The 344,303-nt window shown below is 66.0% G+C and carries 266 protein-coding genes, 2 other RNA genes and 2 pseudogenes (1 of these 270 running past the window's edge); 163 read left to right on the top strand and 107 right to left on the bottom strand.

Annotated features, from left to right (window positions below; all coding sequences use genetic code 11):
* Positions 1 to 1,466, bottom strand: a 1,466-nt coding sequence (locus DFR29_RS28945; protein WP_166653831.1) for an RHS repeat protein, incomplete at its 3' end; no start/stop codon positions are given.
* A gap of 92 nt (positions 1,467 to 1,558) precedes the next feature.
* Between DFR29_RS28945 and DFR29_RS02900 the strand changes: the two are divergent.
* A pseudogene (locus DFR29_RS02900) lies at positions 1,559 to 1,837 on the top strand (transposase domain-containing protein); the annotation flags it as partial.
* Between the two features lie 72 nt (positions 1,838 to 1,909).
* On the opposite strand, the gene DFR29_RS02895 reads toward DFR29_RS02900, so the two are convergent.
* From DFR29_RS02895 to gatC, 5 genes are all read right to left on the bottom strand, one after another.
* Entirely contained in the window at positions 1,910 to 2,566 is a 657-nt protein-coding gene (locus tag DFR29_RS02895) for a hypothetical protein (protein ID WP_133817042.1), read from the bottom strand.
* Between the two features lie 3 nt (positions 2,567 to 2,569).
* A complete protein-coding gene (locus tag DFR29_RS02890; RefSeq protein WP_166653830.1) occupies positions 2,570 to 14,689 on the bottom strand; it encodes a putative Ig domain-containing protein in 12,120 nt (4,039 codons plus the stop codon).
* Positions 14,690 to 15,456: 767 nt separating this feature from the next.
* A complete protein-coding gene (gatB, locus tag DFR29_RS02885; RefSeq protein WP_133817040.1) occupies positions 15,457 to 16,923 on the bottom strand; it encodes an Asp-tRNA(Asn)/Glu-tRNA(Gln) amidotransferase subunit GatB in 1,467 nt (488 codons plus the stop codon).
* On the bottom strand, positions 16,920 to 18,371 hold the full coding sequence (gene gatA, locus DFR29_RS02880) for an Asp-tRNA(Asn)/Glu-tRNA(Gln) amidotransferase subunit GatA (RefSeq protein ID WP_133817039.1): 1,452 nt from the start codon (positions 18,369 to 18,371) through the stop codon (positions 16,920 to 16,922). The genes gatB and gatA overlap by 4 nt, the downstream gene beginning before the upstream one ends.
* Positions 18,368 to 18,655, bottom strand: coding sequence for an Asp-tRNA(Asn)/Glu-tRNA(Gln) amidotransferase subunit GatC (gene gatC / locus DFR29_RS02875; protein ID WP_133817038.1), 288 nt, complete (start codon positions 18,653 to 18,655; stop codon positions 18,368 to 18,370). Before gatC ends, gatA begins: the two co-directional genes overlap by 4 nt.
* Positions 18,656 to 18,852: 197 nt before the next feature.
* Here gatC and DFR29_RS02870 point away from each other — a divergent pair, with 197 nt between their 5' ends.
* The 6 genes from DFR29_RS02870 to DFR29_RS02845 all read left to right on the top strand — a co-directional run bounded on the left by DFR29_RS02870 (position 18,853) and on the right by DFR29_RS02845 (position 25,136).
* Positions 18,853 to 19,899: a rod shape-determining protein gene (locus DFR29_RS02870; protein ID WP_133817037.1), complete on the top strand. Its 1,047-nt coding sequence runs from the start codon at positions 18,853 to 18,855 to the stop codon at positions 19,897 to 19,899.
* Positions 19,900 to 19,954: 55 nt separating this feature from the next.
* On the top strand, positions 19,955 to 21,118 hold the full coding sequence (mreC, locus tag DFR29_RS02865) for a rod shape-determining protein MreC (protein ID WP_133817036.1): 1,164 nt from the start codon (positions 19,955 to 19,957) through the stop codon (positions 21,116 to 21,118).
* Complete coding sequence (gene mreD, locus DFR29_RS02860; RefSeq protein WP_133817035.1) at positions 21,115 to 21,606, top strand: rod shape-determining protein MreD; 492 nt, start codon at positions 21,115 to 21,117, stop codon at positions 21,604 to 21,606. The genes mreC and mreD overlap by 4 nt, the downstream gene beginning before the upstream one ends.
* A complete protein-coding gene (gene mrdA, locus DFR29_RS02855) occupies positions 21,603 to 23,504 on the top strand; it encodes a penicillin-binding protein 2 (RefSeq protein ID WP_133817034.1) in 1,902 nt (633 codons plus the stop codon). Before mreD ends, mrdA begins: the two co-directional genes overlap by 4 nt.
* Entirely contained in the window at positions 23,501 to 24,616 is a 1,116-nt protein-coding gene (rodA, locus tag DFR29_RS02850; protein WP_133817033.1) for a rod shape-determining protein RodA, read from the top strand. The genes mrdA and rodA overlap by 4 nt, the downstream gene beginning before the upstream one ends.
* 79 nt (positions 24,617 to 24,695) lie before the next feature.
* The gene (locus DFR29_RS02845) at positions 24,696 to 25,136 is read left to right on the top strand and encodes a hypothetical protein (protein WP_133817032.1); all 441 of its coding nucleotides are present in this window, start codon (positions 24,696 to 24,698) and stop codon (positions 25,134 to 25,136) included.
* On the opposite strand, the gene DFR29_RS28940 is transcribed toward DFR29_RS02845, so the two are convergent.
* Positions 25,126 to 25,272 carry a hypothetical protein gene (locus DFR29_RS28940; RefSeq protein ID WP_166653829.1) on the bottom strand — a complete coding sequence of 49 codons (147 nt, stop codon included), beginning with the start codon at positions 25,270 to 25,272 and terminating at the stop codon, positions 25,126 to 25,128. The genes DFR29_RS02845 and DFR29_RS28940 overlap by 11 nt on opposite strands.
* Before the next feature lie 228 nt (positions 25,273 to 25,500).
* Here DFR29_RS28940 and mltB point away from each other — a divergent pair, with 228 nt between their 5' ends.
* From mltB to DFR29_RS02810, 7 genes are all read left to right on the top strand, one after another.
* A complete protein-coding gene (mltB, locus tag DFR29_RS02840; protein WP_133817031.1) occupies positions 25,501 to 26,505 on the top strand; it encodes a lytic murein transglycosylase B in 1,005 nt (334 codons plus the stop codon).
* Positions 26,506 to 26,510: 5 nt separating this feature from the next.
* Entirely contained in the window at positions 26,511 to 27,488 is a 978-nt protein-coding gene (locus DFR29_RS02835) for a septal ring lytic transglycosylase RlpA family protein (RefSeq protein WP_341829845.1), read from the top strand.
* Positions 27,489 to 27,531: 43 nt separating this feature from the next.
* Entirely contained in the window at positions 27,532 to 28,791 is a 1,260-nt protein-coding gene (locus DFR29_RS02830; protein WP_133817029.1) for a D-alanyl-D-alanine carboxypeptidase family protein, read from the top strand.
* Positions 28,791 to 29,081 carry a DUF493 family protein gene (locus tag DFR29_RS02825; protein WP_133817028.1) on the top strand — a complete coding sequence of 97 codons (291 nt, stop codon included), beginning with the start codon at positions 28,791 to 28,793 and terminating at the stop codon, positions 29,079 to 29,081. The genes DFR29_RS02830 and DFR29_RS02825 overlap by 1 nt, the downstream gene beginning before the upstream one ends.
* Positions 29,069 to 29,773, top strand: a complete 705-nt coding sequence (gene lipB, locus DFR29_RS02820; protein ID WP_425598816.1) for a lipoyl(octanoyl) transferase LipB — start codon at positions 29,069 to 29,071, stop codon at positions 29,771 to 29,773. The genes DFR29_RS02825 and lipB overlap by 13 nt, the downstream gene beginning before the upstream one ends.
* A 5-nt stretch (positions 29,774 to 29,778) precedes the next feature.
* On the top strand, positions 29,779 to 30,750 hold the full coding sequence (lipA, locus tag DFR29_RS02815; protein WP_133817026.1) for a lipoyl synthase: 972 nt from the start codon (positions 29,779 to 29,781) through the stop codon (positions 30,748 to 30,750).
* A 478-nt stretch (positions 30,751 to 31,228) separates the two neighbouring features.
* A complete protein-coding gene (locus DFR29_RS02810) occupies positions 31,229 to 33,424 on the top strand; it encodes a carboxy terminal-processing peptidase (RefSeq protein WP_133817025.1) in 2,196 nt (731 codons plus the stop codon).
* 150 nt (positions 33,425 to 33,574) lie between these two features.
* Here DFR29_RS02810 and DFR29_RS02805 read toward each other — a convergent pair whose 3' ends face one another.
* From DFR29_RS02805 to DFR29_RS02790, 4 genes are all read right to left on the bottom strand, one after another.
* Positions 33,575 to 34,939 carry a leucyl aminopeptidase family protein gene (locus DFR29_RS02805; RefSeq protein WP_133817024.1) on the bottom strand — a complete coding sequence of 455 codons (1,365 nt, stop codon included), beginning with the start codon at positions 34,937 to 34,939 and terminating at the stop codon, positions 33,575 to 33,577.
* A gap of 52 nt (positions 34,940 to 34,991) precedes the next feature.
* Positions 34,992 to 35,684, bottom strand: a complete 693-nt coding sequence (locus DFR29_RS02800; protein WP_133817023.1) for an HAD family hydrolase — start codon at positions 35,682 to 35,684, stop codon at positions 34,992 to 34,994.
* Positions 35,685 to 35,691: 7 nt separating this feature from the next.
* Positions 35,692 to 36,999, bottom strand: a complete 1,308-nt coding sequence (locus DFR29_RS02795; protein ID WP_133817022.1) for a substrate-binding domain-containing protein — start codon at positions 36,997 to 36,999, stop codon at positions 35,692 to 35,694.
* A 516-nt stretch (positions 37,000 to 37,515) separates the two neighbouring features.
* Positions 37,516 to 38,907 carry a DegQ family serine endoprotease gene (locus tag DFR29_RS02790; protein WP_133817021.1) on the bottom strand — a complete coding sequence of 464 codons (1,392 nt, stop codon included), beginning with the start codon at positions 38,905 to 38,907 and terminating at the stop codon, positions 37,516 to 37,518.
* A 439-nt stretch (positions 38,908 to 39,346) separates the two neighbouring features.
* On the opposite strand from DFR29_RS02790, the gene DFR29_RS02785 reads away from it, so the two are divergent.
* The 3 genes from DFR29_RS02785 (at position 39,347) to DFR29_RS02775 (ending at position 44,555) form a co-directional block, all read left to right on the top strand.
* Positions 39,347 to 42,625: an LAGLIDADG family homing endonuclease gene (locus DFR29_RS02785; RefSeq protein WP_133817020.1), complete on the top strand. Its 3,279-nt coding sequence runs from the start codon at positions 39,347 to 39,349 to the stop codon at positions 42,623 to 42,625.
* Positions 42,626 to 42,702: 77 nt separating this feature from the next.
* Positions 42,703 to 43,311, top strand: a complete 609-nt coding sequence (locus DFR29_RS02780) for a histone (RefSeq protein WP_133817019.1) — start codon at positions 42,703 to 42,705, stop codon at positions 43,309 to 43,311.
* Between the two features lie 434 nt (positions 43,312 to 43,745).
* Positions 43,746 to 44,555 carry a TSCPD domain-containing protein gene (locus tag DFR29_RS02775; RefSeq protein WP_133817018.1) on the top strand — a complete coding sequence of 270 codons (810 nt, stop codon included), beginning with the start codon at positions 43,746 to 43,748 and terminating at the stop codon, positions 44,553 to 44,555.
* 510 nt (positions 44,556 to 45,065) lie between these two features.
* Here the strand turns inward: DFR29_RS02775 and DFR29_RS02770 are convergent.
* Positions 45,066 to 45,863 carry a class I SAM-dependent methyltransferase gene (locus DFR29_RS02770; protein WP_133817017.1) on the bottom strand — a complete coding sequence of 266 codons (798 nt, stop codon included), beginning with the start codon at positions 45,861 to 45,863 and terminating at the stop codon, positions 45,066 to 45,068.
* Positions 45,864 to 46,212: 349 nt separating this feature from the next.
* On the opposite strand from DFR29_RS02770, the gene DFR29_RS02765 reads away from it, so the two are divergent.
* The 3 genes from DFR29_RS02765 to DFR29_RS02755 all read left to right on the top strand — a co-directional run bounded on the left by DFR29_RS02765 (position 46,213) and on the right by DFR29_RS02755 (position 49,214).
* Entirely contained in the window at positions 46,213 to 47,409 is a 1,197-nt protein-coding gene (locus DFR29_RS02765; RefSeq protein ID WP_133817016.1) for an MFS transporter, read from the top strand.
* 244 nt (positions 47,410 to 47,653) lie between these two features.
* Positions 47,654 to 48,010 carry a hypothetical protein gene (locus DFR29_RS02760; RefSeq protein WP_133817015.1) on the top strand — a complete coding sequence of 119 codons (357 nt, stop codon included), beginning with the start codon at positions 47,654 to 47,656 and terminating at the stop codon, positions 48,008 to 48,010.
* Positions 48,011 to 48,113: 103 nt separating this feature from the next.
* On the top strand, positions 48,114 to 49,214 hold the full coding sequence (locus DFR29_RS02755) for a hypothetical protein (RefSeq protein WP_133817014.1): 1,101 nt from the start codon (positions 48,114 to 48,116) through the stop codon (positions 49,212 to 49,214).
* 45 nt (positions 49,215 to 49,259) lie between these two features.
* Here DFR29_RS02755 and DFR29_RS02750 read toward each other — a convergent pair whose 3' ends face one another.
* On the bottom strand, positions 49,260 to 50,567 hold the full coding sequence (locus DFR29_RS02750; protein WP_133817013.1) for a sensor histidine kinase: 1,308 nt from the start codon (positions 50,565 to 50,567) through the stop codon (positions 49,260 to 49,262).
* Positions 50,564 to 51,250, bottom strand: a complete 687-nt coding sequence (locus DFR29_RS02745) for a response regulator transcription factor (protein ID WP_243745933.1) — start codon at positions 51,248 to 51,250, stop codon at positions 50,564 to 50,566. Before DFR29_RS02745 ends, DFR29_RS02750 begins: the two co-directional genes overlap by 4 nt.
* 260 nt (positions 51,251 to 51,510) lie before the next feature.
* On the opposite strand from DFR29_RS02745, the gene DFR29_RS02740 reads away from it, so the two are divergent.
* Complete coding sequence (locus DFR29_RS02740) at positions 51,511 to 54,315, top strand: outer membrane protein assembly factor BamB family protein (protein ID WP_133817011.1); 2,805 nt, start codon at positions 51,511 to 51,513, stop codon at positions 54,313 to 54,315.
* Positions 54,316 to 54,422: 107 nt separating this feature from the next.
* Here DFR29_RS02740 and DFR29_RS02735 read toward each other — a convergent pair whose 3' ends face one another.
* Positions 54,423 to 55,547 (bottom strand): glycoside hydrolase family 18 protein, encoded by a 1,125-nt coding sequence (locus tag DFR29_RS02735; RefSeq protein ID WP_133817010.1) that lies wholly within the window; start codon positions 55,545 to 55,547, stop codon positions 54,423 to 54,425.
* A gap of 179 nt (positions 55,548 to 55,726) precedes the next feature.
* Here DFR29_RS02735 and DFR29_RS02730 point away from each other — a divergent pair, with 179 nt between their 5' ends.
* Positions 55,727 to 56,407 (top strand): lysoplasmalogenase, encoded by a 681-nt coding sequence (locus DFR29_RS02730; protein ID WP_133817009.1) that lies wholly within the window; start codon positions 55,727 to 55,729, stop codon positions 56,405 to 56,407.
* Positions 56,408 to 56,678: 271 nt separating this feature from the next.
* Here DFR29_RS02730 and ypfJ read toward each other — a convergent pair whose 3' ends face one another.
* Both ypfJ and DFR29_RS02720 read right to left on the bottom strand, forming a co-directional pair.
* Positions 56,679 to 57,542 (bottom strand): KPN_02809 family neutral zinc metallopeptidase, encoded by an 864-nt coding sequence (gene ypfJ / locus DFR29_RS02725; protein ID WP_133817008.1) that lies wholly within the window; start codon positions 57,540 to 57,542, stop codon positions 56,679 to 56,681.
* An 84-nt stretch (positions 57,543 to 57,626) separates the two neighbouring features.
* A complete protein-coding gene (locus DFR29_RS02720; RefSeq protein ID WP_133817007.1) occupies positions 57,627 to 57,824 on the bottom strand; it encodes a hypothetical protein in 198 nt (65 codons plus the stop codon).
* A 77-nt stretch (positions 57,825 to 57,901) separates the two neighbouring features.
* Here DFR29_RS02720 and DFR29_RS02715 point away from each other — a divergent pair, with 77 nt between their 5' ends.
* The 3 genes from DFR29_RS02715 to DFR29_RS02705 are packed head-to-tail and all read left to right on the top strand — an operon-like array spanning position 57,902 to position 60,159.
* Positions 57,902 to 58,681 carry an SDR family oxidoreductase gene (locus tag DFR29_RS02715; RefSeq protein ID WP_133817006.1) on the top strand — a complete coding sequence of 260 codons (780 nt, stop codon included), beginning with the start codon at positions 57,902 to 57,904 and terminating at the stop codon, positions 58,679 to 58,681.
* Between the two features lie 42 nt (positions 58,682 to 58,723).
* Positions 58,724 to 59,617 carry a DNA-3-methyladenine glycosylase family protein gene (locus DFR29_RS02710; protein ID WP_166653828.1) on the top strand — a complete coding sequence of 298 codons (894 nt, stop codon included), beginning with the start codon at positions 58,724 to 58,726 and terminating at the stop codon, positions 59,615 to 59,617.
* 32 nt (positions 59,618 to 59,649) lie between these two features.
* The gene (locus tag DFR29_RS02705) at positions 59,650 to 60,159 is read left to right on the top strand and encodes a methylated-DNA--[protein]-cysteine S-methyltransferase (RefSeq protein WP_133817004.1); all 510 of its coding nucleotides are present in this window, start codon (positions 59,650 to 59,652) and stop codon (positions 60,157 to 60,159) included.
* A 709-nt stretch (positions 60,160 to 60,868) separates the two neighbouring features.
* Here the strand turns inward: DFR29_RS02705 and DFR29_RS02700 are convergent.
* Positions 60,869 to 61,525 (bottom strand): DUF4124 domain-containing protein, encoded by a 657-nt coding sequence (locus DFR29_RS02700; RefSeq protein WP_133817003.1) that lies wholly within the window; start codon positions 61,523 to 61,525, stop codon positions 60,869 to 60,871.
* An 87-nt stretch (positions 61,526 to 61,612) separates the two neighbouring features.
* On the opposite strand from DFR29_RS02700, the gene DFR29_RS02695 reads away from it, so the two are divergent.
* Positions 61,613 to 62,647, top strand: coding sequence for a threonine aldolase family protein (locus tag DFR29_RS02695; RefSeq protein WP_133817002.1), 1,035 nt, complete (start codon positions 61,613 to 61,615; stop codon positions 62,645 to 62,647).
* Positions 62,648 to 62,904: 257 nt separating this feature from the next.
* Here the strand turns inward: DFR29_RS02695 and DFR29_RS02690 are convergent, their stop codons facing one another.
* From DFR29_RS02690 to DFR29_RS02680, 3 genes are all read right to left on the bottom strand, one after another.
* Complete coding sequence (locus DFR29_RS02690; protein ID WP_133817001.1) at positions 62,905 to 63,534, bottom strand: 2-hydroxychromene-2-carboxylate isomerase; 630 nt, start codon at positions 63,532 to 63,534, stop codon at positions 62,905 to 62,907.
* A gap of 169 nt (positions 63,535 to 63,703) precedes the next feature.
* The gene (locus DFR29_RS02685; RefSeq protein WP_133817000.1) at positions 63,704 to 64,102 is read right to left on the bottom strand and encodes a DUF1761 domain-containing protein; all 399 of its coding nucleotides are present in this window, start codon (positions 64,100 to 64,102) and stop codon (positions 63,704 to 63,706) included.
* A 71-nt stretch (positions 64,103 to 64,173) separates the two neighbouring features.
* A complete protein-coding gene (locus tag DFR29_RS02680; protein ID WP_133816999.1) occupies positions 64,174 to 65,034 on the bottom strand; it encodes a helix-turn-helix domain-containing protein in 861 nt (286 codons plus the stop codon).
* Between the two features lie 223 nt (positions 65,035 to 65,257).
* Between DFR29_RS02680 and DFR29_RS02675 the strand changes: the two genes are divergently transcribed.
* Positions 65,258 to 66,028: an AMP nucleosidase gene (locus DFR29_RS02675; protein WP_133816998.1), complete on the top strand. Its 771-nt coding sequence runs from the start codon at positions 65,258 to 65,260 to the stop codon at positions 66,026 to 66,028.
* A 76-nt stretch (positions 66,029 to 66,104) separates the two neighbouring features.
* Here the strand turns inward: DFR29_RS02675 and DFR29_RS02670 are convergent, their stop codons facing one another.
* Both DFR29_RS02670 and grxD read right to left on the bottom strand, forming a co-directional pair.
* Positions 66,105 to 66,437, bottom strand: coding sequence for a hypothetical protein (locus DFR29_RS02670; RefSeq protein ID WP_133816997.1), 333 nt, complete (start codon positions 66,435 to 66,437; stop codon positions 66,105 to 66,107).
* A 240-nt stretch (positions 66,438 to 66,677) separates the two neighbouring features.
* The gene (gene grxD, locus DFR29_RS02665) at positions 66,678 to 67,601 is read right to left on the bottom strand and encodes a Grx4 family monothiol glutaredoxin (protein ID WP_133816996.1); all 924 of its coding nucleotides are present in this window, start codon (positions 67,599 to 67,601) and stop codon (positions 66,678 to 66,680) included.
* A 324-nt stretch (positions 67,602 to 67,925) separates the two neighbouring features.
* Here grxD and DFR29_RS02660 point away from each other — a divergent pair, with 324 nt between their 5' ends.
* Complete coding sequence (locus tag DFR29_RS02660; protein WP_133816995.1) at positions 67,926 to 70,259, top strand: Ig-like domain-containing protein; 2,334 nt, start codon at positions 67,926 to 67,928, stop codon at positions 70,257 to 70,259.
* 42 nt (positions 70,260 to 70,301) lie between these two features.
* On the opposite strand, the gene DFR29_RS02655 is transcribed toward DFR29_RS02660, so the two are convergent.
* From DFR29_RS02655 to DFR29_RS02645, 3 genes are all read right to left on the bottom strand, one after another.
* Entirely contained in the window at positions 70,302 to 71,132 is an 831-nt protein-coding gene (locus DFR29_RS02655) for a UDP-2,3-diacylglucosamine diphosphatase (protein ID WP_133816994.1), read from the bottom strand.
* 69 nt (positions 71,133 to 71,201) lie between these two features.
* Positions 71,202 to 71,876 (bottom strand): SGNH/GDSL hydrolase family protein, encoded by a 675-nt coding sequence (locus DFR29_RS02650; protein WP_133816993.1) that lies wholly within the window; start codon positions 71,874 to 71,876, stop codon positions 71,202 to 71,204.
* The gene (locus DFR29_RS02645) at positions 71,866 to 73,113 is read right to left on the bottom strand and encodes an aminotransferase class I/II-fold pyridoxal phosphate-dependent enzyme (RefSeq protein WP_133816992.1); all 1,248 of its coding nucleotides are present in this window, start codon (positions 73,111 to 73,113) and stop codon (positions 71,866 to 71,868) included. Before DFR29_RS02645 ends, DFR29_RS02650 begins: the two co-directional genes overlap by 11 nt.
* 306 nt (positions 73,114 to 73,419) lie before the next feature.
* On the opposite strand from DFR29_RS02645, the gene DFR29_RS02640 reads away from it, so the two are divergent.
* The gene (locus DFR29_RS02640; RefSeq protein ID WP_133816991.1) at positions 73,420 to 74,520 is read left to right on the top strand and encodes an efflux RND transporter periplasmic adaptor subunit; all 1,101 of its coding nucleotides are present in this window, start codon (positions 73,420 to 73,422) and stop codon (positions 74,518 to 74,520) included.
* A gap of 81 nt (positions 74,521 to 74,601) precedes the next feature.
* Positions 74,602 to 75,678: a ribosome small subunit-dependent GTPase A gene (gene rsgA / locus DFR29_RS02635; RefSeq protein ID WP_133816990.1), complete on the top strand. Its 1,077-nt coding sequence runs from the start codon at positions 74,602 to 74,604 to the stop codon at positions 75,676 to 75,678.
* A gap of 21 nt (positions 75,679 to 75,699) precedes the next feature.
* Here the strand turns inward: rsgA and DFR29_RS02630 are convergent, their stop codons facing one another.
* On the bottom strand, positions 75,700 to 76,122 hold the full coding sequence (locus tag DFR29_RS02630; protein ID WP_133816989.1) for a DUF3052 family protein: 423 nt from the start codon (positions 76,120 to 76,122) through the stop codon (positions 75,700 to 75,702).
* A gap of 132 nt (positions 76,123 to 76,254) precedes the next feature.
* On the opposite strand from DFR29_RS02630, the gene DFR29_RS02625 reads away from it, so the two are divergent.
* The 5 genes from DFR29_RS02625 to DFR29_RS02605 all read left to right on the top strand — a co-directional run bounded on the left by DFR29_RS02625 (position 76,255) and on the right by DFR29_RS02605 (position 81,317).
* Positions 76,255 to 77,496, top strand: a complete 1,242-nt coding sequence (locus DFR29_RS02625; RefSeq protein WP_133817078.1) for an efflux RND transporter periplasmic adaptor subunit — start codon at positions 76,255 to 76,257, stop codon at positions 77,494 to 77,496.
* A gap of 70 nt (positions 77,497 to 77,566) precedes the next feature.
* On the top strand, positions 77,567 to 78,253 hold the full coding sequence (locus DFR29_RS02620; RefSeq protein WP_133816988.1) for an ABC transporter ATP-binding protein: 687 nt from the start codon (positions 77,567 to 77,569) through the stop codon (positions 78,251 to 78,253).
* Between the two features lie 17 nt (positions 78,254 to 78,270).
* Positions 78,271 to 79,428: an ABC transporter permease gene (locus tag DFR29_RS02615; RefSeq protein ID WP_133816987.1), complete on the top strand. Its 1,158-nt coding sequence runs from the start codon at positions 78,271 to 78,273 to the stop codon at positions 79,426 to 79,428.
* A gap of 12 nt (positions 79,429 to 79,440) precedes the next feature.
* Entirely contained in the window at positions 79,441 to 80,643 is a 1,203-nt protein-coding gene (locus DFR29_RS02610; RefSeq protein ID WP_133816986.1) for an ABC transporter permease, read from the top strand.
* A 164-nt stretch (positions 80,644 to 80,807) separates the two neighbouring features.
* Positions 80,808 to 81,317 (top strand): class I SAM-dependent methyltransferase, encoded by a 510-nt coding sequence (locus DFR29_RS02605; RefSeq protein WP_133816985.1) that lies wholly within the window; start codon positions 80,808 to 80,810, stop codon positions 81,315 to 81,317.
* Between the two features lie 29 nt (positions 81,318 to 81,346).
* On the opposite strand, the gene yedA is transcribed toward DFR29_RS02605, so the two are convergent.
* The 3 genes from yedA to DFR29_RS02590 form a co-directional block, all read right to left on the bottom strand.
* Positions 81,347 to 82,249 carry a drug/metabolite exporter YedA gene (gene yedA / locus DFR29_RS02600; protein WP_133816984.1) on the bottom strand — a complete coding sequence of 301 codons (903 nt, stop codon included), beginning with the start codon at positions 82,247 to 82,249 and terminating at the stop codon, positions 81,347 to 81,349.
* Between the two features lie 79 nt (positions 82,250 to 82,328).
* A complete protein-coding gene (locus tag DFR29_RS30275) occupies positions 82,329 to 83,186 on the bottom strand; it encodes a methylated-DNA--[protein]-cysteine S-methyltransferase (RefSeq protein WP_133816983.1) in 858 nt (285 codons plus the stop codon).
* Positions 83,187 to 83,275: 89 nt separating this feature from the next.
* Entirely contained in the window at positions 83,276 to 83,902 is a 627-nt protein-coding gene (locus tag DFR29_RS02590; protein WP_133816982.1) for a glutathione S-transferase family protein, read from the bottom strand.
* A gap of 362 nt (positions 83,903 to 84,264) precedes the next feature.
* Here DFR29_RS02590 and DFR29_RS02585 point away from each other — a divergent pair, with 362 nt between their 5' ends.
* The gene (locus DFR29_RS02585; protein ID WP_133816981.1) at positions 84,265 to 86,319 is read left to right on the top strand and encodes an endonuclease; all 2,055 of its coding nucleotides are present in this window, start codon (positions 84,265 to 84,267) and stop codon (positions 86,317 to 86,319) included.
* Between the two features lie 149 nt (positions 86,320 to 86,468).
* Here the strand turns inward: DFR29_RS02585 and DFR29_RS02580 are convergent, their stop codons facing one another.
* Together DFR29_RS02580 and DFR29_RS02575 are read right to left on the bottom strand one after the other, a co-directional pair.
* The gene (locus tag DFR29_RS02580) at positions 86,469 to 87,590 is read right to left on the bottom strand and encodes a type II secretion system F family protein (protein WP_133816980.1); all 1,122 of its coding nucleotides are present in this window, start codon (positions 87,588 to 87,590) and stop codon (positions 86,469 to 86,471) included.
* 126 nt (positions 87,591 to 87,716) lie between these two features.
* Positions 87,717 to 90,497 (bottom strand): valine--tRNA ligase, encoded by a 2,781-nt coding sequence (locus DFR29_RS02575; protein ID WP_133816979.1) that lies wholly within the window; start codon positions 90,495 to 90,497, stop codon positions 87,717 to 87,719.
* 162 nt (positions 90,498 to 90,659) lie between these two features.
* Here DFR29_RS02575 and DFR29_RS02570 point away from each other — a divergent pair, with 162 nt between their 5' ends.
* Entirely contained in the window at positions 90,660 to 91,709 is a 1,050-nt protein-coding gene (locus DFR29_RS02570) for a cyclic nucleotide-binding domain-containing protein (RefSeq protein ID WP_133816978.1), read from the top strand.
* 147 nt (positions 91,710 to 91,856) lie between these two features.
* Here DFR29_RS02570 and rpiA read toward each other — a convergent pair whose 3' ends face one another.
* The 7 genes from rpiA to DFR29_RS02535 all read right to left on the bottom strand — a co-directional run bounded on the left by rpiA (position 91,857) and on the right by DFR29_RS02535 (position 99,367).
* Positions 91,857 to 92,501, bottom strand: a complete 645-nt coding sequence (rpiA, locus tag DFR29_RS02565) for a ribose-5-phosphate isomerase RpiA (RefSeq protein WP_133816977.1) — start codon at positions 92,499 to 92,501, stop codon at positions 91,857 to 91,859.
* An 82-nt stretch (positions 92,502 to 92,583) separates the two neighbouring features.
* Positions 92,584 to 93,036 (bottom strand): EVE domain-containing protein, encoded by a 453-nt coding sequence (locus tag DFR29_RS02560; protein WP_133816976.1) that lies wholly within the window; start codon positions 93,034 to 93,036, stop codon positions 92,584 to 92,586.
* An 18-nt stretch (positions 93,037 to 93,054) separates the two neighbouring features.
* Positions 93,055 to 93,654: a 5-formyltetrahydrofolate cyclo-ligase gene (locus DFR29_RS02555; protein ID WP_133816975.1), complete on the bottom strand. Its 600-nt coding sequence runs from the start codon at positions 93,652 to 93,654 to the stop codon at positions 93,055 to 93,057.
* A 197-nt stretch (positions 93,655 to 93,851) separates the two neighbouring features.
* Positions 93,852 to 94,036: non-coding RNA, 6S RNA (ssrS, locus tag DFR29_RS02550), on the bottom strand.
* A 6-nt stretch (positions 94,037 to 94,042) separates the two neighbouring features.
* Positions 94,043 to 94,345 (bottom strand): cell division protein ZapA, encoded by a 303-nt coding sequence (locus DFR29_RS02545; RefSeq protein WP_133816974.1) that lies wholly within the window; start codon positions 94,343 to 94,345, stop codon positions 94,043 to 94,045.
* Between the two features lie 148 nt (positions 94,346 to 94,493).
* Positions 94,494 to 94,718 (bottom strand): TIGR02449 family protein, encoded by a 225-nt coding sequence (locus tag DFR29_RS02540; protein ID WP_133816973.1) that lies wholly within the window; start codon positions 94,716 to 94,718, stop codon positions 94,494 to 94,496.
* 77 nt (positions 94,719 to 94,795) lie between these two features.
* Positions 94,796 to 99,367, bottom strand: a complete 4,572-nt coding sequence (locus DFR29_RS02535; protein ID WP_133816972.1) for an EAL domain-containing protein — start codon at positions 99,365 to 99,367, stop codon at positions 94,796 to 94,798.
* A gap of 234 nt (positions 99,368 to 99,601) precedes the next feature.
* Between DFR29_RS02535 and DFR29_RS29590 the strand changes: the two genes are divergently transcribed.
* The 3 genes from DFR29_RS29590 to DFR29_RS02525 all read left to right on the top strand — a co-directional run bounded on the left by DFR29_RS29590 (position 99,602) and on the right by DFR29_RS02525 (position 102,977).
* Positions 99,602 to 100,192 (top strand): UPF0149 family protein, encoded by a 591-nt coding sequence (locus tag DFR29_RS29590; protein ID WP_208113488.1) that lies wholly within the window; start codon positions 99,602 to 99,604, stop codon positions 100,190 to 100,192.
* 6 nt (positions 100,193 to 100,198) lie between these two features.
* Positions 100,199 to 101,524 carry an aminopeptidase P N-terminal domain-containing protein gene (locus DFR29_RS02530; RefSeq protein WP_208113487.1) on the top strand — a complete coding sequence of 442 codons (1,326 nt, stop codon included), beginning with the start codon at positions 100,199 to 100,201 and terminating at the stop codon, positions 101,522 to 101,524.
* Positions 101,525 to 101,636: 112 nt separating this feature from the next.
* The gene (locus DFR29_RS02525) at positions 101,637 to 102,977 is read left to right on the top strand and encodes an AcvB/VirJ family lysyl-phosphatidylglycerol hydrolase (RefSeq protein ID WP_166653827.1); all 1,341 of its coding nucleotides are present in this window, start codon (positions 101,637 to 101,639) and stop codon (positions 102,975 to 102,977) included.
* A 15-nt stretch (positions 102,978 to 102,992) separates the two neighbouring features.
* On the opposite strand, the gene mprF is transcribed toward DFR29_RS02525, so the two are convergent.
* Complete coding sequence (gene mprF / locus DFR29_RS02520; protein WP_166653826.1) at positions 102,993 to 105,611, bottom strand: bifunctional lysylphosphatidylglycerol flippase/synthetase MprF; 2,619 nt, start codon at positions 105,609 to 105,611, stop codon at positions 102,993 to 102,995.
* Between the two features lie 233 nt (positions 105,612 to 105,844).
* Between mprF and DFR29_RS02515 the strand changes: the two genes are divergently transcribed.
* Positions 105,845 to 107,227, top strand: coding sequence for a cytochrome ubiquinol oxidase subunit I (locus tag DFR29_RS02515; RefSeq protein WP_133816969.1), 1,383 nt, complete (start codon positions 105,845 to 105,847; stop codon positions 107,225 to 107,227).
* Positions 107,224 to 108,234 (top strand): cytochrome d ubiquinol oxidase subunit II, encoded by a 1,011-nt coding sequence (gene cydB, locus DFR29_RS02510; protein ID WP_133816968.1) that lies wholly within the window; start codon positions 107,224 to 107,226, stop codon positions 108,232 to 108,234. Before DFR29_RS02515 ends, cydB begins: the two co-directional genes overlap by 4 nt.
* Before the next feature lie 150 nt (positions 108,235 to 108,384).
* On the opposite strand, the gene DFR29_RS02505 is transcribed toward cydB, so the two are convergent.
* The 4 genes from DFR29_RS02505 to pepQ are packed head-to-tail and all read right to left on the bottom strand — an operon-like array spanning position 108,385 to position 113,311.
* Positions 108,385 to 110,658 carry a serine/threonine-protein kinase gene (locus DFR29_RS02505; protein ID WP_166653825.1) on the bottom strand — a complete coding sequence of 758 codons (2,274 nt, stop codon included), beginning with the start codon at positions 110,656 to 110,658 and terminating at the stop codon, positions 108,385 to 108,387.
* Positions 110,659 to 110,668: 10 nt separating this feature from the next.
* Positions 110,669 to 111,238 carry an ECF-type sigma factor gene (locus DFR29_RS28935; RefSeq protein WP_166653824.1) on the bottom strand — a complete coding sequence of 190 codons (570 nt, stop codon included), beginning with the start codon at positions 111,236 to 111,238 and terminating at the stop codon, positions 110,669 to 110,671.
* 29 nt (positions 111,239 to 111,267) lie between these two features.
* Positions 111,268 to 111,930 carry a hypothetical protein gene (locus DFR29_RS28930; protein WP_166653823.1) on the bottom strand — a complete coding sequence of 221 codons (663 nt, stop codon included), beginning with the start codon at positions 111,928 to 111,930 and terminating at the stop codon, positions 111,268 to 111,270.
* 55 nt (positions 111,931 to 111,985) lie between these two features.
* Entirely contained in the window at positions 111,986 to 113,311 is a 1,326-nt protein-coding gene (gene pepQ / locus DFR29_RS02495) for a Xaa-Pro dipeptidase (RefSeq protein WP_133816965.1), read from the bottom strand.
* A 478-nt stretch (positions 113,312 to 113,789) separates the two neighbouring features.
* Here pepQ and DFR29_RS02490 point away from each other — a divergent pair, with 478 nt between their 5' ends.
* From DFR29_RS02490 to DFR29_RS02480, 3 genes are all read left to right on the top strand, one after another.
* Positions 113,790 to 114,932, top strand: coding sequence for an NAD-dependent epimerase/dehydratase family protein (locus DFR29_RS02490; RefSeq protein WP_133816964.1), 1,143 nt, complete (start codon positions 113,790 to 113,792; stop codon positions 114,930 to 114,932).
* A 131-nt stretch (positions 114,933 to 115,063) separates the two neighbouring features.
* Positions 115,064 to 116,470: a M20/M25/M40 family metallo-hydrolase gene (locus tag DFR29_RS02485; protein ID WP_243745932.1), complete on the top strand. Its 1,407-nt coding sequence runs from the start codon at positions 115,064 to 115,066 to the stop codon at positions 116,468 to 116,470.
* Positions 116,471 to 116,702: 232 nt separating this feature from the next.
* Positions 116,703 to 117,509 (top strand): M48 family metallopeptidase, encoded by an 807-nt coding sequence (locus DFR29_RS02480; protein WP_133816962.1) that lies wholly within the window; start codon positions 116,703 to 116,705, stop codon positions 117,507 to 117,509.
* A gap of 174 nt (positions 117,510 to 117,683) precedes the next feature.
* Here DFR29_RS02480 and DFR29_RS02475 read toward each other — a convergent pair whose 3' ends face one another.
* The 3 genes from DFR29_RS02475 to DFR29_RS02465 all read right to left on the bottom strand — a co-directional run bounded on the left by DFR29_RS02475 (position 117,684) and on the right by DFR29_RS02465 (position 120,049).
* Positions 117,684 to 118,646 (bottom strand): serine/threonine dehydratase, encoded by a 963-nt coding sequence (locus DFR29_RS02475; RefSeq protein WP_133816961.1) that lies wholly within the window; start codon positions 118,644 to 118,646, stop codon positions 117,684 to 117,686.
* Positions 118,647 to 118,860: 214 nt separating this feature from the next.
* Complete coding sequence (gene lysM, locus DFR29_RS02470; RefSeq protein ID WP_133816960.1) at positions 118,861 to 119,289, bottom strand: peptidoglycan-binding protein LysM; 429 nt, start codon at positions 119,287 to 119,289, stop codon at positions 118,861 to 118,863.
* 19 nt (positions 119,290 to 119,308) lie between these two features.
* Positions 119,309 to 120,049 (bottom strand): DUF937 domain-containing protein, encoded by a 741-nt coding sequence (locus DFR29_RS02465; protein WP_133816959.1) that lies wholly within the window; start codon positions 120,047 to 120,049, stop codon positions 119,309 to 119,311.
* A 151-nt stretch (positions 120,050 to 120,200) separates the two neighbouring features.
* Here DFR29_RS02465 and DFR29_RS02460 point away from each other — a divergent pair, with 151 nt between their 5' ends.
* Together DFR29_RS02460 and rocF are read left to right on the top strand one after the other, a co-directional pair.
* Positions 120,201 to 120,530, top strand: coding sequence for an Hpt domain-containing protein (locus DFR29_RS02460; RefSeq protein ID WP_133816958.1), 330 nt, complete (start codon positions 120,201 to 120,203; stop codon positions 120,528 to 120,530).
* Between the two features lie 134 nt (positions 120,531 to 120,664).
* Positions 120,665 to 121,585, top strand: coding sequence for an arginase (rocF, locus tag DFR29_RS02455; RefSeq protein WP_133816957.1), 921 nt, complete (start codon positions 120,665 to 120,667; stop codon positions 121,583 to 121,585).
* A gap of 12 nt (positions 121,586 to 121,597) precedes the next feature.
* Here the strand turns inward: rocF and DFR29_RS02450 are convergent, their stop codons facing one another.
* From DFR29_RS02450 to DFR29_RS02440, 3 genes are all read right to left on the bottom strand, one after another.
* Positions 121,598 to 122,461, bottom strand: coding sequence for a hypothetical protein (locus DFR29_RS02450; protein ID WP_133816956.1), 864 nt, complete (start codon positions 122,459 to 122,461; stop codon positions 121,598 to 121,600).
* A gap of 135 nt (positions 122,462 to 122,596) precedes the next feature.
* A complete protein-coding gene (locus tag DFR29_RS02445) occupies positions 122,597 to 122,926 on the bottom strand; it encodes a YegP family protein (protein WP_133816955.1) in 330 nt (109 codons plus the stop codon).
* A 112-nt stretch (positions 122,927 to 123,038) separates the two neighbouring features.
* A complete protein-coding gene (locus DFR29_RS02440) occupies positions 123,039 to 123,371 on the bottom strand; it encodes a YegP family protein (protein ID WP_133816954.1) in 333 nt (110 codons plus the stop codon).
* Positions 123,372 to 123,536: 165 nt separating this feature from the next.
* Here DFR29_RS02440 and DFR29_RS02435 point away from each other — a divergent pair, with 165 nt between their 5' ends.
* Together DFR29_RS02435 and DFR29_RS02430 are read left to right on the top strand one after the other, a co-directional pair.
* Positions 123,537 to 124,832 carry a tryptophan--tRNA ligase gene (locus tag DFR29_RS02435; protein ID WP_133816953.1) on the top strand — a complete coding sequence of 432 codons (1,296 nt, stop codon included), beginning with the start codon at positions 123,537 to 123,539 and terminating at the stop codon, positions 124,830 to 124,832.
* Between the two features lie 103 nt (positions 124,833 to 124,935).
* The gene (locus DFR29_RS02430) at positions 124,936 to 125,232 is read left to right on the top strand and encodes a hypothetical protein (protein ID WP_133816952.1); all 297 of its coding nucleotides are present in this window, start codon (positions 124,936 to 124,938) and stop codon (positions 125,230 to 125,232) included.
* Between the two features lie 16 nt (positions 125,233 to 125,248).
* On the opposite strand, the gene DFR29_RS02425 is transcribed toward DFR29_RS02430, so the two are convergent.
* The 5 genes from DFR29_RS02425 to pdhA all read right to left on the bottom strand — a co-directional run bounded on the left by DFR29_RS02425 (position 125,249) and on the right by pdhA (position 129,761).
* Complete coding sequence (locus DFR29_RS02425; RefSeq protein ID WP_133816951.1) at positions 125,249 to 125,632, bottom strand: VOC family protein; 384 nt, start codon at positions 125,630 to 125,632, stop codon at positions 125,249 to 125,251.
* Between the two features lie 192 nt (positions 125,633 to 125,824).
* Positions 125,825 to 127,258, bottom strand: coding sequence for a dihydrolipoamide acetyltransferase family protein (locus DFR29_RS02420; protein ID WP_133816950.1), 1,434 nt, complete (start codon positions 127,256 to 127,258; stop codon positions 125,825 to 125,827).
* On the bottom strand, positions 127,255 to 127,611 hold the full coding sequence (locus tag DFR29_RS02415) for an SH3 domain-containing protein (RefSeq protein ID WP_133816949.1): 357 nt from the start codon (positions 127,609 to 127,611) through the stop codon (positions 127,255 to 127,257). The genes DFR29_RS02420 and DFR29_RS02415 overlap by 4 nt, the downstream gene beginning before the upstream one ends.
* 1 nt (position 127,612) lies before the next feature.
* The gene (locus tag DFR29_RS02410) at positions 127,613 to 128,593 is read right to left on the bottom strand and encodes an alpha-ketoacid dehydrogenase subunit beta (RefSeq protein WP_341829844.1); all 981 of its coding nucleotides are present in this window, start codon (positions 128,591 to 128,593) and stop codon (positions 127,613 to 127,615) included.
* 94 nt (positions 128,594 to 128,687) lie between these two features.
* Positions 128,688 to 129,761, bottom strand: coding sequence for a pyruvate dehydrogenase (acetyl-transferring) E1 component subunit alpha (gene pdhA / locus DFR29_RS02405; protein ID WP_133816948.1), 1,074 nt, complete (start codon positions 129,759 to 129,761; stop codon positions 128,688 to 128,690).
* A 295-nt stretch (positions 129,762 to 130,056) separates the two neighbouring features.
* Between pdhA and kynA the strand changes: the two genes are divergently transcribed.
* The 3 genes from kynA to DFR29_RS02390 all read left to right on the top strand — a co-directional run bounded on the left by kynA (position 130,057) and on the right by DFR29_RS02390 (position 134,226).
* A complete protein-coding gene (kynA, locus tag DFR29_RS02400; protein ID WP_133816947.1) occupies positions 130,057 to 130,908 on the top strand; it encodes a tryptophan 2,3-dioxygenase in 852 nt (283 codons plus the stop codon).
* 218 nt (positions 130,909 to 131,126) lie between these two features.
* The gene (locus DFR29_RS02395; RefSeq protein WP_133816946.1) at positions 131,127 to 132,626 is read left to right on the top strand and encodes a peptide MFS transporter; all 1,500 of its coding nucleotides are present in this window, start codon (positions 131,127 to 131,129) and stop codon (positions 132,624 to 132,626) included.
* Positions 132,627 to 132,753: 127 nt separating this feature from the next.
* Positions 132,754 to 134,226, top strand: a complete 1,473-nt coding sequence (locus DFR29_RS02390; RefSeq protein WP_133816945.1) for a peptide MFS transporter — start codon at positions 132,754 to 132,756, stop codon at positions 134,224 to 134,226.
* A gap of 97 nt (positions 134,227 to 134,323) precedes the next feature.
* Here the strand turns inward: DFR29_RS02390 and DFR29_RS02385 are convergent, their stop codons facing one another.
* The 4 genes from DFR29_RS02385 to DFR29_RS02370 form a co-directional block, all read right to left on the bottom strand.
* Positions 134,324 to 139,360, bottom strand: coding sequence for a S8 family serine peptidase (locus tag DFR29_RS02385; protein ID WP_166653821.1), 5,037 nt, complete (start codon positions 139,358 to 139,360; stop codon positions 134,324 to 134,326).
* A 457-nt stretch (positions 139,361 to 139,817) separates the two neighbouring features.
* Positions 139,818 to 144,854, bottom strand: a complete 5,037-nt coding sequence (locus tag DFR29_RS02380; protein ID WP_133816943.1) for a S8 family serine peptidase — start codon at positions 144,852 to 144,854, stop codon at positions 139,818 to 139,820.
* Between the two features lie 136 nt (positions 144,855 to 144,990).
* Positions 144,991 to 147,417, bottom strand: a complete 2,427-nt coding sequence (locus DFR29_RS02375) for a winged helix-turn-helix domain-containing protein (protein ID WP_133816942.1) — start codon at positions 147,415 to 147,417, stop codon at positions 144,991 to 144,993.
* Between the two features lie 147 nt (positions 147,418 to 147,564).
* Positions 147,565 to 148,026: a MarR family winged helix-turn-helix transcriptional regulator gene (locus DFR29_RS02370; protein ID WP_133816941.1), complete on the bottom strand. Its 462-nt coding sequence runs from the start codon at positions 148,024 to 148,026 to the stop codon at positions 147,565 to 147,567.
* A gap of 82 nt (positions 148,027 to 148,108) precedes the next feature.
* On the opposite strand from DFR29_RS02370, the gene hppD reads away from it, so the two are divergent.
* The 4 genes from hppD to maiA all read left to right on the top strand — a co-directional run bounded on the left by hppD (position 148,109) and on the right by maiA (position 152,607).
* The gene (gene hppD / locus DFR29_RS02365) at positions 148,109 to 149,194 is read left to right on the top strand and encodes a 4-hydroxyphenylpyruvate dioxygenase (RefSeq protein ID WP_133816940.1); all 1,086 of its coding nucleotides are present in this window, start codon (positions 148,109 to 148,111) and stop codon (positions 149,192 to 149,194) included.
* Positions 149,195 to 149,292: 98 nt separating this feature from the next.
* Positions 149,293 to 150,582 (top strand): homogentisate 1,2-dioxygenase, encoded by a 1,290-nt coding sequence (hmgA, locus tag DFR29_RS02360; RefSeq protein WP_133816939.1) that lies wholly within the window; start codon positions 149,293 to 149,295, stop codon positions 150,580 to 150,582.
* A 38-nt stretch (positions 150,583 to 150,620) separates the two neighbouring features.
* Positions 150,621 to 151,625: a fumarylacetoacetate hydrolase family protein gene (locus DFR29_RS02355; RefSeq protein WP_133816938.1), complete on the top strand. Its 1,005-nt coding sequence runs from the start codon at positions 150,621 to 150,623 to the stop codon at positions 151,623 to 151,625.
* A 319-nt stretch (positions 151,626 to 151,944) separates the two neighbouring features.
* On the top strand, positions 151,945 to 152,607 hold the full coding sequence (gene maiA / locus DFR29_RS02350) for a maleylacetoacetate isomerase (RefSeq protein ID WP_133816937.1): 663 nt from the start codon (positions 151,945 to 151,947) through the stop codon (positions 152,605 to 152,607).
* A gap of 62 nt (positions 152,608 to 152,669) precedes the next feature.
* Here maiA and DFR29_RS02345 read toward each other — a convergent pair whose 3' ends face one another.
* Together DFR29_RS02345 and DFR29_RS02340 are read right to left on the bottom strand one after the other, a co-directional pair.
* Complete coding sequence (locus tag DFR29_RS02345; RefSeq protein WP_133816936.1) at positions 152,670 to 156,137, bottom strand: S8 family serine peptidase; 3,468 nt, start codon at positions 156,135 to 156,137, stop codon at positions 152,670 to 152,672.
* Positions 156,138 to 156,658: 521 nt separating this feature from the next.
* Positions 156,659 to 157,771, bottom strand: coding sequence for a PilT/PilU family type 4a pilus ATPase (locus DFR29_RS02340; RefSeq protein WP_133816935.1), 1,113 nt, complete (start codon positions 157,769 to 157,771; stop codon positions 156,659 to 156,661).
* 189 nt (positions 157,772 to 157,960) lie between these two features.
* Between DFR29_RS02340 and DFR29_RS02335 the strand changes: the two genes are divergently transcribed.
* From DFR29_RS02335 to DFR29_RS02290, 10 genes are all read left to right on the top strand, one after another.
* On the top strand, positions 157,961 to 158,311 hold the full coding sequence (locus tag DFR29_RS02335; RefSeq protein ID WP_166653820.1) for a DUF4398 domain-containing protein: 351 nt from the start codon (positions 157,961 to 157,963) through the stop codon (positions 158,309 to 158,311).
* Entirely contained in the window at positions 158,308 to 159,492 is a 1,185-nt protein-coding gene (locus DFR29_RS02330; protein WP_133816933.1) for an OmpA family protein, read from the top strand. The genes DFR29_RS02335 and DFR29_RS02330 overlap by 4 nt, the downstream gene beginning before the upstream one ends.
* A 342-nt stretch (positions 159,493 to 159,834) precedes the next feature.
* Positions 159,835 to 160,059 (top strand): HP1242/YdcH family protein, encoded by a 225-nt coding sequence (locus DFR29_RS02325; protein ID WP_133816932.1) that lies wholly within the window; start codon positions 159,835 to 159,837, stop codon positions 160,057 to 160,059.
* A 464-nt stretch (positions 160,060 to 160,523) separates the two neighbouring features.
* Entirely contained in the window at positions 160,524 to 161,894 is a 1,371-nt protein-coding gene (locus tag DFR29_RS02320; protein ID WP_133816931.1) for a pyridoxal-phosphate dependent enzyme, read from the top strand.
* A 39-nt stretch (positions 161,895 to 161,933) separates the two neighbouring features.
* On the top strand, positions 161,934 to 163,103 hold the full coding sequence (locus DFR29_RS02315) for a cystathionine gamma-synthase (RefSeq protein ID WP_133816930.1): 1,170 nt from the start codon (positions 161,934 to 161,936) through the stop codon (positions 163,101 to 163,103).
* 43 nt (positions 163,104 to 163,146) lie between these two features.
* Positions 163,147 to 163,974 carry an ABC transporter permease gene (locus DFR29_RS02310; RefSeq protein WP_133816929.1) on the top strand — a complete coding sequence of 276 codons (828 nt, stop codon included), beginning with the start codon at positions 163,147 to 163,149 and terminating at the stop codon, positions 163,972 to 163,974.
* Positions 163,964 to 165,322 carry an ABC transporter ATP-binding protein gene (locus DFR29_RS02305; RefSeq protein WP_133816928.1) on the top strand — a complete coding sequence of 453 codons (1,359 nt, stop codon included), beginning with the start codon at positions 163,964 to 163,966 and terminating at the stop codon, positions 165,320 to 165,322. The genes DFR29_RS02310 and DFR29_RS02305 overlap by 11 nt, the downstream gene beginning before the upstream one ends.
* Positions 165,315 to 166,760, top strand: coding sequence for a sulfotransferase family protein (locus tag DFR29_RS02300; RefSeq protein WP_166653819.1), 1,446 nt, complete (start codon positions 165,315 to 165,317; stop codon positions 166,758 to 166,760). The genes DFR29_RS02305 and DFR29_RS02300 overlap by 8 nt, the downstream gene beginning before the upstream one ends.
* A 101-nt stretch (positions 166,761 to 166,861) precedes the next feature.
* Positions 166,862 to 169,075 carry a glycoside hydrolase family 99-like domain-containing protein gene (locus DFR29_RS02295; RefSeq protein ID WP_133816926.1) on the top strand — a complete coding sequence of 738 codons (2,214 nt, stop codon included), beginning with the start codon at positions 166,862 to 166,864 and terminating at the stop codon, positions 169,073 to 169,075.
* 34 nt (positions 169,076 to 169,109) lie between these two features.
* The gene (locus tag DFR29_RS02290; protein ID WP_166653818.1) at positions 169,110 to 169,967 is read left to right on the top strand and encodes a methyltransferase domain-containing protein; all 858 of its coding nucleotides are present in this window, start codon (positions 169,110 to 169,112) and stop codon (positions 169,965 to 169,967) included.
* Positions 169,968 to 170,161: 194 nt separating this feature from the next.
* Here the strand turns inward: DFR29_RS02290 and DFR29_RS02285 are convergent, their stop codons facing one another.
* The 15 genes from DFR29_RS02285 to DFR29_RS02215 form a co-directional block, all read right to left on the bottom strand.
* Complete coding sequence (locus DFR29_RS02285) at positions 170,162 to 172,564, bottom strand: hypothetical protein (protein ID WP_133816924.1); 2,403 nt, start codon at positions 172,562 to 172,564, stop codon at positions 170,162 to 170,164.
* 513 nt (positions 172,565 to 173,077) lie between these two features.
* The gene (locus DFR29_RS02280) at positions 173,078 to 175,018 is read right to left on the bottom strand and encodes a hypothetical protein (RefSeq protein WP_133816923.1); all 1,941 of its coding nucleotides are present in this window, start codon (positions 175,016 to 175,018) and stop codon (positions 173,078 to 173,080) included.
* Between the two features lie 26 nt (positions 175,019 to 175,044).
* Positions 175,045 to 175,545: a GtrA family protein gene (locus tag DFR29_RS02275; RefSeq protein WP_133816922.1), complete on the bottom strand. Its 501-nt coding sequence runs from the start codon at positions 175,543 to 175,545 to the stop codon at positions 175,045 to 175,047.
* Complete coding sequence (locus DFR29_RS02270) at positions 175,493 to 176,170, bottom strand: class I SAM-dependent methyltransferase (protein ID WP_133816921.1); 678 nt, start codon at positions 176,168 to 176,170, stop codon at positions 175,493 to 175,495. The genes DFR29_RS02275 and DFR29_RS02270 overlap by 53 nt, the downstream gene beginning before the upstream one ends.
* 10 nt (positions 176,171 to 176,180) lie before the next feature.
* Positions 176,181 to 177,482 (bottom strand): NAD(P)/FAD-dependent oxidoreductase, encoded by a 1,302-nt coding sequence (locus DFR29_RS02265; protein ID WP_133816920.1) that lies wholly within the window; start codon positions 177,480 to 177,482, stop codon positions 176,181 to 176,183.
* An 11-nt stretch (positions 177,483 to 177,493) separates the two neighbouring features.
* A complete protein-coding gene (locus DFR29_RS02260) occupies positions 177,494 to 178,435 on the bottom strand; it encodes an NAD-dependent epimerase/dehydratase family protein (RefSeq protein ID WP_133817076.1) in 942 nt (313 codons plus the stop codon).
* A gap of 2 nt (positions 178,436 to 178,437) precedes the next feature.
* On the bottom strand, positions 178,438 to 179,175 hold the full coding sequence (locus DFR29_RS02255) for an SDR family oxidoreductase (protein WP_133816919.1): 738 nt from the start codon (positions 179,173 to 179,175) through the stop codon (positions 178,438 to 178,440).
* Positions 179,176 to 179,373: 198 nt separating this feature from the next.
* Positions 179,374 to 181,752 (bottom strand): right-handed parallel beta-helix repeat-containing protein, encoded by a 2,379-nt coding sequence (locus tag DFR29_RS02250; protein WP_133816918.1) that lies wholly within the window; start codon positions 181,750 to 181,752, stop codon positions 179,374 to 179,376.
* A gap of 103 nt (positions 181,753 to 181,855) precedes the next feature.
* The gene (locus DFR29_RS02245; protein WP_133816917.1) at positions 181,856 to 183,847 is read right to left on the bottom strand and encodes a hypothetical protein; all 1,992 of its coding nucleotides are present in this window, start codon (positions 183,845 to 183,847) and stop codon (positions 181,856 to 181,858) included.
* 49 nt (positions 183,848 to 183,896) lie between these two features.
* Positions 183,897 to 184,292 carry a GtrA family protein gene (locus DFR29_RS02240; RefSeq protein WP_133816916.1) on the bottom strand — a complete coding sequence of 132 codons (396 nt, stop codon included), beginning with the start codon at positions 184,290 to 184,292 and terminating at the stop codon, positions 183,897 to 183,899.
* Positions 184,289 to 185,254 carry a WxcM-like domain-containing protein gene (locus DFR29_RS02235; protein ID WP_166653817.1) on the bottom strand — a complete coding sequence of 322 codons (966 nt, stop codon included), beginning with the start codon at positions 185,252 to 185,254 and terminating at the stop codon, positions 184,289 to 184,291. Before DFR29_RS02235 ends, DFR29_RS02240 begins: the two co-directional genes overlap by 4 nt.
* Complete coding sequence (locus DFR29_RS02230; protein WP_133816915.1) at positions 185,247 to 186,179, bottom strand: glycosyltransferase family 2 protein; 933 nt, start codon at positions 186,177 to 186,179, stop codon at positions 185,247 to 185,249. The genes DFR29_RS02235 and DFR29_RS02230 overlap by 8 nt, the downstream gene beginning before the upstream one ends.
* A gap of 1 nt (position 186,180) precedes the next feature.
* A complete protein-coding gene (locus tag DFR29_RS02225) occupies positions 186,181 to 187,299 on the bottom strand; it encodes a DegT/DnrJ/EryC1/StrS family aminotransferase (protein WP_133816914.1) in 1,119 nt (372 codons plus the stop codon).
* A gap of 261 nt (positions 187,300 to 187,560) precedes the next feature.
* Positions 187,561 to 188,856 (bottom strand): FAD-binding oxidoreductase, encoded by a 1,296-nt coding sequence (locus tag DFR29_RS02220; RefSeq protein ID WP_243745931.1) that lies wholly within the window; start codon positions 188,854 to 188,856, stop codon positions 187,561 to 187,563.
* Positions 188,857 to 190,278 (bottom strand): UbiA family prenyltransferase, encoded by a 1,422-nt coding sequence (locus tag DFR29_RS02215; RefSeq protein ID WP_133816913.1) that lies wholly within the window; start codon positions 190,276 to 190,278, stop codon positions 188,857 to 188,859.
* Between the two features lie 562 nt (positions 190,279 to 190,840).
* Here DFR29_RS02215 and DFR29_RS02210 point away from each other — a divergent pair.
* Complete coding sequence (locus DFR29_RS02210; RefSeq protein ID WP_133816912.1) at positions 190,841 to 192,178, top strand: dicarboxylate/amino acid:cation symporter; 1,338 nt, start codon at positions 190,841 to 190,843, stop codon at positions 192,176 to 192,178.
* A gap of 356 nt (positions 192,179 to 192,534) precedes the next feature.
* A complete protein-coding gene (locus tag DFR29_RS02205) occupies positions 192,535 to 193,092 on the top strand; it encodes an ECF-type sigma factor (RefSeq protein ID WP_133816911.1) in 558 nt (185 codons plus the stop codon).
* Here the strand turns inward: DFR29_RS02205 and DFR29_RS02200 are convergent.
* The gene (locus DFR29_RS02200; protein WP_133816910.1) at positions 193,073 to 193,432 is read right to left on the bottom strand and encodes a hypothetical protein; all 360 of its coding nucleotides are present in this window, start codon (positions 193,430 to 193,432) and stop codon (positions 193,073 to 193,075) included. The genes DFR29_RS02205 and DFR29_RS02200 overlap by 20 nt on opposite strands.
* Here DFR29_RS02200 and DFR29_RS02195 point away from each other — a divergent pair.
* The 8 genes from DFR29_RS02195 to DFR29_RS02160 all read left to right on the top strand — a co-directional run bounded on the left by DFR29_RS02195 (position 193,431) and on the right by DFR29_RS02160 (position 205,863).
* Positions 193,431 to 196,262 carry a serine/threonine-protein kinase gene (locus tag DFR29_RS02195; RefSeq protein ID WP_133816909.1) on the top strand — a complete coding sequence of 944 codons (2,832 nt, stop codon included), beginning with the start codon at positions 193,431 to 193,433 and terminating at the stop codon, positions 196,260 to 196,262. The two genes, DFR29_RS02200 and DFR29_RS02195, sit on opposite strands and share 2 nt — an antisense overlap.
* 135 nt (positions 196,263 to 196,397) lie before the next feature.
* On the top strand, positions 196,398 to 199,181 hold the full coding sequence (locus DFR29_RS02190) for a serine/threonine-protein kinase (RefSeq protein ID WP_133816908.1): 2,784 nt from the start codon (positions 196,398 to 196,400) through the stop codon (positions 199,179 to 199,181).
* 115 nt (positions 199,182 to 199,296) lie between these two features.
* A complete protein-coding gene (locus tag DFR29_RS02185; protein ID WP_133816907.1) occupies positions 199,297 to 200,160 on the top strand; it encodes a hypothetical protein in 864 nt (287 codons plus the stop codon).
* A 155-nt stretch (positions 200,161 to 200,315) separates the two neighbouring features.
* Positions 200,316 to 202,313: a transketolase gene (gene tkt / locus DFR29_RS02180; RefSeq protein WP_133816906.1), complete on the top strand. Its 1,998-nt coding sequence runs from the start codon at positions 200,316 to 200,318 to the stop codon at positions 202,311 to 202,313.
* Between the two features lies 1 nt (position 202,314).
* Entirely contained in the window at positions 202,315 to 203,091 is a 777-nt protein-coding gene (locus DFR29_RS02175) for a ferredoxin--NADP reductase (RefSeq protein WP_133816905.1), read from the top strand.
* Between the two features lie 169 nt (positions 203,092 to 203,260).
* The gene (locus DFR29_RS02170) at positions 203,261 to 203,629 is read left to right on the top strand and encodes a BlaI/MecI/CopY family transcriptional regulator (protein ID WP_133816904.1); all 369 of its coding nucleotides are present in this window, start codon (positions 203,261 to 203,263) and stop codon (positions 203,627 to 203,629) included.
* On the top strand, positions 203,619 to 204,893 hold the full coding sequence (locus DFR29_RS02165) for a M56 family metallopeptidase (RefSeq protein WP_133816903.1): 1,275 nt from the start codon (positions 203,619 to 203,621) through the stop codon (positions 204,891 to 204,893). The genes DFR29_RS02170 and DFR29_RS02165 overlap by 11 nt, the downstream gene beginning before the upstream one ends.
* Positions 204,894 to 205,011: 118 nt before the next feature.
* Positions 205,012 to 205,863 carry a hypothetical protein gene (locus tag DFR29_RS02160; protein WP_133816902.1) on the top strand — a complete coding sequence of 284 codons (852 nt, stop codon included), beginning with the start codon at positions 205,012 to 205,014 and terminating at the stop codon, positions 205,861 to 205,863.
* 3 nt (positions 205,864 to 205,866) lie between these two features.
* Here the strand turns inward: DFR29_RS02160 and DFR29_RS02155 are convergent, their stop codons facing one another.
* The 3 genes from DFR29_RS02155 to DFR29_RS02145 form a co-directional block, all read right to left on the bottom strand.
* Positions 205,867 to 206,523 carry an HAD hydrolase-like protein gene (locus DFR29_RS02155; RefSeq protein ID WP_133816901.1) on the bottom strand — a complete coding sequence of 219 codons (657 nt, stop codon included), beginning with the start codon at positions 206,521 to 206,523 and terminating at the stop codon, positions 205,867 to 205,869.
* Positions 206,524 to 206,665: 142 nt separating this feature from the next.
* A complete protein-coding gene (locus DFR29_RS02150) occupies positions 206,666 to 208,069 on the bottom strand; it encodes a metallopeptidase domain-containing protein (RefSeq protein WP_133816900.1) in 1,404 nt (467 codons plus the stop codon).
* A 201-nt stretch (positions 208,070 to 208,270) separates the two neighbouring features.
* On the bottom strand, positions 208,271 to 209,635 hold the full coding sequence (locus DFR29_RS02145) for a metallopeptidase domain-containing protein (protein WP_133816899.1): 1,365 nt from the start codon (positions 209,633 to 209,635) through the stop codon (positions 208,271 to 208,273).
* Positions 209,636 to 210,018: 383 nt separating this feature from the next.
* Here DFR29_RS02145 and DFR29_RS02140 point away from each other — a divergent pair, with 383 nt between their 5' ends.
* The 29 genes from DFR29_RS02140 (at position 210,019) to DFR29_RS02000 (ending at position 242,873) form a co-directional block, all read left to right on the top strand.
* A complete protein-coding gene (locus DFR29_RS02140) occupies positions 210,019 to 211,191 on the top strand; it encodes a phosphoglycerate kinase (protein WP_133816898.1) in 1,173 nt (390 codons plus the stop codon).
* A gap of 148 nt (positions 211,192 to 211,339) precedes the next feature.
* A complete protein-coding gene (plsY, locus tag DFR29_RS02135; protein WP_133816897.1) occupies positions 211,340 to 211,981 on the top strand; it encodes a glycerol-3-phosphate 1-O-acyltransferase PlsY in 642 nt (213 codons plus the stop codon).
* Positions 211,981 to 212,949: a biotin--[acetyl-CoA-carboxylase] ligase gene (locus DFR29_RS02130; protein ID WP_133816896.1), complete on the top strand. Its 969-nt coding sequence runs from the start codon at positions 211,981 to 211,983 to the stop codon at positions 212,947 to 212,949. The genes plsY and DFR29_RS02130 overlap by 1 nt, the downstream gene beginning before the upstream one ends.
* Positions 212,946 to 213,725, top strand: a complete 780-nt coding sequence (locus DFR29_RS02125) for a type III pantothenate kinase (RefSeq protein WP_133816895.1) — start codon at positions 212,946 to 212,948, stop codon at positions 213,723 to 213,725. Before DFR29_RS02130 ends, DFR29_RS02125 begins: the two co-directional genes overlap by 4 nt.
* Before the next feature lie 18 nt (positions 213,726 to 213,743).
* Positions 213,744 to 214,406 (top strand): SPOR domain-containing protein, encoded by a 663-nt coding sequence (locus tag DFR29_RS02120; protein WP_133816894.1) that lies wholly within the window; start codon positions 213,744 to 213,746, stop codon positions 214,404 to 214,406.
* 84 nt (positions 214,407 to 214,490) lie between these two features.
* Positions 214,491 to 215,504 (top strand): NADPH-dependent aldehyde reductase Ahr, encoded by a 1,014-nt coding sequence (gene ahr, locus DFR29_RS02115; protein ID WP_133816893.1) that lies wholly within the window; start codon positions 214,491 to 214,493, stop codon positions 215,502 to 215,504.
* Between the two features lie 285 nt (positions 215,505 to 215,789).
* Positions 215,790 to 216,512, top strand: coding sequence for a DsbC family protein (locus DFR29_RS02110; protein WP_243745930.1), 723 nt, complete (start codon positions 215,790 to 215,792; stop codon positions 216,510 to 216,512).
* Positions 216,513 to 216,663: 151 nt separating this feature from the next.
* Entirely contained in the window at positions 216,664 to 220,542 is a 3,879-nt protein-coding gene (gene purL, locus DFR29_RS02105) for a phosphoribosylformylglycinamidine synthase (RefSeq protein ID WP_133816892.1), read from the top strand.
* Positions 220,539 to 221,192, top strand: a complete 654-nt coding sequence (locus tag DFR29_RS02100) for an exosortase H-associated membrane protein (protein WP_133816891.1) — start codon at positions 220,539 to 220,541, stop codon at positions 221,190 to 221,192. The genes purL and DFR29_RS02100 overlap by 4 nt, the downstream gene beginning before the upstream one ends.
* A gap of 10 nt (positions 221,193 to 221,202) precedes the next feature.
* Positions 221,203 to 222,942, top strand: coding sequence for a type II secretion system ATPase GspE (gene gspE / locus DFR29_RS02095; protein WP_133816890.1), 1,740 nt, complete (start codon positions 221,203 to 221,205; stop codon positions 222,940 to 222,942).
* 61 nt (positions 222,943 to 223,003) lie between these two features.
* On the top strand, positions 223,004 to 224,221 hold the full coding sequence (locus tag DFR29_RS02090; RefSeq protein WP_133816889.1) for a type II secretion system F family protein: 1,218 nt from the start codon (positions 223,004 to 223,006) through the stop codon (positions 224,219 to 224,221).
* Between the two features lie 14 nt (positions 224,222 to 224,235).
* On the top strand, positions 224,236 to 224,667 hold the full coding sequence (gene gspG, locus DFR29_RS02085) for a type II secretion system major pseudopilin GspG (RefSeq protein WP_133816888.1): 432 nt from the start codon (positions 224,236 to 224,238) through the stop codon (positions 224,665 to 224,667).
* Between the two features lie 6 nt (positions 224,668 to 224,673).
* Positions 224,674 to 225,222, top strand: a complete 549-nt coding sequence (locus DFR29_RS02080; RefSeq protein ID WP_133816887.1) for a GspH/FimT family pseudopilin — start codon at positions 224,674 to 224,676, stop codon at positions 225,220 to 225,222.
* Positions 225,219 to 225,752, top strand: coding sequence for a type IV pilus modification PilV family protein (locus DFR29_RS02075; RefSeq protein WP_166653816.1), 534 nt, complete (start codon positions 225,219 to 225,221; stop codon positions 225,750 to 225,752). Before DFR29_RS02080 ends, DFR29_RS02075 begins: the two co-directional genes overlap by 4 nt.
* Positions 225,749 to 226,462: a prepilin-type N-terminal cleavage/methylation domain-containing protein gene (locus DFR29_RS02070; protein WP_133816885.1), complete on the top strand. Its 714-nt coding sequence runs from the start codon at positions 225,749 to 225,751 to the stop codon at positions 226,460 to 226,462. Before DFR29_RS02075 ends, DFR29_RS02070 begins: the two co-directional genes overlap by 4 nt.
* The gene (locus DFR29_RS02065; RefSeq protein WP_166653815.1) at positions 226,459 to 227,370 is read left to right on the top strand and encodes a type II secretion system minor pseudopilin; all 912 of its coding nucleotides are present in this window, start codon (positions 226,459 to 226,461) and stop codon (positions 227,368 to 227,370) included. The genes DFR29_RS02070 and DFR29_RS02065 overlap by 4 nt, the downstream gene beginning before the upstream one ends.
* Positions 227,370 to 228,677, top strand: a complete 1,308-nt coding sequence (locus tag DFR29_RS02060) for a PilN domain-containing protein (protein ID WP_133816883.1) — start codon at positions 227,370 to 227,372, stop codon at positions 228,675 to 228,677. Before DFR29_RS02065 ends, DFR29_RS02060 begins: the two co-directional genes overlap by 1 nt.
* Positions 228,655 to 229,269, top strand: a complete 615-nt coding sequence (gspM, locus tag DFR29_RS02055) for a type II secretion system protein GspM (protein ID WP_133816882.1) — start codon at positions 228,655 to 228,657, stop codon at positions 229,267 to 229,269. Before DFR29_RS02060 ends, gspM begins: the two co-directional genes overlap by 23 nt.
* Complete coding sequence (locus tag DFR29_RS02050) at positions 229,266 to 229,991, top strand: hypothetical protein (RefSeq protein WP_133816881.1); 726 nt, start codon at positions 229,266 to 229,268, stop codon at positions 229,989 to 229,991. The genes gspM and DFR29_RS02050 overlap by 4 nt, the downstream gene beginning before the upstream one ends.
* Positions 229,992 to 230,005: 14 nt before the next feature.
* Entirely contained in the window at positions 230,006 to 232,303 is a 2,298-nt protein-coding gene (gene gspD / locus DFR29_RS02045) for a type II secretion system secretin GspD (protein ID WP_166653814.1), read from the top strand.
* 22 nt (positions 232,304 to 232,325) lie between these two features.
* Entirely contained in the window at positions 232,326 to 232,736 is a 411-nt protein-coding gene (locus DFR29_RS02040; RefSeq protein ID WP_133816879.1) for a hypothetical protein, read from the top strand.
* Positions 232,737 to 232,900: 164 nt separating this feature from the next.
* On the top strand, positions 232,901 to 234,412 hold the full coding sequence (locus DFR29_RS02035; RefSeq protein WP_133816878.1) for a hypothetical protein: 1,512 nt from the start codon (positions 232,901 to 232,903) through the stop codon (positions 234,410 to 234,412).
* A 329-nt stretch (positions 234,413 to 234,741) separates the two neighbouring features.
* Positions 234,742 to 235,908 carry a hypothetical protein gene (locus DFR29_RS02030; RefSeq protein WP_133816877.1) on the top strand — a complete coding sequence of 389 codons (1,167 nt, stop codon included), beginning with the start codon at positions 234,742 to 234,744 and terminating at the stop codon, positions 235,906 to 235,908.
* Positions 235,909 to 236,065: 157 nt separating this feature from the next.
* On the top strand, positions 236,066 to 236,998 hold the full coding sequence (locus tag DFR29_RS02025) for a peptidylprolyl isomerase (RefSeq protein WP_133816876.1): 933 nt from the start codon (positions 236,066 to 236,068) through the stop codon (positions 236,996 to 236,998).
* A gap of 87 nt (positions 236,999 to 237,085) precedes the next feature.
* Positions 237,086 to 237,877: an ABC transporter permease gene (locus DFR29_RS02020; protein ID WP_166653813.1), complete on the top strand. Its 792-nt coding sequence runs from the start codon at positions 237,086 to 237,088 to the stop codon at positions 237,875 to 237,877.
* Positions 237,874 to 239,091: an ABC transporter ATP-binding protein gene (locus DFR29_RS02015; RefSeq protein ID WP_133816874.1), complete on the top strand. Its 1,218-nt coding sequence runs from the start codon at positions 237,874 to 237,876 to the stop codon at positions 239,089 to 239,091. The genes DFR29_RS02020 and DFR29_RS02015 overlap by 4 nt, the downstream gene beginning before the upstream one ends.
* The gene (locus DFR29_RS02010) at positions 239,088 to 240,017 is read left to right on the top strand and encodes a class I SAM-dependent methyltransferase (RefSeq protein ID WP_133816873.1); all 930 of its coding nucleotides are present in this window, start codon (positions 239,088 to 239,090) and stop codon (positions 240,015 to 240,017) included. The genes DFR29_RS02015 and DFR29_RS02010 overlap by 4 nt, the downstream gene beginning before the upstream one ends.
* An 88-nt stretch (positions 240,018 to 240,105) precedes the next feature.
* Positions 240,106 to 241,971, top strand: coding sequence for a hypothetical protein (locus DFR29_RS02005; RefSeq protein WP_133816872.1), 1,866 nt, complete (start codon positions 240,106 to 240,108; stop codon positions 241,969 to 241,971).
* A gap of 14 nt (positions 241,972 to 241,985) precedes the next feature.
* On the top strand, positions 241,986 to 242,873 hold the full coding sequence (locus DFR29_RS02000) for a glycosyltransferase family 2 protein (RefSeq protein WP_133816871.1): 888 nt from the start codon (positions 241,986 to 241,988) through the stop codon (positions 242,871 to 242,873).
* 134 nt (positions 242,874 to 243,007) lie between these two features.
* On the opposite strand, the gene ettA is transcribed toward DFR29_RS02000, so the two are convergent.
* On the bottom strand, positions 243,008 to 244,669 hold the full coding sequence (gene ettA, locus DFR29_RS01995; protein ID WP_133816870.1) for an energy-dependent translational throttle protein EttA: 1,662 nt from the start codon (positions 244,667 to 244,669) through the stop codon (positions 243,008 to 243,010).
* A 265-nt stretch (positions 244,670 to 244,934) separates the two neighbouring features.
* Between ettA and DFR29_RS01990 the strand changes: the two genes are divergently transcribed.
* Both DFR29_RS01990 and DFR29_RS01985 read left to right on the top strand, forming a co-directional pair.
* The gene (locus DFR29_RS01990) at positions 244,935 to 245,411 is read left to right on the top strand and encodes a hypothetical protein (protein ID WP_133816869.1); all 477 of its coding nucleotides are present in this window, start codon (positions 244,935 to 244,937) and stop codon (positions 245,409 to 245,411) included.
* 393 nt (positions 245,412 to 245,804) lie between these two features.
* Complete coding sequence (locus tag DFR29_RS01985; protein WP_133816868.1) at positions 245,805 to 246,281, top strand: hypothetical protein; 477 nt, start codon at positions 245,805 to 245,807, stop codon at positions 246,279 to 246,281.
* A gap of 80 nt (positions 246,282 to 246,361) precedes the next feature.
* Here DFR29_RS01985 and DFR29_RS01980 read toward each other — a convergent pair whose 3' ends face one another.
* Together DFR29_RS01980 and DFR29_RS01975 are read right to left on the bottom strand one after the other, a co-directional pair.
* Positions 246,362 to 247,354 carry a glycosyltransferase gene (locus DFR29_RS01980; RefSeq protein ID WP_133816867.1) on the bottom strand — a complete coding sequence of 331 codons (993 nt, stop codon included), beginning with the start codon at positions 247,352 to 247,354 and terminating at the stop codon, positions 246,362 to 246,364.
* Entirely contained in the window at positions 247,347 to 249,554 is a 2,208-nt protein-coding gene (locus DFR29_RS01975; protein WP_133816866.1) for an O-linked N-acetylglucosamine transferase, SPINDLY family protein, read from the bottom strand. Before DFR29_RS01975 ends, DFR29_RS01980 begins: the two co-directional genes overlap by 8 nt.
* Before the next feature lie 120 nt (positions 249,555 to 249,674).
* On the opposite strand from DFR29_RS01975, the gene glyA reads away from it, so the two are divergent.
* From glyA to DFR29_RS01930, 9 genes are all read left to right on the top strand, one after another.
* Entirely contained in the window at positions 249,675 to 250,928 is a 1,254-nt protein-coding gene (glyA, locus tag DFR29_RS01970; RefSeq protein WP_133816865.1) for a serine hydroxymethyltransferase, read from the top strand.
* Positions 250,929 to 251,062: 134 nt separating this feature from the next.
* The gene (gene nrdR / locus DFR29_RS01965; protein WP_133816864.1) at positions 251,063 to 251,584 is read left to right on the top strand and encodes a transcriptional regulator NrdR; all 522 of its coding nucleotides are present in this window, start codon (positions 251,063 to 251,065) and stop codon (positions 251,582 to 251,584) included.
* A gap of 70 nt (positions 251,585 to 251,654) precedes the next feature.
* Complete coding sequence (gene ribD, locus DFR29_RS01960) at positions 251,655 to 252,725, top strand: bifunctional diaminohydroxyphosphoribosylaminopyrimidine deaminase/5-amino-6-(5-phosphoribosylamino)uracil reductase RibD (RefSeq protein WP_133817072.1); 1,071 nt, start codon at positions 251,655 to 251,657, stop codon at positions 252,723 to 252,725.
* A 55-nt stretch (positions 252,726 to 252,780) separates the two neighbouring features.
* Positions 252,781 to 253,389 carry a riboflavin synthase gene (locus tag DFR29_RS01955; RefSeq protein WP_133816863.1) on the top strand — a complete coding sequence of 203 codons (609 nt, stop codon included), beginning with the start codon at positions 252,781 to 252,783 and terminating at the stop codon, positions 253,387 to 253,389.
* Positions 253,390 to 253,490: 101 nt separating this feature from the next.
* Positions 253,491 to 254,585, top strand: a complete 1,095-nt coding sequence (ribB, locus tag DFR29_RS01950; RefSeq protein ID WP_133816862.1) for a 3,4-dihydroxy-2-butanone-4-phosphate synthase — start codon at positions 253,491 to 253,493, stop codon at positions 254,583 to 254,585.
* Between the two features lie 101 nt (positions 254,586 to 254,686).
* Positions 254,687 to 255,151 carry a 6,7-dimethyl-8-ribityllumazine synthase gene (ribH, locus tag DFR29_RS01945; RefSeq protein ID WP_133816861.1) on the top strand — a complete coding sequence of 155 codons (465 nt, stop codon included), beginning with the start codon at positions 254,687 to 254,689 and terminating at the stop codon, positions 255,149 to 255,151.
* Positions 255,148 to 255,603, top strand: a complete 456-nt coding sequence (gene nusB, locus DFR29_RS01940; protein ID WP_133816860.1) for a transcription antitermination factor NusB — start codon at positions 255,148 to 255,150, stop codon at positions 255,601 to 255,603. Before ribH ends, nusB begins: the two co-directional genes overlap by 4 nt.
* A 5-nt stretch (positions 255,604 to 255,608) precedes the next feature.
* Positions 255,609 to 256,583: a thiamine-phosphate kinase gene (thiL, locus tag DFR29_RS01935; RefSeq protein WP_133816859.1), complete on the top strand. Its 975-nt coding sequence runs from the start codon at positions 255,609 to 255,611 to the stop codon at positions 256,581 to 256,583.
* Positions 256,580 to 257,071: a phosphatidylglycerophosphatase A family protein gene (locus DFR29_RS01930; protein WP_243745929.1), complete on the top strand. Its 492-nt coding sequence runs from the start codon at positions 256,580 to 256,582 to the stop codon at positions 257,069 to 257,071. Before thiL ends, DFR29_RS01930 begins: the two co-directional genes overlap by 4 nt.
* Before the next feature lie 19 nt (positions 257,072 to 257,090).
* Here the strand turns inward: DFR29_RS01930 and DFR29_RS01925 are convergent, their stop codons facing one another.
* From DFR29_RS01925 to DFR29_RS01905, 5 genes are all read right to left on the bottom strand, one after another.
* Positions 257,091 to 257,534 carry a DUF4019 domain-containing protein gene (locus tag DFR29_RS01925; RefSeq protein WP_166653812.1) on the bottom strand — a complete coding sequence of 148 codons (444 nt, stop codon included), beginning with the start codon at positions 257,532 to 257,534 and terminating at the stop codon, positions 257,091 to 257,093.
* Positions 257,527 to 258,921, bottom strand: a complete 1,395-nt coding sequence (locus tag DFR29_RS01920; protein ID WP_243745928.1) for an FAD-binding oxidoreductase — start codon at positions 258,919 to 258,921, stop codon at positions 257,527 to 257,529. Before DFR29_RS01920 ends, DFR29_RS01925 begins: the two co-directional genes overlap by 8 nt.
* A 4-nt stretch (positions 258,922 to 258,925) precedes the next feature.
* Positions 258,926 to 259,495: a BON domain-containing protein gene (locus tag DFR29_RS01915; protein WP_166653811.1), complete on the bottom strand. Its 570-nt coding sequence runs from the start codon at positions 259,493 to 259,495 to the stop codon at positions 258,926 to 258,928.
* Positions 259,496 to 259,683: 188 nt separating this feature from the next.
* Positions 259,684 to 260,040 carry a YraN family protein gene (locus DFR29_RS01910; protein WP_133816855.1) on the bottom strand — a complete coding sequence of 119 codons (357 nt, stop codon included), beginning with the start codon at positions 260,038 to 260,040 and terminating at the stop codon, positions 259,684 to 259,686.
* Positions 260,040 to 261,812 (bottom strand): penicillin-binding protein activator, encoded by a 1,773-nt coding sequence (locus tag DFR29_RS01905; RefSeq protein WP_166653810.1) that lies wholly within the window; start codon positions 261,810 to 261,812, stop codon positions 260,040 to 260,042. Before DFR29_RS01905 ends, DFR29_RS01910 begins: the two co-directional genes overlap by 1 nt.
* Positions 261,813 to 261,904: 92 nt before the next feature.
* Here DFR29_RS01905 and rsmI point away from each other — a divergent pair, with 92 nt between their 5' ends.
* Together rsmI and rnpB are read left to right on the top strand one after the other, a co-directional pair.
* Positions 261,905 to 262,729, top strand: coding sequence for a 16S rRNA (cytidine(1402)-2'-O)-methyltransferase (rsmI, locus tag DFR29_RS01900; protein WP_133816853.1), 825 nt, complete (start codon positions 261,905 to 261,907; stop codon positions 262,727 to 262,729).
* A gap of 114 nt (positions 262,730 to 262,843) precedes the next feature.
* Positions 262,844 to 263,210, top strand: an RNA gene (gene rnpB, locus DFR29_RS01895) — RNase P RNA component class A.
* A gap of 153 nt (positions 263,211 to 263,363) precedes the next feature.
* On the opposite strand, the gene DFR29_RS01890 is transcribed toward rnpB, so the two are convergent.
* The gene (locus DFR29_RS01890; RefSeq protein ID WP_133816852.1) at positions 263,364 to 264,044 is read right to left on the bottom strand and encodes a glutathione S-transferase N-terminal domain-containing protein; all 681 of its coding nucleotides are present in this window, start codon (positions 264,042 to 264,044) and stop codon (positions 263,364 to 263,366) included.
* A gap of 113 nt (positions 264,045 to 264,157) precedes the next feature.
* On the opposite strand from DFR29_RS01890, the gene pdxR reads away from it, so the two are divergent.
* The 6 genes from pdxR to DFR29_RS01860 all read left to right on the top strand — a co-directional run bounded on the left by pdxR (position 264,158) and on the right by DFR29_RS01860 (position 269,286).
* Complete coding sequence (gene pdxR / locus DFR29_RS01885) at positions 264,158 to 265,591, top strand: MocR-like pyridoxine biosynthesis transcription factor PdxR (protein ID WP_133816851.1); 1,434 nt, start codon at positions 264,158 to 264,160, stop codon at positions 265,589 to 265,591.
* A gap of 82 nt (positions 265,592 to 265,673) precedes the next feature.
* Positions 265,674 to 265,949 carry a formaldehyde-responsive transcriptional repressor FrmR gene (frmR, locus tag DFR29_RS01880; protein WP_133816850.1) on the top strand — a complete coding sequence of 92 codons (276 nt, stop codon included), beginning with the start codon at positions 265,674 to 265,676 and terminating at the stop codon, positions 265,947 to 265,949.
* Positions 265,950 to 266,018: 69 nt separating this feature from the next.
* A complete protein-coding gene (locus tag DFR29_RS01875; RefSeq protein ID WP_133816849.1) occupies positions 266,019 to 267,128 on the top strand; it encodes an S-(hydroxymethyl)glutathione dehydrogenase/class III alcohol dehydrogenase in 1,110 nt (369 codons plus the stop codon).
* An 11-nt stretch (positions 267,129 to 267,139) separates the two neighbouring features.
* Positions 267,140 to 267,973 (top strand): S-formylglutathione hydrolase, encoded by an 834-nt coding sequence (gene fghA / locus DFR29_RS01870; protein WP_133816848.1) that lies wholly within the window; start codon positions 267,140 to 267,142, stop codon positions 267,971 to 267,973.
* 13 nt (positions 267,974 to 267,986) lie between these two features.
* On the top strand, positions 267,987 to 268,997 hold the full coding sequence (locus DFR29_RS01865) for a 2-dehydropantoate 2-reductase (protein WP_133816847.1): 1,011 nt from the start codon (positions 267,987 to 267,989) through the stop codon (positions 268,995 to 268,997).
* Positions 268,998 to 269,028: 31 nt separating this feature from the next.
* On the top strand, positions 269,029 to 269,286 hold the full coding sequence (locus tag DFR29_RS01860; protein WP_133816846.1) for a DUF3297 family protein: 258 nt from the start codon (positions 269,029 to 269,031) through the stop codon (positions 269,284 to 269,286).
* A gap of 51 nt (positions 269,287 to 269,337) precedes the next feature.
* On the opposite strand, the gene DFR29_RS01855 is transcribed toward DFR29_RS01860, so the two are convergent.
* Positions 269,338 to 270,720 carry a hypothetical protein gene (locus DFR29_RS01855; protein ID WP_133816845.1) on the bottom strand — a complete coding sequence of 461 codons (1,383 nt, stop codon included), beginning with the start codon at positions 270,718 to 270,720 and terminating at the stop codon, positions 269,338 to 269,340.
* A gap of 533 nt (positions 270,721 to 271,253) precedes the next feature.
* Here DFR29_RS01855 and mraZ point away from each other — a divergent pair.
* From mraZ to lpxC, 15 genes are all read left to right on the top strand, one after another.
* Positions 271,254 to 271,700 (top strand): division/cell wall cluster transcriptional repressor MraZ, encoded by a 447-nt coding sequence (gene mraZ, locus DFR29_RS01850; RefSeq protein ID WP_133816844.1) that lies wholly within the window; start codon positions 271,254 to 271,256, stop codon positions 271,698 to 271,700.
* Positions 271,701 to 271,728: 28 nt separating this feature from the next.
* The gene (gene rsmH, locus DFR29_RS01845) at positions 271,729 to 272,670 is read left to right on the top strand and encodes a 16S rRNA (cytosine(1402)-N(4))-methyltransferase RsmH (RefSeq protein ID WP_133816843.1); all 942 of its coding nucleotides are present in this window, start codon (positions 271,729 to 271,731) and stop codon (positions 272,668 to 272,670) included.
* The gene (gene ftsL, locus DFR29_RS01840) at positions 272,667 to 272,939 is read left to right on the top strand and encodes a cell division protein FtsL (protein WP_133816842.1); all 273 of its coding nucleotides are present in this window, start codon (positions 272,667 to 272,669) and stop codon (positions 272,937 to 272,939) included. Before rsmH ends, ftsL begins: the two co-directional genes overlap by 4 nt.
* Positions 272,939 to 274,786 (top strand): peptidoglycan D,D-transpeptidase FtsI family protein, encoded by a 1,848-nt coding sequence (locus DFR29_RS01835; RefSeq protein WP_133816841.1) that lies wholly within the window; start codon positions 272,939 to 272,941, stop codon positions 274,784 to 274,786. The genes ftsL and DFR29_RS01835 overlap by 1 nt, the downstream gene beginning before the upstream one ends.
* Positions 274,783 to 276,252 carry a UDP-N-acetylmuramoyl-L-alanyl-D-glutamate--2,6-diaminopimelate ligase gene (locus DFR29_RS01830; RefSeq protein ID WP_133816840.1) on the top strand — a complete coding sequence of 490 codons (1,470 nt, stop codon included), beginning with the start codon at positions 274,783 to 274,785 and terminating at the stop codon, positions 276,250 to 276,252. Before DFR29_RS01835 ends, DFR29_RS01830 begins: the two co-directional genes overlap by 4 nt.
* Positions 276,246 to 277,607 carry a UDP-N-acetylmuramoyl-tripeptide--D-alanyl-D-alanine ligase gene (locus tag DFR29_RS01825; RefSeq protein ID WP_133816839.1) on the top strand — a complete coding sequence of 454 codons (1,362 nt, stop codon included), beginning with the start codon at positions 276,246 to 276,248 and terminating at the stop codon, positions 277,605 to 277,607. The genes DFR29_RS01830 and DFR29_RS01825 overlap by 7 nt, the downstream gene beginning before the upstream one ends.
* Positions 277,597 to 278,682 carry a phospho-N-acetylmuramoyl-pentapeptide-transferase gene (mraY, locus tag DFR29_RS01820; protein WP_133816838.1) on the top strand — a complete coding sequence of 362 codons (1,086 nt, stop codon included), beginning with the start codon at positions 277,597 to 277,599 and terminating at the stop codon, positions 278,680 to 278,682. The genes DFR29_RS01825 and mraY overlap by 11 nt, the downstream gene beginning before the upstream one ends.
* Positions 278,682 to 279,872, top strand: coding sequence for a putative lipid II flippase FtsW (gene ftsW, locus DFR29_RS01815; protein ID WP_133816837.1), 1,191 nt, complete (start codon positions 278,682 to 278,684; stop codon positions 279,870 to 279,872). The genes mraY and ftsW overlap by 1 nt, the downstream gene beginning before the upstream one ends.
* A complete protein-coding gene (gene murG, locus DFR29_RS01810; protein WP_133816836.1) occupies positions 279,869 to 280,951 on the top strand; it encodes an undecaprenyldiphospho-muramoylpentapeptide beta-N-acetylglucosaminyltransferase in 1,083 nt (360 codons plus the stop codon). The genes ftsW and murG overlap by 4 nt, the downstream gene beginning before the upstream one ends.
* Positions 280,948 to 282,390: a UDP-N-acetylmuramate--L-alanine ligase gene (murC, locus tag DFR29_RS01805; RefSeq protein WP_133816835.1), complete on the top strand. Its 1,443-nt coding sequence runs from the start codon at positions 280,948 to 280,950 to the stop codon at positions 282,388 to 282,390. The genes murG and murC overlap by 4 nt, the downstream gene beginning before the upstream one ends.
* The gene (locus DFR29_RS01800; RefSeq protein ID WP_133816834.1) at positions 282,390 to 283,322 is read left to right on the top strand and encodes a D-alanine--D-alanine ligase; all 933 of its coding nucleotides are present in this window, start codon (positions 282,390 to 282,392) and stop codon (positions 283,320 to 283,322) included. The genes murC and DFR29_RS01800 overlap by 1 nt, the downstream gene beginning before the upstream one ends.
* Complete coding sequence (locus DFR29_RS01795) at positions 283,319 to 284,089, top strand: cell division protein FtsQ/DivIB (protein ID WP_133816833.1); 771 nt, start codon at positions 283,319 to 283,321, stop codon at positions 284,087 to 284,089. Before DFR29_RS01800 ends, DFR29_RS01795 begins: the two co-directional genes overlap by 4 nt.
* On the top strand, positions 284,086 to 285,321 hold the full coding sequence (gene ftsA / locus DFR29_RS01790; RefSeq protein ID WP_133816832.1) for a cell division protein FtsA: 1,236 nt from the start codon (positions 284,086 to 284,088) through the stop codon (positions 285,319 to 285,321). The genes DFR29_RS01795 and ftsA overlap by 4 nt, the downstream gene beginning before the upstream one ends.
* A gap of 196 nt (positions 285,322 to 285,517) precedes the next feature.
* A complete protein-coding gene (ftsZ, locus tag DFR29_RS01785) occupies positions 285,518 to 286,693 on the top strand; it encodes a cell division protein FtsZ (protein ID WP_133816831.1) in 1,176 nt (391 codons plus the stop codon).
* Between the two features lie 442 nt (positions 286,694 to 287,135).
* Positions 287,136 to 288,047 (top strand): UDP-3-O-acyl-N-acetylglucosamine deacetylase, encoded by a 912-nt coding sequence (lpxC, locus tag DFR29_RS01780; protein ID WP_133816830.1) that lies wholly within the window; start codon positions 287,136 to 287,138, stop codon positions 288,045 to 288,047.
* Positions 288,048 to 288,092: 45 nt separating this feature from the next.
* Here the strand turns inward: lpxC and DFR29_RS01775 are convergent, their stop codons facing one another.
* The gene (locus tag DFR29_RS01775) at positions 288,093 to 288,584 is read right to left on the bottom strand and encodes a DciA family protein (RefSeq protein WP_133816829.1); all 492 of its coding nucleotides are present in this window, start codon (positions 288,582 to 288,584) and stop codon (positions 288,093 to 288,095) included.
* 36 nt (positions 288,585 to 288,620) lie between these two features.
* On the opposite strand from DFR29_RS01775, the gene DFR29_RS01770 reads away from it, so the two are divergent.
* The 3 genes from DFR29_RS01770 (at position 288,621) to DFR29_RS01760 (ending at position 293,446) form a co-directional block, all read left to right on the top strand.
* Positions 288,621 to 289,562: a M23 family metallopeptidase gene (locus DFR29_RS01770; protein ID WP_133816828.1), complete on the top strand. Its 942-nt coding sequence runs from the start codon at positions 288,621 to 288,623 to the stop codon at positions 289,560 to 289,562.
* 156 nt (positions 289,563 to 289,718) lie between these two features.
* On the top strand, positions 289,719 to 292,448 hold the full coding sequence (secA, locus tag DFR29_RS01765; protein ID WP_133816827.1) for a preprotein translocase subunit SecA: 2,730 nt from the start codon (positions 289,719 to 289,721) through the stop codon (positions 292,446 to 292,448).
* A gap of 32 nt (positions 292,449 to 292,480) precedes the next feature.
* Positions 292,481 to 293,446 carry a Nudix family hydrolase gene (locus tag DFR29_RS01760; RefSeq protein ID WP_133816826.1) on the top strand — a complete coding sequence of 322 codons (966 nt, stop codon included), beginning with the start codon at positions 292,481 to 292,483 and terminating at the stop codon, positions 293,444 to 293,446.
* A gap of 302 nt (positions 293,447 to 293,748) precedes the next feature.
* Here DFR29_RS01760 and coaE read toward each other — a convergent pair whose 3' ends face one another.
* Genes coaE through pilB form a run of 4 tightly spaced genes read right to left on the bottom strand, consistent with a single transcriptional unit; the run spans position 293,749 to position 298,545 of the window.
* Entirely contained in the window at positions 293,749 to 294,384 is a 636-nt protein-coding gene (coaE, locus tag DFR29_RS01755) for a dephospho-CoA kinase (RefSeq protein ID WP_133816825.1), read from the bottom strand.
* Positions 294,381 to 295,520 (bottom strand): prepilin peptidase, encoded by a 1,140-nt coding sequence (locus tag DFR29_RS01750; RefSeq protein ID WP_166653837.1) that lies wholly within the window; start codon positions 295,518 to 295,520, stop codon positions 294,381 to 294,383. The genes coaE and DFR29_RS01750 overlap by 4 nt, the downstream gene beginning before the upstream one ends.
* A gap of 11 nt (positions 295,521 to 295,531) precedes the next feature.
* A complete protein-coding gene (locus DFR29_RS01745; protein ID WP_133816824.1) occupies positions 295,532 to 296,818 on the bottom strand; it encodes a type II secretion system F family protein in 1,287 nt (428 codons plus the stop codon).
* Positions 296,819 to 296,820: 2 nt separating this feature from the next.
* A complete protein-coding gene (pilB, locus tag DFR29_RS01740; protein ID WP_133816823.1) occupies positions 296,821 to 298,545 on the bottom strand; it encodes a type IV-A pilus assembly ATPase PilB in 1,725 nt (574 codons plus the stop codon).
* A gap of 402 nt (positions 298,546 to 298,947) precedes the next feature.
* Between pilB and DFR29_RS01735 the strand changes: the two genes are divergently transcribed.
* Genes DFR29_RS01735 through DFR29_RS01700 form a run of 8 tightly spaced genes read left to right on the top strand, consistent with a single transcriptional unit; the run spans position 298,948 to position 305,942 of the window.
* Positions 298,948 to 299,796 (top strand): glycosyltransferase family 2 protein, encoded by an 849-nt coding sequence (locus DFR29_RS01735; RefSeq protein ID WP_243745927.1) that lies wholly within the window; start codon positions 298,948 to 298,950, stop codon positions 299,794 to 299,796.
* Positions 299,797 to 299,805: 9 nt separating this feature from the next.
* Positions 299,806 to 300,576 (top strand): glucose-1-phosphate cytidylyltransferase, encoded by a 771-nt coding sequence (gene rfbF / locus DFR29_RS01730; RefSeq protein ID WP_133816821.1) that lies wholly within the window; start codon positions 299,806 to 299,808, stop codon positions 300,574 to 300,576.
* Entirely contained in the window at positions 300,573 to 301,661 is a 1,089-nt protein-coding gene (gene rfbG / locus DFR29_RS01725) for a CDP-glucose 4,6-dehydratase (RefSeq protein ID WP_243745926.1), read from the top strand. Before rfbF ends, rfbG begins: the two co-directional genes overlap by 4 nt.
* Positions 301,658 to 302,218 (top strand): dTDP-4-dehydrorhamnose 3,5-epimerase family protein, encoded by a 561-nt coding sequence (locus DFR29_RS01720; protein ID WP_133816820.1) that lies wholly within the window; start codon positions 301,658 to 301,660, stop codon positions 302,216 to 302,218. Before rfbG ends, DFR29_RS01720 begins: the two co-directional genes overlap by 4 nt.
* Positions 302,215 to 303,438, top strand: coding sequence for a class I SAM-dependent methyltransferase (locus tag DFR29_RS01715; protein ID WP_133816819.1), 1,224 nt, complete (start codon positions 302,215 to 302,217; stop codon positions 303,436 to 303,438). The genes DFR29_RS01720 and DFR29_RS01715 overlap by 4 nt, the downstream gene beginning before the upstream one ends.
* Positions 303,435 to 304,550 carry a DegT/DnrJ/EryC1/StrS family aminotransferase gene (locus DFR29_RS01710; protein ID WP_208113486.1) on the top strand — a complete coding sequence of 372 codons (1,116 nt, stop codon included), beginning with the start codon at positions 303,435 to 303,437 and terminating at the stop codon, positions 304,548 to 304,550. The genes DFR29_RS01715 and DFR29_RS01710 overlap by 4 nt, the downstream gene beginning before the upstream one ends.
* A 35-nt stretch (positions 304,551 to 304,585) precedes the next feature.
* Entirely contained in the window at positions 304,586 to 305,185 is a 600-nt protein-coding gene (locus DFR29_RS01705) for a NeuD/PglB/VioB family sugar acetyltransferase (protein WP_243745925.1), read from the top strand.
* A complete protein-coding gene (locus tag DFR29_RS01700; protein ID WP_243745924.1) occupies positions 305,127 to 305,942 on the top strand; it encodes a cephalosporin hydroxylase family protein in 816 nt (271 codons plus the stop codon). Before DFR29_RS01705 ends, DFR29_RS01700 begins: the two co-directional genes overlap by 59 nt.
* Here DFR29_RS01700 and DFR29_RS01695 read toward each other — a convergent pair.
* From DFR29_RS01695 to DFR29_RS01655, 9 genes are all read right to left on the bottom strand, one after another.
* Positions 305,893 to 306,759, bottom strand: coding sequence for a hypothetical protein (locus DFR29_RS01695; RefSeq protein ID WP_133816817.1), 867 nt, complete (start codon positions 306,757 to 306,759; stop codon positions 305,893 to 305,895). The two genes, DFR29_RS01700 and DFR29_RS01695, sit on opposite strands and share 50 nt — an antisense overlap.
* A gap of 65 nt (positions 306,760 to 306,824) precedes the next feature.
* On the bottom strand, positions 306,825 to 307,694 hold the full coding sequence (locus DFR29_RS01690; protein ID WP_166653809.1) for a glycosyltransferase family 2 protein: 870 nt from the start codon (positions 307,692 to 307,694) through the stop codon (positions 306,825 to 306,827).
* 270 nt (positions 307,695 to 307,964) lie between these two features.
* Positions 307,965 to 309,881 carry a hypothetical protein gene (locus tag DFR29_RS01685; protein ID WP_243745923.1) on the bottom strand — a complete coding sequence of 639 codons (1,917 nt, stop codon included), beginning with the start codon at positions 309,879 to 309,881 and terminating at the stop codon, positions 307,965 to 307,967.
* A gap of 89 nt (positions 309,882 to 309,970) precedes the next feature.
* The gene (locus DFR29_RS01680; RefSeq protein ID WP_208113485.1) at positions 309,971 to 310,495 is read right to left on the bottom strand and encodes a pilin; all 525 of its coding nucleotides are present in this window, start codon (positions 310,493 to 310,495) and stop codon (positions 309,971 to 309,973) included.
* Positions 310,496 to 310,654: 159 nt separating this feature from the next.
* On the bottom strand, positions 310,655 to 311,194 hold the full coding sequence (locus DFR29_RS01675) for a pilin (RefSeq protein WP_133816815.1): 540 nt from the start codon (positions 311,192 to 311,194) through the stop codon (positions 310,655 to 310,657).
* Positions 311,195 to 311,527: 333 nt separating this feature from the next.
* Positions 311,528 to 314,542, bottom strand: a complete 3,015-nt coding sequence (locus DFR29_RS01670; protein WP_133816814.1) for a spermine/spermidine synthase domain-containing protein — start codon at positions 314,540 to 314,542, stop codon at positions 311,528 to 311,530.
* A gap of 80 nt (positions 314,543 to 314,622) precedes the next feature.
* The gene (gene tfpZ / locus DFR29_RS01665; RefSeq protein ID WP_133816813.1) at positions 314,623 to 315,363 is read right to left on the bottom strand and encodes a TfpX/TfpZ family type IV pilin accessory protein; all 741 of its coding nucleotides are present in this window, start codon (positions 315,361 to 315,363) and stop codon (positions 314,623 to 314,625) included.
* A 95-nt stretch (positions 315,364 to 315,458) separates the two neighbouring features.
* Entirely contained in the window at positions 315,459 to 316,904 is a 1,446-nt protein-coding gene (locus tag DFR29_RS01660) for a sigma-54-dependent transcriptional regulator (protein ID WP_133816812.1), read from the bottom strand.
* A 276-nt stretch (positions 316,905 to 317,180) separates the two neighbouring features.
* Complete coding sequence (locus tag DFR29_RS01655) at positions 317,181 to 318,821, bottom strand: sensor histidine kinase (RefSeq protein WP_133816811.1); 1,641 nt, start codon at positions 318,819 to 318,821, stop codon at positions 317,181 to 317,183.
* A 320-nt stretch (positions 318,822 to 319,141) separates the two neighbouring features.
* Here DFR29_RS01655 and sucC point away from each other — a divergent pair, with 320 nt between their 5' ends.
* Complete coding sequence (gene sucC, locus DFR29_RS01650) at positions 319,142 to 320,302, top strand: ADP-forming succinate--CoA ligase subunit beta (RefSeq protein ID WP_133816810.1); 1,161 nt, start codon at positions 319,142 to 319,144, stop codon at positions 320,300 to 320,302.
* A gap of 11 nt (positions 320,303 to 320,313) precedes the next feature.
* Positions 320,314 to 321,189 carry a succinate--CoA ligase subunit alpha gene (gene sucD, locus DFR29_RS01645; protein ID WP_133816809.1) on the top strand — a complete coding sequence of 292 codons (876 nt, stop codon included), beginning with the start codon at positions 320,314 to 320,316 and terminating at the stop codon, positions 321,187 to 321,189.
* Positions 321,190 to 321,256: 67 nt separating this feature from the next.
* Here the strand turns inward: sucD and DFR29_RS01640 are convergent, their stop codons facing one another.
* Positions 321,257 to 322,984: a hypothetical protein gene (locus DFR29_RS01640; protein ID WP_133816808.1), complete on the bottom strand. Its 1,728-nt coding sequence runs from the start codon at positions 322,982 to 322,984 to the stop codon at positions 321,257 to 321,259.
* A 569-nt stretch (positions 322,985 to 323,553) separates the two neighbouring features.
* Between DFR29_RS01640 and DFR29_RS01635 the strand changes: the two genes are divergently transcribed.
* The 9 genes and pseudogenes from DFR29_RS01635 (at position 323,554) to DFR29_RS01595 (ending at position 339,869) form a co-directional block, all read left to right on the top strand.
* Positions 323,554 to 325,560 (top strand): DUF7933 domain-containing protein, encoded by a 2,007-nt coding sequence (locus DFR29_RS01635; RefSeq protein WP_486679321.1) that lies wholly within the window; start codon positions 323,554 to 323,556, stop codon positions 325,558 to 325,560.
* 136 nt (positions 325,561 to 325,696) lie between these two features.
* Positions 325,697 to 327,328 (top strand): NAD+ synthase, encoded by a 1,632-nt coding sequence (locus tag DFR29_RS01630; RefSeq protein ID WP_133816806.1) that lies wholly within the window; start codon positions 325,697 to 325,699, stop codon positions 327,326 to 327,328.
* A gap of 906 nt (positions 327,329 to 328,234) precedes the next feature.
* Positions 328,235 to 329,257 carry a LacI family DNA-binding transcriptional regulator gene (locus tag DFR29_RS01625; protein ID WP_133816805.1) on the top strand — a complete coding sequence of 341 codons (1,023 nt, stop codon included), beginning with the start codon at positions 328,235 to 328,237 and terminating at the stop codon, positions 329,255 to 329,257.
* Positions 329,258 to 329,347: 90 nt separating this feature from the next.
* The gene (locus DFR29_RS01620; RefSeq protein WP_166653808.1) at positions 329,348 to 332,155 is read left to right on the top strand and encodes a TonB-dependent receptor; all 2,808 of its coding nucleotides are present in this window, start codon (positions 329,348 to 329,350) and stop codon (positions 332,153 to 332,155) included.
* A gap of 83 nt (positions 332,156 to 332,238) precedes the next feature.
* A pseudogene (locus DFR29_RS01615) lies at positions 332,239 to 333,723 on the top strand (glucoamylase family protein); the annotation flags it as partial.
* Positions 333,724 to 333,740: 17 nt separating this feature from the next.
* Positions 333,741 to 335,015 (top strand): sugar ABC transporter substrate-binding protein, encoded by a 1,275-nt coding sequence (locus DFR29_RS01610; protein ID WP_243745922.1) that lies wholly within the window; start codon positions 333,741 to 333,743, stop codon positions 335,013 to 335,015.
* Positions 335,012 to 335,890 (top strand): carbohydrate ABC transporter permease, encoded by an 879-nt coding sequence (locus tag DFR29_RS01605; protein ID WP_133816802.1) that lies wholly within the window; start codon positions 335,012 to 335,014, stop codon positions 335,888 to 335,890. The genes DFR29_RS01610 and DFR29_RS01605 overlap by 4 nt, the downstream gene beginning before the upstream one ends.
* Positions 335,887 to 336,708 (top strand): carbohydrate ABC transporter permease, encoded by an 822-nt coding sequence (locus DFR29_RS01600; protein ID WP_133816801.1) that lies wholly within the window; start codon positions 335,887 to 335,889, stop codon positions 336,706 to 336,708. The genes DFR29_RS01605 and DFR29_RS01600 overlap by 4 nt, the downstream gene beginning before the upstream one ends.
* The gene (locus DFR29_RS01595; RefSeq protein WP_133816800.1) at positions 336,705 to 339,869 is read left to right on the top strand and encodes a discoidin domain-containing protein; all 3,165 of its coding nucleotides are present in this window, start codon (positions 336,705 to 336,707) and stop codon (positions 339,867 to 339,869) included. Before DFR29_RS01600 ends, DFR29_RS01595 begins: the two co-directional genes overlap by 4 nt.
* Before the next feature lie 32 nt (positions 339,870 to 339,901).
* Here the strand turns inward: DFR29_RS01595 and glk are convergent, their stop codons facing one another.
* Together glk and DFR29_RS01585 are read right to left on the bottom strand one after the other, a co-directional pair.
* Entirely contained in the window at positions 339,902 to 340,894 is a 993-nt protein-coding gene (gene glk / locus DFR29_RS01590) for a glucokinase (RefSeq protein WP_133816799.1), read from the bottom strand.
* A gap of 118 nt (positions 340,895 to 341,012) precedes the next feature.
* Complete coding sequence (locus tag DFR29_RS01585) at positions 341,013 to 342,365, bottom strand: GH1 family beta-glucosidase (RefSeq protein WP_133816798.1); 1,353 nt, start codon at positions 342,363 to 342,365, stop codon at positions 341,013 to 341,015.
* Positions 342,366 to 342,503: 138 nt separating this feature from the next.
* Between DFR29_RS01585 and DFR29_RS01580 the strand changes: the two genes are divergently transcribed.
* Both DFR29_RS01580 and DFR29_RS01575 read left to right on the top strand, forming a co-directional pair.
* On the top strand, positions 342,504 to 343,595 hold the full coding sequence (locus DFR29_RS01580; protein WP_133816797.1) for an ABC transporter ATP-binding protein: 1,092 nt from the start codon (positions 342,504 to 342,506) through the stop codon (positions 343,593 to 343,595).
* Positions 343,596 to 343,808: 213 nt separating this feature from the next.
* Positions 343,809 to 344,303, top strand: partial view of a hypothetical protein gene (locus DFR29_RS01575; RefSeq protein WP_133816796.1) — the 5' portion only. Its footprint extends 192 nt past the window's final position; the window shows 495 of its 687 coding nt (coding positions 1-495); its start codon is at positions 343,809 to 343,811; its stop codon lies beyond the right edge, outside the window.

Genomic DNA, 344,303 nt, shown 5'->3' with positions numbered 1-344,303 from the left:
GTGGTGGTTTCGATCAGGCTGCCGTTGAGGTCGTAGCCGTGGCTGGTCAGGCGGGTGATGCCGTTGCTGGCAGCCGATTCCTGCAGCAGGCGGTCGTTGGCGTCGTAGCTGTAGCTCGTTGTCGTGGTGCTGGCCGTCACGGTGGGGCCGCCCGGCACGGTGTGCACCTGGCTCAGGCGGTTGCCGACCTTGTCGTAGGCCCAGCTTGTCGTGCGCTGGTGATCGGCATTGGCCGCGGTGACGGCTTCTTCGATCAGGCGCTTGGTCTTGTCGTATTGGTAGCTGGTGGTGCGGGTGGCATCGAGCACCGGCTGGCCATTGCCGTCGACGACGTACTGGCCTTGCGTGTCCTTCTGTTGCACCTGCTCGGCGATGGCGGCTCGGGTGCCGTCGGGATTGAGTGCGTAGCCGAGTGCCAGCAGCACGGCGGCGCCCTTGCGATGCGTCAGCGTGGTGAGCCTGTTCATGCGGTCGTAGCGGTAATCCACCCGCGTGCCATTGGCGTGGACGATATGGTCGCGGTTGCCGACGCCGTCGTAGCCGTAGGTGGTGACGCGCGGGCCGCCGCTCTGGCCCAGGGCGGTGCTGGCGACTTCGCTGACGGTCTTCAGCCGGTTAAGGGCGTCGAAGCTGAAGTCGATGGTGCGCGTCGCGGTTTTGACCTGGGTGCGGTTGCTGGCTTTGTCGTAGGTGTAGTCGATCTGCTGGCCGTCGGACCACGTGACCTGGTCGAGCCGGTCGCGCCGGTCGTAGCGGCGGGTTTCGGTCAGGCCGCCGTAGGTGAGTGTGCGCGGACGGTCTTTTTCATCCAGGGTCAGCGTCAGTTCGGTGCCGTCGGCAAAGCGCGTGCTGGTCAGGCGGTTTGCGGTGTCGTAGACGAAGCCGGTGAGCTGGCTGTTGAAGTCGAGTTTCCAGTCGAGCCGTCCCAGGGCGTCGTAGCCGAAGCGTTCGAACTGGCCCAGAGGCAAGGTGCGCCGGGTCACGCGGCCCATGCGGTCGTAGTTCCAGGCAGTGGTGCGGTTGAGGGCGTCGATCTGGCGTGTCTTGTTGCCTTGCTCGTCGTAGGCGTAGCGCGTGACGAGGACGCCGCTGCTGGCGATGGTGGAACCGGGGTATTCGCCGCGGCCCAGGGCATCGGCGATACCTACGGGGTTGTCGCCGGTCGTGGGGTTGGGCAGTACCACGGCAATCAGGCGGCTTTCGGCGTCGTAGACGAAGCGTGTGGTGCGGTTGGCCGGATCGGTTTCCGCGATCTTGCGGCCGACCTTGTCGTAGCCGTAGTCGACCGTGAGGTTGTTGGCATCGTTGCCGTCGTCGGCGCCGGCGTCGGGCAGGATAGTGCGCGTGAGTCTTCCGGCAATGTCGTATTCGTACTTCGTCGTGCGGTCGAGGTTGTCGATGCTGGCGATGCGCCGGCCGTTGTCGTCGTAGATCGAGCTGGTGGCTTCGTTCAGTGCATTGATCACCGAGACCTGGCGGCCCGCGTCGTCGTCGCAAAAAGCCCCGCAATGCGGGGCTTTTTGCTGGCGCTAAGTTAACCTGACCCCGTTAGTCTGTCGCGCTGGTGCGCTATATCGACGACGGTCGTCTGCCCATCGACAACAATCCCGTTGAACGCGCCATCCGACCTGTCGCCATCGGCCGCAAGAATTGGCTGTTTGCCGGATCGCGCGCCGCCGGCGAACGCGCCGCTGCCATCATGAGCCTCATCGCTACCGCCAAGCAGAACGCTCGCGATCCCTACGCCTATCTCGTCGATGTGCTGACTCGCCTCCCGACTCATCCCAATCGACGCATTGCCGAACTATTGCCACATCGCTGGCAGCCCGTGGCGTAAGCATCGCTGGCGATGACTGCGGCCGGAAGGTGGCGGGGCCGGACGGTTACACCTTAACTTGTTTGTAAATTTCTAGAATAATGAAAAAATTTCTCTAGATGAAACCTGGACAGGATTCCCGAGGACAAAATCAATCTCCGAGGTGGTTTCAAACACAGAGCGCACAACTATGCATCGTGAAGCATTCTGTTCGTAAGTGAACCCTATGCACGAGCCACGACTTCCGTCATCCACAAGAATCTTCGCCTGTTTCCGCGACAGGCTATATTTGCAAACTGAATCAACCCCTGACAATTGAAGCTCTTCAAGGTTTCCTGACAACCGGAAGAGAGGCGATTCTGTCAAGATTTCGACCAATGGAATTTCATTGGAAGGAGCTATGGGCAGGTCAAGCCCATCAAGCGGATGGTCGCTATGCGCGACCATATGCCATTCCGTGCTTATCTCCATTTCTATCAACGATGATGTTTCAAATTTAAATGAGAAGAAACCACTGATGGGGATCGTCCCATCGTCGCTCGTCGTCACTTTAGAATCGAATTCGGCGTGATCTGCATCGTCGTCGTAATTGCATACAAGCCAGAAGAATCTCTCGTCTTCGGCCAGATAGATGAGTGATGCATCCGGGAGGTCGGAAGCGTTGCGCGGGAAAGCCTCTACCGCAACACGGTTTCCAGAGAACCCGGAATGCCTCCAGCCTCGCGATGAAATGATCTTTCGAATTTTCATGTTCTACTTAGTATGGAAATGAAAGTTTCCGTCGGTCCAGCTGTCAGGAGTTGTTATTCCGTGGTGGCCGTGGCTTGTGTCGTAGTCCATGCGGAAATACTGCTGGTAGTGCTGGGTTCCCGTAAAGCTTCCGAGACCAATCACCCTTCCTCGATGCTTGGCTGGTCCACCAACCCTTCCGAGTATTCGAATTGTCTTGCCCTTGGCGTTGATTCGACCCATGGGAAAGTCGATCTTTACTGCATTTGAGATAACAGTTGGTGTCGGAAGAAAAATGAGGAAGCCGCGTTCCTGCCCCGCCTGATTGGTGCCGACAATGGTATTTGCGATGTCGTTGCTGTAGTTCTGGATTGTGCTTGCAAACAGCTTTCCCGAGTTCCGACGAAACTTATGAACAGCGTCACTAAAATTCTGCTGGATCAATGACATGAAGCCAGGGTCACTGGAATTCAGGAAGTTGGACGCGCTCTGAAACGCCATTGGATTCTGAAGCAGGTTGGAGATCTCCCAGAAGGCTTGAATCACGCCGACCATGCTGTTCACACGGTCGATGTAGTTCATCACGGTAAACGTTGTCCGCATCAGCGAGGCGAGAACCTGGTTCGAAGCCCCGAGCTCAACCAGAGTGGAAATGTTCCCGGTTGGGTCGACCCGGTTTGCAGGATCATTGTGGTTCGCAGTGTACTTGTGCAGTGACAGCGGATCGCTGCTGAAGCCATCAAACGAATCTGATTGTGTAAACCTCCCACTCCCCGGGTCCATATACCTCGCCCGCAGGTAATAGAACCCAAGGTTCGGATCGTGCTGTTCGCCGGTGTACTGATAGTCCGTGGCTGGGGTATCCGGTGCTGCTAGGGCGCTCGTATTTCGATCTATCTCGCCAAAGGCACCGTAAGCGTAGCTGTCGATAGTATTGCCGGTGTCGCCTGTCAGCAACCGCGTGCTGCCGAGGCCGTCGTAATGGAACGTACTCGCTATGGCCGCCGTCGCCGCTCCTGGCAGGACAGTACCGCTCGCATCGCGCAGCGCATATTGCCCCAACAGGTCATCGCCATAGGTATAAGCCGTCTTTAGGTTCAGCCCACTGACGTTTGCCCCGGCCGCCAACGGTGTACCGACGCGTTCTTCCATCACCTGCGCATAGGCCTGATTCGGATCAATCAAGTACCGAATCTCCCTCGCATCCCCAGTCCCCGCCTTCAACACCTGGCTGCGCCGTATCCCATCCGCCGTATAGCTGTACTGCGTGATGTCGAGAAGCGATCCCATCTTCCGCTCCGCCTGCACCATGCGGTTCTGGCCGTCGTAGCGGTAATACATGGTCTGTTCGGGCGTAGTGGTTTCGATCAGGCTGCCGTTGAGGTCGTAGCCGTGGCTGGTCAGGCGGGTGATGCCGTTGCTGGCAGCCGATTCCTGCAGCAGGCGGTCGTTGGCGTCGTAGCTGTAGCTCGTTGTCGTGGTGCTGGCCGTCACGGTGGGGCCGCCCGGCACGGTGTGCACCTGGCTCAGGCGGTTGCCGACCTTGTCGTAGGCCCAGCTTGTCGTGCGCTGGTGATCGGCGTTGGCCGCTGTGACGGCTTCTTCGATCAGGCGCTTGGTCTTGTCGTACTGGTAGCTCGTGGTGCGGGTGGCATTGAGTACCGGCTGGCCATTGCCGTCGACGACGTACTGGCCTTGCGTGTCCTTCTGTTGCACCTGCTCGGCGATGGCGGCTCGGGTGCCGTCGGGATTGAGTGCGTAGCCGAGTGCCAGCAGCACGGCGGCGCCCTTGCGATGCGTCAGCGTGGTGAGCCTGTTCATGCGGTCGTAGCGGTAATCCACCCGCGTGCCATTGGCGTGGACGATATGGTCGCGGTTGCCGACGCCGTCGTAGCCGTAGGTGGTGACGCGCGGGCCGCCGCTCTGGCCCAGGGCGGTGCTGGCGACTTCGCTGACGGTCTTCAGCCGGTTAAGGGCGTCGAAGCTGAAGTCGATGGTGCGCGTCGCGGTTTTGACCTGGGTGCGGTTGCTGGCTTTGTCGTAGGTGTAGTCGATCTGCTGGCCGTCGGACCACGTGACCTGGTCGAGCCGGTCGCGCCGGTCGTAGCGGCGGGTTTCGGTCAGGCCGCCGTAGGTGAGTGTGCGCGGACGGTCTTTTTCATCCAGGGTCAGCGTCAGTTCGGTGCCGTCGGCAAAGCGCGTGCTGGTCAGGCGGTTTGCGGTGTCGTAGACGAAGCCGGTGAGCTGGCTGTTGAAGTCGAGTTTCCAGTCGAGCCGTCCCAGGGCGTCGTAGCCGAAGCGTTCGAACTGGCCCAGAGGCAAGGTGCGCCGGGTCACGCGGCCCATGCGGTCGTAGTTCCAGGCAGTGGTGCGGTTGAGGGCGTCGATCTGGCGTGTCTTGTTGCCTTGCTCGTCGTAGGCGTAGCGCGTGACGAGGACGCCGCTGCTGGCGATGGTGGAACCGGGGTATTCGCCGCGGCCCAGGGCATCGGCGATACCTACGGGGTTGTCGCCGGTCGTGGGGTTGGGCAGTACCACGGCAATCAGGCGGCTTTCGGCGTCGTAGACGAAGCGTGTGGTGCGGTTGGCCGGATCGGTTTCCGCGATCTTGCGGCCGACCTTGTCGTAGCCGTAGTCGACCGTGAGGTTGTTGGCATCGTTGCCGTCGTCGGCGCCGGCGTCGGGCAGGATAGTGCGCGTGAGTCTTCCGGCAATGTCGTATTCGTACTTCGTCGTGCGGTCGAGGTTGTCGATGCTGGCGATGCGCCGGCCGTTGTCGTCGTAGATCGAGCTGGTGGCTTCGTTCAGTGCATTGATCACCGAGACCTGGCGGCCGGCGTCGTCGTACAGGTACTGGGTGCGGTTGTTGCGTTCGTCCCAGCTGTATTTGAGTTGACCGTCCTTGTAGTACTCCTGCTTCGTGCGCGAGGTGTCGGTGCCGCTCACTGACGTGGCATCGGGAAGGATGACCTCGATGGGCCGGTTGGCGGCGTCGTAGAGGGTCTCGGTCAGGTTCTGGTTCCTGTCGCGCGAGGCGATGACGTTGCCTTCGGCATCGTAGACCAGCGAGCTCACGGGGCCTTTGCTTTGCGTGTAGAGGCGGCCGTCGGCTGTATAGGTGTAGTCAGTGCGCCGGCCGGCCACGACCTCGACCTGCAGCTGGCCCAGGGCATTGTAGGAGCGTTCGGTGACGGTGCCGTCGGGCTGCACGCTCTGCTTGAGCTGGCCGGCCGTATCGTATTCGTACGTGGTGACCAGCTCGTCGACGGCACCGTCGACGCGGCGCTGGCGCGTCTCCCGCAGCACGCGGCCCATGGCGTCGTACTGGCGCACGGTGGCATTGCCCTGGGTGTCGGTTTCCTTGGCCAGGTTGCCGTAGCGGTCGTACTCGAAGCGGCGGGTGTTGCCGTTGGCGTCGGTCAGCGATTCGAGGTTGCCGCTGTTGCCGCAGCCGCTGCTGCAGACGTCCATGCCGTAGTGCGTGGTGTTGCCCAGGCCATCGGTGCTGCGCAGCAGGATGCCGCTTTCCTGGCCTATGGCCGGGTTGATCCAGTAGGCATTGCTCAGCACCAGTCGGCCCAGTGCATCGGTCTCGGTCTTGAGCTGGTTGTAGTAGCCGTAAGTGCGTGTGACGGTTTCGCCGGCGTGGTTGGTTTCGGTGAGCAGGTTGCCGCGCACGTCGTAGCTGCGCGTGGTGACCCGGCCCAGCGGATCGGTCGTCGTCAGCTCGCTGCCGTTGGCATCGTAGGTATGCAGGGTCTGTTCGTTCAGCGCGTTGGTTTCGCTCAGCACCCAGCCGTTGTCGTCGTAGACATAGGTGGTCGAATGGCCGCGGCGGTTCTTGATCACTTCGACCTGGCCGCTGAGGTTGTGCGTGTACTCGATGCGTTGGTTGTTTGCATCGATGGTCGCGACCAGGCGGCCCTGTTCGTCGTATTCGTGCCGGGCGAGCAGGTTGGGCGTCGTGGCCGCGTCGGCAATGCGGTTGAGGTAGTGCTTCCAGCGTGGGTGGATGAGGTAGTCGTAGTTGTAGAACACGCCGGCGGCATCGGTAGTCCGCACGAGGTCGCCCGCCGGCGAATAGGCATACCGGCGCGATTCGCCGTCGGGCAGGGTGATGCGCTCGATGCGGTCGTTGGCATCGCGCACGAAACCGACGGCGCGGCCGTTGGAGTGGCGGATGCCGGTGCGGTCGTAGGTGATGGTGTTGCCGGTCTGGTCGGTGATGGTCCTGATGCCGAAGCCCTGGTCGATTTCGTAGACCAGCCCTTCGGCCGTGGTCAGGCGGTAGAGCTGCGGATCGGCTGGCTGGGCCGGGTCGCCCGGGTCGACCACATTGCTGCTGCCGTCGCCCTGCTCGACCACGCGCAAGGTGCCGAAGCTGAGCTGCTCCAGCTTGCCGTGGGTGTTGCCGACCGGGTCGAACACCATCTCGCCGTAGACCTGCGCCGTATACGGCTGGCACTCGGGCTGGAACCTGGCTTTGAATTTCTCCACTTTGCCGTCGGGCAGGGTGACCGTGACCAGGGGGTCGGACAGCGGCCGCACGCACCACGGCGTGAAGCCGCCGCCGTCCTGGGCCAGGCGCCAGCTGAAGCCGAGGCGGCGGTTTTCGCGCACGCGCACGTTCTGGTAGTCGATGCTCCAGCCATAGCCGAAATCGAGGTCTTCCTGCGCGCGGCGCGTGTCGTAAGTGCGGGTGACGCGGATGGGAATGCCGCTGAGCGGGATTTCCACGTCGAGCAAGGTGATGGAGAAATGGCCGACCTTCATGTCGCCTTCCACGCTGACGGCAACGGAGTCGAAGCTCACGCGGCCGCTGGTGTCGGTGGCCTCCAGTACCAGGATATGGAAGCCGTTGAGCAGCAGGGTGGGGTCGAGCTTGGCAATTTCCACATTGCTGAAAGTGCTGGTGCCGCTGGCCAGCACGCGGGCCGCCGTGCCGCCCTGTTCGTCCTTGAGGGCAAGGCGCCAGCTGGCCAGGCGTGCATCGCTGACGGTGGCCATGACCGCCGTGGGCTTGGTCACGACGCCGTTGTCGGCGGGCGAGTGCAGTTGAACCTGCGGGGGCTCGCTGTCGCTCGGGTCGGATACGTAGGCCTGCTTGCTCGCCTGTGCGCTATGGCAGCCGTCGGTAACGCTGGCAGCGATGGCATGGGTGCCGACACTGCTCGGCGTGAAGGTGTAGCGGCCTTGCGAATCCAGCGTCACGGGCGAGCCGTCGACGGTGAGGTTCAGCGTGGGCGTGGCTGCGGGATTGATCGCCTGTGCCGTCACCGTCACGGGCTGGCCCAGCGTGATGAAGGGCGGCTCTATCGCGATGTCGATACCCAGTTGCTCGGATGCGGCGAGCACGTTGATGCGATACGACTGGTTGCTGGAGCTGCTGGTGCCGTTGGTCGTGGCGTGAAGCTTGACGGGGTGGCTGCCGACCTGCCCGGTACCCGGGGTCCACTGAACCAGCCCCGTGTAGACACCGACCTGCATGCCGCTGGGTTTGTCAGTGCTGTCCAGGCCGAAATAGACCGAGGTGCCGGCAACCTGCGTCACTTGGGCGGCGTAGCTGTACAGGCAGCCGACCTTGGCGCGTGTGCCTGGTACCGTGGTGAACACGGGCGCCGCGTAGGTGGGTTTGCGCACGACTACCGAGAAGTTCTGCGTTACCGAGTTACTGCCCGTATCGGTCACGCGCAGCACGACGGAATAGCTGGTGCCGCTCTGCGAGTTGCCGGCCTGGGCCTGGGTTGGCGTCCATTCGATCAGCCCCGATTGCGGGTTGATGGTCATTCCGGCGGGCGAGGTGGTCAGTGCATAGGTCAGCACGTCGCTGTCCGGATCGGTAGCGGCGACCGGGTAGCTCCACGGCGTATCGGCGGTAGCCTGCGTCGGCGGACTCGACTGAATCGACGGCGGCCGGTTTGGGTTGGCGATGACCTGGGTGCTCAGGGACAGCGACGCGCTGCTGCCCTCGAAAAAATCCACTTGTACCCAGGCGGTATTCCAGCCTGCCTGGTCCGGCGTCGGTGTCCAGCTGATCACGCCGGTCCAGGGGTCGATGCGCATGCCCTTGGGTGGCGAGGAGACCAGGCGGAAATAAGGCGTGCCGTCGTAGTCGGCCGCTGCGCCCAGGATCTGCGCGCTCATTTCACGCCCGGAATAGACCTGTGCCGGCAGAGCACCGCTGAGGCCGAACGATTTCGGCGCCGCCAGCACCTGCACGCTGCTGGTCTGTGTATCGACGCGGTCGGCGCCGTCGCTGAGTTGCAGGCGGATCATGTGTGCCGCCACGACGTTGTTGTGCGTGGAATAGTCGGCAGTGGTCTCGGCTGCGTCGACATAGGCGTAGATCCAGCCCTGGGCGCGATCGGCTGTTACTGGCGGCAGGCTTATCGTGCGGCGCTGGCTCGAACCCAGCGGCGGTGTCGTGGTGGTGGCGAGCAGGATGCCGCCTTGGCCGCGCGGGCCCGCATATAGGCTGACGCTCAGCGGATTGACGATGGGCTTGAGGCCGCGGTTGCGCAGGCTTACCTCGAAGCCGAGCTGGCCGGCGACGTTGGTTTTCAGGTACAGGTCGCCGATCCAGGCATCGAAACGCAGGTCGTTCGGTGTCGCCGGTGGAATCTCCAGGCCGAAACTGCCGGCATGCCGGCCCGCCCCGTCGCGGAAGCTGCGCCGGCCGGCGCGATCGATCGGCCACACGCCGCTTACGGGTTTTTCCAACGCATTGGTATACCCGCTGACGAACAGCTCGGCATTGCCGTCGCCGTTGCTGTCGACGAAGGCGCCCAGGCCCCGCGTACCGCCGGCGTAGTAGTAGCTCGACCCCACCGACCAGAGCCAGTCGGTCTGAAGGTCGCGCACGTTCAGCGCGGAATTGGGGAAATATTCCATCGCACCGTCGCGGTTGAGATCGGCCAGGAGGGGATAGGCAGACGCAGTCGAGGTGTTGTCGGGAATGCCCTGGTAGACAACGTTGCCAGCGGTGGTGACGGCCAGATGTTCTTCGGGCAGGTACACATCGATGGCGCCGTCGCGATCGAAATCGAACAGATGCGGCGCGCCGCCGGCGCTGACCAGCGCGATCGGCGGGCCCAAGCGGGCACCGTTGCTGTCCAGGCGTTCCAGCCGCTGTACGCCGACCGGCGTGCTCAATACCGTGGCAAACACTTCCTTGTCGCCATCGTTGTCAATGTCGTAGGCGGCGAAAAGGCCGTAGGTAATACCGATGCTGTCGGTGGGCAGGCGCCACAACAGGCTGCCGTCGCCGCGGCGCACTTCGTTGAACAGGGCGACTTCGGGCTGGCCGTCGTTGTCCAGATCGCTGATCAGTGGATAGGCGACCAACGCACCAGCAGACTGGGCGAGCGCGCCGAAACTCCAGCGCAGCACGCCGTCGGCGCCGTAGACATTGCCGCCGGCGACGATCTCGGGCAGGCCGTCGCCGTCCAGGTCGGCGGTCTCGATGCTGGTCTGCAGGGTGCTCAGCGTGGCGCTGCCATAGACCGGATCGATATTCCAGCGGCGCTGGCCGGCGCCGTTGAGCGCGACCAGCTGCGATGTGGTGGTCGTGCGGTAGAGAATCTCGTCTTTGCCATCGTTGTCCAGGTCGGCGAAAGCCGGTATGGCGACCTGGCTGGCGGGCAAGGTGCCGGACCAGGGCAGGGTCTGGCCGGTGTCGACATAACGTGCAACTAGCAGACTGCCCTGGTTCACGCCGAGGGCAACGAGGCGGTCGCTGGCGTTGACGATACCGTCGTTGTTGGTATCCAGCGGACGGCCGAATACAGGCACGAGCATGCCTATGCTGGTGTTGTTGCTCCAGACCGGCTGCGAGGCAATGCCGGGGCTGCCGAAGCGTCCGTCGCGCGTACCCAATTGCAATTTGTTGTTATGGCGCAGTGCAGGCGATACGCCGCCGCCGCCCCATTTGAGCGAGCCCGCGCGCGTGCCGGGCGCGTAGTCCGCCGTCACCAGTGGCGGGGCTTCGATGACCTCGACGCGCATGCGTTCGAGCAGGCCGCCGAGGATCTGGTAGATGTTCTTGCCGAACTCGGTGTATTGCATCACCTGTTGCTGCGAAATGGGCGACAGGCGTGCCGCGAAACTGATGCGCAGGTCGAACACCTGCTCGGCATAAAGCCCCTGCGGATCGACGGCACGCACGGTAAAGCCCTGCAGCAGCGGCTCGCGGTCGGATGGGGCGGCGGCGGTCCAGCTCAGTGCGCCGCTCAGCGCATCGATCTGCGCACCGGCGGGGCCGTCGACGAGTACGTAGGTCAGAGCGTCGTTGTTCGGGTCGAGTGCGCGGACGGTGTAGTGGAAGGGCGCGTCGTGCAGTTCCAGCTCTGGCAGAGAGGTAATGATCGGGGCGCGGTTGATGCCGTCACCCGGTGCCTGCCATTGCACTTCGGCGTCCACCTGGGCAAAACCCGAACTGAACTGCACTGGCGAGATGCCCGCGGCCGGTTGTTCGAAGCAGTACTCGCCGCGGCCGGTGCCGTCGAGGTAGCGCGCTTCCAGCCGCGGCCAGGCGCCTTCGACGCGCGCGGCAAAGCGCGCATAAGGCACACGGCGATGCTGTTCATCGCGGGCGACGACCGCGAAGCAGGCGCTGTCGCCGATGGTGCGGGTCTGTTGCAGCGGCGTGACCTCCAGCCGGCGCACGCGGTCCTGGTCGCCGATCAGCAGGCCGCCGGCGTAACCGTAGGATTCCTTCCTGCCATAGCCGTATACGGTCAGGCCGAACGGCGAGACCGCGGTGAGACGGTGTCGGCCGGCAGTCAAGCGCAGGTTGCCATGTACCTTGTTGCTGCCGGCGATCGACAGCCAGGCCACGCCAGTGACCGGCTGTCCATCGAGTGTGAGCGTAGCGGCCGCCGACTGGGCGATGACGACGTCGGCGTAGTGCAGCTTGAAGTTGCTGAGTTTTGGCGTTGTGAACAAATAATCAGACAGCTCGGTACCGACCGGCGGCACGGCGACCGCAAACGGATCGAGCAGGTCGCCATCGCTGTCTTCTGCGCCGCTGACATCGACATCTGCCGGAACCTGGCGCTGCTGGCTGTCGACACTCTCGCTCTGCGCGATCATCCACATCTGCACGGGTTTGCTGGCGCGGATGTCGACCGGCCCATCGAGAATGCGGTCGACGGCGTCGCCGGCCTTGAGCACGGCGATCAGGCGGCTGCCGGCGTAGACGGCGGTTTCCGGTTCGGTCGCCGTGAATCGATAGAGATTACCGACGGTTCGCGTGGCCAGGCGCCCGGCCTGGAAATGCTGGCCGAGGTTGCGGTCCGGCAGCAGCTGTTCGTAGAGGTGATCGCAATGCGATGCGCTGCTGGGGACATCGGCGCAGAAACTGCCGCCGAACACGGCAATCGGGGCTGTCGAGATGAGCCGCAGACCCGAGTAGGGCCGATACAGGCCGACCTCGTTCCAGTCCATGACCATCGAATAGGCCTGGCCACGCTGCAGCGTGACCGTCCAGGACGACCCCGCCGGTACGCCGGCAGGGCGCGCGATCGTGCGGCCGGCCGGGGGAATGAAGGTGACCTGGGTATTGTCCTGTGCTGCCACCAGGCCGAACTCGCCGCCCAGGCCGGCCCAGTGCGGATAGTCGATTACCGTGTACTGCGTGCCGAGTACGTCGGTCGGATAGATGACCGACGAGTCTGTGGTCTTTGCTGCCTGGTTGGTCGAGACCACGGTAACCGGCCTGTCTGCAACCACGTGTACGCCAATATCGACGGCGTGATAGTTCCACGTATTCATGACCTGCCAGGGCAGGCGGATTTCCGCGACTTCGCCCGCGGCCAGCGTGAAATCCTGGCGGAACGACAGGCCGGGGATTTCCACATGGCCCTGTGCTCCTTCGAGTGCGGCGACGGTCACCCAATGACTGCGTCGATCGTTGTCGTTGGCGCCGATGCAACGCTCTTGTCCAGGGGGGCAGCCGATGTAGTAGTTCTCCATGTGGGTAAACCAGAAATCCTTGCCCACGTGGCTGCGGCCAATCAGGCTGGCATTGACGATGATGCGGAATACCTGGTCGTCGCTGGCGCCGTGGCTGTCGCTGGCCTGTACGACAACGTCGGCTGCGGCGAGCTGGGTATCGTTCGGCGTCCAGGCGATCAGGCCGCTGGCGGGATTGATGGTCATGCCGGCCGGTGCATCGACCAGGCGGTAGGTGACCGTGTCGCCATCGGCATCGACGGCATTGACGTCATAGCTGTACGCCTGGCCAGTGACGCCGACCACGGCCGGAGTACTCGTGATGCGCGGTGGACGGTTGACCGCAATGACGGTAATTGTGAACTCCTGCACGGCCTGGCCGCCACGGCCGTCGCTGACACGCACGGCGACGGCATGCGTGCCGACCTGGTCGTCGGCCGGTGTCCATTCGATGCGGCCGCTGGCGGCGTCGATGCTCATGCCGGCGGGCATGCTGTCCAGGTTGAAGGCGAGTACGTCGGCCGTATCGGGATCGCTGGCCTGGGCGTCGTAGCGATACAGCTCGCCGCGCGTGGCCTGGCTGGGCGGCGTGGAGGTGAACACGGGCGGCTGGTTGGCGCAGGGCACGGCAATGGTTGCGCCGGCGCTGTTGTTGCCCGTGCCGGCGGGGGCTGGCGAGGTGAAGCCGCTTTGCACGTTGCTGCCTTCGGCCAGTGGAGCAGGCGTGGCGATGCTGGCAGCCAGGGTGACGGAACTGCAGTGCGCCGCGCTGACGCTGGCCTGGATGCTGTAGCTGATCGCACCGCCGGCCGTGGCATTGCCTGCCGGCAGTACGGCATTGCCGCTGATCGCGCCGCTGCCGCTGGTGCTGGCATCGACGCCGCCGCCGGGGCAGCGTGCGCCGTTGCTGGCGGTGCAGGTCCAGCTGGTGAAGCTCAGCCCTGCCGGCTGGGCCACTGCAATGGCAGCCGTCGCATCGTGCGCGGTCGCGTCGCCGGTGGTCGGCGCCGCAGTGCGGTTGGCAAAAGCGGCGTCGAGGCTGACCGTGCTGCCGTTGGCGGCGGAGGCCGGTGCGGCTAGGCTGGTGGAAAGATCCACTTCGTTGTCCAGCAGGGTGACGGTGCTGGAAAGGACTGGCGTGCCGCCGCAGGTCTGGGTGGAGCTGAGCACGTAGTTGGTCGGCGAGGAAACGATGGCGATGACCAGGGTTTCGTTGTTCTCGACCGCCGCATCGTCGACCAGGGCGATGGGCAGCGGGAAGTCGTTGCCGTCGTAGACGCCGGCGGGAATGCCGACAGTGACGCTGTCGGTGCTGCCTGCCGTGGTGTAGTCGCTGCCGCGCGTGGCGGTACCGGAGGCTTGTACGTCGAGGTTCACGCTGATGCCGCCGGCGGGCACTGTGCCGACGACGCGCAGCGCCGGCAGGCTGGCGCCGCTGCCTTCGCGCACGTTCAGCGTGGCGGCATTGAGTTCGACGAAGGGTCGCAGGGTGACCTGGATATCGTCGATGAAATTGCCGATGGTGGCGCCGCCGGCGGCGGAAATCGCCTCGAAGCCGATGGCCTGTACACCGGTGGCGCCGTTCCAGGTGAATTCGCCGGAATAATCGCGCCACGTGCCGGACAAGACCGGCGCGGCGCAGCTGTTGCTGCTGATGCCGCTGCCGCTGCTGGCGGTATTGAAGCAGGTCGGCGTGGTGAAGCCGCCGTCGTTCTGCGTGGCGGCGCGAATGACCTGGTTGGTGCCGGCGCTGCTGCCGACGCGGAACTCGGCCACGTCGTCGACGGTGGCGCTTTGACGGCCGCGGTGGCTGAAGCGCCAACCTATGGGCTCGCCGGTGGCCAGGCAGACATTCTGGTAAATGCGTGACGCTGCCTCGGCATTCAGTTCGGCCAGCTGTGTACCGGAACGCGCGCTGACGCCGCTGAAACCATTCGCCCAGATTTCAATGAGCTTGCCCGAGCCGGCGGCGATCTGCGGCGCGCAGCCCTGGCCGCTCTGCGCGGGGTGGTTGGTGGTCCAGCCAGGGACGGTGGATTCGTCGACCTGGAAGAAGCAGTTCGAACTGCCGGCACTGGGCAGCTCGAAACCGAGATTGACGAAGGTGCGCTGCACCTGGGCTGTGGCGGTCGCAGCAAACGCGGACAGCAACAGCGCACTGGCGGCGCGGGCCGCTCTGGATCGGTCTTGCATGGAACCCCCTGGCTGGACAGCGCGTTTCGGCGCGCCGATGGCGAATGCGCGGGACGGTAATACAAAAATAACGGGAATTTCTGTTTGGAAAAAACCGGTTGAGTACGGACGAAAAGATGTATCCGTATGGCAGGGAAATTTGATACTGCGGTAATGGCGATACCGTCGATACGGCCGGGAATGCAGCAATTCGCGCCGCATCGGTTGGAGCTGACTTTAGCGGTAGCCTGTCTCGTCGGCCGCGACACGCGGGAAAGGCACGCGGGTGCGGGTCCGCGCGGAGCAAAAATTCAACGGCAATGCAGTGCGGTTCCGCACGGGTATTGCACGCCGAATCCAGCGATGCAGGCAACGAATTCGCGTCGAATTGCATAGGGTTCAATAAGAGTGCGTATCGAATCCGGCATCCGCACGCCTGCTGATGGATGGGCCGGAAAGCGTCGAGTACTGCTTTTGGGAGCAGTCCCTGATAGCAATCGCAGAATCGCGGCGCCGGTGATCATTCGCGGCCGATGCGGGCCGCAAATAATTTTTTTCCGGCGCGTAGGTTGGGGTAAGCCGTCAGGCGCCCCCGGCATCACGCCGTATCCGCAACAGAAAGCCCACGGCGAAGGAATGCTTTTCCTGGCGAAAGGTGTGGAATGCGTTCGCTCACGCCTCGCCATGGCGAACATTTTTCGCCATGGCTTGTTCGGCGGCGAAGTACGGCGATGCCGGGGTTGGCCTGGCGGCTTACCCCAGCCTGGGTTCGCCCCGGTTTGCGCTTCTCAGCCGAGTTTCTGCCGCAGCAGTTCGTTCAGCTGTTGCGGATTGGCCTGGCCCTTGGTGCGTTTCATGACCTGGCCGACGAAGAACTGCAGCAGCTTGTCGTTGCCTTTGCGGTAGTCGTCGAGCTGGCTGGGATAGTCGGCCAGCACCGCGTCGATGGCAGCACCCAGCGCGCCGCTGTCGGAGATCTGCTTGAGTCCTCGGGCGTCGATGATGGCGTCGGCGCTGCCTTCGCCTTGCCACATGGCGGCGAAGACGTCCTTGGCGATCTTGCCGGAGATGCTGCCGTCGCGCAGGCGCTGCAGCAGCTGCGACAGGGCAGCGGGGCTGACCGGCGCGGCGGCGATGTCGATGGCGGCTTCGTTCAGGCCGGCGGCGACTTCGCCAAGTACCCAGTTGGCGCAGAGCTTGGCCTGGCCGGGTACCGCGGCGAGCACGGCTTCGAAATAGTCGGCGTTGGCGCGGTCGGCGCAGAGCTGGTCGGCATCGGCTTCGGGCAGGCCCAGTCCGTCGATATAGCGCTGGCGGCGTGCCTGCGGCAGTTCCGGCAGGGCGGCGCGTTCGCGTTCGATGTCGGCGGTGGCGATGGCCAGCGGCGGCAGGTCGGGGTCGGGGAAGTAGCGGTAGTCGTCGGCGGATTCCTTGCTGCGCATGGGCCGGGTCTGGTGGCGCGTGGGGTCGTACAGGCGGGTTTCCTGCACGATCGCTTCGCCGTTTTCCAGCGCGCGGATCTGCCGCTCGATTTCGTATTCGATGGATTTTTCCACAAAACGGAACGAGTTGACGTTCTTGATCTCGGTGCGCGTGCCCAGCCGGGTTTCGCCGTCGCGGCGCACCGAGACGTTGCAGTCGCAGCGGAACGAGCCTTCCTGCATGTTGCCGTCGCAGATGCCCAGCCAGCGCACCAGCGTGTGTACGGTGCGCATGTAGGCCACGGCTTCGGCGGCCGAATGCATGACCGGCGCCGAGACGATTTCCAGCAGCGGTGTGCCGGCGCGGTTGAGGTCGATGCCGGTTTCGGCGTGGAAGGCGTCGTGCACGGATTTGCCGGCATCTTCTTCCAGGTGCGCGCGCTGGATTTCCACGTCGATGCGGCGGCCGTCGTCGACCCGCACCGCGATCTTGCCGTCGGCGACGACGGGAAGTTCGTACTGGCTGATCTGGTAGCCTTTGGGCAGGTCGGGATAGAAATAGTTTTTGCGCGCAAATACCGAATGCTGCGCAATCGTGCCTTGTACGGCCAGGCCGAACTGGATGGCCTTGCGGATGGCTTCGCGGTTGGGCACCGGCAGGGTGCCGGGCAGGGCGACATCGAGCAGCGCGGCCTGCGTATTCGGCTCGGCGCCGTAGGCGGTGGCCGCGCGGGAGAACAGTTTGCTGACGGTGGAGAGCTGGGCGTGGATTTCCAGGCCGATCACGGCCTGCCAGCCGCGCTGGTCGGCGTTGCTGCGGGTTTCGGTGCTCATGCGGCGGGTTCCTGCAGATGCCAGTCGGTGACGCGCTGCAATTGATGGGTGGCGTTGAGCAGGCGTGCTTCGGCGAAGGCCGGAGCGATCAGCTGCAGGCCTACTGGCAGGCCGTCGACGAAGCCGGCCGGCGCGGAGATCGCCGGCAGGCCGGCCAGGTTGACCGCGACGGTATTTACGTCGGCGGCATACATGGCCAGCGCATCGCCGGATTTCTCGCCGAGCCTGAATGCCGGCGTCGGCGTGGTCGGGCCGGCGATGAGATCGACCGAGGCAAATGCGGCGGCAAAATCGTTGGCGATCAACCGGCGCACTTTCTGCGCACGTACGTAGTACGCATCGTAGTAGCCGGCCGACAGCGCGTAGGTGCCGACCAGGATGCGCCGCTTGACCTCGCTGCCGAAGCCTTCGGCGCGGCTGCGGCTGTACATCTCGTCGAGCGAACGCGCCTCGGCGCAGCGATGGCCGTAGCGCACGCCGTCGTAGCGGGCGAGGTTGCTGGAGGCTTCCGCCGGCGCGATCACGTAGTAGGCGGCAATGGCGTGGTGCGCGTTGGCCAGCGCCATGTCGACCAGCACCGCACCGAGTTTTTCCAGCTCGGCCAGCGCCTCGTGGCAGCGCTGCGCCACCGCCGGCAGCACGCCGCCGCCGAAGTATTCGCGCGCTACGCCGATGCGCAGGCCGTGCAGCGGCTTGTCCAGGCTGGCCTGCACGTCGTCCGCCGGCCGCTCGACGCTGGTCGCGTCGCGGTCGTCATGGCCGGCGATGGCCTGGAACACCGTGGCGCAGTCCTGCGCCGAGCGCGCCAGCACGCCGGCGCAGTCCAGGCTGGAGGCGTAGGCAATCATGCCGTAGCGCGAAACGCGGCCGTAGGTGGGCTTCAGCCCGGTGATGCCGCAGAACGCAGCGGGCTGGCGGATGGAGCCGCCGGTGTCGGTGCCAATCGCATACGGCACGATGCCCGCGGCGACGACGGCGGCCGAACCGCCGGAAGATCCGCCCGGCACGCGATCGCTGCCCCAGGGATTGACGCAGGCGCCGTAGGCGCTGTTTTCGTTGGACGAGCCCATCGCGAACTCGTCCATGTTGGTCTTGCCGATGCGGATCGCGCCGGCAGCATGCAGCTGCTCGACCACGTGGGCGTCATAGGGCGGCACGAAGTTCTGCAGCATGCGCGAGCCGCAGGTGGTGGTTATTCCCTTTGTGCAGAAAATATCTTTCAGCGCAAAAGGGATCCCTGCCAGCGGCGCGGCCGTGGCGGTGCGCGCGCTGTCGGCGGCTGCGGCGGCGGCCAGCGCTTCGTCGCCCTGCAGGCTGACGAAGCCGTTGAGCGCTGCGCACTGGCCGGCGCGCTGCAGCGCCTGCTGTACGAGGTCCACCGCGCTGCGGCGGCCGCTGCGCAGTTCGTCCGCCAGCACGGCGAGGGTGGGAAATGCGGTGCTGCTCATTCGATCACCTTGGGCACGAGGTAGTAGCCGCCCTGGGAGAACGGGGCGAGCGCCAGCAGTTCTTCGCTGCGGTCGGTTTCGCCGACGCGGTCGTCGCGCAGGCCGAGGCTCTGGTCGTGGGGATGTGCCAGTGGCGTCAAATTGTCCACATTTGCGGCGGCCAGGTCGTCGAACAGGTGCAGCACGCGTTCCAGGTCGCTGCGCAGGCTTTCGAGTTCGTCTTCGCGCACGGCAAGCCGGGCGAGGCGGGCGATATGGCGTACCGCAGTGTGGTCGAGGGACATGTGGAAGAATGCGAATGGGTGGAGCGACCGAACTTAGCATGTCGCCGTTGCCTGCCAAAGCGCATAACTCCGGCCGCGTTCCGCCATATTTCGGCCAGACAAAAATGCTTTCTTAACGCGGCTTTACCTTGCTTCTGCAGGGCCTCGACACTAGACTGTGCGGCCTTTTCCGCCCCCCTTTCCAGCACTGGGCGATCATGTTCAAACGCTTCCGCGGTATGTTTTCCAACGATCTTTCGATCGACCTTGGCACGGCCAATACCCTGATCTACGTCCGTGGACAGGGCATTGTGCTGAACGAACCCTCGGTGGTGGCGATCCGGCAGGATCGCGGCCCCGGCGGTCCCCGCAGCGTGGCGGCGGTCGGTACCGACGCCAAACGCATGCTGGGCCGTACACCTGGCTCCATCGTCGCCATCCGGCCCATGAAAGACGGCGTCATCGCCGATTTCATGATGACCGAGGCGATGCTGCAGCATTTCATCAAGCAGGTGCACAAGAGCCGCATGTTGCGGCCCAGTCCGCGCGTGCTGATCTGCGTACCCTGCGGTTCCACCCAGGTGGAGCGCCGCGCGATCAAGGAATCGGCCGAGGGCGCTGGCGCCCGTGACGTATTTCTGATCGAAGAGCCCATGGCCGCAGCCATCGGCGCCGGCATTCCGGTGCACGAGGCGCGTGGCTCGATGGTGCTGGATATTGGCGGCGGCACCTCGGAGGTGGCGGTCATCTCCTTGAATGGCATCGTTTATTCCCAATCCGTGCGAATCGGTGGCGACCGCTTCGACGAGTCCATCGTCAATTACGTGCGACGCAACCACGGCACCCTGATCGGCGAGGCCACGGCCGAGCGCATCAAGCTGGAAGTCGGCTGTGCCTACCCGCAGAGCGAAGTGCGCGAGATCGAAGTCTCCGGTCGCAACCTGGCCGAAGGCGTGCCGCGCATGTTCACGATCAACTCCAACGAAGTGCTGGAAGCGCTGCACGAGCCCTTGTCGGGCATCGTCTCGGCGGTACGCAGCGCGCTGGAGCAGACCCCGCCGGAACTGTGTTCCGACGTGGCCGAGCGCGGCATCGTGCTGACCGGCGGCGGCGCCCTGCTGCGTGATCTGGACCGGCTGATTTCCGAGGAAACCGGCTTGCACGTGCAGGTGGCCGACGAGCCGCTGACCTGCGTCGCCCGCGGTGGCGGCCGTGCGCTGGAACTGATCGACCTGCACGGCAGCGATTTCTTCGCTCCTGAATAATCCGCGGCACACGCCGCGGCCTGGCCGCGGCGTTTTCCTCCTGGCCTGATTCCCGATGCCGCTTGCCCGCACCGACACCAGTCCCCTGTTCGGCGCCGGCGCGACCAGTACCTTGCGTCTGGTCGTGTACCTCGCTCTGGGCGTGACCCTGATGGTGGCGGACTTCCGTGGCCATTATCTGAAGCGCGTGCGCGAATTCACCGCCGTGGCGATCGAGCCGGTCTACCGTATTGCCGCGATGCCGGCGGATGCGGCCCGCGCGGTGCGCCTGGCCGTGGCCGACCGCCAGGCCCTGACCCAGGAAAACCAGCGCCTGCGCGAAGCCCTGCTGCTGACCCAGGCCCGGCTCAACCGCCTGGGCGCGGTGGCCGAGCAGAACACGCGCCTGAAGGAACTGCTGGAAGTGCAGCATTCGCTGGGCCTGGGCGTGCAGCTGGCCAAGCTGATCGACATCGTGCTCGACCCGTACCGCCAGCGCATCACGCTGGATGCCGGTGCCAAGCAGGGTATTGTCGTCGGCCAGGCCGTGCTGGATGCCTACGGCGTGATGGGCCAGATCAGCGAAGTGCTGCCGACCACCTCGACGGCGGTGCTGATCACCGATGCCTCGCACGCCATCCCGGTGGTGATCGAGCGCACCGGCTTGCGCACGATCGCCTATGGCAGCGGCAGCAGCGATCGGCTCGATGTGCCGAACATTCCGGTCAGCGCTGACGTGAAGAGCGGCGACAAGCTGATCACCTCGGGCCTGGGCGGCAGTTTTCCGGCGGGCTTTCCGGTCGGCGAGATCCAGTCGGTAGCGGCCGAGCCCAGCGGCATGTTCGCTGTGGCGGTGGCGCGTCCGGCCGCGGCGCTGGAGCGCAGCGGCGATGTGCTGCTGTTGAGGCCGTTGGCCGATCCGGTAGGTCCACCGGCGCTCAAGGGCGAGACCGGGCCGCCGTCACCGCCGCCGGGCGAAGGGGCGGCGTTTGGCGTACCTGCGGCAACCTCGCCGCAGCCCCCGGCCGGCACCGCGGCGGCCGTGGCCAGGCCGGCGGCCGGTGCGCCGGCCAACAATCCGGCAAGCAGCAATGCGGCAGGCAGTCCGGCGACCACGCCGGCGGCGCCTGTCTTGCGCCCCGCCCATCCAGCGGCGGCGCGCCCCGCCGCCCCGCCTGCGCAAACCACGCCAGCCACAGCAGCGCCGGTCACGGCAGCGCCGCCGGAAACCACGCCATGAACCGCCATCGCGCCCATTCGATGCTGTTCGTCTTCAGCCTGGCCGTGGCCTGCCTGCTGCAGCTGATGCCGATGCCGGCCTTCATGCTGCCATTCCGGCCGTATTGGCTGGGCCTGATCCTGATCTACTGGGCGTTGGAAGAGCCGGATCGCATCGGCCTGGGCCGCGCTTTCCTGCTTGGCCTGGTCGGCGACGTGCTGCAGGGCGATCTGCTGGGCGATCAGGCCCTGCGCCTGGCGGCGCTGGCGTTTATCGTGCTGCGCTTCCGCGCCCGGCTGCGCTTCTTTCCGATGTGGCAGCAGTCGCTGGCGGTATTTGCCCTGCTGCTGAACGACCGCGTGCTCAGCCTGATGGAGCGTGCCTTCACCGGCGACCCGATTCCGCCGCTGAATTTCTGGTATGCGCCGGTAGCCGGCATGCTGGCCTGGCCCTGGGTATTCCTGCTGTTCGACGACCTGCGCGCGCGGCTGCGCGTGCACGAGGCATGAGTCCGCGCCGCACCAAGCTCAAGGACAGCGGCAGCGAGGTGGCGCTTTTCCAGCGCCGCGCCGTTGCCGGCTTTCTGATCATCGTGGTCTGCCTGGGCGTGCTGGCGGCGCGCTTCGTCAACCTGCAGGTGCTGCGCCATGCGGAATTCGCCACGCGCGCCGACGCCAACCGCATCAAGCTGCGGCCGATTCCGCCCGCGCGCGGGCTGATCTTCGACCGCAACGGTATTCTGCTCGCCGACAACACCGCGGCGTTCCGCCTGGAAGTGGTGCCGGAGCGGGTCAGGAACATGGATGCGTTGCTGGACGAACTGCGCAACGTGGTGCCGCTCACCGACGACGACATCAAGCGCTTCCAGGAATCGCGCAAGGGCCGCCGCGGCTTCAACAGCCTGCCGCTGCGGTTTCGCCTGTCCGACGACGAAGTGGCCAAGTTCGCGGTCAATCGCTGGCGTTTCCCCGGCGTCGAAGTGGTGCCTTACCTCACCCGCACCTATCCGCGCGGGGCCGAGTTCGGCCATGTCGTCGGCTATGTCGCGCGCATCGACGAGGCCGATCTGCAGAAGCTCGACGCCAGCCGCTATGCCGGTACCACGCATGTGGGCAAGACCGGCATCGAGCGCTTTTACGAAAACCTGCTGCACGGCGAGCCCGGCTACGAACGCGTGGAAACCAATGCCGACGGCCGCGCCCTGCGCGTGCTCGACAGCACGCCACCACGTCCGGGCAAGAACCTTTACCTGAGCATCGACGTGCGTCTGCAGGAAGCCACCGAGGCGATCTTCGAGGGCAAGGCCGGCGCCGCCGTGGCGATCGATCCGCGCAACGGCGAAGTGCTGGCCATGGTCAGCGTGCCCAGCTTCGATCCCAATCTGTTCGTCAACGGCATCAGCCATACCGACTATCGCGGTCTGCTGTCTTCGCCCTTGCGGCCGCTGTTGCACCGCGCCCTGGTCGGCACCTACAAGCCGGGTTCCACGGTCAAGCCGTTCATGGGCATTGCCGGCCTGGAGATGGGCGTGCGCCAGCCCGGCGATACCGTCGTGTCGACCGGCGAATTCCATATTCCGGGGCAAAGCCGCGGCTATCGCGACTGGCGCCGCGGCGGTCACGGCCGGGTGGGCCTGGTCGAATCGCTGGCCCAGTCGGTCAATACTTATTTCTACTCGCTGGCGCTGGACATGGGCATAGACCGCATGACCAGCTATCTCGGGCGCTTTGGCTTTGGCAAGCCGACCGGCATCGATCTGAACGGCGAAGGCAACGGCATCCTGCCGTCCAAGGACTGGAAACGGGCCATGTTCGACAAGCCCTGGTTTCCCGGCGAAACCGTCATCGCCGGCATCGGCCAGGGCTACTGGGTGGTGACGCCGGTGCAACTGGCCAATGCCACGGCGATCCTGGCGGCGAAGGGCGAGCACCACCCCATCCACCTGCTGCGCGCGACCCAGCTGGGCTTCAATGCGCCGGTCGAACCAATGCCGCTGGCCCGCGTCGATTCCAGCTTCATCGTCAAGATGACCAACTGGGATCTGGTGCGCGACGGCATGGTTGCCGTGGTCGCCGGCCCTACCGGCACTGCCGCGCGCGTGTTTGCCGACGCGCCGTATACCGCCGCCGGCAAGACCGGCACGGCGCAGCGTTTTTCCCGCACCGGCGACGAAGTCGACAAGCGCGGCCTGACCGACGCTCAGCGCCACCAGGCCCTGTTCGTCGCGTTTGCACCGGCCGAGCAGCCGCAGATTGCCCTGGCCCTGGTGATGGAGTTCGGCGCCAGCGGTTCGGCCGATGCGGCGCCGCTGGGGCGCAAGATCCTCGACGCCTGGCTGGCGCCGCCACCAGGCACGCTGGCGCCGACGCCGACCGCCGCGCCCCCTGCCATGGGACCGTCGCGATGATCGATACCCACCTGGACCGGCTTGCCCAGGCGGCCAGGCGCCAGTTGCGCCGGCCGCGCGTGGATCTGCCGCTGCTGCTGGCGCTGGTGCTGGTCGGCACGATCGGCCTGGTCACGCTGTACAGCGCCGGCGACAAGGACGCGAGCATCGTCATCAACCAGGGCATGCGCTTTCTCATGGGCGGCGTGGCCCTGATCGCGATGTCGCGCATTCCGCCGTCGACCCTGCGCAACTGGACGCCGTGGTTCTACGCCATCGGCGTGGTGTTGCTGGTGCTGGTGGAGCTGTTCGGCGAAGGCCGTGGCTCGAATCGCTGGCTGGACCTGAAATTCGTGCGCTTCCAGCCGTCGGAACTGCTCAAGCTGGCCACGCCGATGATGGTGGCCTGGTATCTGCACGCGCGCACCCTGCCGCCGGACTGGCGCGACCTGTTCACCGTTGCCGTGATCATCGGCATCCCGGCCGGCCTGATCGCGGAACAGCCCGACCTGGGCACCTCGCTGCTGGTCGCCGCCAGCGGCGCGTTCGCGCTGTTCCTGTCCGGCCTGTCCTGGTGGCGCATCGGCGGCCTGCTTGGCCTGGCCGCGGGCGCGGCTCCGGTGGCCTGGCATTTCCTGCACGAATACCAGCGCAATCGCGTGCGCATGTTCATGGATCCGGAATCCGACCCGCTCGGCAACGGCTGGCACATCATCCAGTCGGAAATCGCGGTCGGCGCCGGCGGCGTCTTCGGCAAGGGCTGGCACCAGGGCAGCCAGTCGCGCCTGGAATTCCTGCCCGAGCACACTACCGACTTCGTGTTCTCGGTGTTCAGCGAGGAGTTCGGCCTGATCGGCGTAGTGCTGCTGATCTCGCTGTACGTCTTCATCATCGGCCGCAGCCTGTGGATTGCGGCGAATGCCAAGGACACCTATTCGCGCCTGCTCGCCGGCGCCATCGGCATGTCGTTCTTCGTCTACGTCATGGTCAACGGCGGCATGATCACCGGCCTGCTGCCCGTGGTCGGCGTGCCGCTGCCGCTGGTGAGCTACGGCGGCACTTCGGCGGTCAGCCTGCTGACCGGCTTCGGCGTACTGATGTCGATTCATGCGCATCGCAAGGCGCTGCGCTGAACGCATCACATGTAGTGAACGCGCGTGTGGCGGGATCGGCGTAGCATGCGGCAAAGCCACAGGGAGGCTACGTCCGGTCATGGCCAATGCCCGCACGCGTTACGACACGATTGCCGAGTTCATGACCCGGCAGCACGATGCCACCGCAAGCAGCCTCTACGGCAAGCCGGCGGTACAGGTAAACGGCACGGCGTTTTTGTTCTACATGCTGCCGGGCATGGCGTTCCGGCTGCAGGGCCGCGCGCGCGAACAGGCGCTGGCCCTGCCGGGTGCGACGAGCTGGGCGCCGCTCGGCGTGGCGGGCGAACGCAGTCCCTGGGTGCTGGTCCCCGTGGCGAGTTTCCTGCGCTGGGACAGGCTGGCGATCGAGGCGCTGCGCTATGCGCAGGAAGGCCAGGTCAACACGCCGAAGGCGGTGCCGCTGCAAGGGCCGCCCGAGGCGCCTCCGGCAGCGCAGCGCTGGCGCGACAACATCAAGTCCCTGTGGGAGAAGGCGTCGACTTTCCGCCTCACGCGCTGACGCGGCAAGCGCAAGCGCCATGATGCCGGCCGGCGAGGCCGGCGCGCTGCTGCAGGCGTTTGCGGCGCGGCGTTCGCAGCGCGCCGATGCGCTCCCGCGGCGCGATGACGCGCTGGCATTGCAGCGGCAGCGTCATCCACCGCGGCGCCTGCTTGCCTGGGGCGCGAACTCGACGGCGCGGCGGCCCCCCGCGGGGCCCTGAACCCCTGCAGCCGTGCACGGTTTGCCGGCGCGGAGCCGTGCGAACAGGCCTACAGAACCGAGCCCGAGGCCCAGCTGAACCGTGACTGCAGCGCGGGTTTGGCCCCTCGATACGCATGCTAACCTAGCGCCTGTTTGCCCAGACGCTGGCCAGGCGCTATCGATGCCCGTGTTTTTCCGTGTTCTTTCCGTCCTTGCGTGTCCGCTGCTCGCCGTTTCCGTCGCCTTCGCCGGGGATCCGCCGGCCGTGCCCGCCCAGGCCCAGCAGATCTTCGCCGCCGAGCAGGCGCGCGATTTCGGCCTCGATGCGGTTGACGTGCTGGCCATCCTGGCCAAGGCCGAATACCAGCAAAGCATCATCGACGCGATTTCCCGGCCAGCCGAGGCGACCAAGCCCTGGAAGGACTACCGGCCGATCTTCATCACCGATGCGCGCCGCGACGGGGGCATCGCCTTCTACCGCGACAACCGCGAACTGATCGACAAGGTAGCGGCGCAGTTCCAGGTGGCGCCGTCGATCATCGTTGCCATCATCGGCGTGGAAACCAGCTACGGCCGCATCACCGGCAAGTACAAGGTGCTGGATGCGCTGACCACGCTGGCCTTCTACTATCCGCCGCGAGAAAAGTTCTTCCGCGAGCAGCTGTCGCAGCTGTTGCGGCTCAATGACGGCCACCTGGCCTATCCGATCGAGGAATTGCGCGGCTCCTACGCCGGCGCCATGGGCTGGGGCCAGTTCATGCCCACCTCGATCGCGCGCTTCGCCCAGGACTACGACGGCGACCAGCGCATCGACCTGTGGAATTCCACGCCCGACATCGTCGCCAGCGTGGCCAGCTATTTCCAGGGCCACGGCTGGGAGCCGGACGGCCCGGTGGCGCTGCGCGCCGAACTGGCCGAAGGGGCGCGGGAGATCAGCCCGGCCAACAGCGAGCCGGTCTATCCGCTGGAACAGCTGCACGCCTGGGGCTACCAGGTGGCGGAACACCTCGACCCGCAGCGCCCGGCCACCTTGCTCAAGCTGGAAGGCGAGCAGGGCACCGAATACTGGGTCACCTTCCAGAACTTCTACGTCATCACCCGCTATAACCGCAGCCCCATGTACGCCATGGCAGTGAAGCAGCTGGCCGAGGCGATTGCCGCGGGCAGCGAGGGCAGCGGTCCGTGAGGCGCGTGTGGCTGCTGCTTGCGCTGGCCCTGCTGACGGCCTGCGCCGGCAACAAGGCCAAGCCCGGCCGCGCCGTGGCACCGCGTCCGCCGGCCGCCAGCGCCGCGCCCGAATCGGCCCCGTCCGCGCCAGAAACCAGCCTCAGCCAGGCGGAACGCTATCGCCAGGCGCACGATGCCGGGCCGAGCGAGACCATCGATGTCAGCAAGATTGCCGAACCCGAACCCAAGACCGAACCGCTGTCGCGCTACGGCAACCGCTCGCCGTACAGCGTGCTGGGCCGCACCTACCAGGTGCTGCCGACTTCGCAGGGTTATGTCGAGCGTGGCATTTCTTCCTGGTACGGCAACAAGTTCCACGGCTATATGACGTCGAGCTTCGAGCCCTACGACATGTACAAATTCAGCGCCGCGCACAAGTCGCTGCCGCTGCCGAGCTGGGCGCGCGTGACCAATCTGGAAACTGGTAAAAGTGTAATAGTGCGCGTGAACGACCGCGGCCCGTTCCACGACAACCGCCTGATCGACCTGTCCTACGCCGCCGCGGTGAAGATCGGCGTCTGGCCCAAGGGCACCGGCCTGGTCGAGGTGCGCGCGCTGACGCCGGGCGAAGTCGAGCCGGATGTACGTGCCGCCGCCACGGTGGCGAAGACGCCGCCGCGGCCATTGCCCAGGACCACCCCGGTCGATGCCAGGGCGTCCGCGCCGGCGCCAGCCACCGCGCTGGCCGACGCCAACGCAACACAGCAGCCACGCATCTATCTGCAGGTCGGCGCCTTCGGCGAGCAAAACAATGCCGACCGCGCCGCGCAGCGTGTCGCTGCGGCCGGGCTGGGCGACGTGCGCGTGGTCGAGGCCTCGGTCAATGGCCGCAGCGTGCGGCGCGTGCGCCTGGGCCCGCTGCGCGACGTGGACGAAGCCGACCGCCTGACCCAGGAAATCCGCCGTCTCGGCCTGGGCGAAGCCCGGGTCGCCATCGATTGATCCAACGCCGGCCCACGGCCGGCCTTACATGTACGGAAGAACCATGTCGTATCGCTTGAATTTGCTCGCCAGCGTCTTGCTGACCACCTGCGCCGGACTTGCCGTTGCGCAGACACCGACCCCGGCTGCGGCCACACCCAAGCCCGCCGCCGTACCCGTGCCCGGCGCTATCGCCGCGCCGATGCCGCCGCCGCCCAGCCTGGATGCGAAAAGCTGGGTGCTGATGGACTACGCCACTGGCCAGATTCTCGCTTCCAGCAATCCGGACGAGCGCGTCGAGCCGGCCTCCATCACCAAGATCATGACCTCGTACGTGGTCTCGGCCGAACTCGCCGCCGGCAAGGTCAAGCCCGACGACCAAGTGTTCATCAGCGAAAACGCCTGGCGCGGCGGCGGCGCCGGCACCGACGGCTCCACCAGTTTTCTCGCGCTGAATTCCAAGGTAAAGCTGCACGATCTGCTGATGGGCATGATCGTGCAGTCGGGCAACGACTCGGCCATTGCCCTGGCCGAGCACCTGGCCGGCTCCGAGGCGGTGTTTGCCGACCTCATGAACGAATATGCCAAGCGCCTGGGCCTCAAGGACACGCATTTCGTCAACGCCAGCGGCCTGTCGGCGCCCGACCACTACACCACGGCACACGACATCGCCAGCCTGTCGCGCGCGCTGATCCGCGATTTTCCCGAGGACTACAAGATCTACGCGATCAAGGAGTTCGAGTGGAACGGCATCAAGCAGCACAACCGCAATGCGCTGCTCTGGCGCGACGCCTCGGTCGACGGCATCAAGACTGGCCACCATTCCGCCGCCGGCTATTGCCTGACCGCCTCGGCCAAGCGCGACGACGAACGCCTGATCACCGTGGTGATGGGCACCAAGGGCGAGAAAGTCCGCGCCGACATGACCCAGGAACTGCTCAACTACGGCTTCCGTTTCTACGAGACGCACAAGCTCTACAGCGCCGACAAGCCGGTGGCCGAGCCGACCTTGTGGAAAGGCCAGGCCGACACCATCCAGCTCGGCGTGAGCGAAGACGTGCTGGTGACCCTGCCGCGCGGCCGCTATGGCGACCTCAAGGCCGCCATGGATGTGCCGGGCCGTTTCGTCGCTCCGTTCAGCAAGGGCCAGAGCGTCGGTACGCTGCGCATCTCGCTGGACGGCAAGCCTTTGCTCGAACGGCCCATCGTTGCGCTGCAGGAGTACCCTGAAGGCGGTTTCATGCACCGCCTCGGCGACGGCATCCTGCTGTGGTTCAAGAGCGACGAGGCGATCCAACCCTCCAAGCAACCGGATACCAAGTGATGCGCAATCTGGATGACATCCAGCCCGAATCGCCGCAACAAGGCTTTCAATTCCCGGGCCTGTTCGAAATCACCGCCGTCGGCAATGCCGGCACCGGCCTGGATGAGCGCATGCCGCTGCTCATCGCCGGCCTGGGCCTGAACGTACTGGAAGGCTCGGTCCGCTCGCGCCCGTCGCGGGAAGGCAACTACGTCTCCGTCACCTTGAGCTTCACCTGCCCCGACCGGGAAAAATACGACGCCGCCCATGCCGTGCTGCGCGCCGATCCGGACGTGCGCTGGACGCTGTAACAGGCCTGCCGATGAGCGAGAAACTGCCGGTACTGGTGCGCGAGCTGCCCGGCCTGTGGCCGTATGAGCCCGTCTGGCGCGCCATGCAGGCGTTCACCGACGCGCGCAGCGCCGCCACCACCGACGAGTTCTGGCTGCTACAGCACGAGCCGGTATTCACCCAGGGCCAGGCCGGCAAGGCCGAGCACGTGCTGGCTGCCGGCGACATTCCGGTCATTCCGGTCGACCGCGGCGGCCAGGTCACCTATCACGGCCCGGGCCAGATCATGGCCTATACCCTGGTTGACCTGCGCCGCCTTGGCATCGGCGTGCGCGAGCTGGTGCTGCGCATAGAACAATCCATCATCGACACCCTGGCGCACTGGAATATCGAAGCACAGCGACGCGAAGGCGCGCCGGGTGTCTACGTCAACGAGGCCAAGGTCGCGGCGCTGGGGCTGCGCGTGCGCCGCGGCTGTTCCTTCCACGGCCTGGCCTTCAACGCGGCCATGGACCTGGAACCGTTCCATCGCATCAACCCCTGTGGTTATAAGGGTTTGGCCGTGACCCAGGTGCTAGACTTGGGCGGCCCGGCCAGCCTGGCGGTACTGCAATCCACACTGGTCGAGGAACTCGCCCGGCACCTGGGATTGCAGCCGCATCCAGCCGATCCCGTCATCCCTGCGGCGCCTGTTGCCGCCGCCCTTGCCTGAATTGCATGGACACTTCGATCTCCAAGGCCATCCCCATCGTCGTCGTCGGCGAAAAACAGCTGGGCGAAGACAAGATCGCGCGCAATCGCGCGGTTTTCGACCAGGCGCCCAAGCTGCGCAAGCCGGACTGGATCCGCGTGCGCATTCCGCCGGGCAATGCGGTGGCAAAGCTGAAGGCCAAGCTGCGCGAAAACCGCCTGGTCACCGTGTGCGAGGAAGCGTCCTGCCCGAACATCCACGAATGCTTCGGCAAGGGCACGGCCACGTTCATGATCCTGGGCGAGGTCTGCACGCGCCGCTGTTCCTTCTGCGATGTCGCCCACGGCCGGCCCAAGCCGCCGGATCCGTCCGAACCCAGGCACCTGGCCGACACCATCCGCGACATGGGCCTGCGCTACGTGGTGATCACCTCGGTCGACCGCGACGATCTGCGCGACGGCGGTGCCCAGCATTTCGCCGACTGCATACGCCTGGTGCGCGAGCAGAGCCCGACCATCCAGATCGAAATCCTCACGCCCGATTTCCGCGGCAAGGGCCGCATGGAACGCGCGCTGGAAATTCTCCAGGTGTCGCCGCCGGACGTGTTCAACCACAATCTGGAAACCGTGCGCGAGCTGTATCGCGAAGTGCGCCCGGGCGCCGACTACGACTGGTCGCTGGACCTGCTCAAGCGCTTCAAGGCGCAGCATCCGGAAGTGCCGACCAAGTCCGGCATCATGCTCGGCCTGGGCGAGAATTTCGAACAGGTCGAAGGTGCCATGCGCGACCTGCGCGCGCACGACGTCGACATGATCACCATCGGCCAGTACCTGCAGCCGACACCGCACCACCATCCGGTCATCCGCTACTGGACGCCGGAGGAATTCAAGGCGCTGGAAGTCTCCGGTTATGCGATGGGCTTCCAGCACGTGGCCTCCGGCCCGATGGTGCGCTCGTCCTACCACGCCGACGAAATGGCCCACGCGGCGGGTATCTGATAGCGGCTGCATAGGGCATGGACAAATCCGGCGGCAGCGGCGACGGCGCGAACATGCCGTCGCGGCGTTGCGCCGATTGTCAATTTGTTCACCAGTACACGCGGCTGCCGGCCGCATAGGCCATAGGTCATGCGGAACTTTCCGCCTGCCGCCATACCCTGTGCCTGCAGGCGGGAACGCGTGGTGGCGGTGGGCAGAACTGCCCGCTGGTCGACACAGGCGGACTCGGCCATGAAGCGTCTGCCGGTCGGGTTCTGTGGCATTTCCCGCTGACTGGTGCCGGCTTTTTCGAAACTTTACCGGGCGGCGTGACAGACTGGCCGCCGGAATGCTGGAAAAACGCGCTGAAAAGCCCCAATTTGCGCCGGAAGGGCCGGGATCGCGATATAGAATCGTCCCAGGCCCGAAGGGCAAGACAACGGCACCGCGGCCAGACCGTTCGCCTCATGCAAAGCAGCTGTTTCTGCTGGAGACCTACATGCGCAAGACCCTTATCGTCCTCGCTCTTCTGGCCTCCGGCCTGGCCCTGGCCAAGCCGAGCGGACAGTCCGGTCCGCTGCTGAAGCCCGTCGAGGACCAGGCCGAAGCGGCCATCTGGGCCTCGCGCTTCCTGACCCGGTTCCACTACAAGGCCGTGCCGCTGGACGACGCCATGTCGGCCAAGATGTTCGACGCGTATTTCGATTCGCTCGACGGCGAGAAATTGTTTTTCCTCAAGTCCGACGTCGACAAATTCAGCGTCGCACGCGACCAGCTCGACGACGCGATCTTCAACAAAGACCTGTCGATGCCGTTCGCGGTATTCAATCTCTACCTGCAGCGAGTGGCCGAACGCACCAGCTATTCGCGCGAACTGCTGAAAAAGCCGTTCGATCTGAATGCCCAGGAAAGCTACGCCTACGATCGCGAAAAAGCCCAGTGGGCCGGTTCCACGGCCGAGCTGGACGATCTGTGGCGCAAGCGCGTGAAGAACGATGTGCTGCGCCTGAAGCTGGCCGGCAAGAAGGACGACGAAATCCGCAAGACGCTGGACAAGCGCTATATCGGCTTCGGCGACCGCGTTGCCCAGATCAACAGCGAAGACGTGTTCCAGACTTTCATGAACGCGTACGCGACCTCGATCGAGCCGCATACCAACTACCTCGGCCCGCGCGCCAGCGAGAACTTCGATATTTCGATGAAGCTGTCGCTGGAAGGCATCGGCGCGGTACTGCAGCGCGAAGAGGAATACACGGCGATCCGCGAAATCGTGCCGGGCGGCCCGGCGGCACTGTCGGGCAAGCTCAAGGTCGGCGACCGCATCCTCGGCGTTGGCCAGGGCGACAACGGTGCCATCGCCGACGTGATCGGCTGGCGCCTGGACGACGTGGTCGAGCAGATTCGCGGCCAGAAAGACACGGTGGTGCGCCTGGAAGTGCTGCCGGCCGACGGCGGCCCTGACGCCAAGCACCAGATGCTGTCGCTGGTGCGCAAGAAGGTCAGCATCGAGGAACAGGCGGCGAAGAAGCAGATCATCGAGGTCAAGGAAGGCAGCGCCACGCGCCGCGTCGGCGTGATCCAGCTGCCCACTTTCTATCTCGATTTCGATGCCCGCCGCCGCGGCGACAAGGACTACAAGAGCGCCACGCGCGACACTGCCAAGCTGCTGGCCGAACTGAAGGCCGAGAAAGTCGACGGCGTAGTCATCGACCTGCGCAACAACGGCGGCGGCTCGCTGAGCGAAGCGACCGAACTGACCGGCCTGTTCATCGACAAGGGCCCGGTAGTGCAGGTGCGCAGCGCCCAGGGCCGTGTCGAGACCGAAGACGATCGCCAGTCCGGCATGACCTGGGATGGCCCGCTCGCGGTGATGGTCAACCGCGGCTCGGCCTCGGCGTCGGAAATCTTCGCCGCGGCGATCCAGGACTACGGCCGCGGCCTGATCATCGGCGAGCCCACCTTCGGCAAGGGCACGGTGCAGATGCTGGTCGATCTGGACAACGCCGCACAGAACGAGAAGCCGAAGTTCGGCGAGCTGAAAATGACCAGCGCGCAGTTCTTCCGCATCAATGGCGGCACCACCCAGCTGCGCGGCGTCGTGCCGGACATTGCTTTCCCGGACGGCGGCGAGGCCAAGGAGTTCGGCGAATCCAGCTACCCGAACGCGCTGCCCTGGAGTTCGATCACACCGGCCTCGTACGAAGCCGTGGCCGATCTCAAGCCCATCCTGCCGACGCTGGCCACGCGCCACGAAGCGCGCGTGACCAAGTCGAAGGAATGGCAGTACTACGCCGAAGACCAGGCCGAGATCAAACGCCTGCGCGCCGAAAAGACCGTTTCCCTGAACGAGGCGGAACGGCGCAAGGAACGCGACGAGCAGGAAGTGCGCAAGAAAACCCGCGATGCCGAGCGCGCTGCACTGGACGAGGCGAGCAAGAGTGGCGTCACCGTCGCCAGTGCCAACGACGACAGCGAAACCGATGTGCAGGCGCCAAGCAGCGACGACGGCCTGCAGGCGGACGAGCGCAGCATCAAGAGCCAGGTCGAGCGCGAGAAGGCCGCCAAGGAACGCAAGGACGTGGCCCTGGACGAGGCCGCGCGCATCCTCGCCGACGAAGTCGGCCTGATCCGCGCCGACACCAAGCTGGCGCAGCAGGTGCTGCCGCAGCCGGGTACGCATATCAGCGTGGATTGACCAGGCGGCCTTGTGCAGTAGTGGAATTCTGCACGCAGGCCGGCAGCAATAAAAAACGGCGCCATCGGCGCCGTTTTTTATTGCTAGCGAAGCGCGCGCCGGCAAGGCGGTGCGCCAGCCGGCAGCAACGTCTGTCCTGCAGTTCGCCCGTCAGCCGTAGCGCCGCTTGAGAAACTCGAAATAGCCACGCAGGCCCTGCGCTTCGCCGCCGCGCGGTTTGCCCGGGCGGTCGCCGTCGTTCCAGGAATACACGTCCAGATGCGCCCAGGGCACGTTGTCCGGGACGAAGCGTTCCAGGTACAGCGCCGCGGTGACCGCGCCGGCGTGGCGCGAGGCGCCGGAGTTGGCCATGTCGGCGACATAGGAGTCGAGCATGGTCAGGTAGGGGCGCCATAGCGGCATGCGCCATAGCGGATCCTGCCAATGCTGGCAGGCCTCCAGCAGTTCCCTCGCCAGGTTCTCGCCGTTGCTGAACAGCGCGGGCAGATCCGGCCCCAGGGCGATGCGCGCTGCGCCGGTCAGTGTGGCGAAATCGAGGATCAGGTCGGGCTTGAGTTCGCCGGCATAGGTCAGCGCATCGCACAGCACCAGGCGCCCTTCGGCGTCGGTATTGTCGATTTCCACACTGATACCCGAGCGTGTGACGATGACTTCGCCCGGCCGGAAGGCGTTGCCGGACACGGCGTTTTCCACCGCCGGAATCAGCAGGGTCAGGCGCAGGTTGAGCTTGGCCTGCATCACCAGTCCGGCCAGGGCGATTGCGTGGGCCGCGCCGCCCATGTCCTTTTTCATCCAGCGCATGCCATCGGCGGGTTTCAGGTCCAGGCCGCCGGTATCGAAACAGACGCCCTTGCCGACGATGACGACGTGCGGGCCTTTCTTGCCCCAGCTCAGTTCGGCCAGGCGCGGCGGCCGGTGACTGGCGCGGCCGACGGCGTGGATGGTCGGGAAATTGTTCTTCAGCAGCGCATCGCCGACCCATTCGCGGTACTTGGCGCCATGGCCCTTGCCCAGTTCGCGCATCGCGGCGCAGAGCTCGGCCGGACCCATGTCTTCGGTCGGTGTGTTGATCAGGTCGCGCACCCGCGTCGCGGCTTCCACCAGCGGGCGCAGCGCGGCCAGCGTGCCGGCGTCGAGCGCCAGCTGTGCCGGTGCGCGTCGCGGCTTCTTGTAGCGGCTGAACTGGTAGCTGCCCAGCGCCCAGCCCAGGGCGATGCGTTCGAGATCGACCCCATCGCCAGCGAGGCGATAGTCGCCGGCAGGCAGTCGTTGCGGCAGGCTGGCCAGGGCGTAGATATCGTCGCCGCGGCCGATGCCGGCCAGTACGCAGCGCACGCTGCCATCGTCGCCGGGCAGGCTCAGCACGCTGCCGCTGTCGGCCTTGAAGCCTTGCGCGTCGGCCCAGCGCCGGGCTTTCGCGCCGAGGCTCTTGAGCTGCGCATCGAGCTTGTCCGCGGTGAGCGCAATCAGCTCGATGGTGCGGCTGTTGCGGCGCAGTTCGATCAGTCCTTGCATGGGGCTCCTTCGTGCGCGGCCAGGCTGCCGCGCCGGCAATTCGGCATGCCGCTCAGGCGGCGAGTTTGAGATCCAGCCAATCGGCCAGCTCGGTCAGATCGCGCACTTCGATGTCGGCGCGCAGCGGCTGCGACCATGCCGCGCCGTGGCGGTTCACCCACGCACTGGGCATGCCGGCGGCGCGGGCGCCGCAGACGTCCAGCAGCGGATCGTCGCCCACATGCAGCACGGATTCGGGGGCCAGGCCGAGGCGGCGGCAGGCTTCGTGGAAGATTTCCGGCGCCGGCTTGGCCTGGCCGAACTCCCGCGCGGTGATGCAGTCGGCGAACAGATGGCGCAAGCCGATGCGGCCCAGGTCGGCATTGCCGTTGGACAGGCTGATCAGCGGCAGGCGCGCGGCCAGGCGCTGCAGCGCGGGCAGGGCGTCTGTATACAGTTCCACTTCATTGCGTGCCGTGTAGAAGGCGGCAAAGGCGGCGTCGATAGTGTCTTCGCCATAGCCATGGGGCTGCAGTGCGGCGGTCAGGCTGAGCTTGCGCTGGGCCGTGTAGTCATGCGCAAGGTGCGGGTTTTCCAGGGCGATGCGGTCGCGCAGCTCGCGCATCTGCGGCACCGGAAACGCCGCCGCCACGGGCGGGCAATGACTGCACAGCCATTCGTGCAGGCGCAGTTCGGCGCGCTGCACGATGGGCGCGATGGGCCACAGCGTGTCGTCCAGGTCCAGGCTTATCGCTTTGATCTGCATTCGACGCTCAGCCGCCGCTGGTTTCCTTGGGCGTGGCGGCCGCGCTGGCGTCGGCCTTGGCCTTGTCGGCCGCGGCTTTCTCGGCCTTTTCTTCCTTCTTCGACTTCGCCTTCTTGCTGCGCGAATCGGCCGCTTCGGCCTTTGCTTCCTGGGTCAGGGTCGAGGTCGGTGCCACGCGGCTCAGTGCGGCGGCCGTGGCGGCCGGTGCGGAGATCGGCGTTTCGTTGACCTTGGTTTCGATCATGGCCAGGCGCTTCTCGTCGCCGTCCTTGAGGGTCAGGCCGTCGCTGTAGGGCAGCAGCTGGCGCTTGAGCAGGGCGGTCTTGGCGGCCGGCGTGTCCAGCCAGGCGACGAAGTCTTTCACGGCGGCGGCGTTCTTGCTGTCTTCGCGCAGCACCACATAAACCGGCGTGTAGAGCGGATAGCTGCCGTCGCGTACGCTGGCCGTGGAAGGCACCACGCCTTCCACATTGAGCAATTTCAACTTGGGGTTGCCCGCGGTATTGGACAGGGTACTGACGGCCAGGGCGGCCGGGTCCAGCGTCACGCCCTCTTCCAGCTTCGACGTGTTCAGGTACAGGCGCGGCACGGCGACGCGCTGGTCGCCGTTCTTGAAGATGAGCCAGCGCAGTGCGTATTCGACGCCGTCCAGTGGGCCGGCCACGGCATACATGTTGATGCCCTTGTCGTTGCCGCCCAGCAGTTTCCAGTTGTCGGCCCGGCCGTAGTAGACGCGCCAGATGTCCTTGATGCTGATGCTCGAAACCGGATTGGCCGGCGAAGTGATCATCACCAGACCGTCCCAGGCCACCGGGATGAAGGTCAGGCCGGATTCCTCCGGCCGCTTGCCGTGGGCCGGGCGCAGGCTGCCGGCGAAATCTGCCGTGCCCTGCATGGCCGCATCGATGCCCGAGATGGTGCTGAAGGGCGTGATCTGGATCTTGACCTTCTTCTCGCGCTCGTACTGCTTGGCCAGCTCGTTCATGAAGCCGCGCGAGCTGGCGATATCGCCGCGCCAGACCAGGTTGGCATTCGCTGTACTGGGCTTGGCTGCCGCAGCAGGCTTTGCAGCGGTCGGTTTGGCAGCGGCGGGTTTCGCCGCGGCCGGCGCTGCGGCAGCGGGCTTGGCAGCCGGCGTTGCAGCGGCGGCGGCCGGTTTGGCAGTGCTTGCCGGGGCTGCCGCGGGCTTGCTTGTCGCAGGCGCGGGCGTTGCGGGCTTGGCCGGTTCGGCCGCCGACGAAGGCGCCAGCCAGAGCGCGGAAGACAACAGGAAAAGCGCGCGCGGCAAGGCGCGGCGGAACGGGGTATGGGTCACGGGAGAAACCTGACAGGGTGCTGAACTGCGCCACGATACCACGCGTGTTTGCGGCTTGGTGGGGCGAGGCGGTTCGCCTGTTGATAGGCGTCACGAAAAGAGATTTTTGTGAGGGCCGGTGCAGGAATTTCGGCGTGTTCGTCGCGACGGCGGACGGTGCCCAGTATTCCTGAGCCCGGTAATGTAGGCGGCTGCGCTTGGTCTTGGCGCCGACAATCCGATCATGAAGAAGATTTGGGCGGCTGCCCCTCACCCTAGCCCTCTCCCGCCAGCGAAGCTGGCGGGAGAGGGCGCCAAAGCAAGCCAGGCAGGGCTACAGCTGTGGCTGTGGCTCTCTCCTCCACGCTTGCATGGGGTGGAGAAGGCGACGTACAGAGCCATGGGCTCTGTCGCCTTCGAACGCCCAACGGGCCGGAGAGGATTGGGTGAGAGGGCAGTCCCCTGCAAGGCTCAGCCCAGGTTTTTCGCCCCGCCAGCGAAACCGCTCGCTGCTGGTAGCCTGCCGCTTGCCGAAGCTCACTCGCACAGCACCGAAAACGCACTCTGTCCGCGGATCACCGTCAACAGCAATTGCCGCGATTGCCGCTTGGTCAGAATTTTCAAATCGTCCACATTGCGAATATCGATCTGGTTCACCGCCACCACGATGTCGCCGTTGCGCAGGTTGTTGGATTCGGCTCGGCTGCCTTCGTTTACACGCCCCACCAGGGCGCCGCGCAGGCCGCGCTGGCGCTGGCGTTCGCCCAGGTCGACGAATTGCGCGCCACCCAGGCGCGGGTCGAGGTTCTGGCCGTCGACGCTGGCGGTTTCGCGCCCGGTCAGCTTGGCCGTGGCGGTGATTTCGCGCCCGTCGCGCTGCAGCTTCAGCGCGATGTCGCTGCCGATCGGCAGCAGTCCTTCGGCGTTGTGCAGGCCCTGTTCGTTGCCGACCGGCTTGCCGTTGATCGCAAGAATCACGTCGCCGGGGCGCAGGCCGGCGGCTTCGGCGGCGGAATCGCCCTGCACGCGCGTGACCACGGCGCCCTTGCCCGCCGGCACGCCGAGCATCTGCGCAATATCCGGCGTAATGTTCTGCGTCTGTATGCCGAGCGAGCCGCGTTTGACCGTGCCGGTCTTGACCAGTTGCTGCATCACGTCGCCGGCCAGGGTCGAGGGAATCGCGAAGCCGATGCCGACGTTGCCGCCGGACGGCGAAAAGATCGCCGTATTGATGCCGACCAGCTCGCCGCTGAGGTTGACCAGCGCACCGCCGGAATTGCCCGGATTGATCGACGCGTCGGTCTGGATGAAGTTCTGGTAGCCCAGGCCGCGCAGGCCGGTGCGGCCGAGCGCGGAGACGATGCCGGAGGTAACGGTCTGGCCCAGGCCGAAGGGGTTGCCTACCGCCACGACGAAATCGCCGACGCGCAGGCGCGTGCTGTCGGCCAGGGCGACGGCCTTGAGGTTGTCGGCGGGAATCTGGATGACGGCGACGTCGGTATCGGGATCGGTGCCGACCAGCTTGGCCTTGAGCGCTCGGCCGTCGCTGAGGGTGACGCTGATGTCGTCGGCGCCCTGTACGACATGGTTGTTGGTGAGCACATAGCCCTTGGCCGCATCGACGATGACGCCCGAGCCCAGCGACTGCTCTACACGTTCCTGCGGCATGTTGGGTACGCCGAAGAAGCGGCGGAAAAACGGGTCGTCCAGCAGCGGATCGCGCACCCGCGTATGTGTCTTGGACGAGATGTTCACGACCGCTGGGGTAACTCGTTCGATCATCGGCGCCAGCGAAGGCAGCGCCTGGCCGTCGATGACGGCGGGCAGGGCCGCCTGGGCGGGACGATTGAGGCTCAAACCCAGGCCGACGCTGGCGCTTGCGCCCAGGACGACGGCAGTGGCCAGCACGATGCGGCTCAACGCGGACATGGATGCTCCTGGAGAAAAATTCGCGACATGGACAACCGGGTAGGGCCTGAGGTTTCCGCTTTCAATCGACGTATTCAGATTCGGGCGGCAGATGTGAGCAACTGCAAACAGAATGAACCGGATGCGCAATGCGTGATTCCCCAGATTGACAGCGCGCAACCCCAGGCGTACGTTTGCCGCCGCTCGCAATCACAACATGTTGTGGCTGGTCACCGGGGGGTAGCCCCAGAGTTTGGGGTCAACCAGCCACAGGCATAAGCAGCGGACTGCTGCTGATGCATCAACAAACGTGATGAACCGGCAGTGGCGCGTGGACGGAAATACCGTCGCACGGCCCACGGCCATCCTGTCGGCGGCAGGCTGGTCACCGGTGCGCAGCGAGCGTCCGAACCGACAGTGATCGGTGCCGGTAAAAAGGACTCGGGAGGACGAGAGCAAGATGAGCATTGTGCGCCTGGAAGACATCGCGCGTGGCGCGGCCAGTATTCCCCTGCAGCCGGCCTCCCAGGACATCTGGGACAAGAAATACCGCCTGAAGACCAAACAGGGCGAACCGGTCGACCTGTCGATCGATCACAGCTACCAGCGCATCGCCAAGGCCCTGGCCGAGGTCGAGTCCAGCACCGAGAAACAGCAGTACTGGAACGAGCGCTTTGTCTGGGCGCTGCGCCGCGGCGCGATTCCCGCCGGCCGCATCACCTCCAATGCCGGCGCGCTGCAGCACAAGCCGGCGACCTCGACCATCAACTGCACCGTGTCGGGCACCATCGAAGATTCGATGGACGGCATTTTGCAAAAAGTACACGAAGCCGGCCTGACCCTGAAGGCGGGCTGCGGCATCGGCTACGAATTCTCCACCCTGCGTCCGCGCGGCGCCTACGTATCCGGTGCGGGTGCGTACACGTCAGGGCCGATGTCCTTCATGGACATCTACGACAAGATGTGTTTCACCGTATCGTCCGCCGGTGGCCGCCGCGGCGCGCAGATGGGCACCTTCGACGTCGGTCATCCTGACGTGAAGGATTTCGTCCGCGCCAAGCGCGAAGACGGTCGCCTGCGCCAGTTCAATCTCAGCCTGCTGATCACCGACGGCTTCATGCAGGCCGTGCACGACGATGCGGACTGGCCGCTGCTATTCCCGGTCAACATCAAGGAGCGCGACGAGGTCGACCTGGACAACCCTGCCCAGGTGCTCTGGCGCGACTGGCCGGTCAGCAAAAACTACGTGACGCGCGACGACGGTCTGGTCGCCTGCAAGGTGTACGGCCATATCCGCGCGCGTCACCTGTGGGACATGATCATGGTCTCGACGTACGACTACGCCGAGCCGGGCTTCATCCTGATCGACCGCGTCAACGAGATGAACAACAACTGGTGGTGCGAGAACATCCGCGCTACGAATCCCTGCGTGACGGCCGATACCTGGGTGCAGACCGACCAGGGGCCGCGCCAGGTGGTGCAGCTGATCGGCCAGCCGTTCCGCGCCCGCGTAGACGGCGTCGACCATGCCAGCGGCGCGCAGGGTTTCTTCCTCACCGCGCACAAGCCGGTGGTGGCATTGCGCACGCGGGAAGGGCACAGCCTGCGCCTGACCGCCGACCATCGCGTGCGCCGCGTTAGCAAGGCAACGCGCTGGGTCACCGAGACCCAATGGTGCGAAGCGGGCCAGCTGCAGGCCGGCGACCGTGTGCTGCTGAACGACCACCGCGCCAACGCCCACTGGGACGGCGCGCTCGATTTCGATCGCGGCTACCTGCTCGGCCTGCTCGTCGGCGACGGCACGCTCAAGCAGGAGACGGCGGTGCTCAGCGCCTGGTCGGTACAGGCAGTGGCCAACGGCGACGGCGTCGGTGTGCGTGCTGGCATCCGTGCGCTGATGGACGAAGCCGCACGCGCTGCGCAGTCCTTGCCGCATCGCAGCGATTTTGCCGGCTGGTCGGTTGTGGCCGAGCGCGGCGAATGGCAGCTGAAGTCGGCCAGTCTGCGTGACCTTGCGTTCAGCCTTGGCATGCGTGTCGGCGACAAGGCGATCACGCCGGCGCTGGAACAGGGCAGCAGCGACGCCTATCGCGGCTTCCTGCGCGGCGTGTTCGATGCCGACGGCAGCGTGCAGGGCAGCCAGCTCAAGGGTGTGTCCGTGCGCCTGACCCAGTCCGATCGCGCGCGCCTGGATGCAGTGCAGCGCATGCTGCTGCGCCTGGGCATCAACAGCACCGTCTATGCTGAACGCCGTGCCGCCGCCAGCGCGCTGCTGCCCGACGGCAAGGGCGGTAGCGCGTACTACGCGACCCAGGCACAGCACGAGCTGGTCATCGCTGGGGAAAATGTGCAGCGCTACGCACAGCTGGTCGGCTTTGCCGACAGCGACAAGTCGGCAAAGCTGCGCCAGCTGATTGCCGCCTACCGGCGCCAGCCGAATCGCGAGCGCTATTTCGCTACCGTGGCGGCCATAGAGCAGGCGGGCGAAGAAGCGGTCTACGATGTGCAGGTGCCCGGCATCAACACTTTCGATGCCAACGGCCTGCACGCACACAATTGCGGCGAGCAGCCGCTACCCCCCTACGGCAGCTGCCTGCTCGGCTCGGTCAACCTGACCATGTTCGTGCGCGATCCGTTCGGGCCCAAGGCGCGCTTCGACTGGGACGAATACCGCGAAGTCGTGCGCGTGTTCACGCGCATGCTCGACAACGTGGTCGAGATCAACGGCCTGCCGCTGGAGCAGCAGCGCCACGAGATTCTGTCCAAGCGCCGTCACGGCATGGGCTATCTCGGCCTGGGCTCGACCCTGACCATGCTCAAGCTGCGCTATGGCACCAAGGAAGCCTGCGCCTTCACCGAAGACGTCAGCCGCGAGATGGCGCTTGCCGGCTGGGAAGTCGGCCTGGCCCTGGCGCAGGAGAAAGGGCCGGCGCCGCTGCTGCTGCAGGAGTTCCCGGTCACCGCGGCAATGCTGCGGCAGCGTCCGGAAATGGTGCAGGACGGCTGGAAGCCCGGCGATACCATTGCTGGCCGCGTACTGCATGCGCGCTACAGCCGCTATATGCAGCGCGTGGCCGAGGTTGCACCGGAACTGGTCAAGGCCCTGGCTGAGCACGGCTCGCGCTTCACCCACCACACCTCGATCGCGCCGACCGGCACGATCTCGCTGTCGCTGGCCAACAACGCGTCCAACGGCATCGAGCCGTCCTTCGCCCACCACTATTCGCGCAACGTGATCCGCGAAGGCAAGAAGAGTAAGGAAAAAGTCGAGGTGTTCAGCTACGAGCTGCTCGCCTACCGCGAGCTGATCAACGCGCGCGCCATGCCGCTGTCGGACAAGCCCGAGGAAAAACTGCCCGATTACTTCGTCGCGGCCGACGACATCAGCCCGACCGAACATGTGGACATCCAGGCAGCCGCGCAGAAGTGGGTCGACTCGTCCATCTCCAAGACGGCCAACGTGCCCACCGACTACCCGTACGAAGACTTCAAGAACATCTACACCTATGCTCATGCCCAGGGGCTCAAGGGCTGCACCACGTTCCGCTTCAATCCTGCGGCATTCCAGGGTGTGCTGGTGAAGGAAGCCGACCTGGAAAACACCATCTACCGCTTCGAACTCGAAGACGGCAGCACGGTCGAGGTGAAGGGCAACGAAGAGATCGAGTACGACGGCGAGACGCACACGGCGGCGAATTTGTTCGACGCGCTCAAAGAGGGTTACTACGGCAAGTTTTGAGTGGGCGCGGAATGGAGTAATGTCCACTCCGCAACACCCATCGTCTGACTAACCCGTACGAGGAGCTGGAGGGTTCTATGCATACCGTAGGTGAAACACTGAGCAATGTAGTTGAGTCGGTCAAAGAGACGGCGCAGAGCGTAGGCGAAGCCGTAGCGGAGAAGACCGAAGCCGCCGTCGCCTCGGTCAGCGCAGCGGCCAGCGACGCCAAGGACGCCGTGACCACACGTGCCAAGGCCGCCGTGAAGCGCGTCAAGGCCGTCAAGGACGCCGCGCAGAAGAAGGTGGCCGATGTGGTTGCCAGCGCCAAGAAAGCGGTGAGCAAGGCCAAGCCGGCAGCGAAGAAGGCGGCGAAGAAAGTCGAGAAGAAAGTTGCCGTAGCGAAGAAGGCGGCGAAGAAAGTCGTCGCCAAGGCGAGCAAGAAAGTGGCAGCCACCAAGTCGGCGGCCAAGAAGGCACCGGCGAAGAAGGCAGCCGGCAAGAAGGTCGTAGCGAAGAAAGCGCCGGCCAAGAAAGCGGCAGGCAAGAAGGCTGCCAAGCCCGCCGCCAGGAAAGTCGCCAAGGCAGCCGGCAAGAAGGTTGCGGTGAAGAAGGCGCCAGCGAAGAAGGCGCCGGCGAAGAAAGTCGCAGCAAAGAAAGCCCCGGCCAAGAAAGCCGCGGCGAAGAAGACGGCCAAGCGCCGGTAAGAACCAGGCTTCCGTCCGGCGCAACCCTGGCTAAGGGGGCCGGACGGAAGTGGTGTCGCGATGGCGAGGCTGCGTCGAGGCATTCACTGGCGGTGCGAAGCGGGTTGGGTGGCGAAGACGGTTGCATGCGCCTGTGCGCAGGACTGTCCCGCTCCCACGCCGCATTGCACTATCAAGTCCCACTGCCAAGTACGCGCGGCAACGCGCTACAGCCTTGTTTCCACTCCGCGTCGGTACGCCGGCGCGGAGATCCTTTGCGGTGGCCTCGCGCCGTCGCGAAACCCATCGGCGAGCCGGGCGGCACCGGTTCGACCTGCGGCCTGCATCGGCTGCAGGACGCTTGCCGCAACTGCGCCCCCCGCCTCGCGCGCGTAGTTCGACTTCGAGGCTTCGATGGCCACGGCGCGGCCGCGTGCGCCGGCGGGAAGCGTGTCATGACGATCAAGATCGGCAAGAAGATCAAGGGCTACAGCGTCGAGAAACCCAGCGACAAGGCGGCCCTGGTCAGCACCAGCCTGGCACCGGCCGCGATCCTCGCGGCGGAACCGGCGCTGGCCGAAGTCATCCAGATGCACGAGAAGGTGGAGCGTCCCGACACGCTGATCGGTGCCACCTACAAGATCAAGTCGCCGCTGTTCGAGCACGCCCTGTACGTGACCATCAACGACATCGTGCTCAACCAGGGAACGCCGCACGAATCGCGCCGGCCGTTCGAGATCTTCATCAACTCCAAGAACATGGACCACTTCCAGTGGATCGTGGCGTTGACCCGCATCATGTCTGCGGTATTCCGCAAGGGCGGCGACGTCACCTTCCTGGTGGAAGAACTCAAGGCCGTGTTCGACCCGCGTGGCGGCTATTTCAAGGCCGGCGGTGTCTACATGCCGTCCATCGTGGCCGAGATGGGCGCCGTGATCGAGCAGCACCTGAAGATGATCGGCCTGCTGCACGACCCCGACCTCAGCCCCGAACAGCGTGCGCTGATTGCCGAGAAGCGCGCAGCGTACGAGCAGGGCGCAAAAAAAAACGCTGAGGCCCGCCTGAGCGCCGTTGCTGCCGACGCGGCTGCGCGCAAGACCAGCATCGGCAACGACCTCGGCGGAGCGCTGGCCCCTGCCGATGCCGCCGACAGCGCCGCCTTCCCGGCCGGCGCCACCTTGTGCCACAAGTGCAATACAGTCGCGACCATCCTTATGGACGGCTGTGCAACTTGCCTCAATTGCGGCTATTCCAAATGTGGATAGGCGGTTTCCCGCCGGTCCGTGTGCGTTAGCCCATAAGGCGCGGACTTATCCGCGCAAGCGGGCTGTTCCCCCGCAAAACGCGTGCGCGGCCGTACGGTCCGCTGCGTACGGGGCTTCCACTCCGTGCGGAGAACGCCCACCCGCAGGGCAGTGAATATGCGATGCACCCGATGAGCGTCGCTGGCTTGGCGCAGGCGGGCGAGTGCAAGCGCCGACAACATTCATGCGAACGCTACCCCGTGGCCGCCCCCCTCGGAGGCGTAGAGCGCTCCGATTTCCCTGGCGAGTAAACGGCGCCGTCTGGTCTGGGGCGCAGCACCACCGTGCTTCGCCCGAATCGAGCCGTCGGCGTGCAGCAGCGCAACGCGCCAGACAGAATCGCGAAATCCATCAGGAAAGAGGGAAATCCATCAGCGCACGGCAGGCCTGGCCTTGGGGGCGCCGAGTGCTGTGTCGGCGGACTATTCTATTTATCCAGAATTTTTCGGTTTTCCTTGCTTTTCTGGCGGGTCAGGCGAAATCGTCGCGGGCAGCCAGCTTTTCGCAGCAGCAGGCCAGGGTCGTATACGGCACGCTGACTGTCTCTCTGCCGGCCAGGGCCGGTTCGTCGGCGATAAGCTGGCGCACCTCGGCCGCCACTTCGGCCTGCGTTGCAGCCGGCAGTGCTGCGATGAAGCTGGTCGACAGCACGCGGCCGACGATGACGTCTTCGGCCGGTCCGCTGTGTACATGGTCGAACTGCTGCTCCTGCAGGGGGCCGAAGCCGTCGCAGGGAAACAGGCGGCGCCACTGGCCGCTGCGGAAACGTGGCGTGTCGTCTTCGTGGCGATCGACGATGGCGGCAAGCCGTGCGACCCAGGGCACGCGGCTGTCGCGCATGTTCCAGATCAGGCCAAGGCGGCCACCGGGCCTGAGCACGCGGTGGATCTCGCGCAAGGCCTGTGCCGTGGCGAACCAGTGAAAGGACTGCGCACAGACCACGGCATCGAGCCTGGCATCGGCCAGCGGAATGGCCTGCGCGCTGCCGATCAGGGCCTGTACCGCCGGAAACGCCGCGTGCAGTTTTTGCAGCATCTGCGATACCGGTTCTACCGCGACGACGCGGCTGCCGCTGGCGAGCAGGCTGGGCAGGAACTTGCCGGTACCGGCGCCCAGGTCCAGCGCCAGCGATTGCGCGCCCAGGCCCAGTTGCTGCTGCAGCCAGGGCAGTGCCGCCGCCGGATAGTCAGGGCGGCCGCGGCGGTAGGTATCGGCGGCCTCGGCATAGCCGCGGGCTGCGGCAGGGTGGACAGGGTGTGGTGCGTTCATGGCGAAGAAGGCTCCGCGGTGACTGTGCGTGCAGTATGCCTTGCCCCTGCTACGCCTCGGCGCGCGGTATTTCCGTCCGGACTGGGCCTGCGGCGGCGGCGATGCGAGCCGATTGTCGCGCCTGCCTCATTTGCGGCAGTAGGTAAAATGGAACTAGTGTCCAGCAGCGGGTAAATCGAGCCCGTTCTGGATTTGTCCGCTACAGGCCGCCGGCCAGCGACGGCTAGCGCCTCCGGTTGCTGCGGTCCGGTCCAAACAGCGGGCGTGCTCGCGGCAGCCTGTCGATTTCACCCGCGCTGCTTCGACGCAGAGCTGCCGGCAGCCGCCGTTCTTTGAGGCCAGGACGTCCATGAATTCCTCTTATCGCTGGGTCATCGTCGCCGCCGGCGCGCTGATGGGATGTGTAGCCATTGGCGCGATGTTCTCGCTGGCCGTGTTCCTGGACCCGATGGCGAAGGCAACCGGCTGGTCGCGCACGGGCATTTCCAGCGCCATGACGCTGAATTTCCTGTGCATGGGCGCCGGTGCTTTCGGCTGGGGGGCGGCCAGCGACCGCTTCGGCACACGCGCGGTGGTGCTGGCCGGGTCGCTGTTGCTGGGCCTTGCCCTGGTGCTGGCCAGCCGGGCGGCCTCGCTGGCGCAGTTCCAGCTGATCTACGGTGTTCTCGTCGGGCTTGCCACCAGCGCCTTCCTTGCGCCGATGATGGCGACGACGACGGCCTGGTTCGAGCGTCACCGCAGCCTGGCAGTGTCGCTGGTTTCCGCCGGCATGGGCATGGCGCCGCTGACGGTCTCGCCGTTCGCGAGCTGGCTGATTGCGGCCTATGACTGGCGCACGGCAATGCTGGGCATTGGCCTTGTCGCCTGGGCGCTGCTGCTGCCGGCGGCGCTGCTGGTGCGCCCGCCGCCGCCGGCCTTGGCCGTGGGTGCGGCCGCTGCGGCTGACGGCCCGGCCATGAGCCTGGCGCAGGCGTTCCGTTCGCCGCAGTTCCTGATCCTCGGTCTGACCTTTTTCGCCTGCTGCGCGGCGCATTCCGGACCGATCTTTCACATGGTCAGCTATGCCATGGTCTGCGGCATCTCGCCGATGGCCGCGGTCAGCATCTACAGCGTCGAGGGACTGGCTGGCCTGGGCGGCCGCCTGCTACTGGGCGTGCTGGCCGACCGGGTCGGGGTCAAGCGCGTGCTGGTCGCCGGCTTGCTGCTGCAGGCTGTGGCCATAGGCGCATATCTGCTGGTCGACGAATTGGGCGAGTTCTACCTGCTGGCGCTGGTATTCGGCACGGCATACGGCGGCGTGATGCCGCTGTATGCCGTACTGGCGCGCGAATACTTCGGCCAGCGCCATCTCGGCACGGTGCTGGGTGCAGCGATGCTGCTGTCGAGTTTGGGCATGTCGCTGGGGCCACTGGCCGGCGGCTGGCTGTTCGATACCTTCGATGGCTATGCCTGGCTGTTTGTCGGTTCCTGTGCGGTAGGCCTGGGCGCGGTCGCGGTGGCGCTCGCATTTCCGGCACTGCCCGCTTTGCAACGCCGCGCCGCCTGAGTACCGGGGCAGATCGCCGATGCCTGTGCCGGCGGCCGTGGATACCGCGTCGCACGGCAGCGACACAGCGGCGCAGGCGTCGCTGCAGGCGATAATCGCGGGATGGTATGAATGGCCGTGATCAGCAGCGCCGCCGAATTGCGTTAGATCGCAAGGGCGACGGAAACGCGCCATCTTTCAGGGGCTAGCATGAAGAGAACGCAATTCGCGGCGTGGCATAGCTGCCTGCTCGCACTCGGACGACATGCTGCCGTTCACCGTCGGCGTGAGCTACAGCGGCGACGGCGATATCGTCGATGCGACCTTGCTGCTGGATCTGCCCTGGCAGGGCAGCGACAGCGAACTGATCTGCGACGGCCCGGGCATCAGCCGCTGCGAACTGGATACCCGCCATGGCCAGATCGTCGCGCGCTTCGACGCCGCGCCCGGTGCGCAGCTGAGCCTGAGCGGCCGCGTACGCGCGCTGGCCGCTCCGGCCGCCGACACGCTGATCGTACGTGGACTGGTGCAAGCATCCGTACATTTGCTGGAAAGTAATTTCATGAACAATTTCCAGAGTATTGCGGCCAACGGCGTGATTTTCGCCGACGCCTTCGACTGAGGCGCAGTGCAAAGCCAGCGGCCGCGGTGACCCGGAAGGTGGTCGGTCGCGGCGGGCAGCAAGGCAGCCGTTCGCGTGTTGGACACTTGTGGAGGTTTTCGCCGTGATCGGACTGATCAGGTCACTGTTGGGCCGTAAAGCGGCTGCTGCGTCGGTACCGGCCAGTCCGCCCGTTGCACTGGACTTGCCCGAGGACTGCTGGGCGGCCGGGACCCGGCTGCCGATTCCCGACTGGGAAGCCGTGGCGCAACTGGCGCCGCCGCCAGGCGACGCCGCTGCCTTGCACGCGTTCTGGCGCAGCGCGGTCGACGCCTGGCTGCGCCGGCTGGCGCAGGCGCTGGGCGAGGACGACTACCGCGTCAGCCATTCGGAACATTTCGCGCTGCTCGCGCCGCTGTCGTTGCGCGAATGCACGGTCACGCTGGATTTCGCCGAACGCGTGCACCGGCGCATCCTGCAGGCGCTGCCGGGTGTCGCCGGCAGCAGCGGCTACGGTCCCGAGGCTGTGCTGCTGTTCGACAACCCGGACGAGTACTACGCCTATATCGACCATTACTACCCGAGCGAAGGCGTGTTCGCCATGTCCTCGGGCATGTTCGTCGATGCGGGCTACGGCCATTTCGTGTTCGAGGCCGAAAACGTCGCCGAGATGGAACCGGTCCTCGTGCACGAGCATACCCATGCGCTGCTGGCGCATCTGGACCTTCCGCGCTGGCTGGACGAGGGCGCCGCCGTCAATATGGAAAAGTATCTTGTACCGCATCTGGCCGACCCGCGGCGCAACCTGTATTCGCCGCGCGAGATGGCCGAAAAGCATGCGGCGTTCTGGAACGGGCAGACCCTGCAGGAATTCTGGACCGGCCATTCCTTCGGCCGCCCCGACGACGGCAACCTGCTGTCCTACGACCTGGCCGAACGCCTGACGCGGCTGCTCAGCGTCGACAACTATCCGCGTTATGCCGAACTGCTGCGCCAGGCGGAAAGAGCGGACGGCGGCTACGCGGCATTGCGCGACGCCTACGGTCTGGAAGCGGGCGACCTTGTTGCGGAAGTGCTGGGCCCCGGGCCGTGGCAGCCGTTGCCGGCGAGCTGGCCCGAGGTCGCGGCCAGGGCTGCGGCACAGTCGCAGCAGCGTGCCCAGGCGCTGCTGGCGGACGACGCCGATGCGGCCCTGTCGCGGCCCGACGATGCGGATTGGCGCTGATGCGCGCTCGCCCGCAGCCGACAGGGCAGGGCAGCGCCGAACGGTTCAGGCCTGCGACCGCGCCGGCTGCAGCAGAAAGCTCGCCACCGCGTGCGCCCCGGTCCAGTCGATGCGCAGGTCCAGTCCGCAGCGATCGCTGAGGCGGCGCACGATGACCAGGCCCAGGCCGAAACCGGCGCTGCCTTCGCGTTTGGCATAGGCCTGCTGCAAATGCGGCAAAGTTGCCTGGTCCGTGTCATCGATACGATTGGCGATGCGCAGGCGGCCGTCGCTTGCGCCGATGTCGATCGTGCCGGCGGTGGCATGGGCGAAGGCGTTGCCGACGAGGTTCGACAGCAGGATATGCAGCAGTGCCGCCGGCACACTGCTGCAGGTGTCGCGCGCCAGCTGTACATCCACCTCGACCGGCTTGCCGTCCAGCAAGGGCGCCTGTTCGATCACCACCTGTTCCAGCAGCGGCAGCACGGCAACCTGTGCAGCCGTCGGCGCGAACGCCGCGACATCTTCTTCGCGCGCCAGCGTGAGCAGGGCGATCACGGTCTGTTGCAGCTGCAGGGCCGACTGGTGCAGATGGCTCAGTTGCTGCCGGCCCGCCGGCGACAGCCGGGCTTCGCTCTGCAGCCGTTCTGCCGCGGCGCGGATCACCGTGAGCGGCGTGCGCAGTTCGTGACTGGCGTCGCGGGTGAATTCGCGTTCGCGCAGCACGAAGGCATGCATGCGTTCGGCCAGTGCATCCAGCGCACGCGCCAGCACGCCGACATCGTCGTCGGCAAACCCCCGCGCCAGATCGCGCGGCAGGCGATCCACGGCGGTGTTCTCCACCAGCGCGACCAGCCGCGTCAACGGCGCGGTCGTGCGCCGTGCCAGCCACCAGCCCAGCACCAGTCCGATCAGCAGCAGCGTTGCAGTGGAGGCGGCGAGCAGCACCAGCAGGCGCACACGCATCGGTCGCACCACCAATTGCGCGCTGACCTCGGCCAGCAGCCAGGCCGGTGCGCCGTCGGCTGCGGCCAGTGGCAACAGGTGATAGTGGCGACCTTGCGGTGCGGCGAATTCGCGCCGCTGCGGTTGCTGTGCGAGTACCGCGCCGATGCCGTCGGGCAGCGCGGCCGCATCGGTATACACCTGCATGAAGGGCGCTTGCGGCGCAGGCCAGCGGCCGTCGCGCGCCTGCATCCGGTGCAGCCGGTCGGCTTCCTGTTGCAGCGTGGTGGCGAAGAAGGCGTCTTCGGCCACGTACATGAAGGTCATCGCGTAGAGGCCGAAGACACCGGTGGTGAGCGCAGTGAATGCGGCAAAGGCCAGCATCAGGCGGCGGCGCAGCCGCGGCCGCGCGGTGTCGGTGCGATTCATTCGTCGCTGACCAGCTTGAAGCCGACGCCGTGTACGGTCTTGAGCATGGCTACGGGGAACGGCTTGTCCAGTTCCTGGCGCAATAAATACAGATGTGAGCGAAGGGGATCGGACTGCGGCGGGTCGTCGCCCCAGAGGCGCTGCATCAGTTCGCTGCGGCTGAGCGTGCGTGGCCAGGCTTCGGCCAGCTCCTGCAGGATGCGCCGCGGCATCTGCAGCAATTCGAGGCGACGGCCGTGACGCTGCGCTTCGCCGCTGCGCCGGTCCAGGCAGAGCGAACCGATGCGCAGCAGGTGCCCGGTGCCGGCACGATGGCGCTGCGACAGGGCCAGGCAGCGCGCCAGCAATTCCTCGCCGGCGAAGGGTTTGACCAGATAGTCGTCGGCACCGGCGTCGAAGCCTTGTAGCTTGTCGTGCAGGCTGTCGCGTGCGGTCAGCATCAGCACCGGTACGTGCCGGTCCGACTGCTCACGCAGGCGGCGGCACACGCTGAGGCCGTCCAGGCCCGGCAGGTTCAGATCCAGTACCAGCACATCCGGTGGCTCGGCCAGCGCCAGGGCCAAGCCGCTGCGGCCGTCGGCGGCGAAGTCTGCCCGGTGCCCATGGGCCTGCAGCAGGCCGGCGAGGCTGCTGCGCAGGGCGAGGTTGTCCTCGATCACCAGGATGTGCAGGCGCTGGAGCATGGGGCGATTCATTGGCCTAGCTTCGGCCAAGCGGGCGTGGCTTGCCAGCCATCGTCCTGGCATCGGCCAAATCCGGGCGACTCGTTCGGCAGGGAGTTTCAGCCTGACGTGCGGCTGTGAAACGAAGATCAAACCCGGGCCCGCGTGCCTATCGGATCACCCGTCGACAGTGTTGATCATCGGGGGCGCCGGATTGCGGATGACCGACTGGATCGAACGATTTCTCGGGATCTGACATTGGCCCCAGTGGAGAGAAAGACATGCGACAACTCATGCGGATTACTGGCATAGGCGGGTGTATCGCCATCGGCCTGGCAGCCTGGCTGCCGCTGCAGGCGACGGCGGCTACGCCCTGGCAGCGCGATTGGGATTACCACGGTGGCATTTTCGACCGGAGCGGCTATATCGCCTGGGATTCGATGCGCGCGACCGACACGGGCGAGACGGTGATGTTCCTGCCACAACCCGACAATTTGTCGGCCACGCGCCTGCGTGAGGACGGCAGCCTGCGTTGGCGCACCTCGCTGTCGACGCCGGACTGGGCCGTAGTACGTGACGTGATGGCTTCTGCGCAAGGAGGGGCAACCCTGCTCTACCGCACCAGCGCGCGCAGTCAGGTTGCGCAGTTGGCTTCGGACGGCAGGCCGGTCTGGAATGTGAGCGTACCGGCCGATCGGGCAGTTTCCGCTGGCGCCACCGTGGTGGTGATCGGCTGCGCGGATCGCAGACCTTATGTCAGTGCATTGGACGAGGGCAGCGGTACGGTTTACTGGCAGCGCGCATTGAGCACGCAGGCGGTGATTTGCAACAGCGACCTGTCGTATCCGGAGGTCGCCATTGCGGCAGGTAGCGACAGCGAAACGTATGTGTCGCATCGCGGTGCCGGCCTGCTCAGTCCCGGTGTGCTCAAACGCCTGGATTCGGCGGGCAACGTGGTCTGGAGCGTCAGTCATGCGTTTCTCGAAGAGACGGCGCTGCACTATCGCGGCGGCAAGGTCTATGTGAGCGACTGGCAAGCGCTATGGGTTTTCCGTGCTGCCGACGGCGAACTGTTGTGGCGCCAGTCCTGCCTGAATGGCGAGGTGTTCTTTGTGCACGGCGATCCGGTCTGTCGCAGCGATTCCTCGTCATTTGCGCGATTGCGCGCGGACACGGGCGAGACGATGTGGAGGCGCTATGCCAGCGACGGCCGCATGCTCGGCAGCGACGAAAGCGATCTTTACTACATGGTCGGCGCCGAGTGGCAGCGCTGGTCCGGCGCCAGCGGCGAGAAGCGCTGGCAGGCGCCGTATCCAGCCGAGATGGCCTACCGGCCGCTGTTGCTGGGCAGCGCCGTCGGCAGCGCTGTGGCGATTGCCGACGATGCGATTGCCGATGGCTTCCGTCTGAACAGGTACCTGCTCAGTAACGGCAGCCTGCTGTCTTCCAGCGCGCTGCCCAAGGTCACGCGCGCCGTAAGCGGCGGACAGCAGCTGAGCGACGGCGGCGATGTATTCGTCGCAAGCGCGACATACCTGCGCGATACGCGGGTTCGCCGTCTGTCGGCTGATGGGGGAAATATACTGTGGGAGAACAACGCAACGGGTTTTTTGCTGGGCGATCTCGTCGCCACGCCGGCAAGTCTTGCCCTGGCGGAGAGCAACCAGAATGCATCCCGGGTGCGCAGCCTCGACAGGAGCAGCGGCACCGAGCAGTGGACACACGCTGTGCCCGTCGGAGACAGCTACGGCACTGCCTCGCGCATCTTCGGTACGGCTGGCGGCGATTTGCTCGGCCTGTCGGAGAGGAACGGCATGAATACCGTGCAGCACGAAGTCTGGCGTCTGGATGCCACAGACGGCAGCGAGGCGTGGCGGCGTACCTTGGCCCAGTCCGATGAAGCCTGGACGCCGGAGTATCTTACGGTCGCCGCGTTGCAGGACGATCTGGTCGTAGCCGAATACGGTCCTTACGATGCGCTGCAAATTCCGCCGCAGCGCATCGATGCAGCGACTGGCGTAGCGCGCTGGTCCGGCGCGACGAGCGAGCGCACAACCGAACTGGCAGTGTCGCCGGCGCGAGATGCGGTGTTTTCCATCGGCAACGAACTTTCGGGCCCAGGCCTGACGCTGACCAAGCGCGATGCGGCGAACGGCGAGGTGGTCTGGCAGTTCGTTTATCAGCAGATGCCAGGCTATCTGCATGCCGCCGACCTGGTACCGCTGGCCGACGGCGATGTATTGGTGGCGCTCACAGCCGTGATTTTCAACGGCAATGGTGGGAATGAATCGACGTCGGCGCGCCTGTTGCGCGTCAAGGCCGACGGCAGTGGTCTGCGTTATGAGTGGAATGGCCCGGCATTTCAGCCGGGATGGCTGGACTCCGCAAGTCGCTTGCGCCTGGACGATTCGGCCACGGCGGTCTGGATGTTGCGCAATCGGCACAACGGACCGTTGTCTGTCGTTTTCCTCGAACGTTTCGATCTGGCCAGCGGCCACTCGCTGGGTGCGCAGTTTTACAGCGTCAAAGGCGCGCATGCGCTGTTTCCCACCACCGCCTGGGACAGCGATTTCACGCTGTATCAGGGCAAGATCCTGGCCGGCGGCGTAGCCCTGCGTGCGCCGCAGGTAGCGACACGACGCGATGCGTTGCGCGATTTCAGTGTCCTGCAGCGTGGCGACTTGCGCTTGAGCATCGCGCCGCTGCCGCCGAATTTCGCCGCCGGTGCGCTGCTGGATGTGGACGTGCGTGTGGACTACAGCGGCGATACCGCGATTGCCGGCGCAAGCCTGATCGTGGATTCGCCCTGGCACGGCACGCACTCGTACCTGGCCTGCAGCGGCAGCGGCATCAGCAACTGCAGCCTTGATACGCGCTACGGCCAATGGGTGCTGCGCTTCGACGCCGCGCCCGGGGCGCAGTTGCAGCTCAGCGGGCGCGTGCGCGCATCGGCCTGGCCCGAGGCGGCTGCGGCGCAGTTGCGTGGCGTCGTGTTCGGGCCGGAAAGCCTGCTGGAAAGCGACAGCAACAACAACACGGCGTTGTCGCTGTGGGTGGACACGTTGTTCGCCGACGGGTTCCAGTAGCGCAGCGCGGCGAGTGCCAAGGCGGCGGCAAGGCCGCCTTGGCATTGTGGATAATTACGTAATGTTGCGAGGGTGCCGGGCAAATCGCGGGCTATGCGCCACGCCGCCTAGAACGCCGCCTTGATCGCCTGCAGCAGAGGATCGCGCTGGCCGGCAGGCAGGGTAGGAATATGCCCCTGGCCTATGGTCCAGATGATGGTGCCGCCCAGCCCGTTGCGGCGCAGCCAGGCGCCCTTGGCGGCGATGGACTGCTCGTCGTCGTAGGAAAGGAAATTGCACTGCTGCGGGCCTATCGGCGCGCTGGAGCCCAGGTAGCCCATCGACGCGGCGGCGTCCCATTGGCGCACGCCGGCGCTGTAGTAGCTGGTCATGATGTTGCGGTAGCTGAGCAGGTTGTCGCTGGCCACGACGGTGCCGCCGAACAGGCGCGGGCCGTTCACGTTGCGCCAGCAGGTGCCGTAGAACGGAATGCCTATGCCCAGGCGCGCGCGCGGCACGCCGGAGCGCCGGTAGAACTCGGCACTGGATTCGACCGAGCTGGGCGTGTTGCCGCCGTTGCCGGCCAGGGCCGAGCTGTGCCAGCTTTGCCAGCCTTCCCAGGCGCCGGCCATGTCGTAGGTCATCACGTTGATCTGGTCGAACAGCGGCGCGATGCTGGCGAAGAACGGATCGGGCGTCGCGCTGAAATTGGCGTTGACCCAGCCCACCGGCACGGTCAGCAGCATGCCCGGCCGCTGCGTGCGCAAAGCCTGGGCCAGGGCGATGAAGTTGGGCTGGTCGCTGGTCTGGATCGGCTCCCAGTCGAGATCCAGGCCGTCGTAGCCGAGGTCGTCCATCGCGGCGAGCAGGTTGCTGACGAAGGTCTGCCGGTTGGCGGGTGCCGCCGCGCCGACCCAGCCCTGGTATTCGCCCGCACCGCCGACCATGAGTATCGCCTTGGCGCCGCCCGCATGCGCTGCCGTCGCCGCAGCGCGGGCCCAGATCGGGCCGTTGCTTGCATCGATGTCGAAATGCGTATTCACCGTGCCGTTCGCGTTCGGTGTGAGGCGGCCGACCATCAGGTGGGTAATGGTAGAAAAATCGATTTCTGCATTCGGATACAGGTCGCGCTGATAGCCGACGTGGTAGCCGGCTACCCAGGCCCGCTGGAAGCCGCCGGCGAACACGGTGTCGTCGGCGGCGGCAGGGCCGGCAAGGGCGAGCAGCAGAGGCAGGGCGATGCGCAGGTGCATACAGGCTCCGTGACGAGGGCGGTGGGCGGGGTGTATCGGGACTACAGACGATGTAACGCGGCCAAAGCCGTCAGCGCTTGCGCGGTTTCACAGATCCGCGCAACGGCCGCGGCCGCGGCGCATTTACCCCGGCGCAAGGCTTGGCTACGCTGCGGGCCGCTCGCAGAGGAGAACGCAGCATGTCCAGGGACAGTGACACCGGCCTGCCGTGGAAGTGGCTGCTGCCGACAGGCGCCAGCGCCGTGCTGGCGATCGCGGGCAGTATGGACGCGGATCTGCACTGGCTGCATTACCTGTGCAAGCCGCTGACGACCTTGCTGATCGCGGCCATGGCCTGGCAGGCAAGCCAGCCCCTGCCGGCCTATCGCCAGGCCATTCTGGCCGGCCTGCTGCTGTCGACCCTGGGCGATATCTGGCTGATGCTGCCGCAGGACTTTTTCGTCTTCGGCCTGGGCAGTTTTCTGCTTGCCCATCTGGCCTATCTGTATGCGCTGACCCGGCACCGGCCGCTGCAGCCCTGGCGCTGGCCTTATCTGGCCTATGCACTGATTGCCGGGCTGGTGCTGGCCGTGTTGTGGCCGAAACTGCCCGATCCCTTGCGCCTGCCGGTAGTGGTCTACGTCGTCGTACTGGCGGTAATGGCGGCCCAGGCGGCAGCGATGGCGACGCGGCAGGCGCATGCCGGCGCGCTGCTGGCCGCGGTCGGCGGCCTGAGTTTTGTGGTTTCCGATGCCTTGCTCGCGATCGACCGCTTTCACACGCCGTTGCCGTATGCGCCGGTGCGGGTGCTGGCGAGCTACTGGCACGCGCAGTTTCTGATCGCGCGTTCGGTGTGCGGAAGCGGCACGGCACCACGCTGACAGTTTCGTCCGGCAAACTGCGTAATCCCTCTACGAGCCTGCACCGCTGCATCGCTGGCCGGCAACCAACGCCCCCCGGTTGCCGGCGGCCGCGCCTGCATCTACCCATGCCTGCGCGGACGATGGTGTAGCTGTCGACCACACTGCACACGCCATGGCTGGCGGTGCGGGCTCTTGCCGCGAACAACCCGATTGAGGCGGTAGCCGTAGACCGTTGGAGAAAGCCGCGATGCGGCTTTCTCCGTTTTTTGCGTGTTGGAACTTTTTCGAATTACAGCTGCTGCGTGCCGAAGGTGTCGCAGACGTTGATGTCGCCGCGCTCCAGCCCCAGACGAAACCAGCGCACGCGCTGGGCCGAGCTGCCGTGGGTGAAGGAATCGGGTACGACGTAGCCGCGCGACTGTTTCTGCAGCTTGTCGTCGCCGATCGCGGTGGCCGCAGCCAGGGCCGACTCCACGTCGCCTTTTTCCAGCCATTGCAGCTGGGCCTGGGCCTGGTTGGCCCAGACGCCGGCAAAGCAGTCAGCCTGCAGTTCCTGCCGTACCGACAGGCCCGTGGCGCCTTCCATCGGCACGCCCTGGCGCTGCAGCTGTTCGCTCTTGCGCATCACGCCCATGAGGTTCTGCACGTGATGGCCGACTTCGTGTGCGATGACATAGGCGCGGGCGAAATCGCCGGCGGCCTGGAAGCGGTTCGACAGCTCGTCGAAGAAGCTGGTGTCGAGATAGACCTGCTGGTCGCCGGGGCAGTAGAACGGGCCTACGGCAGAGTTCGCCATGCCGCAGGCGGAGTTCACGCCGCCCTGGAACAGCACCAGGCGGGGTTGCTTGTACTGGCCGCCAGCCTGGGCATAGACACGGTTCCATACGTCTTCGGTGCTGCCCAGAATGGCGCGGACGAATTCGGTGGTCTGGGTCGACGGCGGTGCACTTTCGATCTGGGTCTGCGCCGGTCCGCCACCGTCCTGCATCAGCAGGGACAGCACTTCCAGCGGATTCTTGCCCAGCGCCCAGCTGATCAGGCAGACGATGACGATGCCGCCCAGGCCCATGCCGCCGGCACCGCCGAGACGGCGGGCGCCGCCGCCACTGGAGGAAACGACATTGTCGCTGCGTCGACCTTTCTGCCAAAGCATTGTGCATCTCCAGGCTGGGCGGGGCGTCGGGATGGTAACCGAATCGCCGGTGACGATTCGGTCAGTGGCGAATGTTGACGAGGGCTATTCGCCTTCGGCTTTCTTCAGCGCGTCGTCGGTGTTTTGCTTGCCCTGTTCCAAGGTACCGGCGGTGCCGCGTGCCTTGTCCATGGCCTTGAGCTGGGAATCGATCACGGTCGGCTGTGGCTTGGCCGGCGGCGGTGGCGGCGCGCTGGAACAGGCGGCCAGGAACAGCAGGGAAAACGGCAGGGCGAAGCGCATCGGGCGGTACTCGGTTGGCGGGGCTGCGCTAAAGTCTGCGCCCCGGCGCAGTGCGCAACAAGGCGGATACCGCGGCAATGACGAACGCATCACGCTGGCGCCTGGACGGGCGCACGGCCCTGGTCACCGGCGCCAGCAAGGGCATAGGCCTGGCCTGCGCGCGCGAGCTGGCGCTGCTCGGCGCCGACCTGCTGCTGGTTGCCCGCGACGGCGTGCACCTGGAGCGGGTACGCGGCGAACTGAACGAGGAATTTCCCGACTGCGAGATCGACGCCTTCGCCGGCGACATGGCGCAGCGCGAACAGCGCCTGGAATTGTTCGACTGGATTGCCGACCAGCAGCTCAGCCTGTCGCTGCTGGTCAACAACGTCGGCACCAATATCCGCAAGCCGACGCTGGAATATGCCGAAGACGAATACCGCTTTCTGATCGAGACCAATGTGATCAGCGCCTTCGAGCTGTGCCGGCTGGCGCATGCGCAGCTGGCCGGGCACGGTGCCGCGGCCATCGTCAATATCGGTTCGGTGTCCGGCCTGACCCATGTGCGCACCGGCTCGCCGTATGGCATGACCAAGGCGGCATTGCTGCAGCTCACGCGCAACCTGGCCTGCGAATGGGCCGGCGACGGCATCCGCGTCAATGCGGTGGCGCCCTGGTATATCCGCACGCAGCGCTCCGAGCCGGCCCTGGCGGATGCCGACTATCTGGAAGAAGTGCTGGAGCGCACGCCCTTGCAGCGCATCGGCGAACCCGAGGAAGTCGCTGCGGCGGTGGCTTTCCTCTGCCTGCCGGCGGCGAGCTATATCAGCGGCGAGTGCATCGCGGTCGATGGCGGCTTCCTGCGCTACGGTTTCTAGGCCGATGCATCGCCGCTGCCGTACAACAAACGGATGGCGCGCATGACAGCGTCCGGCCATGCTGCGGCCATGCCCCCGCCGACTGCACGCATCGACCTTGCCCTGCCGCGCCGCTATCCCGTCGACGCAGTGCTGGCGTTCTATGCGCGCCGCGCGATTCCCGGCGTGGAAGCGGTCGGCGAGGATGGCTACCGGCGTAGCTTTGTATACAACGGCGAGCCGGGCTGGCTGCAGGTCGACCTGCGCCAGGGCTGGCTGGAGTGCTGCCATGCCGATCGCAGCGCTGTGGCGTTCGCCGCGCCGCGCGTGCGCGAGCTGTTCGACCTGGATGCGCCGCAAGCGCGCCTGCGCCGTGTACTGGGGCGCGATCCGCGCCTGGCGGCGCTGCTGGCGCAGCATGGCGATATTCGCGTACCGGGCTGCTGGGACGGGTTCGAACTCGGCGTGCGCGCCGTGCTGGGCCAGCAGATCACTGTTGCCGCGGCGCGCACCCTGGCCGCCCGCCTGGTGGCGCGGCATGCGCAGCGCATTCCCGGCGCCGGCGCGGACGAGCCCTGCCACAGCCTGTTTCCGCCCGCCGATGTGCTGGCCACGGCCAATCTCGACGGCCTGGGCCTGACCGGCGCACGCATTGCGACCTTGCAAGGCCTGGCCGCGGCAGTCAGCGCCGGCGAACTGGATTTCGAGCGCAGCCAGCCTCTCGCGCGTTTCGTCGCACGCTGCACCGCATTGCGCGGCATCGGCGACTGGACCGCGCACTACATGGCCATGCGCGCGCTGCGCGAAATGGATGCGTTTCCCGCCGCGGACATCGTGCTGCGCAAGGTGCTGCAGCCGGGCACCACCTTGACTGCGCGCGAGCTGGAACAGCAGAGCCAGGCCTGGCGGCCTTACCGCGCCTATGCGGTACTGCTGCTGTGGCGCTCGGCAGGATAGTGGACGCGCGCAAGGCAGGTGGCAGCGAAGGCATGGACAGCATGCTGGTCTATGACATCGTCGAAACGCCGATAGGGCCGCTGCTGTTGCTGGGCAGTGTGCAGGGCGTACGGCGCATCGAGTTTCCGCGCAACGGCCGGGCGAACATGCCCGAGACCGGCCTGGACCGCGACAGCCAGCTGTTCGCCCGGGCGGCGCAGCAGTTGCGCGATTATTTCGACGGCCTGCGCACGGCGTTCGACTTCCCGCGCGATGCCCAGGGCACGCCGTTCCAGCACCAGGTCTGGAATGCGCTGTGCGAAATTCCCAGCGCCGAGACGATCAGCTACGGCGAACTCGCGCTGCGCATCGGCCGGCCCGCTGCCAGTCGCGCCGTCGGCGCGGCCAATGGCGCGAATCCGCTGCCGATCGTCGTGCCCTGCCACCGCGTCATCGGCAGCAACGGCAGCCTGACCGGCTTCGGCGGCGGGCTGCCGATCAAGCGCTGGCTGATCGATCACGAGCGTCGCCACGCGCCGCGGCCGCCGCTGCAGCTGTGTTGAGATAGCCCTTCGCCGCTTTCATCCACAGGGCCTGTGGAAACCCCCCGTAACAAGCCTGTGGATGAAATGCTGCAGGCCTTGCCGCGGCTCGCTGCGGCACGCTTTGCGTAGTTTTTCGCCAGCGCGCTGCGGCGGTGCTGCGCGCTGGATCTTTTCATCCACAGCGCTTGTGGACATCTGCCGGAACAAGCCTGTGGATGAAACGCTGCAGCCCTTGCGCTGGCTTGCTCTTGCCCGCTTTGCTGAATTTTTCGCCAGGGCGCTGGCCGGCGCCGGCTTTCGCCGACGCTGTGGATAAGCATTTTTCACGGCGGCGGCAAGCGCACTGCTTCGTCCACAGCAGCTGTGGAAATCCCCTGGGACAAGCCTGTGGATGAATCGCTGCAGCCCTTGCGACAGCTGGTTCTCGCCCGCTTTGCGTAGTATTTCGCCAGCAGCCAGGGCGCTATCCACAGCGCCTGTGGACAACTGTGTGGTCAAGTCTGTGCACAGTAGGCGCAGCGCCAGCGCTGGTGCGGGGCCGGCACGGATTGCGCAAAAAATGCTCAGTTGCTTCTCGTGCCGGTGTACGAAGCTGCAAAATATTTATTTATATTATCCCGCAAGCTGTTATCCACAGCTGCTGGGGACAAGTGCGCGTACAAGCCTGTGGACAAATCGCTGCGGGCCGCGCCAGTGCTGGCGTCGGCCCGCTTTGCGCGAATTCGCGTCAGCAGCCGGCCTGTTTGTCGACCAGCGCGATGGCTTCGGCCTCCAGGCCCGGCCGCTCGCTCTTGTCGGCACGACGCTGCTTGTCGAGGTTTTCTTCCAATTGCGCGCGCAGCGCGCGGCAGGCTTCGGCCGGGGTGAGCTGCTCGCAGCGGTCCTGCACGGTAACGAAGGCGGTGGCGATGCTGGCCGCGCCGCCCGGCGCTGCGACCGCAGGACGGTTGGACTCCGGCGCAGACATGCGTACCTGGTCGCCCAGCCGGCTGCCGGGCAAGCCGACGACGCCGGCCGGCACTTGGTAGGACTGGGTCTGGCCGGTTTCGCTGTAGTAGACCTTTTCGTTGTCGGCGCGTACGCAGCGGAACAGGATCGGCGGCGGTGGCCGCGGCGGCGGTACGGCGGAGATGGCCGGTTTCTGCAGCGGCGGGCTTTCTTCAATCGGTGCCGGCTCGGCCGGCGCGGCGCCTTCGCCGGGCGGTGCTGCAGTACGGTCGTATTCGAACGGTTTGCTCTGCTGGCCGCCGGCGCAGGGCTTGTCCTGGAACGACACGCTGCCGTTGGCGCCAGTGCAGCGGTAGCCGGTATTGGTAGCAGCGGCGCCGGACTGGGCGAGGGCGCAGCCGGCCAGGACGATCAGGCAATAGGGCAGGGGTTTCATGATGGGGACCGATTCTACGCCGCCGTACCGCTTGCGATACTGCGGCCGCTGTCGCAATGCTTGGCTTCTTTGCCGCCGGAGCCATGCATGTCTGCCTTTGTCGATTTCTTCAGCGATACCAAGACCCGGCCTACGGCCGCCATGCGCCAGGTGATGGCCAATGCCGAGGTCGGCGACGAACGCGCGGGCGAAGACCCCAGCGTCAATCGCCTGGTCGAGCGCTGTGCCAACCTGCTCGGCAAGGAAGCAGCGATCTATCTGCCTTCGGGCACCATGTGCAATGAAATCGCACTCGCCGTGCACTGCCGTCCTGGCGACGAGGTGATCTGCGATGCCAGCTGCCATCTGTTCGGTTTCGAAGGCGGCGGCCCTGCTGCCCTGGCCGGCGTGATGCTGCACAGTCTGCCCGGCGACCGCGGCCGTTTCAGCGCCGCCCAGCTGCAGGCGGCACTGCGTCCGGACCGGCCTTACGCCCCGCGCCAGCGCCTGGTCGAAGTGGAGCAGACCGCCAATCTCGGCGGCGGCACGATCTGGCCGCTGGCGCAGCTGGACGAAATTGCCGCAATCGCCCACGGCCACGGCCTGCTTACGCACATGGACGGGGCGCGGTTGCTCAATGCCGTTGTCGCCAGCGGCGTATCCGCGGCCGACTATGCGCGCGGCTACGACTCGGTCTGGATCGATTTCTCCAAGGGACTGGGCACGCCCGGTGGTGCCGTACTGGCGGGTAGCGCAGGCTTTATCCACGAAGCGTTGCGCCTGAAGCTGCGCTGGGGCGGTGCGATGCGCCAGAGCGGCATCATTGCCGCCGCCTGCGACTACGCGCTGGACCAGCATGTGCAGCGCCTGGCCGACGATCACGCCAATGCCCAGGCCCTGGCGCAAGGCATTGCCGCCATCGAGGGCCTGCGCATCGACCTGGCCGGCGTTCAGACCAACCTGGTGTATTTCGACATCGCGCGCGAGGGGCTGGATGCGCCGGCGCTGTGCAGCCGCCTGCTCGCGCGCGGCGTGCGCATGGGCGAGATGGGCCCGCGTACCGTCCGCGCGGTGACGCATCTGGACGTGGATGCGGCGGCGGTCGAACGGGCGCTGGCGGCGCTGCGGGTGGAGCTGGCGTGATTCGGCGCATGTCGCGTTGGTCGTCGCGCCCTGCGCAAGCGGCGCGATATGCGACATGACGCAGCGGCGCAGGTTGGAGTAAGCCGCCAGGCGCACCCGAACATCGTGCTAATGCCGCAACAAAAAGCCTGGGCCGAAGGAACGCTTTTGCTTGTGTCCGGGCGGCAGGAACATTCGTTCGGCATGGGCTTCGCTGGTTCATATGCCGCGATGGTGGGGTGCGCCTGGCGGCTTACCCCAACCTGCGTCGCTTTGTATTAGCGCCGGCGTTGTACGGCTTGTGGCAATGTGGAAATTCTGGCGTATTCGCCGGCATTGAAGCAGTTCGGGTCGGCCAGGTAGTCCAGCGCCATGCCGGTGGCGTCGTCGCCCCAGAATAACTGCTCGTCCAGGCGCAGCGTGGGCACGCCGAATACGCCGGCAGCGAGCGCGGCGTCGGTGTTGGCGCGCACGGCCTGCTTGACCGCGTCGCTGCCCAGGGCCGTGTCCAGATCGTCCAGGCCCAGCTGCCGGCCGAGGTCGCGCAGCGCGTCGACGGAGTCGGCGGCCTTGCCCTCCTGCCAAATGTGCACAAAGATTTTTTCAACCGCTTCCCAGCTGTTGCCTGCGGCGACGCACAGACGCAGTACCGGCAGCGGATTGAACGGATGCGCCGGCGGAAAGCGCAGCGGCAGCCCCTGGCGCTGCGCCTGCCAGTGGACGTAGCGGTAAGTGAAATCGCGCTTGCCCGGAATTTCCGCCGGGCCGAGCTGGCCGAGCTTGTCCAATACGGCGGCGAACAGAATCGGCACCGGCTGCACCGCCATGCGTTCGCGCAGGGCCAGCACCTTGCGCAGCTGCAGCCAGGCGAACGGCGAGATGAAATCGAAGTACCAGGTGACGTGCATGCAATCCTCGGCGGTCAGTGGAGACGAAACGGCCGCGCCGATACTGCGGTGCGAGGCCGTGTCGCGCCAGGTGGATTGACGCCAGCAAGAGCGTTGCAGACGCCAGCGGCGTTGCCGCACTGGCTGCCGTGCTGCGCCACCCAGCCTGTGGCGCAAGCACGCATCCCGTTTAGTGCCAGAGTGCGAGGATCAGCCCGATCAGGGTGAACTGCAGCGAATGGTAGCCGCCGTCGATCAGGAACAGCTTGAGGCTGCGCCGCGCAAACAGATAGTTGGTGCCGAAGCTGGAAGCGACCCAGAACAGGCCGGCGGTAAATCCTGCGCCCAGGCCGAACGCCATCGGCGGGCGTGGCCCCAGGAATATCGCGAACATCCAGGCGGCGAGCAGGCTGAGCACGAAGCTCAGGCCGAAAATGCGCGCCATGTTGCCGCGGGCGAGCTGTTCGTCGCTCAGGCCCACTTCGCGCTGCCAGGCCTTGCCGAACAGCAGCGGCGAATACCATAGGCCGCCCAGCACGAAGCCGGCGACAGCGGCGGCGATCACGGCCCAGTAGTTGACTTGCGGCATCGCACGACTCCTCTGCAGTGGTGGGGTGGGTCTACGCTATCGGGCTGTTGCCGTTGCGTATTGGAAAAATGTCACCTCACCACGACGCTGCCCGGATCGGGCTGGGCGCTACGCAGGAAGGCGGCAGGAGTGAGGCCGGAAAACTGCTGGAAATCGCGGATCAGGTGCGACTGGTCGTAATAGCCGCCGTCGGCGGCCAGCTGCGCCCAGTCGGGCGCCTGCCTGCCCAGCCGGCCCAGTACGTGCTGGAAACGCAGTACCCGGGCGAGCGATTTCGGCGGCAGGCCGACGGAGCGGCTGAGCAAGGTCGTCAGGTGCTTGCGGCTGCAGCCGGCGTCGCGTGCCAAGGCTTCGGCGCGTACGCGGCCGGCGCTGTCGGCGAGGCGGGCCAGGGCCCAATGCACCAGCGGATGTACGTTGCGGCCGCTGATGCAGGCCGCCAATAGCCAGTCTTCGACCAGATCGAGGCGCTGCGCAACAGACGGCGTTTCCAGCAGGCGCTGGCGCAGCTGCCGGGCCCTGGGGCCGAGCAGATCCTGCAGCGGGCCGGTGCGATTGGCCAGTTCCGCCTGCGGCCAGGGCAGCAGGCTGGCCGCGCCGCCAGCGCTGAACGCGACGCCGAGCAGTACGCTGCCCTGCGGCGCGGCGCATTCGATCGGACCCTCGTACAGGCCCGAGAACCAGATGTCATCGAAGACGACGCGAATCTCCGGAGGACCGGGCAGGAACATGTACTGCGGTGGTCCGAGGTTGATCAGCAGGTAGCTGCGCGCCTGCGGCAGGATGCGGTCGCGCTGGTAGCTGACCTGGCCGGCGCCATGCCAAAGCTGGGCGACGTGGGCGCGCAGGGCGGCATGCGGCTGGCGCAGCGCGACCTGCCACTGCCCCAGGGCGGAATCGTGCCGATGGACTTCGATTGCGCCCGACGCCATTGCAGCTCCGCCCTGTGGTTCGCGCCTGCCGATTATGGCGCGGCTGGCGGCGCTTGTGCCTCAGCCCTGGGCGATGCGCGGGCGGGTAGCGGGGCGTCATGCGTTTTCTTTCGTTTCCGCAGCGCCTGCTCCCTGCTAGAATCCACGGGCTTATAACTAGAACATCGCCGGCGTGGCGTCGCCGGTAACCCTGTCCTGCCACGCGGGAAAAACCGGGGAAAGCATGAAAGACAAGAACGAAATCGTCAGCAACTGGCTGCCGCGTTATACCGGAGTAGCGCTGGAGGAGTTCGGCAAGTACATCCTGCTGACCAACTTCAGCAATTATGTGGAATTGTTTGCACAGTGGCATGGTGTAGAAGTTCGCGGTCGCGACAAGGCCATGCCCAGCGCCCATGCCGACGGGCTGAGCATCATCAATTTCGGCATGGGCAGCCCTACCGCCGCCACCATCATGGATCTGCTCTCGGCGATCATGCCCAAGGCCGTTCTGTTCCTGGGCAAATGTGGTGGCCTGAAGAAGAAGAACCAGCTGGGCGACCTGATCCTGCCCATCGCCGCGCTGCGCGGCGAAGGTACTTCCAACGACTATTTCCCGCCCGAAGTGCCGGCCCTGCCGGCGTTCACGCTGCAGCGTGCGGTTTCCTCCACCGTGCGCGACCACGGCCGTGACTACTGGACCGGCACCGTCTACACCACCAACCGCCGCGTCTGGGAACACGACGACGCGTTCAAGTCGTACCTGCGGCGCACGCGCTGCATGGCCATCGACATGGAAACGGCGACGGTGTTCAGCGTCGGCTTCGCCAACAAGATCCCCACCGGCGCGCTGCTGCTGGTGTCGGACCAGCCGATGATTCCCGAAGGCGTGAAGACCGAGGAAAGCGACCGCAAGGTCACCGGCGAATTCGTCGAGGCGCAGATCCGCATCGGCATCGACGCGCTGAAGGAAATCCGCGACGAAGGGCAGTCGGTCAAGCATCTGCGGTTCTAGCGGCAATGCGGTGCGATCACCGGGTGCGCGGCATGCATTGAAGACAGGCAAAGGCCCCGTCGGGGGCTTTTGTTTTTCAGTTCTTCTTGATGGCGTCCATGCTCCAGTTGAACTGGAGCAGGATGACCGAGGGTTCCTTGTCGGCCTCGAAGCGGACCTTGCAGTCCATGGTCTGCTTGTATTCGCTGGTCAGACCCTTGTCGAACACCACGGTCGAGGCGAGATAGAGAATGTCGCCGCCTTCGGCCTTGGCCGTGGCGGCCATATCGTTCAGGTTCAGATCGAAGGTGCGGCCGGCCAGCTTCTGCTTGACCGCCGATTCGCAGGCCCTGGCCGCGGCCATCTCGCGGCCGCCGCCACACCCCGTAAGCAAGACCGCCATTGCGATCGCGACTACCGCTGCGCGCATCGAGTGTCTCCCTGTTGCCGCAGGTAACCACGGGGCGACTGTGATGCCGTCGCCATTTCCGTGAAGTGCGGCCGAGTATAGCAGCGGCTTATGCATCTGCCGTGCCGACGCTGGCGTATCTCCGCTGGCGATTGCCGTTCATTGCAACAGATGAAAGTTTTGCTACAAAGCCTTCCGGAACCGTTCGAAAAAAGCCGCCTCGACGGCCGCGGCATCAAGCCGCGGCGGTGGCGGCATTGCTCAGTAGCGTGGAACCGAGCTGTCGATCTGGCGCGACCAGGCGTCGATGCCGCCTTCCACATTGAATACCTGGCGGAAGCCCAGGCCGCGGAAATGCTCGGCGGCGCTGCGGCTGGAATTGCCATGATGGCAAAGGAAGGCCAGCGGTTCGTCCTTGGGCAGTGCCGCCAGCTGCGGCAGGCTGTCTTCGTCCAGAATTTGCGCGGCGGGAAACGGCGCCAGCGCACGGTCGGCGGCCGGGCGTACGTCGATCACGCGGATGCTGCCGGCGTCCAGGCGTGCTTTCAGGCCTTGCACATCCAGCGACTGCACCGCGGCAGGCGCGTTCGGATTGGTGATGGACAGGCCGCTGCCCTGTACCGAGTCGACCCAGTCGATGACGATGCCGCGGGCGCGCTGGGCCGTGGCCACGTCCATCAGGATGTCGATGCCGTTCGCGCTGGCGCGGATTTCGCTGCCCTGGGCTTCGCCGAGGAAAAACTGTGCCTGGAAGCGGCCGTCGATGGTCAGGTGCAGGGCGGCGCCGGCGTTGTCGGCCAGGCCGGCGCGCATGGCTTCGGCGGCGGAGTCGGTAATGGTGATGGTCGGCGGTGTGCGGTCGGGCTTGGCCAGGCCTAGCAGCTCGTGCAGCTCGCCGGAGTTTGCCATGCCGGCGACGATATCGGCGCCGCCGATCAGTTCGCCGTCGACGTAGAGCTGCGGAATGGTCGGCCAGTTGCCATAGGCCTTGATGCCTTCGCGGATTTCCGCATCGGCCAGTACGTCGACGCTGAGGTAGTCGTCGATCAGGCCGTTGAGAATGCCGACCGTGCCGGCGGAAAAGCCGCAGCGCGGCGCGTTGCGGGTGCCTTTCATGAACAGCACGATGCGGTTGCTGCCGAGCACGGCATCGATGCGGGAGCGGGTGGCGGGATCGAGATTCATGGCAGTCCGGGAGTCAGAGTCAGGAGCGAATGATAGCGCCGGGGATATGCGGGCGCCGCGGCGCGGCGGCAAGAGTGTCGCAAGCACCGTTGTGGCGTCGCCTGGCAGCGCCCGGCCGCGTCTGAAAGCCCGATCTGCCGGGGGTTTTTCCCTAGTGCTGCGTCAAAAAAACACATACGGTGGTGGCTGGACAGCACGAAGCCGATCGCAATCCGGGTTTTTTCACGTTTCCTTGTGACTTCTCCGGATATTTGCGCTGCAACGCTTGGGTAATAATCGCGCCGCTCTGCTTTGCCCTGAATCCATGGAACCTGGAGAAATCGTATGCGCCGCTCGCTGCTCGCCCTGAGCATTGCCCTTGCCTTGTCCGCTACCGCCCATGCGCAGGAGAACGGCGCCACGCCCAAACCGGCGGTCAACGATCCGAGCATTCCGCTGACCTATGTCGGCGCCAATGCCCGCGTCAGTCTCGGCGTGAACGAAGACGGCGATATCAACGGCGAGGCGCTGGGCATCTTCGGCTTCGACGGCGACTCGGCCTGGATAGGCCAGCTCTGGCTGGCCGAGCACGGCGCCGGCGGCGTGCAGTTCGACTACCACTGGCTGCTCGGCGGCAAGACCCGCCAGGACACCATCGACAACCCCGATTCGGTGCGTGTGGCCAAGGCCTTCGTCGCCGTCGACCAGAACATCTGGAACGATCGCAAGGCAACTCTGGGCGTGGGCTACCAGAAGAACGATTTCTTCGTCGATGGCTATCTGTCGGGCGCGATCAGCGGCAGCCGCTTCGTCGGTAGCGACACCGACGTGAGCACGGCCACATTGAGTGGTGTGGAAAATGGTCATTCGTATACTCAGCTGCAGACCACGACGGTGGTCACCGACGCGTTCGAGCATCCGTACGAACATGGCATCGGCGTGCGTCTGGGCCAGTATTTCGACAACTCGCTCTGGCGCCTGCGCGGCGGTCTCGACTACGAGCGCGGCAAATACAACTCCGACCAGCTCACCCTGTCGCTGGGCGTGGACAAGTATTTCCGCAATACCGGCTGGAGCCTGTCGCTGGACGGCGAGCAACTGAAGAAATCCGGTGACTTCGAGCTCGACAAGAACGACACGCGCGGCTGGCTCAGCCTGCGCTATGAGTTCGGCCAGAGCTACCGTCCGCGCGAACCGTATCGCCTGGTCGAAGTGGTGGCGCCGGCGCCCGCACCGGCGGCGGCAGCCGCCAGTGCAGCGCCGACGCTGGTGCGCAACGAGGTGAAGCTGGACGGCGACGCCTTCTTCAATTTCGACCAGGACGACCTGCGTGCCGATGCCCGCGCCGCGCTGGACGAGCTGCTGGCGCGTCTCAACGGCAACAGCCGCGTCAGCCGCATCCTGATCACCGGGCATACCGACAGCGTCGGCAGCGTGGCCTACAACCAGGGCCTGTCCGAACGCCGCGCCGCCAGTGCCAAGGCCTATCTGCTGTCGCGCGGCGTGCCGGCCGAGCAGATCGACACGCGCGGCGAGGGCGAACTCAATCCGAGCTTCCCCAACGACACGCCGGCGAACCGGCAGAAGAACCGCCGTGTCGACATCGAATTCCTCACCGTCGAGGAATCCACCACACCGGCACCGGCACCGGCGCCAGCCGCGGAATCGAAAGTGGAATGGAAGCGTGAGCCGGTGGCGGCACCCGCCGCCTGGATCGAACGCGCGCTGCGCAATCCGGCCCAGCACAAGCGCACGGTCGACGTTTACCGCTTCGAGCGCAGTTCCACCGCCACGGCGCTGGGCCCGCGCCAGTTCGCCAATACCGCTCCGAACGCGAACGACGACAGCATCACCGTCGCCCGCGACGCGGCGGCCACGCCGATTGCCGTACTGGCCAACGATACCGATCCGGAAAACGACGCGCTCAGTGTCACTGGCATCACGCCACCGGCGCATGGCACCGCCAGCTTCAGCAGCGCCGGCGTCACCTATACGCCGGCAGCAGGCTATGTCGGCACGGATACCTTCACCTACAGCATCAGCGACGGCTATGGCGGCAGCGATACGGCCACGGTGACGGTGACCATCGGCGACGCGGGCAACCGTCCTCCGGTCGCGGTCAACGACAGCGCGCGCACGGCCGCGGCGACGCCGGTGACGGTCAACGTACTGGGCAACGACAGCGATCCGGACGGCGACAGCCTGAGCATCGGCGCCGTCGGCACGCCGGCGCACGGCACGGTGGTGCGCAACAGCAACGGCAGCGTCACCTACACGCCGGTGGCGGGCTTCGAAGGCGTCGACAGCTTCAGCTATACGGTCAGCGACGGCCGCGGCGGCAGTGCGACGGCGACGGTCAGCGTGACGGTCGGCGACGGCGGCGGTGGCAACCGGCCGCCGCTGGCGCGCGACGACGCTTTCGGCGTCATCAAGGGCGGCGGCGCGGATTTCCCCGTGCTGGCCAACGACAGCGATCCGGACGGCGACACCTTGCGCGTGATCGCAGTGGAAAACCTCGGCCCGCACCAGGCCACGCTGACCATCAACCCCGACGGCAGCATCCGCTTCCAGCACGTGCACGGCACCAACGGCCTGGGCTACATCCGCTACACCATCACCGACGACCACGGCCATGAAGTGACGGCTACCGTGGCGGTGACGGTGACGGAAATCCTGTAGACCGCAGACGGGCGGATCGGCTTGGGTCGATCCGCCCGCGGCTCAGGCGCGGGCGTTGAGCACCTGCGCCCAGGCCGGAATCGGCTGTACCTGCGGCTTGCGCTCACCCGCACCAGCGCGCATCAGCGCGGCACGGCGCTCGCTCCAGTGCAGCAGCTCCAGCGTACCGTCCATATGCTCGACCAGGGCGGTGCAGTGCTCGACCCAGTCGCCGTCGTTGAGGTACAGCACGCCGTCGTGTTCGCGCATGGCGCCAAAGTGGATATGACCACAAATCTGCCCGTCCAGGCCTAGCTCGCGGGCGCGGCTGGTGGCAAGGATTTCGTAGTTGCGGATATACGCCAGCGCCTTGGCAATGCGCGACTTGGCCAGGATGGTCAGGGCGAAATAGGGCAGGCGCAGGCGCCGGCGCAGGGCATTCAGGCCGCGGTTGGCCAGGCGTATGAAGCGATGCGCGTAGTCGCCGAACCAGACCAGCCAGGTTTTGCCCTGGTGTTCCGGATCGAACTCGTCGCCGTGACTGACACGCAGGCGCTTGCCGTCGGCGGTGGTGTGGATCGCATCCAGCGCCACCTCGATGGCGCCGATGCGCTGGCCGGCCATGCCGCGGAAACGACAGTCGTGATTGCCCGGGATATACGTGACGGCCGTGCCCTGGGCGGCAATATCGAGAAACTCGGCCAGCACCTCGCTGTGCCGGGACGGCCAGTAAGGCGTCTGTTCCATCGCTTCCAGGTCGATGATATCGCCGACCAGATACAGGTGTTCGCAGCGTGTCGAGCGCAGGAAATCGAGCAGGAAATCGGCACGGCAGTCGCGCGTGCCCAGATGCACATCGGAAATGAAGATGCTGCGGAAACGCAGGCGGTCCACGGCACACACCGGTAGCCAAGCCGTGCAAAGGCTATGGGTGGAATGTCTCCGCGGCGTTGCCGCCGTGGGTCAGGGCGATGACAGCGCGGTCTGCGCCAGCGGCTGGATCTGGCTCAGCCAGGCCGTGTATTGCGCGCCCGACGGGTGCAGGCCGTCCTCGGCCAGTTGTCTGGCCTGGCTGCCGGCGCGGCGCGAAATGGCGCTGACGTCGGCCCAGGCCACGTTGTGCCGGCGCGCTTCGTCGCGGTTGATCGCGTTGAACGCATCCAGTTCGGCGGCGATCATGGCGGTGTCGCGGCCAGAGCCCTGGCCGAATGCGGTTGCGCCCCAGTCCGGAATCGACACCACGACCACGCGCTGCGGGCGCAGGCCGGCCAGCGCAATGGCTCGCTGCAGCAATGCAGCGAATTCACGCCGGTAGTTGTCAGTGTCGCGGCCGCGGTATTGGTTATTTACACCAATGGACAAAGTGACAAGATCGTACGGTGGCACCAGCGTCGCCGCATCCATGCCGGCGGACAGCTCGTCGGTGGTCCAGCCGGTAGTGGCGACGATCTGCGGATCGCCGAGGTCGACACCGTCGGCGCGCAGGCGCTGGGCCAGCTGGCGCGGCCAGCACTGCGCCGCGGCCACGCCTTCGCCGACTGAATACGAGTCGCCCAGGGCGAGAAAACGCAGGCTGCCGGCATGAATCTGCACGGTCTGGCCGGCGAGTACGCCGGCCAGCAACAGCTCAGGCCACATGGCGGGCGCGCCCGGAGCGCGCGGCCTGGCGCTGCAGGCAGCGCTCGATGCGCAGGAAGACCTCGGCCATTTCGTCGGCCTGCGGCAGCAGGGTCAGGCGGAAATGGTTGCGTTCGCGGATGTTGAAGCCGGTACCCGGCACCACCAGCACGCTTTCGCTTTGCAGCAGGTCGAGGGCGAAATCTTCGTCGTCGAACGCATCCATCTGTTCGGTACGTACGGCCGGGAACGCATACAGCGCGCCCTGCGGTGCCACCACATCGAGGAATTCGCTCTGTGCGACCCCGTCGAGCATGGCCTGGCGCGTCGCGTGCAGGCGTCCGCCGGGGCCAACCAGTTCAGCCATGGTGTCCGGCCCGTCCAGCGCGGGAGCGATGCCCCACTGGGTCGGCACATTCGCACACAGGCGCAGCGCTGACAGCAGGTCGAGCGCGGTGCGGAATTCGGTCAGCCGCGACGGTGTGCCGGACAGGCTGATCCAGCCTACCCGGTAGCCGCAGGCGCGATACATCTTGGACAGGCCGCTATAGGTGATGCATGGCGTCTCGCCGGCCAGCGCGGCCAGCGGATGAAACTCGGCGCCGTCGTAAAGAATGTTGTCGTAGATCTCGTCCGACAGCAGCAGTAGCCGGTGCCGTTCGGCCACCTGCACCAGTGCCTGCAGCAGTTCGCGCGGATAGGTCGCGCCGGTCGGATTGTTCGGGTTGACCAGGACCAGGGCGCGCGTGCGCGGCGTGATCAGGGCTTCGATCTCGTCCGGGTCGGGCAGATGGCCACGGCTGGCTGGACAGGGGTAATAGCGCGGACGGCCGCCGTTGAGCACGGTGGCGGCGCTCCACAGCGGGTAGTCGGGACTGGGCAGCAGCACTTCCTCGCCGCTGTTGAGCAGGGCGCGCAGGGTGAGGTCGATCAGTTCCGACACGCCGTTGCCGATGAAGACGTTATCCGCATGGGCGCCGAATGCGCCGCGCGCCTGCTCGCGTTCAGCAATTGCTTCGCGGGCCGGCTGCAGGCCTTGCTGGTGACAATAGGCTTCGCTGCGGTCCAGGTGCGATTCCACCGCGGCACGCACATGTGCCGGTACGCTGAAGCCGAACAGGCCGGGGTTGCCGATATTCAGGCGGATGATCTGGCGGCCTTCGGCCTCGAGCTCGCGGGCGCGGCGTGACAGGGCCCCGCGGATCTCGTAACGAACGTCGCCGAGACGGGAACTGACGGGCACTGTGCGCTGCGGCATTGCGGTAGGTCCTGGTCGGGTCGCCGCATCCTAGCGGCAGATTGGCGAATGTCCAAACAACCATGGGTAACTTTCGTGGCAAATGGCGGGCTATTTGCTGCGTTGCGTCGGACGCTGGTGGAAAACCGGCACAGGGGCGCAACTTTTTGGCGCCAGACTGCATCTAGATCGCCGAACCCTGCGTTTCAGCTGAAAGTCACTGGTCCGACCGGCAGATGTGACGACCCGGGTGACTCCGTAGGATGCGCTTGACCCACCAGTGTTGGTGTTGTAGTCTGCTACAACACTATCTCGATAGAGATCCTCATGAAAACCTCCGTGTTTGCCTCCTTGCTCCTGCTCTCGGCCGCTGCAGCGACGCCGTTGCTGACCGGCTGTGCCGGCAAGGCCGAAGCCCAGTCCAAGCCCGTGGCCGAGGCGGAGAAGCCCAAGGCCGAGGTGATTCCGGTCGAGGTGGCCACGGTTGCCCAGGGCGATATCAGCGCCAGCTATGCCGGTACGGCGACGTTGGAGGCCGAACGCGAAGCCAAGGTCGTCAGCGAAATCGGCGGCGTGGTGTTGTCGCTGGGGGCCGAGGAAGGCCAGTTCGTGCGCAAAGGCCAGGTGCTGGCCAAGCTCGATGCGGAACGCCACAGCGTGCTGTTGCGCCAGGCTGAGGCCGAGCTGGAGCGCCTCAAGCACCAGGACGCACGCAACGAGAACCTGTTCCAGCGCCAGCTGATTGCACGCAACGCCTACGAACAGAACAAATCCGACCTGGCCACGCGCAAGGCCGAAGTCGACATGGCGCGGCTGAGCCTGTCCAAATGCGCGGTTGTCGCGCCGTTCGACGGTGTGATTACGCGGCGCTGGGTCAAGCAGGGCCAGTTGCTCAAGATGAATGAGGTCGCGTTCGAGATGGCCGATTTCCGCGAGCTGAAAGCCCGCCTGCGCGTGCCCGAACGCGCCAGCGCCGCGCTCAAGCCGGGCCAACTGGTCAGCTACCGGGCGGATGCCTTGCCCGAGCAGACCTTCGCCGCCGAAGTCGAGCGCGTCAGTCCGGTGGTCGACGCGGCCAGCGGCACGGTCGACATCGTCGTCGCCGTCGACAACAGCAGCGGCAAGCTGCGCCCGGGCCTGTTCTCGCGACTGGACGTCACCTATGACAATGTCGCCGCCGCGATCCTGATACCCAAGACCGCCCTGCTCAGCGGCGATCGCGATACCAGCGTCTACGTGATCCGCGACAACAAGGCTCAGCGCGTCACGGTCAACCTCGGCTACGAAGCCGGCAACAAGGTGCAGGTGTTGCAGGGCCTGAGTCCGGGCGCCGACGTGGTGGTCGCCGGCCAGAGCGCACTGAGCGAAGGTGCCGAAGTGCAGACGCTGCGTGCAGCGGAAGTTCCCGAGACGGTGGCCAAGCGCTGATAGCTGTATCGCCAGGCGTATCCGTGTTCGCTGCCGCAAGCCGCTGTCCGGCGCGGCAGCGAACACCGCTACAATCCGCGCATGCTCACCCCTGAAACCCTGGCACGCCTGGCCATCGTCGGCTGGAGCGATGCGATCAACCTGCCCGATGACGCCGCCGACTACCTGCCGGCCCGCGTCATCATCCAGCACCGTAACGGCTACGTTGTCCACGACGGCGAAAATGAGTTTACCGTGCAGCCGGCGCCGCGCTTTCTCAAGCGTAGCCTCGATCCGACCGAGCGCCCCGCCGTCGGCGATTTCGTCCTGCTGAAACCCGGCAAGCCACCGCTGATCGAAGTACTGCTGCCACGCCATGCAACCCTGTCGCGCGCCGCCGCCGGCGAGCGCTACCAGCGCCAGCTCATCGCTACCAATGTCGACAGCGTGCTGGTGCTGATGGGGCTGGACGGCGATTTCAATCCGCGCCGGCTGGAACGCTACCTCGCCCTGATCCAGGCGTCCGGCGCGCAATGCGTCGTCGTGCTGACCAAGGCGGACAGCCATGAAGACATCGACGCCGTGATGACCGATGTGGCCGAGGTATTGCCGCCCGACATCATCGTGCATCCGGTCAATGCCAAGGACGCGCAGAGCGTTGCCGTGCTGCACCGTTATCTCGGCCCTGGCCGCACCGCGGTCGTGGTCGGCTCGTCCGGCGTGGGCAAGTCGACCCTGACCAATACCCTGCTCGGGGTACAGCGCATGGCGACCAACAGCGTGCGCCAGAACGACAGTCGTGGCCGTCATACCACGACCTTCCGCGCGCTGATTGCGCTGCCCCAGGGCGGCTGCCTGATCGACACGCCGGGCATGCGCGAACTCAAGCTTACCGGCGAGGAAGACCTGCAGGCCGGCCAGTTTGCCGACATCGACAGCCTGGCCATGCAATGCCGCTTCGGCGATTGCGCGCACCAGTCCGAGCCCGGCTGTGCCGTGCGCGCCGCGTTGCAAAGCGGTGAACTGGATGAAGAGCGTTTTGCCAGTTATCAAAAATTGCGCGATGAACTGCAGACCCAGGCCAGCAACCTGGAAGCGCAGCTCAAGCGAAAAAGCGAAGCCAAGACACCGAACAAGGCGCTGGGCAAGCGTCCCAGCGAAAAATACAGCGGCCGCTGAGCCCGGGGCCGCGGCGCGACGTCAGCCGCGTTCGCTGAGCCGGCGTACCAGCTTCAGTCCACTCCAGATCGCATCGACGGCGCAGACCTTGGTATCGACCAGGCCGCGCGGCAGGGCCAGTTCACGCACGCTGTCCTCGCTCATGTCACAGGGAATTTTCGAGGCCTTCTTCGGCCAGGAAATCCACAGCATGCCTTTGTCGTGCAGGTGGCCGTCCAGCGTTTGCAGCGCCTGGGCCAGCTCTGCGCGCGAGCGCACGAAGGCATGGCCGAAATCAAACTCGCCAGCGCGCGCGAGCACGCGGCAGCTGGCCAGATCGAACGCAGTCAATTCGGCGTAATTGTCCGGCACCTGATACAGGCGCAGGCGCAAGCCCGCCTTCAGTCCTAATTTCTGCGACAAGGGTTTGCCGGAATAGCCGGCCGCTGCGGAGTGGTCTGACACCTGTCACCTCCAAATCCTGATCGACCGCTCTTTTGGCGGCGCAGTCGTTCGCGCAGTCTATGGCACACTTCGTCGTTGCGGCGAGCGGACAGCCCCGCTCGCGTGCAGCGCCTTCCCGCAGCACATGGTGGAATCGTGGACAACACGGAAATGCTCAATCGGCTGCGCATCGATCGCAGCGCGGCGGAACCGGCGCCGTCCGGCAAGGGCCGCTGGATTCTTATCGGTTTGATTGCGCTGGGCGTGATCGGCGCGGCGGTCTGGTTGGTACTGGGCCGCGGCACCACCTGGGTGCTCAAGACGGCCGTGGCGCAGCCGGTTACTGCGGTCGCCAGCGCCAATGCCTCGGTACTGGACGCCAGCGGTTATGTCACCGCACGGCGCCAGGCCACGGTTTCTTCCAAGGTTACCGGCCGTGTCGCCGAAGTGCTTATCGAAGAAGGCCAGCGCGTCGAAGAGGGCCAGGTGCTGGCGCGGCTGGACCCGGTCGATGCGCAGGCCCAGCTCGACCAGTCGCGCACCCAGCTCGATGCGGCCAAGGCCCAGCTGGCCGAGCACAAGGTGCAACTGGTTCGCGCCGAGCGCGACCTGAAGCGCCAGCAGGATCTGGTCGCCCGCAAGCTCACCAGCCAGCAGGCCAGCGAAAATGCCGCGACCGACGTAGCCGCGCTGCGCGCCCGCATCGTTGCGCAGGAACGCCAGATCGCCGTGGCCGACAGCGGCGTCGCCATGGCCCAGGTCAATCTCGACAACACGGTGGTCAAGGCACCGTTTTCCGGCATGGTCACGGTGAAGGCGGCGCAGCCCGGCGAAATCGTCTCGCCCATGTCGGCCGGCGGCGGCTTCACCCGCACCGGCATCGGCACCATCGTCGACATGAATTCGCTGGAAATCGAAGTCGACGTGAACGAGTCCTACATCGGCCGGGTGCAGCCGGGCCAGCCGGTGGAAAGCACCTTGAACGCCTATCCGGACTGGAAAATCCCGGGCAAGGTCATCGCCATCATTCCTACCGCTGACCGCAGCAAGGCCACGGTCAAGGTGCGCATCGGCATGGACGCCAAGGATGCACGCATCGTCCCCGACATGGGCGCGCGCGTCGCGTTCAAGACCGATGCCAAGCCCGATGCCCAGGCCGAGGCCAAGCCGCTGCCCGGCGTACTCGTGCCGGCCGAAGCGATCCGGCAGGGCGACCAGGGGTCGCTCGCCTACGTGGTCAAGGACGGTCGCCTGGAGGAACGCAAGGTCACCCTGGGCCAGACCATGTCCACCTCGCGCCAGGTGCTCAGCGGCATCAGCGCCGGCGAGCGCGTTGCGCTGGCGCCGCCCGAAGGTGCGAAATCCGGCGACAAGGTCGAAACGCCGTCCCCTTGATCGACGCGGCAGTGCAGTCCCTTTCGTTTCCCCCTCGTCTTCTCACCGTTTTCCGTATCCGGAGCACCCCATGAGCAATCTGATCAGCATTCGCGATCTGACCAAGAGCTATGAGCGCGGCAAGCAGAAGGTCGAAGTGCTGCACGGCCTGACGCTGGATATTCCCAAAGGCGATTTTGTTGCCCTGATGGGGCCGTCGGGTTCGGGCAAGACCACCTTGCTCAACCTGATTGGTGGGTTGGACCAGCCCAGCTCCGGTGAAATCTCCATCGACGGCAAGCGCATCGACCGCTTCAGCAGCGCCGAGCTGACCCGCTGGCGCGCTTCCAATGTCGGCTTCGTGTTCCAGTTCTACAACCTCATGCCGGTACTGACGGCAGAAGGCAATGTGGAACTTCCGCTGCTGTTGACCAAGCTGTCGGCGGCGCGCCGGCGCGAGAACGTGGCCATTGCCCTGAGCGTGGTCGGCCTGGCCGAGCGGGCCAAGCACAAGCCGCGCGAACTCTCCGGCGGCCAGGAGCAACGCGTGGCGATTGCCCGCGCGATCGTGTCTGACCCGACCCTGCTGGTCTGCGACGAGCCCACCGGCGATCTGGACCGCAAGACCGCCGACGAAATCCTCACCTTGCTGCAGACACTCAACCGCGAGCACGGCAAGACCATCGTCATGGTCACCCACGATCCGCGCGCGGCCGAATACGCCAAGCGCACCCTGCATCTGGACAAGGGCCAGCTGGCCGAGCAGGCGGCGCACTAAGCGCCAGGAGCCAACCCATGACCAAGACCGGATTCGTCCTTGCGAATTTGTTTCGCAAGAAGACCCGCACCATCCTCACCCTGCTCTCGGTGATCATGGCCTTCCTGTTGTTCGGCCTGTTGCAGGCCGTCAACGTCGTGTTCAATGCCGGCGCCGATTTCGTCGGTGCCACGCGCCTGGTGACGCAGGCTCGCGTGTCGTTCACCCAGTCGTTGCCGCTGCGCATCCTGCCGGAACTGGAAGCTGTTCCCGGTGTGGACAAAGTGATGTACCAGCAGTGGTTCGGCGGCGTTATCGGCGAGAACACGCAGATATTCGCTTTCGCCGTCGAGCCGGCGCGCATCCATGCCGTCTACCCGGAATACATCATGCCGGACGCGCAATGGAAGGCGTTCGCCGATACGCGCACCGGGGCCATCGTCGGCCGCCTGCTGGCCAACCAGTACGGCTGGAAAGTCGGCGACAAGCTGCCACTGAATTCCAACATCTTTCCGAAGAAAGACGGCAGCAAGACCTGGGGCTTCGACATTGTCGGCATCTTCGACGGCAAGGACGAGCAGTGGCAGAACCAGACCAACCAGGTGCTGATCAACTTCGACTACTTCAACGAAGCCAACCAGTTCGGCAGCGGCGCCGCCGGCATCTACGTGCTGAAGCTGGCCAATTCCGATGCGGCCCAGCAAGTGGCCGACACGATCGACGCCAAGTACGAGAACTCGCCCGACGAAACCAAGACCCAGACCGAGAAGGACTGGTCGCTGGGCTTCGTCAAGCAGATCGGCGACATCGGCCTGATGGTGCGCTGGATCCTGTTCGCGGTGTTCTTCACCCTGCTGCTTGTGGTGGGCAACACCATGGCGCAGAGCATGCGTGAGCGCGTACCCGAACTGGCCGTGCTCAAGACGCTGGGCTTCTCCGACGGCAGCGTGCTCGGCTTCGTGCTGGCCGAATCGATTGCCCTGTGCGCGCTCGGTGGCCTGATCGGCCTGAGCATTGCCACCGGTCTCGGCATCGTGATCAAGAAATTCGCCGGCGCCGTGATGCCGTTGACGGTCAGCGGCCCGGTCTGGGTTGCGGGCCTGATTGCCATCATCGTGCTCAGTCTTGCGGTCGGCCTGCTGCCCGCCTTGCGCGCGCAGCGCCTGAAGATCGTCGACGCCCTTGCCGGTCGCTAAAGGAACGCACTCATGTTCAGCCAAATAACTGCCATCACCGGCATCAATATCAAAAGTATTCCGGAACGCTGGGGCGCTTCGCTGGTCATCGTCGTCGGCCTTGCCGGCGTGGTGGCCGTATTCACCGCGCTGCTGGCCATGGCCGAGGGTTTCAGCAGCACCCTGGTCGCGGCTGGCCGCAGCGATCTCGCCCTGGTGCTGCGCGGCGGTTCCAGCAATTCGGAACTGAATTCGGCCATGTCGCGCGAAGTGGCCACGCTGATCACGCAGGCGCCGGGCATTCGCAAAGGCGCCGACGGCAAGCCGGAAACCGCGACGGAACTCGTGATCATTTCCGAACTGCCGAAGAAAGACGAGCCGCAGGCTGCAGCGGGCAAACGCCAGACGGGCGTCAACGTCACCCTGCGTGGCGTGGAGGAGTCTTCCTTCGCCATGCGGCCCAAGCTCAAGATCATCGAAGGGCGCAAGTTCCAGCCGGGCCTGCGCGAAATCGTTGTCGGCCGTGGCGTGATCCAGCAGTTCCAGGGCGCCGAAGTGGGCAAGGTCGTGCGCATGCGCGGTTCGGACTGGACCGTCGTCGGCGTGTTCGAATCCGGCGACGCCTGCGAAAGCGAGCTGTGGGTCGATGCGGGTACGGCGCAGACCTCGTTCGGCCGCAGCGGCTTCAGCTCGATACTGGCGGTGCTGGACGGCCCGGATGCGCTGGACAAGCTCAAGGCCGCACTGGCCGCCGACCCGCGCCTGGCCAGCGACGTGACCACGCAGCAGGAGTACTTCAGCGCGCAGACCAAGCAGTTCCGCGCCACCATCGGCGTGCTGGCCGGCTTTGTCGTCGTCATCATGGGGCTGGGCGCGATCTTCGCCGCGCTGAATACGATGTATGCCGCGGTGGCGACTCGGGCGCGGGAAATCGCCACGTTGCGCGCCATTGGCTTCGGCTCGCTGCCGGTGCTGGTGTCGATAATGATCGAAGCGGTGTTCCTGGCCCTGGTCGGCGGTTTTATCGGCGCGATGATCGCTTATGTACTTTTCAATAATGTCAGCTTGTCCACGCTGGGGGCGAACTTTACCCAGGTCGTGTTCAGCTTCAAGGTGACGCCGCAACTGGTCGGCACCGGGCTGATCATTGCGTTGGTGATCGGCTTCTGCGGCGGCCTGCTGCCTGCTGCCCGCGCCGCCCGCATTCCGATCACGACGGCCTTGCGCGAAAGCTGACGCCGGTTGGCCGGCAACAGTGCCGGACTCTGCCCAATGACGCCCGCCCGAATGCAACTTCGCGGCGGGCGTCGCATTTCCGGCATGGCGAAACGGGATTTTTACGCAAGCACCCTGCGCATCGCTTAGCGTTGCCGCCGCGAATTTTTTGCTTCGGAGCAGGGATGAAACTGGATCTGGGTTGCGGTAGCCGCAAGCGTGAAGGATTTACCGGCGTGGATTCTTCGCCGGATTGTGGTGCCGACGTGGTGCACGACCTGAACGTAATGCCCTGGCCGTTCGCCGACGGCAGCGTGGATGAAGTGCACTGTGCGCATTTTCTCGAACACCTGGATGGGCCGGAGCGCATCCGTTTCATGGTCGAGCTGTACCGCGTCATGCAGCCCGGCGCCAAGGCGCTGATCATCACGCCGTACTGGAGCTGGGTTGGCGCGATCCAGGACCCTACGCACAAATGGCCGCCGATCGCCGAACAGTCGTACCTGTATTTCAACGCCGCCGCGCGCACGAGCATGGGCGTGGAGCACTACAACATCGCCTGCGATTTCGATGTCGAGTTCGGTGGCCTGCCGGCGCCGGAAGTGTCGCGCCTGCCCCAGGGCGAACAGAATTTTGCGCGCAAGCACAACCTCAATACTGTCCTTGAACTGCACGCTGTGCTGACGCGGCGTTGAACCGGTGCGGCACGGGCAAGGGCTGAAGCTCAGCTCTTGTCGCGCGCCAGCGTGATGATGGCGACACCGCCGAGAATCACCGCCATGCCGACGATGTCCAGCGCATGTACGCGTTCGCCTGCGAGCAGCGCGCCGAACAGCACGGCGACGGGCGGATTGACGTAGGCATAGCTGGTCGCCAGCGCCGGCCGCACCGTGCGCAGCAGGTACAGGTAGGCGCTGAAGCCGATGATGGAACCGAAGACGGCCAGATAGGCCAGCGCCAGGCCGGCGCGCAGGCTCGGTTCGGCCGGTATGCCCTGGCCGTTGAGCAGGGCCAGCACGGTCAGCGCGGCGCCGCCGGTCAGCATCTGCGCGGCGGTATTCATCATCGGCTCGGGCATGTCCTGGCGTTTGGACCAGAGCGAACCGAAGGCCCAGCTGGCGGCTGCCGCAAGCAGGGCCAGTGCGCCCAGGCGCGAGCCGGCCAAATCGCCGCCGAGATTCAGCAGGATCACGCCGGCAAAGCCGACCAGCAGGCCGATCAGTTCCAGCCGCCGCGGCCACTGGCCGAAGAAGGTGCCGAACACGGCGGCGAACAGCGGCATGCTGGCCACTGCGACGGCAGCCAGCCCGGACGACACGCTCTGCTGTGCCCAGCACACCAGGCCGTTGCCGAAGCCCAGCAGCAAGGTGCCGGTGACGGCGCAATTTCGCCATTGCAGCAAAGTGGGATTGTTTACTCCGCGCCAACGCAGAAAGGCATATAGCACCGCGCCGGTGATGAGGAAGCGCAGCGCGGCCATGGTGAACGGCGGGAAGCTTTCCAGGCCAATGCGGATGGCGAGGTAGGTCGAGCCCCAGACGATATACAGGGAGAACAGGGCCAGCGGCACCAGCACGCGCGGCGAGAAACGCGGCGCGGCGGCGGGAACGGATGATTGCTCGCTCATTGGCCTCTACGGTGTTCGGCCCCCCGGTCACCAGGACGGCATGCTACGCGCCGGCTGCTATACCACACAGGACCACTGTCTATTTGCCCTGCGGGGCCACTTCGGTTTCCCGGGCGAGCAGTCGGCGCTTGCGCGCCATGCCCCAGCGATAGCCGCCGAGGCTGCCGTCTTCGCGCACCACACGATGGCAGGGCACCATGATGGCGAGGCGGTTGCTGGCACAGGCCCGCGCCACCGCGCGCGCGGCGCGCGGCGCGCCTATGGCCTGGGCCACGGCGCCGTAGCTGCGCGTTTCGCCGGCAGGAATGCGCGTGAGTGCTTGCCATACGCGCCACTGGAATGCGGTCGCGCGCAGATCGAACGGCGGCAGCGGTGCCGTGCTCGCCTTGCTCCAGCCCAGATTCGCATGCACTTCGGCAATCACCCGGCCCAGCCACTCGTCGCGGCCCGCATCGACGCGTTCGCTCTGCGCTGCAGGAAATTCGCGCGTGAGCTCGGCCAGCAACTCGGTTTCGCTCTGGCCCAGCAGGATCGCGCAGACGCCGCGTTCAGTAGCGGCGACTAGCAGCTCGCCCAGCGGCGTGGCCAGGGTGGTATAGCGCAAGGTAGTGCCGGCCCCGCCGCGGCGATAGTCGGCCGGCGTCATACCGAGCAGGGTGTCGCTTTTTTCGTAGACGCGGCTGCCCGAGCCAAAGCCCGCCGCATAGACCGCATCGGTGACCGAGGCGCTGTCGCGCAGTGCATGCTTGAGCCGGCCCAGGCGCCGGCTGGCGGCGAATTCGGCCGGGCTCATGCCGTAGCGCGCGCGGAAGCGCCGCTGCAGATGGCTGGGCGAAAGACCGACTTCCTGCGCCAGGCTGTGCAGGTTTGGCGCGTCCTCGGCGCTGCTGATCAGCTCATGCGCAAGGGCAATCGGATCGGAGTGGCTGAAGCTCATGGCGGCAGATTCCAGCAGTGACGATGGGCCCAGTCTGCGCGCCGCCGCCGCCGCTCACTATCCGCATCTTGCTCTGCTGCGCTCACCAACTAGGCGCGCTGCAGTATGGCGAACAGACCGCTGGCCTGGGCTGCCGGCCGCTGCGCCAGCACGTCGCGATAGCGTCGCAATTGCGCATACGGTTCCAGCGCCTTGGACAGGCTCAGCAGTACCAGTGCATGGCCGAGCAGGATGTCGGGCAGCGAGAAGCTGTCGCCAACGAGGTATTCGTGTTGGGCCAGGTGCGCTTCCAGCACGTCCAGCGCCGGTGTCATCAGGCGCAGCGCGGCCTCGCGCTTGGCTGCATCGGGACGCAGCATGGCGTAGTTGAATACATGGAAGCCCTGCGCATCCAGATCCGATGCGCAGAAGAACAGCCAGCTCAGCCAGCTCGCGCGCAGCGGCGAATCCAGCGCAGGCACCAGGCCGGACTGCGGGTGTTTCTCCGCCAGGTACTGGCAGATCGCGACCGACTCGTACATGCAGTGTTCGGGCATCTGCACCACCGGCACGTGGCAGAACGGGTTCATCGCCCGGTAGGCCGGTTCCTTGTGATCGCCGCCGCCATAGCTCAGGGCAACTTCTTCAAGGCTCAGGCCCAGTTCCAGCGCCGTCCAGCGCACGCGTGCAGCGCGGTCGAACGGGGCAAAGGAATACAGTTTCAGCGCTGCGCTCATCGATGGTTTCCGCTCTGGGTTGCGTGTGGTTTTGCATCCTCGCCGCTGGCGCCGGCACGACCAGTGCGGCAGGCGCCACGGGCGGGCCGATTCCGCCGCTGCTGCGCGCAGCGGCGGCGTTTGCGCAGGCGACCGTGCAGTTGTAACAGAAGCTCGATATAGTCCGCCGATGCCCAGGCCATGGCCGCCTGGGAGTGCCGGCACCGCTGTGGATACGCGGCCGGGCCGGGCGCACGACCACGGCGGTCGCGCACTGGGGCTCGCCCGAGCCCACCGTAACCAGACCGGAAGCCATTCCGGTTGTAGCCCGTCGGACCTGCGCCGGATGCGCGGTTCCGTCTTCAGACCAGGGGATTTTCTCGATGTCGTTCCGCTCCCGCGCGCTATCCAGCGCCGTGTTCGCGTTGCTGTCCGTCGCCGCTTCCGCAGCCATGGCCGATACCGCCGTTTTCATCAATGAATTGCATTACGACGACAGCACCAGCGCCGGCGACGTCGGCGAAGCCATCGAAGTCGTCGCGCCCGTCGGCACCGATCTGAGCAACTGGCGTGTCGTGCTGTACAACGGCAGCACTGCCAGCGCGGGCACGATGTATTCCAATCGCCTGCTGTCCGAAGCCACTTCCTCGACCTGCGGCAGCAAGCAGATCAAGGTGCTGACCTATCCCTCCAACGGTGTGCAGAATGGCGCCAACGACGGCATGGCCCTGGTCGACAGCGCCGGTACCGTGGTGCAGTTCCTCAGCTACGAAGGCGCGGTCACCGCCGCCGACGGCCCGGCCCAGGGCCTGAGCAGCGTCGACATCGGCGTGAGCGAAACCAACAGCACTGCGCCGGGCACTTCGCTGCAGCTCAGCGGCAGCGGCAGCGACTACGGCCAGTTCGCCTGGCAGGGCAGCGCCACGCAGACCTTCGGCGCCTGCAACAACAACCAGAGTTTCGGCCCGGCCGTGGACGTGGCGCCGACGGTGGTGTCGACCACGCCGGCCAATGCAGCCACTGGCCAGGCCAACAACGTCGACATCACGGTGACCTTCAGCGAAGCGGTCGATACCACGGCCTCGTGGTTCACCCTGAGCTGCGGCACCAGCGGCGTCCACTCAGCCGTCACCACCGGTAGCGGTACTACGCGCACGCTGAATCCGGATACGGATTTCGCCAGCGGCGAAGTGTGCACGCTGACCGTGGTTGCCGAGGAAGTCACCGACCAGGACGGCACTGTCGATGCGATGGCCGCCGACTACAGCATGAGCTTCAGCACCGCCGGCGACCTGCCGCCGGGCGTTGCGTCGAGCAACCCAGCTAACGGCGCAAGCAGCTTCCCGGGCGCATCCAACCTCAGCGTCACCTTCACCGAGCCGGTTAGCGTCGACAGCGGCTGGTTCACCCTGAGCTGCGCCAACACCGGCGCGCACACGGCCCAGTACAGCGGCGGCCCCAGCGCTTTCCAGGTCAATCCCGATGTGGACTTGGGTATTCTGGAACAATGTACGCTGACCGTGCTCGCCAGCAAGGTGCACGACCAGGACGGCAGCGTCAACGACATGACCCAGAACGTGGTCATCGTGTTCCAGACCGCGGCCTCCACCGCCGACTACTACGCCGGCGTGGATACCTCCAGCGGCCCGGCGCTGAAAGCCTGGCTGCACAACCGCATCAAGGACCACGTGTCGCTCTTCTACGGCGACACCTATACCGTGATGAACAAGGCCGACGAAGATCCGGACGATACGACCAAGGTGTGGGACGTCTACAAGAACGAAACCTATCCGAAGCAGACCAGCGGCGCGGCCAACTACAACCGCGAGCACACCTGGCCCAAGTCGCTCGGCTTCCCCAATCCGACCGATTCCAGCGGCCGGCCCAACCCGCCGCATACCGACGGCCACATGCTGCATGCCTCGCACGTTGGCTACAACTCGGACCGCGGCAACAGCCCCTACGGTCTGTGCAACGGCTGCACGGCGCGTCCGACCACGCTCAACCACGGCGTCGGCGGCAGCGGCACGGGCAACAGCAACTTCTTCAACGCCAGCACCTTCCAGGTATGGGATTTCCGCAAGGGCGACATGGCCCGAGCCGTGCTCTACATGGTGGTGCGCTACCAGGGCGGTACCGGTGCCAGCGGCGTGCGCGAGCCGCGCCTGGAAGTGACCGACGACCGCGCCCTGATCGTCGGCAAGGACGCGACCACCTGCACCAACTGCATCGGCTACATGGGCCTGAAGTCGGTACTGCTGGACTGGAACGACCAGGATCCGCCGACCGCGCGCGAAGTGCTGCGCAACGACGCCGTGTTCTCGTTCCAGGGCAACCGCAACCCGTTCATCGACCACCCGGAATGGGCGCGCTGCGTGATCGACAACGTGCAATGCCCGACCGTCGTGGACGTGATCTTCGCCAACGGTTTCCAGTAAGCCAGAATTGCCGTGATGTATACAGCGGGCCGCGCAAGCGGCCCGCTGCTTTTGTGCGAAATGAATCGAATGCCCGCGCGATCCCGGCACCCACAATCGCCTCGCGGTGCCATTCGCTGGCGCTCATCGCACCCTGCGCAAGACCGGTATCAGTGTCCTACCGTGGCTGCGGCGCAGCGCCGGGTCAGTTCCAGCTCGCCGAAGGCCTTCAGCCGCGGCAGCACGCGGCGCAGCAGACGGGCGGCCTCGGGCTTCCTGCCCATGGCGCCCAGGCAGAGCACGCGGTGTGCCTGGATGAAATCGTGCATGGACTCGACCATCGCATTGCCAGGCTGGCTGTCCAGCGCTGTCGCGGCCTGTGTCAGCAAGGTATCGGCAGCGGCATGGCGGCCGCGGGCCAGCGCCACCAGTCCGCTGGCGTAGTCGAAATAGGCGCGCGCCAGTGGTGTCATTTCGTTGTCGCGCACTTCGTCCAGCAGCACGGCAGCCTCGTCGTGCTGGTGCAGACGCCAGACCAGGGTGGTGGCGTACTCGATGATCTCGCTGGTGCCGCGGTGCGACAGCGAGACAGCCAGGGCCTGGTTCTTGCCCATGTCGCTCCAGGCTCGTGCTGCCGCGTAGATCATGTTGAGCCGGCTCAGATAGACATAGCGTGGCTGCAGCTGGGTGGAGTATTCGCTCGCGATCACCATGGCCTCGGTGATGTCGCCCTTGGCCGCCAGGGCGGCGGCACGGGAAAACGTCGTATCGATCAGCACCGACTGCAGCGGCAGCCAGCGGCCGAGACGTTCGATGCGCTGGCTGATCGCGAGTACCTCGTCCCAGCGCGCCCAGCTGCGTGCCTGCAGCAGTTGTGCGTACAGCGCAACCGGCAGCGCCGCCCAGAGGGGAAACAGCAGGGCCAGGCCGGCAAGCACGAAACTCAGCAGGGCGCCGACGCCGAACGGCGGGCCGACGTAGAGCGACCACAAGGCCCATCCGCAGAATGGCAACCAGAGGAACGCATTGCTGACATAGGCGCCGAGCAGCGCCGCCGGGAAACCGCTGCGATGGTGCCGCGCGCGCAGCTCCTGCGCCGGGCTTACAGCGGGTGGGATGCGATGGCCTTCGGCCGCGGCGCGGGCGCCGGATTGCGGCTCGGTATGAAAGCGCACATCGCTATAGCCTTGCAGTTTCAGGCGGTAGCTTGCTGCCGCCTGCGTTTCCGCTTGTACGCGGCCTGATTGGGCTCGGCCGTTGCGATCCTTGGCTTCGTACAGGAATGAGGGCATGCGAAAGCGTTCCCGGCGGTATCGCTGTCTAGTCGTCTTGCTTGAAACCTAGCGCGTGTGGGTACGTACGCGCCAGCATCCCGCATTCGCACCGGCCGGCGGTAAAGCCGGCCGGGCAGGTTTGGCTCAAATGCCGTCCAGGCTGGTAGCCTGGTCGCGCAGACCCTTCAGCTGGTTGCTGAAGTCGGCCAGGCGCTGGCGCTCCTGTTCGACCACGGCCGCTGGTGCATTGGCGACGAAGGTCGCCGTGCCGAGCTTGCCGTTGCACTTGGCGATCTCGGCTTCGATGCGGGCGATTTCCTTGGCCAGGCGCACTTTCTCCGCGCCGAGATCGATCAGTCCGGCCAGCGGAATCAGCAGCTTCAGTTCGCCGATGATGGCTGCCGAGGCCGCGGGCTCGGCCTCGTCCGGCAGCAGCCAGCGCTGCGATTCGACGCGAGCCAGGAAACCGATCTGCGCAGCGAACTTGTCCGCGCGAGAACGATCGGCCGCATTGCCGCCGACATACAGCAGCGGAATCGCCTTGCCCGGCGCCAGGTTCATTTCGCTGCGGATACGGCGCAGCTGCGACACCACTGCCTTGAGCCACTCCACCTCGGCTTCGGCCGTCGCATCGGCAGCAATATCGGCTGCGCGCGGATAGGCCTGCAGCGACACGCTGGGCGTGGCGATGCCGAGCTGGGGTGCCACGTTCTGCCAGATTTCCTCGGTGATGAAGGGAATCAGCGGATGCAGGGCGCGCAGCAGGGTTTCCAGCGTGTACAGCAAAGTATGGCGGGTGGAATCCGCGGCGGCCGTATCGGCGCCGTTGAGCGCTGGTTTGGCCAGCTCCAGGAACCAGTCGCAGAACTCGTTCCAGGTGAATTCGTACAGCGCCTGGGAAACCAGGTCGAAGCGATAGGCGGCGAACTGGGTTTCCACTTCGCCCAGGCAATGCTGCAGGCGCGCCAGGATCCAGCGCTCCGCCTCGGTCCTGAGCGCCAGCGGCGCAGCGGTGTCGACGCGGAAGCCTTCGCAGTTCATCAGGGCGAAGCGCGCGGCATTCCACAGCTTGTTGCAGAAATTCTTGTAGCCGCCGCAGCGGTCGAGATCGAACTTGATGTCGCGGCCATGGCTGGCCAGCGAGGCGAAGGTGAAGCGCAGCGCGTCGGCGCCGTAGGCGGCGATGCCGTCGGGATAGTCCTTGCGCGTGGCCTTTTCGATCTTGGGCGCGTCCTGCGGTTTCATCAGGCCGCTGGTGCGTTTTTCCAGCAGATCCTGCAGCGAGATGCCGTCGATCAGGTCGATGGGATCGAGCACGTTGCCCTTGGACTTGGACATCTTCTGGCCGTCCTTGTCGCGCACCAGGCCGGTGATATAGACGTCCTTGAACGGCACCTCGCCGGTGAAATGGTCGGTCAGCATGATCATGCGTGCGACCCAGAAGAAGATGATGTCGAAGCCGGTCACCAGTACCGAGGTCGGCAGGTAGCGTGCGAAGCCGCGCTCGGCCATCGCCGCTTCGTTCGGCCAGCCCAGCGTGGAATGCGCCCACAGCGCCGAGGAGAACCAGGTTTCCAGCACGTCGTCCTCGCGCCGCAGCACGACGCTCGCACCGCCGTGGCGGGCCGCGGCCTGGGCCAGCGCCGCTTCCTCACTGCGTGCGACATAGCTGTTGCCAGCCTCGTCGTACCAGGCCGGAATGCGGTGGCCCCACCACAGCTGGCGGCTGATGCACCAGTCCTGGATATTGCCCAGCCAGTGGCGGTAGGTGTTGATCCAGTTTTCCGGTACAAAGCGAACTTTCCCGCTTTCCACCAGTTCCAGACCGCGTGCGGCCAGGCCGTCCATCTTCACGAACCACTGCCAGGTCAGGTACGGCTCGATCACCTGGCCGGTGCGGTCGCCGCGCGGCACCTGCAGCTTGTGCTTCTTTTCCTCGACCAGCAGCCCGGCGGCATCCAGGTCGGCCAGCACCACCTTGCGCGCGTCGTAGCGGTCCAGGCCCTGGTACTTGGCCGGTGCATTGGCGTTGATCTTCGCCTCGTCGGTGAAGATGTTGATCGGCTCCAGGCTGTGGCGCTGGCCGATGGCGTAGTCGTTGAAGTCGTGCGCCGGCGTGATCTTGACGCAGCCGGTGCCGAATTCACGCTCGACGTAGTCGTCGGCGATGATCGGAATCTGCCGTTCGCTCAGCGGCAGGGCGAGGTGTCGGCCGATCAGGTGCGCATAGCGTTCGTCCTGCGGATGCACTGCCACGGCGACGTCGCCGAGCATGGTTTCCGGCCGCGTCGTCGCTACCACCAGCGAGCCGGAACCGTCGGCCAGCGGATAGCGGATCGACCAGAGCTTGCCGTCTTCTTCTTCGCTGACCACTTCCAGGTCGGAGATCGCGGTCTTCAGCACCGGGTCCCAGTTGACCAGCTTCTGGCCGCGGTAGATCAGGCCCTGCTCGAACAGGCGCACGAAGGTCTCGCGCACCGCTTCGGACGGAATCTCGTCCATGGTGAACATGGTCCGGCTCCAGTCGCCGGACACGCCCATGCGGCGCATCTGCCGTTCGATGGTGTCGCCGGACTGCTGCTTCCATTGCCAGACGCGCTCGATGAAGGCGTCGCGGCCGAGCTCGCTGCGGCTCTTGCCTTCCGGTGCGAGCAGGCGCGTGACCACCATTTCGGTAGCGATGCCGGCATGGTCGGTGCCCAGCTGCCACAAGGTGTCGCAGCCGCGCATGCGGTGGTAGCGCACCAGGGTATCCATCACCGTGTGCTGGAAGGCGTGGCCCATGTGCAGGGTGCCGGTCACATTCGGCGGCGGCAGCAGGATGGCGTAGGGCTGGCCCTGGCCGGATGGCTTGAACCAGCCGCTGCTTTCCCACTGGCTATACCACTTCGATTCGATCTGGCCGGGTTCGAAACTCTTGTCCATGACGTGAAAGACCTCGGCCCGGACGGCAGGCGTCAGGGCAGTTGCGCGATAGGGATGGGCCGATTGTAGCGTCGGCGCGACGGCGCGCCTAACTGGCTGTATTCCCTGGCTGCGCAGGGCGCGGCTACACTGCGGCCAGCAGGCACAGTCGAGGGGTGGGGCATGAGCGTCAACAGCGCCGATCTGGCCAAGCTATATCCGCTGGATTCGCTGCGGCCGGAGAACCTGGAGCAACTGGCACGCGAGGCCACTACCGAGGAACTGGGGCGCGGTGCGCCGCTGTTTTCCGCCGGCGAAACCGACGAACACACCATTTTCGTGCTGTCGGGCCGGGTGCGCGGCGAATACCCCGACGGCAAGGTCAAGGAAACCGATGCGTCCACCTTGCAGGGCCGCTATGCCCTGGGCGACATCCAGCCGCGGCGATTTTCCGCCACGGTGTCCTCGATCAGCGCCACGGTCGCGCGCATCGACCGGCGCTACATGGAAAAGATCATCTGCTGGGACCAGCTCTCGCGCACCGAGAATTTCCGTCACTGGGACCCTTCGCCCGAGGCCAACCGCTGGGTGTTCCGCCTGCTGCAGTCGCGCGTGATGCACAAGCTGCCGACCGCGGGCATAGAGCGCATGTTCCAGCGCTTCGAACAGGTCGACGTGCGCAATGGCGAAGTGATCGTGCGCGAGGGCGAGCCGGCCGATTTCTTCTACGTGATCAAGGACGGGACGGCGACTGTGTCCAAGAGCCTGGAGACCGGCGATTCCATCGTCGCCTATCTGGTGCGCGGCGACAGTTTCGGCGAGGACGCGCTGCTCGCCAACACGGTGCGCAATGCCACCGTCAGCATGATCAAGGACGGCCAGCTCATGCGCCTGGCCAAGCGTGCCTTCGACGAAGTGATGAAGCCGCCGGCGGTGGACTGGCTCACGCCGGGCAAGGCGTCGATCTTTGCGCGCCAGGGCGCGGTGGTGCTGGATGTGCGCCTGCCCGAAGAGTTCGAACAGCGCGCGATCAAGGGGGCGATCAATACGCCTTTGTATACCTTTCGTGAAACCGTCAGCACCTACGACCGCGGCAAGAAGTACGTGGTCTATTGCAATACCGGCGAACGCAGTGCCGCGGCCGCGTTTATCATGGCCAAGATGGGCTTTGAGGTGTACGCCCTGCAGGGCGGCATCTCCGGCATGATCAAGCAGATCGACAGGAAAGCCTGATCGTTCTGCGCCGTCGCCGTCCGTGGGGCGCAATGAGCGCTGCGAATTGCGCCGTTTTTCCGGTTGACACTGCAAGGTCGACACTTGCGGTGCAATTCGCTTGCGCTCATCGCACCCTATGGTGCGCTCGCAAGACCAGGCAGGCGACTACGCCATCAACTGATCGCCGATCAGCACGATATCGGCCGGGCGCGCAGCGAACAGGCCGACGCAGACCACGCCGACGATCTGGTTGTATTCGCGTTCCAGCGCGACCGGATCGACGATGGACAGGTTGTGCACATCGAGAATCCAGTTGCCGTTGTCGGTCACCGTGCCGTCGCGCCAGACCGGCTGGCCGCCGCGCTTGACGATCTCGCGCGCGACATGGCTGCGCGCCATCGGAATCACTTCCACCGGCAGCGGAAACTTGCCCAGCACGTCGACACGCTTGGCCGGATCGATCATGCAGACGAAGCGCTCGGATGCCGCGGCGATGATTTTCTCCCGCGTCAGCGCCGCGCCGCCGCCCTTGATCAGGCGCTTGTGGCCATCGCATTCGTCGGCACCGTCCACGTACAGCGGCAGGGTGCCTACGCTGTTGAGGTCGACGACACGGATACCGCGTTCGCGCAGCAGCTCGCTGGAGCGCTCCGAGCTGGATACGGCGCAGTCGATTTCGTCGCGCATCTTGCCCAGTTCGTCGATGAAATAGGCCACGGTCGAACCGGTGCCGACGCCGACGACGCTGCCTTTTTCCACATAGCCGGCGGCGCGCTGTGCGGCCAGGCGTTTCTGTTGTTCGCGATCCATGAAAGCTCCGGGGCCGGTAGGCGGCGAAGAGATATACGAGTATGAAAATCAACTAATGTGGCCGAGGCGGGCGGCCCGCGGCTTATTCCAGCGAAATGATCAGATCCCATTCGTTCTTGCTCACCGGCATCACCGAAAGACGGTTGCCTTTCCTGACCAGGGCGAAGTCTTCCAGCTCGGGCTTTTCCTTCAGCTCGGCCAGGGTGATGGTGCGCTTGAGCGTGCGCTTGTAGCCGACTTCCACCAGCAGCCAGCGCGGCTCTTCGCGTTTGCTGCCGGCGTCGTAGTAGTCGCTCTTGGGGTCGAACTGGGTCGGGTCCGGATAGGCGTCGCTGACGATCTCGGCCAGGCCGACCACGCCGGGCACTTCGCAATTGGAGTGGTAGAACAGCACGCCGTCGCCGACCTTCATGTCGTCGCGCATGAAATTGCGCGCCTGGTAATTGCGCACGCCGTTCCAGGGTTCTTTCTTCTTCTTGGCGAGCGCGTCGATGGAAAATTCCTCGGGCTCGGATTTCATCAGCCAATAGCGCATGGGCAGTCCTGCTCGGATTCAGGCCGGGGTGCAGTCGATCAGTTCGCGTTCGGTCGCGATGAAGTCCAGCCGCACGTCCCAGGATTCGGGCGCGAGTGTAGCCACTTCCTGGAAGCTGTAGCCGATGCCGACCAACAGTGGCGTAGCCGGCCGCTCGGTCTGTTGCAGGAAGGCGAAGCTGGAATCGTAGAAACCGCCGCCGTAGCCGAGGCGATGGCCGCGGCGGTCGAAACCGAGCAAGGGCACCAGTACCAGCTCCAGGCTGGCTGGCGATACCAGTTCCTTGCTCTCGACCTGGGGCTCGGGAATGCCGAAGCGGTTGGGTTGTACCGTGCTGGCCGCGCTGTAGCGCGCAAAGCGCAGCTGGCGCGCGCGCGCGGCGACTGGCAGATGAAACTGCTTGCCCTGGCGCCACAGGTGCGCCACGACCAGGTGCAGCGACAGCTCGCCATTGACTGCGAAGTAGCCGCCGATGCGCTCGTCCACGCTCAGTTCCGGCAACTGCTGCAGCTGCTGCAGCAGTCCCTGGGCGGCGGCGATGCGTGCGGCCGCGGGCAGGTTGGCGCGCTGCTCGCGCAGGTTCTGGCGCAATTCCTGGCGCGCGATGGCGGTGGACATGGATAGGCCGGCTGAGGAAACGAGGCGCGATGGTAGCGCCGCAGCGCGGCCGAGTGGGGCGCCCCGCAGTGGCAAGTGAAAGAAAGCGATGAAGCGACCGCGGCGATGCCGCTGCGTCTGTGTTGCTTGTGTCAGGGGGGCGGGCGACCGCGTTTCAGAACCAGCAACCGGGCGTCTGTTCCGATCCCGTCGGAAAGACGCCCTCCGCCGTGCCGATGCGCACAGAACGACCTTGAACCCCGTTGAAAGGTGGGCAAACTCGCGAGATCTCAGGCTTCCCGCACATGGCGGACATGCACACCGACCTCAGCACTGCAAACCCGGGGTAGTCGATTAGGAACAAGGCAAATGTTAAATGCGCTGTCGCACACGGCAGAGAACGACGCGCCTATTTTACGGACGCACTGAGCACGCCATCAAGCTTGTGTTTTAGTGCCTGCACGTGCTGTGCCACGGAATCGGCCTGGCTGGTGCCTTGCTGGCGTGCCGCAATCAGCTCGTGGGTGATGTTCAGCGCAGCCAGAACAGCGATGCGATCCAGGCCGCTGGCCTTGGCCGCGCTTTTCACTTCGCGCATCTTGCCGTCGAGATAAGCCGCCGCAGCGATCAGGCCAGGGCGTTCTTCGTCGGTGCAGGCGATCAGGAATTCCCGATCCAGAATGCTTACGGAAACCGGTGCAGGTGTGCTCATCGGAACCTTGGGGCGCTAGGAGAATTCAGGTCGTGCGGTTGCAGGTGCGCGATTCCGGCGGTACGCCGCTCGCTTGCGCGGCAGGCGTCTGCCGTGGCGATGCCAGTGCAGCGTGGATGTGCATGGGTCGGTTCGGCCCCGGCGCAATTCAGGCGTTCTGTTCCAGCGACTTCAGCCGCGCAATCATGGCCTCGACCCGGGTGCGCGCCTGCTCGTTCTTCTGCAGTAGCAGCGCACGCTCGTTGGCCAGTTGTTCCTGGCTCTGGCGCAGACTGCGATTTTCCTCCGCCAGACGCCGGCACTCCTCGACCAGACGATCGATGCGGGCGCTGACCTCGTGCAGGTCGGCAAGCGTGGTATTGGCCGCGGGCATGGGATCGAATATAGCAGAGGCTTACTCGCCCGCAATGGCGGTAAAGCCAGCTCGTGCACCCAATTACGTCGTTGCCGTCACAAGGCGATGGCACCGCCGCGGCGCGACTTGAGGAATTCCAGGCAGCGCTCGGCCGACAGCGGCAGCGACAGCCAGTTGCCCTGGATCTCGTCGCAGCCCTGTTCGCGCAGGTATTCCAGCTGTTCGTGGGTCTCCACGCCTTCGGCGATCACGTTCAGGCCCAGCGAATGGGCCATGGTGATGATGGTCGCGGTGATCGCCTCGTCGTCGGGGTCGGTGGTGAGGTCGCCGACGAATTCCTTGTCGATCTTCAGCGTGTCGATGGGCAGGCGCTTGAGATACGACAGCGAGGAATAGCCGGTGCCGAAGTCGTCGATCGCCAGCGACACGCCGATGGATTTCAGCTCGTTCAGTGTGCGCACCGATTGCTCGGCGTTGTTCATGATGGTGCTTTCGGTCAGTTCCAGCTCGATCTGCTGCGGCGCTATGTCGTGCTCGGCGAGGATTTCGCACAGCCGCCGCGTCAGCTCGCCGCGCAGCAGCTGCAATACCGACAGGTTCACCGCCATCACCACGTCGGATATGCCCTGCTCGCGCCAGCGCGCCAGCGTGGCGCAGGCGCGGTCGAGCACGAACTCGCCGATGTCGATGATCAGGCCGGCCTCTTCCGCCAGCGGAATGAAAACACCGGGTGAAATTTCACCCAGATCTTCACTGTGCCAGCGCAGCAGTGCCTCTACCCCGACGATGCGCGCCTCGCTCAGCGACAGCTTGGGCTGGAATACCAGGCGGAATTCGCCGCGTTCCATCGCCTTGCGCAGCGCGCCGACCATGGTGGCGCGGCGGCGCGCGTCCGAATCCATCTCCGAGGTATACACCTTGTAGGTGTTGCGGCCGCTTTCCTTGGCCTGGTACATCGCCGTGTCGGCGTACTTGAGCAGATCGGTCGGCACCTGGGCGTGGTCGGGATACAGGCTGATGCCGATGGACGGCGAGATCACCACTTCCTGGCCCGCATCCAGCGCGAGCGGCTCGCCGAAGGCCAGCAGCAGCTTCTGTGCGATGTGCTCGGCTTCGCTGCCGTCGTGCACGTCTTCCAGTACCACTGTGAATTCGTCGCCGCCCAGGCGCGCCACGGTATCGCTGTCGCGCACATGCGCGCGCAGGCGCGAGCCGGCGGCCTTGAGCATGCGGTCGCCGGCCGCATGGCCCATGGAATCGTTGACGTGCTTGAAGCGGTCCAGGTCGAGGAACAGCACCGCGACGCGGCGGCCGTTGCGCCGCGCGCGCATGATGGCGTGGCCCAGGCGCTCGCCCAGCAGGGTGCGGTTGGGCAGGCCGGTCAAGGTGTCGTAATTGGCCAGGTAGCGCAGTTCCTGTTCGGCGCGCTTGCGGTCGGTGATATCGGCCAGCACGCCGACGAAATGCGTACGCATGCCATGACCGTCGCGTACTTCGGCCAGTTCCAGCCAGCTGAGGAATTCCTCGCCGTCCTTGCGCCGCTGCCACAATTCGCCGCGCCAGTGTCCGGTCTGGCCCAGGGTCTCGCGCATCTGCTCGTAGACTTCCGGCGCGTGCTGCGGTGAATTGAGCACGGCCGCATTCAGGCCCAGCACTTCGTCTTCGCGATAGCCGGTCATGCGGGTGAAGGCGAGATTGACCGAGGTGAAGTGGTAGTCGAGGTCGGTCACGGTGACCGCTTCGGTCATGTTGCGGATGACTTCGGCGGCGATGCGGCGCTCGCGCTCGGCCAGGCGCGAAGCGGTGACGTTGCGTGCGGTGCCGCTGATGCGCGCGGGCTCGCCGTCGCTATCGCGTTCGACGATCTTGCCCCGGGACAAGACCCAGATCCAGCCGCCCTGGGCGTGGGCGACGCGGTGTTCCGACTCGAAATGACTGGTCACCCCGGCGACGTGGTCGGCCATGGTCCGGTCTACCCGCGGCAGGTCGTCCGGATGCACGGCGAAATTGCGCCAGTCGTCCGCGCTGAGGCTTTCCTCTGGCGAGGAGCCCAGCAACTGGTCGGCACCGAAGCGGTAGATGCGCCCGCCGCGCATATCGTAGTCCCAGAATTCGTCGCCCGAGCCCCACAGCGCCAGGCGCAGGCGGTCTTCGCGGGCGCGCAGTTCGTTCTGGTGGCGCTGTTCCTCGGCGCGCTTGCTGCGCCGTTCGCGCCAGATCGCCAGCACAACCAGGCTGGCGATGCCCGCGTAGATCAGCTTCATCCATAGCGACGCCCACCACGGCGGCACGATCTCGAACGGCAGCGAACTTTCCTGCGCCTTGCCGTCTCTGGACGCGGCGCTGCGCACGCGGAAGCGGTAGTCGCCCGGGTCGAGATTGGTATAGCTGACATCGTGGCGGGTACCGCCTTCGATCCAGTCTTCGTCGAAGCCGTCGAGCTTCCAGGCAAAGCGATTGGTCTCCGGTGCGCTGTAGTCCAGCGCGGCGAATTCGAAGCGCAGCAGGCGTTCGGCCTGGGGAATGCTCCATTCCCAGGTGCTGTCGCCGGCCAGCTGTTCGCGCCGGCTGCCGACGGTCAGCGCGGTGATCACCACCGGTGCGTTGTAGGGATGTTGCGCCAGGGTGTCCGGGCGAATCAGGTTGGTGCCGTTGACGCCGCCAAACAACAGTTCGTCCGGGCTGCGGGAAAACGCCGCGCCGCCGTTGAATTCGTAAGCCTGCAGGCCGTCCTTGAGGGCAAAGTTGCGCACCTGGCGCGTGCCGGGCTCGTAGCGCGTGATGCCCCGGTTGGTCGACAGCCACAGGGCGCCGGCCACGTCTTCGAGGATGCCGTAGATGGTGTTGCTGGTCAGGCCGTCCTGGCTGGAGATACGGCTGAAGCGCGCGTTGTCGTCGGTCAGCTCGTCCAGGCGCAGCAGGCCGCTATGCGTGCCGACCCAGATGGTGTCGTCCTTGGCCTGGTAGATGGTGCGTATCAGGTTGCCCGATTGCGAGGCGTGCGCGCCGGCCTGGGTATTCAACCGGTGCAGCCGGCCGCTGCTGTCGAGCAGGGCCAGGCCGTCCAGCGTACCTACCCAGAGCCGGCCCTGGCGGTCTTCCAGCAAGGCCAGCACCATGTTGTGCGGCAGGCTGGCGGGGTCGGCGTCGTCATGCCGCCAGTTGCGCAGTTCGCCTTTCTTGCCGTAGCGGAACAGGCCTTTGGTGCGCGAGCCCAGCCACAGTGTGCCGTCGGCACCGCGCGCCAGCGCGCGCGTTTCCTGGTCGCCGCTGGCGACGACGGCGGCGCCGGACAGCGGTGGAATCGGCAGCAGGCTGGCCTGCCGCGTGCGCGGGTCGAATTCGAAGGGGCCGTGGGAGCTGGCCAGCCACAGTTTGCCGTCGCCGGCGCCAGCGATGCTGTAGACGCACAGTTCCTGCGGCGGCACGCGCAGCCCCAGCGCCTTGGCGAACGAGTCGTTCCAGTTTTCGTAGCGGTCGCGCTCGCGGTCGTAGCGCTTGAGCCCGTCGCCTTCGGTACCGATCCAGATATAACCGGGTTCGTCGCTGTACAGGCCGCTGACCATGTTGCGCGTGACGCGGTCGTGCGGCGCCTCCAGGTCGACCAGCCAGGTGAAGGTTTCGCTGGTCGGCCGCGTCGTCGCCGCGCCGCGGGTTTCGCCACCCAGCCAGAGCAGGCCGGAGCGGTCGATCATCAGGGTGGTGATGGATTCTTCCGGCAGCGAGCCGGGCAGGTCGCGCTGGTGGTGCAGCCATTCGTTTTCGCCGCTGTGCGGGTCCAGCCGCACCACGCCGGCACCGCGCACGGCCAGCCAGATGCGGCCGCTGGCATCTTCGACGGCATCGAAGACGTTGGCCGGCTCGGCACCTGCAGGTGGCCATAGCTGCTCGGTGCGGCTGCCGTCGGCGGATACGCGCAGGAAGCCCGCCGCCGTGCCCGCGTACAAGGTGCCGTCGCGGCCGATCAGCGCCGACAAGGTGTTGCGCAGGGCCGGGGCGGCCAGGCGGCTGGCCTTGGCCGTGCTGCGGTCGATCTTCAGCAGGCCCTGGCTGGTGGCGGCATAGAGGCTGCCGTCGGGCGCATTGACGAAGCGCCGCAGCGGCCGCAGCGGCAGGTTGTCGGCCTCGAAGCGAAACAGCGACTGGCGCGTGCCGGCCTGGGGATCGACCAGGTCTATGCCTTCGCGCGAGCCGACCCAGATGCGGTTGCGCGCATCGGCCTGAACCGCGCAGATGCTATTGCCCCGCGGCGTGGTGGCGCGGCTGCCGGCGGGCACTTCCTGCACGGTGCCGCTGCGCGGGTCGAGGTTGGACAGGCCCTTGGTATTGGTGCCGACCCAGATATGTCCGTCCGGGTCTTCGCCGATGGCGGTGACGAAGCTGTCGGGCAGGCTGTCGCCGCGTTCCGGGTCTTGCTCGAATATGCGGAAGCTGTAGCCGTCGTAGCGGTGCAGGCCGCCCTGGGTGGCGATCCAGATGAAACCGGTGCGGTCCTGCATCAGCGCGCTGACGGTGTTCTGCTGCAGGCCCTGTTCGCTGCCCAGGTTGTCGAAATAATAGCTGCGCCGGGCGGCGTGCAGCGGCAGACAGGCGCACAGCAGCACGATCAGCAGCCAGTGCCGTAGCGCTGCGTTTCGCCCTCCCCCGAGGTATCGCCAGAGTTCCACGCAGCCCGCTCTCCTCGACCTGACGCGCCGGCAGTGTAGGGGCTAGCCTACGCCGCCACTAGGGACATTGTTTCGCCGGACACGCGTTGACACAGAATGCGTTGCAGTCGCGGTTACAATCCGCCGCGATCGAGCAGCAGATACGTCGGGAATGGGGAGCGAGGCGGGGCGCTGCGGCGCCGGGGCCGAGCTGCTGTCCTGCGTGTCTGCGCAGTTGTTGCGCAGGAGTTGTCCATGAATACCAGCTACGCCCACCACCCCTCCCATGCCATTTCCCATGCCGAGCTTGGCCTGGTGCTGCGCGAGCTGGAATTCGGCGTTGCCGCCAGCGACCTGCACGGCTCGCTGACCGGCTTTCTTTGCGGTGGCGGTGTTGCCTCGCCGCGCAACTGGCTGCAGCGCCTGGAGCTGGAGCCCGATCCGGCGGTCGACGCCGGCGCCCGCATGGAGCTGCTGGCGCGGCTGTTCCGCGATTGCCGCAACCAGCTGGAAGACCCGGGCTTTGCCTTCGAGCCGCTGCTGCCGGCCGAGGAAGAACCCCTGACCGAGCGCGCCGATGCGCTGGTGCAATGGTGCCGCGGTTTTCTTGGCGGCCTGGGCCTGTCCGGCGTCAATGTGCAGAAGGCCTTGTCCGAAGACGGCGCGGAGATCCTGCGCGATTTCGGCGCGATCGCCGCATCCAGCTTCGAATACGACGATGCCGAGGAAGACGAGTCTGCCCTGGTCGAAGTGCTGGAATTCATCCGCGTCGGCGTGATGCTGCTGCATTCGGAAATGGCACCGCCGCCGCCGGCCGCCGTGTCCGCCGGCCGCAGTCTGCACTGACCGGGCATGATTGCCGTCCGCGAATTCGCCCGCCGGCGCCGCCAGCTGATGCGCCTGGCCGGCAATGACGCGATCGTCATCGTGCCCGCGGCGCCCGAGCGTATTCGCAACAACGATGCACCGTACCCTTATCGCCAAGACAGCGATTTCCACTATTTGAGCGGTTTCCCCGAGCCCGACGCCGTGCTCGCCCTGTTGCCCGGGCGCGTGCCGGCGGAAACCATCCTGTTCTGCCGCGAACGCGATCCCCAGCGCGAAGCCTGGGACGGCCCGCGGCTGGGGCCCGACGGCGCGGTGGAGAGCTGCGGCCTGGACGACGCGTTTCCGATCGAGGACATCGACGACATCCTGCCCGGCCTGATCGAAGGCCGCAGCCGCGTCTACTACCATTTCGGCCGCGACAGCGAGTTCGATCTCAAGCTGATCGGCTGGATCAAGCGCGTGCAGACCCTGCGCGGCCCACTGGCGCGCGCGCCGCACGAATTCGTCGCGCTGTCGCATCTGCTGCACGACCTGCGTCTGTACAAGTCCAAGGATGAAATCGCGCTGATGCGCCAGGCCGCGACCATCGCCGCCGAAGGCCACCGGCGCGCCATGCGGGCGACCCGGCCCGGCCTGTTCGAGCATCAGGTCGAGGCGGAACTGATCCATGCCTTCCGCAGCGCCGGCGCGGTGCCGTCGTACGAGCCCATCGTCGGCGGCGGCGTCAACGCCTGCGTGCTGCACTACCGCGCCAACAATGCGCGCCTGCGCGACGGCGACCTGCTGCTGATCGATGCTGGCGCGGAATACGACTGCTATGCCTCGGACATCACCCGCACCTTCCCGGTCAACGGCCGCTTCAGTGCCGACCAGCGCGCGCTGTACGAAGTCGTGCTGGCCGCCCAGGACGCCGCCATCGCCCAGGCGCGGCCGGGTAAGCCCTGGACGGCGCCGCACGATGCCGCGGTAGCGGTGATTGCGCGCGGCCTGTGCGAACTGGGCCTGCTGCGCCAGTCGCCGGAGGCGGCCATCGCCAGCGGCAGCTACAAGCGCTTTTTCCCGCACAAGACCGGCCATTGGCTGGGCCTGGACGTGCACGATGTCGGCGACTACCGCGTTGACGGTGAGCCGCGCGAACTGGAGCCGGGCATGGTCATGACGGTGGAGCCGGGCATTTATGTGCCGGCCGATACGCCCGACGTGGAAGCGCGCTGGCGCGGTATCGGCATCCGCATCGAGGACGACATTGCCGTCACCCGCGGCGCACCGGAAATTCTTACTTTCGGCGTACCGCGCACGGTGGCCGAGATCGAGGCGCATATGGGCGCGCCAGCACGGGCCGGACTATAGTCGCCCGCAGCGTTCCCCGCGCAGGCGGCGCCCGCGGGCGACTGTGCTGTGCCAGCATCAATCCGGACGAGGGATTTGCGTGAATCGACTGGCGCTTGTGGTTTTTGCATCCTTGTTTCTTTTTGTGCAGTCGCCGGCCGCTGCCACCAGCCCGGTGCACTACGGCCTGTTCGGCGACCTGCACCTGGCGCGGCCGGGCAGTGCCGCGCGTACCCTGCTGTTCGTCTCCGACGCCAATGGCTGGGATGCGCGCGAAGACGCCTATGCCGACGCGCTGGCCGCCGACGGCAGCCTGGTCGTCGGCATCGACCTGCCCAGCTACCTGAAGGAACTGGCCGGCATCAAGGCCGATTGCGCCTACCCCGCGGCGCATGTGGAAGAGGTCAGCCACTGGATACAGCGGCACGAAGACCTGCCCAGCTATTCGGCACCCTGGCTGGTCGGGCTGGAAAGCGGTGCGGCCCTGGCTTATGCGATTGCGGCGCAGGCACCGGCGGGTACTTTCGAGGGACTGCTCACCCTGGGCTATGACTTCGACCTGCGCCTGCGCCAGCACCTGTGTCCCGGCGATGCCGGCGAGGCCACGGTAGCCGACGGCAAGGCCGGTTTCCGCATCGTTCCGGTGGCCAGGCTCGCACCGCCCTGGCTGGCGCGGCCGTATGCCCCGGGCACGCAGATCAATGGCCTGGGCGCGCGCTTCGCGTCGCTGGACCACTGGGCCGGCAGCCTGCATGCCTCGCATGCGGCGACACCGGCCGCCAACCTGGTCGATACGCTGCAGCGCTGGAACCGGCGCGAAGCCCGCCGCCGCACGCCGCTGCCGCAGGACGTGGCCGATCTGCCGCTGACCGAAATTGCCGCTGCCGGCACGCCGAAAAACCGCATCGCCATCGTGCTGACCGGCGACGGCGGCTGGGCCGGCCTTGACCAGGGCGTGGCCGAGGCGCTGGCCGCCGACGGTGTACAGGTTGTGGGTTTTTCCACCTTGAAATTTTTCTGGCAGAAACGCACGCCGGAAGATGCCGCCGATGCCGTCGCCCGCGTGATCGGCCACTACGCCGCGCAGCAGCCCGAGGCACGCTTTGCCCTGGTCGGCTACTCCTTCGGCGCGAGCCTGGTGCCGGTAGTTTTCAACCGCCTGCCCGAAGAGGCGCGCGGCAGGATCGACCTGCAGTTCATGATCTCGCCCGACGACGAAGCCGTTTTCGAGATCAAGGTCGGCGACTGGTTCGGCGGTGCCCACCACGACGGCGCCCTGCCGATCGCGCCGGAACTGGCCAAGGCCACGGTGCCGGCGGTATGCCTGCACGGCAAGGACGAGGACGACAGCGTCTGCCCCGGCCTGGCCGGCGGCAAGGTCAAATCCATCGATCTGCCCGGCGGACATCACTACGACGGCGAATACGCCACCATCGGTACGACCGTATTGGCGCAGTGGCCGCTGCGGCAATAGTGCCGCTGCCGCGCCTCAGCCCTTGAGCAGCCGGCGATAGCCGCCGGCGACCAGCGCCGCCACGTCGATCAGCAGCCCCGGCACCCAGACGCCGCGCGGATAGGCCAGGTAGGAGCCGGTCCAGTCGGGGCGGAATTTCTCTTTGTAGCGTCGTATACCCTGGTAGTTGTAGCGGCTGTTGCCGTAGCGGAAGGCCAGCGCGGCCAGGCGTTCGTTGATGCGTGCGTAGGGATTGGCACCGACATTGGACAGCGGCGCCATGCCCAGGCTGAACTGCTGGAACTGCTGCTCCTGCGCCCATTGCATGACCCGGGCGAACAGCAGGTCCATGCTCGACCGCGGCGCGTCGGGCACGACCCGCATCAGGTCGACGCTGGCACTGCCGTTGCGGCCGTAGGGCGGCAGCACATTGGCAAAGGCGACCAGGCGTTCGCCGTGATAGACCAGGGCCAGCGGGCCCCATTCCAGGTAGGCGGGGTCGAAGCGGCCCAGCGAATAGCCTTTTTCGCTGCCGCCCTTGTCCGCCAGCCAGGCGTTGGAGACGCTTTCCACGTCGGCCAGCAGTATTGTGTCGAACGGCGGCTGGCGCAGTTCGAAGCGCAGGCTTTCCTTGATCGAGCGGTTGACCGCCTGGCGCAGGTCTTCCCAGCGCTTGCCGCTGAGGGAGAACTCGGCCAGCTTGATGGTGGCCAGCTCGCCCAGCTTGAACAGGTCGAAGCCGTGGTCGTGGAAGCGCGACAGTTCCGGCTCCAGCACTTCGTAGAACACCGGTACGCGGCTCTGGCTGTCGGCGAAATGACGGAAGTCGAGAATGGCGCGGGAAATCGCCGCATCGCTGCCGCAGGGCGAGCCCAGCGCAACCAGGCGGTCGCGGATGGTGCCGTAGGCGACCACGGCCTGGCGGTCGCCGGCCCAGAACAGCGATTTGTCGCCCATGAAACTCATATGGCCGAATTCGCCGCCGCCATGGCGCTGGTAGACCTCGCGTGCTTCTTCCAGCTCGTGCCGCTGTGGCAGCGGCGGTTGCGGCCGGCGCACGGCGAAGCTCTGCCAGATCAGGTAGATCGCCACGCCCAGCGCAGCAGCCACCAGGCCGCGGGCCAGGCGCGAGGAATGTTCGCTGAAGCCGATGTAGAACAGGTCGAAGGAATCGTCGCCGAGCACGGCGGCCACGCCGACGGCAAAGAACACCACGACCACGCCGACCAGGCCGGCGATCCAGCCGGCGCTGGCGATGGAGCCCAGCGGCATCGCGCGCTGACTGAATACACTTTTGCGCGAACGCAGCAATAGTGCCACGCCGAGCAGGAACAGCGCCTCGCCGTAGTGCAGGCCCTTGGCCAGCGCCAGCAGCGCGCTCAGCGCCAGTACGAACTGGGTCAGCCGGTAGGCCACGTGCAGGCGGCCGTCGATGCCGCGGGCCAGGCCCAGCAGCAGTACGCCGGTCAGCACGCTGAGCCAATACGAGCTTTCGAGCGTCAGCAGCGAAATGTACTGGCCGGCTTCGCGCAGGCGGCCATGCAGGCTGGGTATCGCAGCCGAGGCCAGCAGCAGCGCGCCCGCGGCAAAGGTGAATACGGCGAGCAGGCGCACGCCCAGGTCGGCCAGCAGGCTGGCCGGCAGCTGCAGCACGCCGAACAGCGGATGCCCGGCGAGGCGCTCGCGCAGGCGGGTCAGCAGTGTCAGGCGGTCGGCCAGCAGGCCCGAGCCGAGGTACAGGCCGATGAACAGCGGCAGCAGGTAATAGCTCAGGCGAAACAGGAACAGGCCCGACAGCACGGCAGCCTGGTCGTAGCCGGCCTTGCCCAGCGCAATCAGCAGCAGCCCGTCGAATACGCCCAGCCCGCCCGGCACCATGCTGACCAGGCCCAGCACCGAGGCACCGGCGAAGATCAGCAGCAACTGCGCCGGCGTCACCGCGGCGCCGCTGATATGTAGACAGATATACAAAGTTGCCGCCGACAGCAGCCAGTCGAGCAGCGAGATAGCCGACAGTTCCAGGCGCAGGGTAAAGCTGGGCAGCGGCTGTTCCGGCGGCAGCCAGCGCATCAGGCGTCGGTTCTGCGTCAGCACGAAATACAGCGGCAGGTACAGCGCCGCGGCAATCAGCACGGCGACGGCGAGCCAGCGCGTGGCGGTGCCCTCGAACGGCGGCCAGTTGCCGGATACCAGGCTGATGCCGACCAGCAGCGACAGTCCCAGCGGCAAGGCCAGGGCCTGCATGCCGATCAGGGTGGCGGCGCGGGTCAGGTCAACGCCGCGGCTGCTCAGTCCCATCAGGCGCACGCCGGCGCCCATGGCGCCGGACAGGCTGATGGTATTGGCCAGGGCATTGGCGATCAGCGCCAGGCGCAGCAGTTCAACCTTGCGCAGGTCCAGGCGCAGCCAGCGGGCGATGCGCACGTCGACCAGGCCAGTGATGCACACCGCCAGCAGGGCGAACAGGGCGACGCCGACCGCGGGCAGGGTCGGCACGCCGACCAGGGTGCGCTGCACCTGGGTCAGGTCGAACTCGGCCAGTTCGCGCCAGACCAGCCAGCCGGTGATGCCCAGGAACAGCAGCGGCACCACCCAGCGCAGGCTGGCCAGGCGCGAGGGCGGGGCGGGGGAATCGGGTGCAGCCGTGCTGGTCATGCGGTAGTCCATTGCAGGAGATGGCGGCGCTGCGGCGCAGCCGGCGCAACGCGGGTGACACGTTGCCGCAGCAGGGCTGCGCCACCGTAACGAGGCGGATAATGCCGCGCAACACGAAGACTAGATACCGGCACAGGGCCGGGACAAAAGCGCATCCGCACCCGCCGCCAGGCTGTTGCGGCGCTTGCCGGCATCGGGCCGGCAACGACGGTGCGCATCGCAGTGGAGCAGTCATGGCCGATGCCGAGTTCCTTTCACGCGTCCAATTTGGATTCGTGATTTCGTTTCATATCCTCTTCCCCGCTTTTTCCATAGGCCTGGCCAGCTGGCTCGCCTTTGTAGAGGCGATGTGGCTGTGGAAGCGTACCGATCTCTGGCGCGACCTGTACTTTTTCTGGCTGAAGATTTTTGCCGTCGCCTTCGGAATGGGCGTGGTGTCGGGCATCGTCATGAGTTTCCAGTTCGGCACCAACTGGTCGAACCTGTCGATCAAGGCCGGCAATATCCTCGGCCCGCTGCTCAACTACGAAGTGCTGACCGCGTTTTTCCTCGAAGCCACCTTTCTTGGCGTGATGCTGTTCGGCTGGCGCAAGGTCAGCGACCGTACGCATTTCTTCGCCACCTGCATGGTCGCCTTGGGCACGCTGCTGTCGTCGTTCTGGATCATTTCCGCGTCGAGCTGGATGCATACGCCGGCTGGTTATGTCGTGGTCGACGGCATCTACCAGGCGGCCGACTGGTGGGCAGTGATCTTCAATCCCTCGTTCCCGTATCGCCTGGCGCACATGGTGCTGGCGGCCTTCCTGACTACGGCCTTCGTGATCGGCGGCGTTGCCGCGATCTACCTGCTGCGCGGCCAGTGGGTCGACAAGGCCAGGACCATGCTGCGCTGCGCGGTCGCCTTCATCGCACTTGTGGTGCCGCTGCAGATCCTGGCCGGCGACCTGCACGGGCTCAACGTGCGCGAACACCAGCCGGCCAAGCTGGCGGCCATAGAAGCTCGCTGGGAAACTGAGCGGCGCGTGCCGCTGACTTTGTTCGCCTGGCCCGACGAAAAGGCCGAAACCAACCACTACGCGGTGGACGTGCCGTATCTGGGTAGTCTGATCCTGACCCACTCGCTCGACGGCGAGGTCAAGGGACTGAAGGATTTTCCGCCCGACGAACGGCCGCCGGTAAAGCCCGTGTTCTTCGCTTTCCGCCTCATGGTCGGCCTGGGCTTCAGCATGCTGGGCCTGGCCGCCCTCGGCCTGCTGCTGTGGCGGCGCGGGCGCCTGTTCGACAGCCGCTGGTATCTGCGTGCGTTCGCCCTGATGCTGCCGTCGGGTTTCGTCTGCGTGCTGGCCGGCTGGTACGTCACCGAGATCGGCCGCCAGCCCTGGACCATCTACGGCCTGCTGCGCACGCGCGATTCCTTCAGCGGTGTCGACCTGACCAGCGTGATCATCTCCTTGAGCAGCTTCGTCGTGGTGTACGCCGTCGTGTTCGGTTTTGGCATCTGGTACTTGTACCGGTTGTTCCTGGCCGGGCCGAAATCTGCGCCGCCGCGGGTCGAACCGGAAGCCACGCCGGCACGGCCGCTGTCGGCCGCACCGCCGGCCGGAGAAATGCCATGAACCTGCATGATGTGCTGCCCGTGGTCTGGTTCTTCATCATCGGCTTCGGCGTGCTGATGTACGTGCTGCTCGACGGCTTCGTCCTCGGCCTGGGCATACTCGCGCCGTTCGCCGACGACGAGCACCAGCGCGACCATATGATGAATACCGCCGCACCGATCTGGGACGGCAACGAAACCTGGCTGGTGATGGGCGGTGCCGGCCTGATGGCGGCGTTTCCCCGCGCCTATGCGGTCATTCTGTCGGCCTTGTACCTGCCGATACTGCTGATGCTGATCGCGCTGGTATTCCGTGGCGTCGCGTTCGAATTCCGCTTCAAGGCCGAACGTTCGCGCTGGGTCTGGGGCGTGGCTTTTCACCTGGGCTCGGTCGCTGCGGCGTTTGCCCAGGGGGTGATTCTTGGCGCGCTGGTGGAAGGCATGCCGCTGAAGGAAGGCAAGTACATCGGCGGTGCGCTGGGGTGGTTTTCGCCGTTCGCAATGCTGACCGGCGTGGCGCTGATCTTCGGCTATGCCCTGCTTGGCGCAACCTGGCTGATTCTCAAGACCGAAGGCCGGCTGCAGCGCATCGCCTTCGACCTGACCCGGCCGCTGATGCTGGTGGTGATCTGCTGCATGTTCCTGGTCAGCGTATCGCTGCCGTTCCTGGACTCGCAGCTGATGCAGCGCTGGTTCACCCTGCCGAACTTTCTCTATCTGTCGCCGGTACCGCTGCTGACGGCATTGAATGCGGCCGCGCTCTGGTTTGCGGTGATCCGCAATCGCGAGCTGGCCCCGTTCCTGCTGTCGCTGAGTTTCTTCGGCCTGGGTTTCCTTGGGCTGGTGCTGGGCATATGGCCGAATATCGTGCCGCCGGACCTGAGCCTGTGGCAGGCCGCCGCGCCCCCGTCGAGCCAGGGTTTCACCCTGGTCGGTGCGGCCATCATGCTGCCGGCCGTGCTGTTCTATACCGCGTATTCGTATCGCGTATTCCGCGGCAAGGTGGCGGCGGACGCAGGCTATCACTGAGTGCGCGGCGGCTGGCGAGACTGTGCGGCGCAATTCGCTGCGCTCATCGCGCCCTACGAGGGCGGCGCGTTTTTGCAGGGTGCGTTTTTGTAGGGGGCGATGAGCGCAGCGAATTGCACCGTCGCGGTGTCGCTTCGCACGACAACGGGCTCACGGCGTGATGCCGAGCTTCCCTGCCAGGGCTGCCTGTTCGCGCCAGCGTGTGCGGCCGGCATCGCTGGACAGCCAGGCCTCGCGGCCGAGTTCGTGACGCAGGCGCGCGGCGGTATCGGCATCGCGCGCAGTGGCATGGTCGGCGACGGCCCGGGCCAGTACGCCGACGCGATAGCTGTCGCTATGGCGCAAAGCCGGTTCGTTGCGGTGCAGTTCCAGCGCGGTGGCCAGTATGCCCTGAGCCTCGCCGTAGCGGCCTTGCGCATTGAGCGAACAGGCCTGTTGCACCAGCGTCTCCAGCTGTGCTGCGGCGCTGTCGGACGGATCTGCCGTCACCGGCGCCGCTGCCGTGGTCAGGCGCTCCTGCCACCGCGACAGGCTGGCTGCCGACGACGGCGCGTCCCCGTCGCCGTTTTCGTCGCTGGCCTGGCGCAATTGGGCGGCGATGGCTTCCAGGCTGGACTGCAATGCCTGCGCGTCGAAGCCAGCCGATGCCGTACTCACGCTGCCCGCCGGTGTCGCTACCGCCGCGGCGGCGGGCACGTCCATTTCTTGCAATTGCTGTCTAATCTTCCTGCTGTGCGGGTCTTCCGCATCAAGCTGCGGCAATGTCTGCTGGGCAAGCTCGCGCAGCAGTGCGGCGGCTTCGTCGGGGCGGCCGCGCGCCTGCAGCAGGCGGCTGCGTTGCAAGGCCAGTCCGATGCGCTGGCCTGGGTCCGGTGCCAGGGCTTCGGCCTGGTCCAGGCTCTGTTCGGCCAGGGCGATGTAACCCCGGCGCGTGGCCGCGGTGGCGCGGGCCAGCAGCAGCCGGAAGCGCGCCGATTGCGCGGCTTCGCCCGCTGGCAGCGTTGCCTCGGCCTGCTCCAGCCGGCGCAGGGCGTCATCGTCGGCACCTTGGGCGAGATCGGCTTCGGCCAGGGCCAGCAGTGTCGCTGAGTCGACGCTGGCAACCGCAGTGGTCTGTGCCGGTGCGAGTGTGGCCGCATCGCCGGTGGCTTCCAGCGGCAGCCTGGCCGGCGCAATCGCCTGCGGCCGCAGCGAATGCCACAGCAGCAGCCCGGCCAGCACAGCGAGGACCGCTGCTGCGCTGAGCCAGAGCGGACGCGCCTGCAGCCGCAGCAGCAGGCCTTGCCACGGCCTGGCGGCACCGCCGCCGGCGCGCAGTGCGCGCAATTCGCGTGCGAACTGTTCTACCGAAGCGTGCCGCTGGGCGCTCTGCTTGCGCAGCGCCTTGGCGCAGATGCGGTCGGCTTCGCCGCGCAGACGGTCGGCCAGCGCGTTGCGGTCGGCCAGGCCGCGCTGGCGCGCCCGCGCATTGGCGACACCCGCGGCCAGGCCGGCAAGGCGCAGCGACGGGGGCTGCGGCACCTGCTTGAGTACGGCCTGTTCGACCTGGCCGGCGCTCAGTCCCTGCAAGGGCAGCGGCGCTTCGCCACAAAGCAATTCGTATAACAAGGCACCCAGTGCGTAGATGTCGCAGCCTGGTCCGCTGGCATCGCCGCTGAGCTGTTCCGGTGCGGCGCTGCCGACCGAGAAAAAGCGCTGTGCCGTGGCCGTGCGTTCCAGGTGCTGCAGGCCGAAGCCCGCGTGCAGCGGCTTGGCGATGCCGAAATCCAGCAGCTTGGGCTGGCCTTTCGCATCGACCAGGATATTGCTGGACTTGATGTCCCGATGCACGATGCGGCGCGCATGCGCATGCGTCACCGCTGCGCAGACCTTCAGCAGCAGGCCCAGGCGCTGCTCCAGGTCGAGCTTCTGCGCATCGGCATAGGCCAGCAGGCTGGTGCCGTCGATCAGTTCCATGGCGACGTAGGGCGTGCCATTGCTGGTTTCGCCGCTTTCTACCAGCCGGGCGATGCCTGGATGCTGCAGGCTTTGCAGCACGCGGCCCTCCAGCTGGAAGCGTCGGCGCAGCGCCGCGTCGTCGCGTTCGGCGCGCAGGAACTTGATGGCTACCTGCTCGGCCGGATCGGCCAGGCTTTGCGCACGGTAGACCGTGCCCATGCCGCCGGCACCCAGGCGGTCGAGCAGGCGATAGCCCCGCACGATGCCAGGGTCGAGTTCCGCGGCCAGCTCCAGGCCGCGCAGTTCGCGCAGCGGCTGGGTCGGTGCGTCGGCGATCTGCGCATCGGCGGCAAGCAGTTCGCGCAGGCGTGCGGCTAATGCGGTGTTTTCCCTTTCAATACTTTGCAGCCGCTCGGCGCAGGCGGCTTCAGGCAGGTCGGCCAGTTCGGCGAACAATTGCTGCACGTGTTGCGCAGGCGCGGTCATGCCCCGGCGCTCAGCGCGACTTGAGCCAGTCGGCCAGCCAGGCGCGTGCATAGCGCCAGCGGCGCACCACGCTGGAACGGGAAATGCCGCAGGTTTCGGCAATTTCGTCGGTGTCCAGGCCGGAGAAGAATTTCAGCTCGACGATCTGCGCCAGCAGCGGGTCTTCCTTTTCCAGTTCGGTCAGCGCTTCGTCGACGCCGAGCACGTCGAACGCGGCGGCCTCGTCGCCAGGCTGCTCGTGCGCCAGTTCCAGCGGCAGCAGTACCTGGTCGCCGCCGCGCTTCTCGCTGCCACGTGCGCGCAGGTGGTCTACCGCCAGGCCGCGGATGATCTTGGCCGAGATGGCGAAGAAGTGTGCCCGGCTCTGCCAGTCGGTATGGCGCGCCAGGTGCAGGCGGGCGTAGGCCTCGTTGGCCAGCTCGGTAGCCTGCAGGGTCGGGGTCGCTGCGCCCTTGCGCAGCCGCGCCTGGGCCAGTTCGCGCAGTACCGGATATACCGCGCGCATCAGTGCGTCATCGGCATCGCGATGGCCGGCACGCCAGCGCGCCAGCAGTTCGGTAATCGGTGGATCATTGCTCATACGGGGGGCCTTGACGGCGCGGCGAATGGTCAGCGATGGAACAGGTCGCCGATGGAATCGGCGCCGGGTACCAGCCACTGCATCAGTGCGCCGGCCAGGCCAGCCAATACCGCGACGGCGGCGAAGCGCCAGAGTGTGTGGGCAAGGGCCGTGCTGAGCCAATAGCGGTTGCGGTCCATTCCGCGTACATGACGGTATAGACCGGCGGCCAGGGCCACATCGACCAGCAGCTCGGCCAGCAGCAGTGGCGCGATGGAAACAATGGAGAACGCGGCGAAGACAAGCGCTGCCAGCGCTGCCAGCGCAACCAGCACGACGCCTAGCAGCTCGCCACCATCGAGATCGAAATCCCAGCCGCTGCCGTTGGAAGATCCGCCGCCGTAGCTGCTGCTGTCGACGAGTTCGATGGCCAGATCTTCGGCCTCGCCGCTGCTGTCGTCGCGGTTGTGGTGCAGCCATATCCACAACAGCTGCAGAAACACCAGATAGGCAATCGCGGTCGCCAGCGGATAGCGCAGCCACAGCGTATGGATACCGGCCAGCAGCAACAGCCACGAGGCGAGGAAGCCGCTGCCGGCAGTGAGCAGGGAAATCAGCGTCATCGACAGGCGCGGCGAGGCCAGTTTCTCCAGCAGGCGGCGCTGGCGGTTTACTTCGCGGTTGCGGTCGAACAGTTTGTCGGGGTCGCGCATGGTTAGCCGGTGTGACGATGTCAGTATGACTTACGCATTTCGGTGTGCGGCATGCTCAGCCCAGTGCGGCGAAGGCGTCGCGGGTCAGATTTTCCGGCGTTTCGCCGCAGACCACGTCGTCTTCGATGCGGATGCCGCCGTAGCGGCGGAAGGCGTCCACTTTTTCCCAGTTCACATCGGCCGCTTCGGGGCGTTTTTTCAGTTCGGCCAGCAGCATGTCGATGAAATACAGGCCGGGCTCTATGGTCATGACCTGGCCGGTGTCGATGGTGCGGGTCAGGCGCAGATAGGGATGCCCGGCCGGCCTGGCGATGCTGCCGCCCGCATCCGTTTGCTGGAAGCCGCCGACGTCGTGCACCTGCAGGCCAATGTAATGGCCCAGGCCGTGGGGGAAGAACACGCCGGATACACCGCTCTCGACCGCGCTTTCCGCGCTCATGCGGATAAAGCCCTGCTCGTGCAGGATACCGGCGAGTACATGGTGGGCATGGACATGCAGTTGCGCATAGTCCTTGCCGGGCGTCACCTGGGCGCAGAACTGCTGTTGCGCGGCGTCGACCGCGTCGACCAGCTGCTGGAACTCCGCTGCGTCCGCGCCGGCATAGGTGCGCGTGATGTCGCTGGCATAGCCGTGATAGCTCGCGCCGGCATCGATCAGGAAGGAGCGCGAATGCAGCGGCGGATTGCGTTCGAGGTTGGTGTAGTGCAGCACGGCGGCGTGCTCGTTGAGACAGACGATATTGCCGTAGGGCAGTTCGTTCTCGGTCTCGCGCGCGGCGGCGAGGTAGGCCATCTGTATGCCGTATTCGGACGCGCCACTGCGGAAGGCCTGCTCAGCGGCGCGATGCGCCCGCGTAGCCAGGTGCGAGGCGACGCGCATCATGGCCAGTTCGTAGTCGGTCTTCCAGGCGCGCTGGTAATGCAGATAGTCGATGACGGCCTGCGTGTTGTCGGGCACGTGCTCGTCGATGCCAGCCGCGGTTTCGCCGAGGATGGCGCAGCGCTGCGGTTGCGGCGGCAGGTAGGCGGCGGCTTCGCGCGCCTCGCGCACGATGACGATGTCGAAATGCTCTACCCAGTAGCCGGCCGGGGCTTCCGGCACCACGTGCCAATAGTCGTGCGGCTGCAGGTAGATCAGCCGGGGCCGCTGGCCGGGCGTGATCACCAGCCAGGAACCCGGTGCCTTGGTCACCGGCAGCCACTGCTTGAAATGCGGATTGACCTGGAACGGATAGGGCAGGTCGTCGAGGAACTGGTAGTGCGGCTGGCCGGCGGCGATGACCAGGTGATCGCGGCCGGCGCGTTCCAGTGCGGCGCTGGTGCGTTGCTGCAGCGTGGCGAGGTGCGCGGGATAGAGCTGGCTGAGCAGGGCAGTGGGCATGGGGCGACTCCAGAGCAATGCGCCGATTGTGCCCGACCCCGGCCGGGCAGGGCCAACCGCGACCATGCTGCGGCGCGGGGCTTGCCCAGGCGTGTCACGCAAGCCGCGTCCGACAACGTAGGGCGCGATGAGCGCAGCGAATTGCGCCGCAAAGTCTGGGTGCGGCGAGGACTACAACGCGATCGTTGCAACATCCACCTGACTTCCTGCGCAGGCCTTGGCGAGGCGGCTGGTCTTAAATCGACGCAAGGCCTCCGCCATGTCTGCCCGCTGCCGCGGCAGGCCAGGCCAGGCCAGGCAGGCGCTGCGCGGCGGGTGCGAACGCGGCGACGGGCGTCATCCGCGTTTGCTGCAGTGCCGCTGTCGGCCGCCCGGCGGGCCATGGCATTGTTGCCAGGCTGGCGGCAGATGGGCCTGGCCACGCCGCCTTTCGTCCTGCCGCTACCGCTTTGATCCTGCTCATCCAAGGAATGCGCCCATGATCGATCGCCGCCAATGGCTGCAACTTGTCGCCACCGCCAGCGCCTGTGGCGCTTTGCGTGGACTGTTTCCGCTGGCACAGGCCGCAGCGCCGGAACCGGCCAGGCCCTTGCGCATCCTGATCCTCGGCGGCACTGGCTTCACTGGTCCGCACCAGGTGCGCTATGCGCTGGGCCGTGGCCACAAGGTCACTTTGTTCAACCGCGGCAGAAAGCCCAAGGAATGGCCGGGCGAGGTCGAGGAACTGCTCGGCGACCGCAATACCGGCGACCTGGCGGCGCTGAAGGACCGCGAATGGGATGTCTGCATCGATAATCCGACCACGCTGCCGTTCTGGGTACGCGACGCGGGCAGGGTGCTCAAGGGCAGGGTGGGTCATTACATTTTCATTTCTACCATTTCGGTGTACGCATCCAGCGCGGCGGCCGGCGCCGACGAAACGGCGGCGCTGGCGGCGTATGCCGGCAAAGACGCCATGGCCGAAACCCAGGACAGCGTGAAGGCCGACATGGGCCTGTACGGCCCGCTCAAGGCCTTGTCCGAGCGCGAGGCGCAACAGTGGTTCAAAGACGCCACGACAGTGATCCGGCCGGGCCTGATCGTCGGCCCGGGCGATGAGACCGACCGCTTCAGCTACTGGCCGGCGCGGTTGCAGCGCGGCGGCGAGGTGCTGGCGCCGGGCAGCGGCAAGGATCCGGTGCAGTTCATCGATGCGCGCGACCTGGCCGAATGGACCATCCGCATGGCCGAGCAGCGCGCCTACGGCATCTACAACGCAACCGGTCCGGACTATGCCTTGAGCATGGAAGCCTTGCTGCACGGCATCCGCGCCACCACCACAGCCGGCGCGCAGCTCACCTGGGTACCGGCAGATTTCCTCGCGGCGAACAAGGTTTCGCCCTGGAGCGACATGCCGGCATGGGTTCCGGCCGACGGCGATTCGGCCGGCTTTGCCCAGCGCAGCAACAAAAAGGCGCTCGACAAGGGGCTCAACTTCCGTCCGCTGGCGACAACCGCCGCCGATACCCTGGCCTGGCTGCAGGCACAGCCGGCCGAACGCCAGGCCAAGCTGCGCGCCGGGCTCACCGCCGAGCGGGAAAAGGAAATTCTTGCCTTGTGGAAGGCCAGGGCAAAGACCTGAGCCGGCACGCCGGCCGGGACGGGCCAGGCGGACTGCGAGGCCGGCGCGACTTTGGTCGGACAGGTCTTCCGGGCCAGGCCGCGGCGGAGCCGCCTGGGCTAGGCTTGGCCATCCACCTGCCGGGAATGGCCATGTATCGATCTGCGTTTGCGTCACTGCTGTTGCTGTCGCTCGCCGCTGCCGCCCAGGCCAAGCCGCCCACGGCGGACGAAACTGCATTCCGTGCGCTGTACAAGCAACTGGTCGAGATCAACACCACCCTGTCGGTAGGCAGCTGCACCAATGCTGCCGAGGCCATGGCCGCGCGGCTCAAGGCGGCGGGCCTGGCCGAGGCCGACATGCAGATCCTGGCGCCGCCGGAGCGGCCCAAGGACGGCGCCCTGATCGCGCTTTACCCCGGAACGGATGCCAAGGCCGAGCCCATCCTGCTGCTGGCCCATCTGGACGTGGTCGAGGCGCGGCGCGAGGACTGGGAGCGCGATCCCTTCACCCTGGTCGAGGAAAACGGCTTCTTCTATGCGCGCGGCTCCAGCGACGACAAGGCCATGGCGGCGGTGTTCACCGACAGCCTGATCCGCTACAAGGCCGAAGGTTTCAAGCCGCGTCGCGGCATCAAGCTCGCGCTGACCTGCGGCGAGGAAACCTCAGATACTTTCAACAGCGTGGAATGGCTGATGCAGACCCGGCCCGAGGTGCTCAAGGCCGCGTTTGTCATCAACGAAGGCGCCGGCGGCGAGTTGAATGCCCGCGGCGAGCCGGTCGCGCTGCAAGTGCAGGCCGGCGAGAAGGTCTACCAGGACTTCCATCTGGAGATCACCAACCCGGGCGGCCACAGTTCGCGACCGGTCAAGGACAACGCCGTCGTGCAGCTGGCCGGTGCGGTCGAGCGCATCGGTGCCTACCAGTTCCCCATCCGCCTCAATCCGATCACACGGGCGTATTTCCAGCGCCAGGCCGAACTGTCCGATGCCGCCGTGGCGCAGGACATGCTGGCCGTGCTGCGCGATCCGCCGGACGAGCAGGCAGCGCAACGGCTGTGGGCGCGCAATCCCGGCTGGAACGGCTCGCTGCGCACAACCTGTACGCCGACCATGATCGACGGCGGCCACGCGCCGAACGCACTGCCGCAGCGGGCCAAGGCGAATGTGAACTGCCGCATCCTGCCGGGCGAACCGATCGAATCGGTCAAGGCCAAGCTGGCGGAACTGATTGCCGACGACAAGATCGCGCTGTCGCTGTCGGGCAAGGCCGAACTGGCGTCGCCGCCGCCGCTGCTGTCGAAGGAAATTCTCGATCCGGTGCGCAAGGTGGCCGAACGCGTCTGGCCTGGCGTGGCCATTGTGCCGACCCAATCCACTGGTGCGACCGACGGCCGTTTCCTCAACGCGGCCGGCATTCCGACCTACGGCATCTCGGGCATGTTCCACGACGCCGAAGGCAGCCGCGCCCACGGTCTGAACGAACGCATCCGGGTGAAATCGCTGCTGGACGGGCGCCGGTTTCTGCATGAACTCGTGAAACTCTACGCTACGCAATAAGTGCAGCGCCGGTGTAGCCGTACGGCGAAGTGTCTGTCGCCGCCGTACGGCTTGCCCGCGTCAATGGCCGTCGCAACCTAATGGAGGAAGTTTTTTCAGTACTTTTGCGCATGGTTGTGCTGTGAAAAATTTCCGGTTCCTGCGCTTGTTTTTCGTCGTAGTGTGATGGCGCCGTGCGCGTGCTGTGTCGTCGCGCGTGGCGAACAAGTCTTCACTGCACGAGGTACAACCCATGCATTTCGGAATACGCAAATCGTTGGCCGCCGCTGTTGCGCTGCTCCTGCTCGCCACGCTGGCGCAGGCGGACGACAAGAAAGGCCTGGGCCTGGGCGGCCTGCTCGGCGGCAAGAAAGGTGGCAGCGACAACGAACAGTTGCTCGATGCCGGCGCCGATGCGATGAAGGGCCTGAGTCTTTCCGACGCGGACGTGGCCAAGCTCGGTGCTGAATCGGCCAAGGCGTTCGATGCGAAGAACACGATCGCCGGCGGCGGCGACAAGTACACCCAGCGCCTGGCCAGGCTGACCTCCGGCTACGGCAAGGTCGACGGCCTGTCGTTGAACTACAAAGTATATTTATCGCCAACAGTGAATGCGTTCGCCCTGCCCGACGGCTCCATCCGCGTCTACAGCGGCTTGATGGACCTGATGAGCGACGACGAGATCCGCTTCGTCATCGGCCATGAAATCGGCCACGTCAAGAACGGCCACGCCAAGGCGCGCTTCAAGACCGCTTACCTGACCCAGGCCGCGCGCAAGGGCGTGGCCAGCCGCGGCAATGCGGCCGGAGCCGTGGCGCAGTCGGAACTCGGCGGCATCGTCGAGAACGTGATCAAGGCGCAGCATTCGCAGAAGAACGAACTGGAATCCGACCAGTACGGCCTGAACCTGCTCAAGCGCAACAAGGTCGACCTGAAGGCATCCGTCAGCTCGATGCAGAAGCTGGGCAAGCTCGGCGGCGGCAAGGCCGATCTGCTGTCCAGCCATCCGGCCTCGGCAGAGCGGGTGAAGAAGCTCGAAGCGGCGATCGGCAAAGGCTAGTGGCCTGTGACGGATGAATCAAAAACAGCTCGCTTGCCCTGGCTGCGCAGGGCTTGCCGCTTACCCGGCCAATAGCCTGGGCTGTTGGCCTTGCTCCGCGGCGGCGTTCTGCATTGCCCGTCCGACCTGAGCCCTGTTCCGATTCATCCATTGCAGGCCATCAGGTGGCAGGCTTCAGGCAACCAGCCCCGGATCGGTATTCGCACCGCAGACGATTACGCCGACGCGTTCGCCCGGCTGCGGCAGATAGGCGCCGCTGAGCAGGGCGGCCAGTGCCGCGGCGCCGCCGGGTTCGGCCACGACGCGCAACTGCGTCCAGAGCTGGCGCTGGGCGGCGGCGATGGCGTCGTCCTCGACCAGCACGCTGGCAATGCCGGCGTGCTGCGCCAGCGCCAGCGCGATGTGGCCTATGCGCCGCGCACCCAGCGAGTCCGCGGCGATGCCGGCAACCTCGACATCGACCGGCATACCTGCGGCCAGGGCTGCGTTCATGGCGCAACTGCGCCGAGGTTCCACCGCGACGATGCGCGTGCTGCTGCCGTGCCAGGCCAGCAGCCCGCCGATCAGGCCGCCGCCGCCGACACCGACCAGAATGCTGTCGAAGCGACCGGCCTGTTGCTCGAATTCGCGTGCCAGGGTGCCCTGGCCGGCAACCACGCTGAACTGGTCGTAGGCATGTACGGCCAGCGCGCCGGTCTGTTGCTGGCGTTGCTCGCTCGCGGCCAGTGCTTCGGCGAAATTGCGTCCGCCCACGTGCAAGGTGGCGCCGTAGTCGCGCAGGCGTGCGATCTTGGCCGGCGCGGCGATTTCGGGTACGAAGATTTCTGCGCGCAGCCCAAGCTCGCGCGCGACATAGGCGACTGCAGCGCCATGGTTGCCGCCGGACGCAGCAATCAGTCCGTTGGCTGCCGCCTCGGTCTGTTCGAGCACCGTGTTGAAGGCGCCGCGCGGCTTGAACGAGCCGGTGTGCTGCAGCGATTCGAGCTTGAGCACCACCTCGGCGCCAGCCGCGAATCCCGCGCCGGGCGTTATCACCGGTGTCACGCGGATATGCGCGCCCAGGCGCGCGGCGGCGGCTTCGATGTCGCTGCGGCCTGGCCGCTGCACGGGGCTGGTTTGGCTAAGGCTTGTGCTCATGTCGATCCGCAAAAAAGTAGCCCGGACGAGCATAGCGCCTTGCGCCAGCCGATCCGGGCCAGGGAGTTTCTCAACGACGCGAAACCTGCCGTTGCTTCTGGAGCCCCCTTGAGTCAAGGGGCCCGCCAAACCCTTGCAACGCAAGGGTTTGGCGGGGTTGTGGAGACAAGCGGCAGAGCAAAGAAACCAAAGGCCGGACGCTTGCTCGACCCTCTCAGGGAATGCGCAGCATCTGCCCTGGATAGATCTTGTCCGGGCTCTTCAGCTGCGGCTTGTTCGCCTCGAAGATCTTCTCGTAGTCGTTGGCATTGCCGTAGAACTGCTTGGCGATCTTGCTGAGGGTGTCGCCGGCCTTGACCGTATACATGCGCGACTCTGAGCCGGTTTCCTTTACCGTCACGTTGTCTTCGATCTTTTCCACACCCTTGATATTGCCGGCGGCAAGGATCAGCCGTTCCTTGTCGGCCTGGGTAGCGGCGTCGCCGGTAATCTTCACGGTGCCGTCGACCCATTGCACGTCGACGTCCTTGACGCCGATTTCCTTTTCGATGTGCTCCTTGATCTGCTCGGGTGCCTTGGCCGGGTTGGCCACTGCATCCAGCACCTTGGCGCCTGCGTCTTTGATGAAATCGAACAGTCCCATGCTCATCTCCTGGTGTTGATCAACGCCGCGAGGCAGCAAGAACGCTGCTGCCAACATTTAGCAAATCCGACAAATCCACATCGCCGTCGCCGTCGCGGTCGAGCACGGCGCCGAGCAGGCCGCCGCCGACACCGCCGGACTGGCGCGTGCGCTGGGTTTCCTGGCCGAGCATATCGCTAAGTCCGCCCGGGCCGAGATCCTGTTTCTTGTTCATGCGTGCCAGCACCGCCATCACGATCGGCGCCAGCATGGCCATCAGCTGGCCGGCGTTCACGCTGCCAAGGCCGGTGGTCTGGCCCAGGCCCTGTTCGGCCTTGCCCTGGCGATTGCCGAAGATATGGCCGAGGATGGCGCCGCCGATGCCGCCGGCAAGTCCGCCGCCTGTGCCCTGGTCCAGCTGGCCGCCCGGCGCGTTGCTGCTGCCGCCCATGCCACCCAGTACCGCACCGGCCAGTGCGCCCAGATCTCCCAGGCCGCCCAGACCGCCGCCGCCCGACGCACTGCCGCCAGCGCCGCTGCCACCGAACAGGCCGCCCAGCAGGCCGCCCAGATCGACGCCTTCGTGTGCGCCCAGCGCACTGTGCAAGGCATTCGCGCCGTCTTCGGTGGCGGTGTTCTTGGCCATGGCACCGACCATCAGCGGCAGGGTCTGCTCGATGGCTGACTGGGCCTGGCCCTGGCTGAGGCCGAATTGCTGCGCAATGGCATCGATCTCGTTGTCGCCGATCTGTGCCATTACTGCATCGACTAGTCCGCTCATTACTGCCTCCTGGGTTCGGGGAGCGACACAGTACCACCAGCGCCGAATTTCGCATCAGAAGAGAAAAAATGTAACGTTCCAGCGCGAAAGGGCTGGTTCCTGTTACGTTGCCGACGAAACGTAACCGTACGGAAAATGGCGTACTCATTCCATGGACAAGCTCGACGAACTGCGCCTGCGTTATCTGAACTCCTTGCCGCAGAAAGGCCAGGATCTGCAAGCGCACTGGCAGCGGCTACTGGAGCATTCGCTCGACCGTGCACTGCTGGTGGAATTGCAGCAGCAAGTGCACCGCTTGAGCGGATCGGCGCCGGCCTATGGCTTCGACGAGATCGGCGCGCTGGCACGGCCGCTGGATGCGCGCATCGCCGAATGGCTGCGGGGCGAGAATGCGCAGCGGGAAACGGTGGAGGAACTGGTCGCCCTGCTCGCCGCGCCGGTGGCGCAGCTGGTGCAGGCGTTGCTTCACGCGCGGGGGTAGTGGCCGTACGCGCTAGACAATGTCATGCCACGCAGTCGGCGCCAGGGCTGCATGGCTGAAGCGCCGGGCGGGCGGCAGTACGCCGCCGCAGGCATGCGTGGGCTATCCTTGGGTTCTTTGCCGGTGCTGTTAGCATGAAGAATTACCCTCCGGTGGCCCTGATCGGCGCCCCTACCGACATCGGCGCCGGCCATCGTGGCGCTTCTATGGGGCCCGAGGCGCTGCGTGTCGCCGGTATTGCTCATGCGCTGGAAGAGCGCGGCCTGCAAGTGGTGGATCGCGGCAATCTGGTCGGTCCGATGAATCCCTGGCAGCCGCCGAAAGCCGGTTATCGTCACCTCGACGAGGTCGTGGCCTGGAACCGCAGCGTGGCCGACGCGATCTATCGGGAACTCGGCCAGGGCTATCTGCCGATCATGCTCGGTGGTGACCATTGCCTGGCCATGGGCTCGATCGGCGCGGTGGCGCGCTGGTGTACCGAGCAGGGACGCAAACTGCGCGTGCTGTGGCTGGACGCGCATGCGGACTTCAATACCAGCGTGATCACACCGTCCGGCAATATCCACGGCATGCCGGTCGCCTGCCTGTGCGGCTACGGGCCGCGCGAACTGACCGAGCTGAACGGTCCGGCGCCGGCCCTGCGGCCCGACCAGATCCGCCAGATCGGCATCCGCTCGGTCGATCCGGGCGAAAAGAAACTGGTCCGCGATGTCGGCCTCGACATCTACGACATGCGCTATATCGACGAGATCGGCGTCAAGCGTGCGATGGAAGAGGCGCTGGAAGGCGTCGATGCCGACACCCACCTGCACGTGAGCTTCGACGTGGATTTCCTCGATCCGTCCATCGCGCCGGGCGTGGGTACGCGCGTGCGTGGCGGCCCGAACTACCGCGAGGCGCAGCTGGTGATGGAAATGATCGCCGATACCGGCCGGGTCGGTTCTGTCGACATCGTCGAGCTGAACCCCGCCTTTGACAAGCGCAACATGACTGCCAAGCTTGCAGTCGACCTGGTCGAAAGTCTGTTCGGCAAGTCGACGCTGATGCGTGAGTAAGCAGCCTGCGCTTCACCAGTGGCGCGGCGGATCCGGCACGAAGTTTTCCGGGAACGGGTTGGGCTGCTGCGGCCGCGGCGGCTGCCGGCGCGGCACGATGCCGCGGGACTGCAGATTGGCGTAGGAGTCGTAGCGGATCGCGACGATCTCATACGGTTTGCTGCTGTCGCGCTCGAAATTGGTATAGCTGGCCGAGCTGGTTTCGCGCTGGCCGTGGCCGGTGCCCAGGGATTCCTGTTTCTGCGGCGCGGCGCGGGCAGCGCTATCGGCGGCGGCACCCGTGGCCGAGGCCGGCGGCGCCATGCCGGGTTTGGGCATGGGAATCGGTTCGCGGCGGGCGCGCTTGTCTTCGCTCTGGCTGCCGGCTTCGGCTTCGGCGGCGATACGGTCGTTGCGGTAGACCGGCGGCGGAGGCGGCGGTGGCGGTATGTATTTTTCGCGGAATACCGCCACGCCGATCACGCCGACATTGCCAGGGCGGCCGGTCTGGGCGGCATAGGACTGGCTCAGGGTGGTGAACTCGAACGCGGCGATCTCGTTCATGTTCTTGCGCCAGCCGGCGACTTCGGTGCTCTGGTAGGGCTCCAGTACGTAGCCGGTCTGCTGCGTGGCGGCGGTCTCGCCGCTGATGGCGTTGACGCCATCGACCGACAGCACGGCCAGGACCCGCTGGCCGCTGCTGTTGACGATACGTACGGCGTAGCGGTGTCCGGGAGCGCCGGGCACGTACTGGTCGGAACGATGGGAATACTGGGGAAGTACGGAACCGGTATCGCGGTCGACGATCTGCACGTCGACCAGGCGCCCGGCCTGGGCCGCGGTAGCGGCGAACAGCAGCGGACTCAAGGCTAGCAAGCCGTAGTGACGCAGGGACATGACGGAACTCCAGGTGGGGAAGCGCCCGGTCAAACGCGACCCTTCCCGGGCCGGGGTTAGCGATCTGTCCGCATCCGCAACAGCACCTGCCGCGCCAGAGGCATTCTGGCGCGGCTCAGCTGCAGCGCCGCCGGCCTATTCTTCGACCAGGCCTGCGTTGGCCGCGTGTGCGCCGACCGAGGCAATGCCGGCGTCGCGTGCCTTCTCGCTGTCGTACATCTCGCTGTTGCCGATGATCTGGCCGTTGCCGGCCTTCAGGCTGAAATGGAACTTGCCGTTGCTGGCGACCTTCTTTTCGAAGCGGGCCGGGTTGCCGGCATTGTTCTTCACCGAAACGACGCCGTTGCGCGCGCCGCTTTTGTCCACATAGCCCTGGCTGGCGAGAATGATCTCGCCGTTGCCGGCCTTGAGGTTGAAGTAAGTCTTGCCGCTCTTGCCGCTGAAGATCGTGAACTTGCCTGCCATGGGAAAGCTCCTCGGTTTTCGGTTTGCGAATCGGTTCCCCTGTAATGGCAAGTATCCTGCGCCCAGGCAGCGCTCGCCAGAGCCTGGCATAAGGATTTACACGGGATTGGGCCTATTGCCCGGGTATGCAATCCTCCAGCAGCGCCTGCGGCGCGAGTTCGCGCAGCTGGTGCAGTCCTTGTACGAGGTCTGCATCGCTGGCGAAGGCGGCGCTGCGGGCGATGGTCAGGCCCGCATGGACGAACAGGAAATGCGGCGTACCGTGTGCGGCGACGCGAAAATACCGGTCGTCGCCGACGCGCTGGCGCAGGGAAAACGCGTGGCCGTAGGCGATGCGGCGGCTGGGCCAGGCGACGCTGGTCAGTAGTACGCGGCCGTATTCGTCGCACAGGCGGAAGTAGTGATTGTCTGCCGCGTCCTGGAAGAGTTCGAATCGTGCCGGCATGGGAGCCTCGCTACTGGCGCAGCCCCGAGTATTCCGCCGGCAGGGCGCGTAGGCCAGTCAATTTCCACTACGCGGGGGCACAGGCTTGCGGTGCGCATTGGACGCCGGTTCGCGCCGGCGGCGGCCTTTGGCTACACTGGCCGGCCTTCTGTAGCGCGCTGTGCCATGAGCAAGATCCGCGTCCTTACCGGCATCACTACCACCGGCACCCCACACCTGGGCAACTATGTCGGCGCTATCCGCCCGGCCATCGAGGCCAGCCGCGGCAATGTCGATTCGTTCTATTTCATGGCCGATTATCATGCCCTGATCAAATGCGACGATCCGGCCCGCATCGCTCGTTCTCGCCTGGAGATCGCTGCGACCTGGCTGGCCTGCGGCCTCGATCCGGACAAGGTGTACTTCTATCGTCAGTCGGATATTCCAGAAATACCGGAACTGACCTGGCTGCTGACCTGCGTCACGGCCAAGGGCCTGATGAACCGGGCGCATGCGTACAAGTCCTCGGTCGACGCCAATACGGCGCAGGGCGAGGATGCCGATGCCGGCATCAGCATGGGCCTGTACAGCTATCCGATCCTGATGGCCGCCGACATCCTGATGTTCAACGCGCAGCGCGTGCCGGTAGGCCGCGACCAGATCCAGCATATCGAGATGGCGCGCGACATCGCCGCGCGCTTCAACCACCTGTTCGGCAACGGCCGCGAGTATTTCGCCCTGCCGGAAGCGGCGATCGAGGAGAGCGTCGCCACCTTGCCCGGCCTGGACGGACGCAAGATGTCCAAGAGCTACGACAACACCGTGCCGCTGTTCGAGGGCGGCGCGAAAAAGCTCAAGGAAACCATCGCCCGCATCGTCACCGATTCGAAACTGCCGGGCGAAGCCAAGGATCCGGACAGCTCGGCGCTGATGCCGATCTACACCGCCTTTGCCGGCGCCGAGGACAGTGCCGGCTTCCGCGCCGCCCTGGCCGACGGCCTGGGCTGGGGCGAAGCCAAGCAGCGCCTGTTCGAGCGGCTGGAGCGCGATATTGCGCCGATGCGCGCGCGCTACGAAACGCTGATTGCGCAGCCGGGCCAGATCGAGGACATCCTGCAGGCCGGCGCAGCCAGGGCGCGCGGCATTGCCCGGCCATTGCTGCAGGAACTGCGGGCGGCTGTAGGCCTGCGCGATTTCCGCGATCAGGTCGTAAAGCCCAAGGGCGACGACCTGGGCAAGGCCGGCAAGCCCCAGTTCAAGCAATACCGCGAAGCCGACGGCCTGTTCTATTTCAAGCTGATCGATGCCGACCAGCGCCTGCTGCTGCAAAGCCCCGGCCTGGAATCGCCCAAGCTGGCCGGCCAGTACATAGCCGCGCTGCGCGCGGCAGCGTCGCTGGCAGCGGCGCCGGTGGCCTTGCAACTGGGCGAAGGTGTCAGTGCAGCCGACGTCGAGGCGGCCCTGGCGGCACTGGCCGAATAGGCGCGACTGCGCCGGTAGCAACTGATCTGCGGCATTACGCCGTATGGCCTGGGCACTGCGCAGGCTACATTGTGGGTCTGTCGCTTTTCTGCCAGCTGCCACCATGAGCCTGCTTGCCCTGATCCTGTTTTCGCCCTGGTTCGCCATCCTCGCCTGGGTCTACTGGCGCTTTCCCGCACGTCCGGCCGGTGCGGCGCGGCGCGGCCTGGACCTGGCGGCCTTGCTGCTGGCGCTGCTGGCCAGCGCCGCGGCCATGTACTGGGCTTACGCGGCCAATATCGGCTTTGGCGGTGCGATCTGGAAACAGGTGATCGCCACCTTGTGGGGCTATGCGGCGTTCCTGTTCGTGCTGGGCGCCGCGGCGCTGCTGCGGCGCAGGCTGGACCGTTGCGGCGCCTGATCGCCGCGCCGGCGCGTCATTCCCAGCGGTTGAGGTGCGGGCCGAACTGCACGCGCTGCCGGCGCACGACGCAGAAGCGATGCCCGCTCGGCGCTTCCATCACCCACCAGCGTTCATGCCGGAAGGCAATCTTCTTCGCGCCCAGTGCCTCCAGGCGGGCGGCTTCGGCGGCCACATCGTCGGATTCGATATCCAGGTGGACACGGCTGTCGTGATCCACGCGCTGCAGCAGGATCATCGGTTCGTTGTCGGCCGTTTCCAGCTCGGCATAGCGGCCGTCGCCGTCCTGGTCGAGGCTGGCGATGGGCTTGCCCAGGGCTTGGCTCCAGAACTGCGCGGACTCGGCCAGATCGTCGACTTTGCAGTCGATTACCAAAGTACACAAACGGCTGTGGTGCATGGCGGCGGCTCGCGCTGTGGAGGCGTTACTGTATTCGCGGCGCCGGGGGAGGGGGCAAGCGCTCGCGGCGCTGGAAAGTTTCAGGTTCCCGCCAGTGGCCCTTGCGGCCGTCCTTTTGCACGGCTGCGCCTGTACCGGACGGGGCCGCCGCAGCGATGTGCTGGCACGTCGCTGCGGCGGCTCGGGGACGAATCAGGCAGACAGGGCCAGGTCGTCCAGCATGGCCTTGAGGAAGCGCGCAGCCTCGCCGCCGGTGGCGGCGCGGTGGTCGAATGTCAGCGACAGCGGCATCAGGCGGTGGGTTTCCACGCCGCCCATCACCGGCACCAGTTCGTAGCGCAGCTTGCCCGCGGCGACGATGGCCACACAGGGCGGCACCACCACCGGCGTGGCATAGCGGCCGGCGAATACGCCGAAGTTGGAAAGGGAAATTGTATATCCCTTCAACTCGTCGGCCGGGATGGAGCGGTTTCTCACCGCATCGCGCAGGCGGTTGACGGCCTGGCGCAGGCCGGCGGCATCGAGCACGTCGGCATTGCGCAGCGCAGGCACGAACAGGCCGTCTTCCGTATCCACGGCTATGCCCACGTCGACATGGGGATGCAGGGTGCGGGTGAGGTTGTCGCCGTCGAACCAGGCGTTCAGTGCCGGCACCGCCTTGCAGGCGCGCACCAGTGCGCGCAGCAGGCGCACGGTGATGTCGTTGCCGGGCTGCCACGCGTGCAGGTCGGCGTCGTCGCACAGCGTGGTCGGCACGACCTTGGCGTGGGCATCGGCCATCACGCGCGCCATGTTGCGGCGCACGCCCTTGAGCTGTTCCGGCTGGCCCAGCGCTGCGGGTGCGCTGGGCGGCGCGGTGCGCATGGGCTGGCCGCCGGCCGAAACAGCAGTGCGCTGCGGTGCCGCCGCTGCGGGGGGCGCTGCAGCCGGTGCCGGCGCGGCAGCCGGCGCAGCGGCAGGGGCTGGTGCCGCCTTGATGCCGTTTTTGGCCGCATCCTTGACGTCGTTCATGGTGACCACGCCGTCGGCACCGCTGGGGCTGACGCGGGACAAATCCACTCCAAGCTTTTTTGCCAATGCGCGCACCGCCGGCATGGCCTTGACGCCGCCGACCGAAACCGCCTGTTCGGCCACGACGCGGTTGCTGGCTTCCATTGCGCCGACCACGGTGCCGGAGTCTTCCCGCGGCTTGGCCTCGCCGGTCTTGATCTCGCCGCCTTCGTCCGAGGCGATGACTTTCTCCGGCGAACCGGCCGGTGTGGGTTCGCCGGCGCCCTTGGGCAATTCCGGCTGCGGCGTGGCCGCGGCATGTGCCGCGGCGGCGTGGCCGCCGCCGTGATGATGGCCGGTGTCTTGCGCTTCGGCGCGCTGCGGCAGGCTGGCGTCGAGTTCGACGTCGATCAGCGCAGCACCGGTCACGATCACGTCGCCGTTGGCGCCGTACAGCTTGATCACCTTGCCGGAATACGGCGAAGGCACTTCGACCACGGCCTTGGCGGTTTCCATCGATACCAGCGGCGCGTCCAGGCGTACGATGTCGCCCAGCTTGACGGACCATTCGACGATAGTGGCGTCGGGCAGGCCCTCGCCGAGATCGGGCAGGAAAAATGTCTTGATCGTGCTCATGCGTCGCCTCGTTCCTGTTCCATAGACAGATCGCGCGCGGGCAGCCAGCCCTGCGCGCCGCATTCGTTTTCAACCCAGTACCAGCCGCCGGCCTCTTCGATCAGGCGTACGCGTTCGCCGGCATTGGCATCGAGTTCCAGCGCCGAGTAGTCGCGCACGGCGCTGGCCGTCGTGCCGGTGGTCGTATCCAGATAGCGCTCGTGCACCCAGCCGCTGCGTCCGCCGGCGTCGGTGGCCCAGATGAATTGCGGCCATTCGCCGTCGCGCGCGCCCAGCGTCACGCGTTCGCCGCTGGCGAAGCGCACGGGGTCGGCGTATGTCCGCCGATAGTCGCGCAGCAGCCTGGCCATCATCTCAGCTCGCCGCCAGCGTGCGCCTGACCGCCGCGACGATGCGCTCGACGCTGGGCAGGTATTTCATTTCCAGGCGGAACAGCGGGATATGCGTGTCGTAGCCGGTCACCCGTTCCACCGGCGCGACCAGGTCGTACATGGCGTGCTCGGCCAGACGCGCGGCGACTTCGGCACCGAAGCCCGCCGTGCGCGGCGCCTCGTGCACGATGACGCAGCGGCCGGTCTTCTTCACCGATTCGTGGATGGTGTCGAAATCCAGCGGCTTGAGCGTCGCCACGTCGATGACTTCGGCGCTGATGCCTTCCTTCGCCAGCGCATCGGCCGCTTCCAGCGTTTCCTTCACCTGCGCGCCCCAGGTCACCAGGGTCACGTCGCTGCCGTCGCGCAGCACGAAGCAGACATCCAGCGGCAAGGCTTCGCCGTCGTCAGCGACCTCTTCCTTGTACTGGCGGTAGATGCGCTTGGGTTCGAAGAAGATGACCGGATCGGGATCGCGGATCGCCGCAAGCAGCAGGCCGTAGGCGCGCGAGGGCGAGGACGGCATCACCACGCGCAAGCCTGGTACATTGGTAAAGATGGATTCATTCGCTTCCGAGTGATGCTCCGGCGCGCGGATGCCGCCACCCCAGGGCACGCGCAGCACCAGCGGACAGGTCAGGCGGCCGCGGGTGCGCGTACGAAAGCGCGCCGCATGGCAGACGATATGGTCGACCATGGGATAGACGAAGCCGTCGAACTGCGCTTCGGCCACCGGCTTCATGCCTTGCGTGGCCATGCCCACGGCCACGCCGGCGATGGTGGTTTCGTCCAGCGGCGTGTCGAGTACGCGCACCGGGCCGAATTTTTCGCTCAGGCCGGCGGTGGCGCGGAACACGCCGCCGTTCACGCCGACATCTTCGCCCAGCACGATCACCGACGCATCGGCGGCCATCTCGTGGGCGAGGGCCATGGTGATCGCTTCGATCAGGGTAATTTGCGCCATCAGGGAACGCTCCAGAATCTGTTTGCTCGCCTGCTGTCGCGGCCAATGCGCGGCGGCAGGTTCCAGCGCCGGCATCGCCCGGCGCCGCGGACGGTCAGCGCTTTTCCAGCGCCAGCACCTGCGCGCGTTGCTGCTGCAGGTCTGGCGGCAGGTCGGCGTAGACGAAGTCGAACATGGCCTCTACCGGCTGTACCTTGGTTTCGAGGTAGGCGTTCACTTCCACGTCGACGATCTTTTCGCACTCGGCCTTCCAGGCTTCCTCGTGCTTGTCGCTCCAGGCTTTCTGCGCCACCAGGTACGCACGCAGGCGCTTGAGCGGCTCGCGCTCCCAGGCAGCCTTCACTTCGCCGTCGGCGCGGTAGCGGCGCGCATCGTCGGCGGTGGTGTGGTCGGACAGGCGATAGGTGACGGCCTCGATCACCATGCCGCCGTGGCCGTGGCGGGCGCGCTTGATCGCGTAGTCCATGGCGGTGCGCATGGCGATCAGGTCGTTGCCGTCGACCTGCAGGCATTCCAGTCCGGCGGCAATGCCTTTCTGTGCCAGCGTCTTGGCGCCGGTCTGGGCGCTGCGCGGCACCGAGATCGCCCACTGGTTGTTCACGATCACGCTGACGTAGGGCAGGGTCTGCGCGCCGGCCATGTTGATCGCGGCGTAGAAGTCGGTCTTGGACGAGCCGCCGTCGCCGACCACGCTGACCGCGACGCGCGGTTCCTTGCGGATCTTGAACGCCAGCGCGGCGCCGGCCGCGTGCAGGCACTGGGTGGCAATCGGCACGCACCAGGGAAAGTCGTGCGCCGGGCCGGAAAAGTCGTTGCCGCGCTCGTCGCCGCCCCAGTACATCAGTACTTCGCGCGGCTTCACGCCGCGCACGAACTGGGCGCCGTACTCGCGATACATCGGCGCGAACACGTCGTCGATGTGCATGGCCGAGCCGATCGCGACATGGGCCGCCTCGTGGCCCAGGCAGGACGCATACGTGCCCAGCTTGCCGGTGCGCTGCAGCGCCACCGCCTTGCTGTCGAACACGCGCACGAAACTCATGGTTTTATACAGCTCCACGAGTTGCTTGGCGTCTTTGGCGAACTCGGGCAGGTCGTTGCGGACGAGCTTGCCTTCCGCGTCGAGGTATTGCAGGTATTCGATTTCGAAACTGGCGGCGATGGACACGAAAGCCTCCGCAGATTTGATCCAACGAGTGGCGCAACAGGGCGAGCAGCGGCAATAAGCCGGCGAAAACGCGGTGGCGCAGGGCTGGCCGCGTCGGTGACCGGTGCGCGCGCAGATCCAGTGCTGCAGCGGAACGCGCCAGTCGAAGGGTTGCCTTGATAGCAAGGCGACCCCGGCGAAGCAAGATCGGGCGCAACAAAACGCCGCCGTCAAGAGCCAGCCGAAACGGCATAGTAGCCGGTACTGCGGCCCTGATCGCGTATGCTTGTCCGGATAACTTTGCGGAGTTGCGGGCGTGACCGACACGATCAAGCGCGAACTGGAAGCCGGCATTACCACCGACCTGAAGGACCGGGTCAGCTACGGCGGCTATCTGCAGCTGGACACCTTGCTCTCGGCGCAGCTGCCGCTGTCGCAGCCGCAGCACCACGACGAGCTGCTGTTCATCATCCAGCACCAGACCTCGGAATTGTGGATGAAGCTGATCATCCACGAGCTGCGCGCCGCGATTGCGCACCTGGCCGAGGACGACATCGATCCGTGCCTGAAGATTCTCGCCCGGGTCAAGCAGATCCAGCGCCAGCTGTTCGAACAATGGGCCGTGCTGGAAACGCTGACGCCGTCGGAATACCTGCAGTTCCGCCATGTGCTGGGGCCGGCATCGGGTTTCCAGTCGCATCAGTACCGCAGCATCGAATTCCTGCTGGGCAACAAGAATGCCGACATGATCGCGGTGTTCGCCCATGCGCCCGAACAGCAGCAGCAACTGATGCAGATTCTGCAGGCGCCCAGCCTGTACGACGAATTCCTGCGCCATCTGGCGCGCAAGGGCCATGGCGTACCCCAGGTCTGCGTGCAGCGCGACTGGTCGCAGCCCTACCAGCGCCATCCGGAACTGATCGATGTGTTCCGCCGCATCTACGAAAACACGGAGCAATACTGGTCTGCCTACCATCTGTGCGAGCAGTTCGTCGACCTGGAAGAGAGTTTCCAGCTTTGGCGTTTCCGCCACATGAAGACGGTGGAGCGCATCATCGGCTTCCGCCGCGGCACCGGCGGTTCGTCTGGCGTGGCGTTTCTCAAACGCGCGTTGGAGCTGACTTTTTTCCCGGAACTGTTCGAAGTGCGCACGGTGATCGGCAGTTGAGGCCGGGCCGCCACGGCGCAGCGGCGGCCTTGCCGGCGCCGCCGTGGCAGCGCTTGGGCAAGCCCGCGGACGCCTTTGTGCAAACGGTTTATGTCGCAGCGCAGCAAAGCGCGGGTTTGACTTGGCACAGGCGCAGCGGTTAAAGATTTGGCTCTTTCGTCGCGCCGCCAAGCGGCTCCACGACTCTTTTTCCACCCAATCAGCAGGGGATCCACCGCATGAGCGGTTCTGCCACCACGGGCGAGCAGCCCGCGCCGCCCGATTTTCCACAATTCATGGGGCATCCCAAGCCGCTGTGGATGCTGTTCATGGCCGAGTTCTGGGAGCGCTTCGCGTTCTACGGCATCCGCTGGGCGCTGGTGCTGTATATCGTCGCGCAGTTTTATGACGGCAACCCTGCCGGCCAGGCTGCGGCCAACCTGACCTACGGTTCCTACCTGGCCCTGGTCTATGCCGGTGCCATCGGCGGCGGCTATGTGGCGGACCGCATCATCGGCTACCAGCGATCCATCCTGGTCGGCGCCGTGTTCATGGCAGCCGGGCTGTTCATGATTTCCATCCCCAACCAGGAAATCTTCAAACTCGGCCTGGCCACGATCATCGTCGGCAACGGCATGTTCAAGCCGAATATCTCGACCATGGTCGGCAAGCTGTATGCGCTGAGCGACCTGCGCCGCGATTCCGGCTTCACCATCTTCTACATGGGCATCAATGTCGGTGGCTTCACCGCACCCATCATCACCCAGCTGCTGGCGGAGAACGTGTTCGGTACCGGCGGCATGCCCTCGTACAAGGTCGTGTTCATTGCCTCGGGCATCGGCATGCTGCTGTCGCTGGTGTGGTTCTACTTCGGCCGTGCCCAGCTCAAGGGCATCGGCGCACCGTTGCCGGAAGCACCGGGCCGCGAGCGCGTGTTGTACGTGATCATCGGCGCCATCGTGGTGATTCCGCTGGCCTATTTCCTGCTGGCACTCGGCGCCGAAACGCTGCAGTGGGTACTCACGGCGATGTTCACGGCGCTGGCAGTGACGCTGATGATCGAAGGCATCAAGAACGGTGCCGTCGCGCGCGACAAGACCATCGCGATGCTGATCATCTTTGCCTTCAATATCCTGTTCTGGATGTTCTTCGAGCAGGCCGGCAGCTCGTTCACCTTCCTGGCCGAAAGCATCGTCGAGCGCAACCTCGGCTGGATGGTGTTCCCGACGGCCTGGTTCCAGAGCGTCAACTCCCTCGCCATCATCGCGCTGGCGCCGCTGGTCGCCTGGGTCTGGGTGGCGATGAAGAACAGCAACCCCATCATCCCGCGCAAGTTCGCCCTCGGCCTGATCTTCAACGGCCTGGCCTTCCTGCTGCTGATGTATGCGCTGACCCACCTCGTCGACGGCAACAGCAAGATTCCGTTCTGGACCCTGTTCATGGTCTACGTGATCCAGTCTGTTGGCGAGCTGTGCCTGTCGCCGATCGGCCTGTCCATGGTGACCAAGCTGGCGCCGGTACGCCTGGTCGGCTTCGGCATGGGCGGCTGGTTCCTTTCCACCGGCATCGGCAACAACCTGTCGGGCATCTTCGCTGGGCACGTCAGCGGCGATTCGGGCATGAGCGTGGGCTCGGCGCTGTCGGGCTATACCTTCGGCTTCTGGGCGCTGCTCGGTGCCGGCGTGCTGCTGTTCCTGGTTGCGCCGCTGATCAACCGCCTGATGCACGGCGTGCGCTAGCGCCAGTCTGCCGCAGCCGGGGCCAGCGCCTGTGGGCTGCAATGTGGCATCGGCGACCGATGCAAATTCTGTACAACGCCACGGCCCGGTCATTCCGGGCCGTGGTTTTTTGGCGAGGTGAATACGCATGACCGCAACGACGACTCCGGCCCCGTTCCAGCCGCCGCCGCCCGGCGAATTCCTCGGCCATCCGCGGCCGCTCTGGATGCTGTTCGGCGCCGAATTCTGGGAACGCTTCGCCTACTACGGCATGCGTGCCTTGCTGGCGACCTATGTCGCGACCACGTTCTTCAGCCTGCTGCCGGCCGGCGAGGCCAAGTCGGCCGCCAGCCTGACCTACGGCGCCTATACCGCGCTGATCTATGCCACCGGCCTGTTCGGCGGTTTCGTCGCCGACCGCTATCTGGGCTACCGGCCGTCGATCATGCTCGGTGGCGCGTTCATGGCCGCCGGCCTGTTCCTGCTGCTGATTCCCGAGCTGCACTGGTTCCTGGTCGGCCTGTCCATCATCGTGGTCGGCAACGGCCTGTTCAAACCGAACATTTCCACCATGGTAGGCAAGCTCTACGCGCCGGAAGATGCGCGGCGCGATTCGGGCTTCACCATCTTCTACATGGGCATCAACGCCGGCGGCGCACTCGCGCCGCTGATCTGCGGCACCGTCGTCGGCGCGCTGTACGGCTACAAATGGGGCTTTTTCTGCGCCGGCATCGGCATGATCCTCGGCCTGATCATGTTCCATTGGCTGCGCGGCTGGCTGGGCCATATCGGCGAATCGCCGCAACCGGCACGGAACTTCGCGCGCATGGCCAAGGTGGCGCTGGGGTGCGTGGCCTGTGTGCCGCTGGCCTATCTGCTGCTGAGCAAGGCCGATCTGGTCGGCTACATCCTGCTGCTGCTGTTCGCCGTGCTGAGCGTGTATTTCATCGGCAGCAGCCTGCGCAGCGGCGACAAGGTGCAGCTGCACCGCTATACGGCCATGCTGCTGCTGTTCCTGGCCAAGATCCTGTTCTGGGGCATGTTCGAGCAGGCCGGTTCCAGCCTGAACTTCTTCGCCAAGGACCACGTCGAGGCGCCGTTCGATTTCACCTTGTTCCAGTCGTTCAATCCGCTGTTCATCCTGCTGCTGGGGCCTGTGTTTGCCTGGCTCTGGCCGCGTCTGGAAAACAGCCATCTGAATCCGTCGGTGCCACGCAAATTCGCCATTGCGCTGCTGTTCGTCGCGATCGGCTTCACCACGCTGGTGCTCAGCATCAAGTACCTCGACGACGGCAGCGGGCATATTCCCTGGCTGATGCTGACCCTGGTCTACGTGTTCAACACCATGGGCGAGCTGTGCCTGTCGCCGATCGGCCTGTCGATGGTGAGCAAGCTCGCCGCACCGAAGGAAACCGGCATGGCCATGGGGGCCTGGTTCCTCTGTTCGGCCATGGGCAACTGGGTGGCGGGCAAGGTGGCCTCGGTCGCGGTGGCGGCGGACATCGGCATTTCCGGCTATATCGAAACGTATTCCTTCATCGCCTATTCCGGCTTCGGCATGGGTATCGCGTTCCTGTTGTTCGCGCCGTTGATCAACAAGCTGATGCACGGGGTCCGCTGACAGCCAGCCGCCCCGGGATGGCCCGGGGCGGCTGGATGGCGATGCGACTACGGTCGCCGGCCACGACGCGGCGGATTTTTCGCTAGAAATCCAAAACTCAATCGAATCCATTCGTGAACAAGCGGTCCGCTGCGCCGACATTGAGCGTGACCGGCACCGCCACCGGCTTGCCGGCGGCGGAGGTCAGGCAGATCGCGCCGCGATGGCTGCCGTTGCCCAGGCTGCCGGCCGTTAACGTTGCCTGCAGCGGCGTGGCGCCGTCGGCGGCGAGCGTGCCGCTGGCCGGGCTCAGTGCCAGCCAGGGTACCGGCGTGGCGCTGGGGGCGCAGGCGTCCAGGCCGATCAGGTCGAGTTCGATCAGCGCATTGAGGCGCGCGGACACACCGCCGAACGAAGCCAGCAGCCGCGGGTCTTCGGCACCGCAGGCGTCGGCAGCGATATAGCCGTTGGCGCTCTCGCCGGCCACGTTGTAGCCGAGGTAGAACGCGTTGCCGAGCTGGCCGCCGTCGGCGGAGTAGACCGAAGCCACCAGTACACGGTCGCGTGCCACGTGCAGCGGCTGATCGAAGCGCACGGCGACACGGCCCAGGGTGCTGTCGGCAATCTGCACGTTTTGCTCGCGCAGCAGGCGCATGTTGGCGAACAGCATGTCGCCCTGCAGTTCGTAGACCCGTGCCAGCACGGTCTGTGTGCCGCGCTGGGAACTGGCCAGCTCGACCGCGAAACTCATGCCGGCCACGCTGACCACTTCGGCCGGATCGCTGCGCTGGTTCAGGTCGAAGCGGCGCAGGAAATGGTTTTCCGTGGTGAAGCCCGAAGGGTGGGTACAGGCAAACAGCGGGCCGTCGATCGGTGTCGGCGACTGGGTCTGCGACAGCGGCAGGATAACCGGCACGGTCGGATCGCCGCCGCTGTGTGCGCTCCAGTTACTGCCCAGCGCACCGCCGTTGAGCAGCTGCACGGTCTGCGTCGCTGTCTGTGCCGGAGCGACGCTGGCCTGCAGCGCGGCCGGATCGGTCCTCAGGCAAGGCAGCAGCGCACGCAGGCCGAAATCGGCAACGGTCGCTGTTGCGGCGCTCAGGGCCAGGCTGCGGACTTCGGAATCGCGATGGTCGGCTTCGCGCACGCTGATCGAGAACGGCCCGTCGCCCGGTGGCAGCCAGTAGCGATAGTTGCCGTCGGCGTCGCTGCGAATGTGGAATTGTCTACCGAGGCGATCCTGGATGCTCACGTCGGCGCCGGGCAGCGGCGTTGGCTGCAGGTCGCAGCTGCCCAGGCTGCGCACCGTGCCGCTGAACCAGCCGTAGCTGGCCGGCGCGGTCACGTTCATGCGTGCTGTCAGGCTGCCATCGAACGGCCAGGCGTAGGGCGTGTCTTCGTCCAGCTGCATCACCACGCTATAGACGCCGGGCTGGGCGATCTGGCGTGCGTCGAACGTCGCCTGCAGCTCGCGGCTTTCGCCGGCAGCGAGCGTGCCGCGTTCGGGGCTCAGGTCGAGCTGGCTGCTGGTGCTGACGCCGCTGAGCACGTGGAACTGGTCGACGATGATGAAGTTGCCGGTCGAGGGCGTCACCGCATGCAGGCGCACGCGCACGTCGCTGCGGCCGGCATAGGTGGAAATGTCGATCTCGATCAGCCGGCCCGGGCCGAAGCCGTCGATGTCTTCGCTGCGCGTCCATACCGTCGTCCAGCTGGTGCCGCCGTCGGTGGAAACATCCACGTCCAGGCGCGGCTGGCTGAGGCCCATGAACAGGGCGAGGACGAACGATACCGAGGCCCGGTCGCTGCCGCTGAGGTCTACGGCGGGTGCGATCAGCTCGGCATCGGCGATGTCGCCGGCGGCGATGCAGGCGTCCGTGTCCAGTTCCACAGCGGTGCCGTTGCCGCCGGCGTAGTTGAACCAGACCGGATCGCGCCGCGCCCAGCTGCAGGCATTGCCGCGGGTGACCACGCTCCAGCCGGCGGGCGGGAAACTGCCTTCGAAATGTTCTTCCAGCAGCGCGGTACGGAAAAAGTACTGCGCCGCGACGCCGCCGGTATTGCGCACCACGAACGGCGCGCTGGCGGTGCTGCCGAGTACCACCTGGGCAGTGGGGCCGCCGGGCGGATACAGGCGCAGGCGTGCAGCCGGCAAGGCCAGCTCGGCCGCCTGGGTGGCGCCGCTGGCGATGCCTACGCTTTGCTCGCTGTCGGCATAGCCCGCCGGCTGGCTGCCGCGGCTGGCTTTCACCGCGGCCTGGCCGGCGCTCGCATAAATGGCGTAGAAGCCGGCGCCGGTGCTGGGATCTTTACTCGTAAAACTGTGTACAGGTGGACCGTTGCCGATGCGCACCTCGGCGCCGTCCAGCGCCGCGCCGGTGTTCGCATCGCGGACATGGCCGACCAGCAGTCCGCCCTGGGCCGGTGCCGTGCAGCCGCCGACCACGCGCACGTCGTCGATGCCCCATTGCGGCCCCACCGCCTGCCATTTCGGCGTGCTGTTGTCGTTGCTGTGCCAGCGGATACGCGCGTTCGCCGCGCCGGCCAGCGGCTGCAGATCGACGGCCAGGTCTTGCCAGACTGCGCCGGTGCCGAAGGCTGGGCCCACCAGGGCGCTCAACGCCATCCAACTGGTGCCACCGTCGCGGCTACCCTGGATCGAGCCCGTGCCGGAGACCGGATCGAAGTAGCTGGCATAGCGCAGCACCGGCGTGGTTTCGCCGGCCAGGTTCAGTACGGGGCTGAGCAGGTAGTCGACGCTGCCGTCGTTGTCGCCGAACTCGTCGGCCGGATCGACGTCGGTGCTGGCGGCAAAACGGCCATGCGCCGGGAAGGCACGCCCGCTCGGCGAAAGTTCGCCGCTGTCGCCGAAGCGCCAGCCGATGCCGGCGCTGCTGCGGTTCCAGCCGCTGGGCGGTGCGCTACCGTTGCTCTCGAAGCCTTCGGCGTGCAGCTGGCGCGCATAGGCGTAGCCCGGTGCGGTGCAGCTGACGCGGTCGGCGCTCAGTGCGATATCGCCGCTGCCCAGGTTGCCCACGTCGGCGAATTCGCGCGTAGCGGGGTGATAGCCCGGAATATCGCTGTCCACGTCGAAACGGAACGGCGTGCCGGCGGGCAGGCGCACCGAATAGGTGCCGCTCTGCGGATCGCTCCACGCCGCGCCGCCCGGATAGCCGCCGATGACCAGGCGCGCGTGCAGCGGCCAGCCGGTGTCGGCATCGCGGACGCGGCCGGATACCTTGTGCATCGGTGCTGCGGCGAGAACTACATTGTGCGTGGTGGTCGCGCCGTTGTGCACCAGCACGCCGGCTTCGCTGCCGCTAAGAAAGCCGTAGGCGGAAACGCGCACGCTGTAGCCGCCTTCGACCAGGCCCGGTACGCCACGGATGTACGAGCCGTCCGGTTCGCTGCGCAGCTGGTACAGGCGCTGGGTCGCGTCGACGAGGATATCGATGGTGGCGTCGCCGATGGGCCGGCCCTGGGCGTCGCGCACATGACCGCCGATGGCGCCGTGCGGACCGCAGCGCGCGGCGGCGGCATCGACGGCGGCGGGTGCATCGATTTCGCCCCAGCCGGTGGCGTAGTTGGGCACGTTGCCCAGGCCCGGCGCCGGTTCGCCGCCGCTGTCGTACGGCAGTGGCCGCGCTGTCTGCATCAGCAAGGTGCCGAGCGTGGCGTAGTCGCCGCGCAGGCATTCGCCGGCTTCGATCATCAGCGCGAACACGCCGGCCACATGCGGTGCCGACATCGACGTGCCGGTCAGTTTTTCGTAGGTATCGACGGTACCGTTGAGCGGCACCGACGAACGAATCAGCACGCCCGGCGCGACCACCTGCGGCTTCAGCTGCGCAAAGCCGCGCGTATCGGGATAGTGCGGCAGGCCAGGGCTGACCGCCGTCGTCGGTCCCCACAGCGAATGCGCGGCGTACTGGCCGTTGCTGCGGCCGGTGGAGCCCACCGTGAACGCCGCGGCCAGCGAGCCCGGTGCGGTCGCGGTCGACAGTCCGGGCGGCTGCGGCAGTTCGCAGTTCTGCGTATTGCCGACGGCGAACACGGGCAGTACGCCAGCGGCGACCCAGGCCTCGACCATGTCCTGGTAATAAGATTCGCCGACGCCGTTGCAGGTGCCTACGGTCATCCAGGAATTGTTCACAATGTCGGCACGCAGGTCCGGGTCGGGCTGGCTGCCGTCGGTGCGCGTCGGTGCCAGCATGAACTGGAAGCAGCCGGCCAGTACATCGGCCGGCGTGTCTTCGCCCAGGCCCAGGCAGGTGATCCATTTTGCGCCCGGCGCCACGCCGATGCGTTCGCGCCGGGCGGGGTCGGCGTTGCGGTTGTCGCCGAGCACGATGCCGGCGACATGGCTGCCGTGCTGGCCGGTCAGATACGGTTCCGGCAGATGTATCGGCGAGGGGTCGTACCAGTTGTAGTCGTGCCGCACGCCGCTGGCAGTAGTGCCGCGGTATTGCGCGCGCAGCGCTTCGTGTTCGGGCCAGACGCCGGTATCGATGATGCCGACGGTGACGCCGTTGCCGGTGGTGCCTTTCTGCCAGACGCGGTCTGCGCCGATATGGCGCAGGTTTTCGCTGATGCCGCCGGCCGCGGCCGCGCCGCTGGCTTCGCGCGCTTCGGGCCTGATCGGCTGCACGCGGGGCAGCGGACCCAGGCGCTTGACCTCGGCGAAACCGCTGGCGCGCTGCAGGCTGGCCAGGTCGCCGTTGCGTACGACGATGGCGTTCTTGATCCACAGCGGATGGATGCTGGCGCCACTGGCGCTCAGCGCCTGGCGCAGCTTGGCCTGGCTGCGTTCGGCGGTGTCGCGCAAGGTGGTGTAGACGTAGCGGCCGCGATCACGCCAGTTCATGGCATAGGCGGCCGACAGGTCGGCGCGTTCGCTCAGCTCGATCAGGAAATCCTGTCGCTGGCCGTCGGACAGGCGTTGCAGCAGGTTGGTATCGCTGATCGCCACCAGCCGGGCCGGGCTATGCGGTATCGCGGGCGAGCGGTGCGGGGCGCCCGCAGGTCCCCAGCCAGGGGTTTCCGGCGGCGCGGCATTGCTGATGCCGGCGCCGACGACCAGCGCGGCGGTCAGCGCGGCCTGCAGCAGAGAGGAAAAACGCGACCGTGAATCCGGCCGGGGGGCGACGACAGCCATGGTTCTGATCCTTGCGGCGGAAAATAACCGTCGCAGGCTAGGGACGGGGCTGGGACAGCGCATTCGCCGGGTCTGACGGCAGGCTGTGTTTGCGCTGTAGGAAAACCGAATAGCAGCTGATGCGGACTTCAGGTGTTGCTGCAATTGCGCGCTGGGGCTTTTGCGCGGCGATCACGCCTGCAGGGCAGACGCTGCCGCTGGGCGCCAGGCTGTTCTGGACATCGTGGCGATGTGTGCCGCGGCAAGCGCGGCGTGTCCCGGCCAGTGTCGGGGCGGACATCGCTCGCACGAATTTCCGCGCGGAGGCGAACACCATCCCAACCCAGACCCTCCCCTTGAAGGGGAGGGCTGAAGCCGCGGCGCGCTTCGGAGGAGAGGGGGGCCTGGCTCCAGCCCTCCCCTTCAAGGGGAGGGTTGGGTGGGGATGGTGTGTTTGAACGATCAACTGCAACAGCTGCTACCGCGCTTGCTCGAACCCGTTCGAGAAAATCGCATCGCTGCCGCCGACGCGCAGATTCACCGGAATCACCCGCGGCTTCGCCTCGCCCGTCGCGGCCAGGCACAGGCTGCCGCGATAGTCGCCGTCGCTGGCGTTGCCGGCGGCGATCTGCGCCTGCACCGCCACGTTTGCATCGGCGGCCAGCTGGCCGCTGGCGGGACTGACGCCCAGCCAGGCCGCCGGCGTTGCGCTGCTGCCGCAGGGATCGGCGCTCATGACTTCCAGCTCCAGCAGCAGGGCCAGCTCGCCCAGGCGCGGATCGACGTTGCCAAACGGCACCGGTTCGCTGAAGCCGCAGTCGGCCATGGCCGAATAGCCGGGCGCGCTCTGTCCCTCGCTGTTGAAGCCCGGGAAGAAGGTATTGCCCACACCGCTGCCGCTGGGTGCATGGATGGCGGCGACCAGCACGGTGTCGCGCGCCACGATCAGCGGTTCGGCGAAACGCACCGAGAAGCGCTGCAGGTCGCCGTCGGCAACCGTCACGTCCTGCTCGCGCAACAATTGCATATTGGCAAATTTGAATTCGCCGTTGAGCCGGTACACGCGCGCATGCACGGTCTGCGTGCCGCTGGCCGAATGCGCAGTGTCGCTGGCGAAACTCATGCCGGTAATGGTGGCGATCTGGGCGGTATCGTCGCGTTCGGCCAGGGGGAAGACGCGCAGGAAGTGGTTCTCCAGGGTCAGCCCGTTGTTCGGATTCAGGCAGGCGGTGGAGAAGTTGGGCTCCACTTCTGCCGAGACGGTCTGGCTCAAGGGAAGGGGCTGGCGCAGCTGCGGATCGCCGCCGCTGCGCAGGCTCCAGCCGGTGGCGGCGGCGCCGCCGTTCATCAGGTGGAAATCCACCTGTGCAGATTGTCCATTGGCTACCTGGGCGGAAAGCGCAGCCTGGTCGCTGAGCAGGCAGGGCAGCTGCGCGCGCAGGCCGAAGTCGGCGGCGGTCTCGCCGCCGGCACTCAGCGCGACGCCGTTGCGTACCGCGGCGACGTGGCCGCCGGCACTGACGGCAACGCTGAACGGACCGCTGGCGGCGGGCAGCCAGTAGCGGTACTTGCCGTCCGCATCGCTGCGCGTGCTGAAGGCCGTGCCGGCGGCATCGCGGATCGTCACCTGCGCATCGGCCAGGTTTGCCGCCTGGATATCGCAGGCGCCCAGGCCTTGCACACGGCCGGCGATGGCGCCGTAGCTGGCTGGTGCGGTCACAGTCATGGTGGCGGCGATGTCGCCGAACGGCCATTCGTACGGCGTGTCTTCGGCGACGCGTACCGGCACCTGGTAGACGCCGGGCTGGGCGATGCCGCTGGCGTCGAAACTGGCCTGCAGTTCCTGGCTGGCGCCAGCGGCAAGGCTGCCGTAGTCGGGTGCCAGGTCTACGCGCGGGCTGGCACTGAGCGCATTGAACAGATGTATCTGGTCGACGATGACCCAGCCATAAGGCGGCGTCGCCTCGAAATGAAAGCGCACGCGCGCATTGGCCGCACCGGCGTAGTCGCTCAGGTCGATCTCGACCAGGCTGCCCGGACCGCTGCCGCTGAGGTCTTCGCTGCGCGTCCACACGGTATGCCAGCTCGCGCCCGCATCGGTGGAGACGTCGACATCGAGGCGCGGCTGGTTCAATCCAGAATTAAACAAAGATACAAAGAAACCGAGCGAGGCGGTGTGGCTCTGGCTCAGGTCCAGGGGCGGGCTGATCAGGTCGGCATTGCTGCCTGTCGCCGCGCCGTCGCAGGGGTATAGCTGCACCGAAGCGGCCTGGCCGTCGCCGCCGGCATAGTTGCCCTGGTTCGGTGCCAGTAGCTTCCAGGCGCAGTCGTTGCCGTGGTTGATCGTGCTCCAGCCGGTTGGCGGGAAGCTGCCGTCGAAATGCTCTTCCACCGCCACGCCTTCGAAACCGAAGGCGAGCGGCGAGGTACCGGTATTGCGCACGGTGAACGGCGCGCTGGCGCTGCTGCCCAGTACCACGCTGGCGGTGGGGCCGGTGGTGGGATACAGGCGCAGGCGCGCGGCGGGCAAGGCCAGGTCGGCCGACTGGGTACTGCCGGCGGCTACGCTTTGCGTGCGGCTGGCATCGGCATAGCCGGCCGGCAGGCTGCCGCGGCTGGCCTGCAGCGTGGCTGTGCCGGCACTGGCGGCCAGGGCGTAGAAACCCGCGCCGACACCGCTGTCTTCGCTGCGGAAGCTGTGCACGCGGGTTGCACCATTGCCCAGGCGGACTTCGGCACCGTCCAGCGCGGCGCCGGTATTGGCATCGCGCACATGGCCGATCAGCAGGCCGGTTTGCGTCGGTGCGCGGCAGCCGCCCTGTACGGCGATGTCGTCGATGGCCCAGACCGGGCCCAGGCTCTGGTTCTTGTCGCTGCTGCCGTCCTCGGTATGCCAGCGCAGGCGCGCATTGGTTGCGCCGGCCAGCGGTGCGAGGTCGACCACTTCGTCGCTCCAGGGCTGGCCGTAGTCGCGGTGCTGCGGCGTGCCCAGTGCCACCCAGCTGACGCCGCCGTCGCGGCTGCCTTGCACCGTGCCGGCGCCGTCCCAGTTCTGGAAGAAGCTGGCATAGCGCAGCACCGGCGCGGTGACGCCGGCCAGGTTGAACGCCGGCATGGTGAGGTAGTCGTAGCGGCCGTCGTTGGCCCAGCCGCCGTCGGCGCCCAGCGATTCGTTGCTGGCAGCAAAGTTGCCGTGGGCGGTGATGACAAAGGCCTCGCTGGACAGCTGAGTGCTGTCGCCGAACTGCCAGCCGATGCCGGCGCTGCTCGCGTTCCAGCCAGGCGGCGTGGTCGCGCCGCTGGCCTGGAAATCCTGCTGCAGCAGCTGGTTTGCATAGGTATAGCCCGGCGCGCGGCAGGCGAGTGGGTCGGCACCGAGCTGGAAATCCTGCGTGGTGGCGCTGCCGACATCGGCAACGGCGCGGCTGCTGGCGGCATAGCCGGGAATGTCGCTGTCCACGTCGAAGCGATAGGCCGTGCCGGCCGGCAGGCGGATGGAATAGACGCCACTAAGTGGATCTGTCCACAATGGCTGGCCCGGATAGCCGCCGATGCGGATGCGCGCATGCAGGGGCCAGCCGGTGGCGGCGTCGCGCACGCGGCCGCCGACGGTATGCAGCGGCGCCGTGCCCAGCGTCACCTCGTGGCTGGTGTTCATGCCGTTGTGCACCAGCACGCCGGCTTCGGCATCGGGCAGGTAGCCGTAGGCGGAAACCTGTACCTGGTAGCCGCCGCCGGTCTGCGCCGGCAGGCGCCGTACGAAGCTGCCGTCGACATCGCTGACCAGATGGTAGATGCGCTGCGACGCGTCGACGAATACGTCGATGCTCGCGCCGGCGATGGCGCGGCCGGCACTGTCGCGCACATGGCCGCGCAGAAAACCCTGCGGACCGCAGGCGGCGGCCGCGGCATTCACCGCGGCGGGCGCATCGATCTCGCCCCAGCCCGTTGCGTAGTTCGGCACATCGCCCAGGCCCGGCGGCGGCGTGCCGCCACTGGCATAGGGCACGGCGCGCGCGGTCTGCATCAGCAGCGTGCCCAGCGTGGCGTAGTCGCCGCGCAGGCAGTCGCCGGCTTCGATCATCAGCGCCAGCAGGCCGGCGACATGCGGCGTCGACATCGAGGTGCCGGTCATCAGGCCGTAGCTGCCGTCGTCCAGCGCCGAGCGGATCGCCACGCCGGGCGCGACGACCTGGGGCTTCATTTGTGGAAAACCGCGCGGGTCGGGCAGGCCGGGCAGTCCGCTGCTGACGGCCTGGGTCGGACCCCAGACCGAATGATTGGCGTACTGGCCATCGTGATTGCCGCTGGAACCCACCGCAAACGAGGCGGCCAGCGAGGCCGGGCTGGCTACCGTGGACAGGCCCGCCGGTTCGGGCAGGTCGCAGTTGACTGCGTTGCCCTGGGCGAACAGCGGAATCACGCCGGCGGCGGCCCAGGCTTCGATCATGTCCTGGAAAAACGGCCGCGGCACGCCGTCGCAGCTTTCGCTGGTCGACCAGGAATTGTTGACCACTTCGGGGCGGCGGTCCGGGTCGGCGGCGCTGCCGTCGCGGCGGGTCGGCGCCAGCATGAACTCGCCGCAGGCGAGCAGGGCCTGGCCCGGATCGCCGTCGATGGGAAAGCCCTGGCAGGCGGTCCATTGCGCGCCGGGAGCGACGCCGATGCGCTCGCGCAGGGCCGGATCGGCATGGCGGTTGTCGCCCAGCGCGGTGCCGGCGACATGGCTGCCGTGGGCGCTGCTGGCCTGCGGCTCGGGCGAGCCGCCGAGCGGGTCGAACCAGTTGTAGTCGTGATCGTAGCCGCCGGCCACGGCGCCGCGGTACTGCGCGCGCAAGGCCTCGTGCTGGAAGGCGACGCCGGAATCGATGATGCCGATGGTGACGCCGTTGCCGGTAGTGCCCTGGGCCCAGACCTGGTCGGCACCGATCCACTGGATATTCGCGCCGATGCCGTGCGTAGCGGCTGCAGCCTTGCGCGGTACGGTCGGCAGCACCGGTTCGGCCTTGGGCAGCAGGCTGATGCGCTGTACCTCGCCGTAGCGGCTGGCCTTGTTGGCGCTGGCCAGATCGCCGCCGTGTACGACGATGGCGTTCTTGATCCAGTGCGCGTCGAAGCGTACGCCATCGGCGGCCAGGCTGCGCCGCAGCGCGGCCTGGCTGCGCTCGGCGGTGTCGTGCAAGGTCTTGTAGACATAGCGGCCGCGCTGCTGCCAGTTCATGGCATAGGCGGCCGACAGGTCGGCGCGTTCTCGCAGCTCGATCACATAGTCCAGGCGGCTGCTGCGCGCGAACTGGCGCAGCAGGCGGCCGTCGATGGCGGCACGGCTGGCCGCTGCGGGCAGGCCGGCGCCGGATTCGCTGCCGGCAGCCATGCCGGGGATGACGATCTGCGCCGGCTGCGGCGCCGTGGCGGCGCTGGCCGCGGCACTGAAGGCCAGCGCAGCGGCCAGGATCAGCGGCAGCGGCCGCAGGCGGGGCCGGAACGAATCCGGTCCGGGGGTTTCGACACGCATCGGAGTTCCTTACAGCAGTGGAATAGCCACTGCAGGCTAGTAGTCAGGCTGGCTACAGCGCATTCGCAGAACCTGATGCAGCCCTGTGTTTGTCCTGAACACCCGGCGCTTCAATGGTTTGCGTGCGCCCTTCGGCTCAGCGCGGGGTGTCGCCGGCGGGCGGCAGCGCATCCAGTTCGGCCGGGATGGGTCGCTCGGCCGCCAGGTGGCGCGCGCGCAGGATGGCCGCGCGCCAGGGCGCCGGCTCTTTCAGCGCGCGATACACCCGCGCCTGCAGCAGGGCGGCCTCGAACACGCTGTCGGCCCAGGCGGCACTGCGCGCGGCGACCACGCCGGCCTGGCCGGCCCGGTCGATCTCGATCAGCCAGCGGGCGTAGACGTCGCTCACGGCGAGCAGGTCTTCCGGCACGCGGCCGGCTTCTGCGGCGCGCAGGGCGGCATCGAAGGCGGCCGTCGCCGCGGCGTGGTCGGTCGGTGCCTGGGTCTCGGCCTCGATCAGCTGGGCGAACAGCTGCGCCACGGGGGCCGTATCGGCCGCGGCCCAGACGTGCGCCTGCTGCGCGGTGGCGCGCGCGGCGTCGTAGCGTTTGAGCGCGACCTGGGCGCGGGCCAGGTTCAGCCACAGGGCAGCCTGTTCGCGCGGCGTTTCGGCGGCCCAGCGACTCTGCAGCAAGGCCGTCGCCTCGCGTTCGGCCTGTTCGAAGCGGCCGGCGGTCACCGCGCGCCGCACGCCGATGACGCGGGCCGAGCCGAGCAAGGCCTCGTCGTGCGCCGCGCGCGCATCGGCCAGTGCTTCCTGCAACAGCGCATCGGCGGCAGCGTTCTGGCCGTTTGCCGCGAGGATTTCGCTGCGTGCCAGCTGGATATAGCGGCGCCATTGCGGATTCGGTTCGCGCTGCAGCAGTTCGCCCAGGCGCTGCTCGTCGGCCAGTGCGGCGGCCGGCTGCAACAGGCTGAGGCGGCCCAGGCCGGCGGCGACACGGGCGAACATTTCGTTGGTGAGGTCGTGGAACACCGCCAGCCGCCGCGCCGCGGCATCGAGCAGCGGCAGTGCCTCGGCAAAGCGGTCGCGGCGCGCATCCAGAATGCCGAGGTTGGCGTCGACGCGGGCCAGGCCCAGGCGATCGCCGACGCTTTCCAGCACCACGCGCGCGCGCGCCAGATCGGGCAAGGCTTCGTCGAACCGCTGTGCGGCGCTGCGCGCATTGGCCCGGCCGGTCAGGGCGCGGCCGAGTTCGAGGTTGGGCCGGCCATTGCCGAGCAGGGCGATCACTTCGTCGCTGCGCTGTTCCACCGCGGCATAGTCGTCGCGGCGGAAGGCGATATTGCCCAGGGCGTTGAGCACGCGGGCGCGCAGGATGGGGTCGTCGGCCGGCGACAGTTGCGCCAGCAGCGCATCGAAGCCGGCCTGGGCCGCATCCAGCTTGCCGGCGCGGAAATCCAGGTAGGCCAGGCGGAAGCGCACTTCGGGGCGCTGGCCCTGTTCGGCGTCGAGGGTTTGCAACAGCGCGCGCGCGCTGTCGATCTGGTCGGCCAGCACGGCGGCATCGGCCTGGCGCAGCACGCCGGACAGGGCGCGTTCGCGCGGGCCGAGCAAATCGTTTTCCGGCAGCGGCTCATAACCGAGCAGGGAGGCCAGGCGATCCGCCGCGGCGCGCGCGGCGTCCATCAGATCCTGTGATTCGCCTTCGGCGCGCAGGGCCGGTTCGCGGCCGTAGACCGTGCTGAGCGACACGCGCCAGTAGCCGGCGGAAAACTCGGCCTCGGATTCGATCACCAGGGCGGCCGAGGTGGACTGGGCCAGCTCGCGCAGCAGCGCCGGTGCCGGTGTGTCGTTGCCGAACTGGCGTGCCAGCGCGACCACGTTGTCGCTGGGTACCGTGGCCTGGCCGGCAGCGCGCAGGCGCTCGGCGACCAGGTCCATCACGCCCAGCCGCGCCCAGGCATAGGCCGGCTCGGCCTTGATGCGCACCGGCAGCACCAGGCCCAGGCTGGCGGCGGTATTCGCTGCAGGATTGCCGCGCGGGCGCAACTGCGTCAGGTACAGCCAGGCCAGCAGCGCAATGGCGAGCAGGGCGAGGGTGGGCAGCAGCCAGCGCGGCCAGCGTGGCGCCGTGGCGGGTGTGGGTGCAGTGCCCGGCGCGGGCGGCAGCGGGGCGCCGGCAGGTTCGGCGGCGGCTGGCGGCGGAATGTCCGAAACGGCCGCTGCAGCGGCCGTTTCGGCCGGTTCCGCGCTGCCGCTTTCCAGCACCTGTACCGGTGCCGCCCAGGAATAGCCGAAGCGCGGCACCGTGCGTACCAGGCGGCGTTCTTCGTCGGTATCGGCGAGTACCCGGCGCAGGCGCGTCATGGCCTGGTCGAGCAGATTGTCGTCGACCTCGGTGCGGCCCCAGACCGCGGCAATCAGTTCGTCCCGACCAACTGCGCGGTTGCGGTGCTCGACCAGGTACACCAGGCAGTCGAATGCCTTCGGCGGCAGGCGCAGCGGCGTCTCGCCCTGCCACAGCTCGCGCCGCGCCGGATCGAGCAGGAAATCGCCGAAGCGGTATTTGCACGGACTCATGCGCACGGTATGACGTGCAGCGGGCAGGGCTGTCAATCGGACCGATGGGAGTGGATTCGGCGCCAGGCAGCGTCGCTGCCCACCGCATTGCGACGGCGCCGCCCGGCAGTGGTGGACTATTTATAAACCTACAAAATTTCTATGGCGCTAGGGGCGGTCCACACCCAGCGCCTTCTCCGCCAGCAGCAGCTTCTCGATGATGCGCCCCAGCCACAGCTGCTCTTCGACATCCAGATGCGCCAGCAGCCGCTGCTCGTGCTGCAGCGCCAGCGGCGCGACCTCGTTGTAGACCTTGCGCCCCTTGGCCGTGAGGCTCAGCACCGACTGGCGCTTGTCATGATCAGCCGTCGCGCGGCGCACGCGGCCGTCTTTCATCAGTTCGGCGACGGCGCGGCTGACCGCCACCTTGTCCATGGCGGTACGCTCGGCCACCTCGCGCGCCGACAGGCCGTCGTAACGGCCGAGCACGGCAACGACGCGCCATTCGGTAATCGACAGCTGGAAGCGGTCTTCGTATTCGCGCGCAATCGCCTGGCTGACCGTGTTGGACAGTACCGACAGGCGGTAGGGCAGGAATTTCTCCAGTTCCAGCGGCGTGTTACCGGCCATGCGGCAGTATCCCTTGCAAATGGTTTCAGTTGAAACTATAACGGCGGCCTCACCGATGCAAGCCTTTGCCCAGGAGCCAGCCATGAGCGCCCAGCCCAATCTCGGCATGCAGCCGACCCAGTTCGAAAATCCCATGGGTATCGACGGTTTCGAATTCGTCGAATTCGCCGCCGCCGATGGTCAGCTGCTGCACGATCTGTTCCGGCGCATGGGCTTTACCGCCGTGTCCCGCCACAAGAGCCGCGCCCTGACCCGCTACCGCCAGGGCGGCGTGAATTTCCTCGTCAACGAAGAGCCCGGCACGTTTGCCGCTGACTTCGCCCAGGCCCACGGTCCCAGCGCCTGCGGTTTCGCCATCCGCGTGCAGAAGCCTGCCAGCTGGGTGGCCGAGCAGGCCGTCGCCAACGGCGGCAGCTTCATCGACCACAAGGCCGATAGCCGCGCAGTGGATACGCCGGTCATCAAGGGCATCGGCGACTGCATGCTGTACCTGGTCGACCGCTACGGCGACAAGGGCACGGTCTATGCCGACTTCGAGCCCATCCCCGGCGCCGAGCAGGAACCGGCCGGCTTCGGCCTCACCTTCATCGATCACCTGACCCACAATCTGTACTTTGGCAATATGCAGAAGTGGTCGGACTACTACGAACGCCTGTTCAATTTCCGCGAGATCCGCTACTTCGACATCAAGGGTTCCAAGACCGGCCTGGTGTCCAAGGCGATGACCGCGCCCGACGGCGTGGTGCGCATTCCGCTCAACGAGTCGTCCGATCCGAAAAGCCAGATCAACGAATACCTCGACCAGTACCACGGCGAAGGCATCCAGCACATTGCCTGCTTCACCGACAACATCTACGAAACCGTGGAAGCCATGCGCGCGGCCGGGGTGGCGTTCCTCGACACGCCCGACAGCTATTTCGAGGTGATCGACCTGCGCGTGCCCAACCACGGCGAAGACGTGCCGCGGCTGGCGCGCAATAAGATCCTCATCGATGCCGATCTGGAGACCAAGCAGCGCAAGCTGCTGCAGATCTTCACCCAGAATGCGATCGGGCCGATCTTCTTCGAGATCATCCAGCGCAAGGGCAATGAAGGCTTCGGCGAAGGCAATTTCCAGGCTTTGTTCGAATCGATAGAACGCGACCAGATGCGCCGCGGCGTGCTGTAATCGCCGGTCGGGCCGGCGCCACGGCGCCGGCCTGTTCGTCGCTTTGCACCGGTGCGCGGCGCGGCCGCGCGCTTCGCCCGTTTCAGGAAGATACCGCCTTGAACTACCTATCCGGCTTCGGCAACGAACACGCCAGCGAGGCGCTGCCCGGCGCATTGCCGGCCGGGCGCAATTCGCCCCAGCGCGTGCCCTACGGCCTGTATGCGGAACAGATTTCCGGTACGGCCTTCACCGCGCCACGGCATGCGAACCGGCGCAGCTGGCTGTACCGCCTGCGGCCGTCGGCGATGCACCAGCCGTTCGCGCCGTATGCGAGCACACGTTTCCACGATCGCTTCGACGAGGCGCCGGCGACGCCGAACCAGCTGCGCTGGGATCCGCTGCCGCTGCCCGCGGCTGCCACCGATTTCGTCGACGGCCTGGTGTCCTATGCGGGCAACGGTTCCGCCGCGGCCATGACCGGCCTGGGCATTCATCTGTACGCGGCCAACCGCTCCATGCAGGGGCGCTATTTCTACAGCGCCGACGGCGAACTGCTGATCGTGCCGCAGCAGGGCCGCCTGCATATCGCGACCGAATTCGGTGTGCTGCAGCTGGAGCCGCAGGAAATCGCGCTGATTCCCCGCGGCGTGCGCTTCCGTGTCGATCTGCCCGACGGCGAGGCGCGCGGCTATGTCTGCGAAAACTTCGGCGCGCACCTGCGCCTGCCCGACCTCGGCCCGATCGGTTCCAACGGCCTGGCCAATCCGCGCGATTTCCTTGCGCCGGAAGCGGCGTACGAAGACCGCGACGGCGAGTTCGAACTGATTGCCAAGTTCCAGGGCGGCCTGTGGCGGGCGGCTATCGGCCACTCGCCGCTGGATGTGGTCGCCTGGCACGGCAACCATGTGCCGTACAAATACGATCTGCGCCGTTTCAACACCATCGGTTCGATCAGCTACGACCACCCGGACCCGTCCATCTTCCTGGTGCTGACCTCGCCCAGCGACACGCCCGGTGTGGGCAATATGGATTTCGTGATTTTTCCACCGCGCTGGCTGGTGGCCGAAGATACCTTCCGGCCGCCCTGGTTCCACCGCAATATCGCCAGCGAGTTCATGGGCCTGATCCACGGCGTCTACGATGCCAAGGCCGGCGGTTTTGCGCCGGGCGGCGCCAGCCTGCACAACTGCATGAGCGGGCACGGCCCGGATGCGGCGAGCTTCGACAAGGCCAGCAATGCCGACGTGAGCAAGCCCGATCATATCGTCGCCACCATGGCCTTCATGTTCGAGGCGCGCGCGGTGATCTGCCCGACTGCCCAGGCGCTGGCCCTGCCGCAGCTGCAGCAGGATTACCACGAATGCTGGCAAGGCCTGCGCAAGCTTTTCGATCCGGCCAAGCCCTGAGCGGCTGCGGTCGGCGTCCCTTTATCCGGAGTCATCCCATGAAGTTAGCCAGTCTCAAGGAAGGCGGCCGCGACGGCACGCTGATCGTCGTCAGCCGCGATCTGTCGCATGCGCTCAAGGCCACGGCGGTCGCGCCGACGCTGCAGCGTGCACTGGAAGAATGGAGCACGCTGGCGCCGCGCCTGAATGCGCTGTCGGAACAGCTCAACCAGGCTGTCCAAGCCGGCCGCGTGGACCAGCTCGACGGCGCTTTCGCGCTGGACGTCGCGCGCCTGGCCTCGCCGCTGCCGCGCGCCTACGAATTCGTCGACGGCAGCGCCTATCTGCCACATGTGGAAAGAGTGCGAAAGGCGCGCAATGCGGAAGTGCCGGCCTCGTTCTATGTCGATCCGCTGATGTACCAGGCCACCAGCGCCGGCTTCTACGGCCCGCGCGACCCAGTGATCGTGCCCAGCGAAGCCTATGGCATCGACCTGGAAGCCGAGATCGTGGTGATCACCGACGACGTGGCCATGGCGGTGACGCCGGCCGTGGCGGCCGAGCACATCCAGCTGGTCGGACTGGTCAACGACGTGAGCCTGCGCAACCTGATTCCGGACGAACTGGCCAAGGGCTTCGGTTTTCTGCAGTCCAAGCCGCGTTCGGCGCTGTCGCCGGTGTTCGTCACGCCGGACGAACTCGGCGACGCCTGGCAGGACAGCAAGGTGCACCTGGCCCTGACCACGCATCTGAACGGCAACTGGTTCGGTGCGCCGGAAGCCGGCGTCGACATGCAGTTCAATTTTGCCCAGTTGATTGCGCATGCAGCCAAGACGCGGCCGCTGAGCGCCGGCACCATCGTCGGCTCCGGCACCATCGCCAACCAGGACACCAGCACCGGCGCTTCCTGCCTGGCCGAGCAGCGCGTGGTGGAAACCTTGCGCGACGGCAAGCCGGCCACGCCGTTCATGCAGTTCGGCGATCGCATCCGCATCGAAATGTTCGACCGCGCCGGCAACAGCATCTTCGGCGCGATCGAGCAGGTGATGCAGGCGCAGAACTGAAGCTGCCTGCATCGCGGAAAACGCAGGCTGCCAAAGAACGCCCGGCGCCGAAACACGCCCGGCGCCCAGGCACGTAGGGCGCCCAAGCACGTAGGGCGCCGATGAGCGCAGCGAATTGCGCCGCACGGCCTGGCCGCCAGCGTACAAAAGCGCATTGGTATCTCGCCGGACGCAAGCCCGGCGGCGAAAACGCACATTCGGCGCACTTGCGCTCATCGGCGACCCGCCATCGGCAGCCGATTGGCGCCGTTGCGGCAAGGGAGTAGATTCGGGCCGTGCCGGCGCCCATGGCCGGTCCGCGTGTCAGGGAGGGATGTCCATGTCGGCGGAAGGCTTGCGGCTTTACAGCTATTGGCGCTCCAGCGCTGCGTACCGGGTACGCATTGCGCTCAATCTGAAGGGGCTGCCCTACGAAATCCTGCCGGTGAACCTGGCCGGCAACGGCGGCGAGCAGCATTCGGCCGACTATGCCCAGCTCAATCCGCAGGAACTGGTGCCGACCCTGCTCGACGGCGGCCGCGTGATCCGCCAGTCCATGGCCATCATCGAATACCTGGACGAATCCTACGACGGCGAAACCAAGCTGCTGCCGCCGACCGCGCGCGACCGCGCCCGTGTGCGTGGCCTGGCCCAGATCGTCGTCTGCGATATCCATCCGATCGGCAACCTGCGCGTGCTGCAGTATCTGGAGCGCGAGTTCAACACGCCCTCGGTGGAGCGCGAGCGCTGGTCGCGCCACTGGATACGCGAAGGCTTCGAGGCGTTCGAGTCGCTGCTGGCGGAAAATCCGGCCACCGGCCAGTTCTGCGAAGGCGACGATCCCAGTCTTGCGGATGTTTGCCTTGTTCCACAGGTATATAACGCGCGGCGCTGGGGCGTGGACCTGGCGGAGTTTCCGACCATCGCGCGGATCGAGACGGAATGTCTCAAGCTGCCGGCGTTCGAGCGGGCGCGGCCGGAAAACCAGCCGGACGCCCCGTAGCGACCGCCTGTTTCGCGGCGACGGGAAGCCGTGCGGCTTCCCGTCGTGTTGCCCGGCGGTTGTTACTCGAAGCTGTTCTTGAAGATCGCGTCCGGTGCAGGCGGCTGCAGGGTCGGCAGCAGGCACAGCGACTGTACGGTGCCGGTGTCCTCTCCGACCGCGTCGGTGATCAGCACGGTCCAGGTTCCACCGGCCTCGCTGCCGTCGAATGCGGCCAGCGGCTGGTCCGGCGTGAAGTGCCCGCCGGCCGGGGTATAAGCCGGATCGCGGTTGGCGCAGCCTGCTTCGATGCTGCCGTCGGCGCCTTCGTCGTCGAACACGACGTTCGCGTTTCTGCCCGAGCAGCCGGCAGGGCTGCTGTCCGGTTCGCCCGGACGGTCCATCAGCGTGGCCGTCGTCGCACCCTTGCTGAGCGTGAGCGACAGGTCTCCGGTCCAGGTGTGGTTGGTCGAGAAGGCCAGATCGAGATCGGCGAGATTGCCCAGCGGCGGCAGCGTGATCGTGAGCGCGACGCCGTCCGGGTTGTCGTCCGGGATGGGCACGCCGGGCGTGGCGCAGAAGAGCGGCAGGGTCTTGAACGAGAACGTGGCGGAGTCGACGCCGTTGCCGCACCAGTTCCGGGCGCGCACGCGCCAGAAATACTCGGTCGATCCCGTCAGCGCCGCCGGCGTATAGCTGGTGCCGGTCACGGTTGCGCTGCGGTCGATGCTGCCGAAGTTCGCATCGTCGTCGATTTCCACAATGTATTCGACGGCGCCGGCCACGGCGCCCCAGCTCAGCGTTGGCAGGACGGCCACATTCGTCGCGTCGTCGGCCGGCGCGGTGAGCGTCGTCGCGGCGGGGGCGGCGGGGCTGTAGCGCAGGGTGAGGTTGCCGGTGTTCGCATGGGTCGAATCCTGACCCTGCAGCACGATGGCATAGTTGCCGGCGGCCAGCGGGGAGGCCGGTGTCAGGGTAAACGCGCTGGTGAATGGCGCAGTACCCGACGCGACGCTGAATGCCGGCGTGGTGCCGGCCGGCGTCGTCGTCGCGCTCAGCGCCACGGTGCCGGTATAGCCGCTGACCGTGCCGACTTCCAGCGGCCACGATGCCGCCTGCAGGCCGCAGGCCTGCTGTACCGGTTGTGCGGACAGCAGGAAGAAATCGGGGTTCTGGCTGCAGTTGTTGCAGACGAGGGCGAAATCCTGGTCGGTCGTGTCAGCATTGCCCGGCACGCCGTCGCCCGCGATGTTCGTGCCGGTGACATTCACCGTGATCGATCCGCTTGTGCCAGGCGGCAGGTAGACCACTTCCGTATTGTTGGCCGCATCGGCCGCGCCGCCGGCGGCGCTGCTCCACTGGCCGTTGAACCGGTTGCCGACGTAGGTGACGCCGCCGACGGTGACGCTCAGGTTGAGGTCGTTGACTTGCGGCGCCTGGGAATTCACAGCGCCCGGCGCATCGGTCCAGCTCAGCACCACGCGTACCGGCTTGGTGCTGTCGGCGATGGCACCGCGCAGATCGTAGCTGCTGCCGGTGTCGGCAAGCGTCTCCGTCTGGTCGATCAGCACGCGCGCAGGCGTGGAAGCGAAGGCGGCGGCCAGGTTGGGCATGCCGAAGCCCTGGGCGAACGATGGCAGCGTGTCGTTGGCGGAGACGCCGGTCAGATAGGTCGGATGCGCGATCAGGTAGCTCTTGATCAGCGCCGGGCTCGGCGCAGCCTGGGCATACGCGGTCTGCAGATAGCGATAGACCAGCGTCGCAGCGCCGGCGACGGCCGGCGCCGAGTGGCTGGTGCCGCTGGATGCGGCGACCGCGGTCTGGCCGCTGGGGCGGTATTTGTCGCAGACCCCTCCGCCGCTATATCCCGCGGCCACGCTCGCGCTGCCCTGGATATGCGTGCCGGGTGCGATGACTTCGGGCTTGGTGCGGCCGCCCGCGGTCGGGCCGCGTGACGAGAAGCCGACGACGTCCATGGCGTTGTCGGCCTCGGCCGGCGTGCTGTTGCAGCCGTCGGTCCAGGCGCCGTCTTCGTCGGCGGGGCGCTGGTTTTCCGAGGCGCCTACGGTGAGCACGTTCTTCGCGTTGCCGGGCGAGGCGACGGTGTTCGGATCGGGGCCGTAGTTGCCGGCGGCGAAGATGAAGGCGATCTGCTGGTTGCCTTGCGCGGTCAGGTCGGCATCGCGCACGCCGACGTCGTAGGCACGCGATTCGGCGATATAGCCGGTTGCCGGCCCGAAGATGTTGCCCAGGCCCCAGGAGTTACTGGAGATGCGTACGTTCTGCGCCTGCTGCACAGCAATGCGGCCTTCCTGGCCGATGCCGCAGGCGCCTGACGAACCTGGGCCGAAGATCTGCACGTTGGCGACGCGGCCGAACGGGTTGATGCCTTCGCGGCGGCGGAAACCGTCCGTGTCGCGGAACGGGAAGCCGCTGCGATCGTCGTAGCCGGCCGCGATCGAGGCGTTGATATTGCCGTGGCCTGCGATGCCGGCGGCGCTGGCCGTCGTGCAGCTGACCGCGTAGGTGACACGCGAATCGATGCCGGCGCCGTTCGCCGTGAAGTTCGCATCGCCTGCACCGGCCACGGCCGTGCCGTCGCCGACGCCGTCGTCGACGATGGACATGACCGGATAGTCGGCCGGATTGGCCGAGAAGCCGAGTCCGTTCAGCCAGGTCAGATAGCCGGGCGCCGACGGACCGCTTTGCGCGGGGTTGAGGCTGCCGGCGATGATCTGTGCCTGCTTTTCGTCCAGACGCCGCTCGGTCACCGCCAGGCCGACCGACAGCACGTCGCCGAGCGCGGCGATTTCGCCGATGCGCGCGACCGGCAGGTCGACCTCGCGCGCGAGCATGCCGCGCAGGTTGCTCCAGGCGCGTTTCGTGGGATCGGTGTCCAGGCTCGCGATGAGGTTCTGCGAGCGGCTGACGCCCGCGTGATCGGCGACGACGACGGTCAGGCGCGTGTGTCCGTTCGGGCTTTGCGCGGCGAACCGCGCCACTTCCGGCGTCAGCTTCTGGCTGGCCGGCAGAGGCGCCGAGTAGCGCAGCGGCTCGCCGCGCGTCGCCAGGCTGGCCAGCGCCCTGCCGGCCGCGGCGTCGGCCAGCACGAGGTAGGCGTTGTTGTTGATGTACTGCAACGGCGTGGCACCCGTTGCCCGCACACGATCCAGCCACGCGTCGGTCATCGGGCCGACGAACTGCACGAGGTAGACGCCGGTTCCTGCTGCTGCCGTCTGTGTGTCGGCGGCACCCGGCGTGAATGCGCCGGCCGGCAGCGCGACGCTGCGGTCGGTCAGCGTCGCGACTTCGCGCCAGTGGCCGGCGGCGATGCGTGCGCGATGGGTGGCGTCGACGCGCCACAGCGCGAACGCGCCGTAGTCGTGGACCAGCGACATTCCCTGCTCGCCCGGGCTGCTGGCGTCCTTCTTCAGCAGTGCGTAGTCGGCGTCGAAATGGGGTGATACGCCGACCTGCGCATACGCCGGGCCGGCCAGGGCCAGCGATGCGGCGAGAAACAGGCGCGTGCGATGGATCGTGATGGTTTTCACGGGTGTTCCTTCGGGCGAGGTGTAGTCAGAGCCGGCGGATCGGAGCGTCCGCGTTGCCTCTCGTGCGAGAGGCCGGGAAATCTAGCAGTCTCGTCAGTGGCATCGCACTGTACATTCTGCGGCGTTGTCGCAATGTACGCAGGCGAATTGTGGCCTTCGTGCGCATGCATTGGATCGGCGCGCCAACAAGCGCTGGCGTATGTACGCAGCCGGCAATGCCAGGGTCCGCGACGATGGCTGCAAGCAAGCCGGCGCTGGGCGTGCCGCCTGAGCGGCCGGTTACTGAACCACCCGCCGGCTACCGCCGGCAGCGCGTCACGCGTGGTCGCCGGTCGGTTCGCGGTGTTGCCGGGGGCGGAAGGTCGGCGGCGTGGGCCGGCGCCCTGGTCGTGTGCAGCCGCGCCGCGCCGACAGACTGGCGGCGGAGGATGCTGTGCCGCGCGGCGGCGTAGCGCGGTGGCGCCAGTTTGCGATGGGGTAATGCCGACGAGGCGCCGCTGGCGCCTCGTCGTTGAAGAGGATTAGAACGCCGACAGATTGAACGGATCGTGTTCTGCCGACATGTTGTCGCCGCCGCCTTCGGCCAGGCGGATCTTCAGCGCCAGGCCGTCGCGCGAGTCGGCCTTGGCCAGCGCCTCTTCCAGCTCGATGCGGCCTTCCTTGTACAAGGTATACAAAGCGCGATCGAAGGTCTGCATGCCTTCCTGCAGCGAGCGATCCATCGCTTCCTTGATTTCGTGCACCTGGCCGCGGCGCATCAGGTCGCGGATATGCGGCGTGTTGATGAGGATTTCCACCGCCGGCATGCGGCGGCCGTCCTTGCCGATGACCAGGCGCTGGGAGATGACTGCCTTCAGGTTCAGGGCCAGGTTCATCAGGATGTTCTTGTGCGACGCCTCGGGGAAGAAATTGAGGATGCGCTCGATGGTCTGGTCGGCGTTGTTGGAATGCAGCGTGGCCAGGCAGATATGGCCGGTTTCCGAGAACGCGATCGCCGCTTCCATGGTTTCGACGTCGCGGATTTCGCCGATCATGATCACGTCGGGCGCTTCGCGCATCGCGTTCTTCAGCGCTTCGTGATAGCTGTGGGTGTCCAGGCCGACTTCGCGCTGGTTGACGATGGATTTCTTGTGCCGGTGCAGGTATTCGATCGGGTCTTCGATGGTGAGGATATGGCCCGACTGGCTCACGTTGCGGTGATCGATCATCGCCGCCAGCGTGGTCGACTTGCCCGAGCCGGTGGCGCCGACGACCAGGATCAGGCCGCGCGGCTCCATGATGATGTCTTTGAAGATCTGCGGCAGCTTGAGCGTATCGACGGTGGGAATTTCGCTCTTGATCGCGCGGATCACCATGCCCACTTCGCCGCGCTGCTTGAACACGTTGATGCGGAAGCGGCCGGCGTCCTTCACCGCGATGGCCATGTTGAGTTCGAGATCGCGTTCGAACTGCGGCACCTGGCCTTCGTCCATCAGCGAATAGGCGATCTTCTTGACCATGCCGCCAGGCAGTCCGGTATTGCCCAGGGGGTAGAGCTTGCCCTCGACCTTGATGTTCACCGGGGCACCCGTCGTCAGGAACATGTCCGACGCGCCCTTCTCGGTCATGAGCTTGAGAAAGTAGCCAATATCCATACTCGCCTCGCTGCGAGATGCGGGACGGCACGTGCCGTCGTTTATGCTGGGAATCCCCGTCGTGAACCGGGCCGCCGATCCGTTGCAACGATCGTGCCGGCTTCTGGAAAATAGCGTCGGATTCCCACCCTGATTGCGGCCGAAGTTATGACACCAACGCCAAGAAAAATCCACGTACTGGCGCCACTTTTGCTCGCATTCCTGAGCCCGGCCGCAGCACGCGAGCGCGTGGTTTTGCCCGAGCTGCAAACTGCGGCGACAGCCCTCGCCCTGGCCGCTGAAGTGGGCGCGGCAACGTATGCGCCGCTGGAGTTGCGCTACGCCAGCGAACAGCTGGAACAGGCGCGCCAGGCGCAGGAAAACAAGGACATCGCCGATGCGCGTCTGCTGCTGGAGCAGTCCATCGTCAATAGCGATCTTGCCGTGGCCAAGTCGCGCCTGGGGCGTACGCGCGAAGCGGTGCAGGTACAAGCGGCAGCCAATGCCCGGCTGCGCGCGGAAGCGGGCCTGGCGCCGGTCGCGGAAGGGGGCAGGCCTTGAGGCGCTGGCTGGGCATGGCCGCCTGTGTCTTCCTGGCGGCCTGCGGTTCGACGCCGCGGCGCGACCTGGACTACGACCGCCTGCATGCAAGCCTGCAGGCCCTGGCGGGCGACCCTGCGCTGGCACGCCTGGCCCTGGCCGAGCGGGCGCTGGCCGAGGCCGCCGTGCGCCGGCTCGATGCCAGCAGCGTCAATGCCGAGGAACACGCGCATCTGGCGTATCTCGCCGAGCGGCGCGTAGACATCGCCTATATCGCGGCGCAGACGGCAGCGGAAAGCGTGCGCCTGGCTGAGCTGGAGCGCGAGCAGTCCGGCCTGTTGCTGGCCGCCAGCCGGCGCGAGACTGCTGCCATGCGCGAGGAACTGGACCGCCAGCGCCAGCGCGAACTGCTGGCGCAGGAAGACGTGCAGCGCGGCCTGACGCCAGGAAACGTCACATCCACCCATCCGTTGGCCGGCAGCCCGGCCAGCACGACGGTAGCCGCGCCTGCGCCGGCAACGCCTGCGCCGGCAACGCCTGCGGCGGTGCCGATGGCGCCGCCGCCCGCGCCGCTGCCGGTCGAGCGGGTTGGCTCGGCAGCGGCACCGGCACCGCCGCCGGCACCGAACGCTGTCCCCCTTGCTCCGCCGGCGGCCGTCGCCCTGCCGGGGGCTGCGCCGGCGACTGCAGCGACGGCTGCCAGCCCGGCGGCTGCCCTGTCCACTGCAGCAGCACCGGTCACTCCGGCAGACACGGCCCAGCCTGACGGGGCAGCGACGGCGGCGGCCGTAATGCCGGCCGCGGCAACGCTGGCAGCGCGGCTGGCGGTGCTCGCTCCTGACCTTGGCGATGCCACGCAGATGACACTGGAAGACCTGGTCTTCGAACCCGGCACGGCTCAGCTCGTCGCCGACGCACAGCCGGGTATTGCGCGCGTCGCCGCCTTTGTCGGCAGCGATACGGCGCGGCCGATTCGCGTCGAAGGCCATACCGACGCGACCGGCAGTCCCGACGCCAATCGTGCACTGTCGCTGCGCCGTGCCGAAGCCGTGCGCGACGCGCTGGTCGCCGCGGGCATTGCGCCGCAGCGCATCGCGGTGTCGGGCGAGGGGTCGGCCCAGCCGGTGGCGTCCAATGACGAGGCCGAGGGGCGTGCGCGCAATCGCCGCGTGGTGGTGCGTCTGCTGCCGGCGGGAAACTGAGGCGGCCCTCGAACAGGCGTTGGGTTTTACCGTTTAACGCCGCGTTTACGTGACGCAAGCCAGTGAAGAAAAACGCATTTTCCCCGCGGTTTGCGCGAGCCAAGGCAACGTAGTAGGGTGGTTTCGCAGTCGCCCGGATAACGCGGTACGGCTGCCGAATCCATGCAGAAAAGCGCGTCGCCGATAGACCAGGAAACCGCACCGCCACATTTGCTTGGCGGGCCGGTTCGCGCGATGACGCCAGTCCCGCTTCGTTTCCGTTCCCACATTCCCTCGCACGTCCGCGCCGCTGGTGCGGACGTGCGTCTGCGTGTGTTTTACACAACGATAGGAGTACAGCTGATGTTCGAGAATCACCAGAAATCCGAGATCGACGCATTGCTGAAAGCAAGCACCGAATTCCGCAGCCTGTACCAGCGCCACCAGGAGCTGGACAGCAAGCTGCGCGACGCCGATCTCGGAGTGCTGCCGATGGATGACACCACGCTGCATTCGCTGAAGAAAGAAAAGCTGCGTGCCAAGGATCGCCTGACCCAGATGTGGGAACACCGCGACGGGCCGCACTGAGAAAATGCCGAACACGTGCCGGGTGCCTGGCTCTTGTGTTCGGCCGACTCTCCCCGTAGCCCTGCCAAACCCTTGCTGTGCAAGGATTTGGCTGCTCTTTAACTGGCGGGCTCCAGAGCAAGGCCCGCTGCCGAATTGCCTGGCGGTTTCCCGAATCGCCATGACTTCGCTCCTCCCCCTGAGCATCCAGGCCCTCGGCCTGTAGTCGTAAGCGCGGCCTCCACGCCGACGCTCCCGCTCCTCCAGCCCCGTCTGGAGGAGCGGGAAAGCCGACGCAGCGGCGGCGCCTTGCCATGGCCGGCAGCTCGCGGTTTTTTCCTTTTGCATCGGTATGGCTGCGGGTTTTTGTACAGCGGCAGCCGGCCTTGTGCCGCGCGCATCGCGAGCCGGCAGGCCGTCGGTTATCATCCCGCCCCCTGAAACGACGACGTGCCCTGCCTGCGCCGGGTACTGGCGGGAGCCACATGACCATCCACCAAAGCGTGCTGGAACTTATCGGACAGACTCCGATGGTGAAGGCGCAGCGCCTCGATACCGGCTGCTGCGAGTTGTTCCTCAAGCTGGAAAACATGAACCCCGGCGGGTCGATCAAGGACCGCATCGGCTTGTCGATGATCGAGGCGGCCGAGCGCGCCGGCCAGATCAAACCCGGCGACATCCTGGTCGAAGGCACCGCCGGCAATACCGGCATAGGCCTGGCCCTGGTTGCGCAGCAGAAGGGCTACAAGCTGATTCTCGTCGTGCCGGACAAGATGAGCCGCGAGAAGATCTTCAACCTCAAGGCCATGGGCGCGGAAGTCGTGCTGACCCGCTCCGACGTGGCCAAGGGCCATCCGCAGTATTACCAGGACATGGCCGAGCGCCTGGCGCGGGAAACCCCGGGCGCGTATTTCATCAACCAGTTCGGCAATCCCGACAATCCGCTTGCGCACGAAATCGGCACTGGTCCGGAAATCCTCGCGCAGATGGACGGCAAGCTCGATGCGATCGTGTTCGGCTGCGGCTCGTCCGGCACGATGAGCGGCCTGTCGCGCTGTTTTGCCGAGAAGGCGCCGGATGTCGAATTCATCCTGGCCGATCCGGTCGGTTCCATCCTCACGCAGTACATCAACGAAGGCACGCTCTCGACCAAGAGCGCCTCGTGGATGGTGGAAGGCATCGGCGAAGACTTCCTGCCGCCGATCAGCGATTTCAGCCGGGTCAAGAAGGCCTATGCCATCAGCGACAAGGAAAGCTTCCTGACCGGGCGCGAGCTGCTGGAGAAGGAAGGCATCCTGGCCGGCTCTTCCAGCGGCACCCTGCTCGCCGCGGCGCTGCGCTATTGCCGCGAACAGACCACGCCCAAGCGCGTCGTGGTGTTCGTCTGCGACACGGGCAACAAATACCTGTCGAAGATGTACAACGACTACTGGATGCTGGACAACGGCTTCCTCGAACGCCAGCAGTTCGGCGACCTGCGCGACCTTATCATGCGGCCGTATGCAGCCCACGACACCGTGGTGATCGGGCCGAACGATCCGCTGACCATGGCCTACCAGCGCATGAAGCTGTACGAGATCTCGCAGCTGCCGGTGATGGAAGGCGAGAAGATCGTCGGCATCGTCGACGAATCCGACGTGCTGATGCACGTGCATGCGGACGAAGCGCGTTTCCGAGATCCGGTGTCCACGGCGATGATTTCCAAGCTCGACGTGCTCGACGTCAGCGCGACCATAGAGCAGCTGCTGCCGGTATTCGATCGCGGCCATGTCGCCATCGTGATGCAGGCCGAACGCTTTCTCGGCCTGATCACGCGCATCGACCTGCTCAACTACCTGCGCCGCCGCGTGCAGTAAAGCCTGCCGTAGCGCCCACCTCCTGTTCTGCGAGAATCCATGAGCCACTCTTCCAAGCAACACGGTCTGGGCACGCGCGCCATCCATGCCGGACAGTCGCCCGATCCGACCACCGGCGCGGTAATGACGCCGATCTACGCCACGTCGACGTACGTGCAATCGAGTCCCGGCGTACACCAGGGTTATGAGTATTCGCGCTCGCACAATCCCACGCGCTTCGCCTACGAGCGCTGCGTGGCGGATCTGGAAGGCGGTCGCAACGGCTATGCCTTCGCCTCGGGCCTGGCGGCCACTTCGACGGTGCTCGACGTGCTCGACAGCGGCAGCCACGTGATTGCGATGGACGACGTCTACGGCGGCACCTACCGCCTGTTCGAACGCGTGCGCCGGCGTTCCGCCGGGCTGGATTTCAGCTGGGTCGACCTCAACGACCAGGCTGCGCTGGAAGCCGCCGTACGGCCGAACACGAAACTCATCTGGATCGAGACGCCGACGAATCCGCTGCTGAAGATCGTCGATATCGCGGCGATCGCCGAATTCGCGCGCAAGCGCGGCATCCTCGTTGGGGTCGACAACACCTTTGCCACGCCGATGCTGCAGCGGCCGCTGGAGCTGGGTGCACACCTGGTCATGCATTCGGCCACCAAATACCTCAACGGCCACTCCGACATTGTCGGCGGCATGATCGTGGTCGGCGACGACGTGGAGCTGGCCGAGAAGATGACCTTCCTGCAGAACGCCGTCGGCGGTGTGCAGGGACCGTTCGATTCCTTCCTCGCCTTGCGCGGCCTGAAGACCCTGCACCTGCGCATGCGCGCGCACTGCGAGGCGGCGCAGGAGCTCGCCGGCTGGCTGTCCACCCATTCCAAGGTGGAAAAAGTCATTTATCCCGGCCTGGCAGAACATCCACAGCATGAGCTGGCCAAGCGCCAGATGAGTGGTTTCGGCGGCATGCTCAGCATCTACGTCAAGGGCGGTTTCGACGGCGCGCGGCGCATGATGGAGCAGTGCAAGCTGTTCGCCGTGGCCGAATCGCTGGGCGGCGTGGAAAGCCTGATCAACCACCCGGCGGTGATGACCCATGCCTCGGTGCCGGCGGAAAACCGCGCGCGCCTGGGCATCCACGACAACCTGGTGCGGCTGTCGGTCGGTGTCGAGGACGTGGCCGACCTGCGCGCCGAACTGGATGCGGCACTGGCCGCGGCCTGACCCGCATGCACGCGTCGTTTGCGCGCGCTGCCGGTTGCAGCGCATGAGCGGGACAGTCGGACTGGGACGGTTTCTCGCGGAACCGTTCTCGGCCTTCGGCCGGCACTGGTCGCTGACCCGCGAGCTGACCAAGCGCGATGTGCTCGGCCGCTACCGCGGTGCCAGCTTCGGGCTGCTGTGGTCGGTGCTCAGTCCGTTCCTGATGCTGCTGGTCTATACCATGGCCTTCGGCTCGATCTTCAAGAGCCGCTGGGCGCAGCAGGTCGAGGGCGGGCCGGACTACACGCTGATCCTGTTCGTCGGCCTGATCGTGCACGGTTTTTTTACCGAGTGCCTGACCCGCGCTCCGCTGCTCATCGTCGGCAACCCGACCTACGTCAAGCGCGTCGTGTTCCCGCTCGAGGTATTGCCCTGGCCGATGCTGCTTTCGGCATTCTTTCACATGTTGATGAATGTCGTAGTGCTGCTGGTCATTTTCCTGGTGCGATTCGGTGTGCCGCCCTGGACCGTCGTGCTGTTTCCGCTGGTGCTGCTGCCGCTGGCCCTGGTCGGCGCCGGAATCGGATGGCTGTTCGCCTCGCTCGGCGTCTACCTGCGCGACATCAGCCAGATCACCGGCGTGCTGTCGACGGCGATGCTGTTTCTTTCCTCGGCCGTGGTGCCGGTAGAGACGCTGTCGCCGCACTATCAGTTCATCTTCCGGCTCAACCCGCTGAGCTTCATCATCGACGAGGCGCGCAAGGTCGCCCTCTGGGGCCAGCTACCGGATTGGAGCGGACTGGGCCTTTACCTGCTGGGGGCGCTCATGTTCTGTTATCTGAGCTACGCCTGGTTCCGCGCCACGCGTTCGGGGTTTGCCGATGTCCTCTGAACTCGCCCTGCGGGTCGATGGCGTCAGCAAGGCCTTCGCCATCTACGAGAAGCCGCACCATCGCCTGTTGCAGCAGTTGTTTCCGAATGCCGGCCGCAGCTGGCACCGGGAATTCCATGCCTTGCGCAATATCGATTTCGAGGTCTACCGCGGCGAAACCGTCGGCATCGTCGGGCGCAACGGCTCGGGCAAGTCGACCCTGCTGCAGATCATCTGCGGCACCCTGGCGCCGAGCGCTGGCAAGGTACAGGTGTACGGCCGTATTGCCGCGCTGCTGGAGCTCGGCGCCGGCTTCAATCCCGAATTCAGCGGCCGCGAGAATGTCTACCTCAATGCGACGGTGCTGGGCCTGACACGGGCCGAGATAGACGCCAGTTTCGCCGACATCGCTGCCTTCGCCGACATCGGCGAATTCATGGAGCAGCCGGTCAAGAGCTATTCCAGCGGCATGTACGTGCGCCTCGCCTTCGCCGTCGCGATCAACGTGAAGCCCGATATTCTGATCGTCGACGAAGCCCTTGCCGTCGGCGACGAAGCGTTCCAGCGCAAATGCCATGCGCGCCTGGACCGCCTGCGCGACGACGGCGCGACCATCCTGTTCGTGTCGCATTCGGCCGGCATGGTGATCGAACTGTGCAATCGCGCGGTGCTTCTGGACCGCGGCGAAATGCTGGCATTGGGTACGCCGCGGCACGTGGTGTCGCGCTACCACAAGCTGCTGTTTGCGCCCGCGTCCAAGCTGGACGAGGTGCGGGCGCGCATTCGCGCCGAAGCCGACAGCGGCCCGGTCGCTGCCGGCAGCGGGGCCGCTGCGGCGGGCAACGACGAAGCGAGCGACGGCTCGTATTTCGATCCGTCGCTGGTGTCGCAGAGCATCCTCAGCTATCCCTCGCTCGGTGCGTGCATCGACGATCCGCATATCGAGACCAGCGCCGGCCAGCGCGTCAACATGCTGCGCGGCGGCAGCGACTACGTCTACGTCTATCGCGTGCATTTCGATACGGCTGCGGCCGGCGTGCGCTGCGGCATGATGTTCCGCACCACGACGGGACTGGACCTGGCCGGCGGCGCCAGCGCCCTGGCCGGCGAAGGGCTGGACGTGGTCGAGGCCGGCCAGAGCATTTCCGTGCGTTTCCAGTTTCGCTGCCTGCTTGCGCCGGGCACCTATTTCGCCAATGCCGGCGTATTGGGGCTGCATGGCGAGAGCGAGCAATACCTCGATCGGCGCATCGACGCGATCATGTTCCGCGTGTTGCCGGATCTGGAACGGCTCTCTACCGGAATGGTCGATCTTTGCATTGGCGCCAGCGTGTCATTCGATCCGCAAACGGAGTCAGCGAATGTCTGAAAAGCGGACGGCCATACTTATCCTGGGCATGCACCGCAGCGGTACCTCGGCACTGACCCGCGTGCTCAATCTGTGCGGCGTCGACCTGGGCAGCAGGCTGATGCCGCCGGCCGAAGGCAATAATGAACTCGGCTTCTGGGAGCATGTGGAAGCCGTGAACATCCACGAGCGCGCCTTGACCCAGCTCGGACGCAACTGGTCGGACGCACGGCGCATGCCGTCGGACTGGCTGGAGTCGCCGGCCGCGGCGGCGGCGGCCGAAAGCATAGCTGCGCTGGTCCGCGACGAATTCGCGCACAGTCCGTTGTGGGCCGTGAAGGATCCGCGAGCATGTCGCTTTGTTCCTCTGTGGAAAAAGGCGCTTGATGCTGTCGGCATCGAGGTGAAGCTGTTGTTCGTGCTGCGCCATCCCGGCGAGGTCAGCGCATCGCTGGCGCGTCGTGATGGCATGTCCGAAGCGGAAAGCGAATTGTTGCTGCTGAACCACTTCTTCGAGGCGGCACAGGCATCCGCGGGCCGGGTGCGGTGCGCGGTGACCTACCAGTCGCTGCTGGATGACTGGCGTGGCTGCATGCAGCGCATTGCGCGCGAGCTGGATATCGAGCTGCCGGCGCTGCAGTCTGGTGCCGCGCAGATCGAACAGTTCCTTGACCGCGGCGCGCGCAATCATCATCACGCCGACGACGACGCGGCGTTGGGCAAATCGCTCAATGGACGCGCCTACCTGCTTGCACGCGACAGCAGCGACGCCGCCGAATTTTGGTCTGGCGTGGGAGAGTTGAGTGAAATATGGGATTTGTACCAGCATGACCTGCTGCCCTATGTCGACGCGCTGCTGGACATGCTGGCGATTCGCGACGTACTGGAACGGCAGGCACGCGCTCCAGCCATTGCCGAATGGCAGGACCAAGACCGTACACTTCAGCCGCTGACGCGGTTGCAATTCCGCATGATCTCCGGCTTGCAGGAAGGTATGGGCAAGCTTGGCCAGGCCTCGGCCGATCTCGGCGCGATGGTGCGTATCGGCAATGAATCGGCGCTGGGCGAGTCCTCCCGCATCGCCGGCACCGTGGCGGCGATGCAGGCCGGTTTGGCCGAGCTGCACCAACAGGTGCTGGACCAGGCGGGCGGCAGTGCCGAGCTGAGGGCGGCGGCGCACGCGCAGCAGCAGCTGTTGGGCGAGGTGCTGGTACAGGCCGACACCCTGCGCCGGCATATGGACGATATTGCGCTGCGCAGCCATGCCCAGTGGGGCGAGTTCGCACGGCGCAGCGACGAGCGTTTGGTCCAGTTGGGGCAGCAGGCGGACGATTCGGCCCTGGCGAGCGAGCGCATTGCTGTACAGCTCGCTGGGCTGGAACAGCGCCTGGCAGCAGCGGCTGAACGGGACAATATGCGCTGGTCGCAGCGTCTGCGCCGACTGTTATCGGGGAAATGACAAGCGAGCGCATGCGGCAAGACGGCAAGACATGAGGGAGCTGGCCCTCAGCGGATGGGCGGCCAGGCGATCGGGTTTGAATTCCGGGGGTTGGGTTGCACATGGCTAATGCGTGGTATTGGGACAAGTTCGTCCTGGGGATGAGGCTGGTCTATCGCGTCATTCCACTCAGTGAGCGGACCAAGCTGCGCCACACCTATTGGCTGGCGTACCGTTTTCCGGCCCTGCGCCAGGTCGTGCGCACGGCCGAGCAGCAGGTGCTGGTGGAGCTGGACCTGGTGCCGCTGCCTGCGGGTTCGGTGGCGCCGAACGCCGTTGCGCAGTCGATGGCCGGCGAACCGTCTGCTGACGTCGCGTTGGGCTCGGGGCCGGCGAAGGAGGTCCTGAAGGTCGGCTTGCCGCGCAGCGGCGCCTGCCGCCGCGTACACATGGCAACGCGTGCGATCGGCCATGTACCGCTGCGCAAGACGCCGCTGGCAACGACGCCGGCGGTGAAGCTGCTGGCGTTCTATCTGCCGCAGTTTCACCCCATTGCCGAGAACGACGCCTGGTGGGGCAAGGGTTTTACCGAATGGACCAATGTCGGCCGCGCCCTGCCGCAGGTCGAAGGTCAGTACCAGCCGCATCTTCCCGGCGAGCTGGGTTACTACGACCTGCGTGTGACGCAGGTGCAGGAACGTCAGGTCGAACTGGCCAAGCTCTACGGAGTCGGCGGTTTCTGCTTCTATTTCTACTGGTTTGCCGGCAAGCGGCTGCTGGAAGCACCACTGCTGCAGTACCTGGAAAATCCCCGCTGCGACCTGCCGTTCGCCCTGTGCTGGGCAAACGAGAACTGGACCCGGCGCTGGGACGGCTACGAAAGCGACGTGCTGATCGCCCAGGCCTATTCGCCCGAAGACGACATCGCCTTCATCGAGCACGTGGCGCGCTACATGCGCGATCCGCGCTACGTGCGCGTCGGCGGCAAGCCGCTGCTGCTGGTCTACCGCCCCAGCCTGCTGCCGGACCCGCGCGCCACGGCGCAGCGCTGGCGCGCACGCTGTCGCGAACTCGGCCTGGGCGATATCCATATCGCACTGACCAGCGCCTTCGACCGCATCGATCCGGCCGCGATCGGTTTCGACGCGATGGTGGAATTCCCGCCCAACAACACTGCGCCGCCGCTGGTCACCGACAAGGTGCGCAAGTTGAATCCGGGCTTTTCCGGCAATGTATACGATTGGAGCTGTTTCCCCGAGCGCAGCCGCCGCTACGAAAAGCCGCCCTATACCTTTTACCGCGGCGTCAACCCGGGCTGGGACAACGAAGCACGCAAGCCCGGCGTCAGCAACATCTTCGTCAACGCGTCGCCGCGCGGCTACCAGGAATGGCTGGTCAATGCCATGCGCGACACCATCGCGCGCTTCGACGCGCCCGACCAGCGCCTGGTCTTCATCAATGCCTGGAATGAATGGGCCGAAGGCGCGCACCTGGAGCCGGACGTGCGCCTGGGCTACGCCTGGCTGGACGCGACCCGCCGCGCGGTCGAGCAGGTCAGCGGCCCGGCCGGCGCCCGGCGCGACGGCCGCGTCTGCGCGATCGTGCATGCCTACTATCCGGAGCTGCTGGACGAGATCTTCCAGATGCTGGCGCAGTGGAGCACACCGTATCGCCTGATCGTAACCACCGTGCCCGAGTGCGAGGCCGAAGTGCGCGAACGCCTGCACGGCGCCGCCATCGACGGCGAATGCCGCGTTTTCGAAAACCGCGGCCGTGACGTGCTGCCGTTCCTGCGCGTGGCCAGCGAGCTGGCCGATGCGGGCGAGGAACTCATCGTCAAGCTGCATACCAAGCGTTCGCTGCATCGCGCCGACGGCGATATCTGGCGCCGCGACCTCTTGACCAAGCTGATCGCCGCTGGCAATGCGCGCCGCATCGCCGAGTCGTTCAATGCGACGCCAGCGCTGGGCATGGTGGCGCCGGAAGGGCATATTCTGCCCATGAATTTCTACTGGGGGTCGAACCAGGAAAGCGTGCACTACCTGTGCAGGCTCATGGGCGTGGCCGAATGCGATCCTGGCCATGACGTGTTCGCCGCGGGTTCCATGTTCTGGATGCGCGTAGCCGCGCTGCGGCCACTGCTGGACCTGCACCTGGATGAAGCCGAATTCGAGGCCGAGCGCGGCCAGGTCGACGGCACCATGGCGCATGCGATCGAACGCTGCTTCTCGGTGTCGGCGCGCCGGGCCGGTCTGTATCTGGCATCGTCCGAAGACACCAGCGTCAACGCCGCACCGCTGGAACAGGACTACGCCTACGCCGACTCCTCGCGTTGAGCGCGACTCTGTCTATTCCGTTTCTGGAGCCCACATGCTGACCTGGTTTGACGATCGCGAGACGTTCCTGCGCGAAATCGATGTACTCGAAGCGCGCCGCGGCGCCGGAGAGGCTTTCGTCAGCACGCAGGAGGCCGTGCCCGGCTACTGCACGGCCTGCGCGGCGATGTCCACGTTCGCGGTTCGCGTAGGCGGTTTCTACGGCAACCGGCCAAACCTGCGCGAAGGCCTGACTTGCCGTAGCTGCGGCCTGTCCAACCGCAACCGGCTGATCTACTCGGCGTTGCGCCGGCGCGCCGACGAAGTGCCGCAGGCTGCGATTGCGCTGCTGGAAAACCTGACGCCGCTGTTCGTCGCGCTGCGGCGGCAGCTGCCGCAACTGCTGGGATCGGAGTACATCGGCGAAGCGCACGTGTCGGGGCAGGTCTATCCCTATCACGGCCATCCGGTGCGCCACGAGTCGATCACGCAACTGTCCTATGCCGACGCCAGCCTCGACCTGATCGGCCATTGCGACGTGCTCGAGCACGTCTACGACTATCGCGCGGCACTGTGCGAAGTGCGCCGCGTGCTGCGGCCGCGCGGCCAGATGATCTGCACCGTGCCGTTCTTCATGACGCGACAGGAAGAAGCCGTGCTGGCGCGGCCGCGCGGCGACGGCAGCATCGAATTCTTCGGGCCGCCCGAATACCACGGCGACGGTCTGCGCCCCGAAGGCATACTGACCTGGCATCACTTCGGCTGGAAGCTGCTCGACGACGCGCGCGAAGCCGGCTTCGCGAGTGCGCAGATCGGCCTGGACTACGACTTGTTTTGCGGTTTCGCCACCAACAACCATCCGCGGCCCGAATACGGGCTGATGTATCCGCTGCTGCTGCGAGCCTGCGCCTGAGCGGGCTGGTCAACGCGCGGCAGCGCAACGGGTTCAGCCTTCCGGGGAAGACAGATCCGGATGGCTGCTGACGCTGTGCCGGCTTTCCCGTGCGCAATGCCGTCGATGGCGGGCGCAAGTCCCGCTCCGGGTTGTTCGAGCCGGCGAATCCGGTGCAGTGCCGGATTTACCGCCGTGATTTCCCCGCAAGCACCTCAGGGCGGCAGCGGCTGCAGGCGCAATTCGGCCAGATAGCCCCAGTCGCAGGCGAGGTTGCCGTTGGCGCCGGGTGCGACCGTGACGCGCAGGCTGTCACCGGCGGCAATCTGTACCGCATCCAGCGTGGCGGTCTGCAGACCACGGTCCTGCGCGGTGGTGAAAGGGTTGAGATTGCGCTGCAGTTGCAGCGTCGCTGCATCGCCATTGACCACATCGATCTGGAACTGGATGCCGTCGGCCTGCGCCTCTGCGCAGCCAGCTATCACGTGTGTCGCGCCACGCATGCCGTAGCGCGTAGTCAGCCGGTAGCGGCCCGGTGCCGGCGAGAAATCCATGGTCGACAAGGCGTGCATGAACAGCGCCGGCCGGCCGTCCTCGACGATGGGTTGGATCATGCCGTGGCGCTTGGTTGGCGCGAGATCCAGGCCGGGATACAAAATTGCCTTGATGCCGGGCGCGAGCTGTTCGGCGGGTTCGACCGGCAGCTCCTGCGGTGTGAAGCCCACACGCAGGCGCGGTGCGAGCAGGCTTAGCTGCTCGGGCTCCGCGGTAGTGAAGCGGACGCGCTGCACCGCAGGTTGGCGATCGCCGTACATCCACTGAACGTAGGAAATCTCGTTGACCAGATACGGCGACAGCAGGAAGCCGCCGCTTGCCGCGGCACGTACCAGCCGGTATTGGTGCACCACTGTGGTGTCCAACGTAACTTCCATCAGCAGCGGGGGCTCGCGCAGCAGCACGGCCATCAGCTTGCCGCGCAGGCTCTGACCGAGATCCAGGTGCATCAGCATCGCCGATGTGTGTGCCGGCACATCGATCCACTCGCCAAATGCCGCATCGACATAGCTGACTGCCGCCGGCGCAATCGGATCGCGCACGTCGCGCACGCGCTTGAGCAGCACGAAACCCCGCTCGATCTCCACCAACCGGTAGTTGCGCCATAGCGCGAGCAGCGCCAGCCCGTCCTCGCTGGTGGGGTAGCGCGCGTCAATCGGTTCTATTTTCAGCAGCACGAAAGGGGGTGCAGAGCTGCCGAGGAAATAACCTTCGTTGAGACGCTGCAGGCGGGGTGAATACGCGGCGTAGCTCTGGAATACGGGCCGGGGCGCGTAGTTCAGCTCGTTGACCAGAACCACGCCTTGCGACGACGTGAGCAGATCTACGCGTTGCGTGCCCACGATCTCGCGGACCCGCGGCAAGTCCAGTGCGCTGCGTACACCGGCGCGGCCCGCGTCCTGATTGGCGCGCAGGGTTGCAGGATTGAGCACCTGGTTCCAGGTTATCGCGACGTTCTCGGCAGTCGTGCGGTAGGTCTGCAGCGTTGCCCCGGGCGGGATCAGCAAGACCGCGGCGCCGCTCAGCAGCAGTACGCTCAGTGTCGCCGCGTAGCGCAGCTGTGGCAGCAGATCGCGCACGAAGCCCATCATCACCAGCAGCGCCAGTGCGACCAGCGGCAGAAAGATATGGGCATGATCGGCCCGCGTGAACGACGCGCGCCAGGCGATGAACAGGGCGGCGGCGAGATAGCCGACGACCATCAGCGCACGTAGCCGCGCCGAGCGGTCGCTGCCGAGCCAGGCCAGTAGCAATGCTGCAATCCCGATACTGGCCGCAAGGCAGACGGCCTGTTCCTGGTCTGCGCCGCCCGCGCCCATGGCTTGGCTGTAAGCCGAAGCCATTTCCAGCGAGGTGAGAAGGTAGGCGGGGAAGCCGCTGACGGCCTGTCCGTTGGCCAGCCACAGGGCCAGCGCCGCGGCCGGAACGCCAAGCAGCCAGCCGACCGCGGCCAGCGCGCGGCGGTGCTGCGCGAGCAGCAGCGTACCGACCAGCCAAACCCCGGTGGCGAGCGGGAAAAATGTGAACTTCACCAGCCCCAGCGTCGCGCAGAGCACCGCGACTACGCTCAGCAGCAGCGCACGCCAAGCGGCTGATCTGACGAGTGCTGCTCGCTCCACGGCGGCGACGGCCAGGATGAGCGTGCCGAGCAGCAAGACGTCACTGTTCAACCGCGGCGAGAGCACCAGCAGCACCACGAGCATTACCAGGCGTGTGCCCCACCCGCGCAGCAGCGAGGCCGCCAGCCCGAAGGTCACGCCAATTCCGAGGGTAAGCACGATCTGGCTGACGAAGAACGTGGTGAAGATCGTCGGATAGTAGGTCGCGTACGGGTTGAGCCAGCCCAGCGGACCGTAGGTGAAAACGATGTCGCTACCCCACTGGGCCCCCTGGACGTGTGCCCAGGCGATGACCGCCGACCACGATTCGTCGAGGTTGGTGCCGGCAGTGCTGATGCCCAGACGCAGTGTGACTACGAAGATCAGTGCGCCGACTAAGGCGCCAAACCAGCCGCCTTCTTCGCGCAACCGCGGCGCAGGCGTTGGCCAATGCGTTCTATTCATTGGGTTGACCGGAATGACAGATTTTTTAGCCGAGGTAGCTGCTCACGGTGCGTGCGGCAACGCCGGTGGTTTGCGCCACGGTTTCGCACTGTCAACGCGTGCCCTTCTGCGGAAATACGCCGTATTCCAGCAACCGGCCGACAGCCGCGGTCCGCGGCCGGGCCAACCGGTTTTCCGCGCCGAACCTGCGTTCCGGCTCGCCCCGTGCAATGGGCGCACGCACGAACACAAGGCGTCGGTCCAGCGGAAAGGTGCTGCTGATGCCAGCGCGGAAAGCCAGCGCAATCACCGTTGAATACAGCGGCAACTGGTCGGACATCATACGCGAAACGAAATTGATCGGCCCAGCAATCTGGACAACTGCAGTCGCCGCAGATGTGCCGGGATCAGGGCGCGCATGCCGGTTTTGCTGGTCAGGCGACGAGCGTCAGCGCTTCTGGGTGGCGACGAAAGCCAGGTCCTCCAACATACCCCGGCCAACGGCCTGTCGCTCACTGGCTGCTGGCCAGCAAGTCAGTACATCAACATCGCATCACTGTCGCGCAGGATGTCGAGCCGGTAGCCGCTATCGCAGCTTTCGGCCGGATCGGCGTCGCCGAGCATGATCCGGTAGCGGCCGTGTGGCACGGCTGAGGCATCGACACCGAGGTCGAACGAAGCCCCTCTGGAAACGGCCTGGCCGGGCAGGTGCACGACCGGATCGCGTGCACGCGGGCGCCAGGTGGTCGCTGCATAGAACTGGCCGGATTCGCTCAGCAGCCCGATCTGCAGTGGTCGGCGCTCAGCAGGTGTCCCGGTGTGTACAACGATCCCCGCCACGCGCAACGTCGCCGCATAAGTCACGACGAACATCTTGTCCCCTTGTGGTCCCGTTGCGTTGAGCGTGTGCAACGTGCAGCGCAGACCGGTTTGCAGGTCCGGACGGGCTTGTGGTTCGAGACGCGGCAAGACCCCTGGCGCGAACCGCTGCCACAGCGCGACGCTCAGTGCCGACAGCCGGCCGGCGGTCGGCGGGCATACTTCTGGCGCCGGGTGCTGGGCGGCAACAGGACCTGGCGGTGCGCAGTGTGTTGCGGCGTTCGTGCCATCCCGGGGCGCGACGGATACCGGAAGAAACCGCCGCAGCGTTGTGTCGGACAAGGCAGCGCCCAGTGCAGCGGCATCCGGATAGGGAATGTAGAACGCTGGCTTGGCGCTGAGGGCGGTCGCATCGCCGTCGATAAAGGCACGCACATTCACAGCCTCGATGCGCGTCAGGAAATGGCGGTCCAGTAGCAGCGGAACATGAACCACGCTCTGCGCTACGAAGCCGCCGCACAGCAGTAGCGCGACGCTGGCGGCGAGCGCGCGTTGCCGCCGGCGCTGCGCCGCGCCCTCGTTCGGAGCGTCGAGCAGGCGCAGGGCGAAATAGCCCAGCGCCATGCAGCCGAAGGCGAGCAGGTCGGTGTAGCGGGACGGCACACCGAGCATGTCGTGCCCGCGTGAGTAGGCTGTCGCGAACGCCGTCAGCGCCCACCAGACGTACAGGCCGCTGAAAAACAGATCGACGGAATCGGCCTCGCGCTTGCTGCAGAAGCGCCAGAAAAACAGCGCAAACGGCAGCGAGAGCGCCAGTGTCGCTGGCGCGACAAACGGCCAGCTCGTCGTGACCGCCACGGCGCGGACAAGCTCGAACAGGTCCTGCGTCCTGAGCGATTCGTGATACGCCGGGTGTGGAATCTGTGTGGCCGCCGCCAGCGCGATCACCAGCAGTGGCACAACCAGCAGGGCGGTCGCGCGCCAGGAAACGCGTCCTGCGAACGCGCGCGACACCAGCACGGCGCAACAGGAAAGCGGCGCGAAGATGCCGGTCGCGATCGTAAATACCGATGCCAGCGACAGCACCACCAGCAACAACAATGTGCCAGGCGAGGGCGGGCGGTGAGCTGCAATCCACAGCAATGCGAATGTCAGCAGGATCAGAAAATAGAACCCATTCTGGAATCCGGCGATCGTGTTTTCCCACGAGAACGGTAGCACCGCCGTGAGAACCAGCAGTCCGCAGAGCATGGCCGCCCGCCCGGCCGGCAGGCGTCGTACCAGGTAGGCCGCGAACAGTCCGACGCTGGTGCAGACGATCAGTGCGTTCGCCAGACACTGCACGCGTGCGTCCCACTGCGCGTCGTTGAGCAGGAACAGTGCGATGGCCCAGAGACGGGTCAGGCCGATGCGATGCTCGTTGTGCGCACTGAACAGCTGATGCCAGTCGTAACGGCCTTCAAGGAGCGGCTTGAACGTGCCCATTCCTTCGGCGGCCCACTGGTCCCAGAAGGGCAGACTGCTGCCGAAGGTCAGCACCAGCCAGGCGCGGGCCGCGAGCACCATGAGTGCGCAGACCACGGCAACCACCACGGCGCGGCGCGCACTGGCGTGCCGCGCGTCGGCGGCGGCAGCCGTTGCCGCCGGACGCTCCACGGCCGGTGCGGTAGATACCGGCGCGGTCATGATGCGGCGGCGTTTTTTCGGAACGAGAAGTATTTGTGGCCGAAAAAGCTCATCAGGATAGGCGCGGCGATACCGATGGCATGAGCAACTTCCTCGGCATGCCACCGCCAGCCGGCTGCGGGCAGGACGACGTGCACCAGCAGCAGGCTGACCGCGAGTGTCAGCGCAAGGCCCGCCAGGTTGACGAGGGTAAAGCGCAGCAGCTGGCCTGCGGCGTGGCCATGGCCGTCGACGAAGACAAAGCGCCGATTGAGCACGAACGCCGTCGACAGGCCGACGACGAACGCTGCCATGATGGCCAGCGCATACGGCAGCACCAGGCTGAACGCGGCGCGCGAGGCGAAGTTCATCAGCGCCGCGATGGCGCTGACGGCGATGAACGTGACGAGCTGGCGCTTCAATGGCCGGTCCGCGCTGCAGACGCCGCCGGCGGTCCGGGGATGCTCATCCTGCCGCCCGTTGTTCGGCCACGACGAACGCCTGCTTGCCGAGCACATGCCAGGCCAGAGGAACTTTGAGGTAGAGCTGCACCAGCCAGGCGGCCTGCGGCAGACGGCTCTTGGTCGTATACGGCAGGAACTTCGCGATCACCGTCGTCGGCGTCAGGCCGGCCAGCTGCAGGCCTTCGACCAGGCTGCGCTCGGTCAGCGGCGTGTGATGGTCGAAATAGTCCCAGTATTCACCGGGCAGATAGCGGATGTTGGGCTGCAGCACCATGACGCGGCCGCCGGGGCGCAGGATGCGCTGGCATTCGCGGAAGGTGTCCAGCACCATGTCTTTGCTCGGCAGGTGTTCGAGGAAGTTGCTCATGAACACCACGTCGACGCTGTTGCTGTCGAGTTCGCGGATCGCCGTGCACGACTCGTTGATCACGTGCACGTCGGCGGCCGCGAAGCGGCGCACATCGGGGTTGAGATCGACCGCGATCTTCTTGCCGGCCTGGATGTTGTTGATGAATTCGCAGTAGCCCGCGCCGATGTCGACCACGGTGTCGGTAGGCTTGACGTAGCGGCTGAAGAAGTCGCTGCACAGCACTTTCCAGATGGCGTGCTTCTGCGCCAGCGCCGCTTCGGGGAAGCGCTGGTTGTACAGCTTGTCGAGTTCGACCTTGGATTCGGACATGGCTACAGCCTCACGCTAGGGCAGTTTGCGCCAGGGTCTTGGCGACCTTGACGCTTTCGCAGATGGAACGGTCTTCCGGGTAGTAATACGCCGTGTCGGCCATGCACAGGCCGGCGATCGGCGTCTGCATCGGCGGCAGCATGTCGTAGAAGCCCGGCGGGCAGACGGCCTGGGCAAACTCGTAGCGATGGCAGTGGCTGGCCAATACCCAGTCACGCGAGAAGGCCGGATTGATCTTGGGCAGGTAGCCCAACACTTCCTCGATGAATTCGCTGTGCGGCCGCGCGTATTTGGCATGCGTCTTGGGCATGTAGAACGGCGCATAGACGATGGCCGGGCCGGTGCCCGGATTGAGATTGGAGTACTCGATCACGCCGGGAATATCGATGCTGTCGTCGCAGATATTCATCCAGAAGTTTTCGCTCAGCGGCTGCTTCAGCTTGAGGATGACGCAGACCACCGGAATGTTTTCCAGCGCGCGGATGCGCGCGGCGAACGCTTCGGGCAGGTCGGGCACCAGCGCCGGTACGTACTGGATCGGCGCCGTGCTGACGACGTTGTCGACGGCGATGGTTTCGCCCCTGACCACGATGCTGTCGACCTTGCCGGCGGGGGCATTGACGCGTTCGATGCCGGCGCCCAGGTGAATGCGGCCGCCGCGGGCAAGGATGAATTCCTGCATTTTCTGCAGCAGCGTTTCCGAGCCGCCTTCGATATAGCCCAGCGATTCCTGCAGCAGGTTCTTGCGCGACAGCGCGACGCGCTTGATGCGCGTGCCCAGCCAGGCCGCAGAAAGTTTATCTTTGTATTCGTAGAACTTGAGATGGAACAGGCGCTGCCACAGCACGTCGTAGGCGCGTGCGCCCAGGTTGGCCTTGAGCCAGTCGGTAACGCCGACCTTGTCCAGTGCGCGCCAGTCCTTGATCGACTTGGTGCGCATCACGTGCAGGGCGTAGCGGAACTTGTCGATCCAGCCGAGCTTGTCGAAGCCGAGCAGGGCGAACGGCGTGCCCCACTTGTACAGTTTGCCCTGGCAGTAGAAGCCCATCCGGGTATCGGTCCACTTCAGGGTGTGGGCGATGCCGAGTTCCTGCATCAGCTCGAACAGCGGGTCGTCGGTCTTGCAGACGAAATGGTAGTAACGCTCGATCTGCAGCCCGTCGAAATCGAACGCGGCCGACATGCCGCCGATGCGGTCGTCGCGTTCGTAGATGTCGACCTCGTGACCGGCCTTGAGTATCTCCATCGCCGCCATCAGCCCCATCGGGCCAGCGCCGAGGATGGCAAAGCGTTTCCTGACCGTCTGCTGCATGCCGCTTCCTTTCATCGTTCCAGCACGATGCCGCTGTAGCGCGGATCGCAATAACTTTCCCGTACCGCCTCGGCGAACGGTGTCTGCGTGACGCCGAATACCGCCAGGGTGTCGATGCCGCTGAATTCGTCGCCGGCGGTCAGCGCGTCCAGCTGCGCCGCGGTGAACGGCGGCTTGTTGCTGAACAGCGCGTAGGTCTTGAGCAGCGCCTTGAAGAGCCAGTACGGGATGTGCACGATGGGCGTGCGCAGGTTCTTCGCGCGCTTGATCGTATGGATGATGTCGACGTAGTCGATGCGTGTCTCGCCGCAGATGTCGTAGATGGCGCCATCGGGCTGCGTCTCTATGCACTTGACGATACAGCGGCAGAAATCGCGCTCGTACAGCGGCTGGCGCATATATCGGCCGTGGCCGGGAATCGGGAATACCGGCACCTTGGCCATGAAGCGCGACAGCCAGCCCAGGTGCTTGGGATCGAACCAGCCGAACATCAGTGTCGGGCGCAGGGTGCAGTGTTTCAGGCCGCTTACGGCGACGAGCTTTTCCTGTGCCTTCTTGGTATTGGTGTAGTCGTCGTTGGCGACCGAGTTCACTACCGACGAGCTGATATGCACCAGGAACGGCACTTCGTACTTGCGCACGGCATCGAGTACCCGCCGCGTCGCGTGCTCGTTGTTGCGCACGAATTCCTCGGCGTACTTGCCGGTGATCTGCGCATGCAGCTGCACCACGCACGCGGCGCCGGCGAAGCTGTCGGTCCAGCCGCCCGGCTCGGCCAGGTCGGCCTCGAGCGTGGTCACGTCCGGATGCAGCTGGCGCAGGATGGCCAGGTTGTGCGCGTGCTTGTCGATGGCGACGAGGTTGGTATAGCCCTGCGCCTTCAGCTCGACGACGAGGTTCTGCCCGACCAGGCCGGCGGCGCCGGTGAGTACCAGTCTGGCGTCCTTGGGCAGATTCACAGCTTCACCCGCTTGAAGACGAATTCCGGCACGTTGCGGATCACCAGCATGATCAGCCACCAGAACCAGGGCAGGTAGACCACGCTGCGGCCCTTGTCGATCGCCTTGACGATGCCTTTTGCCACATCTTCCGGTTTTGCCCAAAGTGCGCCTTTGAGAAAATCTTTGGTCATCGGCGTGTCGACGAAGCCGGGCTTGATCGTGAGCACGTTGACGCCGGATTTCTGCAGGCGCTGGCGCAGGCCGGAAAGAAACGCACTGAGCGCGGCCTTGGCCGAGCCGTAGGCGTAGTTGGACATACGGCCGCGGTCGCCGGCGACCGAGGAAATAACCGCCAGCGTGCCGTGGCCCTGTGCGGCGAAGCGGTTGGCCAGCGGCGTGAGCAGGCTCATGACGCTGAGCGCATTGATGTCGAATTCGCGCCGCAGCGTGTCGACGGAGCGTTCGCATTCGGCTTGGTCCGACAGCGTGCCATGGGCGATCAGCACCGTGTCCAGGCCGCCCAGATCGCGCTCGGCCTGCTCGATCACGCCGGCATGGGCGGCAAAGTCGGTGACGTCGAGCACGGCCGTGGCGGTACGTACGGCGCCGCGGACGGTGAGGTCGGCGGCGATGGTGGCCAGGCGTGCGGCGTCGCGGCCGACCAGGCAAAGGGCGTCGCCGCGCCCCGCGAACTCGCGGGCGGTGGCTTCGGCGATGGCCGAGGCCGCGCCGATGATGAGGATCCTGCGCATGCTTGCTCCGTTACGCGGCGCCGAAAGCGCGCGAAAAACTGGTGTCCATTAGGGGGCCGGGTATTTCCGGTCCAGCGGCCACTGGTGCCGGCCCGGACGCAGCGGCGCTACCCGGTCGCGGCATGCCATTGTGCCAGTTCGACGCGGCTTCGCCGGAAGGGAAGCTGGCGCCCTGACGCCGCCAGCCCCGCTGCGGACTCAGGGCGATTCCAGATCGTCCTTGAAGATCAGCGTGTCGGCGACGTCCAGCCGGGCAGCATCGACGGCGCCCCCTTCGCGGGTAATGACCAGGCCGCGGTAGGTGCGCGTACCGGTCACGGTACCCAGGCTGATCGCCCCCGTCGCCGCCAGCGACCTGCCGACGCCCTCGTTGATCATGTGCTCCAGAAATGTGCCGGATACGGCTGACCAGCTCAAGATGCTGGTTGCGCCGGTTGCGGCATCCGGTGGCGCCAGCGACAGAGCCGTGGCCGGGACGGGTGCGTTGACGACCGGGCTGGTGAAGGTTTCGCCGGCTACGGTCAGCGTGTGAATGCCGGCGCCTGCGGGTGATGCAAATCCCGCAGTGGTGGCTCCGGGGGCGCCGTTGAGTGTGCCGCTTCCTCCGCTGAAGGCGTACGCCAGATTGCTGAACACCGGTGCGGGCGCGTCGCCCGCGGCGCTGGTGGAGAGCACGCCGCGGGGGGCTGTCACCATTCCCGCGACGACCGGTGCGGTGCTCAGACCCTGATTCGCGGCCGGTGCCTTGGAGGCGCCATGCAGCACCAGCCCGTTGAGCTGGGCGGCAGTCTGCACGCCTGGCGCGATCGCGTTGACGAAGAAATTGGCATCGTCGGGAAATACGCGATTGCCGCCGTAGCGTATTCGGTTGAACGGACCGTCCGCTTCGTCGTATTCGAGTAGCGTCGCACCGCCCTGGTTGCCGGTGAATACGCTGTTCTGGACCAGGCCTGTTGCGTCGACAATCGGCAGAGGCGCGCCGAAATCCTGCGGCGAGCTGTAGATGGCGGATCCGCCCCAGGCACCGGCGGTCATCTGGTTGTCGATGAAATTGCTGTTGCTGACGTCCAGATTGGAACCTATCGCCGCGATCGCGCCGCCGTTGAAGCCCGCGACCGAGCGTGCGAACGTCGTCGACTGGATGTTGGCGGTGCTGCTGCTGAAAATGAAAATGCCGCCGCCGCCGCCGGTGTAGTCCGCGCCTCGCCGCGCCTCGTTGAAGAGAAAGATCGAGCGTTCGACGCTCAGGTCGATCAGTTGGCCCATGATCGCGCCGCCAACACCGCCGCCGCCGTTTTCGGTGACCAGGCAGCTGACGAAGGCCGAATCAGCGATGTCGAGGATCGCCCTGTTTTGCGCCGGTGTTCCCACGGGCGGGTTGCCGAACTGTCGAACGGTGTCGCCGACCGCGGCGATGCAGCCACCGTAGCGCGCGTTGGCCTGCGTGCCGCTGCTGCGGCCCTGGAACAGCGAGTTGCGGATGAACAGCATGCCGTTCTGCCGGTTGATGCTGCCGTCGACGGCGGCCTGGTCGTCGGAGACGATGAGGCCTGCTCCGCCATAGCCGTCGCCGCCGGTATTGCCGGTTGCGACATTGTCGCGGAATGTACTGTCGTAAATTTCAATAATGCTGCGATACGTGGCGACGCCGCCGCCCTGTGTGGCCGAATTGCCGCTGAAGCGTGTGTTGTGAAGATAAATTTTCACATCGTCTTCAGCCTGTATGGCGCCACCGGTGGTCGGCGTGGCTGCCGGTGACGTGGGGTCGCGTTGCAGCCGGTTACCCACGAACGTGCTGTTGCTGCCGACGATCGTTGTGTCGAGCATGTTCGCCGGAGTCGTCCAGGAACCGAAACTGTAGATCGCGCCGCCGGAGAAACCTGCCTGGTTGTTCTCGAAGCGCGTATTGGTGAAGCGCAGTTCCGAATCGAGCAGGAAGATCGCGCCGCCCAGCGAGTCGCGAAAGTGGTTGGGCAGATTGACCCGGTTGTTGACGAAGCGCGTGTTGTGGATCGTCGCGCGGCTGCCGCCGGAAATGCCCAGGGCGCCGCCGTAGCGGCGCGCATTGTTGCCGCTGAACACGCTGTCTACGATGAAGACGGACGAGGCCTGCGACAGGATGGCGCCGCCGCCGCCATCGGTCCCCGTGGCCGCGTTGTTCTGGAAGGTGCAGCCGACGAAAGTGGCGTCCGCCGTCACCAGGGTGACCGCGCCGCCGACGCTGCCGAGGTTGGAGTTGCCGCCCGAAAAGGTCAGGCGCTCGAAGGTGACCGGCCGGCCAGTAGTGGTGGATGAGTTGGAAAAATGCAAAATGTTTGAACCGGCCCCGCTGAGCACGACCGTGGCGCCTGCTGCCGCACGGATGGTGAAGCGCTTCTGCGTGCTGAAAATGATGAAGCCACCGGCTGGAGCCGGATAGGTGCCGGCCGCGATCTCGATGACACCGCCGTCGCTGACGTTGCCGATGGCCTGTTGCAGCGTGGCCTGGGACGGCACGCGAATCAGTGCCTGGGCGAATGCGTCGAAAGCCGCTGTCGCCAGCACGATGGCGAAGAACAGTCGAAGGCAAGGTTTCATGGGATACCTCTTGTCGTTGTCGGCACGGCGGTGGCGGTGCACGTAATCTCAGCACTATTTACCGATTGAGGCGACCATAGCCAGGCGCCGGCCCCGGCCCGGGTCAGGGCGTAGTCGCCGCAGGCGCCGGCGCGGGCGGTAGCGCATGGCTGCGAATAGTGCGATGGACGTGGCTGTCCAGCCCCTTCATCACGTCCAGATGCGGCCGCAGATCCGCCGCAATACCGCTGAGCCCGGTACAGATCACCGCCGGGCGGGAGGGGGCATCCATTGCCGCCGCGGCGCAGTAGGCGCCTTCGGTCAGCTGCTCGCGAACGGTCTCGAGTTCGTCGGCGACACGCCAGGACGACAGCGTCTTGGGCAGGATCAGCAGCAGCGCCACCGCGGTCGCAGCGGCCGTGGCGACGAGACGCTGGCCGCGTCTGGTCGATCGCCGGACGAGTTCGACCCAGCCCAGCCACATGAGCGGCAGCAATGCAGCGATGGTGCAGAAATGGAACCGCACCTTGGCGGCGCCGGTAATGCTCGGCTGTGGATAGATCACGTCGTGAAAGCCCGCGCGACCAAAGGCAACGGCGGCGGCATAGGTCAATGCCGCAGCGGCGGCGCAAAGCGGCAGCGCCGTCAGCAGTGGGCGTTCGGCGGACTGGCCCCGGATCAGTCCGAACCACAGCCGTTCGGCGGCGAGCAGCATTGCCGGAAACAGGGCGAGCAGCATCAGCGCGCTGTCGATCACGATATTCGTTCCGGTATAGCCGGCCGCACGGCCGAACAGCGCGGTGACGAAATAGTAAAAGCGCGGATCGTTCGGATAGACCGAACCGACGGCGTGGTTGTGTTTGACCAGAGAACCCTGCTGGGTGGAGACCAGCCAGATCTGCAGCAACAGGAATGCAGCGCCGAGCAAGGTGATCAGCCATGCAGTGCGCACCTGGCTGTCGCGCAGCCGCTGCCAGCGGTCGGCCTGGGCCAGCAGCAGCCCGGCGCCGACGCAGGCGATCATCAGGCCGCCGGAAATGTAGGCCAGACCGGCAGCAGCGCAGAGCGGAACGATGACGAGCAGGGAACCGCCCAGTCCGATCTCGCGATCGCCGCGACCGCCGACGTAGGCCAGCAGCATCGCCGTCACGGTCAAGGGGATGAACTGGTGATAGGCCAGGCTGGTCGCGCCCCAGTAGCCGTTCGTGCCGAGTACGCCGGCGATCAGCGCGATTCCCACGGCAGCGCCCAGCGTGGTGCCGCCCGCGGCCAGCAGCGTGCGGCGCATCGCGACGAGGTAGATCAGCAGAATGCCGATGCCCATCCAGCGCACGCTGAGGAAATTGACGTTCGTCAGCTTCAGCGCGACGAAGTCGAGCAGTTGCCCGGTCAGAAAATACGTGTCGTTGGTGATCAGGGTCATCCAGCCGTATTCATTGCCGACCAGCAGTAGCGGTCCTGGGACGATGTAGCGCCAGTCGTCCAGCAGCGGCAGGTTCGACATGTAGGTGAAGGCCACCAGCACGTAGACACTGGCGACCAGGCCGACGTAGGCCGAGGCGACGGCAGTCGGGCTGATGCTATTGCGCCAGGCCCGCCGCAGCAGGTACAGGAAGACCGCAGCGACCACGCCGATCGGCCACAGCGCGAGCAGGCGCCAGGGTTCGCCCGGCGCCGGCAGGAAGACCTGCGCATCGCTATCGGGCGAGTACAGCTTGACCGCAGCGCCGTCCACCACCAGCTGCTGTACGCCTTCGCGCAGGTTGCCGATCATTTCGGGCTTGAGCTGTCGCGTCATCGTGCCGCGTTGCCAGCGCACGGCGAGGATGCGGTACTCGCCGCCAAAGGTTCCTGGATCGAAGCGGACGCCGGTGCCGACCTGGCCGATGGGTATCTGGAAATCGAGCTCTTCGACCGCAAGCGCGATCTGCTTCTGCTGCGAGTTCTGTTCGTTCCAGTTCCCCGAGGGAGAGCGGAATACCTGCGCCATGTTTCCCGGGGTAGCTGCCAGCTCGATGCTCAGCCGGATCGGATAGAGATTCAGGCAGGCGAACGAAAACGCCATGAAGCCGAGCAGCGACGCCAGAAACAGCAGGCTTGCGCGAGAAGCGGACATGTTTCACTCGATGCGAGTAGGAGAAGGGCGGCCAGGACGGTGGATGGCATCAACTCTGCGGTGGCGCGCCAGCGCGCGGCGCCAGCACGAAGCGGCTCAACGCGAACGTGAACGGCACGGACAGGGCGATGCTGATCAGCGCGGCATATTGCGCCGGTACCGCCAGCCAACGCACGCTGACGTGCAGGACCGCCAGTCCGAACAGGTACTGGGCGAGATATACCAGCGGAAAAGCGGCGGCTCGCCGCGTGCTGGTGCGCACGCGGAAGACGAATCGCGTGTTCAGAAAATACGAGGTCACGATGCCGGTCACGAAGGCTGCGCTGTAGGCCGGCCAATAGCCCAAGCCCGGCAGCAGCGCGAGATAGAGCAGGTAGGTGACGGCGGTATTGACGCCGCCGCTCACCAGGAACCGCATCGCCTCGTGCGAGAGCTGGCGCTTCATCGGTCGGCCGGGGCGCAGGCCAGCGCGAGGAAATCGGCGTAGTCGCGCACGTAGTCATCGGACGCGTAGTAGTGCGAGGCGAACACCAGCAGCACTGCGTCGGGCGAGTATTTGTACTGGATGCCCCAGGTCATCGGCGGCAGATGGATGCCGATGTCGGGTGCGTCGAGCAGAAATTCCTTGCGCTGGTAGCCGTCGTCGGCGACGACGGCGCAGCTGCCGTTGATGCAGATCAGAAACTGGTGGCATTCGCGGTGCGCGTGTTCGCCGCGGGTTTCTGCGCTGGGCACACCGTAGACGAGGAAATAGCGCTTGGCCTCGAACGGGATGTCGCGTTGGAATTCACCGACGCTGAGACTGCCGCGCACGTCCTTGTAGAAGTTCATGCGATGCAGCGTGACCTCGCCGATGCCGGTACGCGTGACACCGGGCTTCTGCGGCGGCGCAATGCCGGTGCTCGAACCCGGCTGCTCGGGGCGGCCGCTGGCATAACCGACGATGCGCGCGGGATTACCGACGACGATGGCGTAGGGCGGCACCGAACGTGTGACCACGGCACCGGCGCCGACCATCGCATGTTGGCCGATGCTGACTCCGGGCAGGATGGTGGCGTTGGCGCCGATCGAAGCCCAGCGGCCTATCGTCGTCTGCGCGAAACTCTCGGGATACTGCTTGCTGCGCGGGAAGCGGTCGTTGGTGAAGGTGGCGTTGGGACCGATGAATACATCGTCCTCGACGCGCAGTCCGTCCCACAGCTGCACCCCGCACTTGATCGTCACGCGGTCGCCGACGACGACGTCGTTCTCGATGAAGACATGGTCGCAGACGTTGCAGTCCTCGCCCAGCCGCGCGCCCTTGAGCACGTGGGCGAAGGCCCAGACGCGGCTGCCGCGGCCGACTTGGCTGCTTTCGCACAGTCCCTGGGGATGCACGTAGATCTCGTCAGGGTTCTGGTCAGACACCGGAAAAATCCTCGTTTTTCATGACGACCGCGAGCGGCCGGTTCTGCGTATTGGCGAAGGCGCGCCAGACGTAGGTCCCGACGATGCCCAGGCCCAGCGCATTGAGACCGCCGAACAGCAGTACGGTGATGATGGTGGCAGCGTAGCCAGGCACGACGGGGCCGGCGACCAGGCGCAGTATCAGTACTGCCAAGCCAAACAGCACGGCGACGCCGAGGCCGAACATGCCCAGCATCAGCAGCAGGCGTATCGGCAGGTCGGAAAACGAGAACACGCTGTCGGTCATGTATTTCAGCTTGCGCCGCAATGTCCATGCGCTTTTGCCGTGCTGGCGCACCCGGCGTTCGTAGCTGACCACGCCGCGACGGAAGCCGAGCCAGAACAGCAAGCCGATCAGCGAGCTGTTGCTCTCGCCGAGGGCGATCAGCTGGTCGCGGAATTCGCGGTTGCAGGCGAACACGTCGACGCCGCCGGGAGGGATGTCGCGGTTGATCAGGCGGCGATAGGCGGACCAGAACAGCTGCGAGGCGATACGCGAAGACCAGGGGTCCTGGCGCGAGTCGCGCGTGCCGACGAGCACGTCGTGCTTGCCTTCTGCCAGCGTGCGGAAGAACTGCCCGACCAGTTCCGGCGGTTCCTGCAGGTCCGCAGCCATCACCGCGAAATAGTCGCCGCGCGCGGCCATGAACCCGGTGCGGATTGCTGCGAACGAGCCGAAATTGCGCGAATGGCAGATCAACTGCGAGGCGAAGCGCGCCTGCGGCAGGCGGCGCCGCAACTCGGTATAGCTGGCGTCGGGACTGCCGTCGACGACGAAGACCACTTCTAGCGGTCGATCCAGTCCGGCCTGCACGCCTTCCAGGGCCTGTACCAGATCGCCGATCGAGCCTTCATTCATGTAGACCGGCACGATCAGCGAGTACATATCAGGCGCTCCACGTCTGCAGCGCCGCGCAGACACGCGCGATGTCCGTGCCGTCCATCTCGGGGAAGCACGGCAGGGTCAGAATTTCGCTGATGGCGCGCACGCTGTTGGGAAGCGAGGCGCTGAGGTCGCGGCGGTCCACTTTTGGCTGCTCGTTGTCGAGTACGGGATAGTGGACCTCGGCCAGGATCCCGGCCGCGAGGAGGTGATCGCGCAGCGCGTCGCGCCGTGTGCTGCGCATGACGTAGAGGTGGGCGACATAGCCTTCGCCGCTCACGTCGGGATGGCGAAGGTCCGGCACGGCAACGGCGGCGTAGGTCGCGGCGATCTCGCGGCGGCGTGCGTTCCAGCTGTCCAGCAGCGGCAACTTCTCGCGCAGGATCGCGGCCTGGAGTTCGTCGAGGCGGCTGTTGCGCGCCGGGCCGTCGATGACGACATATTTCGAGGCCCAGCCGTACTGGCGCAGGCGGCGCAAGCGCGCGGCGACGTCGGCGTCGCGGCAGGTAACCAGGCCGGCGTCGCCGCAGGCACCGAGATTCTTGGTCGGGTAGAAGCTAAAGCTCGCCGCATCACCCCAGGCCCCCGCACGGATGCCGTCTTCAGCAGCACCGTGGGACTGGGCGCAGTCCTCGATGAAGACGATGCCGTGGCGATCTGCCAGTGCGCGGAAGGCTCTGACGTCGGCCAGGCGGCCGTAGAGGTGGGTGGCGATAACGGCGCGGGTACGCGGCGTGATCGCGGCTTCGGTTGCGGCTGGGTCCAGCGTCAGATCCTGCTCGCGCACATCGGCATAGACCGGCGTCGCGCCGACGGCCAGCAGTGCCGTGGTGGAGTACATGCCGGCATTGGCAGCAATGACGACTTCGTCGCCGGCACCGATGCTGAAGGCGCGCAGTGCCAGTTCGATGGCCTCAGTGCCATTGGCGACGCCGACGCCGTGGCCGGCACCGCAAAACGCGGCGAATTCGCGCTCGAAGGCCTCCAGTTCAGGGCCAAGGATGAACCAGCCGCTGTCGATGACGCGGGTGGTTGCGGCGAGGATGCGCTCGCGCAGGGCGGCGGTATGGCGTTTGAGATCGTTGAGCCGCAGGGGAGCTTGCTCGGTGGCGGGCGCAGACATAAAACTCCAGGGGATGGTCGGGGCCGGTCCAGCTGGCCATCAGCCGCTCAGTATAAGCAAAGCCCCGGATCGGCGCGGCCAGTCGCTGGAATCAGCGCCGACACGGTTCCGGCGGAGGTCATGGCCCGGACGCGTCGCTAACGAGCTCGCGACAGCTTGGGCTACTGCAACAAAGGCTCGCGCGCATCGCGCATGTTCAGTGTGATCAGGCCCCGGAAACCGGCCAGATGCCCCGAGATCAGTGCGAGTATGGCGTTTCATTCACGCCGTTACACGACGCCAGAAACCCGAGGAAAATCGGGGGTCCAGATAGGGTTTCAGGGTTTCCCAGGCCGGGTAGTACTGGCGGAAGCGCGCCCCCGCCAGGCGCGCGTCCTTGGCTGCGTAGACAGCGCCGCCAGCGGCTGCAACCACCTCGTCCAGCGCATCCAGCAGCGCGAACGTGGCCGTACCGGTATTGGGAAAGTCCAGCGCCAGGGTGGCGCCAGGACGGGGAAACGACAGGATACCCGCCGACGGGCGCGTGCCGAACATCTTCAGCACAGCCAGGAAGGAGCCGTTGCCGCTGGCACTGATGCGGCCCAGCAGTTCGGTCAGCGCGGCCTCGGCCTGGGCCGTCGGCACTACGCACTGGTATTGCAGGAAGCCGCGGGGACCGTAGATGCGGTTCCAGTCGCCGATGGAATCCAGCGGGTAGAAATACGGTTCGTAGTGGGTCAGCGCATGACTGACCTTGGTCTGCTGGCGGTGGTAGTACAGGGCATTGAAGGCGCGCAGGCTCAGGCCGTTGATCAGCGACAGCGGTGGCGTCAGCGGCACGCCGAGGCGGCGCTTGCCCGGCCGCGGGCCGTCGCCGGCCGGGGCGTGGTTGGCGCGGATGAAATGGCCGCGGCCCAGTGCCTGGCCCTGGGCCGCGCAGTCGATCCAGGCCACGGTGTATTCGTAGCCGGCTTCGGATCCGGCCGACAGGGCGAGGAATTCGGCCAGGCTGTCGAAGCGGTGGGTTTCGCTGTTGAGCCAGGGTCCGCGCACGCGCTGCAGGCGCAGCTGGGTCCAGGTGATCAGGCCGGTCAGGCCAAGGCCGCCTGCTGTCGCGGCGAACCAGTCGGCATTTTCCTCGCGGCTGCACCAGCGCCGGCTGCCGTCGCTGCGCAGCAGCTCGAAACCGTCCACGTGTTCGCTGAAGCAGCCGGCGACATGGTGGTTCTTGCCGTGTACGTCGTTGGCGATAGCGCCGCCGACGGTGACGTATTTGGTGCCGGGCGTCACCGGCAGGAACCAGCCCTGGGAGACGACCAGATCGAGAATATCCGCCAGCAGCACACCGGCTTCGCAGCGCAGTACGCCGTGGGCTGGGTCGAAATCGATGAAGTGGTCCAGCCCGCGCGTACACAGCAGGCTGCCGCCGTCGTTGAGGCAGGAATCGCCGTAGCTGCGGCCGTTGCCGTGCGGCAGCGCGGTCCCGTCGAACGCCGGCAGCGGCGCATGACGGTCATTCAACCGCAGCAGCGTCTGCTTTGCCGGCTGCGGGTAGCGGCCCCAGGAGGTGCCGGCCACTCAGATCGCTCCGGCCACGACGATGGCGCACAGGGCCAGTACCACGCGGCTGACCCGGTCGACCAGCGCGAACACGACCGGATCGTCGTGCATGGTGCCGCGATGGGCGATCAGCCAGACCCGGCTGATCCAGTACAGCAGCAGGGGACACAGCAGCCACAGCACTTCCTGGTGGCGATACAGCGCTTCGCTGGCGGTGCTGTTGATATACAGCGCCAGCACCAGAACGCTCATGTACCCGCTGGAACCGCCGAGGGACTGGATCAGCGCGATATCGTCCACCGCGTAGCCACGGCCGCTGGCCTGGGCCTTGCCGCTGCCCAGCATGGACTGCAGCTCGGTATAGCGCTTGAGCATTGCCAGACTGAGGAACAGGAACATGGAGAAGGCCAGCAGCCAGAACGACAGTCCGCCGCCGACCGCGACCGCGCCGCCGATGATGCGCACGGTGTACAACGCAGCCAATACCACCACGTCGAGCATGACGATGCGCTTGAGGCGCAGCGAGTAGGCCAGGGTCAGCACGTAGTAGCACAGCAGCACGCCGGCAAACGGCAGCGACACAGCCAGCGCCAGGGCCAGCCCGGCCAGCGTCAGCAGCGGCGCCATGACCAGGCCCGCGGCCAGCGGCAAGGTGCCAGCGGCGAAGGGACGCAGGCGCTTGCGCGGATGGCGCCGGTCGGCGTCGAGGTCGAACAGGTCGTTGAGCACGTACACGCCCGAGGCGCACAGGCCGAAGGCGAAGAACGCAACCACGCAGTGGATCAGCGCCGGCACTTCCAGTACGCGATGGGCGGCGAATAGCGGCAGGAATACCAGCAGGTTCTTCAGCCACTGGTGCAGGCGCAGCGCTTGCAGCCATACCTTCAGCCCGCTTTTCGCCGGTTCGAACACGCGCTCGACCTCGCAGTGTTCGCCAGCGGCGCTGGCCAGGCCGTTGTGTCCATTAACCACAATGGCTTTTCGTGCATGTTTCCAGATGTGCAGATCGCGCTGCTCGTTTCCGGCGTAGTCGAAGCCCTTGTCGCCGTAGCGCTGGCGCAGGCTTTCGGCCTTGTTGCGGCCGGCCAGGTTGCGCTCGCCGTCGCTGGCCATGACTTCGTCGAACAGGCCCAGGTGGTCGGCGATGCCCTGGGCCAGACCTGCGTCCGAGGCGGTGCACAGCACGCGCCGTCGCTGGCCCGCTTCGCCGCGCAGCCAGGCCACGACGCGTTCGTCATAGGGCAGGGTGACCGGATCGACCTCGGCGCGCCGGGCGATTTCGCGCTTGAGGTGGGCGCGGCCGCGCAGTAGCCAGGCGAGAAAGAAAAAAAGATAGAACGGATTGCGCCGCAGCAGGCTCAAGGCCGACTCGAACAGCATGTCCGAACGGATCAGCGTACCGTCGAGATCGACACAGAGGGGTATGGCTTGGTTGGACATCCACGAGACTCTGGGCAGACGGCGCTCTCGCCGAGGGCTTGGCCAGCCCGCGGCGCCGGGGGCAAAGCGGGCTAGCTTACACTGAGGTGCCGCACCTGGCAGTCGTTGGGGGAAAGTGCCGGTTGCCGCGTCTGCCAGCGGCCCGCGTTGCGGACGACCCGGCAGGGAAGGGATGCGGCAATCGCCGCGGATTGCATACGGCCACGTTTGCCGATTTTGCCGATCGTCGGCGAAAAAACTACCCAGCGCGGCGAAATGCCAACGGGTGGACAGATTGCCGGCGGCTTCGCCCTTAGCCTCTGCGCCGCCCGCTAGGGCGCCTGGGTGCAGCAAAAAGCATGGCCCTGGCGTGCCGGCGTCGGCTTTCAGGGAGTAGGCGGAGGGGCAGGGTGCTCTGGTCCAGGATGACCGCGCGAGCCCGATGCGTCCCCCCTGTCGCATCGGGCTCGGTCTTGCCCGGGTAGGGATTTTTCGCCTCGCCCCGCCTGCCTTCTTGCATTGCCGCGTCCAGGGTTTCTCCGGTAGGGTCGGCGTTCTTCGTCTTCCGATCCTGCGAGCCCTCATGAGCCACGCCTCCCTGACCGCCGCCGCGCCCACGACCGGTCTGGCCTTGCATTGGCGCGTACTGATCGGTTTTGCGATCGGCATCATCGGCGGCGTACTGGCCTATTGGCTGGCGCCGGGCAATCCCATCGTGGCCGGCGTGATCGACTACATCGCCGCGCCGGCCGGGCAATTGTTCCTGCGCCTGCTGTTCATGCTGGTGCTGCCGCTGATGTTCACCGCGCTGATTCTCGGCGTGGCCGAGATCGGCGATATTGCCTCGCTGGGCCGCATCGGCTGGCGCACCCTGATCTATACCGCCGTGGTGACCAGCATTGCGATCCTGATCGGCCTGATCGTGGTGAACCTGTTACAGCCCGGGCTGGGCTTCGACCCGGCGCTGCGCGACAGCTTCCTCGCCACCAGCGGCAGCCAGGCCCACCAGATTGCCGAGTCGAAGCCTACGCTGTCGGTGATCGAGATGATCCTCGGCGTGGTGCCCAAGAACGTGGTCAAGGCCGCTGGCGAAGGCGAACTGCTGGCGGTGATGTTCTTCGCCATCATGCTGGGCATTGCCCTGGTGCTGACGCCGACGCCGGCGACCGAGCGCTTCAAGGAAGCGGTGCAAGGTCTGAACGAGCTGGTGATGAAGCTGATCGGCATGGTGGTCAAGCTGACCCCGTATGCCGTCGCCTGCCTGATGTTCGCGCTGACTGCGCGCTTCGGCTGGGATGTGCTGGCCAAGCTGGGCCAGTACGTGATTGCGGTGATGCTCGCCATCGGCATCCATATGTTCGTGGTACTGCCGCTGTGGGTGCGCTTCATGGGCGGCATGAGCCCGCTGCGTTTCTTCCGCGACTCGCAGGAAGCCATCCTCACCGCGTTTTCCACCGCCTCGTCCACCGGCACCTTGCCGACCACGCTCAAATGCGCCGAACAGAACCTGCGCCTGCCGACCAAGGTCGCGCGCTTCGTGCTGACGGTCGGTGCCAGCGCCAACCATCACGGCACCGCCCTATTCGAAGGCCTGACCACCCTGTTCCTGGCACAGTGCTTCGGCGTGGAGCTGGGCCTGGGCCAGCAGGTCATGGTGCTGGGTCTGTGTATCCTCGGCTCCATCGGTACCGCCGGCGTGCCGGCGGGCTCGCTGCCGGTGATCGCGATGATCCTGGTTTATCTGAAGGTGCCGCCGGAAGGCATCGCCATCATCCTGGGCGTGGATCGCTTCCTCGACATGTGCCGCACCGCGCTGAACGTGACCGGCGACCTGGCCACGGCCGTTGTCGTGGCCAAGGGCGAGGAGCGTTCCGACACGGCAGAGGCGATGGCGGCGGCTTCTTCTTCGCCCAAGGTTTGAACTGAAGTTCGTTGCCGCGTCTGTTGTCTGCCGCGGTTGTCTGCCGCGCCGGTAGTGCCCTGGCTGGGGCGAGCCCGCTGAAGGGTTCGACATGGCCCTGGCAAATCGCCGGCACGTTGCCGGCATTGAAGGGTTGCCGATAGCACACCGGAGTTCGTTGTGTGCCGAGTCTGCGGGCCCGCAAGCCGCTGCGGGCTGCTGTCGCGTACGACGGTAGCCGGGTTTCGACGCCGCGCCGGTGCCGCCGATGCGGGCTGGTTTTTCGCCGCGTCCTGCGAGGCCGGCGAGCAGTACCCCAGCGACAGCGACCCCGGCCTTGCGGCACAATCCATACGATTCCGCTTTCCGGCCCACCCATGTCAGACGTCGGCGATGTAACCGAGATGCTGCAAGCCTGGCGCGGCGGCGACCGCCGCGCGCTGGAGCGGCTGATGCCACGCCTGTACGACACCCTGCGCGAAATGGCCTCGGTGCGCCTGCGCCGTGAAGGCACGCAGCAGACGCTGGAGCCGACCGCCCTGGTACACGAGGCGTTGGTGCGCCTGCTCGGTGCCGATACCGACTGGCAGAACCGTGCCCATTTCCTCGCCCTGGCCGCGATGCATATGCGCTCGGTGCTGGTGGACCAGGCACGGGCACGCCTGTCGGCCAAGCGCGGCGGTGATGTGGTGCTGGTCACCCTGAGTCACGCCGAGTCGGCCGAAGGCCAGCGCATCGAGCTGGATCTGCTGGCACTGGACCAGGCCCTGTCCCAGCTGCACAACGAGGACGAGCGCATCGCCCGCGTGGTGGAGATGAGTTATTTCGCCGGCATGGAGCGCGAAGAGATCGCCGCCGTCGTCGGCATATCCGTACCGACCGTCGACCGTGACCTGCGCTTCGCGCGCGCCTGGCTCAACCGCGTCTTGAGCTGATCCAGCGCCGCCATTTCGGCCGTGGCGACGGCGCGGCCGGCTCGGCGTCGCCGGGCAGATTGCTCTGGCGGCTGTGAAGTCCGGACAGCGCGAAAAACACCAGCAGGTCAGCGCTTGCATCGATCCACGAGCCTTCCGCATCGAGGATCCTTGTCGCAACAGCGAGCATCTCCAGGCCTTCGGGCCTGCTGCCGTGGAATTCCGGGGCCAGCAGTAGCTGGCGGCGGGGAAGGTGGCTTTGTTGCTGCGGCTGCCGCTGCTGCCGCGGGACACGGCCAGGCAATACTCTGTCGTATAGTTCCGCCTCCCTTTCTCCGGCGGCCGCCGGGATTTTCGTCATGGCCAACAGTTCGCGCTTTGCGCTGCTGCGACAGTTGTTCGAGGAGGTCTGCGACCTCGATTCCGAGCGGCGCAGCGAGCACCTGCAGGCCAGTGGCGCCAGTACCGACCTGATCGCCGAGGTCGAGGCACTGCTGACGGCGGAGACGCGTGGATTCGGCAGCCGCGGCGGTGTGCCGGTAGCGGCGCTGCTGTCGCGCATTCCCGAAACCGAGCTGGATGTCGGCGACCGCGTCGGTGCCTGGCGCCTGGCGGAGAAGCTGGCCAGCGGCGGCATGGGCACCGTCTACCGGGCCGAGCGCGCCGACGGTCATTTCCAGCAGCAGGCCGCGATCAAGCTGCTGCGCGGCATTCCCACCGTCGATGCACTGGATCTGCTGGCACAGGAACGGCAGATCCTGGCCGGCCTGCAGCACCCGCATATCGCCCGCCTGCTCGATGGAGGCGCCACGCCGGGCGGCCAGCCTTATCTGGTCATGGAATACGTCGAAGGCGTGGCCATCGACCAGTGGTGCGAACAGCGCGCGCTGGATCTGAAGGCGCGACTGCGCCTGTTCCGCAATGTCTGCCGCGCAGTGGCGTTCGCGCACCAGCGCCTGATCGTACATTGCGACCTGAAGCCGTCGAACGTGCTGGTGCGCGCCGACGGTGCGCCGGTGCTGCTGGATTTCGGCATCGCCCGTGCCGTGGACCGCGCCCGCGAACAGGCCGGGGCGGCGTACTACACGCCGGGCTATGCCAGCCCCGAGCAGATGGAGGGCAAGCCGGTCAGCGTGGCCAGCGACGTCTATTCGCTGGGCCTGATCCTGTTCGAGCTGGTGAGTGGGCGCAAAGCGCGCCTGCACGCGCTGGACCACACGGTCACCGACCTGACCCGCGCCGTGCGCAAGCCCAGCGAACTGGCGGGCAGCCAGTGCAGATGGCCGCGCCAGCTGCGCGGCGACCTCGATGCCATCATCCTGCGCGCCACCGCGCAACGTGCCGGCCTGCGTTATGCCTCGGCCGATGCGCTGGCCGAAGACATAGAGCGCCATCTGGATCTGAAACCCGTTGCCGCGCGCACGCCGACCCTGACTTACGCCGCCGGCCGCCTGCTGCGCCGGCGCTGGCCGTGGTTCATCGCCGCTGCCGGCTTCGTGCTGATGGCAGTGGGCTTCAGCTGGCGTCTGGTGAACGAGCGCGACCGCGCGCTGGCGGCGGAAGTCGAGTCGCGCGGCCAGCGCGACCGCGCGCTGGCGGCCGAGCGCCAGGCGCTGAGCCAGGCGGACACGGCACGGCAGATCAGTGATTTTCTTATTTCCATATTTGAATTTGCAAATCCTGAGAAAAATATAAAAAATAGAGAAATCAGCGCACGCGACATGCTGGAGGAAAGCACGCGCCGGCTTGGCGACAGCCTGGCCGAGAAGCCCGCCGTGAAGGCGCGTCTGCTCGCCGTGCTGGCGCGGGCCTGGGACCGGCTCGGCCTGCCGCAGCGCTCGATCGACCTGTACCGCGCCAGCGTGGCCCAGTGGCAGCAGGCCGGCGCGGGCTACGAGCGCGACCTGGCCCGTACCCTGAGCGACCTGGGCGTGATGCAGGTGAACAACGGCATGCGTGCCGAGGCGGAAAAGACAGTGCGCCATTCCCTCGTCCTGCGCGAAGCCTTGCAGCCGCGCAACGAGACCGAGCTGGCCGATTCCTGGAATGCGCTGGGCCTGGTGCTGCGCGAGATCGGCGGACGCGACGCGGAAGCCGAGGAGTTCCTCAAGCGCGCGCTGGCCGTGCGCCAGCGCGACAAATCCGACGGCGTCATGGCGGTGATGCACAACTTGGCTGGCCTGTATGCCAACCAGGGCCGGCTGGACGAATCCCTGGTCCTGCACGAGCAGACCCTGGCCGCCAAGCGCCAGCGCTACGGCACCGACGTGCACCCATCGGTCATCTACACCCTGACCAGTTATGCCGGCACGCTGGCCGGGCTCAAGCGCTACGACGAGGCAGTCGCCCGCCTGCGCGAGACGATAGGGCTGGAACAGCAGCTGGCTGGCGCGCAAAGCGACCTGACCGCTTCCAGCTACAACGAACTGGGTTCGGTGCTGCAGGATGCCGGCCGCTATGGCGAAGCGATGCAGGCCTACCGCGAGTCGATACGCCAGCGCCGCGCACTGCCGCATACCGTGCCGGCGGTGCTGGTGCAGCCGATCAACAATCTTGGCGTGGCGCTGGAGGAAATCGGCGACAACGCCGCAGCCGAGCCGCTGATGCGCGAATCGCTGGCACTGCGGCGCAGCAGCCTGGGCGCGGACGATCCGTCGGTGCTGCGGGCCGAGCACAATCTGGCGCGCCTGCTGCTGCGTTCCGGCCGGCTGGACGAAGCGCAGCCGCTGCTGCTGCATTGCCTGGCCGGCCGCCGCGCCCAGCTCAGTGCGACTCACTCCGACCTGGGCCGCACGCTGCTGTTGCAGGTGGAATGGCTGCGCCGTGCCGGACGCCGGGCCGAGGCCGAGGCTGCGCTGCAGCAGCTGGACGCGTCGGCGGTACAGGCTTCCGCTTCGCTGCGCGGCCAGCGCGAGGCCGAACGCGGCCGCCTGGCCCTGGCGGCCGGACGCCAGGCCGATGGCGTCGCCGCGTTGCGCAACGCGGCCGAGCTGCTGGCGCAGGCGCATGGGCAGACCCATCCGCTGGCCGCGGCACAGGCGCTGGAGCTGGCGCAGGCCTTGAATGCGCAGGGACAGACCGGCGAAGCGAAGGCGCTGCTGGCCGCCAATGCGGCTGCGGTGGAGCAGAACTTCGTGGCGACCGCGCCCGTGCGCAAAGGACTGTTGCGGCTGCGCAGCCAGCTGCGCTAGACGGCCCTGCGCCATTCGCCGGACGGCGGACTTGCCGCAGCGGGTATACAAATGCCGCCGCGGCGCGGCCGCGGCGATTGCCCTGTCGTATAGTGCCGGCCTCATTGTTGGCGGCCTCGCGCCGAGATCCACGCCATGGCCAGCGGTTCGCGTTTCGCGTTGTTGCGGCAACTGTTCGACCAGGTCTGCGACCTGGACGTGGAGCAGCGCCGCATCCACCTGCGCAGCAGCGGCGCCGATACGGCGCTGGCGGCGGAAGTGGAAGCGCTGGTCGCTGCGGAAACCCAAGGCTTGCGACGAGCTTCGGCGCCGGTCGCGGCGCTGCTGGCGCAGCTGCCTGAGACCGAACTGGATGTCGGTGATCGCGTCGGTGCCTGGCGCCTGGTGGAAAAGCTGGCCAGTGGCGGCATGGGCGCGGTGTATCGCGCCGAGCGTGCGGACGGCCATTTCGAGCAGCAGGCGGCCATCAAGCTGCTGCGTGGCATTCCGACCGACGATGCCCTGCACCTGCTCGCCGCCGAGCGGCAGATCCTGGCCGGCCTGCAGCATCCGCATATCGCACGGCTGATCGACGGCGGCGCCACGCCGGGCGGCCAGCCTTACCTGGTGCTGGAGTTCGTCGAAGGCATTGCCGTCGACCGCTGGTGTCTGCAGCAGCAGCTGGACCTGCGTGCGCGGCTGCGTCTGTTTCGCAATATCTGCCGCGCCGTGGCGTTCGCCCACCAGCGCCTGATCGTGCACTGCGACCTGAAGCCGTCGAACGTGCTGGTGCGCGCCGACGGTGCGCCGGTACTGCTGGATTTCGGCATCGCCCGTGCGCTGGACCGGTCGCGCGAACGTGCCGGCACCTCGTATTACACGCCCGGCTATGCCAGTCCGGAGCAGATCGCCGGCGCACCGGTCAGCGTGGCCAGCGACGTCTATTCGCTGGGCCTGATCCTGTTCGAGCTGGTCAGCGGGCGCAAGGCGCGGCTGGAGGCGGACGAGCGCACCCTGACCCAATTGACCCGCGGCCTGCAGCGTCCCAGCGACCTGAGCGACGAGCAGTGCCGCTGGCGCCATCGCCTGCGCGGCGACATCGACGCCATCATCCTGCGCGCGACCGCGACCAACCCGGGCCTGCGCTATGCCTCGGCCGATGCCCTGGCCGAAGACATCGAACGCCATCTGGACGTGCTGCCGGTGCATGCGCGTGCGCCGAGCTGGCGCTATCGCCTGGGCCGGCTGCTGCAGCGGCGCTGGCCCATGGTCGCCGCCGGCGTGCTGGTGCTGGCGATGGCGCTGGGTTTCAGCTGGCGCCTGGTCAACGAACGCGACCGCGCCCTGGCGGCCGAACGCCAGGCGCGGGTGCAGGCGGAAACGGCCGGCCAGGTCAGCGAGTTCCTTATTTCCATTTTTGAATTTGCCAATCCAGAGAAAAATCCCTCGCGCAGCGAGGTCAGCGCGCGCGACATGCTCGACGAAAGCACGCGCCGCCTGGAGACCGGCCTGGCCGATCGGCCGGAAGTGAAAGCGCGCCTGCTCGACGTGCTGGCGCGGGCGTGGAACATGCTGGGCCAGCCGCAGCGATCGCTCGATCTGTACCGTGCCAGCGAACAGGCCTGGCAGCGCGCCGGTGCCGGCCACGTGCGCGAACGCTACGAAAGCCTGAGCCGGCTGGCGGTACTGCAATCGAGCAAGGGGCTGGTCAAGGAAGCCGAAGCCAGCGCTCTGGAGTCGCTGCACTTGCGCGAGGCCGATGCGCAGCACAGCGATGAAGACCTGGCCGAGGCCTGGAATACGCTGGGCGTGGTCTATACCGATCTGTGGGACGACGCCCAGGCCGAGGCCTACCTGCTGCGCGCGCTGCAGATCCGCCGGGCCAGCGGCCATGTCCACGGCCAGGCCACCCTGCACAACCTGGCGCGGCTGTATACGCGCCAGGGCAAGTTCGACCAGGCCATCGCCCTGTTCGAAGAAACGCTCGCTGCCAAGCGCCTGCAGTTCGGCAGCGACGAACACCCGGCAATGATCGGCACCTTGCGCGCCTATGCGCGGGCACTCAGCGGCAAGCGCCGCTATGACGAGGCGATGGCGATCTATCGCCGCCTGATCGAGCTGCACGGCCGCTTCGAAGGCGAGAACAGCGACAACATCGCCGACGTCTACAACGAAATGGGTTCCGACCTGCAGGACGCCGGCCGCTACCAGGAGGCGATTGCGAGCTATCGCGAGTCGCTGCGCCGGCGCCGCGAATCCGGCCTGGCGGTGACCTCCAGCCTGGTGCTGCCGATCAACAATCTGGCCGTGGCGCTGGAGGAAACCGGTGACTTCGCCGCGGCCGAGCCCCTGTCGCGCGAATCGCTGCAGCTGCGCCGCGACAGCCGGCCCGCCGACGATCCGGCGGTGCTGCGCGCCGAACACAATCTGGCCCGGCTGCTGCTGCGCACGAACCGGCTGGACGAGGCGCGGCCGCTGCTGGCGCATGCCCTGGCCGAACGCGTGCGCCAGCTCGATGCGGGCAACCTGGATCTTGGCCGCAGCCGTCTGCTGCAGGTGGAACTGCTGCGCCGCGCCGGCCGCCTGGACGATGCCGCCGCTGGCCTGGCCGAACTGGATGCCAGCACGCTGCGCGATACCGCGCTGGGACGTTCCCAGCGCGAACGCGAGCGCGCCCGCCTGGCCCAGGCGCGGCAGCAGCCGGAGCTGGTACTGCCGGCACTGCGCCAGGCCTATGCCCTGCTGGCGGATGCGCTAGGCAAGGAGCACCCGCTGACCGCTTCGGCCGCGCTGGAACTGGCGCTGGCCTTGCGTGCCGACGGCCAGGCCGGGGAAGCAAACAGCCTGCTGCTGCAGAGCCGCCCCGTCGTGCTGAAGAACTTCGCCGCGACGGCGCCGGAACAGCTGCTGCTGAGCCAGCTGGATGCACCGTTGCCGTAGTCGAGAACAATCCCTGCCACCGTTGTTTACTTGTCGCGCAATGCACGGCGGCGCGATAGTTCCTGTTACAGCATTTCGCTCGTTATGCAATGACATCTCTCAGGGGGGATCCGTCATGGCAGCCGCTCCAGCGAATTTCGGCGGCGATACTGCCGCTGCACGCAGCGCCACCCAAGCCATCGCCAGTTGGCGCATACGCTGGTACTGGCGCTGGCAGGCCTGGCGTTTGCGCCAGGTACGGGCGCAGGAATCCGGCCACGGCGTAGCCTGTTACGACAGCCTGCACGCGCTCGATCAGCTGGGCTACCTGGGACAATTCTGTGCGCTGCACCAGGAGCTGATGCGCCAGGCACGCTTGCCGGGCCTGGATGCGCCGGCTGCGTTTTCGCGCCGGCTGGCGCGCGAACTCAACGGCCATTGCCTGGCAGCCTTGCTGGGCACGCCCGACGGCAACGTCGCCGGCTATGCCTGGGGCCGCGTCGGCGGCCTGGCCGAAGCCTTGCAGCACTACCAGCAGGTACAGGCGCTCGGCCACCTGCGCAGCGACGAATGGCTGGCGCTGGAACAGCGCGCCGCTGCGCTGGTCGGCGAGGCGCCTCTGCTCGCACTCAACGGCGTCGGCCTGGCGCAGCGCTATCGCCACGGTTTCGCACCGCTCAAGCACCTGCTCAAGCCGCTGCTGGACCTGGCCCGGCAACACGGTGCGTCGCGCGCGATTTTCTGGGTGCCGCGCAACGGCAGCCTGACCAGCCTGGCCCTGGGCCTGGGCGCGGAAGCGGTGCTGGAAACGCCGCGCATCGCCTGCTTCGTACTGGCCGACCTGCGTCCGCTGGGACGTATCTTCGCGGCACTGCCGGCCAGCGGTATCGCCGAACTGCTGGCCCGCGTCGCGCCGCCGCGGCCGCCGGCCCGCGCCGCACCGCGGCTGGCTGTGGTCAAGCCGCTGCCGAAGCCGCCGCGCAACGACGCCGCGGCCTGAAATCGCCCACGAATTGCCGCCGGGCGAATTGCCGCAAGCGGGCGACAGCGGGGCGCTACTTGGGCGACAATAGCGGCCCTTTGCGGTAGCCCTGGCCTGCATGGGCCGCATCACCGGCTGCCGACCTCCGCTTTTCTTTTTCGCCGGGTCTACCCATGTCTAGCCGTCAAGAACTCGCCAACGCCATCCGTGCGCTGTCCATGGATGCGGTCGAAGCTGCCAAGTCCGGCCATCCGGGCATGCCCATGGGCATGGCCGATATCGCCGAAGTGCTGTGGAACGATTTTCTGAGCCACAACCCGAGCAATCCGCACTGGGTCAACCGCGATCGTTTCGTGCTGTCCAACGGCCACGGCTCCATGCTGCTGTATTCGCTGCTGCACCTGACCGGCTACGACCTGCCGATCGGCGAATTGAAGAACTTCCGCCAGCTGCACTCGCGCACCGCCGGCCATCCGGAACGGCACGAGACGCCGGGCGTGGAAACCACCACCGGCCCGCTGGGCCAGGGCCTGGCCAATGCGGTCGGCATGGCTCTGGCGGAAAAGGTGCTCGCCGCGCGCTTCAACCGCGCCGACTACCCGGTGGTCGACCATTACACCTACGTCTTCCTCGGCGACGGCTGCCTGATGGAAGGCATCTCGCACGAGGTCTGCTCGCTGGCGGGCACCTTCAAGCTGGGCAAGCTGGTCGCGCTGTACGACGACAACAATATTTCCATCGACGGCAAGGTCGGCGGCTGGTTCACCGACGACACCGCTGCGCGCTTCGAGGCCTATGGCTGGGAAGTGATCCGCGACGTCGACGGCCACAATGCCGAGGCGATCAAGGCCGCCATCGTGTCCGCCGGGGCGGATGCGGACAAGCCGACCCTGATCTGCTGCAAGACCATCATCGGCTACGGCGCGCCGAACAAGCAGAACACCGAAGGCGCGCACGGCGCGCCGCTGGGCAAGGACGAAATTGCCCTGGCGCGGGAAAAACTCGGCTGGAACCACGCACCGTTCCACGTACCCGATGCGATCTACGACGCCTGGAACGCCCAGTCCAAGGGCGCCGAGCGCGAAACGCGCTGGAACGCCCTGTTCGAGCGCTACCGCAACGTACATCCGGAGCTGGCGGCCGAGTTCGAGCGCCGCGTCAACGGCGAACTGCCGGCCGACTGGGCGGCGCACTCCGACGCCTACGTGGCCAGGCTGCAGGCCGAAGGCCCGGTGATTGCCTCGCGCAAGGCCTCGCAGATGGCGCTGGACGCGTTCGGGCCAAAGCTGCCGGAACTGATCGGCGGCTCGGCCGACCTGGCGCATTCCAATCTGACCTTGTGGAAAGGTTCCAAAGACGTCAATTCCGGCGACGCCAACGCCAACTACGTGTATTTCGGTGTACGCGAATTCGGCATGACGGCGATCGCCAACGGCATGGCCTTGCACGGCGGCTTCATTCCCTACGACGCTACCTTCCTGGTGTTTTCCGACTACGCGCGCAATGCCGTGCGCATGTCGGCGCTGATCCCGGCGCATGCCATCCACGTGTATACCCACGACTCCATCGGTCTCGGCGAAGACGGCCCGACGCACCAGCCGATCGAGCATCTGGCCAGCCTGCGCTATATCCCCAACAACCGCGTCTGGCGTCCCTGCGACGCGGTCGAATCGGCGGTGTCGTGGAAGTCCGCGATCGAGCGCAGGAACGGCCCCAGCTGCCTGGTGTTTTCGCGCCAGAACCTGCAGCACCAGCAGCGCAATGCCGAGCAGCTGGCTGACATCGCCCGCGGCGGTTACGTGCTGAGCGATCCGAACGACGCGACGTTCAAGGCCATCCTCATCGCCACCGGTTCCGAAGTGGGCCTGGCGATGGATGCGATGCGCACGCTGGAATTGCAGGGCGTGCGCGTGCGCGTGGTGTCGATGCCGTGTACCGAGCAGTTCGATGCGCAGCCGGCGGAATACCGCGAAGGCGTGCTGCCGTCCTGGTGCCGTGCGCGCGTGGCGATCGAAGCGGCGCATCCGGATTTCTGGCGCAAGTACGTCGGCCTGGACGGCGACGTGGTCGGTATCGCCAGCTTCGGCGCCTCGGCGCCGGCGGACAAGCTGTTTGCTCATTTCGGCTTCAGCGTGGAGCGCATCGTCGATGCGGTGAAGGCACGGATCTGAAATGGCGGCATTCGAAACGGAACACGTGCTGGCGGTGCGGCACTGGAACGAGCACCTTTTCAGTTTCACCTGTACCCGCGATGCGGGCCTGCGTTTCGAGAACGGCCAGTTCCTCATGATCGGCCTGACGGTGGACGGCCGGCCGCTGGTGCGTGCCTACAGCGTGGCCAGCGCCAACTACGAGGAACACCTGGAGTTCTTCAGCATCAAGGTGCCGAACGGGCCGCTGACCTCGCGTCTGCAGCACTTGAAGGAAGGCGACGAGATCCTGATCAGCCGCAAGCCCACCGGCACGCTGCTGCTGCACGATCTGAAGCCGGCACGGCATCTGTATCTGCTGTCGACAGGAACGGGGCTGGCCCCGTTCCTGTCGCTGATCCGCGATCCGGAAACCTACGAACGCTTCGACAAGGTGGTGCTGACCCACGGCGTGCGCCATGTGAACGACCTGGCCTACCGCGACTACATCGAGCACGAATTGCCCCAGCACGAATACCTGGGCGAAGCGGTGCGCGACAAGCTGATCTACTACCCCACCGTGACGCGCGAACCATTCCGCTACCAGGGACGGCTGGACGAGCTGCTCGGCAGCGGCAAGCTCTGTGCCGACATCGGCCTGCCGCCGCTGGATGTGGCCAACGACCGCGCCATGATCTGCGGCAGCCCGGCCATGCTGGCATCGCTGTCGCAGTTGCTGGACAGCCGCGGCTTCGTGGTATCGCCGCGTATCGGCACGCCGGGCGACTACGTGATCGAGCGGGCATTTGTAGAAAAGTGAAATATTGGATTGCGGTGCCTGCGGCATGGCGTTGCAGGCAGGCCGCCGCGCCGCAACTGCCACCGCGGCTTTGACTGCTGCGGATCGGCGTCGACGCCGTCTGAGCAGCACTTGCATCACGATCGATTACGTGTGTAAATGCCGACATCATTTACACGCGTAATCGACCATGTCCATCAGCGAAGCCGAAAGCGCTGTCATGCAGGTGCTGTGGAATGCGCACCCGCTGGCCGCGGAAGAAATCGTTGCCGCGCTCGGCGATGCGCGGCAGTGGCAGGAGGCGACGGTAAAGACCCTGCTGAACCGCCTGCTCAACAAAGGCGCGATCGCGGCGGTCAAGGAAGGGCGGCGCTATCTCTACAGCCCGCTGCTGCAGCGCGACGCCTACGTGCATGCGCAAAGCCAGGATCTGCTCGACCGCCTGTTCGGTGGGCGCCTCGCGCCGCTGGTGGCGCATTTCTCGGCGCGGCAGAAACTCAGCAAGAAAGACATCGCCGAGCTGAAGCGCCTGATCGAGACGCTGCCCGATGAGCGCTGAGCTGCTGCTCGCCGCCAGCCTGGGCAGCAGCGCTGCACTGGTGCTTGTCATGGCCGTGCGCCGGCCGCTGCACCACATCGCCGGTGCAGGCGCGGCCTATGCATTGTGGATTGCCGTGCCGCTGGCGGCGTTGGCCGCGGCACTGCCGTCGGCGGGAACGCGCCTGAGTCTGCCACCGCTGGCGTTGCACTCGGTCGTAGCTGCACCCGTTGCCGCGCTGCCGTCGGCGCCCCTTGCGACGACCGGGTCGTTCGGATTCTGGATCTGGCTGGCGGGCTGCGTCGCGCTGCTGGCACTGCAGGCTTTGCAGCAATGGCTATTTATTCGCAGCGTGAGCGATTGCACCTGGCGTGGGCGTATCGGCACGGCCTCGACCGAGCCTTGCGTCAGCGGCCTGTGGCGACCGTCGATTCTGCTGCCGCGGGATTTCCGCCGCCGCTACGACCGGCGCGAACGGCGCCTGGTGCTGGCGCACGAAATCGCCCACCTGCGCCGCGGCGACGTATACGCCAACGCGCTGGCCGCACTGCTGCGCGCCCTGTTCTGGTTCAACCCGCTGCTGCATATCGCCGTGCCGCGCTTTCGCCTGGACCAGGAACTGGCCTGCGATGCGCGCGTACTGGCCCGTTTTCCGGAAGCGCGCCGGTGCTATGCCGGCGCGATGTTGAAAACCCAGCTAGGCGGTACGGCGCTCAGGGATGGGCCAGGTCCGCTGGGCTGCGGTTGGTTTTCCCACCATCCGCTGAAGGAGAGAATTGGCATGTTGCACAATCCGCAAATTAAAAAAATTCGGCGCAGGCTCGGTGCCGTGGCGACGGGGCTGCTGATCGCCGCCTGTGCCGGCCTGGCCTGGGCCGCGAAGCCGGCCGCCTCGATCGCCGCAAATGCCGCCGCCAAGGACGGCCAATACGTCGACGCGGCGCTGACCCTGCGCATCGGCGACGGCGTGGAGCAGCGCTTCCGCATGATCAACCGCTTCGGCGAAAGTTTCCTCGTCACCAGTACCGAGCCCGGCGCAAACTGGGAAGCGCATTTCATCGCCACCGCGGCCAGCACAGACTCGATCCGCCTGGCCACGCGCCTGCTGCGCAACGGCGAGCGCGTGGCGACGCCGGAACTGCTGCTGCACGACGGCGAGAGCGGCGCCATCGCGCTGGACGGCGCGGCCGGGCAGGGCGCGCTGGTTCTGGACGTTGTATTGCGCCGCAGCGATTCGCCGCAGCCGCAGGACGGGCCAGCGGCGTACGAGCCGGCGCGGCACTGAGCCTGGGCAACCGTGGTACGGGTGCGGGAGCGGCCCGTACCCTCGGGAGCGAAGGGATACGATACTGTCCGCCGTCTCGCGTACGGTCGTATGCATTTCGTCTCCGGGGTCCTCTGTCATGTCAGTCCGTGCTGCTGTTGTTTTCGCCCTTTGCGCCGCTGCTGCCGGCAGCGCCCGCGCTGCCGAAGTGCCGCTGTTCGTCGAGTTTTCCGACGGCTTCGAGCTGATCGTGCCAACGGCCTTCCGCCTGGGCGCGCTGCAGCTGCGCGATCCGCACGTGTTCGTGCGAGTGCCGCTGGGCCCGACCACGCTGTGTACCGATGCGACCGACCTGCCCAGTGTCGGACTCAATGCGCAGATCGCCACCAGTCTTGCTGCTGACGAGAATGCCGACGGCCGCCTGGATTCCAGTGCGCTGCTGCTGTTCCGCCCGTTGCTCAGCGACGGCAGGTCGGCACAGACGCTCAGTGTCGCCGGCGATTGCAGCGTGGCCACGCCGACGCAGTGCCTGGCCGCCGCGAACGCAACGCCGTCGCTGCGCAGCTACCGCGCATTCGCGTTGAGCGGCAGCGACCATTGCCTGGAAGCGCTGGCCGGCACCACCAGCAACTGGGGCTCGGCCGCGGCCGTGCCGGCGCCCGGTGGCAATTGCTATGCGACCACTGCGGCCGACCTGGTGCTCGACACTGGCAGCCTGCAGATTCCGCTGTACGACACCGCCTTCGGCGCACCGTTGCCGGCGCCGGGCGGTTCCACCGGCGGCGGCCTGATGCGCGGTTTCCTGCGTGCCAGCGATGCGGCACTGATACCCATACCGCTGAATGGCACGACGGTGACCCTGGCGTCGGTGCTGCCCGGCGGTGCCGGCAGCTGCCGGGCCAACGTCAGCGGCGGCATCGATACCTGGCGCGGCGAGTCGGGCTGGTGGTTCTATTTCGAGTACCGCCAGGACGCCGTCGGCCTGAACTGAACCTCAGACCGGATCGGGGACGCGCCGGACCAGGCTGGCCAGGTCGGCCGGATGCTCGGCAATGGCTTGCGCGCCGGCGCCGATGAGTTCCTCGCGGCTGCCGAAGCCCCAGCTCACGCCGATACCGCGTACGCTGTTGTGGCGCGCGCCTTCGATATCGAAATGGCGGTCGCCGATCATCACCGCGTTGTCTGCCGCGACGCCGAAATCGCTTAGTGCCTGGGCAATCATTGCGGCCTTCTCCGAATGACTGCCGTCGCCGCTGGGGCCGTAGATCTGGCGGAAATGACGGCCGAAGCTCAGGTGCTCGACGATCTTGCGCGCCTGCACCTGCATCTTGGTGGTGACAATGGCCAGCGTGCGGCCCTGGGCGTGCAGGCTTTCGATCAGTTCGGCAATGCCTGCATACACCTCGTGCTCGGCCCAGCCCTGGCTGTCGAAGCGTTCGCGGTAGTGGCCTACGGCCTGCTCGATCAGGGCCGGATCGTCGCCGAGTACCTGCGGGAAGCTTTGCCGCAGCGGCGGCCCTATCCAGCGGCGCAGTTCTTCCAGCGGCGGCGCGGCAAAGCCCAGGCGTTCGAACGCGTGGCGCAGCGAGCCGACGATGCCGGCTTCCGAATGAATCAAGGTGCCATCGAGATCGAACAGGACCAGTTGCATGCAAGGCAGCGATCAGTGGAGGAACGCCAGCCATGGTGGCCCGCGGTTGCGCTTTCAAGCGCGCAACGGATTCGACCTTGGCATGGCTTGACGGCGGCGTGCTGGACTGACGTCAAGCGGTGCTGTTGTCTCGTGCCGGCGATTACTGCGCCTGGAAGTTGCCCTTGAAGATCGGGTCGGTCGACACCGTGCCGCGCGTGACAGTGACGCTGAAGCCTTCCGCCGTGGCGGCATCGACCTTGACGCTGAAGGCATTGCCCGGCACGGTCCAGGTTTCGCCGACCTTGAACATCGAGCCTTCGTTGTTCGCGGTATTGGCCGGCGGCGAGTCCGCGTCCACGCTCCAGGCGGGCGTGGAGCGCGTGGTGTCGATGGAGTGGATGATCACCGCATCGCCGGCCAGGGCCGATTCGTATTTGCCGCCGCGCTTGCGCGCTTCGATGGTGTAGAACTTGGTCGCCGGCTGGCCGGCGAGGGTGACGACGATCATCTGCAGATTGGCCGAGCCGATCAGGCTGGCGCGGTCCAGCAGCAGGCCGGGATAGTAGCCGTCGGTATTCAGGGTGCGCTTGCGCGCCGCATCGATGAAGCCGAGCTTGTCGCGCGACCAGGTGCTGATGTGCTTGGCGACTTTGCCGTAGGTGGTGTCGGTGGCGGCATTGCTCCAGGCGTCGCTCATCACGTCCCAGGGGTTGTCGTAGGGGTCGCTGTCGTTGTCGGAATTGTTCGCATGCGGCAGGCCGTAGGCATGGCCCATCTCGTGGCTCAGCGGGGCAGAGTTGCTGAACGACCAGGGCGGGTTCCAGGTGGAACTCCAGCACTTGTTGATGCCGTCCAGGGTGGCGCAGCGGCTGCCGCCCCAGGCATAGCCGTCGAGGTCGCCGTTGAACATCATGTTGACGCCTTGCAGGCCGCCGTTGGCGGCGAAGTTCACGCTGGCATTGGCTGCGGCCGTGCAATCGTCGAACAGCTTGTTGAGATTGGCGCTGCCGCTGGCCGGCACGTAGAACGAACGCGGCTGCGGCAGGGTGAACCAGCCGTAGGCGGCGCTGCCGACCAGGTTGATCTTGTTGTAGGAAACCTCGCGCCAGTAGTGGTCGAGCTGGCCCGGGCTGTTGCCGTACTGGCCGTTGAAGAAGCTCAGCGGTTTCTGCTCGGTGGCGATGTCGCTGAACTTGCACAGCAGGGTGGCCCAGACCGTGGTGCCGGCCACGTCCGGCTGCGTCACGCCGCGCTGTTCGTCGGCCGGCACGATGGCCCGTACCGCCAGGCCTTGCGCAGTGGCGGCAGTGGCCAAATCGACCGCGACGCGCTTGCCAGCCAGTGCGTAGATATCGCCGGCACCCAGGCGGGCCTGTTCCGGATCGAGCGCATAGCGCAGTCCGTTGTCGTCGACCAGGCTGACGCGGAACTGGCTTTCCAGCCCGGCGACCGGATCGGTGTCGCCCCAGATCAGTTCCAGCCGGCCTTCGATGGGCGCGGCCAGGGCCTGGCTGCCGAACAGGGAAGAAGCGAGCGCAAGCAGTAGGGGCGTAGAGCGGGTCATGGCAGTCGATTCGCAAGGGCACTGAAGGGATTCACCCTAACCGTACGGGTGATTCACGACTGTTAAACCCGCCGCGGTTCGCGCCGCGGCCACGGTACGCGGGCGGCATTCTGTGCAGATGGCGGACAAGCGGTATGTGCGGAGCCAGTTCCGCAGAGTGGACTGGCCGGTACCGTCGCCAGGACGGTACCGGCCTCGCGCTCAGGGGCCGTACTGGACCGTGATGTTGAAGCCCTCGGCCGTGGTCGAGTTCACTGTCACGCGAAACGCGTTGCCCGGTGCCGTCCAGGTTTCGCCGACCTTGAACATCGAGCCTTCATTGTTCGATGTCGTGGCCGGCGGCACGCTGGCATCCACGCTCCAGGCCGGCGTGGAGCGGGTGGTGTCGATGGAATGGATGATCACTGCATCGCCGGCTAGTCTGGCCTCGTAGGTGCCGACGCGCTTGCGCGCTTCGATGGTGTAGTACTTCGTCGCCGGCTGGCCGGTGACCCGCACGACGATCATCTGCCGGTTGTTCGAGCCGATCAGGCTGGCGCGGTCCAGCAGCAGGTTGGCATACGTGCCGTTGGCATTGATGGTGAGTTTGCGCGCCGCGTCGATAAAGCCCAGCTTGTCGCGCGACCAGGTGCTCAGGTGCTTGCCCAGCGAGCCGTAGGTGGGATTGCTGACGGCGTTGCTCCAGGCGTCGCTCATCACGTCCCAGGGGTTGTCATAGGGATTGCTGTCGCCGTCGGAGTTGTTGGCATGGGGCAGGCCGTAGGCGTGGCCCATCTCATGGCTCAGCGGCGCGGTGTTGCCGAATGACCAGGGCGGGTTCCAGGTGGAGCTCCAGCACTTGTTGATGCCGTCCAGCGTGGCGCAGCGCGTACCGCCCCAGGCATAGCCATCGAGGTCGCCGTTGAACATCATGTTGATGCCCTGCAGGCCGCCGTTGGCGGCGAAATTGACCGAGGCATTGGCCACCGTGGTGCAGTCGTCGAACAGTTTGTTGAGATTGGCGCTGCCGCCGGCCGGCACATAGAACGAGCGTGGCTGCGGCAGGGTGAACCAGCCGTAGGCGGCGCTGCCGACCAGGTTGATCTTGTTGTAGGAAACCTCGCGCCAGTAATGGTCGAGCTGGGCCGGGCTGTTGCCGTACTGGCCGTTGAAGAAGCTCAGCGGCTTCTGCTCGGTGGCGACATCGCTGAACTTGCACAGAATGGTGGCCCAGACCGTGGTGCCGGCGACGTCCGGTGCGACGAGGGACTTGCTCTCGCCGGCCGGCACGATGGCATCGACGCGCGGCGGTTTTGACGACTCGGCAGTATCCAGGGCGACAGCGACCTGCTGCCCGTTCAAGGCGTACAGATCCTCGGCCGCGCGCAGCGCTTCGGCCGGGTCCAGGGCGAGGCGTTCGCCCTTGTCGTCGACCAGTTCGACAGTGAACCGGTCGGCTTGCCGGCTGCCGGCGACAGGGTCGCCCCAGGTCAGTTCCAGGCGGCCCTCCCGGGGCCCGGCAGCCAGGGCGTGGCCTGGGGCAAGCAGTGCAAGCAGGCACGGCAGAAAAGCAATTTTGCAAGTCATGCGGAATCCTCTATTTGTGCAGGAATGTGCACGAGCGGCGCTACCTTGAAGCGATCGGCGCCCGCCAAGTGTTAGCTCGGTCACGGGAATGCTGGACAAGGTGGCCTGGCATGCGCGAACCGTGACGAAAGTCGGGCAACCCATGCGCACCGGCACGGAGCTGGCGAACGGCCGCGCCCGGCGGCGGAGGGCCTGCCCCACGGTCGTGCCGCCGGTGGTGGCCTGTCCGGCGGTAATTTGCAAAGCGGACGCGTCGCGGCTGTAATCCGTGGTTTTCCCCTGCAGGCCTGCGGCAGCCCTGGCGGCCGGCCACCGGCGTAAACGGCGCCGGCCCCGCAGCGGGATTGCCGCGCACTGCACTCAACTGACCCTTGGAAACGCCCATGTCCATTCTCCGCATGACTGACCTCGACCTGCGCGGCAAGCGCGTGCTGATCCGGGAAGACCTGAATGTCCCGATCAAGGACGGCCGCATAACGGCCAGCCAGCGCCTGGAAGCTGCCTTGCCGACCATCCGCCATGCGCGCGACGCGGGGGCGGCGGTGATGGTCACCTCGCATCTGGGGCGGCCGGTGGAAGGGCAGTTCAGCGAAGCCGATTCGCTGGCTCCGGTGGCAGCCTGGCTGAGCCAGGCGCTGGGCAGCGAGGTGAAGCTGCTGCGCGACTATCTCGACGGTGTCGAGGTGGAAAATGGGCAGGTTGTACTTCTGGAAAATTGCCGAATGAATGTGGGCGAGGGCAAGGACACGCCCGAGCTCAGCGCGAAATACGCGGCGCTGTGCGACATCTACGTGATGGACGCGTTCGGCACGGCGCACCGCGCCCAGGCCTCGACCCACGGTGCCATCCGCGCGGCCAAGGTCGCCTGCGGCGGGCCGCTGCTGATGGCTGAGCTGGATGCGCTGGCCAAGGCGCTGGATAACCCGCGGCGGCCGTTGCTGGCCATCGTTGCCGGCTCGAAGGTGTCGACCAAGCTGGAACTGCTGCAGACGCTGACCGCCAAGGTCGACCAGCTTATCGTCGGCGGCGGCATCGCCAATACCTTCATCGCCGCGGCCGGCTATCCGGTCGGCAAGTCGCTGGTGGAGAACGATCTGCTGGATACGGCGCGGCGCATCATCGCCGAAGCCAAGGCGCGCGGCGCCGACGTGCCGATTCCCAGCGACGTGGTGGTAGCGCCGGCCTTCGCCGCCGATGCGCCCGCCACGATCAAGCGCGTCGACGAAGTGACGGCCGACGACATGATTCTCGACATAGGCCCGCAGACGGCGGCGGCCTATGCAGCACTGATCGCCAAGGCCGGCAGCGTGGTGTGGAACGGCCCGGTTGGCGTATTCGAGTTCGATGCCTTCGGCAAGGGCACCCAGACCCTGGCGCTGGCGATTGCCGAATCGGCGGCGTTTTCCATTGCCGGCGGCGGCGATACGCTGGCGGCAGTGGAAAAGTACGGTGTCGAGGACCGCATCGGCTATATCTCCACGGGTGGCGGCGCCTTTCTCGAATTCCTCGAAGGCAAGGAATTGCCGGCGGTGACGGCCTTGCAGGCGCGCGGCTGAAGCGGCGGCAGGCCCTTGGTGCGTTCGCAAGGTTAGAAGTGAAGTAGGTGCCGGCGCTGCGCTGAATCCCGCAGCGCCGGCGAAGCGATGACGCACGCCTTTTGCTGTCCGCCACGGGGGCGCGCGACGATTCCCGGAGACCTGTCCGATGCTGGTACTGATTCTCAAGGCCGTAGCCGCCTACCTGCTCGGTTCCCTTTCCGGCAGCCTGCTGCTGGGGCGTCGCGGCGGTTTCGATATTCGCGAGCAGGGCAGCGGCAACGCCGGCGGCACCAATGCCCTGCGCACGCGCGGCTGGCGTTTCGCCCTGCTGGTGGTGCTGATCGATATCGGCAAAGGCGCGCTGGCGGTATGGCTGGCGCTGGCGATTCCTACCACCGACTCGTCGCCGGGACGCTATATCGAAGCCCTGGTCTGCGGTCTCGCCGCGGTGCTTGGCCATGTGCTGCCGCTGTTCTACGGGTTTCGCGGCGGCAAGGGCGCAGCGACGGTGGTTGGCACCTTGTTCGTGTTATGTCCGCTGGCGACGCCACCGCTGCTGCTGATCTGGCTGGCGGTACTGGGCTGGACGGGCTATGTCGGTCTTGCCACCGTGATCGCCGGCCTTTCCCTGGTGCCGATGCTCTGGTGGCTGGCACCGGGCACGGCGGATCTGCATAGCTATGCGCTGGCCTGTGCTGCGCTGCTGCTGCTCACGCACAGCGGAAATCTGTGGCGGCTGTATCGCGGCACCGAGCATCGCTTCGAGCGCGCACGGGTGATTCCCCGTGCGCTGGGGCTGAAGCGCTGATGCAGGCGCGCGATCTGGTCGGCGCGCTGGCCGACGGGCAGGCCTGGTCGGGCAGCGAACTGGCGCGGCGCTTCGGCGTCACGCGGGCGGCGGTGTGGAAGCGCCTGGACGAATTGCGCGATGCCGGCCTGCCGATCGCAGCCGAGGCCGGGCGCGGCTATCGCCTGGCCTTGCCGCTGGAATTGCTCGACCCGGCGCGTATCGGCGCATTGCTGCCTGCGGCGCTGGCTGCGCGGCTGGGCGGTATCGAGGTGCATTGGGAAATCGATTCGACCAGCAGCGAGCTGATGCGCAGCGCGGCTGGGCGCGGCGATCTGTCGGTCTGCCTGGCCGAGCAGCAGACGGCTGGCCGCGGCCGGCGCGGGCGCGCCTGGAAATCGCCGCCTTTGTGCAATGTATACCTGTCCGTGCTGAAGCGCTTCGGCCAGGGCATGGGCAACCTGTCCGGCTTGAGCCTGGCGGTCGGCGTTGCGGTGGTGCGCGCGCTGGAATCCTGTGGCGCTGCCGGCCTGGGCCTGAAATGGCCGAACGACGTGCTCGCACCGGCCGGCAAGCTGGCCGGCATCCTGGTGGAGCTGGGCGGCGAATTCCTCGGCCCCTGCCATGCGGTGATCGGCATCGGCGTGAACCTGTACCTACCGGCGGCGGTACGTGCGGCGATCGACCAGCCGGCGGCAGACCTGGCCGGCCTGTGCACGCCGTTGCCGACGCGCAACGCGGTGGTTGCAGCATTGCTGCGCGAGCTGGCCGAAGTGCTGGATCAGTTTGCGCAGTCCGGTTTCGCACCGCTGCGCGAGGCGTTTGAGCAGCGCGACCTGCTGCGCGGCTGCGCACTCACGCTCAGCGACGCGCACGGCAGCCAAGCCGGCGAAGGTGCCGGTGTGGATGCGCGCGGTGCGCTGTTGTTGCGCCAGGGCGATACCATCGCCGCCTTCGACAGCGCCGAAGTGACGGTACGCAAGGCATGAATCTGCTGGTGGATCTGGGCAATACGCGGCTGAAATGGGCCCTGCACGATGCGCAGGGGCTGCGTCCCGGCACGCCGGTCGATCATTCGCGGCCCTTGTTGCCCGAGCTGGAGCTGGCCTGGCGCGACGCGCCGGCGGTAGCGCGTGCACTGGTTTCTTCGGTCGGCCGGCCGCGCCTGGAAGCGGAGCTGGTGCAGGCGATCCGCGCGCGCTTCGGCATCGAACCGCAGTTCGTCGCCACCCAGGCACAGGCCTGCGGCGTGCGCGTGGCCTATGCGCGGCCGGAAAAGCTGGGCGTGGATCGTTTTGTCGCGTTGATCGCCCTGCATGCGCTGGTACCAGGGCCGGCCGTGCTGGCCAGCGTCGGCACGGCGCTGGTGCTGGATGCACTGGGTGGCGACGGTGTGCATCTGGGCGGCCTGATTGCGCCAAGCCCGCTGCTGATGCAGCAAGCCTTGCTCGGTGCCACGGCGCGGGTGACCGCGGCCGAATCGGCGCGCATTGTCGAACTGGCTGACGATACGGAAGACGCGGTGCGCTCGGGCTGCTGGCTGGCCGCGGCTGCATTAGTGGAAAGGTTCCATTTGCAGGTGAGTTCCCGGCTGGCCGCGCCGGTGGCGCTGGTGCTGGCCGGCGGCGCCGCTAGCGAACTGGCACCGCTGCTGGGCAGGCCGGCGCGCATCGAGGCCGACCTGGTATTGCGCGGCCTTGCCCGGTTTGCCGACGGCTGCATCGCTTCGCCGTCGAGCGAATCGGTAGAATCCGGCAACTCCTGACTCGGCTGGCCTCTGCGGATGTTCCTGCGCGTGTTGTTCATGCTGCTGCTGGCGATGAATGTCGGGGTCGCGAGCTGGCTGTATTTCTCGCCCAAGCCGGCCCAGGGCGAGGTAGCGGCAACCGACATCGGCATTGCCCGGCTGGAGCTGCTGGCCGAGCGCGAGCGTCCGGGCGATGCCGCCAGTGCGGAACTGACGGAAGAGCCGGGCATCAGCAACGCCAACGACCAGTGCCGCAGCATCGGCCCGTTCGCTACCCAGGCCGACATGCGTGCAGCCATGAACAAGCTCGGCACACGCGTGCGGCGCATCCAGTCCCGCGAGGCGCATACCACGCAAAGCCGCGGCTACTGGGTGTTCATCCCGGCCATGGGCACGCGCGAGCAGGCCCTGGGCGTGGCCCGCCAGCTGTCCAGTCGTGGCGTGCGCGACTATTACGTGGTCACGGCCGGCGACCAGCAGAACACCATTTCCCTGGGCCTGTTCCGCGAACAGGCGAATGCAGAGCGCCGGCGCAACGAAATCGCCGCGCTGGGCCTGTCGCCGCAGATGCTGCAGCGCACCGAAGACCTGCCGGTGTACTGGGTCGATTTCGCCGAAGATCCGCAGCGCCCGGTCAACTGGCGTGCCCAGATGCCCGACCTGATCGATCTGAAAGAACAGCCGGTAACCTGCTTCTGAGCGCACATCCGTAGCGCGGCCGATTGATTCGCGCAGCGGGATCGGTTGCAGTCGGTACCCCAGATCCACGCCGGGAACATCGCCATGAGCCAGATTCGCGCCTGGGCCGCCGACGCGGCCAACGCTCCGCTGCACGCCTACGCCTACGACCCGGGACCACTGGGCGAGGAGCAGGTCGAGATTGCCGTGGAGTATTGCGGCATCTGTCATTCCGACCTGTCCATGCTGGACAACGAATGGGGCCGCAGCCGCTATCCGTTCGTGCCGGGACATGAAATCGTCGGTCGCATCGTCGCGCTGGGGGCGCAGGCCAAGGGGCGCCAGCTCGGCCAGCGCGTCGGCCTGGGCTGGTTCTCCGCCAGTTGCCTGCATTGCGGCTCTTGTCTCGACGGCGACCAGCACCTGTGCGGCAACGGCGAGGAAACCATCGTGCGCCGTCATGGCGGCTTTGCCGAACGCGTGCGTGCGCACTGGGCCTGGGCGATTCCGCTGCCGGACGCGCTGGCCAGCGCCAGCAGCGGCCCGCTGTTCTGCGGCGGCATTACCGTGTTCAACCCGCTGGTGATAGCCGGTGTGCGGCCTACCGATCGCGTCGGTGTGATCGGTATCGGCGGGCTCGGCCATATGGCGCTGGCCTTTCTGCGCCATTGGGGTTGCGAGGTCACGGCGTTTACCTCAAGCGAGTCCAAGCGCGAGGAAGCCTTGCAACTGGGCGCGCATAAAGTGGTGTCCAGCCGCGACCGGGCCGCGCTGAAGCAGCTTGCCGGACAGTTCGATTTCCTGCTGGTGACGGTGAACGTGGCCTTGGACTGGCCACTGTTCGTTGCTGCGCTGGCGCCGAAAGGCCGGCTGCACTTCGTCGGCGGCGTGCTGGAGCCGATTCCGCTGGCGGCTTTCAGCCTGATCGGCGGACAGAAATCGATAGGTGGTTCGCCCCTGGGCAGTCCGGCCACGACGGCACGCATGCTGGAATTCTGCGCACGCCATGCGATTGCGCCGCAAGTGGAAATTTTTCCTATGTCACAAGCGAACGCGGCGCTGGAGCATCTGCGTGCCGGCAAGGCGCGCTACCGCGTGGTACTGCAGGCGGATTGGTAGTTTTGTCGGTTTTGTACAGCTACCGCGGAGCTTTGGGCCGGGTTTCGCGGTCAGTGGCCATGGCCGCTGGCGCGATCCGTCGTTGCAGGGAACGGCGGGTTCAGGTCAGGGCCGGGTAGGCCGGACGACTGAGGGAGCTGCGATCCCGGTCGCGTTTTGCGGCTTGCGGCGGCGGGCGGTGCTTGGCACTCTTGTCCGTCTTGCTGCTAGCTGTCCGGCCGCTGAACTTTATCCCTGTGCCGTGGTCACGGTCAGGTCACCGCCTTTCACCCGAGGATGTTCGCGATGTTGAAGAAGCTCACCCTGGCCCTCGCCCTCGCGGCAGCCGCCTTTACCGCAACCGCCGCCGACGAGACCAAGGTCGTCAGCGAAGCCATCCTCTCCCTGGTGCCCCAGGCCAAGATCGATTCCGTGACCAAGTCCAGCCTGCCGGGCTTCTACGAAGTGGTCACCGGTGGCCAGGTCGTCTACGTCAGCGCCGACGGCAAGTACCTGCTCCAGGGCAGCCTGTTCGACATGAGCAACAAGAAAGACCTGACCGAAGCCCGTCTCGGCGGCATCCGCAAGGAGCTGGTGGACAAGGTGCCGAAGTCCAAGCGCATCGTGTTCGCGCCCAAGGATCCGAAGTACACCGTCACGGTGTTCACCGATATCGACTGCGGCTACTGCCGCAAGCTGCACCACGATATTGCCCAGTACAACGAGCAGGGCATCGCCGTGGAATACCTGTGGTTCCCGCGTTCGGGCCCGGGTACGCCGTCGTTCGACAAGGCCGTCTCGGTCTGGTGCTCGACCGATCGCAACAAGGCGTTCACCGAAGCCAAGTCGGGTACCGACCCCAAGACGGCCACCTGCGAAAACCCGATTGCCGAGGAATTCGAGCTCGGCCGCCGCGTCGGCATCAACGGCACCCCGACCGTGATCGCGCCGGACGGCACGCAGATCGGCGGCTATTTGGCCCCGGAAGCCATGCGCCAGCGCCTCGATTCGCTCGCTTCGGCCAAGTAAGTTCAAGAAATTGTTGGGTTTTTCCGGCGGCGCCCGCAGCAGTGCGGGCGCCGCCGGCGTGTCTGCCCGCTGCGCCGGGCGATAGCAGTTGCAAGACGCCAGCGGTTATCATGCGCGCCCTTCTGAGAACCCGCTCCGGAACGGCCATTTCATGATCGTGCTCGACGGGCAAAACGCCCTGTCTGCCTTCCGCCTGGATCGCCTCAACCGCCGCCTGGCGGAGGTTGCGCCCGGCGCCCGCGTTGCTGCAGCGCGCTATGTCTATCTGCTGGAGGCCGCCGCGCCTCTGGACGAAGCGACCCACCGGCGCCTGGCCCAGGTGCTGGAAGCCAGCCCCGAGCCGGCGCGCAGTGCATTGCTGTGGATAGTGCCGCGTCTGGGCACGATTTCGCCCTGGTCGAGCAAGGCCACCGACATTTTGCGTGGCTGCGGCTTCGCGGTGGAGCGCGTTGAACGCGCGGTGGCTTTCGATCTGGTCAACGAGCCTGCCAGCGGTGCGCCGAGCTGGCAGCCGTTGCTGCAGATCCTGCACGACCCGATGACCCAGGACGTGATCTGGCATCTGGATCAGGCGCAAGGCCTGTTTCTGGCCGGCGCGCCCGGCGCGCTGGGCATTGTCGCCCTGGGCGACGATCCGGCCGAAGCCCTGCGCCAGGCCAATCAGCGTCTTGGCCTGGCCCTGGCAGCCGACGAAATCGACTACCTGGTGGCGCGCTATGCCGAACTCGGCCGCGACCCCAGCGATGCCGAGCTGATGATGTTCGCCCAGGCCAATTCCGAGCATTGCCGCCACAAGGTGTTCAATGCGAGCTGGAACGTGGACGGCCAGGCGCAGGAGCGCTCGCTGTTCGCGATGATCAAGAACACGCATCAGCAGTCGCCGGCGCATACCTTGTCGGCGTATTCCGACAATGCGGCGGTGATCCAGGGCAGCGACGGCCAGCGCTTCTTTGCCGATGCCGACGGCGTCTATCGCGCGCATGCCGAGCGCATCGACTACGCGATCAAGGTCGAGACGCATAACCACCCCACCGCGATTGCGCCGTTCCCGGGGGCGTCTACCGGCTCCGGCGGCGAAATCCGCGACGAAGGCGCTACCGGCCGTGGCGGCAAGCCCAAGGCTGGCCTGACCGGCTTTTCCGTGTCGCACCTGCGTATTCCGGGCCTGGCCCGGCCCTGGGAAACGGAACGTCCGCTGCCGCCGCGCATGGCCACTGCGTTCGAGATCATGCGCGACGGTCCTATCGGCGCAGCCTCGTTCAACAACGAATTCGGCCGTCCCGCCCTGGGCGGCTATTTCCGCAGCTTCGAGCAGGAAACCGGCATTCCCGGCCTGCGCCGCGGCTACGACAAGCCGATCATGATCGCGGGCGGCCTGGCCAATTTGCGTTCTGCACATGTGCAGAAGCGCAATCTGCAGCCCGGCGACGCCGTCATCGTGCTGGGCGGTCCGGCCATGCTGATCGGCCTGGGCGGCGGCGCGGCCTCGTCGCTGGCTTCGGGCACGAGCTCAGCAGAACTCGACTTCGCCTCGGTGCAGCGCGACAACCCGGAGATGGAGCGCCGCTGCCAGGAAGTGATCGATCACTGCTGGGCGCTGGGCGACACCAATCCCATCGTCAGCGTGCACGACGTCGGCGCCGGTGGCTTGTCCAACGCGATTCCCGAGTTGCTGCACGATTCCCAGGTCGGCGGCCGCATCGATCTGGCCCGCGTGCCCTGCGCCGATCCGTCGCTGTCGCCGATGCAGCTGTGGTGCAACGAATCGCAGGAACGCTACGTGCTGGGTGTGCAGCAGACCGACCTGGCGCGCTTCGAGGCGATCTGCCAGCGCGAGCGCTGTCCGTATGCAGTCGTCGGTACGGCGTCGGCGGAACAGCATCTGATGGTCGGATACGGCGTCGATGCGGCCAGCGCGGTCGGTTCCGGCGCGGCGATCGACTTGCCCATGGACGTGCTGTTCGGCAAGGCGCCGAAGATGCACCGCGAGGCCAAGCGCAAGGCGCCGCGGGTCGACCTGGTGTCCGATTGCCTGGGCATCAGTTTGAACGAGGCCCTGCAGCGCGTGCTGCAGTTCCCGGCGGTGGGCTCCAAATCGTTCCTCATCACCATTGGCGACCGCAGCGTCGGCGGCCTGTGTTCGCGCGACCAGATGGTCGGTCCCTGGCAGGTGCCGGTCGCCGACTGTGCCGTCACCCTGGCCGATTTCACCGGCTATGCCGGCGAGGCCATGGCGATGGGCGAGCGCACGCCGCTGGCGGCGCTGTCCAGCGCCGATGCGGCGCGCATGGCTGTCGGCGAAGCGCTGACCAACCTGGCTGCGGCGCCGGTCGCCGAGCTGGGCGAAGTACGCCTGTCAGCCAACTGGATGGCGGCGGCGAATTTCCCGCACCAGGATGCCGCCTTGTTCGATGCGGTGCGCGCGGTCGGCATGGAGCTGTGCCCGGCCCTGGGCATTTCCATTCCGGTCGGCAAGGACTCGCTGTCCATGCAGACCGTCTGGCACGATGGCGAGCGCGAGCAGAAGACCATCGCGCCGGTTTCGCTGATCGTGACGGCCTTTGCCCGCGTCACCGACGTACGCCGCGCGCTGACCCCGCAGCTGCGCCTGGACAAGGGCGAAAGCGAGCTGTGGCTGCTCGATCTCGGTGGCGGCCGCAACCGCCTCGGCGGTTCGGCCCTGATGCAGGTGTTCAACCGTTCCGGCGGCGTGCCACCCGATCTGGACGATGCAGTCCGCTTCAAGGCGTTCTTCGATTGCATCCAGGCGGCCAACCAGGCCGGCCTGCTGCTGGCCTACCACGATCGTGCCGACGGCGGCGTGCTGGTCACTTTGCTGGAAATGGCCTTTGCCGGTCATTGCGGCCTGGCCATAGGCCTGGACGGCTGGGCCGAGAACACCTTGCGTGCCTTGTTCTGCGAAGAACTCGGCGCCGTGGTGCAGCTGCGCCGCGACGACGTGCCGGCGTTCAAGCAACTGCTGGGCCAGTACGGCCTCGGCGACATTGCGCACATGGTCGGACGGCCCAAGGAAAAGCTGCAGATCGCGCTGCGCCTGGGCGACGACCAGCTGGGCCGCTGGGACTGGGCCGACCTCATGCGTACCTGGTCGCAGACCAGCCATGCGATGCAGCGACTGCGCGACAACCCGATCCTGGCCGACAGCGAGATGGACTGGCGCTGCGACGGTGACGATCCGGGCATCAGCCCCAAGCTCACGTTCGATGCCACCGACGACATCGCCGCGCCGTTCATTGCCCGCGGCCTGCGTCCGCGCGTGGCCGTGCTGCGCGACCAGGGCGTCAACGGCCAGATCGAAATGGCGGCGGCCTTCAGCCGCGCCGGCTTCGACGCCGTCGACGTGCACATGTCCGACCTGCAAAACGGGCATCGCCGCCTGGACCAGTTCCAGGGCCTGGCCGCCTGCGGCGGCTTTTCCTACGGCGACGTGCTCGGTGCCGGCCGCGGCTGGGCCACCTCGATCCTGTTCAACCCGGCCTTGCGCGAACAGTTCGCCGCGTTCTTTGCGCATTCCGAGCGTTTTGCCCTCGGCGTGTGCAATGGTTGCCAGATGCTGGCCAATCTCAAGGAAATCATTCCCGGCGCCGACTACTGGCCGCGCTTCCGGCGCAATGCCTCGGAGCAGTACGAGGCGCGCTTCGTCACGCTGGAAGTGCTGGATTCGCCGTCGATCCTGCTGCGCGGCATGGCCGGTTCGCGCATTCCGGTGGTGGTCGCGCATGGCGAAGGCCATGCGGAATTCGCCCAGGGGGCGGACTACAACCGCGTCCAGCCCTGCCTGCGCTTCATCGACAACCGCGGCAAGGCAACCGAGGCGTTCCCGCTCAATTCGAATGGTTCGGTCGGCGGCCTGACCGGGCTGACCGCGGCGGAAGGGCGCGTCACCGTCATGATGCCCCACCCCGAACGCGTACACCGCAGCGTGCAGATGAGCTGGCGGCCGGAGTCCTGGGGCGAGGATTCGCCCTGGATGCGCATGTTCCGCAATGCGCGTGCCTGGGTGGGATGAAGCTCAGTCCGCTCAAGCGATTTCTGCTGCAGGCCCTGGCCTGGCTGCCGGCGTGCTTTTTTCTCTGGTGGTGGGTCTCCGGCCTGACCGTGAAGCTGCCGGTATGGCTGGCCGGCCAGGTGTTGAGCACGCTCTGGCCGGACCTGGTCGCCAGTGTCAGCCAGGGCTTCGACAATGCCGGCATGCCGACCATGGACATTCTTACCAAGGTGGCGGTCAGCCAGCCCGGGCCGGACGGCGTGCTGGCGACCGGCTATCTGGAGCCGACTATCCATCCGCTGATCTACGGCTATTCCCTGCCGCTGTTCTTCGGGCTGTGCCTGGCCACGCCGCAGGAAGAGGAGCGGCGCTGGGGTCAGATGATCCTGGGCTGCCTCGCGATCTGGCTGGCGCAGGCGTTCGGCCTGGTGGCCGACAGCCTCAAGGTGCTGGCGCTCAATTCCGGCCCCGAGACCGCTGCAGCAGTGCTGGCTGCCGGACTCAACGTCAACGCGATTGCCCTTTGCTACCAGTTCGGCTATCTCATCCTGCCGACCGTAGTGCCCGCTGCCCTGTGGCTGGCCCTCAATCGTCCCTTCATCGAGGCATTGACCGGGCGCAAGTTCGGGGAACCCGGCAGCAGCAAAGCCGGTCGAAGCGCCGCCTCCTAGGAAAGAAGTCATGTCTGCCGTCGAACTGCAGGAAGTCGAGCCCGGCCTCGAAGCCGTCATTGCGAACCTCGATGAGCGCATTTGCGCTTTCCTGGTCAAGAAGGGGCGTCTCAAGGAAGCCGACCTGGCCCGCGCCCGCCGCGTGCACGAGGAGTCGGACAGCGATTCCCTGGTCAACCTGCTGACCAAGCTCGGCCTGGTGTCCGAACGCGACATGGCCGAATCCATGGCAGAGCTGCTCAAGCTGCCGCTGCTCGGGGCCAAGGACTTTCCCGAATCGCCGCCGCCCAACGTGGCCTTGTCGATCCGTTTCCTCAAACAGCATCACGTCGTGCCGGTCAGCGAAACCGATACCGAGGTCGGCCTGCTGGTCGCCGACCCGGTCGAGCCTTATGCCGCCCAGGCAGTGGAGATGGCAACCGGCAAGAAGGTCGGCCTGCAGATCGGCCTGCGCTCGGAAATCGACGATCTGATCGAACGCTATTACGGCCAGGGCCGTTCGGCCATGGGCACCATCGTCGAAACCCTGTCCGACGATGCCTCGCGCGGCGAAGACGACATCGAGCACCTGCGCGATCTCGCTTCCGAGGCGCCGGTGATCCGCCTGGTCAACCTGATCGTGCAGCGCGCGGTCGAGCAGCGCGCCTCGGATATCCATATCGAACCGTTCGAAAGCCGCCTCAAGGTGCGCTATCGCATCGACGGCGTACTGCACGAAGTGGAATCGCCACCGGCTGCATCGACCGCGGCGGTGATCTCCCGCGTCAAGATCATGTCCAAGCTCAATATCGCCGAGCGCCGCCTGCCGCAGGACGGCCGCATCATGCTGCGCGTGCAGGGCAAGGAGCTGGACTTGCGCGTTTCCACCGTGCCCACGTCCTGGGGCGAGTCGGTGGTCATGCGTATCCTCGACCGCGAAAGCGTGGTGTTCGATTTCCACACCCTGGGCTTTACCGACGAGTTCCTGCCCCAGTTCATGAAGGTGCTGGAACTGCCGCACGGCATCATGCTGGTCACCGGCCCCACCGGCTCGGGCAAGACCACCACGTTGTATACCGCCCTGTCCAAGCTCAACCAGCCGGACGTCAAGATCATCACGGTCGAAGACCCGGTCGAATACCAGATCGAAGGCATCAACCAGATCCAGGCCAAGCCGCAGATCGGCCTGGATTTCAGCCACGCACTGCGCTCCATCGTGCGCCAGGACCCGGACATCATCATGATCGGGGAAATGCGCGACCTGGAAACCTGCCGCATCGCGATCCAATCGGCGCTGACCGGCCATCTGGTGCTGTCCACGCTGCATACCAACAACGCCGCCGGCGGCATCACGCGCCTGCTCGACATGGGCGTGGAAGACTACCTGCTCACCTCCACCGTCAACGGCATCCTGGCCCAACGTCTGGTGCGGCGCCTGGACAAGCCGCATGCCGAAGCCTATACGCCGCTGCCCGAGGTGGTGCGCGAGTTCAACCTCGACAAGCTGGGCGGGCCGGGGCCGCTGCAGCTGTACAAGCCCATGCCCAGCCCCAACTATCCCAGTGGTTACTACGGCCGCACCACGATCATGGAATTCATGGTCATGTCCGACCCCTTGCGCCGATTGGTCATGCAGCACGCTGGCATGGGCGAGCTGGAACAGCAGTCTCGCAGCGAAGGCATGCGCACCATGTACGAGGACGGTCTGGTCAAGTCGCTCAAGGGCGTCACCACGCTGGAGGAAGTGCTGCGCGTCACGCAGGAAGGCTAGGGGCAGTTCCGCGCCTGGCCGTCTCCCGATTCTCTCTCCCGAATTCAGCTGACACCCGCCGATGCCCTTGTTCCGCTACAAAGCCGTAACCCCCGCCGGCGAGACGCTCGAAGGCCAGATGGAGGCCGCGTCCACCGACGAGGTGATCGCCAAGCTGCAGGATGCGGGCAATATTCCGCTGGATGCGCGCGCGGCCGACGCGGCAGAAGGCAGCAGCCTGCTCAGCCTGCTGACCCGGCGCAATACCTTTGGCGCGGCCCAGGTGGTGCAGTTCACCCAGCAGCTGGCAACCATGCTCGGCGCGGGCCAGCCGCTGGACCGTGCCTTGCAGATCGTGCTTGACCTGCCCAGCGACGAGAAGGCGCGGCGCATGCTCGAACGCGTGCGAGATACGGTGCGCGGCGGTGCGCCGCTGTCGGATGCGCTGGAGGCCGAGCATGGCGTGTTCTCGCGCCTGTACGTGAACATGGTGCGTGCCGGCGAAGCCGGCGGTTCGCTCGACGAAACCCTGCGCCGCCTGGCCGAATACCTGGAGCGTACGCGCGAGCTGCGTGGCAATGTCATCAACGCGATGATCTATCCGGCCTTCCTGATCGGCATGGTGTTCGCGTCGCTGATGATCCTGCTGATCTACGTCGTGCCGCAGTTCGTGCCCATGTTCAACGACATGGGTGTCGAAATGCCGCTGATCACGCGCATCGTGTTCGGCATCGGCACCATCCTGCAGAATTTCTGGTGGCTGATCCTGGTGGCCGGCGTGGCGGGCTTCGCCTGGCTGCGCAAGCAGTATTCGCAGCCGGACACGCGCCTGGTGCTGGATTCGCGTCTGCTCTCGATCAAGGTCGCCGGCGACGTCATCCTGAAGCTGGAGACCGCGCGCCTGACCCGTACGCTGGGAACTTTGGTCAAGAACGGCGTTCCCTTGTTGGGTGCGATGACCATCGCGCGCAATGTCATGAGCAACATGGCGCTGGCCGAAGCCGTGAGCGCGGCGACCGAGGAGGTCAAGCGCGGCAACGGCCTCGGCTTCGCCCTCAGCCAGAGCAAGCGCTTCCCCAAGCTGGCCCTGCAAATGGTCGCTGTGGGCGAAGAGTCCGGCGAGCTCGACGGCATGCTGCTCAAGACTGCCGACACCTTCGACCTGGAAGTGAAAAACACACTGGACCGGCTGCTGGCAGCCCTGGTCCCGGTGGTGACGATCGTGATGACGGTACTGGTGGCGATGATCATGATGGCGATCATCCTGCCTATCATGAACCTGGCCGGTTCGGTTCAATAATTCGGGAGAAGGCAATGAAGTATAATTTTTCGCAAAGTCGCGGAGTGCGCGGGCAGGGCGGTTTCAGCCTGCTGGAAATGCTTGCGGTCATCGTGCTGATCGGCATCGTCGCCGGTATCGTGGTGAATCAGGTCGGCAAGAACGTCGACAAGGGCAAGTGGAATGCGGGCAAGGCCCAGGTTTCCAAGCTGTCGATGAGCATCGAAGCGTATTCGCTCGACAACGGCGGCCCGCCGGAACGACTGGAAGACCTGATCAAGAAGCCGGCCAATGCGCCGAACTGGAAGTCGGGTTATGCCAAGGATTCCGACCTGAAGAGCCCGTTCGGCAATGCTTTCGAATACAAGAAGCCGGGCGAGCACGGCGATTTCGACCTTGTCTTCCTGGGCAAGGACGGCAAGGCGGGCGGCGAAGAATACAACGCCGATTTCGGCAACTGGCAGTAATGGGCCATGCGCCGGAGCCTTCGCTTCCAGCATTGCGCGACAACCGGGCGCTTCCGGCGCCTGGACGCACGCGCCGTGCGGGCGACTGACTCCGGCCCGGCTTTGCCGCGATCCCAGCGTGGTTTCAGCCTGCTGGAAATGATTGCGGTAGTGGTGCTGATCGCCATTGCCGTGACGGTGGCGTCGATCTCGTTCAGCAAAAGCCTGGGCAGCGCCAAGATCAAGGCCGCCAGCCGCGATCTCGTCGCGGCGCTGCGCTATACCCGCGGCCAGGCCATCGTCAAGGGCGAGCAAAAGACGCTCGACGTGGACCTGGATGCGATGAGCTATACCGTGCCCGGCAAGGATCCGGTCAAGTTTCCGGACAAGATCGAGGTCAAGCTGCTGACGGCGCAGAACGAACTGATCAACGACAGGGCAGGGCGCATCCGCTTCTATCCCGACGGCAGTTCCACCGGCGGGCATATTTCAGTCATCGCCGGTGCGCGCGAATGGCGCGTCAATGTCGGCTGGCTCACCGGCGAAGTCGACCTGGAAGAGTTGAGCGAACGATGAGCCGACTTCTTTCTTCGCGCCGCCCGCCGCGGCTGGGCGCGCGCCAGCGCGGCTTCAGCCTGATCGAACTGGTCGCGGCATTCGTCGTCTTCGCGCTGGCTTTCGGCGTGCTCATGGGCATTCTGTCGGCGTCGATCCGCAATACGCGGCTGGCGGCGGAATACACCCAGGCCGCGTTGTGGGCCCAGTCGCGCCTGGACGTGGTCGGTATCGGCGAGAAGCTCGAGGCAGGCCACGAAAGCGGCCGTTTCGACAACCAGTATCGCTGGGAACTCGACATCAGCAAATACGAACCGCCGCCGCTGCCGGTGGCATCGGGCGCGCCGCATAGTGGTGGTGTGGAAAGTTTCCAGAGTATTGAACTGTACCGGGTTGACCTGGAAGTGCTGTGGGGCGGCGACCGCCGCGGTTCCAAGAGCGCGCACTTCGTCTCGCTGCGCTCCAAGAACGCCGAGGCCGGCAATGGCGCTGCCGGTTCGGCAGCCGGCGGCAACGGCGACGTCAACGGCAACCAGGACAACAAGCGATGAAAGCCATTGCGCGCCGCAGCGCCGGTTTCAGCCTGCTTGAGGTGATGCTGGCGATCACCTTGCTGGCGCTGCTGCTGGCCGGCGCGATGGGCGGAATCACCGCCGCCACGCGTGCCATGCACGCGGGCGAGCAGAATATCGAGCGCACCAACCGCATGCGCGTGGCACAGGAATTCATCCGTCGCGAACTCGGCCGCAGCCTGCCACTGGCCTTCGGCCAGGAACACGGCAGCGGCGCCAATTTCGTGTTTCAGGGCGAGAACGACTTCATCCGCTTCGTTGCGCCGATGCCGGGACATCTGAGCCGCGGCGGGCCGTACGTGCAGACGCTGGAGCTGGCGCGGGGCCGCAACGGCCTGCAACTGCTGTTCACCCACAACATGCTCAACGGCTACGACCTGGACAAGCTCAAGCCGCAGGACAGCGAGGCGGTGATGCTGCTCGACGGCATCCGCCGCGGCAAATTCGAGTTTCGCAAGTACGACGACCAGAACGAGCTGGAAGACTGGAAGGACGAATGGGAAAACCCGTCCATGCTGCCGGTGATGGTGCGTATCGAACTGGAAATGACCGAGCAGTCCGGCCTTGTCTTCCCGACCATGGATATTCCGCTGGTGCTCGACACCAGCGGCGGCGTGCGCCTGTTCCAGCAGCGTATGCCGACGCCGGGCTCGGGCTCGCAGCCGCGTCCGCAGGAGTCGTCCGAGTGAGTCGCGCAGTCAGGCACGGTCCGGCCCGGCAGCGCGGCGTCGCCTTCATCCTGGTGCTGTGGGTGATTGCGCTGATGAGCATCCTGCTCGGCAGCTTTGCGGTCATTGCGCGCACCGAGAACCTGCAGGCGCGCCATCTGTTCGATGCCACCGCCGCGCGCTATGCCGCCGAAGCGGGCATCCACCGCGCCATCTACGAGATGCGCAACCCGGACCCGCTGACCCGCTGGGTGGCCGACGGCCGGCCCTACGAATTCGATTTCGACGACGCCAAGATCGAACTTCGCATGATCGACGACAGCGGCAAGATCGACATCAATGTCGCCGATGCCCTGCTGCTGAAGGCCCTGTTCCAGTCCAGCGGCATCGAAGAACAGCGCGCCGAAGAGCTGGCCGACGCGATCATCGACTGGCGCGACCCCGACGACCTCACCGGTCCGCATGGTGCCGAAGAGTCGGAATACAAATCGGAGGGCCTCAAGTACGCACCACGGAACGCGCCGTTCGAAACCGTGTCGGAAGTGCAGCAGGTGCTGGGCATGGACTACGACGTCTACCACAGCATCGAGAAGGCCATCACGCTGTACTCCGGCCGCACCCAACCCAGCCCAGGCTATGCCCCGCTCGAAGTGCTGCGGGCAATGCCGGGCATGACCGAGGAACAAGCCCAGATGATCCTTGCCCAGCGCCAGGCCTTGCCGCCGGGAAGCCCGCCTTCGGGCCTGCTGATGCCCGACGGCACCCCCGTCGTGGCGGAGGGTGGGGGGCTCACGTATAGTATCGAGTCCCGCGCCACACTTCCGAACGGCTCCAGCACCCGCCTGGACGCCACCATACGGCTGGGCGGTCAGGGCGTAGGCGGCAGACCGTTCGTGGTCCTGCGCTGGCGCGACGGCGAAGATCAGTAATGGCCATTCTAGACGTGCTTGAACCTCAGCTCGTCCGCTTGCGGGCGCGCTATGCCAAAACTCCGCTGCCGCGTTTCTTCGCGTGGTGGGGCGGCGAACTGCTGTCTTTCCTGCCGGCGTCCTGGCGTGCCGCGCTGGACGAAGGGCGCGAGTCCCTGCTGCTGCATGTGGCCGACGGCCAGCTGGTGCTGCGGCGCGAAAGTCCGCGCGGCGCGACCGAATTCGGCCAGATCGACCTGTCCCAGGAAGTGGATGTACAGCGCAGCGACTACCAGCGCCAGCGCGCCCGGGTCGAAGAGCCGCAGCTGCGCCAGTTCTTCTGCGTACCCAGCACGCGCATGCTGCGCCGTACGCTCAGCCTGCCAGCCGCGGCCGAGGACAACCTGCGCCAGGTGCTGGCTTTCGAAATGGACCGGCAGACGCCGTTCAAGGCCGACCAGGTGTATTACGACTGCATAGTCCGCGGCCGTGATGCCAGTGGCCGCCAGTTGCAGGTCGAGCTGGTGGTGATGCCGCGCGCGGCGTTCGACCAAGAAGTCGCCCCCGCGGCCCAACTGGGCATTCCGCTCGATGGCGTGGATTGCTGGGCCGATGCGAGCCACGGCGTACGCCTGGGCGTGAACCTGCTGCCGGCCGAGCGCCGCTCGCGGCGCAGCAACCAGCGCCTGTGGATCAACCTGGGCCTGGCCCTGCTGGCGGTGGTACTGGCCCTGGGCGTCATGGCGCGTACGGTCACCAACCGCGGCCAGGCACTGGCGAACATGACGACCGAAGTCGAGGCCGCGCAAAACGAGGCCAAGCAGGTTGCGGTCTTGCGCAAGACGCTGGAAGAAACCATCGATTCAGCCAACTTCCTCACCCAGAAGAAGCGGTCGGTCATGACCGCGGTAGAGCTGCTCAAGGATCTGACTGAGCGCCTGCCCGACAGTACTTACCTGGAACGACTCAACGTGACCGAGGACGGCCGCGTCGAGCTGCAGGGCCTCAGCGACAAGTCCGAGGGACTGATCGCCGAACTGCAGAAATCCAAGGTACTGGGCGATGCTGCGTTCCAGGGCGTGGTACAGCCCGACCCGCGTGTGAAAAAGGACCGTTTCAACCTGGTCGCCCAGCTCAAGCCGCGCGATCTCAGCGTCGCCAAGGCAGCACCGGCGAACGGCGAGAACAAGCCTGCAACGGGCGAGAGCAAGCCGGCCGCAGGCGAAAAAGCGACCACGGGCGACAAGCCAGGCGCGGCGGAAAAGCCGGCTGCAGCAACGCCTGTCAGCAAGGAAGGAGGCTCGCATGCGCCTGCTGCCCGAAAGTAACAACGGCCGCCTGCTGGCGGTGGTATTGGCCCTGATCGTCCTGCTGCTGGTCTATCTGCTGGGCGTGCACTGGTGGTTCGTTGCGCCGCACCTGGAGATCGCTTCGCAGATGAGCGATCTGCGCGAGCAGCAGCAGCGCTTCCTGGAAACCAGCAAGCAACGCCCGGAAATCGAGAAGCGCCTGGTCGACGTGCGCAGCTTCGAGCAAAGCAACCAGGCCTTCCTCGGCCAGACCGAGGCCGCCGCGGCTGCAGCCGACCTGATCCAGCGCATGAAGCAGGCGGTGACCGACCATGGCGGCGACAGCAATCGCTGCCAGGTACTGACCCACCAGCAGCTCACCGGCGGCAAGCCCGAGCTGTACGAGAAAGTCACCATCCAGGTGCGCATGCGCTGCGACCTGGAACCCTTGTCGCTGATCCTGTACCAGCTGGAGTCGGGTAAACCCTACCTGTTCGTCGACCAGCTGATGATCTACAAGCAGAACTACGGCTATGTCGCGCCGGGCCAGAAAGCGCCGCAGCAGAGTGCGCTGGACATCCGCTTCAATCTCTCGGGCTATATGCGCAAGCGCGGGGCGGAGAAGGCATGAACGCACGCAGCGCGCAAGTGATCACCCTGGGCTTGGCCGGTATCTGCGGCGTGATGGCCCTGGTCGGCGTGATGGCCTGGATGGGTGCCGGCCGCGGCTACAGCTGGCTGGCCGAAACCGAGGCGCCGCCGGTCACCGGCGTCGGCCGCATCGATACCGACGCGGTCGTGATGCCGCCGGAATCCGATTTTGCCGAAGTGCGCCAGCGGCCGATCTTCAACGACGACCGCAAGCCGACGCCGATCGAGCCGGACAAGCCGCCGGAAATAGCACCACCGGTGCCGCTCAACATCACCCTGACCGGCATCGTGCTGACCCCGAACGTGCGCCTGGCCCTGGTGCGCGACAACGCCAAGAACGAAGCGGTATCGCTGCGCGTCGGCATGCCGTTGCCGGGCGACCAGCAGGTCTGGACCCTGAGTGAAATCCGCCCGCGCAGCGTCGTATTCAGGAATCCCCAGGACGAAAGCTCCGAGGTTGAACTTGAAGTAGCGCCCGGACTCACAGTACCGCCCAGTCCGCGTGCGCCCCCGCCCGCGAGCCCGCCGCCGAATCAACCGCCGCCGCCTGGCGCCAATCCGGCAGTACAGCCGCCGAATGCAGTGCCGGGGCAGCCGCCGCCTGATCGGGCAGCGGAACTGCAAAAACGCATCGAAGAGCGCCGCCGCGAAATGCGCGAGCAGGCGGAAAAGCTGCGCGAGCAGCAGGAACAGAAAAAATGAACGGAGTGCCACCAGTGCGTCTACGTCTCTTTCCCCTTTGCCTGGTAGCGCTGCTGGTCGCGCTGGGCGGTTGCGCCACTAGCAATACCCGACCCGATCCGGAAGAGATCGTGTCGACCCAGTCGGCCCCCAGCATGACCCAGGCCGAGAAGGTGCTGACCAGTGGCGCCCGCGACGAAGGCCCGATCTCGCTCAGCGGCGGCAAGAAGGACGCGTCGGCCAACACTCCCAAGCCCGAGATCGACAAGGGGTCTGCCGTATTCCTCAATGAGGCCGCGGCCAGGGCGCCGGTCGTCACGCCGCCGGACGGGGAAGGCCAGCTCACCTTCAACTTCGAGAACCAGCCGATCCAGGCGGTGGCCAAGGCCATCCTCGGCGACCTGCTGCAGCTCAACTACGTGATCGCGCCGGGCGTACAGGGCAACGTGAGTTTCTCCACGTCCAAGCCGATCAAGTCCGAACAGGCCATGTCCATTCTGGAGATGCTGCTGTCCTGGACCAACAACTCGCTGGTGTTCAACGAAGGCCGCTATACCGTGCTGCCGACCAAAGACGCCCTGCCGGGCAAGCTGGTGCCGCGTATCGCGCCGCCGAGCGCAGCCAAGGGCTACGAGGTGCGCGTGTTCCCGCTGCGCTTCGTCTCGCCCAAGGAAATGGAGAAGCTGCTCAAGCCGTACGCCAAGCCTGACGCCTTCATCAGTGTCGATACTGCACGCAGCATGCTGGTGCTGGCCGGTACCGCGACCGAACTGGTCAACTACCAGCGCACCATCGACACCTTCGACGTGGACTGGCTCAAGGGCATGTCCATCGGCGTATATGCCGTGGTCAATGTCGAAGTGGCCAAGATCATGCCCGAGCTGGACAAGCTGTTCGGCGCCACCGGCGAATCGCCGATGGCCGGCATGTTCCGCTTCGTGCCGATCGAGCGCACCAATTCGGTCATCGTCATCACGCCCAACCCTGATTATCTGGCCCAGGCCGAGGAATGGCTGCGCCGGCTCGACCAAGGCGGCAGTGAAAACGGTACTCAGCTCTATGTGTACGACGTAAAGAATGTCAAATCGATAGATTTGGCCGACCGCCTGAACGAGGTGTTCACCGGCCAGCGAGGCAGCGGCGGCTCCTCGTCGCGCCGTACCAGTTCGCGCGGCGGCGTGGCACCGGGCCTGCAGTCGGTGGAGGTGCGCGGCAACAACGACAGCAGCCGCCGTGCAGAGGCCGCACGCGAAAAGCAGGCGGCGGCGAACACGGCCGGTACCGGCGGCGCCCAGGCATTCACCATTGGCGACGACGAATCCGAAGTGCGCATCACCGCGGTGGAAGAGAACAACCAGATCCTGGTGATGGGTACGCAAAGCCAGTGGGGCATCATCCAGAGCGCCATCCGGCGCCTGGACGTCGAACCGCTGCAGGTTCAGATCGAGACCAAGATTCTCGAAGTCATTCTTGCAGGCAAGCTCGAGTACGGCCTGAAGTGGTATCTGGAAGGGCTGATCGGCACCACCAACGGCAACGACGGCGGCACTTCCAACCGCTTCACCAATTCGCAGCCGGGCAACCAGCAGCGCGGCCTGTTCGGTTCGCAGACCAAGCCCGGCGCGGACGGGCAGAACTTCTTCTACTCGTTCATCAACAGCGAAATCGAAGTGGCGATCAACGCACTGCAGTCCGACGGCACCACCAAGACCTTGTCGGCACCGTCGCTGGTCGTGCTCAACAACAAGGAAGCGCGCATCAATGTCGGCCAGCAGCTGCCGGTGGTGCAGAACTACCTCAGCGGCGGATTCAACACCGGCACCAACGGCGTCAACACCGGCACGAGCTATGGTTCGGTGCAGTTCCGCGACGTCGGCGTGATCCTGACGGTTACACCGCGCGTCAATCCGGGCGGCCTGGTCTATATGGAAGTCCAGCAGGAAGTCAGCAACCCCGGCACCCAGGACCCGACCGGCAACTACTCGGTCAACAAGCGCGAAATCGAGACCGAAATCGCGGTGCAGAGCGGTCAGACCATCCTGCTGGGCGGCCTGATCAACGAAAGCGAAATCAACAGCAAGAACGGCGTCCCGGGCCTGAGCAGGATTCCGATCCTCGGCAACCTGTTCGGTTCGACCAAGCGGCAGCGGGATCGCACCGAGCTGATCGTCCTGATCACGCCACGTGTCATCGGCAACCAGAGCGACGCCGGCGACATCACCAAGGAATATCAGCGCCGGTTCGAATCCCTGCCGCCGCTCAAGGGCCAGGGTGCAGACACCTTGGAAAGCGTCTTCGGCGACCCGGAAAAGAAAAAGAAGCCGAAGCCGTAAATATCAATTCGGAGTGAAGAACATGAGATCTTTCAAGTATTTGCTGCTGGCCGCCGGCTTTGGCCTGCTGGCCGGCTGTGGCGCCGGTGGTGTGAAGAAGGACGACACGGTCGACGCGCGTGCGGTCAAGCGCTGGGAGCTTCTGATCGCGCACAAGGCCGCTGACGCATACGAGTACCTGACGCCGGGCTACCGCAGCACCCATCCCAAGGAACTCTATGCGGCGGCCATGTCCAGCCGGCCGGTCAAATGGAAGAAAGCCGAGCTGATGGACAAAGACTGTCCGGACGAAGATACCTGCAACGTCCGTATCATCGTAGACTTCGAATTACGGATCGCTGCGGGTATCCCGCAGGCGGTCGCAAGTTCTGATGTCCAGAAGGAAAAATGGCTCCGTATCAAGGGGCAGTGGTATCACCTTCCGGCGCAGTGAACCGGCCTTTCGGACCGGATTTTGTGGGATTGCGTTGCCATGACCTTTGTTCTAGCATTGGCGCGCTGTTGCCCTACCATGCCCAAAAAAGGCGGGCCAAAACCGCTGTTGCGGAGCATGGTCGGTTGTGAGCAAAAGCCCTGTGGTTCATTAGGAGTGTTGTGATGAAAAGAAATAATCTGACGACTTCCGTCGTCGCCGGCCTTGCCGCTATTGCCGGCATCGCCAGCACCGCGAACGCCGTTGAGCTGAATCCGGATGGTACCGGCCAGGTCCTCGTCTATCCGTACTACACGGTCAACAAGAACCAGCAGACCATCATCTCGGTCGTCAACACGACCAACATCGCCAAGGCGGTCAAGGTTCGCTTCCTCGAGGGTCACAACTCTCGCGAAGTCCTCGACTTCAACCTGTTCCTGTCCGAATTCGACGTCTGGACCGCGAGCATCTTCGCTCTGTCCGACGCCGGCGTCGCCGGCAGCGAAGGCGCTGCTGTCACCTCGACCGACAAGAGCTGTACCGCTCCGCTGCCGAACGAGTGGGACGGTTCGCTGGGTACGGGCCGTCCGTACCAGACCTTCCGCAACTTCGCCTACATCGACGACAACGAAGATACCGGCCCGATCGACTTCGCCCGTACGCGCGAAGGCCACATCGAGCTGATCTCGATGGCCGACCTGTCGGGCGCGCTGACCAGCGCCGTGACCCACGTCAACGGCACGCCGCGTAACTGCGCCGTGGTCCGCGACATCGATCCCGCCAACTCGCTGCTGCTGCCGCCGACCGGCGGTCTGTTCGGCTCGGGCGGCGTGGTCAACGTTGCTCAGGGTACGTTCTACACCTACAACGCTGATGCCATCGACGGCTTCACCAACATCGTTCTGTTCTCCGACACCGCGTCGCTGACGCCGTCGCTGCAGCAGGCCAACACCGCTCCGGGCATCGCTACCGCGTATGTCTTCGGTTCGTCGGGCCAGCTGTTCCGTTCGGACTACTCGACCTCGGCTCCGAACAACGCGATCGACGCCGTCAGCGCCGTGTTCATGTCGAACAACCTGTTCAATGAATACAACGTTGATCCGTCCGTCGGTTCCAACACCGATTGGGTTGTGACCTTCCCGACCAAGCGCTTCTACGTCGACAACCAGATCCTGGGCGTTCCGCTCGGCGATCCGGGTGCGATCCCGCCGTTCCGCTTCACCTTCGGTGAAGATGACCGCGCTAACGGTGAAGGCCTGTCCTGCGCCCAGATCGAAGTGTCGCAGTACGATCGTGAAGAAGGCCGTCCGAGCGGTGTCTCGCCGGGCTTCTCGCCGCCGCCGCCGCGTCAGCCGAACTCGGCTCTGTGTAAGGAAGTCAACGTCATCAGCTTCCTGACCGTTGCCGGCAACACCCCGCCGTCGGAATCCGGCGTTCTGGGTTCGACCCTGGTCACCAACGTCAAGCCGTTCGCGGCTGCCGGTTGGATGCGCCTCGGCCTGAACCCGGCTGCTCAGCCGCACCTCAGCCGTCCGTCGATCGACGGCGACGTCTACGCTGGTCTGCCGGCTACCGGCTTCCAGGCTGTGAACTACATCAACGCCAATGTTGCTCCGGGCGTTCTGTCGAACTACAGCGGTCTGTTCCGTCACCGCGCAAGCCGCCTCTGCACCAACCCGGGTGGCACCTGCTCCTGATCTCCATCAGGTAGGTGATTTAGTTGTAAGAAAGAGGGGTCTTCGGACCCCTCTTTTTTTTGCCCGTTTCCTGGCACTGCCCAGTTGTACGCATGGTGCCGACTCGTTGTCTTGCTGTTGCGCTCGCTTCATTCCTGAACGCCCAGGTATCTCGCTTGCCGGCCCTCTGTTCGGCGATCGCGCCCTGGTCCCGTAGATAAAGATGACACGGACCCTGCTGTTACCTTGGATTCACGCTCCTGTGAAACGTGATTTAACCAAGTGTTTGCACAGGAGGGTTAATCAGGCGCTAAACTCAACCCGCTCCCCTCTGAATTTGGAATTTGTCAATGCCTGCATTGCGCCTGCCTGCTGCTGCGCTTCTGTTTTCCATCGCGGCGGTCTCCGGTTCCGCCAATGCCCAGAACGCAAGCCTGCGTCTGACCTGGACACCTTCCGGTGGTTCGCCCAAGACCTGCGTCTTCACGGCAGATTCCACGGGCGTGAACATGGACGGTAACGGTGCGTTGACGGCAACCGGTAGCTTCGCTACTGCCGACTGCCCCAGCGGCGGCGGCGGCGGTGTCAGCGATCCGGTGATCACGAATGGCCTCGATGCCACCGATCTGCCTTCGCCGACCTCCGTAGGCACGTCGACTACGGTCACCTGGGCCGCCACGGCCGACTCCTGCGCCTACAACAATGTCTTCCCCTCCGGCGCGACCGTTGCGAACTGGCCGAGCACGGGCACAGCCTGCGCCAACGCGTCTGACTGTGCGCAGACCCATACGACGCCCATTACCTATCCGGCTATTGCGGGTAGCTACCAGTTCGGCCTGACCTGCACCAAGGCGGGGGCTGCGAATCCGGCAACAACAACGCGTACGGTCACCGTAAACTCGGTTGGCGGTGGCGAAACCTGCGTCGCGCCATCGGGTCTTTCCCGCACGACGTCGCTGTACGTGGAATACAATGCTGGCCCGAGCACCGGCCGCACCGTCGACGGCACCAAGTTCGAAGAAGTCTTCGGTCATAACACCAGCGGTTCCACGCGTTTCTTCCCGGGCACCTCGAACCTCAACCAGCGCCTTTTCATTCCGCGCAACAGCTATGTCTCGCTGAAGTTCACCGTGCCGAGCAATCTCCCCGCCCAGACCTACGGCATGTTCCGCTTCGAGGAAACACAGCCGCAGACGAGTCCGGCGCGCATGTCGATGACGATCAGCAAGTCCTGCGGCGACTTTGCCACTACGGCGACGGCACCGCTGACCAATCGCTGCGTCCTCAACGATGCCAACGTCACCAGCAACAACAATTTCATGTGGGGCTATTACCCCGGCAATGCGTCGATGTGCCAGCTGGTGCCGGGTGAAACCTACTACCTCAACATCGTCCACGCAGGCCTGTCGGCGCCGACAACGTCCTACTGCGCTGCCGGCAGCTGCGGCAACGTGGTGCAGAACCAGAAAGGCGGCGGTTCGGGTTGGCCGACTGTGATCGGCGGCGATACCGAATAAGCCAGGTCAGCCACTTCAGGCAAGATCGACGGCCTGCGCATTGCGCAGGCCGTTTCGTTACAGCGGCACTGGAACCTGCCATGCTCGACGACGGTCCATGTTGCCCCGTCCATCCTGAGGGTGTGCATCGCGCACCCGTTTTCATTTGAGGTTACCGATGCAGAAGTCTGTTCTTGCTGTTGCGCTGCTGGCGTGCGCCGCCGCTTTCGCTACCCAGGCTGCCGATACCAGTGCCGTGGTCGTGTCGCAGGGCACGGCAAAAATCACCCTCGACGACGTCGACGCCTACGTGCATCGTGTGCCGGCCAAAGAACGGGCCGCTTTCATCGCCAAGCCCGATCGCATCGAAGCCATGTTGCGCAACATGCTGCTGGACAAGCAGCTCGCGGCCGAAGCGCGTGAGCTGGGGCTGGAAAAAGATCCGATCGTGCAGCGCCAGATTCAACTGGCGGTCGACAACGCGTTGTCCCGCGTACGAGTCGAAGCCTTGGGCCGTGGCCTCAAGGCACCGGATTTCACCGAGCAATCGCGCGAAGACTACCTGGTCAACAAGGACAAGTACCGCGACCCCGAAATCCACGACGTCAAGCACATCCTGATCGGCACCAAGTCGCGCACCGAGGCTGAAGCCCAGGCGCTGGCCAACGAGACCCTGGAAAAGCTCAAGAAGGATCCGTCTTCTTTCGACGCCTTGGTTGCGTCGCTGTCGGATGACGAAAGCAAATCGAACAACCACGGCCTGATGGAAAACGCCGCCTCGCAGCAGTTCGTGCGTCCGTTCGCCGAAGCCGCGGAGAAGCTGACCAAGCCAGGCGAGCTCTCCGGCGTCGTCAAAACCCAGTTCGGCTTCCACATCCTGCAACTGGTCAACTACAAGCCGGCAGTACAGAAGACCTATGAGCAGGTGGCCGAATCCATTCGCACGCGCATGACCAACGAATGGACCGAAGCACAGGTTCGTGGTCATCTCGATGCGCTGCGCAACCAGGCCATGCAGCCCAATCCGGAAGAACTGGCCAAGTTGCCGGAACGCTTCGGCAAAGTGACTCTGGCACCGGAACAAGCGGTCAAGCCAGGCGAAGCGAAGTAAGCAGCGGGCTTTGCCGACAGCCATGATCGAGCAGGTCTGCGTCAGCGCCGCAAGGGCGTCCCGCTGTCGCCATCGCGCGATCCGGGCGTGATTACGCCAGCGGCGCTTAAGCCGACACTGAGTCTTGCGCTGCAGCTGGCGCGGCGCGATTTGCGCAACCGCTATCTCGGTAGCTTCAGCGGTGGTGCCTGGGCATTGCTGCAGCCGCTGGTGCAACTGGCGGTATATGCCTTCGTGTTCGGCTATGTATTTCGCCAGCGCCTGCCCGGCGCCGACGCACCGGGCTATGTGCCGTTCCTGGTCGTGGCAATGTGGCCCTGGACGGCTTTTGCCGAAGCCCTGAGCCGTGCCACCACGGCGATCCAGGACAATGCCAGCCTGCTCGGCAAGGTCGCCCTGCCACGGGCGGCGCTGGTGCTGGCGCCGGTACTGGCCAGTTTTGCGATCCATGGCGTGGGGTTCATCGGTCTGCTGCTGGTCATGCTGGTCATTGGCACCGGCATCTCGCCGGCCGGGTTGCTGCTGATGCTGCCGGCGTTGGCCCTGCTTTTCCTGTTTGCGCTGGGGCTGGCCTTGCTGCTGGCGGCGCTGCAGGTATTCGTGCGCGACATTGCGCCGGCGCTGCCGCAGATGCTGATGTTGTGGATGTTCCTGTCGCCGGTGTTCTACGGGCGCTACGTCATGCCGGAGGGCGTGCGCAGCTGGTTCGATTTCAACCCGATGACCGGCTTTGTCGAGTACCTGCGTTTCGCCCTGCTTGACATGCCGATGCCCGGCCTGCGGGCTGTGTTCTGCAGCGTGCTGGCTGTTGCTTTGGCGCTGGCCGCGGGCGTGTTCGCGTTCCGTCGCCTGCAGCGGCATTTCGAGGATTTCCTGTGAGCGCGCCGCTGGTACAGGCCACCGGCCTGGGCAAAAGCTATCCGCGCGTATTCCGTCGCAGCGACCGCCTGCGTGCCTTGCTTGCCTTGCTGGCGGGCAAGACCTCGGGCGAGTCCACGTCTGTGCTCAGCGGTATCGAGCTCGAAGTGCAGCGCGGCCAGTCGCTGGGGCTGATCGGCGACAACGGTGCGGGTAAGTCCACTTTGCTCAAACTGCTGACCGGCGTGCTGACACCGAGCCAAGGCCAGGTGCGGGTCAATGGCCGCATCGGTGCTTTGCTTGAGCTGGGTGCAGGTTTCCATCCTGAGTACAGCGGCCGCGACAACATCGCCATGGCCGCCGCGCTACAGGGTTTTTCCGCCGAGGAACTGGCCGCGCGCCAGGACGAGATCGTCGCGTTCGCCGACATCGGCCACTACATCGACGAGCCAGTCAAACACTATTCTTCGGGCATGGTGGTGCGGTTGGGGTTTGCCATCATCGCCGCGACCCGGCCCGACCTGCTCATCACCGACGAAGTGCTGGCTGTCGGCGACGAGTCGTTCCAGAAAAAATGCATACGCTGGATGGAGGACTACCTCGCCGGTGGCGGCACCCTGATCCTCGTGTCGCACAGCATGTATCACATCCAGAAGCTGTGCCGGCAGGCGCTATGGCTGCGGCAGGGGCGCATGCAGGCGCAGGGAGACGTGTTCGAGGTGACCCAGGCCTATCTCGCCTATCACGAGCGCAAATCCGCCGACACCCAGGGCACGGCGCGCGACCTCGATACGCTGCGCGGGCAGGAATTCCACGTCCGTGCTGTACGGGTCAACGGCGAGGAAGCCGAAACGCTGCCCGCGCTGGAGCAGGGCGCAGCGCTGCGCATCGAGGCCACCATCGCCTCCCGCGACGGCCGCGTGCCGGTGGTCAACGTAGGCATCGTGCGCGCCGACGGCACACCGGTCTATGGCGTCAGCAGCGATATGGATGGAGTCCAGCCGGCACCGCTGGCCGACGGCGACTACCGCATCGTGCTGCATTTCGGCGAACTGCCCTTGCTGCCCGGCAGCTATACCGTGCGCGTGCATCCGCTGGACAGCGAAGGCATGCGCCTGTTCGACACGGTCGAGCGCAGCCTGACTGTGAAGGGGCGCAGTTCCGAATCGGGACTGGTACGCCTGGCCCACGTCTGGGAACATGCCGCCCCCCTGAGCAGGATTCGCGGCGAATGAGCATAGGCGCCCCGCTGGAGTTCACCGGAGAGCGCTTCACGCCCGAATGCGTGCGCGAGATCTGGTACGAGCATTGGCACCGCTACGCACTGGTGCAGCCCTGGGCGCAAGGTCGCCGCGTACTCGACGCGGCCTGCGGCGAAGGCTATGGCAGTGCCGTGCTGGCCCAGTCGGCCGCCGCCGTGCTCGGCCTGGATATCGACCCCGCCGCCGTGGCCCACGCGCGTGCGCGCTACGCTGCGCTGGCCAATCTGCGCTACGAGCAGGCCGACGCCACGCGCCTGCAGCTGCCGGCGGGGGGCTTCGATCTGGTCGTTTCGTTCGAAACCCTGGAGCACGTCGAGGCCCAGGACGCCCTGCTGGACGGCCTCAGCCATGCCCTGGCCGATGATGGCCTGCTGGTGATTTCCTCGCCGGACAAGGCCACCTACAGCGACGCGGCCGGTTTTCGCAACGAGTACCACGTCCGCGAGCTGTATCGCGACGAATTCGAGCAGTTGCTGCGCCGGCGCTTCCCTTATGTGCGCCTGTATGCCCAGCGCCTGCTGTTCCAGTCGGCGATCTGGTCGCTGGACCCGCCCGATCCCCAAGGAGCCGGGCACTACGCCACGGCCGATGGCGACGGTGGGGTGGAACAGGGGCTGCACTACGCGCCGATGTATTTCATTGCCGTCTGCTCGCGCCAGCCGTTGCCACCGCTGCCGGCCTCGTCCTGGTTCGGCGACCGCGACGAAACGGTCTATCGGCACTACAATCACGAAATCCGCCAGAACATGGCCGCCGGCGGGCGCATTGCCGAGCTGGAAGCGCAGCTGGCTGCGCTGCAGCGCGAGCACGCCGTACTCGCGGCCGGCGTCGCAGCGCCGGCGGCTGCGACTGCCACCGCGACGCCCTGGTGGCGACGCTGGCTGGCGGCGCGGCGCTGAACGGCGCAATCCCAACACCATCTCGAATCGACTGGAGCGGCGCGCCTGATGCGCGTTCGCCCGCGTGAGGCAAAGGCGACAAGGCGGCATGAGCAACAATCTGCAATACCAATACACCTTCGACGCAACTCCCGGCGCCGCCGCTTCCGTGCGGCCCGATCCGAATGCGCCGGTGTACGCGTCCGAAGATGCGCTGGTCGCATCGCTGTCCAACAGCGAATGCGTGTTTCAGGTCAAGCGCACGGGCGAAGCCCATGTCATGACCTTCCAGGTATTGCAGGCGCTGGATCAATGCCGTGAATTCCGCACGCTGGACGAGCACGTCGCACGCATCCAAAGCACCATTCCAGGCCTGGAAAACCAGCGCGAAGCAGTAGGTCGCGTATTGCAGAGCCTGATCGAGCGCGATCTGCTGATTTCCGACACGCGCTTTTCCGAGCGCCTGGTCACGGACACTGCAGCGGCACCGGCGCCGCTGCGCGCGATTTTTGTGCGTGCCTGCGATCGTCCTGCCCAATTGGAGCGCCTGCTCGCTTCGATCAGCGAGTACGAGCGGCGTCACCGTGCCGGCCGCCACTACGTCGTGCTGGACGATTCGGCGCTGGCCCCCAGCATCGACCGCCATCGCGATCTGCTGCGCGAGTTCGCTCGGACCACCGGCTGCAAAGTGACCTACGTTGGACCGGCCGAACGCCAGCGCCTGGTCGAGCGCTTCGCCAAGGCCGTGCCGGGCGTGCAGTCCGCTCTGAGCAGCCTGCTGCTGCCGCAGGCCGGCGCCACGCGTTTCGGCGGCGGGCGCAGCTGGAACCTGGCCTTGCTGCTGTCGGCCGGCGGTCGTTTCACCCTGTTCGACGACGACCAGCGCCTGCCCCTGCGCCGGCATGAGCTGGCACGCAACGGTCTGGACCTCAGCCCGACCCAGCTGCCGTTCGCGCGGTTCTATCGCAATATGGAAGAAGCGCTTGCCGCCGGCGACGAAATACCGGATGACCCGTTCGCACTGCACCTGGACGTCTGCGGTGCCGGCATCGGCGAATTGGTCCGGCGGCCGGAATTCGGCCTCAACCGCGAGTCACTGCGTGGCCTCAACCTGGCCCGGCTGGCACATCTGGACAGCAATACCCGCGTGCTGCTGACCCAGCAGGGCACCTACGGCAGTGCCCGTTCGGAAAGCGCGGCCTGGATCTATCACCTGGACGCCGCCGGCCGTGCCGACCTGTGCTCCAGCCGCGATGCCTACCTGAGCAATGTCGAGGCGCAGTTCCTGTGGCAGGGCACCCAGCGCGCACGGCTGGCACCGATTTCCTGGTTCACCCCGTTCGCATTCGACAATTCCGAACTGCTGCCGTGTACCAATGCCGTCGGCCGTGGCGAGGACGCACTGTTCTCAGCCGCTACCCATTTCTGTCATCCCGAAGCATTGGCGCTGGAATTGCCGGTTGCAGTCGGCCATGTGCAGGAACAGTCGCGCCGGCGCACGCAGCGCACGATGCTGCCGAATACGCCGCGAGTGAATCATTTCGCCACCGACTTCATCCAGCGCCAGTTCGGCAGCTTCGTCGCCAGCGACCCGGGCCAGCGCCTGGGCCTGTTGGCAGAAATTTTCCGCGACCTGGCCGGCGCCGGCGAAACCGCGCGCAGCACCCATCTGCGCGAATACCTTAACTATGTGCGCGCCGATTCGATCGAACGCCTGCAGCAGCAGTTCGAAGCCGCTACCGACGCGCCGGTGTTCTGGCAGGCCGACGTGCGCAGCATCATCGACGCCAATGGCCGCGCCCTGATCGCCAAGGCGCCGCCGCGCCTGGGCGACTGGAACGATGACTATGACAGCAGTGCCTGTGCCGCAGCACTGCGCCAGGAACTGAACCAGCTGGCCGAAAACTACGACGCCTGGCCGCGCCTGTGGCAGCACGCGCGCGAACTCGGCGACAAGACCCTGGCCGGGGTCTGAGCCCGCCTGCAGCCATGCAGGCCGGGCTGACCAGCATCGTCATCGTCGCCGCGGACAGCGGCCCTGGCCTGGTCGATGCCGTCTGCCGTGCACTGGCCAGCAGCGTGGCGGTCGAGATCCTGCTCAGCGACAACGCCAGCAGCGACGGCAGCATCGCCTTGCTGACGGCGGAATTCGGTGCCGACGCGCGTTTTCGCCTTGTGGAAAATGGCAGGAATCTCGGTTTTGGCGCCGGCGTCAACCGCGTCGCCGGCCTGGCGCGCGGCGACATGCTGCTGATACTCAATCCCGACTGTCTGCTGCAGCCCGATACGGTCGCGCGCCTGCGCAGCATCGCGGCGGCGCTGCCGCGCCCCGGTGTGCTGGGTGCGCGCATCCAGGACGCGCAGGGGCGTGACGAACCCGCCTCGCTGCGGCGAGACCCCACCTTGCGGCGCAGTCTGTGCAGCCTGTTGCGGCTGGATCGTTTTGCTGCGCGCTGGCCGGCATTGCAGGGCGTCAATCACGCAACCGACGCAGCGCTGCGCGGGTTGGACCAGCCTGCCGAGGCAATTTCCGGCGCGCTGATGCTGTTGCCACGCGAGGCCTTCGCCGCGATCGGCGGCTTCGACGAAGGCTATTTCCTGCATTGCGAAGACCTTGACCTGTGCCGGCGCCTGCGCGATGCGGGCTACGGCGTCTGCTATGCCGGTTCTGTTGCTGTGGTGCATGGCAAGGGCGGCTCCAGCCGGCACCGGCCGGTCTTTGTCAGCTGGCACAAGCATCGCGGCATGTGGCGCTGGTTTCGCCGTTTCGATCCCGCGGCGGCCAACCCCGTGCTGCGTGGCGTGGTCTGGCTGGGCGTGTGGCTGCGTTTCACAGCACTGCTGCCGTTGCTGCTCTGGCGCAAGTGGCGGCGCTGATACGGGCGACAGCGCGAGCTCCGGCTACGTAGCACCGGCAAACGGCCGCACGGCTCGCATATCGAAGCAAGGCAGGTGCCAGAAACGACGAAGCCGCGCAAGGCGCGGCCTCGTGTTGCACAGACAAGCGTCAATCAGACCAGTTTCTTGTACCGCATGCGATGCGGCCTGGCCGCTTCGTCGCCGAGGCGGCGCTTCTTGTCTTCCTCGTACTCGCGGTAGTTGCCGGTAAAGAATTCCACATGGGAATCGCCTTCGAAGGCGATGATGTGGGTGGCGATGCGGTCGAGGAACCAGCGGTCATGCGAGATGACCATGGCGCAGCCGGGGAACTCCAGCAGCGCCTCCTCCAGCGCGCGCAGGGTTTCCACGTCGAGATCGTTGGACGGTTCGTCCAGCAGCAGTACGTTGCCGCCCTGCATCAGGGTCTTGGCCAGGTGCAGGCGACCGCGTTCGCCGCCGGACAGCGAACCGACGATCTTCTGCTGGTCCTGGCCCTTGAAGTTGAAGCGGCCGATGTAGGCACGCGACGGCGTCTGGTACTTGCCTACCGTGATCATGTCCGAGCCGCCCGACACTTCCTGCCAGACGTTGTTGGTGCTGCCCAGGGATTCGCGCGACTGGTCGACATAGGCCAGCTGCACGGTCTGGCCGATCTGGATCTCGCCCTTGTCGGGCTTTTCCACGCCGGTCAGCAGCTTGAAGAAGGTCGACTTGCCCGCGCCGTTGGGGCCGATGATGCCGACGATCGCGCCGGGCGGCACGCGGAAGGACAGATCGTCGATCAGCAGGCGGTCGCCGAACGCCTTCGACACGTGGCGGAACTCGATCACCATGTCGCCGAGGCGTTCGCCCGGCGGAATATAGATTTCGTTGGTTTCGTTGCGCGCCTGGTACTCGACCGAGTTCAGCTCCTCGAAGCGGTTAAGGCGTGCCTTGCCCTTGGACTGGCGGCCCTTGGCATTCTGGCGCACCCATTCCAGTTCGCGCTGGATCGCCTTCTGGCGCGATTTCTCCTGCTGCGCTTCCTGCTTCAGGCGCTCGTCCTTCTGTTCCAGCCAGGACGTGTAGTTGCCCTTCCACGGAATGCCGCGGCCGCGGTCGAGTTCAAGAATCCATTCTGCGGCATTGTCCAGGAAGTAGCGGTCATGCGTGACGGCGACCACGGTGCCGGGGAAGTCGGCCAGGAATTGTTCCAGCCACTCCACCGACTCGGCGTCGAGATGGTTGGTCGGTTCGTCCAGCAGCAGCATGTCGGGCTTGGACAGCAGCAGCCGGCACAGCGCCACGCGGCGCTTCTCGCCGCCGGACAGGTTGCCGATCCTGGCATCCCATTCGGCCAGGCGCAGCGCGTCGGCGGCGACTTCCAGCTGGCGTTCCAGCGTATGCGCGTCGGTGACGGCGAGAATGTTTTCCAGGCGCTGCTGCTCGGCGGCGAGCTTGTCGAAATCTGCGCCTTCCTCGCCGTAGGCGGCGTAGACCTCGTCCAGGCGCTGCTGCGCGTGCAGGATGTCGGAGACGCCTTCCTCGACGCATTCGCGCACGGTCTTGTTCGGGTCCAGCTCCGGCTCCTGCGGCAGGTAGCCGATCTTCAGGTCGGGCTGCGGCCGTGCTTCGCCGAGGAAATCCTTGTCGACGCCGGCCATGATGCGCAGCACGGTGGACTTGCCCGAGCCGTTCAGGCCGAGCAGGCCGATCTTGGCACCGGGGAAAAACGACAGCGAGATGTCTTTGATGATCTCGCGCTTCGGGGGAACGATCTTGCTCACCCCGATCATGGTGTAGACGTACTGCATGGAAGCGGTTCCGGAAGGCGGAAAAGTCCGCGATTATCGGCCAAGCCCGCCGTCGCGGCCAGTGCGACGAGGGTATGAGCCCCGCCGCGGCATTCCGCCCCGGGTCGAGCCGGCCCCATCGGAAGTTGCAGCCTGCGGGCGCCAGTCGCGCGATCTGCGATCCCTGCCGGGCATCTTGTTGTCGTCGCCGCCGCCAAGGACTGAGCCGCTTCCGGAGCGGCCGGCGGCGACATTCACGGAAGTCATCATCGACAAGGAGCTCTACATGATCAGGAAACTCTGCGGTTTTGCGCTGGTTGCGATTCTGTCCTCGGGCATTGCGGCAGCCAGCGACGGACCGTTCGCCAATGTGGGCGCGCTGACCAGCTACTGGAATGCGAATGCGGGCGGCGGCCATACCGAAATCTTCGTCAACGGCGCCGAAGTGCTCGATGTGCCCGGTTTCAACCCGGCCTTCGTCAAGCAGTACTTCACCTGTTCGGCGACCGGCGATATCCGGGTGGACTGCAACGATCTGCACGATGGCGCCGAGTTGCTCGGCGACCTTGTCTCCACCATTCCAGCCAGCGCCAAGATCTGGGTCGACGGTTCGCTGTACCGCAATGGCACGGGCAGCGGCTTCGATATCGTCGATATCGAGACATGTAGCGGCGATACCAGCTACTACGGCGTCGAGACGTTTTTCCTCGTCACGGCCTACATGGACGGCTGGGTTCCCTACTACACCAACGTGTGTCCCTGAGCCGGCTGAGGTGACCTGACCGTCCGTTGAAAGCCGGGCTGTCGCCGGTGCTTCAATCGAACGATGCAGGTACTGCGTTGTGCATCTTTGCCGGGCATCGGGTTTCTACGCGCCCGATGCCCGGCATGCCGGCCGGCGGTGGTGCGCCCTCGGCTGATCTCCACCACCGGCGGCACCCAACCGTGAAAGCGGTCGGTTTCGTCCCGACAGTTCGGCTGCGCAAGCAGCCCTTTCTTTTTTGTTTCTGCGCCCGGCGCAAGCGGCAGTCGCGACCTGTGCGACAGCGCAGCGGCATCATTGTCTGGTCGCCGCCGCCATGGAAATTGCCGCATCCGGAGCGGCCGGCGGCGACCTTCACGGATGTTCATCCTTCTGCATAAATGGAGTTAGCAAATGAAGAAACTTATCGGTCTGGCTTTGGCTGTCCTCCTTCCCGGCTTGGCCAGCGCGCAGTACAGCAACGGGCCTTTCACCAGCGTCAGCGATCTGCAGTCGTATTGGAACGTCACTTCGACCAGCGGCGCCCGTACCCAGATCTACGTCAACGGCCACAAGGTGTTCGACCGTGCGGGCTTCGGCCCGGCCTTCGTGAAGCAGTATTTCGACTGCTATACCGGCGATATCAACGCCGTGTGCACGCAGATCTACGACGGTTACGTCAGCCTGTCCGGTGCGATCGCCCTGTTTCCGGCGTCGGTGCGCATCGACCTGAACGGTTCGGTCTACCGCGCCGCGAGCGGCGGCGACACCCGTTCCGCAGCCATCTCGACCTGTTCCAACGAAAGCAGCTACAACGGGCCGGTCAACTACTACAAGGTGGTCGGCTGGAACAACGGTTTCATTCCCTACAGCAGCAGCTGCTATCCGTAAGCGGTAGCGCGGGCAAGGAACGCCCATAGCAGGCACGGCCGCGTCAGCGGCCGTGCTTTTTTCTGTTGCCGGGCCCCGGATCAGCGCGACGGTGACGCCTGCTGCAGCCAGTGCGCGATCCAGTCGTAGACAGGTTCGGCCAGGTTCGCATCGGGCAACATCAGCGTGCCGGGTCGATACAGACCGGCCGGCTGGCGCGGCGCAATATCGGGGAATTTATCCACAAAGCGTTGCGCATACTGCTGCCAGCTGGCGGCGAAATTGCCGCCGGACGCGTGCCAGATCAGCAGATCCAGGCCGATCGCGCAGCGTAGGCCGGCGCGGTGGGCGCGCCAGCTCAGGTCCAGATCGTAAAAGTGGAAACCGTCGAAGCGTGCACCGTCGAAGCCCAGTTGCTCCAGCGTCGCGCGGTGTGCAGCAAGAAATACCCCGTCCAGCGCCTGTGCATCGTCGATCAGCGGACCGTAGGCGCCGAGCAGTCCTGCCAGCCAGGCTTGGCCGTGCGGCTGGCTGACCCAGGAATAGGTGTGCGGTGGCCCCTGCCAGAACCATTTCGGTCCGCTGAGCCGGTCGGTGCCGGCGACGCCGACCAGATCGAAGCGCGCCAGATATTCGCGCAGACGCTGGGCAAAGCGCCGCGTCAGGATGCCGATGTCGTCGTGGCACAGCACGATCAATTCGCCCCGTGCCCGCGCCATTCCGCGCGCGTAACCGTCATTGAGCGAGCGCGCGTCGGCGATATGCACCAGTTCCCAGTCTTCGCCGGCCAGCTCGCGTTCCAGATCGTGCCGCAGCCGTGCCAGGCGTGCCGGCTCCACGCTGCAGACAATCACCGAAATGGCGCCGGCAGCCAGTGCATCCGGCGGTCGTGGCGGCGCTTGCCGGCCCTGGCGCAGCAGTTGCGCGGCGCATTCGAGCAGACCTTGTCCGGCCAGGTGCTGTGCCGGATCGGCGCGCCAGGCATCGCGCAGGCCGGCGGCGGCCTGTTCCCAGCGTCCGGACTGACCAGCCACCATGGCCTGCTGCAGCAGTGCGGCGGCGTGCTGCGGATCGGTGGGCGCGTACTCAGGCATGGCTTGCCGCAGCGGGTATTTGCACCGTGCGCAGGAATTCGGCCAGAGCGAGGCTCACGCCGCGATCCTCGAACAGGTCGTGCTTGCGTTCGGCGATGAGGCTGCGTAGCGCGGCCCGCTGCGCCGCATCGCCGGCCAGGGCAACGGCGCGGCGCACATAGTCGTCGGCCGAGTCGGCAACCAGCTCGGGCAGATCGAGCTGGCGCAGCATGGCGTAGCTCTGGCGGCCGCGCATGCATTCGCCGGGCAGGGTCAGCCAGGGACGTTCCTGCCATAGCGCGTCGAGCGTCGTGATGCCGCCGGAGAAACCCCAGGTGTCCAGCAGCAGGTCGGCGCTGCCGATGGCGGCGTGATACTCCGCGGCGGATACGACTGGCCGTACGCGAATTCGCGCCGGATCGACCGCGAACGCGTCCAGGCTGCGGTGCAGGCGCTGTTCGAAGCCGGCGGCCTGTTGCGCCGTTGCGGCAGTGAGGAAATCCAGCCTGGCTTGCGGCAGCTGGGCCAGGATTGCACCGAACAGCGCATCGTGCTGCGGTTGCAACTTGTATAGGTTTTGCAGGCACAGCAGCTGCGCACTGCTGCTCTCGGCCGGTGCCGGCACTACCGCTTGCACCGGCCGGGCGAAACAGCCGCCCAGGCGCGGCAGGCGGTGCAGGATTTCGCTGTAGTGCGTCTCTGCATCGGGCGGTTCGGCCGCTGCGGCGCCGAGGAAGTAGTCGATCGCCGCTGCACCGCTGGTGACCGGGTGGGCCCAGGTCGCGACCTGTACCGGCGCGTGCCGCAGCGCAGCGAGGCACTGGTTGGTCACGTCCAGGCCGAGGTCGAGGAAGATCAGTACGTCGAGTTCGGCTTCGCGCAGGCGCTGGGTCCAGCGCAGGAAACTGTCGGCGCCGGCCACATAGCGATCAGCGCGGCTGCGGAAGCGCTGCACCATGGTGTCGTCGCGCGTGCCGGTGTGGAAAACGCACAGTTCGAACGCGTCTCGCGGCAGATCGAGCAGCGCCTCGGCCCAGGCGCGCGTCACGGAATGCTGATGCAGGCAGCTCGATACCAGGCCGATGCGACGGCGGCCCTGACGTAACGCGCGCGGTGCCAGGTCGGTAAAGGCGCGGTCGGTAGCCGCATCCAGCAGCCTGCGCACGACAGCCGCATGGCGCCGATGCAGGTCGAGCTGGGCGCCGTCCTGGTAGGCCAGGGCAAAGTTCGGCACGCTGCCGAGAATCTGCTGCGCCGCTTCGGCCAGCCCCGGCTGTCGCGGCGGCAGGGTTTCGAACTCGGCCAGTCCGTCGCGCCAGTCCTGCAGCCATTGCGCACGCTGTGCTGCGGATTCGAAGCAGGGCAGGGCCGGTGTATGAAAGCGCACCCAGCGTGCCAGCAGATGGGCGGGGTTGCGCGCGAGAATGCGGTCGAAGCTGGCGATGGCGGCTGCGGTCTGCTGCGCGCCGATCTGGGCCAGGCCCAGCTGCTGCAGCGCGTCCAGCGAATCGGGCTGCAGCCGCAGCAGGTGCTCACTCACCGCAACGGGTTCGTCGCCGCCCTGGCGCCAGGCATCCAGCACGGCGGCCCGGCGTTGCCACAGGGGCAGTTCCTGCGGTGCCAGCCGTGTGGCCTCGCGCAGCGCGGCGGCGGCGGCGTTCCAGTCCTGCGCGGCGGCGGCGGCCTGGCCCAGCGCGTCCCAGTGAGCGGCGGCCAGCGGCTGCGCCTCGACCAGTGCCTGGGCATGGAAGCGGGCGGCGGCGGCGTCCTGGCGAGCGAGTGCGTCGGATACCAGGCCCAGGCGTGCTTGCAGCAGCGCTGCGGCCTGGCCCAGCGCGGCGAACTGGTCCTGTGCCTCGGCGAAACGATGCAGCAGGCCGAGCGCATGGCCCAGCAGAAAAGCGGCCTGGGCATCGTTGGGCAGGCGCTGGCGCAGGCGGCGCGCAGCAGCTTCGGCCTGCGCCGGTTGGGCGGCTTCGAGTGCGGCCATGGCCAGTTCGCGCAGCGCGTTGGCGTCGTCGCTGTCCAGTGCCAGGGCGTGCTTCAGGGCCGAGATCGCCTCGGCAGCCGCACCGCGCCGGCGCAGCAGCTGGCCCAGCAGCAGGTGCAGTCGCGCCTGGGCCGGCTTGTGGTCCAGGGCCTGGCGGCAGAGGCGCTCGGCCGTGCCCAGGTCGCCCCGGGCCAAGGCCTGCTGGAGAGGTGCAGACGATTGATCGGACACGGAAAATCCGGCAGCGGCGAGATGGCGGAAAACGTCGCCGGGACGCGCCTTATTCAGTGGGAGATTGGACTTGAAACCGCTAACATCGGCGGATTCCCAGCCCCAGAAGGCGATTCTCCCATGTTTGCCAAGGACCTGTGCATTGCCGGTTATGACGAGGAGCTGGCCAAGGCCATCGAGGCCGAGCGCCAGCGCCAGGAAGACCACGTCGAACTGATCGCATCGGAAAACTACGCCAGCCCGCGCGTGCTCGAAGCCCAGGGCACGGTGCTGACCAACAAGTACGCCGAAGGCTATCCGGGCAAGCGCTACTACGGCGGCTGCGAATTTGTGGACATTGCGGAAAGGCTGGCCATCGAGCGCGTCAAGCAGCTGTTCGGCGCTGACTACGCCAATGTGCAGCCGCATTCGGGCTCGCAGGCGAATGCGGCGGTCTACATGGCCCTGCTCAATCCCGGCGACACCATCCTCGGCATGAGCCTGGCCCACGGCGGCCATCTCACGCACGGCGCCAAGGTCAATTTCAGCGGCAAGATCTACCACGCCGTGCAATACGGCATCGATCCGGTCACTGGCCTGATCGACTATGACGAAATCCAGCGCCTGGCCGACGAACACAAGCCGCGCATGCTGGTCGGCGGCTTCAGCGCCTATTCGCAGCTGATCGACTGGGCGCGCATGGCACAGATCGCCAAGTCGGTCGGCGCGTATTTCTTCGTCGACATGGCCCACGTGGCTGGCCTCGTCGCTGCTGGCGTCTACCCCAATCCGGTGCCGCATGCGGACATCGTCACCTCGACCACGCACAAGACGCTGCGCGGTCCGCGCGGCGGCATCATCCTCGCCAAGCGTAACGAAGAGATCGAAAAGAAGCTGCAGTCGATGGTGTTTCCGGGCATCCAGGGCGGTCCGCTGATGCATGTGATCGCGGCCAAGGCGGTTGCGTTCAAGGAAGCGCTGGAACCCGAATTCAAGAGCTACCAGCAGCAAGTGGTGAAGAACGCCAAAGCCATGGCCGCGGCCATGACCGCGCGCGGCTACCGCATTGTTTCCGGCGGCACCGAGAACCACCTGATGCTGATCGACCTGATTGGCCGCGACGTCACCGGCAAGGACGCGGAAGCCGCGCTGGGCAAGGCGCATATCACGGTGAACAAGAACGCCGTGCCGAACGATCCGCGCTCGCCGTTCATTACCTCGGGCCTGCGCATTGGCACGCCGGCGGTGACGACGCGCGGCTATGTCGAGCGCGATTGCACCGACCTGGCCAACTGGATCTGCGATGTGCTCGACGCGCCGACCGACGACGGCGTACTGGCCCGCGTGCGCGCGGCCGTGACCGAGCAATGCAAGCGCCTGCCGGTCTACGGCTGAGTGCGATCGGCCCGCCTCTGTCCAGGCCTTGGCCAGGGCAGAGGCGCGCAAATTACCTGTCCGCTGCGCCGTATCCTGTTGAACTTTCTTAGCGCTTTTCACGATTTGCCGTTTACGCATTACGATGCGCACCCATGCATTGCCCCTTTTGCCAGCACGAAGACACCCGCGTGATCGATTCGCGCCTGGCCGAGGACGGCGCAACGGTGCGGCGCCGGCGCGAATGCCCCGGCTGCGGCGAACGCTTCAACACCTTCGAAACGGCTGAAATCAAGCTGCCAGCCATCGTCAAGAGCGACGGCCGGCGCGAGGCCTTCGACGAAAACAAGCTGCGCATCGGCGTGGAGCGCTCGCTGCAGAAGCGGCCGGTGTCTTCCGATGCGGTCGATGAAGTGGTGCGCAACATCCTGCGCAACCTGCGCCAGGTCAACGAACGTGAAATTCCCTCGCGCCGCATCGGCGAATGGGTGATGGACGAACTGCGCCGCATCGACTCCGTCGCCTACGTGCGCTTTGCCTCGGTCTACCGGCGCTTCACTGACGTGCAGGCATTCCGCGAGGAAATCGAGAAACTCGAGCGCGAGCTGCCGGTGCTGGAAGGCCTGCAGCTGCCTCTGCTCGGCGAAGGCGCCCCGGTGCAGCGTAAGAAGTCGTGAACTGTAGCTGCCGTCGCACCGGACCGGCCGCGTCGTGAACGCGGCGCTCGACGCGCTCGACCGCCAGCACATGGCGCTGGCCTTGCGCCTGGCCGAACGCGGCCTGTATACGACGCAGCCCAATCCCCGTGTCGGCTGTGTCATCGCCCAGGGCGCCGACGTCGTCGGCAGCGGCTGGCACCGGCGCGCCGGTGGACTGCATGCGGAAGTGTTCGCGCTGCGCGAAGCGGCGGGACGCGCCCGCGGCGCCACCGCCTACGTGACGCTGGAGCCCTGTGCGCATCACGGGCGCACGCCACCCTGCGCCGACGCGCTGATCGCAGCCGGCGTCGTGCGCGTGGTCGCGGCGATCGAAGATCCGTTTCCCCAGGTGTCCGGTGAGGGCTTTGCGCGGCTGCGAGCCGCGGGCATTGCGGTCGAAACCGGCCTGCTGCGCGACGCGGCGTTTGAAATCAACCGCGGTTTTTTCAGCCGCATCCAGCGCGGCCGGCCATGGCTGCGGCTGAAGCTGGCGCAGAGCCTGGACGGCCGCACCGCGCTGCACAACGGTGTATCGCAGTGGATTACCGGCGCCGCGGCGCGCGCCGACGTGCAGCGCTGGCGTGCACGCAGCAGCGCGATACTCACCGCCGCCGGCACCGCCTGCGCCGACAACCCGCGCCTGAGCGTGCGCCTGGACGACGCGGCCGACTTCGCGCCGCCGCTGCGCATCGTGCTGGACGCGCGCCTGGACGCGCTCGCACCGGGCTGTCATCTGCTCGACGGCACTCTGCCGACCCTGGTCGTCCATGGCGACACCGTGCCGCCGCCGCCGGCGCAGGCCGGCATCGAATACCTCGCGCAGCCGTTGCAGCAGGGGCGTATCGACTTGCCGCCGCTGCTGCAGGAGCTCGGCCGCCGCGGCATCGCCGAACTGCAGGTCGAAGCCGGCCCCGGCCTGGGCGGTGCGCTGTTCGCCGCCGGCCTGGTCGACGAACTGCTGCTGTATATCGCGCCGCTGCTGCTGGGCGACGCGGCCTTGCCCTTGCTGCAACTGCCCACACTGTCGGACATGGCCGGGCGCTGGCCGCTGCGGGTCGTCGAACAGCGCCAGCTCGGTGACGACTGGCGCCTGCTGCTGCGGCAGGCAAGCGCCGTATGAGGCGCGTCGCGCACCGCTGTCGCGCTCTTTTTTTGATTTTTTTAGAGAACGATAAATGTTTACCGGAATCATCCAGGCTGTAGGCCGCATTGCCGCGCTGGAACCCGTCGGCGGCGACCTGCGCATCAGCATAGACGCGAGCGGGCTGGACCTGGCCGACGTCAGGCTCGGGGACAGCATCGCCGTCGACGGCGTCTGCCTGACCGCGATTGCACTGGACGGCACGCAGTTTGCCGCCGACGTCTCGGTCGAAACGCTCAACTGCACCACCCTTGGCCAGCTCAAGCCGGGCAGCCGGGTCAATCTGGAAAAGGCCCTGCGCCTGGCCGACCGCCTCGGCGGGCATCTGGTCTCCGGCCATGTCGACGGTGTCGGCGAAGTGGTGTCTGTATTGCCCGAGGCGCGTTCGCTGCGCTGGACGTTTGCCGTGCCGGCCGCGCTGGCGCGCTATATCGCCGCGAAAGGTTCGGTCGCCATCAACGGCGTCAGCCTGACCGTGAACGCGGTCGATGGCCGCCGCTTCGGCGTCAACCTGATTCCGCATACGATGCAGAACACCACCTTCGGCGACTGCGCCGCCGGCACACCGGTGAATATCGAGGTCGATCTGATGGCGCGCTATGCCGAGCGCCTGGGCAGCCTCATCGACGACAGCGACGAATAGATCCCGCCGACGCAGCACGGCCGGCGGCGCATGCGCGCCGGCCTGCGTCCCTCGCCGGCCTGCGCGCTGGCCCTGCCGTTTCATCCATCAAGAATTCCGCCATGCCCTTCGACACCATTCCCGACATCCTCGACGACATCCGCGCCGGCCGCATGGTCGTCATCCTCGACGACGAAGACCGCGAGAACGAAGGCGACGTGATCATGGCCGCGGAAAAAGTGCGGCCCGAAGACATCAACTTCATGGTGCGCGAAGCGCGTGGCCTGGTCTGCCTGTCGCTGACCCAGGCGCGCTGCCGCCAGCTCGGCCTCAAACCCATGGTGATGGATAACACCTCGCCCTACCACACCAACTTCACCGTCTCGATCGAAGCGGCCGAAGGCGTCACCACCGGCATTTCCGCCTACGACCGCGCGCATACCGTGCGCACCGCCGTGCGCGCCGATGCGCAGGCGCAGGATCTGTCCCAGCCTGGGCACATTTTCCCGCTCAGCTCCCAACCCGGCGGCGTGCTGACCCGCGCCGGCCATACCGAAGCCGCCAGCGATCTGGCAGCCCTGGCCGGGCTGGAACCGGCTGGCGTGCTGGTCGAGGTACTGCACGATGACGGCAGCATGGCGCGCCGGCCCGAGCTGGAGGCGTTTGCGCAGAAACACGGCCTGCGCATCGGCACCATCGCCGACCTGATCCGCTACCGCCTGGAAACCGAGAAGACCATCGAGCGCGTACACGACGAAGCGGTGCAGACCGAATTCGGCGCGTTCCGCCTCGTTGCCTATCGCGATATTGTGAACAAGTCGCTTAATTTCGCCCTGGTGCGCGGCCAGGTCGACGACGGCGAGCCGGTGCTGACCCGGGTCCACGTGCGCAATACCCTGTCCGACGTGCTGCACCTGGTGCGCGCCGATCTCGGCCTTACCGTGACCGGTGCGCTGCGCCGCATTGCCGAAGCGGAACGCGGCGTGGTGCTGGTGCTGTCGGAGCCGGGCCAGGAAGAAACCCTGCTCGACCGCCTGAGCCGCCGCCCGCGCGAGGACGGCAAGGCCGAAGCGGTGCAGGAGTGGCGCCGCCACGGCCTGGGCGCGCAGATCCTGGCCGACCTGGGCGTGCGCCGCCTGCGCGTGCTGGGTACGGCACGGCGCATGGTCGGCCTGGGCGGCTTCGGCCTGGAAGTGGTCGGCCACGAGCCGGGCTGACGTCGCCGCCGCAAGGCCACAGCCTGCCGCGGCGGCCGGGCGGGCAGGCCGGCGCCTGCTCAGGTAGAATGGCGCCCCCCTTCGTTCCCCTCGAGCCGCCCATGTCCCTGATTGCCGGCGAGCTGCGCGTTGTCCCGGATACCCGTGTCGTCATCATTGCCAGCCGCTGGAATCCGCGCATTGTCGATGCCCTGGTCGAAGGCGCCGAGCGTGCCCTGCGCGAACATGGCCTGGCCGACGACGCGATCGACGTGGTGCGCGTGCCAGGTGCCTGGGAGATTCCGGTCGCCGCGGCGCGCCTGGCCATCGGCGGCCGCCATGCCGCCCTGCTCTGTGTCGGCTGCGTCGTGCGCGGCGATACGCGCCACTACGAGCACGTGGCCGACAACTGCGCCCAGGGCCTGATGCAGGTGGCACTGGAATTCCGCCTGCCCGTGCTCAACGGCGTGCTGGCGGTGGAAATGCACGAAGACGCTCAGGCCCGGGCCGGCGGCGCGCACGGCAACAAGGGCGAGGAAATCGCCCTGGCCGCTCTGGAAATGATTGATTTGTGGAGAAAGTTTTGAACAACCATCGACGACCCGAAGGCGTGGACCTGGCCGCCCGTTCGCGCGCGCGCCGCCGCGCCCTGCAGGCCTTGTACGCCTGGCAGATGTCCGGCAGCGCCATCGGCGGCGTGATCGACCAGTTCCGCCATGAGCAGGACATGGAAGTCGCCGACGTCGACTACTTCGAAGACCTAGTGCGCGGTGTGGAGCGCAATCTGGCCGAGCTGGACGCCGGCCTGTATCTGTTCCTCGGCCGCGAAGTGGCCCAGGTCGACCCGATCGAGCGCGCCGTATTGCGTATCGGCGCCTACGAACTGAAATTCCGTGCTGACGTGCCCTACCGCGTCGTCATCAACGAAGCGATCGAAACCACCAAGCGCTTCGGCGCCGACCATGGCCACACCTACGTCAACGGCGTGCTGGACAAGCTGGCCGGCGAGTGGCGCAAGCCCGAGTACCGCGGCCGCTGAACCCCGTGGGTGAATTCACCCTTATCGACGAAATCCGCTGGCGCTGCGCCGTTGCGCGCGCCGACGTGGTGCTGGGCATCGGCGACGATGCGGCCATCCTCTCGCCGCCTGCCGGCGCGCAGCTCGCGATCAGCATGGACACGCTGGTTGCCGGTATCCATTTTCCGCTTTCCACAATGCCGTTCGACATCGGCTGGAAGGCGCTGGCGGTAAACCTGTCCGATCTCGCCGCGATGGGCGCCGAGCCGGCCTGGGCCACCCTGGCGCTGACCCTGCCCGACGCCGACGCGGCCTGGCTGGCCGGGTTCTGCGACGGCTTCGCCGCACTGGCCCAGCCGCAGCGGCTGGCCCTGGTCGGCGGCGACACCACGCGCGGACCGCTCAGCATCACCGTCACCGTACATGGCTTCGTGCCCGCTGGCGCCGCCCTGCGGCGCGACGGCGCGCGGCAGGGCGATCGCATCTTCGTCAGCGGCTATCCCGGCGACGCGGCGGCCGGTTTGACCAGTCTGCTCGCTGCCGCCCTGCTGCGCGCACCGGCGCAGGACGATCTGGACTATCTGATGCAGCGGCTCAACCGGCCGACCCCGCGGATCGAACTGGGCCTGGCTCTGCGCGGTCTTGCCAGCGCCGCGATCGACATTTCCGACGGCCTGCGCCAGGACCTGGGTCATATCGCTGCGCGCAGCGGCGTGGCGGCAACGGTCCACGCGGCGCAGCTGCCGCAGTCGCCTGCGCTGGCCCGCGTCGGCGATGCCGCGCAGCGGCTGCACTGGCAGCTGGCCGGCGGCGACGACTATGAACTGTGCTTTTGTGTGCCGCAGGCAGCCGTGGCCGCAGTACAGGGCCTGGCCTCTGTGCTGGGCCTGGCCCTGACTGAAATCGGCGCCATCGAAGCCGGCAACGGCGTGCGTGTGGTCGGTCCCGGCGGCGAGGAAATCCCCCTGCAGCGCGGCGGTTGGGAGCATTTCGCCGCATGAGCATGACGCGCGAACAGCGCCAGGCGGTACTCAGCCATCCCGCTGGCTGGATCGCCAGCGGCTTTGGCAGCGGACTGGCGCCGCTGGCGCCGGGCACGGTCGGCTCTGCCGCCGCCCTGTTGCCGTATCTGCTGCTGCGCGAGCTGCCGCTATGGGCTTATCTCGGCATTACGCTGGCCACGTTCGTGCTCGGCGTATGGGTGTCGCGCATCGTGGTGGCGCGCACCCGGCTCGAAGACCCGGGCTTTATCGTCATCGACGAATTCGTCGGCCAGTGGCTCGCGCTGGCGTTCGCGCCAGCCGGCTGGATCTGGATACTTGTGGGTTTCTTGCTTTTTCGCCTGTTCGACGTGTGGAAACCCTGGCCGGTATCCTGGGCCGACCGCGCCGTCGATGGCGGCCTGGGCGTGATGCTCGACGACGCACTGGCCGGTGTATTGGCCAGTGCGCTGCTGGCCCTGGCGGCCTGGGGCTGGGGCGCGTCCTAAGCCGACGTTGGCGCTGGCGTCACTGTTCGCAGGCCGGACCACGATCCGGCAGTGGCGGGCCGCTGCGATAGGCGGTGACGCGGGGCTGGCTGCCTTCGCCGTCGGTCACGGTGATACGCTCGCCGACCAGCTGGCCGTCGTCGAACTGGGTCAGGAACAGGATCTCGACGCGGTCAGGATTATCCAGCTCCTTCAGCTCCAGATTGCGCCGGCATTCCACCGCGGCCTGGCTTTGCCGTTGCCGGCGCAGCTCGATACTCCATTTGCCCAGCTCGTTCGTCTGGCGCAGGGAGGCGTCGGCCTGGTTCCATGCCTGCTCCAGCTGGCCCTGGTCGAGCAAGGCGAGCCACTTTTTTGCCGCCGCCATCGGCGGCGATTCTGTTTCCTGCAGCGGCGAAGCCGCCGGGGCTAGGGCAGGCAGCAGCGACAACAGCAGCGCAAGCACGACAGGGTGGCTAGGCATGCGCAGTTCCTCCATCGGGTAGCAATTTGCCGGGATTGAGTATGCCGGCAGGATCGAACTGTGCCTTGATACGCTGCATCAATGCCAGCGTAACCGGGTCGAGCGCGCGCGGCAGGAATTCGCGCTTGACCAGGCCGATGCCGTGCTCGCCCGACAGCGTGCCGTCCAGCGCCAGTACCAGGTCGAACACCGCGGCCAGGCAGTCCGGTGCTGCCGCGGCCTGGGCCGGATCTTCCGGCCGGTAGAGCAGATTGACGTGGATATTGCCATTGCCGGCATGGCCGAAGTTCACGATGGGAATAGCGTACTTGTGGGAAATACGCTTCAGCCCGCCGATCAGTTCGGGCAGGCGGCTGACCGGCACCACCACGTCCTCGTTGATCTTCATGGGAGCAATCGAGCGCAGTGCTGGCGACAGGGCTTTGCGTGCCGCCCACAGCTGCTCCACTTCGGCCGCGTCGGCGGCAGCGCGCCACTCCAGCAGGCCGTCGCCGGCCGCCGCGCGCGCGACCGCGTCGACAGCGGCAGGCAGGAAATCGGTCTCGCCGTCGACCTCGATCAGCAGCATGGCGCCGGCGACGGGAATGATCTCGCCGGCATGGCGGCGCGCCAGGCGCAGGGCTTCGTCGTCGAGGAATTCCAGTGCGCAGGGCGTGACCGGCTGGGCCATGATGCGCGATACCGCTGCGGCGGCGGATTCGATGTCGGCATAGGTCGCGCGCAGCACGCGCTTGGCCGGCGCCAGCGGCGTCAGCTTCAAGGTGGCTTCGGTGATCAGGGCCAGCGTGCCTTCGGCGCCGATCAGCAGGCGCGTCAGGTCGTAGCCGGTGGCGCCTTTGCTGGTGTAGTAGCCGGCGCGGAACTCCTCGCCAGTGCCGGCGACTGCGCGCAGGCCCAGGGTGTTCTCCCGCGGCGAACCGTATTTGACCGCGCGCGGCCCGGCCGAATTGCAGGCGAGGTTGCCACCGATGCTGCAATACGGGCTGGACGTCGGGTCCGGCGGCCAGAAGAACCCCAGCGGTTTCAGTGCGGCCTGCAGATCGCCGTTGAGTACGCCCGGTTCGACCACGGCAAAACGATTCGCCGTGTCGATGCGCAGGATGCGGTTCATGCGTTCGAACGAAGCGACCACGCCGCCGGCGACCGGCACCGTCGCGCCGGTGGTATTGGTGCCGCGGCCGCGCGCAATCAGCGGCGTGCGCTCGCGCAGGCAGGCCTGTACCAGCGCGACGACCTGCTCGTGCCGCTGGGGAAAGACCACTGCGTCGGGCATGGCCTGGCGGCGCGAATTGTCGTAGCCGTAGACCAGGCATCCGGCGCGGTCGGTGATCAACGCGTCGGGAAACAGCGCTTCGAGTTCGCCCGCGAGCGATGCCGCCAGGCTCACCGTGTCAGTCCTGGTATTCCAGCACGCGCACGACTTTCTCCACGCCCGATACATTGCGCGCGATCTCGGCCACGCGTTCGGCCTCGTCGCGGCTGAGCAGGCCCATGATGTAGACCGTGCGATGTGCCGTGGTGATGTTCACCCGGGTCGGATCGAAGCCCGGCAGGTCGACAATATCGAGCAGCGCAGTTTTCACATGTGCAGTAATGGTATTGTCGCGGCGCTGGGAGAGAAAGCCTTCGGGCTCGCGCACCTCGATTTCGTTGACCAGCTTGCGCACGCCGTCGTAGCCGCTGACGCGGCGTTCGGCGCGCTGTTTCAGTTCCGCCGTACGCACTTCGCCCACCAGCAGCATCACGCCGTTGTAGACAACGATGGATACGTTGTTCTTCAGCGCCAGCTCTTTGTCCTTGTTGTAGTTGTCGTAGGCGGTTGCCTGGATGTTGCGGTCGCCGATGACCGTGGTCCAGCTGCGCCGGTCGTGGCCTACGCCGGCTGCAGTGCCGCCGACGACGGCGGCGACGCAACCCGACAGCAGCGCGGCGGCAAGGGTCGCAAGCAAGATGGTGCGCATTGGTCGAATCATTCGCTTCCTCTGGGTAGGCATCGGACGCAGCGCGTTCCGGTCATCTGAAATGCGTCGAAGGCGGCGCGCTGTCGTTCCTGGAAAGCATCGAACCCCGCGCGTTGTCGTTCCCGGGAAGCATCGAACGCTGCGCGTTGTCATTCCTGGAAAGCATCGAACGCTGCGCGTTGTCATTCCTAGAAAGCATCGAACGCTGCGCGTTCCCAGCGACATTGCGGTTTTTCGATACAGCCGCTGTAGGCAATGCTGTCGAAGCGGCAGGTGTGGTTGGCGAAATCGGGATGCGCGGCAAGGAACATGTCGGCGGTGCGTATCAGCTTGCGCTGTTTGGCCGGGCTGATCGAATCGGTGCCGTCGGCGCTGGCCGCGGCATCGCGGTAGCGCACTTCGACGAAGACCAGTACATCGCCTTCGCGCATGACCAAGTCCAGCTCGCCGTAGTGGCAATGCCAGTTGCGCGCGATCAGCCGAAGCCCGGCGCGTTCCAGTTCGGCCTGTGCGGCCTGCTCCCACTGCGTGCCGACAGAGCGCATCAGGGCATCCGGCTCTCGCCAAGGGTCAGGCCGGATACCGGCCTGGCTACGCCATTCTCGAAGCGGATCCAGCTCAGCAGGCGGTGTACGCGGCCGAAACTGTCGGAGGCCAGCTGGCCGGTAGCGCCGGGCAGATAGCTGTCCGGGTGTGTGCCCAGCCAGTCCATGTACGGCATCAGCGCATACGCATCCAGGCCCAGCGCGAACAGGCGCGCGCCGGCGCCACGGGCAGAGTCGATGGCGCGCACGATCTGGTCGCGCGGCGGCAGCCCGGCACTGGCGTCGAACAGCCAGGGTGCGTCGCAGAATTCCAGTCCTTCCAGGTCGCGGTCCAGCCCTGCATTGAGCGATCCGGAATAGACATGCGAACTGGCCAGTACCGGCACGCTGACGCCGGCCAGTTTCAGCTGCGGCATCAGCAGGCGCGCCTGTTGCGGGCGCATGCTGATGAATACGGCGGCATTCGAGGCGGTGGCGAAGGCGCCGACGGCCTGGCGGATAACACCGCTGTAATTCACCTCGCCTTCCTTGATGCGTGCCTCGCCGATCACCGCGCCGCCCAGGCTTTCGAACTGGGCGCGGAAGGCCAGCGCGGCGCGCTCGGCCCAGTCGTCGGTGGCGGCGATGACGGCGGCTTCCTTGATGCCCAGCGATGCCATGCGTTCGGCTGCCTGGGCGCCTTCGGCATCGGGCAGCAGGCCGAAGGCGACACTGCCGGGCGGTGGCGTGGCGCCGTTGTCGGACTGGTTCAAGGCCAGTACCGGCACCGGCAGGCGGCCCTGTTCGAACAGCAGGCCTACAGCCTCGCGCGTGAGCGGGCCGATGACGCGCTCGGCGCCGTCGGCGACCGCCTGCTGATAGGCCTTGAGCGAATCTTCGGCGCTTTGTCCACTATCGTATATTTTGACTTCGCCGCGTTCCGCGCCGGTGGCGGCGTCGTTGAACCAGGCGGCGAAGAAGCCGTCGCGTATCGCTGCGGCGGCGTTCTTCAGTGCGCCGCTGGAGGGCAGCAGCAGGGCGACCCGGCGCGCGGCGTGGTAGCCCTCGCGGGTCCAGCGCTCGTTGCTGTCGGGCTGCAAGGTGCCGACCGGTCGGCTGGGCCGCTGCAGTGCCAGCGGCAGTACCTGGCCCTGGCGGCGCAGTGTGCGTTCCACCCAGGGCCGCAGCAGGTCGGTCGGCGGTAGTTCGGCACCGCGCTGCTTGAGCGTGGCAGCGTCGAGTGCGGCCAGGGTCTCGACGATTTCGCGGCGGTTGTTTTCCCGGTCCGGGCCTTCCAGCGAACGATCCAGCACGGCGCGCGTGCGGGCGGCGGCAAAGCGGTCGCCGGAGGCCTGCTGTGCGCGGGCGGTCAGTTCCAGCCGGCGCAGTACCAGGGTCGGCGGCAGGGCCGAGTCGGGCAGGGCGAGCAGGGCCAGCGCTTCTTCGGGTTTCTGCGCGACCAGGGCCAGCTCGGCACTGAGCAGGTCGTAGCGGTAGGCGTCTTCGCCGACCAGGCGCTTGCGCCGCACGCTGTCGAGAATTTCCGCGGCAGCGGTGAGGTCGCCCTCCTCGCGCAATGCCTCGGCGGCGCGCAGGCGGTAGTGGCCGCGGGCGCTGGAGTCGGCCTTGGCCAGCTCCACATAGGCCGTCGCGGCGGCGCGGAATTCGCCGCGTTCGAACAATTCATCGGCACTGGCCGTCTGCGCTGTGCGCGCGCTCGGCGCCACTTCCATGGTGGCGCAGCCGCCAAGGCTGGCCAGCAGCAGACAAAGCAGGATTGGTCGCAGGTTCACGCGCATATCAGCATCCGTACCACCGGGCAATGCTGCGATGATAGCGGATAGCACCGGCGCGACCGCGCCGGCGGGGCAAGGAGGTGGCGCGCATGGACAAGACCGGACGCCTGTGGGTAGTGGCAACGCCGATCGGCAATCTCGAGGATTTTTCCCCGCGCGCCCAGGATGTGTTGCGCCGGGTCAGCCTGATCGCCGCCGAGGACACGCGCCATAGCGCGCCGCTGCTGGCGCGCTTCGGCATCGGTACGCGCCTGGTTGCCCTGCACGAGCACAACGAACGCGACGAGGCCGACCGCCTGGTCGCACGCATGCTGGCCGGCGAAGAGATCGGCCTGATTTCCGACGCCGGCACGCCCTTGGTCAGCGATCCGGGCTTCCGCCTGGTGCGCGCCGCGCGCGCGGCCGGCATTGCGGTCTCTCCCATACCCGGCGCCTGCGCGGCGATTGCGGCCTTGTCGGTGGCGGGCCTGCCCAGCGATCGTTTCGTGTTCGAAGGCTTCCTGCCGGCCAAGGCGGCGGCGCGGCGCGAACGCCTGGCTGAGCTTGCCAGCGAAAGCCGTACCGTGGTGCTGTACGAATCCAGTCACCGCGTGCGCGAATGCCTCGACGACATGGCTGCGGTGCTCGGCGCCGAGCGGCCGGCCGTGCTCGCGCGCGAGCTGACCAAGCTGTTCGAAACCGTGCTCGACGGCAGTATTTCCGAGCTGATTGCGCGGGTTGCGGCCGACCCCAACCAGGAGCGCGGCGAGTTCGTGCTGCTGATCGGTGGCCGGCCCGAGCAGGAAGACGCACGCCTCGCCGAAGGCCGCCGCGTATTCGCCCTGCTGCGCGAAGAGCTGCCGCCGGCACGTGCGGCCAAGCTGGCTGCCGCGATCACCGGTGCGCCGCGCAAGGATCTCTACAAGAGCGAATGAGTGGACTCGATCGACAGGCCCGCTGCCGGCGCCGCGACGAAGGGCGCGGCCGGTGCGATGTGATCTGACATGATTCGCTCCCTATTTCACGCCTGCTGCCCTACACTGCGCGGCGGAGTCGGCCAGACAGTCGCGGCGCAGCAATGCGGCGAGGAAAGTCCGGGCTCCATAGGGCAAGGTGCCAGGTAACGCCTGGGCGGTGCGAACCGACGGCCAGTGCAACAGAAAGCAAACCGCCGAACGGTGCCGGCAACGGCATGCGTGGTAAGGGTGAAACGGTGCGGTAAGAGCGCACCGCCTGCGGGGCTAACGCCGCAGGGCACGGTAAACCCCACCTGGAGCAAGACCGAATAGGGGGACTATGACGCTGCCCGCGTCGTTCCCGGGTTGGTTGCTTGAGCCTGACGGCGACGTCAGGCCTAGAGGAATGACTGTCGTCCCGCAAGGGATACAAGACCCGGCTTATCGGCCGACTCCGCTTTTATCGTTGTGCAGTTTGTGTTGCGTGGGCGCCTTGCGCAAATGCCTCGCGCATTGCGCAGGGTGCGATCAGCGCCAGCGATTTGCAGCGCAAGGCATCAAACCCCGCTGGTGTCGCAAGTCCTTTGACGCAATTCGCTTTGCTCATCGCGCCCTATCGGTTGAACAGGGCCTTGCGCGCCTCGTCGCTGAGCGGATTGGCCTTGGAATACGACGCGGTCGAACCGTCGTAGGCTCGCTGTGTTGCCGGCCGCGCGCGTATCGCTTCGTACCAGCGCAGCAGATGCGGAAAATCGTCCAGATTCTGCGCATGCGCTTCGTGCGGCACGATCCACGGATAGCAGGCCATGTCGGCGATGGAATAGTCGCCGACGATGAATTCGCGCCCGGCCAGGCGCTTGTCCAGCACGCCGTACAGGCGCGCCGTCTCGCGCGTATAGCGGTCGATCGCGTACGGTACCGGTTCCGGCGCGTAGACGCGAAAATGTCCATTTTGCCCGGCCATGGGGCCGAGGCCGCCGACCTGCCAGTACAGCCACTGCATTACCTCGAAACGCTGGCGCAGGTCGCTGGGCAGGAAGCGGCCGCTTTTCTCGGCCAGGTACTGCAGCAGTGCGCCCGACTCGAACAGGGCGATGGGTTCGCCGCCGCCGAGGGGATCGTGGTCGATCAGCGCCGGTATGCGGTTGTTCGGCGCGAAGGCGAGGAATTCCGGCCGGAACTGCTCGCCCTTGCCGATATTCACCGGCACGATGCGGTAGTCCAGTCCGGTCTCTTCCAGCATCAGGCGCGGCTTGAAGCCGTTGGGCGTGCCCCAGTAGTACAGGTCGATCATGCGTGGCTCCGGTTGGCGTGGCGGTTCGGCCATCTGTCGCAAGGGCAGATTGACCGGGGCTCACACTAGCGGTTTCATCTGGCCTGTCGCCAGCGCCAGGAATGGCCAACTGCATGGATCCAGTTTTTGCGTTCGAACTGCGCCTGCCCGCACCCGGCTCGCGCCAGCTGCTGCGCACGCTGCATGCGCAGTTGCGCGCCGCCATATTGGAAGGCCGCCTGCAGCCGGGCCAGCGTCTGCCGTCCAGCCGCGCGGTGGCGCGCTCGCTGGGCATTTCGCGCAATACCGCGGTGGCTGTCTACGATCTGCTGCTCAGCGAAGGCTATCTGCGGGCGCGCCGCGCCAGCGGCATCCAGGTGGTGGAAGGGTTGCCCGCAGCACGTGCGCCGGCCCTGTCGGCTGCGCTGGGCCGCCGCCACCTGACGGCGCGGGCGCGCGCTGCAGTGCCGGCGGAGTCGGCGTCCAGCGGGCTGTTCCGCCTGGGCGTACCGGAACTGCAGCACCTGCCGTTCGACATCTGGCGCCGTCTCGGCGCGCGCTGCCTGCGCCAGTTCGCGCGCGAGCCCGTGCACTACGCCGGCGCCGACGGCTGCCCGGCGCTGCGCGAAGCGATTGCCCACCACGTGGCTTTTGCCCGGGCCGTGGCCTGCCGCGCCGAGGATATTGTGGTGACCTCGGGCGCGCAGCAGGCCTTCGATCTGCTCGCGCGCGTGCTGGTGACGCCGGGTAAGACCCGTGTCGCGGTGGAAGAGCCCGGCTACCCGCCGCTGCGCGCTGCCTTCGCTGCCGCCGGCGCCGAACTGGTGCCGGTGCGCGTGGACGCCGAGGGTTTGCAGGTAGAGCGCCTGCCCAAGGGCGTGCGCCTGGTCTGCGTCACGCCTTCGCACCAGTTTCCGCTGGGCTGTGCCATGTCGCCGCAGCGGCGCAAGGACTTGCTGGCCTGGGCGCGGCAGCAGGATGCGCTGATCGTCGAGGACGACTACGACGGCGAATTCCGCTACGGGGAGCGTCCGCTGGAAGCGCTGCAGACCCTCGACGGCGGCGAGCGCGTGTTTTACGTCGGCACCTTTTCCAAGAGCCTGTTCCCGGCTCTGCGCCTGGGCTACGTGGCCAGCCCTGCCTGGGCGCGCGCGGCCCTGGTCGCGGCCCGGCATGACTGCGATTCCCACGCCAATGTGCTGGCCCAGGACACCCTGGCCGCGTTCATCGCCGAAGGCCACCTGGCGCGGCATGTGCGGCGCATGCAGCCGGTCTATGCGCAGCGGCGCAACGCCTTGCTGCAGGGACTGCAGCGCGAATTCGGCGGCCTGCTGCAGGTGCTGCCGGCCCAGGCCGGCCTGCATCTTTCGGCACAACTGGAAAAAGGAACAGTGCCGCCGGCCTGGCTGGCGCGCACGGCGCCGAATGCGGCCGGTGTTGCGACCTTGCACCGTTTCCAGCTGGCGCGAGCCGGCCGTGCCGGCCTGGTGTTCGGTTTCGGCGTGGCCGACGTGGCGCGCATAGGGCCGGCGCTGGCGCAGTTGCGCCGGCTGTGGCAGCTGGGCTGACGGTAGTGCCCGCCGTCGCGGGCTTTTCTTTTTCCGCCCCGATGGATACTGTACCCCAGTATGGTAACTACGGAGCCGACCCATGCCGCATACGCCGGCTGAGAAGAAGCGCGTGCTGGCCCGGGTAGGGCGCATGCGCGGCCAGCTCGAGGCGCTGGAGCGCGCGCTGCAGCAGGGCGCCGAGTGCGCTGCGGTGCTGCAGCAGATTGCCGCGCTGCGCGGCGCGGTCAACGGCCTGATGGGCCAGGTGCTGGAAAGCCATCTGCGCGAGGAACTCGGCCAGCCCGCCGCATCGGCGCAACAGCGCGGGCAGCGCGTCGACGACGTGGTCGCGCTGCTGCGTTCCTACCTCAAGTGAATTCGCGCGCCGCGGCTGCTGTCGCGGCGCCGGCTTTTTCTATTGTCATTCTTTTTGCAGGAGTCCGTCATGAAGAGTCGTGCCGCTGTCGCTTTCGCCGCAGGCCAGCCGCTGCAGGTCGTCGAGATCGATGTGGAGCCGCCACGCAAAGGCGAAGTGCTGGTCAGGATCAGCGCCACCGGCGTCTGTCATACCGATGCCTTCACCCTGAGCGGCGACGATCCCGAAGGCATCTTTCCCGCCGTGCTCGGCCATGAAGGCGGCGGCGTGGTGGTCGAGATCGGCGAGGGCGTGACCAGCCTCAAGCCCGGCGACCATGTCATTCCGCTGTATACGGCGGAATGCCGCGAATGTAAATTCTGCAAATCTGGAAAAACAAACCTGTGCCAGGCCGTGCGCGCAACCCAGGGCAAGGGGCTGATGCCCGACGGCAGCACGCGCTTTTCCTACAATGGCCAGCCGATCTACCACTACATGGGCTGCAGCACCTTCAGCGAGTACACCGTCGTGCCGGAAATCTCCCTGGCCAAGGTGAATCCGCAGGCGCCGCTGGAGAAGGTCTGCCTGCTGGGCTGCGGCGTCACCACGGGTATCGGCGCGGTGCACAACACCGCCAAGGTCAAGCCCGGCGACAGTGTCGCCGTGTTCGGCCTGGGCGGCATCGGTCTGGCGGTGATCCAGGGCGCGGTCCAGGCCAAGGCCGGGCGCATCCTGGCGGTCGACACCAATCCGGGCAAGTTCGAGCTGGCGCGGCAGATGGGCGCGACCGACTGCGTCAACCCCAAGGAACACGACAAGCCGGTACAGGACGTCATCGTCGCGCTGACTGACGGCGGCGTCGATTTCAGCTTCGAATGCATAGGCAATGTCGAGGTGATGCGCGCGGCGCTGGAGTGCTGCCACAAGGGCTGGGGCGAGTCGATCATCATCGGCGTGGCCGGCGCCGGCCAGGAAATCCGCACACGGCCGTTCCAACTCGTGACCGGGCGTGTCTGGCGCGGCACCGCCTTCGGCGGCGTCAAGGGCCGCAGCCAGCTGCCGGGCATGGTAGAGCAGGCGATGAGCGGCGAAATCCAGCTCGATCCTTTCATCACGCATACCCTGCCGCTGGAACGCATCAACGAAGCCTTCGACCTGATGCACGAAGGCAAGTCCATTCGTACGGTTATCCACTTCTGACGGAGCTGTTCATGCAGCGTATCGAATCGCATGCGAGCTACGGCGGCGTGCAGGAAGTGTGGCAGCACGAATCGCGCGTGCTCGGCTGCAGCATGCGTTTCGGCGTCTACCTGCCGCCGCAGCTGCAGCTGGGGCCTTGCCCCGTGCTTTACTGGCTCAGCGGGCTGACCTGCAACGAGCAGAACTTCATCACCAAGTCGGGCATTCAGCAGCATGCCGCGGCGCACGGCCTGATCGTGGTCGCGCCGGATACCAGCCCGCGCGGCGAGGGCGTGGCGAATGCCGACAGCTACGACCTGGGCCAGGGCGCGGGCTTCTACCTCAATGCGACGCAGGCGCCCTGGGCGTCGCACTACCGCATGCACGACTACGTGGTCGACGAGCTGCCGGCGCTGGTCGAACGGCAGTTTCCCGCCACTGGGCTGCGCTCGGTCAGTGGGCATTCCATGGGCGGCCATGGCGCCCTGGTTGTGGCATTGCGCAATCCCGGGCGCTATCGCAGCGTGTCGGCGTTCTCGCCCATCGTCGCGCCCAGCCGCGTGCCCTGGGGACAGAAGGCATTTGCTGCGTATCTGGGCGAGCAGCGCGAGCACTGGCGTGAATGGGATGCCTGCGAGCTGATCGCCACGGCGCGCGAGCGCCTGCCGCTACTGGTCGACCAGGGGGGCGCCGACGAATTCCTGACTCGCGAGCTGCAGCCGGAACTGCTCGAGCAGGCCTGCGACGCCCAGGCCCATCCGTTGCTGCTGCGCCGGCGCGAGGGCTACGACCACAGCTACTACTTCATCGCCAGCTTCCTCGCCGAACACATGGCACATCACGCCCAGGCCTTGCAGGCGAAATAGCCAGGAGACATCGATGGCGCGCATCGCAGTGATGGGAGCGGGCAGCATCGGCTGCTACGTCGGTGGCCGCCTGGCGGCGGCCGGCGCCGATGTGGTGCTGATCGGGCGCGAACGTTTGGCGCGGGAGATTGCGCGCCACGGCCTGCACCTGAGCGACTATCGCGGCGGCAGCTGGTCGCAGCATCCTGCACAAATAAACATTGCAACTTCTGTCACTGCGGCGACGCAGGCGCAGCTGGTACTGGTGACGGTGAAATCGGCGGCGACGCTGGCCGCTGGCGAGGAGCTGGCCCGCGTACTCGATGCGCAGGCTGTCGTCGTCAGCCTGCAGAACGGCCTGGGCAACGCGCAGCGACTGCGCCAGCATCTGCAGGCGCAGACAGTGCTGGGCGGCATGGTGCCGTTCAATGTGCTGCAGCGAGGCGAAGGCCGTTTCCACCAGGGCACCGAGGGCGAGCTGGAAGTCGAGGCGCACGTGCGCCTGGCGCCGTTCCTGGCCGAGTTCGAGCGCGCCGGCCTGCCGTTGCGGCAGCCGGCCGACCTGCCTGCGGTGCAATGGGGCAAACTGCTGCTCAATCTCAACAACCCCATTAATGCGCTGTCCAACCTGCCGCTGAAGACGCAGCTGTCGCAGCGCGCCTACCGGCGCTGCCTGGCGCTGGCCCAGCGCGAAGGGCTGGCCTTGCTGCAGCAGGCGGCTGTCGCACCGGCCCGGCTGACGGCGCTGCCGCCAGCCTGGCTGCCCCGCGTGCTGCAACTGCCAGACCTGCTGTTCGGCATCGTTGCCCGGCGTATGCTGGCGATCGATCCGCTGGCGCGCTCGTCGATGTGGGAAGACCTGCAGGCGCAGCGCGCGACCGAAGTGGACTGGATCAACGGCGAAATCGTTGCCCTGGCGCAAAGCCTGGGCCGCAGTGCGCCGGTGAATGCGCGGCTGGTCGAACTCATGCACGCGGCCGAGCAGGGCGGCCGGCGCGAGTGGAGCGGGGCGGAATTGCTGGCGGCGCTGACAGCTGCTTTATGATGCGCGCCTTTGCAGCCAGGATTTTCCCGCCATGAGCGATACCCCTCCCGACCGGCTCGACTCCGACCCGCGCAGCCGTTTCCACGATGCCGCTGCGCTGGAGCGCGGCATCGGCATCCGCCTCAACGGCAAGGAACGCCAGGATGTCGAGGAATACTGCGTCAGCGAAGGCTGGGTGCGCGTGCCGGCAGGCAAGGCACGCGATCGCCGCGGCAATCCGATGACGATCAAGATCAAGGGCGAGGTAGTCGCCTATTTCCGCGATCCCGAGCCGGAAGCGGAAGCCTGATTTAGCCAGCGCAGCCCGCACTGAATGTGCGGGCTGCGCGGCTTGCGTGACTTACTTGGTTTTCGGCCCGGCCTTCGTGCTCGCGTCCTTGACCTGATCGGTCAGCGTCTGCGCGGTGTTGCCGTTCTTGATCGGGCAGGCAGCCGGCAGCGGTCCCTTGCCGTTGCCGCAGCCGCCGGTCTGCTGGGCAAAGCCCCACAAGTGGCTGAAGTTCGCCGGCGCGCCGGTGCGGAAGCCCATCGGCACCGGTGGCTTCACGCCGGTGTTCACGTACTGCGCCTGGGTGTGGCAGTGGAAGCAGTTGTTGCCGGGGCCCTGGGCGAAGGTTTCCAGCGTGGTATTGGAGTTCTCGATCGAGCCGGCGAAGTTCTTCGACGTCGGCGGCAGCGCACCGTTGACCGTCCACAGGTTGCCGGTCATCTGGTAGTTGAGCCAGATCGCCATGTTGGCGTACTTGTCCGGCTGGGCCTTGAGCAGGCCCTGCAGGGTCGACTGCACCGAGGCGTTCAGGGCAATCATCGCGCTGGTGTTGTTCGTGCTGCCGCCGCCCTGGGGCGCGACACGGCAGACCTGGGTCGGATTGACGTTCTTCTGGTTGGGCGGGCAGTTCGCCGCGCTGCATTGCGGATTGTTGAATGACCAGCCGCCGGCCGGCGTCGGCTGCGGGTTGGTGCAGTCTGGCGCATTCGAGTTGTGTTCGAACGTGGCCCAGATGAATTCGGGATGGTCCGGCGTGTTGGTCACGAGATGGAAGCCGACCAGGCCCATGGTGATCGGCTGGCAGGTCTCCCCGACCACGCCCTGGATCGTATACATGTCCTTGGGCGGGTTGCTGGCGAAGGTGCGCCAGGAGGCCTTCAGCTCGGTCGATCCGGCTGGCAGTGCTGTCGTCGCCGGGGCCGATGTTATACAGGTGGTATTGTTGAAATCGCAATTGGCGATGAAATTGTATTCGGTCTGGTTGATCCACATGCTGTAGTAGACGACGTTCTTCTGCTGGTCGTACAGCGGATCGCCGGTGGCCTGGTCGTCGGAACCGCCGTCGACCACGCCCAGGCCTTTCGGCACGCGCGGACGCAGGAAAAGCTTCTTCGCATTCACCGCCAGTGCCTTCGCATTGGACGAGCAAGGCGCGCTGGGCTGCTGGCCCCACGGGGTTATCGCGGTGCCGGACGGCACGAAGACGCCGTATTCCGGCATCCAGTTCTCGAATACGCGACCGCCGCCGGCGGCCGGCTGCACCACGTCGATAAACGCCTGCCAGGCGAACTGGTGGAAGACGCAGTCGGTATTGCCGCCGCCGGCGACTTCGCTGGGAAAGCTCGGGCTGGTGAACCAGCTGGCGCTGGCATTGCACGGCGTCTGTGCGTAGGCGGACTGGCCCAGGCAAAGCAATGCGGCTGCGGACAGCCACTGCGTCAAGCGAACGGTCATGGCTACACTCCTGTCGGGTGATGGCTGGATCGCGTGCGGTATCACAGTGCCAACTGTGATTTGGGTACTTTGACTCAAAGTACCGCGGCCTGTAACGGTGCAAGCGCAAAGACGCGTCCGTAGCTATCGCGCGGCCGCCTGGAAACGATTGCGGCAGCGGTCGGGTCGGGTGAATCGCGGTGCGGCCCGGCCGGTTACCGTCGATGCCCCGGCCGGCTGTCGGGTGGATGGGACCAGGGTGCCCTGCTGGCACCGGATGGGGCGTTTTTGGTGCGTCGCGAATGGCCGGATGGGCGTTTTCCGTGCTGCCGATCACAGCAATGGCGGTTCAGCTTTGTAACGTAACTGTGAAGCGCTGAATTTCCTTTCAATTCAATGGCCTGGTGTCGATTCTTAGAATTCGCCTCAATTTGACCGGAAAATGCCACAACCCCATTGATCTGTAACGGAAATTCTCCTTGACAGTCTCAGGGGCTGAGACTAGTGTGGGCGCCCGTGTGAAATCGTGGGAATTTGTGGGAAGGGCGCTACACATGTTCCAGGGCGAAACCGCCATCACCATCGACGACAAAGGCCGGCTGGCAGTGCCGACGGCTTATCGCGAGCTGATTGCGGGCGCCTCTGCCGGACGCCTGGTGTTCACCTACAACCCCTTCGAAACCGGCTGTCTCTGGCTGTTTCCCCTGAACGAGTGGGAGACGGTACGCGACCAGGTCAACGACCTGCCCAGCGTCAAGGCCGTGCACCGGGCATTGCAGATGAAGCTGGTCGGTGCGGCGGCCCATGTAGAGCCCGACAGTGCCGGGCGAATCCTGGTCCCGGCAAGTCAGCGTGCGGCGGCAGGGATCGAAAAGAAAGCGGTGTTGCTCGGCATGGGTACGAAGTTCGAGTTGTGGAGCGAACAGGCGCACCTGGCCAAGATCCGCCAGACCATAGGCGAGGACGAGATCAGCGACGCAATGATGAATCTGAAGCTTTAAGCAGAACGAACGGATCGGGGTGAGCAGGGTGAAGCAAGACGCGCTCAAGCACGTCCCGGTCATGTTGGCAGAAGCGGTAGACGCTCTCGCCGTGAAACCGGGCGGCGTTTATGTCGATGGCACTTTCGGCCGCGGTGGTCACGCGCGCGAAGTGCTGCAGCGGTTGGGTGCCGGGGGGCGCCTGCTGCTGCTGGACCGCGATCCCCAGGCGATTGCCACGGCACGCGCCGAATTCGGACAGGACGCGCGGGTACAGGTCAGGCACGGCAGTTTTGCCGACCTGGCCGAGTGGGACGCTACGGAGGACGGCGTGGATGGTGTTTTGCTCGACATCGGTGTGTCGTCGCCGCAGCTGGACGATCCGCAGCGCGGATTCAGCTTCCAGGCCGACGCTCCGCTGGACATGCGCATGGACACCAGCCAGGGCGAGAGCGCGGCACAGTTCCTTGCGCGTGCGTCCGAGGAAGAGATTGCCCGCGTGCTGTACGAATACGGCGACGAGCGCATGAGCCGGCGCATCGCGCGCTGGATCGCCGAGCGGCGTCCCGACAACGCCATTACCACCACGATCGAGCTGGCCGAGCTGTGCGCGCGCGCCATTCCCAAGCGCGAGCCGGGCCGGCATCCGGCCACGCGCACCTTCCAGGCGCTGCGCATTGCCGTGAATGGCGAGCTGGATGCGCTCGAGCGCGGGCTGGAAGGCGCGCGCCGGCGCCTGCGCAGCGGCGGCCGCCTGGCCGTGATCAGCTTCCATTCGCTGGAAGACCGTATCGTCAAACAGTTCATCCGCGCGCATTCGCAGCCGCCGCCGGGCCGCCGCGGCTTGCCGCCGCCGCCCCACGCGCCGCTGACGCTGCAGGCAATCGGCGGCGCGCATCTGCCCAGCGTCGAGGAAATCGAACGCAATCCGCGCTCGCGCAGCGCAGTGCTGCGCGTGGCCGAGCGCCTGCCCGACGAGGTGGGCGCATGAAGCGCTTCGGTTTCGTGCTGTTTGCCCTGCTGCTGCTGGCTGATATCGCCAGCGCGATCGGCGTGGTCTACCAGCGCCACGAAGGCCGCGTGCTGTTTGTCGAGCTGACCCGGCTGAACAAGGAGCGTGACGAAATGAATTTCGAGTACGGCCGCCTGCAGCTGGAACAGTCGACCTGGGCCGAGCCCAACCGCATCGAGCAGGTCGCCCGCGGCCAGCTCGGCATGGATTCGGCCGACCCGGCCGACATCGTGGTGATCCGCCGCTGATGAACCCCTTCAACCGCCCGCGCGAATTCGGCGAAGGCGCGGTGCGCCATGCCAGCACGGCGGCGGCGCTGCGCGTGGCGACGCGGGCGCGTCCGGTCAATCTGAAGGCGCGCCTGTCGACGGTACTGCTGCTGCTGAGCCTGGCCGGTACCGGCCTGGTCGTGCGCGCGGTCGATCTGCAGGTGCTGCGCAAGGACTTCTATCAGGAGCAGGGCGACGCACGCTATCTGCGCGAAGTGCCGATCCCCGTCTCCCGCGGCACCATCCTGGACCGCAACGGCGAACCGCTGGCGGTGTCCACGCCGGTGGTGTCGATCTGGGCCAACCCGCAGGAACTGCTGCAGCATGCCGGCCGCATTGCCGAGCTGGCCCAGGCCCTGGGCGTGGACGAAGCCACGCTCAAGGCCAAGCTCGACCAGCGCGCCGACAAGGAATTCCTCTATCTCAAGCGTCATCTGAATCCCGACGACGCCAAGCTGATCCTGGAGCGCAAGATTCCCGGCGTCAGCTCGCAGCGCGAATTCCGCCGCTACTACCCCAGCGGCGAAGTGCTGGCGCACGTGCTGGGCTTCAACAATATCGACGACCGCGGCCAGGAAGGCCTGGAACTGGCCTTCGACGAATGGCTGGCCGGCAAGCCCGGTGCCAAGCGCGTGATGCGCGACCGCCTTGGCCATGTGATCGAAGACGTGGAACTGCTGCGCGAGCCGCAGCCCGGCCGCGATCTCACCTTGTCCATAGACCGGCGCATCCAGTCGCTGGCCTATCGCCAGCTCAAGCGCACCCTGCTCGAACACGGCGCCTCATCGGGTTCCATCGTGGTACTGGACGCGCGCAACGGTGAAATCCTCGCCACGGTGAACCAGCCCTCGTTCAACCCGAACGCGGTCAACAACGGCGATACCTCGATCCGGCGCAACCGTGCCCTGACCGACGTGGTCGAGCCGGGGTCGACCATGAAGGCCTTCACCATCGCCGCCGGGCTGGAAAGCGGCAAGTGGAAGCCGGACACGCCGATCGATACCGCGCCGGGCACCATGCCGCTGGCCAATCACATCATCCGCGATACCAGCAACAAGGGCCTGATCGACGTGACCGGCGTGCTGACCCGTTCCAGCAACGTCGGCGCGGCCAAGATCGGGCTGTCGCTGTCGAGCGAGCATCTGTACGACATGTTCAAGCGCGTCGGTTTCGGCGAAAGCACCGGCAGCGGCTTTCCCGGCGAAGCGGCTGGCGTGCTGCCGCCGGCCAAGGGCTGGGGGCAAGTGGAAAAAGCCACCTTGTCCTACGGCTACGGCCTGAACGCGACGCCGATGCAGATGGCGCAGGCCTATGCCGTGCTGGCCGACGGCGGCCGGCTGCGCGCGCCGACCTTCGTCAAGGGCGCGCAGAACCCGGACCGGGCCGTGCTTGATCCGGCCCTGGCCAAGACCATCATCGGCATGCTGGAAACCGTCATCACGCCGCGCGGCACCGGCCTGCGCGCGGCCGTGCGCAACTACCGCGTCGCCGGCAAGACCGGCACCTCGCGCCGCGCCATCGCTGGCGGCTACGAAAGCCGCTATATCTCGATGTTTGCCGGCCTGGCGCCGGCAAGCAATCCGCGCCTGGTTGCGGTGGTGGTGATCCACGATCCCCAGGGCGCCTATACCGGCGGCATGGTTGCCGCGCCAGCCTTCAGTCGCGTGATGGACGGCGCTCTGCGTCTGCTCGACGTGCCACCTGACAATGTGGAGAAGTGGTATTCGGACGGCAGCGGCAACTGGGCGCCGATCGAGGCGGGCGATGCCGCGCCGGAATACGCGCCGGGTTCGACCAGCTACGAAGAAGGCGAGCCCACGCAATGAACGCCGCCATGACGCTGCAGGAATTGATCGGCGCCGAGGCTGGCCGTCACGGCACGCTGCGCGTGCACGGGCTGACGCTGGATTCCCGTGCCGTGCAGCCGGGCGACGCCTTTGTCGCCCTGCAGGGCGGCAGTGCCCACGGCATTACGTTTGCCCCGGCGGCGTTGGCGCGGGGCGCCGCGGTCGTATTGGCCGAGGCTCCCGCGCCGCCCGCTTTCGGTGCATTGGAACCGGTGGTCTGGCTGCCGCAGCTGCGCCAGCAGGCCGGGGCACTGGCGGCGCGCTTCCATGGCGAGCCGTCGCAGCAGCTCAAGGTGATCGGCGTTACCGGCACCAACGGCAAGACCTCGACCGTGCAGCTGCTGGCCCAGGCGCTGAGCCTGCTCGGCCACCGCGCCGCCAGCATCGGCACGCTGGGGGCGGGCCTGTACGGTGAAGTGGAGGCGGGCGAACGCACCACGCCGGACGCGATCCATGTACAGGCCCTGCTGGCCGGTTTCCGCGATGCCGGCGCCGACCACGTGGCGATGGAAGTGTCTTCGCATGCGCTGGAACAGGGTCGCGTCAACGCCGTGCGTTTCGCCGTCGCCGTGTTTACCAACCTGACCCGCGATCATCTGGACTATCACGGCAGCATGCAGGCTTACGGTGCCGCCAAGGCGCGCCTGTTCGAGTGGGACGCGCTGGGCACTGCAGTCATCAATATCGACGACGCGTTCGGGCGCGAGCTTGCCGCCGGCATGGCTGCGCGCGTCAACCTGCTGCGCACCGGTGTGGACAGCGCCGAGGCCGAGGTGCGGGCAGGCAATGTGGTATTGGATACGCGCGGCATCGCTTTCGATCTGCACACGCCCTGGGGCCAGGCACGCCTGCAGTCGGCGCTGCTGGGCCGCTTCAATGTGGCCAATCTGCTCGGCGTCATTGCTACCCTGGGTGCGCTGGGTTTTGCCTTCGACGACGTGGTTGCCGCGGCCGCGCAGCTGACACCGGTGGCCGGACGCATGAACCGCCTCGGCGGCGCCACGCAGCCGCTGGTGGTGATCGACTACGCGCACACGCCTGACGCACTGGAACAGGCGCTGGCGACCTTGCGCGCGCACTGCGACGGCCGGCTGATCTGCGTGTTCGGCTGCGGCGGCGAGCGCGACGCGGGCAAGCGCCCGCTGATGGGCGCAATCGCCGAACGCCTGGCCGACAGCGTGATCGTGACCGACGACAACCCGCGCGACGAAGACGGCGACGCCATCGTCGCGGATATCGTTGCGGGTTTTGCACAAAAGAAATTTGTTCACATTCAGCGCGACCGCGCCAAGGCCATCGCTTTCGCGCTGCAGCAGGCCAGAACCGGCGACATCGTACTGGTGGCCGGCAAGGGACACGAGCCCTACCAGGAAATCGGCGGCCGCAAGTTCGATTTCGACGATGCGGTGATCGCCGCGCAGCTGCTGCAGGCCCAGCCATGCTGAACCTGCGCCTGAGCGAAATCGCCGTGTGGTGCCAGGGCCGCCTGCTCGGCACCGATACAGTCGTCGGCAGCGTCGCCACCGACACGCGCAAGGTGCAGCGCGGCGACCTGTTTGTCGCCCTCAAGGGCGAGCGTGTCGACGCGCACGATTTCCTCGAACTGGCGCGCAGCGCCGGTGCGGTGGCGGCGCTGGTCGCGCGCAAGGTCGACAGCGCACTGGCGCAGATCGTCGTCGCCGATACCGAGCGTGCCCTGGGCGACCTGGCTGCGGCGGTGCGGGCGCGCCTGGCCGCCCGTGTCGTCGGCATCACCGGTTCCAACGGCAAGACCACGGTAAAGACGCTGGCCGCGTCGATTCTCGCCCTGCAGGGCCGCACGCATTTCAATGCGGGCAACTACAACAACGAGATCGGCCTGCCGCTGACCCTGCTCGCGATGCCGGCCGATACCGAATTCGCGGTGCTGGAAATGGGCGCCGGCAAGCCTGGCGACATTGCCTACCTCGCAGCGATTGCGCGGCCCCAGGTTGGCCTGGTCAACAATATCGCGCCGGCCCATCTGGAGCGCCTGCATTCGCTGGACGGCGTGGCCGAGACCAAGGGCGCGCTGCTGCAGGCATTGCCCGCCGACGGTGTCGCCGTGATCAATGCCGAGGACGGATTCGCTGCGCTGTTCGGTGCAATGGCCGGTACCCGGCGCGTGCTGCGCTTCGGTTTTTCTCCCGAGTGCGACGTCTGGGCCGCTGCGCTGGAGCTGGGTACGCGCTCGCGCTTCGTGCTGCACACGCCACAGGGCAGCACGCCGGTCGAGCTGGCCCTGGCCGGACGCCACAATGTCTCCAATGCACTCGCCGCCGCCGCCATCGCCCATGCGCTGGACGTGCCGCTGGCGCACATCCGCGCCGGACTGGAGCAGACACCGGCGGTCGCCGGCCGGCTGGACCGGCGCGACAGCGGCCAGGGCTGGACCCTGATCGACGACAGCTACAACGCCAACCCGGGCTCCGCCATTGCAGCCATCGACACGCTGGTACTGCAGCCGGGCGAGCCCTGGCTGGTGCTGGGCGACATGAAGGAACTCGGCGCCGATGCGCTGGCCCTGCATGCACGCATCGGCACGCATGCGCGCGACCTCGGCGTCGCGCGGCTGTATGCGACCGGGCCACTGGCCCAGGCCGCGGCCGGCGCGTTCGGCGCGCAGGCGTATCACTTCACTACGCAATCCGAACTGATTGCCCGCCTGCGTCGCGACATGCACGCCGGCGTCTGCTGCCTGGTCAAGGGCTCGCGTTCCTCCGCCATGGACAAAGTGGTGGCCGCGTTGCTGGCCACCGAGGGGGACTCGCATGCTGCTTGAACTGGCCGAATGGCTGACGCCGTACATCAGTGCCTTCCACGTTTTCCAGTACCTCACGTTCCGCGCCATCATGGGAACGCTGACCGCACTGGCGGTATCGCTGCTGGTCGGCCCGGGCATGATCCGGCGTCTGGCCGCGCTCAAGGCCGGCCAGGTGATCCGCCAGGACGGTCCGCAGTCGCACCTGTCCAAGGCCGGCACGCCGACCATGGGCGGCGCGTTGATTCTCGCTTCCATCGCCGCATCCACCCTGCTCTGGGCCGACCTGCACAACCGCTATGTCTGGCTGGTGCTGGCCGTGACGGTGGTATTCGGCGCGATCGGCTTCTACGACGACTACAAGAAGCTGGTGCTCAAGGACAGCCGCGGCCTGGCCGCGCGCTGGAAGTATTTCTGGCAGTCGATCGGCGGCCTCGGCGCGGCGCTGTTCCTGTTCTATACCGCCGACGTGCCTGCTTCCACGGCGCTGTACCTGCCGTTCTTCAAGCAGGTGGCCTTGCCGCTGGGGGCGTTCTTCTTCGTGCTGCTGGGTTATCTGATGATCGTCGGGTTCTCCAATGCGGTGAACCTTACCGACGGCCTTGACGGCCTGGCCATCATGCCCAGCGTGCTGGTGGCCTGCGCCCTGGGCGTGTTTGCCTATCTCGCCGGTAATGCAGTATTTTCCAATTATCTACAAATTCCGGCGGTGCCCGGCGCGGGCGAGCTGACCATCTACTGTGGCGCGCTGGCCGGTGCAGGCCTGGGCTTTCTCTGGTTCAACACCTATCCGGCGCAGGTGTTCATGGGTGACATCGGCGCACTGGCCATCGGTGCGGCGCTGGGCCTGATCGCGGTGATCGTGCGCCAGGAAGTGGCGCTGCTGATCATGGGCGGCGTATTCGTCATGGAAACCGCCTCGGTGATGCTGCAGGTGGCCAGCTTCAAGCTGACCGGCAAGCGCCTGTTCCGCATGGCGCCCATTCACCATCACTTCGAACTCAAGGGCTGGCCCGAGCCGCGGGTGATCGTGCGTTTCTGGATCATCAGCGTAGTGCTGGTGCTGATCGGCCTCGCCACCTTGAAGGTGCGCTGATGAGCGAAAGCCAGGCCACCCGCCGCAGCGAACTGCCGGGTCGTTACGACCGCGGCCTGCTGCTGGCTGCGCTGGGCCTCATCGGCCTGGGCGTGGTCATGGTCGCCTCCAGTTCGATTCCGGTGGCGGACAGCCAGCACAAGGGCTCGTTCTACTTCGTCGTGCGCCATCTGGTCTTCCTTGCCCTGGGCACCGGCCTGGCGATCACGGCGATGCGGCTGGAGCTGGAAAAGATCGAACGCCACAGCGGCGTGGTGCTGCTGGCCGGCTTCGCCCTGCTGCTGGCGGTGTTCGTGCCCGGCCTGGGCATGCGCATCAACGGCGCGCTGCGCTGGATACATCTGGGCATCTCCGGCTTCCAGCCGGTGGAGGCGTTCAAATTGCTGCTGATCGCCTACCTCTCCAGCTATCTGGTGCGGCACCGGGAAAGCGTGCAGCGCAACTTCTTCGGCGTGATCAAGCCGATTGCCGTGGCCGGCGTCGGCGTGGTGCTGCTGCTGGTACAGCCGGATTTCGGTTCCGCCGCGCTGGTCGGGGCGACCACGGTCGGCCTGATCTGGCTCGGTGGCGCGCGCATGCGCAACCTGGTATTCCTCGGCCTGCCGATGATGCCGGTGATGGCCTGGGCGGCGATGTATGCCGAATACCGCATCAAGCGCCTGACTTCGTTCCGCGATCCTTTCCTCGATCCGTTCGGCGACGGCTACCAGCTGGCGCAGGCGCTGATTGCGGTCGGCCGCGGCGAGTGGTTCGGCGTCGGCCTGGGCGGCTCGGTGCAGAAGCTGTTCTACCTGCCCGAGGCGCATACCGATTTCATTCTCGCCGTGCTGGCGGAAGAACTGGGCCTGTTCGGCATCGTGCTGGTGCTGGGCCTGTTCGCCTGGCTGTGCGGCCGCGGCCTGCTGCTCGGCGCGCGCGCCGTGCAGCGCGGCCTGTATTTCCAGGGCTATGTCGCCTTCGGCATTTCCCTGTGCATTGCGCTGCAGGCCATTGTGTCGATCGGCGTGAATCTCGGTGTCCTGCCGACCAAGGGCCTGACCCTGCCGCTGATCAGCTCCGGCGGTTCGTCGGTGATGATGACCTGCGCCATGATCGGCGTGCTGCTGCGGGTGAGCTACGAGCTGACGCGCGAGGAAGCGCAAAGCGCCGAATCGACCAACGCGCGCGTCCACGCCGGGGTGTGGGAATGAGCGCCGGCGCACCCGTGCTGATCATGGCCGGCGGTACCGGCGGACATATTTTCCCCGGCCTGGCTGTGGCGGAAGAGCTGCGCCTGCGCGGCATTCCGGTGCTGTGGATGGGCGCGGCGGGCGGCCTGGAAACCCAGCTCGTGCCCAAGGCCGGCATCGCGATCGAGACGCTGGACATCGGCGGCGTGCGCGGCAAGGGCCTGGCGACCAAGCTCAAGGCACCGCTGCGCCTGGCCCGCGCCGTGCTGGCCGCGCGCCGTGCGCTGCGCCGCACGCGGCCGCGCAGCGTGCTGTCGCTGGGCGGCTTTGCCGCCGGACCGGGCGGCCTGGCGGCCTGGCTCAGCGGCACGCCGCTGCTGGTGCACGAGCAAAACCGCATTCCCGGCGCCACCAATCGCGTGCTGGCCCGGCTGGCGCGGCGCGTACTGGCCGGCTTTGCCGACGCTTTTCCACAAGCGCAGAAATCCATCTGGGTAGGCAACCCGGTGCGCGCTGCCATCGCTGCCATCGCCGCGCCGGCACAGCGCCTGGCCGGACGCAGTGCTGCGCCGCACCTGCTGGTGCTCGGCGGCAGCCTTGGCGCACAGGCGCTCAATACCCGCCTGCCCGAGGCCATCGCCGGCCTTGCCGTGCACGAACGCCCGCAGCTGCGTCACCAGTGCGGTCCGCGCCATGCCGATGCGGCGCGCGCGGCCTACGCTGCGGCCGGCGTCGAGGCCAGCGTGGAACCCTTCATCGACGACATGGCCGCGGCGTATGCCTGGGCCGATCTCATCGTCTGCCGCGCCGGTGCGCTGACCCTGGCCGAGATTGCCGCGGCCGGCTGCGCCGCCGTGCTGGTGCCGTATCCGCACGCCGTCGACGACCACCAGACCCGTAACGCCGACGCCTTCGTCGCCGCTGGCGCCGCGCTGCGCCTGGCCGAGACCGAGGCCACGCCGACGCGCCTGCACGAGGAATTGCACCGCTTGCTCAACGACCGACCGCGCCTGCTCGCCATGGCCGAGGCTGCACGCAGCCTGGCCAAGCCCGATGCGGCCCAGCAGATTGCCGATCATTGCCTGCAGGTGGCCGCGTGACGCCGCGCCGCCTCGCGCCGCAGGACGACATCACCCAGGCGCTGCGCCGTGTCCACTTCGTCGGTATCGGCGGCGTCGGCATGAGCGGCATTGCCGAAGTGCTGCACAACCTCGGCTACGACATTTCCGGCTCGGACAAGGCCGATTCCGCCACCACGCGCCGGCTGGCCGAACTGGGCATCCGCATTGATCGCGGCCACGCCGCGGAACATGTGGACACGGCCGATGCGATTGTCGTGTCCAGCGCGATCAAGCCCGACAATCCGGAACTGCTGGCCGCACGTGAGCGCCGCATTCCGGTCGTGCCACGGGCGGAAATGCTCGGCGAACTGATGCGCTTCCGCCGCGGCATCGCCGTGGCCGGCACGCACGGCAAGACCACGACGACCAGCCTCGCCGCCAGCGTGCTGGCCGAGGCCGGGCTGGATCCGACCTTCGTCATCGGCGGCCAGCTCACCGCCGCCGGTGCCAATGCTCGCCTGGGCACCGGCGAATACCTGGTGGCGGAGGCGGACGAATCCGACGGTTCGTTCCTGATGCTGTCGCCGATGATCGCCATCGTCACGAATATCGATGCCGACCATCTGGAAAACTACGAAGGCGACTTCGGCAAGGTGAAGAAGGCCTTCGCCGATTTCCTGCACCGGCTGCCGTTCTACGGTCTGGCGGTGCTGTGCATCGACGACGCCGAAGTGGCCGAGCTGGCCGCGGCCACGGCGCGCAGCAGCCTGACCTACGGCATCGACAACACCGAGGCCGACGTGCGTGCGCTGAACGTGCGCCAGCAGGGCGGGCAGATGCTGTTCGACCTGAGCTTTCCGGGCCAGGACGAGACAATTGCGATAACGCTGAATCTTCCCGGACGCCACAATGTATTGAATGCGCTCGCTGCCTCGGCCGTGGCCTGGCAGCTGGGCGTGGAAGCCGATGCGATCCAGCGTGCCCTGGCCCAGTTCCAGGGGGTTGGCCGGCGCTTCCAGGCGCGCGGCGAACTCAGGCTGGACGAAGGCAGTGTCAGCCTGGTCGACGACTACGGCCATCACCCCAGCGAACTGGCCGCGGTTTTTGCCGCCGCCCGCGGCGGCTGGCCGGAACGGCGCCTGGTGGTGGCGTTCCAGCCGCATCGCTATTCGCGCACCCGCGATCTGCTCGACGACTTTGCCAAGGTGCTCAGCGAAGTCGACGTGCTGGTACTGACCGAGGTCTACCCGGCCGGCGAGGCGCCGATCGCGAATGCCGACGCGCGCGCCCTGGCGCGCGCGCTGCGCGCGCGGGGCAAGGTCGATCCGGTGCTGGCCGAGCATCCGCGCGAACTCAAATCGGTGCTGCCCGCGCTGCTGCGCGACGGCGACCTCCTCCTGCTCATGGGCGCCGGCGACATCGGCGCGGCGGCCAGCGAACTGGCGGCATTGGGCGAACTGAAAACCAAGGTGACGTGATGCGGATCAGCGACCCCACATTGTTCGGACGTGTAGCCGTTGCCCTCGGCGGCAACTCGGCCGAGCGCGAGGTTTCGCTGGATTCCGGCCGCAATGTGCTGGAAGCGCTGCGCTCGCTCGGCGTGGATGCGCACCCGGTCGACGGTATTCCGGCCCTGCTCGATGCCTTGCGCGCCGGCCATTTCGCCCGCGTGTTCAATATCCTGCACGGCCGCGGCGGCGAAGACGGCATGCTGCAGGGCGCGCTGCAGGCGCTGGGCGTGCCGTTCACCGGTTCCGGCGTACTGGGTTCGGCCCTGACCATGGACAAGGTGCGCACCAAGCAGGTGTGGATCGCCAAGGGTCTGCCGACGCCGCGTTTCCAGGCCTATCGCAAAGGCGAAGACATCGCCGCGGCGATTGCCCAGCTGGGCTATCCGGTCATCGTCAAGCCGTCGCACGAAGGCTCCAGCGTCGGCATCACCCGCGTCTACGGCGCCGCCGACCTGCCCGCGGCAATCGAGCTGGCCATGCGCTATGACGGCGAGCTAGTGCTGGAACAATTGATAGAAGGGGACGAGTTCACCGTCGGCATTCTCGACGGCGAGGCCCTGCCCAGCATCCATATCGTGCCGCGGGGCGAGTTCTACGATTACCACGCCAAATACGTGGCCGAAGACACCCAGTACATCTGCCCCGGTCTGCAGGGCGCGGCGGAACACGACATGCGCCAGCTCGCGCGCCAGGCCTTCGATGCGGCCGGTGCCTCGGGCTGGGGCCGCGTCGACGTGATGCGCGACAAGGCCGGCCGCAACTGGCTGCTGGAAGTGAACACCACGCCGGGCATGACCAGCCACTCGCTGGTGCCCAAGGCCGCGCGCGCCGTCGGCATCGAGTTTCCGCAGCTGTGCTGGCGCATTCTGGAAACCAGCCTGGGCGAGGCCGGCGCATGAGCGCAAGCGCCATCCAGCGCCTGATCGCCTGGGGCATTGCGCTGACCCTGGTCGCGCTGCCGGTGGTTGGCCTGCTCAACGGCTGGTATGCGGCTGACCGCTGGCCGGTGCGCCAGCTGGAGCTGCAGGCCGAATTCGCCAACGTCAGCGCCGAGCAGATCCGCGCCGCCGCGGCACAAGGCATGGGCGTGGGCTTCTTCGCCGTCGACCTGGCGGCCGTACAGAAAAGCGTGGCGCAGCTGCCCTGGGTGGAGAAAGTGGAAGCGCGCAAGCGCTGGCCGGACACCCTGGTGCTGCGCGTCTACGAACAGCGGCCGTATGCCCACTGGGGCAGCGAGCGCCTGCTCAATCGCGACGGCCAGCTGTTCCAGGTGCCGGGCGCGTCGGACATCCAGAGCCTGCCGCGCCTGGATGGGCCGGACGAGCGCATCGCCGAGGTGATCCAGTTCCACAACGAAGTGCTGGCCGAAGCCGGCCGCAGCGGCCTGCGCATCGCCGGCGTCAGCCTGTCGGCGCGCGGCAGCTGGACCGTACACCTGGACAGCGGCGCCGACATCGTCGTCGGCAACGAACACGCGCACGAACGCCTGCGCCGCTTTCTGCAAATGTATCCCCGCGTCGCCGGCAGCGGCCAGGGCGCGTTCGAATATGTCGACCTGCGCTACAGCAACGGCTTCGCCATGAAATGGCCGGGCCAGGCCGCAACCGTACCGCCGCCGCCGCCGGCACCTGCCATCCCCGACCCTGCGACGGTGGAAGACGCATGAACCGCAAGACGGAAAAATCACTGATCGTTGGCCTGGACATCGGCACGTCCAAGACCGTCGCCATCGTCGGCGAATTCCAGCCCGGCGAGCCGGTCGAGATCATCGGCGTGGGCTCGCACGCGTCGCGCGGACTCAAGCGCGGCGTGGTGGTCGACATCGAATCCACCGTGCAGTCGATCCAGCGCGCGGTGGAAGAAGCCGAGCTGATGGCTGGCTGCGAGATCCGTTCGGTCTATGCGTCGATCTCGGGCAGCCATATCAAGGCCGAGAATTCGCACGGCACCGCGCCGATCCGCGACAAGGAAGTGACCCAGGCCGACCTCGATTCCGTACTCAACGCGGCCAGCGCGCTGGCCATCCCGGGCGACCGCTGGGTGCTGTACAAGGAGCCGCAGGAATACCTCATCGACGGCCAGGAAGGCATACGCCATCCGGTCGGCATGTCCGGCGTGCGCCTGGAAGCGAACGTGCACCTGGTCACCGGTGCCGCCAGCGCGGCGCAGAACATCATGAAGTGCATCCAGCGCTGCGGCCTCAGCGTGGACGAACTGGTGCCCTCGGCCGTGGCCTCGGCGCGCGCCGTGCTGACCCAGGACGAGCGCGAACTCGGCGTCTGCCTGGTCGATATCGGCGCCGGCACCACCGACATTTCCATCTATACACAAGGCGCGATCCGCCACACTTCGGCCTTGCCGATCGGCGGCGACCAGGTCACCAACGACATCGCCCAGTTCGTGCGCACGCCGACGGCGAATGCGGAAGAGATCAAGATCCGCTACGCCTGCGCCCTGGCCCAGCTGGCCACCGCCGAGGAAACCATCCAGGTGCCCAGCGTCGGCGACCGTCCGCCGCGGCGCCTGGCGCGCCAGACCCTGGCCGAGGCGGTGCAGCCGCGCTACGAGGAAATCTTCGAGATGGTGCAGGCCGAACTGCGCCGTTCCGGACTGGAAGAGCTGACCCGTGCCGGCATCGTGCTGACCGGTGGCGGCGCCAAGATGGAAGGTGTGGTGGAACTGGCGGAAGAGCTGTTCCACATGCCGGTGCGCCTGGGCGTGCCGCAGCACGTCAGCGGCTTGTCCGACGTGGTGTCCAACCAGATCCATGCGAGCGGGGTAGGTCTGCTGCTGTACGGCGCCGGCCGCGAAGCTGTGCGCCGGCCTGCCGGCGCCGGCGTGGCCCGTGTCGGCGGGCTATGGGACAAGGTCATGCACTGGTTCAAGGGAAATTTTTGAACAGGTAGACAAAGCCACGTTTGCTTGAAAACGGCAGCGCCCCAGCGTTGCCGGGCCACACCCGCGGCAGGAAGCCGCGGCGCAGGGCGGAAGGCCTTGCAAGCGGAGAACGCGCCTGTTCTCCGGTCGACCGGCGGGTCATGCGGCATACGCGCGCTACACCAACAGCAATTCATAAAACCGGAGGATGGGAGTCATGTTCGAATTCGTGGAGAAGATCGCACCGAATGCGGTGATCAAGGTCATCGGTGTGGGCGGCGGCGGCGGCAATGCCGTAGCCCACATGGTGCAACAGCATGTCGAGGGCGTGGATTTCGTCTGCGCCAATACCGACGCCCAGGCCATCAAGAACTCGGGCGCCAAATTCAGCCTGCAACTGGGCAGCAACGTCACCAAGGGGCTGGGCGCGGGCGCCAACCCCGAGGTCGGTCGTCAGGCCGCGCTGGAAGACCGCGAGCGCATCGTGGAAATGCTGCAGGGTGCCGACATGGTGTTCATCACCGCCGGCATGGGCGGCGGCACCGGCACGGGCGCAGCACCCGTGGTGGCGCAGCTGGCCAAGGAGCTGGGCATTCTCACCGTCGCCGTGGTGACCAAGCCGTTCCCGTTCGAAGGCCGTCGTCGCATGCAGGTGGCGCTCAAGGGCATCGAAGACCTGAGCCAGCACGTCGACTCGCTGATCACCGTGCCAAACGAAAAGCTGCTGACCGTGCTCGGCCGCGACGTGACCCTGCTCAGCGCGTTCAAGCAGGCCAATGACGTGCTGCTCGGCGCGGTGCAAGGCATCGCCGACCTGATCACCCGTCCTGGCCTGATCAACGTCGACTTCGCCGACGTGCGCACGGTGATGTCGGAAATGGGCATGGCGATGATGGGTACCGGTTCGGCCAAGGGCGACGACCGCGCCGTGGCTGCGGCGGAAGCCGCTATCAACAATCCGCTGCTGGAAGACGTCAACCTGGCCGGTGCTTGCGGCATCCTGGTCAACGTCACGGCCGGTCCCAACCTGACCATGCGCGAGTTCGACGAGATCGGCCAGGTCATCCACGGCTTTGCCAGCGAAGACGCTACCGTCGTCATCGGCACCGCGCTGGATACAGAGCTGCAGGACGAGGTGCGTGTCACCGTGGTGGCGACCGGCCTCAACCGCGCCGCCATCCGCCAGCCGGTGACGTCGCGCCGCGACGAGCCGCGTCCGCGCCTGGTGCTGCGTACCGGTACCGGCAACGAAGTGGTCGACTACGCCCAGCCCGCCGTGCGCGTTGCCGGTCCGGCGGCGCGCCAGGTGACCGTGAGCGAAGCCGCCAGCAGTGCCGAGCCGGCCATGGACTACCTGGACATTCCCGCGTTCCTGCGGCGCCAGGCGGACTGATCGGCCCGCTGGTGGGGCGCGGCGCGTATCGCGTCGCGCGAAGCCTCCGAGGCGGCCCTGGGGCCGCTGTCGGGCGGTTTCGCGCGGCATGCATCGCGGCGTCGCTGTGCAGCAGACTGATCGGCGCAGGCCCAGTGCCTGCGTGGTGTTGAGCCCTATCCCGCTGCTTGGGCAGCGACCGCGGCCGCGTTCATCGTCAGGTGAAATGCGCAGGCCATCGTGAAAGACAGGTGACGACAGGCGCCGTCATCCGTCATGCTACGTCCTCCAGAAGGCGGTATGCCGACGGCATACCGCCTTTTTTTCGCCCGATCCAGCCGCTAATGTTGTACGCACGCAACAGATTGTGGGCCGGGCGCATCGTTTTGCTTTTCTGTCATAAAGCCCTGTGCTAGCATCCGGACCGTTTTGTTGGCTCCTGCCCCAGGGGACAAAAATAGAAATGATCAAACAACGAACGCTCAAAAATGTGATACGGGCGACAGGCGTCGGCATCCACACCGGCGAAAAGGTCTATATGACCCTGCGTCCGGCGGCAGTGGACACGGGCATCGTGTTCCGTCGCGTGGATCTGAATCCGCCGGTGGAAATTCACGCCCGCGCGGAAAATGTCGGCGATACCAGTCTTTCCAGCACCCTGACCAAGGGAACGACGCGCGTATCGACAGTCGAACATCTGCTGTCGGCCATGGCGGGCCTGGGCATCGACAACGCCTATGTCGACCTGTCGGCCTCCGAAGTACCGATCATGGACGGCAGCGCCGGCCCCTTCGTATTCCTGCTGCAGTCCGCCGGCATCGAAGAGCAGCCCAAGGCCAAGCGCTTCATCCGCATCAAAAAGCCGCTGACCATCCAGGAAGGCGACAAGTGGGCCCGCTTCGAGCCGTTCGACGGCTTCAAGGTCGGCTTCTCCATCGATTTCAACCATCCCATCTTCACCGCGCAGACCTCGCGGGCAGAGATCGACTTCTCCACGACCTCGTTCGTGAAGGAAGTCTCGCGCGCACGCACCTTCGGCTTCATGCGCGATATCGAAATGCTGCGCGAGCGTAACCTCGTGCTGGGTGGATCGATGGACAACGCGATCGTCCTCGACGACTATCGGGTACTCAACGAAGATGGCTTGCGCTACGAGGACGAATTCGTCAAACACAAGATCCTCGACGCGATCGGCGACCTGTACCTGCTGGGACACAGCCTTATCGGCGCGTTCTACGGGCACAAGTCCGGCCACCAGTTGAACAATCAGTTGTTGCGCAACCTGCTGGCGGATACCAGCGCGTGGGAAGAGGTCTGTTTTGACGACCCGGCCACGGCACCGATTTCCTACGCCCACCCTGCCCAGGCGATGTAGGAAGGTTTAACGCTACGGCCCTCAGCCAGCCGCAGCGCGGCGCGGTCAGTCGACCGTGTCTTCGGAATCAGAAATACTGGCGAGGGACGCCAAACGTAGAAAAAGGGCCCGGAGTTCCGGGTCTGCCAGTGTCACCGCGGCTGCGCTCAGATGGGCGGCTGCGGCGCTTGAAAGCGGCTTCCGCCTTGCAGGCTCCGGGGGAACGGACGGCAAGGGTGCCACTTTGACGGCGAACACCTTGAAGGGCTGGCCCAGCGCTTTTTGCGCTTCGGCCAGGATCGGGGTCTGGTGAAGTCTCAGCTTCGCTGCCCAGATCGAGGAGTTCGCCAGAAAAACAACGCGACCCGCTCGCGCATCGGCCAGGCAGCAATGCGGCCGCAGCGTAGGGGGAAGCGTAAGGCGCAAACGTAGATCCAACGCTTCCAGTGCTCGCGCCCGCTGTATCAGCGACGCGACAGGGGAAGTCTCGCCGACCAGTTTGGGGCTGGACGGCAAGCGCCGCGGCGTCTTTGCGGGTGGTGGGACCTTGTTTTGCATCGCGGAAACCCAAGCAGAAAAAACAAAAAAACTGGCATGAACATCATTATCGTCGCAAAGCCGCACGCCGTGCCGCAGACCATCGACCTGGGCTGCTGGCGTATCCGACTTAAGTGCGGTGCCATCCTGGGGTGTGCCGCGCTGGCCTGCGCCCTGCTTGGCGTCAGCGTGGCCTATAGCGTGGCCGGGCCCAAGACGCGCACGCTGGCTGAAGTGCGCGAGATGCGCGAGCAGAGCGAAGCCCGCCTGCGCGAACTGGAACAGATACGCCAAAGCACACAGCGCGATCTCGACGCGCTAGCGGTAAAACTCGGTGCGCTGCAAGCGCATGCCACCCGCCTCAACGCGCTTGGCGAGCGCCTCACCCGCGCCGGCAAGCTCGACGACGGCGAATTCCGTTTCTCCGAGCCGCCGTCGGTCGGTGGCCCCGAAGATCTGCAATCTCCGGTCGTGCATGCGCAAGCGCCGCAGCTGACCGAATCCATCGAAGAACTGCACGAACGCTTCACCCGCCAGCAGGCCCAGCTCGAAGTGCTGGAAAACCTGCTGCTGGATCGCAAGATCGAATCCGACCTGCTGCCCAGCGGCATGCCGGTCAACTCCGGCTATATCTCTTCCTATTTCGGCGGCCGGCCAGACCCCTTCAACGGCGCCAGCGCCTTCCATTCCGGTATCGATTTCGACGCCAACCAGGGCGCCGACATCCATTCCGTGGCCGAAGGCGTGGTGACCTGGTCGGGCACCCGCCCCGGTTACGGCAACGTGGTCGAAGTCGACCACGGCAACGGTTACATGACCCGCTATGCACATAACTCCCAGAACATTGCCGCCGTGGGCCAGCGCGTCCGCGTCGGCGAAGTCATTGCCAAGGTCGGTTCCACCGGCCGTTCCACCGGCTCGCATGTGCATTTCGAAGTCTGGCTCAACGGCAAGGCAGTCAATCCCATCGCCTACGTACGCAGTCAGCGCAAGGCCTGATGGCGGGCTGAGCCTTTTCCGCCCCTTGAATCCCGGGGGCGGCAACCCACAATCCTTTTCCCGACGCGGCCGCCGGCTTATCATCGGCGGTCTTGTCGCGCCTGCGCATTGCTGCGGGTCTCGCGCGATTTCCCTTTCCTGCTGAGCGACTCACTCATGTTCAACCGTCTGATGACGAGCCTTTTCGGCAGCCGCAACGATCGCGTGCTGCGCCAACTGCAAAAGGCCGTGGCGCAGATTGCCGCGCTGGAACCGGCCATGCAGGCTCTGTCCGACGCCGAGTTGCGCGCCCGCACCGAGCTGTTCAAGCAGCGTCTGGCGAATAACGAGACCCTGGACCAGATCCTGCCCGACGCCTTTGCCACCGTGCGCGAAGCCTCGGTGCGCGTGCTGGGCCTGCGTCATTACGACGTGCAGATGATCGGCGGCATGGTGTTGAACACCGGCCGCATCGCCGAAATGCGTACCGGCGAAGGCAAGACCCTGGTAGGCACGCTGGCGGTGTACCTGAACGCGCTGGAAGGCAAGGGCGTCCACGTCGTCACCGTCAACGACTACCTGGCCAAGCGCGATGCCGCGCAGATGGGCAAGCTGTACAACTTCCTTGGCCTGACCGTCGGCGTGGTCTATCCGGGCATGAACCACAGCGACAAGGCCGAGGCCTACAACGCCGACATCACCTACGGCACCAATAACGAGTTCGGTTTCGACTACCTGCGCGACAACATGGCCTTGTCCAAGGAACAGCGCTACCAGCGCGGCCTGCACTACGCCATCGTCGACGAAGTCGACTCCATCCTGATCGACGAGGCGCGCACGCCGCTGATCATCTCCGGTCCATCGGAGGAATCGCCGCAGCTCTACGTCAAGATCAACCGCATAGTGCCCAAGCTGACGCGGCAGGAAAAAGAAGATTCCACCGCCGGCGACTATTGGGTCGACGAAAAGGCGAAGCAGGTGCACCTGTCCGAAGAGGGCATGGAACACGCCGAGCAGCTGCTGCGCAAGGAAGGCGTGATCGCCACCGACGATGCGCTGTACGACGCCAAGCACCTGGTCGTCGTGCATCACCTCAACGCCGCGCTGCGCGCCAATGCGCTGTACCAGCGTGACGTCGACTACATCGTGCGCGACGGCGAAGTGATCATCGTCGACGAATTTACCGGCCGTACCCTGGCGGGGCGGCGTTGGTCCGACGGCCTGCACCAGGCGGTCGAGGCCAAGGAAGGCGTGCCGATCCAGCGCGAGAACCAGACCCTCGCCACGATCACCTTCCAGAATTATTTCCGCATGTATAAAAAGCTGGCCGGCATGACCGGTACAGCCGATACGGAAGCCTACGAATTCCAGCAGGTCTACGGCCTGGAAGTGGTCGTGATCCCGACCCACCGGCCGATGATCCGCAAGGATTCGCCCGACCTGGTCTTCCTCAAGCACAAGCCCAAGTGGGACGCGATCGTCGAGGACATCCGCGACTGCCAGAAGCGGCGCCAGCCGGTGCTGGTCGGCACCGCCTCCATCGATGCGTCGGAATTCCTCTCCAAGATGCTGCAGGAGCAGGGCATTGCCCACGAAGTGCTCAATGCCAAGCAGCACGAGCGCGAAGCGCATATCGTCGCCCAGGCCGGCCAGCCCGGCGCCGTCACCATCGCCACCAACATGGCCGGCCGCGGTACCGACATCGTGCTCGGCGGCAGCCTCGATGCCGAACTGGCGCAACTGCCGGAAGACACCAGCGATGCCGAGCGTGCACGCATCAAGGCGGCGTGGAAAAAGCGCCACGAGGAAGTGATCGCGTCGGGCGGCCTGCATATCGTCGGCACCGAGCGGCACGAGTCGCGCCGTATCGACAACCAGCTGCGCGGCCGCTCCGGCCGTCAGGGCGACCCGGGTTCCAGCCGCTTCTACCTGTCGCTGGAAGACAACCTCATGCGCATCTTCTCGCCCGACTGGGTGACCAAGTGGATGCAGATCTTCGGCATGAAGGAAGACGATGCGCTGGAAGACCGCATGGTCAGCCGGCAGATCGAAAAGGTGCAGCGCAAGGTCGAGCAGCACAACTTCGACATCCGCAAGAACCTGCTCGAGTTCGACGACGTCGCCAACGACCAGCGCAAGGTGATCTACGAACAGCGCAACGAGCTGCTGGAAGAAGACGATTTCGCCGTCACTGCCGCGGCGATCCGCAGCGATGTATTCGCCGACCTCACCCGCGCCCACGTGCCGCAGCATGCCATCGACGAACAGTGGAACGTGGCCGGCCTGCAGAAGAAGCTGACCGACGATTTCGGCATCGACATCGACATCAAGCGCTGGCTGGAAAGCCAGGCCGAGGCCGATTCCGAAGACGTGCTCAAGCACGTGGAAGAAGGCGTCGACCGGTTTTTCCGCGAGCGCGAGGCGATGCTGGGTTCGGAAGTCATGCGTGCGCTGGAACGCCACGTCATGCTCAACACCCTGGACAACTGCTGGAAGGAACACCTGGCCAGCATGGATTACCTGCGCCAGGGCATCTATCTACGCTCCTATGCGCAGAAGCAGCCCAAGCAGGAGTTCAAGCGCGAATCCTTCGAGCTGTTCCAGGACATGCTGGAACGCATCAAGCTGGAAACCACGACCCTGCTCGCCCGCGTGCGCATCCGCAGCGAAGACGAAGTGCAGGAGCTGGAAGAACAGCAGCGCCGCCAGCAGATGCAGGCGCCGTTGAACTTCGCCCATGCGGAAGCCAGCGGCTTCGCCAGCGAAGGCGAAGTACTGGCCGCCACGCAGGCAGCGACGGCACCGGCCGCGGCGCAGTTTGCCGAAGGCCCCAAGGTTGGCCGCAACGATCCCTGCCCCTGCGGTTCGGGCAAGAAGTACAAGCAGTGCCACGGCCGACTCGCCTGAGTGCGAAGACGAGGCTACAGCGGAGTTGAAGCATGAGCGCGGCCTTGTCCGAGGCCGCGCCCGTCCATGTGGTCGCTGCAGCGCTGATCGACGCCGACGGCCGCGTGCTGCTGGCGCAGCGCCCCGAAGGCAAGCACCTGGCTGGCTACTGGGAGTTTCCTGGTGGCAAGGTCGAGCCGGGTGAAAGCGCTTTGCAGGCGCTACAGCGCGAAATCCTCGAGGAAATCGGCGTGCGGGTTGCCAGCGCCGAGGCGCTGATCCGCATTCCCTGGCGCTACAGCGCCAAGCAGATTCTTCTCGATGTTTATCGAGTGCGCGAGTTCGTCGGCGTGCCGCATTCCTGCGAGGGCCAGTCCCTGAAATGGGTGCCGGCGGCAGCGCTGGATCCGGCGGAAATGCCCGCCGCGGATCACCCCGTCATTCACGCACTGGCCTTGCCCGACCGCTACCTGATCACGCCGGAGCCCGGCGCCGATCTCGGCGCGTTTCTCGCCGGCCTCGATGCCGCGCTCGATCGCGGCGTACGCCTGGTCCAGCTGCGCGCCTTGCAGCTGGAGGAAGAAAAGCTGCGCACGCTGGCCGCCGAGTGCCTGACCCGCGTGCGCGCTGCCGGCGGACAGTTGCTGATCAGCCGCCGTCACGATTTGGTCGAGGAGCTCGATCTCGACGGCGTGCACATCAGTGCGGCCCAGCTGCAGTCCCTGCAGGAGCGGCCGGTCAGCCTGCGACGCTGGTTCGCGGCGTCCTGTCACGATGCACGAGAGTTGCAATTGGCGCAATCACTACAGGTGGATTTTGCTGTGCTAGGCACGGTGGCACCTACATTGAGCCATCCAGGGCAGGTTCCGCTGGGATGGGACGGTTTCTCGGCGTTGTGTGCGGGGGCGGCTTTGCCCGTCTTTGCGTTGGGCGGATTGGTTGAGGGCGATCTGCCGGCGGCGATTGAGCGCGGGGCGCAGGGAATTGCCGGAATTTCGGCGTTCTGGGAGTTGCGTTAGCGCGGTGGCGCTGATGTTGCTGCGCGGCGGTTGTGTTTTAGCCCTTTCCTACAAGCTTTGCTTGGGGGGTGGCGAGGCGAGGTACAGAGCCATTTGGCTCTGTCGCCTCTGAACGCCAAACGGGCCGGAGAGGGTCGAGAGAGGGGGTAGGCGGTCAAGTTGGGGCCAGCACCAGTTTTTGCCGATGCAAACCGCTTCTCGCCGATCAGGCCGATTGGTGCAATTCGCTTCGCTCATCGCGCCCTACGCACGACGCCTGAGCATATCGATTGCGCCGCACCGCAAAGTACTTGCAGTGGCGACTACGCCGGTTTTTCGCACGCGCCGGTTTTTTCTGCCATCCGCAAATAGCGTGCATGCAGTTGCGCGACGGCCAAGTCCAATTCATCCAGTCCGCCGGAGTTGTCGACCACGTCATCGGCTATGGCCAGGCGCTGTTCGCGTGTGGCCTGGGCTGCAATCATGTTGAGCGCGAGTTCGCGTTCGATGGCGTCGCGCTGTTGCAGTCGCTGTAGTTGCACGGCCGGATCGACGTCGACGATAAGGACGCGGTCGACCCAGTCGTAGGCCGGCCAGGTCTCGGCCAGCAATGGAATCGCGAGCAGGCAGTAGACGCCGCGGTCGTTGTCTACTTTTTCGCGCAGCCACGCGCGCACACGCGGGTGGACGATGGCTTCAAGGGCGCTGCGCCGGTTCGGATCGGCGAAGACCAGGTGGCGCATGGCTGCGCGATCTAGTTCGCCGTCTGCGCGCAAGATGCCGCTGCCGAACTGCACAACGATCTCGGCCAGGCCGGGCTGGCCCGCCGCGACGACGGCGCGGGCGGCGACATCGGCGTCGTAGCAGGTAATGCCGAGGCGGCCAAAGCGTTCGGTGAGGGCGGATTTGCCCGAGGCAATGCCGCCGCTGACGGCAACGACGAAGTGTGCCGCGCTCATGCCAGCAACAGTTGCTCGTACCAGCGAAGCAGGTGTTCGCCCCAGACGAACTGCAGCCAGCCGGCGGCGGCAATGAACGGGCCGAACGGGATGGGAGTAGAGCTGTCCTGACGGCGCAGAACCAAGTAAAGGCCGCCGACAATGGCGCCGACCAGTGACGACAGCAGTACGATGGGCAGCAGGCTCACCGTGCCCATCCAGGCGCCGAGCGCGGCCAATAACTTGAAGTCGCCGTAGCCCATGCCTTCCTTGCCGGTCAGCTTCTTGAAGCCCCAGTAGACCGACCACAAGCTCAGATAGCCGATTGCCGCCGCAAGGATGGCATCGCTGGGTGCGACGAAGACGGGTTGCAAGGTCAGCAGCAGCCCCAGCCACAACAACGGCAGGGTAATCTGGTCGGGCAACAGTTGCGTGCGCAGGTCGATGCCGGACAGCGCGATCAGGCTGAAGGTGAGCACCAGCCCGGCCGCGGCTTGCAGGCTAAAGCCGAAACGCCACACCACGATCAGGGCAGCTACGGCGGTCAGCGCTTCCACGATCGGGTATTGCGCCGAGATCGGCGTCTTGCAGTAGCGGCAACGCCCGCCCAGCATCAGCCAGCTGAGCAAGGGAATATTGTCCAGCGGCGACAGCGGATGCTTGCACTGCAGGCAGTGCGAGCCCTTGAACACGAGATCGGGCGGCGGAAGTTCTGCCGCTGCCGGAGCGTCCGCCGCCGCTTCCACGGCGACGGCTGCTGCCAGAAGGTTGGTTGTTGCCGCCGCGCTGTTGTCTGTGTTGTCTGTGTTGGCTGCCGCGCCGGCAGGGGGCAATGCGGCAGTCTGCGTTGCGTCGGCGGCCACGGTGCCTGTGTTGCCGGTGGCGTCGGAATCAGCCGGGGCATGCGTTTCGACCGTGCTGGTATCGCTGGGCAGCGAGACTGTTTGCGGCGTGCCATCAGGCAAGACCGCCAAGCCCGCTGCGGCGCCATCGGCGCCACTGTCGGATTCCAGCAGCTCCCGCGCCTGCTGGCGCCATTCGTACATCAGCTGCGCCGGCAGACGCAGGATGACGACATTGAGGAAGCTGCCGACCAGCAGTCCAAACAAACTGGCCACTGCAAGCAGTGGCCAGCCGTTACCGAGAATGTCGAGCACGGGCGAGTCGATCAACCGACCACCGCACCGAGTTTGAAGATGGGCAGGTACATGCCGACGACCATGCTGCCGACCATGCCGCCGATGATCACCATGATGAACGGTTCGAGCAGGCTGGCCAGGGCATCGACAGCGTTGTTGACTTCCTGCTCGTAGAACTCGGCGACCTTGAACAGCATCTTGTCCAGCGCACCAGATTCTTCGCCAATGGCGACCATCTGCACCACCATGTTCGGGAACAGCTGGGCCTGGCGCATGGCCAGCTGCAGCTGATGGCCGACGGCGACATCTTCGCGGATGCGCTTGACCGCGTTGTTGTAGATCGGGCTGCCGGTTGCGCCGGCGACGGAGTCGAGTGCCTCGACCAGCGGCACGCCCGCGCGGAAGGTGACGCCTAGGGTGCGGGCGAAGCGAGCGATCGCCGACTGGTGCAGGATCTGTCCGATCACTGGCAGCTTGAGCACGGCGCGCGCGCAAAGATGGGCAAATGCAGGCGAGCGTTTGTACAGGAAGATGAAGCCGCCGATGACGCCGCCGGCAATCAGCAACGCCGCCCACCAGTAGGTGGTCATGAAGCGCGACATGTTGACGATCATCTGGGTGAACGCCGGCAGGTCGGCGCCGAAACCCTTGAACACGGTTTCGAACTGGGGCACCACGAAAATCAACAGGATGGACGACACGATAAGGGCGACGGCGAGCACGATAGCTGGATAGAACATCGCTTTTTTTATCTTGCCCTTCAGGGCTTCGATGTTTTCCTTGTAGGTCGCGACGGTGTCGAGCACGGTATCGAGCACACCGGCCGATTCGCCGGCCTTTACCAGGTTGCAGAACAGTTCGTCGAACTGGACCGGGAACTTGGCCAGTGCTTCGTGCAGCGTGGAACCGCCCTCGATGTCGTTCTTGATCGCGACCAGCATGTTCTTCATGCGCACGTTGGCCTGGCCGCTGGCGATGATGTCCAGTCCCTGTACCAGCGGTACGCCGGCCTGCATCATCACGGAGATCTGCCGGCTGAATACGGCGATTTCGCGCGCGCTGATGGTCTTGCCCGCGGCGCCGAACAGCGGCTTGCCCTTGGCCTTGACCGTGGTCGGGTTGATGCCCTGGCGGCGCAGCTCGGCCTTCACCAGGCTCATGTTCTTGGCCGAGTACTCGCCCTTCATGGACTGGCCGCGCTTGTCCTTGCCGACCCAGACAAAGGTCTGCAGAGCGCTGACTTCGGCACGTGCCTGGCCGCGCTTGACGGTGGCGATGGCCGCCTTTCTGGCTTGGGCCGCAGTTGCAGTAGCCATGGTTAATCCTTGGTGACGCGGTTGATTTCGGTAAGGCTGGTGACGCCCTGCTTGAGCTTCATCATGGCCGACGCGCGCAGGTCGCGGATGCCGGCATTGCGGGCAGCGTCGGCGATCTGAAGGGCATTTCCCCCGGCGAGGATGATCTTGGCGATCTCCTCGGCCAGCGGCATCACCTGGTAGACGCCGACGCGGCCTTTATACCCTTCGTTGCAGCCGGAACAGCCGACTGCGTCGAAGATCTGCATATTGGCGATTTCGTCTTCGCGAAAACCCTCGGCGATCAGCGCAGCCGGCGGCAGTATCAGCGGCTTCTTGCATTCGTGCAGCCGGCGCGCCAGGCGCTGGGCGATGACCAGCGTCACGGACGAGGTGATGTTGAACGGCGCAATGCCCATGTTCATCAGGCGCGAGATGGTCTGCGGTGCATCGTTGGTATGCAGCGTCGACAGCACCATGTGGCCTGTCTGCGCGGCCTTGACCGCGATTTCTGCGGTTTCCAGGTCGCGGATCTCGCCGACCATGATCACGTCCGGATCCTGGCGCAGGAACGAACGCAGCGCGGCGGCGAAGGTCATGCCGCGCTTCTGGTTCTGCTGTACCTGGTTGATGCCCGGCACGCGGATTTCCACCGGATCTTCGACGGTGGAAATGTTGCGGCCTTCCGTATTGAGAATATTCAGTGCTGTATACAAGGATACGGTTTTGCCGGAGCCGGTGGGCCCGGTCACCAGCACCATGCCGTAGGGCTTCTCGATTGCGTCGAGGAACAGCTTTTTCTGATCTTCCTCGTAGCCCAGCTTCTCGATGCCCAGGCGCGCGGCGGAACCGTCGAGGATACGCAGCACTACCTTTTCGCCGAACAGGGTAGGGCAGGTGCTGACGCGGAAGTCGATCGACTTGCCCTTGGACAGGTTGAGCTTGATGCGGCCGTCCTGCGGCACGCGGCGTTCGGCGATGTCCAGGCCGGACATGACCTTCAGGCGCGAAGAGATGCGCGGCGCCAGCTTGGTCGGCGGTGCGGCGACCTTGCGCAGCATGCCGTCCATGCGCAGGCGCACCCGGTATTCGGTCTCAAACGGTTCGAAATGGATGTCGGAAGCGCCGCGCTTGATCGCGTCGACCAGCACCTTGTTGACGAAGCGCACGATCGGCGTGTCGTCGGAACCGGAGTCGGCGTTGTTGCCGGTGCTGTCGTCCTCGTCGCCGCCGGCGTTCATGTCCAGGCTTTCCAGCCCTTCGTCGCCCTCCAGGTCGGTCGCACTGCTGCCCTGGGCCAGGGCCTGGTCGATCGCCCGGGCCAGCGCCTGCTCGTCGATCAGGATGGGCTCGACGATGTGGTTGGACTGGAACTTGATTTCGTCCAGGCCGCGCAGGTTGGTCGGATCGGACAGGCCGACGAACAGGCGATTGCCGCGCTTGAAGAGCGGCAACGCGCGATGTTTGGTAATCAGTTCTTCGCTGACCAGTTTCAGCGGCAGCTGGGAAAAGTCGATGGCGGCCACGTCGTAGACGGGCACGCCGAACTCGGTCGATGCCGCCATTGCCACGGCACGGCTGTCGACCATGCCGTTGTCGATCAGGTAGGTGCCCAGCGGAATCTTCTGCTTGGACGAAGCATCGACCGCCTTGCGCGCGTCCACATCGGACAATGCGCCTTCCATCACCAGGCGCCGGACTATTCCGGTCAGCCCGGTAAGCGATGCCGGATTTATTTGTGTCGCCATAGGAATGCCGTGTAAGCCCCTGCAACTGCGGCAGAATGTACCGCAAAACCCCGGCCGGGAGTACCGCTGTCTGGGGACGTGGTCGGCAGTTTCGAACAGTACTGCCCGGTGTTTTGCCCAGCCGGGGCAGAAAGCCAGTGCGATCAATCACCTTGCCGGCCAGGCCGGCGGCTTCGGCGGCGGCCGGGGCTGACGCTACGCAGGCGGATTGCTTAAGATGCGGCGCAAATGCGGGAAACTGGGGGCGGTTCGCTTCTGTCGGCAGGCGCTGGCTGCTGTGCCGCTGTCTCCTGTCTGCATCGGCAGCGACCCTCTTGTCTGGCTAGTGGCGAGCCACTTCTGTTGGTGCGAAGGGCTGCAAGAATCCAGAAAAACCGACACCGATTTTTTCAAAGGACTCCTGTGATCAGTATCGTCCTGCCTGCCAAGAATGAAGCCGCGGCATTGCAGGGCGTGCTGCCGCGCCTGCGTCAGGCGCGGCCCGACGACGAGATCATCGTCGTCGACGATGGTTCCAGCGACGACACTGCTGCCGTGGCGCTTGCCGCCGGCGCCCGCGTTGTGTCCTCGCCTTACTCGATGGGCAATGGCGCTGCAATCAAGCGCGGTGCCCGCGCCGCCCGCGGCGACATCATCGTGTTCATGGATGCCGACGGCCAGCACGATCCGGCGCATATCGAGCGGCTGCTGGCACGCCTGGAGCAGGGCTACGACATGGTGGTCGGCGCGCGCGACTGGTCGGGGCAGGCCGGCGTCGGGCGAGGACTGGCCAATGCGCTGTACAACCGGCTGGCCAGCTGGATGACGGGTTTGCGCATCGTGGATCTCACCTCGGGCTTTCGCGCCGTCCGCGCCGACAGGTTCCGCGAATTCCTGCACCTGCTGCCCAACGGTTTCTCCTACCCCACGACCAGCACCATGGCTTTCTGCCGCAGCGCATATCCGATCGCGTTCGAGCCGATTGCCGTGGCCAAGCGCATCGGCAAAAGTCACCTGCGCCCATTGCGCGACGGGGTGCGCTTCCTGCTGATCATCTTCAAGATCGCAACGCTGTATTCGCCGCTCAAGCTGTTCCTGCCGACCAGCCTGGCGTTCTTCATGCTGGGCGGCTGCTACTACGGCTACACCTTCCTGACCCAGCACCGCTTCACCAACATGAGCGCGTTGTTGTTCAGTGCTGCCGTCATCGTGTTCCTGATCGGCCTGGTGTCGGAACAGATCACGGCGTTGACCTACCGGCGCGATGGCTGAGATCCGCCCATGAAAGCTGTCATCCTCGCCGGCGGCCTGGGCACGCGCATCGCCGAAGAAACCCATCTGCGTCCCAAGCCCATGATCGAGATCGGCGGCAAGCCGATCCTGTGGCACATCCTGAAGATCTACTCCAGCCACGGTATCAACGACTTCATCGTCTGCCTTGGCTACAAGGGGTATTTGATCAAGGAGTACTTCGCCAACTATTTCCTGCATATGTCCGATGTGACCATCGACCTGCGCAGCAACAGCATGGATGTGCACCACAAGCACGCCGAGCCCTGGCGCATCACCCTGGTCGATACCGGCGAACACACCCAGACCGGCGGACGCCTGCGCCGAGTGGCCGAATACCTGGATGGCGAGACCTTCTGCTTCACCTATGGCGACGGCGTTTCCGATGTGGATATCGGCGCCGAGCTGGCGTTCCATCGCAGCCAGAACTGCCTGGCCACGGTTTGCGCCGTACAGCCGCCGGGCCGTTTCGGTGCGCTCGATATCGACGGCATGCGCATCACGCGCTTCAGCGAGAAACCGGTGGGCGACGGCACCTGGATCAACGGTGGCTACTTTGTACTCGAGCCGCGGGTGCTCGACTATATCGGCGGCGACGAAACCGTGTGGGAGCGCGGCCCGCTCGAGACACTGGCCCGTGACGGCCAGCTTTCGGCGTATACGCATGCCGGTTTCTGGCAGCCCATGGACACGGTACGCGACAAGACGCGGCTGGAAGAGCTTTGGAACAGCGGTGCCGCGCCGTGGAAAGTCTGGCCGTGAAAGACCTGTTTGCCGGCATCTATGCCGGCCGGCGCGTACTCGTAACCGGGCATACGGGCTTCAAGGGGTCGTGGCTGTGCCTCTGGCTGCGTGAACTGGGTGCCGATGTAGCCGCGCTGGCGCTGGATGCCGATACGCATCCTTCACATTGGGATTTGTTGAATCTGCACGGCGTCGACTGCCGCCGCACCGATCTGCGCGACCGCACGGCAGTGGCCGCGGCCATCGATGCGTTCCAGCCCGAACTGGTATTCCATCTGGCCGCCCAGGCATTGGTCCGGCGCAGCTATGCGGAACCGGTCGAGACCTTCGAAACCAATGTACTGGGTCTGGTTCATCTGCTGCAGGCGGTGCGCGGCTGTGCCGCGGTAAAAGCGCTGGTCAACGCGACTACCGACAAGGTTTACCTCGAACGCCACGACACTGGCGGCTATCGCGAAGACGATGCGCTGGGCGGGCACGATCCCTACAGCACGTCCAAGGCGTGTGCCGAACTGATCACGGCCAGCTATCGCAAGAGCTACTTCAGCGGCACCGGTGCGGAGCGGCCGCTGCTGGCGACGGCGCGCGCGGGCAATGTGATCGGCGGCGGCGACTGGTCGCAGGACCGGCTGGTGCCGGATCTGGTGCGTGCATTGGAAGCCGGCCAGCCGTTGCAGCTGCGCCGGCCGCAGGCGATCCGACCCTGGCAGCATGTGCTGGAGCCGCTGTCGGGCTACCTGTGCCTGGGCCAGGCCCTGCTCGGCGGTAGCGGCGAAGGCGAATGGAATTTCGGCCCTGGTGCCGACGCAACCTTGCCGGTGGCGGCGCTGGTGGCCCGGATGGCTACGCATTGGCCCGGCCTGCAGCTGGCGGCGGCCGAGCCGGGGCAGCCCTACGAAGCCGAAGTGCTGCGCCTGGACTGTTCCAAAGCGGCGCGCGAACTGGCCTGGCAGCCGGTATGGAATGCGGCGACGACCATCGCCCGCACCATGGACTGGTATCGCGCCTGGTATCGCCAGGGCGAGTTGCGCAGCCGCGCCGATCTGTACGACTACATTGCCGCAGCGCGGCACGGCGGTCTCGCCTGGGCCGTGGCGGCGTGAATCCGGCGCGCCTGCATCCGACCCCACTGGCCGGCCTGACCGTGATCGAAAGCGGCAGCGTCAGCGATACGCGCGGCCGCTTCAGCCGCATCTTCTGCGAGGACGAACTGTCCGCACTGCAGGCTGGATTACATTTTCCACAGGTAAACCTTTCAGAGACGTGCCAGCGCGGCTGTGTACGTGGCCTGCATTTCCAGTATCCGCCGGCGGCCGATGCGAAGCTGATTCGCTGCCTGCGCGGCCGCGTGTTCGATGTGGCGGTGGATCTGCGCGCGCGCTCGCCCACCTTCCTGCGCTGGCATGCGGTCGAGCTGGACGCGTTATCGTCGCTGCAGGTTTTCATACCGGCGGGTTTTGCCCACGGCTTTCAGGCGCTCAGCGACGATGTGCAGATGCTGTACCTGCACACGGCGCGCTGGAGCCGGGCGCACGAAGGCGGGCTGCGCTACGACGATCCGAGCCTGGACATCGCCTGGCCGCTGCCACCTGTGCAGGTTTCCGCCAGGGACGCGACGGCAGCGCTGCTGGACGCCCAGTTTGCAGGACTTGCGCCATGAACTGCCGTCACTGTGCCACGGTGCTGGAACAGGTATTTCTCGATCTGGGCAGCGCGCCGCCATCGAACGCGTTTCTCGACGCGGCAGCGCTGAACGAACCGGAAAGCTGGTTTCCGCTCAAGCTCTATGTCTGCGACGCCTGCCGATTGGTCCAGGTCGACGAGGTGCAATCCGCGGCAAATCTGTTTGCGCCGGACTATGTGTACTTTTCATCCTATTCCCGTTCCTGGCTGGAGCATGCCCGGCGTTACGTCGACCAGGCGGTGCCGAGGTTGGGGCTGGGCGCGGGCAGCCTGGTCGTCGAGATTGCATCGAACGACGGCTACCTGCTGCAGTACGTGGCTGCGCGTGGCATACCCTGCGTCGGCATAGAGCCGACCCTGGGTACCGCCGAAGCGGCACGCGCGCGGGGCATAGACACGGTAGTCGAGTTTTTCGGCCGCCGTTTCGCCGAGTATTTCGTGGCGCAACGCGGCAGGGCCGATCTCATCATCGCCAACAACGTGCTGGCCCATGTGCCCGAGCTCGACGACTTCGTCGCCGGAATCGCGCTGGCCCTGGCCGACGGCGGAAGCGTGACGCTGGAGTTTCCGCATCTGGTTCAGCTGGTTGCCCAGCGGCAGTTCGATACGGTCTATCACGAGCATTTTTCCTATTTCTCGTTCTATACGGTCGAGCGCGTGCTGGCTGCCCACGGCCTGCGTATCTGGGACGTGGAGCATTTGCCGACGCATGGCGGTTCGCTGCGAATCTGGGCCACGCATGTGCAGGACACGCGCAGCGAACTCGGTTCGGTAGCGGCGCTGCGTGCGGCCGAAGCGGCTGTCGGCGTGCCGCAAGCAGACTACTACCGCGATTTCCAGCAGCAAGCCGACGCCGTCAAGCACGGTTTGCTTGAGTTTCTGCTGCAGCAGCGCCGCCGCGGCTTGCGCGTTGCTGCTTATGGGGCTGCGGCGAAAGGCAATACCTTGCTCAACTATGCGGGTGTACGTTCCGACCTGCTGCCCTACGTCGTCGACGCCTCGCCGCACAAGCAGGGGCGCTACCTGCCGGGATCGCGCATTCCTGTCGTTGGCGAGGCGCGCCTGCGCGAGGATCGTCCTGACCTGATTCTTATCCTGCCCTGGAATCTGCGCGAGGAAATCACCGCGCAGTTGGCCTATGCCCGTGACTGGGGGGCGCGTTTCGTCATTGCCGTACCGGAAATCGTCGTGTCATGACTGCCATGGCCTCACGTATCTACTACACCAAGCCGTCGATCACCCCGCGGGAGACGGCGTATGCAGCCGATGCCGCCGCGAACGGCTGGGGCGAGCATTGCTACGACTATATTCATCGCTTCGAGGCACTGTTCCGCGAGCACCTGGGTTCGCGCCACGCTATCGCAACGGCCAGCGGCACCGGTGCGCTGCATCTGGGCATGGCGGCGCTGGGCATAGGCCCGGGCGACGAAGTCATCCTGGCAGACATCAACTGGATCGCCTCGGCTGCCCCTATCGTGCATCTCGGCGCAACGCCGGTGCTGGTCGATGTCGATGCGTTCAGCTGGTGTCTGGATCCGGCCGCGGTCGAGGCCGCGATCACGCCGCGTACGAAAGCGATTCTCGCAGTACATCTGTACGGAAACCTGTGCGAGCTGGACGCCTTGTACGCGATTGCACAGCGTCACGGCCTGCATCTGATCGAAGATGCCGCCGAAGCATTGGGTTCCACCTGGCACGGCCGTCGCGCCGGTACGCTGGGTGTATTCGGCGCGTTCTCGTTCCACGGCACCAAGACGCTCACTGCCGGTGAGGGCGGCATCTTCGTGACCGACGACGACGCGCTGTACGAACGCGTGCTGACCTTGTCCAACCACGGACGTGCGCGCGGCGAAACGCGCCAGTTCTGGCCCGAGCGCATCGGCTACAAGTACAAGATGTCCAATCTGCAGGCGGCCATTGGCTGTGCCCAGGCCGAGCGGGTAGAGGAACTCGTGGCGCGCAAGCGGGACATCTTCGAACGCTACGCGGAGTTGCTGTCCGGCTTGCCCCTGCGCATGAATCCAGAGCCATCGGGTACGCGCAATGGCTACTGGATGCCGACCATAGTGGTCGACGACGATGCGGATTTCGACCGGGAAAAACTCCTCGCCGCATTCAAGGCCGACAATATCGATGGGCGGGTGTTCTTCTGGCCTTTGTCCAGCCTGCCGATGTTCACGCCGCGGCCGCAGCACCGCATCAGCCATTCGCTGTCGCGGCGCGCGCTGAATCTGCCCAGCTACCACGACATGCGCGATGCCGATATCGTCCGCGTCGCCCGCCACGTGATCGCGCAGCTGCGGCCGTGAAGACCATCTTCTGGGGTGGGACCGGCCAGGCCAAGGTGTTGCGCGAAGCGCTGGGATCGCGCATCGAGCTGCTTGCTGTCGTTGATTGCCGGGCACTGCCCTCGCCCTTCGCCGGCGTGCCCGTGCTGGTTGGCGAAGACGGTTTGCAGCGATGGCTGGCCGCGCGCAGTGGCGTGGAAGGGCTGCATGCAGCGGTCGCGATCGGCGGTGCCCGCGGACGCGATCGCCTTGCGCGCATGGATCAACTCGCATCGCTGGGGTTTTCCTTACTGGGCGCAATCCACGCGCGCGCATTCCTTGCCGCCGACGCGCATTGCGGCGAAGCCTGTCAGGTGCTGGCGATGGCGGCTGTGTGCAGTCATGTGAGCCTGGGGCGAGGCGTGATCGTCAACACGGCTGCTTCTGTGGATCACGACTGCGAGATCGCCGACGGCGCGCACATCGGCCCCGGCGCCGTGCTTGCGGGCGAGGTTCGTATTGGCGAATGTGCGTTCGTCGGTGCTGGCGCGATCGTGCTGCCGGGCCGCCAGATCGGCGCGGATGCCGTAGTGGGCGCTGGCGCTGTCGTCACGCGGGATGTCGCACCGCGCAGCGTCGTTATCGGAAGTCCCGCCCGTTTGCATTCCCAGGCATGATGCAGCCATGAGCAACGACAAAGACCCCCTCGCCGATTTCCAGCAGGAAGTCGCGCGCAATATCGACGGCTTGCGCCAGGACGAGCACTTGCGCCAGCTTTCCAGCCAGTGGCTGGAAGCGAGCCTGCCGCACCGCTATTCCTACAATTTTTCCTGGATGGGCCGGCCGATCATCCAGTATCCGCAAGATATGATCGCGATGCAGCAGATACTCTGGCAGGTGCGCCCCGATCTGATCGTCGAAACCGGCATTGCTCACGGCGGCTCGCTGATCTTCTACGCGTCTTTGTGCGAGCTGATGGGCCACGGCGAGGTGCTGGGTATCGACATCGATATTCGCGCGCACAATCGTGCTGCCATCGAAGCCCATCCCATGTTCCGCCGCATTGGGTTGCTGCAGGGCTCCAGTGTCGATCCGATGGTTGTGGCCCAGGTGCACGAGCGCGCGCGCGGCAAGAACGTTCTGGTCGTGCTTGATTCGAATCACACGCACGAGCACGTGCTTGCGGAGCTTGACGCTTACACGCCGCTGGTTGGCGCCGGCAGCTACTGCGTGGTGTTCGACACGGTGATCGAGGATCTTCCTGCCGGGCGCTACCCGGAGCGGCCCTGGGACGTGGGCAACAATCCCAAGACCGCGGTTGCACAGTTCCTCGCGACCCACCCGGAGTTCGAAGTGGATACTGCACTGGAGGCGCAGATAGCGATCACGGTGGCGACCGGCGGCTATCTTCGCCGTCGTTCTGGGCCGGCCTGAGCCTCACGGCGTCGAAGCAACGCCACACCAGATACAGCGCATAGACGAGCAGATCGGCGACGAGGCAGAACACTCGAAAGCCCGCCGCCATTGCCAGCAGGCGGGCGAGTGGCGTGCTGCCGTTCAGCAGCAGCGCGATCGATGTTTCGAACACGCCGATACCCTGTGGAGCGACGACTGCAGCGAAACCCAGCGCCCAGGATACGAGGTAGCTGCCAGCGATTTGCAGAGGTGCATGCGCTGGCAGTTCGAATGCATGCCAGTACGATGCAAAGGTGCCTGCAGCGACGCACCAGAACACGCTGCTGACGACCAGCAGGGCGGTGTAGCGACGCCATCCCAGGCGCAGGTGGGCGAGCGGCGCCAGCCGATTCAGCGCCAGCGGTGGCAGCGCGAGCAGGAGCAAGCCGAGCGCAAGTCCCGTCGCGAGCGGTGCAGTGGCGCCATTGGATATCTGCAAGGCGGCACTGCCAAGCGTCAGCGCGAGCGCGAACGGAATATGGTTTTCCAGGAATACTAAAAGCGTCAAATTTTCCTTGGCGACGCCGAGAACGCTGAAATCGGCGGCCTTCGTCACCGTATGCCAAAGCCCGCCGGGCAGATAGCGCGCCGGTAGCCGCGCCACATGTATGCGCAGCGCCGTTGCATACGGTAATGGAAGGCCATCGAGGCGCAGCAGCAGGTGTGCATACACAGGCGTGAGCAGGTGGAGTGCCGCCCATAGGGGGAGTAGTCCGAGCAGCACGTAGAGGTTGGACTGTCGCCACGTCTGGGCGAGCGTATCGCGCGCGCTCCAGGTGACCGCAACCAGGAACACCAGCGCGAGCGGTGTGGCTACGGCTTGCAGCCGGGCAAGCCAGCGTCGCGCCGCATCCGCGTACATCAGGCGTCCGGAACGCGCTGGCGGCCCACGCGGTAGCGAGCAACGAACGCGGCTGGCAGGGCGAGCAACGCGACCAGCTTGTCCAGCGCCGGCAGGTCGGCGGCAAGTACGCTGCGTACCAGGGCCAGTGGAAGCGCGACGAGCGGAAAACGCCGCGTCAGCGTGCCGGTGCCGATGCGTGTCTCGGCCGAAGCGTAGCGGCGTAGTTTGTCGGCGTGGTCGCGCTCGACGCGGAATTCGCGCCGATACCAGATCGCGCCTTCTGCATGGAGGAATTCGCTGCGCAAGGCCAGACGTGAGAGCAATACGAGGTCGCCGCCGACCATAGCGGGCATGCTGCCGCACTCGAGAATGGCGCGTCGGCGCATCAGCCCCATGATCGGGTGCATGTTGCCCCAGAAAACCGTGAAGAAGCGGGCCAGCGGCGCCAGACCTCGAGTGTCGGCATAGCCCGATTCGCGCGCCAGCGGCTTGGCATCGGCGTCGATCCAGCAGGAAGATGCGTAGGCGAGATCAGCCTGCGGATGCGAGCGCAGTCGCTCCAGGCAGGCCGACACCAGATTGGGCGTCCATAGATCGTGGCCGCCGGCCCACATGAAAAAGTCGCCGCGAGCCTGGTCTAGCACGTGGAGAAAGTTCTCGGTCGCGCCGCGATTGCTTGCGGCGCGCTCCAGCCGCAGCCTCGGGTCGGTGTGGGCGTGGGCTTCGCAGATGGCGTAGGTGCCGTCGGTCGAAGCGTTGTCGGAGACGATGATTTCCAGGTTCGGATAATCCTGCGCCCGCAGCGACGCCAGCGTGGCGTCGATGAAGCGTGCCTCGTTATAGATCGGTAACCCGATGCTGATCAGCGGTAGATCTGATGGCGGCACGGCAGGACTCATGAGTGACAAATGGGAAATCGATGCCGGATGATAGCGAAGGCCGGTGCTCGCATTGCAGTCGTCGGAAAAGTCCAGTTCCGGCGTACTCGGTGGATTTCTACTTTTCTGTTTCGCCGTGCCGCAAAGAATTTCCGGACGGGTTTCGTCGCGAGACCGGGCGAGTGCAAGCGATGCAGTATTGCCAAGGCCGCGAGATGCAACGACGTATCGTTGCGAAAGATGCCGGACGTTCCCCAGGAAGGCTCGCGGTGCAAGCCATCAGGATCTCGCTGCCTGGCTGCGCAACTCGATCAGTTTGCGCAATTCGGCGATGGGTCGGTCGAGGCGGCCCATGCGATTGAGCCGTTCCAGGGCGCGCAGCTGCAGCCGTGCCTGATCGTTCTGCCCCAACACCAGATGCATGCGCGCGAGCGCGATGCGTGAATCGCTGTCGCCGGGATCGATGTCGATGGCTTGGACGGTCAACGCCAGCGCCAGTGGCCGATCGACAAGTACGTTCCAGGCGTAGTCGCTATGGATGACCAGCACGCGCGCGTTGCGCTGACCGTGACTTTCTGCGGCTTCGAATGCGGCACGCATGTGTTCCTGTGGCAGGTCGCATTGGCGCGAGCGCGCACATTGGGTCAGGACCGCAAGCGCGCTGATGTCCTCCGCGCTGGGCGCGCGCCGGCGCAGCTTGTCGATCAGGCTTTGCCACCAGATGGCGTCCTGTTCTCGTTTGAGCATGGCATTGGTAAAGATCAGCACTTGCTCGGGCCGGGTCGATGATTTCGGCATCAGGCGAGCCTGTTCGAGCAGTGCATAGCCTTCGGTCATCAGCGGAGAAGCTTGATCGAAATTTGCCCGCCAAAGCAACTCGGCACCAAGGCTGGTCTGGGCGCGGGCGGAATCGGGCGCGCGTAGCGCCAGTTCCGCGGCCAGTCGCATGCTGTCGCCCCAGGCGTAGGTCGTGGCGAAGGTCAGTCCGCCCCACCATAGCAACAGTATCCCCAGCAGGGCCTGGCGCACGCGTAGCAGTGGCAGCGCCGCGTCGAGCAGCAGCGGCACACCGCCCAGCAGAATGCCAAAGCTGGCGAAATAGTTGCGATGTTCAAAAATCAACTCAAGCGGCAGCGCCGTGCTGGTGAGCAGGTGGCAGGCAAAGTACCAGGCAATGCCGAGCGCCAGCAGAGGCCGGCGCTCGCGGTAGTGCCAGGCCAGCGCCGCCAGCGCGGCCAATGCCAGAAAACTGGCCAGCGTAGTCCACGGGCTCAGCAAGCCGGTCGAAATCTGGAAATTGTCGTGATGGAACGACAGCGCGTGCGGCGCTGGCACCAGAATCCAGGCAAGGTAGTCCAGCACGATTCGCCCTTCGCTCAGCAGCCGCGTAGACAGGCTGAACTCGCGACTCGCCCAGGTGGCTGGATTCGCCAGCCAAGGCAGCAGCACTGTGGCACAGACCAGTGCCGGTAGCAGCAGCGTCAGGCCGAATAGCCAGGCCAACTGCCGGTCTGGCGTTTGCGCGCGTGGTAGCAGCAGGTACTCAAGCAGCACGGCATAGAGCGGCAGCAGGATGGCCGTTTCCTTGGAGGCAAGGCCAAGCAGCACTCCTCCGATCACGCTGGCTGCGCAAAGCCGAAAACCATTTTCGCCGTCGATCATGCGCTGGCGGCCGATCACGTAACCCAACAGCCCTGCCAGTACACACAGATTTGCCAGCATTTCCATGCGCTGAACCACATGCAATACCGCCGACACGTTGACCGGCAGCAGCAGCCAGCCGGTGGCGATCAGCGCTGCCGCCATTTCGGGTTGCGCGCAGGCGGTGCGGCTGCGCTGTCGTGCCAGGGCAAGCAGGCGTATGCCGAGCAGGAAAACGAGCCAGCCGTTGAGAAGATGAATAGCGAGGTTGGTAAGTTTCCAGCCGAAAGGAGCCAGCCCGCCCAGCAGATAATTCGCGACGAAACTCAACGAGGCGAGCGGCCGCTTCAGTGTGCTCGATGGCGACGAAAGCGCAGCGTTCAGCAGGCTGGCCGTGTCCACCTGCTGGGGCTGCAAATCCGTGTTGCTAACAATGTTGGGTGTGTCGTCGAAAAACCAGTCGCCGTACAGTCCCTGCCAGTAGACGAAGCAGGTAGCAGCCAGGCCGAGCAGAAAGAAGCGCGGGGCCCAGGATAGATTTCGAGAAATGATCATCGCTGCAGCCTAATGGCTTATGCAGCGTGACAGCAATGAGCGATGCTTGTGCTGGAATGCCCCGATGCGATGACTGGAGGTCGATCTTCTCAGCGGCACTCGGCCGGCAGGTACTTCGACGGCATGGTCCCGGGAGTGAAAATCATGCCGCGCTGCTGCGCGACAAGGTGACTGGCAGAAGCGCAAGCCCAGTCGATGCGCCCGGACAGGCTGATATCGAGCGGCGTGTAGACGCCGTTGCTCGTGGCCAGCTGTGGCGTCAGGGTGAACCTGTTTGCGTCAAGGCTGATTGGCAGGCCGTTGTTGACATTGGCCTCGACAACAGCAGTAATGACCCCTTCATCGGATACTTCGATGGATTGGAGGTACTTGCTGCTGGTGGCCGTGTTGTTGGGCTGATACTGCAAAGCCACCGCAGCGACGGCGATGGGGCCACCCGACGAAAATGCCGATGCCACAGCAACTTTCACGGCTGACGCGGCGCCGAAGCCCTCAGACATCTTGGCGCGGATCGTATAGTCCTGGTAAGCCGGCAGGGCGATAGCGGCCAGGATCGCGACGATCGCCACCACGATCATCAGTTCGATCAGGGTGAATCCACGTGCAGTTTTCATCACGGCCCCCCGTGGGTCGGTCAGAGTCGCGCCAATGACGTAGCGCAGTGCAAAGATGCACATATGTCGGCGCATCTCGCTTCCTAAAAAGAAGCCCCGCAGTTGCGGGGCTCCTGAGTTCCTTTGCCCCAGCTCAACAGAGCGGGATTTCGCAAGGTATCAACGGCATTCCGACGGCGCGTACTTCGGCGTCAGGGTGCCGGGAACCTGCGGGGTCAGCTTGCGAGCCGTTGCGGTCTTCGAGGTCTGCGAACCGCAGCCCCAGTCGATCGAACCACGGGCGTCCGGATCGCTCAGTGCCTTGCCAGCGCCAGCGCCCAGGCCCATCGCGTACGGGGTGAAGGTCAGGATCTTGCCAGCTTCGCCAGCCGGGATACCGTTGTTGGCGTTGGCTTCGACGATGAACGTGATCATGCCGGTGACGGCGTCGATATTGATTTCACGAACATATTTCGACGAGGTCGCGGTGTTCGCTACCTTGTAGGCTTCAGCCGCAGCAGCAAGACCAACGGCGCCGCCGGACTGGAAGCCTTCGGCAACGGACACCTTGGCGGCGCTGGCGCCGACGAGGCCTTCCGAGATCTTCGAGCGGACGGTGTAGTCCTGATAGGCCGGCAGCGCGATGGCGGCCAGGATCGCAACGATCGCGACCACGATCATCAGTTCGATCAGGGTGAAGCCCTTGTTGATCATCTTCATGGTGAATCCTCTGGAATTGAAATTGAAACGATTGCCCCTAGAGCCGCCAACCTTGCCAGGCGGGCCCGCTTGTCCGCGATCGCTTTTAACCTAACAACCGGCGGCTCGCGGTTCAGGTTTAGCAGCTTCCGTGCCAAGCAGAAGCCGGTCGGGCATGGACCGGATTCCGAAATGATGCCGCCCACAGTGCGACGGCGTTCTCAAGTTGACATGACGATCCATGCGCGAATTGTCGGTATCTGACAATCCGCGCATCGGCACGGTGTCGGTGCAGGCCCCGTGCCGCTGGCCGCGACCAGTCAGTAGTGTTGAGCACGCCACCAGCTGGCTGCGCTATTCCGTCTCGCTATGCGGCTTCGCCGGCTGCATGCCCTGCAGTTCCTGGGAGCGATTGATGGTCCAGTAACGATAGGGCACGTTGCGCTTCACGTCGGGATCGCTGCCGTAGAGTTCCTGTAGTTTGAGAACCCCCGGATAGTCCTTTGCATCCACCGCACCGAGCATTGCCGCGCGCAACAGCCAGTCGCGAACGATCACCGATCGTACTTCGGCTTTGTTCGCCAGCAGTTCGCTGGCTTTCTGCTTCACCGTGGCGCCATCGCGAACGGCCAGCGCGGCAATCGTATCCAGCAGCAGGCGTACGACCGGCGGCTGGGTGTTGCAGTGGATCCACTCCGGATCGATCCATACTCCCTTGCGTTCCTCCAAGGGTAGCAGCGGCAGCGTACGCCCAGCGACGAGCACCAGGTTTTCCATTGCCTGTTCGGTGTCTTTGCCGACCTGACACTCGCCAACGGCGTAACGTAGGTAGGCAATCGCTTCGGCATTGTTGCCCGCCGCTTCCAGTGCGCCTCCCTTGCGCAGCATTGTGGCGACGTCGGAGACGAAATGCACGGCGTCGGAGTAGGAAAAAGACGTGTTGTCCTTGACGATTTCCTTGCTTGACGGAGGTGCCAGGCCTACCAGTACTTCACGGTAAGGCAGGTCTGCCGATGAAAGCTGGGTCAGCGTGGTTGCAGCGTCGCTGGTGAAGCGCGCAATCGGCGCCTCCAGCGAAAGGTGCGGGTAGTAGTCGGAATTGGTCCGGCGCGACAGCGCGGCGAACAGGCTGTTGAACGAGCGCCGGTCGCCGATCTGGTGGGACAGGATGTCGGGAACGGTATCGATGTTCAGACGCGACAGTCCTGGGCGCAGCGTTGGCGACAGCAGGGGTTCGGGATTGAGGTCGCCGACCGGTCCGTCGGCACGGGCGACGATCAGCATGTCGGAATTGTAGGAAAGGTATACGCGATAGTCGGCGAAATTCTTCGACAGGGCATGTACCACCGAGCCGACCAGCTCATCGTTGATCTCGTACAGTTGTATCCATTGCACAAGAAGGCCACCCGGTGCCAGATGGTGCGGTACGAAGTCATAGAACTCTTCGCTGAACAGGCTTGCTATGCCCGACACCCAGGGATTGGACGGCTCCGACAGAATAATGTCGTACTTCGATCTGTTGGCGGAGAAATAGGTGCGTGCATCTTCGATGTGAAAATGCGACCGCGGATCGTTATAGGCACGCTCGACGTATTTGCCGAAGGCTTTTGCCGCCTCGATCATCGCCGGTTCGATCTCGATCGTATCGACGCGTTCCAGGCGCGAGTCACCTAGCATAGTGTGGGTGGACAGGCCGGAACCGAAGCCGATAACTGCCGCAGTTCGCGGATTCGGATGGTGTAGCAGCGGTAGTGCGGCAGCCATCACCATGGTGATTTCGTCGGGCGCCGGCTTGCCGTCTTCGGCAACGCGGATTGCTGCGTCGACTTTGCCGTTGGTGGAAATCGAGCGCAGGCCCAGCGGGTTGGCGCGGATCGAGACGCTGGCGGTTTTCCCGTCGCGATAGAACAGCACTTTCTCATCGGGCGACAGACGTGCAATGGCGGTGCGATAGACACCGGCAGCCATCGCCGCCGGGTCGAAGCGCGCGTACAGCAACGTGGCGACCAGGGCTATGCCGCACAGCGCGAGCGCCCCCAGATAGCTGCCGTCTGGCCTTTGCGCCGATCGCGTCTCGCGGCGCAGCAAGACAAGGCCGAGCACCAGATCGCCCGCTGCTGCGGCGATCATGGCGAGCTTGAGGCCCAGAAACGGAATCATCAGATGTACTGCGGCGAAAACGCCGACGATGGCGCCGATGGTATTGGCTGCGTAGATCCGTCCGATCGCGGCTTCGCCGGCGCCAGACCGGATCAGGCTGAGAGTGAACAGCGGCAGCGTCATGCCGGCAAAGAATGCCGCTGGTGCCATCAGCAGGATGGATATGCCTGCCGTGGCGACGTTGTAGAGATCGTAGCCGCTGGGCGTACGTGCCAGCGCGCGCATATACCAGGCGACACCGTCGAATGCGTGGTCATAGAAGACAAGGCTCAGCAGTGCGGCCAGACCCATGAAGATCTGCACCCAGCCGCCGACGCGGATCGGGAAGGCATAGCCATCAATGCGTTTACGGATCCATAGGCCGCCAAAAGCCAGGCCGCCGATGAAGGCTGCCAGCATCAACTCGAAGGCATGCACGGTACTGCCGAAGACGAGGCTGAGCATGCGCACCCAGCCTATTTCGTAGACGAACGAGGTTGCGCCGGTGATGAAGGCAGCTGCGAGCAGCACGCGGGCCACGCCAGTCTGATCGCGAGTGACCGAAGGTTCGGGCGGCAGTGGCAGTTCGGGTTTGCGTGCCAGCAGGAATGCGGCCAGGGCGACCACGAGATTGAGTCCGGCGCCAAAGCGCATTGCGCCCGGCAGGCCGATCGTCGGCAGCAGTACGAATGTCGCGAACAAAGCGCCGAACGCGGCGCCGATGCTGTTGGTGAAATACAGGCCACCGAGCACGGCGCCATCGCCGACGCGCAGCCGTCGCATCAGGGCACTGCTCATCAGCGGGAACGTCATGCCGAGCAGGATCGATTGCGGCAGGATCAGCAGCGCGCCGCTGCCCCATTTGAACAACTGTACGGACAATGGACCGGGCAGGGCGGCAAAGCCCGTGTCGTAGGCGAAAGTCGTCAGCGACTGATAGATCGGATGGAATAGGACCGCCGCCAGACCGATGATCAGCTCGATCACTGCGTACGCGCGGAGCAGGTTCAGCCAGCTCAAGCTGCGCTTGCTCGCCCACCAGGCACCGATTGCCATGCCGCCCATGAAAATAGCGAGGACAAGGCTTTGCGCATAGGCCGCATGGCCCAGGTACAACCCCAGATACTTGGACCAGATCGACTGGTAGATCAGCCCCGAGCACCCGGACAGAGCAAAAACAAAGAGCACAGCCGGCCCGAGCCAGCGCGGTGCGCGTTCCCCTTCGGACATATGGATTCTCCCTTTCTAGCGCATGAGCATACGACATTGCCTCGGTGCGACGTAGGTTTGCGGGCGTGATCTGCGCCTCACTACCAGGGGTCGATCGGCAGGCTGTCGAGAATTTCGCCACTGCTCTTGTCCAGCAGCAGCACTGCATCGCCGCCGCGTCCGAGCAACGGTAGCCAGGCGATCTGCGCGCGTGCGCGTGCCTGCGATTTCAGCCATGGGTCGATGCGTTCTGCGGCACCGGGCAGCTTCGCCAGCTCGTCCAGGGATTGCGCGCGCGCGAGCAGTGGCCCATTGCTGCTGGCGTAGTCCGCATAGAATTTCGGGAACTTCTCGATGTCCTTGCCCGCGGCTCCGCTGAAAAGCAGCGCGTTGCGCTGCTCGCGATCGGTGGGCGAAAGCGCGTTGGCCAGGATCGGGCCGGTCCAGGAAAGACGGCGGAATTCCGGCCTGCTGCCTTGAGCCAGGTCGGCAGGTTCCAATGCGTCGGCCGGGACAAGCACAAAACGATCAATCGCTCCGAGCACGAACACGGGGCGCGCAAAGGTGATCACCCATAGACCGTAAGACAGCGCAGCCAGCTGAAGCACGCCGATGACAATCAGGTCGAATTTCATGCCCCATTTGCCCTGGCGATACACGATCAGGGTCAGCAGCGGCCCCAGTGCCAGGTCCACACCCAGCAGCACCAGCACCAGTTTGCTGGCGCCGCCGATCGTGCTGTAAGGCGGCGGATACCAGAGGCCGAAGATCAGCGCAGCGGCAGCCAGACCGACAAAGAAACTGATGTACAGGTGTATCGCTGCGGCCTTCCAGCGGGACATGGACAACCTCGCGCTACGCTATCGCGTAAATATACGCGTTGCTGATGTGACGAAAAAAGATCGTACGTGCTGCCGCGGACACGATGACGGGCAGACTACTCGATACCCAGCTTCTCCAGCCGATAGCGCAGCTGACGCAAGGTGAGGCCCAGCTGGCGTGCGGCAGCAGTGCGGTTCCAGCGCGTAGCTTCCAGCGCCTTCATGATGGCGGCGCGTTCGGTTTCGGCCACGGCCGCGGCCAGGTCGTTGGGGAAGCCTTCGTCTTCGCGCGGTTCCGGCAGGTGCGGCGGCGCCGGGCGCGCTTCGTTCCAGCCCGCATTGCGGGCCGGCGCGGCCGCGGCGTTCCAGGTGTCCTGCGGTGGCTGCGGCGGCAATGGCGACGGCGGGCGCTCGGTCGCGCTGGCCAGGCGCAGGTCCTCGACGCCTATGCTGTTGCCTTCGCACAATGCCACGGCGCGTTCCAGCACGTTTTCCAGTTCGCGCACATTGCCGGGGAATTCATATTGCAACAATGCCTTGAGGGCGTCCGGGCGCAGCTTGGCCGGGCCGTCGCCGCCGTGCTGGCCGAGGCGGTCGAGCACGCGGCCGGCCAGCTTGGGAATGTCTTCCTTGCGTTCGCGCAGCGGCGGCACGCGCAGTTCGATCACGTTGATGCGGTAGAACAGATCCTGGCGGAACTGGCCCAGTTCGACCAGCCGGGCCAGGTTCTTGTGCGTGGCCGACAGGATGCGCACGTCGATCGCCATCTCGGCACGGCCGCCGATGGGGCGCACCGATTTTTCCTGGATCACCCGCAGCAGCTTCACCTGCATGTGCAGCGGCAGTTCCGCCACCTCGTCGAGGAACAGGGTGCCGCCGTGGGCAGCCTGGAACAGTCCGTCCTTGTCGGAGTGGGCGCCGGTGAAGCTGCCTTTCTTGTGGCCGAAGAATTCGCTTTCCATCAGCTCCGACGGAATTGCGCCGCAGTTGACCGGGACGAAGGTGCCGCCGGCACGCGGTCCCAGTTCGTGGATCTGGCGGGCGACCAGTTCCTTGCCAACGCCCGATTCGCCGCTGATGTAGACCGGTGCCTGGCTGCGCGCGAGCTTGCCAATGGTGGCGCGCACGCCCTGCATCACCGGCGAATCGCCGATCAGCTTGCTTTCGGTGGCATTGGTGCCGCTGCGGCGTTCTTCGCCGAGCTTGAGCGCGGTCTGCACCAGGCGGCGCAACATGGCCAGGTCTACCGGCTTGGACACGAAATCGAACGCGCCGGCCTTGAGTGCGACCACGGCCGCATCGACGTTGCCGTAGGCAGTGATCATCGCGACCGGCGTCTCGCTGTACTGGCGCGCGATCAGCTCGACGATTTCCTGGCCGGAGCCGTCGGGCAGGCGCATGTCGGTGAAGCACAGGTCGAACTTGCGTTCGCCCAGGCGAGCCTTGGCCTCGCCGACGCTGCCGACAGTGACCACGTCGAGGTTCATGCGGCCCAGCGTGATCGTGAGCAGTTCGCGAATATCGCGTTCGTCGTCGATCACCAAGGCGGTCTGTTTGCTCATCGGCTATGCGTTCCTGCGTTGATGTCCGCCCTCTGCGCGGGCAGGTTAATGCGCGGGGGCGTGCGGGTAAAGGCAGCCGTTGGCAGGCTTGCGCAGGAGCGCCCAGTCCCGCTATGGGCGGAGTGCGCCGGCGGGTGCGCCACCCCCCCTCGGTATTCGAACAACAGATTGCGGATGTATTTTGCCGCGGGACTGGGCGGGCTGCGGCGTCCTACGGGTACTCCGGCAACGAGGTGCAACGACGTATCGCGGCGAAAGACAGCGGAATGTCCGGAGCTAGCTGCGTCCCGGCGTCGGCGCGATCTGGTTGACCAGGGTGATGCGGAAACAGCTGCCGCCGCCGGCGACAGGCACGTATTCCAGTGCCGCCTGGTTGGCTTCGCACAGCTGCCGCGCGAGATAAAGGCCCAGGCCGGTGCCGTATTCGTGCGTGGTGAAGAACGGCTCGAAGATCTGCGCTGCCACCTTGGGCGGAATACCCGGGCCGCGGTCTACCACTTCGACCACCGGCGGCCCCTTGTCGCCGAGCATGCGCGCGATGACGGCAACGCGGGCCGGTTCGCCCGGCAGGCGGCCGTAGCGGATCGCGTTCTGTACCAGGTTCCACGCCACTTGCTGCAGTTGCTGGGGATCGACCAGGCCGTCGATCAGGCGTGGCTGGGTTACCGCGCGCAGCTGGTCCATGCCCAGGTCGTTGCTGGCCTTGAATTCCTCGACGAAGTTGTTGACCCAGGCATTCACGTCGACCAGTTCCGGTCGCGAGCGTTCGCGCCGCGACAGCTGCAGGATGTTCTCCACCACGTCGTTGGCACGGGCGCAGTGGTTGTTGATGATCTCGACCATGCGCTGGTCGGCCACTACCAGGTCTTCGGATTCGGCCAGCAACTGGGCCGAATAGCTGATCGCCGCGAGCGGGTTGCGGATTTCGTGGGCGATCGAGGCGGACAGGCGGCCCAGCGAGCTGAGGGTCAGTTCCTCGGCACGGCGCGAGACCAGCGAGGTGTCGTCGAGGAAGATCAGCACATTGGTCGCCTCGTTCGGCGACAGGCGGGTGAAGCGCGGCAGTACCTCGGGCACGTCTTCGGCCAGCGCCACGGCGCGGGTGTCGGTCTTGCCGGTGGTACGCCAGTGGTACAGCCGGCGCGACAGCTCGGGCGCCACCGCACCCAGGTCGCGCAATTCGGGCTTGGGGCTGCCGATCAGCATCCAGGCCGACTCGTTGAGCTGGTGGATGCGGTTGGCGTCGTCGACCACGAGCACCCCGGTCTTCATGCGCCGGATGATCATGTCGTTGACCTGCGACAGGTTGGCCAGGTCGGTGCCGCGCTGCTCGGCCAGTGCCTCGGTCGCGCGCATCTGCCGGCCCAGCACGTTGAACATGCCGTAGGACGCCAGGTAGGCGGTGCCGAACAGCACCGATTCCAGTGGGCCTATCTCGTAGTGCGGGTCGTAATAGCGCACCACAGTCGCGCCCACTGCCAGGGCCACGGCACCGAACAGGGCCAGGGCGCCGGCCAGGCGCGGCGGCAGCAGCACAGCGCCGGCGCCGATATTGAACATCAGCAGGATGGCGATGCCCGATTGCGGATCCTGGATGCTGGCCAGTGCCAGCACCGCCGCGACAATGTCGTACAGCACCGCCACCGCGACGGTCAGGTTGACCCGGCCCAGCACCTTTTCCGTGCGCAGGAACAGCACCAGGGCGAAAAACAGGTAAAGCAGGGCATTGATCCGCCCGAGCAGCGGAAAGCGCAGGTCGATCCAGGCGATGGCCAGCGGGCTGTAGGCCAGCCCGACATAGATGCAGGCCTGCAATACCCGGAAAAGGTTGAAGAAGTACAGCTCGCGCCGGGTGGCTTCCCCGGTCGTGGCCGAACCCACGGAAATGATGTTGCGCGGCCTCGCGACTGTACCCATGGCCGCAGCGTCGCGAGTTTTGGCTGGATTGGCAAGAGTGCCGGCACGCGGTGCAGCGGCGAGCCCAGCAGCACAGCAACTGGCTGGCCTGGGCAATGCCGGCGTGGCGGCAATACGCCTTCCGGCCGGGATTTAGCCCAAGGTCGGGTACGCCAGACTTTTCTTTGCCACCACCTTTGCCCAGAATACGCGGCCATTCTGCCTGGGGCGCTCTCGGCCCCTCGTCGCGCAGCAACCGGGAAGCCCGACAACGTCGACGCCCAGCGCCGGCACCGGCTTCCTCGCCCAGCAATCCGTTTCATTTCCCGCAAGGTGTTCGCATGAACTTCCACGAGTACCAGGCCAAAGAACTGTTCGCCGAGTACGGCATTTTCGTACCCGCCGGCAAGGTCGCCGCAACGCCGGAGGCTGCTGTCGAAGCCGCCAAGGTCGTCGGTGGCGAGCAGTGGATGGTCAAGGCCCAGATCCATGCCGGTGGCCGCGGCAAAGCCGGCGGCGTCAAATTCTGCAAGTCGCTGGACGAGGTCAAGGCCGCTGCGGCCGGCATGCTCGGCCGCAACATGGAAACCTACCAGTCCGCCGGCCGCGCACTGCCGGTGAACCTGGTGCTGGTCACCGAAGCGAACGACATCGTCAAGGAACTGTACCTGTCGGTGCTGGTGGATCGCTCGACCAAGGCCGTCACCTTCATCGCCTCGTCCGAAGGCGGCGTGGACATCGAGAAGGTCGCCGAAGAGAACCCCGAGGCAATCCAGACCCTCGACGTGAACTACGTGCAGGGCCTGCAGCCCTACCAGTGCCGCAAGCTCGGCTTCGCCCTGGGCCTGTCGGCCAAGCACGTCACCCAGCTGACCAAGATGATGCTGGCCCTGTACAAGCTGTTCAACGAACAGGACCTGGCCCTGGTCGAGCTGAACCCGCTCGCCATCGTCGGCTCGGGCGACCTGATCACCCTGGACGGCAAGGTCAATTCCGACGACAACGCCGAATTCCGTCATCCCCGCCTGCGTGCCATGCGCGACGAATCGCAGGAAGACGCGGCCGAGGCAATTGCGATCACGCACAACCTCAACTACGTGACCATGGACGGCAATATCGGCTGCATGGTCAACGGCGCCGGCCTGGCCATGGCCACCATGGACGTGATCAAGCTGGCAGGCGGCGAGCCGGCCAACTTCCTCGACGTGGGCGGCGGCGCCACCAAGGAACGCGTGTCCGAAGCGTTCAAGCTGATCCTTTCCTCCGACAAGGTGCAGGCCATCCTGGTCAACATCTTCGGCGGCATCGTGCGCTGCGACATGATTGCCGACGGCATCATCGCCGCGGTCAAGGAAGTCGGCGTACAGATTCCGGTGATCGTGCGCCTGGAAGGCACCAATGTGGAAAAAGGCCGGGAACTGCTGGCCAACAGCGGCCTGAAGATCACCCCGGCGACTGACCTCAATGATGCGGCCCAGAAAGCCGTCGCGGCCGTAGCGTAAGGAATCCAGCCATGAGCGTTTTGATCAACAAGAACACCAAAGTCATCTGCCAGGGTTTCACCGGCCAGCAGGGCACCTTCCACTCCGAACAGGCTGTGGACTACGGCACCCGCCTGGTCGGCGGCGTGACCCCGGGCAAGGGCGGCAGCCAGCACATCGGCCTGCCGGTGTTCAACACGGTGCAGGACGCCGTCGATGAAACCGGCGCCGACGCCTCGATGATCTTCGTGCCGCCGCCGTTTGCTGCCGATGCCATCCTCGAAGCTGCCGATGCGGGCATCCGCGTCATCGTCGCGATCACCGAAGGCATTCCGGTACTCGACATGCTGCGCGTGAAGAATGCGCTGAAGGGCTATCCCGATTCCGTCCTTATCGGCCCGAACTGCCCCGGCGTGATCACGCCGGGCGAATGCAAGATCGGCATCATGCCCGGCCATATCCACAAGCCCGGCAAGGTCGGCATCGTGTCGCGCTCGGGCACGCTGACCTATGAAGCCGTGTTCCAGACCACCAACGCCGGCCTGGGCCAGTCCACCTGCATCGGCATTGGCGGCGACCCGATCAACGGCCTGAACTTCATCGACTGCCTCAAGCTGTTCCAGGACGATGCGCAGACCGAAGGCATCATCATGGTCGGCGAAATCGGCGGCAGCGCCGAGGAAGAAGCGGCCGAGTTCATCGCCGAATACGTGACCAAGCCGGTCGTTGCCTTCATCGCCGGTGCCTCGGCCCCGGCCGGCAAGCGCATGGGCCATGCCGGCGCCATCATCTCCGGTGGCAAGGGCACGGCGGCGGCCAAGTTCGCCGCACTGGAAAAAGCCGGCGTGACCACGGTCAAGTCGCCGGCCGACCTGGGCAAGGCGATCACCGCACGCCTGGGCGGCTGAGCACGGCGCAGCCGTTTCACCCCGCCAATCGACGAAGGCCGCGGAGCAATCCGCGGCCTTCGCCTTTTCAGCCGTTGTAGCCGTCGGCGAACAGCTGGTCGTTTTCCCACGCACCGACATCGCAGCTGCCGAAGCGGTTTGCCTTGGCCTCGTCGCGGCAGCGCGGCTGCAGTTCGCGGTCGCGAAAGCGCGGGATATACGCCGTGCTGTCGCAGAAATCGGTCAGCGGCGAGTTGAAACCGGGGCGCCAATCGTTCATGCCGGCATTGAGGAACACGAATGGACTCGGCTCGGCAGTGACCGCGTCGCGGCTATGCGTGCCATTGCCGTCCAGCGCACCGCCGCTGCGACGCAGCGTACAGTCGCTGGTGTGCGCGCTGTACATGGTCCAGCCATAGGGCGAATCGAGAAAGGCCGAGCTGTAGACCGCTAGCGTAGTGCCCTGCTGGCCGACCAAGTCGATGGCACGCTGCTGGTTGCCGTTGGTATCGCGCCGCACATTGCCCATGAACGTGCTGTAGGCGATGCGCAGGTCGGGCGGAGCCGACGGTGACAGATAGCCGGCGCGGATCACCGTGCCGGTCTGATTGCTCAGGTCGATCGAGCGGTTGCCGGTGAACACCACCCCTTCGGTCTGCAGTACCGACGCGCCGTCGACCAGGATGGCCGAGGCATCCTGGGCCACGTTGTGCCGCACCACGGTCTGGGCAAGTTCTGCGCGCGCGCCGCCGTACAGCGCAAGCGCACCGCCGCGTGTGCCGCTGGCGACACCGTTGCCGACCTGGTTGCTGCTCACGCGCGAGCACTCCCTCGCCGGCGGGCAGTACCAGCCCAGGCCGGCGCTGTAGTCGCGCAGCAGGCTCAGGCGGGCACCGTTGCTCGCTGCGATGCCGCCGCCGCTGCCGCCGGCGGTATTCCGGTTGACGATGAGTTCGTGCGCTTCCATCAGGGTGGATGCGCCGAACAGATAGATGCCGCCACCGAGGGTGCCGGCGCTGTTCTGCTCGACCAGCGCACCGCTGACATCGTTGCGTGGTCCCAGCAGCTCGGGATTGCCGACCAACAGCGTGCCGCCGAGCATGGCGATGCCGCCGCCGGCACCGCCGGCAGTGTTGTCGCCGATGCGCACGTCGTCCGCGGCGATGTACAGGCTGCCGTCGACGATATTCAGGCCGCCGCCGTTGCTGCCGGCGGTATTGCCCGTGATGCGCGTGCCGGCGCGCAGGATCACGCTGTACTGTCCGCCAGGACTGGTGCCGCGCACGGCGTAGATACCGCCGCCGCCGCTGGCGCGGTTGCCGGATACCTCGGTGTTGTCCAGCGACAGTTTGACGAAGGTATTGCTGAACGGCTCCAGCCGGATACCGCCGCCGTTGGCCGTGGTGCTGCCACCGCCGCTCAGGCGCACGCGGCTCAGGCGAACTTCGTAGTTGCCCGCGGCGCTGGGCGCGATGCGCAGCACTGGATCGGCGCCATTGCCGATGATCGGCGTCAGCGGCTGGTTGGGGTCGGGATTGAGGTCGCAGTCCGCATAGCCGCCTTCGATCAGCAGCGACTGTCCGAACACGTTCAGCGCCTGGCCGCTGTAGCTGGCGTTGGTGGCGACCATCACGTAGTCCAGTCCGGGGCCGTTGAGCTGTGCGGCGCTGACGGCCGCGGCGATGGTCGAGAACTGGCAGCGAGGGTCGGCGGGATCACCGACGATGAAGTATTGCGGCACCGCCGCGGCGCTGGCGGCGGCGAGCAGGCCAGCGGCCAGCACGCAAGACCGTGCGATCGGGTGGACGAATGGCATTGATGAGCTCCCTGCAGACAGGCGCCGGAATAGTGCGCACCTGGCCCATTACGCAGCGGGGCAGGGCAAGTCCCAACACCGCTGCCGCTGCGGGATCAGTCTGTCTTGCTGTTGGAGAGCGACAAGCGTGAAGGGCTTTTGCGGTAGCCGGCCGCGGGAAATTTCTGTAGTGGTGTTAATTAATTTTCTATATGAGTTTAAATTTTAAATTGTAAGCGACTAAGTGCGGCCGGCGCGTGCCGGCGCAAGGTCTTCGGCATCGGCGCCCGTCGCAACCGGCTGTGCAATGACACTACGCCCGCGTACGCCATTTTCGCCGCGGCCCTGTAGTTCGTTCTGCACGCTGCGTACGTGCTGCCGAGCATGTGCACCGCGCTCGCAGGAGGCGATGGATATCGCGCGCCATATCTGCCGGAACCGGTTGGAAACTATTTCCGTACTGCTACGACTTAGCCGTTAGTAGCAACCCGTGTTCATGCGTTGATGCAACCGTAAGCGGCGTCCGATGGAACTTCGATAAAGCATGCCCGTGGCGTGCAAGAGCCTCAGGGTCGTAACCATTCGTGGAGATGTGCATGCTGTCGTCTAATCCCTTTCGTCGTTCTCCCGCCGAACCAGAACTACGTACGCGCGGCTTTGCTTGCGCATCCGCCGCGCTGATCATGGTGTTGGTTGCCGCCGCTGCCGGCGCAGCCGAGATCGATGTCCGCAGTATTCAGGCGGCGACTCCGGGAGCGAGCGGTACTGCCGCTCCGGCCGTGGCGCTGCGCTTCGGTTCTGCGACGATGACAATCGCCCAGCAAACCGAGTTGTTCGTGGATTTCAGCAATCCCAATCCCACGCCTGCCGTGCTGAGCGCCGCCACTGTCGTGCAGCTGCCGCTTGAGTTGCAGATCAAAGGCGAAAGCGTGACCAATTGCCGGGCCTACTTCAGTACGACGATCACGCCCAGCTCGATCACTTTCTTCGGCGGCAGCACGATCCCGCCCGCAACGACGTGCCGTTTCCTCTTTCCCGGCGTGTCCCCCAGAGAGACCGGCAGCTATACGCTGACCGTGCCTGCCGGCGGCCTGCAGACGGACCTGGGCAGCAACGCCGACCCGGCCAGCGCGACGCTGACGGTGACGGGCACCGGCCTGTCGGTGGAACAGGTCTTCGATCCGCCCAGTGTTGCCGTCGGCGCTTCCAGCCGCCTGACAGTCACGCTACGCAACGATGGCGCGTTGCCGGCGAGTTTCTCCCAGCCGTTCACCGGCTTTCTGCCCAGCCAGCTCGAAACCGCCGCAGCGCCGAATGCGGCGACTACCTGTTCCGGCGGTACTGCTTCCGCAACGCGGGATACGGTCGTTCTGTCGGCCGGCGCGTCCCTTCCGGCCGGCGCCGCCTGCACGCTCGCGGTCGATGTCGCCTCGCCCCTGCCGGGCTCATATACCAGCCAGGTTGCTGCGGGCGCCATGCAGACCACGGCCGGTACCAACGCGCTGGCGTCGACCGCAACGCTGACGATTGCGCCCGGTTCGGGCTCGGCCCCGCTGGTCGCGTTGGCGCCTGCGGCATTTTCCCTGAGCACTCCGGCAAACCGCTCTGTCAGTGCCAGCCTCAGTATCGCCAATGCGTCCGGCAGCAATCCGCTGATCTACCGGGTCGAACCGCGCGAGGCCGCACGGGTAGCCTGGACGCCGCGGGTCCTGGGCAGTCCAGTGGATTTCAGACTGGATGACGGCAGTATCGAAGGCATCGTCGGTCGCACGGGCGGCAACCGCAGCTTTGGCTCGGTATGGCTGAACCGGTTTACCGTCGCCGAAGCAATGACCATCGATTCCATTTCGGTTTTCTGGCCGGCGGCCTTGCCGGGCGGCGGGCAGAGCTCCGGCCTGCAGCTCGGCATGCAGCCCAATCTGCTCGTCTACTACGATGCTGCGGCGAGCGGCAGTCCGGTCAATGCGGTCCGCATCGGTGTCGACCGGCGGGTCTCGATAGGTGCGCTCGATGCCTTCGAAACGTATCCGGCCCAATTTGCGGTGCCGGGGGCGGGCGATGTCTACATTGGCTTCGTCGACGAATGGGCGGTACGCGTCGGCGGCTACCCGGGGGTGGTGGTTCCCGCAGCACGCGACGTGACACAGCCGCAGCAACGCTCCTGGGTATCGGGCACATCCAGTCCCAACGTCCTGACGGATCTGGTCAACCTGGCCAGCAACGGCTTTACGGCCTCGAGCGAGGCGATGGGGATACCGGGCAACTGGATGATCCGCGCCACAGGCAGCACCGGCGCCAGCGCCACTGTCTGCAACGGCCCGGCAACGCAGTGGCTCTCGGCGACTCCGGCCAGCGGTTGGCTCAACGGTGGCGGTAGCACGGCAATCGAGATCGTCGCCGATCCGGCGGCGGCGAGCCTGGCCGAAGGCACCTATCAGGCCAACCTGTGCGTATCCAGCAACGACGCACAGCAGTCGCAGACGCCGGTGCCCGTCACCCTGACCGTCACGCCGGCCACCTGTGTCGTCAAGGACACCGTGTTCTGCGATGGTCTGGATGTCGCCGCGGAAGCGAAGGGCGTTCACCGGGCGAACTAAGTCCAGGCAAAGGCCCGCGGCTCTGTTGCCGCGGGCCTGTGTGGCCTGGCTACCCGGCGCGCGGCAGGGCAGACCCGCCGTCGCTGCGTGGTGCCTGGGCTATGATTCGGCACCTTTGCGCACCCGCTGGTAAGCCATGGCCGCACTTCGTATCGCCCTCGCCCAGTTCGATTTCCCGGTTGGCGCTGTGCTGCGCAACGAGCAGCGCATCGTCGAGATGATCAACGAGGCGCGCGATCTGCACGCTGCTGACCTGGTGCTGTTTCCCGAGCTGTGCCTGAGCGGCTATCCGCCCGAAGACCTGCTCTACCGTCCGGGTTTCCTGGCCGAATGCAGCGCGGCCATCGTGCGCATCGCCGCCAAGGTAAAGGGCATCGTCGCCGTGGTCGGCTGGCCCGAAAGCGCCGGCGCGGTGGTCTACAACGCCGCCAGCGTATTGCGCGACGGACGGGTCGAGCGCACTAATCGCAAGCGCGAACTGCCGAATTACGCCGTGTTCGACGAGCGGCGTTATTTCGAGGTCGATCCCGACGGCGAACCCTGCGTGGTCGAGGTCAACGGCGTGCAGGTCGGCGTGGTGATCTGCGAAGACCTCTGGTTCGCCGAACCGCTGGCCGCGACGGTCGCCGCTGGCGCCGAGCTGGTACTGGTGCCGAATGCCTCGCCGTTCGAGCGCGACAAGCATGCCCAGCGCGATGCCCTGCTGGCCGCGCGCGTGGCCGAGGCCAAAGTTGCGCTGGCCTATCTCAACGTCGTCGGCGGGCAGGACGCCCTGGTCTTCGACGGCGCTTCCGTGCTGGCCGATGCGGACGGGCATATCCATCCCGCCGCCCGCGCCTTCGAAGATCACTGGCTGACCGCCGACTACGATGTCGCCACGCACCGCTTCCTGCCGCGACACTGGCCGGTCGACGGCGACGAAAGCCGCGACTCCCTGGCCTGGCGCGCGATCGTGCGCGGCACACGCGACTATTGCCGCAAGAACGGTTTCGACAAAGTCTGGCTGGGCCTGTCCGGCGGCATCGATTCCGCGCTGGTGTTGTGCGTCGCCGTTGACGCGCTCGGCGCCGACAACGTCACCGGCGTGCGCATGCCGTCGCGTTATACCTCCGGTCTGAGCAACGATCTCGCCGACGAACAGGCCCAGGCGCTCGGCGTGAAGATCGTCGAAGTGCCGATCGAGGCGCCGTTCCGCGGCTTTCTCGATGCGCTCGCTCCGCTCTTCGCCGGCGCGACCGTCGACACCACCGAGGAAAACCTGCAGTCGCGCAGCCGCGGCGTGATCCTGATGGCCCTGTCCAACAAGTTCGGCGGACTGGTGCTGACCACCGGCAACAAGAGCGAGTACGCCGTCGGCTACGCCACCATCTACGGCGACATGTGCGGCGCCTACGCACCGATCAAGGATTTGTATAAAACCGAAGTATTTTCCCTGGCGCGCTGGCGCAATACCGTCGCCGGCGCGCCGGTGATTCCCGAGGCCGTGATCAACCGTCCGCCCTCGGCCGAACTGCGCGACAACCAGACCGACCAGGATTCGCTGCCGCCCTACGACGTGCTCGACGCGATCCTGCTGCGCCATGTCGACCAGGAACAGTCGCGCGACGAAATCGTCGGCGCCGGCTTCGACGCCACCACGGTCGACCGTGTACTGCGCCTGGTGCGCATCAGCGAGTGGAAGCGGCACCAGTCCGCGCCGGGGCCGAAAGTATCGAGAAGAGCATTCGGGCGCGAGCGGCGCTATCCGATCACGTCGGGCTGGCGCTAAGGCGCGGGCAAGCCATGAAAGCGCTGCCACGCCAGCGGAACTTCCCTGTTGCAGTTGCCGTTGTTCTTGTGCTGGTCCTGAGCGGATGTCTATACCTGGGAGCTGCCTGGACCTGGCGCTGGTTCCGTGTCGATGCCTGTCTCGACAGGGGCGGGGCCTGGGACCAGCGTGCAGGAGAGTGCCGCCTGCATTGACCGTGGCGAAAGTGCGGGCGTCCATTCTGAAACACGGTGCACAAGTGCATTATGTGTTCCATATCCCGCGAGCATACTTTGCTGCAAGGGCAAAACGTGATCGTAGGGTGCGATGAGCGCAGCGAATTGCACCAATCGGCCTGATCGACGCGAAGCGTTTGGCGTCGGCAAGAACCTTGCGCTGGCACCAACTTGACCGCCGGCCCCCTCACCTAACCCTCTTCCCCAGGCTTGGGGGAGAGGGCTAAAGCAGCGAGCTGCGCAGCACGATATGGGCGCTGCGGCTGCGGCTGGTGATTTCGCTTTGGCTGTAGCCGTTGCTTCTGCACGCAGGAAGTGCGCCCATCCGGGGCCCCATATGCGGCGGCGAGACACGAGGGAAAGGCCCGCAGGGTCGTGGCCATGGATGTCCCGTGCGCGGACCGCCGGAGTGTCTCGCGGAGTTTTGGGCCATGGATGGCCCAAAACCGCGGCATCTGGGGTGGCTTTCTCTTGGCTACTTCTCTTTGGCCACCCGAAGAGAAGTAACGAGCGCGCCGAAGGCGCGCGATACACTTTTGATTTCAAACGTAAATCAATCAGAAGGCAGAAGATGGCCAAGCCTGATGACCCGCCAACAAGTCCCAATTTTCCGTGGTGCAACATGACAACCCCACCCCCTACGCGCAATGATGAAAACGTTTACATCGCCGATCAAGCGAACCCCAAGGTCATGCCCAAGCGCAGCCCCTCAGTCACCATCAAGGACGTAGCGCGCCAGGCTGGCGTGTCTGTCGCGTCGGTGTCGCGGGCGTTGAACGGCCATGACAGCGTCACTGCGGAGACGCGCGAGCGCATCGAGGCCATCGCGCGGGAGTTGCGCTATCGCCCGCACGCCGCCGCGCGCAGCCTGATCACGCGGCGCACCGATACCATCGGTGCGGTACTGCCTGATCTTTACGGGGAGTTCTTCTCCGAACTGATCCGCGGCATGGACCTGGCCGCCCGGCGCAGCAACCTGCATCTGCTGGTGTCCAGCTCGCACGGTTCGGCCGAAGAGACGGGGCTGGCCTTGCGCACTCTGCAGGGCCGTGTCGATGGCCTGCTGGTGATGTCGCCGCATGCCGACGCGCCGCTGCTGGCCGACAACCTGCCAGACCTCGTACCGACCGTGCTGATGAATACGCGTGTCTCCGGCGACAGCTATCCCGCGCTGAGCATCGACAACTACGCCGGCGCCTACGCCATGGTGAAGCATCTGGCTGCGCGGGGTTTTCGCCGCATCGCCCTGATTGCCGGGCCAGAGCAGAATTTCGACGCGCAGGAACGCCGCCGCGGCTATGCCCAGGCGCTCGCCGATCTGCTGCCGGCCAGCGCCGAACGGGTGTTTGCCGGCGATTTCACCGAGACCGCCGGCTACGCGGCAGGCCAGGCCATTGCTGCCGCCGCGCAGCGCCCCGAGGCGATCTTTGCCGCCAACGACTCCATGGCCCTGGGCTGCCTGTCCGCGCTGGCCGAAGCCGGCGTGCGCGTGCCGCAGGACATCGCCCTGGTCGGCTTCGACGATATTCCGATGGCGCGCTACGCCTCGCCGCCGCTGACCACGGTGCGCGTGCGCATCGCCGAGCTGGGCGAACGCGCCATGGCCCGGCTGATCGCCTTGATCGAACAACCCGAACACGCCGATACGCGCAGCGAAGTGCTGGCCGCCGAACTCGTCGTGCGCCAATCCTGTGCGCCCGTCCCGTCGGGTTGAACGGCGCCTACAAGAACACGCGTTGGAGAGACCTCATGGGGAGGCTGTGCAATGAAACCAATAAATAGACCGAGCAGCAAAAGTGGCATCGTGACCGCGCTGGCTCTGCTGCTGGCCGCGGCCGGCAGCGGCACGGCGCTGGCGCAGAACGTCAATGCCACCATCCGCGGCAAGGTGGCGGGAGCGGCAGCGGGCACGGAAGTGGTGGCGCGGGAGACGTCCACCGGCTATTCGACCCGCGCCAGCGTCGGCTCCGACGGCCGCTACGTGATCAGCGGCGTGCGCCCCGGCACCTATGAAATCAGCGCCAATGCCGGCGGCTCCAGCCTCGGTTCGGAGCTGGTCACCGTGCTGGTCGGCCAGCAGCTGACCCTGGATCTCGGTGCCGGCGCGGGCAAGGACACGGTCGCGCTGGAGGAGGTCACCGTCGTCGCCACGGCACCGCTGGAGCTCAAGACCTCCGAGATCGCCACCAACATCACCCAGCAGCAGATGCGCACGCTGCCACAGAGCGATCGCAACTTTTTGTCATTTGCTGCATTGGCGCCCGGCGTGGTCGTGTCCAACGACCGCTACAGCAAGACCATTTCAGCCGCCGGCCAGCCGGCCAGCCAGACCAACGTCTTCATCGACGGTGCCAACCTGAAGAACAATATCCTGAAGGGCGGCCTGGTCGGGCAGGATTCCAGCCGCGGCAATCCGTTCTCGCAGGAAGCGATCCAGGAGTTCCGCGTGCTCACGCAGAACTACAAGGCCGAGTACGAGCAGGCCGGCACCGCCATCATCACCGCGGTGACCAAGTCGGGCACGAACGAGTTCCACGGTACGGCCTACGGCTACTACCAGAACAAGGACATGGTCGAGAACGAATACTTCAGCAAGCAGCGCGGCCTGCCCAAGCCCGAGTACAAGCGCGAGCAGTACGGCGCCACACTGGGCGGCCCCATCATTCCCGACGTGCTGCATTTCTTCGTCAGCTACGAGGCCAAGGACGAAAACGGCAACCAGCCGATCTTCTTCCGCAACCCGACCGATCCCGCCTATACCGGCGAGCCGGATTTCACCCAGTACAACGGCAATTTCGACGTGCCGTTCGAGCAGAAAGTCGCCTTCGGCAAACTGACCTGGCGGCCGAACGACAACAATTCGGTCGACTTCAGCATGTCCCGGCGCAAGGATACCGAGGTGATCGGCATCAGCACGACGACCGCCTATATCGCGCGCCAGGACCGCGACAACGAAGTCAACGACGCGCTGCTGAAATGGCAGTTCCGCGGCAAGAACTTCGTCAATGACATGCTGATCAACCGCGGCGAATACACCTATTCGCCGGTGCCGGCAGTCGGCGACGTGGTGTCGCGCGACTACGAAGGCACCGGTATCGTCGGCGGCGCGGCCAGTCTGCAGAACAAGCACCAGGAACATACGACCTTCCGCAACGACATCACCTTCGATGCGATCGACTGGCACGGCGAGCACGTCATCAAGACCGGCATCAAATACGCCAGGTACGATCTGAAACTGCTGGAAAACAATACCGCCAACCCGCGCTATTCCTACAACTTCCGCTACAACACCGGTTTCGAGATTCCCTACCGCGTCAGCTATTCGCCGACCGGCAAGAGCGCCGACATCGACAACGCCCAGATGGGCCTGTTCGTGCAGGACGACTGGGACGTCAATGACCGCCTGCAGCTGAACCTGGGCTTGCGCTGGGACTACGAGTCCGACGCCTACAACAACGACTACGTCACGCCGCAAAGCCAGTATGCCGCCATCGAATTCCTCGGCCTGTCGCGCGACTACATTTCCACCGGCAGGGAGCGCAAGGCTTTCAAGGGCGCCTTCCAACCGCGCCTGGGCTTTTCCTGGGACCTGAGCAAGGACGCCGACCAGTCCACCATCCTGACCGGTGGCGCCGGCCGCTACTACGACCGAACGCCACTGGACAACCCGATCCAGGAAGCCTTCCATTCGCAGTATCCGTATTACTCGATCTATTTCTCCCGCGATGGTTCGCCGGTCGACGGCAATCCGTCGGTCGTGTGGGATCCGCGCTACCTCACCGTGGCCGGCCTGCAGGAACTGATCACCGGCGGCAACGCGGGCAGCGGCGAGATCGATCTGCTCAACAACAAGACCAAGCCGCCGTACAGCGACGCTTTCAGCCTCGGCATCAAGCAGCAGCTCGGCAACTGGCTTGCCTCGCTGACCTTCAGCCGCGTGCTGGGCTATCGCCAGTTCACCTGGATCTGGGGCAGCCGCCGGCCCAACGGCGACTTCATCAATCCACTGCCCGGCAACTACAGCCCGGTGCTGATTTCTTCCAGCAAGAATTACTCATCGAAAGGGATTTTCTTCACATTGGAAAAACCCTATACCGACGAATCGGGCTGGGGCCTGGGACTGAACTGGACTTTCCAGCTGGCCAAGAAGCAGGGCGGCGACGAGTATTCGCTGGACTATCCGACGCCGGCGGACTATCTCGCCAACCGCGTCGGCGCCAAGCACAACGTGGTCATCAACGGCACGGTGAAGATGCCCTGGCAAATGCGCCTGACCGGGCTGATCACGCTGAACTCGGGCGAGCCCTACGACGTCGGCCGGCAGGGCTATCGCTATAATGGCGGCATCCTGCTCGGCGGTGCTTATCCGGAGCGGCAGGACTTCGTACTGGACAATTTCTGGGCCTACCGCCAGTTCGATCTGGCCTTGTCCAAGGAATTCCGCTTCGGCCGCAGCCAGGCCATCGAAGTGCGTGCGGATGCATTCAATATCTTCAATTTCACCAATTACGGCTGTTTCAACGGCAATTCGTCCGAGCCCACCTTCGGCAACCCCAGCTGCACCAAGGGGCCGTCGCGCAGCTACCAGGTAAGTGCGCGCTATCGCTTCTGAGTGTTGAGTATTCCGCGCCTTCGGCACGCCGCCGAAGGCGCGGCAACCTGGTCTTATGCAGACGCCGGAGCGTTGTCGTTTCGATGATTGCCGCAACCTACACAAAGAAACCCGGCGCGCTGTCGCGAGCCGTCGCCTGCTGCGCCCTGCTGCTGGCCTTGGTGCTGCTCGCCGCCTGCGAACGCAGCCCGCCAGGCGCCAGCGAAGTGCCGGTCGCGCTGTTGCACCCGCCGCTGACGCCGCTGTTCGTTGATCTGGAAGAACGCACCTTCCGCTATTTCTGGGATACCTCGGACCGGCCTAATGCGCTGGTACCCGACCGCTTTCCGTACAACGAGCCGTTTTCCAGCATCGCCGCGGTCGGCTTCGGCCTGACCGCCTATGCCATCGGTGTGGAGCGCGGCTGGATCACGCGGCAACAGGCGCGCGATCGCAGCCTGACCACGCTGCGCTTCTTCGCCACTGCGCCGCAGGGGCCTGAGCCCAGCGGCAAGGCCGGCCACAATGGTTTTTTCTACCATTTTCTGCAATTGGACAGCGGCACGCGCTATGCGAGCTGGGTCGAGGTTTCTTCGGTCGATACCGCGCTGCTGCTGGCTGGCGTGCTGTTCGCACAGACCTATTACGACCGCGACGACCCGGCCGAGGCGGAAATCCGCATCCTCGCCGACGCGATCTATGCGCGCGTCGACTGGCCCTGGCTGCAGGTGCGCAAGCCGCTGATCGGCATGGGCTGGCTGCCCGAGTCGGGCTTCATTCCCCACGACTGGCAGGGCTATAACGAGGCCATGCTGGTCTATATCCTCGCCCTGGGCTCGCCCACCCACCCGATCGGCGACGATGCCTGGGTCGCCTGGACGCGCAACTACGACCACGCCTGGGGCCAGTTCCAGCAGCAGGAATACCTCGGCTTCGGGCCGCTGTTCGGCCACCAGTATTCGCATGTGTGGATCGATTTCCGTGGCATCCGCGACGACTACATGCGCCGCCGCGGCCTGGACTATTTCGAGAACAGCCGCCGCGCCACCATCGCCCAGCGCAACTACGCCATCGCCAATCCCATGCGTTGGAAGGGCTATGGCGAAAACGTCTGGGGCCTCACCGCCAGCGACGGCCCGCTGGCAGCCAGCCTCGACTACGACGGCCAGTCGCGCGAGTTCCGCCACTACTCGGCCCGCGGCGCGGGCATTGCCGACGTGTTCGACGACGGCACCATTGCGCCGACCGCGGCAGTGGCCTCGCTGCCGTTCGCGCCGGAAATCGTCATGCCGGCGGTAGAGGAAATGCAGCACCGCTACGGCGACGAGATCTACGGAAAATATGGATTTCTAGACGCGTTCAACCCGAGCTTCGACTACGACATGCCGCTCAAGACCGGCCGTATCGTGCCGGAACTGGGCTGGGTGGCGAGCGACTACATCGGCATCGACCAGGGGCCAATCGTGGCGATGATCGCCAACTACCGCGACGGCTTCGTCTGGGACGTGATGCGGCGCAATCCGTACATCCGCCGCGGCTTGCTGCGTGCAGGCTTCCAGGGCGGCTGGCTGGAAGAGGGCCCGCAGCCGCGCAAAGGGGCGCGCCCGTGAAACCACGCCTCGCCTTCTGGCTGGCCCTGGCGATTCTGGCGCTGAGCCTGTGCTCCTGCCGCCGCGCCGACGAGCGCACCGTGCTGCGCTTCTGGGGCATGGGCCGGGAAGGCGAGGTCGTGGCCCAGCTCATTGCCGAGTTCGAGCGCGAGCATCCGCAGATCCACGTCGAGGTGCAGCAGCTGCCCTGGACCGCTGCGCACGAGAAGCTGCTGACGGCGTTTGCCGGCGACGCCTTGCCGGATGTCTGCCAGCTCGGCAATACCTGGCTGGCGGAATTCGCCGCACTCGGCGCGCTGCAGCCGCTGGATGGCTATGTGGCGCAATCGCCGATTGTGGAAAAAGATGACTATTTCACCGCCGCCTGGGACACCAACGTGATCGGCGGCAAGCTGCTAGGCCTGCCCTGGTACCTGGACACGCGCGTGCTGTTCTACCGCAAGGATCTGCTCGCCCGCGCCGGTTTTCTCGATGCGCCGCGTACCTGGGAACAGTGGCAGGGCGCCATGGCCGCAATCAAGAGCGAGGCGGGCGCCGATGCGTATGCCATCCTGCTGCCGCTGGACGAGTTCGAGCCGCTGCTGCAGCTGGCTTTGCAGCAGGACGAGCCGCTGCTGCTCGACGGCGGTACGCGGGCAAATTTCCGCAGTGCCGGTTTTCGCCGCGCCTTCGCCTTCTATACCGACATGTTCCGCCAGCAGTGGGCGCCGGCGATGAGTGACACGCAGATTTCCAATGTCTGGAACGAGTTCGCCCGCGGCTTCAATACGTTCTATATCACCGGGCCGTGGAATATCGGCGAGTTCAAGCGGCGCCTGCCGGCGGAGCTGGCCGACGCCTGGGCGACCGCGCCGCTGCCCAGCAGCGACGGGCGCGGTGGCGGCGTGGCCGGTGGCACCAGCCTGGCCTTGTTCGCCAGTTCGCGCCAGCAGCAGGCGGCCTGGCAGCTGATCGAGTTTCTGTCGCGCCCGGCGATGCAGTTGCGCCTGCATGCATTGACCGGCGACCTGCCGCCGCGGCGCAGTGTCTGGAGCGAGCCGGCTCTGGCCAACGACGAGTATGCGCAGGCGTTCCGCGTGCAGTTCGAACAGGCGCGTCCGCCACCGCCGGTAGCCGAGTGGGAGCGCATCGCCATTGCCATGCAGCTGGCGGCCGAGCGTGTGGTGCGCGGCGGTGTCAGCAGCGAAGACGCGCTGGCAAGGCTGGATGCGGAAGTCGATGCAATGCTGGAAAAGCGCCGCTGGATGCGCGCGCAGGAGCAGGCACGATGAAGCGCCCCGGCGCAGGCTGGAGCTTCGCCGCACCGGCGCTGATCGTGATCGGGCTGTTCTTCGTCGGGCCGGTGGTCGCCGCTCTGTTGCTGAGCTTTACCGATTTCGACCTGTACGCACTGGCCGACCCGCACAACCTGCGCCTGGTCGGCCTGCGCAACTATGTGGACGTATTGCAAACGCCGCTGTTCTGGCAGGCGCTGGGCAATACCTTGTATTTCGTCGGCATCGGCGTGCCGCTGTCGCTGCTGGTATCGCTGGGTGCTGCGCTGCTGCTGGATTCACGCCTGGCGCGCTGCAAGCCGTTCTTCCGCACTGCGCTGTTTGCGCCGGTGGTCACTACCATCGTCGCGGTCGCGGTGGTGTTCCGCTATCTGTTCCACACGCGCTACGGCCTGGTCAACTACGGTCTCGGCTGGCTGGGCCTGGAACCGATCGACTGGCTCGGCGATGCGGCCTGGTCGATGCCGACCATCATCCTGTTCGCTGTGTGGAAGAACTTCGGCTACAACATGATCATCCTGCTTGCTGGGCTGCAGGCCATACCGCAGGAACTGCACGAAGCCGCGCGCATCGACGGCGCCGGCAGCTGGCAGCGCCTGCGTCATATCACCTTGCCGTTGCTGGCGCCGACCCTGCTGGTGGTGTCCATCATCACCGTCGCCGGCTACTTCCAGCTGTTTGCCGAGCCTTATGTGATGACGCGCGGCGGACCGCTGCAAAGCACGACCAGCGTGCTGTATTTCATGTACGAGGAAGGTTTCAAGTGGTGGAATCTCGGCCGAGCTTCGGCCATCGCCTTCCTGCTGTTCGTGCTGATACTGGCGGTGACCAGCCTGCTGCTGCGCCTGTCGCGGCGCTGGGGTGCCGCATGAGGGCGCGCCTGCCGGCGATCGGCGTGAACGCCGCGCTCGCGCTGCTGGCCGTGATCGCGGTGGGGCCGCTGCTGTGGATGCTGTCGGTATCGTTCATGCAGCCGGGTGAGGCCGCTGCCTTTCCGCCGCCGCTGCTGCCGGCCAGGCCGACCCTGCACAACTATGTGGAACTGTTCACACGCAACGGCGTCGGCCGCTATCTGCTCAACAGCCTGGCCCTGGCGGGCGGTACGACCCTGCTGTCGCTGCTGTTCAATCTGGCCGCCGGCTATGCCTTTGCCAAGTTGCGCTTCCGCGGCCGCGACGCGCTGTTCCGCGGCCTGCTGGCGGCGCTGGTGATTCCGGCCCAGGTGGCGATGATGCCGCTGTTCCTGCTGATGAAAAGCCTGGGCCTGGTGAACTCCTACGCGGGCGTGGTGCTGCCGGGGCTGGCCTCGGTGTTCGGTATCTTCCTCGTGCGCCAGTACGCCCGCTCGATTCCGGACGAACTGCTCGAAGCCGCGCGCATCGACGGCGCCGGCGAGGTGCGCATTTTCTTCGTCATCGTGCTGCCGCTGCTCAAGCCGGTCATTGCCACCTTGAGCATTCTTACCTTCCTGGCCAGCTGGAACGATTTCATGTGGCCGCTGATTGTGCTCAGCAACCAGGACTACCAGACCCTCCCCGTGGCGCTGGCCTCGCTGTCGCGCGAACACGTGATGGACAACGAGCTGATGATGGCCGGCGCAGTGCTGACGGTAGTGCCGGTGCTGGCGCTGTTCCTCGCTTTGCAGCGGCATTACCTGCAAGGCTTGATGCTGGGCGGTGTGAAGGGATGAGGCTGCGCTGCTGCGTCGCGACGCTGGTGCTGCTGCTGTTCGCGGCGCCGCTGATGGCGGCCTCGCTGATGGGCGATGCGGCAGCGTGGAAAGTGTTCGCCTCGGACCAGGTCAGCGCGAGCCAGCGCCTGCAGGACGGCCAGCCCTGTCTGGTCTTCGATTTCAACGGCGTGTCCGGCTATGCCAGCCTGCGACGGGAAATCGCGCTGGACTACCCGCCCAACTACGAATTCCGTCTGCGCCGCCGCGGCAGCGGCGCGGCTAATGCGTTCCAGTTCAAGCTGATCGATGCCAGCGGCGAGAACGTCTGGTGGGCGAACCGGCCCGATACGCAGCTTTCGGCAGAATGGGAAAATGTGCGCTTTCGCCGTCGGCATATCGAATTCGCCTGGGGGCCTAACGCGGACAAGGTGTTGCGGCGCAGCGCGGCGATCGAGTTCACCGTCTATGCGGGCAGCGGCGGCGCCGGCGAGCTGTGCATCGCCGATCTGGAACTGCACGAGCTGGCGCCGGTGAGCGCACCGCCGCCAGTCCGCGCCCAGGCCAGTTCCTCGCGCTGGCGCTCCAGTGCCGCATTGGCAGTCGACGGCGACCGCCGCAGCGCCTGGCGCAGCCGCGCGCGCGCCGGCACTACGCTGCAGCTTGACCTGGGCCAGCGGCGCGAATTCGGCGGCCTGCTGCTGCATTGGCTGCCGCAGCACGGCGCGACTGATTACGCGGTGGAGCTGTCCGACGACGGCGCGCACTGGCACGAAGTACGCCGCGTCGTACAAGGCAACGCTGGCGACGATGCGCTGTGGCTGCCCGAATCCGAAGCACGCCATCTGCGTTTGCGCCTGGACAGGGCGCAGGCGCGCGAGGTCGCGCTGACCGAGATCGAGATCGTCGACGTGGCTGACGCCGTCACCCTGACGCGATTCCTGCAGCGCAGCGCACGCGACCTGCCGCGCGGCCGCCTGCCGCGCGGTTTCCACAATGAGCAATCGTACTGGACCCTGGTCGGCGTCGACGGCGGCGCGCAAAGCGCCTTGATCGGCGAGGACGGAGCGATCGAACTCGCGCGCGGCGATGTGTCGCTGGAACCGTTCCTGATCGGCGAAGACGGCAAGGTGGTGAGCTGGGCCGACGTGAGCACGTCGCAATCGCTGGCCGACGGCTATCTGCCGCTGCCGCGCGTAGGCTGGCGCTGGAACGGCATCAGTCTGTACATCGACGCCTTTGCCAGCGGCGATGCGCAGCAGGCCCAGCTGCTCGGCCGCTATACCGTGCACAACGAATCGAATGCGCCGCGGCGTCTGCGCCTTGCGTTGGCGCTGCGTCCGTTCCAGGTGAATGCACCGGCCCAGTTCCTGACCACGCCCGGCGGCGTCGCCGCAGCGCAGGCGATGGCATGGGATCCACAGACGCAGGCCTTGCGCGTCGACGGTCGCGCCCGTGTCTATGCGCTGACGCCGCCGGCCTACGCGTTCGCGGGCGGCGATGATGCGGGCGCCGTCGACGAACAACTGGCGCAATCGCCGCCGCCGCGCCTGCTGCGTGCGCAGGATGCGAACGGCCTGGCGACGGCGGCGCTGGTCTACGAAATGACCTTGGCCGCGGGCGCGAGTACCAGCGTCGGCGTGGTCGCGCCCTTGCTCGGCACCGCCCCGCCCGAGCTGCCGGCCGCGGATGCCGCCGAAGCCTGGCTGCAACAGCGCTACGAAGCGAGTGCGGCGTACTGGCGCCGGCGCCTGGACCGGGTCGAGCTGATCGTGCCGGCGCAAGGCCAGGCCCTGGCCGACAGCGTGCGCAGTTCGTTGGCGCATATCCTGCTGTCGCGCCATGGGCCGATGCTGCGGCCGGGCACGCGCTCGTATGCGCGCTCGTGGATACGCGACGGCGCCATGATTGCCCAGGGCCTGCTGCGCCTGGGCGATGACACGGTCGCACGCGACTACCTGCATTGGTATGCGCCGTACCAGTTCAAGAATGGAAAAGTACCCTGTTGCGTGGACGCGCGCGGTGCCGACCCGGTGCCGGAGAACGACAGCCACGGCGAATTCATCCACCTGGCTGCGCTGGTCTGGCGCTACGGCGGCGACACGCGCGTGCTGGCGCAGTACTGGCCACACGTCTCTGCCGCGGTGCGCTACATGGACACGCTGCGCGCGAGCGAACGCACACCGGCGAACCGGCAAGCCGGGCGTGAGGCGTTCTACGGCCTGATGCCCGCGTCGATCAGCCACGAAGGCTATTCGGCCAAGCCCATGCATTCCTACTGGGACGATTTCTGGGCACTGGCCGGCTACAAGGATGCGGTCGCGATGGGGCAGGCGCTGGGCCTTGGCGACGAGGTGCGGAGGATAGCGGCGGCGCGCGATGAATTCCGCGGCGATCTGCTGGCGTCGCTGCACACGGCTACCGCGCAGCATGGCATCGACTATCTGCCCGGCTGCGCCGAACTGGGCGACTTCGATGCCACCTCGACCACCATCGCCCTGTCACCGGCTGGCGAACAGGCGGCGCTGCCGCAGAATCTGCTGCGCAACACCTACGAGCGCTACTGGAGCGAGTTCGTCGCGCGCCGCGACGGCGAGCGCGAATGGAAGGACTACACGCCGTACGAATGGCGCAACGTTTCCAGCCTGGTGCGCCTGGGCCAGCGCGAACGTGCCTGGCAGGCGGTCGAGTATTTCATGGCCGATCGCCGCCCGCAGGCCTGGAACCAGTGGGCCGAAGTGATCGGCCGCGATCCGCGCGAGCCGCGTTTCATCGGCGATATGCCGCATGCCTGGGTCAGCTCGGATTTCATCCGCGCGGCGCTGGACCTGTTCGCCTACGAGCGCTACGAAACCCAGGCGCTGGTCATTGCCGCCGGCATTCCAGCCGCATGGCTGGAGGGCAAGGGCATCGCCGTACGCGGTCTGCGCACGCCTTACGGCGGACTTTCCTATGCGTTATGGCGCGACCGTGTCGGCCTGAAGCTGAGCATCGAAGGCGACGGCCTGGCCCCGCACGGCGGCGTGGTGCTGGCCTGGCCCATCGACGGAGCGCCGGGTGCGACCACGGTGAACGGGCATGCCGCAGAGTGGAAAGGTGGTGAACTGAAAATTACCACGTTTCCGGCGAAGGTCGAGATACGCAGGATCCCGCCGGTGCAGGCCGGCCTGGCCGGCAGCTGAGGTGTGGCGCCCGCAGCCGCTGTGTACTGCGCTCAGCCCTGTGCTGCGCGCCCATCCAAAGCAATAGCTGCCGCACCGAGCAAGCCCGGGTTCGGATGACGCACCGCCACGGTGGGTATCTGCAGCATGGTCGGGGTAAAGCGGCCCTTGGCGTCGAAACGCGCGCGGAAGCCGCCGCGGCGCAGCGTCGGCAGCAGCGGGTCGAGCAGGCCGCCGGCAAGAAATACGCCGTCCCAGGCGCCGTAGGCGAGGACCAGGTCGCCGGCGATGGCACCGAGGATTTCGCCGAACAGTTCGACCGCGCGCACGGCCTGCGCATCGTCGGCCTGGGTGGCGCTGTGCATGACTTGTTCCGGCGTGGTGGCGAGTTTAGGTGCAGCGGCGATGGCGCAGATGGCGCCGTAGAGATTGACCAGGCCGCTGCCGCAGATCACGCGTTCGTTGGAGACGCGGCCGTAGTCGCGGCGCAGCTGTTCGAGGATGGCTATTTCCTCGTCGCTGCCCGGCGCGAAGCTCAGGTGGCCGCCTTCGGTTTCCAGCACGATGGCGCGGCCTTCGCGCAGCAGCAGGGCGCCGACACCCAGGCCGGTGCCGGGGCCGACCACGGCGACGCAGCGGTCGCGGCTGCCGTCGAGCGTGGGCGCGGCCGGCGCGCCGAGGATTTCCAGATCGTCGCCGCGCAGCAGCGGCAGGCAGCGGCTTTGCGCGGCGAAATCGTTGACCAGGCGGACCGAATCCAGATTCAGCTGCTGCGCCACGGCCGCGGCGGAAACGCTCCAGGGCAGGTTGGTCAGGTTCACTTCGCCCGCATCGACGCGGCCGGCAATGGCGAATACGGCCTGGCGCGGCTTGGCGCCGATTTCGTCCAGGTATTTCGCCGCCGCCTCGCCCAGCGACGAATGCGCGGCCGCGCGGTAGCGGCGGATGCTGTCGGTGCGCAGCGGCACCTGGGCCGATTCGCACAGGGCGAAGCGCAGGTTGGTGCCGCCGATGTCGGCGAGCAGGATCAGGTTGGCGTCGGGCATGGTCGGTTCCGGACGGACGGATCGACAAGCATAGCTGCGGCGAGGGAAATCGCGCAGCGATCCCCGCAACGCGCCGCGCGCGGACGAAGCGGCACGGCGCGTCGCCCGCGACTATCGGCTAGCTACCGAGCAAACGTCCCTGGCTCGCAATCACTTCGGCGTAGCATTTCGCGCTGGATTTCAAGGTGCGCTTCTGCGTGGCGAAGTCCACATGGATGATGCCGAAGCGCTTGGAAAAGCCCAGCGACCATTCGAAGTTATCCAGCAGCGACCAGGCGAAATAGCCGCGGATGTCGCAACCGTCGGCGCGCGCCTGGTGGGTGGCGCGCAGGTGTTTTTGCAGATAGTCCACGCGCAGTGGATCGGGCAGTCCGTCGGCTGGCGCAACCGGCGGATCGTAGAAGGCCGAGCCGTTTTCGGTGATGTACAGCGGCGGGTTGCCGTAGCGTTCGCGGATCCAGTTCAGCGTGTCGGTCAGGCCCTGGGGAAACACTTCCCAGCCGGTTTCGCTATACGTGGCCTGGGGCTGGCGCACGGCACTGGCGTACAGCGGCCAGGCCTTGTCGTCATGCCGCGTGACGCTGCGGGTGTAGTAGTTCAGACCGATGAAATCCAGCGGCTGCTGGATCAGTTCGAAATCCTGCGCCGGCCAGTCGGGCCAGGCCTCGCCGAAGATTTCCTTCATTTCCGGCGGATAGTGGCCGCGCAGGGCCGGGTCGAGGTACTGCCGGTTCATGTAGGCGTCGGCGCGCTGGGTGGCTGCCTTGTCCGCCGTGGAATCCGAAGCGGGGTATTTGGGTTCGATATTCACCACCAGGCCGACCTGGTGCTTGCCGATGGCGCGATACGCCTTCACCGCGGCGCCGTGGGCGCGCATCAGGTGATGCGAGGCGATCGGCGCTTCGAAGCGGTTCTTGTGTCCGGGCGCCAGCGCGCCGTGCAGGTAGCCGCCGTCGGTGACGACCCAGGGTTCGTTCAAGGTGGCCCAGAGTTTGACGCGGCCGTCCAGGCGCTGGTAGACGGCGCTGGCGTAGTCGGCAAACCAGTCGGCAATATCCGGATTGAGCCAGCCGCCGCGGTCGTCCAGGGCGGCAGGCAAGTCCCAGTGGTAGAGCGTGGCCATGGGCTGGATGCCTGCCTCGAGCAGGCTGTCGACCAGGCGTTCGTAGAAATCCAGGCCGGCGGCGTTGACCCGGCCGCGGCCCTCGGGCATTACCCGGCCCCAGGCGATGGAAAACCGATAGGCGTTGAGGCCGAGCTGCTGCATCAGCTTTACGTCGCCGGCATAGCGGCGGTAGTGGTCGCAGGCGAGGTCGCCGCTGTCGCCGTCGCGCACCAGGCCGGGTGTGCGGGTAAAGCGGTGCCAGATGCTGGGGCCGGCGCCGTCGGCCAGCGGCGAGCCTTCGATCTGGTAGGCCGAGGTAGCGCAGCCCCAGAGGAAGCCGGCGGGAAATTCGATGGCGGAGGTCATGGCGAACGCTGGTCCCAGGTCGATGAAAACGATTACATTGCAGCATAATGCGGCGCAACGCGGAAGGGCTGCCGGCCCGAGGCGCGACCATCGGACGATACAGGCACTGCGGCGCTGGCGCCGCCAACGGGCAGGCGCATGGCGACGGTAAGTCTGGACGGGGTACGCAAGGTGTATGCAAACGGCCGCGTTGCCGTGGCCGGCGCCAGTTTCGCCATCGCCGAGGGCGAGCTGCTTGTGCTGGTCGGGCCGTCCGGCTGCGGCAAATCGACCCTGCTGCGCATGATCGCCGGACTGGAAGACGTCAGCGCCGGTGAGCTGTGTATTGCCGGTAAGCGCGTCAACGAACTGGCGCCGCGCGATCGCGACATCGCCATGGTGTTCCAGAACTACGCCCTGTATCCGCACATGAGCGTGGCGGAAAACCTGGCCTTCGGGCTGAAGCTGCGCGCTACGCCCAAGGACGAGATGCAGCGGCGCATTGCCACGGCGGCGGCCATGCTGGGTTTGCAATCCATGCTGAAACTGCGCCCGGCCGAGCTTTCCGGCGGGCAGCGCCAGCGCGTCGCGCTGGGCCGTGCGCTGGTGCGCCAGCCCAAGGTGTTTCTGCTCGACGAGCCGCTGTCCAACCTCGATGCCAGGCTGCGCGCGGCGATGCGCGTAGAGATTGCGCGGCTGCACCGCGAGCTGGGTGCAACCATGGTCTATGTCACCCACGACCAGGTCGAGGCGATGACCCTGGGCCATCGCATCGTGGTGATGAACGACGGCGCTATCCAGCAGATCGATACGCCACTGGCACTGTATGCGCGGCCGGCCAATGTGTTCGTGGCGGCGTTTCTCGGCAGCCCCGGCATGAACCTGCTGCGTGGCCGCGTGGCGGCCGACGGCGTGGCGCTGGAGCTGGGCTACGGCCTGCGCCTGGCGCTGGGATCGCGCGAACAGGTGCCGGCGGTAGCGGGCGAGGAGATCGTCGTCGGTCTGCGTCCGGAAGATCTTGCCTGGATTCGGCCCGGCAGCCTGTCGCCGGCGGGTGTGGTCGAGGCGGTGCTCGATCTGGCCGAGCCTGTCGGCAGCGAGACTTTCCTCAATCTGCGCCTGGGCGAACAGGCGCTGGTGGCGCGCATTGCGCCGGGGGAAGTGCCGGCAGCGGGCAGCCGCCTGCGGCTGGCCTATGCGCCGCAGCGCCTGCAGTACTTCGCCGCGGGCAGCGGCGAGCGCTTGGGCTGAGGCGCAGAAGAAAAAATCCCAAAAGACGTTTGTTACTTCGTGCACTACGGCGCTAGCGCTGCAGCAGCCGGCACGTTGGCGGGAATCGCTGCGTTTCCGTGTATTGAATACCTGGGGAGCGTCCATCCGGGGAGCGGGGGCGTCCTGCGTGCGGCCCGATCAGCGCGATTGCGCAGCGGTGTCGCGTCCGTAATGACATCGTAGGAGTGAGCAATGAAAACCAGGTATCTGATTCCGGCGGGCTTTGCCCTGCTGGCCGGCATCGCTTGCGCCGCAAACGCGGCAACACCGGTGGCAGAGGCGGATTTCGCCGCCGCACCGGCGCGCGTGGCCACGCCGGCACGCAGCAGTGCCGAGGCGGCGCTGCACCAGTTCGCGGCGCAGTTCCGCAGCGAAGCGGGCACCTTGCCGCAGGGCTTTCCGCTGGAGCTGGACGATGTGGCGCAGCTGCAGAACGCCAGCCTCGGCTACGGTTTCCAGGTGTATGACGTGGATGCGGCAAGTCTCGCCGGCGGCGCCAGCCTCAGCGATGCAGCGCGGGCGACCGGCACCTGGCGCTTCGCCGTCAGCGTGAACGGCCGCTCGGTCGGCCTGGTGACCATGGTGCAGGACGGTGTGCAATGGCAGGCGGTTTCCTTCGGCGGCGCCGGCCTGGTCAAGGATATGGACGCGGTAGTGCGGGCGCAGGTGCGCGGTGCGCAGCTGCGC

This window comes from Tahibacter aquaticus, assembly GCF_004363655.1.
Taxonomy (GTDB): Bacteria; Pseudomonadota; Gammaproteobacteria; order Xanthomonadales; family Rhodanobacteraceae; genus Tahibacter; species Tahibacter aquaticus.
Note: the sequence above shows the minus strand (reverse complement) of the source record. Positions and strands in the feature narration are given on the sequence as shown.

Coding starts and splice junctions, on each gene's coding strand:
- DFR29_RS02895 (WP_133817042.1), bottom strand. CDS start 2,566: ATGAAAATTCGAAAGATCATTTCATCGCGAGGCTGGAGGCATTCCGGG.
- DFR29_RS02890 (WP_166653830.1), bottom strand. CDS start 14,689: ATGCAAGACCGATCCAGAGCGGCCCGCGCCGCCAGTGCGCTGTTGCTG.
- gatB (WP_133817040.1), bottom strand. CDS start 16,923: ATGAGCACCGAAACCCGCAGCAACGCCGACCAGCGCGGCTGGCAGGCC.
- gatA (WP_133817039.1), bottom strand. CDS start 18,371: ATGAGCAGCACCGCATTTCCCACCCTCGCCGTGCTGGCGGACGAACTG.
- gatC (WP_133817038.1), bottom strand. CDS start 18,655: ATGTCCCTCGACCACACTGCGGTACGCCATATCGCCCGCCTCGCCCGG.
- DFR29_RS02870 (WP_133817037.1), top strand. CDS start 18,853: ATGTTCAAACGCTTCCGCGGTATGTTTTCCAACGATCTTTCGATCGAC.
- mreC (WP_133817036.1), top strand. CDS start 19,955: ATGCCGCTTGCCCGCACCGACACCAGTCCCCTGTTCGGCGCCGGCGCG.
- mreD (WP_133817035.1), top strand. CDS start 21,115: ATGAACCGCCATCGCGCCCATTCGATGCTGTTCGTCTTCAGCCTGGCC.
- mrdA (WP_133817034.1), top strand. CDS start 21,603: ATGAGTCCGCGCCGCACCAAGCTCAAGGACAGCGGCAGCGAGGTGGCG.
- rodA (WP_133817033.1), top strand. CDS start 23,501: ATGATCGATACCCACCTGGACCGGCTTGCCCAGGCGGCCAGGCGCCAG.
- DFR29_RS02845 (WP_133817032.1), top strand. CDS start 24,696: ATGGCCAATGCCCGCACGCGTTACGACACGATTGCCGAGTTCATGACC.
- DFR29_RS28940 (WP_166653829.1), bottom strand. CDS start 25,272: ATGACGCTGCCGCTGCAATGCCAGCGCGTCATCGCGCCGCGGGAGCGC.
- mltB (WP_133817031.1), top strand. CDS start 25,501: ATGCCCGTGTTTTTCCGTGTTCTTTCCGTCCTTGCGTGTCCGCTGCTC.
- DFR29_RS02830 (WP_133817029.1), top strand. CDS start 27,532: ATGTCGTATCGCTTGAATTTGCTCGCCAGCGTCTTGCTGACCACCTGC.
- DFR29_RS02825 (WP_133817028.1), top strand. CDS start 28,791: ATGCGCAATCTGGATGACATCCAGCCCGAATCGCCGCAACAAGGCTTT.
- lipA (WP_133817026.1), top strand. CDS start 29,779: ATGGACACTTCGATCTCCAAGGCCATCCCCATCGTCGTCGTCGGCGAA.
- DFR29_RS02810 (WP_133817025.1), top strand. CDS start 31,229: ATGCGCAAGACCCTTATCGTCCTCGCTCTTCTGGCCTCCGGCCTGGCC.
- DFR29_RS02805 (WP_133817024.1), bottom strand. CDS start 34,939: ATGCAAGGACTGATCGAACTGCGCCGCAACAGCCGCACCATCGAGCTG.
- DFR29_RS02800 (WP_133817023.1), bottom strand. CDS start 35,684: ATGCAGATCAAAGCGATAAGCCTGGACCTGGACGACACGCTGTGGCCC.
- DFR29_RS02790 (WP_133817021.1), bottom strand. CDS start 38,907: ATGTCCGCGTTGAGCCGCATCGTGCTGGCCACTGCCGTCGTCCTGGGC.
- DFR29_RS02785 (WP_133817020.1), top strand. CDS start 39,347: ATGAGCATTGTGCGCCTGGAAGACATCGCGCGTGGCGCGGCCAGTATT.
- DFR29_RS02780 (WP_133817019.1), top strand. CDS start 42,703: ATGCATACCGTAGGTGAAACACTGAGCAATGTAGTTGAGTCGGTCAAA.
- DFR29_RS02775 (WP_133817018.1), top strand. CDS start 43,746: ATGACGATCAAGATCGGCAAGAAGATCAAGGGCTACAGCGTCGAGAAA.
- DFR29_RS02770 (WP_133817017.1), bottom strand. CDS start 45,863: ATGAACGCACCACACCCTGTCCACCCTGCCGCAGCCCGCGGCTATGCC.
- DFR29_RS02765 (WP_133817016.1), top strand. CDS start 46,213: ATGAATTCCTCTTATCGCTGGGTCATCGTCGCCGCCGGCGCGCTGATG.
- DFR29_RS02760 (WP_133817015.1), top strand. CDS start 47,654: ATGCTGCCGTTCACCGTCGGCGTGAGCTACAGCGGCGACGGCGATATC.
- DFR29_RS02750 (WP_133817013.1), bottom strand. CDS start 50,567: ATGAATCGCACCGACACCGCGCGGCCGCGGCTGCGCCGCCGCCTGATG.
- DFR29_RS02745 (WP_243745933.1), bottom strand. CDS start 51,250: ATGCTCCAGCGCCTGCACATCCTGGTGATCGAGGACAACCTCGCCCTG.
- DFR29_RS02740 (WP_133817011.1), top strand. CDS start 51,511: ATGCGACAACTCATGCGGATTACTGGCATAGGCGGGTGTATCGCCATC.
- DFR29_RS02735 (WP_133817010.1), bottom strand. CDS start 55,547: ATGCACCTGCGCATCGCCCTGCCTCTGCTGCTCGCCCTTGCCGGCCCT.
- DFR29_RS02730 (WP_133817009.1), top strand. CDS start 55,727: ATGTCCAGGGACAGTGACACCGGCCTGCCGTGGAAGTGGCTGCTGCCG.
- ypfJ (WP_133817008.1), bottom strand. CDS start 57,542: ATGCTTTGGCAGAAAGGTCGACGCAGCGACAATGTCGTTTCCTCCAGT.
- DFR29_RS02720 (WP_133817007.1), bottom strand. CDS start 57,824: ATGCGCTTCGCCCTGCCGTTTTCCCTGCTGTTCCTGGCCGCCTGTTCC.
- DFR29_RS02715 (WP_133817006.1), top strand. CDS start 57,902: ATGACGAACGCATCACGCTGGCGCCTGGACGGGCGCACGGCCCTGGTC.
- DFR29_RS02710 (WP_166653828.1), top strand. CDS start 58,724: ATGACAGCGTCCGGCCATGCTGCGGCCATGCCCCCGCCGACTGCACGC.
- DFR29_RS02705 (WP_133817004.1), top strand. CDS start 59,650: ATGGACAGCATGCTGGTCTATGACATCGTCGAAACGCCGATAGGGCCG.
- DFR29_RS02700 (WP_133817003.1), bottom strand. CDS start 61,525: ATGAAACCCCTGCCCTATTGCCTGATCGTCCTGGCCGGCTGCGCCCTC.
- DFR29_RS02695 (WP_133817002.1), top strand. CDS start 61,613: ATGTCTGCCTTTGTCGATTTCTTCAGCGATACCAAGACCCGGCCTACG.
- DFR29_RS02690 (WP_133817001.1), bottom strand. CDS start 63,534: ATGCACGTCACCTGGTACTTCGATTTCATCTCGCCGTTCGCCTGGCTG.
- DFR29_RS02685 (WP_133817000.1), bottom strand. CDS start 64,102: ATGCCGCAAGTCAACTACTGGGCCGTGATCGCCGCCGCTGTCGCCGGC.
- DFR29_RS02680 (WP_133816999.1), bottom strand. CDS start 65,034: ATGGCGTCGGGCGCAATCGAAGTCCATCGGCACGATTCCGCCCTGGGG.
- DFR29_RS02675 (WP_133816998.1), top strand. CDS start 65,258: ATGAAAGACAAGAACGAAATCGTCAGCAACTGGCTGCCGCGTTATACC.
- DFR29_RS02670 (WP_133816997.1), bottom strand. CDS start 66,437: ATGCGCGCAGCGGTAGTCGCGATCGCAATGGCGGTCTTGCTTACGGGG.
- grxD (WP_133816996.1), bottom strand. CDS start 67,601: ATGAATCTCGATCCCGCCACCCGCTCCCGCATCGATGCCGTGCTCGGC.
- DFR29_RS02660 (WP_133816995.1), top strand. CDS start 67,926: ATGCGCCGCTCGCTGCTCGCCCTGAGCATTGCCCTTGCCTTGTCCGCT.
- DFR29_RS02650 (WP_133816993.1), bottom strand. CDS start 71,876: ATGTGGCCTGAGCTGTTGCTGGCCGGCGTACTCGCCGGCCAGACCGTG.
- DFR29_RS02645 (WP_133816992.1), bottom strand. CDS start 73,113: ATGCCGCAGCGCACAGTGCCCGTCAGTTCCCGTCTCGGCGACGTTCGT.
- DFR29_RS02640 (WP_133816991.1), top strand. CDS start 73,420: ATGAAAACCTCCGTGTTTGCCTCCTTGCTCCTGCTCTCGGCCGCTGCA.
- rsgA (WP_133816990.1), top strand. CDS start 74,602: ATGCTCACCCCTGAAACCCTGGCACGCCTGGCCATCGTCGGCTGGAGC.
- DFR29_RS02620 (WP_133816988.1), top strand. CDS start 77,567: ATGAGCAATCTGATCAGCATTCGCGATCTGACCAAGAGCTATGAGCGC.
- DFR29_RS02615 (WP_133816987.1), top strand. CDS start 78,271: ATGACCAAGACCGGATTCGTCCTTGCGAATTTGTTTCGCAAGAAGACC.
- DFR29_RS02610 (WP_133816986.1), top strand. CDS start 79,441: ATGTTCAGCCAAATAACTGCCATCACCGGCATCAATATCAAAAGTATT.
- DFR29_RS02605 (WP_133816985.1), top strand. CDS start 80,808: ATGAAACTGGATCTGGGTTGCGGTAGCCGCAAGCGTGAAGGATTTACC.
- yedA (WP_133816984.1), bottom strand. CDS start 82,249: ATGAGCGAGCAATCATCCGTTCCCGCCGCCGCGCCGCGTTTCTCGCCG.
- DFR29_RS30275 (WP_133816983.1), bottom strand. CDS start 83,186: ATGAGCTTCAGCCACTCCGATCCGATTGCCCTTGCGCATGAGCTGATC.
- DFR29_RS02590 (WP_133816982.1), bottom strand. CDS start 83,902: ATGAGCGCAGCGCTGAAACTGTATTCCTTTGCCCCGTTCGACCGCGCT.
- DFR29_RS02585 (WP_133816981.1), top strand. CDS start 84,265: ATGTCGTTCCGCTCCCGCGCGCTATCCAGCGCCGTGTTCGCGTTGCTG.
- DFR29_RS02580 (WP_133816980.1), bottom strand. CDS start 87,590: ATGCCCTCATTCCTGTACGAAGCCAAGGATCGCAACGGCCGAGCCCAA.
- DFR29_RS02575 (WP_133816979.1), bottom strand. CDS start 90,497: ATGGACAAGAGTTTCGAACCCGGCCAGATCGAATCGAAGTGGTATAGC.
- DFR29_RS02570 (WP_133816978.1), top strand. CDS start 90,660: ATGAGCGTCAACAGCGCCGATCTGGCCAAGCTATATCCGCTGGATTCG.
- rpiA (WP_133816977.1), bottom strand. CDS start 92,501: ATGGATCGCGAACAACAGAAACGCCTGGCCGCACAGCGCGCCGCCGGC.
- DFR29_RS02560 (WP_133816976.1), bottom strand. CDS start 93,036: ATGCGCTATTGGCTGATGAAATCCGAGCCCGAGGAATTTTCCATCGAC.
- DFR29_RS02555 (WP_133816975.1), bottom strand. CDS start 93,654: ATGTCCACCGCCATCGCGCGCCAGGAATTGCGCCAGAACCTGCGCGAG.
- DFR29_RS02545 (WP_133816974.1), bottom strand. CDS start 94,345: ATGAGCACACCTGCACCGGTTTCCGTAAGCATTCTGGATCGGGAATTC.
- DFR29_RS02540 (WP_133816973.1), bottom strand. CDS start 94,718: ATGCCCGCGGCCAATACCACGCTTGCCGACCTGCACGAGGTCAGCGCC.
- DFR29_RS29590 (WP_208113488.1), top strand. CDS start 99,602: ATGAATACCAGCTACGCCCACCACCCCTCCCATGCCATTTCCCATGCC.
- DFR29_RS02530 (WP_208113487.1), top strand. CDS start 100,199: ATGATTGCCGTCCGCGAATTCGCCCGCCGGCGCCGCCAGCTGATGCGC.
- mprF (WP_166653826.1), bottom strand. CDS start 105,611: ATGACCAGCACGGCTGCACCCGATTCCCCCGCCCCGCCCTCGCGCCTG.
- DFR29_RS02515 (WP_133816969.1), top strand. CDS start 105,845: ATGGCCGATGCCGAGTTCCTTTCACGCGTCCAATTTGGATTCGTGATT.
- cydB (WP_133816968.1), top strand. CDS start 107,224: ATGAACCTGCATGATGTGCTGCCCGTGGTCTGGTTCTTCATCATCGGC.
- DFR29_RS02505 (WP_166653825.1), bottom strand. CDS start 110,658: ATGACCGCGCCTGCGCAACACGTGCAGCAATTGTTCGCCGAACTGGCC.
- DFR29_RS28935 (WP_166653824.1), bottom strand. CDS start 111,238: ATGAGCAATGATCCACCGATTACCGAACTGCTGGCGCGCTGGCGTGCC.
- DFR29_RS28930 (WP_166653823.1), bottom strand. CDS start 111,930: ATGCGCGACCCCGACAAACTGTTCGACCGCAACCGCGAAGTAAACCGC.
- pepQ (WP_133816965.1), bottom strand. CDS start 113,311: ATGCCCACTGCCCTGCTCAGCCAGCTCTATCCCGCGCACCTCGCCACG.
- DFR29_RS02490 (WP_133816964.1), top strand. CDS start 113,790: ATGATCGATCGCCGCCAATGGCTGCAACTTGTCGCCACCGCCAGCGCC.
- DFR29_RS02485 (WP_243745932.1), top strand. CDS start 115,064: ATGTATCGATCTGCGTTTGCGTCACTGCTGTTGCTGTCGCTCGCCGCT.
- DFR29_RS02480 (WP_133816962.1), top strand. CDS start 116,703: ATGCATTTCGGAATACGCAAATCGTTGGCCGCCGCTGTTGCGCTGCTC.
- DFR29_RS02475 (WP_133816961.1), bottom strand. CDS start 118,646: ATGAGCACAAGCCTTAGCCAAACCAGCCCCGTGCAGCGGCCAGGCCGC.
- lysM (WP_133816960.1), bottom strand. CDS start 119,289: ATGGGACTGTTCGATTTCATCAAAGACGCAGGCGCCAAGGTGCTGGAT.
- DFR29_RS02465 (WP_133816959.1), bottom strand. CDS start 120,049: ATGAGCGGACTAGTCGATGCAGTAATGGCACAGATCGGCGACAACGAG.
- DFR29_RS02460 (WP_133816958.1), top strand. CDS start 120,201: ATGGACAAGCTCGACGAACTGCGCCTGCGTTATCTGAACTCCTTGCCG.
- rocF (WP_133816957.1), top strand. CDS start 120,665: ATGAAGAATTACCCTCCGGTGGCCCTGATCGGCGCCCCTACCGACATC.
- DFR29_RS02450 (WP_133816956.1), bottom strand. CDS start 122,461: ATGTCCCTGCGTCACTACGGCTTGCTAGCCTTGAGTCCGCTGCTGTTC.
- DFR29_RS02445 (WP_133816955.1), bottom strand. CDS start 122,926: ATGGCAGGCAAGTTCACGATCTTCAGCGGCAAGAGCGGCAAGACTTAC.
- DFR29_RS02440 (WP_133816954.1), bottom strand. CDS start 123,371: ATGCCGGCACGATTCGAACTCTTCCAGGACGCGGCAGACAATCACTAC.
- DFR29_RS02435 (WP_133816953.1), top strand. CDS start 123,537: ATGAGCAAGATCCGCGTCCTTACCGGCATCACTACCACCGGCACCCCA.
- DFR29_RS02430 (WP_133816952.1), top strand. CDS start 124,936: ATGAGCCTGCTTGCCCTGATCCTGTTTTCGCCCTGGTTCGCCATCCTC.
- DFR29_RS02425 (WP_133816951.1), bottom strand. CDS start 125,632: ATGCACCACAGCCGTTTGTGTACTTTGGTAATCGACTGCAAAGTCGAC.
- DFR29_RS02420 (WP_133816950.1), bottom strand. CDS start 127,258: ATGAGCACGATCAAGACATTTTTCCTGCCCGATCTCGGCGAGGGCCTG.
- DFR29_RS02415 (WP_133816949.1), bottom strand. CDS start 127,611: ATGATGGCCAGGCTGCTGCGCGACTATCGGCGGACATACGCCGACCCC.
- DFR29_RS02410 (WP_341829844.1), bottom strand. CDS start 128,593: ATGGCGCAAATTACCCTGATCGAAGCGATCACCATGGCCCTCGCCCAC.
- DFR29_RS02395 (WP_133816946.1), top strand. CDS start 131,127: ATGAGCGGTTCTGCCACCACGGGCGAGCAGCCCGCGCCGCCCGATTTT.
- DFR29_RS02390 (WP_133816945.1), top strand. CDS start 132,754: ATGACCGCAACGACGACTCCGGCCCCGTTCCAGCCGCCGCCGCCCGGC.
- DFR29_RS02385 (WP_166653821.1), bottom strand. CDS start 139,360: ATGGCTGTCGTCGCCCCCCGGCCGGATTCACGGTCGCGTTTTTCCTCT.
- DFR29_RS02380 (WP_133816943.1), bottom strand. CDS start 144,854: ATGCGTGTCGAAACCCCCGGACCGGATTCGTTCCGGCCCCGCCTGCGG.
- DFR29_RS02375 (WP_133816942.1), bottom strand. CDS start 147,417: ATGAGTCCGTGCAAATACCGCTTCGGCGATTTCCTGCTCGATCCGGCG.
- DFR29_RS02370 (WP_133816941.1), bottom strand. CDS start 148,026: ATGGCCGGTAACACGCCGCTGGAACTGGAGAAATTCCTGCCCTACCGC.
- hppD (WP_133816940.1), top strand. CDS start 148,109: ATGAGCGCCCAGCCCAATCTCGGCATGCAGCCGACCCAGTTCGAAAAT.
- DFR29_RS02355 (WP_133816938.1), top strand. CDS start 150,621: ATGAAGTTAGCCAGTCTCAAGGAAGGCGGCCGCGACGGCACGCTGATC.
- maiA (WP_133816937.1), top strand. CDS start 151,945: ATGTCGGCGGAAGGCTTGCGGCTTTACAGCTATTGGCGCTCCAGCGCT.
- DFR29_RS02340 (WP_133816935.1), bottom strand. CDS start 157,771: ATGGATATTGGCTACTTTCTCAAGCTCATGACCGAGAAGGGCGCGTCG.
- DFR29_RS02325 (WP_133816932.1), top strand. CDS start 159,835: ATGTTCGAGAATCACCAGAAATCCGAGATCGACGCATTGCTGAAAGCA.
- DFR29_RS02320 (WP_133816931.1), top strand. CDS start 160,524: ATGACCATCCACCAAAGCGTGCTGGAACTTATCGGACAGACTCCGATG.
- DFR29_RS02315 (WP_133816930.1), top strand. CDS start 161,934: ATGAGCCACTCTTCCAAGCAACACGGTCTGGGCACGCGCGCCATCCAT.
- DFR29_RS02310 (WP_133816929.1), top strand. CDS start 163,147: ATGAGCGGGACAGTCGGACTGGGACGGTTTCTCGCGGAACCGTTCTCG.
- DFR29_RS02305 (WP_133816928.1), top strand. CDS start 163,964: ATGTCCTCTGAACTCGCCCTGCGGGTCGATGGCGTCAGCAAGGCCTTC.
- DFR29_RS02300 (WP_166653819.1), top strand. CDS start 165,315: ATGTCTGAAAAGCGGACGGCCATACTTATCCTGGGCATGCACCGCAGC.
- DFR29_RS02295 (WP_133816926.1), top strand. CDS start 166,862: ATGGCTAATGCGTGGTATTGGGACAAGTTCGTCCTGGGGATGAGGCTG.
- DFR29_RS02290 (WP_166653818.1), top strand. CDS start 169,110: ATGCTGACCTGGTTTGACGATCGCGAGACGTTCCTGCGCGAAATCGAT.
- DFR29_RS02285 (WP_133816924.1), bottom strand. CDS start 172,564: ATGAATAGAACGCATTGGCCAACGCCTGCGCCGCGGTTGCGCGAAGAA.
- DFR29_RS02275 (WP_133816922.1), bottom strand. CDS start 175,545: ATGTGCTCGGCAAGCAGGCGTTCGTCGTGGCCGAACAACGGGCGGCAG.
- DFR29_RS02270 (WP_133816921.1), bottom strand. CDS start 176,170: ATGTCCGAATCCAAGGTCGAACTCGACAAGCTGTACAACCAGCGCTTC.
- DFR29_RS02265 (WP_133816920.1), bottom strand. CDS start 177,482: ATGCAGCAGACGGTCAGGAAACGCTTTGCCATCCTCGGCGCTGGCCCG.
- DFR29_RS02255 (WP_133816919.1), bottom strand. CDS start 179,175: ATGCGCAGGATCCTCATCATCGGCGCGGCCTCGGCCATCGCCGAAGCC.
- DFR29_RS02250 (WP_133816918.1), bottom strand. CDS start 181,752: ATGAAACCTTGCCTTCGACTGTTCTTCGCCATCGTGCTGGCGACAGCG.
- DFR29_RS02245 (WP_133816917.1), bottom strand. CDS start 183,847: ATGTCCGCTTCTCGCGCAAGCCTGCTGTTTCTGGCGTCGCTGCTCGGC.
- DFR29_RS02240 (WP_133816916.1), bottom strand. CDS start 184,292: ATGAAGCGCCAGCTCTCGCACGAGGCGATGCGGTTCCTGGTGAGCGGC.
- DFR29_RS02230 (WP_133816915.1), bottom strand. CDS start 186,179: ATGTACTCGCTGATCGTGCCGGTCTACATGAATGAAGGCTCGATCGGC.
- DFR29_RS02225 (WP_133816914.1), bottom strand. CDS start 187,299: ATGTCTGCGCCCGCCACCGAGCAAGCTCCCCTGCGGCTCAACGATCTC.
- DFR29_RS02215 (WP_133816913.1), bottom strand. CDS start 190,278: ATGTCCAACCAAGCCATACCCCTCTGTGTCGATCTCGACGGTACGCTG.
- DFR29_RS02210 (WP_133816912.1), top strand. CDS start 190,841: ATGAGCCACGCCTCCCTGACCGCCGCCGCGCCCACGACCGGTCTGGCC.
- DFR29_RS02205 (WP_133816911.1), top strand. CDS start 192,535: ATGTCAGACGTCGGCGATGTAACCGAGATGCTGCAAGCCTGGCGCGGC.
- DFR29_RS02195 (WP_133816909.1), top strand. CDS start 193,431: ATGGCCAACAGTTCGCGCTTTGCGCTGCTGCGACAGTTGTTCGAGGAG.
- DFR29_RS02200 (WP_133816910.1), bottom strand. CDS start 193,432: ATGACGAAAATCCCGGCGGCCGCCGGAGAAAGGGAGGCGGAACTATAC.
- DFR29_RS02190 (WP_133816908.1), top strand. CDS start 196,398: ATGGCCAGCGGTTCGCGTTTCGCGTTGTTGCGGCAACTGTTCGACCAG.
- DFR29_RS02185 (WP_133816907.1), top strand. CDS start 199,297: ATGGCAGCCGCTCCAGCGAATTTCGGCGGCGATACTGCCGCTGCACGC.
- tkt (WP_133816906.1), top strand. CDS start 200,316: ATGTCTAGCCGTCAAGAACTCGCCAACGCCATCCGTGCGCTGTCCATG.
- DFR29_RS02175 (WP_133816905.1), top strand. CDS start 202,315: ATGGCGGCATTCGAAACGGAACACGTGCTGGCGGTGCGGCACTGGAAC.
- DFR29_RS02170 (WP_133816904.1), top strand. CDS start 203,261: ATGTCCATCAGCGAAGCCGAAAGCGCTGTCATGCAGGTGCTGTGGAAT.
- DFR29_RS02165 (WP_133816903.1), top strand. CDS start 203,619: ATGAGCGCTGAGCTGCTGCTCGCCGCCAGCCTGGGCAGCAGCGCTGCA.
- DFR29_RS02160 (WP_133816902.1), top strand. CDS start 205,012: ATGTCAGTCCGTGCTGCTGTTGTTTTCGCCCTTTGCGCCGCTGCTGCC.
- DFR29_RS02155 (WP_133816901.1), bottom strand. CDS start 206,523: ATGCAACTGGTCCTGTTCGATCTCGATGGCACCTTGATTCATTCGGAA.
- DFR29_RS02150 (WP_133816900.1), bottom strand. CDS start 208,069: ATGACCCGCTCTACGCCCCTACTGCTTGCGCTCGCTTCTTCCCTGTTC.
- DFR29_RS02145 (WP_133816899.1), bottom strand. CDS start 209,635: ATGACTTGCAAAATTGCTTTTCTGCCGTGCCTGCTTGCACTGCTTGCC.
- DFR29_RS02140 (WP_133816898.1), top strand. CDS start 210,019: ATGTCCATTCTCCGCATGACTGACCTCGACCTGCGCGGCAAGCGCGTG.
- plsY (WP_133816897.1), top strand. CDS start 211,340: ATGCTGGTACTGATTCTCAAGGCCGTAGCCGCCTACCTGCTCGGTTCC.
- DFR29_RS02130 (WP_133816896.1), top strand. CDS start 211,981: ATGCAGGCGCGCGATCTGGTCGGCGCGCTGGCCGACGGGCAGGCCTGG.
- DFR29_RS02125 (WP_133816895.1), top strand. CDS start 212,946: ATGAATCTGCTGGTGGATCTGGGCAATACGCGGCTGAAATGGGCCCTG.
- DFR29_RS02120 (WP_133816894.1), top strand. CDS start 213,744: ATGTTCCTGCGCGTGTTGTTCATGCTGCTGCTGGCGATGAATGTCGGG.
- ahr (WP_133816893.1), top strand. CDS start 214,491: ATGAGCCAGATTCGCGCCTGGGCCGCCGACGCGGCCAACGCTCCGCTG.
- DFR29_RS02110 (WP_243745930.1), top strand. CDS start 215,790: ATGTTGAAGAAGCTCACCCTGGCCCTCGCCCTCGCGGCAGCCGCCTTT.
- purL (WP_133816892.1), top strand. CDS start 216,664: ATGATCGTGCTCGACGGGCAAAACGCCCTGTCTGCCTTCCGCCTGGAT.
- DFR29_RS02100 (WP_133816891.1), top strand. CDS start 220,539: ATGAAGCTCAGTCCGCTCAAGCGATTTCTGCTGCAGGCCCTGGCCTGG.
- gspE (WP_133816890.1), top strand. CDS start 221,203: ATGTCTGCCGTCGAACTGCAGGAAGTCGAGCCCGGCCTCGAAGCCGTC.
- DFR29_RS02090 (WP_133816889.1), top strand. CDS start 223,004: ATGCCCTTGTTCCGCTACAAAGCCGTAACCCCCGCCGGCGAGACGCTC.
- gspG (WP_133816888.1), top strand. CDS start 224,236: ATGAAGTATAATTTTTCGCAAAGTCGCGGAGTGCGCGGGCAGGGCGGT.
- DFR29_RS02080 (WP_133816887.1), top strand. CDS start 224,674: ATGCGCCGGAGCCTTCGCTTCCAGCATTGCGCGACAACCGGGCGCTTC.
- DFR29_RS02075 (WP_166653816.1), top strand. CDS start 225,219: ATGAGCCGACTTCTTTCTTCGCGCCGCCCGCCGCGGCTGGGCGCGCGC.
- DFR29_RS02070 (WP_133816885.1), top strand. CDS start 225,749: ATGAAAGCCATTGCGCGCCGCAGCGCCGGTTTCAGCCTGCTTGAGGTG.
- DFR29_RS02060 (WP_133816883.1), top strand. CDS start 227,370: ATGGCCATTCTAGACGTGCTTGAACCTCAGCTCGTCCGCTTGCGGGCG.
- gspM (WP_133816882.1), top strand. CDS start 228,655: ATGCGCCTGCTGCCCGAAAGTAACAACGGCCGCCTGCTGGCGGTGGTA.
- DFR29_RS02050 (WP_133816881.1), top strand. CDS start 229,266: ATGAACGCACGCAGCGCGCAAGTGATCACCCTGGGCTTGGCCGGTATC.
- DFR29_RS02040 (WP_133816879.1), top strand. CDS start 232,326: ATGAGATCTTTCAAGTATTTGCTGCTGGCCGCCGGCTTTGGCCTGCTG.
- DFR29_RS02035 (WP_133816878.1), top strand. CDS start 232,901: ATGAAAAGAAATAATCTGACGACTTCCGTCGTCGCCGGCCTTGCCGCT.
- DFR29_RS02030 (WP_133816877.1), top strand. CDS start 234,742: ATGCCTGCATTGCGCCTGCCTGCTGCTGCGCTTCTGTTTTCCATCGCG.
- DFR29_RS02025 (WP_133816876.1), top strand. CDS start 236,066: ATGCAGAAGTCTGTTCTTGCTGTTGCGCTGCTGGCGTGCGCCGCCGCT.
- DFR29_RS02010 (WP_133816873.1), top strand. CDS start 239,088: ATGAGCATAGGCGCCCCGCTGGAGTTCACCGGAGAGCGCTTCACGCCC.
- DFR29_RS02005 (WP_133816872.1), top strand. CDS start 240,106: ATGAGCAACAATCTGCAATACCAATACACCTTCGACGCAACTCCCGGC.
- DFR29_RS02000 (WP_133816871.1), top strand. CDS start 241,986: ATGCAGGCCGGGCTGACCAGCATCGTCATCGTCGCCGCGGACAGCGGC.
- ettA (WP_133816870.1), bottom strand. CDS start 244,669: ATGCAGTACGTCTACACCATGATCGGGGTGAGCAAGATCGTTCCCCCG.
- DFR29_RS01990 (WP_133816869.1), top strand. CDS start 244,935: ATGATCAGGAAACTCTGCGGTTTTGCGCTGGTTGCGATTCTGTCCTCG.
- DFR29_RS01985 (WP_133816868.1), top strand. CDS start 245,805: ATGAAGAAACTTATCGGTCTGGCTTTGGCTGTCCTCCTTCCCGGCTTG.
- DFR29_RS01980 (WP_133816867.1), bottom strand. CDS start 247,354: ATGCCTGAGTACGCGCCCACCGATCCGCAGCACGCCGCCGCACTGCTG.
- glyA (WP_133816865.1), top strand. CDS start 249,675: ATGTTTGCCAAGGACCTGTGCATTGCCGGTTATGACGAGGAGCTGGCC.
- nrdR (WP_133816864.1), top strand. CDS start 251,063: ATGCATTGCCCCTTTTGCCAGCACGAAGACACCCGCGTGATCGATTCG.
- ribD (WP_133817072.1), top strand. CDS start 251,655: ATGGCGCTGGCCTTGCGCCTGGCCGAACGCGGCCTGTATACGACGCAG.
- DFR29_RS01955 (WP_133816863.1), top strand. CDS start 252,781: ATGTTTACCGGAATCATCCAGGCTGTAGGCCGCATTGCCGCGCTGGAA.
- ribB (WP_133816862.1), top strand. CDS start 253,491: ATGCCCTTCGACACCATTCCCGACATCCTCGACGACATCCGCGCCGGC.
- ribH (WP_133816861.1), top strand. CDS start 254,687: ATGTCCCTGATTGCCGGCGAGCTGCGCGTTGTCCCGGATACCCGTGTC.
- DFR29_RS01930 (WP_243745929.1), top strand. CDS start 256,580: ATGAGCATGACGCGCGAACAGCGCCAGGCGGTACTCAGCCATCCCGCT.
- DFR29_RS01925 (WP_166653812.1), bottom strand. CDS start 257,534: ATGCCTAGCCACCCTGTCGTGCTTGCGCTGCTGTTGTCGCTGCTGCCT.
- DFR29_RS01915 (WP_166653811.1), bottom strand. CDS start 259,495: ATGCGCACCATCTTGCTTGCGACCCTTGCCGCCGCGCTGCTGTCGGGT.
- DFR29_RS01910 (WP_133816855.1), bottom strand. CDS start 260,040: ATGCGCTCTGTCGGCACGCAGTGGGAGCAGGCCGCACAGGCCGAACTG.
- rsmI (WP_133816853.1), top strand. CDS start 261,905: ATGGACAAGACCGGACGCCTGTGGGTAGTGGCAACGCCGATCGGCAAT.
- DFR29_RS01890 (WP_133816852.1), bottom strand. CDS start 264,044: ATGATCGACCTGTACTACTGGGGCACGCCCAACGGCTTCAAGCCGCGC.
- pdxR (WP_133816851.1), top strand. CDS start 264,158: ATGGATCCAGTTTTTGCGTTCGAACTGCGCCTGCCCGCACCCGGCTCG.
- frmR (WP_133816850.1), top strand. CDS start 265,674: ATGCCGCATACGCCGGCTGAGAAGAAGCGCGTGCTGGCCCGGGTAGGG.
- DFR29_RS01875 (WP_133816849.1), top strand. CDS start 266,019: ATGAAGAGTCGTGCCGCTGTCGCTTTCGCCGCAGGCCAGCCGCTGCAG.
- fghA (WP_133816848.1), top strand. CDS start 267,140: ATGCAGCGTATCGAATCGCATGCGAGCTACGGCGGCGTGCAGGAAGTG.
- DFR29_RS01865 (WP_133816847.1), top strand. CDS start 267,987: ATGGCGCGCATCGCAGTGATGGGAGCGGGCAGCATCGGCTGCTACGTC.
- DFR29_RS01860 (WP_133816846.1), top strand. CDS start 269,029: ATGAGCGATACCCCTCCCGACCGGCTCGACTCCGACCCGCGCAGCCGT.
- DFR29_RS01855 (WP_133816845.1), bottom strand. CDS start 270,720: ATGACCGTTCGCTTGACGCAGTGGCTGTCCGCAGCCGCATTGCTTTGC.
- mraZ (WP_133816844.1), top strand. CDS start 271,254: ATGTTCCAGGGCGAAACCGCCATCACCATCGACGACAAAGGCCGGCTG.
- ftsL (WP_133816842.1), top strand. CDS start 272,667: ATGAAGCGCTTCGGTTTCGTGCTGTTTGCCCTGCTGCTGCTGGCTGAT.
- DFR29_RS01835 (WP_133816841.1), top strand. CDS start 272,939: ATGAACCCCTTCAACCGCCCGCGCGAATTCGGCGAAGGCGCGGTGCGC.
- DFR29_RS01830 (WP_133816840.1), top strand. CDS start 274,783: ATGAACGCCGCCATGACGCTGCAGGAATTGATCGGCGCCGAGGCTGGC.
- DFR29_RS01825 (WP_133816839.1), top strand. CDS start 276,246: ATGCTGAACCTGCGCCTGAGCGAAATCGCCGTGTGGTGCCAGGGCCGC.
- mraY (WP_133816838.1), top strand. CDS start 277,597: ATGCTGCTTGAACTGGCCGAATGGCTGACGCCGTACATCAGTGCCTTC.
- ftsW (WP_133816837.1), top strand. CDS start 278,682: ATGAGCGAAAGCCAGGCCACCCGCCGCAGCGAACTGCCGGGTCGTTAC.
- murG (WP_133816836.1), top strand. CDS start 279,869: ATGAGCGCCGGCGCACCCGTGCTGATCATGGCCGGCGGTACCGGCGGA.
- DFR29_RS01800 (WP_133816834.1), top strand. CDS start 282,390: ATGCGGATCAGCGACCCCACATTGTTCGGACGTGTAGCCGTTGCCCTC.
- DFR29_RS01795 (WP_133816833.1), top strand. CDS start 283,319: ATGAGCGCAAGCGCCATCCAGCGCCTGATCGCCTGGGGCATTGCGCTG.
- ftsA (WP_133816832.1), top strand. CDS start 284,086: ATGAACCGCAAGACGGAAAAATCACTGATCGTTGGCCTGGACATCGGC.
- ftsZ (WP_133816831.1), top strand. CDS start 285,518: ATGTTCGAATTCGTGGAGAAGATCGCACCGAATGCGGTGATCAAGGTC.
- lpxC (WP_133816830.1), top strand. CDS start 287,136: ATGATCAAACAACGAACGCTCAAAAATGTGATACGGGCGACAGGCGTC.
- DFR29_RS01775 (WP_133816829.1), bottom strand. CDS start 288,584: ATGCAAAACAAGGTCCCACCACCCGCAAAGACGCCGCGGCGCTTGCCG.
- DFR29_RS01770 (WP_133816828.1), top strand. CDS start 288,621: ATGAACATCATTATCGTCGCAAAGCCGCACGCCGTGCCGCAGACCATC.
- secA (WP_133816827.1), top strand. CDS start 289,719: ATGTTCAACCGTCTGATGACGAGCCTTTTCGGCAGCCGCAACGATCGC.
- DFR29_RS01760 (WP_133816826.1), top strand. CDS start 292,481: ATGAGCGCGGCCTTGTCCGAGGCCGCGCCCGTCCATGTGGTCGCTGCA.
- coaE (WP_133816825.1), bottom strand. CDS start 294,384: ATGAGCGCGGCACACTTCGTCGTTGCCGTCAGCGGCGGCATTGCCTCG.
- DFR29_RS01745 (WP_133816824.1), bottom strand. CDS start 296,818: ATGGCTACTGCAACTGCGGCCCAAGCCAGAAAGGCGGCCATCGCCACC.
- pilB (WP_133816823.1), bottom strand. CDS start 298,545: ATGGCGACACAAATAAATCCGGCATCGCTTACCGGGCTGACCGGAATA.
- rfbF (WP_133816821.1), top strand. CDS start 299,806: ATGAAAGCTGTCATCCTCGCCGGCGGCCTGGGCACGCGCATCGCCGAA.
- DFR29_RS01715 (WP_133816819.1), top strand. CDS start 302,215: ATGAACTGCCGTCACTGTGCCACGGTGCTGGAACAGGTATTTCTCGAT.
- DFR29_RS01710 (WP_208113486.1), top strand. CDS start 303,435: ATGACTGCCATGGCCTCACGTATCTACTACACCAAGCCGTCGATCACC.
- DFR29_RS01700 (WP_243745924.1), top strand. CDS start 305,127: ATGTCGCACCGCGCAGCGTCGTTATCGGAAGTCCCGCCCGTTTGCATT.
- DFR29_RS01685 (WP_243745923.1), bottom strand. CDS start 309,881: ATGATCATTTCTCGAAATCTATCCTGGGCCCCGCGCTTCTTTCTGCTC.
- DFR29_RS01680 (WP_208113485.1), bottom strand. CDS start 310,495: ATGAAAACTGCACGTGGATTCACCCTGATCGAACTGATGATCGTGGTG.
- DFR29_RS01675 (WP_133816815.1), bottom strand. CDS start 311,194: ATGAAGATGATCAACAAGGGCTTCACCCTGATCGAACTGATGATCGTG.
- DFR29_RS01670 (WP_133816814.1), bottom strand. CDS start 314,542: ATGTCCGAAGGGGAACGCGCACCGCGCTGGCTCGGGCCGGCTGTGCTC.
- tfpZ (WP_133816813.1), bottom strand. CDS start 315,363: ATGTCCCGCTGGAAGGCCGCAGCGATACACCTGTACATCAGTTTCTTT.
- DFR29_RS01660 (WP_133816812.1), bottom strand. CDS start 316,904: ATGAGCAAACAGACCGCCTTGGTGATCGACGACGAACGCGATATTCGC.
- DFR29_RS01655 (WP_133816811.1), bottom strand. CDS start 318,821: ATGGGTACAGTCGCGAGGCCGCGCAACATCATTTCCGTGGGTTCGGCC.
- sucC (WP_133816810.1), top strand. CDS start 319,142: ATGAACTTCCACGAGTACCAGGCCAAAGAACTGTTCGCCGAGTACGGC.
- sucD (WP_133816809.1), top strand. CDS start 320,314: ATGAGCGTTTTGATCAACAAGAACACCAAAGTCATCTGCCAGGGTTTC.
- DFR29_RS01640 (WP_133816808.1), bottom strand. CDS start 322,984: ATGCCATTCGTCCACCCGATCGCACGGTCTTGCGTGCTGGCCGCTGGC.
- DFR29_RS01635 (WP_486679321.1), top strand. CDS start 323,554: ATGTGCATGCTGTCGTCTAATCCCTTTCGTCGTTCTCCCGCCGAACCA.
- DFR29_RS01630 (WP_133816806.1), top strand. CDS start 325,697: ATGGCCGCACTTCGTATCGCCCTCGCCCAGTTCGATTTCCCGGTTGGC.
- DFR29_RS01625 (WP_133816805.1), top strand. CDS start 328,235: ATGCCCAAGCGCAGCCCCTCAGTCACCATCAAGGACGTAGCGCGCCAG.
- DFR29_RS01605 (WP_133816802.1), top strand. CDS start 335,012: ATGAAGCGCCCCGGCGCAGGCTGGAGCTTCGCCGCACCGGCGCTGATC.
- DFR29_RS01600 (WP_133816801.1), top strand. CDS start 335,887: ATGAGGGCGCGCCTGCCGGCGATCGGCGTGAACGCCGCGCTCGCGCTG.
- DFR29_RS01595 (WP_133816800.1), top strand. CDS start 336,705: ATGAGGCTGCGCTGCTGCGTCGCGACGCTGGTGCTGCTGCTGTTCGCG.
- glk (WP_133816799.1), bottom strand. CDS start 340,894: ATGCCCGACGCCAACCTGATCCTGCTCGCCGACATCGGCGGCACCAAC.
- DFR29_RS01585 (WP_133816798.1), bottom strand. CDS start 342,365: ATGACCTCCGCCATCGAATTTCCCGCCGGCTTCCTCTGGGGCTGCGCT.
- DFR29_RS01580 (WP_133816797.1), top strand. CDS start 342,504: ATGGCGACGGTAAGTCTGGACGGGGTACGCAAGGTGTATGCAAACGGC.